The following is a 461373-nucleotide window of genomic DNA, read 5'->3' on the forward strand; positions in this document are numbered from 1 at the left end:
GGCTGGCCGCGCAGAAGCCGCCGTTGCGTCCGGTTGCGCCCTCGGCGATTCGATCACCTTCGAGCAGGACGATCGACCGGTTCGGATTCTCCTCCGCCGCCTGCAGAGCCGCCCACAATCCGGTGAACCCGCCGCCGACGATCACCAGATCCGCGGCTGCCGAACCCGTATGCCGTGGCCGTGGTGCCGGGCGTTCGGGACGGTCGAGCCAGTAGGACTCCGGTGCTGCGGCCGCCACCATCGCCACGCCGCGGTCGGTGGGGGCGGTTGCCCATGACGCGCTCATCGGGCATCCCCCTGTGCCTCGGGATGGGCCGAAGCGAACACCGTTCGGTGCCAGGACTTTCGAGCCACACCGGTGATATCGGTCATGACGTGCTTGACGGTCAGATACTCGTCGAGAGAGTAGCTCGACATGTCCTTCCCGAACCCCGAGGCCCCGAACCCGCCGTGTGGCATCTCGCTGATGATCGGGATGTGGTCGTTGATCCACACACAGCCGGCGGCGATCTCCCGCGTCGCTCGGCCCGCGCGGTACACGTCCCTGGTCCAGGCGGAGGCGGCCAGTCCGAACTCGGTGTCGTTGGCGCGTCGGATCGCATCGTCGTCTCCGTGATGCTTCGTCACCGTGAGCACCGGGCCGAACACCTCGTCGCGATAGATCTCGTCCTGCTCGCCGACATCGGCGATCAGGGTCGGCGGGTAGAACGCACCCGGGCCCTCCGGGACACGGCCTCCGGTGACGATCCTGGCTCCGGTGGCGCGAGCCCGATCCACCATGGCGGCAACACGATCGCGGTGCGCGAGGGAGATCAACGATCCCATGTCGGTCGCCGGATCGGTCGGGTCTCCCATCACGACGCGTCCCATCAACTCGGCGACTCCGGCGACGAAGTCGTCGTACAGGGATTCGGCGACGATGGCGCGGGTGGCTGCCGTGCAGTCCTGGCCGCCGTTGATCAACGATCCCGCGACGGCTCCGTGGATGGCTGCGTCGAGATCTGCGTCTTCGAACACCACCAGCGGTGCCTTGCCGCCGAGCTCGAGCTGCACGCGGGTGCCGTGCGCGGCGGCCTGCGCCATCACGCGCCTGCCGACGGGAGTGGAGCCGGTGAACGTCATCAGGTCCAGACCCGCGTGGGATGACAGTGCGACGCCTGCGTCGAGACCGGTTCCGGTGACCACGTTGAACACCCCGTCTGGAACGCCTGCTGCGGTGGCCAGGCGCGCCAGCCGCAACGTGGTCAGCGGGGTGAGTTCACTGGGTTTGAGCACGATGGAGCATCCGGCCGCCAACGCAGGCATCGCTTTCCACACCGCCATCTGCAGCGGATAGTTCCACGGCGTGATCGAACCGACCACTCCGACGGCATCGCGACGGATGGCGGAGGTGTGCTCACCCGAGTACTCCGCAGCGGCCTTGCCGTCCAGGTGCCGCGCCGCTCCGGCGAAGAACTCGATGTTGTCGACGGTGCCCGGAACGTCGAATTCCCTTGCCAGTCTTGACGATTTGCCGGTCTGCGCCACTTCCTCGGACACGAAGTTCTCCGCGTCGGCGGCCACGAGCCGCGCCAGTTCCGTCAACACGGCACTGCGGTGCGCGGGGGTGGCGGTGGACCATGCGGGAAAGGCCGATCGGGCATGCGCGAGAGCCGAATCGACGTCGGAGGCGGTGGCCAGACCCACCTCGGCGACGACTGCTCCGGTCGCGGGATCGTCGATCTCGTACCGATCACCGCGACCGTCCGCCGAGCGTCCACCGATCCAACAACCAGGAATGTTCGCCATGCCTGCGACAGTACCGTCAGATCCACGGATTCTCTCCGTTTCCGGCCTTTCGACAACGGATTCTGTCGTATCGATCGAGAAATAACACGCTTTTCATCGTCGACGGGTTGTGTTCACGGCCACCACAGTGACAAGATCGATCCATGCCCGAGCAACCACCCATCGCACTCGACGACGTCTCCAAGGCGATCATCGAGCAACTCCAGGAGGACGGGCGTCGCTCGTACGCTGCCATCGGCAAAGCCGTCGGACTCTCGGAAGCGGCTGTCCGCCAACGAGTTCAGCGCCTGACGGACTCCGGTGTCATGCAGATCGTCGCGGTGACCGATCCGGTACAGGTCGGATTCAAGCGCCAGGCCATGATCGGCATCAGGTGCACCGGCGACAGTTACGCACTGTCCGAGGAACTGTCGGCGATCGACGCGATCGACTACGTCGTCCTCACCGCAGGGTCGTTCGACGTCGTCGTGGAAGTGGTGTGCGAGGACGACGAACAACTCCTGCAGATCCTGAACAAACAGATCCGCAGTCTGGACGGTGTCACCAGCACCGAAACGCTGGTCTATCTCAAACTCGTCAAGCAGCAATACAATTGGGGAACACGATGACGCGAACGACATCCGAGCTCGACGCCTCCGCAGCCAAGCATCTGTGGGGCCACTTCACCCGCCACGGCGCAGGGGTCACTCCCCCGATCATCACCCGCGGCGAAGGGTCGACCATCTGGGACTCGAACGGCAAGAGCTACATCGACGGTCTTTCGGGGCTGTTCGTGGTGCAGGTGGGGCACGGCCGAGAGGAACTGGCCGAGGCTGCCGCGAAGCAGGCCAAGGAGTTGGCCTTCTTCCCCCTGTGGTCGTACGTGACCGAACCTGCGATCGAGCTCGCCGAGCGGCTCGCCGGGTACGCCCCCGGCGATCTGAATCGCGTCTTCTTCACCACCGGCGGCGGCGAGGCCGTCGAGAGCGCATGGAAGCTCGCCAAGCAGTACTTCAAGAAGGTCGGCAAGCCCGGTAAGCACAAGGTGATCTCGCGGTCCATCGCGTACCACGGCACCCCGCAGGGCGCGCTGGCCATCACCGGGATCCCTGCGCTCAAGGAACCGTTCGAGCCGCTGACACCGGGCGCGTTCCGAGTGCCCAACACCAACATCTACCGCGCCCCCGCTCCCCTGGACACCGATCCCAAGGCGTTCGGAATCTGGGCAGCGGACCGGATCGCCGAGGCCATCGAATTCGAGGGCCCGGACACGGTTGCCGCGGTGTTCCTCGAGCCGGTTCAGAACGCCGGCGGCTGCTTCCCTCCCCCGCCCGGATACTTCGAGCGGGTCCGTGAGATCTGCGACCGGTACGACGTTCTGCTCGTCTCCGACGAAGTCATCTGCGCTTTCGGCCGGATCGGGTCGATGTTCGCCTGCAGCGACTTCGGCTACGTGCCGGACATCATCACCTGCGCGAAGGGTATGACCTCGGGCTACTCACCCATCGGCGCAATGATCGCCTCCGACAAGCTCTTCGAGCCGTTCGACGACGGCAAATCGAGCTTCGCGCACGGGTACACCTTCGGCGGCCACCCCGTCTCCGCCGCCGTGGCCATGGCCAATCTCGACATCTTCGAGCGCGAGGGCATCAACGCGCACGTCGCGGACAGTGCACCGGCGTTCCGTGCGACGCTCGAGAAACTGCACGACCTGCCGATCGTCGGAGACGTGCGCGGCGAGGGATTCTTCTACGGCATCGAGTTGGTCAAGGACAAGACCACGAAGGAGACGTTCAGCGACGCCGAAGCCGAACGCATCCTTCGCGGCTTCCTGTCGACGGCCTTGTTCGACGCAGGCCTGTACTGCCGCGCCGACGACCGCGGCGACCCGGTGGTGCAGCTGGCGCCGCCACTGATCTGCGGTCAGAAGGAGTTCGACGAGATGGAGCAGATCCTGCGCAGCGTTCTGACCGAGGCAGGGAACCTGATCTGACGGAGGCTGCTACCGGCCGATGCGGTCGATCACGAGGGGCCTCGGCTGCGGGGCCGTGGCCCCTATCTCCCAGCTGGATTCGAGTGCCTGCTGCGCATACTCGAAGCGCTCGGGAGTATCGGTGTACAGCGTCGCCAGCCGATCTCCTGCACGCACCCGATCGCCGGGCTTGGCGTGCAATCTGACACCGGCGGCGGCCTGCACCGGCTCACCCTGTCGCTCGCGGCCCGCGCCCAGCCGCCACGCCGCCAGTCCGACGCCCATCGCGTCCAATCCGGTGACGACACCGTCGGTGGCGGCGGTGAAGTCCTGACTCTCGCGGGCGACGGGTAGTGCGGCATCGGGATCGCCGCCCTGCGCGGCGATCATCGTCCGCCACCGATCCATGGCCGAACCGTCGGCGAGTTTGTCGGCGGGGTCGATGCCCTCGATCCCGGCCGCGGCGAGCATCGTGCGGGCCAGCGTGATCGTCAGCTCGACGATGTCGGCCGGCCCACCTCCGGCGAGTACCTCCACCGATTCCTCGACCTCCAGCGCGTTGCCCGCGGTGAGCCCGAGCGGGGTGTCCATCGCGGTCAGCACCGCCAGAGTTCGTACGCCCGCGTCGGTTCCGAGCTCGACCATCGCGGTCGCGAGTTCGCGTGCGTCGTCGACGTTCTTCATGAACGCGCCTGCACCCACCTTGACGTCCAACACGAGCGCCCCGGTGCCCTCGGCGATCTTCTTGCTCATGATCGAACTGGCGATCAACGGGATGGATTCGACCGTTCCCGTCACGTCTCGTAGGGCGTAGAGCTTCTTGTCGGCGGGGGCCAGATCGGCACCGGCAGCGCACACGACAGCACCGATCGCCGGATCGGCGAGGATGCGATGCATCTCGTCACCGCTCAGATCCGCCCGCCACCCGGGGATCGACTCGAGCTTGTCGAGCGTTCCGCCGGTATGGCCCAGTCCTCGACCGGACAGCTGCGGCACAGCGGCCCCGCAGGCGGCGACCAGCGGAGCCAGCGGCAGCGTGATCTTGTCTCCGACACCACCGGTCGAATGTTTGTCGACTGTGGGCAGCGGCAGCGTCGAGAAGTCCATTCGTGTGCCCGACGCGATCATCGCGTTCGTCCACGTACCGAGCTCGCGACGCGACAGTCCGCGCAACAGAACGGCCATCGCGAGAGCCGACATCTGTTCCGGCGCGACGGATCCGCGGGTGAACTCCGCGATCACCCATTCGATCTGTTCGTCGTCGAGAACCCGCCCGTCGCGTTTGGCGCTGATGATCGATACGGCGTCAGGCATGGTTGTTCACGCGTCCTTCGTCGAGGTTGTCGGGGCCGAAAGCATTCGGGAGCAACTCTGCCAGTCGAGCCGGTCCCGAGACGGTGTCGACGAGCAGATCCGGGCCGCCGAACTCGTACAGCAGCTGTCGGCATCGCCCGCACGGCATCAGAATTTCACGTCGGGAATCGCAGCACGAAAAGGCCACGAGTCTGCCGCCGCCGGTCGTGTGCAGGTTCGAGACCAACCCGCACTCCGCACACAGCCCCAAACCGTATGAGACATTTTCCACATTGCACCCGGTGACTATCCGATTGTCGTCCACCAGAGCTGCGGCTCCGACCGGAAAGTTCGAGTACGGGGCGTAGGCACGGCTCATTGCCTCATGAGCATTGTCGCGCAACGTCTTCCAGTCGATTTCGTTCATGGTGAACCATCCAATCACGGTGTCTGAATTGATGCAGAGATCCGGCCGAAAGTGCCTGCGGCAATTGGGAAGGCAAACCTAACACCGGATTTCGGCAGCGTACGAACCTCGAGTCGAATTAGTTCCGTGTTTCGAATGGGTTTACAGTTTCGAGTAAGCGGCTAGTACAACCAGCACTAAGGCCGAATCGCGACAAATCGAGCCAGGCAAGACCGGCCACCGGGGCTCGATGCGTCCACCAACGACGTTGGAGGCATTGCACTCGATGAGTAGCACGACGGAAGTCGCTCCGGTCAAGGAGCGCAAGCGGTCTCTGTACCGCGGGGATCCGGGCATGTGGTCCTGGGTTCTGCACCGCATCACTGGCGTGTTGACGTTCTTCTTCTTGTTCGTCCACGTCCTCGACACGGCGATGGTTCGGGTCAACCCCGAGACGTACGACGCCATCATCGAGACCTACAAGACCCCGCTCGTCGGCCTGATGGAGATCGGCCTCGTCGCGGCTGTGCTGTACCACGCGTTGAACGGCATCCGCGTGATGTTGATCGACTTCTGGTCCAAGGGACCGCAGTACCAGAAGCCGATGCTGTGGGCGATCGCAGTGGTCTGGCTCGTCGTCATGATCCCCGGCGCGGGACGAATCTTCTACAACATGTTCACGGCGGGTGGTCACTGATGTCGACGCAGGGTCCCGAGGCGAAGGTCCTCGGCACGAACTACGACCGTCCGGCCAGCTTGGCCAACCCGCGTTCGCCGCGACGCCAGAGCAACGGCAACTTCGAGCTCTACGCATGGCTGTTCATGCGCTTCTCCGGTCTGGCACTCGTTGTGCTCGTCCTGGGCCACATGTTCATCATGCTCATGCTCGACGACGGTGTGCACCGCATCAACTTCGCATTCGTCGCCGGTCGCTGGGCCAGCCCGTTCTGGCAGTTCTGGGACCTGACGATGCTGTGGCTGGCGCAGCTGCACGGCGGCAACGGCCTCCGCACGATCATCGCGGACTACTCCCGCAAGGACTCGACGCGTTTCTGGCTGACCACGCTGCTGGTGCTGTCGATGATCCTCATCATGGGCGTCGGCACCTACGTCATCTTCACGTTCGATCCCAACATCACGGCGAGCTAAGGACACTGACGCTTACATGCAGGAACATCGTTACGACGTACTGATCGTCGGCGCAGGCGGTGCCGGTATGCGTGCTGCGATCGAGGCCGGACCCCGTGCTCGGACAGCCGTACTGACCAAGCTCTACCCCACGCGCTCGCACACCGGCGCAGCTCAGGGTGGCATGTGTGCCGCACTGGCCAATGTCGAGGAAGACAACTGGGAGTGGCACACGTTCGACACCGTCAAGGGCGGCGACTACCTCGCCGACCAGGACGCGGTGGAGATCATGGCCAAGGAAGCCATCGACGCAGTTCTCGACCTCGAGAAGATGGGTCTTCCGTTCAACCGGACGCCCGAGGGCAAGATCGATCAGCGACGCTTCGGTGGTCACACCCGTGACCACGGCAAGGCTCCGGTCCGTCGTGCGTGCTACGCAGCCGACCGCACCGGCCACATGATTCTGCAGACGCTCTACCAGAACTGCGTCAAGCACGACGTCGAGTTCTACAACGAGTTCTACGCACTGGATCTGTGTCTGACCGAGACCGACGACGGTCCCGTCGCAACCGGCATCATCGCCTACGAGCTGTCCACCGGTGAGCTGCACATTTTCCACGCGAAGTCGATCATCTTCGCCACCGGCGGCTCGGGCCGAATCTACAAGACCACCTCCAATGCCCACACCCTCACCGGTGACGGCATGAGCATCGTGTTCCGCAAGGGTCTTCCCTTGGAGGACATGGAATTCCACCAGTTCCACCCGACAGGTCTCGCAGGCCTGGGCATCCTCATCTCCGAGGCCGTGCGAGGCGAGGGCGGCATCCTGCGAAACGAGTCGGGCGAACGCTTCATGGAGCGCTACGCACCGACCATCAAGGACCTCGCGCCCCGCGACATCGTCGCGCGCTCGATGGTGCTCGAGGTGCTCGAAGGACGCGGCGGCGGCCCGAACAAGGATTACGTTTACATCGACGTCACGCACATCCCGGAGGAAGTTCTCGACGAGAAGCTCCCGGACATCATGGAGTTCTCCCGCACGTACCTCGGCGTCGACCCCGTCAAGGAGCCGGTGCCCGTCTACCCGACGTGCCACTACGTCATGGGTGGCATCCCCACCAAGATCCGCGGCGAGGTTCTGCGCAACAACGAGGACATCGTTCCCGGTCTCTACGCGGCCGGCGAGTGCGCCTGCGTCTCCGTGCACGGAGCCAACCGTCTCGGCACCAACTCGTTGCTCGACATCAACGTCTTCGGGCGTCGTGCCGGCATCGCCGCCGCCGAGTACGCGAACTCGGTGGACTTCACCCCGCTCCCCGAGGAGCCGGCGAAGATGGTGCAGGACTGGCTGGAGCTGATCCTCTCCGATCACGGCCACGAGCGCGCAGCCGACATCCGTACCGAGATGCAGCAGTCGATGGACAACAACGCATCGGTGTTCCGTACGGAAGAGCGTCTCGAGACGGCGCTCAAGGATGTCCGCGCCCTCAAGGAGAGGTACAACAAGATCACCGTCGAGGACAAGGGCAAGCGCTACAACAGCGACCTGCTCGAGGCCATCGAACTCGGCTTCCTGCTCGAAATGGCGGAGGTCACGGTCGTCGGCGCACTCAACCGCAAGGAATCGCGCGGCGGACACGCTCGCGAGGACTACCCCGAGCGCAACGACGCCGAGTACATGAAGCACACCATGGCCTACAAAGAGGGCGAAGGTCTGCTCACCGAGATCCGCTTGGATTACAAGCCGGTAATCCAAACCCGCTACGAGCCGATGGAGCGGAAGTACTGATATGAGCGCACCCACCCTGGACAAGAAGTCCAACGAGTCCGATCTGCCGCCCGTCCCCGAGGGCGCGGTGATGGTCAACCTCAAGATCGCGCGCTTCAATCCCGAGAGCGGTGACGGTCAGCGCTGGGACACCTTCCAGGTCCCCACCCTGGCCACCGACCGTCTGCTCAACCTGCTGCTGTACGTGAAGGGCTACCTGGACGGCACGCTCACGTTCCGTCGCTCGTGCGCACACGGAGTCTGCGGCAGCGACGCGATGCGTATCAACGGTGTCAACCGTCTCGCCTGCAAGGTGCTCATGCGCGACATGCTCCCCAAGGACTCGTCGAAGACGCTGAACATCACCATCGAGCCCATCAAGGGTCTGCCGGTGGAGAAGGACCTCATCGTCGACATGGAACCCTTCTTCGACGCCTTCCGCGCCGTGAAGCCGTTCCTGATGACGACCGGTAACGAGCCGACCCGTGAGCGGATCCAGTCCGCAGCGGACCGCGCCCGGTTCGACGACACCACCAAGTGCATCCTGTGCGCGTGCTGCACCACCTCGTGCCCCGTGTTCTGGAGCGATGGCAGCTACTTCGGTCCGGCCGCCATCGTCAACGCGCACCGGTTCATCTTCGACAGCCGTGACGAGGGTGCAACCGAGCGACTGGACATCCTCAACGACGTCGAGGGTGTGTGGCGCTGCCGCACCACCTTCAACTGCACCGACGCGTGCCCTCGCGGCATTCAGGTGACCAAGGCCATCCAGGAAGTCAAGCGCGCGTTGCTCTTCGCACGCTGACCGTCTCGCACCGACGCCGAGCGCCCCTTCGCACACGCGAAGGGGCGTTCGGCGTTCGTCGGTCAGACGAACGCGCCGAAGCCCGTTACTCCGCGGCCGACGATCAGGTTGTTGATCTGCGCGGTTCCCTCGTAGGAGTACAGGGCCTCGGCGTCGGCGAAGAATCTGATGACGTCGTGCTCGATGAGAATTCCGTTGCCGCCCAGAATCTCTCGGGCCCAGGCGACGACCTCGCGCAGCCGCGTCGTACAGAACGTCTTGGCCAGCGCCGCATGTTCGTCGTCGTGCACGCCGTTGCCCTGCAACTGAGAGACACGGATCGCCATGCCGAGCGAGGCGGTGATGTTCGCCGTCATGCGGGCGATCAGGTCGGAGATCAGCTGGAACGACGCGATCGGAGAGCCGAACTGTTCGCGTTCGCGCGCGTATGCCACCGCCCGCTCGTACGCACCCATCATCACGCCCACCGCCTGGAACGCCACTCCTCCGCGAGTCAGACGGAGCACCTTCGCGGTGTCGGCGAACGAGTTGGCGTCGGCCAGTTTGTTGGCGACCGGGACTCGGCAGTTCTCCAGATGGATGTCGGCGTTCTCGACGGCGCGGAGCGAATACTTGCCCTCGATCTTCTCCGCCCGGAACCCCTCGAAGTCTCGCTCGACGACGAAACCCTTGACCTCTCCGTCGGCCTCGTCCTTGGCGAACACGATGGTCAGGTCTGCGAAGGTGGCGTTTCCGATCCAGCGCTTGCTGCCGTTGAGGATCCAGTGATCACCGTCGAGGCGAGCTGTGGTCTCGAGTCCGCCTGCGACGTCGGAGCCACCGTGCGGTTCGGACAATCCGAACGCGCCGATCTTCTCCATTCGGCGCATGGCGGGCAACCATCGTTCGCGCTGCTCCTCGGACCCGAGAATCGAGATACTGCTCATCGCCAGCGAACTGTGCACGCTGAACATCGTTCCCGTGGACGGATCGACCCGGGCGAACTCCATTTCGAGCCAGCCGGTGAGCAGCTTGCGTGAGGCCTTGCGATCATCGAACGCGTAGCCGAGACCGGCGATCTCGAGTTCGGCGATCTTCGGCATCAGGTGCACCGGAGAGGTGGCCTTCTCCCAGAATTCGTTCGCCCGCGGCGCGACCTCGTCCTGCAGGAACCGGCGGGTACGCAGGACCACCTCGGTCTCGGTGTCGTCGAGCATGCTCTGGTACCCGTAGAAATCGGATTCGAGAAAGTCCGGCGACAGTGGTCCGAGGGGCTCGTGCTCGCTCATGTTCGGCTCCTTCGTCTGGTGCCTCCGTCGGGCACCGCTACCGAACTTCTACCCGCCGCGCCCGATTCTCACGCATGCAACCGCCGACCCGAGATGTCAGCGACGTAGTTCGTCGGAGAGGGTGGCCAGTTCGTCGCCGCCCGCCATCTCTGTGGTGAGGTCGTCGAGCGAGATGTCCTCGTGCGCACAGTCCAACGTCTGACGTCCACGATCGAGGAGGACGAAGTGATCTCCGACCATGTACGCGTGATGCGGATTGTGAGTGATGAACACGACGCCGAAGCCTTTCTCCCTGGCCGCCGAGATGTACCGGAGAACCATGCCGGACTGTTTGACGCCGAGAGCGGCGGTCGGCTCGTCGAGAATGAGTACTCGGGCACCGAAGAAGATGGCCCGAGCGATGGCCACGCACTGACGTTGGCCACCGGACAGTGAGCCGATGGGGGCATCGACATCGGGCAGATCGATACCCATCTTGCGGAGTTCGTCGATGGTTCTCGCGCGCATCGCGTTGGTGTCGAGGGTCTTGAAGACCTTGCCCCTGCGCAGCTCCTGACCGAGAAAGAAGTTGCGCCACACCGGCATCAGGGAGACGACGGCGAGGTCCTGGTAGACCGTGGCGATGCCCTGGTCGACTGCCTGCTTGGGCGAGCCGAACGTGGTTGCGGTGCCGTCGACGAGCAGTTCCCCCTCCGACTGCCTGTGCAGCCCGGACATGATCTTGATCAGAGTGGACTTGCCTGCGCCGTTGTCACCGAGGACGCAGGTGACCTCACCGGCACCGACGCGGAGGTCTATCCCGCGCAGCGCGATGATGTTGCCGTAGCTCTTGCCCACGCCTTTCAGTTCGATGAGGGGCGTGTTGTCCGAGGACGTCATGGTCACCTTTTCGCCGCGTAGTTGCGGAAGGAGCTGTTCGCGATCACTGCGAACAGCAGCATCGCGCCGAGGAAGAACTTGAACCAGTCAGGGTTCCAGCCTGCATAGACGATGCCCTGGTTGGTCATGCCGAAGATGAACGCTCCGATGAACGCACCGACGGCCGTGCCGTATCCACCGGTGAGCAGGCATCCGCCGATCACGGCGGCGATGATGTAGAGGAACTCGTTGCCGACGCCCTGACCGGACTGAACGGTGTCGAAGGCGAACAACAGGTGCATGCCGACGAACCAGGCGCAGAAGCCGACGAACATGAACAAGCCGATCTTGACCCGAGTGACCGGGACACCGACCGCACGGGCCGATTCCTGGTTGCCGCCGACAGCGAAGATCCAGTTACCGGTACGGGTCTTCATCAGCACCCAGGTCGCGGCGAGGGTGAACACGATCCACCAGACGACGGTGATGCGAACCGAGACCCCAAGCAGCGAGAACGAGGACGAAAAGACTGCCCTGGCCGAGTCGAATCCCTCCATGTCCGAGATGGACGGAGTGGCGACCTGGCCGGTGACGAGCTTGGTGACGGCGAGATTGATACCGGTGAGCATCAGGAACGACGCCAATGTGATCAGGAACGACGGAATTCTGGTCGTCATCACCAGGTATCCGTTGAAGAACCCGACCGCCAGTGCCAGCACCAGCGCCAGCGCCGAGCCGGTCCAGACGTTCAGATGCAGGTTGTAGGCCAGCATGGAGGCCATGATCGAGGAGAACGTCACCGCAACCCCGGTGGAGAGGTCGAATTCACCGCCGATCATCAACAGCGAGACACCGATCGCCATGACGCCGATGGTCGAGGACGCGTACAGCACGGTGGCCAGAGCCTCGGGCGACCGAAACGGCGGTGCCACGATGCAGAAGAAGACGAAGATGGCGACCGCGCCGAACAGCGCCCCGACCTCCGGGCGAATCAGCAACCGCTGCAACGGCTTCTGCTTCTTGACCCGCTCGTCCGCTGTCACGGTGTGTTCGGACAGAGCCGGATCGGCCTGTGTGGACATGAGATTCCTTCCGCGCCGAGGCGACGCACTCAGCGTGTGCCGTTTCGGGCGTACTCGGCGACCGCGCCGATATTGGTCGTATCGATGAACGCGGGACCGGTCAGCACCGGGGTACCGCCACCGATGGTGTTGCCGTTGTTGAGGTAGAGCCACAGCGAGTCGATCGCCAGGTAACCCTGCAGGTACGGCTGCTGATCGATGGCCCACGCCACGTCGCCCGACTCGATCGCATCGACGAGTGCGGCATTGGTGTCGAACGTGACGATCGTGGCGTCGCTGCCCGCATTGTTCTTGGACTGCACGGCCGTCAGAGCGATCGGAGCGGCCAGCGCGATGACGTGGTCGATGCTCGGGTCCTGCTGCAGCTTGGCCGTGATGGTCGACTCGACGGACGGCATGTCCTTGCTGTTGACGTTCAGGATCTCGGTGGTGCCACCGGTGAAGCCCTGCCTGACCCCGGCGCAGCGAGCCTCGAGTGCCACGGCACCCTGCTCTTGAATGATGCACAGGGTCTTTCGTGCACCGTCCTCGGTGAGGCGAGCCCCTGCAGCCTGTCCGGCGATGGTCTCGTCCTGACCGAAGTACTGCTGCACTCCCATGTTCTTCCAGGAGTCGTAACCGGAATTGAATGCGACCACCGGAATGCCTGCGGCGGTTGCCGTCTCGACCGAGGGTGCCATCGCGTCGGGCTTGGCCAGGGTGACCGCGATGCCGTCGACCCGGGAATCGATCGCGCTCTGGACGAGGTTGGCCTGGTTGGGTGCCTCCGGATCTGCCGAGTAGCGTAGTTCGATGTTGTCCTTGGCCGCGGCGGCCTCGGCACCTTTGCGAACCAGATCCCAGAACGTGTCGCCGGGAACCTCGTGCGTGATCATCGCGATCGTTGCCGACGGCGTGTCGGCCACGCCCGCGTTGTTTCCGTCGTCGGAGGAGCGAGGAGCACCGCCGGTGCTCGAACAGGCGGCGACGGTCAGAGCCGCGACCGCACAGACCGCTCCGATCGCGATCGGCCCGCGCCTTTGCCGAAACCTCATTGCACTTCCCTTTCCAACAACCGGCTCTCGAACGACCGACGAATCCACCCCGCCGACCTGATCACTGTAAGAAACGATCGGTACCCGCCACGCATCTTCGACGATTATTCGTCAGGCGACGAAACCGGCGTGCGCAGCACCGGACCTCGGACATGAGAGAACTCTCATCTCCGATTCACGTGGCCACAATCCGCCGTCATCAGACTCGTCCGTGTGCGAACCATCATCGTCTCGGCCCTGGGACTGCTCACCCTCGCCGTGCTCGTCGCAGCAGTGCTGACGACTCGATCGACGGGCGAGCAGAGCCCGTTGCCCGCACCCATCGTTGCACCCGCCGCACCCGTGCAATCCGCCCCGGGTACTCCGGGGTCCGTTCCCCCTGCACCGGGACCGGGCGGCGCCGCGCCCAGTATCGCCCCCACCCCCGCGCCACAGCCGGTGGCACCGGACGGATTCGTGCCCCCACCGCCGCTGCCGCCTGCCGACTGGGACGATGACTTCGACGACGACTGGGATGACGATGACGACGACGACTGACCCTGCTGCGAGACCGACCACGTGATGCGGACGCGACTGCTCGCCCTGCGCCCGACGAGCGCTCGGAGCAGGATCTTCTCGTGGGTACTGCTGTTGGTGCTGGCATCTCTCGCGGCCGTCACCGTCACCACCTGGCTGCTGATGATCCGCGCGACCGACAATCGCATGCGCGAATCTCTGCGCACCGAGATCGCCGAGTTCACCACCCTCACCGACGCAGGCGTCGATCCGGGAACCGGCGCACCGTTCGACGGCATCAACGATGTTCTCCGCGTGGTGATCACCTACAACCTCGCCCGCCCCAACGAGAAGTTCCTGGGCTACGTGGACGGTGCGTTCGCTGTACAGAGCAGGCAGCAGGCACCTGTGCGACTGTCCGACGACACCGGCTTCACCGCCGAGGTCGGCTCCGTCACCGCACCGGTCGAGGGTTCGTATTCGAGCGCGGCAGGCGAAGTGGTGTACCTCGCGGTGCCGGTCTCGCTGGCGGGCGACCCGGTGCCGGGCGTCGTGGTCGCCGCCTACTTCGCCGATCAGGAACGCGCCTCGGCCGACGAGACCGCCACTCTGATGCTCGTCGTCGGTGGCGTCACCTCGGTTCTGGCCGCAGTAGGGGCATGGTTCGTCGCGGGCCGCATCATGTCGCCGATCAGACACATCGCCGCCACCGCCAGAACGATCACCGAGACCGACCTGTCCGGCCGAATCACCGACACCAGAACGACGGGTCCAGGCGACGACATCGCAGACCTGATCGACACCCTGAACTCGATGCTCGACCGCATCGAGTCCGGCGCGGCGAGTCAGCGCCGATTCCTCGACGACGCCGGCCACGAGCTCCGCACTCCCATCACCATCGTTCGAGGTCATCTCGACGTGCTCGACCACGGGGACCCCGCCGACGTTCGAGATACCGTCGCGCTCGTCGACGACGAACTCGATCGGATGAATCGACTCGTCGCCGACCTGTTGTTGCTCACCCGGGCCGACCAGACGAGCTTCGTCACGCCGGTGGACACCGATGTCGACGCCCTCACTCGAAGCGTGTTCGAGAAGGTGACCACCCTCGCCGACCGGGAATGGGTGCTGGAGGCGAGCGCAACGGTCCACGCGCCGCTGGATGCGCAACGACTGACCCAGGCACTGCTGGCGTTGGCGGACAACGCAACTCACCACACGATCCCCGGCAGTCGCGTCGGCATCGGATCGCAACTGTCCGACGGAGACATCCGCTTCTGGGTCACCGACTCCGGCCCGGGAATCGAGCGTGACGAGCAGGAACGAATCTTCGAGCGCTTCGCCCGCGGCCGCAACGGAACCAGACGCACCGAGGGTGCGGGGCTCGGATTGTCCATCGTCACCGCCATCGCACAGGCCCACCGTGGGCGAGTCAGTGTCGGCAGCGCTCCGGGGCACGGGGCCACATTCACCATCACGATTCCCCTGCCCGATTCCCCTCCCCCACAGAAGGATCGACCATGGCCCGCATCCTGATCGCCGAAGACGAACCCCGGATCGCTTCGTTCGTCCACAAGGGGCTCAGGGCGAGCGGTTTCAGCACGACGACGGTCTCCGACGGCAGGTCCGCGTACGAACACGCCCGCAGCGGTGACTTCGATCTGGTGGTACTCGACATCGGCCTGCCGATCATGGACGGTTTCGAGGTACTGCAGCGACTGCGCGGAGAGCAGTGCGAGATACCGGTGATCGTGTTGACCGCACGCGACAGCGTCCAGGACGTGGTGTCCGGTCTCGAGACCGGTGCCGACGACTACATGGCGAAGCCGTTCCGATTCGAGGAACTGCTGGCGCGCATCCGAGTTCGCCTGGGCAGCAAACGAACCGTCGACACCACACAGCTCGCGGTCGCCGACCTCACCCTCGACCTGCGTACCCGGCGGGCCGTGGTGGGAGACCGCACCGTCGACCTGTCCGCCCGCGAGTTCGCCCTGGCCGAGACCTTCATGCGCCACCCCGGACAGGTCCTCTCACGAGAGCAACTCCTGTCGCAGGTGTGGGGCTACGACTTCGACCCTGGATCGAATGTCGTCGACGTCTACGTCCGCTACCTCCGAGCGAAATTCGGTGCCGCACGAATCGAGACCGTCCGCGGCATGGGATACCGACTGTCCGAGACATGAGTGGCGTCGGCCGGTGCCGACGCCACCGATCGAGTATCAGTCGTCCCGATCGTTGTCGTCGTTGTCATCGTCCAGATCGTCGTCGTCCAGATCGTCGTCGAGGTCGTCGTTGCGGTCGTCCCAGTCGTCGTCACGACCGTCCAGATCGTCGTTGCGGTCGTCCCAGTCGTCGTCACGACCGTTCAGATCGTCGTTGCGATCGTCCCAGTCGTCGTTGCGGTCGTCCCAGTCGTCGTCGTAGCGGTCGTCCGGGATCTGGGTCGGCTCGGGCTGCTGGGGAGCTGCCGGCGGGTTCGGAGTCGAATCTGCCTCCGGCAGAGGCTGTTCCACCGAGATCGAGGACGGGCGCTGCTGGGTGGGGTCGTCGTCGGCGATCGCGAGTGCGCCGACGCTTCCGAGGGTGACGACAACGGCTGCTGCACCGACGATCATGAACTTTCCTGGCATTCTCATGTCTGCTCCTTCGATCCGAGTTCTGTGGGCCACCGTTTCGGTGATGACTCAACGATCGGGGTCGAACGTGAGAAGCGAAGGAGCACAACATGAGCGAGTTCTCATACTCGCGACGGGCGCGTGGGTCGACGTTCGTCCGTTGCCGGTGACGATGTCGGGACGAGAACCAGGGTGGTTCGGGTGATGCTCGCCGGTGGGTCGCCACGTCGACCGACCCCCGAGCGCCTATGGTGATTCGCGATGAAAAGGATCAGAAGTTTCGCGGCTGTATGTGCGGTATCGATTGCGCTCGTCGGAATCGGTGCTGGACCTGCCCCGGCACAGCCGGCCGCCGAGCCTCCGGTTCCGACGACGACACCGCCGTTCACGACGCCGGACACCGACAGCTGCCCGTTCGCCGCGTCACCGCCCCCGGCGATCGATCTGTCCGAGGTACCGGCACCTGGAAGCACTGCCCCGCAACCACTCCCGATTCCCGCCGAGGCCGTCGGCGGCGACCGGCTCGCCGAATGTGGGGCGGTGCTGCCGGACGGGGCTCCCCCGTTGCCTGCCGATATCTCGGCCACCGGGTTCGTGGTGGCCGACATGGACTCCGGCTCAGTACTGGCCGCCAAGGATCCGCACGGTCGGTACCGGCCGGCGAGCACTATCAAGGTGCTGCTTGCGATCGTCGCCCTCGACGAGCTGGACTTGAACTCTCGTATCACCGCGACCGCAGAGGATGCCGACGCCGAGGGCAGTGCCGTCGGCATCGGGAAGAACGGTGTCTACACCAATCTCGAATTGATGCAGGGTCTGGTGATGGCATCGGGAAACGATGCAGCACACGCGTTGTCCAGGCAGTTGGGCGGGGACGCGGCCACCGTGGAGAAAATGAATGCCAAGGCCGCAGAACTGGGTGCGCTCGACACGCGCACCGCCACGCCGTCCGGTCTCGACGGTCCCGGCATGGCGAGCTCGGCCTACGACCTGGCGTTGATCTACCGCGCGGCCATGCGCAATCCGACCTTCGCGCAATTGATTTCGACCGAAACCGTTCAGTTTCCCGGCTACCCGAGGGACCCGACGATCCCGGACGACCAAGACCGACCCGGGTTCGCCCTCTCCAACGACAATCAGCTGCTCTACAACTACGAGGGAGCTCTCGGCGGCAAGACCGGGTACACCGACGATGCGCGCCAGACATTCGTCGCAGGAGCAGAGCGGGGCGGCAGGCGTCTGGTCGTGACGATCATGAAGGGTGACGTGTTGCCGATCCGGCCGTGGGAGCAGGCGGCCCGCCTGTTGGACTACGGGTTCGCGCTCGATTCCGGCCGCGGCGTCGGCGAACTCGTGGAGCCGCGATCGACATCCGCGGTGACGAGTACGCGCACGCCCGCGGCCGGTCCGACGCTCGCCCAGCCGCCCGCATCGGCGTCCGGGTCGAGCTCCCGCCAGTCGGAGATGCAGGCCCAAGGCGACACCGTCGTTCGCATCGCGATCGGTGTCATCGGTTCGATCGTGGTGATCGGGCTGCTGTGGGGAGCTCGACGGCTGTCACGCAACCGCTGAACCGGCTCGACCGACAGAGCGATCGCGATCCGATCAGCGGCGTCTGTTGCGCAATCCTGCGACGCCGAGAGCGGCGAGGGCACCGGCACCCACCAGCGCCAGACCCCCCGTCACGCCCGGCCCTTCGCTGACCTCGACCCTGGTGTTGATCACCGCCGGCTCCGGTGCCGGAACATGCGCCTCGGCGAGGCTTTCGCGAGTGGTCGCAGCGAACGCCGTGGAGAACAGCACCAGCCGTGACGTCGTGAACACGAACACCAGCAGACCGATGATGGGTCCGAAGACCACCCCTGCTGGGCCACTCGTCACCGAGGCCAGGTAGATGGCACCGAGCTGCTTGAAGATCTCGAACCCGACGGCAGCGAGCAGGGCTCCTTTCGCTGCGCTGTGCCACGAGACCGGCTCGCGCGGCAAACGCGAGATCACCCAGGTGAACAACGCCCAAGTACCCGCAAGCGCGAGAAGAATCGAGAAGACGCGCAGGGCCACGCCCACTCCCGGGACGGAATCGAGATTGGCCCACTCGAGAATGCTGCGCATCAGCCCACCTCCGGCCAGTGCCGACAACGCCAACGACAGCACCAGCGCGGTCCCCAGCCCCAGCAGCGCAGCGAAATCCTTGGCCTTGGTAGCCAGAAATCCACCCTGCTCGTGCTGGCTCTCCCACATGGCGGTCAGTGCCTCGCGCAGGTTCGCGATCCAACCGAGACCCGCATACAAGGCACCGAGCAGACCGATGATGCCGACACTGGTCCGTGACTCGATGGCCGTCTGGATCAGCGAATTGATCGTCTCGCCGAAGCTGCCGGGCACGTTCTCGGCAATCTGCGACTGGATCTCGGCAAGCCACTCGGGCTGATTCACCAGCACGAATCCAGCGATCGCGAACGCGACCATCAGCAGTGGGAACAAGGCCAACACACTGAAGTACGTCATGCCTGCCGCGTAGTAATCGCCCTTCTGACCCTGATACCGCTGTGCCGCAACAACAGTGTGATCGAGCCAGGGCCACCGTTTGCGCCGGTCTTCGAGGATCGCCTTGAAATCTGGCATGGCACTCACCTTCTCGCTGTCGTCGCCTGCTGTCGGATCGTGTCGCCGCGGTGTGCCGTAGATGCTATGCACCCGGCGGCAGGAAACCCACCCTGTCGTAGACCTGAGCGAGCGTTCGACTCGCCACTTCCCTGGCTCGATCCGCACCGGCCGCGAGGATGCGATCGAGTTCGGCCACATCGGCCATGAACCCGTCCATCCGCTCCCGCAGGGGAACGACGAACTCGGTCAGAACGTCGGCGGTGTCGGACTTGAGGTCGCCGTACCCCTTACCCGCGTACCCGGCAACCAGATCATCGATGCTCGCGCCCGACAGGGCAGACTGAATCACCAGCAGGTTGCTGACGCCCGCCTTGTTCTCCGGATCGAACACGATGTCGCGTTCGTTGTCCGTCACGGCCGAACGAATCTTCTTCGCCGACACCTTCGGATCGTCGAGGATGTTGACGATGCCCGCCGGATTCGACGAGGACTTGCTCATCTTCGCGGTGGGATCCTGCAGATCGAAGATCTTCGCGGTGCCCTTGATGATGTGCGCATCGGGCACGACGAACGTCTTCTTGAACCGCGTGTTGAAACGCTGCGCCAGATCGCGAGTCAACTCGAGGTGCTGCCGCTGATCCTCACCCACGGGCACCAGATTCGGCCGATAGAGCAGGATGTCGGCGGCCTGCAGAATCGGATAGGTGAACAGTCCGACGCTGGTGTGATCGCGGCCCTGCTTGGCGGACTTGTCCTTGAACTGAGTCATCCGCGCAGCTTCACCGAATCCGGTGATGCAGTTCAGAACCCACGCCAACTGTGCATGCTCGGGCACCTGACTCTGCACGAACAGCGTCGACTTCTCCGGATCGATGCCCACCGCGAGCAACTGCGCTGCGGCCACACGGGTACGGCGACGAAGCTCCTTGGGATCCTGCGGCACGGTGATCGCATGCAGGTCCGGGATGAAGTAGAACGCATCGAACTCGTCCTGCAACTCCACCCAGTTCCGCACCGCACCCAGGTAGTTACCGAGATGGAACGAATCGGCAGTCGGTTGGATGCCGGAGAGCACCCGCCGACGCGGACCCTGCGGAGTGTCGATGGAGTCGGAAGAAGACATGATGCAATCTTTTCACGACCCCATCGACGCCCACTTCCTGCCTGCCGAGATCGTCACTCCACAGGCTCCGCTCTCGCCACACGGGTCACTCCGCAGGCTCCGCTCTAGCGATAGCGCACGGTTACCGGAGCATGATCGGACCATCGCTGGTCGTACGCCTCGGCCCGCTCGGTGATCGCTTCCTTGGCACGCTCGGCCAGATCACTGGTGGCCAACTGATAGTCGATCCGCCAGCCGGCGTCGTTGTCGAAGGCCTTGCCGCGGTAGGACCACCAGCTGTACGGACCCTCGACACCCGGGTGCAACACCCGGACGACATCGGTCCACGGGGCCTTCTCGGCGAGCAACCGCGACACCCACTCCCGTTCCTCGGGCAGAAAACCGGAGTTCTTCCGGTTGGTCTTCCATGCCTTCAGATCGGCCTCGGTGTGGGCGATGTTCCAATCGCCGCAGACCACCACGTCGCGATTCTCGGACTTCGCGGACTTGGCCGTCTTCGCCAGGTACTTCGCGAACGCCGCCATGAAACGTTCCTTCTCGTCCTGACGCTCGGTACCCACCTCACCCGACGGCAGATACAGGCTGGCCACGGTGACGTCGCCGAAGTCGGCTTCGATGTAGCGACCGGCATCGGCGAACTCGACGGCCCCGATACCGGTACGAATGGCATCGGGAGCCGCCTTCGACAGCAAGGCCACCCCGTTGCGGCCTTTCGCGGACGGCTCCGCCGAGGCCAGATGCCATCCCGCATCGAGGGCCGGGGCCAGCGCCTTGGTCAGTTCCCCGTCGTTGGCGCGGGTTTCCTGCAAGCAGATGACGTCGGCATCGGTGGCCTCGAGCCACGGCAGCATGCCCTTGCGAACAGCAGCGCGAATTCCGTTGACGTTGACAGTGGAGACAGTGATCGGCACGCCGACGACGGTAGCGGAGCCCACCGACACACGGGACGTGGGCTGCACATCGAGGTCGTTCCCGCAGGCGCCTACCGTCGCCTCGGCTTTGTCCCTGGTTTCGGGGCGGTGACCACCGATGTGACCTCCGGCGAGATACTCGGTTCCCGGTCGATGCGCCGGTAGACGAGGTGCTGTTGGGCATAGGTCCAGATGTTGTTGCTCACCCAGTACAACAACACCGCGACCGGAAGCACCGGTCCGCCGACGAGTACGCCCGCCGGGAACACCCAGAGCACGAGCTTGTTCATGATCGCGGTCTGTGGGTTGGCGAGCGCCGCTGCGTCCTGCCGGGCGACGGACGCCCGCGAGTTCATGTGCGTGGCCACCGCAGCGACGATCATCAACGGGACCGCCACGAACGCGATGCTCCACACCGACGGCACTCCACCGAACGGACCGAAGGCCTCGAGCACCTCCCGAGAACTGTTGACGGCCGCAGAGATCGGCGCGCCGAACAGGCGTGCGTCGAGAAAGGACTGCACATCGGCGGCGCTGAAGACATAATTCGCAGTGTTCGCATTCTCCTGCGCCGTCATACCCAGATGACCGAATCCGGTTCCGGTTCGATTGAACGAGCGCAGCACGTGCAGCAGACCGATGAAAACCGGGCCCTGCGCCAGCAGGGGCAGGCACCCCATCAACGGGTTGAAACCGTGTTCCTGCTGCAACTTCCGAATCTCGGCGGCCTGCCGAGCACGGTCCGCGGAGTATTTCTTCTGTACGGCCTCGATCTGTGGTCGGAGCCTCTTCATGGCGAGCTGCGAACGAATCTGGCCGACGAACGGCTTGATCAGCAGCGCCCGAAGTGTGAACACCAGGAATATCACCGACAGGGCCCAGGCGAAACCGTTGTCGGGGCCGAGCACGGACCCGAAGACTCGGTGCCAGAACCACAGCACGGCGGAGACGGGATAGTAGACGAAATCGAGCATGGTGGAGCACCTCACTGTGAGAGAAGTCGGTCGGTTGGCGTCTCGACCGGATCTCGCAGTGGCTCAGACGAAGTGGAGCCACCGGTCCGGTCCACGGACCGGACCGGGTGCTCTGGGCATGGGGCGACCTGGCGCATCGGGTTGCTGTTGCCTGCGGAACGATCCCCGAAGTCGCCGCCCGTCGGCGCCTGCAGCGCACGACGACAGCGGTGCGATCAGTGCGAGGTCGGACGGCGCACCGAGCACGACCAGGGACGCCGCGACCAGCGCACCGAACATCGCTATCTGTGCGGCGGGTTGGGCGTCGACGACGGCAAAGACGACGAGCAGGACGGCCAGGACGCCGACCAGCGTCCCGGCGTAGCGTCGAATCGCCATGTGGACAGGTCGAGAATCGAGCATCTTCGGTTCCTCGTGACAGCCTCGCGGACAACGGGTTGCGAAGGCGTGGGGGAACTTTCGAGCTACAGTGCCCCCACCGGCATACCGGGTGCGCGCGGCTGCGGGCGTCCAGGGGCATCCGGTCGATGTTGACGCCGGAACGCACCTCGACGGTGGCGTTCCTCTGCGGCGGGGCCGATAATCGGCAGCAGGCGCAGCAGTGCCGGAACATCGACGCGGTGCGCGAGCAGCATCAGCGTCGTCAGTGCCGCAACGAGAAGCAGGGCGAAATCTGCGGTTGCGGCCGGCATCGTCAGGTGCAGCGCCACGAGAAGCAGCGAGGTGACGACCATGCTCTGGTATCGCATCGCGCACCTCCCTGATGTGTCACTGAACCCGAGTCGTTGCTCAGGGTACAGATACCGAGGGGTCCGTGCACAGGTGCCAGGTGTCGCCGACGATGACCGGACCGCGGGCCCGTACACACGGACGCACGTACTCCGGCAGTCGGTCGAGCTCCGCGTCGGCGTCGGCCGACAACCCACCCACGTAGGACGTATCGATGCGTCCGGTCTGCTCGAAGCGATCGACGTTGTGCCGAGCGATGTACGCATCCGGGTTCAGGGCGGCCAGCGCGAGCACGGTCAGAACTGCACCGACCCCCACAGCTCTCGGTAGCCAGCGCCCCGACATCCGCACGCCCGACACCAGAACCAGTACGAACACCGATCCCAGCCACCACTCGACAGCCGTGACGAACAACCTGAGCGTCGTGTAGCCGTACTGCTGCTCGTACAACGACATTCGATGCAGGGCCGACGCAACGATCACCGACGACAGCAGGCACAGCGCTCCGAGCAACGCCCGCAGTGCGATGCGATCTCCCCGGTCTTCTCGTCGAGCCTTCGCGACCGTCACAGCGATGACGAGCAGTGTCAGTACCGTGACCGCGAGCAATTGCCAGAAGCCCTGTCGGGCGTATTCGGCATTGGTCAGACCCTCGGTGGTGAGGACGTGTCCCTGCCCGCCGAACAACGCCGGCACCTGAAACCCCACGAACACGGCGAACAGGGCCACCACCGCCCCGAGCGGAACCATCCACTCCCACAACTGCACTGTTCGACGCGGCGACGGTGCGAGCCGATCGAACCGAGGCGGATGCAGCGCGACGTAGGTGACGGCGAGCGCACCTGCTGCGGTGAGAACGAAAACGACAATGCGCCCGACGACGGACGCGGCATCGAACTCGGGTGTCACCGCACTCAGCGCATCCGCAAAACGCTTGTCGGCCGCACCGAACAACGCCGCGAACACGACGAGCAGCGCGATCGTGACAACCGAGACCATGCCGATCCGCACCGGCCGTGGCCCCTCCACATCGATCGAACCGGCTCCGCGTCGGGTCCACCGAGCCACGCGCACCGGCAGAAACACCGGCACCAGAGCGCCGAGTGCGATTCCCGTCCACGTCCAGGCACGAGAGAGGACCACCACCGCGACCACGATGGCGAGCGTCGTCGACATCGTGACGATCCACTCGGCCGCTCGCAGCGCAGACACGCTCGCCAATGCCAGCACTCCTGCCGCCCCTGCCCATTCCCACCGCGTGAGCCTGCCGCTGCGCGCTGCGAGCACGACGGCCACGAAGGCGAGGGCAGTGATCAGCACACCGAATGTGTTGTTCACCAGCGTCACCGAACCGATCAGCCCGGCGACAGCGGCCCCGATCAGCGCCGCACGGGGAGCCTGCGCATACCGCAGCACCGGCCAGGTGCGAGGCCCCCAAAAAGAGCGACCGTGCTTCGCAGTCGGATGAGTAGGAGTGTCGATCGTGGTCATGGCGCTTCCTTCTTCTGTGTTTCGGGCATGGAAGGTCGGCGGCTGCGGTCCGGGGACGTGCAGTCGCGGTTCGGATGTATCGAGCAAGTCAGTGTTCGGGGATGGCCACTCTGATGTGGCAGCCGAATTCGCTGTCGAGAACTTCGATGGTTCCGCCGTGCAGTTCGGTGGCCCAGCGCGCGATGCCGAGGCCCAGACCTGTTCCACCGTCGGTGGATCCGCCGCGGGTGAATCGGTCGAACACCGCATGGCGATCGGCGAGCGCGATGCCTGGGCCCTGGTCGACGACGTCGAATGCATACGCTTCGCCGATCCGATGGGCCCGTACCGTCACGGTGCTCGACTGGGGGGAATGCCGCACGGCGTTGTCGACGAGGTTGGTGATCACCTGTGTCATGCGAGATCGGTCGGCCACCACAGTCGAATCACCGGGCGAGACGACGATCGACACTCGTTCTCGGTGCACGACTGTCGCATCCTCGAGGAATTGCCGAACCGCGAACTCCTCCGGGGCAATGGTGAGCACACCGCCCTCCACCCGCGACAGGTCGAGCAGTTCGCTGACCAGATCTCCGAGTCTCTCGGTTTGGCGCAGCGCCACCGCCAGCGTCGCGGGATTCGGCTCGGTCACCCCGTCGACCATGTTCTCGAGCACGGCACGCAGCGCAGCGATGGGCGTCTTCAACTCGTGCGAGACATTGCCGATGAGTTCGCGGCGGTACTTCTCGGCTGCTTCCAGATCACTCGACATGGTGTTGAACGCCGTGGCCAACTCCCCCACCTCGTCCCTGGATGTCGCCCGCACTCGCGTCGAATAGTCGCCTCGCGCCATCGCTTTGGCGGCCGAAGTCATCTCGCGCAGTGGTGACGTCATCCCGTGGGCGACGAATTGGGTTGCGGCCAAGGACACGACGAGCGCGGCGAGGAGGGTGTAGCGAAACTGCCAACCCGCCCCGATCCAGAAGACGACGCTCGCGAGGACCAACACCGTGCCCACGACGAGCGAGACCTTGAGCTTGAACGACCGCAACGGATCCAACGGTCGCGGCAGCATTCGAGTCATCGCGGAGACTCCACGGCGTAGCCCACGCCGTGCACGGTGCGAATGAGATCGCCACCGAGTTTGCGCCGCAACGCTTTGACGTGAGAATCGACCGTCCTGCTACTGGCCGAATCGTCCCAGCCCCACAGTTCCGACAGCAGGGTTTCACGCGAGACGGCGGTGCGCGGCCGCGCGGCCAGATAGGCGAGGATGTCGAATTCCGTTCTGGTCAAATGGATGTCGCCGGAGGGATCGGTAACCCGCCGTTCCCGGTGGTCGATCTGCACGTCACCGATTCGAACTGCCTGTGGTTCGACGGCCACCGCACGCTCGGCACGCCGAACCAGGGCGTGTACGCGAGCGACCAGCTCGCGCATACTGAACGGCTTGCCCAGGTAGTCGTCCGCGCCGACGCCCAGGCCGACGAGCATGTCCGTCTCGTCGGACTTGGCCGTCAACATCAACACCGGCACCGGGCGGGACGCCTGAATCCGGCGGCACACTTCGAGCCCGTCGAACCCGGGCAGCATCAGATCGAGCACCACCACGTCGGGATCGATCCGGGCGCACGCGTCGACGGCGGACGGGCCGTCGGCGGCCGTGACGACCTCGTACCCTTCGCCGCGCAGCCGGGCGGCAACGGCCTCGGAGATCGTGGGCTCGTCGTCGACGACGAGAACTGTGCGGCTCATGAGAATCGACCCTAGAGGGCGCACGTGGAGGAGCCCGTCGGGAAATGTGGAGGTTCGGTGAAGGTTCGAGCAGCTCGTTTCTCGTCGCAGGGCCAGGCGGACTCAGTGGCGCGCTGAAATTAGGTTCGGCTACCCTTCCCGGCGTTAGCCAACCCTTACGAAAGGCGTCTCGATGCTCATCCGACCTCTTCACCGAACCTGGGCGGTGTGCGCGATTGCGCTGACCACCGCGGGAATGCTGACTGCGTGCTCGAGTTCCGCCGACGAGGCACCGCCGACGGCCGGTGGCGCGTCCGTTTCGGCGGCGTTCCCGGTGACGATCGAGCACGCGTTCGGTGAGACCGTCGTCCCGGACGAGCCCACTCGCGTCGTGGTGGCCGGGTACACCGAGCAGGACACGGTCCTGGCACTCGGCGTGATACCCGTCGGGGTCACCGAGTGGTACGGCAACCAGCCGTACGCCACCTGGCCGTGGGCCCAGGCAGCGTTGGGCGACGCACAGCCCGAGGTGCTCTCGAACGACGACGGATTCGAGACGGAGAAGATCGCCGCACTCGAGCCCGATCTGATCATCGCCACCAACGCGGGTCTCACGGCGGAGAGCTACAGCATGCTCAGCGACATCGCGCCGACGCTCGCACAGTCCGACGCATCGACTGCCTACTTCGAACCCTGGGAAATCCAGGCCGAGAAGATCGGCCGTGCACTCGGAAAGAAGTCCGAGATCGACGCATTGATCGAGGGCGTGAACCAGAAGTTCGTCGACGCTGCGGGCGCGCACCCCGAATTCGCCCGCAAGAAGGCGATCTTCCTCCAGAACGCGTTCTACGAGGGCAAGGCGATCGCGTACCAGGACGGGTTGAGCACGGACTTCCTGACGAAACTGGGCTTCGTCATCCCGGATGACATCGACGCGTACGTGCCTGCCGACGGCAGTGCGCAGGCGAGCATCCCGCTGGAGAACCTGTCGGTTCTGAACGCGGCCGACGTGTTGATCTGGGGAACCGAGGAGCCCGGCGACCGCGCACAGTTGGAGAAGGAAGCGGTGTACAACGCACTCGAGCCGGTGAAGGACGGCAACCTCGTGTTCACCGACGGTGTGACGGCAGGAGCGATCTACTTCACCAGCGTGCTCAGCCTGCCGTACGTGATCGACAAGCTCACCCCGGCACTGACCGAAGCTCTCGGGGGAACTGCCGCGACCATCACCGGCTGATCCGGCGCGACTCTACGCAGCCGAACGCTTGTCCATCCACATGGCGGTGGCCAGAACACCGAGACCGGCCACCGCCAGGCCCGAGCCGACAGCGGCGGGTGCCGTGTAGCCGAATCCGGCGGCGATCACGGCACCACCGACTGCCGCTCCGATGGCGTTGGCCAGGTTGAACGCGGCATGGTTGAGCGATGCGGCGAGCGTCTGGGCGTCCTCGGCCACGTCCATCAATCTCGTCTGCAGACCGGGTACCACCGAGGAGCCGGACGCACCGATGAGGAACACCAGCAGTAGCGCGGTGATCGGGTTGTGTGCGGCCACGACGAACACCGCAAGGAACACGGCAGTGGCGGCCAGGCCGACGAAGGTGCCCTTGAGCTGGTAACGGTCGGCGAGCCATCCGCCCGCGTAGTTTCCGGCGACCATTCCCAGGCCGTAGATCATCAGGGCGACCGGGACGAGTGCGCGGGCCAGACCGGCGACATCGGTCAGCGTCGACGCGATGTAGGTGTACACCGCGAACATGCCGCCGAATCCGACGATGCCCACGAACAGGGTCATCCACACCTGGCTGCGGCGCAGTGCGCCGAGCTCGGTGATGGGGCTGGTGGTCGGCATCGCGTCGAGTCGCGGCATCCACAGAACGAGCGCGGCGACGGTGAGGGCACCGATGACGGCCACGAGAGTGAACGCACTGCGCCATCCCAGCGCCTGCCCGATCCAGGTCGCCACCGGTACGCCGACGACGTTGGCGACCGAGAGTCCCATCATCACCATCGCCACGGCCTTGGCTCGTTTGCCGGGTTCGGCGAGGTGGGCAGCCACCAGAGCCGCAACACCGAAGTACGCACCGTGCGGCAGACCCGCAACGAATCGCGAGGCCACCAGCTCGTCGAAGCTCGGCGCGAACACGGTGCCGAGGTTTCCGAGGGTGAAGGCCACCATCAGCGCCAACAGCAACATCCGGCGCGGAACGCGGGCAGCCAGGGCTGCGATGGTCGGGGCACCGACGACCACACCGAGCGCGTACGCGGAGATCATGTGGCCGGCCGAGGGCTCGGAGATCCCCATCGTCGTCGCGATGTCCGGCAACAGACCCATCGACGCGAACTCCGTGGTGCCGATTCCGAAGCCGCCGATGGACAGAGCCAGCATCGCGAGCTTGCGGCGGGTGGAGTGCGGTCGGTGACTGACACTCAGGCCACTCGACACCTTGCCGCGCGCAGCGCTGACTCGGGCAAGAGCGGAATCGGTGACAGTCACAGCAATACAACCTTCGTGTGGAGATCGGGGGCAGAGGAAGCGTCCTGGAGTCGAGCCTGTGAAAGAAGGCCGACCGAAGCAGGAACGTAGCTCCGGTCAATTGTCTTCCCGAAGGTGTCCCGTTTTCGCGTCTACGAGCGGTGATAGTCCTCACCCGAGCATCTGCTCGAGTTCCGGCAGAGCCCTTGTTCCGGTGATGTGCCGTCACCCGCTAGGATATTCGCCAGGTCATGAGTGCCAGCATCGAGCCCCGGCTTGCTGGCCGGCAACCCTCCAACCGCGGTGGGGTGCCCCGGGTGAACGACCAGGCCGATCCGGTATGCGAGTGCCGTATCGACAAGCGCGGGTCCGCAGGAAGCGGACCCACTGAACCTTCGGCCCCCAGGGTCCGAAGCCTGTCAGGAGGTTCTCTCATGTGTTGCTGTACCGATACGCCCCGTAGCGCTCGACTTCTCGAGCTTCATTCGATATTCGAATCGTCTTAGACGGACTCGTCCAAAGAAAACGGAGTATCACCAGCCATGACCGATTCCACCCCCGACGTCGTCGACGCCACCGGAGCCCCCACCGAGGATCCGTTCACCGATCCTGCCGCCGACTGGAGCTTCGAGACCAAGCAGATTCACTCGGGCCAGACCCCGGACGGCACCACCAAGGCTCGTGCGTTGCCGATCTACCAGACCACCTCGTACACGTTCGACAACACCGATCACGCAGCTGCCCTGTTCGGCCTGGCAGAACCCGGCAACATCTACACCCGCATCATCAACCCGACGCAGGATGTCGTCGAGCAGCGCATCGCCGCCCTCGAAGGTGGAGTCGCGGCGTTGTTGCTCGCATCGGGTCAAGCCGCCGAGACGTTCGCGATCCTCAATCTCGCGGAGGCAGGCGACCACATCGTGTCGAGCCCGCGGCTCTACGGCGGCACGTACAACCTGTTCCACTACACGCTCCCCAAGCTGGGCATCACCGTCTCGTTCGTCGACGATCCCGACGATCTCGAGCAGTGGCGTGCCGCGATCACTCCGTCGACCAAGGCGTTCTACGGCGAGTCGATCTCGAACCCGAAGAACGACATTCTCGACATCCCGGGGATCTCGGCCGTGGCCCACGAGAACGGCATCCCGCTGATCGTGGACAACACGGTGGCGACGCCGTACCTGCTGCAGCCGTTGAAGCACGGGGCCGACATCGTGGTGCACTCCGCGACGAAGTATCTCGGCGGCCACGGAACCGCGATCGCGGGCGTCATCGTGGACGGCGGGACGTTCGATTGGACGCAGGGCCGTCATCCCAACTTCACCACCGCGGATCCGAGCTACCACGGCGTCGTGTTCGCCGATCTCGGTGCGCCCGCATTCGCGCTGAAGGCACGCGTTCAACTGTTGCGCGACATCGGTGCTGCGGTCTCTCCGTTCAACGCCTTCCTCATCAGCCAGGGCCTGGAAACGTTGAGCCTTCGGATCGAGCGGCACGTGGCGAACGCACAGAAGGTTGCCGCCTTCCTCGCCGGTCGCGACGACGTCGTCTCGATCAACTACGCCGGACTCGAATCCTCGCCGTGGTACCAGCGCGGGCAGGAGTTGTTGCCGAAGGGGCAGGGCGCGATCATCGCGTTCGAGCTGAAGGGAGGCGTTGACGCGGGCAAGAAGTTCGTCAACGCACTCACTCTCCACAGCCACGTCGCTAACATCGGTGACGTGCGCTCACTCGTCATCCATCCCGCTTCCACCACCCATTCCCAGCTGACTCCGGAAGAGCAGCTGGCGTCGGGTGTCACCCCCGGCCTGGTGCGTCTCGCCGTGGGCATCGAGGGAATCGACGACATCATCGCCGACCTCGAGGTCGGATTCAGCGCGGCGGCATCTTGAGCCACAGCTGCGACACAGGCGTTCGTCCGGAGGCGGTACTTCCGTCTCCGGACGGGCGGTTGGGAACCATCGACATCGGTGGTCTCGATCTCGAGAACGGCGCTCGAATCCCCCAGGTCACCGTTGCGGTGCAACGCTGGGGCGAACTCGCCACCGACCGCAGCAACGTCGTGCTCGTCGAGCACGCCCTGACCGGGGACTCGCATGTATCCGGTCCGCCGGATGCCGATCACGCTCTGCCCGGTTGGTGGAACGGAATGGTCGGTCCCGGCTGCCCCATCGACACCGACGAGTGGTGCGTCGTGGCGACGAACGTGCTCGGCGGCTGCGGCGGGACCACGGGCCCGAGCAGCATTTCTCCCGACGGCATGCCGTACGGATCTCGCTTCCCGGACATCTCCATCCGTGATCAGGTCGCTGCCGAGGCGGCCGTGGCCGACGTACTGGGAATCGAGCGGTTCGCAGCCGTCGTCGGCGGCTCGATGGGCGGGATGCGCACCCTCGAATGGATCGTTGGCCATCCCGACCGAGTGGCGGCCGCCTTGGTCCTGGCAGTCGGCGCCAGGGCAACTGCCGACCAGATCGGTACCCAGACGACACAGATCGCCGCGATCAAGGCCGATCCAGGATGGCTCGGCGGCAACTACCACGACACCGGCACCTCGCCGACCGCCGGACTCGGCATCGCGCGACGCATCGCGCACCTGACGTACCGGACCGAGAGCGAACTCGACAACAGGTTCGGGAACACACCGCAGAACGACGAAGACCCGTGGGCCGGCGGCAGATACTCCGCACAGAGCTACCTGGAGCATCAGGCTGCCAAACTCGTCAACCGGTTCGACGCGGCGACGTACGTACTGCTCAGTGAGGCAATGAACCGTCACGATGTGGGCCGTGGCCGCGGCGGAGTAGCCGAAGCTCTTGCGTCCACGCCGGTTCCGACGATCGTCGGCGGAGTCGACTCCGATCGCCTGTATCCGCTTCGCCTGCAGAAGGAGATCGCTCGCGAGCTCCCGCAGTGCCGCGGACTCGAAGTGATCCAGTCTCGCGACGGACACGACGGCTTCCTCACCGAGGCCGATTCGGTGGCGAAGCTGCTCGCCGAGACGATGGAGCTGGCCCGCCTCGGACGGCGCTGACACCGCCGGACAAGGTCAGTCGGTCCCCAGCGGATCGATCGACAGCGACAGAAAGACGATCGCTCCGCCGACGCAGCCCAGCGCCAGCACATCGAACACACGACTGCGCACTTGCAGTGTGCCGACTCGTGTTTCGGGCAGGCACAGCCGCAGGACAGCCGCCAGCAGTGCGGCGCATCCGAAGATGAATGCGCCGCGCCGCCAGCGATCGGCCAGCACCAGAATCAGCGCGGCGAGGACGACGACCGAGACTGCGACGATCGGTAGATTGCGCGTGACTGCAGCGCGAAATCCTGTGTCGAGCTCCCGCCGCGCATCCTCTGGATGGTTCACGTCCGGTTCGCTCAGCTCTCGGCAGCGAGGCGCTCGGCGCGCTCGACGACATTTGTGAGCAGGAAGGCCCGGGTCAGCGGGCCGACGCCGCCGGGGTTGGGCGACAGGAATCCGGCCACCTCTGCGACATCGCCTGCGACGTCGCCGCGCAGTCCGTCCTCGGTGCGGGTGACCCCGACGTCGAGCACCGCAGCACCCGCCTTGACCATGTCCGCAGTGATCAACCCGGGCACTCCGGCAGCAGCGATGACGATGTCCGCGCGTGAGACCTCGGCGGCCAGATCACGAGTTCCGGTGTGGCACAACGTCACTGTTGCGTTCTCGGAACGCCTCGTGAGCAACAGGCCGATGGGTCGCCCCACCGTCACTCCGCGGCCGATGACCACCGCGTGCGCACCGTCGAGAGCAACGTCGTAGCGGCGCAGCAGGTGCACGATCCCGCGAGGTGTACACGGCAGTGCGGCATCCTTGCCCAGTACCAGCCGTCCGAGATTGATCGGGTGCAGACCGTCGGCGTCCTTGTCCGGATCGATTCGCTCGAGCGCAGCGTTCTCGTCGAGATGCTTCGGCAAGGGCAGCTGGACGATGTAGCCGGTGCATTCGGGGTTGGCATTGAGTTCGTCGATGACGGCTTCGAGATCTGCCTGGGTGATGTCCGCGGGCAGATCGCGACGAATCGAGGTGATGCCGACCTTGGCGCAGTCGTTGTGCTTGCCCCGGACGTACGCGGCCGAACCCGGATCATCGCCCACCAGCACGGTCGCCAGACCTGGGGTGATGCCCTTCTCACGCAGCGTTGCCACGCGGGCGGTGAGATCGACGAATATCTCGTCACGGGTCGCTTTGCCATCGAGAATCGTTGCAGTCACCCGGTCATTGTTCCAGGTTCGGCGTCAGCAGCGGCGCACCGGTCCGATCACCACCGTCAACCCTCGACGACGAGCCCATGAGCTGCCGCATAGGCCACCGCCTGCATCAGTTCGATCTTCGCGTTGCGCACGCTCGCGCTCACCCACAGAGATGCGTCGGCAACGGCTCCACGAAGATCCGCCTCGTCGAACTTCGCATCGATTGCCCGGGCACCCGAGAAATCGACCGAGCGCACGGTTGCCTTCCGGAAGTCTGCGGACACGAGGTTCGCTTCCCGCATCCGGCACCCCGTCAGATCGAGGCCGCGAAGGTCCGCGTTGCCCAGCGATGCGAGGGTGAAGTCGACTTCGTCGTAGGTCGCTGGACGCATGCGACTGTCGACGAACACGGAGCCCATCATGGTCGAATGGCGAAAAGTGCTGTGCTGCAGATTGGTCCGAGTGAAAGTGCACGATCGAAATGCAGAGTTCGTATGAACCGATTCGGTCAGGTCGGTACCGGTGAAGTCGCATTCGGAGAACACCACCGAGTCGGTTCGGACGCCGCTCATGTCCGCGTCACGAAAGGTACATCGAACGAACTGCCTACCGGTCCACTCCTGCCCGTCGAGCCGCGTGTCGGAAAAATCCTCACCGATCGTCTGTTCGTCGTCCACCTGCCCCATACTTCCCGGGCTCGTGATGGCAGAGTGAACCGGGTGTTTCGACTCATGTTCTTCGAGCCCCGCATTCCACAGAACACCGGCAACGCAATACGCCTGGTCGCCGGGACCGGCTGCGAACTGCATCTGGTGGGCCCGCTCGGCTTCGACATGTCCGAGCCGAAACTCAAGCGGGCAGGCTTGGACTACCACGATCTGGCCTCGGTGACGGTGCACGCGGACCTGCCCTCGGCCTGGTCGGCGCTCGCACCGACTCGCGTGTTCGCCTACACCGCGCACGCTTCCCGGTCCTACGCGGATGTCGCGTACGAACCCGGCGACGTCCTCCTGTTCGGACCGGAACCCACAGGATTGCCCGACGACGTCCTGGACGACCCACACGTGACCGATCGGCTCCGTATTCCGATGGTTCCGGGCCGCCGATCGTTGAATCTGGCGAACGCGGCAGCAGTGACGATGTACGAGGCATGGCGCCAGCACGGGTACGAAGGCAGCGTCTGACGGGACTGCGTCGGAACGCGCGCTGACCGGGACGGCCCGCGACGCCGTACTCGCGGCCGACCGACCGTGTTGCCGACCCGGATGCGGTTGTCGGGATGCCGGTGCACGACCCGCGCCACTACGTAGAACTCTCCGACGGAGGCGAACGGCTGCCTTCGGCATCGGCGGTGAAACTCATTGTGAGCGTCGACAAATCGTCGGAGACAATCGGCAGCTGCCCGGTAACGATTTTCTTTCGTTCGCCCGGCACCCAGGATTGCTGCCGCTCGGAGCCCCCAGCCACCTCGGGCACGAGCAAGAAACCTGTTCGATGCACTGAAATATCAAGTGATGGAACAGAATTCGCCGCATCCGACACCGAACACGATAGCGACCCGAACATGCCTTGGACGGTCCCAACCGCGGCAGCCGGGGTGCGCGAAACCGGACTTCTACGGCGATCCGTCACCGGATGCCTGCGGCACCGTTACACAAACTGCGCCTGCTTGCTGCCATGGACTGGCGGGGCGGGGTACCGTGTGCCGCACCGACCCGTTTCGCTCGTGAAGGAGCTTTCTGTTGTTCTCTGTTTCCCTGCCCCGTCTCGCTTCCCCTACCTCCTCCTCCGCGCGCACATCCAGTCGGTTCTCCAGTCGAATTGCCCGCACCGCAGCAATATTCGCCCTGGGCTCGGGATTGACGGTCGCCGCCCTGTCGGGCACGGCCACTGCGTCGGCAGCCCCCGTCAACTGCGTGTCTCCGCCTTCGGCCAACGACATCCAGGTCGACGACACCGCGAGCTGCGGAGCGACCTCGAACGGCACCGGACGGGCCACCGCAGGTGCTGCCGACAGTGGCACCGCAGTCAGCGTCAACGACGGCCCCGGCGCGACGACCACGTACGCCAACGGATACGGCGTCGCCCTCGGAGCGAGCAAGAATGCGGGCACTGCCTACGCACTGGCACTCGGTGGCGGAATCGCGCACTCGTGGGCCGATGCCGGGCAGACGACCCTCGCAGTCGCCGGGTGGGGATCCGGTGCCACGTCCGAGGCTCAGGGCGTCGATTGCGTCGGCCCTCTGTCGCTGGCACTGAACCTCACGAGCGGTCAGTTCTGCGTTCTCGGTAGCTGACACCGCAGAGGCACGATTTCGAACCGGTCGAACGGAGCCGATTACCCGGCAGTCACTGCTCGAGGTAATCGGCTCCGCCGACATACACGGTGTGACCGGACTTCTCGATCGGCATGATGGAAGCGTCCACCACAGCCGCCGCGAATTCGGCAACCGTGGGAAGCGCACCCTGTGCGGTGCGAGCGGCCACTGCATCAGGGTTTCGGCGCTCCAGGAGAGTCACCACGATGGTGCCTTCGATCATGTCGCCGGACACCACAACCAATTCGATGCCACGAGAATCGAATTCGGGAATCATCCCACGTAGAGCGTCCTCGCCTGCTCGCTTGCTCTCGGCAATGGGCTCGTACTCCACGGGGACCGGCTTCCTGCCGTGAAAATGCGCCTGATGACTGGTGAGAAAGACGATGCGTGAGCCGGGTTCCATGCGTTCGGCTGCGGCGCGAGCCATCGCCAGCTGAGCATCGCGGTTGATACTCATCGCGTAACCGGGATCGGCACCGAGCTCGAGCCCACCGGACGCGTTGAGCACCAGTACGTCGAGAGCGCCGAATTCGGCAGCAACCGACGCGAGCATCGCATCGATTGCCGCCGAGTCGGTCACGTCGGCTCCGATAGCCAGCGCTCGGCCCCCGCTCTTCTCGATCGCTCGCACCACACCGTCGGCTCGGCGCTTCTTCTCTCGATAGTTCACGGCAACCATCGCCCCCGCCGCACCCAACTGAACCGCGGTCTCCGCTCCGATGCCACGAGACGCACCGGTGATCAGCACCGATTTCCCTGCCACACGCTGCGTCATCGCCACTCTCCCTTTGCTTCGATTTTCGAATTGCTTCGATTTTCGAACCACTATGATCAAATGCGATGGAAATGGCAAGCGAATCCCGCCGATCGATGACGGCCGTCCTCGACCTCCTGGGGCAGCGGTGGAACATGCGCATTCTGTGGGAACTACGTGGCGGCCCACTCGGGTTCCTCGAACTACGACGACGCACCGACGACATCTCGTCCAGCGTTCTCGCCACCCGACTGCGCACGCTCGTCGATGCGCGAGTGCTGCTCAAGGACTCGGACGGGTCCTATCGCCTGACCGAACTCGGCGACGAGTTGGGGCCGGCACTCGAACCTCTCTGGCTGTGGGCGCAGCGCTGGAACGAGGGCAGACACACCGACGATCACCGCCCCTGAACAGCAGAATCAGCTCGATCGACGTCTCCGATCCTCGGCAGCGTCGGGGCCGACGCCGGGAGCAGAACACGATCGAAGGTCGCGTGTGCCGAACATCGAGTGGATCTGCGCGGCCTGCAGAATGGTCGGCGCTCGTCGACCGGCATACTCGAGAAATGAGCAATTCACGTGCAAGAGCTCGCCCCCGGGCACTGTCGTTGCACGGCCGCATCAGAGTATTGACGATGAGCGTGGCAGCACTGGCAGTCGCAGTGAGTGCTCTCGCGATCTATCTCGTCGCAGAACAGGCCCTCCGCTCACAGATCGTGGACCGCGTCGAACGCAACAGCGACGCTCTCATTGCCAGCGCCGCATCCGGCGTTCCGGCAGGTCTCTTCGGCTTCGGTATAGAAGACACCGAAGGCACCGCGGTGAAGGCAGCGCTGGTGACGCCCGACGGCACGTTGGTGACGTCGACGACTGGCACCGAGCCCTTCACCAATTCCGACGGAGTTCTGGACGACGCGGAGAAATCTGTCGTGGACGGCACCGTCGAGCAATCGCTGCGCGAGGTACGAGGCTACTACCTGTCGGCAGCACGCACCGGCTCCGGCGGAACGATCATGGTGGCCGAATCGCTCAATGAAGCGTCACCCTTGCTGGCCAAACTCACACTCGCACTCGTCATCGTCGGAGCATTTCTCGTCGCGCTTGCCGGCGTCGCCGGTGCAGCCGTGGCCCGTACCGGACTCAGGCCGGTACGCCGACTTCGCGCGGGCACCGAACGTGTGGCCAGGACCGGGGACTTCGAGCCCATCGATGTCAACGGTGACGACGAACTGGCTTCACTGGCCAACAGCTTCAACGAGATGTTGGCGTCCCTGTCTCGTTCGCGAGCACGACAGGGGCAACTGATCGTCGACGCAGGAGCGGAACTGATGGAGCCCCTGACGGCACTGCGTACGAACATCGACCTACTGATGTCGCTCGACGGGCCCGACGCACCGTCGATGTCCGAAGACCAGCAGGACCGACTGCGCGTCGAGGTCATCGCTCAGATGGACGTCATCATCGGATTGGTACACGATCTCGTCGATCACGCCAGGGAGCCCGCGCCGACACCCCAGTGAGGACCTTCGAGTGGATCAGGACGAGAGCCGCACCCCGGTGAGCTGTTCGGACACCTCCCAGAGTCGGCGTGCATCGTCCATGCTGCGCATCGGCTTCCACATGCCGACCTCGGTCGGTGGCCCGCCGATGACTCGTTTCGGGCCGTAGAACTGATCCCCACCCGCGTCTCCACCTGCGGCTGCGACCAATCCCGGCCGTGCTGCACTGTCCACCGTGCCCGCGATGCCGACGCGGGCAAGAACGCCGATCAATCGTCGTCCTGCCGAATCTTTCGGGCGCCCCAATTCCGGTTGTGCCGCAAGCAGATTGGTCGGCGAAACTCCGGGGTGAGCGATGTTGCTGGTGATTCCCCAGCCGCCGGCCCTGCTGCGCGCCTCGAGTTCGCGTGCGAACAGAGCCACCGCGAGCTTCGATTGACCGTAGGCCTTCATGACGTCGTAGGAACGCTCCCAGTTGAGATCGTCCCAATTGATGGTCGCCGACCGTGCCGCAATGCTCGTCTGATGGGTGACTCTCGCATCACCTTTGCGCAGCAGCGGCAACAGACCGAGGGTGAGCGCGAAGTGGCCGAGGTGATTGGTGCCGAACTGCAGCTCGAAACCATCCTGGGTGACCTGGCGTGCAGGTGGCTGCATGACACCGGCGTTGTTGACGAGTATGTCGATCGCTCGTCCATCGGATGAGAAATCGTTCACCAGAGCGGAAACGGATTCCAACGACGACAGATCCAGCGCCCGAGTGGCGACCTTCGCTCCCGGCACGGCGGCTCGGATCGATTCGGCGGCCCGCTTCCCCTTGGTGGCCGAGCGCACCGGCATCACGACCTCGGCACCGGAGCGGGCGAGCTGCGTGGCGATGACCGTTCCGATCCCGTCGCTCGCTCCCGTGACGACGGCCACCTTGCCCGCGAGATCGTGAAGGGATGTGTGTGCTGTTCGGCTCATGACAAGCTCCTGTGTCGGTGTTGATCGTGTGGATTCGACCTGCAGAACCCATGTTCGACGATTGCCTGGGGCTCATCCAGGACTTGCCGATCCACTGATACGACCGCCACCGTCGAATCGCGTCAGGACAGCACCTGAGTTCCCACCACCGCGAGCAGTTCCAACTTGGCGTAGCTCTCGCTGCCGGGCACTGCCGTGTACACCAGCAGTCGATGCGCCTGCTCGGGGTCCAGCAGTGTCTGGCAGTTCAGTTGCAGCAGGCCGACCGTCGGGTGCAGAAACCGCTTCGACTCGGGTGGGTGCACTCCCACTTCGCGCTTCGCCCACAGGGTTCGAAACTCCTCGCTGACCTCGAGCAATTCTGCGGACAGGTGCGCAGCTCTCGAGTCGGGTCCGCGAAGAGTGACGATCTCGCGCAGCCCCGACGCGTACACCCGAGACAGCACCGCACGCTCTTCGGGCGGGTACGACTGCCGGGCCTCGGGGTCGGTGAACCATCGGTATCCCAGGCTCCGGTTCGGCCCGGTGCGCAGCGACGCATCACCTGTCAGTGCCGCACCCAGCGGCGTCTGACGCAGCGTCTCTCCGATTTCGGACACGATCTCGGCGGGCGTGTCGTTCAGGCGGTCCAGAATTCGGAGCATTCCCGGGCTGACGTGCTCGCTCGACGAACCGCGGGCAGGAGGATTGTGCCCGGCCAATCGAAACACGTGATCACGCTCACCGAGCGACAGATGCAGTCCCTGCGCGATCGAGGCGATCATCTGCGCCGACGGAGCGGGTCCGGTAGCACGTTCGAGTCGTGCGTAGTAGTCGGTCGACATGTGGCACAGCTCGGCCACCTCTTCGCGGCGTAGGCCCTGGGTCCGTCTGCGCTGCCCTCGCGGCAGCCCGACGTCCTCGGGTTGCAGAGATTCGCGCCGCTGCCGGAGAAACACTGCCAATTCCGATCGATCGATCACCGCGGAGCCCCTTCCGGTCGAACGCGGTTGCCTCTGCCGCAATTGTGCCCTCTCCGCGATGGCTATTGTTCAACGATGAGCGCTCCCCTGACCATCGTCACCGGTGGAAGTCGCGGAATCGGTGCCGCCGTATCCCGACGGCTGGTGGCCGACGGGCACGATGTGGTGATCGGCTATCGCTCCGACGCCACCGCCGCGGAAGGGTTGGCCGCCGAGCTGTCGGCATCCGGCCGAACCGTGATCGCCGTACGCGCCGACACCACCGACGAGCAGGCGGTGATCGATCTGTTCGGCGCCGCCGGCGAGATCGGAGCTGTCACCGGTCTGGTCAACAACGCCGGTTCGGCACGCGCAGTCGGGCTGCTGGTCGACAACGACATCGAGACCATCAGAGCAGACCTCGACGTCAACCTGGTCGGTGTGCTCACCTGCTGCAAGTACGCGATCGCGGCGATGGTCGAATCGGGTGGCTCGATCGTCAACATCTCCTCAGCTGCCGCGACGCTGGGCAGCCCCGGCATGTACGTCCACTACGCGGCGGCCAAGGGCGCCGTCGACACGCTGACAGTCGGTCTGGCGAAAGAAGTTGCTGCGCAGAACATTCGCGTCAACGCGGTGGCACCGGGCATCATCGAGACCGACTTCCATCGCGATCGACAGCGGCCACAGAAGATAGCGTCGAGCATTCCCCTCGGCCGCCCCGGTGCGCCGGACGAGATCGCCGGAGCCGTGTCCTGGTTGCTCTCCGATGATGCGCGATACGCGACCGGAACCGTCGTCAGGGTGGCCGGCGGAATGTGAGTACTTCGGTCGTGACTACCGAGGGGCGATGCGATGCAGCTCCACGTTCGACAGCGCACCGTCCTCGGCTGTGGCGGTCATGTACGTACAGTACGGTTGGCGGCGCCGATCCGTCGGTGAACCGGGGTTGAGCAGCCGAAGACCGTTGTCCGCGAACGTGTCCCACGGGATGTGACTGTGCCCGAACACGAGCACGTCCGTCTCCGGGTACGCCGCGGCCATGCGTCGTTCACGTCCCGTCGCAGCTCCGGTCTCGTGGATCACGGTGAACCGAACCCCGCCGAGCACGACGTCGGCGCGTTCGGGCATCAGCGCGCGCAACTCGTCACCGTCGTTGTTCCCCCAGCACGCGACCAGACGACGCGACCGCCGTGACAGTTCCTCGAACGATGCGAGGTCCACCCAATCACCGGCATGGATCACGACATCCGCGTCGTCGACGGCCGCCCACACCTCGTCGGGCAGGTCGCGTGCACGTTTCGGGAGATGAGTGTCGGCGATCAGCAGCAACTTCACCCCTCGATTGTGCACGCCGCCCTTCATCGGAAGTCCCTCGATCTGGACGCAACTCGGAGATCCATCAGTTGCAGATGATCGGCAACCACGGTCACCGCACCCTCTGCGTTCTGTACCTTGCCGCGAATCAGCAACGCCGGAGCCGTGATCGCCAACTTGCGGTACTTGGCCCACAACCCGACCGAGCACACCACGTTGACCATGCCGGTCTCGTCCTCGAGGTTGATGAACGTGACGCCTCCGGCCGTGGCCGGCCGCTGGCGATGCGTCACCGCACCGCCGACGAGCACTCTGTCTCCGTCGGGAATCTGCAGCAGTCGATTCGCGGGAACCACGCCGAGCGAATCGAGCCGATCTCGAAAGAACTGCGTGGGATAGGAATCCGGTGACACACCGGTTGCCCAGACGTCGGCCGACGCCAGATCGAGATCCGACATGCCCGGTAACGCAGGCGCTTTCGTCGACGCTCCGATGCCGGGCAGCAGGCCAGGACGCTCCCCCGCCGCCGCACCCGCAGCCCACAGTGCCTCTCGACGGGTGATGCCGAAACACCCGAGTGCGCCTGCCGTGGCCAGCGCTTCCGCCTGCGCCACCGACAGTTCGACGCGTCCCGCCAGGTCCAGGAACGAGGTGTACGGCCCGTGTGCGTCCCGCGCGTCGACGATCTTCTGAGCCAGAGCAGTACCGATGAACTTCACGTCCGCCAACCCCATCCGAATCTCGAGGCCGTCTCCCTCGAGATTCGCATGACCGAGACTGGCATTGACGTCGGCACCGTGGACCAGCACGCCGTGTCGCCTGGCGTCGGCGACCAGAGATTGCGGTGAATAGAAACCCATCGGCTGGGCGCGCAGCAGTCCGGCACAGAACGCCGCCGGGTGATGCAGCTTGAACCAGGAGGAGTAGAACACCAGCGAGGCGAAGCTCTGCGAATGGCTCTCGGGGAAGCCGAAATTGGCGAAAGCCGACAGCTTCTCGTAGATTTGGTCGGCAGCTGTACCGGTGATGCCGTGCAGGTCGCGCATCCCGTCGTAGAACCGTCCCCTCAGCAGTTCCATCTTCTCCGGTGACCGTTTCGATCCCATGGCACGGCGTAGTTGATCGGCGTCGGCGGCACTGAAACCCGCAACATCGATGGCCATCTGCATCAGCTGTTCCTGGAACAGCGGCACACCGAGTGTTCGATCGAGCGCCTTCTTCAGCGACGGATGCTCGAAGATCACCGGCTCGAGTCCGTTGCGGCGCTTGATGTACGGGTGCACCGAACCACCCTGGATCGGACCGGGACGGATCAGCGCGACCTCGACCACCAGATCGTAGAAGTTGCGCGGCTTCAGACGCGGCAGAGTGGCCATCTGCGCGCGGGACTCGACCTGGAACACCCCCACCGAATCGGCTCGCTGGAGCATCTCGTACACCTCGGGCTCGGACAGATCGATCGAGGCGAGTTCGATGTCGATGCCCTTGTGCTCGGCGATCAGGTCCATCATGTAGTGCAGCGCCGAGAGCATACCGAGTCCGAGCATGTCGAACTTCACCAAACCCACTGCGGCACAGTCATCCTTGTCCCACTGGAGCACACTGCGGTTCTCCATCGTCGCCCATTCCACCGGGCAGACGTCGGCGATCGGACGATCACAGATCACCATGCCGCCGGAGTGAATGCCGAGGTGACGTGGGAAGCCCTCGATCTGACGGGCCAGGTCGAGAACGGAGTCGGGAATTCCGTCGCCGTCCTGATCACCGATTCCGGACCAGCGGGTGATCTGCTTGCTCCACGCGTCCTGTTGTCCCTGCGAAAAGCCGAGCGCACGCGCCATGTCTCGTACCGACGACTTGCCGCGGTAGGTGATGACGTTGGCCACCTGGGCGGCATGAGTGCGGCCGTACTTGGCGTAGACGTGCTGGATCGCCTCTTCTCGACGATCGGATTCGATGTCGATGTCGATATCGGGCGGCCCGTCGCGCTCGGGTGCGAGGAACCGCTCGAACAGCAGCTTGTTCGCCACCGGATCGACGTTGGTGATGCCGATCGCGAAGCAGACAGCCGAGTTGGCCGCCGAACCCCTTCCCTGACAGAGGATGTCGTGAGTCTTGCAGAAGTGGACGATGTCGTGGACCACCAGGAAGTAGCCGGGGTATTCGAGCCTCTCGATGATGTCGAGCTCGTACTCGAGCTGCGAATAGGCGGCCGGGTTCGCCGACCGCGAGCCGTACCGACGGGCGGCTCCCTCGAACGTGAGTCGACGCAGATAGCTGATCTCGGTGTATCCGTCGGGCACATCGAACGGTGGCAGGCGCGGCGCGATCAGCTTCAGATCGAACGAACACTCACGACCGAGCTCGACGGCACCGCGCACCGCGCCCGGATAGTGACGGAACAGTTCGGCCATTTCCGCCCCGGACCGTAGATGTCCACCGCCGGTCGGTGCCAACCAACCGGCAGCCTCGTCCAAGCTGCTCCGTGCGCGCACAGCCGCCATCGCCATGGCCAATCTCCTGCTACGCGGCCCGGCGTAGTGCGCGGCCGTGGTGGCGATCGTCGGAAGGCCGTACCGCTGCGCCAGAGTCGCGAGTGCGTCGTTGCGCTCGTCGTCGTCTGCGACGCCGTGCCGGGTGAGTTCGACGGTGACACGATCGGATCCGAACCGGTCGACGAGTGTGCGCAGCGCGGCCTCTGCTGCCTCCGGACCACCACGCGAGAGCGCCTGGCGAACATGCCCCTTCCGGCAACCGGTGAGAATCTGCCAGTGACCGCCCGCCGATTCGGTGAGTTCGTCGATGTCGTACTGCGGCTTACCTTTGACCCCGCCCGCCAGGTGTGCAGCGGCGATCCGACGCGAGAGCCGGCGATACCCCTCCTGTCCGCGAGCGAGCACCAGTAGGTGGGTGCCGTCGGGATCGGTCTCTCCGGCTCGGGATCGATGGGTGTCCAACGAGAGTTCGGCACCGAACACGGTTCCGATACCGAGAGCTCTGGCTGCCTCGGCGAACCGCACGACCCCGTAGAAACCGTCGTGGTCGGTGATGGCGATGGACTCGAGGCCGAGGCGTACCGCTTCCTCGACCATCTCCTCGGGCTGCGAGGCACCGTCGAGAAAACTGAACGCCGAGTGCGCGTGCAATTCCGCGTAGGGAGTCACCGACAGAGTGGGCTTGTCGATGGTGCGGTCGTAGACGTCCCTCTTTCGTGACCACGCCGGGCTGTCGCCGCCGTCACCCTCGGCCACGGGCTTCGGGCGTCCGGACAGGACTCGTTCCATCTCCGACCACGTGGGTGGTCCGTCGTTCCATCCCATCGAGACCACCTTCCCTCACGTCGCCACCTCATCGAACACTTGTTCTAATGAGAACACGGGGGTCCGACACGGATCAACTAGAGTCGAATCGCCACTGACCCTTTTTCGCCGAATCCCTTTCACAGAGCCGGAGCACAGACGTGACGCGTTGGGCCTCGTTCGTCGTATCGCACAAACGATGGGCACTGGCAGTTGTCGTCGCCGTCGTCGCCGTCGGCGGAATCTTCGGACTCGGCGTCTTCTCGAAACTGAGCGAGGGCGGCTACGCCGACGCAGGCAGCGAATCGTCCGAGGTCGCACGGCTGGTGCAGGGCATAGGCCAACCGACCCCCGACATCGTCGCGATCTACACCGCCCCCGAGGGCCGGTCGATCGACGACATCGGACCACAGGTGCAAGCGACGCTCGACGAGTTCAGCAGTCGATACACCCTCGGCAACATCGCCTCGTACTGGAGCGCAGACCCGATCAGCAAGGAATTCCTGGTCTCCAAGGACCGAACCAAGGCGTTGGCCACGGTGTACCTCGGCGCGAACTCGGGCGTCACGTTCAACACCTTCGGCGAGCTTCCACCACAGCTCGAAGTGCCCGGCATCGAATCTCAGTTCGCCGGCGCAACGGTGGTGGGAGTCTCGCTCAGCGAAACCCTCGAACGCGACCTGATCCGCTCCGAGATCATCGCTGTTCCCATCACACTGCTGCTGCTGATCTTCATCTTCGGCGGCGTGATCGCCGCAGCGGTTCCGGTCTTCGTCGGCATTCTGAGCGTGCTCAGCTCCCTGGCCATCCTGCGGGTGCTCACCGAGTTCACCGAAGTCAGCTCGTTCTCGATCAACGTCGCGTCGTTGCTGGGACTGGGCCTGGCCATCGACTACGGACTGTTCATCGTCAGCAGGTTCCGCGAGGAACTGCGCGGTGGATCGACGCCGATCGACGCGACAATCCGCACCGTCGCCACCGCAGGCAAGACCGTCGTCTTCTCCGGACTGCTGCTGATCTGCGCATTCGCCGGGATGCTCGTCTTCCCGCAGGCAGTGATCCGATCTCTCGGGTTCGGGGCCATGGCCGCAGTGGCGAGTGCAGCCGTCCTGTCACTGACCGCGGTTCCCGCCCTGCTCGCCATTCTCGGTACCCGCATCAACTCCTGGACGTGGTCGCGCACAGCGTCCGACCGAGGCGATGCACGCGCACACAAGTTCTGGGGCGGCGTCGTCACCCGCGTCATGAAGCATCCGGGCATCGTCGCTGCCGTCATCGTCGCCGGCTTGCTGATCATCGCCACCCCGATCCTGAAGGTATCGCTCGGAGAGGTCGACTACACGGCGCTGCCGAAGGACAACCCTGCGCGCGTGGCGTTCGAGACTCTCGGCTCCGACTTCGAATCCACCGGCGAGGGCGCAACCGTTGTTCTGCGCGGCCTGGACGGCGTCAAGCCTCAGGGCGCACCGATTGCGGCGCTCACCTCAGCCGTGGAATCCACGCCCGGTATCGCCCGAGCCGAATTCCTGGGCTCGAAGGACGATTTCGTGACGCTGCAGGCGTCCTACAGCGAACCGACCGGCGGGCTGAGCGAGGCCGAATCCCAATCCGACGCAGTGGCGGCGCTGCGCGCGATCACTCCTCCGGACGGTACCGAGATCCTCGTCGGCGGCGGACGAGCCAACGTCGACGACGGCAATGCGGCGATCGCGAAGTGGCTACCGGTGATGATCACTATCATGGTCGTCTCGACGCTGGTGTTGCTGTTCCTCGCATTCGGATCGATCGTGTTGCCGATCAAGGCGGTCCTGATGGCCGGACTGAGCCTGGCCGCCACCTTCGGCGCACTCACGTGGGTGTTCCAGGAAGGCCACGGAGCCGGCCTGCTCGGCGTCACCCCCGGTCCGCTCGAATCGACGTTCGTGGTTCTCATTCTCGCGGTCATCTTCGGCTTGTCGACCGACTACGAGGTGTTCCTGATGTCGCGCATGGTGGAGGCTCGCGCGGCTGGAGCGAGCACCGAGGAAGCGGTGATCTTCGGCGCTCAACGCACCGGACGCATCGTGACCGCGGCGGCGCTGATACTGATCGTCGTCACCGGGGCCTTCACCGTCTCGGGTCTGTCGATCATGAGGTTCCTCGGCGTCGGAGTCATCCTGGCGCTGATCATCGACGCCACCATCATCCGGATGTTGCTGGTTCCGTCACTGGTCAAACTCATGGGCGAGGCGAACTGGTGGGCACCGGCCTGGATGAAGAAAGTGCACGAAAAAGCAGGTATCGGGCACTAGCACCGGAACTTACCTTGGAGTAAGGTCGGCTCGCATGGCGAACTACATCGTAACCGGCGGTACCGGGTTTCTCGGGAAGAACGTCCTGCCCCGATTGCTCGAACGTGATGCGCTCGCCGCGATCCACGTGCTGGTGCGTCCGGGATCGGTGGCCCGTCTCGAGCGACTGGCACAGCACCTCGACGGCGGCGACCGAATTCACCCGCTGGTCGGCGATCTCACCGAGCCGGAGCTCGGACTCCGAGACGTGCCTGCCGACATCGACCACATCCTCCATCTCGGAGCCGTATACGACCTGACCGCAGGCGACGAGCAAGCCCCGACCAACGTCGCCGGAACTGCCTCGGTGATCGGCCTCGCCGAGAAGACCGGGGCCCGCCTACACCACATCTCGTCGATCGCCGTTGCGGGCGACTATCGAGGAACGTTCTCCGAGAACGACTTCGACCTCGGCCAGAATTTTCCGACTGCCTATCACCGCACCAAGTTCGAGTCCGAGAAGTTGGTCCGCGACAGCGCTGCGGACTGGCGGGTGTATCGGCCTGCCGCGATCATCGGACACTCGGAGACCGGTGCCATCGACAAGGTCGACGGACCGTACTTCTTCTTCCCGTTCTTCGCGGAGCTGGCCAAGCTGCCCTCCGTCGTACCGATCACGGTGCCGAAGATGGGCGCTACCAACCTGGTTCCGGTCGACTACGTCGCCGACGCCATCGTCGAGCTCGTGCATCGAAACACCGCTCCCGGCAGCGTGTTCCATCTGGTCAATCCGACGCCTCAGTCGATGGCAGAGGTCTACGCCGCGTTCTCGTCGGCAGCGGGATCTCGCGCGCGAATCGTCGACGTGCCAGGAGCGCTGGTCGCTCCCGTGGTCTCCCCCAAGTCCAGGGCCGTGCGCAAGCAACGCGACGCCGCCCTTCGTGATCTCGGAGTACCTCCGGTGATGCTCGAACACCTGACTCTGCCCACCGTGTTCGAGTCGGCATCGACACAGAAAGCGTTGCAGGGCAGCTCGATCACGCCGCCACCGCTGCGGACGTACGCCGATCGAGTGTGGACTCACTGGCGGGAGAACTTCGATCCAAAGCGCAACCGCCGAAACGACCCACGCGGGCCGCTGTTCGGCCGTCACATCGTCATCACCGGTGGCTCGTCCGGAATCGGCCGTGCCAGCGCCGAAGCCGCTGCCCGCAAGGGTGCGGTGGTCATTCTGCTCGCGCGCGGTCAGGATCAACTCGACGAGGTGGTCGAGCACATCCGCGAATCGGGCGGCACCGCCTACGGTTACTCGTGCGACGTCACCGACAGCGAATCGGTGGATCAGACCGTGAAAACCGTTCTGAGCGAACACGATCACGTCGACATGCTGGTGAACAGCGCCGGACGATCCATCCGCCGCGCACTCTATCGATCCACCGATCGATTGCACGACTACGAGCGCACCATGGCCGTCAACTACTTCGGGGCGATCCGTTTGGTGCTGACACTGTTGCCACACATGCGTGAACGTCAGTTCGGGCACGTGGTCAACATCTCCAGCGCTGCGGTCCTCGGACACCCGCCTCGCTTCTCGGCCTACGTGGCCAGCAAGGCCGCACTGGACGGCTTCACCGATGTGGCTGCCGCAGAGACACTCTCGGACGGAATCACCTACACCACCATTCACATGCCCCTGGTGGACACACCGATGATCACCCCGACGGGAGACAAGAACGTCGGTCCGGTGTTCTCACCGGAGAAGGCTGCCGCGATCGTCATTCGCGCACTGAGCGACAAGCCGAAGCGAATCGACACTCCACTGGGAACACTCGGGCAATTCGGTGCCATGTTCGCCCCCAAGGGCAAAGACCGCACGATGCATCAGCACTACCGAAAATTTCCCGAATCCGCGGCAGCCAAGGGTGAAACGCCGGTCACGATCGAGGACGGGAAAGTGCCCTACCGGGTGCGTCCCTACGATCCGAAGGCTCCGAGCGCACGCATCGGCAAGGTGATCCGACGCGTCGGAAGACTGGTCCCCGGCACCAGTTGGTGACCGGCAGAACTCAGCGCAACAGAGCCTTTGCCCACACCCGCAGAAATCCCTGACTCAGGTACGTCAGAGTGCCGATGGCGAGTGTCCATTTGACGGTGCTGACCACGGTGGTGGCGCGGACGACGGTGTCGGCGATCCGTTCTCGGTTGTCGACCAACACCAGTCCGACGACGTTCTCGATGTAGTCCCCGGCGGCGGAGGCAACGGGAGCGACGGCCAATGCCGTCGTCACTGCGGGGCTCAGCGGAGTCTTCTCCGCCAGGCTCCTCGCGCCTGCACGCAGCGCGACGGCATAGATCGCGGGATGTACGAAGTCGGGCAGATAGTGGCTGCGGAACCGAGCGATCTCGGTCTCGTCCATGCTCGCCAGGATCTGCCGGTAACGCTGGGCGGACCACGCCGTCTGTACGGCAAGCACTTTCGGAGCTGCGGGGCCGAGCAGTCGGGCGATGTTGGCCTGGGATACGACGAACAGCGCCGACCAGCCCAGCATTCTGCGATCGAGCACGCTCAGAGACATGCACGGATCCTAGTTCGTCAGAAACGGCAGAACTGCTGCCTCGAACGCCGAGTATCCGTCGCGATGGATGCTGTGCCCGGTGCGGAACGCCTCGACGCGGCAGGTCGGAATCTCGGCGACCATCGCGGCCAGCCGGTCCGGATCGACCATTCCGCCCGGACCTCCGCGAAGCACAAGCGTCGGAGCCGTGATGTCGGCCAACGACTCCCACCACTGCGGATTCGGTCGACGGAACTGCTCGAGAGCAGTGGTGGTCATCGAGCGATCGAAGGCGAGTACCGCGCGGGGGTGCAGAACGACGCTGGTCGCTGCATGCCAGAGTTCGGTCACCGACGGCATCCTGCCGGTCAGCGTCGGCGGAGCGTCCCCCGGCCGAATCGGTATCGGAAGCTCCTCGAGGACCAGACGGCGGACGAGCTGCGGGCGACGCTGCGCGACGAGCGAGACCGCGTATCCACCGAGGGAATGCCCGACGAGATCGACTTCGTCGAGCCCGAGGTGGTCGATCAACGCCAGCAGGTCTGCCCCGAAGGAATCGAATTCGTACGTGGACGTGTGCGCACTCTTGCCGTGTCCGCGCAGATCGACGGTGATCACTCGGCTGCCCTGCGCGGTGAGTGCACGGGTGAACCGATCCCAGGTTGTGCTGTCACCGCCCATTCCGTGCACCAGCATCACCGGTACCGAATCCGAGTTGGCGTGCCCCAGCGGGGTGAACGAGCGATACGCGATGTCGACACCATCGAGGTCGACCGTCTCCGACATCATCTGCATTCTCTCGACGGTAGCGGTGCCGCTATTCGTAGATTCCTTCCACCCGCCACCGACCCTCGTCGAACACCAGCAGCAAGGCCCTTTCGTCGTCGAGCACCACCTGGGCTCGCGCCGTCGGACCCGTCGCCGCGTGGCCACTGTCCCACCATCGCTCGTCCACCGGCCACGGCCCGGCCAGACCCGTCAGTTCCCATTCCTTGGTGCCCCAGCGCAATCGCGACGGCGGTGCATCGAACACACCACGATCGGTGACGCCGATTCCGGTTCCCGACCGATTCATCAGCGTCACCGTCGGACGTGTCTCGATCACTGCCGCCGGAGCAGGCTCCGGGAGCCGTCCCGGCCAGGGATCCGACGGATCGGACATCGGCACCAGTTCATCGCCGAGTGGACGCAGGGTGATCCGCTCGGCCGGCCCACGGCCACCGCTGAGCACACCACCGAGCACCGATTCGCCGCCGAGCAGACCCTGCACACGCACCAAGGCCCGACGCGCCCTCTCGTCCTCGTCCCCGACACTGCCCCACAAACCCAGCTGCAGCTCACCGGCGGCCACCACTTCGATGGGTTCGAGCCGTAGCGCGGTGATCGCGGACGTCGGCTTGTTCTCGCTGCGCCCGGTGATCCAGCCGTCGAGCTGCCAGCGCACGCGGTCGGCTGTTCCCTCCGGCGTCAACGGCTCGGCGCAGCGCCAGATCCGCGACAGATTCTCGCCGTTACCGGTACTGGCATGCACCAGCAGACGAGTACACGCAACGGCAGCGGCAGCGAGCTTGGTGTGCAACTGCTCGGCCAACCCGCGCCCGGCGAACGCAGCTGCGTCGACCCGATCGATCGGCGGATCGCACAGGTACTCCACATCCAGGTCCGGCGGCAGAGCCCTGGCCGACGGCGGACGTTCGGGCTCACCTCGAGCACTGCGATGCGCCAACACGGCATCGGTACCGAAGCGCGACGCGACATCCCCGGGAGACAGGGCCGCGAAATCGCCGATCGTTCGTAGACCCAAGCGTCGCAACAGATCCACCAGCTCACCGCGATCGGCCGCGGACATGCTCGGTTCGGCCGAGAGTTCTGCCACCGGCAACGGTGCGAGAAAGCCTGCACCCCCGCCGCGCGGCACCACCTGCGCATACCGCGCGGCGACGACCGCGGTGGACAGCTCGTCGGCGATACCGATCTGACATTCCACACCGGCAGCCGACGCTTCGTCGATCAACCGTTCCGCGGCCCGATGTTCGGTACCGAAATACCGTCCGACGCCGCGAGCAGAGAGAACCAGCAAGCCCGGTCGCAGCACTTCGACTCCCGGCGCGATGGCGGCGACGGCCGAGACCACGGGCTCGAACAATCGCGCATCACGATCGGTATCGGCGAGAGCGACGTGCACATCCGGGCACCGCGCCTGCGCTTCCCGACGGCGCAGGCCGCGCTTGATACCCGACGCCCGTGCCGTCGCCGAGCACGCGACGACCCGATTGGCCGAGGTGACGACCACCGGATGCGTCGCAGGGAGATCGGCCTGAGCAGCTGCTGCGACGGCGGGCCAATCGGGACACCACAGTGCAAGAACACGGCTGGAACGATCGATGCTCATGTCGAGACCGCGATCGACAACGGATTCTGTTCGCGCTCCTCGGCATGCCACTCGATGCGGCCGTTCTCCGAACGCAGGTCGAGTCGAACGGTGCGGGGCCGCATCGCCTTGCCGCGAGCGCACACCGACAATCGGACGCCGCGTAGTCGGCCGCGGCCCAGCTCCAGGCCCGTGCCGAGGCCGTCGTATCCGTGCACCGATGCGTCCAGTCGTAGCTCTGCCCCGTCCCAGTGCCCATCGGTCACCAGCAGCGTCGACCCCTTGCTCCGCGCTCTGGCCACCACGGCCCTGGCCCGAGTGGGCGAGACCGACAGACCGCCGAGACCGAGTACCACGAGATCGACACCGTCGAGCAGAATGGCCGCCACTTCCACCGGGTCGGGACCGGGATCGGGAATCAGAGCCAGTTTGCTCAGTTGTGCACCCATTTCCACCGCGGCCAGAATTCCGAAACGAGGCTGCCCGATGACGGCGACATGCCCGCCGGCACCGGTCACCGCGGCCACCAACCCGATCAGGAGCGAGCCGGCACCCGAAACCGAGGCCACCGTTCCACGTACCAGTCCACCGTGCGGCAGCACCTCGATCAGCGCGGACGGCACCGGAAGAACGGGCCGCTGACGGGTCGGACGCGGTGTCGACGGTTCCGGGTGCACCGGCTCGACGGGGTCCGAATTCTCGATACGCACCGATGCCGTTTCGCCCCGGGAAGGCACGGCGGCCATCCGGCTACGCAGCAACGCCACACGCTCCGGCAGCGACAACCCGTCGAGCACATCCGGCGTGACGGAAGCTCCCGATACAGTCATGTCACTCCCCTTCGCGGCGTAGAAAATCGAGCCGAAACTTCGGTGTCCGACAAACGCGGGAAGTGGCGTATTCGAACACAATTTCGATCTGCACTCAGTAAAGCCGCTCGGACGGCAACTCGTCAAGGTGATGCCGAAGCCCCTGGTAGATGCCTCCGTCGCTCGGCTGCGGGCACGTCCAGCCATCGTCAACTAACCTGTGGGCGTGACGGATCAGCAGCGTGTTCGACGGGGCGTCGGGCCCGACTACCTCCTGGCAGGCAGATACCGCCTGGCCGGCAAACTCGGCGGTGGAGGCATGGGCGCGGTATGGCTCGCCACCGACACACTTCTGCACCGCCAGGTGGCCGTCAAGCAGGTCACGTCCACCACTCGATTGACCCCCGAGCAGGCCGTGGAAGTACGCAACCGGGCCATGCGCGAGGGTCGCATCGCAGCCCGACTCTCCAGCCCCCACGCCATCGCGATGCACGACGTCGCTCTCGTCGACGGTGAGCCGTGGTTGGTCATGGAATACCTGTCCTCGCGCAGTCTCGCGCAGGCACTCGGCACCACCGATTCGCTACCACCGTTCGAGGTCGCTCAGATCGGCGCGCAGATCGCCGACGCCCTGACCGAAGCGCACGAGGCCGGGATCGTGCACCGAGACATCAAGCCGGGCAACATTCTGATCGCCGATCGCGGTAAGGATCTGGGCATCGTCAAGATCAGCGACTTCGGCATCTCCCGCGCCAAGGGAGACGTCGAAGCAGCCGACGACAGCGTGATCACCGGCACCCCGGCATATTTCGCACCCGAGGTCGCACGCGGACAGGATCCCACCGCGGCCAGCGACGTGTTCTCCCTCGGCGCAACGCTGTACACGGCCATCGAAGGCAAACCGCCGTTCGACATCGATCACGATTCGATCGCACTGCTGCACCGAGTTGCCAAGGGGCAGATCATCGCTCCCACCCGCAGCGGCGATCTCACGGGCCCGTTGCTGCACATGCTCGAGCCCGATCCTGCCCGACGCCCCACCATGGCGCAGGCTCGCGACGAGATGATCGTCGCCGCGATCAGCAAGCGCGGCAGCATAGCTCAGCTGCGCGGGGTGCCTCTGACGTCCGCGGACGGCGTGGTCCCGGCATGGGCGAGGCGTTCGACACCGGTCTCCGAATCTCGTCGTCCGTCGAGGGAGTTCGGAAGAACCATCGCGGGCCTGCCGGCCGTGCAACCCGTTGAGAGCCAAGCCAATCCGGTCCCGTCGACGTATTCGCCACCGCCGTTCGATCTACCGCGAAAGAAGAAGAACCCGATCGAGGACGTCCTGATGCGCATCGAGGACGTCGTCGGCGACCGAACGTCGATTCCATCGACCGCGATCCTCGCAGCACTCGTGCTCGCCATCGTGGTCGTTTTCGTTCTGGTGATCGCACTCCTGTTGTAGACGAACCCTCAACGCGACTCGTGCACGACGATCGCGATCTGAACCCTGTTACTGCACGCCAGTTTCGTCAGAATCCGCGAGACGTAGGTCTTCACGGTCGCGACACTCATGTACAACTCGGCACCGATCTCCGCATTGGACTTCCCCGACCCGACAGCACCCGCCACCTCGCGTTCGCGATCGGTCAGGGACTCGAGCAGCGCCCGCGCCCGCGCGGTGGCGGAGTCGTGCGATCGAGCGTCCTGCTCGCGCCAGTGGGCAACCAAGCGTCCGACGGCGGTCGGCGACAGCATCGATTCCCCGGTTCCGACGCGATGCACCGCGTCGACGATGTCCCGCGGCGGCGTGTCCTTGAGCAGGAATCCGTTCGCGCCGACCCGCAGTGCCCGCAGCAGGTACTCGTCGGTATCGAACGTGGTCAACACCACGATGGCAGCCGTGAACCCCTCCGCGCGAAGCATTTCGGTGGCCGCGAGCCCATCGAGGACCGGCATCCGCACGTCCATCAGAACCACGTCGGGAGACAACGCGCGCACTGCCTCGATGCCACTGCGACCGTCGGCCGCCTCACCGACCACCCTGATTCCAGGATCCGAGCTCAGGATCAGCGACAAGCCCGCGCGGACCAACGCGTCGTCGTCGACCAGCAACACCGTGAGTACGTCGGGACCGTCGGCTACTTCGGGCACGGCAACCACGCTTCCAGACGGTAGACCACTCCGTCGCCGCGACGCGCGATTCCGTACTCGATTCGTCCGCCGGCCAATTCGACACGTTCGCTCAGACCGATCATTCCCGACCGCGAACCGGGTACTGCCGCGAAACCCTCTGTACCGAGACCGTTTTCGAGCCACACCCGAAGCTCACCACCGGCCGTCGCAAGCCCGCAGCGCACCGGCAGGCCGGGCGCATGCTTTCTGGCGTTGGTCAGACCTTCCTGGATCACCCGATGAACGGTGCGGGAAACAGAGGGCGTCAGCGTTGCGCCGGAGGGCAACTCGTCGACGAACGACACCCGAGTACCGGCCTTCTCCGAATCCTCGATCAGTTCGCCGATGTCCGCCACCCCCGGCTGTGGACGTGCCGAGGCCGCGACGCCCGATCGGAGCACTCCCAATATCTCCCGCAGATCCTCCAGGGCACCGTGTGCACCGAGTCTGATGGTCGATGCGATCGCCTCGACCTCTTTCGCACCGACGTCCGGCCGCACCTCCAGCGCTCCGGCATGAAGGCTGACCAACGAGATCCGATGTGCGAGAGCGTCGTGCATCTCGCGCGCGATCCGCTCGCGTTCGAGTCCCCGAACGGTCTCGGCGCGCAGATTCGATTCGTGTTCCGCTCGCTCTGCCCGCTCTCGTAGAGAATCGATCACCTCGCGGCGCGACTTGACGACGATGCCCCACGCGGCCGGGATACTCAGAAAGGCGAGACTGGCCATCGCGGTGTAGGCAATCGACTGTTCGACCCACAGAATCGTCCAGATCATCGACGCCGCGAGATGCAGTACCACCACCGCGGTGGTGACCCGCCACGACTTTCGAGTGGCAACGGTGAAGACGGCCACCAACTCGGCACCACCGACAGCGTCGGTCAGGATCGTGCACACCGCCAGCGCTACCGCGATCTCGATCGGCCACCGGCGACGCCACCACAACGACACGGCACCGACAACGCCGACGACGATCGAGACGACCGTTCGCGTGGTCGTCATCCCCTCGGTGCCTGCAGCCACCGACAGCACCAACAGCAGCGCGAACGCGATGGCGGCGACATCCCATGCGCGTTCCCGATGCCGTCGAAGCAGAGTTGTCATCGAACCGTCACGATCGAACCAGGGGACGCCAGTACTGGCTCGTCTTCTTGTCTCGCACCACGACGCCGAGTCGGTCCAGTTCCGTGCGTAATTCGCGCGCATCGGACGCGGCCTTCTTCTTCAGGGCCATCGCGCGGGCTTTGAGCACCGCGTTCACTTCCGGTGCCAGACCGGGAGTTTCGGGTACCCACAGGCGATAGAGATCGGCATAGGGATCGCCGGTCGCGACCGACCAACCTCGCTTCTCGAACGCCGCCTCGATGGCATCACGCTTCTCCTCGCTCGGCACCCGCACCAGCTGACGCGAGGCACCGTCGAGCAGAACCAGTTCCTTGCCGTCCACGAAGACTGTGCCGACCTCGGACTTCGAGATCGTGGCGGTCTCGCCTCTCTCGGTGATACGTACCTGCATCTCCGACACCGCCACCCGTGCAGTGTCGTAGAACGCGGCCGCCACCAGAGCCAGCCCGAGCAGTACTCCCAGCCCGATACAGACGTACCGCACCCACCACTGCGACCACGAAGCGATCAACTCCAGCGGACCCTGAAACGGTATCCAGGTGAGCGACGCTCCCCAGGAAGCCACATAGGGCAGCCCGAACCCCAGTAGTCCCCCGATGATCACGGCACCGGCGATCAGGAAGAGCCGATCGCCGCGGGAGAACCACAGCACCGCCGGTGGCGTCTCCCCGAGCATCTTGTCGTCCATACCCTCACGGTATCGAGAGTGGGAGCAAGTACCCAGTCATCGAAAGTCGATACTTCTGCACCGACTTCCGAACGACCGCCGACCGTCGATCAGCCGAGGACGGGCATCACCAATGTCGTCAGAGCGCCGTCGACCGCCGACCGCACCAGCATCGGACGGTCAGGAGCGGCGATATCGAGCATCAGGTCCGGTCCGACGGCCGATGCGACCGCAGCCTGCAGGACGGCCGCGTCGAAGAACACCGTCATGTCGGAACCGGTCACCCGAGCGGGGACCGCGACACCCTCGACCGTCAGGCCGTCCTGGTCGGCGTCGATCCGCAGCGTACCGCTGTCGAGAGGAACGAAATCTCGTTGCACCACAACCCTCGTCGCGGTCGGAGCCAGACCGTCGATGATCGTGCGCCAGTCGGGAAAGTCGCCGTCGACCAGATCCACAGTGTGCTGGACGCCTTCGGACTCGAACACCATCGCGTCGTCGGTTGCCGTCAGCACACAGTTCCCCGACGCGGGTAGCGTCCCGAGAGAGCCGACCGATGCGATACGGGACCAGGCTGCGCCGGGTGAGCTCTGTGCCACGAGGCTTCGGGTGGTGAGTCGATACCGATCCGTCGCGGTGAGGGTGACAGTGCCACCGTCCACCTCGACCAGCACACCCCGCAGCACCGGAAACTCCTCGCTCGTTCCGGCTGCAGACGCGACCTGCTCGACCGCCGACGCGAACTCGACGGCAGAAAGTGTTGCTGTGCAATATCTTTCGTCGAACAATCGGCGGATCGAGATCGCGGCCTCGGCGGCTGCCCGCGCGCGTGCGACGAGCTCGTCGACGTGCCGATCCACGATGGCGACCGCTGCAGCTCCGTCGCCGGCGAGTGCGGAGGCCACCTTGTCCAGTGGCATGCCGATGTCGCGCAACTGTCGAATGATGTTCGCTCTCTCGAACTGTGCACGGGAATAGTAGCGATAGCCGGACTTGGCGTCGATGAAAGCCGGGACGAGCAACGCACAGTCGTCGTAGAACCGTAGGGCACTGGGGGTGAGTCCGCTCGCGCGAGCGAACGCACCGATGGTCAGGAATTCTTCGTCCGAATCAGTCATGGTGAAATCCTGAGGCTTCGGGTAGGTCGAAGGTCAAGCGCGATCCCGACACCTAGTCGATTCGACGCTTGTGCGCCCATCGCGTGAGCGCATTCCTGTTGGACTGCTGCGTCTTTCGGAGAACGTTCGAGGCATGGGTCTCGACGGTCTTGACGGAGATGAACAGATCCTCGGCGATCTCACGATAGGTGTACCCGCGCGCCAGCAGCCGCAACACCTCCAGTTCACGGGGCGTGAGCGAATCCAGTTCAGGATCCAGCGGGGGCTCCGGGGCAGCGCTTCGACCGGTGAACGAGTCGAGCACGAACCCGGCCAGACGGGGGCTGAAGACGGCATCTCCCCCGGCGACGCGTCGAACACCGTCGGCGAGCTCCGAGCCGGAGATCGTCTTGGTGACGTATCCCCTCGCCCCGGCACGGATGACGGCGATGACGTCCTCGGCGGCGTCGGACACACTCAGGGCGAGACAGACCGGCCCCTCGGAGATGCGGTTCAACACCGCGACGCCGCCGCCGTCGGGCATGTGCACGTCGAGCAACACCACGTCCGGCTTCGTCGATTCGATGCCCGAGACCGCCTCGGAGACGCCTCCGGCTTCTCCGACGACGTCGATGTCCGACTCGCGAGCGAGTTCGGCTCGCACACCGGAACGGAACACCGCGTGGTCGTCGACGAGGAAAACGCGGAAAGGTTCGGTCACGTCGACTGCTCCTGCTGGGTGGATTCGGACGATTCGGTGGTGACGGAGGCTCCGTTGCGAGGCATGAAGATTCGCACTTCGGTTCCCTTGCCGACGGTCGACCGTACCTGCACCGTGCCACCGCGGCGCTCGATGCGTCCCCGAATGGACTTCGCCAGTCCCTGTCGATCCTCGGGTACCTCGGATTCGTCGAAGCCGGTACCGCGATCGCGGACGAAAACGCTGACCTGTTCCGGTTCGGTTTCGGCGAACAGATCGATATTGGTCTCACCGGAATGCTTGGCCGCGTTGACGAGAGCCTCTCGCGTGGCACCCAGCAGCGCGGTGAAGCTCTCACGGGACAGGCCCGACTCGATGTCGTCGGGCAGTAGGTGCACGTCGCCGACAGTGATGGGTCGAACCGTCACGCCGTGCTGATCCTCGACCTCACCGGAGATGGTCTTGAGTGCGTCGGCCAAGCTGGAGTTGTCGGTGTCTCCGCCGTCGAACAGCCATTTGCGTAGTTCGCGCTCCTGCCCGCGCGCCAACCGCATCACCTCGTGCGGCTGATCGGACTGTTTCTGGATCAGGGCCAGTGTCTGGAGCACCGAATCGTGCAGGTGCGAGGCGATTTCCTCGCGCTCGTCGTTGCGGATGCGTGCAGACCGCTCGGCACCGAGCGCGCGCCAGGTGCGCAACCAGATGGGAACCGTCAACAGGCCGACGCCGACGAGAGTGACCACCACCGCCAGCAGTGACGAGCGCAGCGCGGCCAGATCGACGCGGGCGAGCACCACCACGGCGAGGCCGAGCACGATCAACGTCGCTCCGCCGACGACCCTCGCCCAACTCAACACGCTCGGATGCTTGGGCAGGCCGAGAGCAGTTCGTGGTCCCTCGGAGTCGAACTCACGCCAGACCAGGGCTGCACCGATCACCACGACGATGACCGGCACGATGACCGATGCAGCGGTACCGCTGAGCAGCCAGGCGAGCCCGACGGCGAGGCCGAGTCCGATGGCAGCCAACCCGAGGGCACGCTGGCGTTCGGCGGCACTCGGATGCGCAGTGTCCTCGCCCGCGGGCGTGAACATCCAGATCAATCCGTATGCGGCGATTCCGGCACCGGCGGATGCGGCGAGCAGCGCGAACGCCACCCGAACCTTGAACACGTCAACGCCGAGATGGTCGGCGAGCCCGCCTGCCACGCCGCCGACGATGCGTCCGCCGCCGCGGCGTTGGTAGGGGGCAGGAGCGGAGCCTGCAGAAGCGACAGGAAAAGCAGGAGCGGAGCCTGCTGGAGTGACAGGAAAAGCAGGAGCGGAGCCTGCAGGAGTGACAGGAAAAGCAGGAGCGGAGCCTGCAGGAGCGATGGGGGGAACAGGGGTGTCGGGCACGGCTGACGTGGTGTGGGTTGCCGTCGCGTCGCCTGCCGGGGACGGTGTGTTCCGGGCGGCGTCGACGGGTGGATTGTCGACAGGGTGCACGCCCTCGATCCTGGCACGGATGCGGTGGTGGTCGCATCAGGGTTCGCCCTGATGTTTTTCGTGGCTTTGTCGAGGTGGGCCCGATGTCGGGGACGAAGATCAGGGGTATCCCTGATGTGTTCGGTGGTCGTGGCGGACACGATGGTTGGCATGAGCAACGTGACCGTCTCGGATCAACTTCAGCAGATGTGGCGCACCCGTCCGCACCGCTTGCCGCAACGCGGGCATGTGGCGGGTGTTGCGGCCGGTATCGGCTATCGCTACGACGTCGACCCCGTTCTGATTCGGATCGCGTTCGTCGTCTCCACCTTGTTCGGCGGTACCGGCATCGTGCTGTATCTGGCGGCGTGGCTGGTGCTCAGCCGCGCCGGTGACACGGCGTCGGGTGCGGAATCGCTCGTCGGGCGTGGCAACAGCTCCGATTCGACGACCAAGATGGTGGTCGTGGCGGTGGCGTTGGTCATCGCGGTGTCGACGATCGGCCCTGTGGGTGTCGGACTCGGGGGTTCGGGGCTGATCTCTCTGGTGGCGATGCTCGGTGGACTGTGGTTGCTGCACCAACGGTGCCCGGAGCCGCCGCCGTACATGCGGACGGCGGAGTTCTCCCGTAACCGCTACGCCCCCATGCCTTTCGGCTCCAACACGTCGGCAGAACAGTGGACGGCCGCGCAGTATCGTCCGCCGCAGTTCCAGTACGAGCGATACACGCCGTACACGACTCTGCCGAAAAGCTACGTTCCGACTCCGAAGACCGTCGAGCACTCCGGCTCCGACACCGGCACAGACGCGCACACCGTGAACCTGAGCAAGGCAACCGCACCCGTCGAAAAGCCGACCGAGACGCCGACCGACATGGACACCGTGACCCCGCCGTCGTGGGACCCGCTCGGGGTGGCACCGTTCGCCTGGGATCTTCCCGAACCGACCGGGACATTCCCGCCCGCGGCGATCGAACGGAAGCGTCGATCACGGTGGACGGCAAGCTTTCTCGGCCTGGCCCTGCTCGCTGCCGGCATCACCGCGGCGGTCGGTGCCGCAACCGGTGGCGACTGGGCCTCGCCGGGCCGCGTCGGAGCCGTCGCTCTCGCCGTCGTCTCCGTCGGACTCGTGATCGGCGCATTCCTGCGCAAGGGCTACGGATTGCTGGTGATCGCGGCACCTCTGGCCGGCTTCGTCGTCCTGGCCTCAGCGGTCGATCCGATGGACATGGGCGAGAGTGCGTCGGGAACCCAGCGCATCGCACCGACCGCCGTTGCCGATCTCGCGGACACCTACGACGTCGGTATGGGTGAACTGGACCTCGACCTCACGGGCCTCGCCCTCACCGAGAACCGCACCGTCGAGATCGACGTGGCGCTGGGCAGCGCGTCGGTGACCGTGCCCGATTCGATGAACGTGATCGTGCAGTGCGAGGCGGCGTTGGGTTCGTGCCCCACCGACACACGGTTCGGACCGGCAACGAGCAGCGATGATCCGGTACTGACGATCGTCGGCGATCTGGCACTCGGCGAACTGAAAGTGGGGAATCGGTGAAGAAGAACGAGACCGACCGTGTCGGCCGCGACGACGATCCCGCCGGCGAGAATCGCACTTCGAGCCGACGCGGCCCCTCGGCACTGCTGCTGCTCGCCGGGCTGGCCACCATGGTCGTCGCGGTCGCAGCACTCATCGGCCAGGGAGCGATCGCGGCACTGGGCGACGTCCAGTTCCGCTGGGTGTTCGTCGTCGTCGCGGTGGTGGTCGGCTTCGCGCTACTGCTGGGCCCCAGCAAGAAGAGCTGAGTCCGCTACTCCCACTCGATGGTGCCCGGCGGCTTGCTCGTGACGTCGAGAACGACTCGGTTGACCTCCGGAACCTCGTTGGTCACCCGAGTCGAGATCGTTTCGAGCACGTCGTAGGGCAAACGAGTCCAGTCCGCCGTCATGGCGTCCTCGCTCGAGACCGGACGCAGCACGATCGGGTGGCCGTAGGTTCGGCCGTCGCCCTGCACCCCGACACTGCGTACGTCGGCCAACAGCACCACCGGGCACTGCCAGATCTGCTGATCCAAGCCTGCGACCGTAAGTTCTTCTCGGACAATCGAATCGGCATGACGGAGCGTGTTCAGACGGTCGCGGGTGATCTCACCGACGATGCGAATCGCCAGACCCGGTCCCGGGAACGGCTGCCTGCCGACGATGTCCTCGGGCAATCCCAGTTCTCGTCCGACGGCACGCACCTCGTCCTTGAACAGTGCGCGAAGCGGCTCGACCAGGGCGAACTGCAGATCGTCCGGCAGCCCGCCCACATTGTGGTGGCTCTTGATGTTGGCAGTACCGGACCCGCCGCCGGACTCGACGACATCCGGGTACAACGTGCCCTGCACCAGAAACTCGACCGCGTCGCCGTGCTCGGCGTTCTCGCCCAGCACCTCGGCGACCGCGCCTTCGAAGCTTCGGATGAACTCGCGGCCGATGATCTTGCGCTTCTCCTCGGGGTCCGAGACACCCTCGAGTGCGCCGAGGAAGGTGTCGACCGCATCGACGGTGACCAACTTGGCACCCGTCGCGGCGACGAAATCCTGCTGCACCTGCTCACGCTCGCCGGCCCGCAGTAGTCCGTGGTCGACGAAGACACAGGTCAGACGGTCACCGATCGCCCGCTGCACCAGCGCCGCCGCCACTGCGGAGTCGACGCCGCCCGAGAGGCCGCAGATGGCCTTGCCCGTCGGGCCGACCTGCTCCTGCACGGCGTCGACCAGAGCGTCGGCGATGTTGGCTGCAGTCCAGTCCGGCGCGATACCCGCCGTCTCGTGCAGGAATCGGCTGAGCACCTGCTGCCCATGCGGGGAGTGCAGAACCTCGGGGTGATACTGCACGCCCGCCATACGCTTGCCCTCGTTCTCGAAGGCAGCGACCGGCGCGCCTGCGCTGGTGGCGGTGACGGTGAAGCCCTCCGGGGCCGCGGTGACGGCATCACCGTGACTCATCCAGACCGGCTGCGTGGCGGGCAGACCGTCGTGCAGACGACCGCCGTCCACGCTGAGTTGGGTACGGCCGTATTCCCGCGTTCCGGTGTGTTCGACGGTTCCGCCGAGGGCCTGGGCCATGGCCTGGAATCCGTAGCAGATGCCGAACACGGGGATGCCGAGGTCGAGGAGCGCGGAATCGAGCTCGGGCGCACCCTCTGCGTAGACGCTGGAGGGTCCGCCGGACAGAACGAGCGCGACAGGGTCCTTCGCCGCGATCTCCTCGGCAGTGGCGGTATGCGAGATCACCTCGGAGTACACATTGGCCTCGCGCACACGGCGGGCGATCAACTGCGCGTACTGGGCGCCGAAATCGACGACGAGAACCGGGCGTGCGTGTGCGGGATCGTGTGCAGAGGAGTCGGTCACCGGGTCAGTCTAGTGGGACTGCCGCAGTGGTCATGCAACACCCGAATGCTCGACGGGCATCGCCGACGAACCCGACCGGATCTCGACGATCGGCATTCGCAGACCACCCGGAGCATCCACCGGCACGACCGGGGAGTTCGGGGCGATCGGATCGAGGCGCTGGTACGGCAACCCCTGCGCCGGACGGAGATCCAGCTCGCCCTTGTTCGGCCACAGCGCGGCCGAACGCTCGGCCTGCGCGCTGATCGTCAGCGACGGGTTGACTCCGAGGTTGGCCGATACGGCAGCGCCGTCGACCACACTGAGCGTCGGGTAGCCGTGGACGCGATGGTACGGATCGATGACGCCGTGCTCGGGATCCGAGGCGATCGCGCAGCCACCGAGGAAGTGGGCCGTGAGCGGAATGTTGAACAACTCTCCCCACGTACCGCCTGCCACACCACCGATCTTCTTGGCGATGCGTCGGGTGGCGTCGTTGCCCTCCGGGATCCACGTCGGGTTGGGCTCACCGTGCCCCTGCTTGCTCGAGATCTTGCGGCCGAAGGCTCCGCGCTTGGTGAACGTGGTGATCGAGTTGTCCAGGTTCTGCATGACGAGCGCGATGATGGTGCGCTCGCTCCAGTGCCGGACGTTGACGACGCGGACGAACTGAATCGGATGAGCGATCATCGCGAACACGAACTTGAGCCACCGCGGGATCCTTCCGCCGCCGTCGGTCATCAGTGTCTGCAGCATGCCCATCGCGTTCGAGCCCTTGCCGTACCGGACCGGTTCGATGTGTGTGCTGGGACTGGGGTGGAACGAGGACGTGATGGCCACACCGTGCGTGAGATCCATGTTCGGATCGACCGCCAGCTTCGCGGCCCCGACGATCGACTCGGAGTTGGTGCGGGTCAGTTCCCCGAGCGTGTCCGACAGACGGGGCAGCGCACCCGTGTCCTTCATCTTGTGCAGCAGGTTCTGCGTACCCCAGGTGCCTGCAGCGAGAACCACATTGGCCGCACTGTAGGTCTTGCGGCCCTTGCGCAGCCGGGCGCCGGTTCGTTCGGTGTCGACGTCCCAGGTCCCGTCGGATCGGGGAACGAGACCGGTGACGGTCGTCATCGGAACGATCTCGGCTCCTGCGCGCTCTGCCAGGCCCAGGTAGTTCTTGAGCAGGGTGTTCTTGGCTCCGTGGCGGCAACCGGTCATGCACTCGCCGCATTCGATGCATCCGGTGCGCTCGGGTCCTGCTCCGCCGAAGTACGGGTCCGGGACCGTCTTGCCCGGTTCTTCGCCGAAGAACACTCCCACCGGTGTCTGGATGAAGGTATCGGCGACACCCATGTCCTCGGCGACCGACTTCATCACCTCGTCGGCGGGGGTCATGTGCGGGTTGCGGACGACACCGAGCATGCGGGTGGCCTGGTCGTAGAACGGGGAGAGCTCACTGCTCCAGTCGGTGATGTGCGCCCACTGCTTGTCCTCGAAGAACGGTGCCTGGGGCTTGTAGAGGGTGTTCGCGTAGTTCAGCGAACCGCCGCCGACTCCGGCACCGGCGAGGATGAGGCAGTCGCGCAGCAGGTGCACCCGCTGGATGCCGTAGAGGCCGAGCTTCGGTGCCCACAGGAAGCGCTTGAGATCCCAGCTGTTCTTCGCGAAGTCCTTGTCCTCGAAGCGTTGTCCGGCTTCCAGGATGCCGACGCGGTATCCCTTCTCCACCAACCGAAGCGCGGTGACGCTTCCGCCGAAGCCCGAACCGACGATCAAGACGTCGTAATCCGTTGCGCGAACAGCTGAACCCATGGTGACCTCCGCTACATCCGATGCTGTCGAACAGTATGCACACCCCCATGTGACTACCGCCACAACCGATTCTAGCTGTTACGAGAGGTATCACCAACACAGGGTCGGCTTACGTGGACGACATGCAGCAGAAAGGGCGCGCACCCCTGAGTGAAAGGAGTACGCGCCCTGTCGGAGCAATGTCGATCAAGCCCTGACGTTCAGGCCCACCTTCTGGAATTCCTTGAGATCGGAGTACCCGGACTTCGCCATCGACCGACGCAGCCCGCCGACGAGGTTGATCGAGCCGTACGACTCACGCGACGGTCCGTTGAGCACCTGATCCAGGCTCGGCCGCTCCCCCGCCGACATCGGCAGCAGCGCCCCGCGCGGCATGGACGGATGCGCCGCGGCCGACGGCCAGTACCAACCTCCGCCGGGAGCCTCCGCGGCGACGGCAAGCGGAGCACCGAGAACCGCAGCATCGGCCCCGCAGGCGATGGCCTTGGCGAGGGCACCGGAGGTGGTGATGTCGCCGTCGGCGATGACGTGCACGTAGCGCCCGCCGGTTTCGTCCAGGTAGTCCCGACGTGCCGCGGCCGCATCGGCGATGGCGGTGGCCATCGGAACGCCGATGCCGAGCACCTCACCGGTGGTCGTGCCACCTTCGACCGAGCCGTAACCGACGATGACGCCTGCAGCGCCGGTGCGCATCAGGTGCAGCGCCGTGCGGTGATCGCTCACGCCGCCAGCGATGACGGGAACATCCAGCTCCGCGATGAAGGTCTTGAGGTTCAGCGGCTCGTCCTCACCGTGAGCCACGTGCTCGGCGGAGATGATCGTGCCCTGGATGACCAGCAGATCGAGACCCGACGCCACCAGGGCGGGGGTGAGCGAGCGAGCGTTCTGCGGGCTCACCCGAACGGCGACGGTCACCCCGGAGTCACGGACCTGACCGACGGCCGCGGCCAGCAGATCCGGCCGAAGCGGTGCCGCGTGCAGTTCCTGCAGGAAGGCGATAGGTGCGTCCGGATCGAGATCGGTCTCGGCGATGTGGATCAGCTGATCGAGCTTCGCCTGCACGTCCGCGTGGCGCGCCCAGAGTCCTTCACCGTTGATGACACCCAGCCCACCCTGGCGACCCAGCTCGATCGCGAACTCGGGCGAGACCAGAGCATCGGTCGGATGCGCCAGAACGGGAATGTCGAAGCGGTACGCGTCGAGCTGCCATGCCGTCGACACCTCCTTCGACGACCGGGTACGACGGGACGGCACGATGTCGATGTCGTCCAGCTGGTAGGTGCGGCGGGCTTCTCTGCCCATGCCGATTTCAACGAGGTCGCGCACGCGCGCACCTTTCTACTTCGAGAGCGAATCGAATCGGCCGAGGAAGGGCCGAGGCGACTATCGGGTGGTGTAGTTCGGGGCCTCTGCGGTCATCGTGATGTCGTGCGGGTGGCTCTCCTTGAGCCCGGCCGCAGTGATCTGCACGAACTGAGCCTTCTGCAGGTCCTCGATCGAGGTGGAACCGGTGTACCCCATCGCAGCGCGCAGACCACCGGTGAGCTGGTGGATGACCTGGGTCAACGGTCCGCGGTACGGGACGCGACCTTCGATGCCCTCGGGCACCAATTTGTCCTCGGCCAGCACGTCGTCCTGGAAGTAGCGGTCCTTGGAGAACGACTTCGCTCCCCCTCGCCCCTGCATCGCGCCGAGCGAACCCATGCCGCGGTAGCTCTTGAACTGCTTGCCGCCCACCAGAATCAGCTCGCCCGGCGACTCTGCGGTTCCGGCCAGCAACGATCCGAGCATGGCGGTCGACGCACCGGCAGCGAGCGCCTTGGCGATGTCGCCGGAGAACTGCAGACCGCCGTCGGCGATGACCGGCACACCGTGCGGCTTGCACGCCGCGACGGCTTCGAGGATGGCGGTGATCTGCGGAGCGCCGACGCCTGCGACAACGCGGGTGGTGCAGATCGATCCCGGCCCGACGCCGACCTTGACCGCGTCCGCACCTGCCTCGACGAGGGCGAGTGCGCCCGCTCGGGTGGCCACGTTACCGCCGACGACCTGTACGCGGTCGCCCACCTCGGCCTTGAGTTTGCTGACCATCTCGAGTACCTGCGAATTGTGGCCGTGCGCGGTGTCGACGATGATGACGTCCACCCCGGCGTCGGTCAGAGCCATCGATCGAGCCCAGGCGTCCTGCCCGACGCCCACCGCGGCACCGACCAGCAGGCGACCGTCACGGTCCTTGGTGGCATCGGGGTGCTGCTCGGTCTTGACGAAGTCCTTCACGGTGATCAGGCCGGTGAGCGCGCCCTTGCCGTCCACGATCGGCAGCTTCTCGATCTTGTGGCGACGCAGCAGACCGAGCGCCGCTTCCGCGGTGACGCCCTCCTGCGCGGTGATCAACGGTGCCTTGGTCATGACGTCGGCGACGCGGCGGTTCTGATCGACCTCGAACCGCATGTCGCGGTTGGTGATGATGCCGACCAGCGCGCCGGTCTCGTCGGTGACGGGAAGACCGGAGATCCGGAAGCGCGCACACATGGCGTCGACCTCGGCCAACGAGTCGGTGGGCTTGCAGGTGACGGGGTCGGTGACCATCCCGGCCTCCGAGCGCTTGACCGTCTCGACCTGCGACGCCTGATCCTGCAGCGACAGGTTGCGGTGCAGTACGCCCATACCGCCGGCGCGGGCCATGGCGATGGCCATCCGCGCCTCGGTGACGGTGTCCATGGCGGAGCTGACCAGCGGTACCCGCAGGCGGATCTCGCGGGTGATCTGGCTGGAGGTGTCGACCGAGCTGGGAATCAGATCCGAAGCGGCCGGCAGCAGCAGGACGTCGTCGAACGTGAGGCCGAGCATCGCGACCTTGTTGGGATCGTCGCCGCCTGTGCGGACGTGGGCTCCGGGACTACTCATACGAATCTGGCCCTCCCTAGAGCCTGGTTGCACTTCGGCGCGGCGTGCGGCCGGTGAGAGCTCGCAGGCGCACCGCAATGCGGTGTTGGAGAACGGATGGAGTTTCGGCACTTGCACTCATCTGTTCAGCGCCGTGAACCATGGTATCGGCTAGGGCACAACCAGTGCGAATGCCTCCCGCTGTGAGTGGCTTCGAGCACCGAAATCGCAGTCCGCAGCATTGTCGGCGGCGGTCGCGTCCGGCATGTCGCATTCGAACAGCTGGCGCAGACCCACAAGTCCTGCGTACCGTGGAGGCGTGCGCGATCAACTGCCTCCCGGTCTACCCCCGGATCCGTTCGCCGGAGACCCAGCCGACCCGTCGGCCGCCCTCGACGCCATCGAGCCAGGCCAGCCTCTCGATCCTCAGGAGCGCCTGGCCGTCGAGGAAGACCTGGCGGACCTGGCTGTCTACGAGGCACTGCTCGGCCACCGCGGCATCCGCGGACTGGTCGTGTGCTGCGAGGACTGCCAGCAGGACCACTACCACGACTGGGACATGTTGCGGGCGAACCTTCTGCAGCTTCTGGTCGACGGAACCGTCCGTCCGCACGAGCCCGCCTACGACCCCGTCCCCGACGCCTACGTGACCTGGGATTACTGCCGCGGGTTCGCCGACGCTTCGATGAACGACGCGTTGCACGGCGACGGATTCGACAGCTGATCCTTTCCGCATCTTCACACGAAGAAGCCCGACACGATCATCGTGTCGGGCTTCTTCGTCGTTCGGTGGGGAATCGAAACCCGGTCAGCTGCCGCCGGACGGAACCGACATGCGGTCGCGGTTCTCGGACGAACTACCTCCAGCGGTCGCTGTCGGCTGATCGGGCTCCTGAACCACAGTCGGCGTGACCTCGGGGGTCGTCGTCGGACTCGGAGTCGTCGTGGTGGGCGGAACCACGGGTGTCGTCGTCGGAGCCGGAGTGATCGGCACACCCGTGGTGTCGGGTGCGACCTGATCCACCGGAGCCTGTGGCAACACGACCTCCGAGCTGGGCACCGGAGCCGGGATCACATCGGCAGGCGGCGGGACGGGCGCGGGCAGCGTCAGAGCCTGCAGTTCCTGCATCAGACGCGCCAGCCACTGATCGAGCTCGGCTCGCTGCGCGTCGTCGAGCACAGCGGAACTGCTGTTCGACGCACCGTCGAGCAGTGCGCGAGCGGCAGTGGTGTCCCCGGAGGACAGAAGATTTTCCGCCTCCTGCAGTTTGGACGTCGTATCGATCTGCGCCACGGTCGAATCGGCCTGCTCGGAGAAGACGACCGACTTGACGCTCCACAGCGGATCGTCCGGTGTCGAGTTGTACGAGATGACCACCAGGCCACCCATCACGACGGCGATCGCGGCTGCGGCACCGGCGATGGGACGCAACAAACGCATCCGTCCACCGCGGTTGGCCGAGCTCGAGCGAGCCATGTCGGCGGCGAGCTTCTCGCGTTCGACCGACGCGACGACCACGTCGAGGGAGGGTCCGGCCGGCATCGCCGGCGTGACCACGTCTGCTCGCCAATTGGCCAACAGTAGGGCGAGTTGGTACTCGTCTGCGTCATCGGTGGCAATCGGTCCGTCACCACTGATCGCGTCGATGAACGCATCGTCACGACGTACGGCGACGAGGTCCACTGGACCACCGTCTGCGCCGATGTCGGCATAGGGATCGTTCTGCTTCGGTCCAGTGGAGTTCACGTGCTCACCGATACGCGAGATTCCGCGACGCGGGGTCTCACCGGGGCCACCGTGACCATTGTCCCTAGCCATACATTTCACCTGCTCTCACAACTTCGTTCTTCAGTTTTGCGATAGCTCGGTGCTGAGCCACGCGGATAGCGCCTGCAGTGCTGCCGACGGCGGCTGCTGTTTCCTCGGCCGACAACCCGACTATCAGTCGGAGCACCAGAATCTCGCGGTGCTTGGCGGGCAAGGTGTCCAGCAGTGCAGTCATCTGTCGACTCGACTCGGATTCGAGAGCGCGTTGCTCCGGTCCGTGCTCCATCGACACGACATCTGGTACTTCGGCGGCCGGGTCCGATTTGTTACGCGAGGCGCTCCGATGGGCGTCGGCGACCTTGTGAGCCGCGATGCCGTACACGAATGCCATGAACGGACGACCTTGGTCCTGGTATCGCGGCAAGGCGGTCATGACTGCCAAACAGACCTCCTGCGCCACGTCGTCGGCCGAAAGCTGACCGCGTTCGGCCGAACCGACCCGTGCCCGGCAGTACCGAACGACGAGTGGTCGGATGAACTCCAAGACCCGGGACAGAGCCAGTCGATCGCCTTGCGCTGCGGCAACGACGAAAGAGTCAAGCTCCTCACCCGCACTGTTCATCGTCGACAAATTTCCCCGCGTTACAGGTACGCACCCGCCTGGGAGCGCTTCCACGTGGTGGTGGAACGAGACCAAGGATAGCGACACCACCCGGTCACAACCGAACCAATCGGTCCGACTCCGACCCAGGTCCTGGTCAACCGACCGTCGAACCACCCAGGCGATCGATGGCGGCAGCCAAGTCGCCGGAGGCGATCATCCCGGCATCGACCCCACCTGTTCCCTCGCAGAGCATCGTGGCGGCCCAGCGCAGGGGTAGCAGACCTGCCATCTCCGCAGCGCAGGCCACCTGGACGGCCGACTCACGGGCACGGGAGGTCTCACCGGCACAGCTCAGTGCGGCCGCAACCACCAGGTCGGTCTTGACGATGTGCCGTAACGAATCGGCATCGTCGGCGAGAGCTCGAGCGGCCTCGGCGTGTCGGACTGCCTCGGGTCCGTCGCCGCGCATCATCGCCAACTCGGCCGCCACCCACGCCGCCCGCAGTGCCGGGCGCCACGATCCCCGACCGACGTGGCCGTGCCGCTGGCCCGCACTGCGGGCCAGGAGGGTGTCCGCGAGGTGAAACCGTCCGCTTCCCAATGCATCTGCGGCCAGGCCGGTCAGCGCATCGCTACGGGCCTGAACGGAGTCCTCGGATTCCGACGGCCCTACGAGACCGACGAGAATGACAGCCATGCCGTCGAATCGGCGGGCTCGCTCGTGTTCGCCCACCTGACGCAGCCACGACGCTCTGGTCGAGGCGTGCAGCGACCGAAGTTCCGGGCCACGGGGCCGATGCCTCCGAAGCTCGATTTCGGCGGCGCTGTATCGACCCTGGCCCGCCAACGCGACACTGCGAAACCAGCTCTCTCGCGAATCGGTGGCGGCCGGGAGCGGAAATCGGCCGGGGTTGCTGCCGAAGGCAGCGTCGAAGAGTTCGGACTGCGTCGCGGTGAACAGCGAGCTCTGCTCTGATGGCACGGACGCAAGGGTAGGGCCTGAGCCTGCGTCGAACCGCGCCCGAGTCCTACCGATTCGTGGCGACGTCATTACGTGGGGCGAATTCGCTATCGGACCGAAAAGGGCATCGGCGCATCGTTTCCTGTGCGCAGAAAGCAGTTTTCAAGGAATTAACAATGTGAACACGGGCCGATTCGAGGACGAGAATCTGAACGCTGTGTGGCGAATAGGTTAATCGGCGCACTCGATCGCACATTCGGCTCACGACGCACAGCCTGCCGAATCCGCGCCCACTCGAACGTCGCCCCGCGATCCACGCGATCGTCTCGGACACTCCGTGCGGGCTCGGTCGAGGGAACCGACGTCGAGCCCGAGGTGTTGATCCGGACTACGCTCGGCACCACCGACACTGCTGTGATCAGCAGAAATACCGACAACAAGGTTCCGGTCGGATCCAGCTGGAGTCTCGTCGAACCGCCGCGGGACGTCTGCGTCGGAGCGCACCGCATCGGCAGCCGCACAGCCTGTGCACTCTCATCGTCTCGCGTGTCGGCGGATTCTTCAACAGGAAGGACACGCATGCGGGTGAGTCGAAGTAAATATCGCCCGTGTTAATTCTTTGCCCCATAACTATGCATTTGCCCACGACAGAGAACTATTGACTCGATTTCGTCGATCCACATAACGTTGTCGACATTCGGATCACGAATCCGAGAAGCCACACCACCCTAGGAGTTTCCATGCCGCAGCCGAATCACCTCCCTGGGCCGAACGCCGACATTTGGGATTGGCAAATGCACGGCCTGTGCCGTGGCGTCGATTCGTCCATGTTCTTCCACCCGGACGGCGAGCGGGGCCGGGCACGAGCACAGCGCGAGATGCGAGCCAAGGAAATGTGCCGCAGCTGCCCCGTACTCGCTCAATGCCGTACACACGCTCTCAACGTCAGCGAGCCCTACGGGATCTGGGGCGGGATGTCCGAGACCGAGCGGGAACTGCACGCTCGTCACAATCGCCGCCGCATCGCGGTGTAGTCACCCCAACACCGAGAAAGCCCCCCAACCCGTTCGGGTTGGGGGGCTTTCTCGTGTCACCGAACGTCAGTGAGCGTGTCCGTGTCCGGCAGCAGGCTCGGAAGCCTCTTCCGGCTTCTCCACGATCGCACTCTCGGTCGTCAGGATCATGCGTGCAACCGACGCGGCGTTGACCACTGCGGAGCGAGTCACCTTGACCGGATCGACGACGCCGTCGGCCAGCAGGTCGCCGTACGTCAGCGTCGCGGCGTTGAATCCGTGACCCTTCGGCAGTTCTGCCACCTTGCTGACGACGACGGAACCGTCGATGCCCGCGTTGGAGGCGATCCAGAACAGCGGTGCGTTGAGCGCGGTGCGCACCACGGCCACACCGGTGGCTTCGTCACCGGTCAGGCCCAGGTCGTCGGCCAGAGCCAACGCTGCCTGAGTCAGAGCCGAGCCGCCGCCGGGGACGATTCCCTCTTCGACCGCAGCCTTGGCCGCAGCCACGGCGTCGTCGACGCGGAACTTGCGTTCCTTGAGCTCGGTCTCGGTGGCTGCGCCGACCTTGATGACCGCGATGCCGCCCGAGAGCTTCGCCAGACGCTCTTCGAGCTTCTCGCGATCCCACTCCGAATCGGTGCTCTCGATCTCACGACGGAGCTGACCGACGCGCGCATCGATGTCGTCCTGCGTGCCCGCACCGTCGACGATGGTCGTGTCGTCCTTGGTGACGACGACGCGACGAGCGCGACCGAGCAGCTCGAGGCCGGCTTCCTTGAGACTCAGACCCACATCGGCGGTGATGACCTGACCGGCCGTCACGACCGCGAGATCGTCGAGGAACGCCTTGCGGCGATCACCGAAGAACGGTGCCTTGACCGCCACGGCCTTGATCGTCTTGCGGATGGAGTTGACGACCAGCGTCGAGAGAACTTCACCCTCGGTGTCCTCGGCGATGATGAGCAACGGCTTGCCGCTCTCGGCAACCTTCTCCAGCAGAGGCAGAAAGTCCAGAAGCGATGTGATCTTCTCGCGGTACAGCAGGACGTACGCGTCCTCGAGAACTGCTTCCTGCGCGTCGACGTCGGTGACGAAGTACGGCGAGAGGTAGCCCTTGTCGAACTGCACGCCTTCGGTGACCGACAGCTCGGTCAGCAGCGTCGAGGACTCCTCGACGGTGACGACGCCGTCTGCGCCGACGCGAGTGAGCGCCTCGCCGACGAGCTCGCCGATCTCGGGGTCACGCGAGGACACGGTGGCGACCTGAGCGATCGCCTGCTTGCCCTCGACCGGGGTTGCGGCGGCGAGCAGGGCCTCGGCGACCTTGTCGGCCGCCTTGGAGATGCCGGTACCGAGCGCGATCGGGTTCGCGCCCGCGGCGATGTTCTTCAGACCGCCGCGCACGAGTGCCTGCGCGAGGACCGTCGCGGTGGTGGTTCCGTCGCCTGCGACGTCGTTGGTCTTGGTGGCGACGCTCTTGACCAGCTGCGCGCCGAGGTTCTCGAACGGATCCTCCAGGTCGATCTCACGAGCGATCGAGACACCGTCGTTCGTGACGGTCGGACCGCCGAATGCCTTGGACAGGACGACGTGGCGTCCCCGTGGCCCGAGCGTCACCTTGACTGCGTCGGCCAACTTGTCGACGCCGCGTTCGAGTGCGCGGCGCGCTTCCTCGTTGAATTGGATTTGCTTTGCCATGTTTCGGTGTTACTCCTTCGAGCAAATAAACTCGATCGAACGCACACCGCCCCGGGACCGACACGAAAATCGGATACCGGGGCGGATGCGTTGTGGCCTACTTGGCGATGACAGCCAGCACGTCGCGTGCCGACAGAATCAGGTACTCCTCGCCGGCGTACTTGATCTCGGTGCCGCCGTACTTGCTGTAGATGACGGTGTCACCTTCTTTGACGTCGACCGGGATGCGGTTGCCCTTCTCGGTGACACGGCCTTCGCCCACGGCGACGACGGTGCCCTCCTGGGGCTTCTCCTTGGCTGTGTCGGGGATGACCAGACCGGAGGCGGTCGTCGTCTCGGCCTCGTTGGCCTGGACGAGGATCTTGTCCTCGAGCGGCTTGATTTTCACGCTCGCCACGTTGAGCCCTCCAAAGTTATGGGGTACGCGCCCGGGGTCGGATCCCCGGACAGCTGTGTGTATGTACTTCTCGTGCGGTTCTGACAATCACGGCCTGAACTCGTTCCCGTCGTCGCGGGTGCCGGGACTTCGCTCGGTGCCAACTAGCACTCTATACACGAGAGTGCCAGCACTCAAGGGCTGGGTTCGCCAGGTTCGCGGCGCGGTGGTCGGACGGGTGCGCACGAGGGCGATCGCCCACCGCTTCGCGCAACCACGCACATCCGACGACTGCCGAATCGGGGCCCGAAACGCCGAACGTCCACGTCGTTTCTCGCTGTTTTCCCGGACTCCGTGAAGTCTCCGAAAGGCCAGGTAGAAGGCCATCAACAGTCATCGGGTAACGGACCGAGCGGCCTATTACAGTCGCGCCGGAGCTCGAAGTAACGTTACGATAACGGAGCTGTGCGAACGATAACGATCGGCAGCTGTGCCGCGACAAGGCACTCAGGGCAGTCGATTTCCGACAGATACACAGGGGCGGGAGGTGAAGCATGCGGGTAGGAGTGGGCATATCCACCGGATCCGAGGTCGTGTGCGCAGCCCTCGTCACCGTCGACACCGACGGTTCTCGCACGGTCGAGTACCGAACGGTCTCGGCCGACCGTCAAGCCAACACCGACATCGGAGATCTGGTCACCTCGGCCATAGAACTCATGGCCTCCCTGATCCCCGGCCACCGGTCCCCCGACGCGATCGCCGTCACCTACCGCACGGAGGAGCACGCTGCGGGCATTCGCGCGGCGCTGGCCCACACCACTCGTGACGTTCGACTGGTGCCGGAGTCCGCAGCCGCGTCCGCGCACCTGGCGACCACCGGCCTGATCGACCGGTACGACACGATCGCGCTGGTCGATCTCGGAGCCTCGGGCATGTCGGTCACCGTCACCGATCGGACCGCCGAGACGGTACTGGCGCACGGCCGGTCGGACGCCGTCGCCGGCGACGCACTCGACGTGCTCGTCAAGAACCTCGTGCAGGACATGACCCGTGACAATCTTCGGGACGACATCCGCGACAACCGAGGAATCGGCTCCGCGCGGTACCGATCGATCAAGGAACGCCTCTCCCAGGAGGACGAGGTCCGCATCGAGCGTTACAGCGGAATCCCGCTGACGGTCACCCGTGACGCGTTCGAAGCCGCCGTGACCCCGACCTTCGACACCGCCGCTCGGTTCGTCCGGCGGGTGTTCGACGAGAGCACTCACGAACCCGAGGTCATCGTGCTGATCGGCGGAGGGGCGCACATTCCCCTGCTCGCGTCCACGCTCACCGACATGTTCCACGCCCCGGTCGTTCGACTGCCGGAACCCGACGCCGTTCTTGCCGTCGGCGCTGCTGCCGTCGCCGCATCGGCCGTCGGCGGCGGGTACCAACTCGTCTCGGCCACGCGCAACACCGCGAGCCGGATGAGCCGATACTCCGGTGCGATCGCGGCTGCCGTCGTCGCGGGCGGACTGGTACTCGCCTACGGTGTGCAGACGATGGCACCGGCCGAAGATCCCAACGTCTCACCGGCCGGAAGTACCGCCCGCGACGCGACCGAATCGAGCGACGCCGGTACGCCGGTCACCGAGGGCTGGGCCCCCGACGAGAACCGCCCCACCGCCGGGCTCACCCCGGGCGATCGGTCCGACCCGACGGCAACCTCCGTCGACGGCGACGGATCGTCGGCTCGGTTCACGACCACCGCTGCGCCGACCAGCACCCCGACGCTGCGGCCGGCCCCCGATCTCCCGCAGATCGAATGGCCGATCGATCCCACGTCGAATCCTGTGTCCCCCGATGTCACCAGCGCAGTTCCCATAGAACCGCCGACCTCGGTCACCACGATTCCGGTAGAGCCTTCCGAACCGATCGAGTCTTCGGACCCGAGCGATACGACCGAGATCGTGCCGGTACCGACGACCGAGGTCACGCCGGTGCCGACCGAGTCGATCGGCGCGCCGACCACCGATGTCAGCGGTTCGGAGCCCACGCCGGAACTGACGGCACCACCGACGGTGTGGTCACCGCCTGCACCGGCCCCCTCGAGTGAGCCTCTGTCCGCGGCCGTGCCGTCGACAACCCGTTCGTCCGAGACCACCGCCGCGTCCACGCAGGCCCCTCAGCCGGGCACCTGACTGATCGCGACCGACAGGCCGGGATCGGTCACTGCGGTCAAGGCCGAAGGCTGTGCTCCGCCCGCGACCAGGTGCGCGCCCAGTGCCGCGATCATCACCCCGTTGTCGGTACACAGTCGCGGCTTCGGAATTCTGAGCGTCAAACCCTGCTCGGCACAACGGCTTTCGATCAGCGAACGGATGCGAGAGTTGGCGGTGGCACCCCCACCCAGAACTATCGTGTCGACGTCGACGTCGGTTGCCGCACGGACGGCCTTCATCGTCAGGACATCGGCGACGGATTCCTGGAAGGACGCGGCGATGTCCGCGACCGGAATCGGATCTCCCGCGCGCTGCCGGGCCTCGACGAACCGAGCGACAGCCGTCTTGACCCCGGAGAACGAGAAGTCGTAGCGGGCGTCGCGTGGGCCGGTCATTCCTCGGGGAAACGCGATCGCGGCCGGATCACCTTCGCGCGCAGCATCATCGAGGGCCGGACCACCCGGATAGCCCAATCCCAGCAGCCGCGCAACCTTGTCGAAGGCCTCCCCGGCTGCGTCGTCGACGGTGGTCCCGAGCTCGGCGATCGGCCGAGACAGATCGTCCACGTGCAGCAGATGAGTGTGACCACCCGAGACCAACAGTGCCACGCACGACGGCATCGGCCCGTGCTCGAGTGTGTCGACCGCGACGTGCCCACCGAGGTGGTTCACCGCGTAGAAGGGCACACCCCAGGCCGCGGCGTAGGCCTTGGCGGCGGCAACCCCGACCAGCAAGGCCCCTGCCAACCCCGGTCCGATCGTCACCGCGACGGCGTCGGGACGCTCGATGTCCGCGGCTGCCAGAGCCCGCCGCATGGTCGGCACGATGGCCTCGAGGTGCGCGCGCGACGCCACCTCGGGCACCACTCCGCCGTACCGCGCGTGTTCGTCGACACTCGAGGCCACCTCGTCGGCCATCAGCTCGCACGTGCCTGCCCCGCCCCACCGGACGATCCCGACTCCTGTTTCGTCGCAGGAACTTTCGATACCCATGACGATCATCGGGCCGGTCCTTCCGTCTTCTCGAACCGACGCATGGTGAAGGCATCGGCCCCGCTCGGTTGGTAGTACTTCGCCCTGGTGCCCACGATCTCGAACCCTTCGCGTCGGTACAACTCGATGGCGGGCTCGTTGTCGGTGCGGACCTCGAGAAAGACCGGCCCACCGTGCTCGTCGGCCACGCGCAGCAGTTCGTCGAGCAGTCGCCCGCCGATTCCTCTGCGGTGATGCGCCGGATCGACACCGATGGTGTGCACCTCGGACTCTCCGACGACAAACGCTCCGCGGCTCGGCTGCCCCAACAGAGAGATGCCTGCGTAGCCGACGACCTCACCGTTCTCCCGCGCCGTGACGTAATGATTGTGTGGTGCCGCCAGTTCCGCGATGAATGCATCCTCGGCCCACGGGTCGTCACCCGGGAACAGCACGGTCTCGAGGTACGCGCACCGAGCAGCGTCCGCCGCCGTCATCGACTCGATCGACACCGTCACTTCGCAGCCTTCGCTGCGGCGCGCTCGTCGAGCGTCTTGGCGTCGGGGCGGCGCAGGTACAACGGGACGAGCGGGCCCGGAACGATACCGCTGCCGATGTCGGCGGCAGCAACCGCAACCAATCCGGCTGCGGACGGTGCCTGCACATCACGAATCGGAAGTTCGAATGCCGCAGCATGCGGGGCCGATCCAGCGACCGCGTCGACTCCGACACTATCGAGCTCGGCCGGGGCGACAACGTCGGGTCCCGCCACCCGCACGCCGACTTCGTAACGCGCCCAGTAGATTTCGCGTCGGCGCGCATCGGTCACCACCAGAAGCGACCCGGGCTCGGAGACATCTGCGGCGATGGCGTCGAGACTGCACACGCCGTATACCGGAAGACCGAGCGCGTCCCCGAACGCCGCAGCCGTCGCCATTCCCACCCGTAGGCCGGTGTAGGGACCGGGGCCGACGCCCACGACGACGGCACCCAGTTCGGCTGCGTTGATGTCGGCCTCGGCCAGGCACTCGACGATGTTGGGCGTCAGGATTTCAGCGTGCGATCGCGCGTCCACTCGAACCCGGGTGGCGAGCGTCGTGGTCGCTGCACCGGCCGTGGACTCGGTCAGGCTCACCACACCTGCGGTGACGGCGGGGGTCGAGGTGTCGACGGCAAGTACAAGCACGATATTTCAGATTACCCGTCGCCGGGGATTCGGCCGCACACCCGGTACCCGGTCAGGATCGATCTCGCGGGTCCGCCCCGCCGGGCACCCGACTCACCTTCACGCGGCGAACATCGGAGTCCGGATCACGCGTCAGACGAACCGACACATGGCCGTCCGTCAGCTTCTCGACCAATCCCTCGCCCCACTCGACCACGACGACGGCGTCGGTGAGGTCGGTATCGAGGTCGAGTGCATCGAGTTCGTCGACGGCCGACTGCCCCGTCATCCCGAGCCGATAAGCATCGACGTGGACCAGCGCAACCGACGGTAGCCCACGGGGCCGTGGGCCGGGCCGATGCTCTCGCGCGATGACGAACGTCGGCGAGGTGACGCGGCCCTGCACACCGAGTCCGGCCGCGATCCCCTTGGTCATGGCGGTCTTTCCGGCCCCGAGCGGGCCGTCGAGGATCACCAGATCGCCTGCGACCAGAACGTCCGCCAGCCGCGCACCGAACTCGGCGGTGTCTGCGGCAGTGACCAATTCGACGTCCACCGGCAAGGTCAGCGGCTCGTCAGACAACGCCCCACCGTCGCTTCTTGCCCGCGGCCTCCGTCGCCCGTGCCACGAGCCGCTGTATCGCACCGTTGACCTGCTCGGGGAATTCGAGTTGAACCAGGTGCCCACCCTGGCGCACCCGCACCATCTCCGAACGCGGCAGGGCCTGAGCGAGAGCCTCCGAGCTGGCGAACGGAATGATCCAATCCTCGTCCCCGCACACCACCGACACCGGAATGTTCTCGAACTCCAGCAGCGCTTCTGACTCGTCGTGCAACTCGAGCGTCTCGAGGAAGTTGACGATCGTGACGACGGAGGTGTCGTCGATCATCGACTGCGAGAACGCCACCAACCGCGGCGAGACCCGGGTGCCGTACGACGCCGCGCGCAGGACCGGCGAGATGAGCGCACGCACCGCGCCGCGGCCGAATTGCACCAGGCCCGGTGACGTCCGCACTGCCGCGCGGAACGCATCGACCGCCGGGTTCTGCAGACTACGACCCACCCCGGACTGCGCGAGACCGGCAGCAGTCGTCGAGATCAGGACCGCTCCGATGACTCGCTGCCGCAGAACCTCCGACCGTTGCCGCGCCATGGACAGGATCGACATGCCGCCCATCGAGTGCCCGACCAGAACGATGCGTCCACGTGGTACCACCGAGCGGATCACCGCATCGAGATCGAGGCCGAGCTGGCCGATGGTGCAGCTCTCCGGGCTCGGTACCCCGGAACGCCCGTGACCGCGCTGGTCGTAGAAGACCATGCGCACTGTCGAACCCCACTGCTGTTCGAGCGCCCGCCGTTGGAAATGCCAGGACGACATGCGCAGGCAGTAACCGTGGACGAAGATCACGGTGGTCTCGGCGTCCGCCGGACCCACCTCGCGCACCGCGAGGGGTACACCGTCGTCCGCCGTGACGATGCTGCCCCGGTCTGCGTCCATCAGGTCGAGGTTCTCGGTGGCCAGCGGGTCCTTGTTGGACCGGAACGCCGTCTCGCGCACCACAATTGCAATACTCTCCAGCAATCCGAGCATGATCTAGATCGTCGCCTCCCCTGAGCGAGCGCCGACGAACCGTCGCCGAACACGTCCACGAACGCCGGTCACGACTTCGTAGCTGATGGTCTCGAGCGCGTCTGCCCAATCCTGGGCGTGCGCCTCTCCCCTGTCCCCTGGTCCGAACAGTAACGCCTCGTCGCCGACTGCGACACCCGAGTCACTGCCGCCGAGGTCGACGACGAACTGATCCATGCACACGCGCCCGACGGAGGGATAGCGACGACCTGCGATGGTCACCTCGAACCGCCCGCTGAGGCGACGGACGACCCCGTCGGCGTATCCGAGAGCGACGAGGGCGACCACGGTGTCGGCGGGAGCGGTCCAGGTGTAGCCGTAGGACACAGATTCACCTTCGCTCACCTTCTTGATGTTCGCCACCTCCGCCGTGAGAGTCATGACCGGGTGCAATTCGAACGTTCCCAGTTCGGGCACCGGGGACAGGCCGTACAGAGCAATACCCGGGCGGACCATGTCGAAACCGAGATCGGGTCTGGTCAGCGCCGCTGCCGAGTTGGACAGGTGCACGACGGCGGGAGGGGTTCCGCGCCGGGTGGCGCGCCGCACCGCGTCGCGAAGCCGCTCGGCCTGGGCGTCGTTGGCGGGGTGAGCCGGTTCGTCGGAGCAGGCCAGATGCGAGAACATTCCGGTCAATCGCACAGCGCCCTCCGCGACCGCGACGGCAGTAGCGTCGAGAACGGCGTCGAGATCCGGTTCCGCGACCCCGTTGCGATTGAGCCCGGTATCGATCTTGAGCGAGAGATCAGCGGTGGAACCGACCCTGCGTGCAGCGTCGACCACAGCGTCGAGCTGGGCAGCCGTGGATACCCCGATCCCGACCTGCCCGGCTATCGCCGCCGCGAAATCGGAGTCCGTTCGGTGCAGCCACGCCAACACCGGGACGGTCACACCCGCGGCACGGAGCTCGAGGGCCTCACCGATGGTGGTGACGCCGAGCTCCTGCGCCCCCGCGGCGACCGCGGCGCGTGCTACCTCGACGGCACCGTGGTTGTATCCGTCGGCCTTGACGACCGCCATCACTGCGGCGTCCCCGGCGAACTGCTGCAACACGCGGACGTTGTGCGCAACTGCGTCGAGGTCGACGGTCGCGACGGCACCCGAACCCGTCCGAGGATCGGTCTCCTCGTCGCCACAACCGATACTCACAACATTCGATAGTGCCATCCGAGCCGCGGATACGACGGATCAGGGTGCCACAACCCGTGACACATCCGACATCGAACGTGGGCCACGCACGACCGGGGTCACATCGTGAGCGAGCGCACGGTTCGGATGGCGTCGCGGATGGACTCGCACAGTGGGCTCGCAGAAATGGGTGCCGCGAATTCGCCGTCCGACCCGTGAGCCGCACGGGCCGCGGCCAGTGCGTGCACCTTCGCGCCGCAGGCAGCCGCAGTGGACGGTGCCATCCCCGACGCGAGCAGGGCCCCGAGGATGCCCGACAGTACGTCGCCCGAGCCCGCGGTCGACGCCGCCGACCCTCCGGCATCGCTGACGAACGTGGTGCCGTCCGCATCGGCGACGATCGTCGCTCGTCCCTTGAGGAGCACGGTGACGCCCCAGCGCGCGGCGAGATCTCGGACCGATCCCACTCGGTCGGGTGCCGGGTCGGATCCGGTCAGGCGGGCGAACTCCCCGGCATGCGGGGTCAGCAGAGTCGGTGCCGCACGTCCGGCGACCCAGCGCTCGTTGCGGGCGAGGACCGTGAGCGCGTCCGCGTCGACGACGACGGGCAGATCCGTGTCCAGAACTCGACGCACGATCTCCGCCGACTCCTCGTGGGTGCCGAATCCGGGACCGACCACCCACGCCTGCACCTTCCCTGCCGCGTCGAGATTCGGGGCGGACACGACCTCCGGGTAGTGCGAGACGACCTCTGCGCCTGCGCTACCCACGTAGCGGACCATTCCGGAGGTCGCCGCGACCGCCGCTCCCACACAGAGCAGCGCGGCACCGGGGAACGTGTCGCTGCCGGCCAGAACACCCACCACCCCCTGCGAGTACTTGTCGTCGGTAGCTGTCGGGATCGGCCATATCCGTCCCACGTCGACCGGCTCGAAGGAGGTCATCGCCGGAGCCGGCAGCTCCAGGCCGATGTCCACGAGTTCGATTCGGCCGCAACGAGGTACGGCCAACGCGTGAACCGGCTTGCGCGCACCGAACGTCACCGTCACATCGGCCGTCACGGCAGGCCCCGGTGCCGCACCGGTCTCCGCGTCGACTCCACTGGGCACGTCCACGGCCACGATCGGAGCAGTGATCTGCTCGACCACCGCAGCAGCATCGGGCCGCAACGGGCCCTTGCCGGAAATGCCCACGATGGCGTCGACCACGAGATCGGCAGGTCCGCACCTGCTCACCACGCGTCCACCCGCCGATCGCAGGGCCGCGAGACCCTCGGGGTGCACCCGCGTCGGATCGAGTAGAAGTGCCGACACCGAGACGCCGCGCCGACGCAGGAACGCCCCTGCCCACAGACCGTCGCCGCCGTTGTCGCCGGTACCGACCAGAATCGTCACCCGCCGCCCCACGACGCCGCCCGTACGCACGGTCAGCTCGCCTGCCACGACCGCGGCCAATCCGTACGCGGCGCGGCGCATCAGCACGCCGTTCGGCAGGGAATCCAGCAGCGGCGCTTCCGCGTTCCGAATCTGCTCGGGTGTGTAGTAGCCGCGCATGCCGATCGCTACTCGACGGTGACGGACTTGGCCAGGTTGCGCGGCTTGTCCACGTCGTAGCCGCGTGCCTGGGCGACCTCGGCGGCGAAGACCTGAAGCGGGATCGTCGACAACAGCGGCTGCAACAGCGTCGAGGCCGCCGGGATCTCGATCAAGTTGTCCGCGAAGGGCCGCACTGCCTCGTCGCCTTCTTCGGCGATGACGACCGTTCTCGCACCACGCGCCTGGATCTCGCGAATGTTGCTCAGCATCTTCGAGTGCAACACCGCCCGACCCTTGGGCGAAGGCATCACGACGATCACCGGGACACCGTCCTCGATGAGCGCGATGGGACCGTGCTTGAGCTCGCCCGCCGCGAAACCCTCGGCGTGCATGTACGCGAGTTCCTTGAGCTTGAGCGCGCCCTCGAGAGCAACGGGGTATCCGACGTGTCGGCCGAGGAACAGAATGGTCGTGGCCGTCGACAGCTCGCGCGCGAGCGCTCGAACCGGTTCGACCGTCTCGAGCACCCGCTGCACCAACTCGGGCATCGCTTCGAGTTCGGCGAATTCGCGCGCGACCTCGTCGGGGTACTTGGTGCCGCGAGCCTGCGCCAACGCCAGTCCGACGAGATAGTTCGCGGTCACCTGGGCGAGGAAGGCCTTGGTCGACGCGACGCCGATCTCCGGACCGGCCCGCGTGTAGAGCACGGCGTCGGCCTCACGTGGAATCTGCGAGCCGTTGGTGTTGCACACCGCGAGAACCCGCGCCTTCTGGTCCTTGGCGTGCCGAACGGCTTCGAGTGTGTCCGCAGTCTCACCGGATTGTGAGATGGCCACGACGAGGGTCGAACGGTCGAGAACCGGGTCGCGGTACCGGAATTCGCTGGCCAGTTCCACCTCGACCGGCAGCCGGGTCCAGTGCTCGATCGCGTACTTGGCCAGCAGGCCGGAGTGGTACGCGCTACCGCAGGCCACGACGAACACCTTGTCGACGTCGCGCAGCTCCTGGTCGGACAGTCGCTGCTCGTCGAGCACGATTCGACCGTTGTCGAAGTGACCGAGCAACGTATCCGCCACAGCAGCGGGCTGCTCCTGGATCTCCTTGAGCATGAAGTAGTCGTGGCCGCCCTTCTCGGCGGCTGCCAGGTCCCAGTCGATTCGGAACGGACGTCCCTGCGCCTCGTTGCCCTCGAAATCGCTGATGTCGTAGCCGTCGGCGGTGATGACGACGACCTGATCCTGACCGAGTTCGACGGCGTCGCGGGTGTGCTCGATGAACGCAGCGACGTCGGACCCGAGGAACATCTCACCCTCGCCGACACCGAGTACCAGGGGCGTCGAGCGACGAGCCGCGACGATCGTGTCCGCGTGATCGGAATGGGTGAACACCAGGGTGAACGCACCCTCGAGGCGACGCAGAACTGCTTTCGCGCTGGCCACGAAATCGCCGGCCGTCGGGCCGTCGGCGTAGGCCCGCGAGACGAGATGGACGGCCACCTCGGTGTCGGTGTCGGACAGGAACTCGATTCCGACTGCTTCCAGTTCCGCACGCAGCGGACCGAAGTTCTCGATGATGCCGTTGTGCACCACCGCGACGGTGCCGGACGCGTCCCGATGCGGGTGCGCGTTGCGGTCGGTGGGACGGCCGTGCGTCGCCCAACGGGTGTGTCCCATTCCGGTGGTGCCGACGAACGTGTCGGTGCCGATGTCGTCCAGTTCCGCTTCGAGATTGGCCAGGCGACCGGCCTTGCGCTCGACTGCCGTCGCTCCCGCGCCGTCGAGAATTGCTATGCCCGCAGAGTCGTAACCCCGATATTCCATACGCCGAAGCGCCTCGACCACCACACCCAGAGCTGGGCGGTGGCCGACGTAACCCACGATTCCGCACATGGACAATCAGGGTACTCGGCGGGGCGCGCACGACCCATTCGCTCGGGTGGACGTGTCCCCGTCACCTGACGCGCCGCGGTTCGGTAGCGTCATCTCTCGTGGCGAAACCGAAGAAGCTGGCATCTGCTCTCTCCAAGCGCGGCCCGCACAAGGTGCTCCGAGGCGACCTGGCCCTCGCCGGGCAACCCGGTGTCGTCTATACCCCCGCCGAGGGCTTCGGCCTGCCCGGCGTGGCCTTCGCACACGGCTGGATGCTGCGCCCCCAGCACTACACCGACACCCTGAAGCATCTCGCGTCCTGGGGCATCGTGGTTGCGGCACCGGATACCGAGCGCGGGCTCGTACCGTCCCATCGCGGTCTTGCCACCGATCTGGGCACTGTGCTCGACATCATGACAGGCGTCCGATTGGGCCCGGGCAACATCAGCGTGCATCCGGACAAACTCGCCACGGCCGGTCACGCGATGGGGGCAGGCACCGCAGTTCTCGCCGCCTCCCGGCGATCCGACATCAAGGCCGTCGCCGCGCTGTTCCCCGCTCCGACGGCACCCTCGTCCGAGGACGCCGCCGCGGGCCTCACCGTGCCGGGACTCGTCGTCGGAGACAATTCGAACGCCGACTCGCTCACCGACAACTCACTCGCGCTCGCCCAGGCCTGGAACGGACCGTCCATTCTGCGGCGAGTCGACGGCTCGACGGCGGACGGATTCGTCGAAGGCCGCCGGATCCTCGGCGCACTCGGCATCAACAAGCCCGACCGCAAGACTCAGCAACGCACCCGCGCCGTCCTCACCGCCTTCCTGCTGTTCCATCTGACCGGCGACTCCGACTACGAAGAACTGGCCGGAACCGCAGGAGACATCGACGGCACCCGAGCGGTCGATCCACATGCTCCACTGGGCGAGCAGCCCAAGCCCAAGGCCACGGCTTCGATCAAGGCGTTGCTCGGACGGGGCTAGTCCCATCGTCACCGAACGGTGTCACACCAGCCACGATCGCGGCCCGTTGTCGGGGTCGGTCTCGACACGCGGTGGGGGTTCTCGCCGGTCCAGGTGAGCCGGTTGCAGCACCGAGCCCGACCTCGGCTCGATGTCGGAGTCCGCTCCGCTCACCTCGGCCGAACGTCGGCCGTCTCGGTCGATCGAAGGAGCCTGTGCCCGGCTCAACGCCTCGGCCGCCCGCGACATCGCAGCCCGGTGCTCGTCGCGTATTCGATGCAACTCCCCTCGCCACCCAGTGTCGGTGCTCACAGCTCCCCTGCTTCGCTCAGGCCCGCACCCGTGCTCGGGGCGGCGGGCTGTGCATCGGCCACCGGTCTGTCGGCAGCCACCGGGTGTTGTTCGGCAGGCTGCTCGAGGTCGGGCGATTCGGGTGAGCACTGCGCCTGCACATCCGAATCGGCTTCGGACGGAAGCACCGGCTCGGTCGCAGGGACCGGCTCGGGGGTGGGCACCGGCTCGGTCGCAGGCACCGGTTCGGACGGGAGCACGGGTTCGGACGAGAGCATCGGTTCGGACGAGAGCATCGGTTCGGACGAGAGCATCGGTTCGGACGGCAACGCCGAACCCGGAGCCGGTACGTCCACCGCGTCGGCGACTCCGGGAATCTCGACGATCTCGGGTAGGCCGAACGGTCCTATTCTGATCTCGAACGAGCGTGTTCCGAGTCCGGGAGTCTCGAGTTCGAGGGACACCGCACCGTCGTGTTCGAGCGCGATGCGGGCCCGATGCCCATCGAGCTCGGCCTCGAGATGACCACGCTCGTCGCCGGGCGTGGGCGGTGCCTGTCCGGGCTGCGGCAGCGGAGCCGGCTCGGGTCGCCGGTCGCCAGTCCCGTCCGGAGCCGCGTCCTTCGTGTCGTTCTCACCGGCCCGGCTCTGGACTGCGGTGTCGCCGGAGCCGTCGAGATCTCGACCGTCGATCGTCTCGGTCAGTGCGTCGTCGATCCGGTCGACGATGCCGGCGACGACTCGATCCACGAGCCCGTCCAGAGAATCCCCCACCTCGTCACCGGCGGGGTTGTCAGCGGTCGGATATCCGGCCGAAAGCACGGTGTCTGCGCCGGCCGGTCCGTGGCCGCCCGGCAGTGACGCCGCCGGCCCGACTGCAGCAGGTCCGACCGCAGCAGGTCCGACCGCGGCCGAACCGACGGCTGCAGGTTCGGCTCCGGAAACGACCGGTGCAGAACCGATCTCGGCCGGAGCCGGGTCGGCGGACGAGCCGTCGGGCCCCGGCCACAGCGCCGACGCCCCGGGTTCCATCGCCCAACTGCTCTCGTCGAGTTCGCCGAACGATGGCTCGTGAACACTTCCCAGAACGTCCACCACCAGTGCCAGACATCTTTCGACGGCGATGTCCGTGGCAGTACATGCTGCGAGGACTGCCTCGCACGTACCCTGCACCCGCGGTACGAACTCGGTGTCGATCCATCGCCTGCAGCGTTCGGTCACCTCGGCGGCGAACTCGTCGGAGACATCACCGCCGAGCGCCCTGTCCTTCAGATCCTCGAACGCAGACGCCAATCGCGGGAACACCGCCTCTCGATCGACCGGGAGGCACTCGATTCCCGACGCAACGACGATCGCGTCGACCTGGTCGACATCTTTGCCGTCCACCAGCTCGATGTCGATGCCGCCGACGAGCTCGGCCTTGTCGGTCACGGCGTCACGGAGAACGTCGACGGCCGCACACATCGTTTGATGAGAGTCCTCGATCGACGCCAGGAACTGGGAAGCCTTCTCCTGTTCGGCCGAAAGGTAGGTCCGAACGGCCTCCCCCGCATCACCGTGCCAGCGCAACTGCAGGACCCGGCGAAGTTGCACCTGCTCCTCGAGTTGATCGGTGAGTACGGCGGACACCGTCCCGACGGCGTCGGCATCGGCTCCGAGCGCGCCCAAGTTCAGTCCGCGCTGCTCGTCGTACCTGGCGCACACGTCCTGATATCGCGGGACGTCGACGCCCGGAACGCGGCTCGCCAGCGGCAGGAAGCGCTCGAAATACAGCAGTCCTTCTGCGTTGGCATCGAGAATGTCGTCGATCGACGCCCCGTCACCGGACGAGGCCGACGGAAGTGTCACCGGTGTGACTCGATCGCGTACGAGGCGGCGTCGTCCTGTTGCTCATACTCGTTCATCGCGGTGGTGAGGGCTTCGGAAATGTCCTCGACCGAGGACCGCCAGGCCCTGACGGCACGCCCGAGCCCGAGGTGCGCCTGGGAATAGGCAGCGCCCAGGTCACCGTAGTTCCGTCCTGCCCCCGCGGTACCGAAGCCTGCGTCCGCCACGGAATCGGCGGCGTCGCCGAGCGCCTCCGCCGACGACGCCAATCCATCCGCCACGCCGCGAACTCGGTCCACGTCCACCCGAACCCCATCGCTCATACGTTCCCGTCCCCCCTCGCAGTGCCCCTATCTCACTATGACGTGCGCCGACTCACATCGGTTCCGCGGAGAGCGGTAACGTCCCGATGTGAAATGTCAGTAACAGGTACCTGAAGTGGCTGCACCAGCTGCTCACCGAACGAGGAGTCCCATGCACATCGGAACGATGCTGAACTACAGCGGTGGTTTCAACGAGACCGTCGCCGAGGTGGCCGAGCTCGAGAAGGCGGGTCTCGACATCATTTTCGTGCCCGAGGCCTACTCGTTCGACGCCGTCAGCCAACTCGGGTTCCTCGCGGCCAAGACGAGCACGATCAAGATCGCCTCCGGCATCTTCCAGATCTACACCAGGACTCCGTCACTGACCGCCATGACCGCCGCCGGTCTCGACTACGTCTCCGACGGCCGGTTCGTACTCGGACTGGGCGCGTCGGGACCACAGGTCGTCGAGGGCTTCCACGGCGTCAAGTACGACGCACCCATCGCCCGAACCCGCGAGGTCATCGAGATCTGCCGCCAGGTCTGGCGCCGCGAGAAGGTGCAGCACCAGGGCAAGTACTACCAGATTCCACTGCCCGCCGACCGGGGAACCGGCCTGGGCAAGCCCCTGAAGCTGATCAATCACCCTGTGCGCGATCGCATTCCGGTCGTCATCGCCGCACTCGGACCCAAGAATGTCGAACTCACCGCCGAGATCGCCGAAGGTTGGCAGCCCATCTTCTACTTCCCGGAGAAGGCCGCCGACGTGTGGGGCGATTCGCTCGCCGCAGGCAAGGCCAAGCGTGACCCGTCACTCGGCGAACTGCAGGTCTTCGCAAGTCCCACCCTCGCCATCGGCGAGGATGCGGAGAAGTACCTCCCCTGGGTCAAGCCACACCTGGCGCTGTACATCGGCGGCATGGGAGCCAAGGGCAAGAACTTCTACAACTCCTTGGCCCAGCGATACGGGTACGAGGCCGAGGCCGAGAAGATCCAGGACCTGTACCTGGCAGGCAAGAAGGAGGAGGCCGCCGCGGCAGTGCCCGACGAGCTCGCTCGCGCGGTCAACCTCATCGGCCCGGAAAGCTTCGTCAAGGAGCGAGTGGCAGCTTTCGCCGAGGCCGGTGTGACCACTCTCAACGTCGCGCCGCTCGCCGAGAACACCGCAGGACGCGTCGCGCAGCTGACCGCACTGCGCGAACTCACCGCCTGAGACGTCAGACCGACGCGACCCGGCCCGCCAGCTCTTCGGCGAGCCGGGTCGCGACGTCGAGTTCGGACGCTTCGACCATCACACGTACCAACTGCTCGGTACCGCTGGGGCGCAACAGAACTCGACCCGATTCGCCGAGTTCGCGTTCGGCCGACGCCACCGCGTCCGACACCGACGGTGCCGACGCCACCGCTGCTTTGTCGGACACGCGCACGTTGATCAGCACCTGCGGCAGGGTCCGCATGGCCGACGCCAGATCCGCGAGCGAACGCCCGGTCTGCGCCATCCGCTCCATCAGTCGCAGCGCCGTGGCGATCCCGTCTCCGGTCGTTCCGACTGCGGGCAGCACCACGTGTCCACTCTGCTCGCCGCCGAGCGCGAAGCCGCCGCGGCGCAACTCCTCGAGTACGTACCGATCTCCGACCGCGGTGGTGCGCAACGTGATTCCGGCCTCGCGCATCGCAATGTGCAGACCGAGGTTGCTCATCACCGTCGCGACCAACGTGTCGTCGGTCAAGTGGCCCGCGTCGTGCATCGCGATGGCCAGTATCGTCATGATCGCGTCGCCGTCCACCACGGAACCCGACGCATCGACGGCGAGGCATCGGTCCGCGTCGCCGTCGTGCGCGATCCCGAGGTCGGCTCCGTGCTCGACGACGGCCTTCTGCAAGCCCTCCAGGTGCGTCGACCCGCACCCGTCGTTGATGTTCAGACCGTCGGGTTCTGCATTGATCGCCACGACCGTCGCACCGGCCCGCCGGTAGATCTCGGGCCCGACGACCGAGGCGGCACCGTGCGAGCAATCGACCACGACGGTCACGCCGTCGAGTCGATGCGATACCGATCCGGCCAGATGTTCGGTGTAGCGCGCCGCGGCGTCGTGCGCGAGTTCGATACGGCCGATCGCGGCACCGGTGGCGTCGTAGGGCTGTTCGTCGTTCCGGGAGCGCCCCTCGGGATCGAGGGCAGCTTCGATCCGGTCTTCGACGTCGTCGTCCAGCTTGTGTCCACCGGCAGCGAAGATCTTGATTCCGTTGTCGGGCATCGCATTGTGGGACGCCGAGATCATCACGCCGAGCGCCGCGTCGTATTCGGCGGTGAGGTAGGCGACTGCGGGTGTGGGCAGTACGCCGACGTCGATCACGTCGACACCCGATGCGGTGAGTCCGGCGGACACGGCTGCGCTCAGCATCGCCCCACTCACCCGCGGATCACGACCGACCACTGCGACGGCCCTGACGCCGTCGACGTTCGGTGCCAACACGGCGGCTGCGGCTCGCGCGATCCTCAACGCCAGCTCAGCGGTCAGAACCCCGCCCGCAAGTCCCCGAACTCCGTCGGTGCCGAACAATCGCGCCATGAACCAAGACCCCTTCGAGCGGAGAGAATGTGGTGGAAAATGCCTCGAGGGCAGGCGTCCGATACTGCTGGATGCCTGCCCTCGAGGATGTAACGGGTAAGACGCGTCAGCGCTTGGAGTACTGCGACGCCTTACGGGCCTTCTTCAGGCCGTACTTCTTGCGCTCGACTGCACGCGCGTCACGCGTGAGGTAGCCCGCGGCCTTGAGCGGCGGGCGATCGTCGGGTGCGAGCTCGATCAGTGCACGCGAGATGGCCAGACGCAGTGCGCCTGCCTGTCCCGACGGTCCGCCGCCGTGCAGCAGCGCGACGATGTCGAAGGACTCTGCGCGGTCCACCAGAACGAGCGGAGCCTTGATCAGCTGCTGGTGCACCTTGTTGGGGAAGTAATCCTCGAGGGTGCGGCCGTTGAGCTTGAATCCGCCGGTGCCCGAGGACAGCCGAACGCGAGCGACGGCTTCCTTACGGCGACCGACGGTCTGGATCGGGCGATCGAACACGATCGGGGCCGGAGCGGCTGCGGCTTCGATGTCCGAGACGACCTCGGGATCTTCGACTGCCACGAACTCGTCGGCGGCGATCTCTTCGATGTTCTCCTGCGACGTCACGTCATTTCCCTCCGGCGCCGTCACTGGGACACCTGCTTGATCTCGAACGGAACGGGCTGCTGAGCGGCATGCGGGTGGTTCGGTCCCGCGTAGACCTTCAGCTTGCTCGCGATGGCATTACCGAGCTTGTTCTTGGGGATCATGCCGACGACGGCCTTCTCCACGAGACGATCGGGGTTGCTCTCGAGGACCTGACGGGTCGAGCGCGACTTCAGACCGCCCGGATGGCCGGAGTGGTGGTGGTGGAACTTGCCGTCGAGCTTGTTGCCGCTGATGGCAACCTTCTCGGCGTTGATGATGACGACGAAGTCGCCACCGTCGACGTTGGGTGCGTAGGTGGGCTTGTGCTTACCGCGGAGCAGAGTCGCGGCCTGGACGGCGAGGCGTCCGAGCACGACGTCCGTGGCGTCGATCACATGCCACGTCCGGGTGGTGTCCCCGGCCTTCGGGGCGTAAGTAGACACAGAAAATTCCTGTCTTCATGATGTCGCTGCTGGCCAAGACGAGTGGATGCCCTCGGCGGCCAGTTGAGACCCGAGGACAAGAGCTCGATACGCACAGAAGTACGCGGCGAGCCCATACACGCCAACGGGGAACGATACCGGGAGCGGACGCCCAGGTCAAAACATCTCCGCTCGTCGACGCCTCGACTCGTCGACCTCGTCAGCGCAGGCGCACACACTGCATGCATCGACGGGCAGCGGGAAGAGCCTCGAGCCTGATCGCCGGGATCTCGCTTCCGCACCGCTCGCAGGAACCGTAGGTCCCGGCCGTGAGCCGCAAGACCGCCGCGTCGATCTCGCGGATCTCCGACTCGGTGTCGGTGATCAGCGCGGCGATCTTCGCTCGCTCGAACGCGATCGTCGACCCCTCGGGATCGTGCTCGTCGTCGTCGGTGGTCAGCCGCGATCCTTCGATCACCGACGCCAGTTCGGCCCGAAGCGACGCCAGTCGACGGTCGGCACGAGACCGCTCGGCCCCAAGTACTGCTCCGACGTCCGTCACCGAACCAGTAGACACCCGGACCGCCGTCGTGACCAGTTTCTCCGGCTCACGAGAACCGAGCTGGAGGAAGACGGAAGCCCCGACCGAGGTCTCGGTCGGGGCTTCCGCTCTTCGTGACGACGGGTCAGCGAGCCATCCGCGCCTTGTTGGCCATCTCGACGCCGTGCATCGTCTCGCCACCGGTGCGGGCGGCCGCGACGAGGCTCGACAGAAGGAGGTTGAGCTCGTCGGATGCAGAGCTCCACTGACGCTGCAGCTCGTAGTAGGACGTCATCGCGTCGCCCTCCCACGACTGGTAGAGCCGCTTCGCGGTGCTGTCCACGTCCCCGAGAAGGTCCTTGGTCACGTTCGCCTGCTTGTTCATCGCCTCGGTCAGCGCCGCGATCTGCGCGAAGTCGTATTTCATGTCGGATCGGTCTCCTTGGTCGAGCGTGGTCGTGTGGATTGTCGTGTGGTCACCGGATGCACGTTCACGTGAACGAGGACAGTCCCGAATTCAGCGATCCGGCCACCTGGTTCACGGCCGACACGTTGTCGTCGTCGGCGTCCGAGTAGCCGTGGCCGTTCGTCTTGATGTCCGCGGAGATCTGCTCGAGCGCGCTCCGCATCTTCTGCGCACTGGTGTCCCACTGAGCCATGACGTCCTGAAAAGACTTGCCTGCCTTGCCGACCCACGCCTCGGCGGTCTGCTCGACGATCGACCGAACGGCCGAATTGGACGCGTTGATCGACACACTCAGGCCTTCGATCGTGGCACCGGCGGCCACGAGCTCCTGCGGTGTGACCGTGACGCCGTTCGACGAACCCGTAACTTCCGGTCCCCCTGGATATCCCACTTCGACTCCTTGTCTCCGATACTCGATTCACATGCACCCGCGGCGCACGTGCCGATCGACCGAGAGGCCACTGTCGGCCCGCTCACTCCCCTACATCTCCTTGGACGCAACGACCCCTCGATTCGGTTCCGGCAGTGCACGAAAAACTGTGGGCCGCTCTCACGACGGCGCAACGATGTCCAAAGTCTGCGTCGCCTGACCGCATTCGGCGTCGATCACCGTCGCGTCGTCTCCCTCGAACTGGCAGCCGATGCTGACCTGAAGGTCGGACTGGACGAACACGCGCCACAGCACCGTCGAGTCGTCGATCGGTCTCTCGGTGTAGGCGATCCCGACGCGGCCGCCGAAATCGCGGGTGGATTCGAGCGATCCGATGGTGGAATCCGGCCCACGGGCATCGATGGCCGACCGAAGCTCGTCGGCGACCTGCTGCTGCGTCGAACCCGGTGACAGCTCTGCCACGGTGACGACGATCCGACGCTCGGGTGGGGTCGGCGGAATCAGCACCATGCGGTCCGCTTCGTCCACCTTCGTCCAGGCGTCCGGCAACCGCATCGACACCCGCCCGGACACGAACGTCACCGTCTCGACCGGCGTCGGCGGGTCGGTCGTCGTGGTCGGTAGCGGTTCGACGAGGGACGACGCAGCACTCGGGGCCTCGTTATGCGACAACGGTTGCGCTGCAACGCTATCGGAAGCAACGGGAGGACGTCCGGTGAAATACACAGCTGCGCAGACGAATACGATGACCGCTGCCGCCGCACTCACGGCCGCGAGCAGCTGGGGACGCCGTTTCTCCCGCGGCCGCGGGAGGGCGGCCACGTCGTCGAGCCATGCCGCCGATCGCGTCGTCGCAGCACGGACCGATAGCGCGGGGACGAGATCCGCCCCGGCTCGCCGATACAGCGACCGGGCGACATCGAGTCCGGTCAACCATCGAGTGGGGTGATCGACGACGGGATCCTCTCCGGCGCGGGGCACCGCCACCACGTACACCTCGTCGGGGCAGTTCGTGACCGACGACCGGACGTACTCCCCGACCGCTCGTCGCCAACCGTCGTCGTCACCCGTACCGAAGGGCAGGATCGCGCCGGTGTCTCCGCCGTGCGCCCCCGATTCGTCGAGAACGACGACGGACGTGTCGAGAGGCCCGACTTCGACGACGACCGCGGCGGACGGCGCGCGTTCACCCGACCACGACAGGGCCGCCTCGGCCGTCTCCACGAGCACCACCTCGTTCGCCGAGGTCGCAAACAGTGCACGAAGGATGCCCGTCCGTTGCTCGCCCCAGGTCGACGGATACGCGATCTCGAGCACGTCGAGTCGGTCGTGCACCCCGGCACCGTTCAGGGCCGACCACACGATTCCGTGCAGTACCGCCTCCCGGTCCCACACCGAGCTCCCCACCGGGACCGACGCATCGTCAATGCAGAGCAGGGGCGGAATCTCGTCTCCCGCCGTGCCCCGGCCGAACACAAGACGACCACCCTCGGCCGTGGCGAACGCCGATCCGACGCTCTCTCTCGGACCCTCGAAGGCTCCGGCCGTCGCGACGACGGAGATCTGCGTGTAGCCCAGATGCACTGCGGCATAACGCCACGAGGGGCTCGTCAACTCGAATGTCCGAGCTGAACGAGTGCCTGGCCCGAACGGTCGACGAATACCCCACGTCCGGGCGGCATGGCACTGGGACGTACCGTCCCGAGCAGATTCCCTTCGTCGCGGCTTCCGCTCATGACCAGTCCCGGCGTGACCAGATCGCGCAACCGTCCGATCACCGGGTCGAACAGCGCCCGGCCTGCCCCGCCGGAACGACGCGCCACGATGAGATGCAGCCCGATGTCTCGTGCATGGGGAAGGTGTTCGACCAACGGGGCCAACGGATTTCCCGACGACGTGGCGACCAGATCGTAATCGTCGACGACGACGAACACCTCGGGGCCGTTCCACCACGACCGCTCGCGAAGCTGCTGCTGGGTCACGTCCGCCCCCGGCATGCGGTCGGCCATGCGGCCTGCGAGGTCGACGAGCATGGCCGTCAGCGTCGCCTGGGAGGCCGCGTACCCGGCCAGATGCTCGGAATCCACTGCGCCGAGGAGAGTTCGGCGGTAGTCCGCGACGACGAGTTTGACGGTGTCGGACGAGTTGGCCTCGACGAGCGATCGACAGATTCCGCGCAGCAGAGAAGTCTTGCCGCACTCGCTGTCACCGAACACGACGAAGTGTGGATTCTCCGCGAAATCGACCACGACCGGTGCCAACTCGGCTTCGTCGATGCCGATGGGAACTCCGAGCTCGGGGATACCGCCGCGGATTCGTGGCCACGTATCACCGAGCCGATCGACGATCGCGGATCGTTCGAGCAGCTCGGGCAGCATGCGCACCGGCGGTGCCGGGGTTCCCGCAGATGCAGCCGCGATCGCGGCGACCGACTCACCGACCGCGCGAGAGAGGTCGTCGACGGAACAGACGTCGTCCACTCGTGGAAGTGCGATCAGCAGATGCAGTCCGTTCCTGGTCATACCCCGGCCCGGACGCCCCTCGGGAACTCTCGCGGCCTTGGCTCGGCCCATGTCCGAATCCGACGGATCTCCCAGCCGCAGTTCCAGTCGAGTACCGATCAGGTCCTTGGTCGCGGGCCGAACTTCCGCCCACCGAGAGGCGGTGAGGATGAGATGCAGACCGAAGGCGAGGCCCTGCGTCGTCAAGGTTGCGATCTGCTGTTCGAGACTCTCGAAATCGGACCTGATGGACGGCCAGCCGTCGATGACGAGAAAGACGTCACCGAACCGATCCTCGGGGTCGACGGGGTGCGCTGCACGACGCCGTCGGAACTCCGCCATCGAGTCGATCCCGCGATCACGGAAGGTCTTCTCTCGCTGCCGAACGACGCCGGCGACCTCGGCCACGGTCCGCCGAACCCGGTCGACATCGAGCCGGTTGGCCACCGATCCGACGTGCGGCAGATCGGCCAGCCCGGCCAGCGTTCCGCCGCCGAAATCCAGGCAGTAGAACTGGACCTGCGCCGGCGAATGCGTCATCGCGAGCGCCAGGATCAAGGACCGAAGCGCCGTCGACTTACCCGATTGCGGGGCACCGACGATGGCGACGTGGCCCGCAGCACCGGACAGATCGACGGTCAGCAGATCACGGCGCTGATCGAAAGGCCGGTCGATGATGCCGATCGGGGCACGCAGGGCGGCGAGCGGACCGATGCGCTCGGTCAGAACCGAGTCGGGCAGCAACCGGTTCAAGGTCGGTGCGGTGTCCAGCGGCGGCAACCACACCTCGTGGGCCGGCGTTCCGCGACCCCGAATTCGTCCGACGACCACATCCAGCACCGTCGGGCCGGTGCTCCGGGAGTCGACCGGATCCGGTTCTGCCTCGGGCGCAGTGGCAGCCTCGATGCGGCCGAGATCGACCGAGTCGAGCGGTACCGCGTAGGCGGTGAAGGGTTTCGGCCCGATGTCGCCTCCGAGCGAGGGCCGAACGCCAGGACCGGAACGCGGCGGCGAGTACGGGCCGGAGACGTACGCCGCGGCAAACCTGACGATCTCGGCCGAATCGCACTTGAGGTAGCCCGCACCCGGTTGTGCAGGCAGATGATAGGCGTCGGGAACTCCGAGCACCGATCGAGACTCGTTCGCGGAGAACGTCTTCAGGCCTATTCGGTAGGACAGGTGACTGTCGAGACCGCGTAACTTTCCTTCTTCGAGGCGCTGACTGGCGAGCAGCAGATGCATGTGCAGAGAACGTCCGAGCCGACCGATCGCGACGAACAACTCGGCGAATTCCGGTTGCTGGCTGAGCAATTCCGAGAATTCGTCGACCACCACGAACAAGGCGGGCATCGGTGCCAGATCCGCTCCCGCGGCTCGTGCCCTCTCGTAGTCGGAGACGTTCGCGAAGTTGCCGGCCGAACGCAGCGATTCCTGCCGACGGTTCATCTCACCGGCCAGCGCATCGCGCATTCGATCCACCAACGCCAGGTCCTCGGACAGGTTGGTGATGACCGCGGCCACGTGCGGTGCCGACTCCAGGCCTGCGAACGTCGCACCGCCTTTGAAGTCGACGAGCACCAGGTTCAGCTGGTCCGGCGAGTGAGTCGACACCAAGCCCAGCACGAGCGTGCGGAGGAACTCCGATTTTCCCGAACCCGTTGCCCCGATGCACAATCCGTGAGGTCCCATACCGTTCTCGGCGGATTCCTTCAGATCGATCTCGACGGCGCTGCCGTCGGGGGCGACACCGATCGGTACCCGCAGCCTCTCGCGTCCGCGCCGCGTCGTCCACGCTCGGTCCGTGTCGAGTGCACCGACATCGGCAATACCGACCAGGCTGTTCCATCCCGAGATCGGGACTCCGCCGTCGTCGACGACATCGACGACGGACGAGGACGACGGCGCACGATACGGCGACAGGCGTCGAGCCACGGTGTGCGCCTGGGTGGTGCTCATCGAATCCGCGACGGCGAACACCTCGACCGTGGTTCCGGTGACCGCTCCGATGGATCCGTTCTCGGCGAACAGCCGAAGGCCACGCGATGCGGCGAGTCCGGGACACAGGCCGGACAGATCGATGATCGTGACGGAATCGAGGCCCGTGTCGGTGAGATCGGTCGATCGGTTGTCCAGAAGCCCGCCGTCCACCACGATCACCAACTGCACGACGCCTGCGACGGGAACAGCTCCGCGCGCAAACCGATTGCGCATGGACAGCACGTCGCCGAGTGCTCCCTCGAGTTCGAGGAAGCTGCCGAAGATCATCCGAGCGGACCCGGCGCCGTCGCGCAGAGCGTCGTGCTGAGTGTGCGGGAGCCACTTGGCCCACTCCCATTGCTGCACGGTGTCCGGCCCGCAGACGATCGCGACAGCGACGTGGTCGGGTCCGTGAAAGCTGCACAGCGAGGCCAACATCGCGCGCACCATCGCCCGGGCCTCGTCGCGATCTCCCGATACGGACAGCGCCGCGAATCCTCTCAGTGACACCGCGGTCGGCAGCGCGGCCACCACCGAATGAGCTCGCACGAAGCGGCGCAGAGACACTGCCGAGACGGGTTCGAGTTCTTCCACCGGCCCGGTCTCCGGCGGAACCAGTCGAGTGGCGAGCCGCTGATCCCCACAGCCGACTCGTACGTGCGCGAAATCCGGATCCGACAGTCGCCGTTCCCACATGCGCTCGGTTCCGGCGATCGACCACAACGTCTCGGGTGCCGGGTGACTCCATTCGAGGGCTCGGCGTTGTGCGCGTTCGGTCTCGGCGACGTCGCGGCGGAGCTGATCCAGATAGCGGAGGTAGTCCTTGCGGTCCTCGTTCGCCTCGGCCGTACGCGCTCCGCCCGACTTGCCGCCGCCTGCCAACATCCCCACCATGGACATCAACATCATGGCCGGGAACATCAACATCATCGGGTTCGCCGCTGCCCCGGAGGTGAACATCAGCGCGACCATCCCCACCATCGCGGCCACCATCACCAGTGGCATCAGCTTCATCAGCAGATTGCCCGGCACGGCGCGCGGGATCTCGGGTGGCGACTGCAGGGTGACTTCACCGCCGGGAGATCGAGGCACTTCCCGTCTGGCACCGCGAACGAAGCGCACGGTACTCATCGATCCGCCCCCACGGCCACGCCCCCAGAACACCATCGCGGCGGCCTCCCCCCGAGGCCGCAGGACGACAGGCTAACGCATCGAAGACCGGCCGGTCCACAGCTGCCGTCGCACCCGTCGGACGGTCGAGAAATAGAACGCTGCCCGACGCCGTTGCACATCGATGTGGCTCTTCTGCCGCGTGCTCGACGAACGAAAGGCTGGCCCCAACCGTGTCCGTACCCTTGTCCATCCTCGATCTCGCTCATGTGGGCGAGGGCGAAACAGTCCGCGACAGCTTCGATGCAAGCGTCACTCTCGCTCAGCATGCCGAGAACTGGGGATACCGACGCATCTGGTACGCCGAGCACCACAACATGAAGACGATCGCGTCGTCGGCCACGTCGGTGCTCATCGCGCATGTCGCTGCCAACACCGAGCGAATCCGGCTCGGATCCGGCGGGATCATGCTTCCCAATCACGCGCCGCTGACCATCGCCGAGCAGTTCGGCACTCTGGCGACGCTGCACCCGGGACGAATCGATCTGGGTCTCGGCCGCGCCCCCGGCAGCGACCAGGTGACGATGCGGGCGATGCGGCGAGATCCCGCGTCGGCAGATCGCTTTCCCCAGGATGTCCAAGAACTGCAGGGCTACCTGTCGGCGGAGTCCCTGATTCCCGGAGTGAGCGCAACTCCCGGCGCGGGTACCGAGGTACCGCTGTACATCCTCGGGTCCTCGCTGTTCGGCGCGCAGCTCGCGGCCGCACTCGGCCTGCCCTATGCTTTCGCGTCGCACTTCGCACCCGACGCCCTCGAGCAGGCCGTCGAGATCTATCGGCGAGACTTCCGACCGTCCGCGCAACTGTCGGAGCCGCACCTGATCGTGGGTGTGAACGTGATCGCGGCCGATTCGATGGCCGAGGCACAGGCTCAGTTCCTGCGCACCAAGCGCAGTCGCGTCAGCCTGCTGCTCGGCCGCGGCCGAACCTTCACCGACGAGGAAGCCGACATGGTCCTCGAAGCGCCTGCGGGTCAACAGATCGCGAACATGACCAAGTACTCGGCGGTGGGCACTCCTGACATGGTGAAGGACTATCTCGATCGATTCGCCGAACGCACAGGGGCGGACGAGCTGATCGTCGCGTCCGGCGTGTCCGACCGCGCGTCGTGGCTTCGCTCGTTCGAGTTGCTCGCACAGGTCAGCGATCTGGTTCCTGCCTGAGAGCTGCGCACGTCGCAGGTGGATTCCGACGAACGGTTGATTGTCGCAGCGATGTCGTAAGGTTTGGACACCGATGCCCACTGGGGCGGGCATCGGCACGCGAATCGTACGTATCCGGGGGGATCTTCATGACACGCGCCGACAGCCGTCCATCGGCCGGCATTGTGCCACCGCGCACGGCACCTACCGATCCGACACAGTCGCCCACCGCGCCGGACGCGAGTCGGCGGGCATCGGGCGCACAGTCCGTCTTCGCGCAGGACGTCTGTCGGGTGACGGTGTTGGCCAGGTCCACGCAGGTGGACATGGCGCTGCCGATCGACGTTCCTGTCTCCCTTCTCGTTCCGGGAATCGTCGACATGATTGCGGCGGCGGGAGTGGAGCCTGCGGAACGACCCGGGAGAGCGGGAGTGGAGCCTGCGGAACGACCCGGGAGAGCGGGAGTGGAGCCCGCGGAACGACCCGGGAGAGCGGGAGTGGAGCCTGCGGAACGACCCGGGAGAGCGGGAGTGGAACCCGCGGAACGACCCGGGCGGGCGGGAGTGCGGCCTGGTTCGGGACGCGGTGAGCCGAGCGACGGGGATCCCGTGTCGGACGGGTTGCCGGTGGCATGGACGCTTGCGCGGATCGGGTTTCCACCGTTGTCGCCGACTGCGACGTTGGCCGAGCTGTCGGTGCGCGACGGGGAATTGCTCGTGCTGGGTGTGGCCGAGCGGCCAGCTCCGGTTCCCCTGTTCGACGACCTCATGTATTCGGTTGCACGGTCGGGTAATGACGATGTTCGGCAGTGGACTGCGCGTACGGCGCGCACGGTGGGTTCGGTCGTCACCGGTCTGTCGGTGTTGCTGGCATGCGCGGTCCTGGTTCGTGAGCCGATCCGTGCGGGAGCCGAGCATGTCGGCAGTGTCGTCGAGGGATTCGCCGCCGTCACTGCGTCGATTCTCTTCGCGATCGCGGGGGTGATTCTGGGGCGGGTGTACGACCAGTACGCCGTCGCTGTCGTCTTCGGCGGATGTGCCGTAGCGCTGATGTTCACCGGCGGAACTGTGCTGGTACCCGGGCAGTTCGGTGCGGCTCAGCTGATGCTGGGTTCGGCCATGGCGGGCGCTGTGGCTCTGCTGTCCCTTCGCATCGGCGGGACCGGGTTCGCACTGTTCACCGCTGCGATCGTGCTCGCAGTTCTGACGTTCGCTGCGTCGGTGTGCGCGCTTTTCACCACCGTGCCCCAACCGTCGATCGGCACCGCGGTCGCTCTCACCGGCCTGGCGGGAATTGCGCTCTCTGCCCGGGTGTCGATGATGCAGGCCAAGTTGCCGCTTCCACCGGTTCCCACCGCAGGAGCACCGCTGGACACGGTCGAGGAGGCCGAGCTCGACGCGATCTCGTTCGCGGATCTGCAGGCCTCCGCAGCTGTGGCGCGTAGCTGTCTGTCCGGCCTGCTGTCGGCGTTCACTGTTGCCGTCGTGGCGGGCGTGCTGGTTGCGGCAGCAGCCGATTCCGACGGTGGCGTCCGGTGGCCGGGGGTCGCGCTCGCGGGATTGTGTGCGCTCGTCCTGCTTCTGCGCGGACGCACCTATGCGGTGGTGACGCACGCAGTTCCGTTGGTTGCAGGGGGAACGACGATTCTGCTGGCGCTGTCGATCGGTGCGCTCGTTGCGTTACCCGTACACGCGCTCGCCCTGTTCGGTGCGGCACTGGCCGGCGCGGTGACGGCATCGATCTTCGGAGCTTTCGTGCCCACACGCACGTACTCGCCGGTGATGCGGCGGTCGGCCGAACTGCTGGAATACGCGGCCATCGCCCTGGTCATTCCGATCGCAGTGTGGGTGTGCGGTCTGTACAGCGTCGTCCGCGGGCTGTGACACCGCGCCGGCAGCGAACGATCGTCATCGCGGCGTTCACGGCTCTCGCCCTGTTTTCGAACGCGGTCATCGGGGTGTATCCGGCAGGCGCCGAACGTCCGGTGATCGACCCGTTCCAGCTGCCTCCGCCGAGTCCTCCCGGCCCTCTCGAACCCACGGAACAGAAGAACGCCTGCGCCCTTCCGTCCGCGGCCACCGATGTTCAGGACGTGCCGACCGCGCTGAAGGCGCTCGACTTCGCATCGGTCTGGCCGATCACCCGTGGGGCAGGTCAAGTGGTCGCCGTCATCGACACCGGAGTGACCGCTCATCCACGCCTACCGGGTCTGATCGCCGGCGGTGATTACGTCAGCGCAGGTGACGGGTTGTTCGACTGCGATGCGCACGGGACGATGGTCGCCGGCCTGATCGCCGCACAGACCGCACCGGGCAGCGGATTCGCCGGAGGCGCACCCGATGCACGAATTCTGTCGATTCGTCAGTCCAGCAATGTCTTTCAGATCGTCGACAACAGGTCGGAGGAGGAGCAGGCGGGCGAGCCGGAGAACGCCGCCGGCTACGGCAACGTACGCACCATGGCCATGGCCATCCGAACTGCGGTGGACGCGGGGGCCTCGGTCATCAACATCTCCGAGGTCGCCTGCGTGCCCGCCGGAGGCGGTGTGCCCGACGGTCCGCTCGGTGCGGCCGTGCAGTACGCCGTCCGAGAGAAGAACGTCGTCGTCGTTGCAGCAGCCGGTAATCTCGACAGCGCGGCCTGCCGGGCCCAGAACCCGATGACGGACCCGCTTCGGCCCGACGCGGACCCGTGGGCCTCCTTCGCGACCATCGCGACTCCGGCGTGGTTCGACGACGTGTTGACCGTCGGTTCGGTCGAATCGGATGGCACACCGTCTTCGTTCAGCCTGGGCGGTCCATGGGTCGACGTCGCGGCTCCTGGTTCGAATATGACCTCACTGTCGCCGACGGGAAACGGACTGGCGAACGGCACCCGGGGCACCGATGGCGTCGTTCCCATGACCGGAACGAGCTTTGCGGCACCGCTCGTTGCTGCGGTGGCGGCGCTGGTGCGCGCCCACCGCCCCGAACTGTCGGCGCTGGAGGTGGTGGACCGGATCCAACGAACGGCGCATGCGCCGGCCGAGGGGTGGAACCCCCTCGTCGGCCACGGCATCGTCGATCCGCTTGCCGCGGTGACCGATTCGGTGACGGCTGCTCCCCTGTCGGTGCCTGCGGACAGTGTCGCGATGACTGCTCCGTTGCCACCGCCTGCGCCGGATCATCGCCCGCGGACCGCAGCGGTCACCGGTTCGGTGCTGGTGGCGGTGATCCTGGCGCTCGGGCTCGCCCTGTCGGTGCCACTGCGCCGACGCGGTAGATCCGATTGAACCGGCGCTACTTAGTCGGAAGTGCGGCGGCCCGCGGGTCGGGGCCGACTCCGTCGTGCATCGTCAGTGCCTGTCCGCGCCCCAGAGTGGGCCCGCTGCCGAGCAATTGGAGGATCTGCCATGGTGCGGGTGCCGGCGGTCCGAACCCCAGCGCCGACGCGGCCTCGGGACCATCGACGCCGTAGCGCACTCCGGTGTCGGCCACGAAGAAGACGCTGCCCTGGCGTGTACTCGACGTCGAGATGCCGGTACTGCGTACGAACCCGCCGCTACCGGGTGCCAGATAGACCTGGTCGACGGCGTCACCGCCCCCATCGGCCTGAGCCAACGCAACCGGTAGTGCACCGGTCTCGAGCGGCAACCCACGGCCGGCGGACTCGACCAGTCGAGCAGACGGTCCGCCGTCCGCCACTGCGAGCGGCTCCCACGTCAGGCATCCCACAGGACGCTCACCGGTATCGACTATCTCGGGAGTGGTCGCCGGGAACGTCGACACCTCCAGTCCGGAGGAGGTTGTGGGTGCGTCCGCGAGCAGGTCGGGATTGACGGCTGCGATATCCGGACTGCCCTGCGAATCGGTGAATTTGATGAGCAGGGCCGCTGTTTCGTCGATCGCTTGGATTCCGTCCTCGAGTACCACGTAGTACTGGACGTCGCGCCCGGCGACCTTGACGACCGAACCGATCGTCCGCCCGTCGAACGGGAACGCGGGAGCCTCACCTGCTCGGGGAACGAACGGCGCTGCGATGGGTGGTGATTCGGGCACGGAGTTGAGCAGACCTGTACTGACCGGGGACGGTGTCGCGTCCTCGAGTCCGAGAGCGCGGACCACCGCCCTGTTGTTCAGGTCGACCGGCGATCTGGTGCCGTCGTGCACGAGATACGCAGTGCCGTTGGATGTCCAGAGGAACGCCTCGGACTCGGCGAGTGCAGCCGTGCTGTCACCGTAGCGAGGATCGCCCACCAGCACCGTCGTCGAGGTGACTCCTGCGATCGGGTCGACGGTGTCGCAGACGGTCCACGACTGCGCGTTGCCGTCGCCGTCGTGCGGCAGCGCAGACGGTGCACCGGGAATACCCACCAGTGCGCCGCGAGGTCGTGACGACAACTCGGATTCCTGGACCGTCGACGGATCGTCCGGCTTGCCGACGATCAATCGAGCCGATGCGAGATTGAGCACCGGATGGAACACGTCGTCCACTTTCACGAACATCGCGCCCGAGTCCTTGCCGACCACGATCGATGCGTCGCCGATCTTGTCCTGTGGCCGAAACAGTGCCAGGGCAGCGCATCCCGCCAAACCGATGCAGGCGATGACGACACCCACCAGCAGCGCTCGCGTTTGCGACCTCATCGGATCGTGCAGCATTCGAGCGTCGCGCCTGATCAACGCGTGTTCCATCCTGCGGACGAGGAAGCGGTAACCGCCGACCTGCCACTTCGTTGTCGGCGTCGACGCCACGATTCCTCCCCAGGACTGTGCAGACGACCCGATCCCCATTCGGGTCACGCGACACAGTACAGTTCGTCCGCACACCTCGGCGACCGTGTTGCGGTCGTCGATGGCTCTGTGACCTTCGGGGGGAGGGTTTCGATGAGGCGTACCGATTCGGCAGGGCGTAGGCGAGCCGCCGTTCCTTTCGTCGCACCCACGGTTCGGCGGGTGATCGTGGCCGAGACCGCGGCCGTGGCGATCGTTCTGCCGCTGTTCGCGGCGCAGATGCGGCCCTGGGCGGTGCTGCTCGTCGCTGCGGCGGTGGCGCTCGTTCCGTTCGTGGCGATCCGGCGCAGATCGGTCGTCGACTGGGTTCGGTCCATCTGGCGGCTCCTCGCCGATCGTTCCCCCGCTGTCGGCGTCACCACGGAACACACCGGCACCGCAGACGGCCCGGTCGGGGTCCAGTGGCAGCGCGACACCGTCACCTGCACCCTCGAGATCGTCCCGCCCCGGCACGCCACCACGGTCCTCGGCAGGGCGAGCGCCGCTACACAGCACGCACTTCCCGTCGATGCGTTGGCGTCGTGTCTGCGGCAGCACGACATCGAGGTCCGCGCGATCGACGTCGTCGCACTCGGCTGCCGCAGCTCGGCAGGTTCGGTCGCCACCGAGGTCTACGAGGGACTCATCGGTCCGCTGCCTGCGGTATCGGTGCGAACCGTCTGGGTAGCAGTGACTCTCGACTTGCGCGCGAATGCTCGGGCGATCGAGGTCAGAGGCGGAGGGAGAGCCGGAGCCGCCCGTACCGCTGTCGTTGCGACCACGCGGGTCCTTCGCGCTCTGCACGCCCACGGTCTGTCCTCGCGACTGTTGACGGGTTCCGAGCTTCGGTCGGCCGTGTTGCACCTGTGCCGAGGGGTCGGTATCGACGATCTGACCCAGACATGGTCGACAGCACCCCTGCCGGGTGCGTCGAGCACGGTGTTCGGAATCGATTGCAGCGCAATCACTGCCGAGGACATCGCCACCCTGTGGGCAACACCGTCACTCGGAACGACGATGTCGTTCCACCTGCAGCCGACCCGCGACACCGGGAAGGTGCGCGTGCGTGGGTCGTGCAGTTTCTCCGCCCGGACACCGATCACGAAGCCTCGTGTACACGCGTTGACCTCGATGAGCGCAAGTCAACGCGACGGCATCCTCGCACAGCTTCCGTTGGCCATACCCGTACCGAAGTCGTTGTCTCCCAGCCGAGTTCTCGATATCTCGTCGGTCGACGAGTTGTTGCTACCGGTGAGTGGCTGCGGCCAGCTGCTGGGATCCGACGCCGGCGGACACGGCGTCGCGGTCCGGCTGTTCGGACCGGGTCTGAGTCGGGTTCGGGTCGTCGGAGAGCTCTACCTCGCTCAGCAACTGCTCTTCCGCGCCATCGCCACCGGTGCCAGAGTCCTCGTCCGCACCGACCGCCCCCATGCCTGGCGAGCGCTCCTCGACGCCATCGGTGCTCCCGATCGACTACTGGTCGACGGCACCACGTTCCGTTCCCGCCCGTCGTACGACGTGATCCTCACCGACTTCGCCGACGGTTCGGCACCCATTGCGCAACAGGAACTTTCGGGCGTCACCGTGATCTCGTTGTCCGAGCACGTGCCGCGGATCGGCCACACCGAGCAGGAGCGAAGCACCCCGCGACCGGAACCGGATCTGACGATCGTCCAGCCCCATGCGTCGGGTGATCGAATTCGAGTCCGGTCCGGTCCACTCGACGTCGAGTTGACGCTTGTCACGATTCCTCAGGAGACGGCGTTCATCGGCCGGCCCCGGAGCCTGCGCCCCGCCGTGCGTGCTTGACCGATTCTCAACCGGGGTAGTCGGCCCGCCCACGAGCGCCTGCCACCGCGTCCGCCCACCACTCGAGCTGGTCGAGAAGACGCCCGAGGCCGTCGACGGCGGCTGCGTCGTCGATGCGTCCCGACTCGTCGAACCGCTTGCGCACCCGATGCAGCGACACGACGTCTCGGACGGAGACCATGTGCAGTTCGGCGGTGATCTGCCGTAGCTGTTCGGTGGCTCGAATTCCCCCGCCGAGCCCACCGTACGAGACGAATCCGACCGGCTTGCCACGCCACTCGTACTTCACCGTGTCCAGGGCGGTCTTCAACGCACCGGGCACGCCGTGGTTGTACTCGGGGGTGACGAACACGAAGGCGTCGGCGCCGCCGACGGTCCTGGTGAAGCGCTCGGAGTCCTCGCACGGAACGAGCGAGTTCGGCAGATCGAAATCGGCCAAGTCGACCTCGACCACCTCGACGGTGGCGCGTTCGGCGGCAACACCTCGAACCCAGGAAGCGACGGTCGGGCCCACTCGACCGGCGCGCACACTACCGACGACGACGGCGAGCTGTATCGGCTTCATCGCTCCGACAGTAGACCCGGGGGCGTTCGGTCAGCCCTCTCCCCCACAGCAACCGTCGCCGGTGATCGCCGATCTCACCTCGCGGGTGGCCGCGTTCCGGGCGGCCAGTTCGTCGGCCGGTGGATAGTCGACTCGAACCAAGGACAAGCCGTGCGCCGGAGCCACGGCCACCTCGCTCGCTCTCTCGCGGCGCGTCAACAGCGACTGCGCCCAGTCGGGAGTTCGCCGACCTTCCCCCACGGCCTGCATGGCACCGACGAGACTGCGGACCATCGACCAGCAGAATGCGTCGGCACTGACGTACGCGGTGAGTCGATCGCCGTCGCGCTCCCAGTCGAACCGCTGCAGTTCTCGAACGGTGGTCGCCCCGTCACGTCGCTTGCAGAACGCGGCGAAATCGTGCAGACCGATCAATCTCGCGGATGCCTCCTGCACCGCACCGAGATCGATGGGCCTCGGCCAGGAGACGACACCGGCCACGTCGAGGGGGTCGACGCCGTAGAGCGCCGTGCCGAATCGGTACTCGTAGTGCCTGCGGTAGGCCGAGAACCGCGCGTCGAAATCACGGGAGACGGTGCTGATGGCTCGTACTCGAACATCGGTGGGCAGAAACCGGGCCATTCGCCGGACCAGCCTGTCGTGATCGTCCGAAACGTCGACGGCATCGAAGTGCGCCACCTGACCCGTTGCGTGGACTCCCGCGTCGGTTCGGCCCGCCACGGTCAGCTCGATCCGTTGCCGCAGCACCGTGGTGAAGGCTTCTTCGAGCACTCCGCAGACGGTGCGGATGCCCGGTTGACGCGCCCACCCGGAGAAGTGCGTGCCGTCGTAGGAGATGTCGAGCCGAAATCTGGTGGGTACCGAAAAAGCGGGCCCGCCTTCCCCTGAGGGAATGGCGGGCCCGCTTCGATCGTGCTCGGAGCTCAAAAGGACTAGTCCTTCTTTGCTTCCTCGGCCTCGGGGGCGTCCGACGCGTGTGCGTCGTTGTCCTCGATGCCGTCGATGACTGCGTCGGCGTTGGCCACCTCGGCGTCGGTCGCGTCGGCTTCGACAGCCTCGACGACGTTCTCGTCGGTCGCGTCCTCGGCCGGAGCCTCGGTTGCGGCGGGAGCAGCCTGCGAAGCCTTCACGCGGCGTGCGCGATCTGCCTCGTTGGACACCGTCTGCTCGTTGACGAGCTCGATGATGGCCATCGGCGAGTTGTCACCCTTGCGGGGGACGGTCTTGATGATGCGTGTGTAGCCACCGTCGCGATCGGCGAAGAAAGGCCCGATCTCGGCGAACAGCTTGTGCACGACATCTTTGTTGTTGATCGTCTTGAGAACCTCACGACGATGCGCCAGGTCACCCTTTTTGGCGTGGGTGACGAGCTTCTCGGCGTGCGGACGAAGGCGCTTGGCCTTCGACTCGGTGGTGGTGATGCGGCCGTGCTCGAAGAGTGACGTCGCCAGGTTGGCCAGGATGGCCTTCTGGTGCGACGCCGACCCGCCGAGACGGCGGCCCTTGGTGGGCTTGGGCATGATGAATCTCCTAGTAAGAGCTCCAGCGAGCTGATTACAGCTGTTCTGTCTCGGCGTAGTCCTGCTCGGCACCTTCGGTGTCGCTGAAGGAGCCGGCGTCGGTGTCACTCCACGTGCCCGTGGTGGCGTCGTAGCCAGGCACGGTGCTCGGATCGAACGACGCGGGGCTGTCCTTGAGGGAGAGGCCGAGCGAATGCAGCTTGACCTTCACCTCGTCGATGGACTTCTGCCCGAAGTTACGGATGTCGAGCAGATCGGACTCGGTACGACCAACCAGCTCGCCGACGGTGTGAACACCCTCGCGCTTGAGGCAGTTGTAGGACCGGACGGTGAGGTCCAGATCCTCGATGGGGAGTCCGAAGGAAGCGATGTGATCGGCCTCGGCGGGCGAGGGTCCGATCTCGATGCCTTCTGCTTCGACGTTCAGCTCACGGGCGAGGCCGAAGAGCTCAACCAGGGTCTTGCCCGCAGAAGCGAGCGCGTCCCGCGCGGTGATGGAATTCTTGGTCTCCACATCGAGAACGAGCCGATCGAAGTCGGTGCGCTGTTCGACGCGGGTGGCCTCCACCTTGTAGGTGACCTTGAGCACGGGCGAGTAGATCGAGTCGACCGGAATACGGCCGATCTCGGCACCCGATGCCTTGTTCTGAACGGCGGGGACGTAGCCGCGACCGCGCTCGACGACGAGCTCGATCTCCAACTTGCCCTTGTCGTTCAGGGTCGCGATGTGCAGATCGGGGTTGTTCACCGTGACGCCGGCCGGAGGCACGATGTCGCCTGCGGTCACAGCGCCTGGGCCCTGCTTGCGGACGTACATGGTGACCGGTTCGTCTTCTTCGGAGCTCACCACGAGGCCCTTGAGGTTCAGGATGATGTCGGTGACATCTTCCTTGACTCCGGGGACGGTGGTGAATTCGTGGAGGACGCCGTCGATACGGATGCTGGTGACAGCAGCGCCGGGGATCGACGACAGCAGGGTGCGGCGGAGCGAGTTGCCGAGTGTGTAACCGAAGCCGGGCTCGAGCGGCTCGATGACGAATTTCGAGCGGTTGTCGGCGATGACCTCTTCGGTCAGCGTCGGGCGCTGTGAAATGAGCATTGTGTGTTCCTCCTGTACGGGCGTCCGCTATTTGACGCCCACGTGTGGAGGCGAAGACGCATGTGAGCCTCGCGGGGAGACTCACATGCGTGCCGCGCCTTACTTCGAGTAGTACTCGACGATGAGCTGCTCCTGGAGCGGCACGTCGATCTGTGCGCGCTCCGGCAACCTGTGAACCAGGATGCGAAGACGGTTGGGAACGACCTGCAGCCACGGGGCGACGGGACGGTCGCCGTAGCTTTCGCGGGCGATCTGGATCGGCAGTGTCTGAGCCGACTTCTCACGGACGTCGATGATGTCGTACTGCGAGACGCGGTAGCTGGGGATGTCGACGCGCTTGTTGTTCACCAGGAAGTGACCGTGCGTGACCAGCTGACGGGCCTGACGACGCGTACGTGCCAGTCCGGCGCGGTAGACGACGTTGTCGAGACGACTCTCGAGGATGGTCAGCAGGTTCTCGCCGGTCTTGCCGACGGTCCTGTTGGCTTCCTTGTAGTACAGACGGAACTGCTTCTCCATGACGCCGTAGGTGAAGCGAGCCTTCTGCTTCTCCTGCAGCTGGAGCAGGTACTCGCTCTCCTTGATCCGCGCGCGGCCGTGCTGGCCGGGCGGGTAGGGACGACGCTCGAACGCCTGGTCGCCTCCGACGAGGTCGACGCGCAGACGACGCGACTTGCGGGTGATAGGACCGGTATAACGTGCCATTTTCTAAACCTTTCCTTCCCGCTAGACCCGACGCCGCTTGGGCGGACGGCAGCCGTTGTGCGGCTGAGGGGTGACATCGGAGATGGTGCCGACCTCGAGGCCAGCGGCCTGAAGCGAGCGGATCGCGGTCTCACGGCCGGAGCCGGGACCCTTGACGAACACGTCGACCTTCTTGACGCCGTGCTCCTGTGCCTTGCGCGCAGCGTTCTCGGCTGCGAGCTGTGCGGCGAACGGAGTCGACTTGCGCGAGCCCTTGAAGCCCACGTGTCCCGAGGACGCCCACGAGATGACGTTTCCGGCGGGGTCGGTGATCGACACGATCGTGTTGTTGAACGTGCTCTTGATGTGCGCAGATCCGTGCGGGACGTTCTTCTTGTCCCTGCGACGCGTCTTCTGCGCCTTCTTCGGACCGGTACCGCGTGCTTTGGGGGGCATTACTTCGCCTTCTTCTTGCCGGCAATGGTGCGCTTGGGTCCCTTACGGGTACGCGCATTGGTCTTGGTGCGCTGTCCACGGACGGGCAGACCACGACGGTGGCGAAGACCCTGGTAGCAGCCGATTTCGATCTTGCGGCGGATGTCGGCCTGAACCTCGCGGCGCAGGTCGCCCTCGACCTTGAGGGACTCGTTGATGTAATCGCTGAGCTTGCGCAGATCGTCGTCGCCGAGATCCTTGCTTCGCAGGTCGGGGCTGACGCCCGTCGCTGTGAGGATTTCCTTCGAGCGGGTACGGCCGACGCCGTAGATGTAAGTCAGTGCGATCTCCATGCGCTTTTCGCGCGGCAGATCCACACCTGCGAGACGTGCCATGTGGCATTTCCTTTTCTTGTCCGGAGGTCTGCTCCCAGTCCGTCCCCTGTGTCCTTCTCACCGCTGGGGTGTGAAGCGTCTTTCAACCAACTCAGTGGGGCCCCGGCCTCCGTGCCGGGGGTATGCCGCAACGCGTGTGTCGCGGTTGGTGCTGGGAGGTCATCTTCTAGCTGTTGCCAAGCCGACGTGCGAAATGCTCGGTGGTTATCCCTGACGCTGCTTGTGACGCAGGTTGTCGCAGATCACCATGACGCGCCCGTTACGACGAATCACCTTGCACTTTTCGCAGATCTTCTTGACGCTCGGCTGAACCTTCACGTCGTTGATCTCCTGTGTGTAGCTCGGCCCCACTGCAGGCAGCGGCTCCGAGCATGGTTCCCCCCGACCGGACGTGGCCGGGGAAGCTCTTACTTGTAGCGGTAAACGATGCGTCCACGCGTGAGGTCGTAGGGCGAGAGCTCTACCACGACGCGATCCTCGGGAAGGATGCGAATGTAGTGCTGACGCATCTTTCCGCTGATGTGAGCGAGTACCTTGTGGCCGTTTTCGAGCTCAATGCGAAACATCGCATTGGGCAGCGGTTCGACAACTCGGCCCTCTACCTCGATAGCACCGTCTTTCTTGGCCATATCCTCCGCGATCCTGGCTCTCACACCTGGTTGATTGCATCTGTTTCCGTTACCGTGGTGCCCACTGACCGACCCGAATCGACGGGCCGACGTGTCGCCGGAACGGTTCGCAGGCCACCAGGGCACGCGAACATCCGGTACGCAGGGCGCACCGTCGATCCATGTTACCGGGTAATGCACGTCTGGCCAAATGCGTTCCGCATCCATGCTCCGGGTCAACGGTTGCCCCAGTTCGATTTCCTGAGCTAGCGTTCTGCCCGGCTGTATCCCAGCCGCACAACACGGGCCGTCCCGCCTGCCCTCGCAGCGGCGGCCGTGTCCGCGACGACGACCACGAGGCACCCCTCTTGAGCTCAGACACGCGCGCCGGCAACCCGGGCGTATCCGTCATCATTCCGGTTCACAACTCCAAGGATGTTCTCGACGATCAACTGCGAGCTCTCGCTCGACAGGATTACGAGCATCCCTTCACGGTGATCGTCAGCGACAACGGCTCGACCGACGGCCTTCGCGAACACATCGAGAACCATTGCCTCCGTGGAGCGCTCGACCTGCAGTACGTCGACGCTGCAGGATCCCCGGGCGCATCGTTCGCACGTAACAGAGGTGCAGACGCCGCCCGCAGCGACCTGCTCGCCTTCTGCGACGCGGACGACGCGGTCCACCCGAACTGGCTCCGGCGCATCGTCGCCGGCCTCGACGAGTACGACATCGTGGGTACCGGCCTGGAGACGGAGACGCTGAACTCCGCTGCCGTGCGCGCATCGACACCGTTCGCACCGCCCTCGGATCAGGGCAAGTCGACATTCCTACCGTTCGCCATCGGTGCCAGCATGGCGTGCCGCAGATCGACCTACGGCGAGCTCGGCGGCATGCTCGAGTACGTTCACGCCAGCGAGGACATGGAGTTCTCGTGGCGCGCACAGCACGCGGGATATCGACTGCATTTCATCGCCGAACCACTGGTGTCGTACCGACTTCGCACCGGACGTCGGGAGAACTGGAAGCAGGCAGGCGCGCTCGGCTACGGATCGGCTCACGTACGCGGACTCCACCGAGCACACGGCTGCCCGCCCTTCCGGGCCCGCTCGATCTCCATCGCCCTGCTGATGCTCGGCGTACGAAACCCGCTGCTTCCCACTGCAGTGACCAGGATGCCGACTCGACTCTGGCTTCGTCTGGTGGCTGCGCATCTCGGACTGGTCCGCGGCGGCAGACGCTACGGATCGCTGGCTTGGTGACCCTAGCTGGGTCGTAGTGTCAGGATCCGCGGCCCGTCCTCGGTGACGGCAACGGTGTGTTCCCAGTGCGCCGATCGGGATCCGTCCGTGGTCACGACCGTCCAGCCGTCGTCGAGAATGTCGGTGTCGTACGTGCCGAGGGTCAGCATGGGCTCGATTGCCAGAGTGGATCCGACGACCAGCTCCGGTCCCTTACCCGGCGCACCCTCGTTCGCGAGGAACGGGTCCATGTGCATCTCACGACCGATGCCATGACCGCCGTATCCGTCGACGATTCCGTACTTGCGGCCGTGCGCCTGCTCGGCCGCGTGGGTTCCGGATTCGATGGCGTGCGAGACGTCGGTGAGCCGATTGCCGGGAAGCATCGCGGCGATACCTGCCTCCATCGACAGCCTCGTCGCCTCGCTCAGCATCGCATCGGCTTCGATGATGTCGCCGACACCGAACGTCCACGCCGAGTCTCCGTGCCAACCGTCGAGAACCGCCCCACAGTCGATGGACACCAGATCGCCTGCGACCAGGAGCTCGTCTGCCGACGGAATGCCGTGCACCACACGGTCGTTGACCGACGAACAGATACTGCCGGTGAAGCCGTGGTAACCGAGGAACGACGGCACCGCACCGGCGTCACGGATGACGGCCTCGGCAACTCTGTCGAGCTCGAGCGTCGAGACACCGGGAACCGCCGCTGCCCGCACTGCCACCAGAGCAGCGCCGACGACCGCGCCGGCCGCAGCCATGGCGTCGAGTTCGCCAGCACTGCGGAACGGCACGACCTTCCGTTTACGGCCGAATGCCATTACTTGCCGTGGTCCTCGATGGACTTCAGCGCGCGAGCGTTGACCTCGTCCACCTCACCGATCGCGTCGACCGTCACGAGTTGGCCCTCGTAGTAATCGAGCAGTGGCGCGGTCTCGTCCCGGTACACCTTGAGTCGGTTCCGAATGACGTCTTCCTTGTCGTCCTCGCGTCCACGCGCGAGCATGCGTTCGACGACGACGTCCTCGTCGACGACGAACGAGAGTACGGCGTCGAGCTTCGCGTTCAGGTCCGCCAGGATGCCGACCAGTGCCTCGGCCTGACCCACCGAACGTGGGAAGCCGTCGAGCAGGAAGCCGTTCACGGCGTCGGGCTCGGAGAGGCGGCTGCGGACCATGTCGACGGTCAGCTCACTGGGAACGAGGTCGCCTGCATCGAGGTACTTCTTCGCCTCGAGTCCGAGCGGCGTCTTCTCACCGATGTTCGCGCGAAACAGGTCGCCGGTCGAGATGTGCGGAACGCCCAGCTTCTCGGACAGGAGGACGGCCTGGGTGCCTTTGCCGGCACCGGGGGGACCGAGCAGAACAAGTCTCACTTGAGGAACCCTTCGTAGTTACGCTGCATCAGCTGGCTTTCGATTTGCTTCACGGTATCCAGGCCGACGCTGACCATGATCAGCACGGCGGTGCCACCGAAGGGGAGGTTCTGTCCTCCACCCGAACTGCCGATGTCGAGGAACAGGTTCGGGAGCACGGCGATGGTGCCCAGGTAGACCGCGCCCGGCAACGTGATGCGACTGAGGACGTAGTTCAGATAGTCGGCGGTCGGCTTGCCCGGACGAATGCCCGGGATGAACCCGCCGAACTTCTTCATCTCGTCGGCGCGCTCTTCGGGGTTGAACGTGATCGCCACGTAGAAGTACGTGAAGAACACGATCAGACCGAAGAAGATCGCGATGTACACCGGGTTGGCCGGGTTCACCAGGTACTCGTTGATGATGCGCTGCCACCAGCTCGGATCGACCGCGGTGCTGGCCGAGGTGAGCTGGGCGATCAGGTTGGGCAGATACAGCAGCGAGGACGCGAAGATCACCGGGATGACGCCGGCCTGGTTGACCTTGAGCGGAAGGTAGGTGGAGGAGCCGCCGTACATCTTTCGACCGACCATGCGCTTGGCGTACTGGACGGGAATTCGGCGCTGACCCTGCTCGACGAACACCACGCCGGTGATGATCAGGAACGCTGCGAAGCAGACGAATCCGAACACCAGCCCACCGCGGCTCTCGAGGATCGAGTTGCCCTCGGAGGGGATACGCGAGGCGATTCCGGCGAAGATGAGCAGCGACATTCCGTTGCCGACGCCGCGCTCGGTGATGACCTCGCCGAACCACATCACGACGGCTGCACCTGCGGTCATGACGAGCACGATGATGACGAGGCCGAAGATGCTCTGGTCAGCGATGATGTCCTGCTGGCATCCCTGCAGAAGTTGGCCGCGGGAGGCGAGGGCCACCAGGCCGGTCGCCTGCAGGATGGCCAGCGCGATCGACAGGTAACGCGTGTACTGCGTCATCTTGGCCTGCCCCGACTGTCCCTCCTTGCGGAGTTCCTCGAACTTCGGGATGACGACGGTGAGCAGCTGCACGATGATGCTGGCGGTGATGTACGGCATGATGCCGATCGCGAACACCGAGAGCTGGAGGAGCGCTCCACCGGAGAACAGGTTGATCAGCGAGTAGATGCCCGCCGAGTCTCCACCGGAGACCTGGTCGATGCATGCTCGGACATTGGCGTAGTCGACACCCGGCGACGGCAGCGTGGCACCGAAGCGATACAGGGCCACCAGACCGAGCGTGAAGAGGATCTTCCGTCTCAGGTCAGGAGTCCTGAGGGCCGACACGAAGGCGGAAAGCAAAGATCCTCCTGGCACGACTGCGTTGACGCTGCGAGTGCTTCGTCAGGAGCGCAACCGGCGCTCCTGTGAGCCTCACGAGCATGGACTGCAGGCGACATGCATCGCCCGCATCGAAACGAACTTCTGTGAACTCTAGAACTCTAACAGTGCGTATCGAACCGCCCGACGGTCAGTGTTGGACCCTGTCCGTTCGGTCGAGTACGGCACGTGGTGCCGAGGCAACGATGGCCGCAGCTCAGCTGCGAGAGCTGTGGCTGCGGCCATCGTCACGAACTGCTGCTCGATGCGCTGCTACTCAACGCATCGGAGCAATGCTCATACCTCGGTTGCAGAACCGCCGGCAGCGGCGATCTTTTCCTTGGCGGAGCCCGTGAACTTGTTGGCCGAGATCTCGACCTTCACGGTCAGGTTTCCGTCGCCGAGAACCTTGACGGGCTCGTTCTTGCGAACGGCACCCTTGGCGATGAGCTCGGGGATACCGATCTGACCGCCCTCGGGGAACAGACGCTCGATGTCGCGCAGGTTCACGACCTGGAACACGACACGGTTGCGGTTGGTGAAGCCCTTGAGCTTCGGGAGCCGCATGTGGAGGGGCATCTGGCCACCCTCGAAACGTGCCGGCACGTTCTTGCGTGCGCCGGTTCCCTTGGTACCGCGACCTGCGGTCTTGCCACGCTTGCCACCTTCACCACGGCCGACACGAATCTTCGTCGACTTGGATCCGGCTGCGGGGCGCAGGTGGTGCAGTTTGATGGTCATGGTTAGACCTCCTCAACGATTACGAGGTGGCGCACCGTGTTGACCAGTCCGCGGTTCTGCGGGTTGTCCTCGCGGACGACCGTCTGGCGGATGCCCTTGAGCCCGAGAGTACGCAGGCTGTCACGCTGGTTCGCCTTCTGGCCGATGGTGCTCTTGATCTGGGTGACCTTCAGCTGAGCCATTACTTCACCGCTCCTGCCTGTGCGCGTGCGCGCAGCATTCCGGCGGGTGCAACCTCTTCGAGGGTCAGGCCGCGGCGAGCCGCAACTTCCTCGGGACGCTGCAGACCCTTGAGGGCTGCGACGGTCGCGTGCACGACGTTGATGGCGTTGTCGCTACCGAGCGACTTCGACAGCACGTCGTGGACACCGGCGCACTCGAGCACGGCACGCACCGCGCCACCGGCGATGACGCCGGTACCGGCACTGGCCGGACGCAACATGACGACGCCTGCTGCGGCTTCGCCCTGGATGGGGTGCGTGATGGTGCCGGCGATCATCGGGACGCGGAAGAAGCTCTTGCGAGCCTCCTCGACACCCTTCTGGATGGCCGCGGGAACTTCCTTGGCCTTGCCGTAGCCGACGCCGACCAGTCCGTTGCCGTCACCGACGATGACGAGGGCGGTGAAGCTGAAGCGTCGACCACCCTTGACCACCTTGGAGACGCGGTTGATCGTGACGACCTTCTCGATGAAGTTCGACTTGTCCGCAGCGTTGCCGCCACGGCCGTTGTCACGACGGTCACGACCGCCACCGCGGTTGTCGCCGCGCTGGTTGTTGTCGCCACCTGCGTTGGGGCCACTGTTCTGTCCGGCGGGGCCGCTTCCGCCGTCACGCCGTTGACGTCCCGGCATCAGGCTGTCCTTCCGTTGTCAGTCATTGTCATCATCAGAACGTCAACCCGCCTTCACGGGCTGCGTCTGCGAGTGCCGCGATGCGGCCGCTGTAGTTGTTGCCGCCGCGGTCGAACACGACTGCCTCGACGCCTGCTGCCTTCGCGCGGCTGGCGATGAGCTCGCCGACCTTCGCACTGACGGCCTTCTTGTCGCCCTCGAGGGCGCGCACATCGGCTTCGATGCTCGACGCGCTGGCCAGCGTGTGGCCGGCGAGGTCGTCGATCAACTGCACGTGGATGTGACGCGAGGACCGGTTGACGACCAAGCGGGGACGCTCGGGCGTGCCGGAGATCTTCTTGCGAAGGCGGAAGTGACGACGTGCCTTCGACAGGCGACGCTTCGTCGAGACGTCGGTGCCACGCGGAGTGCGCTTGACGACGTTCGCCTTGTCTGCTGTTTGCTGGCTCATATCACTTACCCGTCTTTCCGACCTTGCGGCGGATCACTTCACCCTCGTAGCGGATGCCCTTGCCCTTGTACGGGTCCGGACGCCGCAGACGACGAATGTTGGCAGAGATCTGACCGACCTTCTGCTTGTCGATGCCGACAACGGTGAATCGCGTGGGCGACTCGACCGTGAACGTGATGCCCTCGGGTGCTTCGATCAGCACGGGATGGCTGTAACCGAGTGCGAACTCGAGGTCCTTGCCCTTGAGTACGACGCGGTAACCGACGCCGTGAATCTCCATCTTGTTGGTGTAACCGTTGGTGACACCGGTGATGAGGTTCGCGACGAGAGTGCGCGACAGTCCGTGCAGTGCACGGCTCTTGCGCTCGTCATCGGGCCGGGTGACGGCGATGGTGCCGTCGTCGGCGCGAGCGATCTGGATGGGCTCGGCGACCGTCAGGCTCAGGGCACCCTTGGGGCCCTTGACCGCAACGTTCTGGCCGTCGATGGTGATATCGACTCCAGCGGGGACCGGTACCGGCAATTTTCCAATACGTGACATGGTGGTGGCCTCCCCTACCAGACGTAGGCGAGGACTTCTCCGCCCACACCCTGCTTGGCCGCCTGACGCTCCGTGAGCAGACCTGTGGACGTGGAGATGATCGCCACGCCCAGGCCGCCGAGAACCTTGGGCAGATTGGTGGATTTTGCGTATACCCGGAGACCGGGCTTGGAGACGCGTCGCACGCCGGCGAGGCTGCGCTCACGGCTCGGGCCGTACTTCAGATCGACGATGAGGGTCTTGCCCACCTCGGCGTCTTCCGTGCGGTAGTCGGAGATGTAGCCCTCGCGCTTGAGGATCTCGGCGATGTTCGCCTTGAGCTTCGAGTGGGGAAGCTTCACCTCGTCGTGGTACGCCGAATTGGCGTTGCGCAGACGGGTCAAGAAGTCTGCAATTGGATCGGTCATCGTCATGGTGTGACCTGTGCACCTTTCTCGCAGCGGTTCCCATGCAGCACGCGCGAGCTGGTGCCCCTGGATTCTCGAAAACCCGGCGGGCCTGGCTCGTCGCATCGTGGGCCTACAACGAAGTGAACATGTCCTGACCGACTGTTGCCGGTCAGGGGTTGCGCTCCAAGCAATGCATCGCTGCACTGCCCGGTGTTTCGAGCTTCCGCATTTCGATGCTGACGTGCGGAGAACTCGAGGTTGCGTTTCATTGCAAGGACTCGCGTGCAGGCACGACGAAGCCCGGGCAACCGCTCTAGTGTAGGCATCGCGCACCCGAAGACCAAATCGCCTTACCATTGCGCGACGGCTCGGGTCCAGTCGGACACCCCGGCGTCCACTTCTTCGCTAACGTCGGACCATGACGGACTCGAAGGCAGTCGATATCGATCACCTCACCCACACTCTGCGTGACCGCACCATCGCCGGGGTGACGATCGGGTGGGTCGACAACAACGGCATCGTCCGATCACGCACCGTGCCCACCGCAGAACTGACCGCCGTCGCACGTCGCGGCGTAGGAGTCACCGCGGTGTTCGCGGTGTTCGATTCGCACGACGGGATCACCTTCGCTCACGAGGGACTGTCGACGCCGTCCGGCGATGTTCGGTTGATTCCGGTGATCGACAACGCGTCGAGCGTGGTTCCACTTGCCGGCCAACCGGGGCTTGCCTGGGTACACGGCAGGCAGCTCTCCGCGGACGGCTCTCCCTGGCCCTACGACCAACGCGCTGTTCTCGAGCGGCAGGTGCAGAAGGCGTCCGATGCCGGTTTCGAGGTGCGGGCCGGATTCGAGATCGAGTTCGCCCTGACCCGGGAATCGGACGGACTGTCCGCCCATCGAGGACCTGCCTACTCCGCCAACGCGCTCCGCGATGTCGACGAATTCGTCGTATCGCTGCTGCACGCCCTGTCTGCGAACGGTGTGAGCATCGGTCAGATTCATGCCGAGTACGGCATGTCCCAGATCGAGATCGCGCTCGCGCCACTCGATCCCCTTGCTGCAGCCGATGCGCAAGTTCTCGCGCGGCAGACGATCCACTCTGCCGCCAAAGCTCACGGCCTGCGGGCGAGCTTCGCTCCCCTGCCCTCGTCCAGCAGTGCAGGCAACGGATGGCACCTGCACACGTCACTGGTTCGCGACGGGCACAACGCTCTCACCGGAGACGGAGAGCATGGATTGTCGGAGACCGGGCAGTCGTACATCGCGGGCCTGGTTCGAGAGCTGCCGGGACTCACTGCCGTCACCGCACCGAGTTCGGGATCCTTGCTCCGACGTCGACCCGGATACTGGGCCGGTGCCTTCGGGTTCTGGGGCGTCGAGAACCGCGAAGCGGCAGTACGGCTCGTACCCGGTTCTGCCCTCCTCGGTCCCGATCACACCAACGTCGAGTTGAAGGCGTGCGACGCTTCCGCCAACCCCTATCTGGCGCTTGCCGTCACCATCGCGGCCGGCATGTCGGGAGTGGCCGATTCGGCGACGTTGTCGCCACCGGTTCAGGAGGATGTGGGCGGCTGGGACGACGCCCGTCGCGACGCCGCCGGTATCTCCCCACTCGCGACGACCCATGACCGACAACGGGAGAACCTACTGTCGTCGGCGCTGGTCGCAGACGTGTTGGGCGAAGACCTTCTGGGCGCGTTCGTTGCCTGCCGGGACGCCGATGCAGCGTGGGCGGAGAGCCACACCGAGGACGAACTGCTCGAATCACTGCGCTGGATCTACTGACATGCTGCGACGGTTCCCCGGCGTCGGCGCAATCGTCTCTGCCCTCGACAGCGCTCTGCCACAACCGGATCAGCTCTGCGGACCGTTCTCGGCATCGATAGCGTCGACGGCCGTCGTGGGCGACGACGCACCGGACGTCACAGCACTCGCGATCGCATCGGGATCCGCGATCTGGCCGGGCGAGACCAATGCGGCCCGTCCGCCCGGAACGCCCCGGATCACCGACGGGTGGGATTGCCTACCGAGGGCCGCATCGATCGATGCGGCCGGGACCACAGCGACAGGTCTTGCGACGGGCATCGAGACGGCGACCGGAGGACGCGTCGTGGTGGTTCCGATCGTGGGGCCCGGTTCCGACGGGCTACGACTGCTCCTGACCCGCCTGGCCGACGTGCAGTTCCGGTTCGGCCTGGTTGCGAATGTGCACACCGAGGACCTGACCGAATTCGATTGGAGCGTAGGACATTTCGTGACCGTCCTGGGAATGGACACCGTCGAGGACGTGGTTGCGATTGCCGATACCTATCGAGAGCTCGGAGTCGCGGGCATGCCGGCCGGATGTCGAACCGTTCCCACCGACACTCTCGCGTCTGCGATGTCCGAACGTGGCCTGCTCCTTCTCGTCGACAACGACGACCGTTCTGCCGCACTGGATCTGACTCGGTCACTCGATCTACGAAACGACGTGTGGTCGGTCTGAGACGGGAGGCCTGAGCAAACGCGAAATGGGCGTGGGTTCCTTTCGGAACCCACGCCCATCAGCGTGGTGTGGTGAAGCCCGGAGGCCTCAGATCACCAGGAGCTCTTGCGAACTCCGGGAAGCTCTCCGGCGTGTGCCATCTCGCGCACGCAGATACGGCAGAGGCCGAACTTGCGGAACACGGAATGGGGACGGCCGCAGCGGTTGCAGCGAGTGTATGCACGCACCGCGAACTTCGGCTTCTTGTTGGCCTTGTTGACCAATGCCTTCTTCGCCATGGACTCAGTTCTCCTTGAACGGGAAGCCGAGGTGCTTGAGCAGCGCGCGGCCTTCTTCGTTGTTGGTTGCGGTGGTTACTACGGTGATGTCCATGCCGCGCGGACGATCGATCTTGTCCACGTCGATCTCGTGGAACATCGACTGCTCGTTGAGGCCGAACGTGTAGTTTCCGTTGCCGTCGAACTGCGTGCCCGAGAGGCCGCGGAAGTCCCTGATTCGGGGAAGGGCAATGGAGACCAGACGGTCGAGGAACTCCCACATGCGGTCGCCACGGAGGGTGACGCGTGCGCCGATGGGCATTCCTTCGCGCAGCTTGAACTGTGCGATGGACTTGCGTGCCTTGCGGATCTCCGGCTTCTGGCCGGTGATGGCAGCGAGGTCGGCAACTGCACCGTTGATCAGCTTGGCGTCACGGGCGGCGTCGCCGACACCCATGTTGACGACGACCTTGACGATGCCGGGGATCTGCATGACGTTCTCGTATGCAAATTCGGTGTTCAGGGCGTCTTTGATCTCGGCGCGGTAGCGCGCCTTGAGGCGGGGCTGTTCGCCCGCGATGTTTTCGGTGGTAGTCATCTCAGATGTCCTTCCCGTTCTTCCGGGAAACACGAACGCGCTTGCCGGTTTCTTCATCGGTCCGGTAGCCCACGCGAGTGGGGTTGCCGTCCGAGTCGACCACTGCGACATTCGATACGTGGATCGGGGCTTCCTGGGTGACGATTCCACCCGAGGATGCGCCGCGCTGGTTGGCGGAGACCGCAGTGTGCTTCTTGATGCGGTTCACACCCTCGACCAGAACCTTGGAGTCAGCGGGGTAGGCCTGAATGACCTTGCCCTTGGCACCCTTGTCCTTGCCTGCGATCACGAGAACGGTGTCGCCCTTGTGCACCTTCATTTACAGCACCTCCGGGGCGAGCGAGACGATCTTCATGAACTTCTTCTCACGCAACTCACGGCCGACCGGGCCGAAGATACGAGTTCCACGGGGATCGTTGTCCGGCTTGATCAGCACCGCAGCGTTCTCGTCGAAACGGATGTACGAGCCATCCGGACGGCGACGCTCCTTGATGGTGCGGACGATGACGGCCTTGACGACCTCACCCTTCTTGATGTTTCCACCGGGAATGGCGTCCTTCACCGTAGCTACGATGATGTCGCCGATTCCGGCGTAGCGACGTGACGAACCACCGAGAACGCGGATGCAAAGGATTTCCTTCGCGCCCGTGTTATCAGCGACGCGTACTCGCGACTCCTGCTGAATCACTAACTTCTCCTTGACCTGGATGTACGTACGTGCCGGATTTCCGTCCCGACACGCGCGGTCGGCTGCTGGGTACGGGCACACGAAGGCACACCGCTGCCACAGGCAACCGGTCAAGTGTAGGGGAACGGGTCCCAGGCATCCAAATCGTCGTCACCGGGCCACCCGCCGTCACCTGCGCCCTTCGGGGCAATCGGTACGGTTCTGGGGATGGGACATCTTCGGATCGACGGGGCGCGGCGATGACGTCGGAGCGCGACGACACCGCGTGGTGGTCGAGTCTGCCCCTGGACCGGGTCGTGCGCATCCACGGGGTCACCGAGCGTGATCTCGCCGAATCCGTGAACCCTCTACCGGTGGACGCACCTGCGATCGTGTTCTTCGCGATCGATCCCACGACGGCCGATCGTGCCGTCGATCTCGCCGATGCAGTGGTCACGGAACTCGAGAACGCCGCCGTCGATTCGGTTCCGCTGTGGCTCACCGACTTCGACCATCACTCCGGCTCGTCGTCGTTGGATCGACGCGCTGCTCGCGTCGCCGCCGCTCGGCTCGGTGCCGACACCGCACACTTCGGCCCCTACGTCGGGGCTCTGGCAAACGCAGCCGTCGCGGGGAGTGCGCCGCGTCGAGCCGCATTCACCGTCGAAACTCGCGCAGCAGGCTCGACCCGAATACTTGCCTCGGCTCGTCGAAGAAGCCTCGCTGCGCTCGTGTTGGTCGTGCCGGCCGGAACGGATGCCGGAGTCGTCGGGACAGCTGCGGAATGGCTGTGCACGCACGCCGGTGCAGCGGTGTGGGTGACGGGCGACGGGGCGTCGAACATGGACCGGTTCCGGTCCGTGGCGGTACACGCGCCCGCCGTGCCCGCTGGGGTCGAGACCGTGGTCGATCGGTTCCGACCCCTGAGCTATCCGCCGATCGCCGGACATCCGCACCCGGCCAGCGATCCGGAGCAGCGCTTGTATCGAGCGCTGGACGTGCACGACTGGGCTGCGGGGCGGGAGCACAATCGTTCGATCCGGCTCGGCGAGCTCGGCCGACCGTTCACGGTCGACGTACTGTGGCGCACCGAGAAGATCGTCGTGGAAATCGACGGCAACGAGCACCGCGCCGTCGACCGCTTCGCCGAGGACCGCGTGCGCGACAACCAACTGCAGACACACGGCTACATGGTGTTGCGCTTCACCAACGCTCAGGTGATCGACGATCCGCAACGTGCGGTAGCTACCATCCGCGAGGCAGTATCGAGAAGACGATCGAAGGGGGATCCTCGATGAGTACCGAAGACCTGAACGGGACCGAGGCGGCAGTGCTGCTGGTCCTGATGGCCGAGGCAAGTCCGGTCAAGAATTCCGAACTCAAAGCGATGGGCCCCGAGCTCGCGAAGCCGTCCCGCGACAAGCTGAAGAACGCCGGTCTCGTCGAAGTGAATTCGTCCGTGCGACCGATGACTCTCGAACTCACCGACAAGGGATGGCGGGTCTGCGGCGAACTCATCGGTGGAGAACCACCGGCTCGATCGACCGGCGCGGGCAAGGCAATGTTCACCGTGTTGGCGGGGTTGCGACGGTGGCTCGATCGCACCGACGCCCGCCCGGCGGATGTGTTCTCGCCGCGAACAGAGGAGCCCGAACCCGTCGAGAAGACCGAGACCGCGGTCGACATCGAAGCCTCGATTCGCGCGGCCTACGCCGGGCTCGCCCGCGAACCCGGCAGCACCGTCCGACTGTCCAGATTGCGAAACGAGTTGCGCGACATACCCAGAACCGATCTGGACGACGCTCTCGCGCGCCTGCGTCGCGCCCCGGACGTCTCGTTGATACCGGAGGAAAATCAGAAGACGCTGACCGACGAGGAACGCGCCGCGGCCGTCGTCGTCGGAAATCAGCAGAACCACCTTCTCTCGATCGAACCATGATGGGCGTTGAGTCGACGATGACGGACAGCGAGCAGATCCGAGCTCTCGAATCGGTGCGGCTGAGTTGGGCACCGACACCCGACGACGTGTGGCGTTCTCAGTCGAACGTGCACGTACCGGGGATGCACGAACGCGTGTTCCTCGAGGTGATGAACGCGTACGACGACGCGGACGCCTCCGACGACGCGAGTCCGCTCGGCGTCGTCGTGCGCGGCCCGGCCGGTTCGGGCAAGACGCACCTGCTCGGCCAGGTGCGAGAAGAAGTACAGCTCAAGGGCGGGTACTTCTTCCTGATCAGGTTGCTCGACGCCGCCGGATTCTGGCGTTCGACGCTGATGGGGATGCTCGACGACCTGATGCGTCCGTCCGGCCGAGGATCGGACAGCCAGCTCGGGCTGTTGCTTCGACGGCTCTGCGAGATCGGCGACATCGCCGAGGATCAGCGCGCGAAGATCATGGGCGAGAGCATGATCGACGCGGATACGCTCAACGATTTCGTCACTGCGGTGTACAAGGTTCACCCGCGCCATCGACGGACGTCGCAGCACACGCTGCGCGCGCTGGTGCTGTCCATCGCCCCCGATTCGGCCGTTCAGGATCTGGGCGACGCCTACCTGCAGTCGATCGACGACGTCGATCCCGACGAGTTCTCGGCCTGGGGCATCCGCCGGGCCGAGCTCGGCCATCAGGGCATCGCCGAGAACATCTCGCGTCTGCTCGCCATCACCGGTCCGACCATCCTCGCGATCGATCAGATCGACACGCTCGTGGCGCAGTCTCGTACCGGATCGGATCAGGAGTTCGCCGACGCGCAGGAAGACAAGGTCGTCGAACAGCTCGCACACGGCTTGATGTCGCTGCGCGAGACCCTCCCCCGTACTGCCTCGGTGCTCTCCGCGCTGTCGAGCGCCTGGGAACTGATTGCCGCACGTGGAGTCGCGCCGATGCGTGACCGCTTCCGAGTCACCCAGTCGCTCAAGCCGATTCCCTCCTCGGACATCGGTCGCCTGCTACTCGGACGACGGCTGGCCGCGTGCTTCCTCGAGGCCGGGTTCACGCCACCGCACCCGACGTGGCCGGTCGCGCCCGACGCGTTCGAGCAGGCCCCGGATTTCACTCCGCGCCAGCTTCTCATCGCCGTCGATCGGCACATCAGGCACTGCCTCGACACCGGCGTCGCGTCGGAGTTGGAGAGCTTCACCGACAGATCCGGTCCTACCGATGCGCCCGACCTGCCCACGGCGCGGGTCAACGAACTCGATGCGCTCGACGATCGCTACGAGCAACTTCGTGGACAGGTCGACGTCTCCGTTCCGTTGCGACCCGACAGCGAGGACTCGATCGTTCCCGCACTGTTGTCCGCGGGTCTGACGGCGTGGATTCACGAGCATCAGTCGTCCGACGACAGCCTGGCCCAGGATCCGCCGCCGAGCGGCAAGCCGGCGCTGCACGCCCGCCTGCGTCACACCGTCGACACCGACACCGACGACGAAGAGCACTGGTGCTTCCGCGCCGTGACGTCCGGCAACGCGCGGGCCGCGTTGGCCCGAGTCGAGCGGGCCGTGACGACGGCGGGCCTGCGCGTCGACATGCCGAGGCGACGGCTGATCCTGATCAGGAACGACCCGTGGCCGAACGGCGCGAAAACCGAGCAGACGATCGCGGCCCTGCACCGCGCCGGTGGCGTCGTGGTGCCCCTCGGGGACGAGGACCGCAGGGCGCTGGCGGCATTGTCGATCCTGTTGGCCGAGAACTCCCCCGCGCTCACGTCCTGGTTGCTCGCACGCAAGCCGGCGCACGATGTCGAATTGTTCTCTGCGGTGCTGCCTGCAGTCAGTGTCGTGGACGACGACACCGCCCTCATCGAACCGGAAGCGACACCCTCCGTACCGGAGTCGTCGACGAGCCGGAAGCCGTCCATCGTCGTCGGTGCCGAGGTCAGCACCGGTGCCGATGTCGCCATTCCACTCGAGGCGCTGCGCAAGCACACGGCGATCTTCGCGGGATCCGGCTCGGGAAAGACCGTTCTGATTCGCCGGCTGGTGGAAGAATGTGCCCTACAAGGTGTTTCGGCGATCGTGCTGGACGTCAACAACGACCTGGCTCGGCTGGGCACCGCGTGGCCCGAGGACGAGAGGACGTGGCCACCGGGTGACGAGGCCAAGGCGACGGCGTACCTTCGCGACACCGACGTCGTGGTGTGGACCCCGCGCAAGTCGGCCGGCCGCCCGCTCAGCTTCCAGCCGCTACCCGACTTCGCCAGTGTCGTCGGCGACGCGGACGAGTTCGAGGCCTCCATCGAGTCCGCTTTGGCCTCGCTCGAACCGGCCGCGGGTGTACTCGGGACGTCACAGAAGGCCAAACATGGTCGGGCCGTGCTGAAATCGGCCCTCGACCAGTTCGGTCGTCGTTCGCGGGGCGGGGATCTGTCCGACTTCATCGACCTGTTGGAAGAATTCCCCGAGGACGCGAGCGAAATGCGCGATGCGGTACGCATCGCTGCCGGACTGGCCGAGAATCTCAAGGCCGCCGCCGCGAACGATCCGATGTTCGCAGGCGCGGGCACGCCGGTCGACCCAGCTGTGCTGCTGACGCCGGCCGAGGGCAAGAAGGCTCGGGTATCGGTGATCAATCTCGCGGGGCTGACCACCGACGAGCAGAAGCAGAGTTTCGTCAATCAACTCCAGATGGGGTTGTTCGCCTGGATCAAGAAGAATCCGGCGGGCGACCGGCCACTCGGGGGATTGTTCGTGATGGACGAGGCGCAGAATTTCGCACCCTCCGACCGGAGCACAGCGGCAACGCACAGCACCCTGGCCCTGGCGTCGCAGGCCAGAAAGTACGGACTGGGACTGGTGTTCGCCACGCAGTCCCCGAAAGGCCTGCACAATCGCATCGCGGGCAATGCGTCCACGCAGTTCTACGGTCTGCTCAACAGTCCATCGCAGGTCGACGCAGCCAAGGAGATGGCGCGGGTGAAGGGTGGCTCGGTTCCGGACGTCGGACGCCTGCCCGCCGGTCAGTTCTACGCGGCTGTGGAAGGCGCCGAATTCCGACGCACCGCCACTCCCCTGTGCCTGTCCTACCATCCGAAGAGTCCGCCGACCGAGGAAGAGGTCATCGAGCTGGCGCGACAGCCCTGACGCCATGACAGTGGCACACTGGATTCGGTGAAAACCCTCGCTCGCGGGGAGAACTGCCCCGCTCCGGCCGGTCCTCTGACGGTCACGCTCACGGCATCGACCTCGGTGGACGTCTCCGCGCTGCTGCTGGGTCCGAACGGTCGGGTGCGTTCGGACGCGGACCTGGTGTTCTACAACCAGCCCTCCGCCTCGGGCGTCGAGTATCGCCGCACCCCCACCGGTCACCTGCTGATGTTCGACGCCGCTGCCGTCCCCGCCGGCGTCGACACCGTGGCCGTGGCTGCGTCCCTCGACGGAACGGGACCCGCGACGTTCGCGGCCGCGGGCCCGACTGCGGTGACGGTGTCCGATGCGTCGGACACGGCACTGGTCGGCTTCACTGCCGATGCACTCGGCGACGAGAGCGCGCTGGTGTGTCTGGAGTTCTATCGGCGCGGCGAGCAGTGGAAGATCCGCGCCGTCGGCCAGGGATACGCCGATGGCCTGGCCGGTTTGGCCACGGCGTTCGGCATCAGCATCGACGAGGACGACCCGACGCCCGACCCGACGGCCTCCGTCGAGCAACCTCTCCGTCCCACGCAGTCACCTGCGTCGTCCACCGATTCATCAGCCCCTCGAGGAGTTCTGGCCATGAGAAGTGAACTGTTCGCGCCCGCTCACGCCGAGGTTCCCGGTTCGGGTATCCAGAAGCAGGGCAGCAAGATGTGCCGCATCGGGATGAACGGCGAGGTGATGGCCCGGGCCGGTTCGATGGTGGCGTATCAGGGCAATCTGCAGTTCGAGGCGAAGGGGTCCGGTGGGATCGGCCGGGCTCTGAAACAGGCGCTCTCGGGTGAGGGTGTTCCTCTGATGAAGGTCACCGGTCAGGGCGACCTCTTTCTCGCCAACGCCGCTCAGGACGTTCATCTCATCGACCTGGACGGCACGGACGGGTTGACCATCAACGGTGCCAATGTGCTGGCTTTCGAGAGTTCGCTGAGCTACGACATCAAGCGGGTGCAGGGTGCCGCGGCAGGCGGCAATGCCGGATTCTTCAACTGCGTGTTCTCCGGACGCGGCCGGATCGCCATCACCACGGACGGGGTTCCGGTGGTGCTGAACGTCGACCAGCCGACCTTCGCGGATCCACAGGCTGCGGTCGCGTGGTCGTCGTCCTTGCAGACGAGAGTCAAGAAGAACGATTCGTTCGGACTCGGCACGCTGATCGGTCGGACGACGGGTGAGCGCTTCACCCTCGAGTTCTCGGGTCAGGGATTCGTCGTGGTTCAGCCGTCGGAGCAGCCGCCGGGTGGCCTGGTCGGTGGCAGCGGCAGCGGGGAGCAGGCCGGGGTCGGCGGCGCGCTCGGAGGATTGCTGGGCAGGTAGGGCCGCACACCGGAACGCAAAATGCCCGCTCCCAGGAAGGGAGCGGGCATTTGTCTGCAGGTACTACTTGGCCTTTTCGAGAACCTCGACCAGTCGCCAGTGCTTCGTGGCAGACAGCGGGCGGGTCTCCATGAGCTGAACGCGATCGCCTACGCCGGCGTCGCCCTTCTCGTCATGTGCCTTGACCTTGGTGGTGCGACGGATGATCTTGCTGTAGAGGGGGTGCTTGACCCTGTCCTCGAGCTCGACCACGATCGTCTTCTCCATCTTGTCGGATACGACGTAGCCGATCCGGACCTTACGGTTGTTGCGCTCTTCAGTCACAGTCTTTTCCTCGCTCATGCCGCGTCACCTGCAGTGTCCTCGGAAGGACCAGATGCCAAGCCGAGCTCACGCTCGCGCAGGACGGTGTAGATGCGCGCGATCTCGTGACGGACGGTGCGCAGTCGACGGTTGTTGTCCAACTGGCCGGTAGCCATCTGGAAACGAAGGTTGAACAGCTCTTCCTTCGACTCACGCAGCTTGGTGACCAGCTCTTCACCGGTGAGCTCGCGGAGCTCTGCGGCTGGGGTTCCGGTAGCCATCAGAACTGCTCCTCCCTGGTGATGATGCGTGCCTTGATGGGCAGCTTGTGGATGGCGCGAGTCAGTGCCTCACGCGCGATGGTCTCGTCGGGGTACGACAGCTCGAAGAGCACGCGACCCGGCTTGACGTTCGCGATCCACCACTCGGGCGAACCCTTACCGGAACCCATGCGGGTCTCGGCAGGCTTCTTGGTGAGCGGGCGGTCCGGGAAGATGTTGATCCAGACCTTGCCGCCACGCTTGATGTGGCGAGTGATCGCGATACGAGCGGACTCGATCTGACGGTTGGTGATGTAGGCGGGCTCGAGAGCCTGGATGCCGTAATCACCGAATGTCACCTGAGTTCCGCCCTTGGCGGCACCCGAACGCTTCGGGTGGTGCTGCTTGCGGTGCTTGACCCGGCGGGGGATCAACATGCGTCAGCCCTCCTGAGTGGGCTCGGTCGAGGCCGGAGCCTCGGTTGCGGATGCCGCGCGGCCGGCCTCGGTGCTGGTCGCCGTGGTGCCCGAGGCACCGCTGCGACGCGGACGAGTGGGACGCTCACGACGGGGACGGTCTGCACCGGCGGCCGGAGCCGCAGCGGCGGCGAGTTCACGCCGTCCGCCGACGATGTCGCCCTTGTAGATCCAGACCTTCACGCCGATACGGCCGAAGGTGGTCTTGGCCTCGTACAGCCCGTAGTCGATGTCGGCACGGAGCGTGTGCAGGGGAACGCGTCCCTCGCGGTAGAACTCCGAGCGAGACATTTCAGCGCCACCGAGACGGCCGGAGCACTGAACACGAATGCCCTTGACGTTGGGCTGACGCATGGCCGACTGGATGGCCTTGCGCATTGCCCGACGGAATGCGACGCGGTTGCTGAGCTGCTCGGCAACACCCTGAGCCACGAGCTGAGCTTCGGACTCGGCGTTCTTGACCTCGAGGATGTTGAGCTGAACCTGCTTGCCGGTCAGCTTCTCGAGAGCTCCGCGGATGCGGTCGGCCTCGGCACCACGGCGACCGATGACGATGCCCGGGCGTGCCGTGTGGATGTCCACGCGAACACGGTCACGGGTGCGCTCGATCTCGACCTTCGCGATGCCTGCGCGCTCCATGCCGGTGGCAAGAAGCTTGCGGATCTCGACGTCTTCCTTGACGTACTCCGAGTACTGCTTGTCTGCGTACCAACGCGACTTCCAGTCAGTGGTGATACCCAAGCGGAAGCCGTGCGGGTTGATTTTCTGACCCACTACTGAGCCCCTTCCTTGGACGCCTGGCCCTTACGACGGTTACGAGACGTTCCGCCGGTCTTGGGCAGGCTTTCGACGATCACCGTGATGTGGCTGGTGCGCTTGCGGATCCGGAATGCCCGGCCCTGAGCGCGCGGCTGGAATCGCTTGAGGGTTGCACCCTCGTCGACGAATGCAGTGGCGACGATCAGTGTGCTGGGATCGAGATCCAGGTTGTTCTCGGCGTTGGCCGCTGCGGACGCGATCACCTTGGCGACCGGCTCGCTCGCTGCCTGCGGCGCGAACTTGAGGATGTTGAGCGCGTCCTCGACGGAGCGCCCGCGAACCAGATCCACGACGCGACGTGCCTTCATCGGCGTGACGCGAACGTGCTTCGCTACGGCCTTGGCAGTCGGATTGGCGGTGGGGGTGAAGTTGGTCATCGCCTCTTCGCCTTCCGGTCGTCCTTGATGTGACCCTTGAACGTGCGGGTCGGTGCGAACTCCCCGAGCTTGTGGCCGACCATGGAGTCGGACACGAACACCGGTACGTGCTTGCGACCGTCGTGGACGGCGAAAGTGTGACCGATGAAGTCGGGCAGGATTGTCGATCGACGGGACCAGGTCTTGATGACCTGCTTGGTTCCCTTGTCGTTCTGGACGTCAACCTTCGCGAGGAGGTGATCGTCTACGAACGGGCCTTTCTTCAGGCTGCGTGGCATTCTGAACTCCCTCCTAGCGCTTGTTCTTGCCGGTACGACGACGACGGACGATCAGCTTGTCGCTCGCCTTGTTCTTGCGGGTACGGCCTTCCGGCTGTCCCCAGGGGCTGACCGGGTGGCGTCCACCGGAGGTCTTGCCCTCGCCGCCACCGTGCGGGTGGTCGACCGGGTTCATCACGACACCACGAACGGTCGGGCGCTTGCCCTTCCAGCGCATGCGGCCGGCCTTGCCCCAGTTGATGTTCGACTGCTCGGCGTTGCCGACCTCGCCGACGGTTGCGCGGCAGCGCACGTCGACGCGACGGATCTCACCGGACGGCATACGCAGCGTGGCGTAGGGGCCTTCCTTACCGAGGAGCTGGATGCTCGCTCCAGCGGAGCGGGCCATCTTCGCGCCTCCACCCGGACGAAGCTCGACCGCGTGGATGGTCGTACCCGTCGGGATGTTGCGCAGGGGCAGGTTGTTGCCGGGCTTGATGTCGGCATTGGCACCCTGCTCGATCGGCGATCCCTGGGCGATGCCCTTGGGTGCGACGATGTAGCGCTTCTCGCCGTCTGCGAAGTGCAGCAGTGCGATGTTCGCGGTGCGGTTGGGGTCGTACTCGATGTGAGCGACCTTGGCCGGCACGCCGTCCTTGTCGTTGCGACGGAAATCGATGAGACGGTACGCACGCTTGTGACCGCCACCCTTGTGCCGGGTGGTGATGCGACCGTGTGCGTTACGTCCACCGCGGCCGTGCAGCGGGCGGATCAGCGACTTCTCGGGGGTCGAACGCGTGATCTCAGCGAAATCGGAAACGCTGGAGCCACGACGGCCCGGGGTTGTCGGCTTGTATTTACGGATTGCCATGAGTCTTCTCGTCCTCTATATCCGAAGAGTCCCAGCCGCTTACGCGACCGGACCTCCGAAGATCTCGATGGGCTTGCTGTCGGCGGAGAGCGTTACGAGCGCGCGCTTGGTGTCCTTGCGCTTGCCGTAACCGAACCGGGTCCGCTTACGCTTGCCCTGACGGTTCATCGTGTTGACGCTGGTCACGGTGACGTCGAAGATCTTCTCGACGGCAATCTTGATCTGCGTCTTGTTCGAGTCCGGGTGCACCAGGAACGTGTACGTGCCTTCTTCGATCAGTCCGTAGGACTTCTCGGAGATGACCGGTGCCAGCAAGATGTCGCGGGGATCGGCGATCGTGGTCACTTGCTTGCCTCCTCGTTCTTTGCAGGCCCAGCGATGAAGGTGTTCAGCGCTTCCACGCTGAAAACGACATCATCGGCGTTGAGCACGTCGTAGGTGTTGAGCTGGTCGGGTGCGATGGGGTGCACGCCGTCCAGGTTCTGCACGCTCTTCCAGGCTGCGATGTCCTCGCGGCCGACGACGAGCAGGACCTTCTTGCGGTCCGAGATCTCGGCGAGGAACGTCTTCGCACCCTTGGTGGACGGAACCTGTCCGGCAACCAGTTCGGTGATGACGTGCAGGCGCTCGCTGCGGGCCCGATCGGAGAGGGCTCCGCGCAGGGCGGCTGCCTTCATCTTCTTGGGGGTCCGCTGGCTGTAGTCGCGCGGCTGCGGTCCGTGGACCGTGCCACCGCCGACGAACTGAGGAGCGCGGGTCGAGCCCTGACGGGCGCGGCCGGTGCCCTTCTGCCGGTACGGCTTCTTGCCGCCGCCGCGAACCTCGCCACGAGTCTTCGTGGAGTGGGTTCCCTGACGAGCAGCTGCCAGCTGTGCGATGACGACCTGGTGCAGCAGCGCGATGTTCGCCGGAGCGTCGAAGATCTCCGCGGGGAGATCGACGGTGCCGTTGGTCTTGCCGCCGGCTTCCTTGACATCGAGCGTCAGCTTGGTCTCGGTGTTCTTCTCGAGGCTGGTCATGCCCGTGCACCACCCTTCAATGCAGACTTGACGATCACGACGTTGCCGCGACGGCCCGGGATCGCTCCCTTGATCAGCAGCAGACCGTTCTCGCTGTCCACCTTGTGGACCGAGAGGTTCTGCGTCGTGACGCGGTCGCCACCCATACGTCCGGACATGCGCATTCCCTTGAAGACGCGACCGGGTGTGGCGCAGCCACCGATGGATCCGGGGCGACGGTGCACGGCCTGTGCACCGTGGCTCGCACCCTGACCCTTGAAGCCGTGACGCTTCATGGTTCCGGCGAAGCCCTTGCCCTTGCTGGTGCCGGTGACGTCGACGTATGCGCCGTCCTCGAACACCGCAGCGGTGAGCTCCTGGCCGATCTCGAACTGCGAGGCGTCGGCTACGCGAATCTCCACGATGTGGCGACGCGGCGTGACACCTGCCTTCTCGAACTGGCCGGTGGTGGGCTTGTTCACCTTGCGCGGGTCGATCGCACCGAATGCGACCTGGACGGCGCTGTAGCCGTCACGTTCCTGGGTGCGGATCTGGGTGACCACGTTGGGGCCTGCCTTGATCACGGTCACCGGAACGACGCGGTTGTTCTCGTCGAAGACCTGGGTCATTCCGAGCTTGGTGCCCAGAATTCCTGTCGCAGGCCGGTTCTTGTTATCAGTCATCGTTGTCTCCGCGCTCACTGGATGTTGACGTCGACACTGGCCGGGAGGTCGATGCGCATGAGCGCGTCCACCGTCTTCGGTGTCGGGTCGAGGATGTCAATGAGCCGCTTGTGAGTACGCATCTCGAAGTGTTCGCGCGAGTCCTTGTACTTGTGCGGCGAACGGATGACGCAATACACGTTCTTCTCTGTCGGCAACGGCACCGGTCCGACGACGCGGGCACCCGTACGGGTGACCGTTTCGACGATCTTGCGCGCTGACGCGTCGATCGCCTCATGGTCGTAGGCCTTGAGCCTGATGCGGATCTTTTGTCCCGCCACGCTTAGTGTCCTTTTCTTGCCGCTTGGTCGTAGAACGGGCCGTTCGGCCTGCTCCACCTCGTCTGCACAGTCCCCGAGCCGTGGAAAACCCACCGACTCGAACTGCCTTCGTGCACACACGACAGTGAAAAACGTTGACGACCAGGCGTGGCCTGATTCCGTTGCCGCTCTTCATCTGTCATGGTTCTCCGGTCCACGCGGTCGGGCGTGTCGCGATTCCGCTCATTCTTCTGCGCTGAAACTTTCGCTTCAACCATCCGAATCGAACGAAATCTGCACCGATCGAGCTGGTGTTCCGGACGCGCTCACGTGGAGCGCTGGTCTCATGTTCTTGCTCAGTCGACCTTTCGGCCGACTCACCTGTTTCAGGCCGCACGCAAGCGCGTCCCGTGTCCAGGCAACCCGACCAGTATGCCGCAGACCGGGCAGCAGATCAACTCGGGGCCGATCGATCGCTACCGAGCTACCTTACCGAGCAGTAAGGTAGCGCCATGACCACCCTCGAGAACACTACCGGGGCGACCTATCGCGCCTGGTCGAAGCTACCGAACAACACTGTCGGGTCCACTCTCTTCTCCGTCGGCATGTGTCTGCGCGTTCCGTACTTCGCATCCGTGCTTCCCCGTGTCGTCGCGCTCGAGCCGGGACGCTGCGAGGTCACCGCGCCCAAGTGGTTAGGCATTCGGAACCACCTGGGCACCTTCCACGCCATCGCCGCGTGCAACCTCGCCGAGGTCGCCATGGGCATGCTCGCCGAGGCGACCGTCCCCACCACGCACCGATGGATTCCCAAGTCCATGACTGTCCAGTACCTGACGAAGGCCACGACGTCGCTGCGCGCGGTCGCCGAACTCGACGAGGTCCCCGATTTCGGAACGATCACCGACGGCATCGACATCGTCGTGCCCGTCGTGATCCGAGACACCTCGGGCATCGAGGTGGTGCACGCGGACATCACCATCTGGGTCTCCGCGGCGTCCCGTTGACATACTCGACCGATGAACTCGGTGACACGGTCGCGGTCCCATGACTCGGTAGTGGTGGTCGGAGGTTCGGGAGCGGTGGGCCGCCTGATGGTCGACCTGCTGCTCGCGGACGGGGTACCGGTGACCGTCGTGGACGTGCACGCTGGCCCGGAGCTCGACGGTTCGACGGTGATCGCCGGCGACATCACCGCCCCCGCCGAGCCGGTCGAATCGGTGCTGAGAGAAGCGACGACGGTGATTCTGGCCGTCCCCGAATCCGTGGCGCTGCGGGCCGACCTGTCCGCCGTGCGCGCCGACGCCCTGCTGGTGGAGACCCTGTCGGTGAAGTCCGGCTTCTCCCACCATGTACAAGGCGCGCGTCCGATCGGTGCCACGCTGGGAATCAATCCCATGTTCGCCCCGTCGCTCGGAATGGCCGGACGCCCGGTTGCTGCCGTCGTGCATCGACCCGGCCCGCCGGTGGATGCCTTCCTGGACGGCATCTCGCGGTGGGGCGCTCGGGTGGTCCTTCTCGACGCCGCACGTCATGATCGCCTCGCCGCGGCGACGCAGGCGCTGACGCACGCCAGCGTCCTGGCGTTCGGACTGGCTCTGGCCGAACTGGACCTTCCGTTCGTCGACATCGACGCCGTTGCGCCTCCCCCGCACGCGTCGATGCTCGCGATACTGGCACGGATCACCGGCGGGGAACCCGAGGTCTACTGGGATGTTCAGGCCGGCAATCCCCACGCGGCCGAGGCCAGGGCGGCGTTGCATCGCGCGACGCAGACGGTGAGCGAGACCGTCGATTCCGGTGACGAGGCCGACTTCGCCGCTCTGTTGGCGCAGGCCGAGGCCGCTCTGGGTGGGAACGGGGATCGGTATCGGGCGGTGTGCGCGGAGATGTTCGGTATCGTTCGAGGTAGCAGTGGTAACCGATGACCACGAGTACGAGCGCGGAGGCGAGGCACACGATGTTGGAACAGCCGTCGTTGCCGGAGTTCGATTCCGACGATGTCGTCGAGAGTGCGGTCGTCGCTCGGTTGGCGAAGAACTGGTCGCAGCGCGCGACGGTCAAGAAGCCCGAGCCCGAGCTGGACGATCTGTTCGACACCACCAAGCAGGATTTCCCCGACGCTCTGATCCCCTTCGGCGAGCACGACACCTTCACCGGTGCCACTGCCGAGCAGCAGGATCGACTGCGTGCCTGGGGTTGGATCGCGTTCAACAAGAACGTGATGGACGTCGAGCAGCACGTCGTTCATCCCGGTTTCGCTCTGTTGGCGCAGGACGTGTTCGAGACCGGGATGGGTGACACCCTCGCTGTGGCGGTCACCCAGGCCATGGTGGACGAGCAGTACCACACCCTCATGCACCTCAACGCGAGCGCTGCGACCAGACGCGGACGCGGGTGGGCTCTGTCGGAACGATCGTTGCCGTTCAGCTCCACCGTGCGCAGGCAGCGTGCGGCGCAGGCGACCAGTGACGACCCCTGGTCGGCGGCGATCAGCTCGCTTGCGTTCATGACGGTTGCAGAGATCTCCATCACCTCGTATCTGGACCTGATCGAGGACGACGACATCATTCAGCCCATCAACCGGGCCACCGTCAAACTGCACAACCGCGACGAGTACTGCCATGCGTCGATCGCCGACGACATGGCTGCGATCGTCTTCGACCGGCTCCGCCCCGACGACCGCCGGAAGTTCCTGGACGGGCTGGTCGACGGCATGGACGCGTTCTCGAGCAGCGACTTCTCCACCTGGGGACGCATTCTCGAACTCGAGGGCGTGCGCGGTGGCGGGCAGATGCTGGTCGACGTCGAGCAGGACAAGAGCCGCCGCGCGTTGGTTCAGGACTACAGCGGGTTGCGGTCTCTGTGCCGCAAACTCGACGTCGAGAACAGTATCGATATCGACTGGGACTGACTGCGGAGGTCACGCAGCGACGACCCACAAGTAACATCCACGGCGAATTTCGCTATCAAGTAGTGGCCCTCGACTCCACGGGGTCCGGTCCCACCACTCCCCCCGACAGCTCGGAGATTCGATGTCGTCAGCTCAACACGCAGCCGTACACGTGGAGGACGTACACAAGTCCTTCGGCGATGTGCAGGCGTTGCGCGGCATCAGCTTCTCCGCCGAGCGGGGAACGGTGCTGGGGATTCTGGGCCCGAACGGTGCAGGCAAGACGACGACGGTGAAGGTGCTCTCCACTCTGATCGCACCCGACCGGGGCAGGGCATTCGTCGCAGGTCACGATGTCGCGACCGACGCTCCGGCAGTGCGCCGCTCGATCATGATGACCGGGCAGTACGCGGCCCTCGACGACACTCTGTCCGGCCGCGAGAACATCGAGCTCTTCGGCCGTCTGATGGGTCTGGACAAGAAGGCCGCGAAGGCCCGAGCCAAGGCGCTGCTCGACGAGTTCGACCTGTCCGACACCGGCAAGCGGCCCGTCCGTGGCTACTCGGGCGGTATGCGTCGGCGCATCGACATCGCCTGCGGCCTCGTCGTGCGGCCGGAGGTCGTGTTCCTGGACGAGCCGACCACCGGACTCGATCCCCGCAGTCGGCAGGGCGTCTGGTCGTTGGTCGAGGCACTCAAGTCGCAGGGCATCACTGTGCTGTTGACGACGCAGTATCTCGAAGAAGCAGATGTCCTGAGCGACAACATCATCGTCATCGACAAGGGCACGGTCATCGCGGAAGGCACCTCGGACCATCTCAAGGCCATGACCGGCGGCAGCTATTGCGAGGTCGTTCCCCTCGATCCCGGCCAACTCCGCGCGGCCGCCGAAGCCCTCGGCGACATGGTTCCCGCTGCAGTTCACGCCGAGATCACCGCTGCCTCGGACCGGCTCTCTGTTCCTGCCCCCGACGGCGCAGCCACGCTGTCGGAAATCCTGCGCCGCATCGATGCGGTGGGCATCGTGCTCGCCGACATCGCCCTGCGCCGCCCGTCGCTCGACGACGTGTTCCTCACCCTCACCGGTCACTCGAAGACGAGCACCACAACATGACGGCCACGACGCGAGGCGTAGCCGGTTCGCAGGCGAGGACCGTGCAGCGGACCGATGTCGGTTCGACGGCTCAGGAGCCCAAGCGACGGTCGAGGACGAAGCCGTCGGGATTCGTGCAGTGGCAGGCCCTCACCGGGCGTGCGCTGTGGACGATGCTCACCAAGGGTGAGTTGTTGGTCGCGGTCATCGCCCCGCTCATCTTCACCGTCGGCTTCTACCTGCCGCTCAAGTTCGTCATGGGTCTGCAGGGCATCGACTACGCCCAGTTCCTGATGCCGATCATCGTGCTGCAGGCCATGGCGTTCACCGCGATCTCCGCGGCGCAGCGTGCCTCGGCCGAGGCTTTGAGTGGCCTGAATTCCCGGTTGAAGACCATGCCCGTCGTGCGGGGTGTGCCGCTGGTGTCGCGCATCTCGAGTGGTGTCGTCCGCTCACTGGTGTCTCTGGTGTCCGCTCTCGGCTTCGGTTACGTCATCGGCTTTCGATTCACTGCGGGATTCGGTCAGGCCCTGTTGTTCTGTGCACTGGCCATGCTGATCAGCACCACGTTGTCGATCGGTGCCGATGCGATCGGAACGCTGTCGAAGAGCCCCGAAGCGACCAGCCAGGTGTTGACCCTGCCCCAGCTCATCCTCGGCATGGCCTCGTGCGGATTCGTTCCGGAGAGCGGTTTTCCCGAACTCATCCGCCCCTTCGTTCGCAATCAACCGATCTCTCAGTTCTCGTTCGCGATGCGAGACATGGCCGAGGGCGGAGTCACCTTTCAGGTGCTGTGGCCATCCCTCGCCTGGATCGCAGGCCTGATCGTGTTCTTCGTCCCGCTTGCCATCTGGGCGAGCTCTAGACCGGAATGACGAGTCCGAGATGACCATGTCCGAAGCGTCGGTGAACGCTGCTCGCGTATCCAACTTGACCTTTCCCGAACCCAACATGGCCCTGCGAGAAGGGTCGATCCGCGCGCTCGGGACGCACAGTCTGATCCAGGCCAAGCGACTTCTGATGCGGTGGATGCGCGATCCGTCGACGATGATCCAAGCCTTGCTGTACCCCGCGTTGATGCTGGTCATGTTCCGGGTCGTACTCGGCAACTCGATCTCCGCGGCCACCGGAGCCCCGGCCATCTACGGCCAGGTTCCGATGATCGCTCTCGTCGGGGCCATGTTCGGGTCCATCGTCAGCGCTGTCGGTCTCAAGGGCGAGCGGAAATCGGGCTTGCTGTCCAGGTTCTGGACGACACCGACTCACCGTGCCGCCGGCCTGCTCGGCAGAATGATCGCCGAAGCCGTCCGAGTGCTCGTCACCACCACCGTCATCATCGCTGCCGGAGTGGCGATGGGGTTCAGATTCACCCAGGGGTTCCAGGCCGGACTCTTGTTGCTTCTGATTCCGGTCGTGTTCGGTATCGGGTTCGCGGTGATGGTCACGTTCCTCGCGACCGTCGCCGGTAATGCTCCCCTGGTGGAACTGGTCTCGATCTTCTGCACCCTGTTGATGTTCTTCAATGCCGGCTTCGTTCCGGTTCTGGCGTATCCGCTCTGGCTGCAGCCGGTCGTCGCAGCTCAACCGATGTCGGTCGCGGTCGATGCCATGAGGAACCTCGCTCTCGGAGGTCCGGTCATGACACCGGTGCTCCAGACGTTGGCGTGGTCTCTGGGTCTGGTCGTGGTGTTCCTCTATCCTGCAATTCGGGGGTACAAGAAGGCATCCGCGACCGGCTGATCGAATAGGCTCCGGCCGTCGATGGCCACGCTGGGAGGTGACGTCGTGGCCAATGGGCACCCCGAGCACCCGTCGATCTCGGTGATCATTCCGGTGAGCTCGCTCGATCCCCTGCTCGACGCGCAGTTGCAGGCATTGGCGGAGCAGGATTCCGATTATCGGTTCGATGTGCTGATTTCGGACAATGCCGGTGACGGACGAGTCGGCGATCACGTGTCCTCGCACCCCCTACGGGATCGACTGCAGTTGACCTGTGTCGACGCATCCCAGCAGGTCGGCGCGGCGCATGCCCGCAATCGCGGTGCCGAGAACGCCTCCGGTGAGCTGTTGATGTTCTGCGATGCGGACGACGTGGTGCATCCGTCGTGGCTACGAACCCTCGCCGAGCTGGCCAGGTCGTTCGACGTAGCCGGTACCGCGGTGGAGACGTACACGTTGAACAGTGCGCAGGCGTTGTCCTGGACTCCGACCACACCGCCGGAGGATCAGGGTCGCACCGATTTCCTGCCCTTCGCCATCGGTGCCAGCATGGCCTGCTGGGCGTCGGTTTATCGCGATGTCGGTGGCATGGACAACCGGTTCCGGGCCAGCCAGGACGTGGAATTCTGCTGGCGCGCACAATTGGCCGGCTACACCCTCGGCTTCAGCACCGAGGCTGTCGTCGCCTATCGGCTCCGAGCCGAGCTCCGGCCCATGCTGCGACAATCGTTTCGGCTCGGCTTCGGCTTCGCCAAACTGCGCGGAATCTATCGGACGCAGGGGTGCCCGGCCATGAGGGTCCGTACCGTCGCCTCGTGGTGGACCGCCCTACTGGTTCGCAATCCGCTTCTGCCGACCTCGTGGACCGGATTGGCCCGTGGTCATTGGGCGAGGGCCCTGTTCATCCGGGTCGGCGAAGTTCGCGGCGGCATCGCCTATCGCGCCTTCTGTTGGTGACGTCCGACACACCCACTGGATCGCCGGGCTGCCCGGCCTGCAGTCTTGAGTCGCGCGCCTGTAACGGATGGATGACCGATGTTACGGTCGAGAACACGGAGCTGCCGAAACCGGCGGCACATCGCACGCCTTCACACGAGATCGAGGCCATGTCGAACACGCTTTCCCGAGTACTGCCCACGGCGGTCGCTGCCGCCGTTGCCGGTGCCCTGTGCCTGACCGGGGCGGGAACAGCTACCGCGGCACCCGCCTCCCCCACGGGCACCTCCGTGTCTGCCACTCCTGTCCTGGAGGGCGCGAACGACTTCGGCTGCGTGCCCAGTGCGGCGCATCCACGTCCGGTGGTTCTCGTGCACGGAACGAAGATGGATGCGTCGACGTGGAAGACGCTCGCACCGCAGTTGAAGAGCGAGGGCTACTGCGTCTTCGCGCCCAACTACGGCGGCGTCTCGCTCCTGTTCGATCCGAGCACGACCATCTGGGGTTCGGGTGATATCGCCGAGTCGGGACGGCAGATCGGTCGGTTCGTCGACGAGGTGCTTGCCGCCACCGGTGCAGAACAGGTCGATCTAGTCGGTCATTCACAGGGCGGCACGTCCTCGCGCCAGTACATGAAGTTCGACGGTGGCACCGATCCGCAGGATCCTGCCCGCAACAAGGTGCACACTTTGGTCACCCTCGGTGCCACCAACCACGGAACGACGTTCGGCGGTCTGCAGCAGCTCTCCGAACTGCTCACCTCGCTCGGACTCCCCGGCGACGCGCTCACCCCGCTCACGTACAACATGGCCGGTGCACAGCAGTTGGTCGGCTCCACGACGTTGACGAGCCTGAACGACGGCGGAGACGTCCAACCGGGAGTCGAGTACACCGTCATCGCCACCCGCAACGACACGGTGTCGACACCTCCGGGGAACACCTTCCTCCGGTCGGGTGATCCGTCGACGGTGCACAACGTATGGGTTCAGGACGTGTGCCCGGCCGCCACGACGTCGCACATCGGCCTCGTCACCGATCCCGCGCCGCTGTACATGGTCAAGTCGGCGCTCGACCCCGAGTACGCAGCGACCACCCCGCCACCCTGCTGACACTGCACGATCCGTAGCCACCGGGGCCTCGACGACATCACGTCGCGTGGCCCCGGTCGCGTTCGAAGACCTACCGGTCCAGCTCGGTCTGCAACACGGGTCCGATTTCGGCCAGTGCGGACTGCGACGCCATCTGCCAGTGTGTCGAATGCACAGGAACCACGGTGACGCCCCCGTCGACCGCGTCCTCCCACGTCGACGCCGCGACGGTTCCGGTCGGATCGTCAACGACCGACGCGAAGAGTATCGACCGCCCGACGAATGTCCGGGGCACGTACGAGTCGATCAGCTCTGCCGAACGGGCGATCCCGTCCAGTATCCCGGCGACCCGGTCGCGGGAAATCTCGTCGAACGGAGCCGGCATCGATGCCAACAGATCCGCCACGGAATCGACCGTGAGCTCGCCGATCTCGAGATCGGAGTCCGCTCCCAAGCCGAGGCCACCGAGCATCTCTCCGGCCGACACAGGACGGTCCACGACGTGGTCGGTCCTGCCCGCGACGAACGAATCCATCATGGCCAGTGTCGACACCGACTCGCCTTCACGCTGCAGTTGCACGGCCATCGCGTGAGCGATCGATCCACCCATCGACCAACCGAGCAGGTGGTACGGGCCCGACGGCTGCACGGTACGAATCCTGTCCACGAACAGGGCGGCCCACTGCTCGATCGATTCCGGCAGCGGCTCGGCACCGGAGAGGGCAGGCGACTGCAATCCGTAGATCGGACGGTCGTCGCCGAGGTACGCCGACAGTCCGCCGAAGGCCCAGGACAGCCCCACGATGGGATGGATGCAGAACAGAGGTGACGAGGAGCCACCGAGCCGAAGAGGAATCAACGTCTCCAGCCCGGTGGAGTCCGCCCCCTCGCTCGACTCCGTCGCAGCCGTCATCCGCGCGGAGAGCGAGCCCACCGACGCGTCGACGAACAACCAGTTCAGCGGTACCGGCGCGCCGCCGAGGGCTGCTCTGAGCTTGGAGACCAACTTGACCGCCAGCAACGAGTTGCCACCCAGCGCGAAGAAGTCGTCGTCCAGCCCGACGCGCTCGACGCCCAACACTTCCGCGAACACCGCGGCGACCGATTCCTCGACCGGAGTCTGCGGAGCCCTGAACTCACGGGTTTCGAATTCCGGGGCCGGCAACGCCCGACGGTCCAGCTTCCCGGCTGCATTGAGCGGCAACGCATCGAGAACCACGAACGCCGACGGCACCATGTACGACGGCACCGCCGACCCCAATTCCGACCGCACCGCCTCGGCATCGACCTCGGCACCGACAGCAGGCACCACGTAGGCAGCCAACGACTCCCCCACCGACAACTGCACGACCACCACGACGGCCTGACTCACCGACGACAACGCCGTCAACGCCGTCTCGATCTCCCCCAACTCGATGCGCTGCCCGCGGAACTTGACCTGAAAATCGGTGCGACCGATGTACTCGAGCCGTCCGGCATCCATCGACCACCGGACCAGATCACCGGTGCGGTACATCCGCGCCCCCGCAGGACCGAACGGATCGGCAACGAAACGCTCCGACGACAGATCGGGCCGCGCAACATAGCCCCGAGCCAACTGCACGCCGGCGAGGTAGAGCTCACCCGGCACACCCGCGGGTACCGGATGCAGCCGCGAATCCAGAACGTGGACAGAGGTGTTCCACTCCGGCACCCCGATGCTCACCGAACCGTCCACCGCGACGTCCTCGGAGACGTCGCGATACGTGACACTCACCGCGGCCTCGGTCGGCCCGTACAGATTGTGCACCCGCGCGTTCGACACTGCCCGGCACGCACTCACGGTCCGCGCGGGCAACGCCTCCCCGATCACGAAGATGTGCCGAAGCGAAGAGATGGACTGCGCAGCAACCGATTCGGCGAACACCGTAAGCATCGACGGCACGAAGTCCGTCACCGTCACGCCGTGACGGGCGATATCGGCCGCAACGGCCTCCACATCACGTTGCGCGCCCGGGGCCGCCACGATCAACCGGCCCCCGGTGCGCAGCGGCAGGAAGAACCCCCACAACGACACGTCGAACGTCGTGGCAGTCTTCTGCAAGTAGACATCCGACGCGTCGAGACCGTACTCCTGCGCCATCCACTCCATCTGGTTGACGATGGCACGATGCTCCACGGCGACTCCCTTGGGCCGGCCGGTCGACCCCGAGGTGAAGAGCACGTACGCCAGATCGCCACCCACCGCCCGAGGGAAGACCAACGGCCCGCTCGGCACCGGTGGGTCCGTGATGTCGACGACCGGAATCGCTGTCCCCGTGACGAATTCGTCCCGCGCCGTCGACAGAACGACAATCGGCGATGCCGTGTCGAGAATGTAGTCGTTACGCTCGGCGGGCTGATCCGGATCCACCGGAACGTACGCCGCACCGGATCGCAGCACGGCGTACATCCCGACCACCAGCTCGACCGATCGACGCATGGCCAACCCCACCAGCATGCCGGGGCCGGCCCCACGCTCCTGCAACAACGACGCAGTGGCATCCACCCGGTCCGAGAACTCCCGATACGTCAGCGACCGCTCACCGAACACCAACGCCACCGCATCCGGCGATTCGACCACCGTGCGACCGAAGCCGTCCAGCAGCACCTCGCCCGAATCGGCAGCCACCGTGCTGCCGTTGCCCCGCAGCGAGAGTTGTTCGCGCTCAGCCGAATCGAGAATCGCGATGTCACCGACCACGACACTCGGACGAGCGGTGACCGCCTCGAGAACGGTCACCAACCGCTGCCCGAAGGACGTCATGGTCGACTCGTCGAACAGATCCGTTGCGTACATCAACTCGACGGCCGGTCCTGCGCCGTCGCCCCGCTCGGTGAAGGTCACCTGGAGGTCGAATTTCGCCGATGCCACGCCGGAACCGAATGCCTCGACCCCGAGATCGGGCAGCTCGAAGGAACCCTGTGAGAAGTTCTGGAAGAACAGTGCAACCTGCACCAGTGGATGTCGTCCTTGCGAGCGCACCGGATCGAGTACCTCGACCAGACGCTCGAAGGGCACGTCGACGTTGTCGAACGCCTCGAGGTCGGCCGTACGTACCGTGTCGAGAACCTCGGCGAACGAGGCATCCGGGGCAACGGGGGTTCGCAGCACCACCGTGTTGACGAACATGCCGACCAGATCGTCGAGCCGGGCGTCGCCGCGGCCACCCACCGGCGCACCCACGGCGATGTCGGCCGTGCCCGACAGTCTCGCCAGCAGCACGGCCAGCGCGGCGTGCACCACCATGAACGGGGTCGACTCGCTCGTGCTGGCGCACTCGAGCACTCGGGCGTGCAGCTCGGGGGCGATGTCGAACGACACCACCGCCCCTCGTCCCGACGCGACCCGAGGGCGCGGCCGGTCGGCGGGCAGCTCCAACTGTTCGGGTAGGCCGTCGAGCGCGTGCTGCCAGTACCGAATCTGCTTGTCGGCAACAGAGTTCGGGTCCGATTCGGAACCGAGCATGTCCAGTTGCCACAGCGTGTAGTCGACATACTGAACCGGAAGCGGCGTCCACTGCGGTGCCGATCCGCTCCGTCGCGCGAGGTATGCCGTCATGACGTCCCGAGACAGCGGAGCCATCGACAGACCGTCGGCCGAGATGTGATGCGCCACGAAGGCCAGTACGTACTCCGGTACCGAACCGGCGGGATCGGTGACCTCGAACAGTCGAACGCGGAACGGAATTTCGGTCGTGACGTCGAACCCACGCGTGAAGAACTGCGTCACCTCGGCCAGGGCGCTCTCGCGGGTGACAGGCACCACCGCCGTGTCGACCTGCGTGTCGGCCTCGTCGAGCACTCGCTGATATCCGCTGCCGTCGATGTCGGGGTAGACGGTGCGCAGCGATTCGTGGCGACCCACCACATCGAGGACGGCGGCCTGCAGCGCATCGACGTCGAGCGACCCGCGCAGCAGCAAGGCAACCGGTACGTTGTTGATCGCGGACGTGGTGTCGAGTCGATTCAGGAACCACATGCGTTGCTGAGCGGACGAGAGCGGAATGTGTTGCGGCCGGGCCCTCGAGGCATCGAGCCGGGCCCGGACCGGAGCGTCGACGGATTCGGCTGCGTTCGCGAGCGCTTCGACGGTGGACGACTCGAACACCGAACGCGCAGGCACGTGCACGCCGAGTGCCGATCCCAACCTCGCAGCGAGTTTGGTGGCGATCAACGAATTGCCGCCGAGCGCGAAGAAGTCGTCGTCGAGACCGACGCGTTCGACCCCCAGCAACTCGACGAAGATGTCGGCTACCGTCTGCTGGGTGGGGGTCGTCGGAGCGCGGAACTCGGCGACCTCGAACACCGGCTCCGGCAACGCATCTCGGTCGAGCTTGCCGGTGGGGGTCAGCGGAATCGACTCGATCGGGGTGACCACGGACGGCACCATGTGCGCAGGCAGACTGCGTCCGGCGGCCTCGAGCAGGTTGTCGACGTCGAGCTCGACACCTGTCGTCGGCAGTACGTAGGCCGCGAGAACCGTTGCTCCCGTCGGCCCCCGGTAGCCGAGGGTCGCTGCGAACTCGACACCGTCGAGTGCGGTCAGAACGGCGTCGATCTCACCGAGCTCGATCCGGAATCCTCGAATCTGGACCTGGAAGTCGTTGCGGCCCATGTATTCGATGACGGGTCCGGTCGGCCCGTCGCGCCAGCGCACGATGTCTCCGGTTCGGTACAGCCTCGCCTGATTCGAGTCCCCCTCGACCGCATAGGGATTGGCGACGAAACGGGTTGCCGTCAGGCCGAACCGACGATGGTAGCCGCGAGCAAGGCCGGCCCCGGTGAGGTACAACTCGCCCGGCACGCCGGCCGGGACCCGACGCAGCCGGTCGTCGAGAACGTGATGACCCATCTCCCTGGTCGACTGCCCGAGCAACACCGCCTCGCCTGCGGTCAGCGGTTGCGAGATGTTGCACACCATGGACGCTTCGGTCGGCCCGTAGACGTTGTGGAACCGGCGGTCGGTGGCCCATTTCGACATCAGTTCCGACGAGAAGGCCTCACCACCGACGGCGAGCACTCGCAGGGCGGGCACATCTGCCGGGTCCAGCGAGGCCAGCGCCGCCGGCGTGATGAAGGCATGCGTGACTCGGTGGCGGCGCAACACCTCGCTCAGATCGGTACCACCGTAGACGCCCGGTTCGACGATGACCATCGTCGAACCGGCACCGACGGCCATGAGCAGTTCGAGTACGGACGCATCGAAACTGGGGGACGCGAAATGCAGTGTGCGCGAACCGGAGTCCAGGCCGTACGTCTCGACCTGGGTCGCGGCCAGTGGTGCCAGGCCCGCCTGGGAGACGGCGACGCCCTTCGGTAGGCCCGTCGAGCCCGAGGTGTAGATGACGTACGCGAGATCGGACGCGCGAATCGGTGCGCGGCGATCGTCCGCGACCACCGGCCCGTCCGACAGCCCACTCAGTTCTTCCTCGACATCGGATGCGTCGAGCACGATCCACGACACCGCGTTCGGCATCGCAGCCTCGAACTGCGTTGCCGTGACGCCCATTCGGACACCCGAATCGGTGGCCATGTGCTCGATACGAGCAGCCGGGTAATTGGGGTCGATCGGCACGAACGCTGCCCCGGTCTTGGCCACCGCCCACACCGCCATGACCGATTCGATCGATCGGGTCAGGGCCAGCGCCACGAAATCCCCTGGCCCGACTCCACGTGCGAGCAGTAGGCGAGCCAGCCGGGAGGATCGGGAATCGATCTCCCGGTAGGTCAGCGACCGGTCCCCGAATTCGGCAGCGATGCCGTCCGGGTTCTTCTCCACCGCGGCCGCCAGCAGAGTCGGCAGCGCAACGGTACGGGCGGGCCGAGTACGCGTCGGCCGAGACCGGGTGGGCCTGGGACGGGCCGGCCGGCCCCCCGCTCGGCCGCCGGACTCGGACGGTGTGCCGGTCGATCCATCCGCACTCATGTTAAGCAATGACTCCTCACCAGTTCTTCGCCGCACCGTCGACCGTGGAGGCGACCGACGGTCACCCCCACGGTTGATCGTTCACGCGGTGGTCGGCGTTGCAGTTGGCCTCAGCCTATCGGTCGGCCCGTCCCGATCGGTTCAGGCAGACGGTGCACCGGGGTCCCGTCCTGCATCGACTCGTGGCGGTCACCGTCGACCGAAACGACGGCGACGAGATCCTCCCGATCGTCGGATGCCGACTCTTCGAGGGCAGCGATCGCTGCTGCGGTGAGGAACGCGTGCGTCGTCCATTCCGCGGACACGATCTCGGCGGCGTCCTCGGCCGACTCCGCCTGATCGAGGATCAGGGCCGCACCTGCCGTCACCGCGACCACTCCGGCCAGCACCGCCGCAGCAGTGTCGAAACGAGCGGGAACCGCGAGCCGCGAATCGTATTCGACCGACCACTCGGTGACGGCTCTCGCCGCCAGTGCCGCGAGGGTTCCGTGATCGACGACGGTTCCGTCGTTCCCGACCAGGGCCGGACTGTCGGGCCCGAGCACCGCGGTCCGATCGGTGTAGGTCACCGGTCGCGGGGAATGGGCGGCGATCGCATCGACGATGTCGGTGCGGCCGAGTGGGACGACCGTCATCGACCCGGCCCATGCCGGTACGTCGTCTTCGTCGACGACCGCAACCGTCGCGCCCGTCGGCTCGACCGACGCGGTCGTACCGTCCGAATCTGCCGGATCGACGGGAACGAGGGCCGCTCCCGCTTTCGCGACCGCCCAACGCGTCGCGACGGCCTGAACCCCGTCCACGATGGCGACGGCGACGACGACGCCCGGCCCGACACCGTGGTCGATCAGGAGGCGGGCCAGACGCGACGACTGCTCGTCGAGCTCACGGTAGGTCGTCTCGGCACCGCCCGTGGACAGTGCGGGCGCATCGGGATCGGTGTCGACCGCGGTGGTGAGCACCTGGGGCAGTGTCAGATCCGATCGAACCGGTGCCGAGCCGGTATCCGTGGTCTCTCGGGCGTCGGACAGCACCGCTCGTTCGGCGGCATCGAGTACGTCGATGTCTCCGACGATCGCAGACGGTGTTGCCGCCACGGTCTCGGCGATACGAGTGAATCGGTCTGCCAGAGAGGCCACGGTGGACTCGTCGAAGATGTCGGCGGCGTACACCCACTCCACGATCAGGGTTCCGGTTCCCGACTCCCCTTCGGCGTGCTGTGTCTCCACCGTCACCTGCAGATCGAACTTCGCCGTCGGCTCGAAGCCGCTCACGGGTTCGACCACCAGGTTCGGCAGCTCGAAGCGGGCATCGCCGTGCGGTTCGACCGACAGGACGGTCTGGAACAGCGGGGTGTACCCGGCATGTCGGTCCGGGGCGATGGCGTCGACCACTCGCTCGAACGGCACGTCGGAGTTGGCGAAGGCCCGAAGGTCGTTCTCGCGCAGCGTGTTCAACAGTTCTGCGAAGGTGGCGTCCGGGTCGACGTTCGTCCGCAACGCCAGCGTGTTGACGAACATCCCGACGAGCCCGTCGAGTTGTTCGTGCCCGCGGCCGGCGATGGGTGTGCCGACCGCGAAGTCGCGGGAGCCACTCATTCTCGACAACAACACGCCGAGTACCGCGTGCAGCACCATGAACAGGGTGGCGTTGTTCTCGCGCGCGATGGCGACGAGCCCGGAGTGGGTCGATTCGTCGAGCTGGGTACTCAATTCGGCCCCGCGCAATGTCGCGGTGGCAGGCCGAGGTCGGTCCCACGGCAGCGACACGACCGGAGTGATGCCGGCCAGTTCGTCCGCCCAGAATGCCAACTGCTCGGACAGTATCGAGCTGGGATCGCTGTCCGATCCCAGGACCTGACGTTGCCATACGGCGAAGTCGGCGTACTGCACCGTCAGCGGTTCGGGAGTGTAGGCATTTCCCGAGGCTGCAGCGAGGTAGGCGGTCATGACGTCTCGGGCCAGGGGCGTCATGGACGCGCCGTCCCCACTGATGTGGTGCATGACGATGACGAACACGTGCTCGTCCGGGCCGGTGCGGAACAGGGCTCCGCGGATCGGTGGTGCCGCGGTGACATCGAAGCCGCCGTGGATCATCGCGCGAACACGATCGGCGGTGTCGGCATCGCTCGGCGCATCGACGGGCGTCAGGTCGGGAACGACACCCTCGACGTCCATGATCTCCTGGTAGGGCGAACCGTCGGTGTCCTCCGGATACCGGGTGCGAAGCGACTCGTGGCGTTCCACCGTCGAGGTCACCGCAGCCTGCAGTGCAGCGACGTCCAGTTCACCTCGAAGACGCAGGGCCAACGGCATGTTGTACGCCCCGGAATCGGGGTCCAGTCGGTTGAGTACCCACATGCGCTGCTGGGCGAGCGAGAGCGGAACCCGTCCGCCGGGTGCCCGTCGCCGCAACGGCACGTCGTTCGCGTCGTCGATACGCGATTCGGCCCGAGCTGCGAGCGCGGCAACGGTCGAGGCCTCGAACAGATCTCTGACACCGACCTTCTTGCCGAGCGCTGCAGCGACGCGTGCGGCGACCCGGGTCGCGATGAGCGAGTTGCCGCCGAGATCGAAGAAGTCGTCGTCCGATCCGACGCGCTCCACGCCGAGCAGTTCGGCGTAGATCTGCGCGATCGTCTCCTCGACGGCAGTTGCGGGAGCGCGGAACGTCTTGACCTCGAACACCGGTTCTGGCAATGCTTTTCGGTCCAGCTTGCCACTGGTGTTGAGCGGGAACTCCGAGAGCACCATCACCGTGGACGGCACCATGTATGCCGGCAGGGCACCGCCGACGAACGTGCGCACCTCGGCCGGGTCAAGCGTTCGGTCCGGCCCGGGAACGACGTAGCCCACGAGCTGATCTCCGGCACCTGTCGTCGCGACCACCGCGGTGGCCTGATTGACGTCGGGATGAGTCAACAGCGCGGTCTCGATCTCGCCGAGTTCTATGCGCTGGCCACGGAACTTGACCTGGAAGTCGGTGCGTCCGATGTACTCGAGCACCCCGACCGCGTCCTGGCCCGGACGCCATCTGACCAGGTCACCGGTGCGGTACATCCGGTCACCGTTGGTGACGAACGGGTTGGCCACGAACCGGTCCATCGTCAGGTCGACGCGGCCGAGGTAGCCGTCGGCGAGCTGGGTGCCCGCCAGATACAGCTCACCCGCGGTTCCTGCTGCCACCGGGTGCAGTCGCCCGTCGAGAACGTAGGCCTGGGTGTTCCACTCCGGCGCACCGATCGGAACCGTCGAGACATCCCCCGGCCCGGTCTCCCAGAACGTCACCGTCACGGCGGCTTCGGTCGGCCCGTACAGGTTGTGAATGCCGGCCGAGCTGATCGCTCGGAAATCGGTCACCGTTTCCGGCGGTAGCGCTTCGCCGACCACGAACACGTGCCGAAGCGAACGGCACTGTTCCGCTGTGGCGTACGCGGCGAACACCGTGAGCATCGACGGTACGAAATCGGTGATGGTCACGCCGTGCCGAGCGATCCGATCGGCGACGTACGCGGGATCGCGATGGCCGTCCGGTGTGGCCAGAACAACCGTTGCACCGACCCAGAGCGGTAGAAAGAATCCCCACAGCGACACGTCGAATGTCGTTGCAGTCTTCTGCATGTAGACATCGTTGGCGTCGAGCGAATACTGCTGCACCATCCAGGCCATCTCGTTGACGACGGCTCGGTGCGACACCGCAACGCCCTTGGGTCGTCCCGTCGATCCCGAGGTGAAGATGACGTAGGCGGTGTTTCCCGGGCGCACCGGTGCCAGTCGATCGGCGTCGGTCAACGCACCGGTCGCGTGAACGGTGAGGTCGAGAGTGTCGAGCTCGAGAATCGGGAAACGCTCGGGTAGACCCGCCCGATCACCACTGGTGGAGAGGACGACGACCGGCTCCGCGGTGTCGAGGATGTACTCGATTCGATCCGAGGGGTGGTCCGGATCGATGGGCACGTAGGCACCACCGGCTTCGAGGACGGCATAGATGCCGACCATGAGGTCGATCCCGCGCCGCATTCCGAGTGCGACGAGCGATTGCGGCCCGACACCGAGAGACACCAGGTGTCGCGCGAGGCAATTGACTCGATCCGAGAAATCCGCATACGTGACGGTCGTGTCCTCGAACACCACTGCCGGCGCATCCGGATTCGCAACCACTCGGGCCCGGAACTGCTCGGTCAGCATGACGCCTGCGTCGACCTCGTGCGCGGTGTCGTTCCAGGTCTCGATCACGCGGGTTCGTTCTCGAGCCCCGAGTAGATCGATGTCGCCGACCGCGACCGTGGTGTCGGATACGAAGGTCTCGAGTATGCCGACCAGGCGTGCCAGCACGGAGTCGATGTACGCGGGATCGAACAGATCACTGATGTACTTGAGCGTGAACGAGATTCGGTCTTCGGCCACGACGAGCAACGTCAGCGGGTAGTGGGTGTTGTCGTTGGAGCTCACGCCCTCGACGGTCATGCCGTCGATGGCCGCGGCCTGTTGCGTCAGTTGCGCTTCGTCCACCGGGTAGGACTCGAAGATGGTCAGCGTGTCGAACAGATTGCCGACGCCGATCGCCCGCTGGATGTCGACCAGCCCCATGTGGTGATGGTCGAGAACATCTGCTTGTTCACCCTGGATCCGGCCGAGGTACGACTCCACCGTCTCCGCCGGGTCGAATCGCACTCGGACCGGAATGGTGTTGATGAACAGCCCGATCATCGACTCCACGCCCGGCAGACCTGCGGGGCGACCGGAAACCGTCGCACCGAACACGACGTCGGTTCGTCCGGTGATGTGAGCGACCAGCAGACCGTACGCCGCCTGCACCAGAGTGTTGACGGTGACGCCGAGCCTGCCACCGAGCGCTACGAGCGCCGCGGTGGTCTCGACATCGGTCGACGACTCCGCCTCGGCCGATCTCGACGAGATCTCTCGTCCGACACTCGGCGGAGCGACGAAGGTCGGTTCCTCGACACCGTCCAGTGCCCGAGTCCACGCGCTCAGAGACGCAGCCGGGTCCTGTTGATCGAGCCACGCCAGGTACGAGCGATACGTCCGCACCCGAGGCAGCGACTCGGTGGAGCTCTGCGCCGCGTACAGGTACAACAGTTCCTTCATCACCAGCGGCAACGACCATCCGTCGAGCAACACGTGATGATTGGTCATCGCGAGCTTGTACGTGGTCGGCGTGATCCTGACGAGCAGGAATCGCAACAGCGGCGCGGTGGAGACATCGAAGTGTCGACGCTGATCCGCGGCCAGAGCGTCGGCCACGGCAGCGTCGCGTTCGGGTCCGTCGAGATGGGACAGATCGATCGTGTTCCAGGGCAGCCGAACATTCCGCTGGACGATCTGCACCGTCTCGCCGTCCGCGGTCGCGGTGAAGGACGTCCGTAGATTGTCGTACCGGTCCAGGAGTGTCTGCGCCGCGCGGTGCAGGCGATCGTCGTCGACGTCACCGGCGAGGTCGAGCACCACCTGCATCGTGTAGACGTCGATCGACGCGTCCGCGAACAGTGCGTGGAAGAGCAGTCCCTGCTGCAGCGGCGACAGAGACCAGATGTCCGTCAGCTCCGGGTACCGCGCCTCGAAGGACGAGATGTCGGGCTGTGAGAGCCGAACCAGCGGCACGTCCGACGGCGTCAGGCCACCCGAGCCGGGGGCCTCGGCATGCGCTGCGAGCGCGGTCAACGCGTCCGACCACAGCTGTGCGAGCCGCTCGACGGTCGCCTCGGTCACCGCTCCGGTCGGGAATGCGAACGACGCACTCAGTACGCCGCCGTCGTCGGTGTCGAGGACGATGGCATTGATGTCGACGGTCTTGTTGGCTGCCATGTCGGCGTCACCGGCCGCCGACAGCTCGTTGTCCGTTGCGGGTAGCCATCCGAGCGCCTTCATCTCGTCCGGCACCTCGCCGGTGTTGACGCGTCCGAGGTAGTTGAAGCTGATCTGGCCGGTGCCGAGTTCGGAGAGCTCCGCTGCGGTCTCGGGGTTGAGGTACCGCAACAGTCCCCAGCCCATTCCTCGCTCGGGCAGCTCCAGCATCTGCTCCTTGACCGCCTTGACCGCCTCGCTCAATTGCCGGCCACCGGCGAATGCGGCATCGACGTCGATACCGGTGAGGTCGAGGCGCACCGGGAACAGGCTGGTCAGCCAGCCGACGGTGCGTCCCAGATCGGCTCCAGGCACCACTGCTTCCTCGCGGCCGTGCCCTTCGAGCTGCACCAGCGTGGCCGGTGCCGACATTCCGTGCTCCGCACGCAGTTTCGTGACCGCGAGCGCCAACCCGGCGAGCAACCCGTCGGCGACGCCACCGCGGAATATCTCCGGCACGGTCGTCAACAGACTGCGGGTCACCTCGGGTGTCAGTTCGACATCGACCCTGTCGAGGGTGGCAACGACGTCGAGTGCAGGATCGAAGGGACGCTCGCCGAGAACGGGGTCCTCGGTGTCGGCGATCCGACGCCACATCGGCAGTTCCGCCAGGCGCGCCTGGCTCGAGGCCGCATCGACCAACGCATGCGTCCACCGCCGCATCGACGTTCCCACCTCGGGAAGAGCCGGGTTCGCTCCCGCGGACAACTGTGCCCACGCGGAGACGAAGTCGGGAATCAGGATTCGCCAGGACACGCCGTCGATCACGAGGTGATGGGCGATGACGGAGAGCGTGCCTGCTTCGGTGGGGCCGTGATCGACCCATACGAAGGCGAGCATGCGTCCGGCCTCGGGGTCGAGGGTTCCGACAGCGGAATCGAATGCCGTTGCAGCGGAATCCGTGTCGGCCACGGTCAGCAACGAGCCCGCGTCGACACTCCCCGGTGCCGCAGCGTCGAGCCCCCACCCACGGTCGTCGTGGACCAGGGTGGAGCGCACCACGTCGTGTCGATCGATCACGGCGTTCAGCGTCGCGAGAATTCCGGCTCGGTCTATGCCGATCGGCAGTTCGAGCGTGACGGCCTGATGGAACCGCGACCGGCCCCCACTGCGCTCCATCAGTGCGGCACCGAACGGCGGCAACGGCATCCAGCCGATTCCACCGCCGTCGAGTTCCTCGAGCACGACCGCGTCGCTGCCTTCGCCGACGGTCACCGCGATCTCGGCGAGACCCGCGACGGTCTTGCGCTCGAACACATCTCGTGGCCCGAATTGGATTCCCCGTGCCTTCGCGCGGGAGACCAGCTGGATGGAGACGATGCTGTCGCCCCCGAGCGCGAAGAACGAATCGTCGACGCCGACGGTGTCGAGTCCGAGCACGTCCGCGAAGACCTCCGCGATGATGCGTTCGGTATCGGTACTGGCGGTGCGGTATTCGGCGTCGCTTCCGAACTCCGGTTCCGGTAGCGCTCGTCGGTCGAGCTTGCCGTTCGGGCCGAGCGGCAAGGCGTCGAGAGTCACGAGACCGGCGGGAACCATGTACTCGGGCACCGATGCGGCGACGGCAGCGGTGACCGCGTCGGCGTCGATCGTCGTCCCGGCAGCGGGCACGAGGTAGCCCACCAGGATTTCACCGGCCGACGGCGTCCGACGCACGAGGACCACCGCCTGGTCGACGGACGGGTGTGCCGTCAGCGCGGCCTCGATCTCGCCCAGCTCTATCCGCAGTCCGCGCAGCTTGACCTGGAAGTCGGTGCGACCGAGGTATTCGAGCTCACCGTCGGCGGTCCACCGAACCAGGTCTCCGGTGCGGTACATCCTCGACCCGGCAGTGCCGTGCGGGTCGGCGACGAACCGGTCTGCGGTGAGGTCCGCACGCCCCAGATATCCACGGGCGAGTTGAATTCCGGCGAGATACAGCTCCCCGGGAACCCCGACCGGAACCGGGTGCAGGCGTGCATCGAGCACGGTGACTCGGGTGTTCCAGACCGGAGCGCCGATGGGGACCGACGCGATGTCGGCCGGCACCACGCGGTGGTAGGTCACGTCGACTGCGGCCTCGGTCGGGCCGTACAGATTGTGCAGCTCGGTGGTCGGCAGTGCAACGCGCAGGGCCGACGCGACCGAGGCAGGCAGCGCCTCGCCGGAGGCGAAGACCGCACGCAAACCGGTGCAGTTCGAGACGCCGTCGGCGGTGGCGAACACCGCGAGCAGCGAGGGCACGAAGTGGGCAACGGTGATGCCGCGTTGCGCGACGGTGTTCACCAGGTAGATCGGATCCCGATGGCCGTCGGGTTCGGCGATCACGAGCTCGGCACCGATCTGCAACGGCCAGAACAGCTCCCACACCGACACGTCGAACGTGACCGGCGTCTTCTGCAACACCTTGTCGCTCTCGGTGAGTGAGTACTCCGCCTGCATCCACAGCAATCGGTTGACGATCGACTCGTGGCTCACCGCGACACCCTTGGGGCGACCGGTCGATCCGGACGTGAAGATGACGTAGGCGATGTCGGCGGGCCGCAGCGGTGCGATCCGCTCGGCGTCGGTCATCGGTGCAGCGGACACACCTGTGGTGTCGACGGCGTCGACCAGGATTCGCGTGACATCGGATCGGAGTCCGGTGCCGTCTCGCTCGGTCGTGAGCAGGACCACCGGTGCCGCGGTGTCGAGGATGTACCCGATTCGTTCGGCGGGCAGATCCGGATCGACCGGAACGTAGGCACCACCGGCGGTGAGCACCGCATAGATGCCCACCAGCATGTCGACCGATCGCCGCATGGCGGTCGCCACGACGGTTTCCGGGCCCACTCCTTCCGAGACGAGAACTCGCGCCAGTGCGTTCACGCGGTCCGAGAACTCGCGATAGCTCACCCGTTCGTCGCCGAAGCTCGTCGCGATGTTCTCCGGGCTCGCCGCAACCCGGGACTCGAACAGGGACACCAGCGTCGCCGCGGCATCCACCTCGTGCCCGGTCGCGTTCCACTCCTCCAGGACGCGGGAGCGCTCACCGTCCTCGAGAATGTCGACGTCACCGACCACGCGATCCGGGTCGTCGACGAGAGTGCCGAGGACGCGCACCAGGCGACGCGCGAGCGAACTCATGGTCGACTCGTCGAACAGATCTGTGGCGTAATCGAATTGGACGTCGATACCGGCGGGAGCGCCGGATTCGTCGACGTTCTCCCACAGCGTGACCTGCAGATCGAACTTGGCGAACGCGCTGCCGAGGTCGATTCCCTCGACAACGAGCTCGGGCAGCGTCAACGTCTGCCGTTCGAGGTTCTGGAAGGTCAGCATGACCTGGAAGATCGGATGCCTGGCCTGAGACCTGTCCGGTGCCAGCTCGTCGACGAGCCGCTCGAACGGCACGTCGGCGTGCCCGAAGGCACCGAGATCGGCGTCTCGGACGAGCGCCAGTTGCTCGCGCAACGACGCCGCCGGGTTCACCCCGGTACGCAGCGCGAGCGTGTTGACGAACATGCCGACGAGTCCGTCCAGATCGGCGTCGCCTCGGCCTGCCACCGGGGTTCCGATCGTGACGTCGTCGGTTCCCGCCATCGCAGACAGCAATACGGCCAGGGCGGTGTGCACCACCATGAAGTCGGTCGCATTGGCGGATCGGGCGAGGCGGGCGATGTTCGACTGCAGGGCCGCATCGATCGAGAAGTTGTACGCCGCACCACGATAGGACGCCACGGCGGGCCGTGGACGGTCGGTGGCCAGATCGAGCTGCGCCGGCGCTCCCGCGAGGACCGCCGTCCAGTACGCCAACTGAGCTGCCAGTGGCGACTCGGGGTCGTCCGCCGAACCGAGGACGTCCCGCTGCCACAAGGTGTAGTCCGCGTACTGCACGGCAAGTGGTGCCCACTGCGGACTCTCCCCCGCTACGCGGGCGGTGTAGGCGAGCATCACGTCCCGGGTCAGCGGCCCCATCGAGAATCCGTCCGCGGCGATGTGGTGCGCCACGAACGCCAGCACGTACTCGGACTCGCTCAGCCGCAGAATCCGGACCCGAACCGGAACGGCACGGGTCACGTCGAATCCGGCCGAGACGAAGGTTCGCAGGACCTGCTCCACGGAGCCGGCATCGACGTCGTCGACGGCCACCGTCACGCCCGCCTCGGCGGTACCGAGAACCACCTGACTGCCTCGTCCGTCGACCTCCGGGTAGACGGTGCGCAGAATTTCGTGGCGTGCGATCACATCGAGGACGGCACTCGACAGAGCATCGGCATCGATATTGCCGGACAACCGAATTGCCACCGGAATGTTGTTCACGGCAGAGGTCGGATCGAACTGGCTCAGGAACCACATGCGCTGCTGCGCCATCGACAGCGGAACCACGTCGGGCCGCGGACGTGCCGTGAGCGCCCGTCGTGCACCGGTGCCCACCTTGGATTCGACGGCACGGGCGAGCGAGCGAACGGTCGGCGACTCGAATATCGATCGCACCGGCACCTGAGTGTCGAGCGCGGCTCCCAGTCGGGAGACCACCTGGGTCGCGATCAGCGAGTTGCCGCCGAGCGCGAAGAAGTCGTCGTCCAGACCGACGCGTTCCACCGAGAGCACCTCGGCGAACACCGTCGCCACTGCCTCTTCGACCGGGTTGGTCGGTGCGCGGAACTGTACGGTCTCGAACTGCGGCTCCGGCAACGCTTTTCGGTCCAGCTTCCCGTTGGCGTTGCGAGGCAATGCATCGAGGATCACGAAAGCCGACGGAACCATGTACGACGGCAACCGGCCGGACAGAGCCGAGCGCAGCCCGTCGGAGTCCACCGTGGCACCGGGAGCGGGCACGACGTAGGCCACGAGCCGGGCGCCGAGTCCGGTGTCGTCGAGCGCAAGCACCGCAACATCGCCGACCTCGCTCAGCGACCCCAGTGCAGCATCGATGTCGCCGAGTTCGATGCGGAATCCACGGATCTTGACCTGGAAGTCGGTTCGGCCGACGTACTCGAGTTGGCCGTCCTTACGCCAGGTGACGAGGTCGCCGGTGCGGTACAGCCGTCCGCCCGGAGTGAACGGGTCGGCCACGAAGCGCTCCGCGGTCAGGTCCGGCCGAGCGACGTAGCCCTCGGCCAGCTGCACGCCCGCGAGATAGAGCTCGCCTGCCACGCCCACCGGTACCGGTGCCAGACGCGAGTCCAGGACGTAGACCCGGGTGTTCCATTCGGGTCCACCGATGGGTACGGAGGTGCCGCTCGTCCGGGCGACGCGATGTGCGGTCACCGACACAGCGGCTTCCGTCGGGCCGTATAGGTTGTCCAGTCGCGCGGTGGAGGCACGCAGTGCGCGGTCTGCGGTCGCCACCGGAAGCGCCTCACCGATCGCCAGGATCCTCTTCAGACTCTTGGGAAGTGATCCCGCCGACGCGGCGACGAGGGCGTCGAGCACGGAGGGCACGGTGTGCAGCGTGGTGACCGATCGTTCGGCGATCAGGTCCACCAGATAGGCCGCATCACCCTGTGCACCGGCCTCGGCGATCACGACGGCACCGCCGGAGATCGTCGCCACCCAGAATTCCCAGACGGACAGGTCGAACGTCGCTGCGGTCTTCAGCAGCACCCGGTCGGTGCTGTCGATTCCGTAATGGTCTGCCTGCCAGAGCAACTGGTTGACGATCGCGCGGTGGCTCACCGCGACGCCCTTGGGTCGACCGGTCGATCCGGACGTGAAGATGACGTACGCGGTGTTGGCGGCGCGCAGCGGAGCGGTGCGCTCGGCGTCGGTGACGGGCGCATCGGACAACGCCGCATCCGAACCGTGCAGCCTGGGATCTGTGTCGATCGACACGACCGGCACCGTTGCGGTGTCGATGTCGACACCGGCGGTGCTGAGCACCAGCGCCGGAGCGGCGACCTCGAGGATGTAGGTGTTCCGCTCGGCGGGCTGATCGGGGTCGATCGGCACGTACGCGCCGCCGGCCTTGGTGACTGCGTACATGGCCACCAGCAACTCGACGGACCTGCGGATCGCCAGGGCCACGGTCACCTGGGGGCCGACCCCCGAAGCGATCAGGACCCGCGCAAGCCGGTTGATCCGTGCGTCGAACTCACGGTAGGTCAGCGATTGCCGTGCGTCGATCAGCGCGATCGCGTCCGGGTCCGCCTGCACCCGACGGTCGAACAGTGCCGCCAGGGTCGGATCGGAGTCGACCGGATGCGCGGTGTCGTTCCATTCGTGCACGATGGTGTTGCGTTCGGTCGCAGTGAGGACATCGAGATCCCCGACGACGACCGAGGGGTCGTTCGCCACGGCCCGCAGCACCTCGACGAATCGCTCGACGAAACCGTCGATGGTCGATCGGTCGAACAGGTCTGTGGCGTAACTGAATTCGGCCGTCAACTCGGCCGGTGAACCGTCCGATTCGTACTGGTCCGATATCGACAGCTGCAGATCGGTCTTGGCCGTCGTCGTATCGGCGTCGACCGCACTGACCGTCAGCCCGGGGAGCTCGAACGTCGAATCGGCGAGGTTCTGGAAACTCAGGCCGATCTGGAACAACGGGTTGCGGGCGGTCGAACGGACCGGGTTGAGCACCTCGACGAGGCGCTCGAACGGCACGTCCGCATGCGCGAATGCGGACAGGTCACGCTCGCGGGACTGCGCGAGCAGCTCCTCGAACGTCATCGACGGCTCGACCGTCGACCGGAACACCAACGTGTTGACGAACATTCCGATCATGGGATCGAGGGCACGCTCGCCGCGGCCGGCGATGGGGCTGCCGATGGCGATGTCCTCGGAACCGGAGAGCTTGGCCAGGAACACCGCGAACGCCGAGTGCACGACCATGAACAACGTGGACCGATGTGCGCGTGCAAGTTCGGCGAGAGCCTCGTGCAGTCCCGCGTCGACGGTGAAACGCACCGTGTCGCCACGGAAGCTCTGGCTCGGCGGGCGTGGGCGATCGGCGGGAAGCGCCAGCTGATCCGGCAGCTCGGCCAAAGCCTGCTTCCAGAACGAAACCTGCCGGGCGGCAAGTGAATCGGGATCGGATTCGGAACCGAGTACGTCACGCTGCCACAAGGCGAAGTCGACGTACTGCACGGGGAGCGGTTCCCAGTCCGGCGCGCTACCGGTCGAGCGCGCGGTGTACGCAGTCATGATGTCCACTGCCAACGGGCCCATCGAGGCACCGTCCGCCGAGACGTGGTGGACGACGAATGCCAGAACGTACTCGGCATCGGCGACGCGGAACAGTCGGGCATCGACCGGCACCTCGGCGGTGACGTCGAAGCCGCGTCGGAAGAATTCCCCGACGACCGCCGCGACATCGTCCTGCTCACCGGCGGACAGGTCGCGGACGGTCAGGTCCAGGGAGACCTCGGCGGCCGGAAGTACCTGCTGGTACGGGCCTTCGGGCGAATCGGGGTACTGCGTCCGCAGCGATTCGTGACGTTCGAGAACGTCGAGAACGGCCGAGTGCAACGCCGCGACGTCGAGGTCACCCGACAGCCGCACCGCGAACGGGATGTTGTCCACCGACGACGTGGTGTCGAACCGGTTCAGGAACCAGTAGCGCTGCTGGGCCGACGACAGGGGCGGGCGTTCCGGACGCGGTCTCGGTGCCAGTGTCGCCCTGGAACCGGATCCGACGGCTGTCTCCACGTGCGCCGCCAGCGCGGCAACGGTCGGGCTCTCGAAGAGTGCCCGTGCCGGCACCACGGTGTCCAGAGCCGCGCCGAGCCGCGAGACGACCTGCGTTGCGATCAGCGAGTTTCCGCCGAGTGCGAAGAAGTCGTCGTCGAGCCCCACCCGGTCGATACCGAGCACACCGGCGAACACATCCGCGACGGTCTCCTCGACCGCGGTGGTGGGTGCCCTGAAACGACCGGCCTCGAACACCGGGGCAGGTAGTGCGGTCCGGTCGAGCTTGCCGACCGGGGTCAGCGGGATCGCATCGAGAACCACGATGGACGCCGGAATCATGTACCCCGGCAGCGACTTTCCGACGAAAGCGGCGAGTTCCTCGACATCGATCACGCTGCCGCGCACGGGCAGAACGTAGGACACGAGAGTCGTGACGCCGGAGGGAAGCAGATGACCCACCGTCACTGCGAAATCGACGCTGGGATCGGCGGCGAGCGCCGAGTCGATCTCGCCGAGCTCGATACGGAATCCGCGCACCTTCACCTGGAAATCGGTACGTCCCACGAACTGCAGCTGCAGATCGTCCGTCCACCGCACCACGTCGCCGGTGCGGTACATCCGTGCGCCGTCGATGCCGTACGGGTTGGCCACGAAGCGCTCGGAAGACAGACCGGGCCTACCGAGATAGCCGCGAGCGAGCGCACCGCCCGACAGATAGAGGTCACCCGCGACACCGGTCGGAACCGGTTCGAGTCGGGAATCGAGGATGAGCACGGACATGCCGTGGATGGGTCGACCGATGGTGATCGGTGCGCCGGGCGTCAACTCGGCGAAGCTCGAGATGATCGTCGTCTCGGTCGGCCCGTATCCGTTGAAGTACTTTCGGCCCGGTGCCCATCGGGCGAGCAGTTCGGGAGTGGTCACATCGCCGCCGACCGAGAGCACTTCGAGCGAGTCGATACCGTGCGGATCCATCGTGCCCAGAACTGCCGGGGTGATGATGGTGTGGGTGACCTTCTCCGCCTTCAGCAGTTCGGACAGCTCGGTGCCGCCGAGAATCGACGCCGGCACGATGACCAACGTCGCACCGACGGAGAACGCTGCCATCCACTCCAGGACCGAAGGATCGAAGTTGGGCGAGCAGACGTGCAGGAACCTCGAGGCCGGCTTCAGGTGGTACAGGTCGGTTGCTGCGTCGAGCACCCCGCCGAGTCCGGCGTGCGTGACGACGACGCCCTTCGGCTTACCCGTCGAGCCGGAGGTGTAGATGACGTAGGCCGGGTTCTGGAACGTGACGGGCCGCAGTCGGTCGGCGTCGGTGACCGGCTCGGCGGACCGCGTGCGGACCTCGGCCACGAACTCGTCGTCGTCGAGGCTCGACCACGGAAGACTCGGGTGTCCGGCGGACAGCGCATCCGAATGCGCGCTGGTGGTCAGACCGAGCATGGCACCGGAGTCGGCGATCATGTGCCCGATTCGGTCCTCCGGATACGTGGGATCGACGGGCAGGTGGGCCGCACCCGACTTCGCCACTGCCCACACCGCCAGCACCATAAGGTAGGAGCGTTGAAATGCCAGTGCCACAACGGATTCGGGGCCCGCACCGCGTTCGATGAGAACGCGGGCGAGCTGGGAGGAGGTCGCGTCGAGTTCGGCGTAGGAGATCGATCGTCCCTCGTACCTGATGGCCACGGCCGACGGATCGAGGGCGGCTCCGGCCGTGAGTATCTCGGCCAGGGTGCCGCCGGCCAGCACGTCGTCACCGTGCACGTGTGTGAGGCGGTCGTACTCGTCGTCGTAGAGAATCGACAGGTCGCCGACCGGAACGTCCGGTGTGGTGGCAACCGCGTCGAGCAACCACCGGAATCGGCGCGAGAACACTTCGATCGTCCTCTCGTCGAACAGATCTCGCGCATAGACGAAGCTGGCCGCGAGACCGGCTCCACCGGGCTTCTCGTGCAGGGTCAACGACAGGTCGAACTTGGCGGTGTCGACCTCGACGTCCACGGCGGAGACCGTGAGTCCCGGAAGCTCGAAGTGGCTCGGCGGGAGATTCTCGAAGGCGATCGCCACCTGGAACAGCGGATGACGCGCCGTCGACCGTTCGGGCTCGAGCAGATCGACCAGTCGCTCGAACGGGATGTCCGCGTGCGCGAACGCCTCGAGGTCCACGTCACGGACCTGTGCCAGCAGTTCGGTGAATCCTCGGCTTCGGTCGACCTTCGTGCGCAGCACCAACGTGTTGACGAACATGCCGATCACGTCGTCGAGTACTGCCTCACCTCGTCCGGCCACGGCCGTACCGACGGCGACGTCGTCGGAGGTCGACATCCGCGCCAGGAACAGGGCGAGGGCACCGTGGACGACCATGAACAACGTGGTTCCGGTCGACTTGGCCAGCTCGGTCAGCGACTCGTGCACCTCGGCATCGATGTCGAACTGGAATCGCCCGCCCTCGTACGACTGCACCGCCGGACGTGGCCGGTCGTACGGCAAGGTCAGCTCACTCGGCAGATCCGCCAGTGCAGTACGCCAGTAGTCGGCCTGCGTTGCCATCAGGCTGCCCGGTTCGGTGTCGTCACCGAGAACGTCACGCTGCCATACGGCGAAGTCGGCGTACTGCACCGCCAGTGGTGTCCACGCGGGAGAGTCTCCGGCCACTCGGGCCACGTACGCAGTCATGACGTCGCGGGTCAGCGGCCCCATCGACCAACCGTCGGCACTGATGTGGTGCACCACGAACACGAGCACGTACTCGTCGTCCGAGATTTGGAAGAGCTTGGCGCGCAACGGAGCCGACTCCGTCACGTCGAAGCCCTCGGACGCGAAGGCGACGAGGTCGCCGATCACCTGTTCCGCCGAGGAGGCGATCGGGGTCAGGTCCGGTGCGACGGACGCGGCGGACAGGACCACCTGGTGCCCGGTGCCGTCCACGCTCGGGTACACGGTGCGCAGCGCTTCGTGTCGGTCGAGGACATCGGTGACGGCGGACTGCAGCGCGGAGACGTTCAGCGCCCCGGAGAGCCGGATGGCCACCGGAATGTTGTTGACGGCGGATTCGGGCTCGAAGCGGTTCAGGAACCACATCCGCTGCTGTGCCAGGGAGAGCGGGATCTGCTCGGGGCGCTCCTGCGGCACCAACGGTGCCGAAGTCCCGGTTCCGACGTGGCTTTCCAATGCTGCCGCCAGGGCCGCAACGGTACTGGCCTCGAACATCACGCGGACGGGCACGGTCGTGCGCAACTCGGTACCCAGCCGCGAGGCGACCCGGGTTGCGACGAGCGAGTTTCCGCCGAGGGCGAAGAAGTCGTCGTCGACGCCGATGCGGTCGATGCCGAGAACGGCAGCGAACACCTCTCCGACGATCTCCTCCATGGGATTCGTCGGAGCACGGTACTCGGTCGCCTGGAAGTGCGGATCCGGCAGCGCTTTTCGGTCGAGCTTGCCACTGGCACCGAGTGGGAACTCGGCCAGTTCGACCAGTGCGGCCGGAACCATGTACTCGGCCAATCGTTCACGCAGCGCCCCGAGGACCTGGCTGTGGTCGACCGGTCCGTCGGCGGGAACGACGTAGCCCACCAGCTGGTCTCGACGGACCAGCACCACCGCTTGCTCGATGCCGGACAGTTCCAGCAATGCCGATTCGATCTCGCCGAGTTCGATACGCAGGCCACGCAGCTTCACCTGGAAGTCCGACCGACCGATGTACTCCAGTTCACCATCGGGGAGCCACCGCACCACGTCACCGGTGCGGTACATCCGAGAACCCCTGGGTCCGAACGGATCCGCGACGAAGCGGTCCGCGGTCAGGTCGGGGCGTCGCACGTAGCCGCGGGCCAGCTGGGTGCCTGCGAGGTAGAGCTCGCCGGTCACCCCTGCCGGTACCGGCACCAGGTGCGAGTCGAGCACGTAGACAGAGGTGTTCCACACCGGCGCACCGATGGGCATGACTTCCGAGTCCTCGTCCGTGACCGCGTGATAGGTCACGTCGACGGCAGCCTCGGTGGGGCCGTACAGGTTGTGCAGTGACAGTTGTGGCAGGGCAGCGCGCAACGCATGCGCTGTCGTGGGGGGAAGCGCTTCGCCGGAGGCGAAGACCAGGCGGAGCGATTCGGCAGCGTGCGGTGCGCGCCGAGCTTCGGGTACGAACACCGACATCATCGACGGCACGAAGTGCACCACCGACACATGCTCACGAGCAATCACATCGAGCAGATACAACGCATCCCGATGACCATCCGGAACAGCGATGGCCACCGACGCACCGTTCTGCAACGCCCAGAAGAACTCCCACACCGACACATCGAACGTCGACGGAGTCTTCTGCAACACCACATCCCCGGCGCTCAACCCGTACTCGTGCTGCATCCACAACAACCGATTCACGATCGCCTCGTGTGAAACCCCCACACCCTTCGGACGACCCGTCGAACCCGACGTGAAGATCACATACGCGAGATTCGACGCCCGCAACGGAGCCGTGCGCTCGGCATCGGACAACGGCAACGGCGACAGACCCGACACATCGACAGTGTCGATATCGACCGTCTCGACCCCCGCGAACTCCACATGATCACGCGTCGTCGACAACACCCGAACCGGAGCCGCCGTCGCCACGATGTACTCGTTGCGATCCGCCGGCTGCGACGGATCGATCGGCACATACCCCGCACCGGCCTTCACGATCGCATACATACCCACGAACAGGTCCAGACTCCGCCCGATCGCGAGCCCCACCAGCGAATCAGGACCAACCCCCACCGACACCAGAAGTCGCGCAAGACGATTCGCACGCCCCGCGAACTCCGCATACGTCAACCGCTCACCCTCGAACACCAACGCCTGCGCATCCGGAGTCTCGGCCACCTGACAATCGAACAGGTCGACCAGCGTTGTGCCCGAATCGATTTCGGACACCACTCCGGCACCGAGCGCGAGAACAGACGTACGCTCGGCCGGGTCGATCAGGTGGATGTCACCGATCGTGGCCGTGGGCGAGTCGGTGATCGCTGCCAGAATCTGCTCGAACCGCCGACCGAATTCGGCCATAGTGGATTCGTCGAAGAGGTCGGCGGCGTAGGTCAGCGCCACGGTCAGACCCGACGGCTCGCCTTCTGCGGCAATCGAATTCCACAACGTCACCTGCAGGTCGAACTTCGCCAGATCCGCCTCGTAGTCGAGTGCGGCAACGCGAAGACCCGGGATCTCCACCGAGGTCTGGTCGAGATTCTGGAACGTGAGCATCACCTGGAACAGCGGATGGCGGGCCTGCGACCGCGCCGGAGCCAACGCGTCGACCAGCTTCTCGAACGGCACGTCGGCGTGCGAGAACGCCGCGAGGTCGACGCCTCTCACCTCACGCAGGAAGTCCTCGAACGTCGCGTCCGATTCGACGGCGGTGCGCAGAACCAGGGTGTTGACGAACATACCGATGACGTTGTCGAGCACTGCGTCGCCACGTCCGGCCACCGGTGTGCCGATCGAGATGTCCTCGCTGGCAGAGAGTTTGGCGAGCAGAATCGCCAGTGCGGCGTGCACGACCATGAAGGTGGTCGCACCGTGTGCGCGGCCGAGCTTCTCGAGCGAGAAAACCAGGTCTGCATCGATCTCGAACTTGTACGTGCCACCTCGGGTGGTGGCGACGGCAGGACGGGGCCGGTCGGTCGGCAGTTCCAGTTGGTCGGGCGCTCCGCCGAGGCGTCCGCGCCAATATTCCTGCTGAGCCGAGAGGACCGACTCGGGGTCGTCCTCGTTGCCGAGAACCTTTCTCTGCCACAGCGTGAAGTCGGCGTATTGCACCTCGAGCGGAGTCCACTGCGGGTCGTGGCCGTTCGAGCGGGCAACGTAGGCCGTCACCACGTCGCGAGTGAGCGGACCCATGGAGAATCCGTCGGCGGCGATGTGGTGGACCACGAACGCGAGCACGTGCTCGGTGTCCGACAACGCGAGCAGCAATGTCCGGAAGGGTAGCTGCACCGACAGGTCGAACGGGCGTAGAGCGAACTCGAGCAGGGTGGCGGGAAGCTCCGCCTCGTCCGCCGCCGAGATCTCCAGTTCGACTGTGGCCGAATCGGATGGGAGTACGTGCTGGTAGCCGACACCGTCGCGGTCCGGGAACACGGTGCGCAGCGACTCGTGCCGATCGAGAACGTCGGCGAGCGCGGCACGCAGCGCCGTGAGGTCGAGTGCACCGGACAGGGTCAGGGCCACCGGGATGTTGTTGACGGCAGATTCGGGCTCGAATCTGTTGAGGAACCACATGCGCTGCTGAGCCAGCGACAGCGGGACGTGGTCGTGATCCGGCTGCGCGGTCAACGGAATGCGGTGGCCGGTCGAATCCGACGCGTCCACGGCCGCGGCGAGTTCGGCAACGGTCGGAGCGTCGAAGAAGGCACGGACGTCGACGGCCGAACCGCGTTCGGCGTTGACCCGCGCGATCACGCGGGTGGCGTTGAGGGAGTTGCCGCCGAGTGCGAAGAAGTCGTCGTCGACACCGATGCGTTCGATACCGAGCACGGTCTCGAAGATCGAGACCAACGCGGTCTCGGTCTCGGTGCTCGGTGCGCGGTATTCCTGCACCTGCGATGCGAAATCGGGTGCAGGCAGCGCTTTTCGGTCGAGTTTGCCGCTCGCGTTCAGCGGAAACTCGTCCAGGACGACGAACACCGACGGCACCATGTACTCCGGCATGCGCCGTCGCACCGCGTCCGCGAGGCCGTCGTGATCGAGATCGGGATCGGTGCTGACGACGTATCCGACGAGCTGCTGTTCCGACTGCTCGGACGAATGGAGCAGCACGGCCGCCTGAGTCACCTCGGGCTCGGCGAGCAGCGCCGATTCGATTTCGCCCAGCTCGATGCGCAGGCCGCGCAGCTTGATCTGGAAGTCGGTGCGCCCGATGTACTCGATGAGGCCGTCGCCGCGTCGGCGCACCAGGTCACCGGTGCGGTACATGCGGTCACCCGGCTCACCGAACGGGTCGGCCACGAACCGGTCGGCGGTCAGGTCGGTGCGTCCGAGGTATCCGCGAGCGAGCTGCACGCCCGCAAGATAGAGCTCACCCTCGACTCCGCGGGGCGATCGCCGCAGTCCTTCGTCGAGCACGTACAGGTCGGTGTCGTCGACGGCGGCGCCGATGGGAACCGAGGCTTCTTCCACCTGTTGGGTTCGGTAGTACGTGACGTCGACGGCCGCTTCCGTCGGCCCGTACAGATTGTGCAGTTCCGCGTTCGAGATGGAGTGGAACGCGTTGACGGTGCGCGCCGGGAGTGCCTCGCCGGAGGCGAACACCATTCGGAGTGAATCGGCCTGCGCAGCAGTGGGTTCGGCGACGTACACCGAGAGCATGGACGGGACGAAGTGCGTCACGCTCACGCTGCGCTCGCCGATGACGCGGGCGAGGTAGGCGGGGTCGCGGTGGCCCTCGGGCTCGGCGATCACGAGCGTGGCACCGATCTGCAACGGCCAGAAGAACTCCCACACCGATACGTCGAACGTGAACGGTGTCTTCTGCAGCACGACGTCGTCGGTGATCATCGCATATTCGCGCTGACGCCAGGAGATGTTGGCGACGATGGCCCGGTGGCTCACCGCCACGCCCTTAGGACGTCCCGTCGAACCGGAGGTGAAGATGACGTAGGCGAGGTCGTCCTCGGTCAGGGCTCCGCGCCGGTCGGCATCGGTGATCCGCCCTTCCGGCACCTCGGTCAGGTCGACGTCGTCGACGAGAACGGTGACGGTGCCCTCGGGCAACCGAGGCATGTCCGTCGTGGTCGTCAGAACCAGGACCGGGTTCGCGATGTCGAGAACGTACCCGAGTCGATCGACCGGATGGTCCGGGTCCAGCGGAACGTATGCCCCGCCTGCTGCGGAGATCGCGTACATGCCCACCAGCAGATCGAACGATCGACGGATCGACAGTCCCACCGCTGAATCGGGGCCGACACCCTGTGCGATCAGTACCCTGGCGAGACGCTCGACGGACGCGGCGAACTCGGCGTAGGTGCGAGTCTCGTCGCCGAAGACCAGCGCAGGTGCGTCCGGGGTGCGCTCGGCCTGATCGGCGAACAGCGCGTACAGCGTGGTGGCTTCGGGATCGGCAGAACTCGACGTCGAATCGTCGGCACCGAGAACGGACACAGCATCGGTGACGACGGTCGACACGACCGAGTCCAGACCACCTTCGGTGGCTTCGATCAGGCCCGCGAGGGTGTTGGACAGCACGACCGGGACCAGCGCGTCGGGGCCGAGGACGCCTCCCATGGCCGCGTCGAGGGTGGTGATCTCCTCGTCCAGGCGGGCGTAGGTCAGTTCCGTACCGAGGTGCGTGAGAGCCACGCGGTCGGGTTCGACCGCTGCAACGCTCCGAACCAAGCGCGGAAGGTCCTCGACCGTCAGAGCTGCATCGCTTCGACGTCCTACCGCCATCTAACTTTTCCTCCTGATCGATCCACGTGCACAACCGGCGAACTCGGCATTCGTCACGACGACGCGATCACCGACTCCGCCCGTTCGATCAACGATGCCAGAGCGGCGGTCAGCCCCTCCGCACCGAGGGCGGGCAAGATACCCGGAATCAGTGCCGACAGCGTGACCGTCACCAGAGCCTGCGGCTTCATCGCAGAGCCCATCGTTGCCGACATCTGCGCCAGTTTGGCGTGCAGAGCAGCGAAATCGACCGTTGTCGATTCGTGTTCGATGGCCACCGCATCGGGTGCGACGGTCGCTGCCCGGGCAACCAGTTCGGGCAGATCGTCCACCGTCTTGGGTTTGGTTCGCGGTGCGAACTCCGCCTTCTCCTCGTCGGAGAGGATGTCGATCGACCGCAGCACCACGTCCGGATCCGACACGACGGCGTTCAGAATCCGCAGCAACCGATCGGCGAAGGTCGCAATCGACGACTCGTCGAGGATCGCCGTTGCGTAGGTGAACGTCGCCTCGATGTCGCGCAGTGCCCCGGTGTCGTCGAATCGTTCGACGGCGGTCAGCTGCAGATCGAACTTGGCCTGGTCCTCGCCTGCGGGCAAGGCTTGCACCTGCAGACCCGGCAGCTCGAACGTTCCGGTCACGTGGTTCTGGAACGTCAACATCGCCTGGAACAGCGGAGTGTAGGCACTCGATCGCGCCCGGCCGAGTGCGTCGACGAGTCGCTCGAAGGGGACATCAGCGTGACCGAACGCCGCCAGATCCTTGTCCTTGGCCTGCTGCAACAGCTCGACGAACGTACCGCTCTGGTTCAGTCGAGTGCGCAACACGAGCGTGTTGACGAACATGCCGACGAGCTCGTCGAGTTGCTGTTCGCCGCGACCTGCAGTGGGTGTGCCGATGCTGATGTCGGAGGAGTTGCTCAGCCTCGAGAGCAGCACGGCGAAGGCGCTGTGCACCACCATGAACGTCGTCGCGGAGTGTTCGCCAGCGATCTTCTCGATCGCCGATGCGATGTCGGTGCCGAACGAGAAATCGTACGAGGCACCCTGCATCGTCGGGCGAGGCGGCCGCGGTCGATCCAGCGGGAGCGCCAACTGTTCCGGTGCTCCCGCCAACTCGGTCGTCCAGTACGCGAGCTGCTTCGCGAGCGGACTGTCGGGATCGCTCTCGCTGCCGAGCACCTCACGCTGCCACAGCGCGAAGTCGGCGTACTGGACCGGTAGCGGCGTCCATGCCGGCATCTCCCCCGCAACCCGAGCGGTGTAGGCCACCATGACATCCCGGATCAGCGGACCCATCGAGAAGCCGTCGGCGGCGATGTGGTGAGCCACCACGGCCAGTACGTGTTCGTTCTCGCCGACCTGCAGCAGAGCAGCCCGCACCGGAACCGACTTCGTGACGTCGAACCCGGCACCGAGGGTTTCGGTCAGGCGGGAGATCACCGCATCCGGTTCCACCTGCTCGGGCGTCAGCTCGATTCCTACCTCGGCGACGGAACCGATCTGCTGGACCGGCCCGTCCACCGAGTCGGGGTACGCCGTGCGCAGAATCTCGTGGCGTCCGAGAACGTCGTCGAATGCCCCGCGCAGGGAGTCGATGTCGAGCTCGCCGGTCAACCGGACCGCGACCGGGATGTTGTAGGCCGAGGAACCGGGGTCGATCCGGTTGATCGTCCACATTCTTTCCTGAGCGATCGAGAGCGGAAGCAGATCGGGTCGCTCTCGGACGGTCAGTTCTCGGCGCGCACCGCCACCGACGAGCGGGGCGATGTGGGCGGCCAGGCCCGCGACGGTGGACGCCGCGAACACTGCTCGCACCGGAATCTGAGCGTCGAGCGCCTGACCCAACCTCGAGACCAATTGTGTTGCGACCAAGGAGTTTCCACCGAGGGCGAAAAAGTCGTCGTCGAGTCCGGCGCGGTCGAGGCCGAGCAGTTCCGCCACGGTGGACGCGACGATCTCCTCGATCGGAGTGACCGGGGCACGGAACTCGGCAACCTCGAACTGCGGTGCCGGAAGGGCCCGTCGATCCAGTTTGCCGTTGGCGTTGAGCGGCAGGGCATCGAGGACGACGAACGCTGCCGGAACCATGTACGACGGCACGGCGCGAGCGAGTTCGGCTTCGACACTCGCCACGTCGAGTACCGCCCCGGACTGCCCGACGACGTAGGCGACCAGCTGGTCCCCCATCGATTCGCCGCTGTGCACCACGACGGCGGTGTCGGCCACCGTTGCCTGAGCGCGCAGGGCTGCCTCGATCTCACCGAGTTCGATGCGGAATCCGCGGATCTTGACCTGGAAGTCGGCGCGCTCGATGTACTCGAGGCGGGCCGCTGCCGGTTCGCCGTCGACGAGCGGAACCCGCCACCGCACGAGATCGCCCGTGCGATACATCCGCGTTCCGTTCGTGTCGAACGGATTGGCCACGAACCGTTCCGCGGTGAGGTCTGCTCGCCCGAAATATCCCCGCGCGAGTTGCGTGCCCGCGAGGTAGAGCTCCCCGGTGACCCCGGCCGGAACCGGATGCAGGCGAGAGTCCAGCACGAACACGGCGGAGTTGGCCTCGGGCACGCCGATCGGCACGGCGACGGTGTCGGCATCGGTGACCGGGTGCGAGGTCACCGACACCGCTGCCTCGGTCGGGCCGTAGAGATTGTGCAGCTCGGCAGAACCGTTGTGCCGCCGGAAATCCTGCGCAACCGCCGCGGGTAGTGCTTCACCGATGGCCAGGACGCGTCGCAGATCGGGTGACAGTTCGCCCGCGGCGACGGTGCCGAGCATCGACAACATCGACGGGACCAGATGCAACGTCGTCACCGAGTGTCGACGGACCAGCGTGAGCAGGTAATCGGGATCGCGATGCCCCTCCGGATTCGCGACGACGAGTCGTCCACCCGAGGTCAACTGCGACCAGAACTCCCACACCGACAGGTCGAACGTCGCTGCGGTCTTGAGCAGCGCCGCATCGGTCTCGTCAAGGCCGTACTCCGCTCGCAACCAGTTCAACTGGTTGACGACGGCGCCGTTCGAGACCGCAACGCCCTTGGGGCGTCCGGTGGAGCCGGACGTGAAGATGACGTAAGCGGTGTTGTCGGCGGAAAGCACACCCGAGCGCTCCGAGGCATCCACCGGCGCGGGCGAGAAGCTCGCGAGATCGAGCTGTGTCAGATCGACGACCGTGGCTGCAGAGGAGATCTCCGGACCGACGGCACCGGATGTCAGCACGCACAGCGGAGCTGCGGTCTCCAACACGAGCGCGTTGCGCTCGGCCGGCTGATCCGGATCGATCGGGACGTAGGCACCACCGGCCACGGAGATGGCGTACATGCCCACGAGCAGATCCACCGATCGCCGAATGGCGAGCCCCACCGGCACTTCGGGTCCGACGCCCAGGCCGATCAGGTGGCGGGCCAGACGCGAGACCCGTTCGGAGAACTCACCGTACGTCAGCGTCCCGTCGTCGTGGACGAGTGCAACGGCGTCACCGTTGCGCGCTGCCGAGTCCACGAACAGATCGGCGAGCGTGGTGCCGTCTGCGGAATCGAAGTCGCGGTCGGTGTCGTTCCACTCGTCGACGATGGCGGGCAGCTCACCGTCGAGGAACAGATCGAGATCGCCGACCGGGGTCGAAGGGGACGCCGCGACGGCGTCGAGAACGCCCTCGAACCGGGCGACCAGCGAGCGAGCGGTGCGCTCGTCGAACAGATCGGTCGCGTACGTCAACAAGGCATCGAAGCCGCCCGACACCTCGTCCTCGCGCGGGGCGTCCGAGACGATCAGGTGCAGGTCGAACTGCGACGTCCCGGTCTCGGTGTCCAGTGCCGAGATGTCCAGTCCGTCGAGCTCGAATTCTCGGCGAGCGAAGTTCTGGAACGAGAAGCCGACCTGGAACAGCGGGTGACGCGCCGTCGACCGGGTGGGGTTGACCACCTCGACGAGCCGCTCGAACGGTATGTCGGAGTTGGCGAACGCCTGCAGGTCGGTCTCTCGAGCCGCGTCGAGAAGGTCCTCGAAACTCGCTCCCCCCGCGACGTCGAGCCGCAGCACCAACGTGTTGACGAACATGCCGACGAGGTTTTCGATGGCCGCTTCACCGCGACCCGCGATGGGGGTTCCGACGACGATGTCCGGCGATCCCGATATACGCGAGAGCAGGACGGCGAACGCCGCGTGCACCGCCATGAACACCGTCGCGTTGTGCGCACGTGCCAGTTCGGTGAGTCGAGCGTGCGCGGCTGCGTCGATCCGGAAATCGATACGGCCGCCCCGGAAGGTCTGCTCGGCGGGACGCGGACGATCCAGCGGAAGTTCGATCTGCTCGGGCAGCTCGGCCAGCGCAGCTTCCCAGTACCGAATCTGCTGCGCAGCAATCGATTCCGAGTCCTCCTCGGATCCGAGGACCTGGCGCTGCCACAGTGCGTAATCGGCGTACTGCACCGGCAGCGGCGCCCACGCGGGATCGGAGCCGCGGGTGCGAGCGGCATATGCGGTCATGACGTCGGTGGACAACGGCATCACCGACAGACCGTCGGCGCTGATGTGGTGGATGACCATTCCGAGTACGAACTCGGTGTCCGAGACGCGGAAGAGCGCGGTCTTCAGCGGAACCCGGGTCGTGACGTCGAAGGTCGCCGACAGAAGTTCCAGAACCCGAGCGGTCACCGACGCCGCGTCGGTGTCGATCACCTCGAGTGTGGTCGGCACCTCCGACATCGGCACGATCACCTGGTGTGGGCCTTCGGGTGAATCCGGGTACACCGATCGCAGAGTTTCGTGACGCTGGATCACGTCGGAGACGGCACGCTGCAACGCGTCGACGTCGAGGCGTCCGCTGAGCCGAAGCGCGAACGGGATGTTGTACGCCGTGGACTCGGAGTCGAAGCGGTTGAGGAACCACATCCGCTGCTGTGCGAGCGAGAGCGGCACTCGGCTCGGTCGCGTCGATGCCACCAGCGCCGGACGCGCAGCTGCGCCCGAACCCTGCTCGACCCGCGCTGCCAGAGCAGCGACCGTCGGGGCCTCGAACAGCGCGCGGACGGGAACGGTCGTCTGCGCTGCAGCACCCAGCCTGGACACCACCTGCGTCGCGACCAGCGAGTTGCCGCCGAGCTCGAAGAAGTCGTCGTCGAGACCGACCCGTTCGATGCCGAGAACGTCGGCGAAGACATCGGCGACCATGCCCTCCACCGGAGTGGTCGGTGGCCGGAACTCACGTGTGCGCGCCGCCGGCTCGGGCAGGGCTCGTCGGTCCAGTTTTCCGTTGGCGGTCAAGGGAATCGCGTCGAGAACCACGAACGCCGAGGGCACCATGTACTCGGGAAGATTCTCCCCGACCGCTGCCCTGACGACGTCGATGTCGATCGTCGACTCGGCCGCGGGCACGACGTACGCAACCAGGCGTGCGGCACCGGGAGTGTCCTCGCGCACGATCACCGCTGCCTGCCCGACGGCGGGAGCGGATGCGACGGCGGATTCGACCTCGCCCAGCTCGATGCGGAAACCACGGATCTTGACCTGGTCGTCGGCGCGACCGACGAACTCGAGTTCGCCGTCGGTGGACCACCGTGCCACGTCGCCGGTGCGGTAGAGCACCGATCCGTCGCCTGCGAAAGGATCGGCGACGAACCTCGTCGCGCTCAACCCGGCGCGACCGAGATACCCGCGCGCGACCTGACCACCGGAGACGTACATCTCCCCCGGTACACCTGCGGGTACCAGCGACAGCCGTGAATCCAGGACGTACACCGACAGTCCGGAGATGGCGCGTCCCACAAGGGATCCCGATGCCTGTGCCGCGGACCGCGCGTCCACGACACGGTGCGAGACGTGCACCGTGGTTTCGGTGATGCCGTACATGTTGACCAGTTGCGGGGAATCGTCGCCGTGACGCTCGAACCAACCGGTGAGTCGTCGCAGTTCCAACGCCTCACCACCGAACACGATGTACCGCAACGAATAGTCGTCTGCCGAGCCTGCGGTGCGATCGACCTGATCGAGCTGGTAGAAGGCGGACGGAGTCTGGTTGAGAACGGTGACACGCTCACGAACGAGCAACTCCCGCAATGCTTCCGGCGACCGGGAGGTGAAGTAGTCGACCACGACGACGCTACCGCCGGTGGTCAGCGGGCCCCACAGTTCCCACACCGAGAAGTCGAACGCGAACGAGTGGAACAGCGTCCACACGTCGTGTCGACCGAAATCGAAGTGCCGAGCCGTGTTCGCCAACAACCGTACGACGTTGCGATGCGGGATCAGAACGCCCTTCGGCTTGCCCGTCGAGCCCGAGGTGTAGATGACGTACGCCGTCGATGCCGCGGACGCCGGAACCGGATCGGCCGACGCCCCGTCGCCGTCGGCCGGGGCCGTGTCGATATCGATCCTGGGAAGCGTTGCGGGAAGCGCGACGTCCACACCGGTCCATGTCAGCACGGCAACCGGACGAGAATCGGTGAGCACGAATTCGATCCGGTCGGCCGGGTAGGACGGATCGATCGGGACGTAGGCACCACCGGCTTTGAGCACCGCGAGCAGTGCCACGACGAGATCGGCGGTGCGCGGCAGCACGACGGCCACCAACGACTCCGGCCCTACTCCCTGAGCGGCGAGGATTCTCGCCAACGCAGTCGAGGACTCGTCGATCTCTCGGTAACTTCTGTGAGCACCCTCGAACACCACTGCCGGAGCGTCGGGGTCCTCGGCCACCCGAGCGGCGAACAGATCGACGATCGTGTCGAGCGAATCGGCGACGGCAGGCGCGTCCTGGGCGAGCGCGAGCACCCGGCCGCGTTCGGCTTCGTCCATCACCGGGAGGTCGCCGATTCGCTGACCCGGATCGCCGGCGACGGACTCGAGGACGCGGATCAGGCGTTCACCGAGTGCACGTGCCGTGCTGTCGTCGTACAGGTCGCGGGCGAAGGTGACGTCGATGGTCATGCCGCCGTCGACGTGGTTCTCGGTGAAGGTGAACTGAACGTCGAACTTGGCCGTCTCGACGTCGAGGTCGACTGCGCGCACGCTCAGGCCGGGGAGTTCGAGCTCGGTCTGCTCCATGTTCTGCACGGTGAGCATCACCTGGACGAGCGGGTGACGAGCAGCCGACCGCGGTGGGTCGAGTACCTCGACGAGCCGCTCGAACGGCACCTCGGCGTGGGCGAACGCCGACAGGTCCGTCTCGCGTGCCCGAGCCAGAAGCTCGGTGAACGCGTCGCCGTGATCGATGTCGGTCCGCAGCACCAGTGTGTTGACGAACATTCCGATGACGTCGTCGAGGGCTGCCTCACCGCGCCCTGCGACCGGGGTTCCGATCGCGATGTCGGTCTCACCGGACAGTCGGGCCAGCAGCACGGCGAGCGAGGAGTGCAACACCATGAACAGCGAGCTCTGGTTGGCGCGGGCCACGTCGCCGAGGCGGCCGTGCGTCTCGGCGTCGAGGGCGAGCGTGATGTTGCCGCCGCGGTACGACGACCGGTCCGGGCGGACACGATCGCCGGGGAAGGTGACCTCGTCCGGCAGCGCGGACAGCGCACGAGTCCAGTGCCGAATCTGGTTCGAGACCGGTGACGTCGGATCGTCCTCGGAACCGAGGACGGCCTGCTGCCAGAGGGTGTAGTCGACGTAGCGGACGGCGAGTGGAGTCCAACCGGGCTCGGTGCCCGCGCTACGGGCTGCGTACGCAACCATCAGATCCCGAGTCATGGGACCGATCGAGAAGCCGTCCGCTGCGATGTGGTGGGTGACGAACGCGAGAACGTGGCGGTCAGAGTCGAGCTCGAACAACGCCGCACGCAACGGCGGCGCAGCGGTGACGTCGAACCCGCCCATGGCCAGCGCCGCCAGGGCCGACGGCAGTTCGGCGGTGGTGGTCGCAGTCGGCACCAGATCCGGCGTCACCTGTTCCGCAGGAACGATCACCTGAGAGGCGACGCCGTCGACCTCCGGGTAGACCGTTCGCAGGGACTCGTGTCGCTCGACCACGTCGGCCACTGCCGCGTGCAGAGCGGCAATGTCGAGATCGCCGCTGAGCTCGATGGCGACAGGGAGGTTCTCCGTCGCGGATTCGGGGTCGAACCGATTGAGGAACCACATCCGGCGCTGCGCGAGCGAGAGCGGTACCAGGTCCGGTAGATCGGTGCGCACCAGAGGAATCCGACGGCCCGAACCCGAGAGCTCGTCGAGCTTGGCCGCCAGTGCGGACACGGTCGAGGCCTCGAAGATCGTCCGGACGGTCACGGTGGTGTCGAGTGCCGCGCCGATTCTCGACGCGACTCTCGTGGCGACGAGGGAGTTGCCGCCGAGAGCGAAGAACTCGTCGTCGGCACCGACGACATCGATACCGAGAACATCGCGGAACACCTCTGCCACAACGATTTCCGATGTGGTGGACGGCGCGCGGAATGGGCGCTGCTCGATGTTCGGCTCCGGCAGAGCGCGACGATCGAGCTTGCCGTTGGGCGTGAGCGGCAGTGCGTCGAGCACGACGGTCGCGGCCGGAACCATGTAGCTCGCGAGCGAGCGCGACGCGAAGTCGGCCAGCTCGGCGACGTCGACGGTCCCGCCGACCGCGGGTACCACGTAGGCGACCAGCTGGTCGCCCGCGGCAGCGGTCTGCCGAACCAGAACGACGGCGGATTCCACGGACGGGTGTCTGCGCAACACGGTCTCGATCTCGCCGAGTTCGATGCGCAGTCCACGCAGCTTGACCTGGAAGTCGGTGCGGCCCAGGTACTCCAGCCGTCCCGAACCCGAGGACACTGCACGCCAGCGCACCAGGTCACCGGTGCGGTACATGCGAGTACCCGGTTCTCCGAACGGGTCGGGAAGGAACCGATCGGCCGTCAGGTCCGTCCGTCCGAGATAGCCGCGCGCCAGCTGAACCCCGGCGAGGTACAGCTCGCCCGCCACCCCGGGAGCGACCGGAGACAGTCGAGCGTCGAGAACATACGTTCTGGTGTTCCACACCGGCACACCGATCGGAACGAGGTCGACGTCCGCCTCCGTCACCGCGTGATAGGTGACGTCGACCGCAGCCTCGGTCGGACCGTAGAGGTTGTGCAGCGCCACGCCCGGCAGGACGCGTCGGAGCCGGTCGCCGACCTCGGCGGGCAGCGCCTCGCCGGACGCGAACAGAGTCCGCAGAGAGGTGGCCGCAGGCGACGGTGCCGCAGCCACGACGGAGACGAAGACCTCGAGCAGCGACGGTACGAAGTGTGCCGTGGTGACCGACTGCGCCTCGATCGTCTCGAGGAGGTACTGCGGGTCGCGATGGCCCTCGGGCTTCGCGATGACCAGTGTGGCACCGATCTGCAACGGCCAGAACAGTTCCCATACCGACACGTCGAACGTGACAGGGGTCTTCTGCAGCACGACGTCGTCGGCGGCGAGCTCGTACTCCGACTGCATCCACAGCAGGCGGTTGACGATCGCCTCGTGCGTGACGGCCACACCCTTGGGCTGGCCGGTCGAACCCGATGTGAAGATGACGTAGGCGGTGTTCGACGGTGCCAGCGCACTGATTCGGTCCGCGTCGGTGATCGGCGTATCGGAGAAGCCGGACAGATCGAGGGTGTCGATATCGATGACCTCGACGCCGTCGGCCGCCACCTCGTCGCGCGACGTGGTCAGCACGCAGACCGGTGCCGCGGTTCCGAGAATGTGCGCGATCCGCTCGGCCGGCTGGTCCGGATCGATCGGAACGTACGCACCACCGGCGGCGATGATCGCATGAATTCCGACGAGCAGTTCCACCGAGCGACGGGCAGCGATGCCCACCGCGCTCTCGGGTCCGACACCGTGGGCGATCAGGTACCGAGCCAGGCGGGCGACCCGCTCCTGGAATTCGCCGTGAGTGAGAGTGTCGTCTCCGAAAACCAGTGCAGGGGAGGCCGAATCGACCTGCCCGGCGAGCGAGGCCAATGTCTGGGCCCGGTCGAGCTCGTGCTCGGTGTCGTTCCAGTCGACCAGCACCCGCCTGCGTTCGACGGGCTCGAGCAATTCGATGTCGCCGACCACGGTCGAGAGGTTGCCCGCGACGGCTTCGAGAACTGTGATCAGGCGATCGCCGAGTGCGACGACCGTGGCCTCGTCGAAGAGATCGGTGGCGTAGGTGACGTCGACGGTCATGCCCTGCGGAGCGCCGCTGGGTCCGATCGACTCGACGAACGTGAACTGCAGATCGAACAGCGCGACCAGGGTCTCGAAGTCGACACCCGAGACCGACAGTCCGGGCAGTTCGAGATCCTTCTGTCCCAGGTTCTGGAACGCGAGCACCACCTGCACGAGGGGATGACGAGCCGTGGATCGGGCGGGGTTCAGGATTTCGACGAGACGCTCGAACGGTACGTCCACGTGGGCCAGGGCCGACAGGTCGGTTTCGCGGGTGTCGGCGAGCACCTGGTCGAATCGACGCGAGGTGTCGATCTCGGTGCGCAACACCAGGGTGTTGACGAACATGCCGATCAAGTCGTCCAGGGCGGCCTCGCCACGACCGGCGACCGGGGTGCCGATCGCGATGTCGGCTTCGCCGGACAACCGCGACAGCAGTACGGCCAACGATGTGTGCACCACCATGAACAGCGATGCGTTCTCTGCTCTGGCGGCATCGATCAGTGCGCGGTGCAGATCCTCGTCGATGGAGAACCGCACGAGCGCACCACTGTTGGATGCCACCACGGGCCTCGGGCGATCGGACGGCACGTCGAGCTGGTCCGGCAGGCCGGCGAGAGCGGTTGTCCAGTAGTCGATCTGCTGCGACACGACCGACTGAGGATCGTCCTCGGAACCGAGTACTTCGCGCTGCCAGAGGCTGTAATCGGCATAGTCGACCGGCAGCGGAGACCAGAAGGGCTCCTGGTTCAGCGAGCGAGCCGCGTACGCGTTCATCACGTCTCGGGTGAGCGGGCCCAGCGAGAATCCGTCGGCCGCGATGTGGTGGACGACGAAAACCAACAGGTGCTCGGTTGGGCTGACCTCGAAGAGTCTGGTCCGGAAGGGCAGGTCCTTCGACAGGTCGAATCCGGTGGTCGCCAGATCTCGCAACGCGCCCGCGACATCGTGGGCGGCGATCTCGATGGGCGTCAGATCCGGTGTGGCAGATGCTGCGTCGACGATGACCTGATGAGCGGTTCCGTCGGTCTCCGGGAACACCGTGCGCAGGGACTGCTGCCGGGCCACGACGTCCGCGACCGCGATCTGCATGGCGCGACGGTCCAGCAGACCGGACAGTCGCACGGCGATCGGAATGTTGTTGGCCGCGGATTCGACGTCGAACTTGTTGAGGAACCACATACGCTGCTGCGCCAGAGACAACGGAATATGTTGCGGCCGTTGTTGAGGCACCAGCGGTGGACGGCTTCCGGTGGCGACCAGTGTGCCCAACCGCGCGGCCAGATCGGCCACCGTCGAGGTGTCGAAGAGCTCTCGCACCGCGATTCGGGTGTCCATGGCGACACCCAGTCGCGACACCAGTTGCGTTGCGATGAGGGAGTTTCCACCGAGATCGAAGAAGTCGTCGTCCAGACCGACACGCTCGAGTCCGAGGACCTGGGCGAAGACCTCGGCAACGGTCCGTTCGATGTCGTTGGTCGGTTCCCGGTACTCGGTCACCTCGAAAGCGGGATCGGGCAGGGCCTTGCGGTCGAGCTTTCCACTCGCTCCGAGCGGGAATTCCTCGAGCACGATCAGCGTCGACGGCACCATGTACTCCGCCAGTCGAGACCGCAGCGCGCCGAGGACTGCCCCGGTCTCCACCGAGGCACCGGACGGCACGACGTACCCCACTAGTTGCTCGTGGCGGACCACCACGACCGCCTGGGAGATCGAGCGTTGCGCCAACAGTGCCGATTCGATCTCGCCGAGTTCGATGCGCAGGCCACGCAGCTTCACCTGGAAGTCCGACCGACCGACGTATTCCAGTTCGCCGTTGCGGTTCCACCGCACGACATCGCCGGTGCGATAGAGGCGTCGGCCGCCCGTTGCGAACGGATGGGCCACGAAGCGGTCCGCGGTCAGGTCCGACCGTCCCACATAGCCACGTGCCAGCTGAGTACCCGCGAGATAGAGCTCACCTGCGACACCGACGGGAGTGGGATTCAGTCGCGAATCGAGCACGTAGACAGAGGTGTTCCACACCGGCGCACCGATGGGCATGACTTCCGAATCCTCGTCCGTGACCGCGTGATAGGTCACGTCGACCGCAGCCTCGGTCGGGCCGTACAGGTTGTGCAACTCCACTCCCGCGATTGCCCGCCGTAGCGCGCGGGCGGTGGTGGGAGCCAACGCCTCACCGGATGCGAACACCAATCGCAGCGAGGCACCCGACGCTCGGCGTCGCTCCACCTCGGGTACGAACACCGACATCATCGACGGCACGAAGTGCACCACCGACACATGCTCACGAGCAATCACATCGAGCAGATACAACGCATCCCGATGACCATCCGGAACAGCGATGGCCACCGACGCACCGTTCTGCAACGCCCAGAAGAACTCCCACACCGACACATCGAACGTCGACGGAGTCTTCTGCAACACCACATCCCCGGCGCTCAACCCGTACTCGTGCTGCATCCACAACAACCGATTCACGATCGCCTCGTGCGACACCCCCACACCCTTCGGACGACCCGTCGAACCCGACGTGAAGATCACATACGCGAGATTCGACGCCCGCAACGGAGCCGTGCGCTCGGCATCGGACAACGGCAACGGCGACAGACCCGACACATCGACAGTGTCGATATCGACCGTCTCGACCCCCGCGAACTCCACATGATCACGCGTCGTCGACAACACCCGAACCGGAGCCGCCGTCGCCACGATGTACTCGTTGCGATCCACCGGCTGCGACGGATCGATCGGCACATACCCCGCACCGGCCTTCACGATCGCATACATACCCACGAACAGGTCCAGACTCCGCCCGATCGCGAGCCCCACCAGCGAATCAGGACCAACCCCCACCGACACTAGAAGTCGCGCAAGACGATTCGCACGCCCCGCGAACTCCGCATACGTCAACCGCTCACCCTCGAACACCAACGCCTGCGCATCCGGAGTCTCGGCCACCTGACGATCGAACAGGTCGACCAGCGTCACCTGGTCCGGTACCTCGTGTTCGGTGCGGTTCCACGCTGTCACGACTCGGTCGCGCTCGCCGTCGTCGAGAAGGTCGATGTCTCCCACCGACAGCGAGGGATCTGCCACCACGGCACCGAGTATCCGCACGAAACGTTCGGAGAACCCTCTCACCGTCGCGGCGTCGAACAGGTCGGTCGCGTAGGTCAACTCGGCGGCCATGCCCTGCCCGCGACCGTCCACTCCGATGGACTCGGTGACGGTCAACTGCAGGTCGAACTTCGCCACCTCGGCATCGAGGGCGACGCTGTCCACCGACAGACCCGGTAGGTCCACGTGCGTGCGGGTGAGGTTCTCGAACGAGAGCATCACCTGGAACAGGGGGTGCCGCGCCTGCGATCGGGACGGATTGAGCACCTCGACCAAACGCTCGAACGGCAGATCGGCATGTCCGAACGCGCCGAGCGCCACTTCGCGGGCGCGCCCGATCTGCTCCGAGAACGTCCGACCCGACTCGATGTCGGTGCGCAACACGAGGGTGTTGACGAACATGCCGACCACGTCGTCGAGGGCTGCGTCGCCACGGCCTGCGACCGGGGTACCGATCGCGATGTCCTCGGTACCGGACAGACGCGCGAGCAGCACCGCGAGAGCAGCGTGCACGACCATGAACAGCGAGGCGTTGTGCGTGTGGGCCAGCGAGGACAGTCCCCGATGGACCTCGGCCGGTACGTCGAATCGGATCGACGATCCCTGGTAGGACTGGCGATTCGGGCGCGGCCGATCGGTCGGGAGATCGAGCTGATCGGGCAGACCGGCCAGCATGTCAGCCCAGTAATCGACCTGACCGGAGATCAGTGATTGCGGATCGTCCTCGGAGCCGAGTACCGAACGCTGCCACAGGCTGTAGTCGGCGTACTGCACCTCCAGCGGCATCCACGCCGGGTTCTCCCACGCGGTGCGCGAGGCGTACGCGATCATGAGGTCGCGCGCCAGCGGACCCATCGACCAGCCGTCGGCCGAGATGTGGTGCACCACCATGGCGATGACGTGTTCGCGAGGACCGATCTCGAACAGGCGTGCCTGAATGGGAACGTTGACCGTCACGTCGAACGTCGTCGATGCCAGCGAGAAGACCTGCCGCTGGATATCGGCCGCGGACGTGGGAACGGGCATCAGGTTCGGCACCGTCTGAGCGGCGTCGAGGATGGACTGCTGCGGGCCCGCTGCGGTGTCCGGGTAGACGGTGCGCAGCGACTCGTGCCGGTCGATCACGTCCATGATCGCCACCTGCAGCGCCGCGACATCGAGTTCGCCGGTCAGTCTCAGTGCGAACGGAATGTTGTACGCGGTGGAGTCGGCGTCGAATCGATTGAGGAACCACATCCGCTGCTGCGCGAGCGAGAGCGGAATTCGCTCGGGCCGCACGGTCGCGACGAGCGCGATGCGGCCACCTTCTCCTGCGGCCTGCTCCACCCGTACTGCGAGCAACGCCACGGTCGATGCCTCGAACAGCATGCGCACCGGCACGGTGGCATCGAGAGCAACTCCCAGGCGCGAGACCACCTGCGTGGCGATCAGCGAATTACCGCCGAGCTCGAAGAAGTCGTCGTCCAGACCCACACGCTCGACTCCGAGGACGTCGGCGAAGACGTCGGCGACGATCTCCTCGATCGGTGTCGTCGGAGCACGGAACTCGCGCACCTCGAACACCGGAGCCGGCAGTGCCCTGCGATCGAGCTTGCCGTTGACGGTCAGCGGGATCGCGTCGAGCACCACGAAGGCCGAGGGCACCATGTACTCCGGAAGCATCTCTGCGATACCGGTTCTGATGTCCTCGATGTCGACGATCGGCCGACCGTCGACCGCAGCGGACACCACGTAGGCGACGAGCCGAGCTGCACCGGGAGAGTCCTCACGAACGATCACGGCGGCCTGGGTGACGGTCGGCTGCGCGGTCACCGCTGCCTCCACCTCGCCCAGCTCGATGCGGAATCCCCGGACCTTGACCTGATCGTCCGAACGACCGAGGTACTCGAGCTCGCCTGCAGCGTTCCACTGCGCGAGGTCACCGGTCCGGTACAGCAGCGACCCCTCGTCGGCTCCCGACGCGAACGGGTTCGCCACGAAGCGAACCGATGTCAGTTCTCGGCGACCGAGATAACCACGGGCCAATTGTCCACCGGCAACGTACATTTCGCCGGGAACCCCGACCGGAACCGGATGCAGGCGGGTGTCCAGCACGAACACCCGCAGTCCGGCGATCGGCTTGCCGACCACCGACGCACTGCTCTCGACGGACGCGGCGTCGAGCGCTCGGTAGGACACGTGCACGGTCGTCTCGGTGATGCCGTACATGTTGACGAGCTGGGGCGCACGGTGACCGTGCCGCTCGAACCACCCGGTCAGCCGTCGTTGTTCGAGGGCTTCACCACCGAAGATCACGTAGCGCAGCGACAGTTCGCCGTGCTCGGTTGCCGTGGTGCGATCGGCCTCCGAGAGCTGATAGAACGCCGAGGGTGTCTGGTTGAGCACCGTGACCTGCTCGTCGACGAGCAGCCGGTGGAATGCCTCCGGCGATCGTGAGGTGAAGTAGTCGACGACGACCAACGTGCCGCCGTAGAGCAACGGGCCCCACAGCTCCCACACCGAGAAGTCGAAGGCGTACGAGTGGAACATCGTCCACACGTCGTCGGCACCGAAGCCGTAGACCGAGTCGGTGTTGTCGAGCAGCCGAACGACGTTGCGATGCGGAATCATCACGCCCTTGGGCTTGCCCGTCGAACCCGAGGTGTAGATGACGTAGGCGACGTTCTCGGGCCGCAGCGGACTCGTCCGGTCACCGTCGGTGACGGGATCGCAGGACACCGACGACAGATCGAGGGTGTCGATGTCGAGCAGTGCTGCGCCGGTGCGAGTTTCGACGTCTGACGGCAGTTCCACGCGGTCCGAGCCGGACAGCAGAACGGTTGTCGGCCGCGCGTCGTCGAGCATGTATTCGACTCGGTCGAGTGGGTAGCTGGGGTCGACGGGCAGGTATCCACCGCCGGCTTTGATCACCGCGACGAGCGCGACGACGAGTTCCGCCGAGCGCGGGAGGGCGACGGCGACCAGGCTTTCCGGGCCGACACCGTGGGAGATCAGAACGCGGGCAAGGCGATTGGTGTGCGCGTCGAACTCGGCGTAGGTCATCGACGCGCCGTCGAAGCGAACTGCGACAGCGTCGGGGTGCGCCGCAGCAGCAGCGTCGAGCAGATCCACCAGGGTGAGTTCGCGAGAGACGTCGTCTCCGGACGCGTTCCACTGCGAGAGCACGGACCGGTGCTCCGCGGCATCGACGATCGTGACGTCGCCGACCGGCAGGGTGGCGTCCGTGGTGACCGCATCCAGAATGGCCAGGAAGCGACGCGCGAAACTCTCGACGAGATCTGCGTCGAACAGATCCGTTGCGTACTCGAACACCGCGTCGATACCTGCGGGTGCGCCGTCGTCGAGATGCTCGGTCAGCCACAGCTGTACGTCGAATTTGGCGATGGGTACATCGAATTCGGCGGCCTCGGCGCGCAGGCCACCGACGGTGAGTTCGCGAGACATTGCCGATTCCAGCGAGATGGCGACCTGGAACAGCGGGTGCCGGGACGTCGAACGCACCGGGTTCAGCACCTCGACGAGGCGTTCGAACGGCACGTCTGCGTGCGCGAAGGCGGACAGGTCCGTGTCACGAACGCGCGAGAGGAGTTCTTCGAACGTCAGCGCCGGATCGACTTCGGTGCGCAGTACGAGGGTGTTGACGAACATGCCGACCAGGTCGTCGAGTGCGGGTTCTCCTCGACCGGCCACGGGAGCACCGATGGCGATGTCGGTGGTGCCGCTGAGTCGGGCGAGCAGCAGCGCGTACGCGGACTGCATGACCATGAACAGCGAGGCGTTGTTGGCACGGGCCAGGCTCGCCAGCGAGGCGTGCAGACGAGCCGGAACGTCCACCCGGAGCTTGCTGCCCGCGTTCGAGGACACTGCGGGGCGCGGCCTGCTCGACGGCAATGTCAACTGATCGGGCAGATCCTCGAGAGTCGCTCTCCAGTAAGCGATTTCGCGCGACGCCAGCGACAGCGGATCGGTCTCGGGACCGAGTACCGCACGTTGCCACAGCGCGTAGTCGGCGTACTGGACCTCGAGAGGCGTCCACTCGGGGGCGCGTCCCTTGATCCGGCTCGAGTACGCCACCAGCACATCCCGCGCCAGCGGACCGAACGACGCCCCGTCGGCGGCGATGTGGTGCAACACCATCGCGAGTTCGTGCTCGGTCGGTGAGATCTCGAACAGTGCGATGCGGAACGGTGTGTCGACCGTGACGTCGAATCCCTTGCCGACCAGCTCGTGCAGGCGACCGCCCAGTTCGTCGCGTTCGACACGGACCGGCAGAATCGTCGCCGGGGTCCGCGCCGCCGTGAGTACGACCTGTTCGGGAGAGCCGTCCACCTCGGGGTAGACGGTACGCAGCGTCTCGTGCCGGTCGACGACGTCGGCGAATGCGGCCGACAGTGCTACCACGTCGAGCGGCCCGGTCAGACGCACGGAGAACGGCAGGTTGTACACCGCTGTGGTGGGGTCGAAGCGGTTGAGGAACCACATGCGCTGTTGCGCAGGTGACAGCGGGATACGCTCGGGCCGTTCCCGCGACTCCAGCACCGGAGTGTCCGCCCCGAGCCGAGCCGCCGATTCGGCCCTGGCCGCGAGTGCCCCGACGGTGGGAGCCTCGAACAGCTCACGAACGCCGAGGCGAACTCCGAGAGCGCTGCCCACTCGGGTCACCAACTGCGTGGCGATCAGAGAGTTGCCGCCGAGCTCGAAGAAGTCCTCGTCCAGACCGACCTTGGAGGCCCCGAGCAGATCCTCGTAGATACCGGCGACGACGTACTCCGCACGACTCTGCGGGGCCCGGTACTTTTTCGCGCTGCTGAACATCGGTTCCGGCAACGCTTTTCGGTCGAGCTTGCCGCTGGTGTTCAGCGGCAGGGCGTCGAGTACGACGACCGCTGCAGGCACCATGTACGACGGTAGGGAGTGACCGGCGAACTCGATCGCCGCGGCGGATTCGATGGATCGTCCCGGGGTCGCGACCACGTACGCCACCAACTGATCACCGGTGACCGTCTGGACCACCAACACCACTGCCTGCGAGATGGATTCGTGGGCGAGCAGAACCGTTTCGATCTCACCGAGCTCGATGCGTTGTCCGCGGAACTTGACCTGGAAATCCGTCCGGCCGATGTAGTCCAGCACGCCGTCGCTGCGCCAGCGCACGAGGTCGCCGGTGCGGTACATCCGTTCGCCGCCGGTGCCGAAAGGGTTGGCGACGAAGCGATCCGAGCTCAGATCGGGCCTGCCCACATAGCCGCGCGCCAACTGGACGCCGGCGAGGTACAGCTCTCCCGATTCGCCGATCGGGGTGGGTCGCAGGCGACCGTCGAGAACGAAGGCTTTCGTGTTCCACTCGGGCACACCGATCGGAACGGTGCGGGTGTCCTGCGGGCCGCTGGGGTGATAGGTGACCGAGACGGCGGCTTCGGTGGGGCCGTAGAGATTGTGCAGACCGGCTCGACACATCGAGCGGAACGCCGCCGCGGTCTCGACCGGCAGTGCCTCGCCGATGACGAACACGTGGCGCAGCGAACTGCAGGTGCCCGCGGGCGCGTTGGCCACGAACACCGTCAGCATCGACGGCACGAAATCGGTGACGGTGACTCGATGTTCGGCGATCTTGTCGGCCACGTAGACCGAGTCTCGATGGCCGTCGGGAGTGGCGAGCACCATCGTCGCGCCGACCCGCAGCGGCAGGAAGAAACCCCAGAGCGAGACGTCGAAGGTGGTGGCCGTCTTCTGCAGGTAGACGTCGGAGGCGTCCATCGGATACTCCGAGAGCATCCATTCCATCTGATTGTGGATCGCCGCGTGTTCGACCGCGACACCCTTCGGACGTCCGGTCGAACCGGAGGTGTAGATCACGTATGCGGTGTTCGAAAGTCTCAGTGGCGCAGTACGTTCGACATCCCGAACCGGCTCCGCGGACCTGGACGTGCAGTCGACGAGGTCGACCGCAACCGTCTCGGTTCCCTCGGGCAGCGCAACGTCGTCGCGAGAGGAGATCAGCACGCAGCGCGGCTGTGCGGAGTCGAGAATGTACGCGGTGCGATCGGCAGGGTGGTCGGGGTCGATGGGCACCCAGGCACCGCCGGCCGCCACGATCGCGTACATGCCGACGACGAGGTCGAACGAACGGCGGATCGAGAGTCCGACGAGAGTCTCGGGGCCTACCCCCATGTCGATCAGGTGGCGAGCCAGACCGTTCACCCGCGCCGAGAGTGCGCCGTAGGTGAGCGCTTCCCCCTCGTACACCAGGGCCGTCGCGTCGGGGTGCGCGGCCGCGGCGGCCTCGAAGGCGGACAGCAACGTGCGTGGTTCGGTCGGGTGCTCGGTGGCATTCCACTCGGCCACGACGAGTTCGCGTTCGACACCTTCGGTCAGGGCCAGATCCCACACCGCGTCCTTCGGCCCCGATGCCACGAACCGGGCGAAGAAATCGACGAACCTCTCGTGGTTCCGACCGGACTGCTCGGGTGCGTACAGATTGGGATTGGACTCGAAGTCGATGTGGGTGGTCGACCCGGCAACACTGGTGTAGAGGTTGAGCCCGAAATCCTCGATGAGGCCGGTCGAGAGAATGTTGATGCCGCCGACCATCGAACCGAGGCGCACCTCGCCGAAGAACAGCATGATGTTGACCCACGGGCCGAAGAACGAGGCCTGACCGCTGACCGCTCCGGCATCACGCCGAATGTCCTCGTGCCGGTAGCGCTGGTGACGCAGCGCCCCGGAGACCTCGGCGTTGACGCGCGCGAGCAGCGTCTCGACGGTGGTGTCACCCGAGACGTCGAGACGTAGGGGAACGACGTTGGAGACCATGCCGCCGGAGCGGCGCAACACTGCAGTGGTGCGCGCGGTGACCGGGAGCGAGAGCACGACGTCCTCACGTCCGGTCATCTGCGCGAGGTAGGCGGCGAAGCCTGCGATGACGATGGTCGCCATCGTCGTGTCGGTCTCGACACGCAGGGCTTCGAGTCTTTCCATCGTCTCGGCGGACAGAGCTGTGCTGTCGATCTGGCTCGTCGCCGCAGGGGCAGCGGTGTGACCGGCGAGAGTGGTGACTCCGTCGATGCCGTCGATCCGCGAAGCCCAGTACTCACGGTCGGCCTCGAAGCGGCTCGAGTCACGGTAGGCCACGTCGATGTCGTAGACCTTGGTCAGGTCCGATGCGAGATTCTTGCTCGGTTCGGTGCCCTCGACCGCCGCGGTGTAGAGCTCGGCCGCGCGGTTCATGAACGTGACGGCACCGAATCCGTCGAGCACAACGTGATGCACGCGCTCGTACCAGAACCAGACGTCGTCCTCGAGGCGCAGGACGGTCGCGGCGATCAGTCGGTCGCGGAGAATGTCGATGGGCGCGCTGTAGTCGCCGTGCATCCAAGCCAGGGCCGCTGCCCGCGGATCGGCCTCGCCGCGCAGGTCTAGGTAGTTCAGAGAGTCGTCGAGGGTGGGATCGACGACCTGCCGGGGCTCGGCGTCGATCTCGACGATGCGCACGAATCCGGACTGCAGCTCGAGTGCTGCCTGTGAGGACGCTCGACGAAGCAGATCCACATCGAGGTCGCCGTGCAGCTCGATGTACTGGGCGATGTTCGCGGGTACCGAGGGGTCCACATGCTGCGCGAACCACATTCCCAATTGGGCCGGTGACAGTGGGAACGACGAATGCTCAGGACCGCCGACTCCGTCGTCGCGTCCAGCACCTTCCACACCTAGCGGGTCCAATCGAATCCTCTCTTTCCCACAATCACATGCGCCCCCACCGGCTGCCGAATCGGCAGCGATCGGTGGGCACCGAACACATCGAGCAAATTGCCTACGTCGTTCTTTATTTTCTCACCGGAAACAAGTCGAAGTTACCTTTCAGTACATATCCGTGTGTATGCACCGGGTCGTTACAAGTCGGTACCCGATTCGGAGTCGCCCGACACACTCCGACTCCATTCGGCACCCGGTCAATCTACAGGCCCGACAGCGCGGATCCCGCCGGTCGTCATCCCGTCATGTCGAAAGCGGCGATTACCTTGGTCGGCGTGATCCGAACGATCAATTCGCCCGGTACGCCGTTGCGGGTGCCGAACTCCTCGGCTCGCTCGCGGCCCATGTACCTGGCCCCGATCTCGGTCGCTGTGCGGACCAACTCGGCCGGGTCCTCGTCGACCGACGCAATGCCCTGCACCTGGACGAATCCGTACGGCGGCTCCTCGAGATCGACGGTGAGGACGACGCGGGGATCACGGCGGATCGATTTTCCCTTGGCCGTGTCTCCCCCGGTGTTGAACACGATCGCGTCGCCCTCGACGACGAACCAGATGGGTGCCACCAGTGGCCTTCCGTCGGAGGCGAGGTACCCGAGCTTTCCGGTGCGGGTGCCCGCGGACAGAAACTCGCGTACGCGCGGATCGGTGATCGACGTCATCGCTGTCACGCTACGCGGGTGGTCCGACAGAAGCGGCGACCTCGGACACTTCCGCAGGTCTGCGGGGCCGATTCGCACTGCTCGGACATCCCCGACCAGCTCTCGTGCGTCGTACGGACGATGCGCGCGGTCGATTCCGCTCGACCGGTGCCGACTCAGCGGCCCAGGGTCGCTCCGATCAGAATCAATCTCATCGCTCGCTCCGTGGCATCGGTCAGAAACTCGGCACCCCGTTCGAGCGCTTCGACCAATTCCACCGGCGAGGGCAGAATGCCGGCGAAGGCGTCGATACCCGAGTCGTAGTTGGCGCGGGCGTCGAGACCGATGGTTCCCGCGAGTGCCACCACCGGTTTTCCATGGAGCTTGGCCCGGCGGGCAACCTCCGTCGGGATCTTCCCCTTGGGCGTCTGCTGGTCGATGGCCCCCTCGGCGGTCAACACCAGGTCGGCTGTCGCGATGAGACTGTCGAGGTCGACGTGATCGAGCATCACCTCGAAGCGCGGTAGCAGCTCGGCCCGCAGGACCGCTGCCACGCCTGCCCCCATCCCGCCGGACGCACCAGTACCGGGCCCGGTGCGGAGGTTCAGACCGGCCGGTCGCGTCGACACGTCACGCTCCAACACCTCGGCCCAGCGGTCCATCGCAGCCGACAGGATCTCCACTTGCGTCGAGCTGGCCCCCTTCTGCGGTGCGAAGACCCGTGCGACCCCGCCGGGCCCACAGAGAATGTTGTGTGGGTTGCATGCGACCCTGATCTCCACACCGCTTCCCGGAGTCAGCCGTGAATCGAGGCCGGATACATCGATGTGGTCGAGCCGAGTCAACTCGCCTCCGCCGTCACCCAATTCGAGGCCGTCGGCATCGAGGAGTCGCACTCCGAGCGCCTGTAGGAGCCCCGCACCGCCGTCCGAGGTGCCGGAGTCGCCGCAGCCCAACAGGATTCGCTCGGCACCGTAGTCGAGGGCGGTGCGGATGAGCTCACCGACTCCGCGACTCGTGGTCACCGTCGGGTCGCGCATGTCGCGCGGAACCAGCGACAGACCGGCCGCTGCCGCCATCTCCACGACCGCTGTGACCGGCCCGTCCGTTCCCAGAAGAGCGAAATGGGAATCGACCGGCTTGCCCACCGGCCCTGTCACGACGGTGTCGATCACCTTGCCCAGGGTGGCACCGGCAAGGGCGCGAGCGGACCCCTCACCCCCGTCGACCAGGGGGACCGAGTTGACGATGGCCCCGGGCACCACCCGGCGAATACCAGCGGCAATAGCCGACGCGACCTCGTCGGCACCGAGAGATTCCTTGAACCCGGACGGGGCGACGACGAACCGGAGCGGGGTGGAAGACGGCATGGTGATCGATTCCTTTTCGAGGGTGGGAGATCAGGCGATGGGGGTGCCGAGCAGAGGCCACACGAACACGGCGAAGAACAGCACGGTCGCTGCGGTCAGCGGCGCGAGAAAGGCGGACAGGCGTAGCAAGTCCTTCGGTGAATACGTCTCCACACCTTCGGCTTTGGCAAAGATTGCCACCGGCTTCGCCGACGACGGCATGGTGTGACAGAAGCCCGCTGCAGCCGTCGAGGCGAATGCCGCGGCCACGGGATCGACTCCGAGCGCCAGAGCCGTGGTCACGACCAGCGGAACGAGGACGGACGAACGCGCCGAGCGAGATTGAATCAGAAGATGCGAGGCAACCGAGACGACGATCACCACCGCGATGAACACCCAGGGCGGTGCCGACCCGATCGGGACCACCGTGAACAACCCGTCCGAGAGCCACCCTGCCGCACCGGACGTCGTCAACGCGGTCCCGAGGGCCAGCGTCGCCGCCATGAACAGCAGCAGCGACCACGGCACAGTAGCGAGAGCCTTTCCGAACTCGGTCGTACCGAAGCGCGGTGACGTGGAGATCAACGCACCCAGCAGAGCGATGACGGCAGGGTGGACGCCGTGCAACGGTTCGGAGCACCACAGCACCATGACGACGGCCAGCAGGGTCGCGGCCCGGTTCTCTGCGATGGTCAGCGGTCCCGTCACCGGCGTCGGCAGCCGCGACGCCAGATCGGACACGTTCACCGCCAGTGGGATTCGACGATCCTCACGATCGGTGAACAGCAGCAGCACGAGTTCCGCTGAACAGTGGCTGCTGACCACGGCCAGCGGAACACCGAGCAACAACCACGCGGTGAAGCTGATGCCGGTGCCCGTGGCGCTCTCGAGCACCTGGCTGGTGATCAGATGTGCCCCAGCGCCGATGAGGGTCGCCACGGCGGACAGCAGGATGACGGTCGGAAACAGGATTGCCAACGCCCGCACCACTCGCTTGCGCTCGGCAAGCGCCTGCGCCAGCGCCAGAAACACGGGCAGCGCAAGTGCCGCACGACCTGAGGTGGCGGGTATCGCGAAGGCGGTCACGATCAGTGCGGCCGTCACCAGGTGCGCCAGCTGGCGTACGGTGCCCGCGCCGCTGACGATGAACACTGCTGCGCGCGTTGCCAAACCGGACTCGCGAACTCCAGCGGCAATGATGAACGCCGCGATGAGAAGCCAGATGGTCTCCTCGCCGAGGGTGTCGAACAGTCCGTCGGTGCTCACCACACCGGTCAGTACCAGAGCCAGTGCGGCACCGAGGGCGACGTAGGTGTCGTCGATCTTCGTGAACACCCAGAGTGCGACAGCTGCAGTGAACACGACGAGCGTGGTTCGTCCCGCGCCGGGTAATCCGTCCGCCGCGCCTGCGAGTACGGCCAGAAGCACCAGCAGCGCAACCGAACTCAGGACCACCTGAACCATCCTGCGGGTCAGCAGGTCGCGAAAGCGCCACGACTGCAAGGGTTCCGGGACCGGAGGTGGCTGCGTTCTGAAGCTGACCGTGTTCATGTCGACCAGTCTCCGGCCGACCGATGAAACTTCGATGAACAGTCGATGAGCGTTCTTTCATGAGCGATCCGCTCAGGCCAGTCGATACCCCATGCCGCGCACCGTCTCGATTCGGTCGGAACCGATCTTCTTGCGCAGCATCCGAACGTAGACATCGACGACGTTGGAACCGGGGTCGAAATCGTATCCCCATACGTGACTGAGGATCTGCTCACGCGAGAGGACCTGCCGCGGGTGACGGAGAAACATCTCGAGCAGAACGAACTCGCGTGAGGTCAACGACACCACCGCATCGTTCACCACCGCACGTCTGGTGAACAGGTCCACTGCCAGAGAGCCCGATTGCAGAACGGAGACCGAGGGCTCTCGGTCACCGCCACGCAGACGCAATCGAATACGTGCGAGTAGCTCCTCGAATCGGAACGGCTTGGTCATGTAGTCGTCCGCTCCGCCTTCGAGGCCGGTCACGGTGTCGTGCACCGAATCACGGGCCGTCAGGATGATCACGGGAACTCCGACACCGGCGCCGCGCAGTGATGCGATCACCTCGAACCCGTCTTTGCCCGGCAGGCCCAGATCCAGCACGACGAGGTCGAAGTCTCCGGTCGACGCACAGTCGATCGCATTGATGCCGTCGGCAACAGTGGTGGTGGTGAAGCCGTTGGCCTTCAATCCCTTTTCGACGAAGGACGAGATGCGCTCGTTGTCCTCGGCGATCAGTATTCGGCTCATCGTCGCTCACTCATCGAGCCGGCAGGTCGAGCCCGAATGTGGCACCCGCACCGGGCCTGCTGTCGAGCGTCGCGGCACCGTGGTGCCCATCGGCGATTGCACGCACGATGGACAGACCGAGACCCGCGCCGCCATTGTCCGAGCGACTCGATCCGGTACTGCCCCGGGCGAACCGCTCGAAGATGGTTCTCGAGTCCTCGCTGGACACACCGGGTCCGGAGTCACTCACCCACAACAGAACTCGATCTTCGGCACGCTCCGATCCCACCACGATCCGGTCACCGGTCCTGGTGTGCGACACCGCGTTCTGCGCCAGCTGAAGCACTGCCTGGGTGACTCGTTGCGGATCGACCCGTACCGAGCCCGTACCCACGTGCCCCAGTATCCAGTCGCGGTCGGCGAGCGCGCGGACCTTCGCGTCGATGTCGCGCGTGAGGGTTTCGAGATCCACCGGCTGCTTGTGGACGAAATCCGGGCGCTCGGCTTTGGCGAGGAGCAACAGGTCCTCCACGATCCGGTTCATTCGGTCCAACTCGTCGGTGACGAGCCGGACCGTCTCTTCGCGCTCACGGGGATCGTCGCCCATCAGTTCGAGATGCCCGAGGACGATCGTGATCGGCGTTCGTAACTCATGGCTCGCGTCGTCGACGAATTGTCGCTGCGCGGCGAACGCGGCCTCCAGTCGATCGAGCATGTCGTTGAACGTGTCGGCGAGCTCGGCAACATCGTCGCGACCGCCCACCTCGATCCGCCTGGACAGGTCGTCGGTGGTGATCTGGGCCGCGGTCCGGCGAACCAGGCGCACGGGCGCAAGGATCTGTCCGGCCACCACCCAGGCGATGCCGCCCGTGAACAGCAATGCCATCAGTGACACTCCGACCACTACGCGAACGGTGTCGGACACGTCGCCGCGCTCGCGGTCGACGAGAATTCCGATCGCGAAAGTTCCGGCCTGGCCCCCGCCGGACGGTTCGGCGACCTGTTTCGCCCAGGCGACTTCGCCTTCCGAAGTCTGCGTGGATCCAACACTGTCGGGTGAGTTCACGATGGCCGACACGACAGCCGCATCGGCGACCAGATCTCCTGGACCGCTGCGTTCCTGACGCAACAGTCGATCGGTGTAGCCGAACAGGATCTCGTCATCGTCCGGGTATTGGCGCTGCAGGTGCAACTGGAGCAGATCGGCGACGTTGCCGAACGGCAACCCGTCGTCCGGGTCGCGGCCGGTGGCCGCGAACTCGCTGAACTCGCCGATCTCCTGCTCGAGAGCTACTGCGGTGTCTCGCTCGACCTCCGCGAGGAGGATCGTTCGCACGGCAACCCCGACGGCCAGCATGGCCAGAGCCATGACGAACAACAGCCAGCCGAGAATGCGCACCCGCGCCGGAACCCGCGTCCCTACCCGGGCGCTACGGAGCGCAGGCTCGGGCACCGGCCCCTTCGGCGCGAGCGCCTCGGTGCGAGCCTTCGTGTCGTCGATCAATTCTTCGGTCGAGTTCACCCGTCGTCGTCTTCCGCGTCGTCGCTGTCCGCATCGTCCTGGTCGCCGAAGTCGTCGTCGTCATCCCGGTCCGGGTCCGGTAGGACCTCGACAGGCGGCGGGGCGGGGACGACGATGGACTGCGGCGCCGCTGGAGGGGCCGGTGCGGCCGGAGCCGTCTCGCCCGCTGCACCCGTGGCGATGGGGGGAGCTGCGGTCATCGATGGGCCCGGGTCGGCCGATGGCGCCGTATCGCCCAGTGGGGCCGGGGCGCTCGATGGGGCCGCCGACGGTGCCGCGTCGGACGGCTGGGGCGACGCGCTCGATGGCGCAACTCCGACGGTGACCCGCGGCTCGAAGCTCGGTGCCTGCGGGGTATCGGCAAGTACGGTGCTCGCCAGCGCTACGCCCACCGGAACGATCACCACGGCTGCCAGGACTGCGATCTTGGGTGCGAACTTCACGCCACCACGGTCTCTGCGGTGTGTGAGACGGCGATGAGGGCGACATGAGTAATTTCTCATGTCCGTGCCGAAGTGGGTGCCTACCCCCCAGCTGCGTGAGTGAGCGCACCGGCGCAGATCGTGGCTCTGATCTCCGTCTCGGCGAGATCGTGCACCGAACGGTGCACGGGATGCTCGACGAGAACGACGATGTCCGCCGCATCCCCCACTCGGAGTGACCCACGGCCACCGCACGACGCGCGCAGGGCAACCTCGAGGGGCACTGCTTCGTCGAGGTGCCATGGGGGTCGCTCGTCGTCGGTACGGAACACCGCTGCGGCGACTCCCGCCAACGGCTCCGGTGGACTGACCGGGGCGTCGGAACCGAAGAGCAGCCTCGCACCGCTGCGGTGCAGCGAGCCGTAGCCGTAGGCCACGGAGCGGCGTCCGGCCCACAGGTCCTCGGCGATGTCGCGATCGGACATCGCGTGCTGCGGTTGTACCGATGCCGTGACGCCCAAGTCGGCGAAACGCGTGATGTCCTCCGGCAGGATCTGCTGTGCATGTTCGATTCGGCCACCGCAGCCGGCGCGCTCGAACGCATCGAGCGCGACACCGTTGGCGCGATCACCGATCGCGTGGACGGCCGCCGTGATGCCGCCGCGTGACGCACGTGCAACGAGCTCGAACAGACTCTCCTGGGTCTCGAGCAACAGCCCGTACGCGTCGTCACCGTCGATGCCCGGATACCGATCGTGGCAGCACGCCGTTCGAGTATTGAGTGAACCGTCGAGCATCACCTTGAGCGGGCCGCGCCTGATCAGTTCCGAGTGGGCCGAGACGTCTCCGGTCCGCTCGCCGCGATCGAGTGCCTCGTCGAGCCACTGGGGCCACACCGTAGTGTCGATGCGCACCGCAGGAGATCCGGCCGTCAGGCGTCGATCCCAGACCGTCTTGTTGTCTGCGAACTCGAAATCCACGACGCCGGTGACACCGCGGACCGCCAGTGCGGCGGTCGCGTCGAGCACGGCCCGATCGAGCTCGGCCGGGTCGTCCTGCTCCTCGAGCGCCATGACCGCTTCGAGGCCGTCGACGTCGCGGAGCACCCCGGTGGGGTGATCGATACCCAGATCGTCGAGCAACGCCGGGCTCAGCCACAGCGTGTGCAGGTCCATGCTCGTCATGGCCACCCGGGCACCGGGCAGTGCATTCTCGAGCAGGTCCTTGTGCGGCTCCTCGGGCCAGTGCGCGTCACGGAAGCCGTTGGCGCGCACCACCGAATCGCCTGCCGTCCGCGCATAGGGGTACACCAGTGCGACGGCATCGGCCGCCGACATCGCCGGCCCGACATCGATTCGCCGACGCGCCGCCGCCCACTGCGTCAGGTGCACGTGCGAGTCCACGAACCCGGGCAGCGCCACTCCGCCCCCACCGTCGAGCACCTCGGCACCCGGTGTGCGTCGAGAGCCCGCGGGGGTGATCGACGCGATGACCGAGCCTACGAGTTCGATGTCGACGAGCACGCCGGAACCATCCAGTGCGACATTGGCGATAAACACTCCTGGGACTCTAGAGCGTCCTCCGCACGGGCGCGCATGCCATCCTCTAGCAATGGATACAGAGCCTGTTGCGATGCAGACAGAGCCGACCGAGCCCGTCGGATATCACGCGAGCGTGACGGTGCGCTGGTCCGATATGGACGCTTTCGCGCACATCAACCATGCTCGGATGGTCACCCTGCTCGAAGAAGCGCGTATCGAATGGCTGCTCAGCGAGGGCGAGGCCAACGAGTCTCTGATCAAGAGCGCGTTGATCGCCAACGTGACCATCGCGTACAAGAAGCCGCTCCGACACTCGGACGGTCCACTCGACGTGACGCTCTGGTTCGAGAAGGTACGCGCGGTCGATTTCACCATCGGGTACGAGGTCCGGGCGGCGGGCGCGGCACCCGATTCGCCGCCGGCCGTGGTGGCGACGACCCGGATGGCGATGGTCGACGTCGGTGCCGAGACCCTGCGCCGCATCGCGCCGGAGGAGAAGGCCTACCTCGCGCGGTGGACTCGCTGAAACTCGGCCGCCCGGTCGACGAACCACGCCAACGCAGTCGGATCGTCGACGGCACTCGCATCGAGAGTGCCTGCAGTAGCGGCACCTTGGAAGAGTCGTTTGAGAGGTACCTCGAGCTTCTTCCCCGTTCGAGTGTGGGGTATCGCAGGCGTGGCAACGATGTCGTCGGGAACGTGTCGCGGCGATGCCTGTGTTCTGATGACGGATGCGATGCGCTCCCGCAGTTCGTCGGTCACACCGTCCGGTACCACCACGAACAGGGGCATCCAGTATCCACCGTCGGGTAACTCGATGCCGAGGACGAGCGCCTCGGTCACCTCGTCCAGAGATTCGACGGCCTGGTAGATGTCGGCGCTGCCCATGCGAATTCCGTTGCGGTTGAGCGTCGAATCCGATCTTCCGTGCACGACGACGCTGCCGCGGTCGGTCATCGTGATCCAGTCACCGTGCCGCCAGATTCCCGGATAGGTGTCGAAATAGGCGTCCCGGTATCGAGATCCGTCGGCGTCGTTCCAGAAGTACAGCGGCATCGACGGCATTGGTTCGGTGACGACCAGTTCGCCGACGGTACCGCGGACGGGTTCGCCGTCCTCGTCGTAGGCGTCGAGCGCGACCCCGAGAAAGGGCACCGACAGCTCCCCTGCCCAGACCGGGGCGGTCCGCACTCCCCCGGCGAACGCCGACACCACGTCGGTCCCGCCGGAGATGGAGAAGACCGGCAGGTGCGCTCCGATGTTCTCCGACAACCAGATCGACGACGATGCAGGCATCGCGGACCCAGTGATGCCGACGGCCCGCAGCGCCGACAGATCGTGGTCGGTGCCGGGATGCGTGTCGGCCTTGATGCACGAGAGCACGTACCCGGGGCTGGTACCGAGGTACGTCACACCCAACCGAGCGGCGATGTCCCACAGTGTATCCGGTGCCGGAAACGCCGGGTTGCCGTCGGCGCACACGATGGTGGCACCGGTCAGCAGGCCGGCGATCTGGAAGTTCCACATCATCCAGCTGGGGCTGGTGTACCAGAAGAACACGTCTTCGGGGCCCAGATCGGACTGTAAGGCAACGGATTTGAGGTGTTCGAGCACCACACCACCGTGACCGTGCACGATTCCCTTCGGCAGACCCGTGGTGCCCGAGGAGAACACGACCCACAGCGGGTGGTCGAAAGGCACCGACGCCGGGGCCAGTTCACGACTGTGCTCCGTTGCGGCAGACCAGCTCACTGCGTTTCCCGACGCCTCGCCGACCGTCACCACGACCTGCAGTGTCGGCAGCCCCGACGTGAGCGCGTCGACGTCGGCGGCCTTGTCTCGGAACTTCCCTCCGTACACGTACCCGTCGGCAGTGATCAGTGCCGTGGGTTCGAGCTGGCCCAGACGGTCGAGTGCCGCTGAGGCCGAATAGTCCTGCCCGCACGCGGACCAGACCGCCCCCAGGCTCGCGGTCGCCAGGAAGGCGATCACCGCCTCGGGGACGTTGGGCAGGTATCCGACGACGCGGTCGCCGCGTCGGACTCCCGCGTCGGCCAGCATGCCTGCCAGCGCCCCGGCCTGATCGATCATCTCCTCCCACGTCACGGTCCGCGTCGAACCGTCTTCGCGGGCGTGGACGATCGCGGCGCGGCCCGATCGAGCGTGCCGAACGACCTGGTCCACGTAGTTCAGTTCCGTACCCGGAAACCAGTGTGTTCCCGGCATACCGTGCTCTGCGAGCACCGTCGTCGGCACACTGGAGGAGCGAACCTCGAAGAAGTCCCACACCGCTCGCCAGAACAGTTCCAACTCGTTCGTCGACCATCGCCACAGAGACGAGTAGTCCGGTAGCAGCACATCGTGGCGTTTCTCGACGAATCGCGCGAACTCGGTCACCCGAGCCTCGGCGACGTCGGAATCCGTCGGTGTCCACAGCGCACTGGTCATGGCAGCGAGTATGGCAGCCCGAGGGCGATATTCAGATCAATCCGAGCGACCGTTCGCGCATTTCCACCTTGCGCACCTTGCCGGTGACCGTCATCGGGAACTCGTCGACCACGTGCACGTATCGCGGGATCTTGTAGTGCGCCAGCCGTCCGTCGCAGAAGGCGCGCACCGCAGTCGAATCGAGAGGCGCTGCACCGTCTTTCATCTTGATCCACACCATGAGCTCCTCGCCGTACTTCGGGTCGGGCACACCGATCACCTGGGCGTCGAGGATGTCGGGGTGGGTGTAGAGGAACTCCTCCACTTCGCGGGGATAGATGTTCTCGCCGCCGCGGATCACCATGTCCTTGATCCGCCCGGTGATCGCCACGTAGCCGTCTTCGTCCATCACCCCGATGTCGCCGGTGTGCATCCACCCCTCGCCGTCGATCGCCTCCGCGGTCTTGTCTGGCTGCTGCCAGTAACCGAGCATCACCGAATAGCCGCGAGTGCACAGCTCGCCGGCCTCGCCTCGGGGCAGCGTCTCGCCGAGGACGGGGTCGACGATCTTGACCTCGAGGTGCGGACCGACGCGTCCGACGGTCGACACCCTCTGCTCGATGGAGTCCTCGCTTCGAGTCTGCAGCGACACCGGAGACGTCTCGGTCATGCCGTAACAGATCGACACCTCGGCCATCCCCATTCGGTCGATGACCTGCCTCATCACTTCGGTGGGACAGGGCGATCCGGCCATGATGCCGGTACGCAGACTGCCGAGGTCGAATTCGTCGAAGTTCTCCAGTGCCAGTTCGGCGATGAACATCGTCGGGACTCCGTAGAGCGACGTGCACTTCTCGGCGGCGACGGCCGTCAACGTCGCCACCGGATCGAACGAGGGACCGGGAATCACCATCGCTGCGCCGTGCGAGGTGCACGCGAGATTGCCCATCACCATGCCGAAGCAGTGGTAGAACGGCACCGGAATGCAGACGCGGTCCTCTGCGGTGTAGTGGCAGAGCTCGCCGACGAAGAAGCCGTTGTTGAGGATGTTGCGATGGCTGAGAGTCGCACCCTTGGGGAATCCCGTTGTCCCCGAGGTGTACTGGATGTTGATCGCATCGTCGGGACCAAGTCGCTCGGACACATCGGTGATCATCCGCGGAGTCTTCGCCAACGCTCGATGCCCGCGATCGGTCATCGCCTCCCACTGGATGCTCCCGATGAACAGCACCTCACGCAGCGATTCCACCTCGGGGCGCACGTCGTCGATCATCGCCACGTAGTTCGATCCCTTGAACTCCGTGGCCGACAACAACACCGACACCCCGGCCTGCTTCAGCACGAACTGCAACTCGTGTGAGCGATAGGCGGGATTGATGTTGACCAACACGGCACCGATCTTGGCCGTCGCGTATTGCGCCAGAACCCATTCCGGGCAGTTGGGAGCCCAGATTCCGACACGGTCCCCTACCTCGACTCCGGCCACGAGCAAGCCGGCCGCCAACAGGTCGACGTCGGCGACGAACTCCGAGTAGGTCCACCGCCGCCCGGACGCAACATCGATCAACGCGTCACGATCCGAGTACAGCGCCGCGGTGCGATCCAAATCGGCACCGATCGTGTCGTCCAGAACTGCGGTATCCGACGCGCCGGAAGAATAACTGTCCATGGACCCCACGGTAGTGAGCCCGGTCACGTACAGCCACCCCCGAATAGGGGGACATCACTCGAGTGTGAGGGCCTCGGCCGCTTCGAGCACATCGGCTCGCGAGGTGTCCTTCAACGCCACACCCGACCGCCCGAGTCTCCTGGCACCGGCCAACAGGCCGGCCACGATTCGTGCCGACTGTGCGTACCCCTGTCCCTCCGGCGGATGGATGTTGGAGATGCAGTTGCGATCGGCGTCGGTGCACCCGGGTTTCGGCAGATGCGTCAGGTAGATGCCGAGACTGTCCGCAACCGACAACCCCGGACGCTCCCCGATCAGAACCAGCACCGTCCGAACACCCATCGCCGCGGCGATGTGATCACCGAGCGCCACCCGCGCCTCGGTCGCGATCACCGGAGCCGCGATCGAATAACGATCGGAGAGCTCTGCTTTCAACGCTTCCAGCATCGCCACACCGTGATCGGCGAGCGCACGCGGGGACAAGCCGTCGCCCAACACTATGCCGATCTCGTCCTCGGAATGCGGCACCGCCGACAGATCCTTCGGCTGCCGACCCAGATCGGGCCGTCGCAGATACTCCGCACGACTGGTCGCCAACGACGTCACCACCGACGGTGCACCGAGACCGACCTGCTCGACCCGGCCCACGAACTCCTCGACCTCGAGCGGCATGTGCACCGCATCGCGCGCGGCGGCATGAGCAGAGCGAAACTCGAGCACCCGCGTGGTCGGCAACGAATCACCGATGCGCCCCAGTCCGATCCGGGCCTGCGTCATCGCCCGCATCTCGCCCCAGAACTCTGTTTCCGGTCGTTCCGCGGGCTCCACCCCTGCACTCCCTGGTCGTTCCGCGGGCTCCACTCCTGCACTCCCTGGTCGTTCCGCGGGCTCCACTCCTGCCACCTCCGATTCACCGGTCATCGCGCACTCATCAAGGCTCGCAACGGTGAACCCGCGGCATCGACGTCGAGGACCCGGCCGTCGGCGTCCACCATGCCCAGACGGGAGAGCCACGACTCGAATTCCGGTGCCGGCCGCAGACCCAGAACCTGTCGGACGTAGAGCACGTCGTGAAAGCTCAGCGATTGGTATCCGAGCATGACGTCGTCGGCACCGGGAACCGCGATGACGAACGCGACCCCGGCCGCGCCGAGGAGCGTCAGCAGGGTGTCCATGTCGTCCTGGTCGGCCTCGGCGTGGTTGGTGTAGCAGACGTCCACTCCCATCGGCAGTCCAAGCAGCTTGCCGCAGAAGTGATCTTCCAGGCCCGCCCTGATGATCTGCTTGCCGTCGTACAGGTACTCGGGCCCGATGAATCCGACGACGGTGTTGATCAGTAACGGCTCGAGATCGCGGGCCACGGCGTACGCGCGCGTTTCGAGGGTCTGCTGATCGACGGGGCGGTCGCCGGTGCCGATGTGCGCACCCGCCGACAATGCCGAACCCTGACCGGTTTCGAGATACATGACGTTGTTCCCGACGGTTCCGCGGTGCAGCGATCGGCCGGCCTCGTTGGCTTCCCGCAGCAGCGGAACGTTCACTCCGAAGCTCGAATTGGCTCCTTCGGTGCCCGCGATGGATTGGAAGACCAGATCGACCGGAACGCCCTTGTCGATCAGTTCCATCGTCGTCGTCACGTGCGAGAGAACGCACGACTGCGTCGGAATCTCGAAGCGTTGCCGAATCTCGTCGAGCAGATGCAGCAGGTCGGCCGTCGCCTGCGGTGAGTCGGTGGCCGGGTTGATCCCGATCACCGCGTCGCCCGATCCGAGCAACAGTCCGTCGAGCGTGGCCGCGGCGATTCCGCGGGGGTCGTCCGTCGGGTGATTGGGCTGGAGTCGCGTGGTCAGTGTTCCGGGCAGCCCTATCGTCGTACGGAACGCCGACGTCACCTGCGCGGCCCGCGACACCGCGATCAGATCCTGGTTCCGCATGATCTTGCTGACCGCGGCCACCATCTCCGGGGTCAGTCCGGCTGCCACCGAGCGCAACGTCGCCGCCGCGTTCGGCCCTGCGGTGACCTGTAGCAGCCAGTCCCGCAGACCTCCGACGGTCAGGTGCGAGACCGCCCCGAACGCGATTCGGTCGTGTGAATCGATGATGAGCCGGGTGACCTCGTCGCTCTCGTACGGAACGAGCAGATCGTGCAGGAAGACATCGAGCGAGACCTCCGACAATGCCCACTGCGCTGCAGCTCGTTCGGCATCGGATTCGGCTGCGCAACCGGCCAATTCGTCTCCCGACCGCAGCGGGGTCGCCTTGGCCATCAGGTCCACCAGACCGTCGAAGGTGTAGGTAGTACCCGAGACCTGTTGGGTGTAGATCGTCATTCCAGTTCGGCCTCGGCCTCGGCCAGTGCGGCGAATTCCTCGTCCGGCGAATTCGCAACCAGATGATGCCTGCTGTAGATGCCGAAGTAGGCCATGAACGCGACGAACACGGCCAGGCACCACAGCGCCGCGGTGGAGTCGACGACGAAGGTGGCGACAACGGCGAGGGCTGCGATGACCAACGCGAATCCGGTGGTCACGACGCCGCCGGGGGTTCGGTACGGGCGTTCCATTTTCGGCTCGTTACGACGCAGCACGATGTGGCTGACCATCATCAGAACGTAACTCAGAGCCGCGCCGAACACGGCCATGTTGAGCAACATTCCGCCCTGACCGGTCAACGAGAGCAAGAAGCCGATGACGCCCGGCACGATCAACGCCAGTGTGGGGGCCTTGCGAGAGTTGGTGATGGACAGCGTCTTCGGCAGGTACCCGGCGCGCGAGAGCGCGAACAGCTGGCGTGAGTACGCGTACATGATCGAGAAGAACGACGCGACGAGTCCGGCCAGGCCGATGTAGTTGACGATCTTGCTCGCGGTTCCGTCACCGAGAGCTTCCACCAACGGGTTCCCCGATTCCTTGACGGCGTCGGCACCGCCGGCCCCGGTCACCAGGAACAGCACGACGGCACCGGTGACGAGCAGCACGCCCATGGCGGCGATGATGCCGCGCGGGACGTTCTTCGTCGGATCCTTGGCCTCCTCCGCGGCCAGCGGAACACCTTCGATGGCGAGGAAGAACCAGATGGCGAACGGAACGGCAGCCCAGATTCCGAGGTAGCCGAACGGCAGGAATCCGGAGGCTCCGGCGGCGTCGGTGGGGGCGATGTCGGTCAGGTTGCTCGCGTCGAACTGTCCGATGGCGGCGATGGCGAAGACCACGAGTCCGACGAGTGCGATTCCGGTGATGACGAACATGATCTTGAGGGCTTCGCCTGCGCCGGACAGATGGATCCCGATGAACACGGCGTAGACCACCAGGTAGACCCACCAGCCGTCGGTGATACCGAACAGTCCGAGTGATTCGACGTAGGCACCGATGAACGTGGCGATTGCCGCCGGAGCGATCGCGTACTCGATGAGAATGGCTGTGCCGGTGGCGAATCCACCCCACGGCCCGAGCGCTCGGCGGGCGAAGGTGTAGCCACCGCCCGCTGCAGGCAGCGCCGAGGACATCTCTGCCATGCCGAGGACCATGGCCAGGTACATGCCCGCGATGATGATCGCCGCAATCAGGAGGCCACCGAAACCGCCCTCCGCGAGACCGAGGTTCCACCCCGAGTAATCGCCGGAGATGACGTAGCTGACTCCGAGGCCTGCCAGCAGTACCCAGCCCGCTGTCCCCTTCTTCAGGGTACGTTTGGCCAGGTAGTCACCGCCCTCGACGTGCGACCGAGTGCCCTCGTGAGAGCCGGATTTCGATTGAGACGACTGGGGGTCTACCACGGACATTGCAAGCCTCTCGTAGCAAGTTCGCTCGGAGCGGGGTCACGCCCGAGGGGACGATTCACAACACGTGTGGCGCGCGAATCGGTTCAAGATAGGCCCGTGATGTAAGCGCCGCGTCATCGATGAGTGACGGGCGAATTACGTCAGGTTCCGACGGCGTTGACGTCGCCGATGTCTCCCTCGTCCGGTTCGGCGACTGTCAGTACCGCGTCCACCACAGCCCTGTTGGTTTCCAACTCACGCTCCAGCCGCCGGAGCGTGTGCGCGATGCGTGATTCTGCGAAATCACCGACGAGATCGACACTCGCCACCACGTAGATCTGTTTGGGACCGACGAACTCGATGCGCACGAATCTGACCGACGCCACCTCGGGAAGTTGCTCGATCCGCTGCACCACCGCGTTCCATAATGCTCTCGATCCTGGTTCGCCGGTCAGGAATCGGCGGTTTCGATCGATCAACACGAAGGCGACGATTCCGAGCAGTACACCCACCAGAATGGATCCGATGGCATCGAAGGCCGCGGACCCCGTCAGTTGATGCAACCCGATTCCCGCACCGGCGATCACGATGCCGATCAATGCGGCGCTGTCCTCCGCGAACACCGCGCGCAGCGTCGGATCCGAGGTCTCGAGTGCGTAGTCGAGGAAGTCCTTGTCGTATTCGGCCGCTTCACCGCGAATCTGCCGAACCGATTGCAGGAACGACACTCCCTCGAGCAGAAATGCGACGGCGAGCACCACATACGCGACGAGGTAGTTCTCGCTGCTCGATTCGCCGGCGAGCAACGAGGTGATGCCGTGCCACACCGATACCGCAGCACCGGCGACGAAGAGACCGATGGCTGCGAGCGTCGACCAGAAGTAGGTCTCGCGCCCGTAGCCGAGCGGCCGCCGATCGTCGGGCCCGCGCGAACCTCGACGATTGGCGACGAGCAGGAAGATCTCGTTACCGGTATCCGCCCACGAGTGCGCGGCTTCGGCAACCATCGACGCCGACCCGGTGAACACTGCGGCGAACGTCTTGGCGATCGCGACGCCGAGATTGGCGACGAATGCGATCACCACGGTGCGCAGGCTTTCGCCGCCCTCGGCCGCGTCGGATTTCGATGAACTCTTCATCGCTCGCACTGTATGCGCTGCGCGCAGTGGTGCGGTTGTGTGCCACCTGCGGCATCCAACCGCACCACTGCCGCAAGCACTCAGCCCTGAAGCATCCCAGGGACGGGACACGCATCGACGGCCTCGGCGACCACCAAGGGGTCTGCGGGAACCTCCGGCCGTCGACCTTCTTCCCAGTCGACTCCCACCAGTGGTGGATGCTGCGCGAGAATGTCGTTCTCCTCGGCGGTGTATGCACGTCCGCGGCTGAGGAACCGCACTCCCTCGGGCGATTCGAGCGAGAATCCACCGCCGCGGCCGGGAACCACGTCGAGCACGAGCTGGGTGTGCTTCCACGCCTGGAACTGGGATCCCGAGATCCACACCGGCACACCGTCGCTCCCGGTCGGCAGGTCCTGTGGGACCTCACCGACCCCCAGCCGAAGGTCGATGTACCCCAGGAGAACGTCCCGGTCGCCGACGATGAATTCGCCTGCGGGATAACACATCGGCGACGACCCGTCACAGCATCCCCCGGACTGATGCATCATCAGTTCCCCGTGGATACCGCCGAGGCGACGGAGCAGGTCCATCGCCTCGACGGTGGTCTTCAGCCGCGCGGGCTGCGCAGCGCTGTTCATCAGAAGAAGCCCTGGGCCTTCTGGGCGTAGCTGACGAGCAGGTTCTTGGTCTGCTGGTAGTGATCGAGCATCATCTTGTGGTTCTCGCGGCCGATACCCGACTGCTTGTAGCCACCGAACGCGGCGTGCGCGGGGTACTGGTGGTACGTGTTGGTCCACACGCGGCCGGCCTTGATGTCGCGTCCGGCTCGGTAGGCGACGCCGCCGTCGCGAGACCAGACGCCTGCGCCGAGTCCGTAGAGGGTGTCGTTGGCGATGTCGATGGCATCGTCGTAGTCCTTGAAGGACGTGACCGACACGACCGGACCGAAGATCTCCTCCTGGAAGATGCGCATGTTGTTCTTGCCGGTGAAGATCGTCGGCTGGACGTAGTAGCCACCGTTCAGATCTCCGCCGAGCTGCGCACGCTCACCGCCGGTGACGACCTGTGCGCCCTCGCCCTTGCCGATCTCGATGTACGAGAGAATCTTCTCGAGCTGATCGTTGGACGCCTGTGCGCCGATCATGGTCTCGGTGTCGAGCGGATCTCCCTGTCGCACAGCCTTGGTGCGGATGGCGGCCAAGGCGAGGAACTCGTCGAAGATGTCCGCCTGGATCAGCGAGCGCGACGGGCAGGTGCACACTTCACCCTGATTGAGGGCGAACATCGTGAAGCCCTCGAGCGCCTTGTCCTGGTAATCGTCGTTGGCCTGCAGCACGTCGGAGAAGAAGACGTTGGGGCTCTTGCCGCCGAGTTCGAGCGTCACCGGAATCAGGTTCTGCGACGCGTACTGCATGATGAGACGGCCGGTGGTGGTCTCCCCGGTGAAGGCGATCTTGGCGATGCGCGGGCTGGACGCCAGCGGCTTGCCTGCCTCGACTCCGAATCCGTTGACGATGTTGACGACGCCCGGAGGCAGGAGGTCGCCGATGATCGAGATCAGGTGCAGGATCGATGCGGGAGTCTGCTCGGCGGGCTTGAGCACCACGGCATTTCCGGCCGCGAGAGCGGGCGCGAGCTTCCATACGGCCATGAGGATCGGGAAGTTCCACGGGATGATCTGCCCGACGACTCCGAGCGGCTCGTGGAAGTGGTATGCCACTGTGTCGCTGTCGATCTCGGAGAGTGATCCCTCCTGCGCGCGGATGCAGCCGGCGAAGTAGCGGAAGTGATCGACGGCGAGCGGAATGTCGGCGTTGAGAGTCTCGCGAATCGGCTTGCCGTTGTCCCAGGACTCCGCCAGTGCGATGGACTCGAGGTTCTCGGCGATTCGGTCGGCGATCTTGTTGAGAATCACGGCGCGCTCGGCTGCGGAGGTCTTGCCCCATGCGGGCGCTGCGGCGTGTGCGGCATCGAGCGCGAGCTCGATGTCCTCGGACGTGGAGCGGGCGACCTCGCAGAAGTTCTCTCCGGTGACGGGAGTCGGGTTCTCGAAGTACTGACCCTTGACCGGCGGTACCCACTCGCCGCCGATCCAGTTGTCGTAACGCGACTGGAACGACATGACGGAATCGGCGGAACCTGGACGGGAGTAGACGGACATTGAAAATCCTCCTGATCGACACGTGCTTCACAGTTGATGCGGTGTGTGATTCAGGACACTAGGGCTTGCAACGTTGCAACTACGTTGCCGATGCGACTGCATCTGTGTTGCCGCTGCTGCCGGAGGTACCGACAGTGGCGATAGCGTCAGATTCCGAGTTCGCGGTCGAGGAGATCGATACGCGCACTGACCTGCCCGTACAGCGCGGAGTCTCGGCTCAGGGTGGCCCGGTAGGCCTCCCACGCGATCACGTCCGATCGACCGTGAATCGACGACGTCCACTGCGCCAGTAGCACCGGATCTCCGAGTCGGAGCAGCGCGGCCTGCATTCGAGACCGCAGTTCCTCGCGGATCTCCTCGATGCCGGGCGCGGACGATCCGGGCAGCACCGGTCCCGAGTAGATACGAAGAGCAGCCTCGACGTCGCCGCGGTCGAGGGCACGCCGGATGTCGCCGACGTCCGAGGACAGCTCGCCGACCAGACGGTAGGGCCGCGACGCCAGGCCGGCGGTACCGAATGCCTTGCGCAATCTCGACATCTCGGCGCGAATCGTCACCGAGTCCAGCTCCTGCTCGTCGAGCAGCACGGCGAGGTGGTCGGAGCTGAGCCCTTCGGGATGCTCACCGAGTAGAAGCAGTATCTCCGCGTGTCGCTGGGAGAGCGGTATCCGGCCGGAACCACGCACCACTCCCGGCCGTCCGGATCCGAGAACCTCGAGCCGAGGAGCAGTGTCGCCCAACGATTTCGGCGAGTTCATCAGATGCAGGCGCAATTCGGACTCAGCGGCGGCGACGGTGGCACGCACCAGCGAGAGCACCTCGGGCACCGCAACGCGCGGGCCACCGGTGATGTCGATCGCCCCCAGGATGTGGCCACTGGTGGGGTGGTGAACCGGTGCCGCCGAGCAGCTCCACTCGTGCACCGACCGAGAGAAATGCTCGGACGCGAAGATCTGCACACTGTGGTCGACTGCGAGCGCGGTACCGGGGGCATTGGTGCCCTTGTTCTCCTCGCTCCAATCGACGCCCTCGGCGAAGTCCATCGTGAGCGCTCGGTCCTTGGCTGCGGAGTCACCCTCGACCCACAGCAGCCGGCCTTCGGCATCGGAGATGGCGACGAGCAAGCCGGTGTCCGCCGCGTCCTCGACCAGCAGCTTTCGGATGACCGGACGAATGATCGCCATCGGATGGCCGTTGCGGTAGCGCTCGAGATCCGGCCCGGTCAATGCCGGAGTGTCGTTTCCGCCGTCGGGATCGACCCCCTTGGTGCGACTGCGCATCCACGAGTCGAGTACGACGGACCTCACCGTCGAACCGTGAGTACGGAGGTCGTCCACGAAAGATTGGTGGGCATTGGACATCTGGCGCGCGAGCACAGCGACGTCCTCGCCGGGACGCACTGCGACCCAGGGGTTGCCGCCACTGTCCGATCGGCTTGCCATTCGACGCTTCCTCCGTGACCTGTCCACATCGTTGTTACCCAGCTCACAGACCAGGATACAGCCGTGGCCGGCGCGCGCGGCTGTGGCCGGTCGCGCCGACCCCGGTTGCCTACTTCTTCTTGGCGCTCGACGTGATGATGTCGTTGCTGGTGTCACCACTCGACTTGGCCCGCTTGTCCGCGCGCTTGTCCTTGAGCGATTTGCCGGATTTCTTGGTCATCGTGTTGCGGGGCGATTTGTCCGACATGGCAGTAACCCATCTATCGGGGAACCCGAACGGTCCCCAGACCATGAACGCTACGCCTCGACACCCCTACCGTGGTCTGCAATCAAGGCCGCTGCACGCTCGGCGAACATGATTGCCGTCGCATGCGGACCGCGGCTGGGCACCACTGGAAACGCCGAGGTGTCGACGACGAGGACACCGTCGACACCGCGCACCCGGCAGTGGTCGTCGAGCACCGCCTCCGGGTCCGATTCCGGGCCCATCTTGGCGCTGCCGGACAGATGCAGCGACGTACCGAGTGCCGCGAGGGGGTCGTCGATCGCGGGCACATCGACGATCTCCGACATGATCGGCGACGCCAGTAGATCGCGTGCGAGTTCGACGCCTTCGCGCATAGCGCGCCGGTCGACCTCCGATTCGAGATAGCGGTATCGCACGTCCGGGGACTCGAACGGATCCGTGCTTCGCAGCGTGATGCTCCCTCGTGCCGTCGAGCGCATGAGGCCGACACCGAACACGTGCGGCCCACGAGAAAGACCGGAGATCAATCGATCGAATCTCCCGGTGTACGGCCTGATCTCGACATCGCCCGCGTGCAACACCGCTTCCAGAGCACGAGATACCGTCGAGAATTCTTCGGTCGTCGCTACCGGAACGGCAACCTCGGGGTGGTCGCTGAAGCCACGGCCGACGCCCGGATTGTCGGAGATCACCGGAATCCCCAGCGCAACACTGCTTTCGGCCGGACCGATGCCGGATCGAAGCAGCAACGCGGGGGTGTGCACAGCACCAGCAGACAGAATCACCCTGTCGGACTTCACGATACTGCGTACACCGTCGACGATGATCTCGACCCCGGCCACCCTGTTTTTCTCGAACATCAACGACGACACCGTCGTATTCCCTTGTACCCGTAGGTTCTTTTGATCGATGACCGGCAGAAGGTATGCCAGAGCGGCACTTACACGGGTACCGTTTCGGATGTTCGACGGAACTGCGCCCACTCCTCCCACGGCCGCGTCGGGTGCGTTCATGTCCTCGTGGAATCGAAAACCTGCGTTCGCGGCCGCCTGCACGAACGATGCGGTCAGCGGATGTCGGTCCTGCTCCGACGTGCGCGAGACCGGCATCGGCCCGCGGGAACCGTGCCACCGATCGACCGCGTCGGCATCGAAATCGGTTTCGGAGCCGATGTAGAACGGCAGCACCTGATCGAACGACCACAAAGACTGCGGCCAGCCATCGAAGTCACCCGGCGTGGCGCGGACGAAGTAGCCACCGTTCACTGCGCCGGAGCCTCCCAGCACCCGGCCTCGCGCGATCGTCCGGGACACACCGGCCGCGAGTTCGGCCGTATAGGTTCCCACCCATTCGCTACCGGGGCCGATGGGAAGTGTCGCCGCGTCGAGCACGGCCGCCGGAACGTCGGCGACGCTGTGGAACGCAGGCCCGGCCTCGAGCAACAGCACCGACCGATCGGGGTTCTCACTGAGCCTCGATGCGAGAACGCAGCCGCAGGAACCACCTCCGACGACGATGACGTCGGCGAACTCGATCGGGTTCACACCGTCGACGGAGCAGACCGGGGTGGCACCACGTCAGCCGTCGAGGCGGGGCTTGAGGGCGTCGACGCTGCGGGCGGACAGTGCACCGTGCCACAGCCCCGCTCCGTAGGCGACGTCATCGGCTCGTTTGTAGAAGGCATAACGCACCGGATCGAGACCGCCGGGCTCCCGGTGCTTGTACCAATCCGAGAACGCCTCTGCGACAGCCAATCCCAGTGCGATTCTACGAATACGACTCGACAACAAGACGGCGAGCAGGGTGATCGGCCAATAGTGCCGACACAGGGCCGACGCCAGTTGCCACAACCCCGCCACGAAACCCTCGGCCGCGAGGATGGCCGCGATCCGAGTGGGCTGGTCCAGACCGACGAACATCCTGCGCAGACGAACGATCGTCACGCCGAGTGTGGCGGCAGCGCCGACGAGACCGATCCGCGTCAGACTCGCCGCGAGCAGACATGCAACCAACGTCCACGGGGACATCGCGATGGGCGGCACCATTCCCGGATGGCGTGCCGACAACGGTGTGGCACCGGTGCCGTAGAACAGCTTGCGGGCGAACCATTCGGCGAAGGTGACGCGATGCTCGTGCGCGACGTGGGCGACGGGTTCGTAGCGCAGCCTCCACCCCGCTTCCTGCAATCGCCAGCACAGGTCCACGTCTTCGGCCACGTGCATCGACTCGTCGAATCCGTCGGAGTCCATCGCCACCGACCGACGCATCAACATCGCGGCGCTGGGGACGTAGGACACCGAACTGCCTGCCCGTACCGCCGCTTCCTTGCGACCCAGGTCGAGCGACGAGCGGGCATGTTCGTACCTGGCCAGCGCACTGCCCTCGGGCTCGAGTGCGACGATGCGGGGGGCCACCAGGGCGACCGCCGGATCCGAGAAGTGGCCGAGCATCACCTCCAGCCATCCCTTACGTGGCACGACGTCGGAGTCCAAGAACGCTACGAAATCCGTTGTTGCACATCGTAAGCCGGTGTTTCGTGCGGCAGCAGGTCCACGTGAGCGCTCGTGCCGCAGCACCGTCATGCTGCCCACGCTCCAGGAGATCCGCGGTACGGCGACCGGCACGTCCGAGCCGTCGTCGACGATGATGACGTGCAGCCCGTGGAGCGACGCGATCAAGCGCTCCAACCCCGCTTCGTTGTTCTTGAGCGGCACGACGACGGTGACGTCGCTCGGCGAGGGAATCGACATCGGCCGCGGATTCCCGACTCCGGAGTCGAGCAATTTGCGGGCCACGAGCGCGGACTGCGAGTCGGTCACTTCGATGAACCCGTCGCCGATCATGGCGGCAGCGGTCGGTGCCAGCTTGAGCATGCGGGTCGGTGAACCACCGATCAGGACGCGCCCTTCGGAGAATGTACGTACGCGTGGATCGACTCGCACCCCGAAGCCGTCAGGCAACCGACCTTCACCCATCAGGAGATCGTAAGCGGACAAGCCGCCGGAGTGTCGGCCACCCGAGAAATCGGACGGAACATACCTGTTCCCCGTTTTCGGCAGCTTCTGGTCGGGGTCGCGACCAGGCGGTTCACCGGGTTCGGTCATGAGATCACGCCCTGCTCGGAGGGACTCCATCGCCCGACTGCATCGGCCGCTCGGGTGCACATCTGCTCGAAGGCGCGACGCCCTTCCTCCGCATCGGCCCCGGTCGGATCGCCGAGCACGCCGTTGGCGGTGATCGGAGCCAATCCACCGTCGCGCAGTGCCGGGAGCAGGGCGGCGATATCGGTCACATTTCCCACCTGCGCCTTCGTCATGTCCACCGCCTCGGGCGAAAGATGCAGCAGCAACGACGTTTCGGTCCGGCCGGCGTGAGCATCTGCTCCGGGTATCGCGCACGGAAACCACACGACATCGCGGCCCTCGTACCGGAGCTGCAGCACTGCGGTCCGCACCGTCGGTGCGTTTCCGCCGTGGCCGTTGACGAACACCACCCGCTCGGCCCACCGGCAGGCGGAGCGTCCGTACTCCACCAGAAGCGTTTCGAGCGCGGCCGCACCGATCGAGACGGTGCCGGGAAATCCTTCGTGCTCACCACTGGCTCCGTACGCGATCGGCGGGGCAACGGTTGCATGCGGAACGGTTCGCGCCACGGCGTCGGCGATACGAGTGTCGGTGTCGAGGGGAAGGTGCGGTCCGTGCTGCTCGATCGAACCGACCGGCACGACGAGGGTCCTCGATCGGTCGACGTCCGGCCAGTACTGAGCACCGAGTGAGTCCCTGGACATGGATGCAGATGATATCGGATGGAACGAAGCCGTCACGCCGCCGAAACACACGGTCGTTAATCTTCCATTCGTGCCACCCCGCCGTCGGTCCATATTGCTCTCGCAATTGTCGATATCGGCACCCGGTGGCCCGCAGCCGTCGATTCTGCGCGAATTGCGTCGGGTAATTCTCGCGGGCGACGCTCCACCGAATACCCCTATTCCGCTCAACGAAGTGGCGGAACTGTTCGGGGTGAGCAGAATACCGGTGCGCGAGTCGCTCAAGACGCTGATCGGCGAGGGCTTGGTCGATCATCGGCCGAATCTCGGCTACACGGTCGCCCAATTGACCGCGGCCGAACTACGCGAAATGTACATCGTCCGAGAGGTTCTGGAGACTGCAGCGCTCCCGATCGCCGTCGAATTCGCCACCGATGCCGACCGTGAGCACCTCATCGAGATCAATCGGCAACTCGAAGCGTCACTGGCTCGCGACGACTCGCGGGAGTATCACCGACTCTCACGTGAATTCCATCTGTCCCTGACGCGGCCTTCTCGGATGCACCGGTTGCTGCACATGCTCGAATCCGCCTGGAACATCACCGAACCCGTGCAGCCGATGGTGCATGTCGCCGGTTCCGACAGGGCATCACTGCACAGCGACCACGCCGACATGCTCACGGCATTCCTCGACGGCGATTCCGCGGGACTGCTCGGCGCAGCACAACATCACCACACGCGTCTCAATTCGGTCATTTCGACACTGTCGAACGACCATGGATTGTTTGCCGATCCGCCGTCGGAATAGCCGAGGGACGAATCCGAAAGATATATCGCTCGCGTCACGAGTGCGCAACACTGCGCCGCTAGCTTTTCCTCATTCGCTCGTTCACCTCCTTCGTTCACCTCAATGCCATGCCGTCAGGAGCATCGATGACAGATACAGCGCACGGTCCCGCTCAAACGGGAGATCTCGTGGAAGCCGCGGGCCACCCCGTCGGCGGTGGCCTGATCAAGGACAGCTACGACCCGCGGCTGACCAACGAGGATCTCGCTCCACTGAAGAAGCAGACGTGGACCTCGTACAATCTCTTCGCCTTCTGGATGTCCGACGTGCACTCGGTCGGTGGCTACGTGACCGCGGGCAGCCTGTTCGCGCTCGGGTTGGCCAGTTGGCAGGTGCTGATCGCGCTGCTCGTCGGCATCACGATCGTGTACTTCTTCTGCAACCTCGTCGCCAAGCCGAGCCAGGTGTCCGGAGTTCCGTATCCGGTCATCTGCCGCAGTGTCTTCGGTGTTCTCGGTGCCAACATTCCGGCGATCATTCGTGGCTTGATCGCCGTAGCCTGGTACGGAATTCAGACATTCCTGGCCTCGGCCGCTCTCGACATCGTGTTGATCAAACTGTTCCCGTCTCTCGCTCCGTATGCCGTCACCGCCGACTACGGTTTCGCCGGACTCTCGCTGCTCGGCTGGGCGAGCTTCCTGTTCCTCTGGGTCGTCCAAGCGGCGGTGTTCTGGCGGGGCATGGAGTCCATTCGCAAGTTCATCGACTTCTGCGGACCCGCGGTGTACGTCGTGATGTTCATGCTGTGCGGCTACCTCATCTGGAAAGCCGGCTGGGGCGCAATCGATCTGAACCTCGGAGAAGTCGAGCACACGGGTCTGAGCTCCATTCCGGTCATGCTCGGTGCGATCGCGCTCGTGGTGTCCTACTTCTCGGGCCCCATGCTCAACTTCGGCGACTTCTCGCGTTACGGAAAGTCCTACGCCGCCGTGAAGAAGGGCAACTTCCTCGGTCTGCCGGTGAACTTCCTGGTCTTCTCGATACTCGTCGTCGTCACCGCGTCGTTGACGCTTCCGGTGTTCGGTGAACTGATCACCGACCCGGTCGAGACCGTGGCACGGATCGACAGCACGTTCGCCATCGTCCTGGGCGCGCTGACCTTCACGATCGCCACCATCGGTATCAACATCGTCGCCAACTTCATCTCCCCTGCATTCGATTTCTCGAACGTCAGCCCCCAGCGCATCAGCTGGCGCGCGGGCGGAATGATCGCCGCCATCGGCTCGGTGCTGATCACGCCGTGGAACCTCTACAACAACCCCGACGTCATCCACCTGACGCTCGAGACCCTCGGTGCATTCATCGGACCACTGTTCGGCATCCTCATCGCCGACTACTACCTCGTCCGCAAGCAGAAGGTCGTCGTCGACGAGCTGTTCTCGATGTCGTCCACCGGGCTGTACTGGTACTCCAAGGGTTACAACCCGGCGGCGGTGTACTCCACCGTCGTCGGCGCGCTGGTCGCGATGTTCACCGTCCTCTTCAACGGGGCCATCGACGGCATGGAGATCGCCGGCATGTCGACGGCGTCGAAGTACAGCTGGTTCATCGGCTGCGGTATCGGATTCGTCATGTACTTCTACCTGGCGACACGAACCAAGCTGGCTGTCACCAACTTCGACGTCCCAGCGAAGGCTTAGGATTTCTTCCGTGCTCATCAAGGTCATCAATCCGAACACCACCAGTTCGATGACCGCAACGATCGGTGACTGTGCCCGGGCCGTGGTAGGCCCGGGCACGGTCGTCGATGCGGTCAGCCCCTCGATGGGGCCCGTGTCCATCGAAAGTCATGTCGACGAAGCACTCAGTGTCCCCGGCATTCTCGCCGAGATCGCCCGGGGCGAGGCCGCTGGGGTCGACGGTTACGTCATCGCCTGCTTCGGAGATCCCGGCATCGACGCGGCCCGCGAGCTGGCGGCCGGGCCGGTCGTCGGTATCGCCGAGGCAGCCATGCACGCCGCGAGTTTCCTGGGTCGAGGATTCAGCGTCGTCACCACACTCGGACGCACCATCGGACGTGCCCAGGATCTGGCGAACCACTACGGCTTCGGACGCCACTGCCTCGGCATTCATGCGTGCGAACTGCCGGTCCTCGACCTCGAGACCGATCCCGACGCCCGCAAGATCGTCACCGAGGCGTGCCGCGTCGCCGTCGAGACGGACGGTAGCGATGCTGTGGTTCTCGGCTGCGCGGGTATGGCCGATCTGTGCCAACACATTTCGGCCGAGATCGGAGTACCTGTGGTCGACGGCGTGGCCGCGGGCACGTTGTTCGTGCAGTCCCTGGTCTCGCTGGGACTGAGCACCGGAAAGCGCGGCGAGTTCGCTACGCCACCGGCCAAGCTCTACACAGGAATGCTCGACGGTTTCACCAGGCCCCTGGCCGACCCCACCTAGGCTCGGCCGGCCGATCAGCGCTCACACAATTGCCGATAGGGAACACCGGGTAGGTACTGTGCCCATTCCGCTTCCGTCACCACCGACCCCCCCGGATTCGCACAGCTGAGTACGAACCTCTTCGGGGTCGGTCCGCCAGATGCGGACATCGCGAGCCGTGCCACCGCCGAACAGCACTCGTCCGTCCGCGGCGAACACAGCATCGTTGACACGCATGCCATACGCGGTGAGGGCAGCGTACTGCGATGGCGCGGCACGGTCCGTGACATTCCACAGCCACACCGAGGATCCCCCGTCGCCCGCGGCCAACCGCGTGCCGGACCGATCGAACGAGAGCGAGTAGATCGGGCTGGAGGGCCCGACGATGCGAGATAGGTGTTGCGGGGCAGCCGTATTCGTCAAGTCCCACAGTCGAATCACCGGATGGGTTGTGCCGTCCTTGTTCGCATCGGCGTCGGGTATCCCGGAACGGGGAGTCGATCGGCGCGAGCGAAGTCGGTCGGTAGTACGACATCGGATGGTCCGAGCGTGTGCACCGATGCATGCCCGAGACCGAGCACCGCGGAATCCAGTCCGCCGCGGAGGATGTCGAGCACGTTCTCCACTCCTGCTCGACCGTTCGCGGCCAACCCCCATAGATAGGCCCGACCGATCAGCACTGCCCGCGCACCCAGCGCGAGCGCTTTCGCCACGTCGCTTCCCCGCCGGACGCCACCGTCGAGGGTGATCTCGACCTGCTCTCCCACTGCCTCGGCGATGGACGGCAACACCCGAATCGACGCCGGGGAACCGTCGAGATTGTTGCCACCGTGGTTGGACACCGAGATCGCGGTGACGCCGGCGTCGACGGCCCGTAACGCGTCGTCGACCCGCGAGATGCCCTTGAGCATGAACGGACCGTCCCACTGCTGACGTAGCCAGGCGATGTCCTCCCACGTGGGTAGCGGCGTGGACTTCCACTCGCGATATGCGGCGAAAAACGTCGGCGCGGGCTTTCCGGGCGGAGCGAGGTTGGGTGCCGTCAGATCCGGGAGGGTGCCCGCGCGTGCCCACCGCGCAAGCCATCGCGGATGCGCGAGTGCTTCCGGTGCGAACCGCAGCATCGCCCGGGCATCGAGGCGATCGGGAATCACCGGGCTCCCCCAGTCCCGCCCCTCGGAGAACGACCAGTCCATCGTCGCGATCAACCCGACTGCACCCGCACTGCGTGCCCGATCGAGCATGTGCAGCAACAACTCCCGTGATCCGACCCAGTGAAGCTGAAAGAACGTCTGCGGATTCGCTGCGACGACCTCCTCGATGGGTTTGCTCGCGAACAACGACAACCCCATCGCCACACCGCGTGCCGCTGCCGCCCTCGCGACGGCCACCTCGCCATCGGGGTGCACTGCTTGCACGCCCGTCGGGGAGATCATCACCGGAAACGACAGCGGTTGCCCCATCAGCGTCGTCGACAACTCACGGGTGTTCGACAGCCCTGCCACGTGCGGGGCGAACCCGAGTTCGGCGAACGCAGCGGTGTTGTCCGACGCAGTGATTCCGCGTTCCGATCCCGCCACCAACGCCGAGTAGACGGACTTCGGAAGACGCTTCTGCGCGCGCCGCTGGGCCTGCGCAACGGACTCGAACCAACCGGACTCGGAAAGCACGCAGCGCTCTAGACGCCGAGCCTGCGGTCGAACCCGGCCTGCATCACCACATCCGACGGCGAGAGGTCCTGTACCGAGGTGTGCCCGAGCCCGAGGACAGCGGAATCGACTCCGCCGCGCAGGATGTCGAGTACGTTCTCGACGCCCGCCTGACCGTTCGCCGACAGGCCCCACAGATATGCCCGCCCGATCAGCACCGCTCGCGCACCCAACGCCAGCGCCTTCACCACGTCGCTGCCGCGCCGAATCCCACCGTCGAGGGTGATCTCGACCTGATCGCCCACCGCCTTGGCAATCGCGGGCAGCGCCCGGATCGGAGCCGGGGTGCCGTCGAGATTGTTTCCGCCGTGGTTGGAGACCGAGATTGCCGTGCACCCGGCGTCGACAGCCCTCTTCGCATCGTCGACGCGCATCACGCCCTTGAGCATGAACGGCCCACCCCACTGCTCACGCAGCCACGCCACGTCCTCCCACGTCGGCAGCGGGGTGCCCATCCATTCGCCGTATGCACCGAAGAACGTCGGGGCCGGACCGCCCGTGGGCGGGGTCAGGTTGGGGGTCGTCAGATCGGGAATCTTCCCGGTCTTGGCGAACTCCCACAACCACTTCGGACGCATGATGCCCTCGGGAGCGAACTGGACCATCGCCTTGAGGTCCATCTTCTCCGGAATCGACGGGCTACCCCAGTCGCGGCCGTTGGAGAACGACCAGTCCAGGGTCATGATCAGCCCGACCGCCCCGGCTGCGCGTGCGCGCTCCATCCGTTGCAGCAGTATCTCGCGCGATCCGACCCAGTACATCTGGAAGAACGTCTGCGGGTTCGCCGCCGCGACCTCCTCGACGGACTTGCTGGCGAACGAGGAGAGCCCGATCGGAATACCCCGCGCTGCAGCAGCTCTCGCGACGGCGACCTCACCGTCGGGATGCACCGCCTGCACGCCCGTCGGCGAGATCATCACCGGGAACGACAGCGTTTGCCCCATCACCGTCGTCGACAGATCACGCTTGTCCGACAGCCCGGCGACGTGCGGGGCGAAGCCGAGTTCACCGAACGCCGCCGTATTGTCGTCGATCGTCAGTCCGCGCTCCGAGCCTGCCACCAGAGCGGCGTACACGGACTTCGGTAGACGCTTCTTCGCACGCCGTTGCGCTTCGGCAACGGTCTCGAACCACGCACTCTTGGCCATCAGCTTTCCTGTTCCATTCCTGCGAGCGGGTTCTCGTCACAGATCTTCGCCGGCGGACGCATCATCAACGTGAGCGGCACCGACTTTCGTGGGGTTTTGCGTTGCCCGGTCCGGGAATGGTCGACACTGGATTTGGGGATCTCCCCCGCCGCCGCCAACGCCATTTCACCGTTCCCGATGACGCATTCGGGGTCCGGTCCGTCCATCGGCAGACCGGTGAAGAATTTCGCTGCCATGCAGCCACCACGGCACGCGTCGAAGTGGGCGCACTTGGTGCACGCGCCCGAGGTCTGCGGCGAGCGCAGATCCTGGAACAACTCCGATGTCTGCCATACGGATTGGAATCCACCCATGCCGTCTTTCGCATCGCGGACGATGTTGCCGGCGAGGAAGTTCTCGTGAATGGCGAACGGGCACGCGTACACGTCGCCGATCGGATCGATCAGGCACACCACGCGCCCGGCACCACAGAGGTTGAGCCCGGGCAGAGCGTCACCGAACGCCGAGAGATGGAAGAACGAATCCCCGGTCAACACACCCTCACCGTTGGCGACGAGCCAGTTGTACAGCTCGCGCTGCTGACCGGCCGTCGGGTGCAGATCGTCCCATACATCCGCGCCCCGGCCGGATGGCCGCAACCGGGTGATCCGCAGTGTCGCAGCATATTTGTCGGCCAACGCTTTGAAGTCGTCGAGCTGACTCACGTTGTGTCGGGTGACGACGACCGAGATCTTCGCGTCCCGAAAGCCGGCCTCCTTCAAGTTCTCCAACGCCCGGCACGCCATGTCGAACGAACCGGGTCCGCGGACCGCATCGTTGACCTCGGCGGTTGCGCCGTCGATGGAGATCTGGACATCGACGTAATCCGACGCGGCCAACCGCGCGGCCACCTTCTTGTCGATCTTGACCCCGTTGGTGGAGAACTTCACACCCACCTGGTGCGCGGTCGCATAATCGACGAGCTCCCAGAAGTCCGAGCGCACCGTCGGCTCCCCACCACCGATATTGACGTAGAAGACCTGCATCTTCTGCAGCTCGTCGATGATCGACTTGCACTGTTCGGTGCTCAGTTCGCGAGGGTCACGGCGACCCGACGAGCTCAGACAGTGCACACACGACAGATTGCAGGCGTAGGTCAGCTCCCAGGTCAAGCAGATGGGCGCGTCGAGTCCGAGTTCGAACTGGTCGACCAATTTGCCTACCGGAGCGGGCCTTTCGAGGGTGGAGGTCATGGGCGGAAGTCCTCTTCTACTAATGGGTCAGGCTCTACGGGCGAGTGATCATGCTCGAGTCGGCCAACGTTGCGAGGGCCTTCACGTATGGGGCCGACTGCTCTTCGGTGATCCCTGCGGCCTCGATCGCCGACCGCATGTCCGGATGATCGGGAAACGAGGTGATGATCGCCACGATCGTGCGGTTCTTCAGAAACGAGAGCTTGCGAGTTCCGAAGTGATAGAGCAGAGCCCCGAAAGACTCCGGACGCAACGCCACCTGTGGATGCAACACCCAACGCGAATCCAGATCCAGCCCGACCGCATCGAGGTCGTCGCGCACTGCAGTGGTCATGATCAGTACACGCCGCACATGCCGTCGATCGACACTTCCTCGACCAACGACTCTTCGATCAAGTCGGATTCGACGACAGCCGTACCGACCACAGCGTTCTCGTTCTTCTTCGACATCTGGAACCTCCTGCGAAATATGCTCGGTCACAATCCGATTGGTTGTGTCTCGGATCACCACGCTAGCGGCCGATCAAGACTCGGAACCGGCATGAGAGAAGAACTGGTCGGCCGTCGCGATCAACCGTCCATATGGGTAGGTATCGTCCCGTCCGGCGTGCGGGGCCAGCATCGTCCGAGCGGCCCGACCTGGTAGGGAGTGGCCGATTCGTCGACCGATGTGTGGAACGCTCGACCTCACCGAAGGGGCGGCCACGCCGAGTGGACGTGCGACGAACAGAAATGACATCGATGACCGAACTGGATGCACTCGCACCGAGCCCCGATGGAGTCTGGGCGCACGAGAACGTGGTGGTCCGACACCTGCATGGACTCGAGTTCGACGCGGTCCGAACCGGATCGACCGTGCAGGTGTGTCATGGCCTGACGTCGGCCCAGATCGGTGAGCGCCTCGTTCCGATCGTGACCGCACAGGCACGTCATGTGGGTCTTTCGCAGCGGGAATTCGAGTTGGTGCTGGTCGGGATCGTCCGCACCACCGTCGCCGATCCGGTCGACGCCTGGGCCACCTACTATCGCAATTCGTTGGACGAACTGCTCTCCGGCACTGCCGATTTCGCTCCCGTCCACGATCACGCAGAAAACCTGATCGTCGGATCGGTGCTCGATATGGGATCGTGTTTCGGCTTCTTTCCGCTACGGCTGGCGATGAAAGGCCACTCGGTGACCGCGACGGACCTCTCCGCCGGCACCATGCGGTTGCTCGCCGTCGTGGCCCCGCATCTCGGGATCACACTCGACACAGTGGTGTGCGACGCTGCGAACGTTCCCGTCGCAGACAGCAGCGTCGACACGGTGACTGCACTGCATCTCCTCGAACACGTCGACGCAGAGACAGGATCTCGCATCGTGAGAGAGGCATTACGCATCGCGCGCACCCGTGTCGTTGTTGCAGTGCCCTTCGAGACCGAGACCACCGCCTGCCACGGACACGTTCGCACGTTCGACGAATCATCGCTGGTGGAACTGGGTCGGTCGACGGGTTCGATGTTCGAGACCTCGGAGCACCACGGCGGGTGGCTCGTGATCGACAAGACCAGGGCACGCCAGTTCACCTGAACAGGTTTCGCATCCGAGGCGTTACCCCAGCACACCTAGAACGGCGGCTCGCCGGTGTCTTCGGCGGTCGGTTCTGTTATCGACTCATGGTTGTCCGGTAGGTCGGGGTAGGCGATGATGCCGGATCTTCTCGGTTGGGTGGGGATGTGTGGTCTGAGGTCGTTTCCGAGGATGGGAACGGCGGTGCTGTTGGCGGGCAGGGTGATTCGGGTGGTCTTCGAGGTCGAGGTCCACAGGATCGCTCCGCCGGGGAGCATGACGGCTTTCCAGTAGCCGGCGGTTTTGACGCAGTGGTGGTATTCGCACAGGCACTGCAGATTGTTGACCGTGGTCCAGCCGCCGCCGAGGGGGTTGCTGTGGTCGAACGGGTTCACGTGGTCGAGTTGGCAGCGGGCGGCGGGGCGGTGGCAGCCGGGGAAGCGGCAGTGTTTGTCGCGGAACCGGACCGCTGCGACGGTCAGGGCATCGGGTCGGTAGATCAGGGCCCGGTCGGTCAGGGGGTCACGGGGTACCGACTTTCCGAGGGTGGGGTCGGCGGCAATGGCGGCTTCGAGTGCGGCGGCAAGGGATGCGTTGCCGAGATAGAGGCCGGAGGGTGTGCGGCCTGCTCTGTGGACGGTTCGGTTCGGCCGCAGTGTCGAGCCCGGGTCGCTGGCGGGCAGACCGAGGGCAGAGCTGTGCCGTGTGCCCCGGCCGACAGGAGTGTGGGTACAGAACAGCGCTGCGGCGGAGGCCAGTGATTGCGTCCGCCGTTGCCCGTCTGCGCCTGCCCCGGTCTCGGTCTCGGTCTCGGTCTCGGAAGGAGCTGGATCGGCCGCTGAATGGGCAGAGGTGTCCCCCGCGGAATCCTCCGTCTGATGATTCTCCGTCTGATCGTGCTTCGAAGTCGGTGATGTCGCAGTCCCCGGTTCCGGCGGGATAACTGTTCCTGGCGTGGGGCTTGTTGTCGGTGGCGGTGCTGATGTCGGCGGGACCGTCCCGGTTCGCTCGGGTCGCTCCGGAGCAGAGCCTGTTTCGGTTCGGTCCGGTGCAGTGCCGGACTCCGGCGATGGTGCTGGATCGGAGTCATGGTCGGGATCTGCCCTTTGGTCGGAGGCAGATTCTGCAGTTGTCGCCGGCGGTGCTGATGCGGTGGCTGTCACGGTGGTCGGCGAGGGCGAGGGCGAGGGCGAGGGCGAGGGTGAGAGTGAGGGCGAGGTGGTCGTGTTCGTTACCGGCGTGCTGGTCGCAGATGGCGCGGGTGTGGGCGATGCAGCGGTGACGGATCCGTTCGCCGGTTCCACCTCCGGGGCAGTGGTCGCATCGGTGACGACGTCGACGGAAGCACCTGTGGTCAAGCAGGACTCGGTCTCGGGTTCTGACTCGGCGTCGATCTCGGGTTCCGGGTTGCTGTCGGTGCGGCTGCGAGTCTCGGTAGCGCTTGTTCCCGACGCGGTGTTTGTCCCTGAGTCGGCGTCCGTGTCCGTGTCCGTGTCCGCTGTCGCTCCCGACCCCGAGTCCTGTTCCTGCGTCTGCTTTTTCGGTGTTCGTTCCCATTCCCCGGTTTCCGGGTTCTGCACGGCCAGTCCGAGTTTCTCGGCGAGGGTGACTGCGTCGGTGAGCAGGATCTGCCACTGACTGCTGCGCGCCAACTCCCGAGCGAGGTCAGGATCGATGGAACCGTGCCCGGCCAGATACGCCGGGTTCGCAAGCAACCCGATCAGGGTGGCGATGTCGACGGTGACCATCGTCAACGGCACCCGCCTATCGGGCAACACCGCATCCGCTTTCGGGCAGTCCTCCCGTCGGCACAGGCACGCCAAGCGCGATTCACCGTGCATCCGGGCCATGAACGCATCACACAGGCGTTCCTTCTTCCCGCGCGGATCTTTCGGGCACAAGGTGTCGGCCATCTCCTCGAGCAACTGCCACGCAGCGGCAGCTTCCGGGGCAGTCAACTCCGCCCGGATCCGCGCCAGTTCCCCGGCCGGGGTGTAGGTGACGGTCCGGAACCTCTTCGCGAACTCGCGTAGTGCGGCAGCTTCCTCGGGGGCGACCCGCAGCAGGATGTCCCAGATCTCCTTCTCGAGCGGACCCGGCGACAACCGGTGGGCTGCCTCGACGACCTCGGCTTCGACGGAGCTGACGATGTCGTCGGAGAGGTTGTCGAGGATCCGGCACACCGTCCGCACCCGCGGAAGGTCGACCTCACCGCCCTCGAATGCTCTCCGTAACAGGGGCAATCGCGTGTGCAAGGCGACGCCGACCGAGATATACGATTCGGCGACCGTCGCCGAGCACCCCAACGCGACAGCCATTTCGGTACGCCCGTACCGGCTGTAATGCTTGTACTCGATGTCGAGGGTGATCCAGCTCCGATGAACCTCGTAACAGGCGGTGATCTTGCGGGCCGCCTGCCGATTCTCCGCACGCGCAGCAGCAGTCAACGCCTCCAGTGACACGATCGGTACAGCACCCATCTTTCACCCCCCCCGGTGAGCAACATTTCAGAACGTGCGTTCGAACTGAAAGAAGACTAACCCGGGCCACCGACAAGAAACGAAAGCGCAGACTCGGCAGCTCGTGCTCACCACCCCGACCAGCACAAATCAGCCGAGCTCGAACTCAGAATGTCGTGATCTGAGCCGCGGTCGTGCGGTGCCGACCACAGTGAGCAGTGCCGATACCCTGGCCTTGTGGAGCCCGACCATAGGAGATGTCTCGACGTCAGAAGGGCGTGCGGTTTCTCCAACACTGCGCCGTAACGGTCGTTGAATCGCCGCGCGATGACCCTGGAAACGTCGACGTGTGGAACATCCTTGCCGACGGGTACCACGTCTGCCGTGCAGAACAAGAAGTCAGCAGCCCGGTGTACCGGGTACGCGAGCCGAATGCGTACATGTCGTAGATCTCTCCGTCTCGAACCCGCGGCCATATCGTCCAGCGCAGCGTCGAAGACGTGCTGCCGCACGTGCCCGACTACCTCACGGTCCGTGACGACCCGACAATTGGTCAGCATCACCACACTTTCCGAATCACCCCGACCAAATGACCGGAAACTATTGGCCTCGTTGCTCTTACGCCAGTGAGTACGAGCCGGATCGGCGCGCGAGCCCGTTCGTGGTGTCAGGATCGATCGAATCCTGACACCACGAGCGCCATCGGCCTAGGCGTGCTCGGGTACCGACAGTCGATTCTCCGCTGCGGCGAGTGAGTCGAATCCGTCTGCCTTGAGCAGATTGTGGACGTTGCGCCGGCGAACGCCCATGTTTCCGCCGTCGTACACCGGGAAGCAGAGGACGTCTTCCATGATCGCAGCGATCGGGGTCAGGTTCGTGTACGCATCGACGCCGACGAGACGCATGGCGTCGTACACCACCTGCACGGCCGTCTCGGACGCGAATATCTTTGCTTCGTTGGCCAATTCACGGTCGCGTCCACCGGTGCGATCGAAGTGATCGGCAGCCTTCCATGCGAAGTAGCGGACCGCCTCGATCCGAGTCTTGATGTCCACCAACATGTATCCCGCGTTCTGGTACTCGATGACGGGTACCGGACCGGACCGGTGGTCGGTCTTGGCGAACTGCAGGGAGTAGTCGAATGCAGCCCTCATCCTGCCCACGCACGCGGCGGCGATGGACGAGCAGGTCCAGGAGAAGGCGGTGGCGACGATGTCCAACCCGTCGCCCGGCTTACCGATGAGGTTGCCGACCGGCACTCGCACGTCGCGGAATTCGACTCGCGGCGAGTTGGTGGCGCGGTGTCCGATGGTGTCGATCATGTCGGTGATCTCGACCCCCGGCGTCCCCTTCTCCACGACGATGACCGCGAGCGACTCCGACGGCGGGAGCGCAGGATCGGTGCGGCACACCACGCTGATCAGGTCGGCACCCTCACCGTCCCAGCCCGAAGCATTGGTGGTGTAGTGCTTGGCACCGTTGATGACCCACTCGTCGCCTTCGCGTCGCGCGAAGGTCCGAATTCCGACGGTCGGGTCCACCGAGTCGTAGTTGGCCCCACCGGTCACCTCGGTGTATGCGATCGCAGCCAGCCGAGGCTCGCCGTCGCAGAACTGCGGGAGCCAGCGGTTCTTCTGTTCCTCGGTGCCGAAATTGATGATCGGATTCAGTCCCAATCCGGTGCCGAGCAACGCTGTCGGAGTGTTGATGTCGACCCGAGCGAGTTCCTCGGCCGCAAGGGCGAACGTCAGATTGTCGAAGTACGCGCCGCCGTATTGATCGGGAACCAGTCCCTTGACGAATCCGAGCCCGGCCAGCTGCTTGTAGACCGGCTGCAATGCGTAGAAGCGATCCTCCGGCCGGGGCAAGGGCGAAATGGCGGCTGCTACTTCGCTCAGGATCTCGTCTGCCACTTGCCGCGCCTGCATGCGCACGGCCATCTGCTCGGGGCTGAGCTCGAAACTCAGGGTCATGTGGGACTCCTCGATGTCTGTCCTGGTGGGGTGAAGAACGGAATCGGGCGACGCTGCCCTGCACACCAGTTTCATCGGGTGAGTCGTCCTGGTCTTGTACTGGACTGCGCCGTGATCGGTACCGTTCTGCACACTCGGACAGAGCGTTTCGCTACCGCTGCACCAGCTGCGGCAGTTCCCTGGTCTTCATCGACGCTCGGTATTCGACCGGACTGCATCCGAAGTGCGATCGAAACGACTTGGCCAGGTGCGCCGAATCCGAGAATCCCCACGCCGCTGCGATCGTTCCGATCGACCGATCGTCGCGCGAATCGGCAAGCTCACGACGACACGCCTCGACTCGATGCTCACGTACCACGGCACCGAAAGTCGTTCCCGCCCTCTCGAACAGTGCATGGAGAGTGCGAACCGATACCCCTACGTGGCGGGCTGCCTCGGTGGCGGGAACTCGGCCGAAGGGAAGCCGGGAGTCGATGAACCGAACCGCGGACACCCGGAGTGCTTCGTCGGTCTGCAACGAGCACGCGGTGTCTCGCTCGGCCGTTGCTCCCAGCACCGCGCGGAGCAGATCGACATGGGCGGCACCGATCATCTGCCGCTCGGTGGGGTGCAGTGAGGAATCGCTCCGCCAGGTCTCGACCATCAGTGAGCCGAGCAAGCGAGCCGAGCCCGACGAGCTCGAAAAGCGCCGAGCAGTGGTCCCCGCCGACGGTGCGACGACGTCTGCCAGCAATGGCCGTGGCAGACGGAACGACAGGACCCGCCACAGTTCGTCGTTGCCCGGTTCGACGAACTCGAGGCGGTACGGGCGGGTCGAATCGACGACGGCGAATTCGCCTCGGGAGACGGTGCACTGCCGCCCGTCCTGGGTGGTCGTACAGTGCCCATCCAGTTGGAGGTTGACGAAGACGACGTCCTCGTCCGCGCGGGCGACTTCGCGCTTTCCGTGGTCGATTCGCTGGGTGCAGGAGGCGATCTCCGCGGCATTGCCACCTCCGACAGCCGCAGAGCGCACCCACCCGGGCAGTCCGGACCGGGACGAACTGCGTTCGACGTGATCGCGGGATCGCCACGGTGCCAGTGGGGTGAATGCCTGACACAGGACGTCGGCCCAGTAGCTCATCTGATCGGCATGGCCGAGTCCCCGGGTTGTCCAAAATGACGTCATAATGCACTCCGCGATAGGTTCGAGTGCACCAACGGTAGGCCCTTGGCGTAAGCCATCCGAGGCGTTTGCGTTACGAAATGCGTGCACTCTCCTCACATCGACGAGCGGTGCGCCGAGAGAATTTCTCGGATCTTCAGATGCACGTGCCTCGCCGCGACGAGGCGAGAGAGTCGAGCATCCACGCGGGGTACTCACCGGACGGCCCGAGGTCGCCGCCGGAGGGCGGGATCACGATCACACAGTTGGCGTCGGCGAGCGCACCGACAGAATGCGATCGGATGATTCTGGCCCCTTCACCGTCGACGATGCCCAGCATGACCCGGGGTACCGGTGAGGCAGAAACGGTCTTCCCCGCTACCCTGACCGTTCTGATCGTTCGCTCGGCTTGCGGGTTTCGCAGTGCCGCAACGATGATCGGCCGGACGAACAGTTCGTACGAGATCAACGCGCTGACAGGGTTTCCGGGCAGACATACGATCGGAGTTCCCTCGACCTTTCCGCATCCCTGCGGTTTGCCCGGTTTGACTGCAACCGAGACGAATTCGACGTCCTGGTCTGCAAGCGCAAGCCGGATCACCTCCTCGGTGCCCGCGCTGATCCCACCGGTCGTGACGACGAGGTCGGCAACCGCCGCGCATCGGGCCAGTGCCGCCCGACACTCGTCGACGTCGTCGGCGACGGCCGGTTCGAGGTGAACGTCGGCACCGCACCGAAGCAGATCCGCGACGATCATCGCCGAGTTCGCGTCGTAACACTCGCCGCGTGCGAGTACGGTCCCGACCGGCCGAACCTCGGATCCTGTCGACAGCACCGCCACGATCGGAGCCGACTCGATAAGCACATGGGTGCGACCGAGCGCCGCCAGAACACCGACCTGTGCCGGCGTGACCGATGTGCCTGCCCGGACGGCGACGTCGCCGACCTCGAAGTCCGAAGCACGACTGCGGATGTTGCTCTTCGAGCCGACCGAGTGGATCGTCACCTCCTCGATACCGAATGTCTCGACGAACCCGCTGGTTCCCTCGACCGGAATCACCATATCTGCGCCGCACGGAACTGCGGCACCGGTCATGACCTGTACCGACTCACCCGGATGAAGGTGCAGCGGTGCCGGTTGTCCACCTGCGACACTGCGCGCGGAGACGAGCAGACGTACGGGCAGATGTTCCGGACCGACGACATCGGCAGCGCGAACGGCGAATCCGTCGACCGCCGAATTGTCGAAGGCCGGCAGTGCGTGGTCGGCAACGACATCCTCGGCGAGCGTTGCCCCTACCGCATTGCCGATCGGCACCGAACGCACCGACGCCGATACTCCCAGTTTTCCTATCGCGCAGCGGTGTTGGTCCACCGTTCGGAGATGGACCTGTGCGCTGTCCACTGTCATCGACATCATCCGCCGGAGATCGGAGGCAGGACCGCGATCTCGTCCCTATCGGAGCACGGCGAATCCTCGTCGCGTGCCAGCGATCGTCCATTGATCCAGATGCGCGACACCGCCAATACCTCCGCGAACGACGCACCGTATCGTTCGACCGCAGTATCGAGCACCTCTCTGACGGTCGATCCCGACATGCTGTTCGACGCCTCCCCGGCAATCTGTCGTGCCGCAGCGAACATCACCAACTCGGCCATACGATCAGACCCCTTCGATCATCCACCGATGTAGGACATTTCGATCCGATCTCGCACCGGATCCTCGTTCGTTTCCGCTCGAAGTTCCGAGTACCGATCGTCCCGTCGCACCCACAACGCCGTGAGTCGGGATACGAGTTCGTCCTGCGACGCCCCCGAGCGCAGCAACGCGCGCAGGTCCGTTCCGGTCGACGAGAACAGACAGGTGTACACCTTGCCGTCGGCAGACAGCCTCGCGCGCGTGCACGTTCCGCAGAACGGCTCGGACACCGACCCGATCACGCCGATCTCTCCACTGCCGTCGAGGTATCGATATCGAGTCGCCACCTCACCGTCGTACACCGCCTCGACCCGCACCAGCGGGTGGACGCGGCCGATCGTCTGCACGATCGCCTGCACGTCCATGACCTGGGACAACTCCCACCGATTCGTAGCACCGACGTCCATGTACTCGATGAAGCGCACCACGACGCCGGTGCCCTTGAACCGCTCCGCCAGAGTCAGAATCGAATCCTCGTTCACCCCACGACGCACCACGACGTTGACCTTCACCGGAGAGATGCCCGCGTCCACCGCCGCGTCGATACCGTCGAGTACCGACTGCACGGGCACCCGAGTGTCACTCATGCGAGCGAACGTTGCCGGATCCGTCGAATCGAGGCTGACGGTCACCCGCCCCAACCCCGCGTCGACCAACTTCGCAGCATGTGCGCCGAGCAGAGACCCGTTGGTGGTCATCGCCAGATCGATACCGTCGATGGCGCTCAGTCGCTCGACGAGGGAGACAATTCCGGTTCGCAGCAGCGGTTCTCCACCGGTCAGGCGCACCTTGCGAATACCGATGTCGGCAGCAGCTCGGGCGACTCTGTCGATCTCCTCGAACGACAGCAGTTTCGCGGTCTTCAAGAATTCGTGGTCGGGACCGAATTCGGACCGCGGCATGCAATAGACGCACCGGAAGTTGCACCGGTCGGTGACGGAGATACGCAGGTCCCGAAGTGGCCGGCCACGAACGTCTCTCGCGTCGGCCACGACATCCCTCACGAGGCGGCACCGCAGGTGAGCGGCGACCACTGCGAGGCTGCATGGTGGACGTTCTCGATCTGCACACCGGTCTCCACCCAGGATTGCGCGGCGTCCCGCTGTTCGAGCTTCCACACCGGAACGGATGCCTTGACGATGTCTATGCAGAACTGAGCAGCCAGAAACGCGGCGACGCGATGACCCGCGGACACACAGACCAGGACACTGGCTTCACCCACCGCGACGGATCCGGTCCGGTGCAGCAGGGCGATACGGCCGATGTCGGGCCAACGCTGTTGCGCCGTCTCGGCAATCTCGAACAGGCGTCCGCGCGCGACCGACTCGTAGGACTGATAGTCGATCGACACGACCCCGTCGGTCCGTCGACCTGCGGAGTCCCTCGAATACTCGCGCACAACCCCGGTGAAGGTGACAACGGCCCCGCACCGGGGCATGGTGGCCCAGGCGGTCGCCGCCTCGACCGACAACGCGTCGGAGGTGACTGCGACTCGCACCCCGCTTGCGCAGGATTCACTGTCGTTCCCGTCCAGCTGCACGACTGTGTCGACGTCGCCCATGGTGCACCCCTTTCGTCGAATTCGGTTCCAGCTTGGTCCAGAGGGCTGCAGTGCATTTGACCGCCAGCGACCGTTAGTTGACCTGCAGAGACCTCGCCACGCCGTCCGGATCGGACTTTCCGGCAATGTTACGAACAGCGAATCAACCGGAAACATTGCGCGCTAACCTCGAACAAAGCTCCTGCATCGCAGTGACGACACGGTCACCAGGACCGACGACGGTGGGCTTCGACGAAAAGGGGTTCCCATGCTGTCCAGATCCGGATTCTCGATACCGACTCGGACGACCAGCCGCAGTGACTGGTGCGACATGCTCAGCGAGCATTTCGTCGCACTGGACGTCGCGGACGTGGCCGACAGCCGATTCACCGGGGCCGTCCGGTCGATGTCGCTTGCACACCTTCAGGTTTCGAGTGTCAGATCCACCACGCAGCACATCGCGCGTACCGACTCGTTGATCGATCGGGATCGCATCGAGTACGTCCAGATCGGAATGATCAGACGCGGCTCGGCCATCGTCGTGCAGGACGGCCGCGAATGCACTCTGACGCGGGGCGACTTCGCGATCTACGACACCTCACGCCCGTTCGACTGGATCATCGACGGCCACCCCGACGACGATCAATGGGAACTGGAGGTCTTCACCTGGCCCCGTCACATGCTTCGGCTCGACGCCCGTGAGTCCAGCGACATGACGGCGATGGCATTCGACGGATCCGCCGGATTCAGTGGGCTACTGGGCCGGTTTCTTCACGATCTGAGTTCGACGCGCTCGTCACTGGACATCACCGGAGCGCAGGCGATAGCGGACGAGGTCGGCGATCTCGTCAGCGTGATCGCCCGCAACACCACCACGAACTCGACCGTCGACTCGCCCAGCGCAGCTCTGGTTCGGTCAGCGCAGCGGTACATCGAGGACCACCTCGCAGATACCGAGCTTTCACCCACCTCGGTGGCGTCGGCGATGTTGGTCTCGACGCGACAGTTGCATCGTGTGTTCGCCTCGAGCGGCACGACGGTGGCCCGCACCATCAGAACCAAACGGCTCGAGCGCTGCCGCCGCGAGATCGTCGGCAGCATCACTCTGGACAAGTCGCTCGGGCAGATCAGCCGGAGATGGGGCTTCGCGGACCTCGCCGTCTTCAGCCGCGCCTTTCGTGAGCAGTACGGCATGAGTCCGCGGCAGTACCGCGCCAGTGTCTGTGCCCGGTCGGACGACCCGCGTGCGGTGGCGCGCTCGACACGGCCGACCGACCGAGAACAGAGATACTGACGCGACGAGCGACTCGAGTCAGTGGATCGAGTCGCTCGAATGGCCCGAAACGATCGGTGCCGAACCGTCGACGAGTGGTGCGATGTGGTTGACCGCCGTGGCGGCCTCGGCGAATCCGACCGCAATCAGCTTGACCTTGTCCTGGTGTCCGGCAACATCACCCACCGCGAATACTCGCCGACGATTGGTCCGCATCGTCCGGTCGACGGCGATATCGCGCTGGTGCTTGTCCAGACCCCACGTCCCGATGGGACCCAATGCCGCTTTGAAGCCCAGTGCGGCAACGACACTCGACACTGCGAGTCGACGGCGTTCGGTTCCGGCTCCGTCGACGATCGTCACCGATTCGACGGCGTCCGAGCCCGCGATCTCCTCGACCTCGTACGGGGTGAGTACATCGACACTCGACCGCTCCAACAGTCCCAAGCTGTGAGCATGAGCCCGAAACTCGTTGCGGCGGTGCACCAGTACCACCGACTTCGCGATCGGCTCCAAACTCAGAGCCCAGTCCACCGCCGAATCACCGCCCCCGACGATCATCACGTGTTCGTTGGCCAACTCGTTCAGTCTCGGCACGAAGTAGCGAAGCCCACGATCGTGGAACTCCGAACCCGCCGGCAGCGGTCTCGGCGTGAATTTGCCGATCCCCGCTGCCACCAGAACCGCCTTCCCCACGACGGTGACACCCTTGTCCGTCGTGATCCGGACGGCCTCCTCGGATTCTTCGAGCTCGGTCGCGACGTGTCCCATCAGATACGTCGGTTTCGCCTGCTCTGCCTGCTCCACCAAGGCGTCGACCAGATGCTGCGCTTTGATTGCCGGAAAGCCGGCGACGTCGAAGATCTTCTTCTCCGGGTACAGCGCGGCCAGCTGACCACCGGGATGCGGTAAGGCGTCGACGACGGTGACCGTCAGCCCACGAAAGCCCGCGTAGTACGCACCGTAGAGGCCGGCCGGGCCCGCGCCGACGATGATCAGGTCACACTCGAAATCGGTTGCGTCACTCACTTCTTCGCCACTTCGTCGATCGCCGGGTGGTCGTGTCCGACGGGACCGAGATCCTCCGCGCCACCCGACGCATCGGCATCCTCGCAGAACTCCACTGCGATGTCGACGAACCGCTTCTGCTCGTCCGGGATCTTGTGTTCCCAGAAGATCGCGTCGTTGGGGCACGCGGGCATGCATTTGCCGCAGTCGACGCACTCGTCGGGATTGATGTACATCATCCGAGCACCCTCGTAGATGCAGTCGACGGGGCACTCCTCGGTGCATGCCTTGTCCAGCAGGTCGATGCACGGTTCGGTGACGACGTAGGCCATCTCGAAATCCTCGTTCTCGTAGTAGGGAAGGTGTTGTCAGGCGTCGAGTGGTCGCACGTCGACCAGAGTGTCCGAGAACGTCGGGGCATTCCCGAGGTCCGCGAATGCCGTCGGGTTGAGCGAGGCCGGGGTCGAGAGGGAGAGCATGTTCTTGCGCCACGCGCCCATCGCGCACACCGTCACGCCCTCCATGACCGACTTGTCCAGCTTGGCCAGGACGGTGAACTCACCGCGGTCGTTGAACACTCGAACCACATCACCGGAGGCGACACCCCGCCGCTCGGCGTCGGCTGGGTTGATCAGCAGGGTCGGCTCCTTCTGCACCTTGCGATGCATGTCGAGATTTCCGAAGCTCGAATTCAGGTAGGCGTGCGACTTGGGCGTCAGCAGGTTGAGCGGATACTTCTGCGCCAGTTCGGGGTTGGTGCGAGACGATTCGCGCGGCGCAATGTAGTGCGGAAGCGGATCCACCGGTTGGCCCGGCTGGTGATCGTTCGACCCCTGCCGGAAGAGGGGCAGAACGAAGTTGCCGCCCGCCGCTGCCGAGGACAGGAACTCGGTCTTGCCGGACGGCGTCCGGAAATTGCCCTCGGCGTGGGGTGCGTACTCGTCGGGACCGGGAAGATTGAGCCGCTGCCACCCGAGCTGTTTGAGCGAGTCGATCGAGATGCCCTCCATGGCAGGCGCATTCCAGTCGTACGACAGGGCTATGAGTTCCTCGTCGGTACGGGAGAACACCGGCTCGGTGAACCCCATGGCCTTGGCCAGTCGCCGGAAGAGCTCGGTGTTGGGGACCGCTTCTCCCATCGGCTCGATCGACCGATTGTTGTAGGTGACGAACAGGTGCCCCCACGAGAAGTTGATGTCGTCCTGCTCGAGCTGTGTGGTCGCCGGCAGGATGATGTCCGCGTAATCGGCTGTGTCGGTGATGAAATGGTCACTGACGACGGTGAACAGATCCTCGCGGCTGAGCCCATCGATCATCCGTTTCTGATCCGGGCACACCACCACCGGATTCGAGTTGTAGACCATCAGCGCCTTGAGGGGCGTGTCCAGCTTCAGCCCGCCGGTCAGCGCTTCGCCGAGTTGATACAGGTTGATCACCCGCGTGCCTGGCGTCTGCAGATCCGTCTGCAGGAACTCGGGCCAGTTCACCGGGAAAGCCCACAGGGGTAGCTGCAGGATTCCGCCTCCTGGCTTACGCCAGGCACCCACCAACGACGGCAGGCAGGAAATGGCTCGGACGCTCTGCCCGCCACCGGCGCTCCGTTCGATCGCGACACCGATGCGAATCACGGCAGGCTGACTCTGCGCGTATTCCCGCGCCAGGGTGTAGATGTCCTGGACGGGGATGCCCGTCTCCTCCGATGCCCACTGCGGGGTGTACTGCTTCACCCGCTCGGCCAGCTCGTCGAAACCGATGGTGTGACGCTCGATGTAGTCCGCGTCCGTCAGCCCCTCGTCGATGATGACGTGCATCATCGCCAGCGCGAGCGCGCCGTCGGTGCCCGGCCGGATCGGGATGTACCAACTCGCAGCCTTCGCGGTCCTGGTTTTGACCGGGTCGATCACGACGACCTTGGCCCCGCGCTTCTTGGCCTCGGCCACATACGGCCACAGGTGCAGGTTGGTGCTCATGATGTTCGACGCCCAGATCAGAATGAACTTCGAATGGACGAAGCTTTCCGGGTCGACTCCCGCCGTATCGCCGACCGTCATCGCGTACGCAGTGCACGACCCTGCGTCGCAGTAGGTGCGCTCGGCAACGGTTGCCCCGAGACGGTTGAAGAATGCGTCGCCGACGTTGAGCCCCTGCGTGATCCCCTGGGTGCCGAGGTAGTTGCACGGCATGATCGCTTCCGGGCCGAATTCCTCGGCGATGTCGGTGAACTTCTCCGCGATGGTCGCAACGGCCTCGTCCCACGAGATTCGCTCGAAGCGACCGGAGCCTTTGGGTCCGGATCGCTTGAGCGGGTACAGAACTCGATCGGGGCTGTAGACCTTGTCCAGGTAGTTGTCCACCTTCACGCACAATCCACCGTTGGTGTACGGGTTGGTCTTGCTACCGCTGACGCTGGTCGCCACACCGTCCGCGACGGTGACCACCATCGAGCACGAATCCGGACAGTCCTGGCCGCAGGCTCCGAGAACGGTGAGCTCCGCGGGGCGGTCTGCGGGAGCGTCGTCTTGGCGTGTGCCTTCTTGAACAGTCGTCATGGGGTGCTCCTCGGCATGGATATCACTGGTATGTGTTATCCGAAGCCTGCACCGCCCAGACGCTCTCGACAGGACACCGAGCGCCGTCTACTTTGCACTCTGCGCCCGAAGGCTCTGCAGTCAGATCAAGCCTTGCTTACTCGCCGCGTACACGGCCTCGGCTCGTCTGGACACCGCGAGCTTGCGCATGATGTTGCTGACGTGGAATTTCACCGTCGTCGCCGAGATGAACAGGCGCGCTCCGATCATGTTGTTGGACAGGCCTGTCGCGAGCAGCCTGAGGACCTCGAGTTCACGCTCGGTCAGGCGCTCGATGCTGCTCGGTGTGCCGTTGAGAGAGCGAACGACAGCCGAGGCGCTCCGCGAGTCGAAGGCACTCTCGCCGCGCGAGACCGCGCGGATCGCGCGTACCAACTCGGTGGTGTCGACGTCCTTGACCACGTATCCCCGCGCTCCCGCATGCACAGCCTCCACCACGAGCCGGTCGTCGAGGAAGGTCGTGAGCACCAACAGTCCGATTCCGTTGTGCGCCTTCGCCAACTGCGCACACAAGGCGAGACCCTCGTAATCCGAACTGGCCGACAGCTTGAGATCCATCAGCACGATGTCGGGCTCCACCCGCGCGACGACGGCCAGTCCCTCCTCCCGCGTCGACGCCTCCCCCACGATCGTCAGATCCGCCTCGCGTTCGAGCACCGACCGTAGCCCTTCGCGCAGGATCGCGTGATCGTCGACCAGCACGATGCGCACCGTGGGTGCAGCCACATGCCCTTGGCCGTCGCGGATCGTCGGTACGCTCACAGGGTGTCGCCCTTCTCCGATGTACTGCCGAGGGGATCGCTCCCGAGGGGGATTCACACGGTCACTCGCACTCCTCCGGTACGGGCACGCCTGATCTCGAAGACGCCACCGTGCTCGCGGGTCCGGGCCGCCATGTTCGCCAACCCTCGATGCCTGCCGTCGACGTCGGTGGACTCGGACAGATGCAGCATCATCCGCAGATGGGCCGGATCGCCGTCCCCGTCGTCGGCGATCGACAACTGCACCTGATCGGGCGAGTAGGTCAGTCTCAGAATTGCCCGCGACGCATGGGCGTGCACCGCGGTGTTGAACAGTGCCTCACCGGCGATGCGCAGCAGAGCGTGCTCGCATTCGCTGCTCAGCTCGACCGGAGTTCCCTCCACTCGCAACGACACCTGCAACTCGTCGGGCATGTGTACCACCGACAGTTGCTCGAGCATCTCGGGCAGGGACGTTCGATCGGCATCCTGCGGATGGTTGAGCGCATAGATCGCAGACCGCAACTGTTCGACGGCTCGACGCGTCAACTCCTTGGCCAGATCGAGCCGTTCACCGCGCTCCTCGGCCGGAATGTCGCTGCGGCACACCTCGATCTGCATACCCGCCGACAACACCGCCTGCGTCACGCTGTCGTGCAGTTCGCGGGCGATGCGATGGCGTTCGTCGTCGAGCACCTGATGTCGATGCGCGGCGCCCAGCTGCCGCTGAGTCACCTCGAGTTCGGCGTTACGGGCCGCCAGATCCGCTGCTGTGCGGTGGGCCTGCGCGTACGCATTCTCGGTGCGTTCGAGCAACTGTCGACGACTCTGGAACAGAGCCGAATTCTGCAGTGCCACAGCCGTTTGACTCGCCAGAATGCTCAACACAGCCGCGTCGGTCGCGTCGAGCACCCGGTGGTCTCCGGTCCACGCCGCGAACGCGCCGACGACGCCACCGTCGAACGCGATCGGCACGAATGCGTGATGGGCCGAGATGACCGGACTCTGCCCGTCACCGCACGTATCCGTTCGAATCGACTCGAGGCAGTCGATGACGTCGTCCGGCAGCGGCGGACCCTCGACGTTGTCGACCAGGAACGGCGTCGCGTCCGGTCCGAGCACCAGCCGCCGGGGACCGGCATCCGGGAGCGCACCGTCGGCGAGCGCGAACACGACCCACTGCGCGCTCAGATGGGCACGAGCGGCTTCCGCGACCGCGCACACCAGCGTCTCGGGGCCGTCGACCGTCCGCACCAGAGCACGCGAAATCAGCTCCAGCGCATAGACGACGCGTTCGAGCCGTTCGGCCGCGCCGCGATACTGGGGATAGAACGTGTTCTTGCCCGAGCGCAGTCCCGTCAACAGCGACAGATCGGGGCCCGACGTCACATCGGGTCCCGACGTCACAGCGCACTCCGGAACAGTTCGACCATCTCGAGGTGCGTCGCCGAGCGCGGATTGGTGGACATGCAGGCATCGTGCAGAGCGTTGGTGGCCAACACATCGAGATCCGACTCACTGACTCCGATCTGTGCGAGGCCGGACGGGACACCGACCTGTCGCGCGAGGCGGTCGACGCGGTCTGCCACGGCCATCGCGGCCTCCTCCGGCCGGGCTCTGCCCTCGGGAAGTCCGAGGCTCGTCGCGATGGCCACGTACGGCAGAGGATCCTCGGCTGCGTTGAAGCGAATGACATGAGGCAGCAGTACGCCGTTGATCACACCGTGCGGCAGGTCGAGCAGTCCACCCACCTGATGGCTCATCGCGTGCGTTGCACCGAGGATCGCGTTGGTGAAAGCCAGGCCGGCTTCGAGACTCGCCTGTGCCATCGATCCGCGCGCAACCATGTCGGCGGGTTCGTCGATGGTGCGTGCCAGCTGCGACATCACCATGGTGATGGCCCGTAGCGCATGGTGATCGGTCAGTTGGTTGTGTCCGAGCGAGACGAAGGCCTCGATACCGTGGGTCAGGGCATCCAAACCCGTTGCTGCGTTGAGCCATTCGGGCATCGTGGTGAGCAGCCGTGGGTCGATCACGGTGATATCGGGGACCAGAGCTCTGCCGAGAATGGTGATCTTCGTCGAGCGCGCCGTATCGGTGACGATGCAGAACTGGGACACGTCGGCACCCGTACCGGACGTCGTCGGCACCATGACCAAGGGTGGAATCGGGCGCGTGGCCTGATCGACACCTTCGTAGTCGAGGATTCTGCCGCCGTTACCGGCCAGGATCGCAATGCCTTTGGCCGCATCCATCACCGATCCCCCGCCGATGGCCACCAGCACATCGCAGACCGACTCGGTGTAGACCGCATACCCGGCTTCGATCTCGACATCCTTGGGATTGGGCGTCAGCTCGCTCCACACCTGGGGAAACAGGCCCTGTGCGGTGAGCAGATCGATCAGCTGACCCGCCCACCCGCTGTCGATCAGACCGGCATCGGTCACCACGAGCGGACGCACTCCGCCCAGCCGAAGCGTCGCGTGCGCCACTTCACCCAACGAATCCTGACCGAACACGATCTCCGGGGCATGGAACTTGAGCACGCGCGGTGCCTCCGGGCGGCTGCGTCGATCATCGAGGTCGTGCAGCGCCTTGCCCACGTTCGCAGTAGCTGCCTGGTCCACCGTTCACACCCTCGCTGTCCATCGGCCCGAGACATCCGGGCATGTGATTCAGGTTACAACCCTACGAGGGGGGCCCGTCGAATCCCACCAGCACCGGACCAGGTTCCCACCTACCCGATCGGGTAGGTACCCGAACCCCGACGGTCAGGGTCGGAGGCTGCTCAGGACAGCGCGTGCCCCAGTTCGGCCGCCTGCGCCGTCAGCTGGTCCCCGTCCCTCGCCACCACGACCCGGTCGCAGATCTGCTCGTAGTCCTCCATCGAACACGCGGCCTGAGCCCAGTAGCGACGCGCCTCGGGGGTGATCCACGCGACGCGGTGCACCATGGACCGAATCCTTTCCAGCGCATCGAGTCCCGACGGGCGGCCGTTGCACCGGCCGTCGCCGACGATGATCACCGCGGTGCGCTTGTTCAGCACGTCGGCATGCGAGTCCAACAGAGCGGCGAACATGCTGCCGTAGTCGCTACTGGCTTCGAGGTCCAGACGCGCATCCGCGAGCACCGCCGCCAGCGCGCCGTCCCCCGTACTGGCGAGCAAGGTGGTCGTCACGTCCACCGGTGCATCGACGAACCCCATCACCGTGCATCGGTGCGCGCGCGCATGCATGGCCTGCGCCAGGCGCAGGGTGAACGCCGTGATCGGCCGAACCGACAGCGAAACGTCGGCGAGCACGAGGAGTCGGACCTTGTCCGGTACCGGTGTCTTCGTCACCAAGCGAAACGGAATTCCGTCGGTTCGCAGACTCGACCGGACGGTGCGCCTCATGTCCAGCGGCCCGCGCGAGTGCTCGCGCGGCCGCGGGCGCGGGGTGCCGCGCATGTGCCGCAGCAGTTCGTGACTCGCGCGCTCGATCTCGGCGTGCCTGCCGATCACCTGCGCCGCACCGTCGATCGGTATCGGTGAGGGCATGGTGCCGGTCAGCTCAACCAACGCCGCGACGAAAGCCTCGACGGCATCGGTGATCCGATCCAGCATCGCGGCACTCAGCGGACCCGAATCACCGCCGTCGCCGTAGACGCTCCGCGGATCGTAGGCGTCGAACCACGCCAGCACGCTCGCCGGATCTTCCCAATTCAGCTGTCCCGCAACCGCTCCGCTGGTACTCGACGCCAACTCCCCTGCCGCCGTCGATCCGGACCGCTCCAGGTCGACGGTGTAGCTGACCCCGCGACGGCCCATGTCGCCGTCGGTGTCGATCGACAGATCATGATCCTCGGACGAAAGGCTGATGTCGTCGTCGTCCTTGTGTGGGTTGAAGCCTTTGTCGGCTTCGGGCGCGTCGAGCAGATCCCCGATCTCGACGGCACGCTCGTTGTACTCGGCGTACTTGGCGGCCTCCTGGTCCGCTCCCACCTCGAGGTCCGTCGGAAGTCCGCCGGCGACCTGCGCACCCAACGGCGATCGATGCTCGTCCACGGCACTGTCGATGGCGGCCTCGAACATCGACTCGAACGCGAGATCGAATCCGTGCTGTTCGTGGTCGTACTTGGCGCACGTCGCGCGCAGGGCCGCACGCAGAATCGTGAGGTCCCGGCCCCCGAGGAGACCGAGGACGCGTCGTACCTCGATCACCTCGGCCGGCGACGCCGCTACTCCGAAGCGCCGCAGCGTCCGCCCGAAGACAGCCGCAAGCACGTCGAGCACCACCGATGCCGAGAACGACTCGTGCCCGGTCATCGTCGTATTCCGATGCCACCCTTGTCGCGTCCACCGTGTCCGCGAAAGGCCGTCGCGGTCGTGTTGACGATCGTTCCCAGTGACGTTGCGGCAGAGGCTTTTTCGGCGACCGGCCCGGCCAAGGCGATCTTCATGTCCGAGGAGTACTTGACCAGCGCGGCGAGCAGATACTTGCGGGTGTCCTCGGAGTGTCCGAGAACCGACGCGATACGAGCCGCGTCGATCACCTCCGAGATCGACGGGCTCTTGCGCAGCGGTAGTTCGCGCAGTTCGGTTGCCAAATCGACGATCTCGGCCACGATGTGTGCGGGCACCTCGGGCGCACGAGCGGTGACGATCTCGCGCTCCCGCGCAGCCGTCGGGTAATCGAGATGGAAGTGCAGGCAGCGTCGCTTGAGCGCCGAGGACAGCTCACGAGTGTCGTTGGAGGTCAATATCACCCACGGATCGCTGCGCGCCGTGAAGGTGCCGACCTCGGGGATCGTCACCTGCTTCTCGGCGAGCACTTCGAGCAACAGTGCCTCCATCGACTCCTCGGTGCGATCGACCTCGTCGACCAGCAGCACCACCGGCTCCTCCGAGAGCACCGATTCGAGCAGAGGGCGTACGGCGAGGAAGGGCTCGGAGTACAGGCCGAAGTCCTTGGCGGCGAGCAGCTTCGATGCGTCGTCGATATCGGTGACGTGCTGGGTGAGCGCGCCGATGTGTTCGCGCAGCATCTGCACGTGCAGCAATTGCTTGGCGTAGTCCCACTCGTAGAGGGCTCGGTTGTCGTCGAGGCCCTCGTAGCACTGCAACCGAACCAGCTTCCGTCCGCTCGCCGCAGCGAGAGACTTGGCCAACTCGGTCTTGCCCACGCCCGCAGGGCCTTCGAGCAACAGTGGGCGATCGAGCGCTGTCGCCAGATGTACCACGGTGGCGAGGTCGTCGTCGGCGATGTAGTCCTGCTCACCGAGCGCGCGCTGCAGATCGGCGGCGTCGGTGAATCGAACGGTGCCGGTGTCGTCGCTACGCACTGTCGACAGCGAGGTCATGTGTTTCCCTTCGTGGTGCGGCGGAGCCGCAGTGGTGCGGTCATGCGCCGCCCGGGGCACATAACCGCACCACTGCGCAGCATCAGTACGACTCGTTGATCGCGTGCGAGACGACGGGGACCATCGACTCCACGGTCACCTCGCGGGGGTTGCCCGGGGTGCACCAGTCCTCCTGGATGTGCTCGGAGATCTTCAGCACCGACTTCTCGTCGCCCTTGATCACGTCGCCCTTGCCCGCGTACTTGCCGGTGTTCATCCTGTTCTTGTCGTACGTCGCCGAACGGATGGAGCCGAAGTTGTCGGGAATTCCGACGTCCTTGGCGAGCCTGATGGCGGCTTCGACGGCAGCATCGGCCGCCTGCACGGTGGTCATGTTCTTGGTATCGACGCCCATGGCCACGGCGATCTCGGCGTAACGCTCGTAGCGTGAGGGCAGGTTGTACTCCCACACGCGCGGCAGAGCGATGGCGTTGTTGAGGCCGTGAGCGCTGTCGTAGAACGCGCTGATCGCGTGCGAGATCGAGTGGATGACACCGAGTCCGCCGGAGTTGAACGCCTGCGTGGCGATGTACTGGGCGTTCATCATGCCCTCGCGAGCCTTCAGGTTGCCCGGGTCGTACACCGCTTCACGAAGGTGCTTGGACACCAGGCCGATCGAGTAGATGGCGTTGCCGAGCGACGGCGCGAAATCGAGACGCGAGACGTACGGCTCGGCACCGTGGGCGAGAACGTCGAAGCCGCAGAACGCGGTCCACTGCTGCGGGCAGGTGTAGTAGAGCAGCGGATCGTCCAGTGCCAGAGTCGGTGTCGACGCTTCGTCGAACGCCAGCCACTTGTGCGGCTTCTCCATGTCCGAGGTGTCGGTGATGACGTAGGCCCAGGACGTCTCCGAACCCGTTCCTGCAGTGGTCGATACGGCGATGTGAGGTGGATTCTGCTTGTTGGTGGACTTGGAGAATCCCTCGAACTCGTTGATGTTGCGTCCGTCGTGCGCGACGACGACGCGAATGCCCTTGGCCGCGTCGTGGCTCGAACCACCGCCGACGGAGATGACGCTGTCGCACTTCTCCTTCTGGTACAGCGCGGCACCGTCCATGACGTTGTAGTCCTTGGGATTGGACTCGACCTTGTCGTAGAGGACCACCTCGACGCCCTGGTACTCGATCTTGCCGATCAGTTCCTCGATGATTCCGGAACCGCGCAGACCGGTCGTGACGAGCAGCGAGCGCTTGAATCCGAGTTCCTTGGCCTCGACACCGATCATGTCGTGGGCACCGACTCCCAGCTTGGCGCGCGGCAGCGGATGAAACTCCTTGATGGGGAATTCCCAGATCTGATTGAGCTCGATAACCATCGGTGTCTCCTCGGTGAGTGTGAGTGACAAGACGCCCTCTGCTGTGATCGGCGTCTCACTGATGACCACACTCCACCGACGCACACCGCGTTGGGAACACCTCGAGGCGGGAACCCTGCCAACGACCCGACCGAACTACCCGATCGGGTAGGAGTACTCGCTCACCCTCGGCAGAGGAAGAACCACAGACTCTGGCGCACTACCGATCTCGGCGCTGCGCCAGCGAGAATCCGAGAACCGAGAACAACGCCATCGCGATGACGAACGCGCCGTACACCTCCACCGTCGTGCTCAACCCCAGCCGATGCACCGACAGACCGGCGACCACGGCGGGCACGCTGAAGGCGAGGTAGCTGATGACGAACGTCGTGGCGAACACCCCGCCTCGCTCCGCTGCGGGAACCAGGGCACCGAGCGTGCGCATCGCGCCGAGAAAAGTTGCTCCCCAACCCGACCCGGCGATGACAGCCCCGACGAAGTACAGCCCGATCGAGCCGATCTCGACCGATACCAAGGTCAGCGCCACACCGATCGCGAGCACGGACGCGCCGATCATCATTACCCTGCGAGGAAATCCGTTGCGCACCACGGCAGCTGCTATCGAACCGGAACCGAACAGTGCGAAGATCTCCAATCCGCCCACGATGTGGTTGTCGACACCGAAGACAGTGCCGATGATGGACGGACCGAGCGAGAGGTGGAAACCACCGAGAGACCACGTGGCGAACAGGGCGGGAGCGATGAGAAGGAACGGTGCCCGCACCGACTTCGGGATCGACATTCTCGGCAGCAGGGTCGACGCGAGGTGGCGTCGGGAATCGAAGCCGCGCAACGCCGATGTCTCGGGGACGAACAGCAGCGCCACCGCGAGGACGAGCGCCGCGCCGATCAACAGAACGAACACGAGGATCTCCGGTGCCGGAGCCAACTGCACCAGCAACCCGGCACCGAGCGCCCCGGCCGCCAGACCGAACGAAGGTGCCACGCTGTTGAGCAGCGGCCCGGTGGACACGTCGGGCTGGAGATCGATGATGGCCGCACTCATCGCACCCGTGGCCGCGCCTGCAGCAATCCCCTGCACCACGCGAGCGGCGATGAGGAGCGGCACGCTGTCGGAGACGATGAACAGCACCAGGCTCACCACGAGCATCAGCAGCGACGCAATCAGAATCGGCTTACGGCCGATGTGGTCCGACAGGCTGCCGACGGTGAGCAGCGTCGCCAGGAGCGCCACCGCGTAGACGGCGAAGATGAGCGTGAGTGTGATCGCGCTGAATCCCCACGACTGCTGGTACACCGGATACAGCGGAGACGGTGCTGCCGACGACGCCATCAGCACGATGAAGGCAACGCCCACCACCCAGAAGGCGTATCGATGCGGCATCCTCGCCGCAGTCCTTCCGGCACTACCGCGCACTTCGACGCCGACCATGTGTTTCCCTTCACCGCAGTAACCGTTAGCTCAGTGAAAGACAACGCTCGGGAGCGTCCTGCATTCCCCGACGGGTCAGTGCTGCTCTGCTCGCAGGTCGTCGAGTAGCAGCTTTCCTTCGGGATACCGCTGCGCGCTCGCAGGCAACCCGCCCTCGATTCCGCTGAGCCACACCGAGACGCGGCCGGTACCCGAACCGCTCGAGCCGACCTCGTCGACGCGTCGGACGGTCTGATTGGCCACGGCCTCGGCGCTGTCGAACATCGTCACCTCGGTGGGCAGCTGCGCAACGATCTCGCCACGCACCAGCGGGTAGTGCGTGCACCCCAGCACGACCGACTGGACGTCGTCGGGAGTGGCAGCCACGGCGGCGGCGATCGCAGCGCTGATCCCCCGCTGGTCTCCGCGGTCGATCGAATCCGCCAGACCGTGGCACGCCACGCTCGTCACCGTCCGATGCGAGGCGAACTCCTCGATCAACCGCGCTTGATAGGCACTGGCCGTCGTTGCTGCCGTTGCCCAGATCGCAATCCGATCACTCTGCGCCGCAGCGGGTTTGATCGCCGGGACGGTACCCACCACCGGGATCGTGTCACCGAGCGCGGCCCGAACGTGGCTCAGCGCCGTCACGCTGGCGGTGTTGCACGGAAGCACGACCACCTCGGCACCGAGATCGACGGCGTGCTCGGCGGTGGCGACCACCCGGTCGATCACCCACCGATCCGGTTTGGGTCCCCAGGGAGCGTTGTCGGGATCCATCATCAGCACCAGATCGAGCTCGGGACGCACCTGGCGGAGCCGCGCAGCCGTGGGGAGCATCCCCAGGCCCGAGTCGATCAGTGCGACGATCATGCCAATGCTTGCTCGACGTCGCCGACCAGGTCGGCACCGTCCTCGATGCCGACCGACAGCCGCACGAGATCGTCGGGTACCTCGAGCAACGAACCGGCCGTCGAGGCGTGGGTCATCGCGCCGGGATGTTCGATCAGCGACTCGACGCCGCCCAAGGACTCCGCCAGGGTGAAGATCTCGGTCTTCGCGCAGAAGTCGAGTGCAGCCTGCTTGCCGCCGGCCAGCCGCACCGACACCATGCCGCCGAACCGTCGCATCTGCTTCGCCGCGACCGCATGAGACGGGTGCGATTCGAGTCCGGGATAGATGACCTGCGAAATGGCCGGATGCCCCTCGAGGAATTCCACGATCTTCTCGGCGTTGTCGCTGTGTCGCTCCATCCGCAGCGCGAGAGTCTTGATGCCGCGCAAGGTCAGGAACGCGTCGAACGGTCCCGGAACACCGCCCGCGCCGTTCTGCAGGAACGCGAACGCCGTATCGAGCTCTTCGCTGTCGGTCACCAGCGCGCCGCCGACGACATCGGAGTGTCCGCCGATGTACTTGGTGGTCGAGTGCAGCACCACGTCGGCACCGAGGCTCAGGGGCTGCTGCAGATACGGGGACGCGAACGTGTTGTCGACGACCAGCTTGGCCCCGCCCTCGTGCGCGACGCCCGAGAGCGCCTCGATGTCACCGACGTTGAGCAACGGGTTGGTGGGCGTCTCGACCCAGACCAGCTTGGTGTTCGGGCGCATCGCCGCGCGGACCTCGTCGACATCCGACACCGCAGCCACCGAGTACTCGATGCCCCACTGGGTGAAGACCTTGTCGATCAATCGGTACGTGCCGCCGTAGGCGTCGTTGGGGATGACGAGGTGGTCACCGGGGCGAAGCGCCGAGCGGAGCAGGCAGTCCGTCGCCGCCATGCCCGAGGAGAACGCGCGCCCGTAGGTGCCGGACTCGATGGCCGCCAGGTTGGCTTCGAGCGGCCGACGCGTCGGGTTGCCGGTGCGCGCGTACTCGAAACCGCTGCGCATACCGCCGACGCCGTCCTGAGCGAAGGTGGAGCTGGCGTAGATCGGCACGTTCACCGCGCCGGTCAGCGGATCCGGCTCGTAGCCGGCGTGCACCGCCTTCGTGGAAAAGCCCTGCCAGGAGGTGTTGTCTGCCTTGCTGCGCTGCTCACTCATGCCCTCCACCCTAATCGGCCTGCGTCGCCCGGCGGGGTCGTGGGTAACCTGCGAAGACAACCCCCAGCGGAAAGAGGCACCGTGGCCAACTCCCAGAGCGTCGACGAACTGTTCGCGATCGATTCACTACTCGACGACGAAGAGCGTCAGATCCGAGACACCGTCCGCAAGTTCGGCAACGAGCGCATCCGTCCACACATCGCCGACTGGTTCGACGACGGCACTGTGCCGGCCCGTGAACTGGCCAAGGAACTGGGCTCGCTCGGGTTGCTGGGCATGCATCTCGAGGGCTACGGCTGCGCCGGAACCTCCGCGACGGCGTACGGCCTGGCCTGCCTCGAGCTCGAGGCGATCGACTCCGGCATTCGATCGCTGGTCTCGGTGCAGGGCTCACTGGCGATGTTCGCCATCTGGAAGTACGGCTCCGAGGAGCAGAAGCAGCAGTGGCTACCGGGCATGGCCGAGGGATCGCTGATCGGTTGCTTCGGGCTCACCGAGGCCGACTTCGGATCGAACCCAGGAGGCATGCTCACCCGCGCCAAGCGCGACGGTGACGACTGGATCCTCAACGGCAGCAAGATGTGGATCACCAACGGGCCGGTCGCCGACGTCGCCGTCGTGTGGGCCCAGACCGACGACAAGGTCAGGGGTTTCGTCGTCCCCACGGACACCCCCGGATTCACCGCCAACACGGTCAAGAAGAAGCTCTCGCTCCGCGCGTCGATCACCGGCGAGTTGGTGTTCGACGACGTCCGGCTTCCTGCCGACGCGATGCTGCCCGAAGCCCGCGGCCTGAGCGGCCCGTTGAGTTGCCTGAACGAGGCCCGCTTCGGCATCGTCTTCGGTGCCATGGGCGCGGCGCGGGATTGCATCGAGTCGGCGATCGAGTACTCCAAGACCCGCGCGGTGTTCGACAAGCCGCTGGCCGGGTACCAACTCACCCAGGCCAAGCTCGCCAACATGGCCCTCGAACTCGGCAAGGGTCAGCTGCTCGCGCTGCACCTGGGCCGACTGAAGGACAAGGGTCAGCTACCGGGTGAGCGAGTGTCGCTCGGCAAGCTCAACAACGTGCGCGAAGCGATCAAGATTGCTCGTGAATGCCGAACGATCCTGGCCGCCAACGGAATCACGCTGGAATACCCGGTGCTCCGACACGCCAACAACCTCGAATCGGTCCTCACCTACGAGGGCACGTCCGAGGTTCATCAGCTCGTGATCGGGCAGGCGCTGACGGGCTCCAGCGCTTTCCGATGAAGCGACTGCGCCGCATGTGAATGGAACTTCGTAGCCTGCTACGAAGTTCCACTCACATGCCTAGGCTCCCTTGCTGAGAAATCCGAGCAGATCGTGGCGGGTGATGACGCCGACGGGCTTGCCTTCCTCGACGACCATCAGCGCATCGGATTCGCCGAGTGCCTTGGTGGCGTCGGAGACAGTCTCTCCGGCACCGATCAGCGGGAACGGCGCGCTCATGTGCTTGGCGACGGGGTCGGCCAACGCGGCCCGTCCCTCGAACACGGCGCTCAGCAGATCGCGCTCGGTGACGCTGCCGGCAACCTCGCCTGCCATGACGGGCGGCTCGGCACCGACCACGGGCATCTGCGAGACGCCGTACTCGCGCAGGATCTCGATGGCGTCACGCACGGTTTCCGACGGGTGGGTGTGCACCAGGTCCGGGAGCGCGCCGGACTTGCCGCGCAGCACTGCACCGACGGAGGTCTCCTCGGTGGTGCCGTCCAGGCGTGAACGCAGGAATCCGTACGAGGACATCCAGGAATCGTTGAAGATCTTGGCCAGGTAGCCGCGTCCGCCATCGGGCAGCAGCACGACGACCAGCGCGTCGGGACCTTCACGCTCGGCGACCTGGATAGCAGCAACGGCAGCCATGCCGCACGAGCCGCCGACCAGCAGGCCCTCCTCCCGTGCGAGGCGACGGGTCATGTCGAACGAATCGGCATCGGAGACCGCGATGATCTCGTCCGGGATGGACGGGTCGTAGGCGGTCGGCCAGAAGTCCTCGCCGACGCCCTCGACGAGGTACGGGCGTCCCGTACCTCCGGAGTACACCGAGCCCTCGGGGTCGACGCCGATGACCTTGACCTTGCCGCCGGAGACCTCCTTGAGGTACTTGCCGGTGCCGGAGATGGTGCCGCCGGTGCCGACGCCTGCGACGAAGTGGGTGATCTTGCCGTCGGTGTCGGCCCAGATCTCGGGACCGGTGGTCTCGTAGTGGCTGGCCGGGCCCGCCGGGTTGGAGTACTGGTTGGGCTTCCAGGCTCCCTCGATCTCGCGAACGAGTCGATCCGAGACGCTGTAGTAGCTGTTGGGGTCCTCGGGCGCGACGGCCGTGGGGCAGACGACGACCTCGGCTCCGTACGCGCGCAGCACGTTGCGCTTGTCCTCACCGACCTTGTCGGGGCACACGAACACACACTTGTAGCCACGCTGCTGCGCGACCAGTGCGAGACCGACGCCGGTGTTGCCGGACGTGGGTTCGACGATGGTGCCGCCGGGCTTCAGTTCACCGGACGCCTCGGCCGCGTCGATCATCTTGACGGCGATGCGGTCCTTGGACGAACCACCCGGGTTGAGGTATTCGATCTTGGCCGCGACAGTGCCGGCGCCGTCGCCGATGACGGTGGACAACTTCACCAACGGGGTGTTGCCGATGAGTTCGGTGATGTGCTGTGCGATGCGCATTGCTCCATCTTCCCAGATGCAGGTATTCGACTCTCGGTCACGGCCGTCGACACCCGCATACGATGGTGAGGAAGGCATGAGGAGAGGGATCGATCTGTGACGGCGAGCGGATGGCGTACCGCTGCAAAAGCGAGCGCCGCGACAGTGCTGGCAGGCTCGGGAGCAGGGACGGCGTCCTGGGCCGCGTACCGACATCTGATGGCGCAGGCCGCTGCGGCGCGTGGCGTCATCGGGCGCACCACGGCCAAACCACCGGAGGCGGACGGCGTCTACACAGCGGGCTGCGTGGCCCCGGAACGGTGGCGATTGGGAAGTTCAGCAGATATTCATCTGATGATCTTCGGCGACTCCACCGCGGCAGGCGTCGGCTGCACCGTCGCCGACGAGGTTCCCGGCGTTCTGCTGGCCAGAGGATTGGCGGAGGAAACAGGCCAACGAATTCGCTTGAGCACCAAGGCAATTGCCGGTGCCACATCCAAGGGACTCGAAGGCCAGGTCGACGCCATGTTCGTCGCAGGTCCCCCTCCCGACGCCGCGGTCATCTTCATCGGCGCGAACGACGTCACCAAGAAGTTCTCCATTCCGGCTTCGGCGGCCCGACTGGGCGACGCGGTGGAGCGGCTCACCGCCAAGGGCTGCGTCGTCGCCGTGGGTACGTGCCCCGATCTCGGTGTCGTGACGGCCATTCCGCAGCCGCTGCGTACCGTCGTCCGCAATTGGGGTCGCCGCCTCGCCCACGCCCAGACTGCCCGCACGCTCAGCGCGGGCGGGCATCCGGTGGCCCTGGCCGATCTGCTGGCTCCCGAGTTCCTGGCGGCCCCCGACACCATGTTCTCGGCGGACCGCTTCCATCCCTCGGCGGCCGGCTACGAGCTTGCCGCACAGCAGATTCTGCCGGTGCTCGCCTCCGCCCTCGGCGTGTGGCACGGTGGTCCGCTGCCCGAACTGCCGACGGTGTCTGCTGCCGTCGAATCGCGCAAGCCGATCCCCCGTGCCACCGCAGCCCTCGACCGATTTCTGCGCCGGCGAACGGCAGAACTCGACGCCGAGATCACCACTGCGTCGGAGGATCTCGTACGTCGCGGCAGCGCCGATTCGGCGGGGTTGTAAGTTCGGTCAGGAGACATCGCCTACCCGGCGGTAGCAAAGCAGGTACGCAGTATCGATTCGAAGGAGATCTCATGCCAGAGGCAGTCATCGTCGCCACCGCGCGCTCACCGATCGGCAGGGCGATGAAGGGGTCGCTCAAGGACATTCGCCCCGACGACCTCACCGCTCAGATGGTCGCCGCTGCGCTGGCCAAGGTGCCCTCGCTCGACCCGAAGGACGTCGACGACCTGCTTCTGGGCTGCGGACTGCCCGGCGGCATGCAGGGCAACAACCTCGCTCGCATCGTCGCGGTTCAGCTCGGCTACGACTCCCTGCCCGGAACGACGATCACGCGATACTGTTCGTCCTCGCTGCAGACCACCCGCATGGCGCTGCACGCGATCAAGGCGGGCGAAGGTGACGTGTTCATCTCGGCCGGTGTCGAGAGCGTGTCCAGCTTCGTTCACGGCAGCTCCGACTCGCTCCCCGAGAGCCACAACCCGATCTTCGCCGACGCCGAGGCCCGTACCAAGAAGGCACAGGAAGAGGGCGCGGACAGCTGGACCGACCCCCGCGAGAACGGCGAACTGCCCGACGCGTACATCGCGATGGGCCAGACGGCAGAGAATGTCGCGCTTCTGACCGGCATCACCCGCGAGGACCAGGACCACTGGGGCGTGCGCAGCCAGAACCGCGCCGAAGAGGCCATCAACGCCGGATTCTTCGAGCGGGAGATCACCCCGGTGACCCTCGCCGACGGCACCGTGGTCAGCACCGACGACGGCCCTCGCGCCGGCACCACGTACGAGAAGATCAGCCAGCTCAAGCCGGTCTTCCGACCCAACGGCACGATCACTGCCGGCAACGCCTGCCCGCTGAACGACGGCGCAGCAGCGCTCGTCATCATGAGCGACACCAAGGCCAAGGAACTGGGCCTGACCCCGCTGGCGCGCATCGTCTCCACCGGCGTCACCGGCACCTCTCCCGAGATCATGGGCCTCGGACCGATCGAGGCCACCCGCAAGGCGCTGAAGATCGCGGGCATGTCGATCTCCGACATCGACCTGTTCGAGATCAACGAGGCCTTCGCGGTGCAGGTCCTCGGTTCGGCGCGCGACCTCGGCATCGAGGAGGACAAGCTCAACGTCTCCGGCGGTGCCATCGCCATCGGCCACCCGTTCGGTATGACCGGTGCCCGGATCACCACCACGCTGCTGAACAACCTGACGACACACGACAAGACGTTCGGCGTCGAGACCATGTGCGTCGGCGGCGGCATGGGCATGGCCATGGTGCTGGAACGTCTCAGCTGATCCGAGACAGCACAACGAGAAAGCCCCGCCTCTCCCGAAGGAGTGGCGGGGCTTTTCTCGTGAGCACTAGTCGTTTTGGAAGTAGCTCAGCAGGCGCAGGATCTCGACGTACAGCCAGACCAACGTGATGGTCAGACCGAGGGCGACGCCCCAGGCTGCCTTCTCCGGTGCCTGTGCGCGGATCAGTTGATCGGCCTGGTCGAAGTCGAGCAGGAAGCTGAACGCGGCGATGCCGATGCAGACGAGGCTGAAGATGATGGCCAGCGGTCCGCCGGAACGAAGACCGAAACCGTCCTCCATGAAGAAGCTGGCGACGAGGTTGCCGAGCATGAGGACGACGACACCGATGAGGGCACCGACGACCATGCGGGTCAGGCGCGGGGTGACGCGAATCGCGCCGGTCTTGTAGACGATCAGCATGCCGAAGAACACGCCGAACGTGCCGAGGACGGCCTGACCGATGAGGGCCGATCCGCCGACCCCACCGAACGCGACACCGGTGAACATCAGCGACAGTGCGCCGAGGAACACGCCTTCCGCTGCAGCGTAGGCGAGGACGATGGCCTTGTTGTCCATCTTGCGACCGAAGGTCGCGAACATGACCAGGCCGAAGCCGATCAAGCCACCGCCGATGACGAACGGAGCGGCCAACGCGGTGTTGTTGGAGACCAGCAGGTACGAGATGATCGCCGTGACGCTCAGCACACCGAGGGTGATGCCGGTCTTGGTGACCACGTCGTCGATGGTCATTGCCCGCTGTGCGGGCTGGGTGGTGTACGGGTCGGCCTGCGTTCCGGGATGCTGGCCGAAGGTGGCGGCCTGCGAGGCTCCAGCCGTCGCAGATCCGAATGTGGCGTAGCCGCCGCCCTGCTGCTTGGGCAGGTTGCGGAACACCGGGTTGCTGGAGGTGCGCACCGTGTCTCTTCCCTTCGTAAGTTCTGATCCCCACCGGGGATCTCCCCGTCGGTCATCAGTAGAACGTCTGACATCCGGACAAAAGTTCCCAGGAGGAGAACTTCTACGACGGACAAATCGGACTCTACCGGGTGGGGGCTCGACACGCGGAGACGACGGCGTGTGTGACACCGAATCGAAACGGGCACTATGAGGAAATGGCAATCGAAGACGGACCCGACCAGACCTTGGACCCCAGCGAGAGCGTCGACTCCGACGAGGTGCGCAACGACGACGGCGACACCGTGGTCGATCCCCCCGATCACTGGAGCGAGGCCAACAGCTTCGGCACCACTGCTCGCGAAGCAGCCGAGGGCGAAAGTCTGGACCTCAAGCTCAGCGAGGAAGAACCCGACATCGCCGTCGAAGACGATCTCGACCGCCCGATCACCGAGACCCCCGACGACGAGTTGACCGAGGAACTGGTCGACCACGTCATCGAGGAATCCGACGAGGATCCGGACGTCGATTACGCAGAAGGCCAGCGTCAGGCCGAAATAGTCGAAGGCACTCTCGTCGAGGACCTCGGACGCAACCGAGGACAGATCGACGGAGCTCCCGAAGACGGCGGCCCGGTCACCTGACCGTCTACCGTTGCTCGCTCGGACGCACCGAGCGAGCAACGGTGAATTTGCCGTTGCGCCCCATCAGGTCGGTGGGGCCGACGGCGTCGGCCAGTTCGCGCCGATAGTTCAGATGGGTGTTGAACACCGTCCACAGTTGTCCTCCCGGCCTCAGCACGCGGCCCGCCGCCGCGAACAACTTGCTCGCGCCGCCCGTGTGCACCGCAGCACCCTCGTGGAACGGCGGGTTGCACACCACCAGATCGACCGACTCCGATTCGACCGTGGACATCGCATCGTCGGCGAGCACCGACACACGCGTCCCGTTGGCCTCGGCCGTGGCCGCCGCCGATGCAATCGCTGCGGACGAGCGGTCGGTGGCGATCACCTCGAGGTCGGGCCTGGTGCGCGCCAGCTCGGTGGCGAGAATTCCTGTGCCACAGCCCAAGTCGACGGCAACCCGAGCTCGCGGGAGCATCTTCGGAACGAACTCGAGCAGATACCTGGTCCCGATGTCGAGGCCCGCACCCGCGAACACTGCCCCGTGCGCCACCACCGTCAAGTCCAGGTCGGCGATCCTCTTGCTCACCGGATACGTCATTCCCGACGCCACAGCCCCACGTGCGGTGAGCACTCGGGCCTTCTGTCGTCCGCGGCCGGCCGTCACCGTCTCGAACGACTTCCGCAGGACGTCGTTCATCGCCGGGGTCATGTGCTTGTCTCGTCCCCCCGCGAGGACGACGACGTCCGACGATGCGTGTGCGGCGATGTGCTCGGCGATCTCGGTGAGTTCGGCCAGACCTCGCGGCAACTGCATCAGCACCACGCCGACGCCGTCGAGAAGTTCGGCACCGAGCGCGTGCTGGGTGTAGGTCCCGGCCATCGAGACCCGCGCGGCGTTCAGCTCGAGCGCGCGCACTCCGGTGACGGCGTCCTGATGCACGCGTATCGCGGAGAAACCGACAGAGGCGGCCCCGAGGGTCAGGGCTCCGTACCGGTCGCCGATCACCGCGATCGGCCTGGTCCTGTCGATTCCGGTCAGTTCGTCGACGGTATCGAGGACGAGGCGGTCCGCGGCGTCGACGGCGTGAAGGTTGGGTGCCTCGGCGTCGGGCTCGCGACGAAGGGCGTCGAACAGGGATTCATCGGGCACTCGAGCAGTATCCCACCCGGCCGAGCCCGGACAGCCCGCGCGGCGAGTGGCTATTGCCGCGAATCAGGGGCATGCTCGGGGAATGGAACACAAGGACAAGAACGAGGCGCTCTTCAGCCATCCCGACGACGCATCGACCGATGCGCACGCCGAAACATCGAAGCCTGCCGTCTACACCGCCCTGTTCAGCGGCGCGAACGAATAGCGAGAACAGCCCTTCACGACAGGTAGCGCAGGTACTCCAACGCCTTGGTCGCATGTACGTGACCGCGTTCGCTCTGCACCACCATCCGCACCACTCGGTTCCGATCGATCACGAATGTCGTCCGCTTCACGGACAGTAGCTGCCGCAGATACCCACGGTTGGCTGCATGCGCCCGCCCGCGTTCGAGCTCACGAAGCCGACGCCGCCGGGTGAACCACCCGCCTCGTCGCACTCCGAACTGCTCGGCCACCGCACCGTCGGAGTCGGACAGCAACGGATAGTCGAACGACCTCTGCAGCGCGAAATGCTGGTTGCGATCTCGGGTGTCGGTACTGATGCCGACCCGTTGCGCGCCGAATCTCTCGAATTCCGTACCCAAGTCCCTGAAATGACACGCTTCGGCCGTGCAGATGGGGCTGTTGGCCGCCGGGTAGAAGAACAGTACGACCGGGCCCGACGCAGTCAGGTCGGTCAGCGCACGCAGTTCCCCGGAATGGTCCGGTAGCTCGAAATCCGGGGCGGTATGTCCGATACGCATGGGGCGAGGCTACCGCTCAGGCGTTCACGAGGGCGGCGGTCAGGCGATGCCGGAGGTCCCGATCGATACCCAGGTGCGTCAGGTACCCGTCGAACGATCCGTGCGTCGACTTCATGACGTCCAGCCCGTGCTCCAGGTAGGACGCGCGAACACCCAGTATCGCCTCGGTGGGTCGGACCTCCGTGTCGGCCGCCCCCACCCAGGTTCGGCGCACGTGAGCGAGTAGGGGCTCGATCCCGTCGTTGCTGCGTAAGTAGTCCGCGACGATGTCGTCCTCGCTGACACCGGCCGCCCGCAACACCGTCGCGACGGTCCACCCGGCCCGATCCTTGCCCGCTGCGCAGTGCACCAGGACGCCACCGCGCCCCTCGACGATCGCGTCGACCACCCGCTTGATCGCATGCGATGCCCCGTCGAGAGCCGAGAAGGACGCGTACGCCCGCATCATGTACTCGACTTGGCTCCGCTCGTCCTGCATGGGAGCTTCGTGGGGGGCGCGCACTCCTCGAACGATCTCGAAGGGAACCGAGATCGACTCGACGCCCGGCGGAACTCGGTCCGCGCCACTGCGATCGATCTCCGAACCGCTACGAAAATCGAACACCGTGCGGATCCCGAGGTCACCGACAGAACGCTGACCGCTCTCGGACAGCGCGCTCAATTCGGAAGCGCGATAGAACAATCCATGCCGAACCGTCGCCCCTTCCGTGGTGCGCGCACCGCCGAGATCACGGAAGTTCCAGGCCCCGTCGAGGGCGAATTGATCGTGTATCGGGGCGTCGGGCATGGGTTCGACCCTATCGAAAGCGAGGCTACGAGCGCGGTACCAGCCAGCGACGCAGCCGGGCAGTGACGAACGGCATCACCACGTACACCATCAGCGGCGTGCACATCAGCACTACCAGCGCGGTACGCAGGGCCACGTTCAGGTCGGTCAGGTGTGGCGTCACAACGATGTTGACGAGCAGACTGACGGCGTAGAAGGCAACCCCGATCGAGACCGCCTGCTTCCACCGCGGCGGCGGACCACCGATCACCCGGACGGCGTCGGTGAGGTTGGACTGCGGCTCGAACCATCCCTCCACACCGGAGAGTCGATGTGTCGCGACGTCGTCGGCGATGGGACGGCCGGTGCCGAGCCAGGTGCGCCTGGCATTCGAGCGCAGCCAGGCGTCGAGTTCGGCGTGTGTCTCGAAGCGATACACCACGTGGTAGTCGTTGGAATCGCCGGAACTGCGCAGCCAACCGCCACCGAGAAATCCGGGAAAGGTTCGGACGATGTCCATCCCGCGATCGGTCCACTCCACGAAGTCGGCTTCGTATCCCTGACGAACGCGTCGCGCGACCGAGGTCGTGACGTGATCGAGCGTGTCGGTCGTGGTCATGCGGTACCCCTCCTGCGCGTGTTCGTCGCGGATCGATGTGTTCTACACAGAGTGCGGCCATATGGACCGACATTCAAATCGGGAGCCGAATCAGAGATCGATGGCTCGATGCTGGAAAGAATGTGACAATTCGTCCACACAGACCCCTCACGAACCGGCTGGAGTGGACGGATGGCACAGATGGAATACGAGCTCGACGATGTGGACCGACGTATCGTCACCGAGCTCAGCCGTGACGGCCGAATGTCCATGCGCGCCCTGGCCGAGGCCACCCACATCTCGCGAGCACACGCCTACGTGCGCGTCGACCGTCTCGTCGACGAAGGGGTCATCGAGGGATTCACCGCACGCATCGCCTACGAGAAAGCGGGGTTCGGCGCGTCGGCGTACGTGGCGTTGTCCATTCGGCAGGATTCCTGGCGCGCCGTCGCCGACGATCTGAGCACCTTCCCCTTCGTCGAACACGTCAGCCTCATGGGCGGCGACTTCGACGCCCTCGTTCTGGTGCGAGCTCCGGACACCTCGGCGCTACGACACCTGGTGCTCGACAAACTGCAGGGACTCGACGGGATACTGTCGACGCGAACCTGGCTGATCTTCGACGAGGCGATCGGACCCGGCGCGCAGTGGACCGCAGAGACAACGAACGGGAGCAATCCATGACCACGTCCGAGCGGCAACGGAACTCCACCGACGTCATCGTGATCGGCGGCGGAATCGGGGGTGTCTCGCTCGGCTACGAACTCGCGAGCGACCGACGCGTCACACTGCTCGAGCGCGAATCGACCCTGGCCTTCCACACCACCGGACGTTCGGCCGCCCTGTTCCTGGAAACCTACGGCAACAGCACCATTCGGGCCCTGACGACGGCCAGCCGGGCCTTTCTGGTCGACCCGCCGGAGCACTTCCGAACCGAGCTGCTGGCCCCGCGTCCGCTGTTGCAGTTCGCGGCCATCGGGCGAGGCGACGCGCTCGAGGCAATGTATGCGGACGTCAGCCGACTGACACCCGACGCCCGATTGGTCACCCCGACCGACGCGCGCACACTCTTTCCGCCACTGCGCCCCGACCTGATCGATTGTGCACTCTACGAACCACATTCGATGGAGGTCGACGTCCACGCGCTGCACCAGGGTTTCGTACGGGGGTTGCGCGATCGAGGTGGACAGGTCCACACCGGGACAGGCGTGACGCAGCTCGGACGCGTCGACGGATTGTGGCACGTGCACACCACGGACGGGTCGGTCCACACTGCTCCCCTCGTCGTCGACGCAGCAGGCGCGTGGGCGGACGTCGTGGGCGGCATGGCGGGTGCCGATCCGATCGGACTCGTCCCGATGCGTCGGTCGGTGTTCATGATCGCCGCGCCCGACGATCTCGACACCGCGAATCTGGCGACGTTGAGCGATATGGACGAGAAGTTCTACATCAAACCCGAAGGCGCACAACTCTTGTGCTCCCCTGCAGACGAGACACCCACCGAGCCGAGTGACGCGCGCCCCGACGAGTTGGAGATCGCGCGGGCGTTCGACGACATCGCCGAGGCCACCACACTGACGGGCCGGCATCTGCGCTCGTCCTGGGCGGGTCTGCGCAGTTTCGTTCCCGATCGCACCCCGGTCGTGGGCTTCGACCCGAGCATCGAAGGCTTCTTCTGGTGCGCCGGTCAGGGTGGGTACGGAATCCAGACCTGTGCGGCACTGGCACGAGTCGGCGCGGCAATCGTTCGCGGAGAACCGCTTCCGATCGACGTGACTGCGCGCGGACTGCGGGCGGAAGACTTGGCTCCGCAGCGCTTCGGGTGAGAGGCGCTTCGCGCCACGTGCACGAAAACTCGACCCCTGCTACGAAGTTCCACTCACGACGTCTACCGTCATCCGGCGACTACGCGTCGTAGATCGCGCAGCGTGGTTCGGTAGATGTCCACCAGGTCGGCGTCCTGCCCGGCATCGATGCGCTCGGCCCAGTCGTCGAAGGCGATTCGCATGGCCATCCCGGCACCCTCGATCAGCAATCGTGCGTACGAACGTGATTCGTGGCCATCGAGCTTGGCGGCCACCGAGTCGGTGACGCGACACAGCGTCATGGCGTCGGTCGCGAAGGCGGCGGACCGCAGGTGATCGTCGCGCCCGATCAGCCGTCGGGTACGCAGTAGTCGATCTCGCGCTTCGTGCGGTGCCGCGGATAATCGTTCGACGGATCGCTCGTACAGTGCTTCGATAGCTGCAAGGGTGATGTTCGCGGGGGCCGTCGATGCCAGCCAGGCGTCGATGTCGAGTTCGAACTCCGGGGCGAGCCCGAGAACCGACTCTTCCTTGGATGCGAAGCTGCGAAAGAACGTGCTGGGTGATACTCCGGCCCGACGTGCGATTTGGTCGACCGTCGTTGCTGCGCAACCCTGCGTCTCGAACAGTTCGAGCGCGGCACGGGTGATCTCGAGCTGGGTTTCCCGGCGACGTCGCTCTCGCAGGTCCGGCACGTGCTCGCTCATCGTCCTCCACCCATCGCCTACTTCTCTGTATTCTCGCCGTCAACTTACCAGCAATGTTCAAGTTGACAGTCACTGTCACAATGAGTCAGGCTGTCACAGCACGACCTTTTCTCCACACTTGAACCCATACGCGAAAGTTCCCGACACATGACCACACCTGAGACCGACCACGCACCCGACGCGCAGCTCGCGCCGGGAAGCAAGTTGCTGATCGGCATCCTCGTCATCGCAGCGTTCGTCATGATCCTCAACGAGACGATCATGAGCGTGGCGCTCCCTACCCTGATGGTCGACCTGAGCATCACGGCAACGACGGCGCAGTGGCTCACCACCGGATTCCTGCTGACCATGGCCGTGGTCATTCCCATCACGGGGTATCTGTTCCAGAGATTCACGTTGCGTCAGGTCTTCGTGGCAGCGATGACGCTGTTCACCGTCGGCACGCTGCTCGCGGCATCCGCCCCGGGCTTCGAGCTGCTCCTGCTCGGACGCATCACCCAGGCCAGCGGCACGGCCATCATGTTGCCGTTGCTCATGACGACGGTGCTCACCGTCGTCCCTGCGCACAAGCGCGGCGCGATGATGGGAATCATCTCGATCGTCATCGCCGTCGCTCCGGCCGTCGGCCCGACGATCTCGGGAGTCATCCTCGATTCGCTGAACTGGCGTTGGATGTTCTGGCTCGTTCTCCCCATCGCACTGATCGCATTCGCGATCGGTACCACGCTGGTGAAGAACGTGACGCAAACCGGTCGGCCTTCGTTCGATCCCCCATCGGTGGTGTTGTCCGCGTTGGCGTTCGGCGGCATCGTCTACGGCCTGAGCAGCCTGGGACATTCGGCCGAAGAATCGGTGGTACCGGTATGGCTACCACTGGCGGTCGGTGTGATCGCACTGCTGGTGTTCGTGCTGCGTCAGATCTCGCGCCAGGACCGTGGCGGCGCACTGTTGGACATGCGACCGTTCCGCACCACCACGTTCAGCATCGGCCTCGGCATGATCGCGATCTCGATGATGGCCCTGTTCGGTGCGCTGATCCTGCTGCCGATGTACCTGCAGAACGTCCGCGGCCTCGACACACTCGACACCGGCCTGATGCTGCTCCCCGGCGGATTGCTGATGGGCCTGCTCGCTCCGTTCGTCGGCCGCATCTTCGACCGAGTCGGGCCGCGCCCGTTGGTGATTCCTGGAGCCATCGTGATGAGCGCCGCCCTGTGGTCGATGACCGTGCTCGACGCGCAGACCGCCCTGCCTGTGGTGATCGGCATCCACATGCTTCTCTCGGCGGGACTCGCCTTCATCATGACGCCACTGATGACATCGGCACTGGGTTCGCTGCCCACCCCGCTGTACTCGCACGGAAGCGCAATCTTCAACACGGTGCAGCAGTTGGCTGGCGCTGCCGGAACCGCGCTCTTCGTCACCGTGATGTCGAACACCGCGGCGGCCCGAATCTCCGACGGCGCAACCCAGCTCGGCGGTTCGGAGGCCGGCATCCATGCCGCGTTCCTCTACGGCGGTGCGGTATCTCTGGTGGCGGTGGCGGCGTCGTTCTTCATCCGCGCTACGGGACGCAAGGATGTCGACGAGGTCGCTCCCGTACAGCCGGTGCACTGAGTCAATCCGATTCGACCATCTCCAACGCCGCAGAGACGATCTCGTCTTCCGACAGGAGGACGAGATCGGCTGCGGCGCCCAGCGGTACGAACGAATTCTTGCTCGCCACTCGGCGGACCGTACCCGCGTAGCCACCCTCGACGAGAGCCGTCACGACGCCTTCTCCCACTCCCCCGTCGTGTCGGGTCTCGTCCGCGATCAACACGCGATCGAAGCCGTCGAGCCGGCGCAGAAGGTCGTCGACCGGCAGCGGAACGATCCAGCGCAGATCGACGATCGTCGCGCCGATCCCTCGCTCACGCAACCTCGATGCCGCACGCCTGCTCATCACCACCCCGTTACCGAAGGTGACGATGGCCAGATCGTCACCGTCCGAATGGATTGCGGTGGTGGCGAACTCGGCGGACGCGTCGTCGGCGCACCGCAACTCTCCGTCGCCGTCGTCCAGATCGACGCGGTGGTACAGCGCTATCGGCTCCAGAAAGACGCAGACCCGTCCCTCCTCCACGGCCAGCGCGACACACGTCCGCAGCAGCGCGGCGGCCTCGGCCGCGGAACTCGGAACCGCCACGACGATGCCCGGAACATCACGCAGAACCGCTACCGCGTTGTCGTTGTGAAAGTGCCCGCCGAAACCGCGCTGATACGCCAGACCGGCGATGCGCACGACCATCCCGTTGCTGAACTGCGAATCGGAGAAGAACTCGAGCGACGCGGCCTCACCGCGCAGCTGATCCTCGGCATTGTGCAGGTACGCCAGATACTGAATCTCGGGTATCGGGACGAATCCTGCCAGCGCAGCACCGAGGGCGGTGCCGAGCACCGTCTGCTCGTCGAGAAGCGTGTCGAAAACCCTTGCTGCGCCGTACTTCTTGCGCAAACCCTTCGTGACTCCGTAGACGCCGCCCTTGACGGCCACGTCCTCCCCGAACACCAGGACCTCCGGCCGCGCCGCCATGATGTCGGTGAGCGTCCTGTTGATCATGGCGGCGAGCGTCAGCCGCGGCCCGCTCTGTGCCGGTCGCAGGCTCTGCTCGGTCGCGGCCACCGCGATCGGTCTCCGTTCGGTGAGCGGAGCCATCACCGCCTCGGCGGTGGCCAGGCGCGACGACGCCCCGGACCGCAGCGACTCGACCATCGCCTCGGCCTCGCTCATCACGGTCTCGCGCATTGCCTCGTAGCGGCCCTCGACGTCGGCTGCCGAGAGCACACCGGCCCCGATCAGCGCACGTGCGCAGGCGAGCAACGGATCTCGTGCATAGTCGCCGACGATGTCCGCATTGGTGCGGTACGCAAGCTCGGCGTCGGATCCGGCGTGGCCCATCAACCGCACCGTCTCGAGATGCACCATCACCGGCCGACGCCCCGACCGCACCGCGGCGACAGCGGCGTCCACGGTTCGCATCAGCGCGACCGGGTCGGTCCCGTCGGCTCGCACGTACTCGATCGACGGAAATCGGCTGAGCGACCGCTCGATCCAGCCCCGCGGTGACCGGGTACTGATTCCGATGCCGTTGTCCTCGCAGACGAGGAGGATCGGCATCGGAATCGACTGGTGGGCACAGTATGCAGCCGAATTGAGCGCACCCACCGTCGTCGAATGATTGGCGGAGGCATCGCCGAAGCTGCACACCACGATGGCGTCCTCGGGCCATGGCGTTCGGTGGCGCAGCGCCTTCGCGCGCCCCAGCGCGAATGCCAGACCGACCGCGCGCGGGACCTGCGACCCGATGGTGGACGTCTGCGGCACGATGCCCAGATCGGGGTGCCCGAACACCTTGTGCCGCCCGCGGGAGATGGGGTCGCGGGTGGAGGCGACCAAGCCGGCCAGCACGTCGTGGATCGGATTCGACCCCAAATGCTGTTGTGCGCGTGCGGCATGGAAGCCGCCGGAGCGGTAGTGCAGCAGTGCCGGGTCGGTGACCGTCGTCGCGGCACCGACGGCTGCATTCGACTCGTGCCCGGACGATCCGATGGTGTAGTAGCCGAAGCCCGTCGATTGCAACCAGCGGGCTGCGAAGTCCAGGTGCCGACTGGCGAGCTGCGCATCGAAGTACCTCAGCACACGATCCGGATCGGCGAGCTCCGGTCCGCTCGTCGCCGCGACCCGAATCCGGTCCAGGAAATGCGCGTCGATCGCTTCCGCCACGCAAGCCCCTTTTCTTCACACGGTACGAGCCGGAAAATCAGCCCAGCGCGATCATATCCACCGGGCTGCTCAACAACCGGCCGACGAGCGCGAGAAACTGCGATCCTTGCTGCCCGTCGACGAGGCGATGGTCGAACGAGAGCGACAGTGTCGTCACCGACCGTAGTGCGATCTCGCCCTCGTGCTCCCACGGCATGCGGCGAATCGAGCCGAAACAGAGGATGGCAGCCTCGCCGGGGTTGAGGATCGGCGTACCGGCGTCGACTCCGAAGACCCCGACGTTGGTGATGGTGATCGTGCCGTCGGCGAGATCGGCCGGACTGCTCTTGCCTTCCTTGGCCGTCCGCGTCAGATCCGACAGTGCGCGGGCGATGTCCACCAGAGACTTCTCGTGAGCGTCCTTGATGTTCGGCACCATCAACCCGCGCGGAGTTGCGGCGGCGATACCGAGGTTGACGTAATGCTTGGTCACTATCTCCTGACTCGTCTCGTCCCACGAGGAGTTGAGCGACGGATTCGATTTGAGCGCAACGAGAACCGCCTTGGCGACCAGAGCCAGCGGGGTCAGACGAACGTCGGCGAAGTGAGCGGACGCACGGAGGGAGTCCAGCAGAGTGAGAGTTTCGGTGACGTCGACGGTGACGAACTCGGTGACGTGCGGAGCGGTGAACGCGCTGCGCACCATCGCCTCCGCGGTGTGTTTGCGGACTCCCTTGATCGGGGTCCGTTCTTCGCGGCCGGTCCGTTGCGGGGTCCGCACCTCTGTCGGGTCCTCACCCTTCAGGTAGGTCTCGACGTCTTCGCGCGTGACGTCACCACGGCTTCCCGTTGCGGGCACCTCGGCCAGGTCGACGGCGTTGTCCTTGGCCATCTTTCGTACCGGTGGCGCAGCCAGCGGTTTCCCGTTCCGTCCGGTCGGTGTCGGGGTGGCCGGTGCTGCACCTCGGCCGCCGCGTCGACTGGAGCCTTCCTTCGCCACGCCGTAGCCGACGAGAACCGGAACGCGCTCGTCCCCGTCTTCGGCGGGAACCGTCATGTCCACATCGGGAACGGCAGGCTCCGACTCGGCACCGCCCTCGTCGTCGCCACCGACCCTGATGTCGATGATCGGTACGCCGACCTCGACGGTGTCACCCTCCGACACGTGAAGGGCGGCAACGACCCCGGCGAACGGTGAGGGAAGTTCGACGGCGGCCTTGGCCGTTTCGACCTCGGCGATGTTCTGATTCAGCTCGATGGTGTCACCGACGGCGACGAGCCAGGTCAGCAGATCGGCTTCGGTGAGTCCTTCCCCGAGGTCGGGCAACGGAAAGCTCTTGATGGTGGGCATCGTCGAATCCTGTTCGGTACGTATCGGCGGCGGTCGGTGAGCGCGAGGTCAGTGCGAGCGGCAGCGGTCGACTGCGTCGAGAATCCGGTCGACATCGGGAAGGAAGAATCGCTCCAGTTTCGATGCCGGGTACGGAGTGCCGAAGCCACCGACGCGCAACACCGGCGCCTCGAGGTTGTAGAAGCACCGTTCGGAGATTCGAGCTGCGATCTCCGAACCGAGTCCCATGAACACCGGTGCCTCATGGGTGACGACGAGACGCCCGGTCTTGCGGACCGAGGCCTCGATGGTCTCGAAGTCGATGGGCGAGAGCGAGCGAAGATCGATGACCTCGATCGACACTCCCTCGTGGGCAGCGACTTCGGCGGCCTTGCGTGCGGTGGCGACGAGTGGTCCGTACGCGATCAGGGTGACGTCGGTGCCCTCGGTGACCACCCGTGCCCGATGCAGCGGGTACGACGCGTCGGCATCGAGGTCGATGGGGCTCTTCTCCCAGTACCGACGCTTCGGCTCGAAGAACAACACCGGATCGTCGCTCGCGATGGCCTGCTGAATCATCGAGTAGCCGTCGGCAGCGTTGCTGCAGGTGACCACGCGAAGACCCGCGGTCTGCGCGAAGTATCCTTCGGGAGACTCCGAATGATGCTCCACGGCACCGATTCCGCCGCCGTAGGGCACCCGGATGGTCATCGGAATCTTGACGTTGCCACTGGTGCGGTAGTGCAACTTCGCCACCTGCGAGACGATCTGGTCGAACGCCGGATAGATGAAACCGTCGAACTGAATCTCACACACCGGCCGAAAGCCTCGCATCGCGAGGCCGACGGCGGTGCCGATGATCCCCGATTCCGCCAGCGGCATGTCGAGTACTCGACCGGGACCGAAGTCCTTCTGCAGGCCGTCCGTGATGCGGAAGACACCGCCGAGCTTGCCGATGTCCTCGCCCATCAGCAGGACCTTCGGGTCGTTCTCCATCGCTCGTCGCAGACCTGCATTGATGGCCTTGCCCAACGGAAGACTGGTGGGCCGCTCCAGGGTGGTCATGACGTAGCTCCTTCGAATCCGGCCTGGTACGAGGCGAATTGGGCGCGCTCGTCGTCGAGTAGGGGGTGGGGATCGGCGTAGACGTTGTCGAACACCGACATCGCGGTCGGCTCGACGGTTTCGAGGCAGCCGCGGCGAAGCTCGGCTGCGACCTCATCGGCGGTGCGCTTCACCGAGGCGGCGAATGCGTCGTCGAACACGCCGATTCGCCTGAGCAACTTCTCGATTCGATCGATCGGATCCTTGACGCGCCATTCGTCGTCGGTGGCACCCGAGCGGTACCGCGTCGGATCGTCGGAGGTGGTGTGCGGGCCCATGCGGTAGGTGACGGCCTCGATGAGCGTCGGGCCGCTACCTTCGCGGGCGCGGGCGAGCGCTGCCCTGGTGACGGCCAGGACGGCGAGAACGTCGTTGCCGTCGACGCGCACCGACGGGATGCCGTATCCCTCACCGCGAGCGGCGATCGTGGCCTTCGTCTGCACCGTGACAGGTTCGGAGATGGCCCACTGGTTGTTCTGGCAGAAGAACACCACCGGTGCGTGGAAACTCGCGGCGAAGCCGAGTGCCTCGGAAATATCGCCCTGGCTGGTCGCGCCGTCGCCGAAGTAGGTGATGGCAGCGCCCTCGGCCCCCTCGAGTTGCATACCGATGGCGTAGCCGGTGGCGTGCAGGCCCTGAGATCCGACGATGATGGCCGGCGTCGTCATGCGGTATTCGTACGGGTCCCAGCCCGAGAGGGTCGATCCGCGCCAGAAGCGCAGCATCTGCGTCGGGTCGACGCCCCGGCAATAGGCGACCCCGTGCTCGCGGTAACTGGCGAACACGAAGTCCTCGGTGTCGAGAGCGCGGGCCGAACCGACCTGCGCCGCTTCCTGCCCGAGCAGCGGTGCCCACAACCCCAGTTCGCCCTGTCGCTGCAGTGCGGTCGCCTCGGTGTCGATGCGGCGAACGACCACGAGATCTCGGTACAAGTCCATCATCGCGGCCGTGTCGATGTCGGCGACCAGCGGCGAGTAGGTCTCGTTGCGGACCACCGTCCCAGATTCCTTTATCAGCTGTACCAGCGAGGTGGTAGTCATGATCGTCGCACTCTCCGTCGTGATGTGATGTCCTTCACAAGAACACCACCGACATCCACCCTGCACAAGTGATGACTTCACAACTGCGCAGTGTGCACAATATTGGGTAACGACCGAGCGACAGGAAGTGCGCAATGACCGATCTGGACAAGACCGACGCCCGACTCCTCCTCGCCCTCTGCGCCAAACCGCGCGCCACCGGCGTCGAACTCGCCACCACGTTGGGGCTGTCCCGCAACACCGTGCAGGCGCGCCTCGGCCGTTGGGACGACAAGGGATCGCTCACGCCCATCGATCACCGCATCCCACCGAAGTCGTTGGGACGCCCGTTGCAGGCGTTCGTGACTGCGCAGGTCAACCAACACACGCTCGCCGCAGTGACCCAACACCTTCGCACCATCCCGGAAGTGCTCGAAGTGTTCGGGCTGTCCGGGGCCGCGGACATGCACATCCGCATCGCGGCCGTCGATGCCGACGACCTGTACCGCATCGCAGGTCTCATTCTGGACATCCCCGGGGTGGAGCGCACCAACATGTCCATCGCGATGAGCGAGCTGATCCAGTACCGCACCAAGCCGTTGCTCGAGCAACTCGCCGAGGACGGTCGTCGCTGAGCAGCCCGACCATCCCGGCGCGGGCGATTCGGGATGCACCGTGCAACATGCACATTCTCGGCAACAGCGGTTGACCAGCGTGCACGTTCACGACACCCTTCGGGGACACGAATTCCGGATACCACCCATTTCCGGTACCGCCGCCTCATCACCCGAAAGAGACCGCCTGTGTCCGTCGTTGCCGACCACCCCGCCGCATCGAGCACCTCGTCCGATTCCTTCCCCGCCGCGACCGGCGTCTTCGATCGACCCGACATGCCGCGCGACTGCGCACACGAACGCGTCGTGTTCTGCCAGGACCCCGACACCGGTCTGCGCGCGATCATCGCGGTCCACTCCACGGTCCTCGGTCCGGCTCTCGGCGGAACTCGCTTCTACCCCTACGTTTCCGAGCAGGAAGCGTTGACCGACGTGCTGCGCCTCTCCCGGGGAATGACGTACAAGGCGGCCGTCGCGGGAGTCGATCTCGGCGGCGGAAAGGCAGTGATCATCGGTAACCCCAACGCCATCAAGACCCCGACGCTACTGGGCGCGTACGGCCGATTCGTCGAGTCGCTCGGCGGAACGTACGTCACCGCGGGCGATGTGGGCACCAACAGCGACGATCTCGACATCATCGCCGAGGAGACGGCGCACGTCGTCGGCAAGAACACCACCGCCGGCGGCACCGGCGACAGCGGCCCCCAGACTGCGCTCGGAGTCTTTCTCTCACTCCTGGCCGCAGCCGAATCCACATGGGGCTCGGACGATCTGACCGGCAAGCGTGTCGGCGTCGAGGGCGCGGGCAAGGTGGGCTACAACCTCGTCTCACTGCTTCGCGAAGCCGGTGCCGAGGTGGTCGTCAGCGACTCCTATCCGCCTGCACTCGATCGCATCGTCGCCGACTTCCCCGGTGTCACCGTGGGATCCGACATCATCGGTGCCGACATCGACGTCTATGCGCCGTGCGCCATGGGTGCCACTCTCGACGCGTCCTCGGTGGCCCGGTTGTCGGCGTCCATCGTCTGCGGCGCGGCCAACAATCAACTGCTCACACCCGACGTCGAAGCAATGCTGGCTGCCCGCGGAATCGTGTGGGTACCCGACTACGTCGCCAACGCCGGCGGCCTGATCCAGGTGGAAGGCGAACTGCGCGGAAAGGATTCGGCTCAGGTGATGGCCACGATCGCCAAGATCCGCGACACCGTCACGGGCATCTTCGCCATCGCCCGCGCCGAGGGCATCCTGCTCGGGGCAGCGGCCGATCGTCTGGCCGAGGATCGAATCGCGGCCGCCCAGAGCTGAGAACAGGCCGGCAGGTATCGCTCCACTCCAGGCTCGAAGTCACGTACTTCCGTGTGCCCGAGCGTGGAGTGGAGCGAAACGTGCGGCTCTACCGTAGAGCGATGTATTTGGTCTCGAGGTATTCCTCGATGCCCTCCGACCCGCCCTCGCGTCCGAAACCCGATTCCTTGACGCCACCGAACGGGGCGGCCGCGTCGGAGATCGCACCGCGGTTGACCCCGACCATGCCGGTGTCCAGTGCTGCCGACACCCGTAGTGCTCGGTCGAGGCTCTCGGTGTAGAAGTAGGCCACCAACCCGTACCGGGTGTCGTTGGCTGCGGCGACGGCCTCGTCCTCGGTGTCGAATCCGATGATTGCCGCGACGGGCCCGAAGATCTCGTCCTGCAACAGATTCGCGTCGGCCGGGATTCGGTCGAGCACCGTCGGCGCGTAGAAGAATCCGGGTCCCTCGGGTGCGGCTCCGCCGGTGCGCACTCGGGCTCCCTTCGCGACGGCGTCGTCGACCAGTGCGGTGACCGTTCGACGCTGCTTGTCGTTGATGAGCGGCCCGATGTCGGTACCGTCCGCATCACCGGGACCGACGGTCAGCGCGTCGATCCGTGCGGTCAGCTTGGCGGTGAATTCCTCGCGCACCGAGTTGGCGACGTACAGACGATTCGCTGCCGTGCACGCCTCGCCGCCGTTGCGCATCTTGGCCAGCATCGCTCCGTCGACAGCGGCGTCGACGTCTGCGTCGTCGAACACGATGAACGGGGCATTGCCACCGAGCTCCATCGACGTCCTCAACAGACGGTCAGCAGCGTTGCGCACCAACAGTTTTCCCACTCCGGTGGAACCGGTGAACGTGATCTTTCGCAGCCTCGGATCGTCCATCAACGGTCCGGTGACGGACGCGGCGTCGGAGGCCGGGAGTATCGACAGCACGCCACGGGGCAACCCGGCGTCGGCGAACACCTGCCCGAGCAGAAGCATCGTCAGCGGGGTGTCCTCGGCCGGTTTGACGATGACGGTGCACCCCGCCGCAAGCGCCGGCCCGATCTTGCGTGTGCCCATGGCCAACGGGAAGTTCCACGGGGTGATCGCCAGGACCGGACCGACCGGCGACTTCGTGACCAGGATCGAACCGTTGCCCGCAGGAGCGGGGGTGAACCGGCCGCCGATCCGGACGGCCTCCTCACCGAACCAGCGTAGGAATTCGCTGCCGTACTTCACCTCGCCGTGGCTCTCCGCCAACGACTTTCCCATTTCGAGTGTCATCAGCAGAGCGAAGTCGGCAGCACGCTCCTGCAGCAGTTCGAAGGCGCGCCGCAGAACCTCGGCTCGCTCACGAGCGGGCGTCGCCGCCCACCCCGGCTGCGCCTCGGCGGCAAGGTCGAGCGCAGTGATGCCATCGGCCGCGGTGGCGTCGGCGACGGTGGTCAACTCCTCGCCGGTCGCCGGGTTCAGCACCGAGAATCGCGCGCCCGACGCAGAGGGAGTCTGCACGCCGCCGAGCCACAGTTCGGTGGGCAGCTTGGAGATCAGGTCGGTAGCCGACATGTCAGTTCTCCTGTGCCACAGCGCGCAGCGCGTCTTCGAGCACGGTGAGCGCTTCACCGAGCAGCTCGTCGGAGATCACCAGTGGCGGCAGCAACCGGATGACGTTGCCGTAGGTGCCGCACGTCAGCACGATCACCCCGGCCGCGAGTGCCGCCGCCGCAACGGCTTTGGTGGCCTCGGGGTTGGGCTCACGTCCACCCGGCACGACGAGCTCGATCGCGAGCATGGCTCCGCGGCCACGCACCTCACCGATGATGCCGACCTCGGCACTCAACGCATTCAGTCGATCGAACACGATTCGTTCGATGTCGCGGGCTCGGGCGTTGAGGTTCAGTGTCTCCATCTGTTCGATGGACGCCAGGGCCGCGGCGCAGGCGACGGGGTTTCCGCCGTAGGTTCCACCGAGTCCACCGGGATGCACGGCGTCGATCAGATCGGCCCGGCCGGTGACCGCGGCCAGCGGCATTCCTCCTGCTATCCCCTTCGCCATGGTGATCAGGTCCGGCACGACGGACTCGTGTTCGCTCGCGAACCACGCGCCGGTGCGGGTGAATCCGGCCTGTACCTCGTCGGCGATGAACACCACGCCGTTCTCGCGTGCCCAGTCCGCCAGTGCAGGCAGGAATCCTTCTGCGGGCACGATGAAGCCGCCCTCACCCTGAATGGGTTCGATCAGGATTGCGGCCAGATTGCCCGCGCCGATCTGCTTGTCGATGACGGAGATCGCTCGCGCCGCCGCCTGGGCACCGGTGACCGCGGAACCGTCGGAGTTCAGGCCCTCCCTGAACGGGTAGGACATCGGCGCCCGATAGACCTCGGGGGCGAACGGCCCGAACCCGCTCTTGTACGGCATCGACTTGGAGGTCAGCGCCATCGTCAGATTGGTACGACCGTGGTAGGCGTGGTCGAACACGACGACGGCCGACCGCCCGGTGGCGTGCCGTGCGATCTTCACGGCGTTCTCGACCGCCTCGGCACCACTGTTGAACAGCACGCTGCGTTTGTCGTGATCCCCCGGCGTCAACTCGGCGAGCTTCTCGGCGACCTCGATGTACCCCTCGTACGGCGCGATCATGAAACACGTGTGGGTGAAGTGTGCGACCTGATCCTGCACTGCAGCAACGACTGCCGGGTTCGAGGCACCGACTGTCGTCACTGCGATTCCGGCCCCGAGGTCGATCAGCGAGTTCCCGTCGACATCGACCACGACGCCACCGTCGGCATCGGCCACGTACACCGGCAGCGTCGACGCCACGCCTGCACCGACGACGGCCTTGCGGCGCTGCGCCAACGCCGCCGACTTCGGACCGGGGAAGGCTGTGACGATCTTGCGTTCCTGCGGAAGTCGGTACTCGATCGAGGCCATGGTCGCACCTTTCGTGTGGGCTTGTGCAGTCAGTATGCGACTCTCCGAGCGAGACAGCGCGACGCCATTTCGTACACATCAGGGCTGGATCACACTCCATTTCGGCAGGCACAGCGCTACAGTTCCACAGGTGAGCGTGCAGATGTCCTGGCTGCTGAGGCAGCAACACCTCCGCCTGAGTCATCGCGGCGGACCGGAGCGCAGCAGTGTGCCGATCACGTTCGCGCAGGCGACCGAGCTCACCGATCCGAGCCCCTGGCTGTCCGGCGGTGAACTGATTCTCACGACCGGGCTCGGCTTCGACGCCGACGGCCCGGCTCTCGCCACCTACGTCCGGACCCTGGCGGCCGCGGGTGTCGCCTGCCTCGGATTCGGAGTCGGGTTGTCCCACAGCACGATCCCGCGTCACATTCTCGACACGGCCGAGGCCGTCGGCCTTCCCGTCGTCGAGGTCCCGTACGACACCCCGTTCGCCGCCGTGATCAGGGCGGTCATGAAGCGCATAGCCGAGCAGGAATACGAGCAGGTTCTTCGTGCGGCCTCGGTCCAGACCCGTATCACTCGGGCAGCGTTGCACGGCGGCGTCGACGCGATCGTTCGCGAACTGGCCGTCGCCACGTCCACGTCGGTGGCGCTGATCGGCAATCGCACCGAATCGTTTCATCCCGCCGCCGCAGCCGATCTCGTCGAGCGCGCCCGCGAGGTCGCCCGCAGCATTCGCCCGTCGTCGTCACCGGCCACGGTCTCGGTCAGCGAACCGGGGTGCACCGTCACTCTGCACTCCGTCGCGATCTCCGGCGGGGCGTCGAGCTTTCTCGCCATCCGTACCGCAGGCCCGGTGACGGGTGTCGAGCAGATCCTGCTGGGGCACGCGGTGTCGCTGGTGACCCTCGAGCTCGAGAAGCCCACACGTCTGCGCGCCGAACAGTCCCGACTCAACACGCTCGCGCTCGGGTTGTTACTGGACGGCCATCTGCCTGCCCCCGACGGCACCGCGCTACCGAGCTACCTGGTGGACGCGGCCGACGACGACTCTCGCGTCAGGGTTGCGATGGTCCGCGGACCCGCCGAGCGCGTCGTCGAGGCGGTCGATGCCGAGTGCCGGGCCCGGGCGCGGCCCACGTTCGCGCGAACGACCGACGCCGGTGTCGCGGTGTTGTTGCGCGGTAGCGATGACTCCGATGTCGTTGCTCGACTACTCGATTCACTGCCGAGGTCGGTGTGCGTCGGCCTCAGTTCCAGCCGTCACATCTCCGAGACCCCTGTTGCTCTGCAGCAGGCTTCGCTCGCGTGCGCCGCAGCCGGCGCGAGCGATCGGATCGTCGAGTTCACCGGATCGATGCTGTTGGCGTCCGAACCGGTGCAGGAGTCGTTGCGTGCCATGGCTGCAGTCACCATCGCGGTACTGGCCGAGTACGACCGCACCCATTCCGCCGATCTGGTGGGATCGCTTCGGGCGTTCCTCGAGGCGAACGGGCATTGGGAAACCGCTGCGGCGCATCTGTCCGTTCATCGTCACACGCTGCGAAACCGCATCACGCGGTGCCAGGAACTGCTCGCGGTGGATCTGACGTCGGCGCGGGTACGAGCCGAACTGTTGCTCTCACTGCTTGCCTCGACAACGTGAATATCGGCGATCGTGTCAGGATCTTCCGATGACCACGCCTCGTCCCGAACCCCACATCGCCGTCGCAACTGCGAAATCGGTCCGACTCGGTGTTCTGTTGGCGGCAGTCGGTGGATTCCTCGACGCGTACACCTTCATCACCCGTGGCGGTGTGTTCGCCGGGGCGCAGACAGGCAACGTGGTGCTGCTCGGCGTCGATGTCGCCGGTGGCCGGTGGGTCGAGGCCCTGGCTTTTCTGCCGCCGTTGGCTGCCTTCGTCCTCGGCGTCGCGACCGCAGAGTTCATCGCGCTGCCCGCGGTTGCGAAGATCGTGCGACGACCGGTACGGGCGGTGCTGGTGTTCGAGATCCTCGTTGTCCTCGTCGTCGGTTTTCTGCCGGCGACCGTGCCCGATGCGGTGGTGTCGGTGATTCTCGCTCACGTTGCCGGCGTGCAGGTGACCACCTTTCGCGTACTGGTGGACTCGCCGTACAACACCACCATGACGACCGGGAATCTCCGCAGCATGGCGATGGCCGCATTCCATCGGGTGGTCGAACACGATCTGGAGGCCGGAACCCGCGCCCGACGGTTCGGCGCGGTGATCTCGGGATTCTTCGGCGGGGCGCTGCTCGGGGCGGTTGCGGTCGAGCTGTTCGGGCTACGGGCGATCTGGGTGGTTGCCCTCATGCTGACGATCGCCCTGGCGTTGTTCGTGTTCGACGAGCGCTCTCCCCGGCCGCGATCGCCGAGACACTGAGCGACCTAGTCACCCAATCGAAGTGGTGCGATGGCATCGAAGACGTCGCCCGGTCCCGGATTGCCCTCTGCCGACTTTCCTCCCAGATGATGCACGACGCCCCACACCGCATTCAGCGCGGTATGAATGGCACCCTCGGCCCACCCCGCCGTCCACGAGATGTCGTCGCCGGCAAGGAAGATTCCTCGATGTCGCGGGTCGAGTCGGTGTTGCACGAAGTGCGTGAACAGCCTTTCCTGGTAGCGGTAGTGACCGGGCAGGTTGGCTTTGAAGGCACCCATGAAGTCGCGTTCGGTTTCCCAGGACAGCGTGACCGGCGTGGAGATGATGTGACTGCGGAAATCGACCCCGGGATAGATCTCCTCGAGCGAGCGCAGCATGATGTTCATTCGCTCGGTCGGGTCCAGGGCCAGCAGCTTGAGCGAATCGTCGGACCACGTGTAGGACAGGCAGATCAGCCCAGGCCTGCCCTCCCCTTGGTCGAGCAGGTAGGTGCCACGGCTCATCCGGTCGGTCAGCGTCATGCTGACCACATCGCGGCCGGTGACCGGATCCTTGTCCTTCCAGAAGGGCCGGTCGACGAGTGCGAACACCTTGGTCGACCCCATGTAGTGGGTGCGTTCGATGGCGGTCCAGTGGTCGATGGGAAACAGATCGTCGTCACACCTGATGTTGCTGAGCAGCATCCAGCTCTGGGCGGTCACGACGGCGGCCGCGTAGGTACGAATGTTGCCGCGGTCGTCGTGGATCGTGGTGCCGCCGTCGGTACGTCTGATCTCGGTGACACGCGACATCGTGGTGCCGCCGTTCAGCGACGCCACCGACGTTCCCGCGGGCCAGTGCGCCATCTTCGCCGGCGAATCGGTCCACAGCCGCATCGGCAGTTGCTGTGAGCCGCCGACGATTCCGCGGTGGTGGTCGTCCGCCGCCGTGATGACGACTCGAAGGATCTCGAGGATCGAGTTGGGGTAGTCGGTGTCCCATCCGCCCGTTCCGAAACCGACCTGGCCGAACAGCTCTCGCATCCGAAACGACGAGAAGTGTTCGGATGCAGCGAGAAATCCGTAGAAGGTCTGATCGTCGAACTTCACGATCAGCTCGTTCCAGATTCGCTTGATCTCGGCAACGTCGCGCCTGCGGATGGCCCGCTGCAGTGGGATCAGTTCGGCGTGTTCCTCCAGCGTCCGGTTCCACGCGTCGGCGACCTCGGCGAACACCGGCGGTAGATCCTCGAGCTTCTGGGCGTAGTGGCTCTCGCCCTTGAGGTCGATCACCGTACTGGGGGTCGCTTCTGCCAACGGGTTCGGAAACGGCGTCGTCTCCAGCCCGACTGCGTCGAGGTAGTGGAACAGTGCCGTCGACGACGGCGGAAACCGCATCGCACCCATCTCGGCCACCACACCCGGGTGCCCCTCGAACGGCACCGACCGCATCCGGCCGCCGATTCGATCCGATTCGTACACAACGGGTTCCAGGCCGAGCCTGAGCAACTCGCGCGCGACGACCATACCCGCGAGTCCGCCCCCGATCACCGCGACCTTCGTACCGAGGGCAGCGTCGGGAACGCTCCCGAGGCCGGCCGGGTGCGCCAGATAGTCGTCGTAGGCGAACGGGAAATCCGGACCGAACATCGTGAGCGGTTGGTCGTCCTCGGATTCGATCGCGCTGTCCGGGGTGACGGGTGTGGTCATCGGTCGGTCTCCTGCTCGGACCGCGAGGGTCCTGTCGGGTCGAGAACTGTCCGGTACAGATCGTGGCGACGATCGTCCAGGTGAGTGTTGACGGCGCGAGATCGAAGGAGTTCGGCCGGATCCAGATCCACCGTCAGAAGCTGTTCGTGCGCGCCTGCCCGCGCGAGGTCGGTGCCACTCGGCGCGACGGCGCAGGTTAGTCCGCAGTACGTCAGACTCGCTTCCGTGCCGCAGCGATTGACGTAGGTGACGAACAGTTGACTCTCGTACGCGCGCGTCGGAACGACGTGGGTTGCGATGTTCTCGAACGGGGTCATCAGGCCGGTCGGGACGATCAACCACTGCGTTCCGGCGTCGGCGTGGGCGCGAACGGTTTCCGGGAATTCGACGTCGTAGCAGGTGAGCAGACCGCAGCGCAGTCCGCCTAAGTCGAACTGCACCAACAGTTCCGACCCGGGAGTGAAGTGCGCGCGATCGAGTTCACCGAACAGGTGGGTCTTGCGGTAGCGCGCCACCGACCGTCCCGATGCATCGACCACCTGCACCGCATTGAACACCACCTCGCCAGCGAGCGTCGATCGACTGCGCTCGGGATATCCGTAGACGATCGCGAGGCCGTGGGATCGAGCGATCGTCGACACCTTCTCGAAGATCGGCCCGTCGAACGGTTCTGCTCGTTCGAGTACCAGATCACCGATGTCGTATCCGCTGACCGACATCTCCGGGGTCACCAGGATCGATGCACCTGCTGCGGCCGCGTTTCTCGCTGCGTCGTCGAGTGCGGCGAGGTTCGCGCGGACATCGCCGGCCAGTTCCGGCCCTTGATAGAGAGACACGGTGACGGTCATGGCTGCAACTCCTGTTTCCTCGTCGGCAACTCCTCGGGTAGCGCGGGTGCCAGTACCCACAGGACCTGAGCACCGTCTGCGCCTTCGGCTCGGAAACTGTGCCTGCGACGCGGCGAGAAGGTGAACGCATCTCCCGGACCGAGCAGCACCTCGTCGCCCGCGAAGGTGCCGTCCGCTTCGGCGTCGAAGGTCACCCGCAACCCGCCGGTGATCACGTGCACGAACGTCACGTCGAGCGGGAGGGTGTACGCCTCGGCTCCGCTGCCGCCACCGGCGTCGATGTGACCCAGCAACACCTGCACCCGGCGCTCCCCCACCGGCGTCAACAGGTACTCGGTCATCGCTTCCCCGCCGAACATGATGCGCGGCAACGACTGCGCCCGGACCACCTCACCGGATGGCGCGTCGTCGAACAGCGAGCCGACCGGAAGTTCCAGGGCGGCGCAGACTCGAACCAGGGACGCCACCGACGCATTGACCTGGTCGCGTTCGAGCTTGGACAGATATCCCTTGGTGACTCCGCAGGCGTCGGCGAGTGCGTCGAGGGTCAGTCGCTTCTTCTGCCGAGCCTCCTTGAGCCGTGCGCCGATACGCGGCGCATCGCCGACGACCGACGTAGCAAGGGACACCGCTCTCGCCTTCCAGGAAACTTGTGTTGACAAGATCGAGCATCAGAGTAACGCTTGCCGGGCGAACTGGTCGACTCGAACGTCACCGGACTGATGAAAATTCGGAAGGAATTCTCGATGAACCCGAGCAATCCCGAACACCCGCCGATCGGTCCGGTCGACGCGACCAAGGTCCCTCGCTTCGCCGAGCCGACCACGTTCGCGCGGCTGCCCCGTCTCGACGAGGTGTCCCGCGCCGACGTCACCATCCTCGGTGTGCCGTTCGATTCCGGAGTCAGTTACCGCCCCGGCGCACGTTTCGGCCCGGGGCACATCAGGGCGGCCTCGAAACTCTTGCGTCCGTACAACCCCGCGCTGAAGGTCTCACCCTTCGCCCGCCAACAGGTGGCCGATTTCGGTGACATCGGCGTCAATCCGTTCGACATCACCGAGGCCTTGACCACGGTGCACGACGCGGTGACGGACCTGCGCGCCGACGGCTCCTCGGTTCTCACCCTCGGCGGCGACCACACCATCGCCCTGCCGATTCTGCGTTCGCTCGCACGCGATCACGGGCCGATCGCGGTACTGCACTTCGACGCGCACCTCGACACGTGGGATACGTACTTCGGTGCTCCCTACACCCACGGCACGCCGTTCCGACGAGCCAGCGAGGAAGGTCTGATCGATCTCGAACGCTCACAGCACATCGGCATCCGCGGCCCGCTCTACAGCGAGCAGGATCTCGAGGACGATCGTGTCCTGGGCTTCCAGGTGATTCGGTCCGACGACTACGAGGTCGACGGCGTGGCCAGCATCGTCGAACGGATGCGTCGACGGCTCGACGGCGGTCCGGTGTACGTCTCGGTCGACATCGACGTTCTCGACCCGGCGCACGCGCCGGGCACCGGCACGCCCGAGGCCGGTGGCATGACGTCCCGAGAGTTGCTCAACACCCTGCGCGGACTCGTGGGCCTCCACGTGGTCGGGGCCGACATCGTCGAGGTGGCACCCGCATACGATCACGCCGAGATCACCGGGATTGCAGCGGCACATGTCGCCTACGAGCTGTTGTCGGTGCTCGCCCTCAACCGATAGGACGCCCGCCTCACCGTTTCGGCAACACCAGGATCGGCACCGGCGAATGGCGGATGATCTTGGTGGCGCGCGAACCGAGGAACACGCGAGCGATCGGCCCCAGCGGCCCGGACGATCCGATGGTCAGTACTTCGCCGTCCTGCCAGTGAACCTCGTCGAGGGCCTCGCGCCAACTGCCGGCCATGGCCAGTTCGGTCGTGACCTGCTCGGCCGAAAGCCCAACCGCGACTGCGTCGTCCATCGCCGCGGTCAGTGCCTCGGTCAACCCGACGGCGAGTTCTGCGGCAACGTCGTCCTCGACGCGTAGGCCGACCTCGGGCGGATACATCGTCGCTCCCCGAACGACGAACGACGCCAAGCGGAGCGGAATACCCGCGTCTCGGGCGAGTTCGGCGGTCGGACCCACGACGCGCGACGCCTCGCTGTCGCCGGAGAACGCGCACGTGATCCGGGTCAGTGTGGCGCGTTCGCGCATCCGATAGCCGCGGGGAGCGAGCGCCACGGTCACCGGGGACGAGTGCAGAAGCTTGTCTGCCGTCGACCCGACGACCACCTGCCCGAGAGCGCCGTCGCCCGAGGAGCCGAGAACCAGTATCGAGGCCGAGATGCTCTCGGCCGCCTCGGTCAATGCCGTCGAGACCGAGCGGTGTGCGAATCGGTGGAACGATGCAGTGATGTCGGGTGCCCGGTCTTCGAGGTAGTGGCGCGCTTTCGCCTCCGACTCGGCTGCCGTCGTCGCGGCCCAGTCGGCGAACTCCGCATCCACCCGTGCCATCGACGGAGTCGACCACGGTTTGGGCACCACCGTCGCCACATCGATGTCGGTGCCGAGCGACCGAGCGAGCTGGGCACCGAGATCGAGGGCACCGACGCTCCCTTTCCCCGGCGCGAATGCGATCAGGACACTCATCGCAGGTCCTGCTCTGCTCCGCGCAGCGTCGAGTGGTGCCGACCCCAGAACCAGTAGAACGCCAACACCACCGCGAGCCAGAGCCCGAACCAGAACCACGTGGTCCAGTGCAGTCCGGACAGGATGTACAGGCAGGCGAGGACCGACAGCACCGGAGTGACCGGGTATCCCGGAACCTTGAACGGCCGTTCGAGATCGGGCATCGAACGGCGCAGCACGATCACCCCGATGGATACGACGATGAATGCGACGAGGGTGCCGATCGACACCAGGTCCGCCAGCTTGTCGAGCGGAATGAACGCGGCGAGGATCGAAATCACGACGGCGACGACGATCGTGTTGTTGACCGGCGTGTGCGTGCGGGGGCTGACCTTGGCGAAAGCTTTGGGCAACATGCCGTCTCGGCCCATCGCGAACAGGATGCGAGTCTGCCCGTACATCGTCACCAGCGTCACCGAGAAGATCGAGATGACCGCACCTGCAGCCAGAATCGTTGCCGGCCAGGCTTGCCCGGTGACGTTGCGCAGGATTTCCGCCAGCCCGGCTTCCTCCTGGCCGGCGAAGTCGGTCCACGGCTGCGTCCCCAGGGCGGCCACGGCCACGACGAGGTAGAAGACGATGACGACGATCAGCGCCGCAACGATGGCCCGCGGCATGGTCTTCTGAGGGTCCTTCACCTCGTCGCCCGCAGTGGACACCGCGTCGAGTCCGATGAACGAGAAGAAGATCGTGCCCGCGGCCGCCGTCACCCCTGCTGCGCCCAGGGGCATGAAGTCCGAGAAGTTGCCGGAGTCGAAGGCGGTGAATCCGACGATCGCGAACAGAGCCAGCACACCGAGTTTGATGACGACCATGACTGCGTTGACCGCCGCCGACTCGCTCGCGCCACGAATGAGCAGAACGGCGCACAGCACGATCAGCACGACTGCAGGCAGATTCATGATGCCGGGGTCGGCGTCACCCGGCGCAGCCGACAGCGCGTGCGGGATGGTGAAGCCGAAGAGGTTGTTCAACAGCTCGTTGAGGTACCCGCTCCACCCGACGGCGACGGCAGCGCTGGACACTCCGTACTCGAGCAACAGACAGGCGGCGACGCCCATCGCGACAACCTCGCCCATCGTCACATACGCGTACGAGTAGGTCGAGCCGGAAACCGGTACCGCCGAGGCCATTTCGGCGTAACAGATGGCTGCGAGACCGGCCGCCACACCCGCGGCCAGGAACGAGAGCACCACCGCGGGACCGGCTTCGGGGACCGCGAGCGAGAGCACGAAGAAGATGCCGGTACCGATGGTGGCACCGACGCCGAACATCGTCAGTTGGAAGGTGCCGATGGTCCGTTCCAGCCCGCCACTGCTCTGCTGGTCCGGATCCACGATCGGCTTCCTGCGAAGAAGTTGAGATCGCAGACTCGATGCAGGTCTGTTCGACGATGTCATGGCCGGCACTCCCAACGTGGAGACGAACGGTGCGGATCGGCTGATTGTGCTCCCCGATACCGCCTCTCGCACGCCGAACACGCGGTGGAATCGGTCGATTCCCACACCGGTCCGTTTCTTCGCCGCAGCCTCGATGCCTACCATTGGCCTCGAGTCGGATGGGAGACACGAGAACAGATGGCCACACAGCGCGATGCGCTACCGCTCGATTCGGTCGCTGCGCAGGCCGCCTCGGACGCAGGCGGACTCGACGTCGCTCTACTGGGCAGCTTCCTCGACGTTCTCGCCGACGCCGTCGATGCCGGCGTCCCACTGAACCGCGGGCAGCTGCAGGAGTTTCGAGCGCAGGGTGATGCTGCTGCCCGCGCAGGCGTCGCACTGCGGGCGTTGCTGGACCTGTACCTGACCTCTGCGTGGCGGCTGTGGCGGGAACTACCCGCTGTCGTCGCCGCCGCGGACGACCCGGCCGGAGTCGTCACCGCAGGCGAGGTCATGCTGCGCGCGGTCGACGACGCGGTGGCCGAACTGGCCGAGGGATTTCAGCTCGCCCGGCGCACTCTCGTGCGAGCCGAAGTACTCGCCCGCCGTGAATTCGTCGACGATCTGCTCTCGGGCACCTCCGATGTCGCCGGGGTCCTCGGGCGCGCGCAGACGTTCGGCCTCGACCTGTCGAGCCCGCACGTGGTGGCCGTGGTGACGTCGACCAAGCCGTTCACCGACGCCAGCTCTGCCATCACCCTCGTCGAGCGCAGCGTGCAGGGCAGCAAGGGAGACGCCGAATTGCTCGTGGCCACCAAGCAGGACCGGTTGATTCTGGTGTTCCCGGCACCCGACCTCGACGCCGTCGACCACGTCCTCGACCGGGTCGGACGCGCCCTCGGTACGTCAAACTCGGCGTCGAGCGAATCGGTCGACCTCCGGCGCAAAGGGGAATACGGCCGGACGCAGATCGGGATCGGCCGCCCACGCAGCGGGGCGGTCGGTGTCGCCGCGTCGTATCGGGAAGCCCTCGACGCGCTCGATCTCGCCGCCTCGCTCGGGTTCGACGCATCCGTGATCGATGCGCGTGATCTGCTCGTCTACCGCGTCCTGATCAGTGACCGTGCGGCGATCGCCGATCTGGTCGACACGTTGTTGACACCGTTGCTGGGCGCGCGAGGCGGGGCGGGTCCCCTGTTGGAGACGTTGCAGGTGTACTTCGACACCGGCGCGAACACAGCATCCACCGCACGCCGGATGCATCTGTCGGTGCGGGCAGTGACCTACAGATTGTCTCGAATAAAGGATTTGACCGGGCAGAATGTGGGCAACCCCGTCGAGGCATTCGCGCTGCACACGGCGGTACTCGGAGCGAAGCTGCTCGACTGGCCCGAGGTTCGCTCGCCGTCGTAACGGGTACAGACTGCTCGCATTGCCGTAACCAGGCAACCAAATCGGTCGAAACGTGTCCGCAAAACGACCATGCCTGCAGGAAAGCGAACAGTCACACTGGAGTAGTCGCGGAATGACCGAGCGTTTTCCGCAGAGGCCCGAACGCACGGCCGGAACACCGGTAGGACGAAGACAGACGAGAACGAAAAGGAGCGTGTGACAGATGGCGTCGTTGACACAGAAATTGACATCGTTCGCTCGCAGCCCACAGGGCAAGAAGATGATCGATCAAGCACGTCGGTACGCAACCAAGCCCGAGAATCAGGCGAAGTTGAAGCAACTCGGCAGCAAATTCACGAATAGAGGTGGCCGTTCATGAACGTCGTCCCGTGGTGGGCATGGGCGGCATTCGGTGCCGTCGTCCTCATCCTGTTGGCCATCGACCTGTTGGCGCACCGCGGTGCGCACATCATCGGCTTCAAGGAAGCCGCATGGTGGAGCGCACTGTGGGTCGGCGTGGCGATCATCTTCGGCATCGTGGTGTTCTTCACGTTGGGAACCACGGCCGGCGTCGAGTACACGACGGCCTGGTTGCTCGAGAAGAGTCTGTCCGTCGACAACCTCTTCGTCTTCGCGCTGATCTTCGGCTACTTCAAGGTTCCCCGTGAGTACCAGCACCGGGTGCTGTTCTTCGGTGTGATCGGTGCCCTCGTCTTCCGCGCGATCTTCCTGGCCGCAGGTGTGGCCATCGTCAGCAAGTTCGCTGCCGTTCTGTTCGTCTTCGCAGCGATCCTGCTCTACAGCGCCTACAAGCTGATGAAGGACGAGGACGACTCGTACGACCCGAGTACCTCGATCGCAGTTCGCCTGCTTCGCAAGATCATTCCTGTCCGCGACGAATACGAAGGAACCAAGTTCTTCGTCAAGGAAGCCGGCAAGCGGGTGGCCACACCACTTCTCGCCGTCGTGGTGGCGATCGAAGCCGCCGACCTGGTCTTCGCCGTGGACAGCGTTCCTGCCGTCCTCGCGGTGACCGACGACCCGTTCATCGTCTACTCCTCGAACGCGTTCGCCATCCTCGGCCTCCGCGCCCTGTACTTCCTGCTCGCAGGGTTGCTCGAGAAGTTCCACTACCTGTCCAAGGGACTGGCGATCATCCTCGCCTTCATCGGCGTCAAGCTGATCCTGCAGGCCGGACACAAGGTGATCAGCACATCGATCCCCGAGATCCCGTCTCTGGTCAGCCTGGTGGTCATCATCGTGGTCCTGGCAGGCTCGATCATCCTGAGCCTGAAGAATCCTCCCGACGAAGACACGGCAGACGCGATCGACCAGGTCGCTGCCGACAGCCCGATCGTCGATCCGACGAACGGAACCTCCTCGGCCGGCACCTCGTCGACCGGAACGTCGGGCACGGACTCGCCGAGACTCGACAAGTCCTGACCGCTCACCACACATGCCCCGCCGAATTCGATTCGGCGGGGCATGTTTGTGTTCCGAGTGGACGGGGCAAACAACGCGCATGGCTGAAAAGAACTCGTACACCGTTCCCGGACTCACCTCGGAAGTGGGCGCGCGCGTCGCCGCGATCCTTCAGGATCGACTGAACGCCTACAACGATCTCCATCTGACTCTCAAGCACATTCACTGGAATGTCGTCGGACCCAACTTCATCTCGGTACACGAGATGCTCGATCCTCAGGTCGAAGCAGTTCGCGGTTTCGCGGACGACGTCGCCGAGCGCATCGCGACCCTCGGCTCCTCGGCCAAGGGCACACCGGGCACCATCGTCTCCGAGCGCAGCTGGGACGACTACTCGATCGGTCGCGCGACGGCCATCGAGCACCTCGGTGCACTCGACCTGGTGTACACCGGGGTCATCGAGACCACTCGCAAGAACATCGAAGAGGTCGGCGAGATCGACCCGGTGACCGAGGACATGCTGATCGGTCAGAGCGCGCAGCTCGAACTCTTCCACTGGTTCGTGCGGGCACACCTGGAGAATTCCGGTGGTCAGCTCTCCACCGCCAACGCGACCAGCGAGGTCGACGCGGCGAAGCAAGCAGGCTAGATACCGTCCATCCGAACACCGATCTCGCCGTGACCCGGCGAGGTCGGTGTTCGTCGTTTCGACGGGTCAGTCGGTCGGCCTGGCCTCGTGCCCGCTGCGGCCTTGGGTTCGACGCTTCTCCTTCATCTCGGCCTCGAAGACGTGGCGACGCCCGTCCATCAACTCGTTTCGCACCGCACGATCGTGTTCGCGCAACGGGCCCCAATATCCGTCGTCGAATTCTTCGACGAGCTGAAAGGTCCACCGCCCCGGTGCGATGTTACGACCGACCATGTCCGTGTCGATCCGCTCGGATGCAGTGGTGTGGCCTGCATCGGCAAGTGCATCGACCGCGTCGCCGAGCAGCAGATCCGCGTGCCCCATCAGCTGGTGAAACGAGTAGAGATGCCCACGAGCGCGCTCGACACATTCGAGGGCCTCGGAGAGCTTTCCCACCGCGGCCACTGTCGCGTCGTCCACGCCGCTCGGGCGCTGGTGTTCGGGCGAGGGCGTCTCGGAGGCCGACTCGGCGTCGTTGTGTTGATCCATGGAGCGCGCTTACCCGAATCGGCCCGGCACAACCCGGACGCGCTGTGCATGATTACCGACTCCGATCGCGGGTATAGCTCTCACCGAACGGACGAAGACAATCGATTTCGAGGAGTTCTCATGGCTGATTTCATCGACAAGGCAAAGCACAAGGCAGAAGAGCTCGTGGGCGAAGCCAAGGAAAAGATCGGCCACAAGACCGACAACGACGATCTTGCTGCCGAAGGCGCAAAGGATCAGGCGTCGGGCAAGACCAAGCAGGTCGGCGACGACGTCTCGGACGCTGCAGGCAACATCAAGGACAAGTTCACGAACTGATCGTCTCCATCGGTCGTATCGAAACCCCGCACCCAGGCCTCGGCCGTCGCAGGTGCGGGGTTTCCTCGTTGCAGGCCACCGATCAGATCGGCGGATTCGGCAACGGCAATGGACGGCCGAACAACCAACCCTGACCGAGGGTTGCTCCCAGAGACTTGGCACGACGCAGATGCCTGTGGGTTTCGATTCCTTCGGCCAGTAGGACTGCATCGCTCGTGCGGACGTACGCGCGCACCTGCCGCACCGCGGCACGCGACCGATACGGAGATCGGATGATCGACGCGTCGAGTTTGACGATGTCCGGCGCGACGGCGGCCAGCAGTTCCAACGTCGCGGGCGTGGCACCCACGTCGTCCATGGCCACCGACATGCCGCGAGCGCGGGCTCCTCGAACCAGGGCCATCAGCAACGGGACGTTTCGGTCGAGGTCTCGCTCGGTGATCTCGAGTACGACGTCGAGATCGTCACCGATCGCATCGAGGTGGGTGGCGACGTCACGTTCGTCGGCGAAACAACCCGGCTCGATGTTGAGAAAGAAGCGCACCCGACGCGAATACGCGCACTCGCGTGCTGCCCGCAACGCGGCGGCGCGACACGCCACATCGACGCGACCCACCATCCCACGCTCTCGGGCCAGCGCGAAGACGTCTTCGGGAACGGCCAGGCTCGGAGACGGCCACCTGGCCAGGGCCTCGTATCCCACGACGGTACCGGTGGCGAGTTCGACGACGGGCTGAAACAGAGCAGCGACGGACTCCACCGAATCGAGCGCCGCCGATGCTGCCAGCACCGCGCCGTCCGGCGCAGTCACAGTGATCGCTCGTCCACCGGAACGCGGCGGGCCTCGAGGCGGTCGGCGATCAGCGCGGCATGCAGTCTTCGCAGTCCGGACGGCTTCATCGGATCGAGCCCGGTGAGCTGCTCCACCCTCTTCAAGCGGTAGTCGACGGTGTTGGGATGGACCGTCAGCCAGGTGGCCGTCTTCTTTCGGTTGGAGTCCGAGTCGACGAACGCTTGCAGCGTCGGCAACAGATCGACGGAATCGCGCAGCGGATCGATCAGTGTCACGAGATGTTTGCGACCCAGGCCCGGCCTGCTCACCTGGTACTCGAACACGAGATCCGACATCCGGTACGTCCCGGGTGCGTATCCGAGTCGACGCACCAGACCGAGCAGTTCGTACAGGTGGGGCGCGGTCGTGGCGATGTCGTCGACCGCGGCCGACCCGGTCGTCGCGGTCATCACCACCTGACCCGCGTCGGCGAGACGATCGACGAGTTCGCCGATGTCGACACCGGGAACATCGGGCAGCAGGACGGTTCCGCCGGTGGGGCTGATCGAGGCGATGGGCAGGTACTCCGCGTCGAACGTCGCCAGCGCCGAGTGCATTCTTCGCAGCTTTCGAGCCGCCGTCATCGCCGCGTCGATCCGTCGGCCACCCTCTTCGGCGTGCGCCGGAATGTGCAGGGCGACAACGTGATAATCCTCGGCAAGCAGCGTACCCATCCGGTCGGCGATCTTACGAGCCGTGCCGTCGCCGGTCAGCAGCGCGTCGAGCAGTTCCACGTCGTGACGGGGACCGTTCTGGGTCAGCGTCCGAAATTCGACCAGGTAGGCGTCGGACACCGCCGCGGTGACGACGTCCAACAGTTCCATGACCAGGACGGTTCCCTCGACCAGCCGATCGCCCGCGTCCTCGTCGACCGAACGGGACGCCTGTCGCACCGCGAGTGCGCAGCCCTCGTTGATGGCATGTTGGATCCGGCCGAGCGGTACACCGTCTCGGGCCCATCGGGTTGCCGCGTCGCGAAAGACGTCCATGGCACCGGGTATCGGTAGCCGACCGGATTCGAGGACACCGGTCGCCAGTTCGCAGCAGGTCGTCGTCATGTCGTCGAGCTCACCGCGGGCACACTCGCGCGGTGGTGGTGTGTCCTCGGGTTCACCGAAGTACTGATCCAACATGCGCGCGGCTGTCTCTCTCGGCGTCCGCAGACGGTCGGAGGCCCGCCGCCCGCTGACGTACGCCTCTTGCGACACGTGCACGCTCTCTGCTGCCGTCACCGAAGACCCCACCCCTCGAAACTCGACACCCTCTTCGGGTTCGCTTCACCGTCCGACCGGCTCCCTGACGGATCGCTCGGTCTCACCGTCGCGCGTGCAGCCACATCCAGCGAGACCGGGCGGCAGACACACGAACAGTAGAACAAAAATCAAACCTGTGGATTGTTTTACCGAATATATCCGGCAGTCCATCCAGATTCGTCCCCCGGAGCTCAATTGTGACGATTTCTCACAGATGACGCGTCGGTTGCGGCCAGATTCCAAACGCCCGGCAGGAGGGCGCATACGACCCGAATCCGCACCTACTGTTCCGCCTTGTCCATCAACCCTCGTCGAAAGTCAGGCTCCATGACCACTTCTCGGTCCACCCTCCGCGCAACGCGGAAGGCAGCGACGGTGCGCGCTGCGATGATCGCGGCAATGGCGTGCTCACTCACCCTCGGTGCCGGTGTCGCAGCACAGGCACAGCCCGCGCCCGCACCTGCCCCGCCTGCCCCGCCTGCCACCGTGCAGGGTGCCACTGTCGTTCCACCCGGCCCGACCGAGGCATCACCGAAGGCAGCCGACCAGGGTATCGCCCAGCCGAACATCCAATCGGCCGCTCCCGCGACCGTCACCTACGACCCACGGACCGAGACCACGGGTTACGGACCGGAACAGAAGAACTTCCTGGCCGGATTCCTCTACAGCATCGTCAATCCCAATGTCGCACCTCAGGGTGCCAACGACTGGAACTGCAAGCCGTCGGCGGCGCATCCGCGTCCGGTGGTGCTGCTGCACGGCACCTGGGAGAACGCCTACAACAACTTCGCGCGGATGTCGCCTGCGCTCAAGAAGGAGGGCTACTGCATCTTCGCGCTGAACTACGGTGACAGCGACCCGAGCATCGTCGGCAACCTCCCGTCACTGCGCGGTACCGCATCCGTTGCATCCAGCGCGAAGGAGATCGCCACGTACATCGACGCCGTGCGTACCGCGACCGGTTCTGCGCAGGTCGATATCGTCGGCCATTCCCAGGGCGGACTCGTCACCCGCCAGTACCTTCGCTTCGAGGGTGGTGCCAACCCCGCCGATCCGACCAAGAACAAGGTGAACACCGTCGTGAGCGTCGCCGGGTCCAACCACGGCACCACTCTCGTCGGAATCGGCACGCTCGGTCGCACGATCAACAACCTGGGTCTGAACGTGCTCGGCGTCGTCGGTGCCATCGCCGGACCCGCCGCCTCGGACCAGGTCATCGATTCCGCTCTGGTCAAGGGATTGGCAGTGGGCGGCGACACCGACCCCGGCATCAAGTACACCGTGATCGGTACCAAGTACGACGAGGTGGTGACCCCCTACAAGACGACGTTCCTCACCGCGGGTCCCGGTGCCACGGTCAACAACGTCACGTTGCAGGACGGCTGCGGCATCGATCTGTCCGATCACCTGTCGATCTCGGTCTCGCCTCGAGCGATCGGCATCGTGAAGAACGCACTGGATCCGAAGGGCTTCCCCACGAAGTCGATCCCGTGTGCCTTCAACTCACCTATCACCGGCGGCTAGCCATACATGAGTGAGGGCGATCGGGCACCGACCCGATCGCCCTCACTGCTGTGCAGGTGCCCATCCGAGTGCGGGCCCGAGCGTGTGTGCCATGTCGGTCAGAATCTGCACGTAGTCCTCGTGGTCGAAGCTGAACGGCAGTGCGAACGCCACCTCGTCCACCTCACGAAAAGACTTGTTGGCGTACAACTTCTCGGCGATCACGTCCGAAGTCCCGACGAGGTCGGGCGCGAACATCATCCGAGCCGGACCCTGTGGCTCGAGCGTGCGTGCCGATCGCTCACGCGCGTACTCCTCGTACTTGGCCGTCTGCGACGGGCTCGCACTGTCGGTCGGGATCACCACCAACCCTTGCGAGACCCTCGCATCGTTCCCGGCCGGGTGAAACCGACGAAAGCGCCGGATGTGGGAGAGCTGGATGTCGTCGAAATCGGTCGACTCCTCGGCGCGCACCACGCTGCTGACCAGAAGATTCATCTCGTTCTCACCGGCCCACTGCGCCGACCGCAGGCTCGCTCCCCCGTACCACATCCGACCACGCAGACCGGGTGAATGCGGCTGCACGCGAGCGGAATACGACTCGATGCCCTCGGTCCCCGACCACGTCGACGCCGGCTCCCCGGCGACGAACCCGAGCAGCCTCGAGACCCGTTCGTACCCGAAATCCTCGGTATCCGCGGTGTCGGGATAGAGCGAATGCTTGACCCGGTCGAACTGCATCGGTTGTCCCACACTGACTCCGGGATTGATCCGCCCACCGGATAACACGTCGACCGTCGCCAGGTCCTCTGCCAGTCGCAGTGGGTTCTCCCAACCCAGTGGCGTCACTGCTGTACCGAGCGCTATCCGGTGGGTCCGCTGCGACGCCGCAGCCATGACTGCGATGGGCGACGATATTCCGAACTGCAGGTGGCGGTGCCGAAGCCATGCACTGTCGAAGCCGAGCTGCTCGCCGAGTTCGATGATGTTCAGCGTCGATTCGTGGCCGCGTGCTGGATCGGACTCGTCGAAGAGCCCGATCGTGAGAAATCCGAGCGACAGCAACGGGTGAGAAGGCGTAGGCACGTCCAGACTCCATTCGGCCGAATTTGGACCCAGCCTAAACGAATCGGTCGGCCGTGCGGCGAATCCGGGAGCCGTCGAACTCGACGAGGCCGCGTGCGGCGAAGGCGTCGAGCCAGCCGATCATCGGCCACCGACCCCATCGATCGAAGAACGTGCGCGCGTTGGTGACGATGTCGTCGAGATGTTCCACCGGAGGATCGGAGACCGGATGGAACTGGTGGTAGGCGTGCGCCCCGCCGACCCACCGCAACCCGATGCCCGACGCCTCCGCGGTCGCTGCGAAATCGGTGTCCTCACCGCCGTAGCCGGTGTAGTCCTCGCAGAAGCCGCCGAGTTCGGCCCAGGTCGCCGCCCCGACCGCGAAGGACAGTGACCAGAACAGGTCGAAGTTGTCTCCGTGCTCGACGGTGTCGACCGGTGGGTTCGGCCGCGCCGGATGCGGCGCGGTCAGAGAGTTCAGGACCTCACCCTCGGCACCGATGTCCTTCTCTTTCAGGTAGGTCACCGGACCACAGAGCAGCGATCGCTCGTTGCCGGGCAGTGTTGCCGCACGCCGGTATCGCTCGATCGTCTCCGGACCGGGGATGCAGTCCACGTCCAGGAACACCAGCAACTCCGCGCCGCGATCGATTGCCGCGGCCGCACCCAGATTGCGAGCACCCGCCAGCGGCAGCGGATGCTGCGCAGGCATCTCGAGATAGATGGCGGGCGAACCGGTTCGGTCGAGCAGGTCGGCAATCATGTTGTCGCCCATGGACACGACGACGTGCTCGACCTGCTCTGCTGTCGATGTACCCAGACCACGCATCTGCGCGGCCAAGTGCTCGTGTCGTCCGGACACCACGGTGACGACGACGGTCTTCACTGTCGCACCGCGCGAGGTGCGGCCTGCTCGATCGCCCTGGCGGCGCGGGCAGGTGCACCCACGGTACGCAATGCCGACCACCGACCGCCACCGATGTCGAGAGCGCGGTTCGCCGCTGCGTGCCACCGCGCGACGGACGGCCACGTGTCGAGCACCTCGGCGACCGACCCGTGGGCCAGGGCCCGTCCGGTGGCCGACTGTTCTTCGAAGGGTCGAGCCTGCGGCACGACGATGGCGGGCACGCCCGAGGCGGCGACGTCGGCGACGGCGTTCTGGCCGGCGTGCGTGACGACGAGTGCTGCCGAACACAACACCGGCCACACGTCGTCCACCCAGTCGCCCCCTGCCACGCCGAGTGCGCGGAACTCGAATCGGGCGTCCACCGCCGACCACGAGTCAACAAGGTCTCGGGTCAGCTCCGTGCCACCGGCGGCACCCAGAACCACCACCGTCGGATCGGCATGGGCAGTGACTCGCTCGCGCTCGGCGAATCGACTGATCGAGCCGGCATAGGTGGTCTTCTCCGCGAAGGGACGCAGCCAGGTCGGGTCGTAGACCTCGCGTGACCACGGCGCGACGATGTGGGTCGCCGCGCGATAGGCGAGGTCGTGAATCGGATCGTCCCGCTCCCCGGGTATTGCCATCACGATCACCCGAACACCCATCAGTCGCAAGAACATCGCCACTTCCACCGATACGTCGACCACCACCGCTCGCGGCCGCTCGCGCGCCACCCACTCCGCGATGATCGCCATCCGCTCGGTCAGACCGTCCACGTCGTGAGGTGCCCAGTGCAGCACCCCTCCGGCCGAACTGTCCTCCGCGGCATCACTTTCGACGGAATCGTCGACGTCGAGCGGAAGCGAGATCCACTCGGCCGCCGCATGCGCTGCCGGTCGAGCGCGCGAGGACAGCACCGTCATCGGCTCTGCCATCGACCGCGCGATGGCATCGGAACGGGTGATGTGACCGACCCCGTGGTGGTGCGCGTAATACCCGATCATGCGATCGCGAGCCGGTCGTCGAGCTTGTCCGCAGCCGCAGCCAGTGTCGAGTGGTACAGCGCCTCGTACTCGTCCACCATCCGATCCATCGAGCACACCTGCTCCGCGCGCGCCCGGACGTCCGACCTTCTCAGCGCTGCCGCCGCGGGGATCGCCGCCGCGAGGCCGTGTACGTCGTCGGCCGCTACCAGCACTCCCGACGATGCATCGACGATCTCCGGTATGCCGCCTCGTGCGAACGCGGCGACCGGAGTGCCGCAGGCGAGTGCTTCCGCCACCACCAGGCCGTACGGCTCGGACCAGACCGGTGAGACGAGCGCTACCTCGGCACCGGCCACCAACGCCGCCAAAGCGGGCTGATCGAGGTGACCGACGTAGCGGATGTTCTCGTCGAGCATCGGCTCGACGAACTCGTGAAAATACTCGAGATTGCTCAGCGGTCCGGCGATACGCAGCGAGCGGCCTGCTTCCTTCGCAGCCGCAATGGCCAGGTGCACCCCTTTCTCGGGGACCACCCGACCCGACCACACCACGTAGTCTCCGCCGGTACCGAACGGCCAGTCCGCCAGGGAGATTCCGTTGCGAATGACGACGGTCCCGGCGGTGACATCGGCCCACTGCGAGGCGGCGAACTCGCTGACCGCGGCAAACGTGTTGGCACCGGGAGGGGCCAGCGCAACTGCGGACTCCAGCCACGCGAACGGCGGTGTGTGCAGTGTCGTCACCATCGGTACCGACAGCGTCGCCGACATCGCCAGCGGCAGGTAGTGCAGGCTGTGGTTGTGCACGATGTCGAAGGACCGAGACAGTGTTCCGGCGAGTTCGAGCATCACCGCCAGATACGCATGATGCTCACGAATCGCGGTGGGTGTGATCGCGACGTCGGCGATGGAGATCGGCGTCAGATCCAACGTCCGCACCGGTAGCAGGGTCGCATCCAGGTCGACGCTCGACCCGTCCGCAGCGAACAGACTCACCTGATGCCCGCGCTCGGTGAGCGCACGCACCAGGTTGTAGACATGTGCCTCCAGGCCGCCCGCGAAAGGCTGTGCCACCGGAAAACTCGATGACGCCAGCACCGCGATGCGAAGTGGGTTCTCGTTCAACGCATCTCCTTGATCACTGCTGAATAGATCGCCGCATGAGTTGCTGCGATTCGTTGACGTTGTTCTGATCTGGTTCCGGAATCGACTGCCGGAACGCGTTCTGCGTGCGATGCCCGCACGGCAGAGACGAGCGAGGCGGGATCGAACGAGTCGATGCCCATCCGGAAGCTGTGCACCCGCGCCTGATCTGCGTAGAAGCCGCAGTCGGATGCGACGACGGCGGTACCGAGGTCGCGGCAGGCCTCGAGCCAGCCCGAGTGTGTTCCGAATCGATACGGCAGCACCGAGACATCGATCGACGACAGATAGTCCCAGAGCGCGTCGTCGTCGAAACGTCGGTGCACGCGTACGTCGACGTCGGGAAAGCTGTTGTAGTCCAGCAGCTTCGCGCCGACCGTCGGGTTGTACCAGTGGCTGGAGTGCTCGAAGACGTCCTCGTCGATGTCCAGTCTCACCGTTGCGTCGGGTAGCGCCCGAGCGGCCTCGACCACAGCGTCCATCACTGCCAACGCGTCGATGTTGGACCTCAGATTCTTGGCGTGGACACCGATGACGAACGAATCCGACACCGGGCGCGGGAGTGCCATCCGCTCGAGCGGCACGACGTGCGGATGCTCGACCACCGTTGCCTCGACGCCCCACCGATCGTGAATCCGAGCAGCAGCACCCGCGGTGAGGGTGATGACGGCGGCGGCCGCGCGAACCAGTACGTCCAACTGCCGGAGGTGATCGGCGTTGTCCGCGAAATGGGGATTGTGCAGGTCGTGGACCGTCAGGACCAACGGCTGCCGGTGGGCGCGTAGATGGTCGACGGTACGGGTGAGCTCGTCCGGGGAAAAGGACTCGAACCCGAAATGCACGTGCAGCACGTCGAAGTCCACGTCAGTCTGTTCGGCTAGCCACCGAGCATCGAGCAACCGTGGCGGCCACCACTGGTTGGGTACGTCCATTCGAACAGGGGCCGGATCGGGCAGCACGATCACCGACGGTTCGGCCGACGCCGCGTGTGCGGAGTCGCCGACGACGCGCTGCAGGTGTCGGACATAGGCGTGCGAGGACGGAACCGATGCAACGCGGATCATGAATTCCTTCGGGGTCGGGCAGGTGGATCGTGCCTGTTCCCGACACGCGATACGTAGCCAGTACCCAGTTGCACCCAGGTTCAATCGGGGTTGGCGAAGCCCGTCCCCCGGGTCTACGTTGACGAGAGAATGGTCCAACACGAACGAGCACACGACGTCGGGGCAAGCATGGACGGGCGCACCCGCCACTACGGCGACTTCTACGGCATATCGAGCGAGCCGAGTCGCTCCCAGCACGACGGACCGCTACTCCTCGTCTGGGGAAATTGCCAGGCCGAGGCGCTGCGCATCCTCCTTGCCTCCGATCCGGCCATGCCGATGCGGACCGTCCGCATTCCACCGGTGCACGAACTCGAATCCTCCGATCTGTCCCACGTCGACCGACTCGTGCGGCAGGCGTCGGTGCTGCTCACCCAACCGGTTCGAGCCGGCTATCGGTCGCTGCCCCTGGGCGTGCCCGATCTGGTCGACGCGCTACCGCCCGACGCCACCGTGGTGCGTTGGCCGGTGCTCCGATATTCGGGGTTGCACCCCTTCCAGGTCATCGTTCGCCACCCCAGTGCCCCGGCTGCAGTTCCGAACATGGTGCCCTATCACGACTTGCGCACGATCCTCGCGGTCCATCGCGGCCTCGGCAGCGACGCGGACTGGGACGTTCCGGTCTCGGAGGACGGTCTACGTCGGGCAGCCGATGCCAGTCTCGACGAGTTGCGTCGACGCGAGGACCGAGACACCGATATCGTTGCGTCCGATCTGTTTCGAGACGCGGGCCGCCATGCCACGCACACGATCAACCATGCGACCAACGTGGTGCTCACCGGCCTGGCTCAGCGAGTACTCGACCACCTGAACACCGGTAGTACGGTCCGGGATCCAGGGCGGGAGCTGCTCGGAGGTGTTCGCGCGCCCGTCGAGGGTCGAGTGCTGAATGCGCTCGGCCTGCACGGCGATCCACGACCGAACTGGTCGGTCGACGGCTCCGACCTGACGCCGGATTCCGTTCACCGCGCTCACCTGCAGTGGTACGCAGCTCGTCCCGAATTCGTCGGCGCGGCCCTCGAACGACACGCCGAGCTGATCCGAACCCTGGAGCTGGCACCGTGACCGGACCGGTACATCATCTGGTGGTGGGACCGAACGAGCACGGGGTCGTCCGCTGCGCCCGCGAATTGGCCTCCGCAACAGGCAGTCCGGTGATCTCCGACCTCGAGCATCCTCCCTCCGACACGGCACTCCACGTGCACTTCACCGACCGGCTGTTCGGACGTAACGCAACCGAGGCCGCAGACGGATTCGCCGCGCTCGCCGAACGCCATCGAGCGCCCATCACCGTCACGGTCCACGATGTGCCGCAGGCATCCGACGGCCACGCATTCGAGGCGCGGAAGGACTGCTACCGACGGGTGATCGACTGCGCGGCAATCGTGGTGGTCTCCAGCATGCACGAGCGACTACTGCTCGAGGACATCCTGGATCGCAGGCACGACGTTCGGGTCATCCCGCTCCCGATCGGACGCGCGGCGGAGCGGACAGCGGACGGCGTCGCCCCGCGAAAGGTCGTCGGCGTACTCGGGTTCGTCTATCCGGGCAAGGGGCACGAGGAGGTACTCGGCGCCATGACGTCGCTGGACGCCGACGTCGACGTTCTCTCCATCGGTTCCGCGTCACCGGGACACGAATCCATGATCGACGAACTCGTTTCTGCTGCAGAGCAACTCGGCCGATCGTTCACCTCGACCGGTTTCGTTCCCGACGCCGAGCTCGACGAGATCCTGCGGTCGGTCGCCATTCCCGTTGCGTTCCATCGACATGTGTCGGCATCGGGTTCGATCAATTCCTGGATCGCGGCAGGCCGTCGACCACTCGTCCCGCGGGGTCGGTACGTGGAGGAGATGGAGACCAACTCCCCCGGGGCCCTGTGGATTCACGACAATTCGATCGAGGGCCTCGCCGCTGCGATGGCAGAGGCTCTACGCCATCCCGACATGACATGGCAGCAGCACGACGTGGTCGCCTACCCCACGCTCGAGCAGGCGGCCGTGCTGTACCGCGCATTGTTCGACGAACAGCGTGCGAAAGCGGCCAAGGAGCTGCCCGACGGCCGGTGGGTGGTACCGGGCAATCGGTGGGATCTCGCCCCGTCTGTCGATCGCAACCCGCGAGTGTCCGTGGTGATTCCATACTTTCGTCAGCAGCGTCAGCTGGAGTTCGTACTCACTGCGCTGACGTTGCAGAGCTATCCGGCCACCCTGCTCCAGGTGATCGTCGCCGACGACGGGTCGCCCGACGCGCCGGACGTCGATATCTTCCTGCCCGCTCTCGACATCACCGTCGTTCGACAGGAGGACCGCGGCTTCCGTGCAGCGGCGGCGCGCAATCTCGGTGCATCGGTCGCCGACGGGGAGATTCTGTGTTTTCTGGACGCGGATACGGTCCCCGAACCCGAGTACATCGCGGAGTCGGTGCGGCTGACCGGGGCAGTTCCCGATGCGCTCACCGTGGGTCGGCGACGCCACGCCGATCTGACGGGCTGGACCGCCGAGGACGTGGCCGGGTGGTTCGGCGGAGGTTCGCACGGACCGCCGGAACTGTCGGAGCCGGGGTGGCTTCGGGACGGGTACTCGCGCTCACGCGACTTGCTCGATGCCGATCGACGTTCGTACCGATTCGTCATCAGCGCCGTGATGTCGTGCAGCCGTGAATTGTTTTCCGACATCGGTGGATTCGACGAGACCTTCGTCGGATACGGCGGAGAGGACTGGGACTTCGCGCATCGCGCGTACGACGCCGGTGCCGTCCTGGCGCACCTGCCTGCCGCCGTCGCCTGGCACGACGGACCCGAATGGGCCGAGCGTACGGGCGGGGATCGGGAACGCAAGAACCTCGAAGCGCTGATGCTGTCTTCCCGCATCACCGACCCGGCCGCTCGTACCCACGGTCTCGTCTATGCCGTGCCCGAGACGATCGTGATCGTCGATGCAACCGGGCACAGCTCGGCGTCACTGCTGTCCACCGTCGGATCGGTTCTGCGCCAACATGACTGCGCGGTGTGGATCGACGGTCCCGACGCAGCGTCGTTGCGAGAGCAGTGGGGTGACGTCGACCCGCGCATTCGTTCGGGTCGGCCCGGCGACACCGGCCGCAGCCATATTGTCGTGCACGTGCGCGGACTCGTACTGTTCGGTGAGCACTCTCTGCGCCGCATGCTGGCAACCGGTGCCGATCGTATGACCGTGGACGTCGGCGGCAGCGGCGTCGTCGAGTGTCGCAGTTCGCGTTCGCGGGCGCGTGCGGCGCGGTGGGCCGATGCACTCGGTCGTGATCCGCTCGACGTGGCCGAGGATCTCTTCGGGCACACGCACCGCACAGCCGTCGAGTTCGGGATCTCGACCGGTGAGCATCAACCGGATCTGTCCTGGTGACGTCGAATACGGCGCGGCAGCGACTGATGGAAGAATATGTATCGGCGGTCGTCGGGGACGACGGAACAGCAAGGTCGGGTGGACGATGAACAGAACGCTGTATTCGATGCTCTGGATGATGGCGATCATCGCTCTCATTGCATTGATCTGGGGCACAGTCGGTTACGTGTACGCCGATGAACACCCACTGCGCCGTGCGGCGTTCGTCGGTGGCGGAGTACTGATCTCGGGATGGCTCATCGTGCTCGCAGCCGTGGGCATCAAGATCTCGCGACTGAAAGCGCGCCGCAGAGCGAGCAATTCCGAGAACGACTGACGAGTCCGCCGAGGTGCGGATTGAGAACGCCGTGGGCGGGTACTCCGCTTCGAAGTCTCGACGCGCAACAGCCGGTCACCTGCTCGTCGAGTTCCTCTCAGTCAGTGGCGAGCAAGGGTTCTCGATGGTCAATCAGCGCAGTACGTCGCAGCAGCACGGAACGTCGGCACGGCCGGCGACTCGCGACGAGTATCTGTCGACGTGGTCGACACTGCACAACGGCATCGATCCTTCCTCGTCCGCGTTGGTCTCGGGTTGGCTTCGCGTGGTCTATTCGCTGAGCGCGCCGCTGGTTCGCGCGTCCGTCTCCGCCCACGCCGTCACCCTCACCGCCGTGGTCGTGGCAGGGGCTGCAGTGGCGCTGTCGCGACCCGGTACCTCCGCACCGTTGATCGCGGCGCTGCTCATCGTGATCTCCGGCCTGCTGGACGGCATCGACGGCGGGGTCGCGATGATCGGCCGTTCCCAATCTCAGTGGGGGTACCTGCTCGACACCGTCGCCGATCGCTGCAGCGACCTGCTGCTGTTGGCGAGCGGTCTCGCTCTGGGTGCCCCGATGCCGCTCGTCGTCGCGGTCGGCGTGGTGACGTTGCTGCACGAGATGGCCCGTGCCCGCGCGGTGGGTTCCGGCATCGAGGACGTCGGCTTCCTGACGATATGGGAGCGTCCCTCGCGGGTGATCGCGGCTGCGGTCACGGCGACGGTCGCCGGGGCAGCGCCTGCTGCTGCGGGGACGTCGGCGACCATCGGGATGTCGGTGACGTGCGCGCTCGCGGCCGTCGGGTTCACCCAGTTGATGTTCGGGTTGCATCGTCGAGCCGATCGAATTCGGCGGTGACCAGCCAGCCGGCGAGTGCCAGTACATGGAACACGAACATCCACAACATGATTGCGACCCCGCCGCCGATCGCGGTGAGGCCTCCGAACGGCGCACCCAGGTCCACCGGTATCGCCAGGAACAAGATGAATCCGTGTACGAATCCGGTGACGATGGACGAGGTGACGAGTGATCCGACGATCAACGCCCGCCAGTTCACCGCGCGTGGCGCGATCACGCGATAGGTCCATGCCAGGGGGACCGACAGGATCACCCACAGGCAGTTGAAGCCGAGGAACACGCGCAGCGTCATGGCACCGATTCCGCCGCCGCCGGTCGACGCGTCGAGCAGCCGCGCGACGCAGAGGACTCCGGCCAGCAAGACCGGTGCGGCGGCGAAGAACGGGACCATCGCCAGTCGACCCCGCCAACCGGTGAACGACTCTCGTGTCGGTGCGAACCGCACGATGGCCCGGCGCAGGCCCTCCCCGTAGAACGTCGCGGGAAAGATGGCGACCAGGACACCGATCGGGCCGAGTTCGACTCCGGCCGTGGCCAATCCATCCACCGCCGCGCGAGCACCCAGGGCGTCGGGCAACAACGCCGACATGGCGTCGAACCCGCCGCGTACCCAGTCCGCCGACACCAGCAGGGTGCAGGCGCGGATGGTCAGCAGCAGTAGCGGCACCACAGCGATGACGGCGTAGAAGGTCAAGCCGCCCGCGATCAAGGTGGTGTCCTCGCGGGCGAACCCGGCTTTGATCGCGCCGACTGCGCGCGTGGCCCGCGTGCGTATCGAGGTCATCTCGCGCGAGCACCGAGTAACGCGCCGACCGCAACGGTGTCATTCAAGGGTGATGTCCACACCATCGATGACCTTGAGAAACGGGCAGATCGAGGTTGCCTGCGCCAGTACCGCTTCGGGATCGTCGGTGCCGGGAAGAGATACTGCGAGGGCGAACGTGGCGTCGTAGCCGGATGCATCCGAGTCGGTGAGTACGACGGTGCCCTTCACTGCGAGGTCGTCGACGCTACCGCCGACGGTTCCGAGCGCGATACGCAGAGACTCGACCAGGCAGCTCGACAGAGCGGCAGCCATCAGTTGCTCGGGGTTTGTGTGCTCCCCCGGCCCTCCGAGTTGCTTCGGTTCTCGCACACCGAGGGACAGAACCCCGTCGTCGGAGGTGACTCCCGTCGCGGTGGCAGAGACAGTTGCTGTGTACAGCTCGGTGTTCATCGATGTCGGATGTCCACTCGGCAGCCGATCGAAACCGGCGGAGTCCACGCGCCCGGGTCGAGACCGAGGGGTACGTGTCGATGTTCACACATCGGATACATCAGTTTGACCAAACCTACCGACGGGTAACGCTGTGTAAGGGTCGAGCATCACGCTGTGACCCACAGGCATCGGCCAGAGCAAACGACCACCGAACCGAAAGGGGAGCACCATGAGCACATCCACGTTGATCGCGCAGTTGCGTATTGCACTGCAGTTGACGAACACCGAAGTCCAGATCGCGGAAACTCGCGTCGTTCAGGCGCGCACCGAGGCGGTACGCAGGGAGTTGACTCAGAACGCCGCGAACGGCCGTGAGCGCGCGGCAGCCATCGAAGAAGCAATCCGCGGACTCGGCGGACTGCCCGAACTGGTCGCACCGTTCCTGGGGCGCACACTCGCCGCCGTCAAGACGGTCGCGGAGCAGGCGCAGCCGTTCGACGAGGCCCTGCTGGGCGATCTCGCACTCGAGCAGCAGCTGCTGGGCCGCGCCAAGTACATCAAGGCACTGGCCACGGCAGCGAACGAGCCCACCGTCGTCGCGTTGGCGACCCGGCTGGCCACAGCGCACAGCGCAACGGTGGAGTGGCTCGAAACCGTGCTCGCCGAAGACGCACTCGGCGGACCCGCAGCGCTGCGCCGCACTCCGTTCCAGGCCGCCACGGGCACCGCAGTCAAGATCGTCAATGCTCCGGCAACCTGGTCGGCACGCGGTCTCGACCGCGCACTGGACGCAGCCCGAGCCACCCCGGATCGCCTCGCCGCTCTGCTGGGCCGCGGAGCTCACGCCGGTGACGTGGCAGTCAAGACGCTGACGGCGAGCCGCGATGCAGCACTCGAGGCAGCCGAGGACGTCACTCGTAGCGAGGGAGTCGACACCGTCGCCGACGCGATCCACACCGCACGGTCGGCCAGCGGAACCCTGGACGCCGACGAGCTGCCGATCGCGGACTACGACGACCTGAACGTCTCGGACGCCGTTGCCGCCATCAAGGACCTTACGAACCCGACCGACGTTCGCACCGTCGTGGCGTACGAAGAGGCACACAAGAACCGCCACGGAGTCGTGTCCGCAGGACAGACGCGCGTGGCAGCAATCGCCAAGGATGTCATCTCGATCGACTGACCTTCTGCGAATACCGATGCGGCCCGTGAACTTCCGGGCCGCATCGCTGTATTCGAAGCAACCCGCTAGGGCTCGAGCAACACCTTGATGGCACCGTCCTGCTTCTTCTGGAAGATCTCGTATGCGTGCGGGGCTTCGTCGAGCGAAAGCTCATGCGTGGCAAACGAATCGACACCGAGCGGGTCGTCGTCGCCGAGCAGCGGCATGATGTCGTCCACCCACCTCTTGACGTTCGCCTGGCCCATGCGGAGCTGAATCTGCTTGTCGAACATGGTCATCAGCGGCAGCGGATCGGCCATACCGCCGTACACACCGATGATCGAGATGGTTCCGCCGCGTCGAACGATGTCGATCGCAGAGTACAGCGCGCCCAGTCGATCGACACCGGCCTTCTGCATCATCGGCGCAGCAACGGCATCGGGGAGCATGCCGACGATCTGCTGAGCGAGTTTGCCGACCGGAGATCCGTGCGCCTCCATGCCCACCGCATCGATGACGGAATCGGTACCCCTGCCGTCGGTCATCTCACGAATGACGTCGCCGACGCCACCGCTGTGCTCGGCCAGGTTCACCGTCTCGATGCCCCGTGCCGCGGCGCGGGCGAGGCGCTCGGGGACCAGGTCGACGGCGATCACGCGTGCGCCCTTGTGCTGCGCGATGCGTGCTGCCATGTCGCCGATGGGCCCGAGACCGAGAACCGTCACCGATCCCCCGTCGGGAATCGCCGCGTACTCGACCGACTGCCAAGCGGTGGGCAGTACGTCGGAGAGGTATACGAATCGCGAATCCGGCGGTCCCTCCGGCACCTTGATGTGCGTGAACTGCGCCTGCGGCACGCGGAGGTACTCGGCCTGCCCACCGGGGACCTGACCGTAGAGCTTGGAGAAGCCGAACAGTGCCGCGCCCATTCCCTGTTCGCGAACCTGTGTGGTCTCGCACTGGGTGTACAGGCTCGAATTGCACATGTAGCAGTGTCCGCACGAGATCTGGAACGGAATGACCACTCGGTCTCCGACTGCCAGATCGCCTGTCTGCGAGCCGACTTCCTCGACGATGCCCATCGGCTCGTGCCCCAGAACGTCACCTTCGTCCATGAAGGCTCCGAGCGTTTCGTACAGATGTAGGTCCGAGCCGCAAATGTTGGTGGTCGTGATCTTCACGATCGCGTCCGTCGGAAGTTCTATCCGCGGATCGGGAACGGTGTCGACGCTGACTTTTCTCTTGCCCTGCCAGGTCACTGCGCGCATGACGTCCTTCCATCGAAGCGACTTCGAAGTTCGATGTCGCTGCACTGCGCATTGCCTGTTGTGACAGGTCACAAACACATATGCCTGCAGTGGTTGGTACTGCCCGACAGCGGGTAGCCACCACTATGACCGCGTTGTTCTCAGTCGATCCGTCCACCGCTCGATCTCCCGCCCTACCCACCCCCTGCGGGCCGATCTCGGAAGCCGTCACCCGGTCGCTGGCTGCGGGTGTGCCGACCGGAACCCCGGTGATGCCCGATCCGATCGAGGCCGATCCCACGTCCCGAGACGTGCAACTCGCGCTTCTGATCTGCTACGAACTGCACTACCGCGGGTTCGAGGGCGTGGACGACGCCTGGGAGTGGGACCCCGAGCTCCTCCGCCTACGAGGAGGGCTGGAATCCGCTTTTCTGCGATACGTGCGAGAGAACGTGGAACCCGGCACCGACGCAGTCGCGGAGATGGACGCGCTGTCGATCGAAGCGACCTCGGGGAGCGGCCCCTCGTGGTTCCTTCGCGACGAAGGTTCGTGGGAGCAGATGCGCGAGTACTTCGTGCATCGGTCCGTCTACCACCTCAAGGAAGCCGACCCGCACGCGTGGGCCATCCCCCGTCTTACGGGCCAGACCAAGGCCTCCTACGTCGCGGTCGAATTCGACGAGTACGGCGGCGGCAAGGGCGACCGCCTGCACCAGCATCTGTGGGCCGAATCGATGGTGGCGGCCGATCTCGATCCGACGTATCTCGGTTATGTCGATCGCGTCCCGGCACAGACACTGGCCTGGGTCAATCTCATGTCGTTGTTCGGTTTGCATCGAGGGCTGCGCGGTGCCACCGTGGGCCACTTGGCGGCAACCGAGATCACGTCGTCGCCCGGCTCGCAGCGCTACGTGCAGGGACTGCGGAGGCTCGATGCACCGTCGGCATGCATCGCGTTCTACGCCGAGCACGTCGAGGCGGACGCCGTGCACGAGCAGGTGCTACGTCACGATGTGGTCGGCACTCTTCTTCGCCACGAGCCCGAACTCGAAGCAGATGTGGTGTTCGGAATGCGCGCACTGGATTTCGTCGAGAACGAACTCGCCGACCACGTGATGCGACGATGGTCGGCCGGTCAGTCCTCGCTGGACTGAGAGGGTCGCCTCTTCGCGCGGTGGCTCGTGTCGCACAGCGGATAGCTCTTGCTCCGCTTGCACGTGCACACCGCAACGACGAAGCGGTCCGACTCCACTTTCGTGCCGTCGTCGAGTTCGATGTTCACCGGTCCGTCGATCAGCATCGGGCCACCACGAACGATTCTCACCGTCGTCCGCGTGCCGGCCGAGTCATCGCTTGTCGCCACGAATCACCACCAACTCCTCCGTTCGACGCCCCGGAGCCAACAGACCGCGGGCTTCGAGCCACTCGGCACGGCGGTGCATCACCGGGCCGAAATCGATGGATTGCCTGCTCTCTTCGACGACCGAGAATCCGTTGTCCGCGAGCATGTCGACGGTGCGTCGCGGCCCGGAGAACTCGGAATGTACGACCAGCAGTATCCCACCCGGAACCAACAGCGAGGCGGCTGCCAGACACAGCGGGTCGAGCACCATGCGGCCGTCCTCGCCTGCGTCCCAGGCCCGGTGAAGCCCCATTCCGGTCGGCTCTACCTCGGACGGAACGTACGGAGGATTGCACAGCACGACGTCGAACGATTCGAGTGCGTCCGCCTCGGCAAGGGAACCCAACCTGACGTCCACCTCGACGCCCACCGAGCGCGCGTTGCGCTGCGCGCAGTCGACGGCCCGTGCGGAAATGTCGAACGCGACGACCTCACGGGCACCCAACAGTGCGGCGGTGATGGCCACGGCACCGCTGCCGGTGCACATGTCGAGCACTCGCGCACCGGGAACGATGCCCGTCGTGGCGGCGATGTCGCACAGCAGTAGCGAATCCTCCTGCGGTTCGTACACTCCGGGATCGGCGTGCACGGCCGCCAGGGTTCTGGCGGATTCGGTTTCGGCTGTCGTCATCGGCGTGCCTCCCACAGAGTAGCGATCGAAGTCGTATTCCCGTGAGACTCGCAGTCAAACCCGTTGGTGTTTCGATGCTTACGATCCGGCCTCCCGGGGTAGTCCTGTCGAGCGTGGTTGAGGAGTAGCCCGCCGTCCCCGAATGTCGACTGTCGATTTCTCACGTGCACCCGGTGGGGAGTTCGGCTGCACAGGAGTGTCCATGATCGTCGTACCGTCCATTACGCCACGCCTCGCGGAGGTCGTTCCGTCGTTGTCCGAGTCGTCGAGTTTCGAACCCGAGATGACGCTGTCGGTGAACGAGAGCGCGGGTGCCGACATCATCGTGCGAGTGATCGGAACGATCGGTGACGCGGACGTCCCCGTTCTCGCCGAAACACTCGGCGAGGCCGCCGAACGCGGACGCACGTTGATCCTCGATCTGTCCTCGGTGGCAGGCGTCGCCACAGGCGTCCGCTCCGTGCTCGACGCCACCTCCATCCGACTCGGACGATGGAATCAGAAACTGGCAGTGGTGCTTTCACCAGATCTGCAGCAGTCCGTCATCGGTCTAGTACCGGAGCGAGTCGACGTTCGTCGCTCGACGACCGAGTCCGTGGCGGCACCGGCAGCAGACACCAGGTGATCCGTTCGGCGACGGTATGGCCTGCGGATTCGCGAGAGGTGTCGTAAGTGACCACCCCGAGCAAGACCTACGACGTGCTCGTCGTCGGCGGAGGCAACGCAGGCATCAGCGCGGCTGCGCGACTGCTGAAGAAGGGCATCTCCGACGTCGCTGTCATCGAGCCCGAGCACGTGCACACGTACCGTCCACTGCTGTCCTACGTGGGCTCCGGTCAGGCAGCGCTGACCGAGGCGGAACGCACACAGCGTTCGGTGATTCCGACCGGATGTATCTGGCTGGAAGACTCGGTGACAGCGATCGATCCGGTGAACCGTCTGGTGCGATGCACGTCCGGCAGGGCGTACGGCTATCGAGACCTCGTACTCGGCCAGGGTCTCGTGGTGGATACCGACGCCTTGCCCGGAGTACACGCGGCACTCGAATCCCCCGGTGTTGCAAGCAATTACCTCGACCGAGCAGAAGCCACCTGGCAACTGACACGGGATCTCCCCGTCGGCAGCAGTGCTGTGTTCACAGTGCCCCGCCCACCGGTGGGCTGTACCGGCACCACGCTCAAGCCGTTGTTTCTCGCAGCGGACCACTGGATCCGCAGCGGGCGCCTGCCAGGAATCGACATCACACTGGTGGTGGATCGACATCGAATGTTGGGCAATCCCGAGCTCGACGCCATCGTCGTCGGGCGACTACGCGAGCTCGGCGTGCGAATACTCCCCCGCACCGCAGTGACGGCTCTGCATCCGGAGACCGGACACATCACCGTCACGGACCACGACGGCGTCGACGATCGCATCCGCTACGACATGCTGCACCTCGTACCGCCGTTCCGCGGTCCGACGTGGCTGGAGGAGTCGAACCTGACCGGATCTGCGGCGCACGGTGTCGTCGACATCGACGGTCGGACTCTGCGCCACCGGGTGTATCCGGAGGTCTGGGCCGCGGGTGACGGAGCAGCCATCGACACCGACTCCTCGGGTGGCGCACTGCGCAAACAGATCTCGATTCTCGTCGACAATCTGATCGCAGCGCGTAGCGGGAAACCGTTGTCGGAGTACGACGGCTACACCGTTGCCCCCATCGCCGTCGGCGCACACAGCTTGATCGCCGCCGAGTTCGACCGCACCGGAACCCTGACGCCGTCGTTGCCGTCGTTCCTCGATTCGCTGAAACCCAGGCGCTCCGCCTGGGCCTTCGACCGATACGGCCTACCGCTGTCCTACTGGAACATGATTCTCGCCGGCCGACTCTGACCGGTCGGGCGACTCCATGAACCCGTCGGGGTCGTGAGCGACGACCCGATGTCCGTCGTCGTCCAGGGCGCGAAACGCATCGCGCAGGAGCCGTCGAGCCGCGCCGTCCATGGCACGTACCTCACTGAAATCAACTGTAGTACAGGTGCTTTCGCCGAAACCGTCGGCCAACCGAGCAATGACCGCCTCTGCACCCGCGAACCGAAGATCGCCCTGCAGTTCCACGGTGGTCACGCCGTCCGCCTCGGTCACGCTGCGGATGGCCGATTCACCGCTGGGCGCGACGTGCATCATGTGCAGGCCCAGATCGCGCGAGAGTCTCTCGAACACCGCCACCCCGCGCACACTGTTGCCGTGCTCGTTCAGTCTGGGTGAGACGACGGCAATACCCACCTGACCCGGCAACACTCCGATGATCGCCCCGGCCACTCCGCTCTTGGCGGGTATACCCACTGTCGCGAGCCAGCTGCCACTGCCGTCGTACATTCCACAGGTCGCCATGACCGCCAGTACGTGGCGATCGATCGCCGAATCGAGTACCTGTTCGCCCGTCCGAGGATCTTTGCCGCCGTTCGCCATCACCGCGGCGATCCGGGCCAGGTCGTTACAGGTCACGGTCACCGCACACTGACGCGCATAGCCGTCGACGACATCGGCGGGCTCGGCTCCGAGGTGGCCGACCGACTTCAGCAGGTGCGCGATCGCGGTGTTCCGATCGTCGGATTCCAGTTCGGCCTCGTACACCTGACGGTCGACGGAGAGTTCGCGGCCTGCCATCCTGCTCAGAAGGTCCGACATTCGTCCCGCCCGCTCTTCGCTCCCGTGGCCTCGAATCATCGAATGCACCGCCAGCGCACCGGCATTGATCAACGGGTTCCGCGGCCTTCCGGTCTCTGCTTCCAGCGATATCTCGTTGAACGAGTCGCCCGACGGTTCGACGTCGACGGCCTCGAGCACCGCCTCGATGCCGTTGTCCTCGATGGCGAGCGCATATGCGACCGCTTTGGCTATCGATTGGATCGAGAATTCGGTGTCGGTATCGCCCGCTCCGTGCAGCGATCCCCCGACGGTGGCGAGTGCGACCGCGAACGTGTCGGGATCCGCCGAGGCCACTACCGGGTTGCCCTCGGTCACGGTCCCGCCGTCGAACTCTCGACAGTCCTCCAACACGGATGCGAGATATTCGGGAACAGGCGATCTCATGTGTCCACGCTAGTCCTCGACGAACAGGCCTTGACATCGCGGCCGTACTGCCGCTTACACTCCTGGTTCCTCAACCGTTGTAGGGCCCCTCCCGCGAAGATCGGATTCCTGACGTGCGATTGCGACGCCTGATCGCTGCCGACTCGACAGATCGTCTGGCCGTGTACGCACCCGAGTCCGGCGCCTGGGTCGATCTCGATGCCGCAGTGTCGACGCTGGGTGCCGACGAGGTTCTGCGCCCACTCACCCGCACGGTGCTCGGATTTCTCGACGCCGGCGAACGTGCTCGCGACTCGGCTCGGTCCGTGGTGCAGCGCGCGGTGTCCGAGGGAGTTGCGGTGATCGACCGACCGGCACCGACACTGCCGGTGGTTCCGGCGTCGCTTCGGTGCTTCCTCGGCTGGGAGGCGCACTGGGATCTGGCTGCGCACAACCTGGTTCGCCGTAACCTCCCGAGAGCGGTCCCCTTCATCCGCGGGTTCGAGGCCGTCACACGGTCGACGTTTCCTGCACTCCGTCCGGGACCGGGGTTCGACGACCATCCGATCTACTACACGGGCAATCACCTCACCGTCGTCGCCGACGAAACTTTGGTCGAGTGGCCGTCCTACAGCCGGGCACTGGATTTCGAGCTCGAGTTCGGAGCCGTGGTGACCAGGCCCGTTCGCGACGTGTCCGAGCGGGAAGCCACCGCTGCGATCGGTGGATACGTGGTGTTCGACGACATCAGTGCTCGCGACACCCAGTGGGAGGAGCAGCGCCGCACCCCGTTCGGCCCGGTGGTCAAGACCAAGACCTTCGCCAGCTCCATGGGAGCCGACATCGTCACCGCCGACGAGGTGTCACCGTATCTGGACTCGTTGACGGCCACCGTGACGGTCGACGACGAAGTGTGGTCGACCACGGGCACCGCAGGCATGCGGTACTCGATCGGAGAATCACTCGCGTACGCCAGTCGCGGCGAGAACGTCTACCCCGGTGAGCTGTTGACCTCCGGCACGCTTCCCCGCGGATGCGGCCTGGAGCTCGACCGCTGGATAGCCCCGGGCGATCGCGTCGAACTGAGCATCGAACGAATCGGATCGGTTGCCAACACGATCGGTACTCGCTGAGGATTCAGCGCTCGATGTCGGATTTGTCGGTGGAGGCATCCTGGAACATCTCCAGGAACGACCCGAAGCCGGATGCTCCCTTGCGTGATTCGTCCATGTTGTGGTCGACGGCTCCTGCCGCCCCCTCGTCGTGTGTCATGTCTTGTAGCTTTCCGCTCGCAAATTGCAGCGAGCCGGGGACCGAGGACACGAATCGGCAACGAAAGGTCACGGACCGGTAACGACGAACTCGAAGCTATGGATGGATCGAGCACGGTTTCCATCCATAACTTCGAGTTCGGTAGAGAAGGTCAGGCCAGCTCGAACCGATCGAGCATCATGACCTTGTCCCACGCCGCCACGAAGTCCTGAACGAACTTGTCCTTGGCGTCGTCGCAGGCGTAAACCTCGGCGAGAGCGCGCAATTCGGAGTTCGATCCGAACACCAGGTCGTTACGGGTTCCGGTCCACTTCGTCTCACCGGTCGCGGCATCCTTGGCCTCGTAGATGCCGTCCTCAGCGGTGGGGACCCATTCGGTGCCCATGTCGAGGAGGTTGACGAAGAAGTCGTTGGTGAGCGTTCCGACCTTGTCGGTCAGGACGCCGTGCGACGACTTTCCGAAGTTGACTCCGAGCACACGCAGTCCGCCGACCAGCACGGTCATCTCGGGTGCGCTGAGCGACAACAGGTTTGCCCGATCGACGAGGGAGTACTCCGCCGGAAGCTTCTGGCCCTTACCGAGGAAGTTACGGAAACCGTCCGCCTTGGGCTCGAGGTCGGAGAACGAATCGACGTCGGTCTGCTCCTGCGTCGCATCCATGCGGCCCGGGGTGAACGGAACGCTGACTCCCGCCGCTTTCTCCAGTGCGGCAACGCCGCCGAGGACGACGAGGTCGGCGAACGAAACCGTCCCGGAGAACGACTGCTGGATGCCTTCGAGCACGCGGATGACCTGTGCGATCTCGTCGGGCTCGTTGACCTCCCAGCCTGCCTGCGGCTGCAGACGCAGACGGCCACCGTTGGCACCGCCGCGCTTGTCGCTGACGCGGAACGACGACGCCGCGGCCCACGCAGCCGAAATCAGCTGATCCTGAGTCAGTTCGGAGTCGAGGATCGTCTGCTTGAGCTCGGCGATCTGCGCCTCACCGATCAGCTCGTGATCGACGGCCGGGATCGGGTCCTGCCAGAGCAGGGTCTCCGAGGGAACCTCGGGGCCGAGGTAACGCGACACCGGTCCCATATCGCGGTGGGTGAGCTTGAACCAGGCCTTCTGGAACTCTTCTGCGAGCTCCTCGGGGTGGTCGAGCCAGCGACGGGTGATCTGCTCGTAGATCGGGTCGACACGCATCGCGATGTCGGAGGTCAGCATCGACGGGTGGCGACGCTTGGTGGGATCGGCGGGGTCGGGAACGAGATCTGCGCCCTCACCGTTCTTCGGACGCCACTGGTGCGCGCCTGCGGGGCTCTTGTAGAGCTCCCACTCGAATCCGTACAGCGTCTCGAGGAAGCTGTTGTCCCACTGGGTGGGCGTGGGCGTCCAGATGACCTCGAGGCCACTGGTGATCGCGTCCGCACCGACACCGCTCTGGTAGCTGTTCTTCCAGCCGAGGCCCATCTGCTCGATGGGTGCACCCTCGGGCTCGGCACCGATGTACTCGTCGGGATCGGCTGCGCCGTGCGTCTTGCCGAACGTGTGCCCACCGACGGCCAGTGCCGCGGTCTCGATGTCGTTCATGGCCATCCGGCCGAAGGTCTCGCGGATGTCCAGCGCGGACTGCACCGGGTCCGGGTTGCCGTTGGGGCCTTCGGGGTTGACGTAGATCAGACCCATTTGCACTGCGGCGAGCGGGTTCTCGAGGCTCGTGCGATCACCGTCGTAACGCTCGTCGCCCAGCCAGGTCTGCTCCGGGCCCCAGTAGACGTCCTCGTCCGGCTCCCAGGCGTCGACGCGTCCGCCGGCGAAACCGTAGGTGGGCAGACCCATCGATTCGATCGCGACGTTGCCGGTGAGCACGATGAGGTCGGCCCAGGAGAGCTTGCGGCCGTACTTCTGCTTGATCGGCCAGATCAGCCGGCGAGCCTTGTCCAGGCTGGCGTTGTCCGGCCAGCTGTTCAGGGGTGCGAAGCGCTGCATGCCCGCTCCGGCACCGCCGCGTCCGTCCTGCTTGCGGTAGGTGCCCGCGGCGTGCCACGCCATGCGGATGAAGAAGGGGCCGTAGTGACCGAAGTCGGCAGGCCACCAGGGCTGCGAGTTGGTCATGAGCGCTTCGATGTCGCGCTTGACCTCGGCGAGGTCGAGGGAGTTGAACTCGGCGGCATAGTCGTAGTCGGCACCCATCGGGTCGCCGACGGCCGGGTTCTTCTTCAGAATCTTGAGGTTCAGAGACTTGGGCCACCACTCGCGGTTGCTACCGCCCTCGACGGGCATCGGCATCGAGTCGTGCATGACGGGACACTTGCCACCCGACTCCTGCGGCTGATCCTCGTTCATCTCTTTTTCGCGTGTTGTGTGATCTTCTGACACGTGCTTCCTTCCAGGGTCTGACGATCGGGCTGTGATCGAGGTCGGTTCACGAACTCTGCTGTGTCCGAGAACCGGGAGGGAACGAAACAGGAGCTGTCGACTGCCGTCGAGCAGTCGAACACTGTGCGCAGAAGCCCCAGTAGATGACTTCCGCCTCGTCGATCGTGAAACCGACGGAGTCCGATGCGGTGAGACATGGCGTTTCGCCCACCGCGCAGTCCACGTCGGCGATGACGCCACAGGAGCGGCACACCGCGTGGTGGTGGTTGTCGCCGACGCGAGATTCGTACCGAGCGGGAGATCCTGCCGGTTCGATTCGCCGCACCAGGCGCGCCGCGGTCAACGCATTGAGCACGTCGTACACGGTTTGCCGCGACACCTCGGGCAGCACCGATCGCACGAGTCCGAGGATCGTGTCGGTGTCTGCATGAGGATTGGATCCGACGACCTCGAGCACCGCGACCCTGGGACGGGTCACGCGCATGTCGGCGGTGCGTAACAGCTCCGCGTACGGTGAGATCGGCATCACAGCAATACTATCCTCCGCTTTTCTGGACAAAGTCAAGTATGCAGACGAATCCGCCGGATGTCGACCTGGACGCCGAACAACAGCGCCGTCACCGAGCAACCGCGACTCCTACTGTTCGCTTTCCCTACACTCCTCGGTTGGATTCGGGACGGGATCAGGCCAGTGCCAGGAACAGCTTCTCCAGTTCGGCCTCGGTCATCGGCTCCTTCTCCCCCGCACTCTCGCCCGTCATGCATTCACGCAGGCCCGTTGCCACGATCTTGAATCCGGCCTTGTCCAGCGCTCTGGAAACAGCAGCGAGCTGAGTGACCACATCCTTGCAATCGCGTCCGTTCTCGATCATCCCGATGACGCCGGCGAGCTGACCGTGCGCGCGCTTGAGCCGGTTCAGTACCAGTGCGATGCTGTCTTCGTCGCCGATCATGTCGATCTCCTCGGTGGTTGCGGTAGTGCCCCCGATGGTACCCCCGGGGCATCAAGCGAGATCGGATCCGGTACCGCCCAGTGCCGCGATCGCCGCCTGCAATTTCACGGTGGCCTCGGAGGCGACCGCACCCAACTCGGGCTCACCGGTGACCTCGACCATGATGGCCGGGTTCATCGCCTCGACGACGACGGACCCCGCTACCGACGTGTTCTCGCGGACGACGACGTTGCACGGCAACAGCAGACCGATCTGCTTCATCACTCCGACGGCGCGATGAGCCAGTCCCGGGTTACACGCGCCCAGGATCACGTAGCGCTCCATGTCCTCGCCGAGCTTGGCCTTCAACGTGGCCTGCATGTCGATTTCGGTGAGAACTCCGAATCCCTGCTCCGACAACGCCTTTCTCGTGCTCTCGATCGCGTCGGCGAAATCGGTGTCGGTCAGTGTGGTGGACAATGCGATGTTCATGACGACTCCTCGAAAATTGTTGTGTCAGTGCGAAAAGCGAATGGAGGGCAGCACCGCACGCAGCCACGCCGGCGACCACCACGCGCCGTGTCCGGTCAGCCGTAGCAGGACCGGAAGCAGGACGAGTCGAACCAGGAACGCGTCGAGCAATACCGCAACACCCAGGATGATGCCCATCTCTTTCGGGGGCAACGGATCCGACAGTGCGAACGTGAAGAACACTGCCACCATCACCGCCGCGGCAGCAAAGATGACTCGCCCCGAGTGCGCCAAGCCGTCGACCTGAGCAGCCTTGGAATCGCCCGAGCGTTCGTAGTGTTCCTTCGCGGTGGCCAGCAGAAAAACCGTGTAGTCCATGGCGATCGCGAAGATCATCGCGAAGAAGAACACCGGACCCCAGCCGTCCAGGAATCCCTGCGGGGTGAAACCGAGCAGTGACGCGCCGTGGCCGTCCTGGAAGATCGACTTGGCAACTCCGAAGGCCGCCGCCGTGGACAGCAGGCTCACCAGAGTGCCGAGCAGCGCGATCAGCGGAGCCTGCAGCGCGACCAGAAGCAGCACGAACCCGAGGACCAGGATGATCCCGACGACGATCGGCAGGTAGTCGTTCAGAGCCTGCTGAAGGTCCAGGTTCTCCGCGGGCGCTCCGCCGACGAGTGCCGAATCGGGCAGCGTGGATCGCAGATCGGCGAGAATGGTACCCATCGATTCGTCGGACGGATCCACCGACGGAATTGCCTGCAGCAGAGCAAATCCCGAACCGTCAGCTGCACTCTGTGGCGGCGTCACCATCGAGATCCCGTGGACCCCGGCAGCGGCGGTCGCGGTGCCGAGAGCATCGGCGTCGGGCACCACGATCTGCAGCGCTCCCGGTGCACCCGGCCCGAACTGAGCCTGTACGAGCTCGTAGCCCTGGCGCACCGGTGCGTTCTCGGGCACCACCGCGATCGACGGCATCGCCACCTTCAATCCGAGCACCGGAAGGGCCAGGGCGATCAGAATTCCCACGGAGACCACGGCGAACGGCCACGGGTGCTTGTGCAGCAACTCGCCCCATGCTGCGAACATCGGGGATCGATGTTCCTGCCGCTTGGCGTACGGCAACGAGGCGGCATCGACCTTGGAGCCGAGCGCACCCAATGCCGCAGGCAGCAGCGTCATGGTCGCCAGCAACACGAAGGCGACGGCCAGCATGATTCCGACAGCCATCGTGCGCACCGCAGGCGCGGGGACCAGCAACACTGCGGACAGACTCACCAGCACCGTCAGCCCGGACAACACGACGGCTTTGCCTGCGGTGTCCATGGTTTCGGCCACCGCCGCCCGAGGGTCTGCGTGACGCAACGCGTCGCGGAATCGAGCAACGACGAACAGCGCGTAGTCGATTCCCAGCGCGAGCGCGAACATCATCGCGAAGTTCATGGCCCACACCGAGATCGGCGTGACTCCGTTGAGCAGAACGAGACCACCAGCCGATGCGACGAGACCGGCAACGGTGAGCAGCAGCGGCAATCCGGCGGCGACGAGTGATCCGAACGCAAGCACCATGATCGCCAATGTGACCGGCCACGAGAACAATTCGGCTTGGATCATCGCGTCGTGGTTCGCCTGGTTGAAGTCCGACCACAGGGCCGACGAACCGGTGGGGTACACCTCGATTCCGTCGGTCGAGAGCGCGGTCAACCGCTCCTTCACATCGTCGACGGCCTTCACCATCTCGTCGGTCGTGCCGTTCGCCCCGGCGATGACGATGCCGGTTCGGCCGTCCGGGCTGATCGTCATCCCCGGTTGCGGCGCAACGACGTCCCCGAATCTGGTGTCACCGGCGAACACATCGGACACGTCGGCAATCACGTTCCGAACAGCGGGATCGGTGATGGGTTCTGCGTCGGAGTGGACGACCACCTGCACCGCGGCGGAGGAGTTACCGCCGAAGTGCTGCTGGGCCGATTCTCGAACCTGAACGGATTCGGATCCGTTCGCCTGCCATCCCGCTCCGGCGAGGGACGAGAACACCGAGGGCGCGAACGAACCGAGGCCGACGAGCGCGATGAGCCACACACCGAACACCCACCGTCGATGGGTCACCATCGCCCCGCCCGCACGGCCGAGCAGGCCCGGCGCGGCTACCGGCCGATCATCCGGTGGACGAAGAACTTCGGCATCACGCAGCGACATGGTGCTCCTATACGGGTGGGGGTATCGATCGGGGCAGACGAACCCCCGGATCGATCGAACGTGCCCACCTTCGCACATACCCAAGGGGGTATGCAAGTACCCCTGGGGGTATCACCTCAGGGGTACTTGCACTCAGAGCCGACGGCCCGGTGTTGTCACCTGCCGGTCAGCGCCGACCGTTCCACTGCTTCTCGATGCCGCGCAACACCTCGAGCGTCCGAGCAGAATCGGCATCGACTGCCATCCTCGACCGAGCGCGTTCGAGCGCACGCTCGGCCCGAGTGACCGCACGGTGCCCCGAGTCGGTGGCCTCGACCATGTACTGCTGCCGATTTCGCGGATTGGCGCTCCGCACCAACAGCCCCGACTCGACGAGACTGGCAGTCGTGGCGGTGATACTCGTCCGGTGCCGCACCAACTCCCGCGACAGCGCACTGTAGGACATCGGCCCTCGCCTGGACACCAGTTCCAGCACCTCGTACCTCGCCCAGCTCAGCCCCTGCGCGTCCAGTGCCTCCGCCAGACGGACCCGCGCGGCCGACGCCATGCGCAGCACCGTGGACACGATTTCGAGCTCGGTGGAATGCACCGGCGAGGTACCACCGTCGAACGATTCAGCGATGGCAGTCATCGGACACTCCCCTACTTGATCTCTGCGAGGACGGTGCCTTGGGTGATGGCGTCGCCTGCGGTGACGGTCAGGCCGGTGATGGTGCCGCCTTTGTGGGCGTTGACGGGGTTTTCCATCTTCATCGCTTCCAGGACGGCGATGAGGTCCCCGGCCTCGACGGTGTGGCCTTCTTCGACAGCGACTTTGACCACGGTGCCCTGCATCGGTGCGGTCACCGCGTCACCGGATGCCGCACCGGCTCCGGCACCACCACGGGTACGCGGTTTCGGCTTGCGCCGTACTGCACCCGCGTTGGCACCGCCGCTGTTGCCGCCGCCGAGGGACAGTTCCCCGGGCAGGGAGACCTCGACGCGTCGGCCACCGACCTCGACGACGACGGACTGCCGCGGCAGCACCTCCTCGTCGTCGATCGGTTGTCCGGCGGTGAACGGGGCAACCTGGTTGTCCCATTCGGTTTCGATCCACCGGGTGTGCACCGAGAACGACTCCCCGTCGCCGATGAACGCCGGATCGGAGACCACCGCAGCATGGAACGGGATCACCGTCGCCAACCCCTCGACGGTGAACTCGGCGAGGGCGCGACGTGAGCGCGCGAGGGCTTCCTCGCGGGTGGCTCCGGTGACGATGAGTTTGGCGAGCATCGAATCGAACTGGCCGCCGATCACCGAGCCGGATTCGACACCGGAATCGACGCGCACCCCTGGACCCGACGGGGCGATGAACGTGGTGACCGGGCCGGGTGCGGGCAGGAACCCGCGGCCGGCGTCTTCGCCGTTGATCCGGAACTCGAACGAATGCCCCCGCGGTTCGGGATCTTCGGTGATCGACAGTTCCTCGCCGTTGGCGATCCGGAACTGCTGCAGCACCAGATCGATGCCGGAGGTTTCCTCGGTGACGGGGTGTTCGACCTGCAGGCGGGTGTTGACTTCCAAGAACGAGACGAGGCCGTCCTGGCCGACGAGGTATTCGACCGTCCCGGCACCGTAGTAGCCGGCTTCGAGGCAGATCGCTTTCGCCGACGAGTGGATTTCCTTGCGTTGGGCGTCGGTGAGGAACGGGGCGGGGGCTTCTTCGACGAGTTTCTGGAAGCGGCGTTGCAGCGAGCAGTCGCGGGTGCCTGCGACGACGACGTTGCCGTGTTGGTCGGCGATGACCTGCGCTTCGACGTGGCGGGGCTTGTCGAGGTAGCGTTCGACGAAGCATTCCCCCCGCCCGAACGCCGCGACCGCTTCGCGGGTGGCCGAATCGAACAACTCGGGGATCTCCTCGCGGGTGCGGGCGACCTTCATGCCGCGTCCGCCGCCACCGAACGCGGCTTTGATCGCGATCGGCAGGCCGTGTTCGTCGGCGAAGGCGAGGATCTCGTCGGCGTTCTTCACCGGTTCGGAGGTGCCCGGCACGGACGGTGCTTTGGCGCGGGCGGCGATGTGGCGGGCGGTGACCTTGTCACCGAGGTCGCGGATCGACTGCGGAGACGGCCCGATCCAGATCAGTCCGGCATCGATCACGGCCTGGGCGAAGTCGGCGTTCTCGGAGAGGAACCCGTAGCCGGGGTGGATGGCGTCGGCACCGGACTTGGCGGCGGCGTCGAGGATCTTGTCGATCACCAGATACGACTCCGCCGAGGTCTGACCCCCGAGGGCGAACGCCTCGTCGGCCAACCGTACGAACGGGGCATCGGCATCGGGCTCGGCGTACACAGCGACACTGGCCAACCCGGCATCGGCGGCCGCCCGGATCACCCGCACCGCGATCTCGCCACGATTGGCAACAAGGACTTTCGATATTTTCTTATGGGAAGTCGAGGTAGTCATGTACTGAAATTCCTTCACTGGCCATATCGGGCATTGACGAAAAGGGCTGGAGCACTGGCAAGTCCGTAACGATGCATATCTTCCGGTCGACCCCACAGATCCGACACAACCGGAGCTTCGACGAGCACCGACGACTGCGCAGCGGTCAGAACAGCAACAACGGCAGCGATGTCGGTATCGGTCGGCTGCCCGCGAAACGACCAACTGAGGGACGCAGCAACATAATTGGCGTCGTCGTTCGTTTCGCTCATAGTGGGATGTTTCCGTGTTTCTTGGGTGGGAGGGTGACTTGTTTGCGTTCGAGTAGTCGTAGTGCGGTGACGATCTGGCCGCGGGTGTGGCTCGGGGGGATGACGGCGTCGAGGTAGCCGCGTTCGGCGGCGATGTAGGGGTTGACGAGGGTGTCTTCGTATTCCTGCTGCAGCGTCAACCGGAGGGCGTCGACGTCGTCACCGTTCTTCGCGGCTTCGAGCAACTGTTTGCGGTAGACGAACCCGACCGCGCCGGAGGCTCCCATGACCGCGATCTGCGCGGTCGGCCAGGCGAGGTTGACGTCGGCTCCCATGTGCTTGGACCCCATCACGTCGTACGCCCCGCCGTACGCTTTGCGGGTGATGACGGTGATCTTCCCGACCGTGGCCTCGCCGTAGGCGTAGAGCAGTTTCGCGCCGCGTCGGATGATGCCGTTGTATTCCTGGCCGGTGCCGGGCAGGAACCCGGGCACATCGACCAGGGTGATGATCGGGACGTTGAAGCAGTCGCAGGTGCGCACGAACCGGGCTGCTTTCTCGGAAGCGTCGATGTCGAGGGTGCCCGCGAACTGGGTGGGTTGATTGGCCACGATCCCCACCGACCGGCCGTCGATGCGCCCGAACCCGACGATGATGTTGCGGGCCCGCCCTTCCTGGACTTCGAGGAATTCGTCGTCGTCGAGGATCCGACGAATCACCTCGTGCATGTCGTACGGGGTGTTCGGTGAATCGGGGATCAGGGTGTCGAGTTCGAGATCCTCGGCGGTGAGCGAGTCCTCGATCGACCCGACGACCGGGTCCGAGGGTGCGGTGCGGGGGGCGTCGGCGCGATTGTTGCTCGGTAGGTACGAGAGCAGGTCGCGGACGTAGTCCAGTGCGTCCTGTTCTCCGGAGGCGACGTAGTGCGCGACCCCGGATTTCTCCATGTGGGTGTGCGCGCCGCCGAGTTCTTCCATGGTGACGTTCTCGCCGGTGACGGTCTTGATGACGTCGGGTCCGGTGACGAACATCTGCGAGGTGCCGTCGACCATGACCACGAAGTCGGTCAGGGCCGGGGAGTAGACGTGCCCTCCCGCGGCGGGTCCCATGATCACCGAGATCTGCGGGATCACCCCGGACGCGCGGACGTTGCGGTGGAAGATCTCGCCGTACAGTCCGAGGGAGACCACCCCTTCCTGGATGCGGGCTCCGGCGCCTTCGTTGATCCCGACCAACGGTCGTCCGGTTTTGACGGCCAGGTCCATCACCTTGACGATCTTCTCGCCGTAGATCTCCCCCAAGCTGCCGCCGAAGACGGTGGCGTCCTGGGAGAACACGCACACATCGCGGCCGTCGACGGTGCCGTAGCCGGTGACCACACCGTCACCGAAGGGCCGGTTCTCGCCCAACCCGAAGTTCTGGGAGCGGTGGCGGGCGAGGGCGTCGAGTTCGACGAACGAGCCCTCGTCGAGCAGGGCGGTGATCCGCTCACGGGCGGTCAGCTTGCCTTTGGCGTGGACCTTGTCCACCGCCGCCTCACCGGACGGAATCTCCGCAACCGCGAGACGTTTACGAAGATCGGCCAATTTACCCGCAGTGGTATGGATATCGGGTTCGGTTGTGGTCATGCAGATGTCCCCTACGTTGTGTGGAATGGCAAACGGAGATCGTCAGTTCGTGGCGAGCGAGCGCGCGATCACCAGACGCTGAATCTGGTTGGTGCCCTCGAAGATCTGAGTGATCTTGGCGTCGCGCATGTATCGCTCGACGCGGAAGTCGCGGGTGTACCCGTAGCCACCGAACACCTGTACCGCGTCGGTGGTCACCTTCATGGCCGCATCGGTAGCGATCAGCTTGGCCACGGAAGCGTTGCGCGAGTAGGGAAGTCCGGCGTCACGCCGACGCGCAGCATCGAGGTAGGTGGCGCGGGCCGAGTCCACTGCCGCTGCCATGTCCGCCAACACGAAACCGAGGCCCTGATGGTCGATGATCTTCTTGCCGAACGCCGTACGTTCCTGGGCGTACTTCACCGCGTCGTCGAGCGCCGCCTGCGCGATTCCCACGGCTACAGCGGCAATTCCGAGCCTGCCTGCATCGAGGGCACTGAAGGCGATCTGCAGTCCCTGCCCCTCCGCGCCGATTCGCCACTCGGTGGGAACGTGGACGTTGTCGTAGTGCGCGGCGGTCGTCGGGATCGCATGCAGTCCCATCTTCTCCTCGGGCTTGCCGAAGCTCAGACCGTCGGTTCCGTCCGGAACGAGGAAGCACGAGATGCCCTTCGACCCTTCGCCTGTCCGGGCGAACAGGTTGTAGAAGTCGGCCACTCCGCCGTGTGTGATCCACGCCTTCGAACCGTTCACGGTGTAGCCACCCTCGGTCGGGGTGGCCTTGCAGCTCAGTGCGGCAGCGTCCGAGCCGGCCTGTGCTTCGGACAGTGAGTAGGCGCCGATCTGCGCCCCACCGAGCATGTCGGGGAGTTTGTCGGCCTTCTGCTGTTCGGTACCGAACGCCATCACGGGATAGCAAGCCAGACCGTGCACGCTCACTGCGACTGCAACCGCCGCCCAGCGCGACGCCAGTTCTTCGAGGACCTGGAGGTACACCTCGTACGGTTGGCCACCACCTCCCCATTCCTCCGCGTACGGCAGGCTCAACAGGCCTGCCTCGCCGAGGGTGGCGAACACTCCCTCCGGGTAGGTCTCACGCCGTTCGTGGTCGTCGACGATCGGGTCGAGGACCTTGTCTGCCACGTCCCGGGTCAGGGCGATCAGATCACGCGCTTCGGACGTGGGCAACAGACGGTCGACGGGCACGTGAAAACCTCCGGGGCTATCGAATCAGTACTGCCGGACGATCCGCAGTACTGATGCACAGTACTGCACAAGCCGATGCAGTACCATCCCTGATGTGAACGCACCCGTGACCTCGCATGCCACGGCACGCCGTTCCGAACTCTTCGACCAGCTCGTGAGCTTGTTTCTGGCGGAGGGCTTCGCACACCTGACCCTCGACACCATCGCGGCCCGGCTTCGGTGCTCCAAGTCCACGCTGTACACCCTGGCGTCGAGCAAGGATCAGCTGGTCGGCGGCGCGACGGTGCACTACTTCAAGTCCATGACCACGCAGGTGGAGAACGCGGTCGCCGAGGTGGACGGCACCCGCAATCGCATCACCACCTATCTCACCGCGGTGGGGGCAGCTCTCGAGTCCGCGTCCGAACAGTTCATGACCGACCTGGCGTCACTGGAGGCGGCCCGCTCGGTATACGAACGAAACACCGCCATCGCCGCGCGCCGCGTCCAGGAGTTGATCAGCGAGGGCGTGGCCAGCGGCGAAGTGCGCGACGTGCACGCGGCCTTCGTCGGGGACGTGGCCTCCTCGGTCATGGTTCGCATTCAGACTCGCGAGGTGTTTCGACTGACCGGACTGAGCGACGGCGACGCTTACCTCGAACTGGCGAAATTGCTGACGGCGGGCATCGGCGCGTAGCCGCGGAGCAGGGAATGAATCGACCTCGGTATGCGCTGACACCCAACGAATACAGTTGATCCTTCAACGAAAGAGCGCGTGATGAAGAAGATCGGATTTCTGTCCTTCGGACACTGGTCGGCGTCCCCACAGTCGCAGACGCGGTCCGCGTCGGACGTGCTGCTGCAGTCCATCGACCTCGCGGTCGCCGCCGAAGAACTGGGTGCCGACGGCGCGTACTACCGCGTCCATCACTTCGCCAACCAGCTCGCGTCACCGTTCCCACTCCTCGCCGCCGTCGGTGCCAAGACGAGCACCATCGAGATCGGTACCGGTGTCATCGACATGCGCTACGAGAATCCGTTCTACATGGCCGAGGACTCGGGTTCCGCCGATCTCATCTCGGGCGGGCGGCTGCAGCTCGGAGTCAGCCGAGGATCGCCCGAACAGGTCGTCGAGGGCTACCGCTACTTCGGCTACACACCGGCCGAGGGCTCCGATCACGCCGACATGGCCCGTGAACACACCCGCATCTACCTCGATCTTCTCGAAGGCAAGGGTTTCGCACAGCCCAATCCGCGGCCGATGTTTCCCAATCCGCCCGGACTCCTGCGCCTCGAACCACACTCCCCCGGTTTGCGGCAGCGCATCTGGTGGGGTGCAGGCACCCGCGACACCGCCGAGTGGACCGCGCGACAAGGCATGAACCTGATGAGTTCGACGCTGTTGAGCGAAGACACCGGAGTGCCGTTCCATCAATTGCAGGCCGAGCAGATCGAACGGTTCCACAAGACGTGGAGCGACGCCGGACACGACTTCGCGCCCCGAACTTCGGTGAGCCGCAGCATCTTTCCGATCGTCAACGATCTCGACCGCGCGTACTTCGGCCGAGAGGGCAGCGGCGACGATCAGGTCGGCTACATCGACGGCGGCAAGGCCCGATTCGGCAAGACGTACGCAGGCGAGCCCGATCGACTGATCGAGGAACTCGCCGCGGACGAAGCTATCGCAGCCGCCGATACGCTGCTGCTCACCGTCCCCAACCAGTTGGGCGTCGACTACTGCGCCCACGTCCTCGACACTGTGTTGCGCGACGTCGCCCCGGCGCTGGGGTGGCGCTGACCACTCGCAGAGTGAGATTGGATTGATTTCGACGGATACGGGTACTGGCAGCTCGTTCACCCGCCCTCGCCTGCCAGGAGTTCCCATGCTCAAACGCGACGTATCCGCGCGCCTCGATGTAGACATCACCGCAGCCACCACGCTCGAATTCCAGATCGCAATCGCGCCGCATCCGGGCACGACGGTCACCGAGTCACTGTCCTTCGTTCTCGACGGCAACCCCATCGAGGCGAAGGAAGTGAGCGGGCCGCACGGCAACCGAATTCACGTCATGCCCGCCGACGTTGGCAACCTGCAGGTCTCGTACGACGCCACCATCTTGGGCAACACCACCCCGGCACCGGTCACCGACTACGACATGTCGCTCTACCTCCGACCGAGCCGGTACGCCGAGGCCGACAAGTTCTACGGTTTCGCCGCAACCGAATTCGGCGACTACGCGGACTCCGAGGAACTGCTGGCCAAAATCTCCGCGTGGGTCGGCGCTCGCCTGAGTTACGTTCCGGGGAGCAGTGATCCGATCGACGGCGCTGTCGACACACTGCTCGCCGGACAGGGCGTCTGCCGGGACTACTCGCACCTCGTGGTGGCCATGCTGCGGGCGGTCAACGTTCCGGCCCGCCTGGTGGCGGTGTACGCACCCGGCTGCGATCCGATGGACTTCCACGCCGTCGCCGAAGCATTCGTGGGCGGCCAGTGGCGCGTCGTGGATGCCACCTGCCTCGCCCCGCGCTCGACGCTGGTGCGCATCTCGGTCGGTCGCGACGCCGCCGACACCGCATTCCTGGACAACCACAAGGGTGCCATCACGCTGAACAGTTCCGTGGTCACGGCAGTGGTCGACGGCGAGCTCCCGCAGGACGACATCACCGAGCTGGTCTCCCTCACCTGACCTCCGGCCGGACACCGCCCCACTGTGATCTGAATCACACCGACGTTTGCTTTCGGTGACCAAAACCGACTAAGTATCCGTTACCAACAATCACAGCCACCCGGAAGGACTCTCATGAGCTTCATCGACAAGGCCAAGAACGCCGCGGAAGACGCCATCGGCAAGGCGAAGGAAGTTGTCGGCGACGCCACCGACAACAAGGACCTCGAGGCCGAGGGCAAGAAGGATCAGGGTTCTGCAGGCGTGAAGAAGGTCGGCGAGAACATCAAGGACACCTTCAAGTAACACCGCAATCGCATCGAGTGCCGCCGATCTCGATGATCGGCGGCACTCGCCTTTCACCCCTTCCACCTCACAGAACGGATTCCCTCATGACCACATCCACCAGCAACACCGAGACCACCAAGCGTCGCGGCGGATTCGCATCGAAGTTCGCCCTCCTCGTCACGCTCGTCCTGGTCGCAGCACTGGTGATCTTCGTGCTGCAGAACACCGTGCACACCACCATCAACTTCCTGGGCTGGAACTTCGATCTCGGCCAGGGCGTCTCCTTGCTCGGTGCCGCTGTCGTCGGAGCCGTCATCACGTTGACCGCGACCGCTGCGCTCAAGGTTCGACGCGCAGTCCGATGATTCCCCTGCTCGCGCGCAAGTACCTGTACCGCTACCTCATCGTTGCGATCGGGCTTCCCGTCCTCGCTCGGTTGTTGGCCTTCGCCGGCCAGAGCCTCGAAAAGCGAACGGGCAAGGACAATGTCGTGTCCAGAGGCCTGAAGTCGGCCGGTCGATTCGCACAACGGCGGGCCGACAAGTCGCAGGGCAAGAAGGACCGTGAGTCTCTTCGCGCACACCGCTGAGCCGGTCGACCAATGCGTCGGCCGGCTGTACCGGCCTACCCGGCGAGGGTCAGTGTCCCGCCGGGTCGGTCAGCGACTTGCCTTCCCGGGCCTTGACACGTTTGCGTTCCAGTAGAACCAGTGCAATTCCGGCCGCGAGAAGAACCGGCGCGGCGATCGCACCGATCCACACCCATCCGGAGAACCCGTAGCCGGCGGCGGTAAGGGTGAGACCCAGGCTCACCAATGCCATTCCGATGAAGATGTATCCGGGCCAGTTTCGCGTGTCGACAATCGCCTCACCCGCGTGGCCGCGGGTCGTCCGATCGTCGTCGCGTGCGCCGGCGTCGGAATCGCTCGTGTTCTGGTGCGCCATGTGAACCTCTCGAGATGAATGAGTGACGGCCACTGACCGCAGACCGGTCCTGAGGAGCGTTCACCGCCTTCACAGCGCGGTTCCCGTAAAGCGCCGTCGACAAACATCGGGCCGATGGTTCAGTCGTGCCAACTCACTGCGGCGAACGGGGCGTGGCTCGTCAGTCGTCCGACGATGCCTGCGTGTGCGAAGTTCTTGGCGGTGGCGACCGCGTCGAGCACGTCCACGCCTTTCGCGAGCTCGGCCGTGATGGCCGCGGCGAACACGCATCCGGCACCCGATACCCGCTCCTCGCCCACCTTGGGGGCGCGCAGCACGGTCAGTTCGGAACCGTCCCAGACTACGTCTACGGCCTCGTCGCCGGGCAACCCCGCACCCCCCTTGACCACCACGTACCGCGGTCCGAGTTCGGCAATTCGTTTGGCCGCCTCGCCCAGATCGTCGACGGTGGTGATGGCGTCCATTCCGGACAATGTCTGTGCCTCGAACAGATTGGGGGTGATCACGGTGGCCAGCGGAAGAATGTCGCGCCGAAGCGCATTGTCGGTGTCGAGCGCCGCGCCCGGCTCCTGACCCTTGCAGATCAACACCGGATCGACCACCACGTGCCGCCACGGCTGCAGACGCAGTGAGCTCGCCACGGTCTCGACGGTAGCGGGTGTGCCGAGCATGCCGACCTTGACGACATCGAGATCGTGTGCGGCAGTAGCGACTTCGATCTGATCGGCGATGACCGAGCTGTCGATGGGAACGAAGCGGTGACCCCAGTCGGACTTCGGATCGAACGAGACGATGCACGTGATGGTGCCGACTCCGTAGGCCCCGAGCCGCTCGAATGTCTTGAGGTCTGCCTGCAGACCGGCTCCACCGGTGGCTTCCGAACCTGCGATCACGTACGCGATTGTCGACATGACCTCAGTATGACAAGTACCTGTCGACCCGAAATCAGGTGGTCGCGCACCTGGTGGGGCGAACGTCAGCTCGGCAGATCGGGTTCGGTCGGGTGTTCACGGGCGATCAGCTGCGCCGCCAACGTCGATACCGGCACGTTCATTTCCTGTGACAGCGCACCGAGCATGTCGAACGCGCGGATGGCGTCGACGTCGAAGCGCTCCATGATGATCCCCTTGGCCTGACCGATTCGATCTCGTGAGGCCAGAGCGCTGCGAAATTGCTCACCACGCCGAGCGCTCGACAACGCGATCGCCGCGTGTGTGGCCAGGTTCAGTGCCGAGTCCTCGGTGTCCGGGTCGAACCGGCCGGTGCCCTCGGCGAGCAGATTGAGCGCGCCGAGTTCTTGCCCGTCGGTGTAGAGCTGGATCGACAGAACCGAGCGAACAGGAGTCTGTTCGACAACCGCGCGAGTCAGACGTGGCCACCGATCCTCGGATTCGACGTCCTCGATTCGTACCGTCTGATGAGTCCAGATGGCCTCGAAACACGGGCCCTGTCCATGCTCGTGCTGCAATGCATCGAACGTACGAGGCGCATCGCCGGTGGAGGCCGTCGATTCCAGATACTCCGGCCGTCGACCCTTGCTCGTTCGCCGGACCAGAGTGACCCCCGCGTGATCCACCCCGTCGAGCAATCGCACAGCGGCCGCCGTGACCTCCTCGAGCACCTGCTGCTGCGTCATCGAGCCGTGGACCACAGTTCCATGTGCGGTGAGAGCCATCTGCGAGATTCGTTCGTAGATGTCGACCTGTTCCACGTCTTCATCCTTTCGACCGCATACGACCGCTTGGTACCTTCTCACACCGGTGTGAGAAATGCCCAGTCCCCGCGACCGCCCCTGCCATCGGTTGAGGTGGACCTTTTCGGGGCATACGGCAGTGTCGGATCGTTCTACCGTGCGATCGCAGCACCCAGAGTGCCCCACTTCCAGTCCCGGAGTGTCGGCGAGAGCGGATCACGTGCTCACACAAAACGACAAGAGATTCCGGAGGCCGAATCGTGCCCACGAGCAGAGAAACCACAGCCAGCTGTGAGGACGTCTGGAGAGTCCTCGCGGACGGTTGGACGTACGCAACCTGGGTGGTCGGTGCATCCCGAATTCGCGCCGTCGACAACACCTGGCCCGCACCGGGTTCCACGATTCACCATTCCGTCGGCACCTGGCCCGCGGTGCTGAGCGACGTGACTCGTTCGGTGGGAATTCACGCCGAACGAGAGATACGACTCGAAGCGCGCGCCCTGCCGTTCGGCAAAGCGTCGATCACGGTGCGGCTACACCCGATTGCCACCGGTTGCCGCATCGAGATCATCGAGCACGCGATCACTGCGCCGTTCGCCCTGGTGCCGAATCGGATACAGCATCTGTTGGCGCATCCACGCAACGCCGAGGCGCTCCGTCGGCTCGCCCTGCTCGCAGAGCGGTCCACAGCTCCGTGAGCAAGTCCCCACTGCGACAGGCAGTCTCGGGAAAAATGCTGTTCGTCTTCATTCTCGGCGATGTGCTCGGTGCCGGAATCTACGCTCTCGTCGGCGAGATAGCGGGCGAGGTCGGCGGAGCGATCTGGCTGCCCATGCTCGTCGCCCTGCTGATGGCACTGCTGACCGCTGCGTCGTACGCAGAACTCGTCACCAAGTACCCACGAGCAGGCGGCGCAGCCGTGTTCGCGCAGCGGGCGTACAAGAAACCGCTCGTGTCGTTTCTGGTGGGATTCTCGATGCTCGCCGCAGGTGTCACCAGCGCCGCCGGCCTGGCGCTTGCCTTCTCGGGCGACTACCTGGGCGTGTTCCTCGACGTGCCCGCCGTCCCCGCCGCAGTGGTCTTCCTGCTTCTGGTCGGGCTGCTCAACGCTCGCGGGATCACCGAATCGTTGCGGGCGAACCTCGCCATGACGGTCGTCGAGGTATCGGGTCTGGTGCTGATCGTCGCCCTCGCCGGTCTCGTGCTGAGCCGGGGTGACGGCACGCCGTCCAGGGTCCTCGAATTCACCGACGCGACGACTCCGACGCTCGCGGTGCTCGGCGCGGCTCTGCTCGCGTTCTATTCGTTCGTCGGATTCGAGACGTCGGCGAACATCGCCGAAGAAGTCGAGGACGTGCGCCGGGTCTACCCACGGGCTCTTCTCGGTGCTGTCACCGTCGCCGGGGTGGTGTACGTGCTCGTCGGTCTCGCAGTGTCCACCGTCGTGCCCGCCGACACCCTGGCGCAATCGACCGGTCCGCTACTCGAGGTCGTCGACGCTGCCGATGCGGGCATTCCGCCGTGGGTCTTCGGCCTCGTCGCACTGGTAGCCGTGGCCAACGGCGCACTGCTGACCATGATCATGGCGTCGCGACTGACCTTCGGCATGGCTCGTGACGGTCTGCTTCCCGGCGCATTGGCCAAGGTTCTGCCGGGCCGCAGAACTCCGTGGGCAGCGATCGTGGCCACCACCGTCGTCGCGATGGTGTTGTGCAGCACCGGTTCCGTCGCTGCGCTTGCGGAGACGGTCGTGCTGCTCCTGCTGTTCGTCTTCGTCAGCACCAACGTGGCGGTACTGGTGCTTCGCAGCGATCGCACCGACTCCGGTCATTTCCGGACGCCGACCGCACTCCCCGTGCTGGCACTGATCACGTGCGCAGTTCTACTGACCCAGCAGTCCGCGGCAACGTGGCTGCGCGCCGGATTGCTCCTCGCCGTGGGAGTAGCGCTGTACTTCGTCGGTAACCTGCTGACCGACAAGACCGATACCGACCGGAGGAGTGCAGTCTCATGACCACCACCGAGGTCGACGCGATCGTGATCGGCAGTGGCCACAACGGCTTGGTTGCGGCGGCAGCGATGGCCGACGCCGGCTGGGACGTCGTGGTCCTCGAGGCTGCCGAACATGCAGGCGGCGCTGTGCGCAGCGCCGAGCTCGTTCCCGGTTTCACCAGCGACCTCTTCAGCGCCTTCTATCCGCTGGCGCTCGCCTCGCCTGCCATGACTGCACTCGACTTGGAAAGCCACGGGCTGCAGTGGTCGCACTCCCCCGCGGTGTACGGCCATGCGCGGTCACCGCAGGACACCGACGCTCCGGTCGTTCACCACGACGTCGAGACCACCGCTGCGCTGCTGTCGGAACACGACGCGCGAGACGGCCGAACCTGGCTGCGGCTCTTCGAGCAGTGGGAGCGCATTCGCGAGCCCTTCATGAATTCGCTGTTCGGACCGTTTCCACCCGTCGTCCCAGCGGCTCGACTCGTCCACACCTTGGGGGTGCCCGAGACACTGCGCTTCGCGCGATTCGCGGCCCTTCCCGCCCGGGTGATGGCTCACGAGCTCTTCTACAGCGAGGCTGCTCGCTGCCTGCTGCTGGGCAACGCCATGCACGGTGACGTCCCGACCGATGCCCCGGTGAGCGGCATGATGGGCTGGCTGCTCACGATGCTGGCTCAGGACGTCGGGTTTCCGGCCCCTGTGGGCGGATCGTCTGCGCTGACGACCGCATTGATTCGTCGTGGTGCCGCGTCGGGTGCGGCGCTCGAGTGCGGTCAGGCGGTCGAGCACATCGAGGTGCGCGGCGGCCGCGCTCGCGGGGTGCACACCGCTGCCGGAGACACGTTTCGAGCGCGTCGGGCGATAGTGGCCGACGTGTCCGCACCGGCTCTGTACGGTTCACTGCTTCCGTTCGACGCCGTGCCGCGCCGAGTGCACGACGACTTGCGCACCTTCGAGTGGGACACCCCGGTGGTCAAGGTGAACTACGCACTCGATCGTCGAATACCCTGGAACTCACCGTCTTTGGCCGACGCCGGCACCGTCCATCTCGGTGCGGACGACAACGGCCTCGTGCACTGGGCGGCAGATCTCACCACCGGAGTTCTTCCCCAGAGCCCGTTCATGCTGTTCGGCCAGATGACCACTGCCGATCGGAGCAGGTCACCGGAGGGCACCGAAAGCGCTTGGGCCTACACACATCTGCCGAGGGGCGTCGTCGACGACGCGGCCGCCGACACCGTGGCGGATCGGGTCGACGAAGTCCTCGACGCCCATGCACCGGGATTTGCCGATTCGGTCGTCGGGCGGGTCGTCCAACGACCGAGCGATCTGTACGGTGCCGATGCCAATCTGCACGGTGGTGCGGTGAACGGCGGAACCGCGCAGCTGCAGCAGCAGTTGATATTTCGACCGACGCCGGGGCTGGGGCGGGCGGAAACGCCGGTGGAAGGACTGTTTCTCGGGTCGGCATCGGCGCACCCCGGTGGAGGAGTGCACGGAGCCGCCGGCCTCAACGCTGCCCGGGCAGCGCTGGGCCAGCGAGGTGTACACGGCTGGATGAAGAAGAAAATCACCGGTTCGCTCATCGACGTGTTGACCCGGTGACTGCGTTAGCGAAACGAGATCTTTCGTTACTCGTTCGAGATGTGCGGCGGAGTCTCCTGCAATCAGGCACTGGCATCGTTGAAAGCACAACAACTCAGCGTTGTGCACCGCGCGGGCAGACCGACCGGGACGAACGCTTCGGGGAAGAGGTAAAGATATGTTGACCAGCACTGCAACGATGGAACGCTCCATTCGCGACGACGAGGGCGTGTTTCGGGTCGAGACCGTCGTTCGACCGGACGGACACAACATTCTGCGAGCGTCGGGCGAACTCGACATGTCGACCAGAGCCGAGTTCGTGCACAGCCTGGACCGCCTGGCCGCCGCCTCCGATCGGGTCTGTGTCGATCTGTCGGCGGTGTCGTTCATGTACTCCGGCGTTGCCAACGCAATAATCGATGCCACCTACGTACATCCGGGCAAGATCGCCGTGCTCGCGCCTGCACGATCGGTGCGTATGGTCCTGGAGGTACTGGGCGCAGGCGACCTGTTCGTCGACGCGTTTCGGTCGTGAGTTCGACTCGACAACAGGTAACGTCGAACCCATGCCAGACGAGCCGACCGGAGCAGCCTTCGAGATCGTGGCAGCGGACCACGACGCGACGACCGTGCTCACCGTTCGAGGCGAACTCGATCTCGACACCATACCGGAGCTGTCGGCTGCTGCGTTCCCGGCGGCAGACACAGCCCGGGCCGGACTCGTGGTGGATCTGACGGATGTGAGCTTCCTGTCGTCGAGCGCCATCACCGTACTGGTGCGAGTCTGCGATCGACTGCCCGATGCCTCGCTCATGGCGCTCGTGGCAGTCGATGGTGTCGTGGTTCGGCCCGTGCAGCTCAGCGGAATCGATCGGGTGATGGCCACTTTCACGACCGTCCCCGACGCGGTGGCTCACGTGCGGTCGGCAGCTCTCGACTCGGAAGTCGACCGATGACCGGCCGGTACCGGTTCGGACAGCGACGATGACCGAGAGCAGTCCCGGACCCACTCCACAGCGTTGGAGCCACACCGCACCGGCCGAATCGGCCGTGGCGACCGCGCTTCGACGCCGGCTGCATCACTGGGTTCTCGAACTGGGAGTGAGCAACTCGTTGGTGGACGACATCGTCCTCGGGGTCTACGAAGCGCTCGCGAACGTGGTCGAGCATGCCTACCACGCAGTGCCCGAGCCCGGAACGATGACGGTCACCGCCGCGTACGAACATCGAACCCTGACTGTCACGATTTCCGACACCGGAACGTGGCGGCCACCGACGCCGACGACCAATCGCAGCCATGGGTTGCAACTCGCTGCCGCAGTGTCGGACGACCTCCTCGTCGATCACCGGCCGGGGTTCGGGACCATCGTGACTGCGGTGTGGACCGATCCGGTCTCGGCGAGCCGCTCCAGTTCTGCCACCCGCTCGTCGTGAACGAAGGGAGTGCCCATGTCTGCCACCGCTGCTGAATTGCTCGACAGTGCACCGTGCGGGGTGTTCTCCGTCGATGTGGCCACGGCACGGATCCTCTACGCCAATGCTGCCGCCGCCCGCATCACCGCACGCAGTCGTGACGCCCTCGTGGGAACGTCGGTCACCGACCTGTTCACGATCGAGTTCGAGCCCGTACTGACGGCGCTGATCGACGTCGCGTCGAATTCACGGGCCGACTCCCCGATCGGAGCCTCCGCGAAGCTGACCGTCGCACCCGACAGGAGCGATGCAATCGCCGTGTCGATACTCGCCAACGCCCTGCGCACGCCCACAGGTCCCATGACGGTGACGATGACGCTGCACAACGAGACCGAGCGGAACGTCCGCGAAAGAGATCTGATCGACGCTCGCGACAACGCCGAGGCGGCGCAGGACAGCGCCGAAGCCGCTCTGGACAGATCACAGGATGCACTGGGCGCCTCGGAGGAAGCGCGCAAGCAGGCCGAGGCAGAGAGAACGCAAGTGCAGATTCTGGCGTCGACCCTGCAACGCACCCTGCTCCCCCCGATCCTGTCCGCTCCGACGGGTATGAATGTGGCGGCTCACTATCACCCCGCATCCATCGACGAGGTCGGTGGCGATTTCTACGATGTGTTCCCCCTCGACAATCGGACATGGGGATTCTTCCTCGGTGACGTCAGCGGGAAGGGTGCCGGAGCCGCCGCCGTCACCTCGCTGACCCGGTACACCCTGCGCGCCGCGGCGGTGTTCGACCGCGACCCGATCTCTGTGCTCGCGAACCTCAATACCGTTCTGCACCACGACTTCCACGGCGACGACCCCCGTTTCTGCACAGTGGTTTTCGGCACCATCACTCCGGGACCCGACGGCGCGGTGGTCGACCTAGCCAGCGGCGGACATCCCCCGGCACTGCGTATCGGTCACGACGCCGTCGTGGACTTCGTCGACACCACCGGTGGTCAGTTGGTCGGAGCATTGGCCGAGCCGCACTTCGCGTCGGCATCGGTGACACTGCGACCCGGCGACGTCATGGCCTTTTACACCGATGGGTTGACCGAGGCGATCGTCGGACCGGGGCGAACACGCTTCGACGACGACGGTGGCCTCGAATCTTTTGCTACCGAAAAAGGTCCGACGACTGCGCCGAAGATCGTCGACGATCTCACGTCACTTCTGGCTTCCTTCGGAGACGGTCTGCAGGACGACGTTGCACTGCTCGCCTTCGAGGTACCCCGGGTCGACGCCGACGCGTAGCAGTTCGGGCCCGCAGGCTCGCTCAACGTGCGCGTATTCCCGACAGGAACACCCGCAGGACGTAGTCGGAGACTTGTTCCGGACCTTCCTCGGACCGTGAGACGGACCTGATCACCACGTTGTTGGCGAGTATCGTCGCAACTTCGCTTGCCGACGCCTCGGTACCGAAGTCGCCTCGACGCTGGCCACGTTCGAGGATTGGGGTGAGCGCCGAGGGCAGTGGGAGTTGCTCCCGAATGGTGGTGACAGTGCTCGGCTCGTGAAACTGCTCGAAGCTCAGTGCCAGCAGCATCCCCGAGCTCATCGAGCGGTTGCGCGCCACGAATTCCGCAAGCCGACCGACCGAACGTTCCAGAGCCGCAATGGGTTCCACCTCCAGTCGGGCGTCCGCACGACCCAGCCGGAGGACGCGCTCGAACTCGGGCGTCAGTGCGGCAACGATGATGTCGACCTTGCTCGGGAACAGGCGCTTGAGATCGGCAACGGTGAGCGAGGAAGCAGTGGCGATGTCGGCGAGGGTGACCGAGAAATATCCGTGTGCCGCGAACAACCTCTCGGTCGCCGCGATGACGTCGGATTCGATGTCGGCCCTCGAATGATCGAAACCGTCGAGAGAAGCGGGCACGTCCACGGGTCCCGCTGTGCGTTCACGACGATCCGAGTGAACTGGGTCCACCGCCCATTCCAGCAGCGATTCGACAGCCGTGGACGCACGAGACGTGGGCACCGTTCCCGGGCTCAGGGTCTCACGGAAAGCAAGACCGTCGAGCAGGGCGACGAGGACATGGGACAGTCCGGTCACCGTCAGCGGCGTTCTCACCGAACCCCCGAGTGCACGGAGCTTGTGCCGGACGGCATCCTCGACTGCGGCGTCCATGGCATCGAATTCGGGTGCCAACGACGATCTCGCTCCGGCGTGGTCGGAGGCGATCATCGCGCCGATCATTCTCCTGCGCAGCAGACCGGAGGTCAGTTGCTCGAAGTAGGACGCGAGATCCGACGAGGCATGCTCTGCATCGCCGGGCTTCGTGTACTGCAGAGTCACGTGCGCGAGCAAGTCCTCGACGAACGCTTCCTTGCCACCACGCTCCCCGGCACGGGAGGACCCGGGGTACGCATTGTGGAAAGTCTGGTGCGACAACCCGGCTTCTTCCACGACCGAGGCGATAGACAGCGATCGTGCGAGCACCGACATATCGAGATCGGTCAACAATCGTGAGCCCGCCCGCAGCAGTTGTTCGCGGGGTGTGGATTTCGGGCTCAACGACGACCGCCTACGGTTTCGATCCGGTGGACAGTGAACTATAACAATGACCCCGTGAAGACCCGACTTTACAAACCGATAAACCTGGATCGACAGAAGCCTCCAATGCCGCGTTCTGCCTCGAACCCGTTGGTGTTGTTTCATATTTGCCGGCGTGGTCGGATGTCCGAAACACCCAAGTCGGACAGCAGGGGTCGGATGCAATGCGAGTGACGAGTACAGGTCTGTCGACCACGACGATTCAGGTCGCGTCCGGTACCGCGATCCATCCGGCGCAGCGATTCGCGCCGCGCCGCAGTGCATCGACCGTGCGCGCCAGGACCGTCGCAAATCCCGGTACCGAGACTCCCAGGTCACAGCAGGAAGCGACGAGGTTCGCCGATCCCGGACTCACCGCCCGCGAGATCGCGGTCCTGGGTGCGTGGTTGCGCTGCGACTCCAAACAAGAAGTGTGTGCGGTTCTGCACATCGCACTCGGCACGGTCAATACCCACCTGTCTCGAATTCGCGCGAAGTACGCCGCCGTCGGTCGTGCGGCACCGACCAAAGCGTCGCTCGTGGCCCGGGCGCTGCAGGACGGCTTGGTCACCCTCGACGATCTGTGATCGTCAGCCCGCGTGCAGGCTCGGTGTCAGGCTCGTTCCGCCCACGGGTCCGCGCGTCGCCACAGGATCGGCAATTCGAGGTCGATGTCGTCTCTCCGCGCGCAGGCGTTCAGCACATCGACGGAGGCAGACATGTCGTCGAAGACGTACGCGAGCGCTTGCAGTGGTTCGTCCAGGGACCGAAAGAAGTTGTCCCAGTGCGTCAACACCACGCGTCGGGCACCGACCGCCACGACCGTCTCCTGCCAGTACTGCTCGATGAACGCGCGCGGCCGTCGACCGAGCTGCCCTATCGAGAGGTAGACCACGTCGGCACGGCGGCCTTCGAGCATGCCGGAACGAAAACCGGCGCTGCTGTGCACCAGTGCCGTACGGCCGCTGGGAACGTGTTCGATGTGCATCGACCATGCCTCCCCGCATCGGTACTCACGCACCCGAGCCGGCTGGGTCAGTGGCCGCTCGATCCTGCCGTGCGCCCGATCCGGATACGAGTGAACCGATTCGACAAAGGAGACGGCGAAGTTGCCCTGCACCGTTGTCTCACCGTTCGCGACCACGACGATCCGGTCGTCCGAGAGCCCGGAACCCTGCCCGATGAACCCGGTCGAGGAACCGCCGACCAGAACTGCACCGGTACGCAGCGCTACCGCCGCCGAGTCGAGTGCGTGATCGTAGTGCGAGTGGGCACACAGCACCGAGTCGAGCGTGGTGATCCCCGCTCTGCGCAGGGCTGCAGCGATGCGCCCCATGTCCGACCGCAGCGGTCGTACGAGGGTTTTCGGAAGCGACGGTCGCGAGAAGAAGCCGTCGGTGAGGATCGCCGATCGGCCGTCGTCGAAGAGCACGGTGCTGACACCGAGAAACGACACTGTCACCGGCGAATGGGGACCCGCCGACTCAGTGGTGGCGATCTCCGCCGGACCCGGCAGCGCGGGACGACCGATTCTGAGGGCCACCGTCACGCCTGCGTGGCGATCGCGCGTCCCGCCTGCCGGCCGCCGAAGATGCACCCACCGAGGAAGGTTCCCTCCAGTGAGCGGTACCCGTGCACACCGCCGCCGCCGAATCCTGCGATCTCACCGGCCGCCCACAGCCCGTCGATCGCGTGTCCGTCGCCATCGAGAACCCGACCCTGCAGGTCGGTTTGGATGCCGCCCAACGTTTTCCGCGTGATGATGTTCAGACGCACGGCAATCAACGGACCCGACTTGGGATCGAGGATCTTGTGCGGAGAGGCGGTACGCGCGATGCGTTCTCCGCGCGAACGACGCGAGTTGTGGATTGCGGAGATTTGCAGATCCTTGGTGAACGGGTTGTCGACCTCACGGTCGCGGGCCTCGATCTGCCGCTTCAGATCGACGAGGTCGATCAGATTTTCGCCGGAGATCTTGTTCATGCCCTGGACGAGTTCGGCGAGGGTGTCGGCGACGACGAAATCCTTTCCGTTCTTCTTGAACGCCTCGACCGGTCCGCTGGCGCCGGGCAACACTCGACCGAGGACGAGCTTGAGATTCTTGCCGGTGATGTCCGGATTCTGCTCCGATCCCGAGAGCGCGAACTCCTTCTCGATGATCTTCTGCGTCAGAACGAACCAGGAGTAGTCGAATCCACTGTCCTGGATGGCTTTCAACGTTCCGAGGGTATCGAATCCGGGAAAATTGGGCACCGGGAACCGTCGACCACGCGCGTCGAACCACATGGACGACGGGCCGGGAATGATTCTGATTCCGTGATTCTTCCAGATCGGATTCCAGTTCTTGATGCCCTCGGTGTAATGCCACATGCGGTCCTTGTTGACCAGACGTCCACCGACTTTCTCGGTGATGCCGAGCATGCGGCCGTCGACGTGTTCGGGGACTCCGGAGATCAGAGACTTCGGAGCCGTTCCCAACCGTGCCGGCCAGTTCTCCCGCACCATGTCGTGGTTGGCTCCGATGCCGCCCGCAGTGACGAGCACGGCTCCGGCACGCAGCTCGAACTCGCCCACCTCGACGCGGGTACTACCCGAACCTCGTTCCGCGGCACTGGGTTCGAGAACTACGCCGCGAACTCCCTCAACTGTGCCTGCACTGACGATGAACTCGTCGACGCGGTGACGAAAACCGAAGCGCACCAATCCCTTGTCGGCGGCCTCCCGCACGCGCCGCTCGAACGGTGCGACAACCCCGGGCCCGGTACCCCAGGTCAGGTGGAACCGCGGAACCGAATTCCCGTGTCCCTCGGCGAGGTAGCCACCACGTTCGGCCCACCCGACTATGGGTACCCACCGCACGCCCTGCGCGTGCAGCCAGGAGCGCTTCTCCCCCGCCGCGAAGTCGAGGTACGCGCGCGCCCACTGGTGTCCCCAGTAGTCCTCGCCGGCCGGATCGTCGATGCCGCGATCGAAGGTAGCGGTGCCGAGCCAGTCCTGCCACGCAAGCTCCGCGGAATCCTTGATGCCCATGCGTCGCTGCTCCGGGGTGTCGACCATGAACAGACCGCCCAGGGACCAGAACGCTTGACCGCCCAGGTTCTGCTCGGGCTCCTGGTCGAGGAGGAGCACCCGTTTTCCGGCGTCGGCCAGTTCGGCGGTCGCCACCAGTCCGGCCAAGCCTGCACCCACCACGATCACGTCTGCGTCCATTGCCCCACTCTTCTGCTCGACCCGACTGTCTCCCTCGACTGTGCTGTCGTGGGCACCGGAACTCAAGGAAATCGGCTTCGTTGACAATACGGTTCATCAGCCACCGACAAATATGAGACGATGCCGCGATGTACCGAGCCCGGGCCGCGGTGGTCGCCGAGATCGAAGCGGAACTGGTGGCTGTGGTGGCGTCGGCAGTGCAGGCCGTGCGGGATGCAATTCCGGTCTACCGCACCCTGGACGGTCCGCAGTCGGCCGATGTCGAGGCGATCGCCTACTGGTCGCTGCGTCGCCTGATGACGCTGTGGGCAGGCGGCGATCCGGCTCTCGACGGACGTGATCACAGTCGATTTCGCGCGATCGGTGCGGCTCGCGCCGCCGACGGCCGACCGTTGGCCGACGTGCTCAGAGCCTATCGAGTTGCATCGAGCGTGTTCGTTCGGCACGTGGCGACCGAGTACCTCGATGCGCTCGACCCACCGGACATCGCCGATCTCAGCCTGGGCGTGCTCGACGCCATCGACGCGATATCCGAGGAGATCATCGGCGCGTACATCGTTGCGCGCGAACAACTCACATCCAATCGGGCGCAGGCTCACGCCCTCTTGCTCGACGACCTGCTGGCGAACAGACACAACTCGCCCGGGCGGTGGCCGATCGCGCCCGCGAACTCGACCTGGAACTGTCCGGTCACCCGAATCTACTGGTGGTGGAAATGACAAGCGCGGGCAGAGCACTGACCGATGACACCATCGAATCTCTGGTTCTCGCACTGGGACTCGCGCCGCCCGATCGCACCGCGCCGTCGACGACGCGCAGTCACCTGTGCACCCGACGCGAGCAGCGGGCGATCCTGCTGCTGCCGTCCTCGATCGGTCGAGACCGTGCCGACGGCGCGTCCCGAGCGACCGGTGTGCGTGGATGCCTCGTGGAGCTGTCGACCATTGCCGGTGTCAGCGGCGCGTGGAGGCTCGCTTCCGATGCTCTGGACACGGCACCGGATCATGCGTTCGACGACCGCGCCGTGCTCGACACCGGCGACGGGCAGCTGCTGGCACTGTTGACCGCGCGGCCCACCGCGGACACGAGCGAGGTGGTGCGCACCGTACTCGGCTCGCTCATCGAGGCCGCGAATGCGCATATCCTCGACGGGCTTTCGGCCTTCATCGCCACCGGCACCGCCACGGCCGCAGCGGCACAGTTGCATGTGCATCCGCAAACGCTGCGTTATCGACTGCGCCGAGCCCAGGAACTGACCGGCCGAGATCCGCGATCGGCGTGGCATCGGCTGGCGCTCGACACGGCGATTCAACTGCGGCAACTCGGTTGATTCGGCTCGGCGGCCATCGCTGCGGTGCGCGACGGGCTACGACGGGAAGCTGTCCGGCCGTACCTCGACAACAGTCTCTTCCATCGGAATGAGACACAGATCGAGCAATTCAGTTGATGTTCCACGACTCGACAGCATCGAGTCGCCGGCCGTCGGAATCGTACGTGTAGAAACCCTCTCCGTCCCCGAGGCCTGTCTTTCCCGCGTCGATGCCCTTCTGCAGCATATCGGCGAATTTCACTTGATCCTCGCCACCGCTTGCGCGCGCGATGTGTGCTGCGACGTTGAAGCCGACCGTGTCGTATATCTGGAACGGACCGGCGGGCGCCCCGGTGGCTATTCGCCACACATTGTCGATGTCGGCAGGATTGGCAACACCGCCGACGTAGAGGTTGGCTCCTGCTTGCAGCAGCGGAATCAACAGACTGTTCAACACGTATCCCGGTACTTCCTTTCGGACCGGAACGGGAACGAGACCGATCTCGGAAGCGAAGTTCAGTACGGTGTCGAAGTGAACGCGATCTGTTGCAGCAGTTGCCATCACCTCACCTGTGTTGTACCGCCACACGAGATTGGCGAAGTGCAGTGCGAGAAATTTCTCCGGCCGCCCGGTGGCCTCCGCAAAGCTGCTGGGCAGTAGCGACGACGAGTTGGTCACGAAGATAGTTCTCGGCGGGGCGGACGCGCCTATATCCGACCAGACACGTTTCTTCAGCTCGAGATCCTCCGGAACCGCTTCGATCACCAGGTCGGCGTCCGAAACGGCTTCCGCGACGCTGGTGGTGGTCGTGATGGATTCGATGGCCTCGTCGAAACGTGCCTCGTCGAAGGTCTTCAGGTCGCGCTTGTAGTATCCGCGCATCCATTCCCAGCGATCCGGCAGTTTGGCCAACAATTCGTCTGAAATATCGTATCCCACAACGGTTTTCCCATGGTACGCCGCCTGCATCATGATCTGCGAACCGAGCACTCCAGTTCCGAATACGGTCACTTTCTCAACATCGGCCATGGACGACACACTTCCCATTCATCGAGTCACTGGTTTCCCGCTCCACAAGTTCTACCGCTGACCATGGAACCACCGTCTCGGCACCGAACAGCGGATCGACTCGCTGAACGAGCGGTCGACTGTCCCGAGGACCTGTCACCCGGGCAAAGAAATCGAGCGCGCTCCCATGACAACCGCCATGGCCAACTGCCCGGCGGTGTCACCGATACTGTCGGTTGCATCTGCATTCGGAGGCCCTTCGCCGCCGTCCGTGCTGGATTTTCGATGCGTGGTGCCGTCGGTGGTGCGTGCGCGGTGGCAATTTCCTCTCCATCGGATCGTCGGCTGACGCATACTCGATCGATGGCTGTCGATCCCCGCGGAAGAGACCTCAGGCGCTATCTGGAAGAAGACCCCGGTGGGCCTGTAGTGATGCTCAACCTGCTGCGGTTCGCCGACGGTGGCCGCGATTCGTACGCAGAGTATGCGAAAGCACTGGACGAGACGTTCCTCCCGCGCTACGGCGCGACGGTGCTGTATGCGGGCGACGGCTCGACGGCATTGGTAGCCGACGACGGTCAGGCCTGGGATGCGGTTCTGCTGGTGCAGTACCCCTCGCGCAAGGCGTTCAGCGACATGGTGGCCGATCCCGATTACCAGGCGGTGACGGCACTGCGGACCGGCGCGTTGAAGGAGGCGGTTCTACAGGCCACCGTTCCGTGGTCGTGAATTCGGGGCTCGCTGACCGAGTTGCTCGGTACTCGGCAGGGGCGAGACAGCGATCTACTCACTCTGTCGGGAGCAACCGACTACGGAACAGGTCGAGCACCTGATCCAACGCCTGCCGTGTCGGCTCCCCCGGAGCATCGATCAGTCCTTCGGTGACGACCGAATGCGGCGGTCCGAATGCTTCCGGGTTGAAGGCGGAGTCGGGCAGTTCCACCGAGACGAACGCGTCGCCGAGCTGCTCGCGCAACCATTGGAATCGCGCGGGCGGGCACATCTTGTCGCCTTCGAAACGCATCCCCAGGACCGTGAGCTCGCCTGCTGCACAACGACTCTTCACCTTGTCGAGGTCGCCGGGGGTGATGTCGATGGACCTACCGCGAGACTTCGATGCCGCGAACGGAAGTGAGGGCTGCGAGAGCACCGGTGCGATCAGTCGATCGTCCGCCGCCATCGCAAGAGCGAATCCGCCGGTGAAGCACATTCCGATGGCACCGACGCCCGGTCCGCCGCAGCGCTCGTGCTCCTGCGCTGCCAGAGCGCGCAACCACACCACGATGCGCGACGATCTGCCGGTGGCCAGGATGGTGAATTCGCGGCTGATGCATGCCGGCACCATGGCGCGGGACATGGTGGCCACGGTGCCGAGCGGTCCCAGCGGGGCGGCCAGCGGATCCTTGCCGTCGACTCCGAACAGGTGCGGAACAACGGCCGTACAACCGATTCCGGCAACGGTTCTCGCGAAGTCCGCGACCCTCGGGGTGATGCCCGGCATTTCCGACATCACGATCACGGCCGGTCCGGTTCCGATGCGATATACCGGCGCGGTCCGCCCGTCCGCGGTGAACTCGGTTCGCTCGAAGTCGGCCAGCGTGTCATCGGTCATGGGAGTTCGCCCTTCTGTCGGATATCCACCGCGCCCAGCCGACGCATGCCGTCCAAGCTAGCCGTGCTTCACGAAATACGTCACCCCGACCGAGGATGTACGACAGGCGGCGACCGATACCGACGCGCCGACCGGATGATCACCAGGAATCCGAGTCCGCGATGATCGTCACGCCCAGCACGACGAACAGCGTTGCGCCGGCGGCCACTCCGGCCAGACTCGCCGCAGGCGCGCCCGCACGACGTCCGATCACACTTGCCGCGACGTCGAGAACATCGATCGCGATCCCGGCCTCCACGGCTGCTCTGCGAACGTCTGCGGATGGGTGGTGCAGTGCCATTCCCAGCGCGAGATCGCGAACTCCGAACAGACGCGTCGCCACCCCCGCACTTCCGGCTTGACGCATGGGTCCGAGACCGAAGGCACGCCACGAGTGCGCTGGACTCACCCACGAGACCACTCCGGCGGTCGATCGCAGAACCGACAGTGCGAGCAGTGGAGTCGAACGTGTACGCATGACGTCTCCTTCGAGTTGTAGTGGTCACTACAACTCAAGCTACCTGTAGTGGCCACTACAATCAAGGAGTGGTCAAGAGACATTCACGCGAGGAGATGCTGTCCGTGGCACTGGACGCCGCCCTGGAAGGCGGCCTGAGCCGCTTGACCTTCGGCAGACTCGCAGCGCGCTTGAAGATCAGCGATCGCACGGTCGTCTACTACTTCCCGACGAAGGACGACCTCGTCACGTCTGTGCTGTCGGTAGTCGGAGATCGATTGCAAACCCTGTTGGCCGCGGCGTTCTCGACGCCGATGAGGGATCACCGCGCGCTGGTCGCGACGGCGTGGCCGGTTGTGGCACAGCCTGAGTACGATCCGCTGTTCGGTCTGTACTTCGAGGCGATCGGACAAGCAACAGCAGGACTCGAGCCCTACAGATCTGTGGCCTCGCACTTGGTCGAGGGCTGGATCGAATGGCTCGGGGGCTTCGTGGTCGGCGACGCGCACCATCGACGAACGGAAGCGGCAGCTGCCGTGGCGATGCTCGACGGCCTTCTGCTCATGCGTCTTCTGGGAGGCAGTGACCTCGCCGATACTGCATCGACCTCATTGCTCGATCACCGACGAATCCGCTGAGGGACAAACGGATTCAGGACGCAACCGGTTCCGAGATCGGCGTCTGGAAGGACCACAGGTGACCCTCGAGATCACGAACGCCGTACTCCCTGACGCCGTAGGGCATGTCGGTGGGCGCGTAGTCGATTGCTGCGCCGGTTGCGGACACCCGTCCATGATGGGTGTCCACGTCGTCGATCAGGACAGCGAGCGAGGCGGTGACCATGCCGTTGGTCAGGGGCGACACCATCCGATGTTCAGGAGCCTCGCGGTGCAACCAGACAACACCGTCACCGGCGTGAACCTCGCCATGGACTGCTCGGTCGCCGTCGTATTCGATCGGTCCCGGTGAGAGTCCCAGAACGTCGACGAGGTAGGAATGGGCTGCCGCGATGTCTCGATAGACGAGCAAGGTGGTACGCCTGGTCACCGCCGGCTCGTCGGTCGACAGGCCCGACAGCAGGTCCAACAGGGCATCGTCTCCCGGCTGAGCGCCCTGCAGAAGCCGGTCCTCGACCGCCCGAACCCGTTCGCGCACCCGGGCGAGCTGTGCCATCCGATGGTCCAGGTCGGTCAGATGCTGCCGCGTCAGGTGCTGGAGGTCCATCGCTTCCGGATCGACATCGGCAAGCGGTGTACCCAATTCTCGGAGCAACCGAATTCGGTACAGCCGATCGAGGTCTCCCCCGCCGTACCGACGCCTGCCCCCGCCGTCTCGGTCGGGGGCCAGCAAACCCAGTTCCTCGTAGTACCGCAACGTACGTTCGGTGACGCCGGTTCGACGCGCGACGTCACCGATTCCCCAGGTGATCGGACCGTTGTTGTTCATGAATGAGACGGTAGAACCTCACGTCACGTCAGGAGCAAGCTCGACCGAAGTCGGTTCAGACATCTTCGAGTCGAATTCCCTTGGTTTCCTTCATGAAGAAGCACGCGACACCGGTCATCGCGGCCAGGAACATGATGTACACGCCGAACACCCAGCCCAGATCGAGGCCGAGGAACAGTTGGTTGAGATAGGGCGCAGTTCCGCCGAATACCGCCACCGAGAACGAATAGGCGAATCCGATTGCCTGCGTGCGGAGTCGGGTGGGAAAGCTCTCCGACAGTGTCGACGACAGGATCGAAGCCGGAACGGCGATGACGAGCAGTGCAACCGTCGACGGGAGCAGCAACGTCCACCACTGCGTCGAGATCATCATCGTCAGCGGGATCTGCAGAACGAACATCAGCACGGCGAAGGCGGCCAGCATCGGCCGACGACCGATCGAATCCGAGAGACGACCGAAGAACGGCAGCGACACCAACGCGATCAACTGAGCGATGACCAGCATCCAGTACGCGGTGTCGGGGTTCATCCCACGCTGTGTGATGGCGAACGTCGAGACGTAGGAGGTCCAGGTGTAGTGCGCCGCCGTGATTCCCGACGTCATTCCGATCATCAACACGATCGCCTTCACGACGGTCTTGCGTGCGATCGGGGCCTGCTTCACCTTGTTCTGTTCCGAATCGAAGACGTCGCTCTCGTCCATGTTCTTGCGCAGGTACAGAGCGAACAGCGCCAGGAGTGCACCCAGCAGGAACGGGATGCGCCAACCCCATTGACCGACAGCAGATTCGGACAGGGTCGAGGTGATGACGCCACCGACCGTGTATGCCAGTGCCGAGCCACCGAAGATCGCGACGAACGCGACGCTTCCCCACATGCCTCGACGGTTCGGTGGCGCGATCTCGCCGACGTAGGAGTAGGCCGTCGCCGACTCGCCGCCGTGCGCGAAACCCTGCATGACGCGGGCGAGCAGCAGCAGTACCGATGCCCAGGCCCCGATCGCTCCGTAAGTGGGCATGATGCCGATCAGCAGGCTTCCGGCTGCCATCATCAGCATGGTGGTGACGAGAACGAACTTGCGCCCCTTCTTGTCTGCGATCCGGCCGAACACGATGCCGCCGAGCGGCCGCATCAGGAATCCGACGGCGAACACCGCCAACGTCGACAGCAGGGCCGAGACCGGATCGCTCTGGCTGAACATCGCCGCGGCGATGAACGGCGCGAACACTGCGTAGGCGCTCCACTCGTACCATTCGAGTACGTTGCCGATCGTGCTGGCGAACAACGACTTCTTCCGCGAGGAGATGTCCGGTGTCGAGCGGGTGTCGCGGGGTGATCCGACGGTCATGGGGTGCCACTTTCGCTCGAGTGAGTCTGTGCTGAAACAGGTTTGAGTGCTGCGCGACGAATCTTCCCGGTCTGCGTCTTGGGCAGCTCGTCGATGATGTGGATTTCTTTCGGACGTTTGTAGGCAGCGAGCCGATCGCGCGCGAAGGCCATCAGCTCGTCCGTGGTCACGGCCGGACCACTGCGGACCGACACGTACGCGACCACCGATTCCCCTTGATAGGTGTCGGGACGACCGACCACGGCTGCCTCGAACACCATCGGGTGTTCGTAGAGGGCGTCCTCGACTTCTCGGGGCCAGACCTTGTATCCGGAGACGTTGATCTGGTCCTTGAGTCGGTCGACGAGATAGACCCAGCCCTGTTCGTCGATGATCGCTACGTCCCCGGTGTGCAGGCGACCTTCGGGCATCGTCGACGCCGACGCCTCCGGGTTCTGCCAGTACCCCGAGACCACCTGCGGACCGGACACTTCCAACTCGCCGGCTACTCCCGTTTCGGTGGGTAGCCCGGTGGGATCGAGTGTGCGCAACCGCACGCGAGGGAGAGGCAGTCCGACGGACAACGATCCACTCGACGCGTCCACCGGTGCCCGGAGTCCTGGCGGTACCGCGATCACGCCTGCGGTGGTCTCGGTCATTCCGTACGCGTTGTGGATGTAGCACCCGAACTTCGCCTCGAACGCCGAGACGGTGGCCGGCGGAATGGGTGCGCCGCCGGAGTACAGCGCCTTGACGGAGGCGAAATGTCTGCGGTCCGCGCCGGGGCTCTCGGAGATCGCGTTGAACACGGTGATGGATCCGATGGTGTAGGTGACTCGATGCTCGACGAAAGCGTCCAGTGTGACGCCTGCGTGGAAGCGGTGAGCGAACACGAGCACGCAGTCGCGCACCAGAGCCACAGCAGCATCGAGCATGGCCCCGGTGATGTGGAACAGCGGCGCGACGGCGAAGACGACGTCACCGTCCTCCGTACCCGCACGCTCACCGAAGTCCGAGGCCGTCGCGAACGCGTTGGCGTGCGAGATCCGAGCCCCCTTGGGCGGCCCCGTGGTTCCGGAGGTGTATGCCAACAGCGCAAGATCGTCCGGCTGCGGTGCGGTGTCGTCCAGCACTCGACCGCGGTAGGCCTCGACGAGGCCGAGCATGTCGTTCTCGGGTGTGGGCGTGACCCGCGTCGTCGCGGCGAACACTCGCGGATCGTTGCGAGTCTGCAGATCCAGTCCGCTGGTGCTCACGAAGAACCGAATCGTACTGCCTTGCAACGAAGTTTCGAGTTCGCCGAGATCGGACTCGTCGCACACGAGCGCTACGGGCTCCGCGTCGTCGAGCAGGTGTCGCAGTTCTCGATTGCGGTACATCGGATTCAGGATCAGAGCTACGGCACCGATCTTCCATAGCGCCAAGAACGTCAGTGCGTAGTGCGGAACGTTCTGCAGGTAGATGCCGACGCGGTCGCCGGGATTCACTCCGCGGTCCGCGAACGCGGCAGCGAGAGCGTCGGAGGCCTCGTCGACCTCGCGGGCGGTGAGAACGGCATCGAAGTACGCCAATGCAGGCCGGTCGGGCGACCGAAACACCCGGGCGCGCCAGGCATCGAGGATGGTGAGGGGCATCGAGGACTCTTTCGATCGAACGTTGGCCTGACCGAGATCGACCGACCGAACACTCGCTCGGTCGATACTCGGTAGTGTTACGGATCACAACAGAAGTGTCAACCGGGTGCTTCCGGGACCACACCTGCCGCCGGGCCATCTACGGTGGGCGCATGACCGCGACATCCACCTGGCGAACGTACGAGGGCTCGAACCTCTCCCCTGCCTTGTCGTCGGCGTTGAAGACGTTCGTGGAACAGGGCTACCACGGAACATCGGTGCGGCAGATCGCAGCAGAAGCCGGACTGTCGGTTCCCGGGCTCTACCACCACTTTCCGTCGAAGCAGGCTCTTCTGGTGGGCATCATGGACGCGGCGATGGACGAGCTGTTGGAACGAACTCGATCGGCCGAGGCCGGTGCCGGTACGTCGCCGAGTGACCGTTTCGACGCCGTCGTCGAATCGCTACTGCTGTTCCACATTCACAGGCGCGACGCCGCATTCGTGTGCTCGACGGAAATCCGCAGCCTGGATCCCGGGAACCGCTCCGCCTACATTGCCAAACGGGACGAGGAGCAGCGACTGCTCGACGCGATCGTCGCCGCCGGTGTCGATGCGGGCCTGTTCGACACACCGCACCCGAGGGACGCCAGTCGAGCCGTGACGACGATGTGTGTCGGCGTAGCGACGTGGTATCGACCGGACGGGCCGTCGACTCCGAGCGAGCTGGTGGCGGTCTATCTCGACATCGCCCGTCGCACGGTGGGTGCCACGACCGGCGGGCACCGATAGCTACCCGGGGATCCTTGACCCGACCGACCGATTGTGCCAATCTTCCAGTGACCGAGCGAGTGTTCGGTCGGTATCGGAATGGGAGCGCATCGTGGCCATCGATCTGACGTACGACCCCGACATCGAGAAGCTGATCGATCGGACACGCACGTTCACCCGCAATCATGTGCTTCCCATCGAAGACCGATTCCTGGGCAACGTCGCCGACGCCGGAGGTGACGATCTACGCATCGAGATGCAGGCGGCCGCCAAGGACGCAGGCGTGTTCGCGCCGCACGCGCCGGTCGAGTACGGCGGCCACGGGCTGTCGATGAGCGACCGGGCACCGGTGTTCGAGGAAGCCGGATACTCGCTGTTCGGTCCGATCGCCCTCAACCTCGGAGCCCCCGACGAAGGCAACGTGCACATGCTCGCTCACATCGCGTCGGCAGCGCAGAAAGAGCAGTTTCTCGCTCCGCTCGCGCGCGGCGACGTGCGGTCGGCTTTCGCGATGACCGAACCCGCGCCGGGTGCCGGTTCCGATCCCGCGGCACTCACCACCGCCGCCGAGCGAGTCGAGGGTGGCTGGAAGATCAACGGGCACAAGTGGTTCATCACCGGAGCCGACGGCGCAGGCTTCTTCATCATCATGGCCCGCACCTCGGGCGCGCCCGGCGATCGCGGCGGGGCCACGATGTTCCTGGCACCCGCCGACACCGCGGGAATCAGGGTCGGCCGACACATCGGTACTTTGGACAAAGCGATGATCGGCGGTCACTGCGAGGTGTTCTTCGAGAACGCGTTCGTGCCCGACGAGAACGTGCTCGGTGCCGTCGACGAGGGATTCGCTTACGCCCAGGTTCGATTGGGCCCTGCCCGGATGACGCACGTGATGCGCTGGCTCGGAGCCTCCCGCCGTGCGCACGACATCGCCGTCGCGCAGGTTGCCCGGCGCGAGGGATTCGGCGGAAAGCTCGGAGACCTCGGCATGGTGCAGAAGATGGTCGCGGACAACGAGATCGACATCGCGGCCACCAGGGCGCTGCTGACGGTGGCGTGCTTCGAGTTGGATCGAGGTGGGCACGCGGCCAACGAGACGTCGATCGCGAAGACGTTCGCTGCCGAGGCCATCTTCCGTATCGTCGACCGCAGTATCCAGATGTGCGGCGGCCTCGGGGTTTCCGACGATCTTCCGTTGGCCAGGCTCTCCCGCGAAGTACGCCCGTTCCGGGTCTACGACGGCCCGTCCGAGGTACACCGGTGGGCCATCGCCAAGCGGACGATCGGTGCTGCCAAGCGCGCAGCGCGGGAGGCACAGGCGTGAGCGAACTGCCCGGTATGAATCTCGTTGCGCTGGAGAGGTTTCTTCGAGAACACGGAATCGACGTCGACGGCGCATTGTCGGTCGAGATGATCAGCGGCGGTCGGTCCAATCTCACCTACCGGGCGTTCGACGACACCTCGACCTGGGTCGTCCGTCGACCTCCCACCAGTGGGCTGACGCCCTCCGCGCACGACATGGCCCGGGAATGGGCCGTCACCGAGGCGCTGGCGGGCACCGATGTACCGGTCGCTCGCACCGTCGCGTTCGACCGAGACGGTTCCACGTTGGGTGCGCCCATGACCGTCGTGGAGTTCGTCCCCGGCCGAGTGGTCCGCACGCGGGAAGATCTCGACGATCTGACGGACGAGCAGGTCACTGCCAACGCCGCGGAGCTGGTTCGAGTTCTCGCGCGACTGCATGCGGTGGATCCGGACGCCGTCGGCCTGGGTACCTTCGGCCGACCCGACGGTTTCGTCGCGCGGCAGGTCGCCACGTGGGCTCGGCAGTGGGACCGAGTCAAGACTCGCGACCTGCCCGATGTCGACCGATTGCATCGCGCGCTCGAAGCGGCGGTACCGGCGGGATCTGCGTCGTCCATCGTGCACGGCGACTATCGTGTCGACAACACCATTCTCGACGCCGATGACGTCGGTTCCGTTGCTGCGGTGGTGGACTGGGAGATGTCGACGCTCGGTGATCCCCTGACCGACGTCGCACTGATGTGCATCTACCGCCAACCGGTCTTCGATGCGGTCCTCGGCGCAGACGCTGCATGGACGAGCGATCGATACCCGTCCGCGGCGGACCTCGCACAACACTACGCAGTGGAATCCGGTCGAGAACTTCATGATTGGGGCTTCTACCTCGCCCTGGCCAATTTCAAGCTCGGAGTGATCGGTGAGGGAATCACCCACCGCGCGCTGTCGGGCTCCGACACCGGGGCCGGTGCAGGCAATGCCGCGGAGGCCACCGGGGAGTTCATCGCGGCCGGGCTACGGGCACTCGCAGGAGCCACCGACTGACGCGAAAACCACTGTCAGGCGGGCTCTCTCATCACACCGACGTGACGGACGGTGTCCGACACACCCGGGAGTTCCCGAGGCTCGGACCAGGTGTTCAACCCGTCGGTGCTGTCGGAGTAGAAGTACTTTCTGTTGGTGTAGTCGTCGTAGTACAACCGCCATGTACCGTCGGGTAATTCGATGACGGTCGGACCTTCTTTCAGTGGCCCGAAATCGCGGCTGGGGACGAGGGTGTACGGACCGATCGACGACGGCGCCGTCCAGTGTTCGATGACCTTGTGGGTCTCGTTCTTGGTGAACGTGTGATAGGTCGGCCCCACTTTCACCACAGTGGTGTCGATGTGGTCGGCTCCGATGCCGACGAACGGAACCGGAAAGCTCCACATCCTCAGGCCCGGATCCAGGGCCGTCATCAGATACGGCACGAACCCACCGCCGGTGGACAGGGACACGATGACGCTGACACGGTCTCCCTCGACGAACCACTCCGGTGCCCACGCCTTCGTGGTGAACGGAGACAACGACGGTCCGTCCGAGAAGCCGGCCGATCCGCTGAACCCGGATGGGCTGGCCGAGCCGGTACCGGCTCCGGTGCCCGGGAGGAAAGCGCAGCAGAACGGAATCGGGAAGTTCTGCAGGAACGTCCAGTTCACGCGGTCACTGCTGCGCGCGAAGCCGATGTTCGCACCGCCGCCGGTCGTGTACGTCACGTAGTACATACCGTCGGTGTGCCGGAATATGCTCGCGTCACGCACGACTCCGGACGGGGGTCGGTACGCCGCTGTCTGCAGCGCTGTGAAATCGGTGCCGTCGCCGGATTCGTAGACATCCATGTCTCGATCGCTGTCGTTACCGAACGCCACCATCGTGTAGCGCCACACAGAGGGTGCAGCGGCACCGGTTCCTGCAGCAGAGAACAGCAACCCGGCGACCGCCAGGATCACCATGGGTACGACGAGAAGGAACCTGCGCGCGGTCGATATCACCGACGAAGTATGTCCGAGTCGCACGCACCATGCGTACCTTCGGTAACAGAAACAACAGATTGCTACTGATGTTGTTATGAATGCGAAATATACTGCGTGATCGGCTTGGCCTGGTACATCTCGTGATCGGCATCGTCGAGTATGTCCAGGGCACTTCGGGTGTCGTCGCGGTCGACGGTCACGCCGCCGATGCTCGCAGTCACCGTCAACACCCGCCCCGCGACCGTGATCGGTGTGGCGAGTTCGGCGCGTACGTCGTCGGCCTCGGTCCCCACACAGTGCGAAACGACGGCCACGAACTCGTCGCCTCCGATACGCCCCACGAAGGCCTCGGCCGGAAGGGCTCGCGTCAGACGGTCTGCGACCACACCCAGAACGGCGTCGCCGACGGTGTGACCGTACAGATCGTTGATGGTCTTGAAGTTGTCGAGGTCGATGAACAGCACGGCCATCGAGTCCTCGCGATCGGACTCCGACAACTGCTCGTCCAGACGAGCCAGGATCAACGGCCTGTTCGGCAGGCCGGTCAGGTCGTCGTGTGTGGCCGCATGCTCGAGCTTCATGCTCATCCGATAGGTGTCGGTGATGTCGACGAACGTCGCGACGACCGAGGGGGTCGGGTCGGATGCAGTGAGCATCGTCGCCGTCAAGGACAACCAGAAGTGTCGGCCGTCCCGGCGCCGTTCGATTCCGATCACGGCCTGGCAGGGTTGTCCGGTCTTGCTGGTGACGGCGACCGGGTGCTCGTGCGGCTCGATCGGCCCCTCGTCGGTGCCGTACACGCGAAACGGAAGGACCGACGCCTGTCCTGCCGTCGCCATTCCGACCTGAATGTCGAGAATCGTCTTCGCTGCGAGGTTCGCCGATTCGATGCGGCCGGAGTGATCGAGGACCACCACCCCCGCCTCCAGCGATTCCACGACGGCGGTGAAGTGTTCCTCGACTCTGCGCACCGCGCTCTGGTCGGCACAGACCAACACGTAACCGTCGGGCATCTGGGCTGCGGAGACCATCACGGCCAGCGCCGATCCGTCCGCGTGCCGATGCGACTCGCACAGCCGACCACCGAGACCGAGAATGGCCGCCGGATCGCACGGCACCCCCACCGCATGCGAGACGCTACGCCCGAGTACGTCCGCGGCCGGTCGTCCGTAGACCGACTCGGCGGCGGGATTCCAACTCGACACCAGACCGTCGGCGGACACCCCGATGATGGCGTCGCTGACGTGCTCGACCAGTGCAGCTTGCTTCTGCAGCGCCCTCTGCGCAGCCTTGTGCTCGGTGAGATCCCGAAGTATCACCTGGTATGCCGGCTCGCCGTTCCAGACCGTGCGAACCGACACCGCTTCCATTGTCAGGACCGTCCCGTCCAGGGCCAGTACCGTCGCCTCCGACGCTGCACTGGCGGTGCCGTGCCTGTCGAGGGCGGCGATCCGTTCGAGCATGGGCCCAACGGACTCGGGGGCGATGAACGCCGTGATCGGGCGGCCGATGACGTCGGCGGCACTCCGGGCACGGAGATACTTCATTCCGGCGGGGTTGAGGTAGACCATCACGCCTCGTCGGTGGACTCCGATCGCATCCGGTGAATGTTCGACGAGAACCCGATATCGATCCGCCAGTCCTGGCGACGCTGCACGTGAATCAGGGTCGCCGACGCTGTTGCGCTCCCCTGATTCCATGCTCGGTCCTCGCGTTCGTAGACGGACGGTCAACACCCGATTGAACCACCTGCCGAGGCACCTCTGGAGTGTACCGCCCGATTCGGGCGCTATGCCTCTTTCTCGGCTGGACCCGATGCCGGTTTACCGGGCTAAATCGAGGAGCGAGCCGAATCCGGTTCGCGTACCTCGAAAAGAAATGGATTTCGACGATGAGCTCTCATGGCATCGACATCACCGGGATCGGCGCGCTGTCCGGCTACGGCTGGGGCGCATCCGCACTGTGGGACGGCCTCTTCACCGGCAAGGCGGCGGCCACCCTGCACCACGACCAGACCAGACCCGGGCACAATCCGGTGTGGCTCGCGAAAGTTCCCGACGGCGGGGACGAGAACGACGGATCGAGTCGATTCGGGCGTGCACTTCGCGGGGCCGCACGCGAAGCCGTCGAAGATGCGTTGGCGCGTGGCTGGCAGCCGGGTCGACGGGTGGGTCTGATCCATGCCGTCGTCCTGGGTGAAGTGGACGAGTGGCGCAACTTCTATCTGCGCGACGGCGGAGAACGCCGTGTTCGGGACTACCTGACGCTGATGCCGTCTACCCCGGTGTCGCTGTTGATGCAGGAATACGGCTTTCACGGCCCGGCGATGAACGTCTCGGCGATGTGCGCGTCGGGCAACGCCGGTCTGCTCACCGCCAAGATGTGGCTCGATACGGCATTCGTCGACGACGTGGTGTTCGTCGCCACGGATCTGTCCCTGACTCCGGAGAACATCGACCACTTCGTCAAGCTCGGCGTCGGTGTCGTGGACGTGGAGCCGCAGGAAGGCTGCCGGCCGTTCCAAGAAGGTAGCCGCGGTTTCGGAATGGGCGAGGCCGCAACGGCATTCGTACTGTCGACGCGCAGTTCGGCGTCGTACGCACGGGTGCTGGGCGGTTCGATGACACACGACGCGTTTCACGCCACCTCGATCGACCCTGCGCTCACCCAGGTGCGGGACTGCTTCGAGCAGGCCTTGGCCGACGCCGACGTCACTGCCGAGCAGGTGCGGTATCTCAACGCCCACGGACCCGGCACCGCGCAGTGCGATGCAGCGGAAACCACCATGTTGGAGACGGTGCTGGACTCCCACGCGCAGGTGTATTCGGTGAAGCCGTTGACCGGACATTGCCAAGGCGCGGCGTCGGCGATCGAAACCATCTCTGCGGTGATGGGATTCGAGCGTGGACTCGTGCCCGCAGCCCCGCAGGTATCCGACGCGCACCCGTTGCTGCTCGACGGTTTCACCGCTGCGGAGCCCGGCTTGACCGTCAAATCGTCCCTGGGAATGGGCGGACACAACTCGGTGGTGGTGCTGGCACCGGCATGAGTCGTCATCGGGGGCTCGGCAGCTCGCGTGGGCTGCCGAGCTCACGAGCGCCGCTCGGCGATCGAGCGATCAGCCTGTGCTGACGGCAGTTTCGACAATGCGATAGAGGATCCGGGTGATCTGCTCGACGTCGTGACGGTCTCGAGGCGAGTACCGCAGGACGTAGGGCTCGGGAAGTCCGATCGGTGGGCGGCCGGCCAGCGGATGCAATCTTGGTGATTGCCCACCCCACCATGTTGGCGGGTAGCCCACCGGGGCCGAGTGCTTTCCATGCCGCGTAGTCCTCGGCGATGTTCACGAGCCGAGGACATTGGAGGCTTTCACACCGACACTGCCTCGCCACAGATTCCGCACTGCTCGAACTGGACCCGCTTCCACCGAGCAACGGGGACGAAGAACAGCGTGAATTGCTGGTACTGCTTCATGCGCGCCCACTGCGTGGCGTTGTGGCACCGCGGGCAGGTCCGCGTCGAGCCTGGGCCGACGTGTTTGCGCTTGCTGCCGAAACCGAAGAGTAGGAACATCACCCCAGCATAGGTGTCACGAACATCCGCCGAACTCGGCGCAGCACGGTCACCGTCGCGTTCTTCTCGACTGTGACCGTGCCGGCAGGGTTGGTGTCAGCTCGCGATCATGCCGTGTGGATCGATGACGAATTTCTGAGCGACTCCGCTGTCGAATTCGCGGTAGCCCCGCGGTGCGTCGTCGAGGGTGATGACCGTCGCGTTCACCGCCTTCGCGATCGAAACACGTTCCTTCAGAATCGCATTCATCAACTCGCGGTGGTAGCTCATCACCGGGCACTGCCCGGTGGCGAACGACAGCGACTTGGCCCAACCGGTGCCGAGGCTGAGCGACAGAGCTCCGCGCTGAGCAGCCTCGTCCACGCCGCCGGGATCGCCGGTCACGTACAACCCCGGGATGCCGATGCCGCCGCCTGCCGTGGTGATGTCCATGAGCGAGTTGAGAACCGTGGCCGGGGCCTCCCTCGACGAATCTCCACCGTGACCGCGGGCCTCGAAGCCCACCGCATCCACCGCGGCATCGACCTCTGGCACACCGAGAATCTGTTCGATCTGATCCTGCGGTGCACCCTTGCCCACGTCGACGGTCTCACAGCCGAACGTTCGCGCCTGGGCCAACCGGTCGGCGTTCATGTCGCCCACGATCACCACCGACGCTCCCAGCAACTGCGCACCGACCGCAGCAGCGAGGCCGACCGGTCCCGCGCCCGCGATGTACACCGTCGCACCGGGTTTGACTCCTGCGGTGACCGCTCCGTGGAAGCCGGTGGGGAAGATGTCCGAGAGCATGGTCAGGTCGAGAATCTTCTCCAGAGCCTGATCACGATCGGGGAACTTCAGCAGGTTGAAGTCTGCGTACGGTGCCATGACGTACTCGGCTTGTCCGCCCACCCACCCGCCCATGTCGACGTAGCCGAAGGCCGAGCCAGGTCGATCGGGGTTGACGTTGAGACAGATTCCGGTCTTGCGCTCCTTGCAGTTTCGACACCGCCCGCAGGCGATGTTGAACGGAACCGAGCAGATGTCCCCCACCTTCAGGAACTCGACGTCGCGTCCGACCTCGACGATTTCGCCGGTGATCTCGTGGCCGAGCACCAGCCCCTCGGGCGCGGTCGTGCGCCCACGAACCATGTGCTGGTCACTGCCGCAGATGTTGGTCGAGACGACCTTCAGAATCACTCCGTGCTCGCACTTGCGTCCGACGTTGGCCGGATTCACTCCGGGGCCGTCGGTCAACTCCAGGCCCGGAAAAGCGATGTCCTGCACCTCTACCTTGCCTGGTCCTGCGTACGTCACTGCTCTGTTGTCTGCCATGAGTTCTCCTCTTCGGTGAGTGAGCTGCGCGACCGGCGGGCCGAGATCATCGAACTGATCGCGCATATGGCCCGCATCACACCAGTATGCACAGGCGCGCATGCGAGCGCTGCGAGTAACCCCGATCCGGACATAGGCGGCAAGGACCACCCGAGACGAACGCACCGTGTCGGATCCGCCCACTTCGCGATGCAGGCACTTGACTCGACACGATGTTAGCGCTCACACTGTGTTGCACACGTCACAGTCGGTGACCCACGAAGGAGATCTGAATGCCGGTTGACCGATACACGGTTGGGGTCGACTTCGGCACCCTGTCCGGACGCGCCGTCGTCGTTCGGGTGTCCGACGGCACCGAAATCGCCTCGGCAGTACATGATTACCGACACGCAGTGCTCGAGGAGACGCTGCCCGACGGCACGGTCCGATTGCCCGACGCATGGGCCCTGCAGGTACCGGACGACTATCGAGACGTCCTGCGTCGGGCGGTACCCGCCGCGCTGGCCGCTGCGGGCATCGAGGCCGAGCAGGTGGTCGGCATCGCCACCGACTTCACCGCGTGCACCATGGTGCCCACCTACGCCGACGGCACTCCGCTGTGCGAAGATCCGCGCTTCGCCGATCGACCGCACTCGTACGTGAAATTGTGGAAACACCATGCGGCACAGGGGCAGGCGGACCGCATCAACGAACTCGCCGCGCGTCGCGGTGAGAGTTGGCTGCCTCGTTACGGCGGACTGATCTCCTCGGAATGGGAGTTCGCCAAGGCACTGCAGATTCACGAGGAAGATTCCGAGATCTACGACGCGATGGACCGATGGGTCGAAGCCGCCGATTGGATCGTGTGGCAACTGTGCGGACACTACGTACGCAACGCCTGTACCGCCGGTTACAAGGGCATCTATCAGGACGGGCACTACCCGTCCGTGGACTTCCTCACCGAACTGGCACCGGGCTTCGGTTCCTTCGTCGCCGACAAGCTCGATCAGCCTCTGGGCGAGTTGGGTTCTCGTGCAGGTACGTTGACCGCCGAGGCTGCGCGATGGACCGGACTTCCCGAGGGCATAGCCGTCGCCGTCGGCAACGTCGATGCGCACGTGACGGCACCCGCGGCCGGAGCGGTGGAACCGGGCCGAATGGTCGCCATCATGGGGACCTCGACCTGCCACGTGATGAGCTCGACCGTCCTGAAGGAAGTTCCCGGCATGTGCGGGGTTGTGGACGGCGGAATCGTCGCCGGATCGTTCGGCTACGAGGCAGGCCAGAGCGGCGTAGGCGACATTTTCGGATGGTTCACGCGCACTTCGGTTCCCGCGGCGTACAGCGAGGCGGCTGCTGCGGCAGGTGAGTCGGTGCACGAGCACCTGACCCGCCTCGCGCAGGCGCAGGACGTGGGCGAGCACGGACTCGTCGCGCTCGATTGGCACAGCGGGAACCGGTCGGTTCTGGTCGATCACGAGCTCTCCGGCCTGGTCGTCGGGACAACGCTGGCCACGCGTCCCGAGGACACCTACCGTGCGCTGCTCGAAGCAACGGCATTCGGAACCCGCGTCATCGTGGAAACCTTCCGCAACAGTGGCGTCCCGGTCGAGGAGTTCGTCGTCGCCGGCGGGTTGGCACGCAACGCGCTGCTCATGCAGATCTACGCCGATGTGCTGCGAATGCCGTTGTCGGTCATCGCCTCCGCACAGGGACCTGCTCTGGGATCTGCCATCCACGCGGCGGTGGCGGCCGGGTGCTACCCGGACGTGCCCGTCGCCTCGAAGTCGATGGGCAAGGTACACCGGGCCGCTTTCGTGCCCGACGAATCGCGATCGAAAGCCTACGACTCCCTGTTCGAGATCTATCTGGGATTGCACGACCGGTTCGGCCGGGACGTGCCGACCATGCGCCGTCTGCGAGCACTGCGACGTGACGCGCTGACCCGAAGGGTGGATGCACGATGACCGTCGTCGACGACGTGCGCGAGGCCATCGAGCAGATCCGCCGCGACGTCTGCACCCTGCACGCCGAATTGATGCGGTACGGACTGGTCGTGTGGACGGCAGGCAACGTCTCGGCGCGGGTTCCGGGCCGGGATCTGATGGTCATCAAACCCAGTGGCGTCTCGTACGACGATCTCACGCCCGGCAACATGGTGGTGTGCGATCTGTACGGCAAGGTGGTCGAGGGTGACCATGCGCCGTCATCGGACACCGAAGCGCAGGCCTACGTCTACAGACACCTAGATCACATCGGCGGTGTGGTGCACACACATTCGCCGTACGCGGTGGCGTGGGCGGCCCGAGGAGAACCGATTCCCGTGGTCACCACGATGTGCGCGGACGAGTTCGGCGGAGACATCCCGGTCGGACCCTTCGCCACGATCGGCGACGACTCGATCGGCCGCGGCATCGTCGACACCCTCGCGGACAGTCGATCTCCCGCCGTGCTGATGCAGAACCACGGTGTGTTCGCGGTGGGACCCACCGCTCGATCGGCGGTGAAGGCGGCTGTCATGTGCGAGGACGTCGCGCGATCGGTACATCTGTCCTACCAACTGGGACAGCCACTTCGCATTCCGAGCGCATCGGTCGACGCGCTCTACGACCGCTATCAGAACGTCTACGGCCAGCGCTGACCGGCGCGCCGAATCTTCTCTCCACGGAGGTACTCCCATGTCCGAAGTATGGTTTCTCACCGGTAGTCAAAGCCTCTACGGGCCCGAGACCCTCGAACAAGTAGCAGCCCAGTCTCGCGAGATCGCGGACAAACTCGATGCGGCACTTCCTGTCTCGGTGGTCTGGAAGCCGGTTCTGCTCGACGCGTCGTCCATCCTCGGCACCATGCGCGAGGCCAATGCCGCCGGCGAATGCGTGGGCGTGGTGACGTGGATGCACACCTTCTCCCCCGCCAAGATGTGGATCGCCGGCCTCGATGCGTTGGACGTTCCGCTGCTGCACCTGCATACGCAGGCGGGAATGTCGTTGCCCTGGTCCACGATCGACATGGAGTTCATGAACCTCAATCAGGCCGCCCACGGTGATCGCGAGTTCGGGCACGTCGAGTCCCGGGTGGGGGTTCTGCGCACGATCGTGGCGGGCCACGTCGACAATCCCGCGGTTGTGGAGCGTGCGGAGCAGTGGGTGCGAGCGGCCCTCGGCCGAGCGGAGCTGAGGTCACTGCGCCTGGCACGTTTCGGCGACAACATGCGCGACGTCGCAGTGACGGAAGGCGACAAGGTCGAAGCGCAGTTGCGATTCGGAGTCTCCGTCAACACCTACGGCGTCAACGATCTGGTCGAGGTGGTGGACGGAGTGAGCGACTCGGCGATCTCGGACCTGATCGACGAATACCGCTCGTCCTACGACATCGCACCGAGCCTCGACAAGGGCGGTGACCGTCACGAATCCCTCCGCTACGGTGCCCGTGTCGAAGCCGGGCTGCGGCAGTTCCTCACCGAGGGGGGATTCAAGGCCTTCACCACCAACTTCGAGGATCTCGGCGGACTTCGTCAGTTGCCCGGGCTCGCAGTGCAGCGCCTCATGGCCGACGGATACGGCTTCGGCGGCGAGGGTGACTGGAAGACCTCGATGTTGTTGCGCGGCATGAAGGTGATGGCCGAGGGACTCGACGGTGGAACGTCGTTCATGGAGGACTACACCTACAACCTCGTTCCCGGTGCGGAGAAGATCCTCGGCGCACACATGCTCGAGGTGTGCCCGTCGATCACCGCCTCGCGGCCCACCCTGGAGATCCATCCACTGTCCATCGGTGGCCGCGAAGACCCGGTGCGACTGCGATTCACCGCCGATCCAGGACCCGGCGTAGTCGTCGGACTCTCGGATGTCGGTGAACGATTCAGATTGACAGCCAACGTGATCGACGTCGTCGAGCCCGACGAGGCGCTGCCGAAACTACCCGTGGCGTGCGCTGTGTGGGAACCGCAGCCCTCACTCGCGGTGTCGGCGGAATCCTGGCTGACGGCCGGTGCGCCCCACCACACGGTTCTGAGCACCGCCATCGGTCTGCCTGTGCTGGAGGCATTCTCGGACATGATCGGCGTCGAACTGCTCACCATCGATGCGGGCACCACCACGCGTGGATTCCAACAGACACTGCGATGGAACGCGGCCTACCACCGACTCGCAGCGAGGTTGTGAGGTCGGCGATCATCCATGTCGTCTGCGATATTCCTGTTCGGCTCCGGGGTGGAGGGGGATGCTGCCGGTCATGACCAGCGACCGCGCATCGAGAAATTGGCTGCCGATCGCCTGGCTGGGAACCAGCCCGGACGACTGATCGAGAAGCACACCCACCAGCGCAGCGACAACGCGGTCCGGCACGTCCGGATGTGCCAGGAGAAGATTCGGAATGCCCACGGAGGTCACCTCCGGATGTTCGCCGTACACGTTTGCCGGTACCAGCACAGCCTCGTACGCGGTACCGAATTCGCGTCTGAGATCAGCGACGACGGTACCCAGATCGAGTAGACGAATCGCGGCTCGAGGCTGGGCAAATGCCGGTGTCGGCAACCCGCCCGCCCACATCACGGCGTCGACTTCGTTGGCCGTCAGGGCATCTGCCGCTGAGCTCATCGAGAGCTGAACCTGTTCGACAGCACCGTCTTCCGAAACACCCGCTGCGCGGAGGACTCGCTGAGATACTTCGGTGGCACCGGATCCCGGGGCACCGATGCTCACGTTTCGTCCTCGCAGATCGTCCACGGACTCGATGGTCGAGTCTGCTCGCACGGCCACTTGGAAGTAGTTCTCGTAGACGCACCCGACTGCCGCCAGCTCTCCGCTCGGATGACTGTAAGCAGCGTCCATGAGCGTCAGTGCCAGCTCGGCCTGCCGAGAACCCAGTGCCTCGAGGTTGTCGACGGAGCCGGCCGAGGTGAGCGGAACAATCTGCGCTACAGCGGTTTTCGCGACAGATTCGGACAGCAGTCCGGCGAACTCCCAGAAGAAGCCACCGACCTCGCCTGCAGCGAGGCGCAGCTGCATCGGCGGATCCGAGGCGCAGGCACCCGCGAAAGCAGCGCTCAGTGCCAACAGACCGGCCTGCAGCGCCGTTCTACGCGAGAGCGACGCTGCATGCTCGGCCATGTCAGTCACTGTAGGGCGTCACAGGTCACTGGAACGCTCGACCCTGCTCTCGGTCGAGTACGGTCTCGGACTTGTTGCGCAGTACGAAGATGTACACAAGCAGCGAGATGGCGATCACGACCGTCACGTAGAGGATGAACCAACCCACGTGCTCGCCGTTCTTCGCGGCTTGGTAGATCAGTGGTGCTGTGCCACCGAAGGCCGAGTTGGCGAGTGCGTATCCCAAGCCGACGCCGAGTGCGCGGACGTGAGAGGGGAACAGCTCTGCTTTGACGATCGCATTGATCGAGGTGTAGCCGGTGAGGATGACGTAGCCGACGCACACCAGGGCGAGCGACTGCACCACCGACGTCGCCGTCGGCAGGTACGTGATGAGTACGTAGGTGTACAGCACGCCTCCGATACCGAAGAAGACGAGCAGCGGCTTGCGGCCCACCTTGTCGCTGATCATTCCGCCGATGGGCTGCAGCAGCATGAGGAAGACCAGGCCGGCGAGGTTGATCCAGGTACCGGTCATCCCCCGGTCCTCGTACGCGGTCTTGACCATCGAGGGTGCGTTGACGCTGTAGGTGTAGAACGCAATGGTGCCACCGGCCGTCACCATGAAGCAGATCAGCAACGCCCGCCAGTGGTTGGCGACCAACTCCTTCAAGGAACCGGAGGCTTTGTCCGCACCGCTGCGAACGGCGTCGAGTCGATCCTCGGTCAAGGATTCGTCCATGCTGCGGCGCAGCCAGAAGACCACCACTGCCGCGACTCCGCCGATGAAGAAGGCTATGCGCCAACCGAAGTTCTCGATCTGTTCGCGCTCGAGGAACACCTGCATCAGCAGCAGAGTCACCTGTGCGAGCACATGCCCACCGACGAGGGTGACGTATTGGAACGACGAGAAGAATCCCCGACGCTCGCGCGTGGCGGCCTCGGACATGTACGTCGCCGACGCACCGTACTCACCACCGGTGGCGAAGCCCTGAACCAGCCGGCACAGGATCAGGATCACGGCGGCCCATACGCCGATGCTCTCCCGTCCGGGAGTGAGCGCGATGACCAGCGAGCACGCCGCCATCATCGAGACGCTGAACGTCAGTGCAGCCCTGCGCCCGTTGCGGTCCGCGTAGCGGCCGAAGAACCACGACCCGACCGGTCGCATCAAGAACGTGACCGCAAAGATCCCGTACACGTAGATGGTGGAGTTCTTGTCGGCGGAGTCGAAGAACTGATTCTCGAAATACGTCGCGAAGACGGTGTAGACGTACACGTCGTACCACTCGACCAGATTTCCGGACGACCCCCGCAACGTGTTGAAGACGGCACGGCGGGTGGCAGCGCGAGAGGAGACGGGTGGACTCGGGAGCGTCGAACCGGTGATCGAGGTGGCCTCGTTGGCCATGGTTTGGTCCTTCCACATTCAGCGGACAGTTGGGCTGCCGGTCAACGATCGGCAACCGAAGCCTCCCTACTGTGACGGCAAGCACAGCCGGAACCAAGCCGTTTCGGATTTCCTAACACTCCCTTAGGAAATGACTTTCGGAAGGCGCAGTTCGATCCGCAGTCCCACTGGCCGACGCTCCATGACCCGAAGGGATCCGCCGGCTCGCTCGGTCAGGGCGTGGACGATCGACAGACCCAGACCGGTACCGTCGCCGTGCGAACCGGACGCTCGATAGAACCGATCGACGACCTTGCCGAGTTCGTCGGTGGGCACGCCCGGTCCGTTGTCGGACAACCACATCGTGACGTCCGCGTCACTGCTTCGATAGTCGATCTCGATGCCGGAGCCGGAGCCGGCGTACTTGGTTGCATTGCTCAGCAGAGCGTCGAGAATTCGAGTCAGGTCGTCCTCCGACATTGCAACGCGACAATCCGCATCGGCATCCGGCTCCGAGACGTGAACGGTCATTCCCGCCACGACTATCGTGCTGGACCAGAATTCGACTCGATCTGCGACAACCGCACCGAGATCGCAGCCGGGAGACCGGGTGCTCGCCGGGGTTTCGGCAGCTGCGAGAACGAGCAGACCTTCCACCACGGAGCTCAAACGATCCACCTCGAGTGTGGTCCGCCGGTGCGCATCGGTCGCCGAATCCGGCACCCGCATTCCCAGCACGTCCATCCGAATTCGCAATGCTGCCAGTGGGTTCCGGAGAGAATGGGCGGTGTCGGCCACCAATCGACGTTGCGCAGCGGTGGCGGCCTCGACGTCGTCGGCCATGGCCTCGAAGGCACTGGACAGCTCACGCACCTCCGGTGGCCCGACGTAGGGTACCGGCTCGAGTCGGTGCGACCCCTCGACCGACACCTGATCGTGGAACTTGTCGCCGAACGAATGGACTCGCGAGGACAATGCGCTCAGCGGACGAACGACCCAGCGCGACAACGCAACAGCGATCACCGCGACCGTCGCGAGGATCAGCATGGCACCGACAGCGATGACCACCCAGGCAATCGCGACGTCCCTGCGCGCAGAATCGGTGGACGCCTCTAGCACCACTGCGCCGTCCACTTGCGTTCCCCCACCGACCGGGGCGGCAATCAACACCGAGGAATCCGACCACGGCGTCAGACTCGACGGTAGGTCGCCGCGCTGATTGCGCAGCGCTCCTGCCACCGACTGCTGGACGTCGACACGCTGCACGTCCAGGCCTGATTCCGCCCGCACCCCTCCGGTGCGATCGACGACGACAACTCCCTCGTCGTACAGACTGTTGTAGCGCTGCACCGATTCTCGAATACGGGCTTCACCGGATTCGTCTTCTCGCGAGCTGAGTTCCGCAAAGAACGATGCTGCGGCGGCCCGATTCTCGCCGAATCGTTGGGCTCGTTCGCGACCGACCAACAGCGCGAGGGGAACCGACAGAGCAAGCACGACCACAGTGGAGTAGATCATCAACACCAAAAGGACACGCCGCCGCACGTCAGGTATCCCAGCGGTAGCCGAAGCCGCGGATCGTGACGATGGCACCCGGGCGAGAAAGCTTGGAACGCAACGCCGTCATGTGTACGTCGAGCGTTCGTGAGATCGCGACGTAGGCGTCACCCCAGATGGCGTCCATCAACTGTTCCCGGCTCACTGCTTCACCGCGTCGCGTCACGAGATGAGCCAACAGGTCGAACTCCTTGGTGGTCAGCGCAACAGCGCGTCCGCTGACTTCGACGGCACGGCCGGAGAGATCGACGACGATGTCACCGAGCGTCAGCCTGTCGGCCGTGGGTTCGGTGGCCGCGCTTCGACGATGCGCGGCCACCTCGAGTCTCGCGTGCAATTCACCCAATCGAGCCGGCTTGACGACGTAGTCGTCGGCACCGCCGCGCAGGGCCCGCACCACCGAGCGCTCGTCGTCTCGCGCCGTCAGCACCACCACCGGAACCGAACTCAGCGTCCTGAGCTTCCGGAGAACTTCCAGGCCATCCATGTCGGGCAGTCCGAGATCCAGCAGCACGACATCCATCTCGTGATAGCCGAGCAGGGCGTCGGCACCGCGGCGCATGCGGACAGGCGTGTGCCCCACCTCGGTCAACGCGTCCACCAACGCATCACCGAGTCCGTCGTCGTCCTCCACCACAGCTATTCGCATCGAACTCAAGATAGGCCACTGGACGCGCGCGGACGTGACTGTTCACCATCGGGTGTCATTCGCGGGATGCCGCCGTTGAGTGACGGTAGTGAACGCACGGCTGCGGCCCGTGGGAGCACCCAGTTCGTCAAGCAGGTGTACTTGCGCGAAGTCCGGGTGCCAGAGCGATATCGATGACTTGCTCGAGCGTCAATACACCCTTGGCGTTCACATCGATTCGGGTGCCGTCGATCGCGCTCGCAACGACGCGAGTCGTGTGCGTGCTGTCCTGGATGTCGAGCACAGTTCCGTCTGATTCCTCCGACCGCTGGTCGACGAAGCCCGCGAGGCACGGACCAGCGGGCTGAGCGGACAACCCGACGGTGACTGTCAGCGTGCCGGTCCGGTTGCCGACGGTGACGGTTCCGAGCGCATCTGCCTCGCCGTCGATCGACTGCCGTACTGCGCCCGCGTCGAAGCCGAAGGTCGGTGCGAACGGTTCGGGTTCGACGGTCGCTCCGGTGGGAAGTGCCGCGATCAGGGCATCGGTCATCGACTGTGCTTTGGAGTCGAATCTCCACGGCACTTCGGAGTTGTCGGCGTCGCCCTCGATGGCGAATGCGTAGTTCACTCGCACCGAGTCCTCGGGCTGAATGACCTCCGCGCAACCTGGAATCGTGATCGGGTCGGGCTGCGGTTCGTGCAGCAGTCCGGCAACAACCGTGCCGACAGCAACAATCCCGACGATCACTGCAACCGTCGACCATACCGAGCCCCGTGCGCCTGTCGATGTCATACGGTCCTTGTCATTTTCGGAACGTTGCGTGTCGCGGGGTGTAGTTCTGTGCTCACTGGGGCACACCCACAGTGTCCAACCTATGGCGACTCCTCGCCCCGACCCTGTGGAGACTTCATGACAATGCCGACCGACGCAAGCGATGCAGTTCCGTCCGAAGGCAGCAACGACGGCCCACGCGAGCACACCGCCGAAACGGACGCGGTCGAGGGCGCACACGTGGACGACGAGAACGTGCCACACCCTCCCGAGAACGGAAACGTGCAGAACTGAACCGCGAGTCGACGGCATGATCGGTACGTGATCACGAACCGTCCGTCGAACAGTTCCGCAGGTTGGCGCAGTCGTCACCGTGGCGGTGGAAGACCGTCGAGTTCGAGCTCCTACCTTCTCCCCACACACTGCCGGTTCACGCATGGATTCGTCGTCCTGGAAATATGCGCGTGGAGGACGCCAAGGGCAAGGTTGTCGAAAGAGTGTGCGCTGGTGTGCCGTTCGCCGACACGGTCGTGCAGTACTCGAACGGTGCATGTAGTCCGGCGGAGGGGCGTTGGCCGTCGGACACTTCACCGACGTTCGACTCCGACTGCCTCGTGTCTGCTCTACCGTCCATCACCGATTCATGGCTCGTGGATTACGACGATCCGTTCTACGAGAACTACCAGTGGATCGCCATGCTCAACCCGATCGAACTCACCCGCTCTGCTCACGATCATTCGTCCACCGAGACGGTCACGGAACTGTCCGAGGTGAGGGCCGTCGAGCATCACGGCCGACCGGCCTGGCAGGCGACTGTCGTCACGACGAACCGATACGAAGCCCGATGCGAGTGCTGTGCTCTGCTGAGCGGGCACTACGACTTCGAGGCGGACCACTGGGTCCCGGGACCACCGGAAACCGTGCGACTGGACGTCCAAACCGGCATCTGCGTCTACGTCGGCTCTCCTGGCGACGGATCGACCACAGCACCGGACCTCGACCTGACGATCATCGCCGTCGACGCTCGGATGGACGACCATCTGTTCACGGGCGGTGCCCACGCGGGAGAAACAACCTGACCGGTGGCCGGATTCGAGCTCGAATTGCACGGCCGGCTTGCCCGAGTTCGACTCGTGGACAACGAAGTCGCGGCAAACGCGCGCGCATTCGCCAGGCGCGCGCGAGTTCGTCGACGATTCCGCGAGCATTCGGCGAACGCGCGCGCGTTTGCGGTGAACAGGGAGAAGCTCGGCCACCCGAGCGAACGCGCGCGCGTTTGCGGCGATCTCTATGTTCGGCGCAACGGAATGATGCTGCGAACTCGTTCGTCCCGCAGCCACAGCGCTCCCCACGCGACGATTCCCACGTAGATCGCGAAGAACACTGTGCTCAGCAGCGGCTTCTCGACGCGCCAATTGGTCAGCACCGCACCGCCGAGATAGCCGGTGAGCACGATGGCACCCAGAATCGACGTCACGGGAACTGCGTAGAGAACCAAGATGACGAGCATGACGATGCCGGTGATCGGCGCCATCTCGTCGCGCAGACCGAGGTCGACCGACGCGTCCTTCACCACCTGCAGATTCAGAATGTGGCTGATCGCGTCGAACAGAAGAAACACGATCACGAGGATCTGTAGAACGAGGCCGATCCGCGGGGCGATCTTGCCCGGCGTTGTGGTGTGGGTGGTGGTCATGGCTGCCTCCTCGGTAGCGGTCGAGGTCACTTCTTGGACCCGGGCCAACCGCAAAAGTCACCGCCCGCGCCCCGATCAGTAAGGTCGAGGGATGACTGTGCGAGCAGGTGTGGTGGTCACGGGAACCGAGGTTCTGGCCGGTCGCGTCACGGACCGGAACGGCCCGTGGGTGGCTCAGCGACTTCTGGAGATGGGGGTCGACGTCGCACACATCACCGTCTGCGGTGATCGGCCGGACGATCTGACGGCGCAGGTTCGGTTCCTGGCCGATCAACGCGTCGACTTGATCGTCACCACCGGCGGTTTGGGTCCGACTGCCGATGACCTCACCGTCCCGACCGTCGCCGCACTGTACGGCCGCGAATTGACACTGGACCCCGAACTCGAAGATCGCATCCACGCGATCGTCCAACGGTGGCGAAGCCGGATGAGTTCTGCAGCCGACTCCGAGCCGCTGCGCGCCGGTATCCGAAAGCAGGCGATGGTTCCCCTCGGCGCGCAGTCGATTTCACCGACCGGAACCGCACCCGGGGTAGCGATACCCGCCGACGACTCCAGATCACTGCCCGCCGTCCTCATCCTGCCCGGCCCACCTCGCGAACTGCAGGCGATGTGGCCGGAGGCCCTCGACAGCGCACCCGTCGCCGAGGTTCTCGCACGCCGCACGCACATGCGTCAGGACACCATTCGCGGCTATCGATTGTCCGAGGCCGACCTTGCCGCAACGCTGCGGACAGCCGAAAGCGAGATCACGGGATTCGGCGATCTCGAGATCACCACCTGTCTGAGCCTCGGCGAGCTCGAAATGGTGACCCGCTATACCGAGTCGGCGAGAACTGCCTACGCCGATCTCGAACGTCTCATCGAAAAAATCCATGGCACACAGGTCTTTTCGACCGATGGTTCCACGATCGACGACATCGTGGCACACCGTCTGTCCGGGCATCGCATCGCCACGGCAGAATCGTGCACCGGAGGGATGATCGCCGCACGTCTCACCGATCGCGCAGGATCGTCGGCGTACGTCATCGGCGCGGTGGTGTCCTACGCCAACGAGGCCAAGACCGGCCTGCTCGACGTCCCCGCAGAGGTCATCGAGCAACACGGAGCCGTGAGCGAGCCGGTGGCCGCGCTGATGGCCGAGGGAGCGCTGAACCGACTGAACGTCGACATCGCGGTATCGACCAGTGGAGTCGCAGGCCCGGGCGGGGGCACCGAGGCAAAACCGGTCGGCACCGTCTGTTTTGCCATCGCCTCCACCGGCCGGCCGACCGTCACCCGCACCCTTCATCTCCCCGGCGACCGGGCAAGTGTGCGTGCACTGTCCACCACCGCGGCAATGCACATGCTCGCCGACACGTTGGAGCCGGCGACCGACGCCTGAAGCTTGCTGCGCACTGCCGTCTAGTTAGGTTCGGCATTCCTTATATAGACTCCGTCGGTGCTCAGCGAGATGACCTACCTCGACCGCCCCGGCGTGCGCTTCGCGCGCGACCTCGGCCGCTTCGGTGACGACCCTGCTCTGATCACGACCGACGAGACGCTCACCTACCGTGACCTCGACGAACGCGTCGAGCATCGGGCATCGGAACTCGGAACGACGCGTCGTCTCGTGCTGATCGCCGGTTCCAACGACGTCGACGTGATCGTCACGTATCTGGCGGCGTTGCGGGCCGGGCATCCGGTGCTGATGGCTCCGGGCGAGAATCCTGGCCACTTCGACGGCCTGATCGACGCCTACCGGCCCGATGTAGTGGTGCGCACCGTCGACGGCCGCAGTGTCGTCGACAAGGACGACCGACGGCCCGCGCACCACTTGCACCCCGACCTCGCGTTGCTTCTGAGCACGTCCGGCTCCACCGGTTCGCCCAAACTCGTCCGACTCTCACACCGAAACGTGCAGTCCAACGCCGAGTCGATCGCCGAATATCTCGGCATCCGGGCCACCGACCGAGCAGCGACGACCCTGCCCATGCACTACTGCTACGGATTGTCGGTCGTGCACAGCCACCTCCTGCGCGGTGCCGCACTGATTCTGACCGATTCGTCCGTCGCCGATCCGGACTTCTGGACCCTCGTGCGGACCCAGCGCGGAACGACGTTCGCCGGCGTGCCGTACACCTTCGATCTGCTCGACCGGATGGGGTTCGAGGAGCTGGATCTGCCCGATCTGCGCTACATCACGCAGGCCGGTGGCAAGATGCCGCCGGACCGCGTCCGGAAGTACGCCGAGCTCGGTCGACGACGGGGATGGGACCTGTTCGTCATGTACGGGCAGACCGAGGCAACCGCCCGAATGGCCTATCTGCCATCCGATCTGGCCGCCACTCACCCACACACCATCGGCCGTCCGATCCCCGGGGGAGCCTTCCGACTGGAGACGGTCGACGACTGTCCCAGTGGGACAGGCGAACTCGTCTACTCGGGGCCGAACGTCATGCTCGGCTACGCCGAGAGTCCCGACGACCTTCGCCTCGGTGACACCCTCGCAGGCGAACTGCACACCGGCGATCTCGCGCGACTCACGGACGACGGATTCTACGAGGTGGTGGGCCGCCGAAGTCGATTCGCGAAGGCCTTCGGCCTGCGTATCGACCTGCAGCGCGTCGAGTCCGCGCTCGCGCAGCACGGTTTCACGGCATGCTGCACCGGTGGTGTCGACGAGCTGGTCGTCGTCATGGAGGGCGGAGACATCGACGCCGTCCGCCGCACTGCCGCGCAAACCAGTGGCCTTCCCGCTGCAGCGGTTCGGGTGTGTCTCGTCGACCGAGTGCCGCGAACGCCCACCGGTAAACCCGATCTGCGAGCGGTGGCGGACATCGCTGCCCGGCAGGATCTCGTCACGTCGGACACCGTCCCACCTACCGCCGATGTGAAGGCTCTGTTCGCCGAGATCCTGCACTGCTCACAGGTGGAGGACGACAGTACGTTCGTGAGTTTGGGCGGTGACTCGCTGTCGTACGTCCGTATGTCCCTGCGGCTGGAGGCCATGCTCGGCCATCTGCCCGAAAACTGGCACACCACACCGGTGCGAGACTTCGATCGAGGTCCGCGCTCACGCCGCGGCTGGCACCGAGTGGAGACGAACGTTCTGCTGCGCGCCCTCGCGATCCTGCTGATCGTCGGCTCGCACATTCACCTGTTCGCGGTACTCGGCGGGGCTCACGTGCTTCTCGGGATAGCTGGCTACAACTTCGCCCGCTTTCACCTCGGGGCCGCAGATCGCACCGAACGAACACGACGTGTGCTCCGAAGCGTCGCGCGGATAGCGATCCCCAGCATGGTGTGGATCGGACTCGTCATTGCCCTCACCGGGGACTATCGAATCACCAGTGCATTTCTGCTCAACGGGATCCTCGGCCCGGACGGGTGGTCCGCGGAATGGCGATACTGGTTCGTCGAGGCGATCGTGTACATCGTGCTCGCGGCTGCCGCGACACTGTCCGTTCCGTGGCTCGATCGGCTCGAACGTCGTCACGCGTTCTGGTTCCCGATGGGCCTCGTGGGCCTCGGACTCCTCACCCGGTACGGGCTGGTCGACATCGACGACAGCCCCAACCGCATCCTGACCGCGTCGGTGGTGTTCTGGTTGTTCGCGTTGGGTTGGGCTGCGGCGCAGGCAAATACGATCCGGCAACGCCTGTGTGTCACGGTAGCCATCGTGGCCACCGTTCCCGGGTTCTTCTTCGGCGACACGCAACGAGAAATCATCGTCACCATCGGCCTGTGCATGGTGGTATGGCTGTCGTCGGTTCCGTTCCCCGCGTTGCTGGGGCGGGTGGCAGGAGTTCTGGCGAGCGCCTCCCTCTTCATCTACCTCACCCATTTCCAGGTCTATCTGCCGCTGCGCGACGACCATCCCTGGCTGGCATTCGCCCTGTCGATCGTCGTCGGGATTCTCTACTGGCAGGCGGTCGAATTCGCACTTTCCCTCCGAAGTCGAATCGTCGACGTATTCGCGGGCCTCCCGAGACAACGCGCGTCCGACTTGTCAGACTCCCGACCACGAGCGCACAATTTGGCACCATGGCATTGATCTCGAAGGGCTTCGTGGGCCGACGACGCGGCGACGACGGGCGCACTCCCCCCGGTCAGTACCTGACCAAGGACTTTCCCGTCCTCGCGATCGGGCCCGCGCCGGTGGTCGCGACCGACACGTGGTCCTTCTCGATCGCCACCGAACGCGGCGACACTCGAAGCTGGACCTGGGACGAATTCGCGGCACTTCCGCACGAGAGCCCGACCGTCGACATCCACTGCGTCACCAAATGGTCGAAGCTCGACACCACGTGGAAGGGTGTGAGCCTCGACGTTCTGCTGGACGGACTCGACACCGATGCCGGCTTCGTCGTGGTGCACGGGTTCGACGGCTACACCACCAACCTCCCCCTGGAGGACCTCAGGGACGGGAAGGCCTGGCTGGTCACCGAGTTCGACGGCGCTCCCCTGGCTCGCGAACACGGCGGTCCCGCACGGCTTCTCGTTCCGCATCTGTACTTCTGGAAATCCGCGAAATGGATCTCACGCATCGAGCTCACGGTGGAGAACGAGCAAGGCTTCTGGGAGCGTGGTGGATACCACGACTACGGGGATCCGTGGCGCGAGCAGCGATACCAGGGCGACTGACGTGACATCGGCGGCCGGGGCGAAACCCTGGCTCGTTGCCACGGTGGCGGCCATGCGGCGTGAGACACCCACTGCGTCCACCCTCGTTCTCGACGTCGACGGTTGGCCCGGCCACCTTGCCGGGCAGCATGTGGACGTCAAGCTCACCGCCGAGGACGGCTACAGCGCACAGCGAAGCTACTCCGTGGCGTCGGCACCCGACGGCACGTCGCGTATCGAGATCACGGTGCAGAACGTCGCGGACGGCGAGGTGTCGCCCTACCTGGTCGACGTCGTCGAAGCCGGTGATCGCATCGAAATCCGCGGTCCGGTGGGTCGATGGTTCGTCTGGCGGCCGTCCCAGCCCTCCGAGAGACCGTCCCCGCCGATCCTGTTGGTGGGTGGCGGTTCCGGCATCGTCCCGCTCCGCGCGATGGTCCGCGCTCAGGCGTCCGCAACGGGTGGACGGGTGCCGTTCCGGGTGCTGTATTCGGTGCGCGAGCCCGCGGAGGTCTACTTCGCGGACGAGTGGGCTCGCCCTCCGGCGGGCGTGGACATCACCATGATCCACACGCGGCGTGCTCCTGCCGGCAACGCACGGCCGCTCGGCCGCATCACGATCGAAGACCTCGACGCCCACGGATGGCCGGCGGAGTTCGAACCACGCTGCTACATCTGCGGTCCCACGAGCTTCGTCGACACCGTGGCCGACATGCTGGTGGAGCGGGGCCACTCGGCAGCGAACATCCGAACGGAACGTTTCGGACCGAGCTGAAGGGCGATGAATCAGACGATGCCGCGGAGAAACTCGATCTTCAGGCGGCTGTAGTCGTCGGTCCACTGTGAATCAACCGACATGAACGAGTGGTCGAGTCTCGCCTGATTCTTGCTGTACAGGTTCAGGCGATTGGCGACGCCCATTCTGTCCAGCTGGGCGCTCAGTTCGGCTGCCTGGTCGGGAAAAGTCCCGGTGTTGCCGTCGGAGATGAAACTCGGTGGAAAGTCGGCGGTGACATTGTCGATGATGTTCGCCTGCGCAAGCAAAGCGGTGTCGGTGGTGTCGAGATAGCTTCGGGCGGCGATGTCGAAGAAGAAACCGTTCGACGGGCTCGGTGATTGCGGTGCGCCCGCTCTACCGACGTCGAGGGCTGCACTCTCGAACACGATCGCCTTCAGAGCACTTCGGTCCATGGTGGGTTCGATACCCAGTGCTCGCGCGTACTCGGAGTTGGTCTGCACGGCGGCGTAATTGCCCACGATGTGACCACCCGCGCTGGTTCCGGCGAGCACGACGCGACTCATGTCGAGTCCGTAACGGTCGGCGTTCGTTTCCAGGAACTGCATGGCCTGGCCCAGTTGTATTGTCTGCGTGGGGAATCGGTAACTCGGTGCGAACGCGTAGTTCACCGACACCACGTTGTAGCCGGCGTCGAGCATGGGGCCGGCCCACGACGCACCGGCGGAATCTGCGCTAGGAGCACCGTCCGTTTTGTCGCCGACGATCCAGCCACCACCGTGAATCGTGACGTATGTGGGCCGGCTGACCGATGGATCGTCGTCGGCGATGTAGATGTCGAGGAACGAATTCGGAAGCGTCGAGCCGTATTCGACGTCGTTGGTGAGGCGCGCACCGTCGACCACTGTCGTCGCAGTCCGGGCGTCGGCCTCGAAGGAATTGCTCTGCCCCACTGCATGCAGGGATCGAATCAGCGGAGCCGGACTGGCCGCCGTGCCGACGACCACCGCCGAGACCAGCAATGCAACAGCTGCAGCGACGCCGACCGGGATTGCGGTGGCCACCCTCCGCGTGGAGGCCCTCGAACGGCCTGCCCATGCCGACGCGAGCATGAAGAAGCCGAGCGCCGTTGCCGCGGTCAAGGTCGTGACCCACAGTGCGTGAAGGCCCGTCACCAACCATGCCGCCTGAGCGACCACGACGACACCGCCGAGCGCGGTTCCCAGCGCGGCGGGCTTACCGGCGCGGGACACGCGCACCAGAGCGATCGACACGACAGCCACGGCGATGACCCACAATCCCACCGCGAGCTGCTGCCGGATGAGGACGAACTCGAGCCACGCGAGTACGACGCCGACGCCGCCGGTGGCCGCGAGCGCAGTCGTCATCGCTCTAGTAGGACGCGCTGATCCGCCCTCGATGCCGTAAGGCACAGTCTTCCCCTCTTCGTTCGCGAGTGCGCTACCGAGCAGAGGCGTGACGTTGTCTGTGCAGTTCGCGAACGGTGTCGCCGAACTCGGCCACCGGACCGTCCACAACTATGCCCGGCACGATTTGTTCGATGGGCGACGCCGTGATTGCCAGTGGTGCAGCACCGAATTCTTCGAGCCACGTGAGCAATTGAGCCGTCGATGTGGCGTAGACGATGCGACCGAGTCCGACGATTCCGTGGCTCGCAGCACACATCACGCAATGCTCACCGGAGGTGTAGACCGTCGAGGATCGACGCTGATCGGCGTCCAGGTTGGTCGCAGCCCACCGCGACAGTGCGATCTCGGGGTGCTGGGTGGGATCGTTCAGGTCGCCGACCCTGTTCCTGTCCTCGGCCAACACTTCGCCGCTGTCCGACACCAACAGCGAGCCGAACGGATCGTTGCCCGTTCGCACTGCGTCCGTTGCCAGATCCACGGCCCGGGCCAGGAATGCACGGTCGCTCGCGGAGATGTTCACACGGCACCGGTGCCGACGATCGAAGTTTTCACGCCCTCGACCGTACCGTCTCGAAACACACCGCCTGCTGGACCAGTCGTACAGCACCGCCGCTGGGTATGGTCGGCGGGTGAGCTTCTCGGTACGGCCTGCGACGTCGTTCGCGGACGTGCGTGCGATTCTCGGCCCGAAGAATCCGACCTCGTCGGTGTGTTGGTGCCTGAGTCACCGCATCGATTCCGCGACCAACAGGTCACTCGTCGGCCCGGAACGCGCCGCGTACGTCGAGAAGCTGACGCGACGAAAAGTCGCGCCGGGTGTGTTGGCCTACGACGGAGACGAGGTGGTCGGCTGGGCTGCGGTCGCGCCGCGCGCGGAGTTACCGTTCGCGCGGTCCAACAAGATTCCGCACGTCGACGATCTACCGGTCTGGACGGTCTGGTGCTTCCGAGTCAAGGCCGGACATCGCCGACGCGGGATTGCGCATGCGTTGCTGGACGGCGCGGTTCGGTTCGCAGCCGATCACGGCGCTCCCGCGATCGAGGGTTATCCGGTGGACAACAAGGGTGCGAAGGTCGACCTCACGATGGCCTACGTCGGCACCCGCGGGTTGTTCGAGTCGGCGGGCTTCGAGTTCGCAGCCGAGACGACGTCGGTATCCGGCGGTATCCCACGGGTGATCATGCGAAAAGATCTTCGCCGCTGAGGCCTACCTCCGCAGTGTCACCCGCCCCCGAAGGTCCGTCAGCGTCTGTGCACCCATCAACTGCATCGTCCGGGTTGCCTCCGATCGGAAGATGTCGAGGGCGGATGTCACACCTCTCTGTCCGCCGGCCATGAGCCCGTACAGATACGCGCGCCCCACCATCCCAGCCGTGGCTCCCAACCCCACCGCGGCTATCAGATCGGATCCGGTCGTTATTCCGGTGTCGACGTACACCTCGACGCCGGACCCGACCGCATCGACCACCTCGGGGAGAAGTTCGAGAGGCGTCGGTGCGCGGTCCAACTGGCGACCTCCGTGATTGGACACCACCAGCGCATCGGCGCCTGCGTCGACGACGTCACGCGCGTCGGCGACGTCCTGAATTCCCTTCACCACAAGCTTTCCCGGCCATTCGGAGCGCAACCATTCGAGATCGGCCAGCGTGAGCGCGGGGTCGAACATACTCTTGACCAGCTCACCGACGGTACCCTCGAAGGACGTCAGGTTTGCGAACTCGAGCGGTTGGGTGGTCAGCAGATTCAGCCACCAGCTGGGGTGCCGTGTCATGTCGGCCAGGGTTCGCACGTTCAGAGTCGGCGGGATCGTCATACCGTTGCGCACGTCGCGCAGACGGTTGCCGGGAACGGGTGTGTCCACGGTGAGAACGAGTACGTCGACCCCCGCCTGCGCCGCCCGTTCGACGAGGTCCCGGCTGGCCGCCCTGTCCTTCCACAGGTACAGCTGAAACCAGTTGGCACCGGTCGGTGCCGTACTCGTCACATCCTCGATCGTTGCGGTACCCATCGTCGAGAGCGCGTACGGCACACCGGCCGCCGCTGCCGCGCGTGCCACCGCAGTTTCGCCCTCGTGCTGCATCATTCTGGTGAAACCGGTGGGGGCAAGGATCAACGGTAGCGTCGCTGTCCGACCCAGAATCGACGTCGAGGTATCGACTGCGCTCACGTCTCGAAACACGTGCGGTCTGAACTCGATTCGTTCGTACGCCGCCCGAGCGCGCTCGATGCCGACCTCGCCCTCGGCACCGCCGGAGACGTACTCGAAGACCGAACGCGGGGTGCGCCGACGAGCGATCTCGGCGAGGTCACCGATGGTGTGCGCTCGAGAAAGACGTCTGTCGACGGGATCGCCTCTCGTCGCACGCATTTCGAGAAACGGTGCCACCTCTCGCCAACGAGGAAGCCTCCGATGTGTCCGCGGTCCGTTCGTGTCGGCAGAGTCCGTCATCGATTCGCCTTTCGTTCGGTTCTGGTCAGGCCACCGAGATCGCCGGACCGGCAAGGTCGGGACGAATGCGCCGAAGTACGTCCATGCGCAGAGCACCGAAGAGTTCCGAACTCTTGGTGCTCAACTGATCTCGCGCATCCGGCAGTGGCACTGGAACGGTAGCCGTCACCGATGCCGGGGCTCCGCCGAGAACGATCACCTTGTTGGACATGTAGACCGCTTCGTCGACGTCATGGGTCACGATGATGACCGTCATCCCGAACTCGCGTTGCACTTTCATCGTCAGGTCTTCGAGATCGGCACGGGTCTGAGCGTCGACGGACGCGAACGGCTCGTCCATCAGCAGGACCCGGGGCTCGAATGCGAGCGCCCTCGCGATGGCCGCGCGCTGCTGCATTCCGCCCGACATCTCCCACGGGTACAGGTCACCGCGGCCTTCGAGTCCGACCGATTCGAGGGCGGATTCGGCGCGTCGACGCCGCTCCGACTTTCCCGTGGTCCGACGCAACGGAAGTTCCACGTTCTCTCTGACACGCATCCACGGCAACAACGAGCGACCGTAGTCCTGGAAGACGACCGCCAGATCAGTCGGTGGGCCGTCGACCTTCGTGCCGTTGATCGACACCTCACCCGTTGCGGATGTCAGTCCGGCCACGGCGCGAAGCAACGTCGACTTGCCTGTGCCCGAATGGCCGACGATGCAGACCAATTCACGTTCGTCGACCGTGAACTCGACGTCTTCCAGCACGGGCCTGGTTGCACCGGCGTAGGTCTTGCACAGCTTCCGAACGGCCACCGCGGGCGCGGGTCGGTCGTTCACTGCGCTGTGTTCGTTCACCGCGCTGTGTTCGTTCACTGCGCTGCGGTCGTTTCGAGTCGTAGACGATGCCACCGAAGGGTCCTTCTCTCCAATAGAGCGAACAGTAGATTGAGTCCGTAACCCAGCAGTCCGAGCATGATGAGTCCTGCCCACATGTCCGTCATGGCGTAGGTGCGCTGAGATTGCAGTACGAAGTAGCCGATCCCCTCGGACGAGGCGAACAGCTCGCTGCCCACCATCGCCACCACTGCAACGGCAACGCTGGTTCGCATTCCCGCGATGATCTGAGGTGTGGCGGAACGCAGGAACACGCGCATGCTCGAATCCCACCGGCCGAGACGGTAACTCCTCGCGACATCGCGTACCAAAGGATCGACCGCGCGAACTCCGTCGACGGTGTTGAGCAACGTCGGCCACATGCAGGCGAAGGCGATGATGGCGACCTTCTGCACGACGTCCGTGCCGAGTAACACGATCGTCAGCGGAACCAGGGCGATAACCGGTGTGGCTCGGATGAATTCGAGTGTCGGGGACAGCGCACGATGCGTCTGCGGCATCGAACCCAGCGCCAGCCCGCACAGAATTCCGATTGTCACGCCGAGGAGGAACCCGATGCCGAAGTTTCGGAGGCTCGGCACCACGTGGACGGCGAACTGATCGGAGAACCACAGGTCTGCGAACCGCGTCATGATCTCGCGCAGCGGTGGAAAGTAGAACGAGGAACTACTGCTCGACACGAACCACCACAGTCCGACGAGAAGAACCGGAAGCCAGGCCTCGACGGCGATAGAACGAATACGGGTCACGACGGAATCCTCTGCGATGGGTGCCAGCGGCACAGCCGGCGCTCGGCCGCGGCGAACAGATACAGCACGGCGACACCCATGAGGGCGGTCACCAGAGTCAGGGCAAAGACATCGACCATCTGCGCGTTCATCTGAGCCTGCGCGAGCGTCTTTCCGATTCCCGGTACTGCGGCCAACAGCTCGATTCCTATCGCGAGGAGCATCGCCATCACTGCAGCGATACGAAAGCCGGTGGCCACGAACGGAGTAGCGGACGGCACGATGACGAAGCGGATGATCTGGAATCTGCTCAGGCGATACGACCGAGCCGCTTCGAGTGCTGCACCGTCGACGTCCCGGACCCCGTACATCGTCTGGAGCAGGATCGGCCACACGCAGGCTGCCACCACCACCGTCAGCTCGGTCTGACGGGTGGTTCCGTAGATGAGCGCGACGAGAGGGATGATCCCCAACGTCGGAATCGATCGAAGGAACTCGATGACGAATCGGCAACTGCGGTAGGCGAAGTCACTCGTCCCGAGCAGAATTCCCAACGGCACCGCGATGATGGTCGAGTACAGCAGGCCCAAGGCCCAGCCGGTCATGGTCGACGCGATATCGGTCCAGAACGTCGCCGTCGTCGCCATGTCCAGCACTCTCGCGGCCACCGGAACGGGCCCTGGAATCGTGTCCGCGGCGAACAGGCCGGACGACGACAGGGCGGCCCAGCCGAGTATGAGCAGCACCGGAGCGATGGCCGTCTGCGCCGCGGAGGGTATCGCCGGTCGTACTCGGAGCACTGGCGCGGTGCGCAGCGCCGCACTGGTCATCGGGTGAGCCCACTGATGTCGGCCGAAGAATCGAGCGCCCCGTTCTCCCGGAGAATCGTGGCGATGTCGTCCAGTCCCGCTGCATCGACGCGACTTTCGAGTGCCGGGTACCCCGTGTCCCCGACGGTGTCGGCCGGGGTGCCGAAATGTTCGACCATGGCGGCCCGCATGTCGTCGGGGTGCGAGTCGGCGTACTCCACGGACTCGTCGAGTGCGGTCTGGAATTTGTCGACCACCTCGGGGTTGGTCTCGACGTAGTCGCGGGTGCCGGTGACGACGACCCGGGGCGCGGGGCCGAAGACCTGCTCGATCGGGTCGCCCATCGGTGCCTCGAACTGTCCGGTCTTCAACAGCAGGCTGGCGTAGGGATCGCCGACCAGCGCCGCGTCGATCCGATCGGCGGTGAGTGACTCGCCCATGGCGGAGAACGGAACCTCGATGACCGACACGTCGCTGCCGTCGCCGCCCGCTTGGTCGACGACACCTCGGACCCCGTACTCGGATGCCGATGCCAGCAGGTTCACTCCGACCGTCTTGCCTTCGAGGTCGGCAGCGGTGCGAATCGGACTCCCCGCCTCGACCAGCAGGGTCGATCCGGTGCGTCCGTCCGGGCCTGCTTCGAAGGTGGAGACGCCGCCGACGACAGCCAGGGGTATCCCCTTTCCGGCCGCCATCACGGTGCCGGGACCGGTATTGGGATTCATGTCGACCTGACCGCTGAGGAGACCACCGACCAGGTCCGCCGGCGTGATGTCGACGAGTTCGATGTTCAATCCGTTGCGCTCGAAGATGCCCTGGTCCACGCCCAGCAACACCGCGGCGTAGTCGGACAACTGCACGTTGCCGAGACGGACGGTGGTCAGTCCGTTCTCCGACGCCGTAGGCGCGGCTTGTGTTCCACCGCATGCGGTCGCGGTCAGCGCCAGGAGGACCCCCGCGGTCGCGGCAATCGATCGCGTTCGGACATGTCGGCGCAGTGGAGTCATCATCGATCACCTTCGGTTGGCTCGGTCCCGCTGCCTGCTGCAGCGTCGAAAGGTGACGATAGTGACGGAGACCACACTGCGATACAGATGATCCATCCACATTTCGACGTGCACAGTGGGGATCCAATCCATCCCGTCCGAAGCCGGCTTCCCATACTGTCGGCACCATGACCATCGATCGAGTACCGGTATCCGGCGGGCACCTCGCCGTCGAAACACACACCGGCACCAGCGAGCCCATCCTCGTGGTGCACGGTGTTTCCAGCCAGCGCATGCTCTGGAGCTGGCTGCGCGCGGAGTCGCCGCACCTGACACTCGTCGCCCCGGACCTTCGCGGCAGAGGTGACAGCGTCGAGGTCACGGGACCGTCCTCGTTGGCTCAGCACGCAGACGACCTCGACGTCGTCCTGGACGCATTGGGGCTCGACGCGGTGCACGTCTGCGGAATGTCGATGGGCGGATTCGTGGCGGTCGAGTTCGCGGCCCGGTACCCGTCCAGGGTGAAGAGTCTCGTCCTCGTCGACGGGGGCGTGCCGGTGGCACCGCCCGCCGGCCTCACGCAGGAGAACGTTGCCGCGGTCTTCGCGGACAGAATCGCTCGAACTCAGCAGCACTGGAACGACATCGGCGACTACATCGAATTCCTGGTCTCGACGTCGTTGCCGCTACTCGACCCCGCCGATCCGTTCTTGCGGACGTACGCCGAACACGATCTGGTCGACGGATCGGTCCGGCTGTCGTCCGATGCGGTCGTCGCGGACGCCACGGACGTCTTCTTCGGTGCCTCGCGGTTCCGGGAACTGACGATGCCGATTCGATTCCTGCACGCGCAGTGGAGCGTTGGCGCCGATTCCGCGCCGATGTACTCGAGCCAGATCGTCGACGCGCTCGACCTGACGTCCATCACCGCGATGCCGGGACTCGATCACGCCGGAACGATCATGACCTCGGTGGGTGCCGCGGCCGTCGGAGCGACCGTCGATCAGGCTCTACGAGGCGAATGACTGCCCGATTCGAGCCGTCGACACGAAACAGCCCCCTCACGCTCTACTGGGTTCGATCCCGAGCCAGGATGCGTTCGAGGTAGTCGAGATCCTCGCGGAGCATCGAGATGGCCCGCTCGGGCCCCTCCGGTACGACGGGCTTGCCGCTGTCCTGAGCAACGGTGCGCAGTGCCATGTCGGCGAGTTGAGTGGCCACGCTCCGATCGGCGTCGGGGTCACCGCTCTGGTGCCACCACGCGACCCAGTTGAGCATGCCGATGATGCCGAGTGCCGCAGTGCGCGGATCGACCGGCCGGAATTCCCCTGCCTTGACACCACTTTCGACGACCGTCACGAACTCCTTGAGCACGTGCCGGCGACTCTGCTGGTAGGTGTGCGACATCTCCTCGGGGAGATCGGCTTCCGATCTGATGATGAGCTTGAAGCGATCGGCGCTCTGGGCCTGATTCAACGCGATCGCGGTCGCCATCTTCCGTAGCTTCTCCGTGGGCCCGAGGTCGGATCGCTCGTTGATCTCGTGCAGAACAGCGGCCGGCGTCTCGGTGCTCTCGCTGATGAGTCGCGAGAGCAACTCGTCCTTGTTCGCTACGTAGTGGTACAGCGCCGGCCGAGTGAGACCGGTGGCATCGGCGATGTCCTGCAGGGTGGTACTGGCAAATCCCTTCTCGGCGAACAACCGCGTGGCCTGGTCGAGAATCTGCTTCTCGACCAGCTCCCGACGCGGGTTGCGCGCCGATCCCCGTGGTGAGTCCTCGCGTGTCATGACCGAAGAATAACCGTCGCTCCCGTCAAGGACCGACAGACACCAGGTGGGTGCGCGCACCGACGAGACCTGCCACCGCGTCGGGCATGCACTCCTTCGGCACATCGACGACGACGAGTGCGCTGGTGCTACGCATCATTCGCTCCGCGACATCGAGACGAGTGAGGACGTGATCACGCTCCTCGGACCCGGTCAACCACACCGTTGAGCTCGCCTTGGCCTCGTCGACGACGGCCGTCGCCTTCTCGTTCCACGCTGACTCGACGTCCACGGAGACCACCGTCGTCGTCGGATCGTCGCGAAGATCGGACGGGGCGAATCGGTCGGGGAACGACCGCCCACCGTGGTCGATGGGCCGCGAGAGGATCCACCGAGATACGTCGACGGGAACCTCCGAGTCGGCCGGGACCTGTGCGTAGCCGGCAATTCCCTTCCACGCCACCTCGGGGGCGGAGTCGAGAAACCGCTCGAGACCGACCTTCCCGGCTCGCGTCATGTACGCAACCATGAGCTGGTCCACGGGTAGATCCATCCGCTGCGGGAAGGACTCCCACCACTGTTCACTGCGCACCGCGATCTGCTGGAGGTGGTCCACCGCAGGGCGACGCACCCGTTCGTACTCGGTGAGGGCTTCGTCGACCGTCGCAGCCGACGCCAGTGCGGCATCGAGGGCGATGGCGTCCTCCATGGCGAGCTTCGTTCCCGATCCGATCGAGTAGTGGGCTGTATGGGCGGCGTCCCCGAGAAGAACTGTGTTGTCCACCGCCCACTTTCGGCACTTGACGGTTCGGAACTGCATCCACCTGGTCCGGTTGCCGATGAGGCTGTGATCCTGGAGTGTCTCGGAGAATGCCTTCTCGAGGTAGCGCAACGACGCCTCGTCGCTGTCGGCCGGATCCGTGGCAGCTGTCGTGACGTCGAAGCCCGCCCGGTGCCACGTGTCGAGATCGGTCTCGATCAGAAACGTACTGCGATCTGCCGCATAGGGATACGCGTGAGCGACGAATGTGCCGTGCTCGGTGGTGACGGGCACGAAGATGGCACTCGGCAGTGCGAAATCCGTTCCGCACCAGAGGTAGAGGCCGGTTCCGGTAGTGATGTCCGCACCGAATCGGTCGTCGGCCGTGCGTGTCGCGCTGTTGATCCCGTCCGATGCGATCACGAGGTCGGCATCGAATTCGTGCGCTCGGTGACGTTCGCCGAACACGAGCCGAACCCCGGCGTCGCGTGCTTGCTGCTGCAGCACGGACAGCAGTCGGGCGCGGCCGATCGCGAGAAGATCGCCGTGGGCCAAGCGGGCCGTGCTGTCGCCGACCTGCATGGACATCTCGTGCGAATAGGATTCGGCCACAATCGCATCGAGGGATCTGGCGTCGGCCTGCCGAAGGTTGCGTTGCGTCCGTGACGCCAGCCCCACTCCGAAGCCGAACGTGGTATCCGGTGAACTCTGTTCGTAGACCGTGATCTCCGCGTCGGGATTGGACAGTTTCAACAGCCTTGCGGCGTAGAGCCCGCCCGGGCCTCCGCCGATGACTACGACGCGGTCGAGTTTCATCGTTGCCTCTCGAGCTTCGCGGCGATGTCGAGCCGCAGACGCTTCTTGTCGATCTTGTTGACGTTGGTTCGGGGAAGCTCGTCCACCCATTCGAGACGTTCGGGCCACTTGAACTTGGCCACGCCGAGCCCCGTGAGGTGTTCCTGTACGTCGGCCATCGTCAATGGCACCCCGTCGGTGACGAGATACGCGCACGTCTTCTCGCCGAGTCGAGGGTCGGGCATCGCGACCACGGCCGCGGAACGAACGGCTGGGTGATCGAGCAGCAGCAGCTCCACCTCCTCGGCGTTGATCTTCTCGCCGCCGCGGTTGATGAGGTCCTTGATCCGCCCCTCGATCGTGACGTACCGCTCGCCTGCGACGACGGAGATCGACGCCAGATCGCCGGTCCGGTAGAAACCGTCGGAGGTGAAGGCAGTTCGATTGTGCTCGGGGGCACCGAAATACCCGGTGATCGTGTACGGACCACGGCAGCACAGTTCCCCGACTTCCCCGTCGGGCAGCTCGATCTCCGTACCGGGATCGAGGATGCGCACCTCGTCCTCCGCGCAGACCGGGGTGCCGACGGTGGCGATCCGGGCGTCGCGGGGAGCGGCGACCGGGGTGACGGTGAGCAACCCCTCGGACATTCCGAACAACTGACCCGCCCAATGATCTCGACCGTCGTCGACGCGGTCCATCAGTGCCGGTGACACTTTGGCACCGGACAGGATCACGTGCCGCAGACGCTCACGCACGCGATCGAACTCGGGACTCGACACGGCCTGGTAGTGACCGTGGCCGATCAACACCTCGGTGGCTTCCGCGCGTTCCATGAGGTCGAACGCCGATCGGACGTCGGCGGTCGCGAGTACGAGACACGCGCCGACCGAGTGCGAGGCGTGCAGACCGCAGGCAATCCCTGCGTTGTGGACGATGGGAATCAGATGGGCGACGCGGCTGTCCGATGTCCACTCGAGCCGCTGCGCGTACATGAGTGCGTTGTTCCAGTACTCGGCATGGATCCGCGGAATGACCTTCGGTACTCCCGTTGTCCCGCCTGACAATTGGAAGGCAACGACGTCCTCGGGATCGGTCTCGGCCTCGATGGCTTCGACGACTGCTCGGGCCTCGGTGGGGTCGATGCCCTGCCCGAGGTCCTCGAGGCGCAGCTCGCCACCCTCTGCTGCTCCGACGGTCACAACATGGCGAACGGTCTGGCTGCCCGCGGCGTGCTCGTGGGCGAACGAGACCAGATCGAACGACGGCAGACCGGCCTCCACCACGTGCGCGACCGCACCCACCGCGGCACCGATGTGCGCGATCTCGTGCATCCGGTGCGCGGCCAGTGTGGCGACCGGAACGAGCCCGGCCTTGAGACAGCCGTACCACGCCAGCACCGTCTCCAGCCGGTTCGTCAGTTGGAACAGCACCGGATCGAGGCGCAGCAGACCCAGTCGAACCAATCCGGCGGCGATGGCGTCGGTACGACGGTCGAGTTCGGCGAAGGTCATCGACCCCTCTGCGCTGATGACGGCGGGCCGGTCGGGATACCGGACAGCGATGTCGCGGAACCGTCGGCTGGTCGGTAGCGAACTCCACGAACCGCTCTGCAGATAGTGCTGTGCTCGGTCCTGCGGGTATCGCACCAGCCTGCCGTCCCAGTCCGAGTGGGTCGCCTCGGTGGTCACCGTCATCGCTGAGCCACCGCGGGAAGCAATCGAGAGATCTCCAACGAATGATCGGGGTGGTCGGCCGGGACGATTCCCGAGTAGACGGCCGTCCAGCATCCGGGGCAGCACAGTTGGCGAAAGACGATGGGAGTGTCGACGTACTCGGCCGGATCCGAGGTCACCTGCGGTCCGGCCGCCGAGGACGGGCCCTCGTAGCGAGCCAGATCCAGTACACCGCTGTTCTTCTCGTCACCGAGCAGTCGCCCGCACTGTGCGCAGGCGATGACCCGAACGTCCCCGACGGTCACCTCGGACAGGTTGTCGTCGAGCCGCCTGGCCAGCGAAAGATCCATGATGGGGGCGTCGGAATGCTGGGTGGAACGCGTGCGCCGTTCGTCGATCATGTCCCGACGTCGTCGCGTAGTTGCTGCCTCGTCCACCTTTCCCCCGTCGATCACCACGCCGTAGACGATGTTCGCGCCCTCCGCGGTGACCTTGCCTTCGCGTAGGTCCACCACGACGGCCTCCGGATCGCGATGCAACGGATCTCCGTAACCGCCGCCGCCCTGCCAGTGCATGTACAGCACTTCACCCGGAGCGACGTAGCTTTCGGCGTAGCACGCGCCGAATTCCTTTCCGCCGCCCAGCTCTTCGAGGGCCCCGGGAATCTTTCCCGCTGCGAACTGCTCGATGACGTCGGTACTGCGTGCCAGGATTTCGAGTCCGGTGTTACCCGGGTATCCGCCGGCGAGACCGTTGTTCTGCGCCACGGCTTTACCCGCAGACGCAAGCACGAGGCCCATCGGGAGCGAGGTGCCGTACGGCGTGACAGCGAGCGATGCACTGACGCCACCTCGTTGACGACCGGGTCCACCGGAGTCCGGCTCTTCACGACGCCACAGCGTGAGCAGCGGGTAGAGGAACTCGGTCATTTCCGTATCGGGGATGCGCCCCATCGGAATACAGAAGAGTCCGCCGGTATCCATGCCGTCTGCGGTCGGGCGTGCGCCGTAACCGCCTGCCATCGGTTCCATCATGATGTTGAGGAACGGAACGGGTTGTTCTCCGCGTTCGTCGAGGCCTGCGATCACGGCGGTGTCCCAGGTGCCGCAACATGCAGCCTGCACGCTCTTGCCGAGGTCGACCGATCGGTCGAGCATCTGCGACAGACATTCGGCGATGAGGGTTCCGGTCAGCCACGCCGGTCCGATGGGACCACGGCTGACCGCCGCCGGGAAGCTCGCGTTGTTGATGGTGCCCTCTTCGGAGACCAGGTCGAAGCATCGCATCAATCCGCCTGCGGACCAGGGAATGTCACCCGCGAGGATCGGAAGCAAGGCGAGCATGACGCCGCCGCGCATTCCTGCGTAGGTGCAGTTGATGACGCCCGTCTGCTTGTCGGTGCCGGTGAAGTCGAACGTGAGATGGTCGGCGGTCTTGCTCATCGCGACGGTGATCTTGTGCACGTCGCGATCACCGGTGTGCGACTGGTCCTGGTAGCCGGTGGCCTTCCAGGTCCCGTCGGGCAGCGACGAGAGTTTGCTGCGCAGTCGGCCTTCGGCGTCGGTCATCATGCGCTTCATGACGGCCTTGACGGTGTCGGCCCCGTACTGCTCGATGACGGCGAGCATGCGATTGCGTCCGACGGTGTTCGCACCGATCTTCGCCCGCAGGTCGAGCCCGACCAGCATCGGAACTCGGGAGCGTCGCACCCAGAGATCGGCGATGTCGCGCTGGAGTTCGTAGTCGCGGACGACCTTGACCGGTGGAGTCGGAAGTGATTCGGAGAACACATCTTTCGCGGACGGGTCGAACGACCCGAGTCCGGAACCGCCGAGGTCGGGTTCGTGGCAGATCGCGCTGGTCCAGGCGAACAACTTGCCCTCGTGGAAGATGGGTTGGTAGACGATGACGTCGCTCTGGTGCAGTCCCCCGCCGACCCACGGGTCGTTGCACAGGAACATGTCACCCGGCGCGATTCCGGGGTTGGCGGCGCGATGTTGCAGCGTCCAGTAGATCGCCAGGTCCACGGCTCCGACGAGCATGGTGTTGTACAGGCCGACCTGAACCTCTTGTCCCAGTTCGTCACTGATTGCGAAGTCGAAATCGTTCGCGTCGGTGACGATGGGTGAGCCCGACATTCGTTTGAGCGCCTCGCCCATCTCGTCGGTGACCGACCAGAGTCGGTGCCGGATGACCTCGTAGGTCAACGGATCGAGGTCGTCGATCTGCTGCTGCGTGACGGTGTGCACCGGCAGGGTCGGCGGGAGGGTGCGCGCGAGAGCGTCGGGATCGACGGGGCGGGACGAGAAGATCTCGGACCCGGGAATTGCTGATGTCATGGTGCGGTTCTCCTGTGGTCTCAGCCGGCGACGATGTTGAGGTTGCCGAGGCGGTCGACAGTTCCGGTGGTGCCGTGCGGGACGACGACGGTCGTCGTAGGGACTTCGACGATGGCGGGGCCGGCCAGGACGTGCCCGGCAGCGAGCTTGCTGTAGTCGTAGATATCAGTGTCGACGTAGCCGATTCGACCGTCCAGGTTGACTTTTCGGGAGCCGATGCGGGCCGCCGATGCGTCGGCGGAGTCGGCCGACTTCAATTCGGGCAGAGTCGGCGAGAACGGCAGCACGCCCGTCGCGCGAACGCGATAGGTGATCGCCTGAATGCCGGCTTCGCGGAATCCACTGTCCTTGCCGTACAGATCTGCGTACCGCTGCTCGAAGAGGTCCGAGGCATGGGCGACACTCGCCGAGTCCAGCGAGCCTCCTGGAACGGTCGTGGCCACCTCGGCCAGCTGCATCGTGTACCGCATGTCGATTTCACGTTCGACCTCGACGGATGTGAAATTGAGACCCTGCCGACCGAGGGCGTCGCGCACCCGCTTCTCGAGGCTCTCGAAATTGGCCTCGGCGCGGGCCGGATCGAGGGGCATCGCGGCCGGGTCGGACAGCTCGGCCGCGAGCACGATGTTCGACGACGCAAGACCGTAGGCCGAGAACGCCGACGCCACCTGCCCGAGCGGAACGATGACCTCCTTGACGCCGACCTCGGCGGCATACGCGGCGCAGTGCGACGGTCCGGCTCCACCGAATGCGTAGAGGACGAAGTTGCGCGGATCGTGTCCGGCTTCGACGACGGTCTTGCGCAGGAGATCGCCGGTCTGCGCGTTCTGCACGGCGTAGATCGCAGCCGCCGCATCCTCGATCGACAGACCGAGCGGTTCCGCGATTCGGCGTCGAATGGCCTCGCGCGCAAGCTCTTTGTCGAGTGGTTTGCGACCGCCGAGCAACCCGCGTTCGGGGAGGATGCCGAGGACGAGGTTGGCATCGGCATTGGTGGGTTCGGTTCCGCCCTGCCCGTAACAGGCGGGACCGGGTACGGCTTGCGCGCTGTGCGGTCCGATCTGAAGATTGCCGCCTGCATCCACCCAGGCGATGGCGCCGCCGCCGGAGCCGATGGCGTGTACCTGGAGGGTGGGCACGTTGATCGGGTGGTGATTGATGATGGTGCTCGACGCGCGTACCGGTTCACCGTCGACGACCAAGCCGACCAGGAACGTGGTTCCGCCGACGTCGGTGGCGATGATGTTCTCGTGTCCCAGCTGCTTTCCGAGCGACACGGCACCGACCACGCCGCCGGTCAACACGGAACCGACTGTGCTGATGGCGTTCTTCGGGGCCTCGGCTGCGGCAACGGCACCGCCGTTGCTCTGCATCACCAGCAGTGGGCCGGCGAGGTCGAGGGCACGCAGCTCCTTCTCCAACGAACCGAGGTAGTCGCGCAGTCCCGGACCGATCTGAGTGCTCATGATCGTGGTCGCGTTGCGGGCGAACTCACGGATGCGCGGGCTCACCTCGGAGGACAGCGAGACGAACATGTCGGGCGCGATCTCGTGCACCAGTTCACGAATACGCTGCTCGTGCACCGGGTTACGGAACGACCAGAGCAGCGAGACCGCAATGCCGGAGACGCCGTCGTCGACGAGGCTTCGGATGGCGACGCGCGCGGACTCCTCGTCGAGGGCAACGACGACATTGCCGTCTCGATCGAGCCGTTCGGTGACCTCGAGTGCATGCCGCTTGGGAACCAGACCGTGGGACTTGCTCTGCCCCAACACGTTCTGCAGTTGCTCGGGCGAACCACCGAGGTAACGGCCCTCGACGTTCATGATGTAGATCGAATCCCGATGCCCCTTGGTGGTCAGGAACCCGACCGGCGGGACATTGCCCATCACCAGAGCATTGAGCGAGGACGTGGTGCCGTGCGCGATGTGGTGGGTGTTCGCGAGCATCTCCTGCACCGGGCATCCGAGCTGCTCGGCCAACGCTTCGAGAACGTCGATGACGCCCTGGGAATAGTCGGGTGGAGTCGAGGGCGCCTTGGCCGCGACCACGGTGCCGGAACTGTCGTCGAGTACTGCATCCGTGAACGTTCCGCCGACGTCCACTCCGATCACATAGGTCATGCCGGTGTGCTCCTTAGGTCCGAGTCGAAGACGTTCTGGCATGTGAGAGCGAGGCACCCTCGAACACTGCTTACGTCTGCGTCGAGTATTCGACGTGACCGACGACATGTCAAGCACGAATGTGAGTGCTGTCACCTCCCTCGATTCCGTCCGACTCGATACTGCCGTTCACTTCCGCTGGTGGACGCCACTTGACGAATCATCGCAAACGTCGAATACTCGTCACCAACGTCAAATACCGGAAGGCAGTGCATGAATATTCACCGTGTGGGCTTGGTCGTTCCGAGCTCCAACGTCACCGTGGAAACGGAGATGCCGGCCCTGTTGGCGCGACATCGACAGGCGCGGTTCTCGTTCCACTCCTCGCGGATGCGCATGCAGGCCGTGTCACCGGAGCAACTGCGAGCGATGAACGCCCAGCGAGAGCGGTGCATCCTCGAATTGGGTGATGCCGGGATCGACGCCGTTCTCTACGCCTGCCTCGTCGCCCTGATGGTCGCCGGGCCCGGGGAACACCAACGCGTCGAGGGGTTGGTGGCCGAGCAACTCGCCGCGGGCGGATCCGATGCAGCCGTCCGGTCGAGCGCGGGAGCCCTCGTGGAAGGTCTGCGCGCTCTGGACGCGAGCAACATCGTTCTCGTGACGCCGTACATGCGACCACTCGCGGAGAAGGTGGTCGAGTACATCGAGGCCGAAGGTATTCGCGTACTCGATTGGCGTGCCCTCGAAGTCTCCGACAACGCCGAAGTCGGCTGTATCCCTGGCGAACGAGTCATGGACGCGGCCAGATCGTTGGATCTCACCGGTGCCGACGCACTGGTGATCTCCGCGTGCGTACAGATGCCGTCCCTGCCTCTCGTCCAGGCTGCCGAGGACGAGTTCGGGATTCCCGTGCTCTCGGCCGCCACGGCAGGTGCCTACAGCCTGCTCCGTGCGCTCGACCTGTCCGTCGATCTACCGGATGCCGGCTCGTTGCTCCGCGCGGACGCCGTCGTCGCGTCGTAGATCGTCACTTCGTAGAGAGGAAATCTCCATGTCCGACTTGCCACACAAGGTTCGGGGCGTCGACCACGTCGCCTATCCCACGTTCGATCCGGCAGCAACGGTCGAGTTCTACCGCGACGTGCTCGGGTTCCCCGTCGTCCATTCCATCTGCGCAGCGGGGTGGGGACCGGAGAAGCATCCGGACTTCATCCACTTCTTCTTCGACATCGGCAACGATGATCGCCTCGCATTCTTCTACTATTTCGGTCTCGAGCCGTTCGACGGTGGACCACAGGGTGACGCGTATTCACGCTTCGCCGAGGACGTACCGATCTTCTTCATCCGCTCGCGTCACCTGGCGATTCACGTCGACAGCGAAGAAGACCTGATGGAGTATCGACGACGGCTCGACGGCAGCGACTGGCCCGTGGAGATGCAGATTCAGCACGAGACGATCGAGTCCATCTACACCCACGATCCCAACGGCTACATGATCGAGCTCACCCGCGCGATGCGTCCGGTCACGCCACAGGAAGATCTCGACGCGAATCTGACGATCGACGCCCTGATCGACGTCGTTCGCGGACCCGACCCGAGTATGGCGAACCTGTTGACCCGCAAGGCCGAGTTGATCGTCGAGCGTGCGGCCGACTGGTCGGCCGAGAACGAGGTGGGGGTGTCGTGACCACGCTGTACGTCCTCGACATTCCGGAGAACACGACGATCGCGTCGGTTGCGGACATCGATCCGGCCGTGCGCGTGGACCATGTCGGCCCGTACTTCCGCATAGTCTCGGACGGGGACATCGTGATCGATCGTCGGGCGACCGGATGCAGGCACGCAGTCTGGTACAGCAGTGTCTCGGGCCTGTCCGACTCTCGAATCACACAGTGGGACAAAGACGCTCTGCGCGTCGAGGGATCATGACTGCGGCCCGTCTCGGGGCCGGTCGCTACATCGACGCCGCCGAGGCACCGAGCAACACCGTCACCTCGACGCACGAGCTGACCACCGCAGATGGCGCCAAGGTCAGCGGAGTGCTGAGAACGGTTCCCGGTGCCGACGTCGTCGTGGCGTTGATGCACCCGAGACAGGATCTGACGCACCACGTACTGGTGCCCGAACTCCTCGCCCGCGGATACGCGGTGTGGACCCAGGGCACGCGTTCGGTGAACAACGACATCTCCCTGGTACACGAGCAGGCATTGCTCGACGCAGCCGCCGGGCAGGTATTCCTGCGTTCACGGTCGTTCGATCACGTTGTGACGCTGGGACACTCCGGCGGCGGCACCCTGTTCTCGTTCTACCACGAGCAGGCCGGTCTCGCGCCGGAGCATCGACTGACGGCCACCCCGTCCGGCCGGCCGATCGATCTCGCATCGGCGGAGATGCCGGTGCCGGACGGAGCGATCTTCATGGCCCCGCACCCCGGACAGGGTGCGCTGCTGCTGCGACTGATCGATCCGTCCGTCGTCGACGAATCCGACCCCATGTCCATCGACCCGTCGCTCGATCCCTTCGATGCAGCCAACGGATTCGTCGACGCACCGGAAAGTTCGTCGTATCCGGAGGACTTCGTTCATCGGTATCGCGCCGCGCAGCACGAGCGCGTCGCTCGGCTGGACGCGCTCGCGCGGGCACGGGTCGCCGAAGCATCCGAGGCCCGGCGGCGATTCAAGACAAGCGGTGATCCTGCCGACCGTCGAGATGCGTTGGCACCGCGCATATTGACCGTTTATCGTACCGACGCGGACCTGAGATTCACCGACCTCTCGCTCAGTCCGAACGCTCGACCGTACGGTTCGTTGTTCGGCCGACGGCCGGATCTGACGAACTACGGGCTCGTGGGTTTCGCGCGCCTGTCCACGCCCGATGCCTGGTTGTCGACGTGGTCCGGTCTGAGCTCCAACGCCGACTTCGTTCGGTGCGCACCGTCGGTGACGGTCCCGTCGCTGTTCGTCGAACTGACCGGCGATCAGGCGTGTTTCCCGGAGGACGCGTCGAGGATGGTCGAGGCTCTCGGCTCGATCGACAAGACCCGCGTGGCGATCGAGGGCACCCACTTCGGCGGACCCATTCGTACGGGCGCACGCACCGGCGCTTCTCTGGCCGCCGCCGATATCGGTGCCTGGTTGTCCGACCACTTCATCTGACCCTCTTGCGAGCGGAAACACATGTCACGTAACACTTTTTCTCCCGTGGTCGCACTTTGTCTGGCGGCGCTGACGCTGGAAGGGTACGACCTTCTGATGTACGGAACGGTGGTTCCGTCGCTCCTGGCGTACGAGCCGTGGGATTTGGATCCGGCGACCGTCGGGGTACTCGGATCCGTGGTGGGAGTCGGCATGCTCGCCGGGGCACTCGCCGCGGGCAGCATCGCGGATCGCTGGGGTAGGCGACGCGCCTTGATCGCCGCGGTCGCGTTGTTCTCGGCCGCAATGGGATGCTGTGCGATTGCACCCTCACCCGAGATCTTCGGAGCAGCGCGATTCGTCGTCGGCGTCGGAGCAGGAGTGCTGATGCCGACCGCTGCATCGATGCTGATCGAATTCTCCCGACTGGACACGAGAGCACGAACGGTCGCACTGGGATTCGTGGGCACCAGCGTCGGCGGTATCGCGGCGGGGATCCTGTCGCTCTGGCTCGTCCCGGCGTTCGGCTTCCGAGCGATGTTCGCAGCAGGGATGATCCCAGCGTTGTTGATTCTGCCGGCAATGCTCAGACATCTTCCCGAATCACCCGCGTTCCTCAACTCGCGGGGCAGGACGGATGCAGCACAGAGGATCTCGACCCATTACGGACTCGAGGAAGCATCGGAGAGTGCCGGTGGCGACCCGACATCGACGGATCGCGGAATCGGCGCGCTGTTCACCGCGAACCGTGCGCGAGTGACGTTGTCCTTCTGGGTGATGACCCTGCTGTGCCTTCTCGTGTTGTTCGGTGTCGCGACCTGGCTGCCCGCTGTCATGAGGTCGGCCGGATACCCACTCGGCGCCGCGCTGTCCTTCTTGCTGGTGCTCAATGTGGGCGGTGCAGTAGGTGCTCTCGGCGGTGCTCACCTGGCCGATCGCTACGGAATCAAACCGGTGACCACCCTTGGATTCCTTTGTGCAGCAGTATCGTTGGCCCTGATCGCGACCACTCCCCCGATCGGCATCGTGTACGTTCTGGTGCTGATCGCAGGAATGGGTACGACGGGGACGCAGATCCTGCTGAACACCTTCATCGGTGGCTACTACCCCGTGGCCTGCCGGACAACAGGATTGGGCGTCGCACTCGCGGTGGGGCGACTCGGCGCGATCGTCGGCCCCACCTACGGCGGACTGTTCGTCGCCGCCGGTGCAGGTACCAGCACTCAGCTGTTGGCATTCGCCCTGCCCGCAATCATCGGAGCCGCGGTTACGATTCTGATTCCGGCGGGCCGCCGTGACACTTCTGCCGCGGACGTCTCCTCCACCAGGTCGTCCGATCGGTCGCGTCCACGATCGTGAACTCCGCGCAGCAAATCCAACCGATTGCATCCGAGGACAACTCGGTCTGCCACAGCATTCTGTTCTCCATCACCCGGATCTTCGAGCGCCTCGGTGCCGGCCGTGACTCGTGCCCAATTCGAGCCCTCTGCAGTGTGAACAGGGTCCGAAGGCCCTGTTTCCGGTCCATCCGACCACCGAGAATCGATGCATGACCAGCTCTGTCGACAATCGAAGGAATCTGACGGTCGTCGGTATCGACGGCTCTGTATCGTCGCGAAATGCTCTGGGATGGGCCGCAGCCGACGCGGTCGGTCGAAACACCACACTGCTCCTCGTCTATGCAGGCGTGGATCGAGACATCGCACGAGCCGGAGCAGCGAATGCACACAGCGGTACCGCGTCGGGTGCTCGCGCTCGCGCACGGTCCGCGTTGGCCGCCGCGCGAGTTGTCGCAATGTCCGTTCTGGGTGACGACGCAGACGTCGAGACAGTACTCGAACCCGGACCACCGGACGAGGTCCTGAACGAGTACGCCGACACTGCCCGGATGCTCGTCCTCGGGTCGCGTCGGAAGGGAAGCGTCGCACGCGCAGTACACGGTTCGGTCAGTACCGATGTCGTCACTCACGCCCGGTGCCCCGTTGTTGTCGTTCCGCACGGATTCACCCGAGCAACGACCGTGCCCGACGCTGCCGCAGCTGTGGTGGTGGGTGTGAACGGTTCCCCGAAGGACGACGCAGTCCTCGCCGTCGCTTTCGACCAGGCTGCACGACTCGGGGTCCCGCTGCACGCGGTGCACGCGTACGAGGCCACCGAACCACGCGCCGGGTTCGTCCGACACATCGATCTCGGTCCACGCATTCGGCGGAGTTCTGCCCCGAAGCGTTGGATCGATCGCCTCGTTGCCTCGTGGTCCGAGAAGTACCCCGACGTCGTGGTCACGACTCATGCGGCACACGACCGCCCGTCACACGCGTTGCTCGAGAACGCGTTCGATACACAGCTCGTCGTGGTGGGTGCATGCAGCCGCGGTGCGACCTCGCCGCTGTTCGTCGGATCGACCAGCCGTACGGTGCTTCGTCGCGCCGAAGTCCCGGTCGTCTTCGTGCCTGCGAGCGCCGGACAACCTGGATAGCGGCATCCGGGCTCACCTGGGCGCATCCTTCGCTCGTGAAACCGGTGCAGCCGAGAAGGCGGCGAACTCAAGGCCCATCGCAACTGCTCGCTCAGTCGAAGTCCCGAGGTGGGCGCGATCCGTTCCCTTTCGTCTTTCGCATTGTCGGTCAGTGACTTTGGGCTCTACCCGGCAGTTCGTCACGGTGTTGTAGTTGTCAGTGGGTCGGCCCGACGGGTCGATCGAGTACACATTCACGAACACGAGGAGGATGTACGATGACCGTTCTCGCCAACCGCACGCCACTGATTCCGTCGTGGCCGGCGCTACCGGACTGGTCGGACCTGATGGCACGATTCGAGGCCATGCCGCCGTGGAGTGCGCTGGAAGGTCACATGATTCGGGTCGAAGAAACCCTGGAGGACGATCGATACGTGCTCCGGGCGGAGCTGCCCGGTATCGATCCGGAACGGGACGTGGACATCAGCGTGCACGACGGCAAGCTCTTCATCAAAGCCGAACGTGCAGAGCAGAAGACGGAGGGCACGCGATCGGAGTTCCGCTACGGCAGCTTCCACCGCACGATCGATCTGCCTGCCGGAGCGAAGGACGACGCAATCGAAGCCACCTACGACAACGGGATTCTGACGGTCGATGTGACACTTGCCGGATCCGAGCCGGACACGCCTGTCCGCCACATCGAGGTCAGGAGCAACGGGGTCCAACCCAACGGGGTCGGAACCAACTGAGGGTGCCGCCGTCCGTCGGCCCGAACCGTGTAGTCGGGTGAACCGAGGCCTACAGGCGAGCACCGCGGCCCCTGAACATCGACACTCACCTACTCACTCGAAAGGACTCGAACAATGTCCACAACGACCAGTGCGTCCATGCACGCACATCCCGACATCGCTGCACTGCGCGATCGCTACGACGCGGTGTTCAACAGGCCCGTGGGACAAGTGACAGATGGGCTGCTACTGCTGGCCGGTCTGTACGCGGCGAGCTCGGCCTGGATTCTCGGTGTCGCGCCGCTGTCGAGTACAGCCGCCGACGGCCGTGCCGCGTTCGCCATGACCAACCTGATCACCGGTTCTGCGATCGCAGTCCTCGCGCTTGCACTCGGAGCCGCGTACGGACGAATCCACGGGGTGTCCTTCGTGGTGCCGCTCCTGGGGATCTGGCTGATCGTGTCCCCGTGGATCATCGCTGATCTCGAGCGCACGAACGGCATGATCTGGTCCAACGTACTGGTCGGAATCGTCGTGCTCGGGCTCGGCGCAGTTGCAACGGCCATGGGCACAGGACGCTTCACGGGTATGCATCGCAGCGGACGGTAGCCGTCCGCGCGGAACACGAGAACGCCGAGCCTGTCGGGTTCGGCGCTGTCGTGTATCGACCGTGTACCGACGCCACCGGAGGGCACCGGGCCTACCGATAGCAGCGAACGACGCTACCCCGTCCCGCGCGCGGAGGCACCGAATCGACATTCGTACCCATCGCGATCATCGGCTTCCTGCGCGGGTGGTGTCGGCCGACGGGACCGCGCGGGACCGATGACGCTCTCCCACCACGGCTCGAGCGGACTAGGGTCGCGCCAGACGACGTCCGGTACGGGATCGGCTCGCACAGAATCGAACGATCCAGAGTTGTGCATCGGGCACCTCCGTCGAAAGATCGGGCGGCGAAGACTGGTGTATCCACAGGATGGTCCGGGCCGGCAGGAGGAAAAAGAGCACAAAGTCCCCATTCGCGGAGGTCCGGGCATGGAGCGTCCCACCCGCTGCGGTGTCAGACCGGCCCGAGTCGCCCGCTCACTGTTGCCATCCCGAACCGACATCGGTCAGAACCAGCACACACTGTGCGGCCGCCAACAGTCCGAAAGCGACGATCAACAGCAGCGGCGCGCCCACGAACAGGCAGGTCACGAACAGTCCGGAGACCACGACCAACTTGACGAGCGAAGGCGGCGGTTCCATGGCATTCCCCAACGGTCGATTCTGCGTCTCACTGTGACAAGCCACGATGGCATCCACACTGCGGTTTGTAGAGAGCACAAAGACCATTCATGGGCTCGACTTGCCCGTGGCACAACGCATAGACAAACCACGCCCCGAGAGTCAGCGGTGAGGCTGCTGCTCGGGCTCAACGCGACGCGGCGACAGTCCCGGATCGGAGCCGTCGGGCCAGATACGGTCCCGTGATGCTGTCCGGGGACACCGGTCCGTCGCGACCATGACGGCGAGACGGTGCGAGGAGTTCTCGGCAGTGACCTTTCGTTCAGTCGTCACCTGGAAAGCGCAATGTTGCTCTGCCGCATCTCGTCTGAGTCTGCGGCACGAAGCACCTGTATCTCTGCCCGCCTGATCGTGACGCGCATCGACGCCGCACAGCAGATGCCTGGTCGGTGCTGAACAGAAGTCGCGCCACTCACCTGACGAATCGCGAGCACGCCAACCGACGAATCTCGATAAACACCGGTTGGTCACCGGAGGAATCGTTGCCGGGGTTGCGAAGAGCTCTCGGACGAGAGTATCCAGTGGACGCGTGCATTCGCCGGCCCGATCGGTTGGGCAGATCTTGGAACGGACGGCACGATCACGTCGAAGGCCGGGGGTGTCGGCCGCGTCCGGTTCGGCGAGCAGTGGAACCAGGTCGACGAACCCGAAGTACGACCCCCGGCCCAGAACGCCAACCCGCCACCGCCCTTCACCTGGTGATTGACATCACAGGTGGCGACCGCTATCTTTCAAACTGACATCAGTTCAGTTTGGCGGAAGTTGCTGTTGGTTCGAGCTCGCACGTCGGGCCTGCGATCGGATGTCGACTAACTCCACGTCTTACGACGACTCGCCGAGTCCGCGGGAAGTCATCGACGTGCCCGAAAGGAACGCAGCATGAACAAGTTCAGGACGACGGTGGTTGCCGTGGCAGCGACGGCTGTGTTGGTGGGCCTCACGGCATGCGGGGGGTCGTCTTCCTCCGGGTCCGCTCCGGTCGAGGGCGACTGGGACGCAGTGGTCGCGGCCGCCGAGGAGGAGGGCAGCGTGATGCTCTACTCGAGCCAGAAACCGGCCAACCTCGATGCGCTGACGGCGGCCTTCGAGGCAAAGTATCCGAAAATCTCGATGGAGTACGTGCGCGGCACCGACTCCGAAATCAACCCTCGGGTCGAGACCGAGAACCGGACGGGAACCGGCATCGCCGATGTCCACATGACCACCGACGCGTCGTGGATTCGGAACGCCGCCGAGTCCGGGAAATTCTCGACCGAACTCGTGGGCCCCGATCTCGATGCGGCAGCGTTCGATCCGGCCAAGAGCGTGATGAACGATCGATTCTTCTTGACCAGTGCTGCGGTCTTCGGGCTGGGCTGGAACACTGCGGCCGTCCCGGACGGCGTCAGCGCACCCGAAGACCTGATCGACCCGAAGTTCCAGGGCAAGATCGGCATCGTGAACCCCACCGGATTCGCGTCGTACGTGGATCTGTACAAGTACTACGCCAAGAACTTCGGGGAGGACTACTGGAACCGGATCGCCGAACTCTCGCCGCGGGTGTACCCCAGCGCACTCGCAGTGGCGCAAGCTCTCACCTCCGGTGAGGTGACGGTCAGTCCCATGGTGCAGCCGCTCGTCACCGAGGTTGCCGCCGGGGCACCGGTCGATTGGGCTCTGCCCGACAAGCCGTGGGGAACACCGTGGTACTCGGAGGTTCTCAGCGCCTCGCAACACCCCAACGCAGCACAGGTGCTCGCGAACTTCATGGTGACGGCCGAGGGACAGCAGGCGTTGAACGGCGGATATGCAGCGGTCCTTCCCGACATCGAGGGAGCGGTCGCGCGAGCTCAGGACATCGCATCTCCCGACATCGACGAACTGACTCCCGAGAAGGTCGACCAGTACTCCCAGGAATGGCAGACCCTGTTCCAGGGCTGACCTTCCACGAACGGTACGAGAACGCAGACCGTCGCCACTGTGCGCTGGATGCGAAATGATATGTGACAGAGCCGGACACCGCGGTCGACGCACAGCGGCCGCCGGTGTACGCACACCGATGCTCCGAAAGTGAGTATGCAATGACCTCTCGATTCGCGGTCTCCGGACTGACGAAGACCTATGGTGCCAACGTCGTCGTCGACAGTCTCGACCTCGAGATCGAGCAGGGCGAATTTCTGGTCCTGCTCGGTCCGAGCGGTTGCGGCAAGACCACGACCTTGCGATGCCTCGCCGGGCTGGAGACCCCGCAGGGTGGTTCGATTTCGTTCGCGGGTCGGACGGTGTTCGACGCATCGTCGAAAGTCCATGTCCCCGCGCACAAGCGAAACATCGGCATGGTGTTTCAGTCGTATGCACTGTGGCCCCACATGACGGTCGCCGAGAACATCCGATACCCGCTGACGGTCCGCAAACTGAAGAAGGCGATTGCCGACGGCGCAGTCGAGACGGCCGCGAACATGGTCGATTGTGGCGCGTTGCTCGACCGGTACCCATCGCAGCTCAGCGGTGGCCAGCAGCAACGTGTCGCGGTGGCACGCGGGCTCGTGGCCCAACCGGATCTGGTGTTGTTCGACGAGCCGCTGAGCAATCTGGATGCACGCCTGAGGGATCAAGTTCGATCTCAGATTCACCAGTTGCACCAACAGCTCGGTTTCACCGCTGTGTTCGTCACTCACGATCAGTCGGAGGCGTTCGCTCTCGGCGACCGTCTCGCGATCATGAAGGCCGGAAAAATAGAGCAGTACGACGAGCCCGAGCACGTCTTCGAGAACCCGACATCGGAATACGTCGCCGCGTTCATCGGAATGGGTAACCGACTCGAACTCCACCGCGGCCACGACGGCTGGGTCACCAGCGGATCCGACGTCATCGACCTACAGACTGCAACGATACGAGAACGTGCCGACGAGGGCACTCGCGCGGTGGCCAGGTTCCGGCCGGACGACGTGCTGTTGCACGACACTGCCCAGCAGGTGCCGACCGGAAACATTGCCCTGCACGCAGAACTCGTGACGTACGAATACGGCGGTCGGTACTTCGACGTGGCGGTCAAGACCGGTGACGAGCAGTTGACGCTGCGAGCCACGGCAACCGAACACAGTGCGGCGCTGCGGCGTAGCAAGCCCGGACAGCCGGTACTCGTCAGCTTCGCGCCGTCGTGTCTGCGGGTGTTCGCGCTTCCCGACACGTCGTCGGCCGCGAGCTCCGAGCTCGTCGGTTCCGCGGGAAAGACCGCGTGATGGCAACGCTCGTCGACGTCGAACGTCCCGAGTCAACCGAGACGGCCGGTAAGCGCTCGATGACTATTTCGCCGAATTGGCGCGCGCGAATCGGGTACGCCGCCGTCCTCGCCGTATTGGCCTACCTGGTCGTACTCCCGATGGTGCGTCTGCAGATGCTCGCGTTCGAAGACGGAGCTGCCGGATACCGAAGTCAGTACGGCCGCTTCGACATCGGCGTCACCCTTCGAACCACGGTGGCGTTGGCGCTGGGTTCGTTGATCATCGCGATGGTTCTGGGAACGCTGCTCGCCTTCGCTGCGAGCAGGCTTCCTGCCAAGCTGGGTTGGCTTCGCGTCATTCCCATCCTGCCGATCGTGATGCCGGCGGTGGCGAGCGTGGTGGGGTGGGCATTCCTGCTCTCCCCCGGGCCCGGCTACCTCAATGTGCTCCTTCGACTGTTGCCGTGGTGGAGCGGATCGGACAGTGGCCCGATCGACGTGTACACCGTCCCGTGGATCATCGTTCTCACGGGCTTCGGTCTGACGTCGTTCGTCTACCTGTTCGTCAGTTCCGGCATGCAGAACATCAGCTCCGAGCACCTCGAAGCCGCTCAGGTCAGTGGATCGTCCACGGTCGGAATCTTTTTCAAGATCGTCCTCCCGCTGCTTCGACCGTCCCTCATCTACGGCGGCGGCATCGCGCTGCTCCTCGGACTCGGCCAGTTCACCGGCCCCCTCCTGTTGGGTGCGAACACCGGCGTCAAGGTGCTGACCACCGAGATGTACCGCCGGGTGTCGGAGTCCCCGTCCGACTTCGCGGCGGCAGCGGCCGCGGGCTCTCCGCTGGTGATCTTCGGACTGGTTCTGGTGCTGGCACAGAAGGCGTTGCTGGGCAACCAGACTCGCTTCGTCACGCACGGCGGCAAGGCTTTCGCTCCCTCCACCGGTAAAGCGACGTGGGCCACGGTCACCATCGTCGTGTTCGCGCTCTTCGCCTTGGTCATCCCGCTGATGGGTCTGATCATCGTCTCGTTGACGCCGTACTGGTCGGGATCGCTGTCGCTGAGTCTGTTGACGCTGGACAACTTTCGGGCACTGATGGATACGACGGCGGTGGTGGAGTCGGTTCTGACCAGTGTGTTGACCTCACTGGGGGCGGTCGCGATCTGCATTCCGCTCGGCTACCTGATGGCAAACCTTCTCGTCCGCGGTCGTCGGTTCAGAATTCTCGCACTCATCGCAGACCTCATGACCGCACTGCCACTGGGCATCCCGGCCGTGATATTCGGCGTCGGATTCCTGCTCACGTACACCGAGCCGCCGCTGATCCTCTACGGAACCAGAACGGTGATCATCCTCGTGTACATCGTGCTGATGCTGCCCTTCTCGACGAGGATGCAGATGACCGCCATGCTGTCGCTCGGCAACACGTACACCGAGGCTTCGGCCACCAGTGGTGCATCACCGTTCGTGACGAATCTCCGAATCATGTTGCCGCTGATGCGTCCGACGATCCTCAGTGCCGTCGCGCTCATGTTCATTCTGCTGACCCACGAATTCGCTGCATCGCTTCTCGTGCGAGCGTCGACAACCCAGGTGATGGGCACGTTGCTGTTCGACATGTGGCAGAACGGCTCCTATCCGCTCGTCGCCGCGATGGCCTTGCTCATGACTGCCGTCACCACGATCGGTGTCGCCGCGGCGATGCTCGTCGGCGGCCGCAACGTGCTCAGCAAGCTGTGACGGGCGTCCAGTCCCGGCTCCAGGACAAGGTCGTTCTGGTCACCGGAGCAACCGGCGGGATCGGCACCGCGATCGTCGAGCGGCTGACCTCGGAAGGCGCAGTGCTCGTGGTGACCGACGTCGACGGGGCCGCGTGCGGCGCACTCGTGGCGGACCAGGCCGACAGCGAACGCCATCTCCCGATCGCCCTCGACATCACCCGGGAAGATCAGTGGCACAGCGCTGTCGAGGCCGTGGCCGCGCAGTACGGCCGGCTCGACGCCGTGGTGAACAACGGTGCCATCGGTAGCCTCGGAACCGTCGTCGACGAGGATCTCGACCGCTACAACCGAGTTGTCGAAGTCAGTCAGACCGGGACGTGGCTCGGGATGAAACATGCGGGCGCGTACGTCGAGCAATCCGGCGGAGGGTCCATCGTCAACATCTGTTCCATCCTCGGCAGCGTCGGCGGCCTCGGTAACAGCTTCGCCTACGCTGCGGCCAAAGGCGCTGTGCGCACGATGACCAAGAACGCAGCGCTGCACTGGGCCACCAAAGGTGTCCGCGTCAACTCCATCCACCCCGGCTTCATCGGCACCACGCAGCTGCTCGAACGCTACGAGGGATCCGAACGGCACAGCGCCATGATCGCGCACACTCCGATGGGTCGACTGGGAACAGGGGCCGAAGTGGCTGCCGCCGTTGCCTTTCTGGCCGGGGACGACTCCACGTTCGTCACCGGGACCGAGCTGTACGTCGACGGCGGCTGGACCTGCGACTGATCGAGCCGGCAGGGCTGTCGGCGACGGTGCTTCAGCGGGTGGTGAAGAAGTCCACCCCGTTGGAGGTCCGCGCCGACAGTCTGCCGCGCTGGACCAGAACGTCCAGGTGCGCAAGCGTCTCGCAGGTTGCCACCATCTGGTTGAAGCTGTCCAGAGTGGCGAACGATCGATCGTGCCGAGTCCACGTCAGGCCGGCCGCCACGTCCAACCCGGTTGCGCGAGCCATAGATTCGACGACGCTCTCTGTAGCGGCGAGACGGCGATCGTGGTGTTCGAGCAGCTGCCGGCAGCGCTCGTGCACGCCGGCACCCGGATGGCCGTGCGACGGCAACATCGTCCGGTCCGGTTCGTCGAGCATCACGGTCAGAGACGTTAGATACTTGGCCAGCGGGAGGTCCCACTCGCCGAGCTCGAACCCGATCGACGGCGTGATCGTGGGCAGAACGTGGTCTCCGGTGTAGCACAGGTTCCGGTCGGTGTCGTGAAACACCATGTGGCCCTTCGTGTGTCCGGGAGTGTGTGCAGCGACTACCGCATGGCCGGGAACGTCGAGGGGACCGGGTTGCAACCACGCGTCCGGTAGCTCCCAGTCTGCGGCGTCGAAGGGTTCGGCCTTCCCGCTCTCCGCTGCGATGCGAGCGATCTCGAACGCGCCCGCGCGCTCGAGTTCACGAATCGAGCTGACCGGAACGTTGCTGCGCAATCGACCGATCGCTTCGATGCCCGGAGCCTCTGCGGCACCGAGATGTACCCGGGTCCCGTATCGACGACGCAGCTCGACGGCGAACGTGTAGTGATCACGATGGACGTGAGTGACGTACACGTCGTGAATCTCCGACGGCCGACGCCCGATGCGAGACAACGCGTCGACGAGTTCGTCGTGCGTCGATGCCCGGTGCCAACCGCCATCGATCAGCACCAGCCCCGTATCGGTCTCGAGCACATAAACATTGATCGCATGCAGACCGTCCTGAGGCATCTGCAGAGGGACGCGATGAACGCCGTCTGCCACTGCGAAACAGCCCGGGTCGGCCCACGACGACGTCATCACGCGTCGCTCGCGAGGGGCACCATCGTCTTCTCGTCGCCGTACCACATCATCCGTCGACCACCCATGGTCCCGACGTGGTCGACGGCCGCTTTCCACTCGTCACTTGCCAGAGCGGTTTCGAGTGCGTCGCGCGACTCGAAGCTGAGTACCGACAACCCGTCCCACCCTTGCGATTTGCTTCCGAATGCTTCGAGCAGTTCGGTGTGCTGCCAGCGGAGCAAGCCGGGCAGGGGGTAAGTGACATCGGCGTGCTCGCCCCGCCACCACGTGATGAACTGCTCGTGAGTCCACTCGTCCGGGCGGGCGGCGACCAGTACCAGGTTGTACATATTTCTCCTTAAGTGAATTCTGTTCAGTTCGTCGATCCGCAGGATGGCGCGTGACGACGTGCGTACTGTTACCTCCGCACGACCCGGATGGCCGCGTCCGTGACCAGGACGGTGATGTCATCGATGGTCAGTCGACCGTCGGGCCGGTACCACCGCCATACGCTGACCACCAGAGCGAGGACCAAACGCGCTGACATCGTCGGATTCGACTGCGCGAACTGTCCCGCCTCGATTCCCCGCCCGATCAGAGCGGTCCAGTTCTGTTCGATCCGTTGAACGAGCGCACGGCACTCGATTCGTTCGGCCTCCTCCTTGGCGGACTGCCGTTCGGTCGCCAGGAGGTCCATGTGGTTGTGCAGAATGCGACGAGCCAATGCGTCCTGAGGCGAGGCGGCCAAGGACGCGGCAATCGCGGCGCGAAGGGCGTCCTCGGCATGCGTCACGCCATCGGTGGCCGCCACGAACCGTGCAGCGGAGTCCGCGAGTTCGATGCGCATGATGGTTAACAAGCAGTGCGCTTTGGACTCGAAGTAGTGGTACAACGCGGTCTGACCGATACCGACCTCGTCGGCGATCGACGCCCATTTGGTGTGCTCGTAGCCCACCTTGCCGAAGTGGTCGATCGCCGCGGACAGAATGCGCGTTCGCTTGGACCGCGGGCTCTCGCGCCGGACGTCGGTTCCTACGGTCATGGTTGCCCCTACTGATAGCACGTGTTCCAGCTTCGGTCGAGTTTACATTTTTCGATGTGAATTCGAGTCAGTTGTAGCAGCGAGCTGCCGAGCCAGTGCTGTCGCATCGGGTCGGGACAGTTTCCCGACACGATTCTGCGGTAGGTCGTCGACGGTGAAGACGTATTCCGGCCACTTGGACTTGGGAAAGTCGTCGTTCGCCAACTGCGCCGTGATGTCCTCGAGCCCGAGGTCCTCACCACCGGTGACCACGAGAGCTGCCGCGCGCTCCCCCAGCAGGTCGTCGGGTACCGGTACGACACACACCTGCACCACGGACTGCAGCGAGGCGATGGCCGATTCGACCTCGTTGATGTCGATGTTGCGTCCGCCGCGGATGATGATCTGTTTCTGCCGACCCATGACGCGAATCGAGCCGTCCGACGCGACTTCCACCAGGTCACCGGTGGGAAGAAAACCGTCGGGTGTCAACTCGGGCGGGACCGGCATCCCGGCTCGGGCGTACCCGACGAACAGAGACGGGCCCTTGACCTGAGCGGCACCGATATCGTCCGCCGGAAGCGGATTGCCGTCCGAGTCCACGGCCCGCACAGTGGTGCCGGGAAACGGCCGACCGTCGCGTCCCAGTCGGATCGATACCGGGTCGTCGAGAGCAGGTGTCGTGTGGCCCAAGCATTCGGACATTCCGAACACGCGGAGGAATGTGGTGTCCAACCACTGTTCGGCCTTGGCGAGTGCGCGCTCGTTCATCGGTCCGCCGCCGATCGTCATCGCGCGCATCGCTTCCAGCCCGCCTTCGGAGTTCGGAGCAACCGATAGCTGTAGCGCCATGGTCGGAACCAGCATCGTCCAGGCAATCCGGTGTTGCTTCGCTGCCCGCAGAGCCGCCTCCTGGGACCACTTGCCGATGGCGACCATCGGACCTCCCAGTAGCGCAGGCAGATACATTCCGAAGCAGAATGCGGCGACCGACGACAACGGCACGAAGGCACCGACCGCCTCACCCGAGCGCAGGCCGACCGCATCGATGGTGGATCGGCACGCGTACTCGATGGCGTCCTCGGACTGCACCACGCACTTGGGCCGGCCGGTCGAACCCGAGGTCATCGCAATCGCATCGCCTCCGTTCCATCGCGCGACAGAGGCGAACGCACCACTCTCCGCCCGCACCCGGTACGAGCCGAAGGCGGGCTTGTCCACGGGAAATTTCTCGTCGGACACACCCCAATGACGAAGGACCTCGGACGTTCCCACGACGACGTCCGGTCGAATGTCCTCTAGTGCCAGCGCGAACTCCGACTCCGTCGCGTGCGGGCTGACCACCGCGACCACACCGCCTGCGAGACCGACACCGAGGGCAGCCGCCACGGTTCCCCAGGTGTTGTCGGCCTGAATCGCCACGGTCGGCGGGCTGGGGTCGATACCGCCGAACACCTCGGCAAGGGATGTCGCCGCCTCGACCACGGTCTGGATCGTGTGACTGCCGTCCTCGTCGACGACAGCGACGGCATCGGGGGTCTTTTCGGCGCGGATGACCATCTCGCGAGCAAGCCGTTTCACTGGTGTGACTCTTTCCTGGTACGTGATGCACTCATGTCGAGAACTGCACGGCCGGTGACGGATCCATCGCGCAAACGGCCGTAGGCAGAGATCGCCTCGGTGAAGGGGAAGGTGGTGGTTTCAGCGCGTAGCAGGCCGTCCTGCGCAAGCGCGACGACGGCTTCGAGGTCGCCGCGCGTGCCCCAGAACGGTGCATCCACCGTCCATCCTGCGGCCAGGCCGACATCCTTTCCGGCTGTCAGTCGGCCGCCCGCACTACCGACCACCACGAGAGAACCTCCGGCCCGCAGCAGGGCGGCGGCCGGCGCGATCGTGGTCGGGGCTCCGACGAAGTCGAGGACGAGATCCGCACCGTCCAGTGCCGTGAGACGGTGCGTCGCAGCGGAAACGGAGTCGTGGAACTCATGCGCTCCCGAGGACTCGGCCAGGGCAGCGGCTTCGGCCTTGGCGTCGATGGCGATGATGTGCGGCACGCCCATGGTGCGCAGGATCTGCAAAGCAAGGTGGCCGAGACCGCCGATTCCGATCACGACCACAATGCTGCGGTCGTCGATCACGGCGGAGTTGGTGCGAATGGCGTGATACGCGGTCAGTGCCGCATCCGCCAGCGGCGCGGCACCGAGAGGATCGAGATCCCCGATCGGAACCAGTACGCGCTCGGACGGCACCAGCATCAGCTCTGCGATGCCGCCCGAATACCCCAGACCGTTTCCGATGGGGGCCAGCCGACCGTCGGGACACCGAGCGAGGCTGCGACAGTAGTTCTCTCTGCCCCGCAGACAGTTCGGGCACGTTCCGCAGCTCCAGATTCCGTGGACGACCACGGCGCGACCGATCCAGGAAGGGTCTGCCGACGGTCCCGCCGAGACGACCGTTCCGGCCACTTCGTGCCCCAGCGTCAGCGGCAGGTCGTAGTCGAAAGTTTCTGCGCTCGAGTTCATCACGTGCAGATCGGACCCGCACAGTCCGGCTGCGTCCACCTGGATCAGCAATTCGTGCCCGGTCGGCACCGGGTCCGGCACCTCCTGGAACTCCGGTGCGCTCCCCCACTCGCGAATCTGCAAGGCCAACATCAGCGAGCAGTCCATCCGCCGTCGACCACAAGGGTCTGACCGGTCATGTAGGAGCTGGCGTCCGAGGCCAGAAACAGCACGGCACCGTCGATCTCGCCCTCGACGCCGCCGCGTCCGAGCATGGTGTTCCGCCGCACCCACCCTGCGGACTTGTCGTTGGTGAACAGGCCATCGGTCATCTCGGTATCGAACCACCCCGGCACCACTGCGTTGACGCGAATGCCTCGTCGACCCCACTGACCGGCCAGTTCACGAGTGAGGCCGAGCGTGCCTGCTTTCGACGCCGCGTAACTGGCACCGCCGATTGGAGCCGTGGACACCAGGCCGATCACCGACGAAATATTGATGATCGACGCTGTTGCCTCGATCGGCATCTTGCCGACCGCATAGGTGGCCAGATGGAACCCGGCGATCAGGTTGACGTCGAGGATGGACTGGAAACCGTCCAATGTCTCGTCCTCGGCGTTGGGCGGACCGGGCTTGCCCGCGTTGTTGATCACGACGTCGAGCCGGCCGTGTTCGTCGAAGCATCGGTCGACGAGAGCTCGCCGGTCGCTGTCGTCGGTGACGTCGCACCGCACGGGCACGATGGCCGGGATCTCGGCCGACAACGCTTCGAGCCGGTCGAGCCGTCGCGCCGCAGCGTACACCGTGGCACCTGCCGCGGCGAGAGCCCGGGCGAAACCGAGGCCGAGCCCCGACGAGGCACCGGTGACCACAGCGACGCGACCGGTCAGCGAGAACATGTCCTGGGTCATGTGTCCACTTCCAAACTGATTGTCGGACAATAGGAGTGATCGGTCAGTACACGGCGGTACGGCCGCCGTCGACCGGGATGATCGCGCCCGTCGTGTACCCGGCGTCGTCCGAGGCGAGATGGGTGATCAAGCCGGCGAGCTCGTCGGGCCGCCCCAGCCGTCCGGCTGGGAGCCGGTCGACGATCTTGCCGATGAACTCCTCGTCCCAGTTCTCGGACATGTCGGTGGCGAAACCGCCGGGCATCACACAGTTGACGCGCACCGTGGGCGCGTACTCCTGGGCGAACGCGCGGGTCAGCGCATTGAGCCCGTTCTTGGCTGCTGCATACATCGCCTCGGGTGGGCTGGGTCGCTCGGCACCGATGCTCGAAATATTGATGATGGACCCACCTCCCGCAGCCGCCATCCGGTCCCCGGCGACGGCCATCAGCCGGAACGGTCCCTTGAGATTGACCTCGATCGTCTTGTCCCACAGCCCCTCGGTGACCGACACGAGATTCTCCGCCAGCGGCGCGATCCCGGCGTTGTTGACGACGATGTCGAGGCTGCCGAATCGCGCGATGATGTCGTCGACGGCCGGTTCGATGCTGTCCCAGTGTCCGACGTGGAGCGCGTACGGATGTGCACTGCCCTGGCCCGAATCGCCCAGGCTCGAGACCGCGCTCTCGCAGGCGTCGAGCTTGCGGCTCGACACTATGACCGTCGCGCCCGCGTCCTTCAATCCGCGTGCGATCGCCAGACCGAGCCCACGGCTCGCTCCCGTCACCAGAGCGACCTTGCCGTCCAATTTCGGTGTACTCATGCGTACCTCTTGACCTCGAGTCGGGCGATGGTCCGCAGATGGACCTCGTTGGGGCCGTCGGCAATCTGCAGAGCTCGGGTGATGGCATAGAGCCGAGCGAGAATGGTGTCGTTGCTGACTCCGGCCGCGCCGTAGGTCTGCACCGCTCGGTCGACGACCTTGTGGGCCACCTCCATCGCAGCCACTTTGATGGCCGCCACTTCCGAACGAGCCGAGGCATTTCCGGCGGTATCCATCAACCAGGCCGACTTGAGCACCAACAACCGGATCTGGTCGATCTCCAAGCGGCTGCGGGCAATCCACTCACGCACCACACCTTGATCGGACAACGGTCCGCCGAACGCCTTCCGAGCGAGCGAGCGCCGGCACATCATTTCCAGAGCGCGCTCGGCCATGCCGATCGCCCGCATGGCGTAGTGCATGCGGCCGGGCCCGAGTCGCCCCTGGGCGATGGCGAATCCGTCGCCCTCCTCTCCCAGCATGTTGGCGGCGGGCACGCGCACGTCGGTGAACTGAACTTCGCCGTGGCCCAGACGATCCTGGAACCCGAACATGGGCAGGTCGCGCACCACCTCTACGCCGGGAGCGTCGGCGGGAACCAGAATCATGCTCTGCCGGCGGTAGGTGGAACTGTCCGGGTCCGACTTCCCCATGAAGATCATGAGCTTGCAGTCCGGATCGAGAACGCCGGAGGTGTACCACTTTCGGCCGTTGACGACGTATTCGTCACCGTCACGGGTGATCGTCGAGGTGATGTTGGTGGCGTCGGAGCTGGCGACATCGGGTTCGGTCATGGCGAAGGCAGATCGAATGGTGCAGTCCAACAGCGGCTTCAGCCAATGTTCCTTCTGCTCCTCTGTGCCGTACATCGCCAGAATTTCCATGTTGCCGGTATCGGGTGCAGAGCAGTTGATCGCCTCGTTCCCGATGATGGAACGGCCGACGATCTCGGCGAGCGGCGCATATTCGAGATTGGTCAGTCCTGCACCGAGGTCGTCGTGGGTCATGAACAGGTTCCACAGCCCGAGTTCACGTGCGCGTGCCTGCAGATCCCGCATGATCTGCGGTTGCTCGTGCGGATTGTCGTTCGCGGCGATCTGAGCGTCGTAGACACTCTCGGCCGGGTAGACGTGGTCGTTCATGAATCTTTCGAGAGTGGCCGACAATTCGGCCGTTCGTTGTGAGTAGGAAAAGTCCACTTCCGTGTGCTCCTGTCGAGTGATGGGGCGTCAGCGCGCGAGCAGTGCCGTGCCGGTGTCGATCAACCTGCGGATGGTTGCGGGCAGCTTTTCCTGATCCGGGTCGATGTGGCGACCCTCGCGATGCCGACGCAGGTTGTGGCCCATGATCGCTGCCATCTTCAACCGTCCCAGGGCGTCGAACCACGTCATGTCCGGGAGCGCCGGGCCGCTCCCGGTGTAGCAGGAGATCAGTTCGTCGGTACTGGGCAGACCGGGCACGTCGCGGCCGACACCGGGAAAGTTCGATCCGTCCGCGAATACGAGAAACCATCCCAATTCGACGCGTGGATCACCTGCGCTCCAGATCTCCCAGTCGATCAGAGCTGCCGGCTCGAGACCGTCGGAAATGATGTTTCCCAACCGGTAGTCCCCGTGGACCAGCGTGGGTGTGATCGCCGCCGGAATGTCTCGGCGGAGCAGTCGAACCAACTCGTCGGCACCCTCGACGAGTTCTACCGGAACCGCAGCAAGCGTTTTGGACCACCGATCCAATTCGTCTGCCGGCGAGAGGATGTCGCCCGCATCGGGGATGTCCGCGAGCGGCACGGCATGCAACGCCGGCAGCACCTCCGCGGCTCGACGCATTCGCGCGGCCGCGATACTCGGTTCCACCTCGGGGTCGTCGAGTACCGGTTCGAGCGACTCACCGACGACGAGCTCCATGGCGAACCACGCCGGTTCCTGCTGGTCGACCGCAACGATCGCCGGTACCGGCACCTCGGTGTCGGCCAGGGCACGCAGAATCGAGGCCTGCCGGAGCATGTCGTGCCGCCCGACCGAGCGCTGCCCTTCCGGGACTGCTTTGACGACGAAGTCACCGTCGGACGTCCCCACTCGATACGTCAGTCCCGAGTGTCCACCGAGGAGCGGCTCGAACGTGCTGACGGTGACGCCGAGCTCGGCGCCGAGCGCGGCGGTCACCCGTGTGCGCAGGGAGGATTCGGTCATGGTCGCGGCTCTCTCGGCAGACCGAGCACACGCTCGGCGATGATGTTGTGCTGAATCTCGTCGGTACCGCCTGCGATGCGATAGCCCGGGGCCCCGAGTAGATGCTCGGACCACGCGAACGTGCCCCACCTTCCCGAGTCGGACGTCAGTTCGCGACCGAGCAGCAGACGTGCGACCTCGGAGGTCCTCGCCATGGTGTCGGTGGCCAGAAGCTTTCCCAGTGACGCTTCCGGACCCGGATCGTTTCCGGCGATCACAGCACCGGCCACTCTCATGTTGCCGATTCGCTGCACGAAACTACGGGTCACCAGATCGGCCACGGCGTCACGCTCGATTTCGGTCAGCTCGCGGCCGAGGTTCTGAGCAAGGGCCACAGCACGATCCGCGTTCGCCAGACCGAGGTTACCGCCGTCCAGGCGTTCGGCCGCAAGCACTGTCAGGGCAACCTGCCAGCCCTTCCCGACCGGGCCGAGCCGAAGGTCGTCGCTCAGGTGCACCCCGTCGAGGTACACCTCGTTGAAGGAGCTGCCCCCGGTCATCTGCCGAATGGGACGTACGTCGACCCCCGAGGCGTCCATCGGGATCAGGAACATGGTGAGACCGGCGTGCTTGGCGACGGTGGAATCGGTTCGGCACAAGGCCACTCCGTAGTCGGCTACCCGCGCACCCGACGTCCACACCTTGTGCCCGTCGATCGTCCACGAGCCGTCCACTGCCTGAGTTGCTCGTGTCCGAACCGCAGCCAGGTCCGACCCGGCCTCGGTCTCGGAGAACAACTGACATGCGATGACGTCGGCCCGAAGCATGGCACGAACGAACCTGTCCCGTTGCTCCTCGGTTCCCCACTGCGCGACGGTGGGTGCGACCAACTGTTGCGTGACAGAGAACATCTCGGTCCTACTGGGCACGTCGTACATGTCCTCGACGCGACGGAAGGCAAGTACGTACGACAGTGGCAGATCGCGGCCACCGTACTCGACCGGTGAGTTCAACGCGCCCCACCCCGCGTCGAATTTCGCCTGCTCGTACGCGGCAATCTCGTCCGTGTGCGCCTGCTCTTGCTCTGCGGTCCAATTCTCGAAGACCGCGACCGTGTCCGGCCCGTCTCCCCACGCGGAGTCGGTGCGCGGCGCGGCAACGGATTCCAGCCACGCTGTTGCCTGCTCGGCGAATTCGAGGATGTCCGGAATCGTTCGTTGTGTCACTGCATTACCTCTGGTTCGTCTTGGATCAGACCGTCAGCACGGTGCAGGCACTGATGCCCGGCGCGCCGTACACATGGGTGAAGCCGACACGCGGAACGCCCGGCACTTGACGCTCGCCGGCTTCGCCACGGAGCTGAGTCACGATCTCGTGCACCTGGCGAAGACCGGAGGCTCCGATGGGTTCACCGTTCGCGATGCAGCCACCGTCGGTGTTGATCGGCAGGCGCCCACCGATGTCGGTTTCCCCAGCCGCGACCAGGGCTTCCTGCTCGCCGGGCTCACAGAACCCGCATTCGGCCATGTGCATGATCTCGGCACCGCTCTCGGTGTCCTGCAGCTGCGCGACGTCGACGTCGCCCGGACCGATGCCGGCCTGCTCGAAGGCCGCACGTGCTGCGTCAGCACTCACACTGGTGGGTTCGCCGTCGCCCTGAACGGAGGGGCTGAAGACCTCGAAGGACCCGAACCGGCGGGTCCGGTGGGTGATAGCGGCGATCTCGATCGGCCGACCGGCGGCTCGCGCGACGTAGTCCTCGCCTGCCACGACGATCGCGGCTGCTCCCTCACCCGGTGAGCAGAACATGTACCGCGTGAGTGGATCGTTGACCATGTCGGCTTCGGCGATCGTCGTGGCATCCATGGCCTCGCGACGCCAGGCGTTGGGGTTGAGAACGCCGTTGCGGTAGGCCTTTTCGGCGACCAGGGCCAGCGTCCGACTCGAGATGTCGTGCTGACGCATGTAGCGGGAGATCTTGGCACCGAAGAACTGGGTGGTGACCATCAGACCGGCCTCGCCGTAGCCGTCGGGTAGTCCCCACTCCGCCGGTCGTGGGTCGAACGCACCACGCGGGTGTTTGTCGAAACCGACTGCGAGCGCAACGTCCGCAGAGCCCGAGCGCACGGCGTTGACGGCCGAGAACAATGCGCTTCCGCCTGTTGCGCAACCGTTCTTGACATTGGTGAACGGGATTCCGGTGAAGCCCAGTTCGGCAACGAGAGTATCTGCGAGACCCGAGCCGTCACTGCCACCGAACGCGACCTGGACGTCCGGCCAGGTCAGACCTGCATCGTGTAACGCGTTGCCGATCGCCGTCACAGCCATCTGACGACCGGACACTCCTGGCTGACGTCCGAATTTGGACAGACCGGCACCGATGATCGAAACTTTCTGTGTCACTGCGTCATTCCTGTCGATTCCGGTTGCGTGCCGAGTGCGTCGACAGCGAATCGGGGCACCGGCGCGGTGGACGTCAGACGCACCGGTGCCCCATCCAGTTCGTCGAAGCTCTCACAGTCGATGATCGCTTCGATCTTGATGCCCTCGGGCAGTTCCACGTAGCCGACTGCGAAGGGAACGAACCCGCCGACCGGTGGCACGTAGGGAGGAGACTTGGGCGCAAATCGCTGAATCGTGAAGGCCCACAGTGTGCCTCGCGTACTCAACGTGATGTTCTCCGCAGTGGGCGTGGCGCACCTGCTGCACATCGCACTCGCGGGGAAAGCCACGGTACTGCACACAGTGCACCTGCTGCCCTCGAGTGCGACGGCCGTTGCCTGCTCCATTGATGCTGCCTTTCGGGCTGTTCGGTCAGAACGCGGACGTGGTGCGGATCAGCGCCCGACCCACTTGGGTTCGCGCTTCTCGAGGAATGCGGTGACGCCCTCCTTGCCGTCCTCGGACTGGAGCGCATTGCCGACTGCGAGATGCTCCATGACCATGAGCGACTGGATGTCCGCATCCAGACCGCGGTCGATGCACATCTTGGTCAACTTCATCATGAATGGGCTCTTGTCGACGAGCGGTGCCACGAAGTCTGCGACCAGCTGGTCGAGCTCGGCTTCCGGTGCGCAGGCATTGATCAGGTCGAAGTCGACGGCTTCCTGGCCACTGAGGAGCTTGCCGGTGAGCATCAGTTCCTTCGTCTTGCGGATGCCGATCATGCGCGGGAGGCGGTAGATGGGGCCCGCGCCGCCGAAGAGTGCGCGGCGAATGTGGAAGTCGCCGATCTTGGCGGACTCCGCAGCGACGGCGAAGTCGCACGAGATCATCAACTCGAACCCGCCTGCGGTGACGTAGCCCTCGAGCACCGCAACGGAGGGGGTGTTCATGGAGTACAGGCGATCGCACACCTTTGCCGACAGCACAGCGACATCCATGGCGTTGGTGGTGCCGACGAAGTCCGACAGCAACTCGTCGAGGTCGAAGCCGGAGCAGAACTGGTTCTGCACACCGCGCAGGACGAGAACCTTCAGATTGGGGTCGTTGTCCACCTCGACAATGATCTCGTCCAGACGATGCAACAGCTCCACCGTGACAGCGTTCTTCTTGTGCGGGCGGTTGAGCCAGACGCGAGCGACGTCGCCGTCCTTCTCCAACAGAATGTGGTCGGTGTCGATCATGTGACAGCCTTTCGAGAGTGCAAATTGAACTGGATTCACTTCAGTATTGATCATCGAGGCGATGGCGTCAATAGCCGACCCGCCGCGACGGCAGCAATCGGTCTACACAGCCAGAAAATCGGCGATCCGTTCCCGGTGCGCACGCGAATCCCCCTGCAGCGCTTCGTTTCCGAGAACTCGGCGAAAGTAACTGTGTGCAGCGTGCTCCCACGTGAAGCCCACTCCCCCGTGCAATTGCACGGCCTCGTGGGCCACGTGTACCGCAGCGTCGCCACACACAGCTCCCGCGACGGCAATCGCCAGACGAGCGTCATCGGGATCCTCGTCGTGCACCGCTGCGGCATACCGGGCGGCCGATCGGGCACGCTCGAGTTCGATCAACAGGTCGGCGAGGCGGTGTTTGATTGCCTGGAACGAGCCGATCGGGCGGCCGAACTGATGACGCGTCTTGACGTGATCGAGCGTCATCTGCAGCAGGGCGTCTGCGATACCGGTGTTCTCACACGCGAGCGCAAGAGTCGCCACATCCTGTATCCGTGCGATCGCGTCGTCGGCTTTTTCAGCCGGCACCACGAGCGTCGCCGCGGCACCATCGAACGAGAGGTCTGCCTGACGCCTGGTGGAGTCGACGACACGTCGATCACGCACAGCAGATGCACTTTTCGTCGGCACCGCGAAGAGAGCTGTCCCTTCGGGAGCGCGGGCGCTGACGACGACGAGGTCGGCACCGCCACCTCCGACGACGAAGCGCGCCTGTCCGCTCACGGCCCAACCGTCGCCGGTTCGCAGCGCCTCGAGGTCGTCGGACTCGACGGTCAGTGCGCTCACCGCCACGACCGTTCTGCCGTCGAGGATTTCGTCGAGCAGGTTCGAGTTGCCCGCCTCCATCATGGCGCGAACCCCTACGGCTGCATGCTGATAGACAGGTTCGACAGCCAGAGCGCGACCGCATTCCTCCAAAATGATGCCCAGCTCGACCATTCCGTACCCGAGCCCCCCGGCCTCCTCCGGAACAGCAAGGGTGGTCACCGACATGTCGGTGACCAGGCGTTTCCACAGGTCGACCGAGTAGCCGGGGGCAGAGTCCGCAGCGGCGCGCACCTGTTCGATCGCGGAGTACTTGGCGAGGACTCCGCGGATGGCCTCGCGTATTTCGGCTTGTTCGCTGCCGGGCGTCAACGCCGACGGCTCCGACCGAGGCCAGGGGGCTTGTGCGTCGCGGTGAGATGAGGTCATGTCGCTCCACTCGAGTTGAATTCAGTTCTTTCTCGAACCATAACCGCTCGAACCCTCGACAAACAGGGTTTGCCTGAACTAAGTTCAATTCATGTCACTGGAGATTGTGGAGTATTACGCCGCCCTGGACGCCGGGCACCTGGACGAGGCGGTCGCGATGCTTGCCGAGGACGTCGCCTTCTCGATGATCCTGCCGGGCGGGGCAAATCGAAAGACCGGACGGGCCGCCATGCTCGAATACCTGGTGGGTCGGCCTCCCGTCGGCCGCAAACACCGAGTCCTCCGATCGTCCGTCGACCACGACCTGCAATTCGTACACGGAGCGGTGACCGAAGGAGATCGGACCACGGGCTATTTCGTCGGGGTCATGCACGTTCGCTCGGACGGCCTCATCGACCGGTACCAGGTCTCGTTCGATGCCGAATTCGCCCTCCTCGATACCGATGAAGGAGATCGCCGATGAACTCGGACATGCAACCGACGCCGACTCTGCAGCGCTGGTTCGAGTACATGGATTCGGACGACCCGGATCGGGTCCTGACCATGATCTCGACGGACTTCCGTATGTCCGTGCAGTTTTCCAAGGGACACGGCGAGGCAGCCGAGTTCGTGGGCGACCGCGACGGTCTCGTCGCATACCTGCAGCAACGCGAGAAGAGCACCCTGGTTCATCATCTGGACCGAGGTGCCTCGGTGGAGGGTACCGAGATGGTGTTAGGACGGACCACCCGCGACGGAGCCTTCGAGGCGTCGTTCAACGCCTCGGCCCAACTCGACACGAGCGGGCGCGTCCGACGGTTGCTCATCGCCCGCACGCCGGAACTGGCGTTCGACTGAGAGCCGAACGGCTCGCGAAACAGACAGAAAAGAGCGAGATGTCAGAGCATGCATTGATTTTCGAGGCCATTCGCACCCCGAGAGGCAAGGGGCGCAACGGATCGCTGCACGGCACCAAGCCGGTGGACCTCGTTGCGGGGTTGATCACCGAACTGCGGGCTCGATTCCCCGATATGGATCCGTCCGACATAAACGACGTCATCCTCGGCGTCGTCTCACCGGTCGGAGAACAAGGCGCGGTCATCTCCCGCGCAGCCGCTTTGGTGGCTGGTCTCCCGGAATCGGTCCCCGGCACTCAGATCAATCGTTTCTGCGCGTCCGGGCTCGAAGCGACCAACCTGGCTGCACAGAAGATCGCGTCCGGTTGGGACGATCTGGTGATCGCAGGCGGCGTGGAGTCCATGTCCCGGGTGCCGATGGGCAGCGATGGTGGTGCCTTGTTCACCGACCCGGCCACCGCTTACGACCTCTACATCGTTCCACAGGGCATCGGTGCCGACCTGATCGCGACGGTCGAGGGTTTCTCCCGTCACGATGTCGACACCTACGCGGCGGAGTCTCAGCGACGCGCCGAGGCAGCCTGGAGTGCAGGTTATTTCAAGAAGTCCGTCGTTCCGGTCGAGGACTTCAACGGCGTCACCCTGCTCGACCACGACGAGCACCGGCGCCCGGGAACCACCACGGACAGCCTGGGCACGTTGAAGCCGGCCTTCGCCGCGCTGGGCAAGGCCGCGGGTTTCGACGACGTAGCGCTGCAGAAGTACGTCGACGTCGAACGCATCGATCATGTTCACACCGGCGGTAATTCGTCGGGGATCGTCGACGGTGCCGCCCTGGTTCTCATCGGCAATGCCGCGGCCGGAGCACGAGCGGGCCTGGTTCCGCGCGGCCGCATCGTGGCCACGGCTCAGGTCGGTAGCGAACCGACGATCATGCTCACCGGTCCGACTCCGGCCACCGTTGCGGTGTTGAAACGAGCCGGCCTCACCGTGGACGACATCGACGTGTTCGAGCTGAACGAGGCCTTCGCCTCCGTCGTGCTCAAGTGGATGAAGGACCTCGACATCCCGCACGAGAAGACCAACGTCAACGGCGGAGCAATCGCGATGGGCCATCCACTAGGGGCCACCGGAGCGATGTTGGTGGGCACCGTACTGGACGAGCTGGAACGAACCGGTGGCCGCTACGGCCTGATCACCCTCTGCATCGGCGGCGGAATGGGCGTCGCCACCGTCATCGAACGCCTCTGAACCGCCCATCGTCGACACAGAGAAATACGAGAGAACATGAGCGAGAACATGATCGGGTGGGAACGCGGTGCCGACGGCATCGTCGTACTCACGATGGACGACGCAGGCAAGAGCGCGAACACGATGAACGATACGTACATCGCGTCGATGGCCGCCGCAGTCGAGCGGCTCGAAGCCGAGAAGGATGACATCACCGGTGTCGTGATCACCTCGGCCAAGAAGTCGTTCTTCGCAGGAGGCGATCTCGACGACATGACGAAGGACCCGGGCGCTGTCGACGAGCGGGACGTTGCGCGCGCCTTGACCGAGCGAATCGACGGAATCAAGAAAGTTCTTCGACGGCTCGAAACCCTCGGCCGCCCTGTGGTGGCCGCGCTCAACGGCGCGGCCCTCGGCGGCGGATTCGAGATTGCGTTGCACACCCATCACCGCATCGCAGCAGACGTGCCGGGCAACCGAATCGGTCTGCCCGAAGCAACGCTCGGATTGCTACCCGGGGGTGGCGGGATCGTCAGAACGGTCCGACTGATGGGACTCGACGCCGCCCTGTCGAAGGTGTTGACGAAAGGCCAGCAACACTCGGTGGCCGACGCGATGACGCTCGGGCTGATCGACGCGACAGTCACCGGTGTCGCCGAGCTGATTCCGGCCGCGAAGGCGTGGATCGCCGAGAACCCGTCGGCTGTGCAGCCATGGGACGTCAAGGGTTTCGAGATTCCCGGCGGCGGACCGACCGATCCTGCCGTTGCGCAGAATCTTCTGGCCGCGACGGCTCTGCTGCGCAGGCAGCTCAAGGGTGCACCCTCCCCCGCACCGAGGGCGATCCTCGCCGCTGCGGCGGAGTGCGCGTCGGTCGACGTGGACACCGCGGATCGCATCGAAACCCGCTACTTCGTCTCTCTGATGACCGACCGAGTGGCGCAGAACATGATCCGCGCGTTCTTCTTCGACATGCAGACCATCCGGCGCGGCACGTCCCGCCCGGCCGGCCACGACACGTTCACCGCCCGTACCGTCGCGGTCATCGGGGCCGGAATGATGGGTGGCGCAATTGCATACGTGTGCGCGAAGGCCGGTATCGAGGTCGTACTGAAGGACCTCGACCGGGACGCAGCCGATCGTGGAAAACAGTACGCCGAGAAGCTGGAAGCTAAGGCCCTGGAGCGGGGCTCGACGACGGCCGAGAGGTCGGCGGCACTGCTCGACCGGATCCGTCCGACCGCGGACGCGACCGATTGCGCCGCCGTCGATCTCGTGATCGAAGCAGCATTCGAGTCGGTGGACGTCAAGAATCGGGTATTCGCGGAACTCGGCGGTGTCGTTCCCGCCGAAGTCGTCCTCGGCTCCAATACCTCCCAGCTTCCCATTTCGATCCTGGCCGACGGCGTGAGCCGACCCGAGAATTTCATCGGAATCCACTTCTTCTCCCCCGCCGACAAGATGCCCCTGGTCGAAATCATCCGTGGTCGAGCGACATCCGACTCGACTGTGGCGAAGGTCGTCGACTTCGTGTTCCAGATCGGTAAGACCCCCATCGTCGTCAACGACAGTCGGGGCTTCTTCACCTCGCGAGTGATCGGCGCGTTCCTCGACGAAGCAATGGCCGCGGTCGGTGAAGGCGTCAACCCGGTGTTCGTCGAACAGGCAGGCGCGCAGGCCGGCTACCCCGTCCCACCGCTGCAATTGATGGACCAGGTGACCTTGTCGCTGTCGCAGAAGATCCGCAAGGAGAACGAACGCGCGCTGGCGAGCGAAGGCAGCCCGCCTCGCCGACACGGCTCGGATGCGGTGATGGACAGGATGGTCGATGAACTCCACCGCCCCGGTCGCGCCGGCGGCGGCGGTTTCTACAGCTACGACGAATCGGGTGCGAGAGCCGGGATCTGGCCGGGTGTGCGCACGTCTTTCGACTCGGGCTCGACTCGAATTCCTTTCGTGGACATGCAGGAACGGATGCTGTTCGCCGAGGCGATCGAGGCGGTCAAGTGCCTCGACGAAGGTGTGCTGACGAGCGTGGCCGACGCGAACATCGGATCCTTGCTGGGCATCGGCTTCCCGCCGTGGACCGGGGGCGTGATCCAGTACATCGACCAATACGACGGCGGGCTGTCCGGCTTCGTCGACCGAGCACGCGAGTTGGCATCGAAGTACGGGGCTCACTTCGAGCCGCCGCAGTCGTTGGTGAACAAAGCACTACGCGGAGAGCGCGTCCATACACTCGTGTCCTGAACGAAAAGAGAATGCTGTGAATGCACTACGTCGATCGGTGATGTCAGTCGGGATCGCAGCGGTGACCGTCGTTGCTGCGGCGTGCGGGCAATCGTCGCAGGAAGCCGGATCCGCACCGGTACAGGGCACGTGGGACGACGTCGTGGCCGCGGCCGAAGGCGAAGGGACCGTATACCTGTACTCCAGTCAGCATCCCGAGAACCTCGCGCTACTCGAGACCGCCTTCGAGTCGCAGTATCCCGACATCGATCTCGAGTTCACGCGGGGCAGTGACGTCGAGCTCAACCCGCGCGTGGAGACCGAAGCCCGGACCGGCCGTGGGACAGCCGACGTGCACATGTCGACCGATGCCGCATGGATCACGAATGCGTCCGAATCGGGTACCTTTTCGACGCCGGTGGTCGGGCCGGCCTTCGACGACCCGGCGTACGCTCGGTCGACGAGCATGCTGAACGACACGTTCTTCCTCACGAGCGCAGCGATATTCGCACTCGGGTGGAACACCGATGCCGTTCCTGCCGGGCTGTCCTCCCCGCAGGATCTGTTGGATCCGACGTTGAAAGGCAGGCTGGGCGTCGTGAATCCTGCGGGGTTCGCCGCCGTCGTCGACGAGTATCGGTTCTTCGACGAGAACTGGACCGGTGGCGGCTTTCTGGACAAGCTCGCCGCTCAGCAACCGCGGGTGTACCCGGGCACATTGGCCGTAGCGCAGGCATTGAGCTCGGGCGAGATTGCCGCGTCGCCGATGGTTCCCCCACTGGTCAGGGAGAAGGACGCAGGCGCACCGGTCGACTGGACACTTCCCGATCCGGCGTGGGGTGCGCCGTACTACTCTCACGTGCTGTCGTCGGCTCCGCATCCCAACGCCGCGCAGGTGCTGGCCGACTTCATGGTGTCGGCCGAGGGGCAACGCGCCCTGTCGAAGGGGTACGGCAGCGCGCTGCCCGATGTCGAGAACTCCGTGGGGTCGGCTCAGGGCATTTCGCTGCCCGATTCGGATTCGCTGACGCCCGAGAAGGTCTCGCAGTTCCAGCAGGAGTGGGAAAGCATGTTCAACTGAAATCTCGCACTCGAAGGAAGCCCAGCGCGACCATGAACAGCCGAACCGTCTGCCTCACCTCATATCCGAGCGGAAAACTCACGACCGAACATCTCGAGCTGGCGGACATCCCGCTCGCTTCACTGCTCGATGGCGACGTGCTGGTACGAAATACGTGGCTCTCGATCGACCCGTCGATTCGACTACGCCTCGGTGAAGCGGCACCGTCCGGGTACCTACCACCGCTCCGGATCGGAGATGCGTTGGTGGGGTTGGCTCTCGGCATCGTGGTCGAGTCACGGCACGAGAACTTTCGGCCAGGAGATCTGGTGTCGCACATGTACGGCTACCGCGACTTCGCCGTGGTCTCCGCCGCGGCCGGCGGATTGGGCGGCGCGGGCACCCTCACCAGAATCGACGCCCACGACTGGCCACAGCGGTGGTTTCTCGGTCCGCTGGGAAGTTCCGGCCTCACGGCCTACGTCGGTCTCTTCGAGGTCATGGACATTCGACCGTCCGATACCGTCTGGATCTCGGCTGCCGCAGGAGCAGTCGGCAGTATCGCTGCCCAACTCGCAGCCCACCACGGATGCACGGTGATCGCGTCCGCAGGCAGCCGGCGCAAGGCCGATCACCTTGTCGATGCCCTCGGAGCATCCCGATCGTTCGACTACCACGACGGCGACGTCAGCACCCTGCTCGCACTGGCAGCCCCGGACGGGATCGACGCATACTTCGACAACGTCGGCGGCTCTCACTTCACCGCCGCCCTCGACGCACTTCGACCCGAAGGACGAGTGGCGATGTGCGGAGCAATTTCCACCTACGAAACATCGAACACGCTGCCGTCGAACCTGTTTCAGATCACGGCCAAGAGCCTGTCGGTACGAGGATTTCGAGCCGGCTCGTTCGGCCATCTCTACGACACGATGCGATCCGCCGTCGGAAGTCGACTCGTCGACGGAACCATGATTTACGAGGAGTCCGTCTACGACGGCCTCGAGCAGTCTTCAGCCGCACTGGTCGACCTACTCAACGGACGAACGAGCGGAAAGACGCTGTGCAGGTTGTAAACCCCGGTTACGTACCGCTGACGCATCGGTTCAGAGCGGTCCTGCGTTCGACCGCACGACGCGCGGCGGCGTCCATTGCTCGTTCAGGGCATCCTCGGTCGGTTGATAGATCCTCAGGACCAAGAAGAACGGGTGCTGGGGTGCCGGAAGCCATTCGTGGTCGGGACTGTCGGTCGTGGGGGGTGATGCGCTCACGGTTATTGTCGACGGTCCCGTGGCTCCGTCGGCTCCGTTGACCGCCGATCCCACCGAGTGCTTCCTCCCGGGCGCGTCGTACAACCAGCCGGTTTCTGCGTCGTACAAGGTGATACTCCAAAATGCCTGCGCTGGTGGGGTGGTGACGAACTCGATCGCGTACTGCTCGCCGGCTTCGCACGACAGGCGTTGTCCATCTTCGTCGACATAGGTGTTGTACGAGCAGTTCTCCTCGACGACGTTCGCGCCGAGACCGACGAAGTTCATGACCGCACGTGCAAAAAAATTATGCCCGTGGGCACCCTTGCCGAGCACCCGAGTCCAACCGGATTCGGTGCGACGCCCCAGCAGTGATCGAGACCGGAACAACATCGTCATCGCGGCCTCGAAGCCCTGTTCCATGCCTTTCCGTGCGGCCTCATCGAGGTCGTTCACAGAAAAAGTGCCAGTACCCACACCGAGCTGTCGAAATTGGTGCACGTGGGCTACGTCGGTGAACGGCACTCCGTTCACCGCCAGTGACGCATCGAGGGCCGTGAAGAACGCTGCCGACGAGACTTCGACCGCACGAGGTTCGACCACCGGCCACGCCGGCACCGACGCGATCGGTGCATCGATCGTGACCGCGTCCTGCAGCCTGTGCACGGCCGGCAGGTCCGAGTCTCCGAACACCTGTATCCGCATCAACAGCCACATGATCGGTGTGGCGACTCTGAACACCTCGATACCTTCAGGAACCGAACCGGTCCAGTCCGAACACGCCAGGAACAACGCGCGCGGCTGTTCGGGGTGCGTACGCCGACTGACATTGCTGGCGTTGCTGTAGGCGTCCAGGAAATTCAGCGTGTAGTACCGACTACCGAAATCGGGAAGAACGACGACGATCGGCCCATCCGATAGGTCGAGCCAGGCATTGGAATACAGCGTGTCGACATTGGGGACCCGGAAGGCCTGGAACTCCGCACCGGCAATTATCCGTTCGTGGACCAGCGAATTGGTCGCCCAACGTTCGCCGTCTGCAGCCGGGGCACACGCGTCACACATGCCGGCGTACTGGTACACCGATGGCAGGCCGTAGACCACAGCGTGCATCGCCAGTGATTGTGCCCAGTGCTGCCTGTCCTGTGCGTCCGACGGGTGTACATCCGCCGCATCGGTCGAAGCGATCTGATCGGCCGAACTCGGGTCGTACGTTCGCATCGGTGAAAGTCCCTTCTCGCAGACAATGTCGTTGATTCGAACGTCCATCGCGTTCCTTGTTTGCGGCCTCGCGGCGCGTCGAAGCCGTGAACGACCATTGAAAAGTGATTGACATCACGCAGCATAGCTGCTGAACTGAGGTCAGTTCAAACAGGAGGGCACAAATGCGATATCCGGTCCGGACAAAACACGTCATCATCGCGATGCTCGTCGCCACATCGACCGTTGCGCTCAGCGCATGCGGATCGTCGGGCGGGGACACTGCATCGGTGGAAGGAAACTGGGAAGACGTAGTGTCGGCAGCCGAAGAGGAAGGCTCGGTGACGCTCTATTCGAGCCAGAACACCACCATCCTCGACAGCGTGAAAGCCGCGTGGAATGCGAAGTATCCCAACATTGCTCTCGAATACGTGCGGGGTACCGACGCGGATCTCAACCCACGCGTAGAGGTCGAGAACAAAACCAAGAAGGGGATTGCCGACGTCCATGTCGTGACCGATACCGCGTGGATCGCCTCCGCTTCGGAGTCGGGAAGTTACTCCCAAGAATTACGCGGCCCGAGTTTCGACAACCCCGATTACGACCGGGACTCCAGCATCAAGAACAACCGCCTGTTCCTGAACGTCGCTGCCACCTTCGGAATGGGCTGGAACACCGATGCGGCCCCGAACGGCCTTACCGATCCTCGTGATGTTCTCGATCCCGAATACAAAGGGCGCGTGGGCGTTGTCAGCCCTGTGGGCATTGCCTCCTACGTCGACCTCTACAGCTTCTACCGCCAGAATTTCGGCGACGATTTCCAGGAACGTCTCGCCGCACAAGAACCGAGAATCTATCCGAGCGCCCTCGGAATTGCCCAGGCTTTGACGTCCGGTGAGGTAGTTGTGGCACCGATGGTGCAACCATTGGTTCAAGAGGTAGCGACCGGTGCGCCGGTGAATTGGGCTCTACCGACCCCATCGTGGGGCACCCCTTTCTACGGGCACGTCACCTCGGTCGCGCCACATCCGAATGCAGCGCAGGTCCTGGCCGACTTCCTGGTCAGCACGGAGGGACAGACCGCGCAGGCCATCGGAGTGGCGACGGCACTGCCCGGCATCGCCGGGGCGACGGCTGACGCACACGACATCCACGCTCCCGACCCCGAACAATTGACCAAGCAGTATGTCGACCAACAGTCCGCGGAGTGGGAACAGCAGTTCGTGAGCTAGCGTCCTGCAGCCGAGCAGAACCGAGCGCAGGCCGTGACGGGATCCGAACCGTCACGGCCTGCGCTTTTCCATCACGACGATGAGGCGGACCAGATGACGAAGCTCAATGCGAACATCCCGAGAGTCGGAATCAACACCGCGATGGCGTGGGCACGCCAGGGAAACACCACCCTGGTGTCCTCCGCGGTACGTCCGGCCCTCACCCGCGCAATCCAACCCGAGGCCAGCAACGCCGCCGAACCGAATCCGACGAGGACAGCCAGCGCTATCAACGCAGGCTGGCGGGTGTGCGCGCTCAGCCGAATGCCGATCACTGCACAGACGGCCACGGCCGATTCCGTACGGACCCAGGCCAACTGGGTTCTCTCTACTTGGAGTCCTCCGTCTCCCAGATCCCCGCCCGGCCGTGAAGCTGGTGGCTCGCCCCGACGTCGACAGGTCATCACAGGACGGACCACAGCACCAGAACCCCGACCGCCGCGAGGACGAAAGCCAACGGCAGGGCAATACGAGGAGAAGGAAGGGCCTCGGATTTCCGCATACTCTTCTCGGTGCGCGCCCAGCCCCACCATGCGTGCAACGGAACTCCGATCGACGACGCGATCAGCATCACCGAGGCCACCACACTCGGTACGGACCCGCCACCGATATCGAACACCTGCAGAGCCACCCCCGCTGCCATCAATGCCAGCGACGTTCGAATCCACGCCAGGTAGGTTCTCTCGTTCGCGAGACTGAAGCGCGGATCGGGCTCGGCTCCCACGGAATACACCGAACGGGGAAACCTTCCAGGCCTGTCGTTTGTCACATCGACCTCTCGAACTTCACTGCAATCGCAGCATCGCCGTGTCCGGACCTTCGCGTATCACGTCCGACGAACCGCATTCCAGGATACAGTCAACGTGAATTCAATTCATGTTAAGGGGTGCTGTGACGAATTACGCCGACCCGGAACGTGTCGACCTACGCGACGATTCACGTGCACTCCAGATCTGGGGATTCCCGGTGATCTTTGCCCAACGCCTCCGGCTGCGGTTCACCGATCCAGCGAATCCGCACGCGGAGCGACCTCCTGCGTCGGCCGGCGCGCCTCTGAACATCCTGGGACACCAACGAGAATTGTCTAATCCCACGCTGACCGCGGGTGTCGCCCCGAATGTCGACACGCTGTACTCGTTGGCCTTCGTCGACCTGGACTCCGGCACCTTCGAGCTGCGGCTACCGGACTTCGGAAGCCGTTACTACAGCGTGCAGATCGGTGAAGCAGACTCGACCACGAATACGGTTGTCGGCCAGAGGACTCACGGGTCTCGCATCCCTCCGATCACCCTGTTCCGGCAGACACTCGCGCCGGCCGAGGTTGTGGACGGATGGATCGCGTGTCGGTCGAGATTCGTGATGATTGCCATCCGTATTCTCGTCGATCCATCCCGGGTCGGAGACATGAACACGGTCAACGGCTTACAGAGCCACATCATTCTGTCCGGCCCGCCTACACCCCCGACTGCGCGTGCCGATCTCGCCCTGAGCACCGTCGACCGTTCCGACGAACTGCGGCGGCCCGTCGAATTTCTCGCTGCCCTCGATCACGCCACGGTCAACCTCGCCGATTCGGACGTACCAAGCTGGGTCAGGCGCACGCACCGCCGTCTCGTCGATGCACTCGAGAACACCGTCGAGCGTCGTACCGCCGAGCGCGACATCGCGGACGGACTACGGACGGGTCTCGAAGACATTGCTGCGCAGGTGAAATCGATCGGCCGTCTCGTCAACGGCTGGGCTGTGAACGACGCAGGTGCAGACTTCGGAGCAGATCAGCTTCTACGAGCCGCCGTTGCCTACTCCCAGATCTACATCAACCCGGCAGTCGAGGCGTCCTACCCCGTGTGCGAACAAGACGAGGAAGGCCGTCAGCTCAACGGCTCGAACAACTACGCAATCACCTTTCGGGTCGGCCATTTTCCGCCTGCAGACTATTTCTGGTCGATGACCGTCTACCACGCGCAGGGACTTCTTTACGCGAACGAACTCGACAGGTACGCCATCACTGACCGCACACAGGACTTGAAACACGACAAGGACGGGTCCCTCACCGTCATGGTCCGAACCAGCTGCCCGACGATCGGAACCGCGACCAACTGGCTGCCGTGTCCACCCGGCGACTTCCGGCTGATGCTCAGGCTGTACGGACCGACACAGAATTCCCGCTGGTGTCCCCCGCCCGTGGTACGACTGATGTGATCGACCCGTACCTCGAACGCAACCCTGGCGATGCGCTTTTCGGATCGGGTCATTCTGCGGCCCTTGTTGCCGACCGACACCCAGCCGCGGACCTGGTTTCCCCATCGTCATCGACATCCCGGTGAGGACACCGGCGCAATCATGTCCGTCGGTGGATCCACGCGTAGACTCCGTTTCATGTCGTGTCCTGCACCTCGTCCCGAACCATTTGTTTCGTCGACTTCTACTGCGGCGCTTGAGGACTTGAGAACGCGACTTCGCGCGACACGGTGGCCGGACGATCTCGCCGATGCCGGGTGGTCGCTCGGTGTCGACGTCGGCTACCTGCGTGAACTCGTCGAGTACTGGGCCGACGAATTCGACTGGACGGCACAGGAGTCGGCCCTGTCGAGACATCCCCGATTCCGGGTCGACGTCGGTGATCTGGGCATTCACTTCTTGCACGCACGGGCAGTGTCACCCGTGGGTCCGGTTCTTCCTCTGGTCCTCAGCCATGGGTGGCCGGACTCGTTCTGGCGCTACTCGAAAGTTGTATCGCTGCTGACCGATCCGGGTGCGCACGGCGCTGACCCCACCGATGCGTTCGATATCATCGTGCCCGACATGCCGGGCTACGGATATTCGGATCCGCCGACAGGACCCCCTTTGAATTCGATTGCAGTGGCTGGACTTTGGGCCGAGCTGATGCACATTCTCGGGTATTCCCGTTTCGGGGCCGCCGGAGGTGACATCGGCAGCGGCGTCAGTCGCTACCTGGCTTTGGACCACCCTGAATCCGTGGTGGCCGTCCACCGAATGGATGCTGGACTGCCCGTCTTCACCGGCGACCCCGCAGATCTCTCACAGCAAGAGCGGGAGTTTCTCGACAAGGCCGCCGCGTGGGGTACTGCGGAGGGCGCTTACGCTGCGATGCACCGCACGAAACCGCAGACCGCGGCCGTCGGGTTGACCGATTCGCCGGCCGGACTGGCCGCATGGATCGTCGAGAAACTCCGAGGGTGGACCGACTACGACGGGGACATCGAACGCAGCTTCAGCAAGGACGAGATCCTCACGAATGTCACCCTCTACTGGCTCACCGAATCCATCGGGTCGTCGATGCGAATGTACAACGCAAACGGTTCCATTCCGTTGGAGCAGCACGCCCGTCGGGTCGAGGTGCCGTCAGGGTTCTCACTCTTCGCGGGTGACCTGATCAGTCCGCCCCGCTCGTGGCTCGACCGCGTCGCGAACGTCGTTCATGTGTCCGAGCTTCCGCGAGGTGGGCACTTCGCGCCGTTCGTGGAACCCGATCTGTACGCGCAGGAACTGCGCGACTTTTTCCGGCCGTATCGTGCGGCCCTCACGTAGAGCGATCGCAATGCACCGGCATTTCTCTGCGTCTCAGCACCCCATTTCCCGAAGCACTACCGAGGCTCGTCGAGTTCCAGGGCCAGTTCCATACACCGCAGGCGTGCAGTGGAGAAGTCGTAGGGCAACATTCGGACGGTCTCGGCAAGGCTCGTCGACCCGCATGCCGTACCGGTGTCGGCGGTAGCGGGGTGCAACTCGTCCCAGGCGTCGAACCGGGCGTCGTCGGCCTGCGCCAGACCGGAGCTCTCGATGACCACGTGGAGGGCGGTCTCGAAGGCGTGCCGTTCGGCCGCCACCTCCGCAACGCGAGGGTCGTCGACGGCAACCGTGTCGTCGAGCGCCTCCTCCGCGGCGGCTACCCGGTCGGAACACGCCCGCAGGTCCGGGTGGGTGGCCAGGGCGATGAAACGCGACGCCTGGACGGACGCACCGAGCGCGCCGAAGATCCGCTCGGTCACGAGAAGGGTGTCGAGATCGTCCTGCCGCAGGGCTCCCTCGGGCAGTTCTGCGAGGCGGTCGCTCACGACGTCGGAGAGCAGGCCCAACCTGCTCCCCTGCGCCCGCATACGCTGCACGGCGATCCGCTGCTGCTCGAATTCGGCCTGCCGGGCGACGAGGGATCCCTCCAGCCGGTCCAGAATGCGCGCGACGTCGCTGTCGGCGGTACCGGACGCGAAGGCGTCGCGGATGTCGTCGAGGGCAATGCCGGCGTCGGCCAGCCGGCGGATCCACAGCAGCTGGATAATCTCGTCGTAGCCGTAGCGGCGGCGGTCGTCACTACCCCGCTCGGGCTCCGGGAGCAGACCGATCTGGTGGTAATGACGGATCGCTCGCGGCGTGGTGCCGACGAACGCGGCAGCTCCCCCGATCGTGACTCGGCGCGGTGGGGTGAATGACGAGAACATGGGCTGGCCTTCCTCGGTGGGCGGGATACGTCCACTGGACCACATGACGCTACGGAATGAGCAACTCCTCTACTGAAACAACGTCTCATCGGGCATTAGGTTCGAAAGACATTCGAAGGAACGCACCCCCGGGTGACGAACCTGGCCGTCGAATCTCGAGCAACGCTGCATATTTCATTCGGTCTGGTCACCTGCCCACGCAGGCCGTGACTCGCGCGCTCGACCTATTACCCTCGATTCGAACTCTCCGCGATATGTGGGCGAGCCAGCGCGATGCGATTGCGGCCGTTGCGATTTGCTGCGAAGAAAGCAGCGTCTGCGGCCGGTGTCCCGTCGAACATCTCCCGGGAAGTGTTGCGGTCGATATGCGGCAACGAACCGCTGATGCTCATCAACTCGACGAACGCCTGCGCGACGCGGTCGGATTCCACCACTCGCCCGACGGCGATGTGGGAGGGGTTCGGGTAGACGCACATCGCGAATACGACGGGCCAAGTCGTCGAGGACGGATTGCGGGACGTGGATCACGAATGGGACGGGAGGCTCAGTGATTGTTACGACGTCATCATCAGACCCATCGCGGACAGGTACGGTCCAGAATCGACTGTGACGATGACGCTCGGGTCAGTAATATGGAGCACCAGTTCAGGATCGGAGCCGTCGGGCCAGATACGGTCCCGTGATGCTGTCCGGGGACGACGCGACTTCGGCGGGCGTTCCGGTAGCAACGACAGTGCCCCCGTTGTCGCCGCCGCCGGGACCGAGATCGATGACCCAGTCGGCGGAGGCTATGGCATCCAGGTCGTGTGCCACCATCACCACGGTGTTGCCTGCATCGACAAGCAAGTGCAGCTGGCGCATGAGCAGGGCGACGTCGGCGGGATGGAGCCCTGCGGTCGGTTCGTCCAGTAGATAGAGGGCAGTACCGCGTCGGGTGCGCTGCAATTCGGTCGCGATCTTGATGCGCTGCGCCTCGCCGCCGCTCAGCTCGGTGGCGGGTTGACCGAGTCGAAGGTAGCCGAGCCCGATGTCGTGCAACGTCTCCAGACTGCGGGACACTCCCGCGATATCGGCGAAGAACATCGCTGCCTCGTCCACCGACATGTGCAGTACCTCGGCAATTGTCTTGTCGCGCCAGGTTATTTCGAGAGTTTCCGGGTTGTACCGGTCACCGTGGCAGGTGGGGCAGGGGCCATAGGTGCCGGGGAGGAACAGCAGCTCCACTTCGACGAAACCGTCGCCCTGGCACGTGGGGCATCGTCCGTCCGCGACGTTGAAGGAGAACCGTCCGGGTGCCCATCCGCGGGCCTTGGCCTCGTCGGTGGCGGCGAACAGTTTGCGGACGACGTCGAACATTCCGACGTAGGTGGCCAGAGTCGATCGGGGGGTTCGGCCGATGGGTCGTTGATCCACCCGGACCAGGCGGGTGAACGACTCGATTCCGGAGACCTCGGCCACGTCGACCTCGATCTGTGCGTCATCGTCGTCTGTCGCGGTCTCGAGTCGGTGGCGCGCCACCTCGAACAGGACCTGGCTGACCAGTGTCGACTTCCCGGAGCCCGACACACCCGTCACCGCCGTCAGGACCGCGCGAGGGAACTCCGCTGTCAACTCCCGCAGATTGTGCCGGGTGACCCCGGCCAGAGTGAGCCAGCCCTGGGTGGGGAGCGCCTGCCGCTGCACGGATTCCGCTCGACCGAAGAGGTGCCTGCTGGTGACCGACTCCTCGATCTCCTCCAAGCCTGCGACGGGGCCGCTGTACAGCACCCGTCCGCCGCCCTCACCGGCCGCGGGTCCGATATCGACCACCCAATCGGCGCGCCGGACCACGTCCATGTCGTGTTCGACCACGAACAAGCTGTTTCCCGACGCCTTCAGCTGGTCCAGGACGTCGAGCAGCGGCTCGGCATCCGCGGGATGCAGTCCGGCGGACGGTTCGTCCAACACGTACACCACCCCGAACAGACCCGAACGGAGCTGAGTGGCAATTCGCAACCGCTGCGTCTCGCCGGGCGACAGAGTCGTCGAGCTACGCCCGAGCGCCAGATATCCCAAGCCCAAATCGAGCAACACGTCGATCCTGGCCAGCAGATCTGCGGTGATGCGTACCGCCACCTCCGTGGTCTCCCCCGACTGTTCGGCAATGGGGCGCAGTAATGCGGCAAGTTCTGTCAGCGAGAGCGCATTGATCTCGGCGATCGACCGGCCGGCAATGGTGACGGCAAGCGCGTCGGCGCGCAGTCCGCTGCCTGAGCACATCGGGCAGCGAACGGTCTCGGTGAATTGCAGAGCGCGTTCTCGCATGCGCTCGCTGTTCGAGTCGGTCAGAACGTGCATGACATGGCTGCGGGCGCTCCAGAACTTGCCTTCGTAACTGTGGTCGACTCGTCCCTCCTCCGGTTCGATCCACACCTTGGGGTGCTCGTCGGTGAACAGGAGCCACTCCCGGTCCTTCTTCTTCAGCGTGCGCCACGGCACGTCGATGTCGATCCCCATGCCGGCGACGATGCTGCGCAGGTTCGCCCCCTGCCAGGCACCCGGCCACGCCGCGATCGCGCCCTCCCGAATGCTCAGCGACGGGTCGGGAACCAGCAATTCCGTTGTCACATCATGGAACTCGCCCAAACCGCCGCATCGCGGGCAGGCACCGGCGACGGTGTTGGGTGAGAACGCTTCCGCCGGCAGCATGGGCGCACCGTCGGGATAGGTACCGGCCCGGGAGTAGAGCATGCGCAGCAGGTTCGACATCGTGGTGATGGTGCCGACGCTGGAGCGCGAGCTGGGCGACCCCCGGCGTTGCTGCAGCGCAACGGCCGGGGGAAGGCCGGTGATGGACGCGACATGAGGTGCGCCCACTTGCTGAAGCAGGCGGCGGGCGTAGGGGGCCACCGACTCGAAGTAGCGTCGCTGCGCTTCGGCGTACAGGGTGCTGAAGGCCAGTGACGACTTTCCTGACCCCGACACCCCCGTGAACGCGACGAAGGCATTGCGGGGTATGTCGACATCGACAGCTGCCAGGTTGTGCTCGGTAGCGCCGCGCGCACGGACGTACCCGTCCCACGTTGAGTCCGTCACCGAACGAGCCTAGCTGGCTCGCTCGGCCCGAGAGCACAGAAGCGACGAGATGCAGCGCATCGGTGCCATCGTGCCTCAGCGTATATCGAGGGTATCTTTTCGGTAGGTCTGCTCGTCGCGCCGTATGCGACGAGTACGAAGACCGCACAGAGGGAGGCGGCATGGCCGAGGAATACAGCACACGGCCGCTGTTTCGCAACGGTGCCGGCAGTGCCGCGATGATCCTGGGCATCGTGGCCCTGGTCTGCGCGTTCGTACCTTTCATCGGCGACTTCGTCGCTGTCCCAACAGGTGTCGCCGCCGTCGTGTGCGGGTGGGTCGGGGTCAGCCGGGACGAGAAGGGCATGGCGACCAACGGCCGCGAGGCAATGATCGGCGCAGCTCTCGGAGGCACGGCCATGTTCGTAGTGTTCGTGGCATACGCTGCCACCGTCGTGTGAACGGTGACGGAAGGCGAGTAGTGCCACGAACAGATTCGTTGCTTGCAGGCCTGGCCACCGACCTCATATCAGCGTGCAAATCACGCCGGACCGAAGAGTCGAGGCACTGGAGCGTTCATCGACGAACCGCATCGACATTCGTCACCATCGATGTGAATTCGGTGCCCTGTGCCGCCGGACTCCACAACCGCGCAACGAATTTCGGATCCGACGGTCCCGGAACAGCGTTGCAAGAGACAATGCCGACGCCCCATCCCAAATTCGCGCCGCGATCGAGCAATCTTCCGGTTTGATTGCGGAGAATCCGGTTTCGGTCTTTTTAGCTGATTAACGGCAAGAAGACAGGCCGACTCCGAATATCATCGACCCAGAAGTAATACGTGTTGGGCTTATCAGGATGCCGCGCAACCGAAACAAGCCATCGCACCTCTACGGCCTTGCTTTGCTCGTCGAACTGTTTTCGAATTGCTCCGCCCCCGAGGTACGCGTCACGCCGTGATCGACACCGAGGGCCGAGGAGTAACTGTGACACAAATTCTTGCTGCGAGACAACGACATCGGGTCCCGGCCGAGCACCGTGTGCTCGGTCTCGACCGTCGCACGTTTCCACCGGCACTCTTCGTCGTCGCGATCTTCGTCGTCTTGACCGTGATCCTTCCCCGTGTCGACGCGGCCATCGGCTGGGACGACCCGGTTCTCGCCGGTGAGCAACTCGCGCTGACGGACTCCATCGTCTTCACACCGACCACCGGCTGGGATGTCGAGGCCGGCTTTCGTGTCGACGACGAAAGCCGTCGTTCCGGTGACGCCACCGTCGCCGGGAAGGGCGTCACGTTCCAGGTCTCGTCGGACACGTTCGAGGGCACACCGGATGAATTGCTGGACCAAGTGGAGAAAGTCACCTCCCGCACCGACGACCCGACCTTCAGAGTCGACGGCGACAGGACCACTCTCACCACGACGTCAGGCGAGAGCGGTGTCGCACAGCCATACAGCAGCGTGACCGGGGACGGTGTGGTCGCAGCATTCGTCATCGCCGGCAGGGGGCTGAAGATCACCGCCTACGGGCCTCCCGCTCAGATGACCGCGGCCGTCGACAACATCCAGACCATGATCGCCAGCATCCGGACCGTCGACAGGAACAACTCATGAGCGAGACCGGCACCGACACCACATACAGCTCCGAGGCCCGCCAACGGCAGGCCAGAGCAATGGAGATCTCCGGCTGGGGTGAACGCTTCCACTTCGTGCAACCCCACAATCTGTGTTTCTGGGTGTTCGTCGTGCTGACCGGCATCGGCGCGTTCCAGGTGTGGGCGTACTTCGCACCCAAAACCGGGTTGTACGCCGACGCCTTCGCGATCTCGGCAGTGCTGTGCGGATTGTGCGGGCTGGCGTGGTTCGCTTGGTTCCGTCATATCGACCGATGGGAACGCCAACCGGGCCGACTCATCCTCGCCGCGCTCCTGTGGGGCGCAATTACGGCCACCTTTGCATTCGCCCTCACCGCGAACAACGCAATGATCAGCATTTACAACAAGCTTTTCGGTCAAGTGTGGAGTGCCAACTGGGCAGCCGGAGCCACCGCACCGATCACCGAAGAGGCCGCGAAGCTGTGCGGATTCATACTCCTCATGAGCCTTGCGCCGCGGTTGATTCGGACCGCGAACGACGGTCTGATAGTCGGCGCGTTCATCGGGCTCGGATTCGCGATCTTCGAGGACTTCCTCTACGCCGCCAACTCCACAGCTCAGGCCTTCGGTACCGATCCGGTCGACCACGCCGTGCAGATGTCGTTCACGCGCATAGCTGTCAGCTTCGTTTCCCACCCGCTGTTCAGCGCCCTCGTCTGCACCGGTGTCATCTACATCCTCGGCACAGCGGCCCAGCCACGCCGGATCGGACGCGGTGTGGCATTCGTATTGGTCGGAATGTTTTTGCACTTCACCTGGGACGACGCCGGCGGTCTCGGCCGAGGCGGCATCCTGACCTTCCCCGTCATGCTCGGCTCCATCGTGCTCGGGTTCACCGTCTTGACGATCGCGTTCCGGCGAGCAGCACCGCGCGAGTACCAGTTCGTTCGCGACATCCTCGCCCCCGAAGTCGAAGCAGGAACCGTGACCGACGCCGAGGTCGACGGCATCCTGGACAAGAAAGCACGCAAGGCGTTCATCAAGTCCGCGCCCCACCACAAGTCCCGTCGAGCACGCAAGCACCTACGTCGGGCAATTCTCGACCTCGCGCATGACTTGGCCCATGACAAGGGATCGGACACCGAGGCCGTGCGCCACTCTCGCTCGGAAGTCGAGCGGTTGCGCGTCAAGGCCGGCTGACCACCGCCGACCGAAAGCACGGCCTGCAGGTCGTCACAGTGCCTACGGGCCTGGAGGTCCGCCCCGACTTGCCCGCGCCCGGTTCATCCCGAGCAACACCAGTGCTGCCGCCGTCGCCGTGATGGCGAAGCCCGGTGGTTCCACGGTGCCCCAATTCAGATCGATGGTCGACGCTGTCCGCGCGCGTCATTGTCGTCTCTGCCTGCGAGAGCAAGGTGCACAACAGTTCTCGTGCTGCCGACGCTGTCGGGAAGGTTCTCCCGAACGCACACACCGTCGTCCTGACCGGCTGCAGTCACCACATGCTGCCGACGCTGTCGGCCGGGGAGCTCGGTGCCGTGCTTCTGAGCGCCCGGCACTGACACCTGTTGTCGGACTTATCCAATATTGCGTTCACCGACCGCCGCGCACTGTACGGTGACCGCGGGGATGGGTGCGGCTGTAGAAGAATGTCGGGGGGGATCATGACTCTGTTCGGTGTGCTCGATCGCGTATTGACTCGACGACTGCCCCTGGAGCCTCCGGACGATCCGCATGCCGCGATCCTTCCGACCCCGATCGGCAACGACGCCTTCTTCCTCACCCCTCCCGGCATCGAGGACCTTGCACACGGCGCGGTGATTCGGCAGCGCACGACCCGCGGTCTGGTGCCCCGGCCGCGAACCGCCCTGCATCAGTTCATGGTTCGATCGACCGACGCGCGGGGTCTACCCGCCGGCGTCACCGCCTCGCTGCTGATCCCGAAACGGCCGTGGACCGGGCGCGGACCACGGCCGGTCGTCGCCCACAACGTGGCCATCGATTCCCTCGGAGCCAAGAGCACGCCGTCGTACCGGCTCGTGCACGGTGTCGGTGCCGACCTCCCGCCGGTGATGCCGCTCTGGCTCGCCCGCGGATACGCCGTCCTCGTCGCCGATCACCAAGGCCCGCGGATGTCGTACTCCGAAGGCACGATGGCCGGGCATGCCGTCCTGGACTCGCTACGCGGGATGACGGTCGTCGCCCCGGAACTCGCCGACAGCCCAGTGGTGGCCTACGGCTACAGCGGCGGCGCGATCGCCACCACGTGGACGGCGCAGCTGCAGCCGAGGTACGCGCCCGACGTGAGGTTGGTCGGTGCCGTCGCCGGTGGAACGCCCACCGACTTCTCGATGCTCCTGGACACCATGAACGGCACCGTCGCGGCCGGCCTGCTGGGCGCGGCGAGCATGGGTCTCGCGCGTGAGCACCCCGAGATGGTCGAGCTGTTCGGCCCGAAGGCGCTGCTGTTGGCGTCCTGGGTGAAGGACATGTCCGTCCTCCCCCTGGCCTTGGGCGGGCTGGTACGCATGCGAATCGAGGACTTGGCGTCCGAACCCGACCCGTTCGACTCCGACATCGCGCGGCGGGTGATCGCCGCGAACCGTCCGGGCGCGGACGCGCCGTCGGCACCGGTCGCGTTCTTCCACGGTTCCGCGAGCAAGTTGATCGGCGATCGCTTCATCCCCGAGGCCGGCGTGACTGCCCTGATCGAGCAGTGGCGCAGCAAGGGTGCCAACGTGCACTACGAGCCCGTGGCAGGCGACCACTTCATCGGTGCCATGACTGGGCTACCGTTCGTGTTGCGTTGGACCGCAGAACAATTCGCGATCAACGGTTCGGGTTAGCTCGGCGATGCGACATGGCGCTGCGACTAGGGAAAATATGGTGCCCCCAGTCGGACTCGAACCGACACTGTGCGGATTCAAGTCCTTTAAGTGGATTTGCATGAATTTCAAAGGACTCGATATTTGTTTATTTGCAACAGTTTTCGTGCATCGTCGTCCGGACGAGTCCATGCACGAACGTACCGACTTGTGACACTATCGTGACACCGAAGTACCGCCGATGCTCCGGCACCGGACAATCATGACCAGCCGCGGACGATTACGTCTTCGGGTGGACGGAATGCGCCATGCCGCAGCGACACTCTGTGCTGACTCGTGACAACAAGACTCATTCGTCACGAACCCAAATCGCCCCCGAGTCAGTTTGACCGTGCAACTGCGGGCTACACCGCGACAACTTCGCATCAGCGCACTTCGGCGTCGAAAGGGCAAGTGTCGTAGCTGCCCCCGTACGGCCGGGTTTCGCTACCCGGCCGAGCCGCGGACCGCCTGAAGTTCCTCTGGCGGTTCAGGCAAAACCAAAACGCTCTCTTGCACAGTCGACGCTGTTCTCGGGCCACCGACCTGATGGTCACACTGCCAGGACATGACATCCGTCATGTCCCGACGGTGATGTTGTCACCATTTCCAATGTTTGTGTGCACTGTTGCGCCCCGGTCGTCGAGACGACAGTAGGGATGCACAGAGCGAACCGAAGCATCGACGAGGAGGGCACCATGAACAGGCCGGAATCGACATCGGACGACAAAAACGAGACGCAGACAGTTCCCGGCCGCAAGACCACTGAAAAGGTCAATGCCACAGAGATTCTGCTCGACGGCCTCGGCGGAACCAGCGGAATGATCTACACAGCCATTCCGGTCGTGGCCTTCGTCACCGCCAACGCTCTGGTGTCCCTTCCGATCGCCGTCGGCTTCGCGATCGCCATCGCGTTGGTGATCACTGTTCTTCGCGTTCGACGAGGCGAGCCGTTCGCGCAGGCCAGTGGCGGATTGCTGGGTGTCGCCGTCGCAGGCGGTATCGCCGCCTGGACAGGTTCGGCAGGAGGCTACTTCCTCATCGGCATCTGGCTGAGCCTGGCTGGCGCAGCACTGATGCTGGCCTCGATACTGGCACGACGACCGTTGACCGGACTGCTGTGGAATGCGCTGCACGGCAACGAGTACACGTGGCGGTCCAATCGCTCGGTCGCCCGCGCCCATTACATCGCGACATCGACATTCGCTGTGTTGTTCGGTGCCCGCTACGTCGTTCAGGACTGGTTGTACGACACCGATGCCACCGGGTGGCTCGCGTTTGCTCGGATCGCAATGGGCACCCCATTACTTGCAGCAGCAGTGCTCGTGACCGTCTGGGCCTTCCGTCGCTCCACAGCGCAGTTGGTTCACTCGAACCTTGCTTAGCCCCTGCAGGACGAGTTGTCCCTTGACTATGCCGTTAGGTCACAGTCGACACTGATTGCGACCTGATCGAACCGGAGGAGAGCGACATGGGCTGGAGCACGCGGCAGATCGCCGATCTCGCCGGCATCACCCTCAAGTCGGTGCGGCACTACCACGATGTCGGACTACTCGATGAGCCCGAGCGTGCCTCGAACGGCTACAAACAGTACAGCGTCACGCATCTCGTACGGCTGCTGCAGATAAAACGCCTGTCCGCACTGGGATTTTCGTTGGCCGACATAGCCGCTCAGGGTGACGGACGCGACCATCCGGAACAGGCACTGCGCACCCTGGATGCAGAACTCGGCGCGACGATCGAGCGCCTGCAGAGAGCACGCTTGGAGATCGCGATGCTTCTCCACGACTCCCTTCCGACCGATCTGCCGCCCGAACTCGGTCCTGCTGCAGCACATCTGACGACAGCAGACCGGCAGTTCATCACCTTCGCCAGCACCGTACTGAGCCCCACGGCCCTCGACGCCTACCATGACCTACTGCGGTCCACTCCGCAGCTGCCCACAGATCCAGAGTTCGACGACCTGCCGGCCGACGCCGACAGCGCCACCACCCGGGATCTTGCCGAACGAATGGCCCCGCACGTTCGCCGGCTGGCTACTCGCTTCCCAGCCCTGTTCGCCGACACAGAAACCGGCGGCGACAGGCAACGGGTGACTCACGCACTCGCAGTCGCCGTGGAAGACCTGTACAACCCCGCCCAACGCGACGTACTGCGACAGGTCGCGGCACTCAACGCTACCGATCCCGAATAGCACATCAGCACAATACAATTCGACAGGAGTCGACCGACCATGCCCCTATTCGACAACAGGAGAGCGAAACTCTTCGCTGCAGCGTCAGCGTCGATGCTTCTGCTCGGTGCCTGCAGCCAGTCGCCGCCGGAACCGCACGCCGACTCTGAGCTGTCGGCCGATCTGCAGCAGTTCTACGACCAGAGCGTGACATTCGAGCCGTGCGAAGGCTACGGCACCACCACGACCGACGAGCAACTGTTTTCCAGTGACCCCGGATTCGAGTGCGCCCGCGTGGACGTGCCACTCGACTACGACGATCCGGACGGGCGCACGGCGCAGATCGCACTGCTCAAGGCACCCGCCCGCGGCGAGAAAGTGGGCTCGCTCCTGCTCAACTCCGGTGGACCAGGTGGGCCGGGAATGAGCATGGCGGCATCAGGTGCGACGTCCACCTGGGCGCAGAGCCCTCTCACCGAACGATTCGACCTCATTGGATTCGATCCCCGAGGCGTCGGTGCGTCCACACCGGCCATCGACTGCTTCACCGACGAGGAACACGAGGCAGGACAGGCCTACACCACTGTCCTCACCGGCTCGAGAACCCTCACCGAGGACAGTGCACGACAGCTGGTGAGCCAATGCTCCGAACGATCCGGCGGCGACGACGTCCTCGAACACATCGGCACCCGAGATGCTGCCCGCGACATGGACATTCTCCGGGCCGTGCTCGGCGACGACACCCTGAGCTACTTCGGCCAGAGCTACGGAACGCGCCTCGGTGCGGTCTACGCCGAGATGTTCCCGGAGAACGTGCGCGCGATGGTTCTGGACGGCGGAATCGATCCGGGCCAGGGCACCGCAGAGCGCAGGATCTACCAATACGCCAACTTCCAGAAAGCTTTCGACGACATGGCCGCCGCATGCGCAAGCGCACCGGACTGCCCGCTGGGCACCGACCCGAGCAAGGCCGTCGACAACTTTCAACAGATCGTCAGACCGTTGATCGACAATCCGATCGTCACCGGCGATGGCCGCATCATGGACTTCGACGCCGCCTACGGGGCCGTCATCGCGGGGCTCTACGACTCCTCGGCATGGCCGGTCATCACCAAGGGCATCGCCGAACTCCAAGCAGGACAGGCCGATACGCTTCTCAAGATCAACGATATCTTCGGCGGACGCGACGCCGACGGCACCGTCCCGAACTTCTCCGAGGCGCTCTACGCGATCAACTGCATGGACGAACAGCGCAACACTCCGGAACAAGAACTGGACCTCAAGCGCCAGATCCAGAAGATAGCACCGTTCACCGACGCAGGCCTCGGACCGGACGGCGCACGAGACCCCTGCCAATTCTGGCCTGCGGAACCGACTCTCGACATCCCCTACGCCACCGACATCGACGGACTACCCGACACACTGACCATCTCGATCACCGGAGACCCGTCCACACCGTACGAGGGAGGCGTCAACTTGGCGAATACCCTGGGCGGCTCGCTACTGCCCGTCGACGGCGACCAACACACCGTGGCGTTCGGCGCAACGAGCACCTGCGTCAACGACATCGTCGAGAACTACCTCGTCGATCTCCAATCCCCACCAGCAGAGGCTCGCTGCGCTCTGTAGCAGCCGAACGAAAGGACGAATCATGACTGCACCCCCACTGATCGCGGTCGAGGACTTCTTCGGCCCACCCGTTCGCTCCGGTGCCACGCTGTCACCGGACGGCACCAGGATGGCGTTTCTCGCGCCGTGGAAGAACCGTCTGAACGTGTGGATCGAGGACCTCTTGCCCGGAAGCGAACCACGCTGCGTCACAGCCGACGAGACTCGCAGTGTGCACGACTTCCGCTGGACGGACGACCCCCGCTGGCTGCTGTATCTGCAGGACACCGGTGGTGACGAGAACAGTCACGTGTTCCGCGTCGACCTGGAGGATTCCGATGCCGCGGCAGTAGATCTGACGCCGTTTCCCGGTTCCCGCGCAGTGGCCATCGAACCGGTGCGGGGTCGGGCCGGGGTGTATACCGTCCTGATCAATGCGAGAAGCATCGCCGAGTTCGATCTGTACGAAATCAAGATCGCCACAGGTGAACTGACGATGATCCGGCAGAGCCCGGGCGTCGGCCGGTATCCGATGCTCGGTGCCGACGGCAAGGTGTTCGTCTTCGCGATGACCGCCGACGGCACCATCGACATCACCCGGTTGGACGAGTCCGGTGCAGAAGCCACGGTGGCCTCGTTCGATGGCACCGATTACCCGATGGGCATCAGCCCGATGCAGATCACTGCGGACGGTACCGGCATGTGGCTGGGGTCCAACCGCGGGCGCGACTTGGCCCATCTGATTCGACTCGACCTGGAGACCGGCGAGGAGACCGTCGTCGACAGTCACCCGACACTCGAACTCGACGGTGCGCGACGAGCCGTCGAGCAGACCTCGCCACCGCTGATCTGCGACAGTGCAACCGGAGAGCTCATCGGTGTTCGGTACCTGGGAGAACGCCAGGTGATCCATGCATTGGAACCGGGTTTCGCAGACATCCTGAAGAATCTGGAGCAACTGTTCGACGGTGACATCGGAGCACTGTCCTCCGACGAGAGCGGACAGAAGTGGATTGTCAGCTTCGTCCACGACCGCGATCCGTTCGTCACCTACTACTACGATCACAACACCGGATCGAGTCGCCGACTCTTCCGCCCCTACCCACACCTGGATCCGGGAGACATGGCCCCGATGGCACCGGTGAACGTTCAGGCGCGTGACGGGCTGACTCTGCCGTCGTATCTGACGCTTCCGGTAGGCGTGGAACCCGAGAGTCTGCCAATGGTTCTGTTGGTGCACGGCGGCCCCTGGTATCGGGATTCGTGGACCTTCGATCCCATCGCGCAAATGCTGGCGAACCGTGGATATGCAGTGTTGCAGGTCAACTTTCGCGGGTCCGTCGGATACGGCACAGCGCACACGAACGCCGGGGTCGGCCAATTCGCGGGCGCGATGCACGACGATCTGATCGATGCAGTGAACTGGGCGGTCGAGGCGGGATACGCCGATCGCGAGCGAGTGGCCATCATGGGTGGTTCCTACGGCGGCTATGCGGCGCTGGTGGGCGCATCGTTCACCCCCGACACGTTTGCCGCGGCGATCGACTGCGTCGGCATCTCGGACCTGTCGAACTTCATGCGCACCCAACCGGCCTTCATCGGCCCGGGAATCATCAACAGCTGGCACCGCTTCGTCGGCGACCCCGCCGACCCCGATCAGCTGGCCGACATGCTCGCACGATCCCCCATCTCCAAGCTAGACGCGATACGCGCGCCACTTCTGATTGCACAGGGTGCCAACGATCCTCGGGTCGTCAAGGCAGAATCGGACAACGTCGTCGAGCGCCTGAGGTCACGTGGCGTCGACGTCGACTACCTCGTGTTCGACGACGAGGGCCACGGATTCGTCAACCCGGAGAACAGTATTCGCTACTACCGCGCGGTGGAAAAATTTCTCGCCCAACACCTCGGCGGCCGCAGTCAGCAATGATGCGGAAGCACAGTGGATGTGGATCGGAAGCTCGTCGTCGAAGTCAGTCCGAGTCGCCCTTCGGTATGGGTGCAGCGGTGTTAAAAAGCATCGAAATGGCGTGGTGCAGAACGTCTTTTTCCGAGCGAAGTCGAGCAGCGTCGGTCGGGAGGGCTCGTGCTACGGAGAGCCCGTCCAGTATCACGTTGAGATAGGCGGCGCGCTGGGTGTTATCACCCGGCGGCAGGGCACCTTCTTTGTGGAGGACGTCCAGCCAGTGTTCTATGTGCCGGAGTCCGGCCGCGCTGAAAGCGAGATACGTGTCGATGGCATCGGCGTTGAGCTCCGCGCTGAGGTAGGTGCCGAATGTCCGTCGCCACGTATCTCGGGCTTGCTCACCGGTCCCGGTGGCCGACAACACCTGCTGCATACACGCCAACAGTCGCTCCTCGGCAGGCACAGTGGCGTCTTCGATGACATTTCTGCTCGCCACCAGTCCGGTGATTCCCGCGGCGACTTCGTCCATCAACGCTCGCTGCGTGGGAAAGAAGTGACGCAGTGATCCGGTACTGACCCCTGCTCGCGCGGCGACCGCTCGGACGCTGATCCGGGTACCCGGATCCTCGGACACCATCGTCGCGGCTGCGATCAGAATTCGGTCCTTGGTGCTGGGTTCGCTGTTTCGAGTTTCCACATTGTCCGACACCTTCCCGACCCTAATACAGCGTGATACCTCAAGCCACCTATCACGCTGTGCTAGTGGCGTCGTTGGAAGAGAACCATACAGCGCTCGCACCTACGCCGCCGAGCTTCTGAGGGAGGAATTACGATGCTTCACAGTCGATCTCACCGGAGCCAGAAGGATCGGGGCCGCCGGACGGCAATGCTCGAAACCGCCGCAGTGAGGATGGCCGGTTTCCGGGCACTCACCTCGTGCAGCGCACCGTCCCCGGTCGAGCCGCAGCCTTCGCCTGCACCGACACGTTACGAACAGCAAATGCTCGACTTCTCTTCGTGCGACCCTGCTGCCACAGGCACTGCCGACGCCAGGGTTGAATGCACGACGCTCGAAGTACCGCTCGGTTACGCGATTGCCGACCACGGCGACTTACGTTGCGCTCTGTAGAGCCATGCTCGAGCACACCGTGGGTGTCTCGCCCAGCATCGCTGCGGCCCAGCGGATCTGGGCACGCGCCTGGTTGCTCCTCCTCAGCATTCGCGTCTGCATTTCCGCGACCATGTTCCATCACAGTGTGCTAGCGTCATCATCGACTATCACGCTGTACTAGAAAGATCGAGGATCGAGCAGATGGGAATCAACCAGTGGCGCTACCGCCGCATTCGCGCCGGATCGGGTGAACCGCTCCGCCGGTACCGCTGGTGGCAGATGTTCGGCAGATCGCTCCGGTCGATCACGCTCACCGCACCCGACAGCACGACGTCGGTCTACGCAGTCGATGTGCGGCACATGGGTGACGCAAAGGACGGTGAGGTGCGCGCTCGCCTCTACGTCGACGGCGCACTGCAGTCGTACGCGAAAATGCCGACCCGCTTCCCCGTCCCCGGAGGACGCATCGAGGTCGCGGCCACTGGATTCGGGCTCAAGCGCTGCCATTACGTGCGTGAGGACGGCACCGAACAGCAGCTGACTCCCGATCCCGCATCCGCAGAGGGGCGCCGCGCTCGACTGCACCACCGGCACCCCGGTCCGAGCCGCGTCATCGGCCTCATCTCGATCGTGTTCGTCATCGGCGGCCTCTGCGTGGAGGTGCCGCAGATCATCGCATCCCTCTCTCTTATTCCCCCCATCGCCGACTCGATCGGAGTGTTCACCTCACCCATCCGACTGCCGCTCCACGTCAACCTGCTCATCGGATTCGCCGCTGTCATCGGCAGCACTGAGCGAGCTCTACGGATGCGATCGAGCTGGATCGACGAACTCGCGAGCTGATCCCAACCGAAGGAACACCACCATGACCCACAGGACTCCCACAGATATCCGACCGAAGGACGACGAACGACGGCGATGGCCGAAGCCGGTGATGGCGGCGGCTGCCGCTGCTGCCTCAGTGCTCCTGCTCGCCGGATGCTCCGGTGTGGCACCCAACAACGTTGACAGCGAGAGCGAGGTGGGCCTTGACCGGTTAATGGAGCAGGAGCTCGAGTTCGGGGCGTGCGACGCCAGCATCGTGGACTCCCAGCCGCCCGTTCCCGAAGTGGTCGAGGCGGCAAAGAAGACGGAATGCGCGATGCTCACGGTGCCGATGGATTACGAGAACCTCGACGGCACGACCATCGAGATCGCCGTCTCGCGCATTTCCGCCACCGGCGACAACCCGATCGGCTCCGTCCTGCTGAACCCGGGCGGTCCCGGAGCGGCGGGGACGACGCTCGCCCCGCTCGTCAATGCCCTGTGGACGGGAGGCCCGATACCCGAGCGCTTCGACATCGTCGGTTTCGATCCCCGCGGAGTCGGTCTCAGCCAACCGGCAATCGACTGCTACTCCGATGAGGAGCGCGACGCCGACGCACCCCTGTCGGCTCTCGGCGAGTGGACCGAAGAATCCGCGCGCGCCATCGTCGACAAATGCGCCGACGGCTCCGGAAGCGAAGAGGTACTCGCCCATCTCGGGACCCGGGATGTCGCTCGCGACATGGATGTGCTCCGCTCCGCGCTCGGCGACGACAAACTGACTTATGCGGGAGTCAGCTATGGCACTCGACTCGGCTCGGTGTACGCCGAGATGTTCCCCGACAATGTCCGTGCTCTCATTCTCGACGGCGCGGTGGATCCGCTCATGGACACCGCGGATCGCAGGATCCAGCTCAGTGAAGGACTGCAGGCCTCGTTCCAGCGTTTCGCCGACTTCTGCGTGACTCAGGCCGCGTGCCCGCTCGGAACCGACCCGGCGCAGGCGACCGCTGCAGCCCAGGAGCTCCTCCAGCCTCTCGACAAGAAACCGCTGGTGGCCGCCGACGGACGAGAGGTCGGCTTCCTCGCCGCCAGCGAAGGAATTGTCTCCGGCCTTTACTCCGAAGCCAGCTGGCCCGCCATCGTCGCGGGGCTGACGGAGCTCGAAGCCGGGCGACCCGACGCCCTCCTCGCTATTCGCGACGGGTACTACGGCCGGTCCGACAATGGGGAGTACACCAATTCGTTCGAAGCGCTCTTCGCCATCAACTGCCTCGACGAGGAACGGTTCACCGAAGAAGAGATGACCCAGCTCGGCCACGATCTCAACGAGGCAGTGCCATTCCTCCACCCCGGATCCACTCCCCCTGCGCAGGACGGATGCGAGTTCTGGCCGGCCGAACCCACACTCGGATACCCATACGCCACCGACATCGACGGGCTTCCCGAGGTGCTCGTGGTTTCTGCCACCGGAGACCCCGTGACACCTCACGAAGGAGGCATCAGCCTGGCCGACACCCTCGGGGCGCGGTTGCTCACGGTCGAGGCCAACCAGCACGGGACGATCATCTCCGCCAACGCCTGCGTCGATGGAGCGATCGCCGACTACCTGATAGATCTCGAACTACCGGATGAAGGTACGCGCTGCACCATCTGACCCTCCTGAGCCATCGAGCGGGCCCCGGCCCGCTCGATGGCTCAGCCGTACCGGCAATCAATCGCGAGCTGCCGCAATCGCATCGGCGTGGACTGCCGCACGCCTCGGCTGCGCGTCATGGATCATCCTCGCTGGGTTCGTGCTTACCGTGGCGGGAACAGTGGCAAATTCTTCGATGAGTGAAGATGAGAGGCCGGGGGTGTCGAGCAGGTTGAACAGTTCAGCCAGGTCCAGTTGTGACAGCCTCGTGACACCGAGCCACACGCGAAGAAAACGGTCCGCCAGGAAACTAGGCCTGACCTTCACGAATACGAAGGTTTTACGATGGAAAGTGAGTACGCGGATCTGAAATCCGCTGTCTCGGTTGTCCACTCAGATCTATGGGAAGCCACCGAAGTCCACGCAACCACCCGAAAGCACTGTCCCGATCCAGAAATCTGGATCCATATGGACCCTGGTGCCCCCAGTCGGACTCGAACCGACACTGTGCGGATTTTAAGTCCCCGAACCTGGATCTGCATGAACTTCCATGGACCTGATATTTGTTTATTTGCAACGGTTTTCGTGCATCGTCGTCCGGACGAGTCCATGCTCGATCGTACCGACTTGTGAGACTGTCGTGACACCGAGCTACCGCCGGCGCTGCGGCACCGGACAGTCGTGATCGGGCGCGGACGACTACGGTTTCGAACGGACGAGCGCGACATCCCGCATCGGCACTCTGTACGGACTCGCGAAAACGAGACTAATTCGTCGCAAGCCGACATCACCATGGAGTCGGTGGGCAAGTGCGTCTGTGACCCCACCGCACTTCGGCGTCGAGAATTGACCATACTGGCAACGGTTTCGCGCATCAGCCCAGCCAGCAGCGTTGCTGCCAGATGTCGGGTTAACTGTCGCGGGGACCCGGAAGCCGACGCCGAGTTCCCGCGCCGATGCCGCCGCCCACGGGGGAACATCGGCCGATCGATGAGTGACACTTGACTGCCGGAGCACAGCTGGCGATTGTCAACCGATACGCCTGGTTCTGATATGCGCAGTTACCACCAAGCTTTGAACAACCTGTTGGACAACGGTTTTGCATGAATCCCGCTCAGACCAAACTGCTGGGGGTCACTGTCCGAGGGCTCGACTTCAGTATCGTTCAACTAAGTCCGACACTTCGACGCATCAGAGAATCGAAAGCTCTGTCCGACAGTCGTTTGCGTAAGAAAATCAAAGGCCGCGCACCGAATCCCACTGCGTAACGTGTCTTTGGGCGACGCGTCGTGGCTGCTTTGACAACAACTTTTGCGACCATCTCGGGCGGGGAGGCCTGTCGTGCGGTCCTTTCCGACTGCATCAATTCCACGACCTTGGCGGTTCTGTCAGCGTAGGCACCTGCGCTCGAGGACTCGAGTAGATTGTGCGCGGCGATCCCCGTCCACTCGGTGCGGATCGAGCCGGGTTCGATGACGACCACGTTGACCCCGAACGGCTCGGCTTCGAGGCGAAGGCAATCGCTGAAGGACTCGAGTGCGAATTTGGTGGCGTGGTACCACGCGCCGAAGGGGCTGTAGATCTTGCCGCCCATCGAGGTGATGTTGATGATGGTCCCACTGCGGCGCTCGCGCATCGTCGGTAATACAAGCTGGATCAAACGTGCTGCGCCGAACATGTTCACCTCGAACTGTCGCCGCGCTTCGTCGAGCGGTACGTCCTCGACCGCACCGTAGGCTCCGTAGCCCGCATTGTTTACAAGAACGTCGATCCGACCCGCTTCGGCCAGAATTTGCGTCACCCCCTGTGCGGTCGACGCCTCGTCCGTGACGTCCATGGCCAGAGTCTTCAGGCCTGACGAGCGCAGGTCGTGCATGCGCTCAACTCGGCGGGCGGCCCCGTATACGACGAATCCTGCTTCGTGCAGCCGCAGGGCCGTGGCGTGGCCCATGCCAGAAGACGCCCCAGTGACGAGTGCGACCTTTTTGTCTGTGCCTGCGTTCATCGTGCGTTCCATTCTTTAAGTTGAACGTTGGTTCGGTTTATATGATGAACCATGGTTCAACTTTGTGCAAGTGTCGAAGGGATGCGAGGCTTTCGACGTGACGAAACGCACTACCAGGCCACTGAGGGCAGATGCAGCCCGCAACCGGGCAAAAATTCTCGATGCGGCAAGAAGACAGATCACTCGGCACGGTCCCGACGTCGGCATGGACGAAATCGCAGCCGATGCAGGCGTCGCGGTGGGCACGCTGTACGGCCACTTCCAGACCAAAGTCGATCTTGTCGCCGCGGTAGTGACGGAATATCTGACCCAGGTGGCAGACCGCAGCGAACGCGCAGTAGCCGCTGTGGACAATGGACTTCCAGCGTTCGAGGAACTGGTTGCTCTGCTCAACGACATCGTCAGCGCTACCGCGAACAATCAGGCCGCGAAAGCAGCCGCCAATGCACTTGCCGCCAACGCCGCGAACTCGAGCGACCAGCGGCTCATGCAACGAGCTGGCACCGCAATGCAAGCAATCATCGATCGGGCACAGTCTGAGAAAACCGTACGGGCTGACCTGAAAATCGACGATCTCTATCTTCTGGTCAGCAACATTCCCGCTGGTTATTCCGCCGACGTTTTGAATCGATGGACAGATTTGATGCTCAACGGCATCGCAGCGAGCTATCGTTGACCGCTCGGATCTGCTGGACACTGTCGCCGCGCAAACATGGGTTCCGGTAGCCAGCTCACGACTACAGGTCGAGTTCGTGTATCCACTTCATATCCACGGTCGAGACCGTCGGCGAAGCAGTTGTCGCGAGAGTGCTGGAATGGAGCCGGTCGAAGGCTCGTTCGGTCGGACTATCCGGTTCTGCGTGGTAGACGACCAACAGTTGACCTGGAGCACTGTTGATCGTCAAGGTTTCGTAGCTGACCGTCAACGGGCCAACCGTGCTGTGCAACAGATCCTTGGTGGCCATTGCTGGTTCGGCGACTTCCCGAAGTGCCCACCAGCGCCGAAACTCCGGTGACTTGATGGACAACTCGCCGATGAGGGCGGACCCTCGTGGATTGTCGGGATCTGTTGCGACCACGTTCTGCAGGGCGCTGGCCACGAGCCGAGCAGTCGATTCCCAATCGACGAAGAATTCGCGCGCGGCGGGATCCAACAGAATCATGCGCGCGTAGTTGCTGGTGGGTGCGAACTGCGCAAACAACTCACCTGCCAGAGCGTTGGATGCGACGACGTCGCTCCAGGGCGTGGTGATGTATGCAGGTGTCCGATTCCAGCTGTGCATCATTCGAAGCAGATGCGGACTGATCGCGGCGGCGTTCTCGGTGGGATTACGCGGTGGCTGCAAACCAGCCAGCGTGAACAAGTGCGCCATCGCCTGCGGTGGAAGCGCGAACGCGGTCCCCAATGCCTGGAGAACTTGTCGTGACGGGTTACTCTCCCTGCCTTGTTCGAGGCGTATGTAGTAGTCGATGCTGATACCGGCTCGATATGCAACTTCCTCGCGCCGCAGCCCCGGAGTTCGTCGACGCCCCAGCGGTGCTGCGTAGTCGACGCTCGCGGCCGCCGTCGTATGCCGACGCGCACGTAAAAAATCGCCCAACTCGCTGGCTCCCATGTCTCGAGAGTATCGACGAGGGTATCGCCTGTCGTGGGTGTGACACTCCTAGGCTTGGCAGCCCCTTCCGCCGAGCCGGAGAAAGGCCGACAGTGAAGCACAGGCGATCGAAGGAGCCCCTGATGACAGCAACTCGCTGCTGGTGTTCGTGACCGTACGGCCTCACCGGTCCGACCTTTTCAGCGAGTGGTACGCCACGACCCACACACGGGAGCTGCTGAGCGTGCCCGGATTTGGCGGAGTCCGACGTTACAAACGGTCGCCTCATCGGCTCGCCGACAATACGGCCGAATCACCTACGACTACCTCGCCGTATGTCAATCGATGGCAGTCCGGAACAAGCCTTCGTGGCGCATGAAGAACTACTCCGATCCGGCGCACTGCATTTGGTCCCGACAACGACTTCACTGCACGCACCGTGGACTTACGAATCCATCAACCTACGGCACACCGGGATAAGTCAGCAGACCTCGCCCAACCTCCCGATTCACCACCCCGAAAGGCATATAGATGAAAACCTCCAATCCGACAACATGGTTCATTACCGGCACGTCGAGTGGATTCGGCCGTCAGCTGACCGAACAGCTCCTCGCCCGAGGGGACCGGGTCGCCGCGACACTCCGCAAACCCCAAGCGTTGGCAGCGCTCACGGAGAAATACCCGGACAGCCTGTGGGTGCGAGAACTCGATGTCACCGACACAGAGCAGATCCGCACCGTCGTCGCTGCCGCATTCAACGAGCTCGGCCGCATCGACGTCGTCGTCTCCAACGCCGGTTACGCTGTGTTCGGCGCGGCCGAGGAACTCAGCGATGACCAGATCCACCGCCAAATCGAAACCAACGTCATCGGATCTGTCCAGCTCGTCCGAGCAGTGACGCCTCACCTGCGATCCCAAGGCGGGGGAAAAGTTCTACAGCTGTCGAGCATGGGAGGGCAGATCGCGTTCCCGAGCTTGTCGGTCTACCACCTCAGCAAATGGGCGATCGAAGGCTTCTTCGAGGGATACGCCCCCGAAGTTGCACCGTTCGGAATCAGAACTTGCCTGGTCGAACCAGGGTCCGCCGCCACCGAATTCGGTGGCTCATCCGCATCGTGGGCACCCGCACTGGACGAGTACACCGATACTCCCGCCGGCCACATGCGCTCGATGATCTTGTCTCCACCCGAAGGCCAGGAGCAACCTATCGGCGATCCGACGCGGTTCGCCGAGCTGATGATCGACGCGGCAGACAGCGACGAGCTGCCGCCACGACTCCTACTGGGGGCCGACGCGTATCAGCTGGTCAGCGACGCGCTTCGCGCGCGACTCGACGCAGTGGAAAAGCAGAAGCCCCTCACCGTTTCTGCATCCAGTTGACGGACCCGGCGGCGTGGTCGTGTCGTCATCGGGACGGCACGACCACGTGGCCGCTACGAGAGCAGGACCACCAACTGCTTCGAGCGCAGCGCACCCCCACGATCGAACTCAGCTTCGGCACTGCCGTTTTCGTTACGCGAGTGCTGGACTGGCGCGTGAACCTTGTGCTCTTTGCCCACACGATGTACCCAAACATGGGCGATGTGCATCTGGCTCTAAATGCTCCGGTGCCGCACAGTGGTTAGGAGTCCGACAGGCACTCTGCCCACAGGTGTAACCGAGTGCCGAGAATACGCAGGGAGCATCGAAACACCGTGAGCGGCAACAGAGTGTTCGTCATCGGCGTCGGCATGACGAAGTTCGAGAAGCCCGGCAGCAGGCCCGGGTGGGACTATCCGGACATGGCCCGGGAATCCGGTACCGCCGCCCTCGACGACGCAGCTATCACCTACGCAGACGTCGAACAGGCTTACGTGGGGTACGTCTACGGCGATTCGACCTCCGGTCAGCGAGCTGTCTACGAGCTCGGGATGACCGGAATTCCGATCACCAACGTCAACAACAACTGCGCAACGGGCTCGACGGCCCTGTACATGGCGACTCAGACGATCCGGGGCGGCATCGCCGACTGCGTCCTGGCGCTCGGGTTCGAGAAGATGCAACCGGGCTCGCTGTCGCTGACCTACGAGGACCGAGTAATGCCCCTCGGGCTGCACATACAGGCCGAGGCAGAGCTGTTCGACTTCCAGTTTCCCGCTGCTCCCTGGATGTTCGGCGCCGCGGGCCGCGAACACATGAACACCTACGGCACCACCGCTGACCAGTTCGCTCGCATAGCGGTGAAAAACCACCGCCACTCGATGCACAATCCGTACGCACAATTCGATGACGAATACTCGCTGGACGAGGTCACCGCATCGAAGATGATCTACGAACCGGCGGGGCTGACGCGCTTGCAGTGTTCACCCACCTCCGACGGATCCGGTGCCGTCATCCTCGCCAGTGAAGCATTCGTGGACCGACGCGATCTGTGGGATCGAGCAGTCGAGGTCGTCGGTCAAGCGATGGTCACCGATCTCCCGTCCACGTTCGACGATCACAGTGCTATCAGCATCGTCGGCGCGGACATGACTCGTCACGCGGCTCGAAAAGTCTACGAGCAAGCCAACATCGGACCCGCCGACATCGACGTCATCGAATTACACGACTGCTTCTCGGTGAACGAGCTGCTCACCTACGAGGCTCTCGGGCTCTGCGAGGTGGGCATGGGCGGAACACTGATCGACCAGGACCTGACAACCTACGGTGGTAGGTGGGTGGTCAACCCCTCCGGCGGATTGATCTCCAAAGGCCATCCCCTCGGTGCCACCGGGCTGGCACAAGCCAGCGAACTGACCTGGCAGCTACGCGGGACCGCCGGCAATCGTCAGGTTCCCGGCGCGCGAATCGCTCTGCAGCACAACATCGGACTGGGCGGTGCCGCGGTAGTGACCGCATTCCGCGCTGTGTCCTGACCGTTCGAGACAACCGGAGGTGACGATGTCACGGCTCAGCGAGGATGCGTTACTGGTGGCGTTCGCTGCGGCCTGGGAACCGTACGGGGGTGCGGATGCGGCGGATGTCTTCGTCCAATTCGGCATCGGCCTCAACGAGTATCGCGATCGGTTGAACCGAACGCTCACTCGCGAGATGCCCTCGGATATGACCGCCGACCTGCACCGACGGCTACTGCGCTATGCCGCCGGCGATCCCGAAGTCGACCGGCCACGGCGCGCAGTTCGCCGCCGTCGAAACCCACTCTCGATGTAGTCGGCCGTCTCCCCACACGCACGCAGCCACAGCTCGTCGCGCCCCATGAGATCAGTCGCTGCCGATGGCGACGGGTTCGATCTCGGCGTCGTCGGCGAACGCGAGCCGGCCCGAATCCAAGGCCACCGCCCAGCGGCGCGGTGGTGCCCAATCGCGGTCGAGCCGCCGGTCGGTGACGATGAAGGAGGCGTAGTCCTCGAGGAGCGTACCGCACTCGCCGGTCAAGCGTGGTCCGCCGAAACGAACCCTGTCACCGATCGTCAGCGACTGTGGACCACGCTCGACTCCCCCACCGTTCTCGACCCCAGGGGACGGGATCTGCATCTTCTTCTTGGCGACCACTCTCGTCCTCCGTCTTCTGAGAATTTTGCACCGGTCAACGCCCGCGGGTGACGAAGGCCGCGATGGCCGCGCTCGCGGGTTCGGGAAGTCCGTTGTTCTGCTGTTCGGCTGCAGTGACGACGTCGTAGTGCCGATACCCCGGCAGGTAGATTGCGTTCGCCGGAACCAATGCGCCGTACTTCACGTTCTGTACCGGGGAGTCACCGGACAGCAAAGTCAGAACAGGAACGCTGGTCGGCGTACTCTGCCACCGCTTTCCGTGCAAGAGATGTTCGAGGATGCCACCCTCGCGGTTCTGCAGACCGGCAAGCTCATCGTTACGGATGCCGCCCAGGGCGAATGCGGTGTCGAAGATCAGACGAAGCGGGGTGAATCGCTCGAAGAAGTCGACCGGTACGAGTCCCGGTGTCATCGCCCGGGCCAATTGGTCGATGTCGGTGACCTCGTGGTCGACGTCGGTCGGGGTGCCGTTGGGCGAACCCGGTAGTTCGACCTGTGAGGGCCACACCTGGTCGTAGTTACGCCAACCGCACAGCGTCTTCGGATCGGCTGGAATGTAGTTCTGGCCGTACCCGACGCGGTGCGGAATGACCAGCAGCTGGCCGATGATCGGTATCGACGTCAACCCGTTGGGAACGGGGTAGGTCTTGCCGACCACATCGCAGTCGTAGAAACCGGTGCCGGCTTGCAGCACGTACTCCGAAGAGTTCTGATCGAAGAGCATCCCCAAGGCGGCCTGGTTGGTCAGACGCTGTTGATCCGGAAGGCTATGCGGAACAACGAGGTCGAGGTAGTCGGCTCCGTAGAATGCGCGCATCCACGCTTCGGTGGTCAGGTCACGGGGCGCGGCCTGCGGTAGATCGCTTTCGGCGTTCGGGTCCTGGTGCGCCGCCATCGCGACCAGACTGTAGGTGTTCATGATGTTGCCGGCGCTCGCGATGGGCGTCTCTGCCACCGGCAGCAGGTCGGTCACTGCACCAGCGACATCACGCACACCACCGAGGGTGTCGGAGAGCAGGTCGTCGACCAAACCGGTGCCGGCGAACCCGGCGGGGTCGGTGATGGCCAAACCGTCCAGTGCGATTCCGCCGCCACCGCAGAACGAAAAGCCGGCATCGTCGACGGTGGCGGGATCGGTGTCGAAGTCCCAGGCCAGCATCGGGCCGACCAAGAACGCGCCGAGCGAATGCCCGCCGCAAAATGATCTACCGCGATCGTCTGGGTCGGGCAGCACCTGCTCGATCACCGCGCGCCAGTCATCCATGGCCAGTGCCAGCCCGAACTCGCCCAGGTAAGACAGTGATTGTGGCGTGGGCGGCGCGTAGCGCTTGCCGTCGACCTCCTTGCCTTGAAAGTAGTACTCGGCCGCTCGGTGGTAGTCGCCCTCTCGTGCAGCAGCGTCCCAGCCAGTGTTGTCTTCGGCGCAGTTGGCGCGGCGGTCGAGGGCAATGTATTCGACGAACTTTCCTTGCGCGGCCGCTTTTCGTACAACCTGGGGTGCCTGCGGAGCCAAATTCGTTGCGCCCGAGTATGTACCGGGCTGGACGGTGATCACCGCGTCGGCGTCGGCACTGTTCTGTGGGCCGTCCTTGTGCCGGTACCTCAAATAGCTGAGCCAGTCGCACTCCGGTGGCACATCGGTGCCGGCGAGGTAAGGGCTTCGGTAGTGGATCCGTACGTAGGTTTGTTCGATGTCCGTTCCCAGAGCCGGGTCGCCGACGATGGGCTCGGTCACGACTTCGGTGGCACCGGGTGGCGGCGCGATGTGCGGCTGGCCCAGGGCTACCGCGTATGTGCTGAGGAGAATTCCGAGGACCGATCCCGCGATCACACTGGACCGAGCCCAACGCCGCGTGAGCTCAGGATCCCGACCGGTTGCCCGCCTCATTTTGTTGCCGCTGTCAGCGCAGCCATGGCGCGTCGGTCGATTTTGCCGGTGGTGGTTCGTGGCAGTTCGTTCACGAAGATCACGTCACGCGGTACCTTGAAGCGGGCCAGTTCGGTGCGGATGTACTGCCGGACCGCGTCGTCGGTCAGTGTGGGGTTGCGCCGGACGATCACTGCCGACAGGCGCTGGCCGAACTCGTCGTCGGCGACACCGGCAACGGCGGCCTCGTCGATGTCGGGATGTGCGTAGAGCGTTGCCTCGATCTCGCCGGGGAACACGTTCTCGCCTCCCGAGACGATCATGTCGTCGTCTCGGCCGTCGACGAACAGCAGTCCCGACGAATCCCAATGTCCCACATCGCCGGTCGACATCAGACCGTGTGCGATGGGTTTACCGCCTCCGGACGAGTAGCCGTGAAACGAGATGGAATTTCCTACGTGGATCGTGCCGCGTCGATCCGGTTCGGTGACCAGTTCTCCTTCGGTATCGACCAATCCGACCTCGATGCCGAGCGGCGGACGGCCGACCGTCCCGGGGCTCGCGAGCCAGTCCGCAGGTGTGGCGATCGTGGCGGTCCCGGTTTCGGTGCAGCCGTAGTAGTTGTAGATCACCGGTCCGAATCGGGCGATCGCGCGATTGCCGAGGTCGGGAGTCAGAGCGGCTCCGGCAGTGAAGATGATGCGCACACTCGTCGTGTCGCGCACGTCGATGTCCGGGCTGGCCAGCAACCGGTGCAACATCGTCGGCACCAGCACGACGGCGTCACAGTGATGAGATTCGATCTGCGTCAGGGCGCGTGCGGGGTCGAAGCGCCCGTGGATGACGATCGTGCATCCCAAGTTCAGGCCGATGATGAACTGAGACAGTGCCGTTCCGTGAAACAGTGGCGCGCACAGCAATACGGTTTGGCCTACCTCGAGGGGGACACGGTCGAGAAACTGAGCCGAGACGAAGGCAGATCCGACCGACCTCGGTGCACCTTTGGGGGTTCCGGTCGTGCCTCCGGTGAGCAGAACGAATTCTCCTTGCCGTGACGGCGGCGGCACCGGGGTGTCGGCACCTCCAGCATTGGCTGTGTCGGCGGGATCGCCCAGGCGTGAAATATGAAAGGGCAGTTCTGCCTGCACGAAGTCGAATTCGGCATCGTTCGCGACTGCCGACACGCCCTCACGTAGGGCGACATCCGCGAACTGCAAGGCGCTGAATCCGGTGTTCATCAGTACGAGTCGGGATCCGAGCTTGGCTGCCGCGATCATCGCCAGGACGAGGCCGCGGTGATCGCGACAGAGCACAGCAACCGTCGAATCTTCGTCCAGGCCGCGCGCAGCCCAATCGCGGGCAACAGCATTGCTCGCGCGATCCACTTCGCTGTAGGTCATCGGCCCGCCCGCATCGATGATGGCCACTCGGTGGCCGTACCACCGAGCACCGGTGGTGATGCCACTGGCAATGGGCCCGAGGGTCCGCACAGCCTTCGCTTTTGCCCGGACACGCAGCGGCCGTTTCAGGTCGATGATCCCGCTGCGCTGCATGACAGAGATCTGTCTTGCGCGAAGTGCGAGGGATGAAGCAGCGGCGCGAGTGACGGTCACGATGATGAACCCCTTCGATGGCCCCGCAGCAGCACGCACTGGCGGGGCGAAGACCAATGCCTTTGATCACAACGCAGGCGGCGTGATGCGGATAGTGGCGATACGACGATGCTGCTAGACGGTTGTTGTGCAGTTGACCAACAAGTGCGACTGTGTGCTCATGGAAATCCGCGATGTACCAGAGAAAGCAACGTTGAGCGAGCGCCTCGCTGATGTGGTCGGTTGGTACGCGAACGAGGGTGGGCCCTCGTATCACCGTGTGCCGAGCGAACTCGTGGCCCACGACTTCTTCGACGGTATCGAACTCAATATCTCGGCGTTCGTGAAGTTCATGGACACCGGAAGGATGCCGACCGCGCACGATCTGAGGCCGGTCACCGAACTGGCGATGGCGCGCCTGGCCAACGGTGCCGGACTCCCCGAGGTGATCGGGTCGTATCAGAAGGTTTCGGCCGACCTGTGGCGACGATTCGTCTCCGACACCGACCCGTCCGAGCGCGACAGCGTGCTCGAGCTGATGCCGAAGGTCACCGAATACATCTTCAACGTAGTCACTCTCATCGCCACCGAGGCCGCGCGGCGGTCGGCCGATCCGCGATCGGAGGCGCGAGAACGAGAGCGAGCCGCCGTCGACGCGCTACTGGCAACCGGTCAGGCCTCCGGTTCGTTGGACATCGATCACCCGAAGTTCGTGATCGCCGTCTTCCATCTGTCCGGATCGCCCGGGCAGAGCACTGCTGTCTCGGCTCTCAAGTCTCGGATCGAGTCGATCGATGATGTTCATCTGCGGTTGGATTCGAAAGGATGGGTGGTGGTGCATTGGTCGGACCGCAGCGAACAGGAGGTCGTCGCCGAGTTTCGGGCAAGACTGGACGACGCGCAGCAGGAATCGCAGGTGCACTGCTGGGCGGGCATCGCGTCTGCGAAGACTGCGAGTGCGGTGCCGGACGCGTACAGAATCGCACGTGGGCTGGCATCGACTGCGTACCGGCTGAATTACCCCGATTTCGTTGCCGATCTCGCACACTCGACCGTCGAGTATCTCGTCGGTGCGTCGGGCCCCGACCTTCCTGCCGTCGCCGACCTGGTCGCGCCGTTGCTCGCCGCGGACCCGATTTTCGAGCAGACGCTGCGAATCTATCTCGACGAAAGCTGCAACCAACTGGCAACCGCCCGTCGAATGCACGTGCACCGAAATTCGGTGACCTACCGGTTGAGCAAGGTCCATGCGTTGACCGGTCTCGATCCGATGACTTTCGTCCAGGCGGCATCGCTGCACGCGGCGTTGATCGCACGCGACCTGTCCTAACCGGTGTTGTCGAATTGCACATACAAATGGTTTGCACGGTCGGTGATTTGCCTCTAGCCCCCTCGATCGGCTCATGTTGCACTGATCACATCGGAGCGCGTCGGGCCATCCGCAATCGGATCGCACAGTTTGCCAGGAGTATGCATCGCGTTCCCGACACTCATCAGCACACAGGGGAACGATGTCAACATTCACACGCGCCGCCACCATCATCGTGGTGGCGGCAGCTCTGGCGCTCGGTACGGCCCCGCTCGCGCAGGCCGATCCGGCTCCGGTCAGCACCGCATTCGACCGTCAGGAAACATTGATCCGCTCGAGCGGCGGCGTCGACGTGTCGTACGTGTCGCTGGCCCTTCCCCTCTCCGCTCCGGGGGTGCCCTATCCCTCGGCGTGCGATCGAGTCGGTTACTGGCGGTATCGGCCGGCGGAGGGGGCCGAGAATTCCTCGGACGCCGACGCGGTCGTGGTGCAGCAACAAGGACTCGGCGCGGGGGCGGTGCACTCAGAACCGGTGGCCCGCAACACCGTGCTGTCTGCGTTGGACCAGGGCAAGCACATCGAATTCTGGTCGCTTGCCCGTCGGGCGGCGTGTCTGGACGAGACGGCCGGGTTCGACGAGGCCCTGCGCACTGGCAACTACCTCGACGCCGTCGACTACTACTTCGGCGACAAGCAGATCGACGGCCAGACGTTTCCGGGATTTCGGCGCGGCGAGGACCTACGGGCCCTCGACGCCATGGGGCTACCACGCGTGGTACGTGATCAGTACGAGGTGATGCTCCACGAGCTGCCCGATCAGAAAGTCCGACAGAGCAAAGCGATCTGCACCGGAATTTCACTCGGCGGGCTCGTGACAGGACTGTTCTCCGACTGGGACTTCGACGGCAATCGCGCCACGACAGCAGACGCCGGGTACAACCAGTGCCAGTCCTTCGCCGCGCAGGACTCGATGATCAGCTCCGACCCTGCAGCGCTGCAGAACACCCCGTTGCTCGGCGGCCTGACAAACCTGGTCACCGGTGCCGCAGCCGGTGTCCTCGATGCCGGCCTTAACACAGGCGTCGTACCTCGAACGTTCGGCGAAGCCCCCGTCCTCGGCACCAAGACCTTCATGCTGCTCAGACTGGCCGGCTTGGCCGCGCACCTGGATCCGAACGGGGAAAGCCGCTTACTGCAACACATTCCGCAGGACGCCGGGCTGGAACTGTCACTGAACTATCTGTTCGCCCGTAGCGCAGCGGAATTCGCCTCCGACGTCGTTGCCCCAGCGGCAATCAGAAGCTACCGGTTCACCAACCAGGCGCTGCTCGGTGTACTCCTCGACAACAACTCGATCAGCTTCTCGTTGTTCCAGATGAGCCTGGGCGCCCTCGGGGGTGGCCCGGTGGAAGAAATGACCTTCCCGATGCCGGGGTCGGTCACGCAAGTCCCCATCTTGGGCTCGTTTCTGGAATTGGCCGCGGGAAAGCAAACCCGTGTCGCCCCCACCGACTCGAATGTGCTTTACACGTGGCGGGACTACCGCGATGTTCGGGATGTGCCCTACACCTCGCCCGACCACGAGGTTACTGACATTACGAAGCTGGCCGAGGTGCTCTCGACCGGTAGCCCGAATGGGTACTGGGAGACGTATTTCCCGCTCGAGCTCCTCAAGGACATTGGCGGGGCATACGGCGGTTCGCGAACGGGCGAGTTGTCGCACCTTGCCACCGCCGGCATGAGCCGTACCAAACCCAACCTGGTGCTGCTCGCCGGTGACAGCCCGATCAGAAAATCCGCCGGCATGTTCTTCCCCGCACCATCGCTCGCGATCGAGCGGCAACTGCCCGGCTACACCCATGCCGACACCATCGGGGCAGCAGAAATTCAGAGCAACGGTGAGCGCGACTACAGCGGGCAGTACCTCGCCGAATTCATTTCTAGTCAGATCGATACCGAGTGAAATCGGCTGCATAGCGACGCTGAACAGGGAGTCTGTATGGAGATGTCAGAAACGACGGCGGTAGTGACAGGTGCGGCATCGGGATTGGGTGCCGCGGTGGCGCGCAGGCTCGCCCGGCACGGAGCTCACGTCCTCGGTCTGGATGTACCGCACTCGATCGAACGCGCCGGAAACACCGCCCCCGAGAACGTCACGTTGGTGGCGGCGGACGTCACGAGCGAGGCAGAGGTGATCGCCGCTCTCGATCTGGTCGATCCGACCCATCCGATCAGAATCGCGGTCAACTGCGCGGGCGTCGGATGGGCCGGCCGCATCGTGTCCAAGCACGGGCCGCACGATCTGGAAATCTTCCGCACGGTGATGACCGTCAACCTCCTCGGCACCTTCAACGTCATGCGACTGGCGGCCGACAGAATGCGAAGGCTCGATCCGGTCGACGAGAACGGACAACGCGGACTGATCGTCAATACCGCGTCCGTGGCGGCATTCGAAGGCCAAGTGGGTCAGGCGGCATATGCTGCCTCCAAGGGCGGGATACACGCGATGACCATCACCGCGGCGCGCGATCTGGCACAGTACGGAATCAGGGTTAACACCATCGCCCCGGGCACCGTCGACACCCCGATGCTGGCGGCGATGGACGCGGGATACCGCGCGGCACTGGCCTCGAGCGTTCCGTTCCCCGCGCGTCTGGGACAGCCGGACGAATTCGCGCAATTGGTGCAGATGTTGGTCGAACACGACTACATCAACGGTGAAACGACCCGAATGGACGGCGCAGTACGGATGGCTCCCCGATAGGGGGCGTTCCGGCTCGACCGCAATCGGTATCTGTCATGTTGATCTTTAGGATGAGGGGGTATCGGCGATGCCCAGCGCGTCGATCAGCAGGCGAGGGCAACTAGTGCCCGACATGGTGCCTGACCTGTTGACGTTGCACCGGGATCGAGTTCGGTGCCTCGACGGATTTTACGACGTCGAGCGTTGGAACGAGGGTGGTGAAGCGCGAACCCACATGCAGCACTGGCTGTTTCGTGCCGCGATCGATACCGGTGCGGTCTCCTGGGACGTCAAGAAGTGGGGTCGGCTCGAGTTCGTCGCCGTGTTTTCGCATCCCAATCAACACGAGCTCGAGTTCGCGATCGTGTACGACATCCGATCCGTACCTCCGGTGCTGTCAAGCGACATCACCGCCTATCCGGCCGGCTATCGCTCGCTGTCACCCGAGGCGATCGCCGCGTTGCCTTCGACGCTGATACCCAAGCCGCCGAGCGAGCTGGCATGGCTGACCTATCTGGTGGGGCGTTTCAACGATTTGCATCGACGTACTGCGACATTGGTGCAGGGGTGGCCTCGATGACGAACCGCTGGCCGCGTACCACTCTGCCCCGCAGGGTCGGAGTTTCTTCGTGCTCAGGGCTGGGCCGGAAGGGTCTCGTCTTCCGCCGGGTGCGGTCTTACTTCTTCAGCTCGGCCAGGAGCATGAATGCCGGTTTCTCCGGGTCGATCTCGACGCCGTTTCGCCGTAGGAATGCCTGCAGGAGCCCTCCGATCAAGTCGGTGAGTTGATCGGAGAACCGGTCGATGTCAGTGGCCCCGTCTTCCTCCTCCAGCCATAGATCGGTCGTGGCCACGATGGCTCCCACCGCCGCTCGGCTGGTGAATTCGACACCGTCGGTCTCGAGGCCGACGGACTTCATCACCGAGGTTGCCACTGCGGCGAAGCGGCGTGCGACGTCTCGGCCGATGTCGAATGCCGCGGACGGATCGTCCTCTGCCGCCGAGCGGGATCGAGCCAGGACACGGAAGACGTTGGGATGTCGGGCGACGACGTCGGAGTATCCGCGGATCGCATGTCGCAGCGATGACGACGGCGCATCGAGAAGGAAATTGAAATCCGACACAGCACGTTCGTACACCTCGTCGGACATGCGCTGACCGAGCGCTGCCAACAGATCGGACTTGTCCGAAAACTGGCGATACAGGCGGGGTTTGGTCGAACCTGCTTCGTGAGCGATGGCGTTCATGCTCGGATTCGGACCATCGGCGTCGATGACTCGAATGGCCGCGTCGACGAATTCCTCGCGGGCACGTGTCTGTCTGGCTGATGCAGATCTCCGAGGCTCGGGCACGGCGGCCAGTGTAGAACGCCCGTCGGTCTCGGCGTGAAGGGCCGATGCTTGACACAGCTGCCCGATCTGCGCCATGGTTACAGCGTAACCCGCGGTAACGTTTTACGTACTAGCGGTTCGGATGACAGAGGAGTCCCGTGTCGACACCATTGCCCCACGGCCGGCCGCGGCAGCAGCTTCACGAGTGGACCGTCGACGTGGCCGGTGCGCAGCTCGCAGTCTTCGAGCAGGGGAATCCGGACGGTCCGACGGTCGTTCTCGTACACGGCTGGCCGGACACCCACCACCTGTGGGATGGCGTCGTGCCGAGTCTGGTGGACTCGTTCAGGGTGATCTCGTACGATACCCGCGGTCACGGACGGTCCACTTGTCGAGGAACTGTCGCGGAGATGCGGATCGAGCAATTGGCAGACGACTTCCTTGCCGTGGTCGACAGCGTTCGTGCCGATCAGCCCGTTCATGTTCTCGCGCACGACTGGGGTTCGGTGCAGGTATGGGACGCCGTGTGCAGGCCCGGAGCCCACCGAAGCATCGCGTCGTTCACATCGATCTCGGGACCGAGCTTGCATCACATGGGTCGGTGGATGCAGTCACGGCTCACTGCACGAACCCCGAAAGCGCTGTGGCAGTGGGCCACTCAAGTCATCTCGGGCATGTACACGCTCTTCTT

General features: G+C 65.0%; 406 protein-coding genes, 1 tRNA gene and 1 riboswitch (2 of these 408 running past the window's edge). Of the genes, 154 read left to right on the top strand and 253 right to left on the bottom strand.

Translation table 11 applies throughout. The annotated features are described in order from the left end of the window. Both NY08_RS08485 and NY08_RS08490 read right to left on the bottom strand, forming a co-directional pair. A protein-coding gene (locus NY08_RS08485; protein ID WP_045195829.1) for an NAD(P)/FAD-dependent oxidoreductase crosses the window boundary here: on the bottom strand, window positions 1-286 show its 5' portion. 1136 nt of this gene lie to the left of the window's left edge; the window shows 286 of its 1422 coding nt (coding positions 1-286); its start codon is at window positions 284-286; its stop codon lies beyond the left edge, outside the window. After that, the gene (locus NY08_RS08490) at window positions 283-1788 is read right to left on the bottom strand and encodes a gamma-aminobutyraldehyde dehydrogenase (RefSeq protein ID WP_045195831.1); all 1506 of its coding nucleotides are present in this window, start codon (window positions 1786-1788) and stop codon (window positions 283-285) included. Before NY08_RS08490 ends, NY08_RS08485 begins: the two co-directional genes overlap by 4 nt. A 143-nt stretch (window positions 1789-1931) precedes the next feature. Here NY08_RS08490 and NY08_RS08495 point away from each other — a divergent pair, with 143 nt between their 5' ends. Further along, a complete protein-coding gene (locus tag NY08_RS08495) occupies window positions 1932-2396 on the top strand; it encodes an Lrp/AsnC family transcriptional regulator (RefSeq protein ID WP_032397459.1) in 465 nt (154 codons plus the stop codon). After that, window positions 2393-3760 (top strand): aspartate aminotransferase family protein, encoded by a 1368-nt coding sequence (locus NY08_RS08500; protein WP_032397460.1) that lies wholly within the window; start codon window positions 2393-2395, stop codon window positions 3758-3760. The genes NY08_RS08495 and NY08_RS08500 overlap by 4 nt, the downstream gene beginning before the upstream one ends. A gap of 9 nt (window positions 3761-3769) precedes the next feature. Here NY08_RS08500 and NY08_RS08505 read toward each other — a convergent pair whose 3' ends face one another. Further along, window positions 3770-5053, bottom strand: a complete 1284-nt coding sequence (locus NY08_RS08505; RefSeq protein ID WP_045195834.1) for a thymidine phosphorylase — start codon at window positions 5051-5053, stop codon at window positions 3770-3772. Next, entirely contained in the window at window positions 5046-5459 is a 414-nt protein-coding gene (locus NY08_RS08510) for a cytidine deaminase (protein ID WP_032398212.1), read from the bottom strand. The genes NY08_RS08505 and NY08_RS08510 overlap by 8 nt, the downstream gene beginning before the upstream one ends. A 265-nt stretch (window positions 5460-5724) precedes the next feature. Between NY08_RS08510 and sdhC the strand changes: the two genes are divergently transcribed. The 4 genes from sdhC to NY08_RS08530 are packed head-to-tail and all read left to right on the top strand — an operon-like array spanning window position 5725 to window position 9139. Then, window positions 5725-6135, top strand: a complete 411-nt coding sequence (sdhC, locus tag NY08_RS08515; RefSeq protein WP_082073728.1) for a succinate dehydrogenase, cytochrome b556 subunit — start codon at window positions 5725-5727, stop codon at window positions 6133-6135. Then, complete coding sequence (locus tag NY08_RS08520; protein WP_045195836.1) at window positions 6135-6587, top strand: succinate dehydrogenase hydrophobic membrane anchor subunit; 453 nt, start codon at window positions 6135-6137, stop codon at window positions 6585-6587. Before sdhC ends, NY08_RS08520 begins: the two co-directional genes overlap by 1 nt. A 16-nt stretch (window positions 6588-6603) precedes the next feature. After that, complete coding sequence (gene sdhA / locus NY08_RS08525) at window positions 6604-8355, top strand: succinate dehydrogenase flavoprotein subunit (protein ID WP_032397463.1); 1752 nt, start codon at window positions 6604-6606, stop codon at window positions 8353-8355. Window position 8356: 1 nt separating this feature from the next. Beyond that, a complete protein-coding gene (locus tag NY08_RS08530; protein WP_008718029.1) occupies window positions 8357-9139 on the top strand; it encodes a succinate dehydrogenase iron-sulfur subunit in 783 nt (260 codons plus the stop codon). A 62-nt stretch (window positions 9140-9201) separates the two neighbouring features. Here the strand turns inward: NY08_RS08530 and NY08_RS08535 are convergent, their stop codons facing one another. The 4 genes from NY08_RS08535 to NY08_RS08550 form a co-directional block, all read right to left on the bottom strand. Further along, on the bottom strand, window positions 9202-10407 hold the full coding sequence (locus NY08_RS08535) for an acyl-CoA dehydrogenase family protein (protein ID WP_045195839.1): 1206 nt from the start codon (window positions 10405-10407) through the stop codon (window positions 9202-9204). Between the two features lie 96 nt (window positions 10408-10503). Continuing rightward, a complete protein-coding gene (locus NY08_RS08540) occupies window positions 10504-11286 on the bottom strand; it encodes an ATP-binding cassette domain-containing protein (protein ID WP_045200022.1) in 783 nt (260 codons plus the stop codon). A 2-nt stretch (window positions 11287-11288) separates the two neighbouring features. Continuing rightward, window positions 11289-12347 (bottom strand): ABC transporter permease, encoded by a 1059-nt coding sequence (locus NY08_RS08545; protein WP_045195840.1) that lies wholly within the window; start codon window positions 12345-12347, stop codon window positions 11289-11291. Window positions 12348-12376: 29 nt separating this feature from the next. After that, window positions 12377-13381, bottom strand: coding sequence for a substrate-binding domain-containing protein (locus NY08_RS08550; protein ID WP_032397465.1), 1005 nt, complete (start codon window positions 13379-13381; stop codon window positions 12377-12379). 213 nt (window positions 13382-13594) lie between these two features. Between NY08_RS08550 and NY08_RS08555 the strand changes: the two genes are divergently transcribed. Genes NY08_RS08555 through NY08_RS08565 form a run of 3 tightly spaced genes read left to right on the top strand, consistent with a single transcriptional unit; the run spans window position 13595 to window position 16059 of the window. Further along, window positions 13595-13918, top strand: coding sequence for a hypothetical protein (locus tag NY08_RS08555; protein WP_045195842.1), 324 nt, complete (start codon window positions 13595-13597; stop codon window positions 13916-13918). Between the two features lie 24 nt (window positions 13919-13942). Next, window positions 13943-15412: a sensor histidine kinase gene (locus tag NY08_RS08560; RefSeq protein WP_082073729.1), complete on the top strand. Its 1470-nt coding sequence runs from the start codon at window positions 13943-13945 to the stop codon at window positions 15410-15412. Next, window positions 15397-16059 carry a response regulator transcription factor gene (locus tag NY08_RS08565; RefSeq protein WP_045195844.1) on the top strand — a complete coding sequence of 221 codons (663 nt, stop codon included), beginning with the start codon at window positions 15397-15399 and terminating at the stop codon, window positions 16057-16059. Before NY08_RS08560 ends, NY08_RS08565 begins: the two co-directional genes overlap by 16 nt. A gap of 36 nt (window positions 16060-16095) precedes the next feature. On the opposite strand, the gene NY08_RS08570 is transcribed toward NY08_RS08565, so the two are convergent. Further along, window positions 16096-16512 (bottom strand): hypothetical protein, encoded by a 417-nt coding sequence (locus NY08_RS08570; protein ID WP_082073730.1) that lies wholly within the window; start codon window positions 16510-16512, stop codon window positions 16096-16098. Window positions 16513-16752: 240 nt separating this feature from the next. Between NY08_RS08570 and NY08_RS08575 the strand changes: the two genes are divergently transcribed. After that, window positions 16753-18063: a D-alanyl-D-alanine carboxypeptidase family protein gene (locus NY08_RS08575; protein WP_045195846.1), complete on the top strand. Its 1311-nt coding sequence runs from the start codon at window positions 16753-16755 to the stop codon at window positions 18061-18063. Between the two features lie 33 nt (window positions 18064-18096). Here NY08_RS08575 and yhjD read toward each other — a convergent pair whose 3' ends face one another. The 9 genes from yhjD to NY08_RS08620 all read right to left on the bottom strand — a co-directional run bounded on the left by yhjD (window position 18097) and on the right by NY08_RS08620 (window position 26060). Continuing rightward, window positions 18097-19116, bottom strand: coding sequence for an inner membrane protein YhjD (gene yhjD, locus NY08_RS08580; RefSeq protein WP_045200025.1), 1020 nt, complete (start codon window positions 19114-19116; stop codon window positions 18097-18099). A 64-nt stretch (window positions 19117-19180) separates the two neighbouring features. Beyond that, window positions 19181-20221, bottom strand: coding sequence for a tryptophan--tRNA ligase (gene trpS / locus NY08_RS08585; protein ID WP_032397468.1), 1041 nt, complete (start codon window positions 20219-20221; stop codon window positions 19181-19183). A 104-nt stretch (window positions 20222-20325) separates the two neighbouring features. Continuing rightward, complete coding sequence (locus tag NY08_RS08590; protein WP_082074005.1) at window positions 20326-21132, bottom strand: exodeoxyribonuclease III; 807 nt, start codon at window positions 21130-21132, stop codon at window positions 20326-20328. Window positions 21133-21203: 71 nt separating this feature from the next. Further along, window positions 21204-22106: a membrane protein insertase YidC gene (yidC, locus tag NY08_RS08595; protein WP_045195848.1), complete on the bottom strand. Its 903-nt coding sequence runs from the start codon at window positions 22104-22106 to the stop codon at window positions 21204-21206. A gap of 63 nt (window positions 22107-22169) precedes the next feature. Further along, window positions 22170-22508 (bottom strand): DUF6412 domain-containing protein, encoded by a 339-nt coding sequence (locus tag NY08_RS08600; RefSeq protein WP_141214722.1) that lies wholly within the window; start codon window positions 22506-22508, stop codon window positions 22170-22172. A 62-nt stretch (window positions 22509-22570) separates the two neighbouring features. Next, window positions 22571-22855 (bottom strand): DUF6412 domain-containing protein, encoded by a 285-nt coding sequence (locus tag NY08_RS08605; protein ID WP_032397470.1) that lies wholly within the window; start codon window positions 22853-22855, stop codon window positions 22571-22573. 40 nt (window positions 22856-22895) lie between these two features. Continuing rightward, window positions 22896-24326, bottom strand: coding sequence for a DUF4153 domain-containing protein (locus NY08_RS08610; RefSeq protein WP_082073731.1), 1431 nt, complete (start codon window positions 24324-24326; stop codon window positions 22896-22898). A gap of 88 nt (window positions 24327-24414) precedes the next feature. Beyond that, on the bottom strand, window positions 24415-25389 hold the full coding sequence (locus NY08_RS08615; protein ID WP_045195852.1) for a HAMP domain-containing sensor histidine kinase: 975 nt from the start codon (window positions 25387-25389) through the stop codon (window positions 24415-24417). Further along, window positions 25386-26060, bottom strand: a complete 675-nt coding sequence (locus NY08_RS08620) for a response regulator transcription factor (protein WP_045195854.1) — start codon at window positions 26058-26060, stop codon at window positions 25386-25388. Before NY08_RS08620 ends, NY08_RS08615 begins: the two co-directional genes overlap by 4 nt. A 172-nt stretch (window positions 26061-26232) precedes the next feature. Between NY08_RS08620 and NY08_RS08625 the strand changes: the two genes are divergently transcribed. Beyond that, window positions 26233-27276 (top strand): ABC transporter substrate-binding protein, encoded by a 1044-nt coding sequence (locus NY08_RS08625; protein WP_045195855.1) that lies wholly within the window; start codon window positions 26233-26235, stop codon window positions 27274-27276. A 12-nt stretch (window positions 27277-27288) separates the two neighbouring features. On the opposite strand, the gene NY08_RS08630 is transcribed toward NY08_RS08625, so the two are convergent. Beyond that, complete coding sequence (locus NY08_RS08630; RefSeq protein WP_032398222.1) at window positions 27289-28428, bottom strand: MFS transporter; 1140 nt, start codon at window positions 28426-28428, stop codon at window positions 27289-27291. 334 nt (window positions 28429-28762) lie between these two features. Next, window positions 28763-28885: riboswitch (SAM riboswitch) on the top strand. A 172-nt stretch (window positions 28886-29057) separates the two neighbouring features. Here NY08_RS08630 and NY08_RS08635 point away from each other — a divergent pair. Together NY08_RS08635 and metX are read left to right on the top strand one after the other, a co-directional pair. After that, window positions 29058-30407: a bifunctional o-acetylhomoserine/o-acetylserine sulfhydrylase gene (locus tag NY08_RS08635; RefSeq protein WP_082073732.1), complete on the top strand. Its 1350-nt coding sequence runs from the start codon at window positions 29058-29060 to the stop codon at window positions 30405-30407. Next, window positions 30401-31549, top strand: coding sequence for a homoserine O-acetyltransferase MetX (gene metX, locus NY08_RS08640; RefSeq protein WP_373453515.1), 1149 nt, complete (start codon window positions 30401-30403; stop codon window positions 31547-31549). The genes NY08_RS08635 and metX overlap by 7 nt, the downstream gene beginning before the upstream one ends. A 15-nt stretch (window positions 31550-31564) precedes the next feature. Here metX and NY08_RS08645 read toward each other — a convergent pair whose 3' ends face one another. Genes NY08_RS08645 through NY08_RS08655 form a run of 3 tightly spaced genes read right to left on the bottom strand, consistent with a single transcriptional unit; the run spans window position 31565 to window position 33416 of the window. Then, window positions 31565-31882: a DUF3017 domain-containing protein gene (locus NY08_RS08645; protein ID WP_045195859.1), complete on the bottom strand. Its 318-nt coding sequence runs from the start codon at window positions 31880-31882 to the stop codon at window positions 31565-31567. An 11-nt stretch (window positions 31883-31893) separates the two neighbouring features. Further along, the gene (locus tag NY08_RS08650; RefSeq protein WP_045195861.1) at window positions 31894-32751 is read right to left on the bottom strand and encodes a bifunctional methylenetetrahydrofolate dehydrogenase/methenyltetrahydrofolate cyclohydrolase; all 858 of its coding nucleotides are present in this window, start codon (window positions 32749-32751) and stop codon (window positions 31894-31896) included. A gap of 56 nt (window positions 32752-32807) precedes the next feature. After that, the gene (locus NY08_RS08655) at window positions 32808-33416 is read right to left on the bottom strand and encodes a pentapeptide repeat-containing protein (protein WP_045195863.1); all 609 of its coding nucleotides are present in this window, start codon (window positions 33414-33416) and stop codon (window positions 32808-32810) included. A gap of 33 nt (window positions 33417-33449) precedes the next feature. Here NY08_RS08655 and NY08_RS08660 point away from each other — a divergent pair, with 33 nt between their 5' ends. Further along, entirely contained in the window at window positions 33450-33914 is a 465-nt protein-coding gene (locus NY08_RS08660; RefSeq protein WP_200893180.1) for a tRNA (cytidine(34)-2'-O)-methyltransferase, read from the top strand. A gap of 558 nt (window positions 33915-34472) precedes the next feature. Then, a complete protein-coding gene (locus NY08_RS08665) occupies window positions 34473-35027 on the top strand; it encodes a DUF6764 family protein (protein ID WP_200893181.1) in 555 nt (184 codons plus the stop codon). A gap of 52 nt (window positions 35028-35079) precedes the next feature. On the opposite strand, the gene NY08_RS08670 is transcribed toward NY08_RS08665, so the two are convergent. After that, window positions 35080-35826, bottom strand: a complete 747-nt coding sequence (locus NY08_RS08670; protein ID WP_045200031.1) for an SDR family oxidoreductase — start codon at window positions 35824-35826, stop codon at window positions 35080-35082. Window positions 35827-35891: 65 nt separating this feature from the next. Here NY08_RS08670 and NY08_RS08675 point away from each other — a divergent pair, with 65 nt between their 5' ends. Both NY08_RS08675 and NY08_RS08680 read left to right on the top strand, forming a co-directional pair. Beyond that, a complete protein-coding gene (locus tag NY08_RS08675) occupies window positions 35892-36215 on the top strand; it encodes a winged helix-turn-helix transcriptional regulator (protein ID WP_230596986.1) in 324 nt (107 codons plus the stop codon). 155 nt (window positions 36216-36370) lie between these two features. Further along, entirely contained in the window at window positions 36371-37324 is a 954-nt protein-coding gene (locus NY08_RS08680) for a methyl-accepting chemotaxis protein (RefSeq protein ID WP_045195867.1), read from the top strand. A gap of 15 nt (window positions 37325-37339) precedes the next feature. On the opposite strand, the gene NY08_RS08685 is transcribed toward NY08_RS08680, so the two are convergent. Further along, window positions 37340-38269: an SDR family oxidoreductase gene (locus NY08_RS08685; RefSeq protein ID WP_045195869.1), complete on the bottom strand. Its 930-nt coding sequence runs from the start codon at window positions 38267-38269 to the stop codon at window positions 37340-37342. 122 nt (window positions 38270-38391) lie between these two features. After that, window positions 38392-39231, bottom strand: coding sequence for a helix-turn-helix transcriptional regulator (locus NY08_RS08690; protein WP_032397483.1), 840 nt, complete (start codon window positions 39229-39231; stop codon window positions 38392-38394). A 75-nt stretch (window positions 39232-39306) separates the two neighbouring features. Between NY08_RS08690 and NY08_RS08695 the strand changes: the two genes are divergently transcribed. Next, a complete protein-coding gene (locus NY08_RS08695) occupies window positions 39307-40032 on the top strand; it encodes an SDR family NAD(P)-dependent oxidoreductase (RefSeq protein ID WP_045195870.1) in 726 nt (241 codons plus the stop codon). 15 nt (window positions 40033-40047) lie between these two features. On the opposite strand, the gene NY08_RS08700 is transcribed toward NY08_RS08695, so the two are convergent. Both NY08_RS08700 and NY08_RS08705 read right to left on the bottom strand, forming a co-directional pair. Continuing rightward, a complete protein-coding gene (locus tag NY08_RS08700; RefSeq protein WP_045200033.1) occupies window positions 40048-40548 on the bottom strand; it encodes a metallophosphoesterase family protein in 501 nt (166 codons plus the stop codon). A 23-nt stretch (window positions 40549-40571) separates the two neighbouring features. Beyond that, window positions 40572-43847: an error-prone DNA polymerase gene (locus NY08_RS08705; protein ID WP_045200034.1), complete on the bottom strand. Its 3276-nt coding sequence runs from the start codon at window positions 43845-43847 to the stop codon at window positions 40572-40574. A 140-nt stretch (window positions 43848-43987) separates the two neighbouring features. Between NY08_RS08705 and NY08_RS08710 the strand changes: the two genes are divergently transcribed. Both NY08_RS08710 and NY08_RS08715 read left to right on the top strand, forming a co-directional pair. Further along, on the top strand, window positions 43988-46117 hold the full coding sequence (locus NY08_RS08710) for an MMPL family transporter (RefSeq protein ID WP_045195871.1): 2130 nt from the start codon (window positions 43988-43990) through the stop codon (window positions 46115-46117). Between the two features lie 34 nt (window positions 46118-46151). Beyond that, on the top strand, window positions 46152-48152 hold the full coding sequence (locus NY08_RS08715; RefSeq protein ID WP_045195872.1) for an SDR family oxidoreductase: 2001 nt from the start codon (window positions 46152-46154) through the stop codon (window positions 48150-48152). Window positions 48153-48162: 10 nt separating this feature from the next. Here NY08_RS08715 and NY08_RS08720 read toward each other — a convergent pair whose 3' ends face one another. From NY08_RS08720 to NY08_RS08735, 4 genes are read right to left on the bottom strand one after another with little or no spacing between them, the layout of a single operon-like run. Then, the gene (locus tag NY08_RS08720; protein WP_045195874.1) at window positions 48163-48672 is read right to left on the bottom strand and encodes a hypothetical protein; all 510 of its coding nucleotides are present in this window, start codon (window positions 48670-48672) and stop codon (window positions 48163-48165) included. A gap of 9 nt (window positions 48673-48681) precedes the next feature. After that, entirely contained in the window at window positions 48682-49446 is a 765-nt protein-coding gene (locus tag NY08_RS08725; protein WP_032397489.1) for an alpha/beta fold hydrolase, read from the bottom strand. 22 nt (window positions 49447-49468) lie between these two features. After that, window positions 49469-51043 (bottom strand): Y-family DNA polymerase, encoded by a 1575-nt coding sequence (locus NY08_RS08730; protein WP_045195876.1) that lies wholly within the window; start codon window positions 51041-51043, stop codon window positions 49469-49471. Further along, a complete protein-coding gene (locus tag NY08_RS08735; protein WP_176459330.1) occupies window positions 51040-51852 on the bottom strand; it encodes a hypothetical protein in 813 nt (270 codons plus the stop codon). The genes NY08_RS08730 and NY08_RS08735 overlap by 4 nt, the downstream gene beginning before the upstream one ends. A 205-nt stretch (window positions 51853-52057) precedes the next feature. Between NY08_RS08735 and NY08_RS08740 the strand changes: the two genes are divergently transcribed. Continuing rightward, entirely contained in the window at window positions 52058-53281 is a 1224-nt protein-coding gene (locus NY08_RS08740; RefSeq protein ID WP_235387147.1) for a serine/threonine-protein kinase, read from the top strand. Window positions 53282-53289: 8 nt separating this feature from the next. Here NY08_RS08740 and NY08_RS08745 read toward each other — a convergent pair whose 3' ends face one another. From NY08_RS08745 to NY08_RS08770, 6 genes are all read right to left on the bottom strand, one after another. Next, window positions 53290-53979, bottom strand: coding sequence for a response regulator transcription factor (locus NY08_RS08745; RefSeq protein WP_045195881.1), 690 nt, complete (start codon window positions 53977-53979; stop codon window positions 53290-53292). After that, window positions 53958-55094 (bottom strand): sensor histidine kinase, encoded by a 1137-nt coding sequence (locus NY08_RS08750; protein ID WP_045195882.1) that lies wholly within the window; start codon window positions 55092-55094, stop codon window positions 53958-53960. The genes NY08_RS08745 and NY08_RS08750 overlap by 22 nt, the downstream gene beginning before the upstream one ends. 7 nt (window positions 55095-55101) lie before the next feature. Then, a complete protein-coding gene (locus tag NY08_RS08755; protein ID WP_235387148.1) occupies window positions 55102-55803 on the bottom strand; it encodes a YqeB family protein in 702 nt (233 codons plus the stop codon). An 89-nt stretch (window positions 55804-55892) separates the two neighbouring features. Then, the gene (locus NY08_RS08760) at window positions 55893-56900 is read right to left on the bottom strand and encodes a DNA polymerase III subunit beta family protein (RefSeq protein ID WP_045195884.1); all 1008 of its coding nucleotides are present in this window, start codon (window positions 56898-56900) and stop codon (window positions 55893-55895) included. A 52-nt stretch (window positions 56901-56952) separates the two neighbouring features. Further along, a complete protein-coding gene (locus tag NY08_RS08765; protein ID WP_045195886.1) occupies window positions 56953-57600 on the bottom strand; it encodes a response regulator in 648 nt (215 codons plus the stop codon). Next, window positions 57597-59066 carry a PspC domain-containing protein gene (locus NY08_RS08770; RefSeq protein ID WP_045195888.1) on the bottom strand — a complete coding sequence of 490 codons (1470 nt, stop codon included), beginning with the start codon at window positions 59064-59066 and terminating at the stop codon, window positions 57597-57599. The genes NY08_RS08765 and NY08_RS08770 overlap by 4 nt, the downstream gene beginning before the upstream one ends. 150 nt (window positions 59067-59216) lie before the next feature. Here NY08_RS08770 and NY08_RS08775 point away from each other — a divergent pair, with 150 nt between their 5' ends. Next, a complete protein-coding gene (locus NY08_RS08775) occupies window positions 59217-60599 on the top strand; it encodes a PspC domain-containing protein (protein WP_045200037.1) in 1383 nt (460 codons plus the stop codon). Beyond that, on the top strand, window positions 60596-60847 hold the full coding sequence (locus NY08_RS08780; RefSeq protein ID WP_045195890.1) for a hypothetical protein: 252 nt from the start codon (window positions 60596-60598) through the stop codon (window positions 60845-60847). The genes NY08_RS08775 and NY08_RS08780 overlap by 4 nt, the downstream gene beginning before the upstream one ends. A gap of 5 nt (window positions 60848-60852) precedes the next feature. Here NY08_RS08780 and guaA read toward each other — a convergent pair whose 3' ends face one another. The 4 genes from guaA to guaB all read right to left on the bottom strand — a co-directional run bounded on the left by guaA (window position 60853) and on the right by guaB (window position 67134). Continuing rightward, on the bottom strand, window positions 60853-62442 hold the full coding sequence (gene guaA / locus NY08_RS08785; RefSeq protein ID WP_032397497.1) for a glutamine-hydrolyzing GMP synthase: 1590 nt from the start codon (window positions 62440-62442) through the stop codon (window positions 60853-60855). Between the two features lie 30 nt (window positions 62443-62472). Further along, on the bottom strand, window positions 62473-64227 hold the full coding sequence (locus NY08_RS08790; protein ID WP_045195892.1) for an FAD-dependent oxidoreductase: 1755 nt from the start codon (window positions 64225-64227) through the stop codon (window positions 62473-62475). Between the two features lie 186 nt (window positions 64228-64413). Then, window positions 64414-65553, bottom strand: coding sequence for a GuaB3 family IMP dehydrogenase-related protein (locus NY08_RS08795; RefSeq protein ID WP_032397499.1), 1140 nt, complete (start codon window positions 65551-65553; stop codon window positions 64414-64416). Window positions 65554-65610: 57 nt separating this feature from the next. Next, window positions 65611-67134 carry an IMP dehydrogenase gene (gene guaB, locus NY08_RS08800; RefSeq protein ID WP_176459332.1) on the bottom strand — a complete coding sequence of 508 codons (1524 nt, stop codon included), beginning with the start codon at window positions 67132-67134 and terminating at the stop codon, window positions 65611-65613. Between the two features lie 298 nt (window positions 67135-67432). Here guaB and NY08_RS08805 point away from each other — a divergent pair, with 298 nt between their 5' ends. After that, window positions 67433-67837, top strand: a complete 405-nt coding sequence (locus NY08_RS08805; RefSeq protein WP_032378069.1) for a DUF5319 domain-containing protein — start codon at window positions 67433-67435, stop codon at window positions 67835-67837. An 84-nt stretch (window positions 67838-67921) separates the two neighbouring features. Here NY08_RS08805 and NY08_RS08810 read toward each other — a convergent pair whose 3' ends face one another. From NY08_RS08810 to NY08_RS08820, 3 genes are all read right to left on the bottom strand, one after another. Continuing rightward, a complete protein-coding gene (locus NY08_RS08810; RefSeq protein WP_045195896.1) occupies window positions 67922-68932 on the bottom strand; it encodes an anti-sigma-D factor RsdA in 1011 nt (336 codons plus the stop codon). Then, window positions 68925-69503 carry a sigma-70 family RNA polymerase sigma factor gene (locus NY08_RS08815; RefSeq protein ID WP_032397500.1) on the bottom strand — a complete coding sequence of 193 codons (579 nt, stop codon included), beginning with the start codon at window positions 69501-69503 and terminating at the stop codon, window positions 68925-68927. Before NY08_RS08815 ends, NY08_RS08810 begins: the two co-directional genes overlap by 8 nt. Window positions 69504-69639: 136 nt before the next feature. Further along, on the bottom strand, window positions 69640-70467 hold the full coding sequence (locus NY08_RS08820; protein WP_052683727.1) for a hypothetical protein: 828 nt from the start codon (window positions 70465-70467) through the stop codon (window positions 69640-69642). Window positions 70468-71186: 719 nt separating this feature from the next. On the opposite strand from NY08_RS08820, the gene NY08_RS08830 reads away from it, so the two are divergent. Beyond that, on the top strand, window positions 71187-71480 hold the full coding sequence (locus NY08_RS08830; RefSeq protein ID WP_027496361.1) for a WhiB family transcriptional regulator: 294 nt from the start codon (window positions 71187-71189) through the stop codon (window positions 71478-71480). Window positions 71481-71546: 66 nt separating this feature from the next. Here the strand turns inward: NY08_RS08830 and groL are convergent, their stop codons facing one another. Both groL and groES read right to left on the bottom strand, forming a co-directional pair. Beyond that, a complete protein-coding gene (gene groL, locus NY08_RS08835; protein WP_045195904.1) occupies window positions 71547-73160 on the bottom strand; it encodes a chaperonin GroEL in 1614 nt (537 codons plus the stop codon). A gap of 97 nt (window positions 73161-73257) precedes the next feature. Next, window positions 73258-73557 carry a co-chaperone GroES gene (gene groES / locus NY08_RS08840; RefSeq protein ID WP_008718149.1) on the bottom strand — a complete coding sequence of 100 codons (300 nt, stop codon included), beginning with the start codon at window positions 73555-73557 and terminating at the stop codon, window positions 73258-73260. A gap of 533 nt (window positions 73558-74090) precedes the next feature. On the opposite strand from groES, the gene NY08_RS25085 reads away from it, so the two are divergent. Next, the gene (locus NY08_RS25085) at window positions 74091-75719 is read left to right on the top strand and encodes an Hsp70 family protein (RefSeq protein WP_052683728.1); all 1629 of its coding nucleotides are present in this window, start codon (window positions 74091-74093) and stop codon (window positions 75717-75719) included. Here the strand turns inward: NY08_RS25085 and tsaD are convergent. From tsaD to glmS, 8 genes are all read right to left on the bottom strand, one after another. After that, window positions 75704-76741: a tRNA (adenosine(37)-N6)-threonylcarbamoyltransferase complex transferase subunit TsaD gene (gene tsaD, locus NY08_RS08850; protein ID WP_032397503.1), complete on the bottom strand. Its 1038-nt coding sequence runs from the start codon at window positions 76739-76741 to the stop codon at window positions 75704-75706. The two genes, NY08_RS25085 and tsaD, sit on opposite strands and share 16 nt — an antisense overlap. Continuing rightward, window positions 76738-77229, bottom strand: a complete 492-nt coding sequence (gene rimI, locus NY08_RS08855; RefSeq protein WP_032397504.1) for a ribosomal protein S18-alanine N-acetyltransferase — start codon at window positions 77227-77229, stop codon at window positions 76738-76740. The genes tsaD and rimI overlap by 4 nt, the downstream gene beginning before the upstream one ends. After that, window positions 77226-77897, bottom strand: coding sequence for a tRNA (adenosine(37)-N6)-threonylcarbamoyltransferase complex dimerization subunit type 1 TsaB (tsaB, locus tag NY08_RS08860; RefSeq protein WP_045195907.1), 672 nt, complete (start codon window positions 77895-77897; stop codon window positions 77226-77228). Before tsaB ends, rimI begins: the two co-directional genes overlap by 4 nt. A gap of 52 nt (window positions 77898-77949) precedes the next feature. Then, window positions 77950-78459: a tRNA (adenosine(37)-N6)-threonylcarbamoyltransferase complex ATPase subunit type 1 TsaE gene (gene tsaE, locus NY08_RS08865; protein WP_045195909.1), complete on the bottom strand. Its 510-nt coding sequence runs from the start codon at window positions 78457-78459 to the stop codon at window positions 77950-77952. Further along, window positions 78452-79471 carry an alpha/beta fold hydrolase gene (locus NY08_RS25810; protein ID WP_032397507.1) on the bottom strand — a complete coding sequence of 340 codons (1020 nt, stop codon included), beginning with the start codon at window positions 79469-79471 and terminating at the stop codon, window positions 78452-78454. Before NY08_RS25810 ends, tsaE begins: the two co-directional genes overlap by 8 nt. A gap of 3 nt (window positions 79472-79474) precedes the next feature. Continuing rightward, window positions 79475-80677, bottom strand: a complete 1203-nt coding sequence (alr, locus tag NY08_RS25815) for an alanine racemase (protein ID WP_144407328.1) — start codon at window positions 80675-80677, stop codon at window positions 79475-79477. A gap of 80 nt (window positions 80678-80757) precedes the next feature. Beyond that, window positions 80758-82191, bottom strand: coding sequence for a bifunctional ADP-dependent NAD(P)H-hydrate dehydratase/NAD(P)H-hydrate epimerase (locus tag NY08_RS08880; protein WP_045195913.1), 1434 nt, complete (start codon window positions 82189-82191; stop codon window positions 80758-80760). A gap of 8 nt (window positions 82192-82199) precedes the next feature. Continuing rightward, window positions 82200-84062: a glutamine--fructose-6-phosphate transaminase (isomerizing) gene (gene glmS, locus NY08_RS08885; protein WP_032397509.1), complete on the bottom strand. Its 1863-nt coding sequence runs from the start codon at window positions 84060-84062 to the stop codon at window positions 82200-82202. A 98-nt stretch (window positions 84063-84160) separates the two neighbouring features. Here glmS and NY08_RS08890 point away from each other — a divergent pair, with 98 nt between their 5' ends. Further along, a complete protein-coding gene (locus NY08_RS08890) occupies window positions 84161-85021 on the top strand; it encodes a dienelactone hydrolase family protein (RefSeq protein ID WP_045195916.1) in 861 nt (286 codons plus the stop codon). Window positions 85022-85042: 21 nt separating this feature from the next. Here the strand turns inward: NY08_RS08890 and NY08_RS08895 are convergent, their stop codons facing one another. From NY08_RS08895 to NY08_RS08905, 3 genes are read right to left on the bottom strand one after another with little or no spacing between them, the layout of a single operon-like run. Then, complete coding sequence (locus tag NY08_RS08895) at window positions 85043-85312, bottom strand: hypothetical protein (RefSeq protein WP_144407329.1); 270 nt, start codon at window positions 85310-85312, stop codon at window positions 85043-85045. Continuing rightward, a complete protein-coding gene (locus NY08_RS08900) occupies window positions 85309-87138 on the bottom strand; it encodes a hypothetical protein (protein ID WP_045195919.1) in 1830 nt (609 codons plus the stop codon). The genes NY08_RS08895 and NY08_RS08900 overlap by 4 nt, the downstream gene beginning before the upstream one ends. Next, window positions 87135-87440 (bottom strand): type VII secretion target, encoded by a 306-nt coding sequence (locus NY08_RS08905; protein ID WP_082073733.1) that lies wholly within the window; start codon window positions 87438-87440, stop codon window positions 87135-87137. Before NY08_RS08905 ends, NY08_RS08900 begins: the two co-directional genes overlap by 4 nt. Before the next feature lie 151 nt (window positions 87441-87591). Between NY08_RS08905 and NY08_RS08910 the strand changes: the two genes are divergently transcribed. Further along, complete coding sequence (locus NY08_RS08910; protein WP_045195923.1) at window positions 87592-88632, top strand: LLM class F420-dependent oxidoreductase; 1041 nt, start codon at window positions 87592-87594, stop codon at window positions 88630-88632. 4 nt (window positions 88633-88636) lie between these two features. On the opposite strand, the gene glmM is transcribed toward NY08_RS08910, so the two are convergent. From glmM to NY08_RS08950, 8 genes are all read right to left on the bottom strand, one after another. Further along, complete coding sequence (gene glmM, locus NY08_RS08915) at window positions 88637-89992, bottom strand: phosphoglucosamine mutase (RefSeq protein ID WP_045195925.1); 1356 nt, start codon at window positions 89990-89992, stop codon at window positions 88637-88639. 106 nt (window positions 89993-90098) lie between these two features. After that, complete coding sequence (rpsI, locus tag NY08_RS08920; protein ID WP_032397516.1) at window positions 90099-90623, bottom strand: 30S ribosomal protein S9; 525 nt, start codon at window positions 90621-90623, stop codon at window positions 90099-90101. Beyond that, window positions 90620-91063: a 50S ribosomal protein L13 gene (rplM, locus tag NY08_RS08925; RefSeq protein ID WP_032397517.1), complete on the bottom strand. Its 444-nt coding sequence runs from the start codon at window positions 91061-91063 to the stop codon at window positions 90620-90622. The genes rpsI and rplM overlap by 4 nt, the downstream gene beginning before the upstream one ends. Before the next feature lie 199 nt (window positions 91064-91262). After that, entirely contained in the window at window positions 91263-91604 is a 342-nt protein-coding gene (locus NY08_RS08930) for a TraR/DksA C4-type zinc finger protein (protein ID WP_045195927.1), read from the bottom strand. 124 nt (window positions 91605-91728) lie between these two features. Next, the gene (locus NY08_RS08935) at window positions 91729-92010 is read right to left on the bottom strand and encodes a WXG100 family type VII secretion target (protein WP_045195928.1); all 282 of its coding nucleotides are present in this window, start codon (window positions 92008-92010) and stop codon (window positions 91729-91731) included. Between the two features lie 64 nt (window positions 92011-92074). Beyond that, a complete protein-coding gene (locus NY08_RS08940) occupies window positions 92075-92440 on the bottom strand; it encodes a WXG100 family type VII secretion target (RefSeq protein ID WP_032397519.1) in 366 nt (121 codons plus the stop codon). Between the two features lie 159 nt (window positions 92441-92599). Then, complete coding sequence (locus tag NY08_RS08945; protein WP_158462518.1) at window positions 92600-94054, bottom strand: type VII secretion-associated protein; 1455 nt, start codon at window positions 94052-94054, stop codon at window positions 92600-92602. Further along, window positions 94051-98049: a type VII secretion protein EccC gene (locus NY08_RS08950; protein WP_045200040.1), complete on the bottom strand. Its 3999-nt coding sequence runs from the start codon at window positions 98047-98049 to the stop codon at window positions 94051-94053. Before NY08_RS08950 ends, NY08_RS08945 begins: the two co-directional genes overlap by 4 nt. 212 nt (window positions 98050-98261) lie before the next feature. Between NY08_RS08950 and NY08_RS08955 the strand changes: the two genes are divergently transcribed. The 3 genes from NY08_RS08955 (at window position 98262) to mycP (ending at window position 102501) form a co-directional block, all read left to right on the top strand. Next, complete coding sequence (locus NY08_RS08955) at window positions 98262-99251, top strand: LLM class flavin-dependent oxidoreductase (protein ID WP_032397521.1); 990 nt, start codon at window positions 98262-98264, stop codon at window positions 99249-99251. Between the two features lie 128 nt (window positions 99252-99379). Beyond that, window positions 99380-101113, top strand: a complete 1734-nt coding sequence (gene eccD, locus NY08_RS08965; RefSeq protein WP_082073736.1) for a type VII secretion integral membrane protein EccD — start codon at window positions 99380-99382, stop codon at window positions 101111-101113. Then, window positions 101080-102501, top strand: a complete 1422-nt coding sequence (gene mycP, locus NY08_RS08970) for a type VII secretion-associated serine protease mycosin (RefSeq protein ID WP_442970816.1) — start codon at window positions 101080-101082, stop codon at window positions 102499-102501. The genes eccD and mycP overlap by 34 nt, the downstream gene beginning before the upstream one ends. Window positions 102502-102508: 7 nt before the next feature. Here mycP and eccB read toward each other — a convergent pair whose 3' ends face one another. Beyond that, window positions 102509-104002: a type VII secretion protein EccB gene (eccB, locus tag NY08_RS08975; RefSeq protein WP_230597029.1), complete on the bottom strand. Its 1494-nt coding sequence runs from the start codon at window positions 104000-104002 to the stop codon at window positions 102509-102511. Between the two features lie 93 nt (window positions 104003-104095). Between eccB and eccE the strand changes: the two genes are divergently transcribed. Beyond that, window positions 104096-105790, top strand: coding sequence for a type VII secretion protein EccE (gene eccE / locus NY08_RS08980; protein WP_045195938.1), 1695 nt, complete (start codon window positions 104096-104098; stop codon window positions 105788-105790). A gap of 7 nt (window positions 105791-105797) precedes the next feature. Here the strand turns inward: eccE and NY08_RS08985 are convergent, their stop codons facing one another. The 9 genes from NY08_RS08985 to infA all read right to left on the bottom strand — a co-directional run bounded on the left by NY08_RS08985 (window position 105798) and on the right by infA (window position 111117). Continuing rightward, entirely contained in the window at window positions 105798-106355 is a 558-nt protein-coding gene (locus NY08_RS08985; protein WP_032397525.1) for an NADPH-dependent FMN reductase, read from the bottom strand. Between the two features lie 30 nt (window positions 106356-106385). After that, window positions 106386-107282, bottom strand: a complete 897-nt coding sequence (gene truA / locus NY08_RS08990; RefSeq protein WP_045195940.1) for a tRNA pseudouridine(38-40) synthase TruA — start codon at window positions 107280-107282, stop codon at window positions 106386-106388. A gap of 5 nt (window positions 107283-107287) precedes the next feature. After that, window positions 107288-107875 (bottom strand): 50S ribosomal protein L17, encoded by a 588-nt coding sequence (gene rplQ, locus NY08_RS08995; RefSeq protein ID WP_032397527.1) that lies wholly within the window; start codon window positions 107873-107875, stop codon window positions 107288-107290. A gap of 34 nt (window positions 107876-107909) precedes the next feature. Further along, the gene (locus NY08_RS09000) at window positions 107910-108974 is read right to left on the bottom strand and encodes a DNA-directed RNA polymerase subunit alpha (RefSeq protein ID WP_008718222.1); all 1065 of its coding nucleotides are present in this window, start codon (window positions 108972-108974) and stop codon (window positions 107910-107912) included. A 99-nt stretch (window positions 108975-109073) separates the two neighbouring features. Then, complete coding sequence (gene rpsD, locus NY08_RS09005; protein WP_032397528.1) at window positions 109074-109679, bottom strand: 30S ribosomal protein S4; 606 nt, start codon at window positions 109677-109679, stop codon at window positions 109074-109076. A 21-nt stretch (window positions 109680-109700) separates the two neighbouring features. After that, window positions 109701-110114, bottom strand: coding sequence for a 30S ribosomal protein S11 (rpsK, locus tag NY08_RS09010; RefSeq protein ID WP_027496331.1), 414 nt, complete (start codon window positions 110112-110114; stop codon window positions 109701-109703). Next, window positions 110114-110488 carry a 30S ribosomal protein S13 gene (gene rpsM, locus NY08_RS09015; protein WP_008718227.1) on the bottom strand — a complete coding sequence of 125 codons (375 nt, stop codon included), beginning with the start codon at window positions 110486-110488 and terminating at the stop codon, window positions 110114-110116. Before rpsM ends, rpsK begins: the two co-directional genes overlap by 1 nt. A 204-nt stretch (window positions 110489-110692) precedes the next feature. Then, window positions 110693-110806, bottom strand: a complete 114-nt coding sequence (gene rpmJ, locus NY08_RS09020; protein WP_025347279.1) for a 50S ribosomal protein L36 — start codon at window positions 110804-110806, stop codon at window positions 110693-110695. A gap of 89 nt (window positions 110807-110895) precedes the next feature. Continuing rightward, window positions 110896-111117, bottom strand: a complete 222-nt coding sequence (gene infA / locus NY08_RS09025; RefSeq protein ID WP_005140011.1) for a translation initiation factor IF-1 — start codon at window positions 111115-111117, stop codon at window positions 110896-110898. A gap of 347 nt (window positions 111118-111464) precedes the next feature. Between infA and NY08_RS09030 the strand changes: the two genes are divergently transcribed. Beyond that, window positions 111465-112358, top strand: a complete 894-nt coding sequence (locus tag NY08_RS09030) for a glycosyltransferase (RefSeq protein ID WP_045195942.1) — start codon at window positions 111465-111467, stop codon at window positions 112356-112358. 2 nt (window positions 112359-112360) lie between these two features. On the opposite strand, the gene map is transcribed toward NY08_RS09030, so the two are convergent. The 9 genes from map to rpsH form a co-directional block, all read right to left on the bottom strand. Next, complete coding sequence (gene map, locus NY08_RS09035) at window positions 112361-113158, bottom strand: type I methionyl aminopeptidase (protein ID WP_032397529.1); 798 nt, start codon at window positions 113156-113158, stop codon at window positions 112361-112363. Next, a complete protein-coding gene (locus NY08_RS09040; RefSeq protein ID WP_032397530.1) occupies window positions 113158-113712 on the bottom strand; it encodes an adenylate kinase in 555 nt (184 codons plus the stop codon). The genes map and NY08_RS09040 overlap by 1 nt, the downstream gene beginning before the upstream one ends. Further along, window positions 113709-115031 (bottom strand): preprotein translocase subunit SecY, encoded by a 1323-nt coding sequence (secY, locus tag NY08_RS09045; RefSeq protein ID WP_032397531.1) that lies wholly within the window; start codon window positions 115029-115031, stop codon window positions 113709-113711. The genes NY08_RS09040 and secY overlap by 4 nt, the downstream gene beginning before the upstream one ends. Window positions 115032-115346: 315 nt before the next feature. After that, window positions 115347-115790 carry a 50S ribosomal protein L15 gene (gene rplO, locus NY08_RS09050; protein ID WP_032397532.1) on the bottom strand — a complete coding sequence of 148 codons (444 nt, stop codon included), beginning with the start codon at window positions 115788-115790 and terminating at the stop codon, window positions 115347-115349. A gap of 2 nt (window positions 115791-115792) precedes the next feature. Further along, window positions 115793-115972, bottom strand: coding sequence for a 50S ribosomal protein L30 (gene rpmD / locus NY08_RS09055; RefSeq protein ID WP_032397533.1), 180 nt, complete (start codon window positions 115970-115972; stop codon window positions 115793-115795). Beyond that, window positions 115972-116643, bottom strand: coding sequence for a 30S ribosomal protein S5 (rpsE, locus tag NY08_RS09060; RefSeq protein ID WP_032397534.1), 672 nt, complete (start codon window positions 116641-116643; stop codon window positions 115972-115974). Before rpsE ends, rpmD begins: the two co-directional genes overlap by 1 nt. Before the next feature lie 34 nt (window positions 116644-116677). Next, window positions 116678-117094 carry a 50S ribosomal protein L18 gene (rplR, locus tag NY08_RS09065; RefSeq protein WP_032365631.1) on the bottom strand — a complete coding sequence of 139 codons (417 nt, stop codon included), beginning with the start codon at window positions 117092-117094 and terminating at the stop codon, window positions 116678-116680. A gap of 1 nt (window position 117095) precedes the next feature. After that, entirely contained in the window at window positions 117096-117635 is a 540-nt protein-coding gene (gene rplF / locus NY08_RS09070; protein ID WP_032397535.1) for a 50S ribosomal protein L6, read from the bottom strand. A gap of 14 nt (window positions 117636-117649) precedes the next feature. After that, window positions 117650-118048 carry a 30S ribosomal protein S8 gene (rpsH, locus tag NY08_RS09075; RefSeq protein WP_008718266.1) on the bottom strand — a complete coding sequence of 133 codons (399 nt, stop codon included), beginning with the start codon at window positions 118046-118048 and terminating at the stop codon, window positions 117650-117652. A 394-nt stretch (window positions 118049-118442) separates the two neighbouring features. On the opposite strand from rpsH, the gene NY08_RS09080 reads away from it, so the two are divergent. Both NY08_RS09080 and NY08_RS09085 read left to right on the top strand, forming a co-directional pair. Beyond that, window positions 118443-119810: a glutamine synthetase family protein gene (locus NY08_RS09080; RefSeq protein WP_045195948.1), complete on the top strand. Its 1368-nt coding sequence runs from the start codon at window positions 118443-118445 to the stop codon at window positions 119808-119810. A 1-nt stretch (window position 119811) separates the two neighbouring features. Beyond that, window positions 119812-120510, top strand: a complete 699-nt coding sequence (locus NY08_RS09085; RefSeq protein ID WP_045195950.1) for a DUF6885 family protein — start codon at window positions 119812-119814, stop codon at window positions 120508-120510. 92 nt (window positions 120511-120602) lie between these two features. On the opposite strand, the gene NY08_RS09090 is transcribed toward NY08_RS09085, so the two are convergent. Genes NY08_RS09090 through rplN form a run of 4 tightly spaced genes read right to left on the bottom strand, consistent with a single transcriptional unit; the run spans window position 120603 to window position 122053 of the window. Continuing rightward, a complete protein-coding gene (locus NY08_RS09090) occupies window positions 120603-120788 on the bottom strand; it encodes a type Z 30S ribosomal protein S14 (protein WP_008718273.1) in 186 nt (61 codons plus the stop codon). 4 nt (window positions 120789-120792) lie between these two features. Then, window positions 120793-121365: a 50S ribosomal protein L5 gene (gene rplE, locus NY08_RS09095; RefSeq protein ID WP_008718275.1), complete on the bottom strand. Its 573-nt coding sequence runs from the start codon at window positions 121363-121365 to the stop codon at window positions 120793-120795. 1 nt (window position 121366) lies between these two features. Further along, complete coding sequence (rplX, locus tag NY08_RS09100; RefSeq protein WP_032397537.1) at window positions 121367-121684, bottom strand: 50S ribosomal protein L24; 318 nt, start codon at window positions 121682-121684, stop codon at window positions 121367-121369. After that, window positions 121685-122053 (bottom strand): 50S ribosomal protein L14, encoded by a 369-nt coding sequence (rplN, locus tag NY08_RS09105; RefSeq protein ID WP_032397538.1) that lies wholly within the window; start codon window positions 122051-122053, stop codon window positions 121685-121687. It abuts the gene before it with no gap. Between the two features lie 239 nt (window positions 122054-122292). Here rplN and NY08_RS09110 point away from each other — a divergent pair, with 239 nt between their 5' ends. From NY08_RS09110 to NY08_RS09125, 4 genes are read left to right on the top strand one after another with little or no spacing between them, the layout of a single operon-like run. Further along, window positions 122293-123330, top strand: coding sequence for an endonuclease domain-containing protein (locus tag NY08_RS09110; protein ID WP_045195952.1), 1038 nt, complete (start codon window positions 122293-122295; stop codon window positions 123328-123330). After that, on the top strand, window positions 123327-123971 hold the full coding sequence (locus NY08_RS09115; protein WP_032397540.1) for a hypothetical protein: 645 nt from the start codon (window positions 123327-123329) through the stop codon (window positions 123969-123971). The genes NY08_RS09110 and NY08_RS09115 overlap by 4 nt, the downstream gene beginning before the upstream one ends. 17 nt (window positions 123972-123988) lie before the next feature. Next, entirely contained in the window at window positions 123989-127114 is a 3126-nt protein-coding gene (locus tag NY08_RS09120) for an ATP-binding protein (RefSeq protein WP_045200043.1), read from the top strand. A gap of 27 nt (window positions 127115-127141) precedes the next feature. Next, window positions 127142-128479 (top strand): AIM24 family protein, encoded by a 1338-nt coding sequence (locus NY08_RS09125; protein ID WP_045195954.1) that lies wholly within the window; start codon window positions 127142-127144, stop codon window positions 128477-128479. A 63-nt stretch (window positions 128480-128542) separates the two neighbouring features. Here the strand turns inward: NY08_RS09125 and rpsQ are convergent, their stop codons facing one another. The 11 genes from rpsQ to rpsJ are packed head-to-tail and all read right to left on the bottom strand — an operon-like array spanning window position 128543 to window position 133843. Then, window positions 128543-128821, bottom strand: coding sequence for a 30S ribosomal protein S17 (gene rpsQ, locus NY08_RS09130; RefSeq protein ID WP_032397542.1), 279 nt, complete (start codon window positions 128819-128821; stop codon window positions 128543-128545). Next, window positions 128818-129063, bottom strand: a complete 246-nt coding sequence (gene rpmC / locus NY08_RS09135) for a 50S ribosomal protein L29 (protein ID WP_027496314.1) — start codon at window positions 129061-129063, stop codon at window positions 128818-128820. Before rpmC ends, rpsQ begins: the two co-directional genes overlap by 4 nt. Beyond that, complete coding sequence (gene rplP, locus NY08_RS09140; protein ID WP_027496313.1) at window positions 129063-129479, bottom strand: 50S ribosomal protein L16; 417 nt, start codon at window positions 129477-129479, stop codon at window positions 129063-129065. The genes rpmC and rplP overlap by 1 nt, the downstream gene beginning before the upstream one ends. A gap of 3 nt (window positions 129480-129482) precedes the next feature. Beyond that, the gene (gene rpsC, locus NY08_RS09145) at window positions 129483-130292 is read right to left on the bottom strand and encodes a 30S ribosomal protein S3 (protein WP_027496312.1); all 810 of its coding nucleotides are present in this window, start codon (window positions 130290-130292) and stop codon (window positions 129483-129485) included. Next, window positions 130292-130714: a 50S ribosomal protein L22 gene (rplV, locus tag NY08_RS09150; RefSeq protein ID WP_037188319.1), complete on the bottom strand. Its 423-nt coding sequence runs from the start codon at window positions 130712-130714 to the stop codon at window positions 130292-130294. Before rplV ends, rpsC begins: the two co-directional genes overlap by 1 nt. Then, window positions 130711-130992: a 30S ribosomal protein S19 gene (gene rpsS / locus NY08_RS09155; protein WP_008718309.1), complete on the bottom strand. Its 282-nt coding sequence runs from the start codon at window positions 130990-130992 to the stop codon at window positions 130711-130713. The genes rplV and rpsS overlap by 4 nt, the downstream gene beginning before the upstream one ends. Before the next feature lie 13 nt (window positions 130993-131005). Then, window positions 131006-131842 carry a 50S ribosomal protein L2 gene (rplB, locus tag NY08_RS09160; protein WP_008718311.1) on the bottom strand — a complete coding sequence of 279 codons (837 nt, stop codon included), beginning with the start codon at window positions 131840-131842 and terminating at the stop codon, window positions 131006-131008. Window positions 131843-131881: 39 nt separating this feature from the next. Continuing rightward, complete coding sequence (rplW, locus tag NY08_RS09165; protein ID WP_027496310.1) at window positions 131882-132187, bottom strand: 50S ribosomal protein L23; 306 nt, start codon at window positions 132185-132187, stop codon at window positions 131882-131884. Then, a complete protein-coding gene (rplD, locus tag NY08_RS09170; RefSeq protein ID WP_008718317.1) occupies window positions 132184-132861 on the bottom strand; it encodes a 50S ribosomal protein L4 in 678 nt (225 codons plus the stop codon). Before rplD ends, rplW begins: the two co-directional genes overlap by 4 nt. Further along, window positions 132858-133523: a 50S ribosomal protein L3 gene (rplC, locus tag NY08_RS09175; protein WP_032398245.1), complete on the bottom strand. Its 666-nt coding sequence runs from the start codon at window positions 133521-133523 to the stop codon at window positions 132858-132860. The genes rplD and rplC overlap by 4 nt, the downstream gene beginning before the upstream one ends. A gap of 14 nt (window positions 133524-133537) precedes the next feature. Further along, window positions 133538-133843, bottom strand: a complete 306-nt coding sequence (rpsJ, locus tag NY08_RS09180; protein WP_003938093.1) for a 30S ribosomal protein S10 — start codon at window positions 133841-133843, stop codon at window positions 133538-133540. A 491-nt stretch (window positions 133844-134334) separates the two neighbouring features. Here rpsJ and NY08_RS09185 point away from each other — a divergent pair, with 491 nt between their 5' ends. The 8 genes from NY08_RS09185 (at window position 134335) to NY08_RS09220 (ending at window position 141572) form a co-directional block, all read left to right on the top strand. Then, the gene (locus NY08_RS09185; RefSeq protein ID WP_045195963.1) at window positions 134335-134829 is read left to right on the top strand and encodes a hotdog fold domain-containing protein; all 495 of its coding nucleotides are present in this window, start codon (window positions 134335-134337) and stop codon (window positions 134827-134829) included. 12 nt (window positions 134830-134841) lie between these two features. After that, a complete protein-coding gene (locus NY08_RS09190; protein WP_045195965.1) occupies window positions 134842-135750 on the top strand; it encodes a prephenate dehydrogenase dimerization domain-containing protein in 909 nt (302 codons plus the stop codon). A 32-nt stretch (window positions 135751-135782) separates the two neighbouring features. Beyond that, entirely contained in the window at window positions 135783-136736 is a 954-nt protein-coding gene (locus NY08_RS09195; protein WP_045200045.1) for a diiron oxygenase, read from the top strand. A 121-nt stretch (window positions 136737-136857) separates the two neighbouring features. Next, window positions 136858-137829 (top strand): daunorubicin resistance protein DrrA family ABC transporter ATP-binding protein, encoded by a 972-nt coding sequence (locus NY08_RS09200; RefSeq protein WP_045195967.1) that lies wholly within the window; start codon window positions 136858-136860, stop codon window positions 137827-137829. Further along, window positions 137826-138683 carry an ABC transporter permease gene (locus tag NY08_RS09205; RefSeq protein WP_045195969.1) on the top strand — a complete coding sequence of 286 codons (858 nt, stop codon included), beginning with the start codon at window positions 137826-137828 and terminating at the stop codon, window positions 138681-138683. The genes NY08_RS09200 and NY08_RS09205 overlap by 4 nt, the downstream gene beginning before the upstream one ends. Window positions 138684-138693: 10 nt before the next feature. Beyond that, on the top strand, window positions 138694-139548 hold the full coding sequence (locus NY08_RS09210; RefSeq protein WP_045195971.1) for an ABC transporter permease: 855 nt from the start codon (window positions 138694-138696) through the stop codon (window positions 139546-139548). Window positions 139549-139569: 21 nt separating this feature from the next. Further along, window positions 139570-140484, top strand: a complete 915-nt coding sequence (locus NY08_RS09215) for a glycosyltransferase (protein ID WP_045195973.1) — start codon at window positions 139570-139572, stop codon at window positions 140482-140484. Window positions 140485-140633: 149 nt separating this feature from the next. Then, window positions 140634-141572: an esterase/lipase family protein gene (locus tag NY08_RS09220; RefSeq protein WP_045200047.1), complete on the top strand. Its 939-nt coding sequence runs from the start codon at window positions 140634-140636 to the stop codon at window positions 141570-141572. 70 nt (window positions 141573-141642) lie between these two features. Here NY08_RS09220 and NY08_RS09225 read toward each other — a convergent pair whose 3' ends face one another. The 10 genes from NY08_RS09225 to NY08_RS09270 form a co-directional block, all read right to left on the bottom strand. Next, the gene (locus tag NY08_RS09225; RefSeq protein WP_082073738.1) at window positions 141643-147498 is read right to left on the bottom strand and encodes an amino acid adenylation domain-containing protein; all 5856 of its coding nucleotides are present in this window, start codon (window positions 147496-147498) and stop codon (window positions 141643-141645) included. 110 nt (window positions 147499-147608) lie between these two features. After that, window positions 147609-169382, bottom strand: coding sequence for a non-ribosomal peptide synthase/polyketide synthase (locus NY08_RS09230; protein ID WP_052683731.1), 21774 nt, complete (start codon window positions 169380-169382; stop codon window positions 147609-147611). Window positions 169383-169435: 53 nt separating this feature from the next. After that, complete coding sequence (locus tag NY08_RS09235; protein WP_045195975.1) at window positions 169436-190306, bottom strand: non-ribosomal peptide synthetase; 20871 nt, start codon at window positions 190304-190306, stop codon at window positions 169436-169438. A 283-nt stretch (window positions 190307-190589) separates the two neighbouring features. Further along, window positions 190590-191015, bottom strand: coding sequence for a PPOX class F420-dependent oxidoreductase (locus tag NY08_RS09240; RefSeq protein WP_045195977.1), 426 nt, complete (start codon window positions 191013-191015; stop codon window positions 190590-190592). 155 nt (window positions 191016-191170) lie between these two features. Further along, on the bottom strand, window positions 191171-192364 hold the full coding sequence (locus NY08_RS09245) for a glycerate kinase family protein (protein WP_045195979.1): 1194 nt from the start codon (window positions 192362-192364) through the stop codon (window positions 191171-191173). A 30-nt stretch (window positions 192365-192394) separates the two neighbouring features. After that, window positions 192395-193894, bottom strand: a complete 1500-nt coding sequence (locus NY08_RS09250; protein ID WP_082073739.1) for an SLC13 family permease — start codon at window positions 193892-193894, stop codon at window positions 192395-192397. A 72-nt stretch (window positions 193895-193966) separates the two neighbouring features. Continuing rightward, window positions 193967-194626, bottom strand: coding sequence for a response regulator transcription factor (locus NY08_RS09255; RefSeq protein WP_045195981.1), 660 nt, complete (start codon window positions 194624-194626; stop codon window positions 193967-193969). A gap of 10 nt (window positions 194627-194636) precedes the next feature. Then, window positions 194637-196127 (bottom strand): sensor histidine kinase, encoded by a 1491-nt coding sequence (locus tag NY08_RS09260; protein ID WP_045195983.1) that lies wholly within the window; start codon window positions 196125-196127, stop codon window positions 194637-194639. Continuing rightward, complete coding sequence (locus tag NY08_RS25090; protein WP_052683733.1) at window positions 196124-196570, bottom strand: hypothetical protein; 447 nt, start codon at window positions 196568-196570, stop codon at window positions 196124-196126. The genes NY08_RS09260 and NY08_RS25090 overlap by 4 nt, the downstream gene beginning before the upstream one ends. A gap of 80 nt (window positions 196571-196650) precedes the next feature. Further along, window positions 196651-198108: an amidohydrolase gene (locus NY08_RS09270; RefSeq protein WP_045195987.1), complete on the bottom strand. Its 1458-nt coding sequence runs from the start codon at window positions 198106-198108 to the stop codon at window positions 196651-196653. A 73-nt stretch (window positions 198109-198181) separates the two neighbouring features. On the opposite strand from NY08_RS09270, the gene NY08_RS09275 reads away from it, so the two are divergent. Then, entirely contained in the window at window positions 198182-198616 is a 435-nt protein-coding gene (locus NY08_RS09275) for an acyl-CoA thioesterase (RefSeq protein WP_045195989.1), read from the top strand. Here NY08_RS09275 and NY08_RS09280 read toward each other — a convergent pair. The 13 genes from NY08_RS09280 to mftE all read right to left on the bottom strand — a co-directional run bounded on the left by NY08_RS09280 (window position 198592) and on the right by mftE (window position 214704). Continuing rightward, window positions 198592-200538: an acetoacetate--CoA ligase gene (locus NY08_RS09280; protein WP_045195991.1), complete on the bottom strand. Its 1947-nt coding sequence runs from the start codon at window positions 200536-200538 to the stop codon at window positions 198592-198594. The genes NY08_RS09275 and NY08_RS09280 overlap by 25 nt on opposite strands. A 31-nt stretch (window positions 200539-200569) precedes the next feature. Next, complete coding sequence (locus tag NY08_RS09285; RefSeq protein ID WP_200893182.1) at window positions 200570-202186, bottom strand: AMP-binding protein; 1617 nt, start codon at window positions 202184-202186, stop codon at window positions 200570-200572. Between the two features lie 54 nt (window positions 202187-202240). Continuing rightward, window positions 202241-203014, bottom strand: a complete 774-nt coding sequence (gene eutC, locus NY08_RS09290; protein ID WP_032397555.1) for an ethanolamine ammonia-lyase subunit EutC — start codon at window positions 203012-203014, stop codon at window positions 202241-202243. Between the two features lie 89 nt (window positions 203015-203103). Beyond that, window positions 203104-204516, bottom strand: coding sequence for an ethanolamine ammonia-lyase subunit EutB (locus NY08_RS09295; RefSeq protein WP_032397556.1), 1413 nt, complete (start codon window positions 204514-204516; stop codon window positions 203104-203106). After that, window positions 204513-205967, bottom strand: coding sequence for an ethanolamine permease (eat, locus tag NY08_RS09300; RefSeq protein ID WP_045195994.1), 1455 nt, complete (start codon window positions 205965-205967; stop codon window positions 204513-204515). The genes NY08_RS09295 and eat overlap by 4 nt, the downstream gene beginning before the upstream one ends. Window positions 205968-206107: 140 nt before the next feature. Next, window positions 206108-207085 (bottom strand): cation diffusion facilitator family transporter, encoded by a 978-nt coding sequence (locus NY08_RS09305; RefSeq protein WP_032397558.1) that lies wholly within the window; start codon window positions 207083-207085, stop codon window positions 206108-206110. A gap of 80 nt (window positions 207086-207165) precedes the next feature. Further along, on the bottom strand, window positions 207166-207705 hold the full coding sequence (locus NY08_RS09310) for a DUF779 domain-containing protein (protein ID WP_045195996.1): 540 nt from the start codon (window positions 207703-207705) through the stop codon (window positions 207166-207168). After that, a complete protein-coding gene (gene exaC, locus NY08_RS09315; RefSeq protein ID WP_032397559.1) occupies window positions 207705-209228 on the bottom strand; it encodes an acetaldehyde dehydrogenase ExaC in 1524 nt (507 codons plus the stop codon). The genes NY08_RS09310 and exaC overlap by 1 nt, the downstream gene beginning before the upstream one ends. A 146-nt stretch (window positions 209229-209374) precedes the next feature. Further along, a complete protein-coding gene (locus NY08_RS09320; RefSeq protein ID WP_045195998.1) occupies window positions 209375-210670 on the bottom strand; it encodes a transcriptional regulator in 1296 nt (431 codons plus the stop codon). A 109-nt stretch (window positions 210671-210779) separates the two neighbouring features. Beyond that, window positions 210780-210917, bottom strand: coding sequence for a hypothetical protein (locus NY08_RS26245; RefSeq protein ID WP_176459466.1), 138 nt, complete (start codon window positions 210915-210917; stop codon window positions 210780-210782). Window positions 210918-210967: 50 nt separating this feature from the next. Further along, the gene (gene mftG / locus NY08_RS09325) at window positions 210968-212461 is read right to left on the bottom strand and encodes a mycofactocin dehydrogenase MftG (protein ID WP_045196000.1); all 1494 of its coding nucleotides are present in this window, start codon (window positions 212459-212461) and stop codon (window positions 210968-210970) included. A gap of 33 nt (window positions 212462-212494) precedes the next feature. Beyond that, entirely contained in the window at window positions 212495-213892 is a 1398-nt protein-coding gene (gene mftF, locus NY08_RS09330) for a mycofactocin biosynthesis glycosyltransferase MftF (protein ID WP_045200057.1), read from the bottom strand. A gap of 125 nt (window positions 213893-214017) precedes the next feature. Further along, window positions 214018-214704 carry a mycofactocin biosynthesis peptidyl-dipeptidase MftE gene (mftE, locus tag NY08_RS09335; RefSeq protein ID WP_032397562.1) on the bottom strand — a complete coding sequence of 229 codons (687 nt, stop codon included), beginning with the start codon at window positions 214702-214704 and terminating at the stop codon, window positions 214018-214020. Window positions 214705-214774: 70 nt separating this feature from the next. Between mftE and NY08_RS09340 the strand changes: the two genes are divergently transcribed. The 3 genes from NY08_RS09340 to NY08_RS09350 all read left to right on the top strand — a co-directional run bounded on the left by NY08_RS09340 (window position 214775) and on the right by NY08_RS09350 (window position 217927). Continuing rightward, window positions 214775-215491: a GntR family transcriptional regulator gene (locus tag NY08_RS09340; RefSeq protein ID WP_032398253.1), complete on the top strand. Its 717-nt coding sequence runs from the start codon at window positions 214775-214777 to the stop codon at window positions 215489-215491. Between the two features lie 125 nt (window positions 215492-215616). Then, window positions 215617-217170: an NCS1 family nucleobase:cation symporter-1 gene (locus NY08_RS09345; RefSeq protein ID WP_032398254.1), complete on the top strand. Its 1554-nt coding sequence runs from the start codon at window positions 215617-215619 to the stop codon at window positions 217168-217170. A 10-nt stretch (window positions 217171-217180) separates the two neighbouring features. Next, window positions 217181-217927: an aspartate/glutamate racemase family protein gene (locus NY08_RS09350; RefSeq protein WP_045196003.1), complete on the top strand. Its 747-nt coding sequence runs from the start codon at window positions 217181-217183 to the stop codon at window positions 217925-217927. A gap of 416 nt (window positions 217928-218343) precedes the next feature. On the opposite strand, the gene mftD (NY08_RS09360) is transcribed toward NY08_RS09350, so the two are convergent. The 5 genes from mftD (NY08_RS09360) to mftA are packed head-to-tail and all read right to left on the bottom strand — an operon-like array spanning window position 218344 to window position 222445. After that, the gene (gene mftD / locus NY08_RS09360) at window positions 218344-219576 is read right to left on the bottom strand and encodes a pre-mycofactocin synthase MftD (protein WP_045196007.1); all 1233 of its coding nucleotides are present in this window, start codon (window positions 219574-219576) and stop codon (window positions 218344-218346) included. 8 nt (window positions 219577-219584) lie between these two features. After that, on the bottom strand, window positions 219585-220763 hold the full coding sequence (gene mftD, locus NY08_RS09365; RefSeq protein WP_045196009.1) for a pre-mycofactocin synthase MftD: 1179 nt from the start codon (window positions 220761-220763) through the stop codon (window positions 219585-219587). After that, window positions 220763-221995: a mycofactocin radical SAM maturase gene (gene mftC / locus NY08_RS09370; protein ID WP_032397572.1), complete on the bottom strand. Its 1233-nt coding sequence runs from the start codon at window positions 221993-221995 to the stop codon at window positions 220763-220765. Before mftC ends, mftD (NY08_RS09365) begins: the two co-directional genes overlap by 1 nt. A 34-nt stretch (window positions 221996-222029) precedes the next feature. Then, window positions 222030-222329 carry a mycofactocin biosynthesis chaperone MftB gene (mftB, locus tag NY08_RS09375; protein ID WP_032397573.1) on the bottom strand — a complete coding sequence of 100 codons (300 nt, stop codon included), beginning with the start codon at window positions 222327-222329 and terminating at the stop codon, window positions 222030-222032. A gap of 2 nt (window positions 222330-222331) precedes the next feature. After that, the gene (gene mftA / locus NY08_RS25485) at window positions 222332-222445 is read right to left on the bottom strand and encodes a mycofactocin precursor MftA (protein ID WP_082073741.1); all 114 of its coding nucleotides are present in this window, start codon (window positions 222443-222445) and stop codon (window positions 222332-222334) included. Window positions 222446-222736: 291 nt separating this feature from the next. Between mftA and mftM the strand changes: the two genes are divergently transcribed. Further along, window positions 222737-223564 (top strand): mycofactocin oligosaccharide methyltransferase MftM, encoded by an 828-nt coding sequence (gene mftM, locus NY08_RS09380; protein WP_032398256.1) that lies wholly within the window; start codon window positions 222737-222739, stop codon window positions 223562-223564. A gap of 35 nt (window positions 223565-223599) precedes the next feature. On the opposite strand, the gene NY08_RS25095 is transcribed toward mftM, so the two are convergent. The 8 genes from NY08_RS25095 to NY08_RS09415 form a co-directional block, all read right to left on the bottom strand. Next, window positions 223600-226023, bottom strand: a complete 2424-nt coding sequence (locus NY08_RS25095) for an HNH endonuclease signature motif containing protein (protein WP_052683734.1) — start codon at window positions 226021-226023, stop codon at window positions 223600-223602. 107 nt (window positions 226024-226130) lie between these two features. Further along, a complete protein-coding gene (locus tag NY08_RS25835; protein ID WP_144407330.1) occupies window positions 226131-226562 on the bottom strand; it encodes a hypothetical protein in 432 nt (143 codons plus the stop codon). Between the two features lie 147 nt (window positions 226563-226709). Then, window positions 226710-227975, bottom strand: a complete 1266-nt coding sequence (locus NY08_RS09390; RefSeq protein WP_045200061.1) for an acyl-CoA dehydrogenase family protein — start codon at window positions 227973-227975, stop codon at window positions 226710-226712. A gap of 151 nt (window positions 227976-228126) precedes the next feature. After that, a complete protein-coding gene (locus NY08_RS09395; protein WP_082073742.1) occupies window positions 228127-229143 on the bottom strand; it encodes a helix-turn-helix domain-containing protein in 1017 nt (338 codons plus the stop codon). Window positions 229144-229276: 133 nt separating this feature from the next. Further along, window positions 229277-230530, bottom strand: a complete 1254-nt coding sequence (locus tag NY08_RS09400; protein ID WP_158462520.1) for a molybdopterin molybdotransferase MoeA — start codon at window positions 230528-230530, stop codon at window positions 229277-229279. A gap of 5 nt (window positions 230531-230535) precedes the next feature. Next, window positions 230536-230778 (bottom strand): MoaD/ThiS family protein, encoded by a 243-nt coding sequence (locus tag NY08_RS09405; protein ID WP_045196011.1) that lies wholly within the window; start codon window positions 230776-230778, stop codon window positions 230536-230538. An 18-nt stretch (window positions 230779-230796) separates the two neighbouring features. Then, the gene (gene moaA, locus NY08_RS09410; RefSeq protein WP_327205209.1) at window positions 230797-231936 is read right to left on the bottom strand and encodes a GTP 3',8-cyclase MoaA; all 1140 of its coding nucleotides are present in this window, start codon (window positions 231934-231936) and stop codon (window positions 230797-230799) included. Further along, the gene (locus NY08_RS09415) at window positions 231819-232379 is read right to left on the bottom strand and encodes a molybdenum cofactor biosynthesis protein MoaE (RefSeq protein ID WP_052683736.1); all 561 of its coding nucleotides are present in this window, start codon (window positions 232377-232379) and stop codon (window positions 231819-231821) included. Before NY08_RS09415 ends, moaA begins: the two co-directional genes overlap by 118 nt. Window positions 232380-232626: 247 nt before the next feature. Between NY08_RS09415 and NY08_RS09420 the strand changes: the two genes are divergently transcribed. Continuing rightward, window positions 232627-233652 (top strand): helix-turn-helix domain-containing protein, encoded by a 1026-nt coding sequence (locus tag NY08_RS09420; RefSeq protein ID WP_082073745.1) that lies wholly within the window; start codon window positions 232627-232629, stop codon window positions 233650-233652. Window positions 233653-233670: 18 nt separating this feature from the next. Here NY08_RS09420 and NY08_RS09425 read toward each other — a convergent pair whose 3' ends face one another. The 12 genes from NY08_RS09425 to NY08_RS09480 form a co-directional block, all read right to left on the bottom strand. After that, window positions 233671-234660, bottom strand: coding sequence for an NAD(P)/FAD-dependent oxidoreductase (locus tag NY08_RS09425; RefSeq protein ID WP_045196015.1), 990 nt, complete (start codon window positions 234658-234660; stop codon window positions 233671-233673). Next, window positions 234657-234971 carry a ferredoxin gene (gene fdxA / locus NY08_RS09430; protein WP_032397576.1) on the bottom strand — a complete coding sequence of 105 codons (315 nt, stop codon included), beginning with the start codon at window positions 234969-234971 and terminating at the stop codon, window positions 234657-234659. Before fdxA ends, NY08_RS09425 begins: the two co-directional genes overlap by 4 nt. Before the next feature lie 36 nt (window positions 234972-235007). Continuing rightward, complete coding sequence (locus NY08_RS09435; protein WP_082073746.1) at window positions 235008-237188, bottom strand: molybdopterin-containing oxidoreductase family protein; 2181 nt, start codon at window positions 237186-237188, stop codon at window positions 235008-235010. 120 nt (window positions 237189-237308) lie between these two features. After that, window positions 237309-237989 (bottom strand): MadR family response regulator transcription factor, encoded by a 681-nt coding sequence (locus NY08_RS09440; RefSeq protein ID WP_303396071.1) that lies wholly within the window; start codon window positions 237987-237989, stop codon window positions 237309-237311. A gap of 53 nt (window positions 237990-238042) precedes the next feature. After that, entirely contained in the window at window positions 238043-239374 is a 1332-nt protein-coding gene (locus tag NY08_RS09445) for a MadS family sensor histidine kinase (protein WP_327205210.1), read from the bottom strand. After that, window positions 239371-240570 carry an iron-containing alcohol dehydrogenase gene (locus NY08_RS09450; protein ID WP_045200069.1) on the bottom strand — a complete coding sequence of 400 codons (1200 nt, stop codon included), beginning with the start codon at window positions 240568-240570 and terminating at the stop codon, window positions 239371-239373. The genes NY08_RS09445 and NY08_RS09450 overlap by 4 nt, the downstream gene beginning before the upstream one ends. Before the next feature lie 185 nt (window positions 240571-240755). Then, the gene (madC, locus tag NY08_RS09455; protein WP_045196019.1) at window positions 240756-242273 is read right to left on the bottom strand and encodes a MadC family VWA domain-containing protein; all 1518 of its coding nucleotides are present in this window, start codon (window positions 242271-242273) and stop codon (window positions 240756-240758) included. Then, entirely contained in the window at window positions 242270-243307 is a 1038-nt protein-coding gene (locus tag NY08_RS09460; RefSeq protein ID WP_045196021.1) for a MadB family AAA-type ATPase, read from the bottom strand. The genes madC and NY08_RS09460 overlap by 4 nt, the downstream gene beginning before the upstream one ends. Window positions 243308-243389: 82 nt before the next feature. Beyond that, window positions 243390-244661 carry an NDMA-dependent methanol dehydrogenase gene (gene mdo / locus NY08_RS09465; protein WP_045200070.1) on the bottom strand — a complete coding sequence of 424 codons (1272 nt, stop codon included), beginning with the start codon at window positions 244659-244661 and terminating at the stop codon, window positions 243390-243392. Window positions 244662-244860: 199 nt separating this feature from the next. Next, window positions 244861-246093: an MFS transporter gene (locus tag NY08_RS09470; protein WP_032397581.1), complete on the bottom strand. Its 1233-nt coding sequence runs from the start codon at window positions 246091-246093 to the stop codon at window positions 244861-244863. Between the two features lie 75 nt (window positions 246094-246168). Then, window positions 246169-246945: a glutamate racemase gene (locus tag NY08_RS09475; protein ID WP_045196023.1), complete on the bottom strand. Its 777-nt coding sequence runs from the start codon at window positions 246943-246945 to the stop codon at window positions 246169-246171. Beyond that, window positions 246942-248114 carry a cystathionine gamma-synthase gene (locus NY08_RS09480; RefSeq protein WP_032397583.1) on the bottom strand — a complete coding sequence of 391 codons (1173 nt, stop codon included), beginning with the start codon at window positions 248112-248114 and terminating at the stop codon, window positions 246942-246944. The genes NY08_RS09475 and NY08_RS09480 overlap by 4 nt, the downstream gene beginning before the upstream one ends. Before the next feature lie 81 nt (window positions 248115-248195). Here NY08_RS09480 and NY08_RS09485 point away from each other — a divergent pair, with 81 nt between their 5' ends. Further along, window positions 248196-249368: an acyl-CoA dehydrogenase family protein gene (locus tag NY08_RS09485; RefSeq protein ID WP_045196025.1), complete on the top strand. Its 1173-nt coding sequence runs from the start codon at window positions 248196-248198 to the stop codon at window positions 249366-249368. Window positions 249369-249428: 60 nt separating this feature from the next. On the opposite strand, the gene NY08_RS09490 is transcribed toward NY08_RS09485, so the two are convergent. Further along, window positions 249429-250814 carry a cystathionine beta-synthase gene (locus tag NY08_RS09490; protein WP_032397585.1) on the bottom strand — a complete coding sequence of 462 codons (1386 nt, stop codon included), beginning with the start codon at window positions 250812-250814 and terminating at the stop codon, window positions 249429-249431. A 96-nt stretch (window positions 250815-250910) separates the two neighbouring features. On the opposite strand from NY08_RS09490, the gene NY08_RS09495 reads away from it, so the two are divergent. Continuing rightward, window positions 250911-251924, top strand: a complete 1014-nt coding sequence (locus NY08_RS09495) for an SGNH/GDSL hydrolase family protein (RefSeq protein ID WP_045196028.1) — start codon at window positions 250911-250913, stop codon at window positions 251922-251924. Window positions 251925-251995: 71 nt separating this feature from the next. Beyond that, complete coding sequence (locus tag NY08_RS09500) at window positions 251996-253216, top strand: acetyl-CoA C-acetyltransferase (protein ID WP_045196030.1); 1221 nt, start codon at window positions 251996-251998, stop codon at window positions 253214-253216. A 66-nt stretch (window positions 253217-253282) separates the two neighbouring features. Here the strand turns inward: NY08_RS09500 and NY08_RS09505 are convergent, their stop codons facing one another. Beyond that, window positions 253283-254131 carry a Bax inhibitor-1/YccA family protein gene (locus tag NY08_RS09505; RefSeq protein WP_032397588.1) on the bottom strand — a complete coding sequence of 283 codons (849 nt, stop codon included), beginning with the start codon at window positions 254129-254131 and terminating at the stop codon, window positions 253283-253285. Window positions 254132-254328: 197 nt separating this feature from the next. On the opposite strand from NY08_RS09505, the gene NY08_RS09510 reads away from it, so the two are divergent. Then, window positions 254329-254754, top strand: a complete 426-nt coding sequence (locus NY08_RS09510) for a hypothetical protein (protein ID WP_032397589.1) — start codon at window positions 254329-254331, stop codon at window positions 254752-254754. Window positions 254755-254758: 4 nt separating this feature from the next. Here NY08_RS09510 and NY08_RS09515 read toward each other — a convergent pair whose 3' ends face one another. Then, complete coding sequence (locus tag NY08_RS09515; protein ID WP_045196032.1) at window positions 254759-255886, bottom strand: class I SAM-dependent methyltransferase; 1128 nt, start codon at window positions 255884-255886, stop codon at window positions 254759-254761. Window positions 255887-255968: 82 nt separating this feature from the next. Here NY08_RS09515 and NY08_RS26580 point away from each other — a divergent pair, with 82 nt between their 5' ends. Next, the gene (locus tag NY08_RS26580) at window positions 255969-256091 is read left to right on the top strand and encodes a hypothetical protein (RefSeq protein ID WP_254923930.1); all 123 of its coding nucleotides are present in this window, start codon (window positions 255969-255971) and stop codon (window positions 256089-256091) included. Window positions 256092-256104: 13 nt separating this feature from the next. Here the strand turns inward: NY08_RS26580 and NY08_RS09520 are convergent, their stop codons facing one another. The 3 genes from NY08_RS09520 to NY08_RS09530 are packed head-to-tail and all read right to left on the bottom strand — an operon-like array spanning window position 256105 to window position 258014. After that, complete coding sequence (locus NY08_RS09520) at window positions 256105-256629, bottom strand: peroxiredoxin (RefSeq protein WP_032397591.1); 525 nt, start codon at window positions 256627-256629, stop codon at window positions 256105-256107. Between the two features lie 16 nt (window positions 256630-256645). Beyond that, window positions 256646-257416, bottom strand: coding sequence for a tyrosine-protein phosphatase (locus tag NY08_RS09525; protein ID WP_045196034.1), 771 nt, complete (start codon window positions 257414-257416; stop codon window positions 256646-256648). 25 nt (window positions 257417-257441) lie between these two features. Next, complete coding sequence (locus tag NY08_RS09530) at window positions 257442-258014, bottom strand: antibiotic biosynthesis monooxygenase (protein ID WP_045196036.1); 573 nt, start codon at window positions 258012-258014, stop codon at window positions 257442-257444. Between the two features lie 171 nt (window positions 258015-258185). On the opposite strand from NY08_RS09530, the gene NY08_RS09535 reads away from it, so the two are divergent. Further along, a complete protein-coding gene (locus tag NY08_RS09535) occupies window positions 258186-258677 on the top strand; it encodes an Lrp/AsnC family transcriptional regulator (RefSeq protein WP_045196038.1) in 492 nt (163 codons plus the stop codon). Further along, complete coding sequence (locus tag NY08_RS09540) at window positions 258674-259819, top strand: NAD(P)/FAD-dependent oxidoreductase (protein WP_045196040.1); 1146 nt, start codon at window positions 258674-258676, stop codon at window positions 259817-259819. Before NY08_RS09535 ends, NY08_RS09540 begins: the two co-directional genes overlap by 4 nt. A 68-nt stretch (window positions 259820-259887) precedes the next feature. On the opposite strand, the gene NY08_RS09545 is transcribed toward NY08_RS09540, so the two are convergent. After that, window positions 259888-260505: a TetR/AcrR family transcriptional regulator gene (locus tag NY08_RS09545; protein WP_032397596.1), complete on the bottom strand. Its 618-nt coding sequence runs from the start codon at window positions 260503-260505 to the stop codon at window positions 259888-259890. 147 nt (window positions 260506-260652) lie between these two features. Here NY08_RS09545 and NY08_RS09550 point away from each other — a divergent pair, with 147 nt between their 5' ends. After that, entirely contained in the window at window positions 260653-262122 is a 1470-nt protein-coding gene (locus tag NY08_RS09550) for an MDR family MFS transporter (protein ID WP_045196042.1), read from the top strand. Window position 262123: 1 nt separating this feature from the next. Here NY08_RS09550 and NY08_RS09555 read toward each other — a convergent pair whose 3' ends face one another. From NY08_RS09555 to pdhA, 4 genes are read right to left on the bottom strand one after another with little or no spacing between them, the layout of a single operon-like run. Next, window positions 262124-264271, bottom strand: coding sequence for a thiamine pyrophosphate-dependent enzyme (locus NY08_RS09555; protein WP_052683737.1), 2148 nt, complete (start codon window positions 264269-264271; stop codon window positions 262124-262126). A 37-nt stretch (window positions 264272-264308) separates the two neighbouring features. Continuing rightward, window positions 264309-265601 (bottom strand): dihydrolipoamide acetyltransferase family protein, encoded by a 1293-nt coding sequence (locus NY08_RS09560; protein WP_045196044.1) that lies wholly within the window; start codon window positions 265599-265601, stop codon window positions 264309-264311. A 48-nt stretch (window positions 265602-265649) separates the two neighbouring features. Beyond that, on the bottom strand, window positions 265650-266645 hold the full coding sequence (locus NY08_RS09565) for an alpha-ketoacid dehydrogenase subunit beta (RefSeq protein WP_032397600.1): 996 nt from the start codon (window positions 266643-266645) through the stop codon (window positions 265650-265652). Next, window positions 266642-267724: a pyruvate dehydrogenase (acetyl-transferring) E1 component subunit alpha gene (gene pdhA / locus NY08_RS09570; RefSeq protein ID WP_045196046.1), complete on the bottom strand. Its 1083-nt coding sequence runs from the start codon at window positions 267722-267724 to the stop codon at window positions 266642-266644. Before pdhA ends, NY08_RS09565 begins: the two co-directional genes overlap by 4 nt. 134 nt (window positions 267725-267858) lie before the next feature. Between pdhA and NY08_RS09575 the strand changes: the two genes are divergently transcribed. Both NY08_RS09575 and NY08_RS09580 read left to right on the top strand, forming a co-directional pair. Next, entirely contained in the window at window positions 267859-268338 is a 480-nt protein-coding gene (locus NY08_RS09575) for an Lrp/AsnC family transcriptional regulator (RefSeq protein WP_032397602.1), read from the top strand. Window positions 268339-268506: 168 nt separating this feature from the next. Further along, window positions 268507-269622 (top strand): Glu/Leu/Phe/Val family dehydrogenase, encoded by a 1116-nt coding sequence (locus NY08_RS09580; protein WP_442970819.1) that lies wholly within the window; start codon window positions 268507-268509, stop codon window positions 269620-269622. Between the two features lie 88 nt (window positions 269623-269710). Here the strand turns inward: NY08_RS09580 and NY08_RS09585 are convergent, their stop codons facing one another. Both NY08_RS09585 and gabT read right to left on the bottom strand, forming a co-directional pair. Continuing rightward, entirely contained in the window at window positions 269711-271162 is a 1452-nt protein-coding gene (locus NY08_RS09585; protein WP_045196048.1) for an NAD-dependent succinate-semialdehyde dehydrogenase, read from the bottom strand. 1 nt (window position 271163) lies between these two features. Further along, on the bottom strand, window positions 271164-272528 hold the full coding sequence (gene gabT, locus NY08_RS09590) for a 4-aminobutyrate--2-oxoglutarate transaminase (RefSeq protein WP_045196050.1): 1365 nt from the start codon (window positions 272526-272528) through the stop codon (window positions 271164-271166). Between the two features lie 130 nt (window positions 272529-272658). On the opposite strand from gabT, the gene NY08_RS09595 reads away from it, so the two are divergent. Both NY08_RS09595 and NY08_RS09600 read left to right on the top strand, forming a co-directional pair. Beyond that, window positions 272659-274155, top strand: coding sequence for a PucR family transcriptional regulator (locus NY08_RS09595; RefSeq protein ID WP_045196052.1), 1497 nt, complete (start codon window positions 272659-272661; stop codon window positions 274153-274155). A 28-nt stretch (window positions 274156-274183) separates the two neighbouring features. Further along, window positions 274184-274894, top strand: coding sequence for a YoaK family protein (locus tag NY08_RS09600; RefSeq protein ID WP_045196054.1), 711 nt, complete (start codon window positions 274184-274186; stop codon window positions 274892-274894). A gap of 5 nt (window positions 274895-274899) precedes the next feature. On the opposite strand, the gene NY08_RS09605 is transcribed toward NY08_RS09600, so the two are convergent. Genes NY08_RS09605 through NY08_RS09615 form a run of 3 tightly spaced genes read right to left on the bottom strand, consistent with a single transcriptional unit; the run spans window position 274900 to window position 278062 of the window. Beyond that, the gene (locus NY08_RS09605; RefSeq protein WP_045196056.1) at window positions 274900-276585 is read right to left on the bottom strand and encodes a flavin monoamine oxidase family protein; all 1686 of its coding nucleotides are present in this window, start codon (window positions 276583-276585) and stop codon (window positions 274900-274902) included. Continuing rightward, on the bottom strand, window positions 276582-277433 hold the full coding sequence (locus NY08_RS09610; protein ID WP_045196058.1) for a carbon-nitrogen hydrolase family protein: 852 nt from the start codon (window positions 277431-277433) through the stop codon (window positions 276582-276584). The genes NY08_RS09605 and NY08_RS09610 overlap by 4 nt, the downstream gene beginning before the upstream one ends. Then, complete coding sequence (locus NY08_RS09615; RefSeq protein WP_045196061.1) at window positions 277430-278062, bottom strand: helix-turn-helix domain-containing protein; 633 nt, start codon at window positions 278060-278062, stop codon at window positions 277430-277432. The genes NY08_RS09610 and NY08_RS09615 overlap by 4 nt, the downstream gene beginning before the upstream one ends. A gap of 117 nt (window positions 278063-278179) precedes the next feature. On the opposite strand from NY08_RS09615, the gene speB reads away from it, so the two are divergent. After that, window positions 278180-279139 (top strand): agmatinase, encoded by a 960-nt coding sequence (gene speB / locus NY08_RS09620; RefSeq protein WP_032397611.1) that lies wholly within the window; start codon window positions 278180-278182, stop codon window positions 279137-279139. 10 nt (window positions 279140-279149) lie between these two features. On the opposite strand, the gene NY08_RS09625 is transcribed toward speB, so the two are convergent. Both NY08_RS09625 and NY08_RS09630 read right to left on the bottom strand, forming a co-directional pair. Continuing rightward, window positions 279150-280049 (bottom strand): universal stress protein, encoded by a 900-nt coding sequence (locus NY08_RS09625; RefSeq protein ID WP_032397612.1) that lies wholly within the window; start codon window positions 280047-280049, stop codon window positions 279150-279152. Continuing rightward, entirely contained in the window at window positions 280046-281488 is a 1443-nt protein-coding gene (locus NY08_RS09630; protein WP_032398266.1) for an amino acid permease, read from the bottom strand. The genes NY08_RS09625 and NY08_RS09630 overlap by 4 nt, the downstream gene beginning before the upstream one ends. 177 nt (window positions 281489-281665) lie before the next feature. On the opposite strand from NY08_RS09630, the gene NY08_RS09635 reads away from it, so the two are divergent. The 3 genes from NY08_RS09635 to NY08_RS09645 all read left to right on the top strand — a co-directional run bounded on the left by NY08_RS09635 (window position 281666) and on the right by NY08_RS09645 (window position 284930). Then, complete coding sequence (locus NY08_RS09635) at window positions 281666-282880, top strand: PucR family transcriptional regulator (RefSeq protein ID WP_045200073.1); 1215 nt, start codon at window positions 281666-281668, stop codon at window positions 282878-282880. 354 nt (window positions 282881-283234) lie between these two features. After that, the gene (locus tag NY08_RS09640) at window positions 283235-284302 is read left to right on the top strand and encodes a TerC family protein (RefSeq protein ID WP_045196063.1); all 1068 of its coding nucleotides are present in this window, start codon (window positions 283235-283237) and stop codon (window positions 284300-284302) included. Window positions 284303-284381: 79 nt separating this feature from the next. After that, on the top strand, window positions 284382-284930 hold the full coding sequence (locus NY08_RS09645) for a Dps family protein (RefSeq protein ID WP_032397614.1): 549 nt from the start codon (window positions 284382-284384) through the stop codon (window positions 284928-284930). A gap of 66 nt (window positions 284931-284996) precedes the next feature. Here the strand turns inward: NY08_RS09645 and NY08_RS09650 are convergent, their stop codons facing one another. Then, the gene (locus tag NY08_RS09650) at window positions 284997-285458 is read right to left on the bottom strand and encodes a hypothetical protein (RefSeq protein WP_045196065.1); all 462 of its coding nucleotides are present in this window, start codon (window positions 285456-285458) and stop codon (window positions 284997-284999) included. Between the two features lie 120 nt (window positions 285459-285578). Between NY08_RS09650 and NY08_RS09655 the strand changes: the two genes are divergently transcribed. Then, entirely contained in the window at window positions 285579-285776 is a 198-nt protein-coding gene (locus NY08_RS09655) for a CsbD family protein (protein ID WP_027496220.1), read from the top strand. 82 nt (window positions 285777-285858) lie between these two features. Here NY08_RS09655 and NY08_RS09660 read toward each other — a convergent pair whose 3' ends face one another. Both NY08_RS09660 and NY08_RS09665 read right to left on the bottom strand, forming a co-directional pair. Further along, a complete protein-coding gene (locus NY08_RS09660; protein ID WP_094629377.1) occupies window positions 285859-286587 on the bottom strand; it encodes an EAL domain-containing protein in 729 nt (242 codons plus the stop codon). Then, complete coding sequence (locus NY08_RS09665) at window positions 286584-287840, bottom strand: PucR family transcriptional regulator (RefSeq protein WP_045196067.1); 1257 nt, start codon at window positions 287838-287840, stop codon at window positions 286584-286586. Before NY08_RS09665 ends, NY08_RS09660 begins: the two co-directional genes overlap by 4 nt. Window positions 287841-288188: 348 nt before the next feature. Between NY08_RS09665 and NY08_RS09670 the strand changes: the two genes are divergently transcribed. After that, window positions 288189-289385 (top strand): esterase/lipase family protein, encoded by a 1197-nt coding sequence (locus tag NY08_RS09670; protein WP_045196069.1) that lies wholly within the window; start codon window positions 288189-288191, stop codon window positions 289383-289385. Between the two features lie 42 nt (window positions 289386-289427). Here NY08_RS09670 and NY08_RS09675 read toward each other — a convergent pair whose 3' ends face one another. The 5 genes from NY08_RS09675 to NY08_RS09695 are packed head-to-tail and all read right to left on the bottom strand — an operon-like array spanning window position 289428 to window position 294507. Continuing rightward, entirely contained in the window at window positions 289428-290450 is a 1023-nt protein-coding gene (locus tag NY08_RS09675) for an LLM class flavin-dependent oxidoreductase (protein ID WP_045196070.1), read from the bottom strand. Between the two features lie 34 nt (window positions 290451-290484). Further along, entirely contained in the window at window positions 290485-291315 is an 831-nt protein-coding gene (locus NY08_RS09680) for a glycosyltransferase family 2 protein (RefSeq protein ID WP_144407333.1), read from the bottom strand. Beyond that, on the bottom strand, window positions 291312-292319 hold the full coding sequence (locus NY08_RS09685; RefSeq protein WP_045196072.1) for a glycosyltransferase: 1008 nt from the start codon (window positions 292317-292319) through the stop codon (window positions 291312-291314). Before NY08_RS09685 ends, NY08_RS09680 begins: the two co-directional genes overlap by 4 nt. Continuing rightward, the gene (locus NY08_RS09690) at window positions 292316-293425 is read right to left on the bottom strand and encodes a glycosyltransferase (protein ID WP_032397620.1); all 1110 of its coding nucleotides are present in this window, start codon (window positions 293423-293425) and stop codon (window positions 292316-292318) included. Before NY08_RS09690 ends, NY08_RS09685 begins: the two co-directional genes overlap by 4 nt. After that, window positions 293422-294507: a glycosyltransferase gene (locus tag NY08_RS09695; RefSeq protein WP_045200077.1), complete on the bottom strand. Its 1086-nt coding sequence runs from the start codon at window positions 294505-294507 to the stop codon at window positions 293422-293424. Before NY08_RS09695 ends, NY08_RS09690 begins: the two co-directional genes overlap by 4 nt. 168 nt (window positions 294508-294675) lie before the next feature. Between NY08_RS09695 and NY08_RS09700 the strand changes: the two genes are divergently transcribed. The 4 genes from NY08_RS09700 (at window position 294676) to NY08_RS09715 (ending at window position 299083) form a co-directional block, all read left to right on the top strand. Next, window positions 294676-295611: a WcbI family polysaccharide biosynthesis putative acetyltransferase gene (locus NY08_RS09700; protein ID WP_045196074.1), complete on the top strand. Its 936-nt coding sequence runs from the start codon at window positions 294676-294678 to the stop codon at window positions 295609-295611. Beyond that, window positions 295608-297929: a glycosyltransferase gene (locus NY08_RS26410; protein WP_235387150.1), complete on the top strand. Its 2322-nt coding sequence runs from the start codon at window positions 295608-295610 to the stop codon at window positions 297927-297929. Before NY08_RS09700 ends, NY08_RS26410 begins: the two co-directional genes overlap by 4 nt. Window positions 297930-298014: 85 nt before the next feature. After that, window positions 298015-298245, top strand: coding sequence for a hypothetical protein (locus NY08_RS09710; RefSeq protein ID WP_230596994.1), 231 nt, complete (start codon window positions 298015-298017; stop codon window positions 298243-298245). Window positions 298246-298258: 13 nt separating this feature from the next. Continuing rightward, entirely contained in the window at window positions 298259-299083 is an 825-nt protein-coding gene (locus NY08_RS09715; RefSeq protein ID WP_052050219.1) for a CDP-alcohol phosphatidyltransferase family protein, read from the top strand. Here the strand turns inward: NY08_RS09715 and NY08_RS09720 are convergent. Further along, on the bottom strand, window positions 299031-299867 hold the full coding sequence (locus NY08_RS09720; RefSeq protein WP_052683740.1) for a YihY/virulence factor BrkB family protein: 837 nt from the start codon (window positions 299865-299867) through the stop codon (window positions 299031-299033). The two genes, NY08_RS09715 and NY08_RS09720, sit on opposite strands and share 53 nt — an antisense overlap. A gap of 39 nt (window positions 299868-299906) precedes the next feature. After that, a complete protein-coding gene (locus tag NY08_RS09725; RefSeq protein WP_032398274.1) occupies window positions 299907-300299 on the bottom strand; it encodes an OsmC family protein in 393 nt (130 codons plus the stop codon). Between the two features lie 211 nt (window positions 300300-300510). On the opposite strand from NY08_RS09725, the gene NY08_RS09730 reads away from it, so the two are divergent. Continuing rightward, window positions 300511-301464: a hypothetical protein gene (locus NY08_RS09730; RefSeq protein ID WP_045196076.1), complete on the top strand. Its 954-nt coding sequence runs from the start codon at window positions 300511-300513 to the stop codon at window positions 301462-301464. A 65-nt stretch (window positions 301465-301529) separates the two neighbouring features. On the opposite strand, the gene NY08_RS09735 is transcribed toward NY08_RS09730, so the two are convergent. Beyond that, window positions 301530-302711, bottom strand: a complete 1182-nt coding sequence (locus NY08_RS09735; RefSeq protein ID WP_045196078.1) for a zinc-dependent alcohol dehydrogenase — start codon at window positions 302709-302711, stop codon at window positions 301530-301532. A gap of 125 nt (window positions 302712-302836) precedes the next feature. Between NY08_RS09735 and NY08_RS09740 the strand changes: the two genes are divergently transcribed. Beyond that, window positions 302837-303844 carry an iron-containing redox enzyme family protein gene (locus tag NY08_RS09740; RefSeq protein ID WP_045196080.1) on the top strand — a complete coding sequence of 336 codons (1008 nt, stop codon included), beginning with the start codon at window positions 302837-302839 and terminating at the stop codon, window positions 303842-303844. On the opposite strand, the gene NY08_RS09745 is transcribed toward NY08_RS09740, so the two are convergent. Together NY08_RS09745 and NY08_RS09750 are read right to left on the bottom strand one after the other, a co-directional pair. After that, the gene (locus tag NY08_RS09745; protein WP_082074008.1) at window positions 303826-303990 is read right to left on the bottom strand and encodes a CDGSH iron-sulfur domain-containing protein; all 165 of its coding nucleotides are present in this window, start codon (window positions 303988-303990) and stop codon (window positions 303826-303828) included. The genes NY08_RS09740 and NY08_RS09745 overlap by 19 nt on opposite strands. Before the next feature lie 46 nt (window positions 303991-304036). Next, window positions 304037-304723: a HemK2/MTQ2 family protein methyltransferase gene (locus tag NY08_RS09750; protein WP_045196083.1), complete on the bottom strand. Its 687-nt coding sequence runs from the start codon at window positions 304721-304723 to the stop codon at window positions 304037-304039. A gap of 202 nt (window positions 304724-304925) precedes the next feature. Between NY08_RS09750 and NY08_RS09755 the strand changes: the two genes are divergently transcribed. Together NY08_RS09755 and NY08_RS09760 are read left to right on the top strand one after the other, a co-directional pair. Continuing rightward, on the top strand, window positions 304926-305348 hold the full coding sequence (locus NY08_RS09755; protein ID WP_144407334.1) for a hypothetical protein: 423 nt from the start codon (window positions 304926-304928) through the stop codon (window positions 305346-305348). A gap of 47 nt (window positions 305349-305395) precedes the next feature. Then, complete coding sequence (locus NY08_RS09760) at window positions 305396-306595, top strand: NAD(P)/FAD-dependent oxidoreductase (RefSeq protein ID WP_045196089.1); 1200 nt, start codon at window positions 305396-305398, stop codon at window positions 306593-306595. Here NY08_RS09760 and glsA read toward each other — a convergent pair. After that, the gene (gene glsA, locus NY08_RS09765) at window positions 306551-307798 is read right to left on the bottom strand and encodes a glutaminase A (RefSeq protein WP_045196091.1); all 1248 of its coding nucleotides are present in this window, start codon (window positions 307796-307798) and stop codon (window positions 306551-306553) included. The two genes, NY08_RS09760 and glsA, sit on opposite strands and share 45 nt — an antisense overlap. A gap of 113 nt (window positions 307799-307911) precedes the next feature. On the opposite strand from glsA, the gene NY08_RS09770 reads away from it, so the two are divergent. Further along, a complete protein-coding gene (locus NY08_RS09770; RefSeq protein ID WP_052683741.1) occupies window positions 307912-308910 on the top strand; it encodes a fumarylacetoacetate hydrolase family protein in 999 nt (332 codons plus the stop codon). Between the two features lie 4 nt (window positions 308911-308914). Here NY08_RS09770 and NY08_RS26585 read toward each other — a convergent pair whose 3' ends face one another. From NY08_RS26585 to NY08_RS09825, 11 genes are all read right to left on the bottom strand, one after another. Continuing rightward, window positions 308915-309049, bottom strand: a complete 135-nt coding sequence (locus tag NY08_RS26585) for a hypothetical protein (RefSeq protein WP_254923937.1) — start codon at window positions 309047-309049, stop codon at window positions 308915-308917. A 151-nt stretch (window positions 309050-309200) separates the two neighbouring features. Beyond that, the gene (katG, locus tag NY08_RS09780; protein ID WP_235387235.1) at window positions 309201-311381 is read right to left on the bottom strand and encodes a catalase/peroxidase HPI; all 2181 of its coding nucleotides are present in this window, start codon (window positions 311379-311381) and stop codon (window positions 309201-309203) included. Window positions 311382-311460: 79 nt separating this feature from the next. Next, a complete protein-coding gene (locus NY08_RS09785) occupies window positions 311461-311940 on the bottom strand; it encodes a Fur family transcriptional regulator (protein WP_032397634.1) in 480 nt (159 codons plus the stop codon). A 157-nt stretch (window positions 311941-312097) separates the two neighbouring features. Then, entirely contained in the window at window positions 312098-312367 is a 270-nt protein-coding gene (locus NY08_RS09790; protein WP_032397635.1) for a metal-sensitive transcriptional regulator, read from the bottom strand. A gap of 51 nt (window positions 312368-312418) precedes the next feature. Next, window positions 312419-312838: a DUF302 domain-containing protein gene (locus tag NY08_RS09795; RefSeq protein WP_032397636.1), complete on the bottom strand. Its 420-nt coding sequence runs from the start codon at window positions 312836-312838 to the stop codon at window positions 312419-312421. A 24-nt stretch (window positions 312839-312862) separates the two neighbouring features. Next, window positions 312863-315016, bottom strand: a complete 2154-nt coding sequence (locus NY08_RS09800; protein WP_045196095.1) for an MMPL family transporter — start codon at window positions 315014-315016, stop codon at window positions 312863-312865. 166 nt (window positions 315017-315182) lie between these two features. Next, complete coding sequence (locus tag NY08_RS09805) at window positions 315183-315647, bottom strand: MarR family transcriptional regulator (RefSeq protein WP_052050232.1); 465 nt, start codon at window positions 315645-315647, stop codon at window positions 315183-315185. Between the two features lie 11 nt (window positions 315648-315658). Further along, window positions 315659-317461 carry an acetyl/propionyl/methylcrotonyl-CoA carboxylase subunit alpha gene (locus tag NY08_RS09810; protein ID WP_045200088.1) on the bottom strand — a complete coding sequence of 601 codons (1803 nt, stop codon included), beginning with the start codon at window positions 317459-317461 and terminating at the stop codon, window positions 315659-315661. Window positions 317462-317475: 14 nt separating this feature from the next. Beyond that, window positions 317476-317712 (bottom strand): acyl-CoA carboxylase epsilon subunit, encoded by a 237-nt coding sequence (locus tag NY08_RS09815; RefSeq protein ID WP_045196097.1) that lies wholly within the window; start codon window positions 317710-317712, stop codon window positions 317476-317478. Then, on the bottom strand, window positions 317709-319319 hold the full coding sequence (locus tag NY08_RS09820) for an acyl-CoA carboxylase subunit beta (protein WP_045196099.1): 1611 nt from the start codon (window positions 319317-319319) through the stop codon (window positions 317709-317711). The genes NY08_RS09815 and NY08_RS09820 overlap by 4 nt, the downstream gene beginning before the upstream one ends. Before the next feature lie 42 nt (window positions 319320-319361). After that, on the bottom strand, window positions 319362-320504 hold the full coding sequence (locus NY08_RS09825) for an acyl-CoA dehydrogenase family protein (protein ID WP_045196102.1): 1143 nt from the start codon (window positions 320502-320504) through the stop codon (window positions 319362-319364). Window positions 320505-320598: 94 nt separating this feature from the next. Between NY08_RS09825 and NY08_RS09830 the strand changes: the two genes are divergently transcribed. From NY08_RS09830 to NY08_RS09855, 6 genes are all read left to right on the top strand, one after another. Next, window positions 320599-321180: a TetR/AcrR family transcriptional regulator gene (locus NY08_RS09830; protein WP_222092734.1), complete on the top strand. Its 582-nt coding sequence runs from the start codon at window positions 320599-320601 to the stop codon at window positions 321178-321180. A gap of 81 nt (window positions 321181-321261) precedes the next feature. Beyond that, a complete protein-coding gene (locus NY08_RS09835) occupies window positions 321262-322281 on the top strand; it encodes an LLM class flavin-dependent oxidoreductase (protein ID WP_045196104.1) in 1020 nt (339 codons plus the stop codon). 85 nt (window positions 322282-322366) lie between these two features. After that, complete coding sequence (locus NY08_RS09840; RefSeq protein ID WP_032394267.1) at window positions 322367-323173, top strand: transglutaminase-like domain-containing protein; 807 nt, start codon at window positions 322367-322369, stop codon at window positions 323171-323173. A gap of 114 nt (window positions 323174-323287) precedes the next feature. Further along, the gene (locus NY08_RS09845; protein ID WP_008718579.1) at window positions 323288-323458 is read left to right on the top strand and encodes a CsbD family protein; all 171 of its coding nucleotides are present in this window, start codon (window positions 323288-323290) and stop codon (window positions 323456-323458) included. A gap of 86 nt (window positions 323459-323544) precedes the next feature. Then, on the top strand, window positions 323545-323805 hold the full coding sequence (locus tag NY08_RS09850; protein WP_045196107.1) for a lipopolysaccharide assembly protein LapA domain-containing protein: 261 nt from the start codon (window positions 323545-323547) through the stop codon (window positions 323803-323805). Then, window positions 323802-324029, top strand: a complete 228-nt coding sequence (locus tag NY08_RS09855) for a hypothetical protein (RefSeq protein WP_032394266.1) — start codon at window positions 323802-323804, stop codon at window positions 324027-324029. Before NY08_RS09850 ends, NY08_RS09855 begins: the two co-directional genes overlap by 4 nt. A gap of 49 nt (window positions 324030-324078) precedes the next feature. Here NY08_RS09855 and NY08_RS09860 read toward each other — a convergent pair whose 3' ends face one another. The 3 genes from NY08_RS09860 to NY08_RS09870 all read right to left on the bottom strand — a co-directional run bounded on the left by NY08_RS09860 (window position 324079) and on the right by NY08_RS09870 (window position 326095). Further along, window positions 324079-324384 (bottom strand): hypothetical protein, encoded by a 306-nt coding sequence (locus NY08_RS09860; protein ID WP_032394265.1) that lies wholly within the window; start codon window positions 324382-324384, stop codon window positions 324079-324081. Between the two features lie 119 nt (window positions 324385-324503). Further along, complete coding sequence (thiD, locus tag NY08_RS09865) at window positions 324504-325295, bottom strand: bifunctional hydroxymethylpyrimidine kinase/phosphomethylpyrimidine kinase (RefSeq protein WP_045196109.1); 792 nt, start codon at window positions 325293-325295, stop codon at window positions 324504-324506. Between the two features lie 65 nt (window positions 325296-325360). Further along, a complete protein-coding gene (locus NY08_RS09870; protein WP_235387151.1) occupies window positions 325361-326095 on the bottom strand; it encodes a GAF and ANTAR domain-containing protein in 735 nt (244 codons plus the stop codon). A gap of 242 nt (window positions 326096-326337) precedes the next feature. Here NY08_RS09870 and NY08_RS09875 point away from each other — a divergent pair, with 242 nt between their 5' ends. The 7 genes from NY08_RS09875 (at window position 326338) to NY08_RS09905 (ending at window position 332368) form a co-directional block, all read left to right on the top strand. Continuing rightward, the gene (locus NY08_RS09875; protein ID WP_045196111.1) at window positions 326338-326775 is read left to right on the top strand and encodes an SRPBCC family protein; all 438 of its coding nucleotides are present in this window, start codon (window positions 326338-326340) and stop codon (window positions 326773-326775) included. Next, window positions 326772-328091 (top strand): APC family permease, encoded by a 1320-nt coding sequence (locus NY08_RS09880; RefSeq protein WP_045196113.1) that lies wholly within the window; start codon window positions 326772-326774, stop codon window positions 328089-328091. Before NY08_RS09875 ends, NY08_RS09880 begins: the two co-directional genes overlap by 4 nt. Continuing rightward, entirely contained in the window at window positions 328088-329680 is a 1593-nt protein-coding gene (locus NY08_RS09885) for a phytoene desaturase family protein (RefSeq protein WP_045196115.1), read from the top strand. Before NY08_RS09880 ends, NY08_RS09885 begins: the two co-directional genes overlap by 4 nt. Before the next feature lie 157 nt (window positions 329681-329837). Next, on the top strand, window positions 329838-330194 hold the full coding sequence (locus NY08_RS09890; protein ID WP_032394260.1) for an STAS domain-containing protein: 357 nt from the start codon (window positions 329838-329840) through the stop codon (window positions 330192-330194). A 31-nt stretch (window positions 330195-330225) separates the two neighbouring features. Continuing rightward, complete coding sequence (locus tag NY08_RS09895; protein WP_032394259.1) at window positions 330226-330615, top strand: STAS domain-containing protein; 390 nt, start codon at window positions 330226-330228, stop codon at window positions 330613-330615. Window positions 330616-330643: 28 nt separating this feature from the next. Further along, window positions 330644-331093, top strand: a complete 450-nt coding sequence (locus tag NY08_RS09900; protein WP_032394258.1) for an ATP-binding protein — start codon at window positions 330644-330646, stop codon at window positions 331091-331093. A gap of 15 nt (window positions 331094-331108) precedes the next feature. Further along, window positions 331109-332368, top strand: a complete 1260-nt coding sequence (locus NY08_RS09905) for a PP2C family protein-serine/threonine phosphatase (protein ID WP_082073750.1) — start codon at window positions 331109-331111, stop codon at window positions 332366-332368. A 22-nt stretch (window positions 332369-332390) separates the two neighbouring features. On the opposite strand, the gene NY08_RS09910 is transcribed toward NY08_RS09905, so the two are convergent. Further along, window positions 332391-333632: a TetR/AcrR family transcriptional regulator gene (locus tag NY08_RS09910; RefSeq protein ID WP_045196117.1), complete on the bottom strand. Its 1242-nt coding sequence runs from the start codon at window positions 333630-333632 to the stop codon at window positions 332391-332393. A gap of 209 nt (window positions 333633-333841) precedes the next feature. Here NY08_RS09910 and NY08_RS09915 point away from each other — a divergent pair, with 209 nt between their 5' ends. Beyond that, a complete protein-coding gene (locus NY08_RS09915; protein WP_235387152.1) occupies window positions 333842-334237 on the top strand; it encodes a LuxR C-terminal-related transcriptional regulator in 396 nt (131 codons plus the stop codon). A 26-nt stretch (window positions 334238-334263) separates the two neighbouring features. On the opposite strand, the gene NY08_RS09920 is transcribed toward NY08_RS09915, so the two are convergent. Continuing rightward, window positions 334264-335193 (bottom strand): MBL fold metallo-hydrolase, encoded by a 930-nt coding sequence (locus NY08_RS09920; protein WP_045200096.1) that lies wholly within the window; start codon window positions 335191-335193, stop codon window positions 334264-334266. A gap of 2 nt (window positions 335194-335195) precedes the next feature. After that, window positions 335196-336860 (bottom strand): FAD-binding dehydrogenase, encoded by a 1665-nt coding sequence (locus tag NY08_RS09925; RefSeq protein WP_045196119.1) that lies wholly within the window; start codon window positions 336858-336860, stop codon window positions 335196-335198. A gap of 128 nt (window positions 336861-336988) precedes the next feature. On the opposite strand from NY08_RS09925, the gene NY08_RS25100 reads away from it, so the two are divergent. Both NY08_RS25100 and NY08_RS25105 read left to right on the top strand, forming a co-directional pair. Next, window positions 336989-337579 carry a hypothetical protein gene (locus tag NY08_RS25100; protein ID WP_052683742.1) on the top strand — a complete coding sequence of 197 codons (591 nt, stop codon included), beginning with the start codon at window positions 336989-336991 and terminating at the stop codon, window positions 337577-337579. Beyond that, window positions 337576-338190 (top strand): helix-turn-helix domain-containing protein, encoded by a 615-nt coding sequence (locus NY08_RS25105; RefSeq protein ID WP_052683743.1) that lies wholly within the window; start codon window positions 337576-337578, stop codon window positions 338188-338190. The genes NY08_RS25100 and NY08_RS25105 overlap by 4 nt, the downstream gene beginning before the upstream one ends. Before the next feature lie 109 nt (window positions 338191-338299). Here the strand turns inward: NY08_RS25105 and NY08_RS09935 are convergent, their stop codons facing one another. After that, window positions 338300-339199, bottom strand: a complete 900-nt coding sequence (locus tag NY08_RS09935) for a 3-hydroxyacyl-CoA dehydrogenase (RefSeq protein WP_045200098.1) — start codon at window positions 339197-339199, stop codon at window positions 338300-338302. 342 nt (window positions 339200-339541) lie between these two features. Here NY08_RS09935 and NY08_RS09940 point away from each other — a divergent pair, with 342 nt between their 5' ends. Then, a complete protein-coding gene (locus NY08_RS09940; protein WP_032394254.1) occupies window positions 339542-339907 on the top strand; it encodes a DUF1330 domain-containing protein in 366 nt (121 codons plus the stop codon). Between the two features lie 58 nt (window positions 339908-339965). Here the strand turns inward: NY08_RS09940 and NY08_RS09945 are convergent, their stop codons facing one another. Both NY08_RS09945 and NY08_RS09950 read right to left on the bottom strand, forming a co-directional pair. Continuing rightward, complete coding sequence (locus NY08_RS09945) at window positions 339966-340790, bottom strand: dienelactone hydrolase family protein (protein WP_045196121.1); 825 nt, start codon at window positions 340788-340790, stop codon at window positions 339966-339968. 139 nt (window positions 340791-340929) lie between these two features. Continuing rightward, window positions 340930-341307, bottom strand: coding sequence for a hypothetical protein (locus tag NY08_RS09950; protein WP_045196123.1), 378 nt, complete (start codon window positions 341305-341307; stop codon window positions 340930-340932). Window positions 341308-341375: 68 nt separating this feature from the next. Between NY08_RS09950 and NY08_RS09955 the strand changes: the two genes are divergently transcribed. Next, entirely contained in the window at window positions 341376-341924 is a 549-nt protein-coding gene (locus tag NY08_RS09955; protein WP_144407336.1) for a TetR/AcrR family transcriptional regulator, read from the top strand. Window positions 341925-341937: 13 nt separating this feature from the next. On the opposite strand, the gene NY08_RS09960 is transcribed toward NY08_RS09955, so the two are convergent. The 3 genes from NY08_RS09960 to NY08_RS09970 are packed head-to-tail and all read right to left on the bottom strand — an operon-like array spanning window position 341938 to window position 345693. Continuing rightward, complete coding sequence (locus NY08_RS09960; RefSeq protein WP_045196127.1) at window positions 341938-342732, bottom strand: MerR family transcriptional regulator; 795 nt, start codon at window positions 342730-342732, stop codon at window positions 341938-341940. Window positions 342733-342787: 55 nt separating this feature from the next. Beyond that, window positions 342788-344080 carry an MFS transporter gene (locus NY08_RS09965; protein WP_045196129.1) on the bottom strand — a complete coding sequence of 431 codons (1293 nt, stop codon included), beginning with the start codon at window positions 344078-344080 and terminating at the stop codon, window positions 342788-342790. After that, on the bottom strand, window positions 344077-345693 hold the full coding sequence (locus NY08_RS09970; RefSeq protein WP_045196131.1) for a class I adenylate-forming enzyme family protein: 1617 nt from the start codon (window positions 345691-345693) through the stop codon (window positions 344077-344079). The genes NY08_RS09965 and NY08_RS09970 overlap by 4 nt, the downstream gene beginning before the upstream one ends. A 152-nt stretch (window positions 345694-345845) precedes the next feature. Between NY08_RS09970 and NY08_RS09975 the strand changes: the two genes are divergently transcribed. The 3 genes from NY08_RS09975 (at window position 345846) to NY08_RS09985 (ending at window position 348788) form a co-directional block, all read left to right on the top strand. Then, on the top strand, window positions 345846-346463 hold the full coding sequence (locus NY08_RS09975; RefSeq protein ID WP_032394273.1) for a TetR/AcrR family transcriptional regulator: 618 nt from the start codon (window positions 345846-345848) through the stop codon (window positions 346461-346463). Window positions 346464-346554: 91 nt separating this feature from the next. Continuing rightward, entirely contained in the window at window positions 346555-347766 is a 1212-nt protein-coding gene (locus tag NY08_RS09980) for an acyl-CoA dehydrogenase family protein (RefSeq protein ID WP_032394250.1), read from the top strand. Further along, window positions 347763-348788: a phosphotransferase family protein gene (locus NY08_RS09985; protein WP_045196133.1), complete on the top strand. Its 1026-nt coding sequence runs from the start codon at window positions 347763-347765 to the stop codon at window positions 348786-348788. The genes NY08_RS09980 and NY08_RS09985 overlap by 4 nt, the downstream gene beginning before the upstream one ends. A gap of 14 nt (window positions 348789-348802) precedes the next feature. Here the strand turns inward: NY08_RS09985 and NY08_RS09990 are convergent, their stop codons facing one another. Both NY08_RS09990 and NY08_RS09995 read right to left on the bottom strand, forming a co-directional pair. Further along, a complete protein-coding gene (locus tag NY08_RS09990) occupies window positions 348803-349735 on the bottom strand; it encodes an arabinofuranosidase (protein ID WP_045196134.1) in 933 nt (310 codons plus the stop codon). Between the two features lie 113 nt (window positions 349736-349848). Next, complete coding sequence (locus NY08_RS09995; protein ID WP_045196136.1) at window positions 349849-351456, bottom strand: sensor domain-containing protein; 1608 nt, start codon at window positions 351454-351456, stop codon at window positions 349849-349851. Window positions 351457-351647: 191 nt separating this feature from the next. On the opposite strand from NY08_RS09995, the gene NY08_RS10000 reads away from it, so the two are divergent. Further along, window positions 351648-352805, top strand: coding sequence for a beta-ketoacyl synthase N-terminal-like domain-containing protein (locus NY08_RS10000; protein WP_045196137.1), 1158 nt, complete (start codon window positions 351648-351650; stop codon window positions 352803-352805). A gap of 320 nt (window positions 352806-353125) precedes the next feature. Here the strand turns inward: NY08_RS10000 and NY08_RS10005 are convergent, their stop codons facing one another. After that, window positions 353126-353329, bottom strand: a complete 204-nt coding sequence (locus NY08_RS10005; protein ID WP_045196139.1) for a zinc-ribbon domain-containing protein — start codon at window positions 353327-353329, stop codon at window positions 353126-353128. Between the two features lie 96 nt (window positions 353330-353425). Then, window positions 353426-354643 carry a formaldehyde dehydrogenase, glutathione-independent gene (gene fdhA / locus NY08_RS10010; protein ID WP_045200100.1) on the bottom strand — a complete coding sequence of 406 codons (1218 nt, stop codon included), beginning with the start codon at window positions 354641-354643 and terminating at the stop codon, window positions 353426-353428. Window positions 354644-354915: 272 nt separating this feature from the next. Between fdhA and araB the strand changes: the two genes are divergently transcribed. The 3 genes from araB to araA are packed head-to-tail and all read left to right on the top strand — an operon-like array spanning window position 354916 to window position 358785. After that, entirely contained in the window at window positions 354916-356589 is a 1674-nt protein-coding gene (araB, locus tag NY08_RS10015) for a ribulokinase (protein ID WP_045196141.1), read from the top strand. Beyond that, window positions 356586-357263, top strand: a complete 678-nt coding sequence (locus NY08_RS10020) for an L-ribulose-5-phosphate 4-epimerase (RefSeq protein ID WP_045196143.1) — start codon at window positions 356586-356588, stop codon at window positions 357261-357263. Before araB ends, NY08_RS10020 begins: the two co-directional genes overlap by 4 nt. 37 nt (window positions 357264-357300) lie before the next feature. Then, window positions 357301-358785 carry an L-arabinose isomerase gene (araA, locus tag NY08_RS10025; protein WP_045196145.1) on the top strand — a complete coding sequence of 495 codons (1485 nt, stop codon included), beginning with the start codon at window positions 357301-357303 and terminating at the stop codon, window positions 358783-358785. A gap of 9 nt (window positions 358786-358794) precedes the next feature. Here araA and NY08_RS10030 read toward each other — a convergent pair whose 3' ends face one another. The 5 genes from NY08_RS10030 to NY08_RS10050 all read right to left on the bottom strand — a co-directional run bounded on the left by NY08_RS10030 (window position 358795) and on the right by NY08_RS10050 (window position 364083). Next, window positions 358795-359733: a TAXI family TRAP transporter solute-binding subunit gene (locus tag NY08_RS10030; protein WP_045200102.1), complete on the bottom strand. Its 939-nt coding sequence runs from the start codon at window positions 359731-359733 to the stop codon at window positions 358795-358797. A gap of 25 nt (window positions 359734-359758) precedes the next feature. Beyond that, a complete protein-coding gene (locus NY08_RS10035; protein WP_045200104.1) occupies window positions 359759-361123 on the bottom strand; it encodes an MFS transporter in 1365 nt (454 codons plus the stop codon). 123 nt (window positions 361124-361246) lie between these two features. Then, window positions 361247-362620: a sensor histidine kinase gene (locus NY08_RS10040; RefSeq protein WP_045200106.1), complete on the bottom strand. Its 1374-nt coding sequence runs from the start codon at window positions 362618-362620 to the stop codon at window positions 361247-361249. A gap of 28 nt (window positions 362621-362648) precedes the next feature. Further along, window positions 362649-363308, bottom strand: a complete 660-nt coding sequence (locus tag NY08_RS10045) for a response regulator transcription factor (protein WP_045196147.1) — start codon at window positions 363306-363308, stop codon at window positions 362649-362651. 127 nt (window positions 363309-363435) lie between these two features. Beyond that, window positions 363436-364083 (bottom strand): hypothetical protein, encoded by a 648-nt coding sequence (locus tag NY08_RS10050; RefSeq protein ID WP_045196149.1) that lies wholly within the window; start codon window positions 364081-364083, stop codon window positions 363436-363438. 117 nt (window positions 364084-364200) lie between these two features. On the opposite strand from NY08_RS10050, the gene NY08_RS26250 reads away from it, so the two are divergent. Together NY08_RS26250 and NY08_RS10055 are read left to right on the top strand one after the other, a co-directional pair. After that, entirely contained in the window at window positions 364201-364356 is a 156-nt protein-coding gene (locus tag NY08_RS26250; protein WP_176459362.1) for a hypothetical protein, read from the top strand. A 164-nt stretch (window positions 364357-364520) separates the two neighbouring features. Further along, window positions 364521-365141 (top strand): hypothetical protein, encoded by a 621-nt coding sequence (locus tag NY08_RS10055; RefSeq protein ID WP_235387153.1) that lies wholly within the window; start codon window positions 364521-364523, stop codon window positions 365139-365141. A 209-nt stretch (window positions 365142-365350) separates the two neighbouring features. Here the strand turns inward: NY08_RS10055 and NY08_RS10060 are convergent, their stop codons facing one another. After that, window positions 365351-365758 (bottom strand): DoxX family protein, encoded by a 408-nt coding sequence (locus NY08_RS10060; protein WP_045196153.1) that lies wholly within the window; start codon window positions 365756-365758, stop codon window positions 365351-365353. Between the two features lie 91 nt (window positions 365759-365849). On the opposite strand from NY08_RS10060, the gene NY08_RS10065 reads away from it, so the two are divergent. The 4 genes from NY08_RS10065 to NY08_RS10080 all read left to right on the top strand — a co-directional run bounded on the left by NY08_RS10065 (window position 365850) and on the right by NY08_RS10080 (window position 371138). Beyond that, on the top strand, window positions 365850-367142 hold the full coding sequence (locus NY08_RS10065) for a competence/damage-inducible protein A (protein WP_045196155.1): 1293 nt from the start codon (window positions 365850-365852) through the stop codon (window positions 367140-367142). Between the two features lie 69 nt (window positions 367143-367211). Next, a complete protein-coding gene (locus NY08_RS10070) occupies window positions 367212-369794 on the top strand; it encodes an AMP-binding protein (protein ID WP_082074011.1) in 2583 nt (860 codons plus the stop codon). Beyond that, window positions 369785-370384 (top strand): sulfite oxidase-like oxidoreductase, encoded by a 600-nt coding sequence (locus tag NY08_RS10075; RefSeq protein ID WP_045196157.1) that lies wholly within the window; start codon window positions 369785-369787, stop codon window positions 370382-370384. The genes NY08_RS10070 and NY08_RS10075 overlap by 10 nt, the downstream gene beginning before the upstream one ends. Before the next feature lie 52 nt (window positions 370385-370436). Continuing rightward, window positions 370437-371138 (top strand): ferredoxin reductase, encoded by a 702-nt coding sequence (locus tag NY08_RS10080; RefSeq protein ID WP_045200110.1) that lies wholly within the window; start codon window positions 370437-370439, stop codon window positions 371136-371138. A gap of 11 nt (window positions 371139-371149) precedes the next feature. On the opposite strand, the gene NY08_RS25110 is transcribed toward NY08_RS10080, so the two are convergent. Together NY08_RS25110 and NY08_RS10090 are read right to left on the bottom strand one after the other, a co-directional pair. Continuing rightward, window positions 371150-372487, bottom strand: coding sequence for an alpha/beta hydrolase (locus tag NY08_RS25110; protein ID WP_052683745.1), 1338 nt, complete (start codon window positions 372485-372487; stop codon window positions 371150-371152). Window positions 372488-372560: 73 nt separating this feature from the next. Beyond that, window positions 372561-373049, bottom strand: coding sequence for a nucleoside deaminase (locus NY08_RS10090; protein WP_045196162.1), 489 nt, complete (start codon window positions 373047-373049; stop codon window positions 372561-372563). 109 nt (window positions 373050-373158) lie between these two features. On the opposite strand from NY08_RS10090, the gene NY08_RS10095 reads away from it, so the two are divergent. After that, window positions 373159-373734: a GNAT family N-acetyltransferase gene (locus tag NY08_RS10095; RefSeq protein WP_045196164.1), complete on the top strand. Its 576-nt coding sequence runs from the start codon at window positions 373159-373161 to the stop codon at window positions 373732-373734. Between the two features lie 3 nt (window positions 373735-373737). Here the strand turns inward: NY08_RS10095 and NY08_RS10100 are convergent, their stop codons facing one another. From NY08_RS10100 to NY08_RS10120, 5 genes are all read right to left on the bottom strand, one after another. Further along, window positions 373738-374898 carry an alpha-hydroxy acid oxidase gene (locus NY08_RS10100; protein WP_235387154.1) on the bottom strand — a complete coding sequence of 387 codons (1161 nt, stop codon included), beginning with the start codon at window positions 374896-374898 and terminating at the stop codon, window positions 373738-373740. 106 nt (window positions 374899-375004) lie between these two features. Then, entirely contained in the window at window positions 375005-375835 is an 831-nt protein-coding gene (locus tag NY08_RS10105) for an ABC transporter ATP-binding protein (RefSeq protein WP_235387155.1), read from the bottom strand. Then, window positions 375832-376605 carry an ABC transporter permease gene (locus NY08_RS10110; RefSeq protein WP_143537921.1) on the bottom strand — a complete coding sequence of 258 codons (774 nt, stop codon included), beginning with the start codon at window positions 376603-376605 and terminating at the stop codon, window positions 375832-375834. The genes NY08_RS10105 and NY08_RS10110 overlap by 4 nt, the downstream gene beginning before the upstream one ends. Beyond that, the gene (locus tag NY08_RS10115) at window positions 376602-377414 is read right to left on the bottom strand and encodes an ABC transporter permease (protein ID WP_052683747.1); all 813 of its coding nucleotides are present in this window, start codon (window positions 377412-377414) and stop codon (window positions 376602-376604) included. Before NY08_RS10115 ends, NY08_RS10110 begins: the two co-directional genes overlap by 4 nt. Then, on the bottom strand, window positions 377411-378403 hold the full coding sequence (locus NY08_RS10120; protein WP_082073752.1) for an ABC transporter substrate-binding protein: 993 nt from the start codon (window positions 378401-378403) through the stop codon (window positions 377411-377413). The genes NY08_RS10115 and NY08_RS10120 overlap by 4 nt, the downstream gene beginning before the upstream one ends. Window positions 378404-378567: 164 nt before the next feature. Here NY08_RS10120 and NY08_RS10125 point away from each other — a divergent pair, with 164 nt between their 5' ends. Then, the gene (locus NY08_RS10125) at window positions 378568-379404 is read left to right on the top strand and encodes an alpha/beta fold hydrolase (RefSeq protein ID WP_045196170.1); all 837 of its coding nucleotides are present in this window, start codon (window positions 378568-378570) and stop codon (window positions 379402-379404) included. Between the two features lie 43 nt (window positions 379405-379447). Here NY08_RS10125 and NY08_RS10130 read toward each other — a convergent pair whose 3' ends face one another. Genes NY08_RS10130 through NY08_RS10150 form a run of 5 tightly spaced genes read right to left on the bottom strand, consistent with a single transcriptional unit; the run spans window position 379448 to window position 387839 of the window. Further along, window positions 379448-380167: a TetR/AcrR family transcriptional regulator gene (locus NY08_RS10130; protein WP_045196172.1), complete on the bottom strand. Its 720-nt coding sequence runs from the start codon at window positions 380165-380167 to the stop codon at window positions 379448-379450. A 25-nt stretch (window positions 380168-380192) separates the two neighbouring features. Next, window positions 380193-381722, bottom strand: coding sequence for an FAD-dependent monooxygenase (locus tag NY08_RS10135; RefSeq protein ID WP_045196174.1), 1530 nt, complete (start codon window positions 381720-381722; stop codon window positions 380193-380195). After that, complete coding sequence (locus NY08_RS10140; RefSeq protein ID WP_045196176.1) at window positions 381719-383398, bottom strand: (2,3-dihydroxybenzoyl)adenylate synthase; 1680 nt, start codon at window positions 383396-383398, stop codon at window positions 381719-381721. The genes NY08_RS10135 and NY08_RS10140 overlap by 4 nt, the downstream gene beginning before the upstream one ends. Then, window positions 383395-385716 (bottom strand): hydantoinase B/oxoprolinase family protein, encoded by a 2322-nt coding sequence (locus NY08_RS10145; protein WP_032394842.1) that lies wholly within the window; start codon window positions 385714-385716, stop codon window positions 383395-383397. The genes NY08_RS10140 and NY08_RS10145 overlap by 4 nt, the downstream gene beginning before the upstream one ends. A gap of 20 nt (window positions 385717-385736) precedes the next feature. Next, window positions 385737-387839 carry a hydantoinase/oxoprolinase family protein gene (locus NY08_RS10150; protein WP_045196179.1) on the bottom strand — a complete coding sequence of 701 codons (2103 nt, stop codon included), beginning with the start codon at window positions 387837-387839 and terminating at the stop codon, window positions 385737-385739. 252 nt (window positions 387840-388091) lie between these two features. Here NY08_RS10150 and NY08_RS10155 point away from each other — a divergent pair, with 252 nt between their 5' ends. From NY08_RS10155 to NY08_RS10190, 8 genes are all read left to right on the top strand, one after another. Then, the gene (locus NY08_RS10155; RefSeq protein WP_045196181.1) at window positions 388092-388844 is read left to right on the top strand and encodes a maleate cis-trans isomerase family protein; all 753 of its coding nucleotides are present in this window, start codon (window positions 388092-388094) and stop codon (window positions 388842-388844) included. Window positions 388845-388872: 28 nt separating this feature from the next. After that, on the top strand, window positions 388873-389508 hold the full coding sequence (locus NY08_RS10160) for a VOC family protein (protein ID WP_045196184.1): 636 nt from the start codon (window positions 388873-388875) through the stop codon (window positions 389506-389508). Continuing rightward, window positions 389505-389750, top strand: coding sequence for a hypothetical protein (locus tag NY08_RS10165; protein ID WP_032394846.1), 246 nt, complete (start codon window positions 389505-389507; stop codon window positions 389748-389750). The genes NY08_RS10160 and NY08_RS10165 overlap by 4 nt, the downstream gene beginning before the upstream one ends. Continuing rightward, window positions 389747-390976, top strand: coding sequence for a hypothetical protein (locus NY08_RS10170; RefSeq protein ID WP_045196185.1), 1230 nt, complete (start codon window positions 389747-389749; stop codon window positions 390974-390976). Before NY08_RS10165 ends, NY08_RS10170 begins: the two co-directional genes overlap by 4 nt. Window positions 390977-391021: 45 nt before the next feature. Beyond that, window positions 391022-392314: an MFS transporter gene (locus NY08_RS10175; protein WP_230596701.1), complete on the top strand. Its 1293-nt coding sequence runs from the start codon at window positions 391022-391024 to the stop codon at window positions 392312-392314. Between the two features lie 190 nt (window positions 392315-392504). Further along, on the top strand, window positions 392505-393431 hold the full coding sequence (locus NY08_RS10180; RefSeq protein WP_144407339.1) for a universal stress protein: 927 nt from the start codon (window positions 392505-392507) through the stop codon (window positions 393429-393431). Window positions 393432-393688: 257 nt separating this feature from the next. Next, a complete protein-coding gene (locus tag NY08_RS10185) occupies window positions 393689-394159 on the top strand; it encodes an Hsp20/alpha crystallin family protein (RefSeq protein WP_045196189.1) in 471 nt (156 codons plus the stop codon). A 114-nt stretch (window positions 394160-394273) separates the two neighbouring features. Further along, on the top strand, window positions 394274-394747 hold the full coding sequence (locus NY08_RS10190; RefSeq protein WP_032394849.1) for an SPW repeat protein: 474 nt from the start codon (window positions 394274-394276) through the stop codon (window positions 394745-394747). A 474-nt stretch (window positions 394748-395221) separates the two neighbouring features. On the opposite strand, the gene NY08_RS26040 is transcribed toward NY08_RS10190, so the two are convergent. Further along, complete coding sequence (locus NY08_RS26040; protein ID WP_155290795.1) at window positions 395222-395386, bottom strand: hypothetical protein; 165 nt, start codon at window positions 395384-395386, stop codon at window positions 395222-395224. A gap of 918 nt (window positions 395387-396304) precedes the next feature. On the opposite strand from NY08_RS26040, the gene NY08_RS10195 reads away from it, so the two are divergent. From NY08_RS10195 to NY08_RS10210, 4 genes are all read left to right on the top strand, one after another. Next, window positions 396305-397345: an ABC transporter substrate-binding protein gene (locus NY08_RS10195; RefSeq protein WP_045196191.1), complete on the top strand. Its 1041-nt coding sequence runs from the start codon at window positions 396305-396307 to the stop codon at window positions 397343-397345. A gap of 140 nt (window positions 397346-397485) precedes the next feature. Further along, window positions 397486-398646 (top strand): ABC transporter ATP-binding protein, encoded by a 1161-nt coding sequence (locus tag NY08_RS10200; protein ID WP_045196193.1) that lies wholly within the window; start codon window positions 397486-397488, stop codon window positions 398644-398646. Between the two features lie 59 nt (window positions 398647-398705). Further along, window positions 398706-400370 carry an ABC transporter permease gene (locus NY08_RS10205; protein ID WP_045200119.1) on the top strand — a complete coding sequence of 555 codons (1665 nt, stop codon included), beginning with the start codon at window positions 398706-398708 and terminating at the stop codon, window positions 400368-400370. Then, entirely contained in the window at window positions 400367-401131 is a 765-nt protein-coding gene (locus tag NY08_RS10210; protein WP_045196195.1) for an SDR family NAD(P)-dependent oxidoreductase, read from the top strand. The genes NY08_RS10205 and NY08_RS10210 overlap by 4 nt, the downstream gene beginning before the upstream one ends. 31 nt (window positions 401132-401162) lie before the next feature. On the opposite strand, the gene NY08_RS10215 is transcribed toward NY08_RS10210, so the two are convergent. From NY08_RS10215 to NY08_RS10280, 14 genes are all read right to left on the bottom strand, one after another. Next, a complete protein-coding gene (locus NY08_RS10215; RefSeq protein ID WP_045196196.1) occupies window positions 401163-402179 on the bottom strand; it encodes an MBL fold metallo-hydrolase in 1017 nt (338 codons plus the stop codon). Continuing rightward, window positions 402179-402511 carry an EthD family reductase gene (locus NY08_RS10220; protein ID WP_045196197.1) on the bottom strand — a complete coding sequence of 111 codons (333 nt, stop codon included), beginning with the start codon at window positions 402509-402511 and terminating at the stop codon, window positions 402179-402181. The genes NY08_RS10215 and NY08_RS10220 overlap by 1 nt, the downstream gene beginning before the upstream one ends. A 68-nt stretch (window positions 402512-402579) precedes the next feature. Next, window positions 402580-403203 carry a TetR family transcriptional regulator gene (locus NY08_RS10225; RefSeq protein WP_032394855.1) on the bottom strand — a complete coding sequence of 208 codons (624 nt, stop codon included), beginning with the start codon at window positions 403201-403203 and terminating at the stop codon, window positions 402580-402582. 42 nt (window positions 403204-403245) lie between these two features. Beyond that, complete coding sequence (locus tag NY08_RS10230; RefSeq protein ID WP_144407340.1) at window positions 403246-404763, bottom strand: class I adenylate-forming enzyme family protein; 1518 nt, start codon at window positions 404761-404763, stop codon at window positions 403246-403248. Beyond that, the gene (locus NY08_RS10235) at window positions 404760-405836 is read right to left on the bottom strand and encodes an alcohol dehydrogenase catalytic domain-containing protein (protein ID WP_082074012.1); all 1077 of its coding nucleotides are present in this window, start codon (window positions 405834-405836) and stop codon (window positions 404760-404762) included. The genes NY08_RS10230 and NY08_RS10235 overlap by 4 nt, the downstream gene beginning before the upstream one ends. Beyond that, a complete protein-coding gene (locus tag NY08_RS10240) occupies window positions 405836-406594 on the bottom strand; it encodes an SDR family NAD(P)-dependent oxidoreductase (protein ID WP_032394857.1) in 759 nt (252 codons plus the stop codon). The genes NY08_RS10235 and NY08_RS10240 overlap by 1 nt, the downstream gene beginning before the upstream one ends. Before the next feature lie 43 nt (window positions 406595-406637). Beyond that, window positions 406638-407396, bottom strand: coding sequence for an SDR family NAD(P)-dependent oxidoreductase (locus NY08_RS10245; RefSeq protein WP_032394858.1), 759 nt, complete (start codon window positions 407394-407396; stop codon window positions 406638-406640). Next, complete coding sequence (locus NY08_RS10250) at window positions 407393-408595, bottom strand: acyl-CoA dehydrogenase family protein (RefSeq protein WP_045196201.1); 1203 nt, start codon at window positions 408593-408595, stop codon at window positions 407393-407395. Before NY08_RS10250 ends, NY08_RS10245 begins: the two co-directional genes overlap by 4 nt. A gap of 30 nt (window positions 408596-408625) precedes the next feature. After that, window positions 408626-409585 (bottom strand): phosphotransferase family protein, encoded by a 960-nt coding sequence (locus NY08_RS10255; protein WP_045196202.1) that lies wholly within the window; start codon window positions 409583-409585, stop codon window positions 408626-408628. Next, entirely contained in the window at window positions 409582-410790 is a 1209-nt protein-coding gene (locus NY08_RS10260) for an acyl-CoA dehydrogenase family protein (RefSeq protein WP_235387156.1), read from the bottom strand. Before NY08_RS10260 ends, NY08_RS10255 begins: the two co-directional genes overlap by 4 nt. 25 nt (window positions 410791-410815) lie before the next feature. Next, window positions 410816-411967 (bottom strand): thiolase family protein, encoded by a 1152-nt coding sequence (locus NY08_RS10265; RefSeq protein ID WP_045196203.1) that lies wholly within the window; start codon window positions 411965-411967, stop codon window positions 410816-410818. Continuing rightward, a complete protein-coding gene (locus NY08_RS10270) occupies window positions 411964-412353 on the bottom strand; it encodes a Zn-ribbon domain-containing OB-fold protein (RefSeq protein WP_032394862.1) in 390 nt (129 codons plus the stop codon). The genes NY08_RS10265 and NY08_RS10270 overlap by 4 nt, the downstream gene beginning before the upstream one ends. 48 nt (window positions 412354-412401) lie before the next feature. Then, the gene (locus NY08_RS10275; protein WP_032394863.1) at window positions 412402-413190 is read right to left on the bottom strand and encodes an enoyl-CoA hydratase/isomerase family protein; all 789 of its coding nucleotides are present in this window, start codon (window positions 413188-413190) and stop codon (window positions 412402-412404) included. Window positions 413191-413292: 102 nt separating this feature from the next. Next, complete coding sequence (locus NY08_RS10280) at window positions 413293-414426, bottom strand: acyl-CoA dehydrogenase family protein (protein ID WP_045196205.1); 1134 nt, start codon at window positions 414424-414426, stop codon at window positions 413293-413295. Between the two features lie 91 nt (window positions 414427-414517). Between NY08_RS10280 and NY08_RS10285 the strand changes: the two genes are divergently transcribed. From NY08_RS10285 to NY08_RS10310, 6 genes are read left to right on the top strand one after another with little or no spacing between them, the layout of a single operon-like run. Continuing rightward, on the top strand, window positions 414518-414889 hold the full coding sequence (locus NY08_RS10285) for a nuclear transport factor 2 family protein (RefSeq protein ID WP_032394865.1): 372 nt from the start codon (window positions 414518-414520) through the stop codon (window positions 414887-414889). Then, entirely contained in the window at window positions 414886-415263 is a 378-nt protein-coding gene (locus NY08_RS10290) for a hypothetical protein (protein WP_045196207.1), read from the top strand. Before NY08_RS10285 ends, NY08_RS10290 begins: the two co-directional genes overlap by 4 nt. Before the next feature lie 38 nt (window positions 415264-415301). Beyond that, window positions 415302-416513, top strand: a complete 1212-nt coding sequence (locus NY08_RS10295) for an acetyl-CoA C-acetyltransferase (protein ID WP_045196209.1) — start codon at window positions 415302-415304, stop codon at window positions 416511-416513. Window positions 416514-416549: 36 nt separating this feature from the next. Then, window positions 416550-418742 (top strand): 3-hydroxyacyl-CoA dehydrogenase NAD-binding domain-containing protein, encoded by a 2193-nt coding sequence (locus tag NY08_RS10300; RefSeq protein WP_045196211.1) that lies wholly within the window; start codon window positions 416550-416552, stop codon window positions 418740-418742. Between the two features lie 40 nt (window positions 418743-418782). Next, entirely contained in the window at window positions 418783-419802 is a 1020-nt protein-coding gene (locus NY08_RS10305) for an ABC transporter substrate-binding protein (protein WP_045196213.1), read from the top strand. Between the two features lie 32 nt (window positions 419803-419834). Next, a complete protein-coding gene (locus tag NY08_RS10310; protein WP_045196214.1) occupies window positions 419835-420854 on the top strand; it encodes an NADP-dependent oxidoreductase in 1020 nt (339 codons plus the stop codon). Window positions 420855-420884: 30 nt separating this feature from the next. Here NY08_RS10310 and NY08_RS10315 read toward each other — a convergent pair whose 3' ends face one another. Then, window positions 420885-422249 (bottom strand): DUF1254 domain-containing protein, encoded by a 1365-nt coding sequence (locus tag NY08_RS10315; RefSeq protein WP_158462522.1) that lies wholly within the window; start codon window positions 422247-422249, stop codon window positions 420885-420887. Window positions 422250-422413: 164 nt separating this feature from the next. On the opposite strand from NY08_RS10315, the gene NY08_RS10320 reads away from it, so the two are divergent. Next, window positions 422414-423460 (top strand): ABC transporter substrate-binding protein, encoded by a 1047-nt coding sequence (locus NY08_RS10320; RefSeq protein ID WP_045196218.1) that lies wholly within the window; start codon window positions 422414-422416, stop codon window positions 423458-423460. Between the two features lie 71 nt (window positions 423461-423531). Here NY08_RS10320 and NY08_RS10325 read toward each other — a convergent pair whose 3' ends face one another. Then, on the bottom strand, window positions 423532-423903 hold the full coding sequence (locus tag NY08_RS10325; protein ID WP_082073753.1) for a DUF202 domain-containing protein: 372 nt from the start codon (window positions 423901-423903) through the stop codon (window positions 423532-423534). Beyond that, window positions 423903-424232, bottom strand: a complete 330-nt coding sequence (locus NY08_RS10330; protein WP_230596704.1) for a YidH family protein — start codon at window positions 424230-424232, stop codon at window positions 423903-423905. The genes NY08_RS10325 and NY08_RS10330 overlap by 1 nt, the downstream gene beginning before the upstream one ends. Before the next feature lie 158 nt (window positions 424233-424390). On the opposite strand from NY08_RS10330, the gene NY08_RS10335 reads away from it, so the two are divergent. Together NY08_RS10335 and NY08_RS10340 are read left to right on the top strand one after the other, a co-directional pair. Then, complete coding sequence (locus tag NY08_RS10335) at window positions 424391-425701, top strand: DUF1214 domain-containing protein (RefSeq protein WP_052683748.1); 1311 nt, start codon at window positions 424391-424393, stop codon at window positions 425699-425701. A 177-nt stretch (window positions 425702-425878) separates the two neighbouring features. After that, window positions 425879-427051: an epoxide hydrolase family protein gene (locus NY08_RS10340; RefSeq protein ID WP_045200125.1), complete on the top strand. Its 1173-nt coding sequence runs from the start codon at window positions 425879-425881 to the stop codon at window positions 427049-427051. Between the two features lie 56 nt (window positions 427052-427107). On the opposite strand, the gene NY08_RS10345 is transcribed toward NY08_RS10340, so the two are convergent. Both NY08_RS10345 and uvrA read right to left on the bottom strand, forming a co-directional pair. Then, window positions 427108-427959, bottom strand: a complete 852-nt coding sequence (locus NY08_RS10345; protein ID WP_045196221.1) for a MerR family transcriptional regulator — start codon at window positions 427957-427959, stop codon at window positions 427108-427110. Between the two features lie 645 nt (window positions 427960-428604). Continuing rightward, window positions 428605-431034, bottom strand: coding sequence for an excinuclease ABC subunit UvrA (uvrA, locus tag NY08_RS10355; protein ID WP_045196224.1), 2430 nt, complete (start codon window positions 431032-431034; stop codon window positions 428605-428607). A gap of 161 nt (window positions 431035-431195) precedes the next feature. Between uvrA and NY08_RS10360 the strand changes: the two genes are divergently transcribed. The 9 genes from NY08_RS10360 (at window position 431196) to NY08_RS10400 (ending at window position 441182) form a co-directional block, all read left to right on the top strand. After that, a complete protein-coding gene (locus tag NY08_RS10360) occupies window positions 431196-431474 on the top strand; it encodes a hypothetical protein (protein ID WP_045196226.1) in 279 nt (92 codons plus the stop codon). A gap of 525 nt (window positions 431475-431999) precedes the next feature. Further along, on the top strand, window positions 432000-432626 hold the full coding sequence (locus NY08_RS25115; RefSeq protein ID WP_143545343.1) for a hypothetical protein: 627 nt from the start codon (window positions 432000-432002) through the stop codon (window positions 432624-432626). Beyond that, window positions 432623-433807 carry a PrsW family intramembrane metalloprotease gene (locus NY08_RS10370; RefSeq protein WP_045196228.1) on the top strand — a complete coding sequence of 395 codons (1185 nt, stop codon included), beginning with the start codon at window positions 432623-432625 and terminating at the stop codon, window positions 433805-433807. The genes NY08_RS25115 and NY08_RS10370 overlap by 4 nt, the downstream gene beginning before the upstream one ends. Before the next feature lie 215 nt (window positions 433808-434022). Further along, window positions 434023-434169, top strand: coding sequence for a hypothetical protein (locus NY08_RS26045; protein WP_158462526.1), 147 nt, complete (start codon window positions 434023-434025; stop codon window positions 434167-434169). 102 nt (window positions 434170-434271) lie between these two features. Continuing rightward, on the top strand, window positions 434272-435453 hold the full coding sequence (locus NY08_RS10380) for a lipase family protein (RefSeq protein ID WP_082074013.1): 1182 nt from the start codon (window positions 434272-434274) through the stop codon (window positions 435451-435453). A gap of 716 nt (window positions 435454-436169) precedes the next feature. Beyond that, a complete protein-coding gene (locus NY08_RS10385) occupies window positions 436170-436856 on the top strand; it encodes a DUF3159 domain-containing protein (RefSeq protein WP_045200129.1) in 687 nt (228 codons plus the stop codon). 86 nt (window positions 436857-436942) lie between these two features. Further along, a complete protein-coding gene (locus tag NY08_RS10390; protein WP_045196233.1) occupies window positions 436943-437665 on the top strand; it encodes a MerR family transcriptional regulator in 723 nt (240 codons plus the stop codon). A 39-nt stretch (window positions 437666-437704) separates the two neighbouring features. After that, on the top strand, window positions 437705-439273 hold the full coding sequence (locus NY08_RS10395) for an alpha/beta fold hydrolase (RefSeq protein WP_045196235.1): 1569 nt from the start codon (window positions 437705-437707) through the stop codon (window positions 439271-439273). A 22-nt stretch (window positions 439274-439295) separates the two neighbouring features. Continuing rightward, the gene (locus tag NY08_RS10400) at window positions 439296-441182 is read left to right on the top strand and encodes a S9 family peptidase (RefSeq protein WP_045196237.1); all 1887 of its coding nucleotides are present in this window, start codon (window positions 439296-439298) and stop codon (window positions 441180-441182) included. 43 nt (window positions 441183-441225) lie between these two features. Here the strand turns inward: NY08_RS10400 and NY08_RS10405 are convergent, their stop codons facing one another. Further along, entirely contained in the window at window positions 441226-441867 is a 642-nt protein-coding gene (locus NY08_RS10405; protein WP_200893184.1) for a TetR/AcrR family transcriptional regulator, read from the bottom strand. A gap of 603 nt (window positions 441868-442470) precedes the next feature. Between NY08_RS10405 and NY08_RS10410 the strand changes: the two genes are divergently transcribed. Both NY08_RS10410 and NY08_RS10415 read left to right on the top strand, forming a co-directional pair. Then, the gene (locus tag NY08_RS10410; RefSeq protein WP_045196239.1) at window positions 442471-443112 is read left to right on the top strand and encodes a hypothetical protein; all 642 of its coding nucleotides are present in this window, start codon (window positions 442471-442473) and stop codon (window positions 443110-443112) included. Between the two features lie 22 nt (window positions 443113-443134). Continuing rightward, a complete protein-coding gene (locus NY08_RS10415) occupies window positions 443135-444730 on the top strand; it encodes an alpha/beta hydrolase (RefSeq protein ID WP_045196241.1) in 1596 nt (531 codons plus the stop codon). A gap of 57 nt (window positions 444731-444787) precedes the next feature. Here the strand turns inward: NY08_RS10415 and NY08_RS10420 are convergent, their stop codons facing one another. The 3 genes from NY08_RS10420 to NY08_RS10425 form a co-directional block, all read right to left on the bottom strand. After that, the gene (locus tag NY08_RS10420) at window positions 444788-445102 is read right to left on the bottom strand and encodes a hypothetical protein (RefSeq protein WP_045196242.1); all 315 of its coding nucleotides are present in this window, start codon (window positions 445100-445102) and stop codon (window positions 444788-444790) included. 83 nt (window positions 445103-445185) lie between these two features. Next, window positions 445186-445280: transfer RNA gene (locus NY08_RS25960), tRNA-Leu, on the bottom strand. A gap of 594 nt (window positions 445281-445874) precedes the next feature. Continuing rightward, window positions 445875-446714, bottom strand: coding sequence for an oxidoreductase (locus NY08_RS10425; RefSeq protein ID WP_045200133.1), 840 nt, complete (start codon window positions 446712-446714; stop codon window positions 445875-445877). A 97-nt stretch (window positions 446715-446811) separates the two neighbouring features. Here NY08_RS10425 and NY08_RS10430 point away from each other — a divergent pair, with 97 nt between their 5' ends. Next, window positions 446812-447390, top strand: coding sequence for a TetR/AcrR family transcriptional regulator (locus tag NY08_RS10430; RefSeq protein WP_045200135.1), 579 nt, complete (start codon window positions 446812-446814; stop codon window positions 447388-447390). A gap of 61 nt (window positions 447391-447451) precedes the next feature. Here the strand turns inward: NY08_RS10430 and NY08_RS10435 are convergent, their stop codons facing one another. After that, window positions 447452-448330 (bottom strand): helix-turn-helix transcriptional regulator, encoded by an 879-nt coding sequence (locus tag NY08_RS10435; protein WP_045196244.1) that lies wholly within the window; start codon window positions 448328-448330, stop codon window positions 447452-447454. Between the two features lie 510 nt (window positions 448331-448840). Between NY08_RS10435 and NY08_RS10440 the strand changes: the two genes are divergently transcribed. From NY08_RS10440 to NY08_RS10450, 3 genes are all read left to right on the top strand, one after another. Next, window positions 448841-449689, top strand: coding sequence for an SDR family oxidoreductase (locus NY08_RS10440; RefSeq protein WP_045196245.1), 849 nt, complete (start codon window positions 448841-448843; stop codon window positions 449687-449689). A 314-nt stretch (window positions 449690-450003) separates the two neighbouring features. Next, complete coding sequence (locus tag NY08_RS10445; protein WP_082073756.1) at window positions 450004-451203, top strand: lipid-transfer protein; 1200 nt, start codon at window positions 450004-450006, stop codon at window positions 451201-451203. A 25-nt stretch (window positions 451204-451228) separates the two neighbouring features. Beyond that, complete coding sequence (locus NY08_RS10450; RefSeq protein ID WP_144407341.1) at window positions 451229-451498, top strand: hypothetical protein; 270 nt, start codon at window positions 451229-451231, stop codon at window positions 451496-451498. A 51-nt stretch (window positions 451499-451549) separates the two neighbouring features. On the opposite strand, the gene NY08_RS10455 is transcribed toward NY08_RS10450, so the two are convergent. The 3 genes from NY08_RS10455 to NY08_RS10465 are packed head-to-tail and all read right to left on the bottom strand — an operon-like array spanning window position 451550 to window position 455260. After that, window positions 451550-451840 (bottom strand): hypothetical protein, encoded by a 291-nt coding sequence (locus NY08_RS10455; protein WP_235387158.1) that lies wholly within the window; start codon window positions 451838-451840, stop codon window positions 451550-451552. Between the two features lie 34 nt (window positions 451841-451874). After that, complete coding sequence (locus tag NY08_RS10460; protein ID WP_045196249.1) at window positions 451875-453671, bottom strand: hypothetical protein; 1797 nt, start codon at window positions 453669-453671, stop codon at window positions 451875-451877. A gap of 53 nt (window positions 453672-453724) precedes the next feature. Next, window positions 453725-455260 carry an AMP-binding protein gene (locus tag NY08_RS10465; RefSeq protein ID WP_045200141.1) on the bottom strand — a complete coding sequence of 512 codons (1536 nt, stop codon included), beginning with the start codon at window positions 455258-455260 and terminating at the stop codon, window positions 453725-453727. A gap of 220 nt (window positions 455261-455480) precedes the next feature. On the opposite strand from NY08_RS10465, the gene NY08_RS10470 reads away from it, so the two are divergent. The 4 genes from NY08_RS10470 to NY08_RS10485 all read left to right on the top strand — a co-directional run bounded on the left by NY08_RS10470 (window position 455481) and on the right by NY08_RS10485 (window position 459931). Continuing rightward, a complete protein-coding gene (locus NY08_RS10470) occupies window positions 455481-456629 on the top strand; it encodes a PucR family transcriptional regulator (protein WP_144407342.1) in 1149 nt (382 codons plus the stop codon). A 181-nt stretch (window positions 456630-456810) separates the two neighbouring features. After that, window positions 456811-458571, top strand: a complete 1761-nt coding sequence (locus tag NY08_RS10475; protein WP_045196253.1) for a hypothetical protein — start codon at window positions 456811-456813, stop codon at window positions 458569-458571. Window positions 458572-458607: 36 nt separating this feature from the next. Next, window positions 458608-459372: an SDR family NAD(P)-dependent oxidoreductase gene (locus NY08_RS10480; protein ID WP_045196255.1), complete on the top strand. Its 765-nt coding sequence runs from the start codon at window positions 458608-458610 to the stop codon at window positions 459370-459372. Window positions 459373-459484: 112 nt separating this feature from the next. Continuing rightward, window positions 459485-459931, top strand: coding sequence for a hypothetical protein (locus NY08_RS10485; protein WP_144407343.1), 447 nt, complete (start codon window positions 459485-459487; stop codon window positions 459929-459931). 97 nt (window positions 459932-460028) lie between these two features. Here NY08_RS10485 and NY08_RS10490 read toward each other — a convergent pair whose 3' ends face one another. Further along, window positions 460029-460703, bottom strand: coding sequence for a TetR/AcrR family transcriptional regulator (locus NY08_RS10490; protein ID WP_045200142.1), 675 nt, complete (start codon window positions 460701-460703; stop codon window positions 460029-460031). Window positions 460704-460840: 137 nt separating this feature from the next. Here NY08_RS10490 and NY08_RS10495 point away from each other — a divergent pair, with 137 nt between their 5' ends. Then, window positions 460841-461373, top strand: partial view of an alpha/beta fold hydrolase gene (locus tag NY08_RS10495; RefSeq protein WP_235387159.1) — the 5' portion only. The gene runs 397 nt beyond the window's last position; the window shows 533 of its 930 coding nt (coding positions 1-533); its start codon is at window positions 460841-460843; its stop codon lies off the right edge, out of view.

This window comes from Rhodococcus sp. B7740 (genome assembly GCF_000954115.1).
Lineage (GTDB): Bacteria > Actinomycetota > Actinomycetes > Mycobacteriales > Mycobacteriaceae > Rhodococcoides.

What these genes read in the sequence shown, in the direction of transcription:
- NY08_RS09390 (WP_045200061.1), bottom strand. Translation starts at nt 227,975, where the DNA reads ATGACCCTGAGTTTCGAGCTCAGCCCCGAGCAGATGGCCGTGCGCATG.
- NY08_RS08570 (WP_082073730.1), bottom strand. Translation starts at nt 16,512, where the DNA reads ATGAGAATGCCAGGAAAGTTCATGATCGTCGGTGCAGCAGCCGTTGTC.
- NY08_RS10400 (WP_045196237.1), top strand. Translation starts at nt 439,296, where the DNA reads ATGACTGCACCCCCACTGATCGCGGTCGAGGACTTCTTCGGCCCACCC.
- madC (WP_045196019.1), bottom strand. Translation starts at nt 242,273, where the DNA reads ATGACCGGGCACGAGTCGTTCTCGGCATCGGTGGTGCTCGACGTGCTT.
- NY08_RS09965 (WP_045196129.1), bottom strand. Translation starts at nt 344,080, where the DNA reads ATGACCGTCGGATCACCCCGCGACACCCGCTCGACACCGGACATCTCC.
- NY08_RS09490 (WP_032397585.1), bottom strand. Translation starts at nt 250,814, where the DNA reads ATGCGCATCGCACAGCACATCACCGAACTCATCGGCAACACCCCGTTG.
- fdhA (WP_045200100.1), bottom strand. Translation starts at nt 354,643, where the DNA reads ATGGCAGACAACAGAGCAGTGACGTACGCAGGACCAGGCAAGGTAGAG.
- NY08_RS09755 (WP_144407334.1), top strand. Translation starts at nt 304,926, where the DNA reads ATGATCGTCGTACCGTCCATTACGCCACGCCTCGCGGAGGTCGTTCCG.
- NY08_RS09560 (WP_045196044.1), bottom strand. Translation starts at nt 265,601, where the DNA reads ATGCCCACCATCAAGAGCTTTCCGTTGCCCGACCTCGGGGAAGGACTC.
- NY08_RS09345 (WP_032398254.1), top strand. Translation starts at nt 215,617, where the DNA reads ATGACAGATACAGCGCACGGTCCCGCTCAAACGGGAGATCTCGTGGAA.
- NY08_RS09610 (WP_045196058.1), bottom strand. Translation starts at nt 277,433, where the DNA reads ATGACCGTCACCGTGTCTCTCTATCAAGGGCCGGAACTGGCCGGCGAT.
- NY08_RS09810 (WP_045200088.1), bottom strand. Translation starts at nt 317,461, where the DNA reads ATGACTACCTCGACTTCCCATAAGAAAATATCGAAAGTCCTTGTTGCC.
- NY08_RS10255 (WP_045196202.1), bottom strand. Translation starts at nt 409,585, where the DNA reads ATGACCGAATCCTCCCTGCGCACACGGGTGACCGCCGCGCTCGGCGCC.
- NY08_RS08560 (WP_082073729.1), top strand. Translation starts at nt 13,943, where the DNA reads ATGCGGACGCGACTGCTCGCCCTGCGCCCGACGAGCGCTCGGAGCAGG.
- yidC (WP_045195848.1), bottom strand. Translation starts at nt 22,106, where the DNA reads ATGCTCGATTTCGTCTACTATCCCGTCTCCGCCGTGCTGTGGTTCTGG.
- NY08_RS09795 (WP_032397636.1), bottom strand. Translation starts at nt 312,838, where the DNA reads ATGAACATCGCATTGTCCACCACACTGACCGACACCGATTTCGCCGAC.
- NY08_RS09790 (WP_032397635.1), bottom strand. Translation starts at nt 312,367, where the DNA reads ATGATCGGCGACGAAGACAGCATCGCACTGGTACTGAACCGGCTCAAG.
- NY08_RS09695 (WP_045200077.1), bottom strand. Translation starts at nt 294,507, where the DNA reads ATGATCCGCGTTGCATCGGTTCCGTCCTCGCACGCCTATGTCCGACAC.
- NY08_RS09190 (WP_045195965.1), top strand. Translation starts at nt 134,842, where the DNA reads ATGAACTCGGTGACACGGTCGCGGTCCCATGACTCGGTAGTGGTGGTC.
- eccB (WP_230597029.1), bottom strand. Translation starts at nt 104,002, where the DNA reads ATGGGGATCGGGTCGTCTGCACAGTCCTGGGGAGGAATCGTGGCGTCG.
- NY08_RS10140 (WP_045196176.1), bottom strand. Translation starts at nt 383,398, where the DNA reads ATGACGGTGACCACCGAGGCGACCCACTCGGACTGGGACGGCAGGCTG.
- NY08_RS09415 (WP_052683736.1), bottom strand. Translation starts at nt 232,379, where the DNA reads ATGGGCGACGTCGACACAGTCGTGCAGCTGGACGGGAACGACAGTGAA.
- NY08_RS08730 (WP_045195876.1), bottom strand. Translation starts at nt 51,043, where the DNA reads ATGAGCATCGATCGTTCCAGCCGTGTTCTTGCACTGTGGTGTCCCGAT.
- NY08_RS09960 (WP_045196127.1), bottom strand. Translation starts at nt 342,732, where the DNA reads ATGAACAACAACGGTCCGATCACCTGGGGAATCGGTGACGTCGCGCGT.
- map (WP_032397529.1), bottom strand. Translation starts at nt 113,158, where the DNA reads ATGGCATTCGGCCGTAAACGGAAGGTCGTGCCGTTCCGCAGTGCTGGC.
- NY08_RS09405 (WP_045196011.1), bottom strand. Translation starts at nt 230,778, where the DNA reads ATGGCCGAGTTGGTGATGTTCGCTGCGGCACGACAGATTGCCGGGGAG.
- NY08_RS08790 (WP_045195892.1), bottom strand. Translation starts at nt 64,227, where the DNA reads ATGGGTTCAGCTGTTCGCGCAACGGATTACGACGTCTTGATCGTCGGT.
- NY08_RS08605 (WP_032397470.1), bottom strand. Translation starts at nt 22,855, where the DNA reads ATGCGATACCAGAGCATGGTCGTCACCTCGCTGCTTCTCGTGGCGCTG.
- NY08_RS10415 (WP_045196241.1), top strand. Translation starts at nt 443,135, where the DNA reads ATGACCCACAGGACTCCCACAGATATCCGACCGAAGGACGACGAACGA.
- NY08_RS09905 (WP_082073750.1), top strand. Translation starts at nt 331,109, where the DNA reads ATGTCTGCCACCGCTGCTGAATTGCTCGACAGTGCACCGTGCGGGGTG.
- NY08_RS08495 (WP_032397459.1), top strand. Translation starts at nt 1,932, where the DNA reads ATGCCCGAGCAACCACCCATCGCACTCGACGACGTCTCCAAGGCGATC.
- NY08_RS08490 (WP_045195831.1), bottom strand. Translation starts at nt 1,788, where the DNA reads ATGGCGAACATTCCTGGTTGTTGGATCGGTGGACGCTCGGCGGACGGT.
- alr (WP_144407328.1), bottom strand. Translation starts at nt 80,677, where the DNA reads ATGGCACTATCGAATGTTGTGAGTATCGGTTGTGGCGACGAGGAGACC.
- NY08_RS09750 (WP_045196083.1), bottom strand. Translation starts at nt 304,723, where the DNA reads ATGACGACAGCCGAAACCGAATCCGCCAGAACCCTGGCGGCCGTGCAC.
- NY08_RS10485 (WP_144407343.1), top strand. Translation starts at nt 459,485, where the DNA reads ATGGTGCCTGACCTGTTGACGTTGCACCGGGATCGAGTTCGGTGCCTC.
- eccD (WP_082073736.1), top strand. Translation starts at nt 99,380, where the DNA reads ATGACACGCGCCGACAGCCGTCCATCGGCCGGCATTGTGCCACCGCGC.
- NY08_RS09995 (WP_045196136.1), bottom strand. Translation starts at nt 351,456, where the DNA reads ATGGAATCAGGGGAGCGCAACAGCGTCGGCGACCCTGATTCACGTGCA.
- NY08_RS10345 (WP_045196221.1), bottom strand. Translation starts at nt 427,959, where the DNA reads ATGTTCTCGTCATTCACCCCACCGCGCCGAGTCACGATCGGGGGAGCT.
- NY08_RS09940 (WP_032394254.1), top strand. Translation starts at nt 339,542, where the DNA reads ATGGCTGTCGATCCCCGCGGAAGAGACCTCAGGCGCTATCTGGAAGAA.
- NY08_RS10325 (WP_082073753.1), bottom strand. Translation starts at nt 423,903, where the DNA reads ATGACCTGTCGACGTCGGGGCGAGCCACCAGCTTCACGGCCGGGCGGG.
- rplD (WP_008718317.1), bottom strand. Translation starts at nt 132,861, where the DNA reads ATGACCAGCCTCGAGAAGAACACCGAGACCAAGCTGACGCTCGATGTC.
- NY08_RS08950 (WP_045200040.1), bottom strand. Translation starts at nt 98,049, where the DNA reads ATGAGTACCGTGCGCTTCGTTCGCGGTGCCAGACGGGAAGTGCCTCGA.
- NY08_RS10155 (WP_045196181.1), top strand. Translation starts at nt 388,092, where the DNA reads ATGAATATTCACCGTGTGGGCTTGGTCGTTCCGAGCTCCAACGTCACC.
- NY08_RS10225 (WP_032394855.1), bottom strand. Translation starts at nt 403,203, where the DNA reads ATGACCGTAGGAACCGACGTCCGGCGCGAGAGCCCGCGGTCCAAGCGA.
- NY08_RS09850 (WP_045196107.1), top strand. Translation starts at nt 323,545, where the DNA reads ATGACCACATCCACCAGCAACACCGAGACCACCAAGCGTCGCGGCGGA.
- rpsM (WP_008718227.1), bottom strand. Translation starts at nt 110,488, where the DNA reads ATGGCACGTCTCGCAGGTGTGGATCTGCCGCGCGAAAAGCGCATGGAG.
- NY08_RS10275 (WP_032394863.1), bottom strand. Translation starts at nt 413,190, where the DNA reads ATGATCGACACCGACCACATTCTGTTGGAGAAGGACGGCGACGTCGCT.
- NY08_RS25095 (WP_052683734.1), bottom strand. Translation starts at nt 226,023, where the DNA reads ATGGGTGCTGTACCGATCGTGTCACTGGAGGCGTTGACTGCTGCTGCG.
- NY08_RS09625 (WP_032397612.1), bottom strand. Translation starts at nt 280,049, where the DNA reads ATGAGTGTCCTGATCGCATTCGCGCCGGGGAAAGGGAGCGTCGGTGCC.
- NY08_RS08535 (WP_045195839.1), bottom strand. Translation starts at nt 10,407, where the DNA reads ATGAGCGAGCACGAGCCCCTCGGACCACTGTCGCCGGACTTTCTCGAA.
- NY08_RS25105 (WP_052683743.1), top strand. Translation starts at nt 337,576, where the DNA reads ATGACAAGCGCGGGCAGAGCACTGACCGATGACACCATCGAATCTCTG.
- rplO (WP_032397532.1), bottom strand. Translation starts at nt 115,790, where the DNA reads ATGACCATCAAACTGCACCACCTGCGCCCCGCAGCCGGATCCAAGTCG.
- NY08_RS08600 (WP_141214722.1), bottom strand. Translation starts at nt 22,508, where the DNA reads ATGCTCGATTCTCGACCTGTCCACATGGCGATTCGACGCTACGCCGGG.
- NY08_RS09785 (WP_032397634.1), bottom strand. Translation starts at nt 311,940, where the DNA reads ATGCCGATCTCACCGTACGCGGAGCTGTTACGCACCGCCGACATGCGC.
- NY08_RS10215 (WP_045196196.1), bottom strand. Translation starts at nt 402,179, where the DNA reads ATGACGTCGTCGTGGGCCGACCCGGGCTGTTTCGCAGTGGCAGACGGC.
- NY08_RS09305 (WP_032397558.1), bottom strand. Translation starts at nt 207,085, where the DNA reads ATGAAGAGTTCATCGAAATCCGACGCGGCCGAGGGCGGCGAAAGCCTG.
- NY08_RS09935 (WP_045200098.1), bottom strand. Translation starts at nt 339,199, where the DNA reads ATGGCCGATGTTGAGAAAGTGACCGTATTCGGAACTGGAGTGCTCGGT.
- NY08_RS09550 (WP_045196042.1), top strand. Translation starts at nt 260,653, where the DNA reads ATGACCACACCTGAGACCGACCACGCACCCGACGCGCAGCTCGCGCCG.
- NY08_RS08545 (WP_045195840.1), bottom strand. Translation starts at nt 12,347, where the DNA reads ATGTCCACACAGGCCGATCCGGCTCTGTCCGAACACACCGTGACAGCG.
- NY08_RS09735 (WP_045196078.1), bottom strand. Translation starts at nt 302,711, where the DNA reads ATGCGCGCAGTGACCTGGCAGGGCAAGAGAAAAGTCAGCGTCGACACC.
- NY08_RS09575 (WP_032397602.1), top strand. Translation starts at nt 267,859, where the DNA reads ATGACCGATCTGGACAAGACCGACGCCCGACTCCTCCTCGCCCTCTGC.
- NY08_RS09210 (WP_045195971.1), top strand. Translation starts at nt 138,694, where the DNA reads ATGACCATGTCCGAAGCGTCGGTGAACGCTGCTCGCGTATCCAACTTG.
- NY08_RS09320 (WP_045195998.1), bottom strand. Translation starts at nt 210,670, where the DNA reads ATGGCAAGCCGATCGGACAGTGGCGGCAACCCCTGGGTCGCAGTGCGT.
- NY08_RS10385 (WP_045200129.1), top strand. Translation starts at nt 436,170, where the DNA reads ATGAACAGGCCGGAATCGACATCGGACGACAAAAACGAGACGCAGACA.
- NY08_RS08565 (WP_045195844.1), top strand. Translation starts at nt 15,397, where the DNA reads ATGGCCCGCATCCTGATCGCCGAAGACGAACCCCGGATCGCTTCGTTC.
- NY08_RS26580 (WP_254923930.1), top strand. Translation starts at nt 255,969, where the DNA reads ATGGAACACAAGGACAAGAACGAGGCGCTCTTCAGCCATCCCGACGAC.
- NY08_RS09255 (WP_045195981.1), bottom strand. Translation starts at nt 194,626, where the DNA reads ATGAGCCGAATACTGATCGCCGAGGACAACGAGCGCATCTCGTCCTTC.
- NY08_RS09510 (WP_032397589.1), top strand. Translation starts at nt 254,329, where the DNA reads ATGGCAATCGAAGACGGACCCGACCAGACCTTGGACCCCAGCGAGAGC.
- NY08_RS25110 (WP_052683745.1), bottom strand. Translation starts at nt 372,487, where the DNA reads ATGACGACTGCGCTCGCGGCCACCGGCGGCGTCGGCGTCGTACTCGCG.
- NY08_RS09225 (WP_082073738.1), bottom strand. Translation starts at nt 147,498, where the DNA reads ATGAGTGCGGATGGATCGACCGGCACACCGTCCGAGTCCGGCGGCCGA.
- NY08_RS09245 (WP_045195979.1), bottom strand. Translation starts at nt 192,364, where the DNA reads ATGCCGTCTTCCACCCCGCTCCGGTTCGTCGTCGCCCCGTCCGGGTTC.
- NY08_RS10080 (WP_045200110.1), top strand. Translation starts at nt 370,437, where the DNA reads ATGCGGCGTGAGACACCCACTGCGTCCACCCTCGTTCTCGACGTCGAC.
- NY08_RS09895 (WP_032394259.1), top strand. Translation starts at nt 330,226, where the DNA reads ATGCCAGACGAGCCGACCGGAGCAGCCTTCGAGATCGTGGCAGCGGAC.
- NY08_RS09540 (WP_045196040.1), top strand. Translation starts at nt 258,674, where the DNA reads ATGACCACGTCCGAGCGGCAACGGAACTCCACCGACGTCATCGTGATC.
- NY08_RS10070 (WP_082074011.1), top strand. Translation starts at nt 367,212, where the DNA reads ATGACCTACCTCGACCGCCCCGGCGTGCGCTTCGCGCGCGACCTCGGC.
- NY08_RS09900 (WP_032394258.1), top strand. Translation starts at nt 330,644, where the DNA reads ATGACCGAGAGCAGTCCCGGACCCACTCCACAGCGTTGGAGCCACACC.
- pdhA (WP_045196046.1), bottom strand. Translation starts at nt 267,724, where the DNA reads ATGACTACCACCTCGCTGGTACAGCTGATAAAGGAATCTGGGACGGTG.
- NY08_RS09500 (WP_045196030.1), top strand. Translation starts at nt 251,996, where the DNA reads ATGCCAGAGGCAGTCATCGTCGCCACCGCGCGCTCACCGATCGGCAGG.
- NY08_RS09120 (WP_045200043.1), top strand. Translation starts at nt 123,989, where the DNA reads ATGACGGACAGCGAGCAGATCCGAGCTCTCGAATCGGTGCGGCTGAGT.
- infA (WP_005140011.1), bottom strand. Translation starts at nt 111,117, where the DNA reads ATGGCCAAGAAAGACGGTGCTATCGAGGTAGAGGGCCGAGTTGTCGAA.
- NY08_RS10340 (WP_045200125.1), top strand. Translation starts at nt 425,879, where the DNA reads ATGTCGTGTCCTGCACCTCGTCCCGAACCATTTGTTTCGTCGACTTCT.
- NY08_RS10145 (WP_032394842.1), bottom strand. Translation starts at nt 385,716, where the DNA reads ATGACATCAGCAATTCCCGGGTCCGAGATCTTCTCGTCCCGCCCCGTC.
- NY08_RS10100 (WP_235387154.1), bottom strand. Translation starts at nt 374,898, where the DNA reads ATGCGTGCGACGAGAGGCGATCCCGTCGACAGACGTCTTTCTCGAGCG.
- NY08_RS09250 (WP_082073739.1), bottom strand. Translation starts at nt 193,894, where the DNA reads ATGAACACGGTCAGCTTCAGAACGCAGCCACCTCCGGTCCCGGAACCC.
- NY08_RS08615 (WP_045195852.1), bottom strand. Translation starts at nt 25,389, where the DNA reads ATGACTCGAATGCTGCCGCGACCGTTGGATCCGTTGCGGTCGTTCAAG.
- NY08_RS08905 (WP_082073733.1), bottom strand. Translation starts at nt 87,440, where the DNA reads ATGAGCGATGGGGTTCGGGTGGACGTGGACCGAGTTCGCGGCGTGGCG.
- glmM (WP_045195925.1), bottom strand. Translation starts at nt 89,992, where the DNA reads ATGGCGCGATTGTTCGGCACCGACGGAGTTCGGGGACTTGCGGGCGGG.
- NY08_RS09080 (WP_045195948.1), top strand. Translation starts at nt 118,443, where the DNA reads ATGACGGACTCGAAGGCAGTCGATATCGATCACCTCACCCACACTCTG.
- NY08_RS09530 (WP_045196036.1), bottom strand. Translation starts at nt 258,014, where the DNA reads ATGACCACGACCGACACGCTCGATCACGTCACGACCTCGGTCGCGCGA.
- glsA (WP_045196091.1), bottom strand. Translation starts at nt 307,798, where the DNA reads ATGAGATCGCCTGTTCCCGAATATCTCGCATCCGTGTTGGAGGACTGT.
- NY08_RS08685 (WP_045195869.1), bottom strand. Translation starts at nt 38,269, where the DNA reads ATGAGCCGAACAGCACACACATCCCTTCACGATCTCGCGGGCAAGGTG.
- NY08_RS09845 (WP_008718579.1), top strand. Translation starts at nt 323,288, where the DNA reads ATGAGCTTCATCGACAAGGCCAAGAACGCCGCGGAAGACGCCATCGGC.
- NY08_RS09800 (WP_045196095.1), bottom strand. Translation starts at nt 315,016, where the DNA reads ATGTCGCTGCGTGATGCCGAAGTTCTTCGTCCACCGGATGATCGGCCG.
- rpsK (WP_027496331.1), bottom strand. Translation starts at nt 110,114, where the DNA reads ATGCCCCCCAAAGCACGCGGTACCGGTCCGAAGAAGGCGCAGAAGACG.
- NY08_RS10150 (WP_045196179.1), bottom strand. Translation starts at nt 387,839, where the DNA reads ATGACCTATGTGATCGGAGTGGACGTCGGCGGAACGTTCACGGATGCA.
- NY08_RS09650 (WP_045196065.1), bottom strand. Translation starts at nt 285,458, where the DNA reads ATGGATCAACACAACGACGCCGAGTCGGCCTCCGAGACGCCCTCGCCC.
- NY08_RS09975 (WP_032394273.1), top strand. Translation starts at nt 345,846, where the DNA reads ATGACCGCGACATCCACCTGGCGAACGTACGAGGGCTCGAACCTCTCC.
- rpsD (WP_032397528.1), bottom strand. Translation starts at nt 109,679, where the DNA reads ATGGCACGTTATACCGGTCCTATCACCCGCAAGTCGCGTCGTCTGCGC.
- NY08_RS10200 (WP_045196193.1), top strand. Translation starts at nt 397,486, where the DNA reads ATGACCTCTCGATTCGCGGTCTCCGGACTGACGAAGACCTATGGTGCC.
- NY08_RS08725 (WP_032397489.1), bottom strand. Translation starts at nt 49,446, where the DNA reads ATGCAGATGATGTCGGAGACGGTCGACCTCGATGGTGTCGACATCGCG.
- NY08_RS09420 (WP_082073745.1), top strand. Translation starts at nt 232,627, where the DNA reads ATGCTGTCCAGATCCGGATTCTCGATACCGACTCGGACGACCAGCCGC.
- NY08_RS10190 (WP_032394849.1), top strand. Translation starts at nt 394,274, where the DNA reads ATGTCCACAACGACCAGTGCGTCCATGCACGCACATCCCGACATCGCT.
- NY08_RS09655 (WP_027496220.1), top strand. Translation starts at nt 285,579, where the DNA reads ATGGCTGATTTCATCGACAAGGCAAAGCACAAGGCAGAAGAGCTCGTG.
- rpsS (WP_008718309.1), bottom strand. Translation starts at nt 130,992, where the DNA reads ATGCCACGCAGCCTGAAGAAAGGCCCGTTCGTAGACGATCACCTCCTC.
- rpsE (WP_032397534.1), bottom strand. Translation starts at nt 116,643, where the DNA reads ATGCCGGGACGTCAACGGCGTGACGGCGGAAGCGGCCCCGCCGGACAG.
- NY08_RS09890 (WP_032394260.1), top strand. Translation starts at nt 329,838, where the DNA reads ATGTTGACCAGCACTGCAACGATGGAACGCTCCATTCGCGACGACGAG.
- NY08_RS09000 (WP_008718222.1), bottom strand. Translation starts at nt 108,974, where the DNA reads ATGCTCATTTCACAGCGCCCGACGCTGACCGAAGAGGTCATCGCCGAC.
- NY08_RS09640 (WP_045196063.1), top strand. Translation starts at nt 283,235, where the DNA reads ATGAACGTCGTCCCGTGGTGGGCATGGGCGGCATTCGGTGCCGTCGTC.
- NY08_RS08880 (WP_045195913.1), bottom strand. Translation starts at nt 82,191, where the DNA reads ATGCGCGGCTACTACACACCCGAGCAGATTCGGAACGCGGAAGCGCCG.
- NY08_RS10195 (WP_045196191.1), top strand. Translation starts at nt 396,305, where the DNA reads ATGAACAAGTTCAGGACGACGGTGGTTGCCGTGGCAGCGACGGCTGTG.
- NY08_RS08610 (WP_082073731.1), bottom strand. Translation starts at nt 24,326, where the DNA reads ATGACCACGATCGACACTCCTACTCATCCGACTGCGAAGCACGGTCGC.
- NY08_RS09475 (WP_045196023.1), bottom strand. Translation starts at nt 246,945, where the DNA reads ATGATCGTCGCACTGATCGACTCGGGCCTGGGGATGCTCCCCACGGCT.
- tsaD (WP_032397503.1), bottom strand. Translation starts at nt 76,741, where the DNA reads ATGATCGTCATGGGTATCGAAAGTTCCTGCGACGAAACAGGAGTCGGG.
- NY08_RS10045 (WP_045196147.1), bottom strand. Translation starts at nt 363,308, where the DNA reads ATGCGAATAGCTGTGGTGGAGGACGACGACGGACTCGGTGATGCGTTG.
- mftE (WP_032397562.1), bottom strand. Translation starts at nt 214,704, where the DNA reads ATGTCCAGGGACTCACTCGGTGCTCAGTACTGGCCGGACGTCGACCGA.
- NY08_RS09525 (WP_045196034.1), bottom strand. Translation starts at nt 257,416, where the DNA reads ATGCCCGACGCCCCGATACACGATCAATTCGCCCTCGACGGGGCCTGG.
- NY08_RS09950 (WP_045196123.1), bottom strand. Translation starts at nt 341,307, where the DNA reads ATGCGTACACGTTCGACTCCACTGCTCGCACTGTCGGTTCTGCGATCG.
- NY08_RS09280 (WP_045195991.1), bottom strand. Translation starts at nt 200,538, where the DNA reads ATGACCAGTGCGCTGTGGACACCGACGGATTCCGACGTCGCCGAGGCT.
- NY08_RS09970 (WP_045196131.1), bottom strand. Translation starts at nt 345,693, where the DNA reads ATGCCCCTCACCATCCTCGATGCCTGGCGCGCCCGGGTGTTTCGGTCG.
- NY08_RS09605 (WP_045196056.1), bottom strand. Translation starts at nt 276,585, where the DNA reads ATGACCACACCCGTCACCCCGGACAGCGCGATCGAATCCGAGGACGAC.
- NY08_RS08715 (WP_045195872.1), top strand. Translation starts at nt 46,152, where the DNA reads ATGGCGAACTACATCGTAACCGGCGGTACCGGGTTTCTCGGGAAGAAC.
- NY08_RS09480 (WP_032397583.1), bottom strand. Translation starts at nt 248,114, where the DNA reads ATGAGTGAGCAGCGCAGCAAGGCAGACAACACCTCCTGGCAGGGCTTT.
- NY08_RS10295 (WP_045196209.1), top strand. Translation starts at nt 415,302, where the DNA reads ATGTCAGAGCATGCATTGATTTTCGAGGCCATTCGCACCCCGAGAGGC.
- rplB (WP_008718311.1), bottom strand. Translation starts at nt 131,842, where the DNA reads ATGGCAATCCGTAAATACAAGCCGACAACCCCGGGCCGTCGTGGCTCC.
- NY08_RS10035 (WP_045200104.1), bottom strand. Translation starts at nt 361,123, where the DNA reads ATGGCCAACGAGGCCACCTCGATCACCGGTTCGACGCTCCCGAGTCCA.
- NY08_RS09230 (WP_052683731.1), bottom strand. Translation starts at nt 169,382, where the DNA reads ATGGCGGTAGGACGTCGAAGCGATGCAGCTCTGACGGTCGAGGACCTT.
- NY08_RS09990 (WP_045196134.1), bottom strand. Translation starts at nt 349,735, where the DNA reads ATGGTGATCCTGGCGGTCGCCGGGTTGCTGTTCTCTGCTGCAGGAACC.
- NY08_RS09295 (WP_032397556.1), bottom strand. Translation starts at nt 204,516, where the DNA reads ATGACGATCTACACCCAACAGGTCTCGGGTACTACCTACACCTTCGAC.
- NY08_RS09635 (WP_045200073.1), top strand. Translation starts at nt 281,666, where the DNA reads ATGGCCACACAGCGCGATGCGCTACCGCTCGATTCGGTCGCTGCGCAG.
- NY08_RS08510 (WP_032398212.1), bottom strand. Translation starts at nt 5,459, where the DNA reads ATGAACGAAATCGACTGGAAGACGTTGCGCGACAATGCTCATGAGGCA.
- NY08_RS08625 (WP_045195855.1), top strand. Translation starts at nt 26,233, where the DNA reads ATGCTCATCCGACCTCTTCACCGAACCTGGGCGGTGTGCGCGATTGCG.
- NY08_RS10475 (WP_045196253.1), top strand. Translation starts at nt 456,811, where the DNA reads ATGTCAACATTCACACGCGCCGCCACCATCATCGTGGTGGCGGCAGCT.
- NY08_RS10075 (WP_045196157.1), top strand. Translation starts at nt 369,785, where the DNA reads ATGGCATTGATCTCGAAGGGCTTCGTGGGCCGACGACGCGGCGACGAC.
- NY08_RS09185 (WP_045195963.1), top strand. Translation starts at nt 134,335, where the DNA reads ATGACCACCCTCGAGAACACTACCGGGGCGACCTATCGCGCCTGGTCG.
- rplF (WP_032397535.1), bottom strand. Translation starts at nt 117,635, where the DNA reads ATGTCACGTATTGGAAAATTGCCGGTACCGGTCCCCGCTGGAGTCGAT.
- rplX (WP_032397537.1), bottom strand. Translation starts at nt 121,684, where the DNA reads ATGAAGGTGCACAAGGGCGACACCGTTCTCGTGATCGCAGGCAAGGAC.
- rplQ (WP_032397527.1), bottom strand. Translation starts at nt 107,875, where the DNA reads ATGCCCAAGCCCACCAAGGGCCGCCGTCTCGGCGGGTCGGCGTCGCAC.
- NY08_RS09730 (WP_045196076.1), top strand. Translation starts at nt 300,511, where the DNA reads ATGAGCACATCCACGTTGATCGCGCAGTTGCGTATTGCACTGCAGTTG.
- NY08_RS09310 (WP_045195996.1), bottom strand. Translation starts at nt 207,705, where the DNA reads ATGAACAGCGCTGCGCAGCCCGCGCGGCTGAAGACCACCGTCGAGGCG.
- NY08_RS09840 (WP_032394267.1), top strand. Translation starts at nt 322,367, where the DNA reads ATGCTCAAACGCGACGTATCCGCGCGCCTCGATGTAGACATCACCGCA.
- NY08_RS09885 (WP_045196115.1), top strand. Translation starts at nt 328,088, where the DNA reads ATGACCACCACCGAGGTCGACGCGATCGTGATCGGCAGTGGCCACAAC.
- NY08_RS26585 (WP_254923937.1), bottom strand. Translation starts at nt 309,049, where the DNA reads ATGACACACGACGAGGGGGCGGCAGGAGCCGTCGACCACAACATGGAC.
- exaC (WP_032397559.1), bottom strand. Translation starts at nt 209,228, where the DNA reads ATGTCCGTCTACTCCCGTCCAGGTTCCGCCGATTCCGTCATGTCGTTC.
- NY08_RS10125 (WP_045196170.1), top strand. Translation starts at nt 378,568, where the DNA reads ATGACCATCGATCGAGTACCGGTATCCGGCGGGCACCTCGCCGTCGAA.
- NY08_RS08910 (WP_045195923.1), top strand. Translation starts at nt 87,592, where the DNA reads ATGCACATCGGAACGATGCTGAACTACAGCGGTGGTTTCAACGAGACC.
- NY08_RS09630 (WP_032398266.1), bottom strand. Translation starts at nt 281,488, where the DNA reads ATGACATCGTCGAACAGACCTGCATCGAGTCTGCGATCTCAACTTCTT.
- guaB (WP_176459332.1), bottom strand. Translation starts at nt 67,134, where the DNA reads ATGAGTAGTCCCGGAGCCCACGTCCGCACAGGCGGCGACGATCCCAAC.
- mftF (WP_045200057.1), bottom strand. Translation starts at nt 213,892, where the DNA reads ATGGGTGAAGGTCGGTTGCCTGACGGCTTCGGGGTGCGAGTCGATCCA.
- NY08_RS08705 (WP_045200034.1), bottom strand. Translation starts at nt 43,847, where the DNA reads ATGGGATGGAACGACGGACCACCCACGTGGTCGGAGATGGAACGAGTC.
- NY08_RS10450 (WP_144407341.1), top strand. Translation starts at nt 451,229, where the DNA reads ATGTCACGGCTCAGCGAGGATGCGTTACTGGTGGCGTTCGCTGCGGCC.
- rplV (WP_037188319.1), bottom strand. Translation starts at nt 130,714, where the DNA reads ATGACCAACTTCACCCCCACCGCCAATCCGACTGCCAAGGCCGTAGCG.
- NY08_RS10005 (WP_045196139.1), bottom strand. Translation starts at nt 353,329, where the DNA reads ATGTTCCTACTCTTCGGTTTCGGCAGCAAGCGCAAACACGTCGGCCCA.
- mftD (WP_045196009.1), bottom strand. Translation starts at nt 220,763, where the DNA reads ATGGCCAAGAGTGCGTGGTTCGAGACCGTTGCCGAAGCGCAACGGCGT.
- NY08_RS10205 (WP_045200119.1), top strand. Translation starts at nt 398,706, where the DNA reads ATGACTATTTCGCCGAATTGGCGCGCGCGAATCGGGTACGCCGCCGTC.
- NY08_RS10315 (WP_158462522.1), bottom strand. Translation starts at nt 422,249, where the DNA reads ATGCGAACGTACGACCCGAGTTCGGCCGATCAGATCGCTTCGACCGAT.
- NY08_RS10180 (WP_144407339.1), top strand. Translation starts at nt 392,505, where the DNA reads ATGACCAGCTCTGTCGACAATCGAAGGAATCTGACGGTCGTCGGTATC.
- NY08_RS25835 (WP_144407330.1), bottom strand. Translation starts at nt 226,562, where the DNA reads ATGCTGACCAATTGTCGGGTCGTCACGGACCGTGAGGTAGTCGGGCAC.
- NY08_RS10280 (WP_045196205.1), bottom strand. Translation starts at nt 414,426, where the DNA reads ATGACCTCATCTCACCGCGACGCACAAGCCCCCTGGCCTCGGTCGGAG.
- NY08_RS09220 (WP_045200047.1), top strand. Translation starts at nt 140,634, where the DNA reads ATGTCGAACACGCTTTCCCGAGTACTGCCCACGGCGGTCGCTGCCGCC.
- NY08_RS10435 (WP_045196244.1), bottom strand. Translation starts at nt 448,330, where the DNA reads ATGGGAGCCAGCGAGTTGGGCGATTTTTTACGTGCGCGTCGGCATACG.
- araB (WP_045196141.1), top strand. Translation starts at nt 354,916, where the DNA reads ATGCCGGTTGACCGATACACGGTTGGGGTCGACTTCGGCACCCTGTCC.
- NY08_RS10240 (WP_032394857.1), bottom strand. Translation starts at nt 406,594, where the DNA reads ATGACCCAGGACATGTTCTCGCTGACCGGTCGCGTCGCTGTGGTCACC.
- NY08_RS09215 (WP_045195973.1), top strand. Translation starts at nt 139,570, where the DNA reads ATGGCCACGCTGGGAGGTGACGTCGTGGCCAATGGGCACCCCGAGCAC.
- NY08_RS10185 (WP_045196189.1), top strand. Translation starts at nt 393,689, where the DNA reads ATGACCGTTCTCGCCAACCGCACGCCACTGATTCCGTCGTGGCCGGCG.
- NY08_RS08775 (WP_045200037.1), top strand. Translation starts at nt 59,217, where the DNA reads ATGAGCAACGTGACCGTCTCGGATCAACTTCAGCAGATGTGGCGCACC.
- NY08_RS09195 (WP_045200045.1), top strand. Translation starts at nt 135,783, where the DNA reads ATGTTGGAACAGCCGTCGTTGCCGGAGTTCGATTCCGACGATGTCGTC.
- NY08_RS08575 (WP_045195846.1), top strand. Translation starts at nt 16,753, where the DNA reads ATGAAAAGGATCAGAAGTTTCGCGGCTGTATGTGCGGTATCGATTGCG.
- NY08_RS09460 (WP_045196021.1), bottom strand. Translation starts at nt 243,307, where the DNA reads ATGACCTCGCTGTCGACAGTGCGTAGCGACGACACCGGCACCGTTCGA.
- NY08_RS09400 (WP_158462520.1), bottom strand. Translation starts at nt 230,530, where the DNA reads ATGACAGTGGACAGCGCACAGGTCCATCTCCGAACGGTGGACCAACAC.
- NY08_RS10285 (WP_032394865.1), top strand. Translation starts at nt 414,518, where the DNA reads ATGTCACTGGAGATTGTGGAGTATTACGCCGCCCTGGACGCCGGGCAC.
- NY08_RS10320 (WP_045196218.1), top strand. Translation starts at nt 422,414, where the DNA reads ATGCGATATCCGGTCCGGACAAAACACGTCATCATCGCGATGCTCGTC.
- NY08_RS08530 (WP_008718029.1), top strand. Translation starts at nt 8,357, where the DNA reads ATGAGCGCACCCACCCTGGACAAGAAGTCCAACGAGTCCGATCTGCCG.
- NY08_RS10130 (WP_045196172.1), bottom strand. Translation starts at nt 380,167, where the DNA reads ATGACACGCGAGGACTCACCACGGGGATCGGCGCGCAACCCGCGTCGG.
- NY08_RS10310 (WP_045196214.1), top strand. Translation starts at nt 419,835, where the DNA reads ATGAACAGCCGAACCGTCTGCCTCACCTCATATCCGAGCGGAAAACTC.
- NY08_RS10360 (WP_045196226.1), top strand. Translation starts at nt 431,196, where the DNA reads ATGGCCGAGGAATACAGCACACGGCCGCTGTTTCGCAACGGTGCCGGC.
- NY08_RS08935 (WP_045195928.1), bottom strand. Translation starts at nt 92,010, where the DNA reads ATGAAATACGACTTCGCGCAGATCGCGGCGCTGACCGAGGCGATGAAC.
- mftC (WP_032397572.1), bottom strand. Translation starts at nt 221,995, where the DNA reads ATGACCTCCACCCTCGAAAGGCCCGCTCCGGTAGGCAAATTGGTCGAC.
- NY08_RS09805 (WP_052050232.1), bottom strand. Translation starts at nt 315,647, where the DNA reads ATGACTGCCATCGCTGAATCGTTCGACGGTGGTACCTCGCCGGTGCAT.
- rplE (WP_008718275.1), bottom strand. Translation starts at nt 121,365, where the DNA reads ATGACTACCACCGAAAACATCGCGGGCGAACAGCCCCGCCTCAAGGCG.
- NY08_RS10480 (WP_045196255.1), top strand. Translation starts at nt 458,608, where the DNA reads ATGGAGATGTCAGAAACGACGGCGGTAGTGACAGGTGCGGCATCGGGA.
- NY08_RS10040 (WP_045200106.1), bottom strand. Translation starts at nt 362,620, where the DNA reads ATGATCTACTCCACTGTGGTCGTGCTTGCTCTGTCGGTTCCCCTCGCG.
- NY08_RS09720 (WP_052683740.1), bottom strand. Translation starts at nt 299,867, where the DNA reads ATGACCTCGATACGCACGCGGGCCACGCGCGCAGTCGGCGCGATCAAA.
- NY08_RS09285 (WP_200893182.1), bottom strand. Translation starts at nt 202,186, where the DNA reads ATGGACAGTTATTCTTCCGGCGCGTCGGATACCGCAGTTCTGGACGAC.
- NY08_RS10425 (WP_045200133.1), bottom strand. Translation starts at nt 446,714, where the DNA reads ATGAACGCAGGCACAGACAAAAAGGTCGCACTCGTCACTGGGGCGTCT.
- NY08_RS09860 (WP_032394265.1), bottom strand. Translation starts at nt 324,384, where the DNA reads ATGGCGCACCAGAACACGAGCGATTCCGACGCCGGCGCACGCGACGAC.
- NY08_RS10235 (WP_082074012.1), bottom strand. Translation starts at nt 405,836, where the DNA reads ATGTTGGCCTTGCAGATTCGCGAGTGGGGGAGCGCACCGGAGTTCCAG.
- rpsH (WP_008718266.1), bottom strand. Translation starts at nt 118,048, where the DNA reads ATGACGATGACCGATCCAATTGCAGACTTCTTGACCCGTCTGCGCAAC.
- NY08_RS10135 (WP_045196174.1), bottom strand. Translation starts at nt 381,722, where the DNA reads ATGAAACTCGACCGCGTCGTAGTCATCGGCGGAGGCCCGGGCGGGCTC.
- NY08_RS09820 (WP_045196099.1), bottom strand. Translation starts at nt 319,319, where the DNA reads ATGACCACAACCGAACCCGATATCCATACCACTGCGGGTAAATTGGCC.
- NY08_RS08655 (WP_045195863.1), bottom strand. Translation starts at nt 33,416, where the DNA reads ATGGGGCAGGTGGACGACGAACAGACGATCGGTGAGGATTTTTCCGAC.
- NY08_RS09085 (WP_045195950.1), top strand. Translation starts at nt 119,812, where the DNA reads ATGCTGCGACGGTTCCCCGGCGTCGGCGCAATCGTCTCTGCCCTCGAC.
- NY08_RS10290 (WP_045196207.1), top strand. Translation starts at nt 414,886, where the DNA reads ATGAACTCGGACATGCAACCGACGCCGACTCTGCAGCGCTGGTTCGAG.
- NY08_RS09585 (WP_045196048.1), bottom strand. Translation starts at nt 271,162, where the DNA reads ATGTCGGCTACCGACCTGATCTCCAAGCTGCCCACCGAACTGTGGCTC.
- NY08_RS08635 (WP_082073732.1), top strand. Translation starts at nt 29,058, where the DNA reads ATGACCGATTCCACCCCCGACGTCGTCGACGCCACCGGAGCCCCCACC.
- rplC (WP_032398245.1), bottom strand. Translation starts at nt 133,523, where the DNA reads ATGACTGATAACAAGAACCGGCCTGCGACAGGAATTCTGGGCACCAAG.
- NY08_RS09600 (WP_045196054.1), top strand. Translation starts at nt 274,184, where the DNA reads ATGACCACGCCTCGTCCCGAACCCCACATCGCCGTCGCAACTGCGAAA.
- NY08_RS08735 (WP_176459330.1), bottom strand. Translation starts at nt 51,852, where the DNA reads ATGACTGTATCGGGAGCTTCCGTCACGCCGGATGTGCTCGACGGGTTG.
- NY08_RS10030 (WP_045200102.1), bottom strand. Translation starts at nt 359,733, where the DNA reads ATGGCCGAGCATGCAGCGTCGCTCTCGCGTAGAACGGCGCTGCAGGCC.
- NY08_RS10465 (WP_045200141.1), bottom strand. Translation starts at nt 455,260, where the DNA reads ATGCAGCGCAGCGGGATCATCGACCTGAAACGGCCGCTGCGTGTCCGG.
- NY08_RS26040 (WP_155290795.1), bottom strand. Translation starts at nt 395,386, where the DNA reads ATGGAACCGCCGCCTTCGCTCGTCAAGTTGGTCGTGGTCTCCGGACTG.
- sdhA (WP_032397463.1), top strand. Translation starts at nt 6,604, where the DNA reads ATGCAGGAACATCGTTACGACGTACTGATCGTCGGCGCAGGCGGTGCC.
- NY08_RS25810 (WP_032397507.1), bottom strand. Translation starts at nt 79,471, where the DNA reads ATGCTCGGATTGCTGGAGAGTATTGCAATTGTGGTGCGCGAGACGGCG.
- NY08_RS08830 (WP_027496361.1), top strand. Translation starts at nt 71,187, where the DNA reads ATGCCGCAGCCGAATCACCTCCCTGGGCCGAACGCCGACATTTGGGAT.
- NY08_RS08620 (WP_045195854.1), bottom strand. Translation starts at nt 26,060, where the DNA reads ATGAGCCGCACAGTTCTCGTCGTCGACGACGAGCCCACGATCTCCGAG.
- NY08_RS09545 (WP_032397596.1), bottom strand. Translation starts at nt 260,505, where the DNA reads ATGAGCGAGCACGTGCCGGACCTGCGAGAGCGACGTCGCCGGGAAACC.
- NY08_RS08680 (WP_045195867.1), top strand. Translation starts at nt 36,371, where the DNA reads ATGAGCAATTCACGTGCAAGAGCTCGCCCCCGGGCACTGTCGTTGCAC.
- NY08_RS09855 (WP_032394266.1), top strand. Translation starts at nt 323,802, where the DNA reads ATGATTCCCCTGCTCGCGCGCAAGTACCTGTACCGCTACCTCATCGTT.
- NY08_RS10470 (WP_144407342.1), top strand. Translation starts at nt 455,481, where the DNA reads ATGGAAATCCGCGATGTACCAGAGAAAGCAACGTTGAGCGAGCGCCTC.
- rpmC (WP_027496314.1), bottom strand. Translation starts at nt 129,063, where the DNA reads ATGGCTACCGGAACCCCAGCCGCAGAGCTCCGCGAGCTCACCGGTGAA.
- NY08_RS09725 (WP_032398274.1), bottom strand. Translation starts at nt 300,299, where the DNA reads ATGAACACCGAGCTGTACACAGCAACTGTCTCTGCCACCGCGACGGGA.
- NY08_RS08630 (WP_032398222.1), bottom strand. Translation starts at nt 28,428, where the DNA reads ATGCTGGCTCTGTCCATCGGCGGCTTCGGAATCGGCACCACGGAGTTC.
- gabT (WP_045196050.1), bottom strand. Translation starts at nt 272,528, where the DNA reads ATGGCCTCGATCGAGTACCGACTTCCGCAGGAACGCAAGATCGTCACA.
- glmS (WP_032397509.1), bottom strand. Translation starts at nt 84,062, where the DNA reads ATGTGCGGAATCGTGGGTTACGTCGGCCACCGCCCAGCTCTGGGTGTG.
- NY08_RS09115 (WP_032397540.1), top strand. Translation starts at nt 123,327, where the DNA reads ATGAGTACCGAAGACCTGAACGGGACCGAGGCGGCAGTGCTGCTGGTC.
- eat (WP_045195994.1), bottom strand. Translation starts at nt 205,967, where the DNA reads ATGTCCGTGGTAGACCCCCAGTCGTCTCAATCGAAATCCGGCTCTCAC.
- NY08_RS09535 (WP_045196038.1), top strand. Translation starts at nt 258,186, where the DNA reads ATGGCACAGATGGAATACGAGCTCGACGATGTGGACCGACGTATCGTC.
- NY08_RS10370 (WP_045196228.1), top strand. Translation starts at nt 432,623, where the DNA reads ATGAGCGAGACCGGCACCGACACCACATACAGCTCCGAGGCCCGCCAA.
- NY08_RS09745 (WP_082074008.1), bottom strand. Translation starts at nt 303,990, where the DNA reads ATGCTGATCGACGGACCGGTGAACATCGAACTCGACGACGGCACGAAA.
- mftM (WP_032398256.1), top strand. Translation starts at nt 222,737, where the DNA reads ATGACCGAACTGGATGCACTCGCACCGAGCCCCGATGGAGTCTGGGCG.
- NY08_RS09815 (WP_045196097.1), bottom strand. Translation starts at nt 317,712, where the DNA reads ATGAGCGAAACGAACGACGACGCCAATTATGTTGCTGCGTCCCTCAGT.
- yhjD (WP_045200025.1), bottom strand. Translation starts at nt 19,116, where the DNA reads ATGCCAGATTTCAAGGCGATCCTCGAAGACCGGCGCAAACGGTGGCCC.
- NY08_RS10220 (WP_045196197.1), bottom strand. Translation starts at nt 402,511, where the DNA reads ATGTACAACCTGGTACTGGTCGCCGCCCGCCCGGACGAGTGGACTCAC.
- NY08_RS10380 (WP_082074013.1), top strand. Translation starts at nt 434,272, where the DNA reads ATGACTCTGTTCGGTGTGCTCGATCGCGTATTGACTCGACGACTGCCC.
- NY08_RS09645 (WP_032397614.1), top strand. Translation starts at nt 284,382, where the DNA reads ATGGCTGAAAAGAACTCGTACACCGTTCCCGGACTCACCTCGGAAGTG.
- NY08_RS08750 (WP_045195882.1), bottom strand. Translation starts at nt 55,094, where the DNA reads ATGACAACTCTGCTTCGACGGCATCGGGAACGCGCATGGGATGTCGCC.
- mftB (WP_032397573.1), bottom strand. Translation starts at nt 222,329, where the DNA reads ATGACCACTGCAGTGCGCGACGACCTCGATGCGGTCGGGCTGGATCTG.
- NY08_RS10060 (WP_045196153.1), bottom strand. Translation starts at nt 365,758, where the DNA reads ATGACCACCACCCACACCACAACGCCGGGCAAGATCGCCCCGCGGATC.
- NY08_RS10020 (WP_045196143.1), top strand. Translation starts at nt 356,586, where the DNA reads ATGACCGTCGTCGACGACGTGCGCGAGGCCATCGAGCAGATCCGCCGC.
- NY08_RS10065 (WP_045196155.1), top strand. Translation starts at nt 365,850, where the DNA reads ATGACTGTGCGAGCAGGTGTGGTGGTCACGGGAACCGAGGTTCTGGCC.
- NY08_RS09520 (WP_032397591.1), bottom strand. Translation starts at nt 256,629, where the DNA reads ATGCGTATCGGACATACCGCCCCGGATTTCGAGCTACCGGACCATTCC.
- NY08_RS10270 (WP_032394862.1), bottom strand. Translation starts at nt 412,353, where the DNA reads ATGGAGCAGGCAACGGCCGTCGCACTCGAGGGCAGCAGGTGCACTGTG.
- mftA (WP_082073741.1), bottom strand. Translation starts at nt 222,445, where the DNA reads ATGTCGAAGAAGAACGAGAACGCTGTGGTCGGTACGGCTGTCGTCGAA.
- NY08_RS09925 (WP_045196119.1), bottom strand. Translation starts at nt 336,860, where the DNA reads ATGGACGCAGACGTGATCGTGGTGGGTGCAGGCTTGGCCGGACTGGTG.
- NY08_RS10115 (WP_052683747.1), bottom strand. Translation starts at nt 377,414, where the DNA reads ATGACCAGTGCGGCGCTGCGCACCGCGCCAGTGCTCCGAGTACGACCG.
- NY08_RS10160 (WP_045196184.1), top strand. Translation starts at nt 388,873, where the DNA reads ATGTCCGACTTGCCACACAAGGTTCGGGGCGTCGACCACGTCGCCTAT.
- NY08_RS09240 (WP_045195977.1), bottom strand. Translation starts at nt 191,015, where the DNA reads ATGACGTCGATCACCGATCCGCGCGTACGCGAGTTTCTGTCCGCGGGC.
- rplR (WP_032365631.1), bottom strand. Translation starts at nt 117,094, where the DNA reads ATGAGCCAGCAAACAGCAGACAAGGCGAACGTCGTCAAGCGCACTCCG.
- araA (WP_045196145.1), top strand. Translation starts at nt 357,301, where the DNA reads ATGTCCGAAGTATGGTTTCTCACCGGTAGTCAAAGCCTCTACGGGCCC.
- rpmD (WP_032397533.1), bottom strand. Translation starts at nt 115,972, where the DNA reads ATGGCTCAGCTGAAGGTCACCCAGATCAAGAGCACCATCGGCCAGAAG.
- NY08_RS09275 (WP_045195989.1), top strand. Translation starts at nt 198,182, where the DNA reads ATGCAGACAGAGCCGACCGAGCCCGTCGGATATCACGCGAGCGTGACG.
- NY08_RS09685 (WP_045196072.1), bottom strand. Translation starts at nt 292,319, where the DNA reads ATGATCGGGTATTACGCGCACCACCACGGGGTCGGTCACATCACCCGT.
- NY08_RS09200 (WP_045195967.1), top strand. Translation starts at nt 136,858, where the DNA reads ATGTCGTCAGCTCAACACGCAGCCGTACACGTGGAGGACGTACACAAG.
- NY08_RS08675 (WP_230596986.1), top strand. Translation starts at nt 35,892, where the DNA reads ATGGAAATGGCAAGCGAATCCCGCCGATCGATGACGGCCGTCCTCGAC.
- NY08_RS08720 (WP_045195874.1), bottom strand. Translation starts at nt 48,672, where the DNA reads ATGTCTCTGAGCGTGCTCGATCGCAGAATGCTGGGCTGGTCGGCGCTG.
- NY08_RS10120 (WP_082073752.1), bottom strand. Translation starts at nt 378,403, where the DNA reads ATGATGACTCCACTGCGCCGACATGTCCGAACGCGATCGATTGCCGCG.
- groL (WP_045195904.1), bottom strand. Translation starts at nt 73,160, where the DNA reads ATGGCAAAGCAAATCCAATTCAACGAGGAAGCGCGCCGCGCACTCGAA.
- NY08_RS09740 (WP_045196080.1), top strand. Translation starts at nt 302,837, where the DNA reads ATGACCGCGTTGTTCTCAGTCGATCCGTCCACCGCTCGATCTCCCGCC.
- katG (WP_235387235.1), bottom strand. Translation starts at nt 311,381, where the DNA reads ATGAACGAGGATCAGCCGCAGGAGTCGGGTGGCAAGTGTCCCGTCATG.
- NY08_RS10410 (WP_045196239.1), top strand. Translation starts at nt 442,471, where the DNA reads ATGGGAATCAACCAGTGGCGCTACCGCCGCATTCGCGCCGGATCGGGT.
- NY08_RS10305 (WP_045196213.1), top strand. Translation starts at nt 418,783, where the DNA reads ATGTCAGTCGGGATCGCAGCGGTGACCGTCGTTGCTGCGGCGTGCGGG.
- NY08_RS09470 (WP_032397581.1), bottom strand. Translation starts at nt 246,093, where the DNA reads ATGGTCGGCGTCGAAGTGCGCGGTAGTGCCGGAAGGACTGCGGCGAGG.
- NY08_RS09945 (WP_045196121.1), bottom strand. Translation starts at nt 340,790, where the DNA reads ATGACCGATGACACGCTGGCCGACTTCGAGCGAACCGAGTTCACCGCG.
- eccE (WP_045195938.1), top strand. Translation starts at nt 104,096, where the DNA reads ATGAGGCGTACCGATTCGGCAGGGCGTAGGCGAGCCGCCGTTCCTTTC.
- NY08_RS09700 (WP_045196074.1), top strand. Translation starts at nt 294,676, where the DNA reads ATGGACGGGCGCACCCGCCACTACGGCGACTTCTACGGCATATCGAGC.
- NY08_RS08520 (WP_045195836.1), top strand. Translation starts at nt 6,135, where the DNA reads ATGTCGACGCAGGGTCCCGAGGCGAAGGTCCTCGGCACGAACTACGAC.
- NY08_RS08810 (WP_045195896.1), bottom strand. Translation starts at nt 68,932, where the DNA reads ATGGCTAGGGACAATGGTCACGGTGGCCCCGGTGAGACCCCGCGTCGC.
- rpsQ (WP_032397542.1), bottom strand. Translation starts at nt 128,821, where the DNA reads ATGAGCGAGGAAAAGACTGTGACTGAAGAGCGCAACAACCGTAAGGTC.
- NY08_RS08695 (WP_045195870.1), top strand. Translation starts at nt 39,307, where the DNA reads ATGAGCGCTCCCCTGACCATCGTCACCGGTGGAAGTCGCGGAATCGGT.
- NY08_RS09205 (WP_045195969.1), top strand. Translation starts at nt 137,826, where the DNA reads ATGACGGCCACGACGCGAGGCGTAGCCGGTTCGCAGGCGAGGACCGTG.
- NY08_RS25100 (WP_052683742.1), top strand. Translation starts at nt 336,989, where the DNA reads ATGTACCGAGCCCGGGCCGCGGTGGTCGCCGAGATCGAAGCGGAACTG.
- NY08_RS08760 (WP_045195884.1), bottom strand. Translation starts at nt 56,900, where the DNA reads ATGACTGATTCGGACGAAGAATTCCTGACCATCGGTGCGTTCGCTCGC.
- NY08_RS26250 (WP_176459362.1), top strand. Translation starts at nt 364,201, where the DNA reads ATGACAATGCCGACCGACGCAAGCGATGCAGTTCCGTCCGAAGGCAGC.
- NY08_RS10395 (WP_045196235.1), top strand. Translation starts at nt 437,705, where the DNA reads ATGCCCCTATTCGACAACAGGAGAGCGAAACTCTTCGCTGCAGCGTCA.
- NY08_RS10050 (WP_045196149.1), bottom strand. Translation starts at nt 364,083, where the DNA reads ATGACATCGACAGGCGCACGGGGCTCGGTATGGTCGACGGTTGCAGTG.
- fdxA (WP_032397576.1), bottom strand. Translation starts at nt 234,971, where the DNA reads ATGGCCTACGTCGTCACCGAACCGTGCATCGACCTGCTGGACAAGGCA.
- NY08_RS09090 (WP_008718273.1), bottom strand. Translation starts at nt 120,788, where the DNA reads ATGGCGAAGAAGGCATTGGTCAACAAGGCCAACAAGAAGCCGAAGTTC.
- NY08_RS08815 (WP_032397500.1), bottom strand. Translation starts at nt 69,503, where the DNA reads ATGAACAGTGCGGGTGAGGAGCTTGACTCTTTCGTCGTTGCCGCAGCG.
- trpS (WP_032397468.1), bottom strand. Translation starts at nt 20,221, where the DNA reads ATGTCTTCTTCCGACTCCATCGACACTCCGCAGGGTCCGCGTCGGCGG.
- sdhC (WP_082073728.1), top strand. Translation starts at nt 5,725, where the DNA reads ATGAGTAGCACGACGGAAGTCGCTCCGGTCAAGGAGCGCAAGCGGTCT.
- NY08_RS09835 (WP_045196104.1), top strand. Translation starts at nt 321,262, where the DNA reads ATGAAGAAGATCGGATTTCTGTCCTTCGGACACTGGTCGGCGTCCCCA.
- NY08_RS09710 (WP_230596994.1), top strand. Translation starts at nt 298,015, where the DNA reads ATGAACAGAACGCTGTATTCGATGCTCTGGATGATGGCGATCATCGCT.
- NY08_RS10440 (WP_045196245.1), top strand. Translation starts at nt 448,841, where the DNA reads ATGAAAACCTCCAATCCGACAACATGGTTCATTACCGGCACGTCGAGT.
- rplP (WP_027496313.1), bottom strand. Translation starts at nt 129,479, where the DNA reads ATGTTGATCCCCCGCCGGGTCAAGCACCGCAAGCAGCACCACCCGAAG.
- NY08_RS09395 (WP_082073742.1), bottom strand. Translation starts at nt 229,143, where the DNA reads ATGACGTCATTTTGGACAACCCGGGGACTCGGCCATGCCGATCAGATG.
- NY08_RS10055 (WP_235387153.1), top strand. Translation starts at nt 364,521, where the DNA reads ATGCGCGTGGAGGACGCCAAGGGCAAGGTTGTCGAAAGAGTGTGCGCT.
- NY08_RS10245 (WP_032394858.1), bottom strand. Translation starts at nt 407,396, where the DNA reads ATGAGTACACCGAAATTGGACGGCAAGGTCGCTCTGGTGACGGGAGCG.
- NY08_RS08505 (WP_045195834.1), bottom strand. Translation starts at nt 5,053, where the DNA reads ATGCCTGACGCCGTATCGATCATCAGCGCCAAACGCGACGGGCGGGTT.
- NY08_RS08985 (WP_032397525.1), bottom strand. Translation starts at nt 106,355, where the DNA reads ATGAAGCCGATACAGCTCGCCGTCGTCGTCGGTAGTGTGCGCGCCGGT.
- speB (WP_032397611.1), top strand. Translation starts at nt 278,180, where the DNA reads ATGAACCCGAGCAATCCCGAACACCCGCCGATCGGTCCGGTCGACGCG.
- NY08_RS09435 (WP_082073746.1), bottom strand. Translation starts at nt 237,188, where the DNA reads ATGACGACTGTTCAAGAAGGCACACGCCAAGACGACGCTCCCGCAGAC.
- NY08_RS09670 (WP_045196069.1), top strand. Translation starts at nt 288,189, where the DNA reads ATGACCACTTCTCGGTCCACCCTCCGCGCAACGCGGAAGGCAGCGACG.
- NY08_RS25085 (WP_052683728.1), top strand. Translation starts at nt 74,091, where the DNA reads ATGCGGGTAGGAGTGGGCATATCCACCGGATCCGAGGTCGTGTGCGCA.
- NY08_RS09110 (WP_045195952.1), top strand. Translation starts at nt 122,293, where the DNA reads ATGACGTCGGAGCGCGACGACACCGCGTGGTGGTCGAGTCTGCCCCTG.
- NY08_RS10000 (WP_045196137.1), top strand. Translation starts at nt 351,648, where the DNA reads ATGAGCTCTCATGGCATCGACATCACCGGGATCGGCGCGCTGTCCGGC.
- NY08_RS10390 (WP_045196233.1), top strand. Translation starts at nt 436,943, where the DNA reads ATGGGCTGGAGCACGCGGCAGATCGCCGATCTCGCCGGCATCACCCTC.
- NY08_RS10300 (WP_045196211.1), top strand. Translation starts at nt 416,550, where the DNA reads ATGAGCGAGAACATGATCGGGTGGGAACGCGGTGCCGACGGCATCGTC.
- NY08_RS10170 (WP_045196185.1), top strand. Translation starts at nt 389,747, where the DNA reads ATGACTGCGGCCCGTCTCGGGGCCGGTCGCTACATCGACGCCGCCGAG.
- NY08_RS08540 (WP_045200022.1), bottom strand. Translation starts at nt 11,286, where the DNA reads ATGACGTCCTCGGACAACACGCCCCTCATCGAACTGAAAGGCGTGGGC.
- mdo (WP_045200070.1), bottom strand. Translation starts at nt 244,661, where the DNA reads ATGGTTATCGAGCTCAATCAGATCTGGGAATTCCCCATCAAGGAGTTT.
- NY08_RS09565 (WP_032397600.1), bottom strand. Translation starts at nt 266,645, where the DNA reads ATGACCACCCTGGAGCGGCCCACCAGTCTTCCGTTGGGCAAGGCCATC.
- NY08_RS26245 (WP_176459466.1), bottom strand. Translation starts at nt 210,917, where the DNA reads ATGTCGGACAAATCGCCCCGCAACACGATGACCAAGAAATCCGGCAAA.
- NY08_RS08755 (WP_235387148.1), bottom strand. Translation starts at nt 55,803, where the DNA reads ATGGACGACAAGATGCTCGGGGAGACGCCACCGGCGGTGCTGTGGTTC.
- NY08_RS08670 (WP_045200031.1), bottom strand. Translation starts at nt 35,826, where the DNA reads ATGACGCAGCGTGTGGCAGGGAAATCGGTGCTGATCACCGGTGCGTCT.
- thiD (WP_045196109.1), bottom strand. Translation starts at nt 325,295, where the DNA reads ATGTCGACAATCGCGTACGTGATCGCAGGTTCGGAAGCCACCGGTGGA.
- NY08_RS08500 (WP_032397460.1), top strand. Translation starts at nt 2,393, where the DNA reads ATGACGCGAACGACATCCGAGCTCGACGCCTCCGCAGCCAAGCATCTG.
- NY08_RS08550 (WP_032397465.1), bottom strand. Translation starts at nt 13,381, where the DNA reads ATGAGGTTTCGGCAAAGGCGCGGGCCGATCGCGATCGGAGCGGTCTGT.